Source organism: Pedobacter sp. AC464 (assembly GCF_979253075.1).
Genome location: NZ_CEEDBV010000001.1, coordinates 57,672 through 519,044 on the forward strand (window position 1 = coordinate 57,672; position 461,373 = coordinate 519,044).

The 461,373-nt window shown below is 39.7% G+C and carries 388 protein-coding genes, 4 tRNA genes, 1 other RNA gene and 1 pseudogene (2 of these 394 running past the window's edge); 222 read left to right on the top strand and 172 right to left on the bottom strand.

Translation table 11 applies throughout. The features are described 5' to 3' along the window. Window positions 1-14 carry the 5' end (the start) of a hypothetical protein gene (locus AC0IWT_RS00240; protein ID WP_056870301.1) on the bottom strand. The gene continues 193 nt to the left of window position 1, outside the view, so 14 of the gene's 207 nt are visible here — the first part of the coding sequence; the start codon lies at window positions 12-14; its stop codon lies off the left edge, out of view. 125 nt (window positions 15-139) lie between these two features. Beyond that, complete coding sequence (locus tag AC0IWT_RS00245; protein WP_471795476.1) at window positions 140-1,384, bottom strand: exo-beta-N-acetylmuramidase NamZ family protein; 1,245 nt, start codon at window positions 1,382-1,384, stop codon at window positions 140-142. Between the two features lie 160 nt (window positions 1,385-1,544). Between AC0IWT_RS00245 and AC0IWT_RS00250 the strand changes: the two genes are divergently transcribed. Continuing rightward, window positions 1,545-2,765 (top strand): ABC transporter permease, encoded by a 1,221-nt coding sequence (locus AC0IWT_RS00250; protein WP_471795477.1) that lies wholly within the window; start codon window positions 1,545-1,547, stop codon window positions 2,763-2,765. Window positions 2,766-2,767: 2 nt separating this feature from the next. Here AC0IWT_RS00250 and AC0IWT_RS00255 read toward each other — a convergent pair whose 3' ends face one another. Genes AC0IWT_RS00255 through AC0IWT_RS00265 form a run of 3 tightly spaced genes read right to left on the bottom strand, consistent with a single transcriptional unit; the run spans window position 2,768 to window position 4,454 of the window. Further along, window positions 2,768-3,172, bottom strand: a complete 405-nt coding sequence (locus AC0IWT_RS00255) for a hypothetical protein (RefSeq protein WP_056870298.1) — start codon at window positions 3,170-3,172, stop codon at window positions 2,768-2,770. Further along, window positions 3,172-3,603, bottom strand: a complete 432-nt coding sequence (locus AC0IWT_RS00260; protein WP_471795478.1) for a hypothetical protein — start codon at window positions 3,601-3,603, stop codon at window positions 3,172-3,174. Before AC0IWT_RS00260 ends, AC0IWT_RS00255 begins: the two co-directional genes overlap by 1 nt. A 47-nt stretch (window positions 3,604-3,650) precedes the next feature. Then, entirely contained in the window at window positions 3,651-4,454 is an 804-nt protein-coding gene (locus AC0IWT_RS00265) for a tRNA pseudouridine synthase A (RefSeq protein WP_056870296.1), read from the bottom strand. 73 nt (window positions 4,455-4,527) lie between these two features. Here AC0IWT_RS00265 and AC0IWT_RS00270 point away from each other — a divergent pair, with 73 nt between their 5' ends. Next, the gene (locus AC0IWT_RS00270) at window positions 4,528-4,911 is read left to right on the top strand and encodes a YchJ family protein (protein WP_471795479.1); all 384 of its coding nucleotides are present in this window, start codon (window positions 4,528-4,530) and stop codon (window positions 4,909-4,911) included. A gap of 96 nt (window positions 4,912-5,007) precedes the next feature. Here the strand turns inward: AC0IWT_RS00270 and AC0IWT_RS00275 are convergent, their stop codons facing one another. From AC0IWT_RS00275 to mnmC2, 7 genes are all read right to left on the bottom strand, one after another. Further along, window positions 5,008-5,436: a hypothetical protein gene (locus AC0IWT_RS00275; protein ID WP_471797215.1), complete on the bottom strand. Its 429-nt coding sequence runs from the start codon at window positions 5,434-5,436 to the stop codon at window positions 5,008-5,010. Then, the gene (gene mazG / locus AC0IWT_RS00280; protein WP_471795480.1) at window positions 5,417-6,223 is read right to left on the bottom strand and encodes a nucleoside triphosphate pyrophosphohydrolase; all 807 of its coding nucleotides are present in this window, start codon (window positions 6,221-6,223) and stop codon (window positions 5,417-5,419) included. Before mazG ends, AC0IWT_RS00275 begins: the two co-directional genes overlap by 20 nt. Before the next feature lie 10 nt (window positions 6,224-6,233). Next, entirely contained in the window at window positions 6,234-6,683 is a 450-nt protein-coding gene (locus AC0IWT_RS00285) for a DoxX family protein (protein ID WP_471795481.1), read from the bottom strand. A gap of 191 nt (window positions 6,684-6,874) precedes the next feature. After that, window positions 6,875-7,171 (bottom strand): hypothetical protein, encoded by a 297-nt coding sequence (locus tag AC0IWT_RS00290; RefSeq protein ID WP_082491430.1) that lies wholly within the window; start codon window positions 7,169-7,171, stop codon window positions 6,875-6,877. 2 nt (window positions 7,172-7,173) lie between these two features. Then, window positions 7,174-8,283 carry an AI-2E family transporter gene (locus AC0IWT_RS00295; RefSeq protein ID WP_056870290.1) on the bottom strand — a complete coding sequence of 370 codons (1,110 nt, stop codon included), beginning with the start codon at window positions 8,281-8,283 and terminating at the stop codon, window positions 7,174-7,176. An 81-nt stretch (window positions 8,284-8,364) separates the two neighbouring features. Beyond that, the gene (locus AC0IWT_RS00300) at window positions 8,365-9,312 is read right to left on the bottom strand and encodes an aldo/keto reductase (protein ID WP_471795482.1); all 948 of its coding nucleotides are present in this window, start codon (window positions 9,310-9,312) and stop codon (window positions 8,365-8,367) included. A gap of 168 nt (window positions 9,313-9,480) precedes the next feature. Then, entirely contained in the window at window positions 9,481-10,146 is a 666-nt protein-coding gene (mnmC2, locus tag AC0IWT_RS00305; RefSeq protein ID WP_471795483.1) for a tRNA (5-methylaminomethyl-2-thiouridine)(34)-methyltransferase MnmC2, read from the bottom strand. Between the two features lie 137 nt (window positions 10,147-10,283). Between mnmC2 and AC0IWT_RS00310 the strand changes: the two genes are divergently transcribed. Continuing rightward, complete coding sequence (locus tag AC0IWT_RS00310; RefSeq protein ID WP_471795484.1) at window positions 10,284-10,622, top strand: MmcQ/YjbR family DNA-binding protein; 339 nt, start codon at window positions 10,284-10,286, stop codon at window positions 10,620-10,622. Window positions 10,623-10,637: 15 nt separating this feature from the next. Here AC0IWT_RS00310 and AC0IWT_RS00315 read toward each other — a convergent pair whose 3' ends face one another. The 3 genes from AC0IWT_RS00315 to AC0IWT_RS00325 form a co-directional block, all read right to left on the bottom strand. Beyond that, a complete protein-coding gene (locus AC0IWT_RS00315; RefSeq protein WP_200940328.1) occupies window positions 10,638-11,414 on the bottom strand; it encodes a DUF2625 family protein in 777 nt (258 codons plus the stop codon). 282 nt (window positions 11,415-11,696) lie between these two features. Continuing rightward, window positions 11,697-13,733, bottom strand: a complete 2,037-nt coding sequence (locus tag AC0IWT_RS00320; RefSeq protein ID WP_471795485.1) for a M13 family metallopeptidase — start codon at window positions 13,731-13,733, stop codon at window positions 11,697-11,699. A gap of 231 nt (window positions 13,734-13,964) precedes the next feature. After that, window positions 13,965-14,258, bottom strand: a complete 294-nt coding sequence (locus AC0IWT_RS00325; RefSeq protein WP_471795486.1) for a hypothetical protein — start codon at window positions 14,256-14,258, stop codon at window positions 13,965-13,967. 90 nt (window positions 14,259-14,348) lie between these two features. Between AC0IWT_RS00325 and AC0IWT_RS00330 the strand changes: the two genes are divergently transcribed. From AC0IWT_RS00330 to AC0IWT_RS00355, 6 genes are all read left to right on the top strand, one after another. After that, window positions 14,349-16,328, top strand: coding sequence for a heavy metal translocating P-type ATPase (locus tag AC0IWT_RS00330; protein ID WP_471795487.1), 1,980 nt, complete (start codon window positions 14,349-14,351; stop codon window positions 16,326-16,328). A 233-nt stretch (window positions 16,329-16,561) separates the two neighbouring features. After that, window positions 16,562-19,252, top strand: a complete 2,691-nt coding sequence (locus AC0IWT_RS00335; RefSeq protein ID WP_471795488.1) for a valine--tRNA ligase — start codon at window positions 16,562-16,564, stop codon at window positions 19,250-19,252. Between the two features lie 259 nt (window positions 19,253-19,511). Then, window positions 19,512-20,375 carry a sugar phosphate isomerase/epimerase family protein gene (locus tag AC0IWT_RS00340; protein ID WP_471795489.1) on the top strand — a complete coding sequence of 288 codons (864 nt, stop codon included), beginning with the start codon at window positions 19,512-19,514 and terminating at the stop codon, window positions 20,373-20,375. A 30-nt stretch (window positions 20,376-20,405) separates the two neighbouring features. Beyond that, window positions 20,406-21,761: a Gfo/Idh/MocA family protein gene (locus tag AC0IWT_RS00345; protein ID WP_056870282.1), complete on the top strand. Its 1,356-nt coding sequence runs from the start codon at window positions 20,406-20,408 to the stop codon at window positions 21,759-21,761. A 46-nt stretch (window positions 21,762-21,807) separates the two neighbouring features. Next, entirely contained in the window at window positions 21,808-23,172 is a 1,365-nt protein-coding gene (locus tag AC0IWT_RS00350) for a 3-keto-disaccharide hydrolase (RefSeq protein WP_471795490.1), read from the top strand. Beyond that, window positions 23,173-24,372, top strand: a complete 1,200-nt coding sequence (locus tag AC0IWT_RS00355; RefSeq protein ID WP_471795491.1) for a Gfo/Idh/MocA family protein — start codon at window positions 23,173-23,175, stop codon at window positions 24,370-24,372. It begins immediately after the preceding gene. A 28-nt stretch (window positions 24,373-24,400) separates the two neighbouring features. On the opposite strand, the gene AC0IWT_RS00360 is transcribed toward AC0IWT_RS00355, so the two are convergent. Then, window positions 24,401-24,859, bottom strand: coding sequence for a type I restriction enzyme HsdR N-terminal domain-containing protein (locus AC0IWT_RS00360; protein ID WP_471795492.1), 459 nt, complete (start codon window positions 24,857-24,859; stop codon window positions 24,401-24,403). 140 nt (window positions 24,860-24,999) lie between these two features. Here AC0IWT_RS00360 and holA point away from each other — a divergent pair, with 140 nt between their 5' ends. The 3 genes from holA (at window position 25,000) to AC0IWT_RS00375 (ending at window position 29,213) form a co-directional block, all read left to right on the top strand. Then, complete coding sequence (holA, locus tag AC0IWT_RS00365) at window positions 25,000-26,022, top strand: DNA polymerase III subunit delta (protein WP_471795493.1); 1,023 nt, start codon at window positions 25,000-25,002, stop codon at window positions 26,020-26,022. Between the two features lie 138 nt (window positions 26,023-26,160). Continuing rightward, window positions 26,161-26,520 carry a VOC family protein gene (locus AC0IWT_RS00370; protein WP_471795494.1) on the top strand — a complete coding sequence of 120 codons (360 nt, stop codon included), beginning with the start codon at window positions 26,161-26,163 and terminating at the stop codon, window positions 26,518-26,520. A 116-nt stretch (window positions 26,521-26,636) separates the two neighbouring features. Next, window positions 26,637-29,213, top strand: a complete 2,577-nt coding sequence (locus AC0IWT_RS00375) for a zinc-dependent metalloprotease (protein ID WP_471795495.1) — start codon at window positions 26,637-26,639, stop codon at window positions 29,211-29,213. 64 nt (window positions 29,214-29,277) lie between these two features. On the opposite strand, the gene AC0IWT_RS00380 is transcribed toward AC0IWT_RS00375, so the two are convergent. Continuing rightward, window positions 29,278-29,652, bottom strand: a complete 375-nt coding sequence (locus AC0IWT_RS00380; protein WP_471795496.1) for a hypothetical protein — start codon at window positions 29,650-29,652, stop codon at window positions 29,278-29,280. 162 nt (window positions 29,653-29,814) lie between these two features. Between AC0IWT_RS00380 and AC0IWT_RS00385 the strand changes: the two genes are divergently transcribed. Beyond that, complete coding sequence (locus AC0IWT_RS00385; RefSeq protein ID WP_056870502.1) at window positions 29,815-30,219, top strand: EVE domain-containing protein; 405 nt, start codon at window positions 29,815-29,817, stop codon at window positions 30,217-30,219. On the opposite strand, the gene AC0IWT_RS00390 is transcribed toward AC0IWT_RS00385, so the two are convergent. Then, the gene (locus AC0IWT_RS00390) at window positions 30,220-31,407 is read right to left on the bottom strand and encodes a cation:proton antiporter domain-containing protein (RefSeq protein WP_471795497.1); all 1,188 of its coding nucleotides are present in this window, start codon (window positions 31,405-31,407) and stop codon (window positions 30,220-30,222) included. It lies immediately after the preceding gene. Between the two features lie 69 nt (window positions 31,408-31,476). Continuing rightward, window positions 31,477-31,998 (bottom strand): acyl-CoA thioesterase, encoded by a 522-nt coding sequence (locus tag AC0IWT_RS00395; RefSeq protein ID WP_056870501.1) that lies wholly within the window; start codon window positions 31,996-31,998, stop codon window positions 31,477-31,479. 211 nt (window positions 31,999-32,209) lie between these two features. On the opposite strand from AC0IWT_RS00395, the gene AC0IWT_RS00400 reads away from it, so the two are divergent. Continuing rightward, complete coding sequence (locus AC0IWT_RS00400) at window positions 32,210-33,700, top strand: alpha-amylase (RefSeq protein ID WP_471795498.1); 1,491 nt, start codon at window positions 32,210-32,212, stop codon at window positions 33,698-33,700. Here the strand turns inward: AC0IWT_RS00400 and AC0IWT_RS00405 are convergent, their stop codons facing one another. Further along, window positions 33,701-34,975, bottom strand: a complete 1,275-nt coding sequence (locus AC0IWT_RS00405) for a type IX secretion system plug protein (protein ID WP_471795499.1) — start codon at window positions 34,973-34,975, stop codon at window positions 33,701-33,703. A gap of 255 nt (window positions 34,976-35,230) precedes the next feature. Beyond that, on the bottom strand, window positions 35,231-37,138 hold the full coding sequence (locus AC0IWT_RS00410) for an ABC-F family ATP-binding cassette domain-containing protein (RefSeq protein ID WP_471795500.1): 1,908 nt from the start codon (window positions 37,136-37,138) through the stop codon (window positions 35,231-35,233). Between the two features lie 328 nt (window positions 37,139-37,466). Here AC0IWT_RS00410 and nudK point away from each other — a divergent pair, with 328 nt between their 5' ends. The 4 genes from nudK (at window position 37,467) to AC0IWT_RS00430 (ending at window position 40,519) form a co-directional block, all read left to right on the top strand. Further along, window positions 37,467-38,051, top strand: coding sequence for a GDP-mannose pyrophosphatase NudK (nudK, locus tag AC0IWT_RS00415; RefSeq protein WP_471795501.1), 585 nt, complete (start codon window positions 37,467-37,469; stop codon window positions 38,049-38,051). Between the two features lie 209 nt (window positions 38,052-38,260). Then, window positions 38,261-38,671 carry an Rrf2 family transcriptional regulator gene (locus tag AC0IWT_RS00420; protein ID WP_056870496.1) on the top strand — a complete coding sequence of 137 codons (411 nt, stop codon included), beginning with the start codon at window positions 38,261-38,263 and terminating at the stop codon, window positions 38,669-38,671. A 68-nt stretch (window positions 38,672-38,739) separates the two neighbouring features. Continuing rightward, a complete protein-coding gene (locus AC0IWT_RS00425) occupies window positions 38,740-39,390 on the top strand; it encodes an NAD(P)-dependent oxidoreductase (protein WP_471795502.1) in 651 nt (216 codons plus the stop codon). 97 nt (window positions 39,391-39,487) lie between these two features. Next, entirely contained in the window at window positions 39,488-40,519 is a 1,032-nt protein-coding gene (locus AC0IWT_RS00430) for a quinone-dependent dihydroorotate dehydrogenase (protein WP_471795503.1), read from the top strand. A gap of 83 nt (window positions 40,520-40,602) precedes the next feature. Here the strand turns inward: AC0IWT_RS00430 and AC0IWT_RS00435 are convergent, their stop codons facing one another. From AC0IWT_RS00435 to AC0IWT_RS00455, 5 genes are all read right to left on the bottom strand, one after another. Continuing rightward, a complete protein-coding gene (locus tag AC0IWT_RS00435) occupies window positions 40,603-41,049 on the bottom strand; it encodes a VOC family protein (protein WP_471795504.1) in 447 nt (148 codons plus the stop codon). Between the two features lie 127 nt (window positions 41,050-41,176). Then, on the bottom strand, window positions 41,177-41,842 hold the full coding sequence (locus AC0IWT_RS00440; RefSeq protein WP_471795505.1) for a DNA alkylation repair protein: 666 nt from the start codon (window positions 41,840-41,842) through the stop codon (window positions 41,177-41,179). A 111-nt stretch (window positions 41,843-41,953) separates the two neighbouring features. After that, complete coding sequence (locus AC0IWT_RS00445; RefSeq protein WP_056870951.1) at window positions 41,954-42,124, bottom strand: hypothetical protein; 171 nt, start codon at window positions 42,122-42,124, stop codon at window positions 41,954-41,956. Window positions 42,125-42,158: 34 nt separating this feature from the next. Next, window positions 42,159-42,232: transfer RNA gene (locus tag AC0IWT_RS00450), tRNA-Cys, on the bottom strand. A 69-nt stretch (window positions 42,233-42,301) separates the two neighbouring features. Next, a complete protein-coding gene (locus AC0IWT_RS00455; RefSeq protein WP_056870950.1) occupies window positions 42,302-43,048 on the bottom strand; it encodes a TrmH family RNA methyltransferase in 747 nt (248 codons plus the stop codon). Between AC0IWT_RS00455 and tamL the strand changes: the two genes are divergently transcribed. After that, window positions 43,039-45,441 carry a translocation and assembly module lipoprotein TamL gene (tamL, locus tag AC0IWT_RS00460; RefSeq protein WP_471795506.1) on the top strand — a complete coding sequence of 801 codons (2,403 nt, stop codon included), beginning with the start codon at window positions 43,039-43,041 and terminating at the stop codon, window positions 45,439-45,441. The two genes, AC0IWT_RS00455 and tamL, sit on opposite strands and share 10 nt — an antisense overlap. Before the next feature lie 62 nt (window positions 45,442-45,503). Here tamL and AC0IWT_RS00465 read toward each other — a convergent pair whose 3' ends face one another. From AC0IWT_RS00465 to AC0IWT_RS00480, 4 genes are read right to left on the bottom strand one after another with little or no spacing between them, the layout of a single operon-like run. Continuing rightward, window positions 45,504-46,034 (bottom strand): hypothetical protein, encoded by a 531-nt coding sequence (locus AC0IWT_RS00465; protein WP_471795507.1) that lies wholly within the window; start codon window positions 46,032-46,034, stop codon window positions 45,504-45,506. Continuing rightward, the gene (locus AC0IWT_RS00470; protein WP_471795508.1) at window positions 46,031-48,322 is read right to left on the bottom strand and encodes a patatin-like phospholipase family protein; all 2,292 of its coding nucleotides are present in this window, start codon (window positions 48,320-48,322) and stop codon (window positions 46,031-46,033) included. Before AC0IWT_RS00470 ends, AC0IWT_RS00465 begins: the two co-directional genes overlap by 4 nt. Before the next feature lie 56 nt (window positions 48,323-48,378). Continuing rightward, a complete protein-coding gene (locus AC0IWT_RS00475; protein ID WP_471795509.1) occupies window positions 48,379-48,852 on the bottom strand; it encodes a TspO/MBR family protein in 474 nt (157 codons plus the stop codon). A 39-nt stretch (window positions 48,853-48,891) separates the two neighbouring features. After that, the gene (locus AC0IWT_RS00480; protein WP_471795510.1) at window positions 48,892-50,238 is read right to left on the bottom strand and encodes a M20/M25/M40 family metallo-hydrolase; all 1,347 of its coding nucleotides are present in this window, start codon (window positions 50,236-50,238) and stop codon (window positions 48,892-48,894) included. Window positions 50,239-50,569: 331 nt separating this feature from the next. Between AC0IWT_RS00480 and AC0IWT_RS00485 the strand changes: the two genes are divergently transcribed. Both AC0IWT_RS00485 and AC0IWT_RS00490 read left to right on the top strand, forming a co-directional pair. After that, window positions 50,570-51,031 (top strand): hypothetical protein, encoded by a 462-nt coding sequence (locus tag AC0IWT_RS00485; RefSeq protein ID WP_056870944.1) that lies wholly within the window; start codon window positions 50,570-50,572, stop codon window positions 51,029-51,031. Between the two features lie 64 nt (window positions 51,032-51,095). After that, on the top strand, window positions 51,096-51,542 hold the full coding sequence (locus AC0IWT_RS00490) for a hypothetical protein (protein ID WP_157274894.1): 447 nt from the start codon (window positions 51,096-51,098) through the stop codon (window positions 51,540-51,542). An 11-nt stretch (window positions 51,543-51,553) separates the two neighbouring features. On the opposite strand, the gene AC0IWT_RS00495 is transcribed toward AC0IWT_RS00490, so the two are convergent. Beyond that, window positions 51,554-52,525 carry a glycoside hydrolase family 43 protein gene (locus AC0IWT_RS00495; protein ID WP_471795511.1) on the bottom strand — a complete coding sequence of 324 codons (972 nt, stop codon included), beginning with the start codon at window positions 52,523-52,525 and terminating at the stop codon, window positions 51,554-51,556. A 17-nt stretch (window positions 52,526-52,542) separates the two neighbouring features. Beyond that, entirely contained in the window at window positions 52,543-54,471 is a 1,929-nt protein-coding gene (locus AC0IWT_RS00500) for a glycoside hydrolase family 97 protein (RefSeq protein WP_471795512.1), read from the bottom strand. 294 nt (window positions 54,472-54,765) lie between these two features. Here AC0IWT_RS00500 and AC0IWT_RS00505 point away from each other — a divergent pair, with 294 nt between their 5' ends. Then, window positions 54,766-57,501 carry a DUF5695 domain-containing protein gene (locus AC0IWT_RS00505; protein ID WP_471795513.1) on the top strand — a complete coding sequence of 912 codons (2,736 nt, stop codon included), beginning with the start codon at window positions 54,766-54,768 and terminating at the stop codon, window positions 57,499-57,501. A gap of 78 nt (window positions 57,502-57,579) precedes the next feature. On the opposite strand, the gene AC0IWT_RS00510 is transcribed toward AC0IWT_RS00505, so the two are convergent. Further along, window positions 57,580-59,946 (bottom strand): beta-L-arabinofuranosidase domain-containing protein, encoded by a 2,367-nt coding sequence (locus AC0IWT_RS00510; protein WP_471795514.1) that lies wholly within the window; start codon window positions 59,944-59,946, stop codon window positions 57,580-57,582. 242 nt (window positions 59,947-60,188) lie between these two features. Here AC0IWT_RS00510 and AC0IWT_RS00515 point away from each other — a divergent pair, with 242 nt between their 5' ends. The 20 genes from AC0IWT_RS00515 (at window position 60,189) to rhaM (ending at window position 93,276) form a co-directional block, all read left to right on the top strand. Further along, on the top strand, window positions 60,189-61,586 hold the full coding sequence (locus tag AC0IWT_RS00515) for an aminopeptidase P family protein (protein WP_471795515.1): 1,398 nt from the start codon (window positions 60,189-60,191) through the stop codon (window positions 61,584-61,586). A gap of 10 nt (window positions 61,587-61,596) precedes the next feature. Further along, on the top strand, window positions 61,597-63,261 hold the full coding sequence (locus AC0IWT_RS00520) for a M1 family metallopeptidase (protein WP_471795516.1): 1,665 nt from the start codon (window positions 61,597-61,599) through the stop codon (window positions 63,259-63,261). A gap of 170 nt (window positions 63,262-63,431) precedes the next feature. Next, complete coding sequence (locus tag AC0IWT_RS00525; RefSeq protein ID WP_471795517.1) at window positions 63,432-64,349, top strand: dihydrodipicolinate synthase family protein; 918 nt, start codon at window positions 63,432-63,434, stop codon at window positions 64,347-64,349. 12 nt (window positions 64,350-64,361) lie between these two features. Then, on the top strand, window positions 64,362-65,948 hold the full coding sequence (locus AC0IWT_RS00530; RefSeq protein ID WP_471795518.1) for an aldehyde dehydrogenase (NADP(+)): 1,587 nt from the start codon (window positions 64,362-64,364) through the stop codon (window positions 65,946-65,948). Further along, window positions 65,941-66,942: a 4-hydroxyproline epimerase gene (locus tag AC0IWT_RS00535; RefSeq protein WP_056870933.1), complete on the top strand. Its 1,002-nt coding sequence runs from the start codon at window positions 65,941-65,943 to the stop codon at window positions 66,940-66,942. The genes AC0IWT_RS00530 and AC0IWT_RS00535 overlap by 8 nt, the downstream gene beginning before the upstream one ends. 49 nt (window positions 66,943-66,991) lie before the next feature. After that, window positions 66,992-68,230, top strand: coding sequence for an NAD(P)/FAD-dependent oxidoreductase (locus tag AC0IWT_RS00540; RefSeq protein ID WP_471795519.1), 1,239 nt, complete (start codon window positions 66,992-66,994; stop codon window positions 68,228-68,230). Between the two features lie 169 nt (window positions 68,231-68,399). After that, on the top strand, window positions 68,400-69,302 hold the full coding sequence (locus AC0IWT_RS00545; RefSeq protein WP_056870931.1) for an AraC family transcriptional regulator: 903 nt from the start codon (window positions 68,400-68,402) through the stop codon (window positions 69,300-69,302). Window positions 69,303-69,408: 106 nt separating this feature from the next. Continuing rightward, window positions 69,409-73,458, top strand: coding sequence for a hybrid sensor histidine kinase/response regulator transcription factor (locus tag AC0IWT_RS00550; RefSeq protein ID WP_471795520.1), 4,050 nt, complete (start codon window positions 69,409-69,411; stop codon window positions 73,456-73,458). 152 nt (window positions 73,459-73,610) lie between these two features. Next, window positions 73,611-75,956: a beta-L-arabinofuranosidase domain-containing protein gene (locus tag AC0IWT_RS00555; protein WP_471795521.1), complete on the top strand. Its 2,346-nt coding sequence runs from the start codon at window positions 73,611-73,613 to the stop codon at window positions 75,954-75,956. 144 nt (window positions 75,957-76,100) lie between these two features. Beyond that, window positions 76,101-77,441 (top strand): BNR repeat-containing protein, encoded by a 1,341-nt coding sequence (locus AC0IWT_RS00560; RefSeq protein WP_471795522.1) that lies wholly within the window; start codon window positions 76,101-76,103, stop codon window positions 77,439-77,441. A 1-nt stretch (window position 77,442) separates the two neighbouring features. Further along, a complete protein-coding gene (locus AC0IWT_RS00565; RefSeq protein WP_471795523.1) occupies window positions 77,443-79,617 on the top strand; it encodes a glycoside hydrolase family 43 protein in 2,175 nt (724 codons plus the stop codon). Beyond that, entirely contained in the window at window positions 79,617-80,741 is a 1,125-nt protein-coding gene (locus AC0IWT_RS00570; protein WP_471795524.1) for a glycoside hydrolase family 88/105 protein, read from the top strand. The genes AC0IWT_RS00565 and AC0IWT_RS00570 overlap by 1 nt, the downstream gene beginning before the upstream one ends. A gap of 15 nt (window positions 80,742-80,756) precedes the next feature. Continuing rightward, on the top strand, window positions 80,757-82,007 hold the full coding sequence (locus AC0IWT_RS00575) for a DUF2264 domain-containing protein (RefSeq protein WP_471795525.1): 1,251 nt from the start codon (window positions 80,757-80,759) through the stop codon (window positions 82,005-82,007). Between the two features lie 343 nt (window positions 82,008-82,350). Then, a complete protein-coding gene (locus AC0IWT_RS00580) occupies window positions 82,351-85,344 on the top strand; it encodes a SusC/RagA family TonB-linked outer membrane protein (RefSeq protein WP_471795526.1) in 2,994 nt (997 codons plus the stop codon). 12 nt (window positions 85,345-85,356) lie between these two features. Beyond that, the gene (locus AC0IWT_RS00585; protein WP_056870925.1) at window positions 85,357-86,982 is read left to right on the top strand and encodes a RagB/SusD family nutrient uptake outer membrane protein; all 1,626 of its coding nucleotides are present in this window, start codon (window positions 85,357-85,359) and stop codon (window positions 86,980-86,982) included. A gap of 103 nt (window positions 86,983-87,085) precedes the next feature. Next, window positions 87,086-88,201: a glycoside hydrolase family 43 protein gene (locus AC0IWT_RS00590; protein ID WP_471795527.1), complete on the top strand. Its 1,116-nt coding sequence runs from the start codon at window positions 87,086-87,088 to the stop codon at window positions 88,199-88,201. Window positions 88,202-88,311: 110 nt separating this feature from the next. Next, window positions 88,312-90,138, top strand: coding sequence for a glycoside hydrolase family 35 protein (locus AC0IWT_RS00595; RefSeq protein WP_471795528.1), 1,827 nt, complete (start codon window positions 88,312-88,314; stop codon window positions 90,136-90,138). An 11-nt stretch (window positions 90,139-90,149) separates the two neighbouring features. After that, entirely contained in the window at window positions 90,150-90,983 is an 834-nt protein-coding gene (locus tag AC0IWT_RS00600; protein WP_471795529.1) for a glycoside hydrolase family 16 protein, read from the top strand. 1 nt (window position 90,984) lies between these two features. After that, window positions 90,985-92,934 (top strand): alpha-L-arabinofuranosidase C-terminal domain-containing protein, encoded by a 1,950-nt coding sequence (locus AC0IWT_RS00605; protein WP_471795530.1) that lies wholly within the window; start codon window positions 90,985-90,987, stop codon window positions 92,932-92,934. A 27-nt stretch (window positions 92,935-92,961) separates the two neighbouring features. After that, complete coding sequence (gene rhaM, locus AC0IWT_RS00610) at window positions 92,962-93,276, top strand: L-rhamnose mutarotase (RefSeq protein ID WP_471795531.1); 315 nt, start codon at window positions 92,962-92,964, stop codon at window positions 93,274-93,276. Between the two features lie 58 nt (window positions 93,277-93,334). Here rhaM and treY read toward each other — a convergent pair whose 3' ends face one another. Then, on the bottom strand, window positions 93,335-97,387 hold the full coding sequence (gene treY, locus AC0IWT_RS00615; RefSeq protein WP_471795532.1) for a malto-oligosyltrehalose synthase: 4,053 nt from the start codon (window positions 97,385-97,387) through the stop codon (window positions 93,335-93,337). Next, window positions 97,388-99,238 carry a malto-oligosyltrehalose trehalohydrolase gene (gene treZ / locus AC0IWT_RS00620; protein WP_471795533.1) on the bottom strand — a complete coding sequence of 617 codons (1,851 nt, stop codon included), beginning with the start codon at window positions 99,236-99,238 and terminating at the stop codon, window positions 97,388-97,390. It abuts the gene before it with no gap. A gap of 200 nt (window positions 99,239-99,438) precedes the next feature. Here treZ and AC0IWT_RS00625 point away from each other — a divergent pair. The 3 genes from AC0IWT_RS00625 to AC0IWT_RS00635 all read left to right on the top strand — a co-directional run bounded on the left by AC0IWT_RS00625 (window position 99,439) and on the right by AC0IWT_RS00635 (window position 101,822). Next, window positions 99,439-99,510, top strand: a tRNA-Arg gene (locus tag AC0IWT_RS00625). A gap of 312 nt (window positions 99,511-99,822) precedes the next feature. Continuing rightward, on the top strand, window positions 99,823-101,199 hold the full coding sequence (gene mgtE / locus AC0IWT_RS00630; protein ID WP_471795534.1) for a magnesium transporter: 1,377 nt from the start codon (window positions 99,823-99,825) through the stop codon (window positions 101,197-101,199). 11 nt (window positions 101,200-101,210) lie between these two features. Next, window positions 101,211-101,822 (top strand): HAD hydrolase-like protein, encoded by a 612-nt coding sequence (locus AC0IWT_RS00635; protein WP_471795535.1) that lies wholly within the window; start codon window positions 101,211-101,213, stop codon window positions 101,820-101,822. Window positions 101,823-101,918: 96 nt separating this feature from the next. On the opposite strand, the gene ychF is transcribed toward AC0IWT_RS00635, so the two are convergent. Continuing rightward, window positions 101,919-103,019: a redox-regulated ATPase YchF gene (gene ychF / locus AC0IWT_RS00640; RefSeq protein WP_471795536.1), complete on the bottom strand. Its 1,101-nt coding sequence runs from the start codon at window positions 103,017-103,019 to the stop codon at window positions 101,919-101,921. 224 nt (window positions 103,020-103,243) lie between these two features. On the opposite strand from ychF, the gene AC0IWT_RS00645 reads away from it, so the two are divergent. Further along, window positions 103,244-103,702, top strand: coding sequence for a DUF5362 family protein (locus tag AC0IWT_RS00645; protein ID WP_056870916.1), 459 nt, complete (start codon window positions 103,244-103,246; stop codon window positions 103,700-103,702). Here AC0IWT_RS00645 and AC0IWT_RS00650 read toward each other — a convergent pair whose 3' ends face one another. The 3 genes from AC0IWT_RS00650 to AC0IWT_RS00660 all read right to left on the bottom strand — a co-directional run bounded on the left by AC0IWT_RS00650 (window position 103,703) and on the right by AC0IWT_RS00660 (window position 106,877). Beyond that, window positions 103,703-104,617 carry a serine hydrolase gene (locus AC0IWT_RS00650; protein WP_471795537.1) on the bottom strand — a complete coding sequence of 305 codons (915 nt, stop codon included), beginning with the start codon at window positions 104,615-104,617 and terminating at the stop codon, window positions 103,703-103,705. A gap of 68 nt (window positions 104,618-104,685) precedes the next feature. Beyond that, on the bottom strand, window positions 104,686-105,009 hold the full coding sequence (locus tag AC0IWT_RS00655; protein ID WP_056870983.1) for a DUF3276 family protein: 324 nt from the start codon (window positions 105,007-105,009) through the stop codon (window positions 104,686-104,688). 77 nt (window positions 105,010-105,086) lie between these two features. Then, a complete protein-coding gene (locus AC0IWT_RS00660; RefSeq protein WP_471795538.1) occupies window positions 105,087-106,877 on the bottom strand; it encodes an ABC transporter ATP-binding protein in 1,791 nt (596 codons plus the stop codon). Window positions 106,878-106,985: 108 nt separating this feature from the next. Between AC0IWT_RS00660 and AC0IWT_RS00665 the strand changes: the two genes are divergently transcribed. The 8 genes from AC0IWT_RS00665 to AC0IWT_RS00700 all read left to right on the top strand — a co-directional run bounded on the left by AC0IWT_RS00665 (window position 106,986) and on the right by AC0IWT_RS00700 (window position 112,799). Continuing rightward, window positions 106,986-108,074 (top strand): Glu/Leu/Phe/Val family dehydrogenase, encoded by a 1,089-nt coding sequence (locus tag AC0IWT_RS00665; protein WP_471795539.1) that lies wholly within the window; start codon window positions 106,986-106,988, stop codon window positions 108,072-108,074. Between the two features lie 44 nt (window positions 108,075-108,118). Then, the gene (nusB, locus tag AC0IWT_RS00670; protein ID WP_056870913.1) at window positions 108,119-109,069 is read left to right on the top strand and encodes a transcription antitermination factor NusB; all 951 of its coding nucleotides are present in this window, start codon (window positions 108,119-108,121) and stop codon (window positions 109,067-109,069) included. Window position 109,070: 1 nt separating this feature from the next. Then, on the top strand, window positions 109,071-109,517 hold the full coding sequence (locus AC0IWT_RS00675; protein WP_056870912.1) for a DUF1573 domain-containing protein: 447 nt from the start codon (window positions 109,071-109,073) through the stop codon (window positions 109,515-109,517). A gap of 58 nt (window positions 109,518-109,575) precedes the next feature. After that, the gene (gene yajC / locus AC0IWT_RS00680; protein ID WP_056090684.1) at window positions 109,576-109,893 is read left to right on the top strand and encodes a preprotein translocase subunit YajC; all 318 of its coding nucleotides are present in this window, start codon (window positions 109,576-109,578) and stop codon (window positions 109,891-109,893) included. Window positions 109,894-109,985: 92 nt separating this feature from the next. Next, entirely contained in the window at window positions 109,986-110,933 is a 948-nt protein-coding gene (locus tag AC0IWT_RS00685) for a CdaR family protein (RefSeq protein WP_471795540.1), read from the top strand. After that, window positions 110,933-111,535 carry a dephospho-CoA kinase gene (gene coaE / locus AC0IWT_RS00690; RefSeq protein WP_471795541.1) on the top strand — a complete coding sequence of 201 codons (603 nt, stop codon included), beginning with the start codon at window positions 110,933-110,935 and terminating at the stop codon, window positions 111,533-111,535. Before AC0IWT_RS00685 ends, coaE begins: the two co-directional genes overlap by 1 nt. Window positions 111,536-111,622: 87 nt before the next feature. Beyond that, window positions 111,623-112,570, top strand: a complete 948-nt coding sequence (locus tag AC0IWT_RS00695) for an exonuclease (protein ID WP_471795542.1) — start codon at window positions 111,623-111,625, stop codon at window positions 112,568-112,570. 85 nt (window positions 112,571-112,655) lie between these two features. Then, entirely contained in the window at window positions 112,656-112,799 is a 144-nt protein-coding gene (locus AC0IWT_RS00700) for a DUF5522 domain-containing protein (RefSeq protein WP_162238727.1), read from the top strand. A 76-nt stretch (window positions 112,800-112,875) separates the two neighbouring features. Here AC0IWT_RS00700 and AC0IWT_RS00705 read toward each other — a convergent pair whose 3' ends face one another. From AC0IWT_RS00705 to AC0IWT_RS00715, 3 genes are read right to left on the bottom strand one after another with little or no spacing between them, the layout of a single operon-like run. Beyond that, window positions 112,876-113,598 carry a ZIP family metal transporter gene (locus tag AC0IWT_RS00705; protein ID WP_056870908.1) on the bottom strand — a complete coding sequence of 241 codons (723 nt, stop codon included), beginning with the start codon at window positions 113,596-113,598 and terminating at the stop codon, window positions 112,876-112,878. After that, window positions 113,598-114,161, bottom strand: a complete 564-nt coding sequence (locus AC0IWT_RS00710) for a phosphatase PAP2 family protein (RefSeq protein WP_056870907.1) — start codon at window positions 114,159-114,161, stop codon at window positions 113,598-113,600. Before AC0IWT_RS00710 ends, AC0IWT_RS00705 begins: the two co-directional genes overlap by 1 nt. Then, window positions 114,158-114,889, bottom strand: coding sequence for a class I SAM-dependent methyltransferase (locus AC0IWT_RS00715; protein ID WP_471795543.1), 732 nt, complete (start codon window positions 114,887-114,889; stop codon window positions 114,158-114,160). The genes AC0IWT_RS00710 and AC0IWT_RS00715 overlap by 4 nt, the downstream gene beginning before the upstream one ends. 607 nt (window positions 114,890-115,496) lie before the next feature. Between AC0IWT_RS00715 and glmM the strand changes: the two genes are divergently transcribed. The 7 genes from glmM to AC0IWT_RS00750 all read left to right on the top strand — a co-directional run bounded on the left by glmM (window position 115,497) and on the right by AC0IWT_RS00750 (window position 122,887). Further along, a complete protein-coding gene (gene glmM, locus AC0IWT_RS00720) occupies window positions 115,497-116,885 on the top strand; it encodes a phosphoglucosamine mutase (RefSeq protein ID WP_471795544.1) in 1,389 nt (462 codons plus the stop codon). 3 nt (window positions 116,886-116,888) lie between these two features. Then, a complete protein-coding gene (locus AC0IWT_RS00725; RefSeq protein ID WP_471795545.1) occupies window positions 116,889-118,037 on the top strand; it encodes a cysteine desulfurase family protein in 1,149 nt (382 codons plus the stop codon). A gap of 735 nt (window positions 118,038-118,772) precedes the next feature. Beyond that, a complete protein-coding gene (locus tag AC0IWT_RS00730; protein ID WP_471795546.1) occupies window positions 118,773-118,973 on the top strand; it encodes a hypothetical protein in 201 nt (66 codons plus the stop codon). 134 nt (window positions 118,974-119,107) lie between these two features. Next, the gene (locus AC0IWT_RS00735) at window positions 119,108-119,311 is read left to right on the top strand and encodes a hypothetical protein (RefSeq protein WP_471795547.1); all 204 of its coding nucleotides are present in this window, start codon (window positions 119,108-119,110) and stop codon (window positions 119,309-119,311) included. Window positions 119,312-119,386: 75 nt separating this feature from the next. Next, window positions 119,387-120,286 (top strand): MBL fold metallo-hydrolase, encoded by a 900-nt coding sequence (locus AC0IWT_RS00740; RefSeq protein ID WP_471795548.1) that lies wholly within the window; start codon window positions 119,387-119,389, stop codon window positions 120,284-120,286. Window positions 120,287-120,457: 171 nt separating this feature from the next. Beyond that, window positions 120,458-121,783: a cytochrome ubiquinol oxidase subunit I gene (locus AC0IWT_RS00745; RefSeq protein WP_471795549.1), complete on the top strand. Its 1,326-nt coding sequence runs from the start codon at window positions 120,458-120,460 to the stop codon at window positions 121,781-121,783. 99 nt (window positions 121,784-121,882) lie between these two features. Next, complete coding sequence (locus tag AC0IWT_RS00750; RefSeq protein WP_471795550.1) at window positions 121,883-122,887, top strand: cytochrome d ubiquinol oxidase subunit II; 1,005 nt, start codon at window positions 121,883-121,885, stop codon at window positions 122,885-122,887. Between the two features lie 315 nt (window positions 122,888-123,202). Here the strand turns inward: AC0IWT_RS00750 and AC0IWT_RS00755 are convergent, their stop codons facing one another. After that, on the bottom strand, window positions 123,203-124,750 hold the full coding sequence (locus tag AC0IWT_RS00755; RefSeq protein WP_471795551.1) for a M20/M25/M40 family metallo-hydrolase: 1,548 nt from the start codon (window positions 124,748-124,750) through the stop codon (window positions 123,203-123,205). Window positions 124,751-125,219: 469 nt separating this feature from the next. Next, complete coding sequence (gene accD / locus AC0IWT_RS00760; protein ID WP_056870982.1) at window positions 125,220-126,065, bottom strand: acetyl-CoA carboxylase, carboxyltransferase subunit beta; 846 nt, start codon at window positions 126,063-126,065, stop codon at window positions 125,220-125,222. Window positions 126,066-126,377: 312 nt separating this feature from the next. Here accD and fbaA point away from each other — a divergent pair, with 312 nt between their 5' ends. The 3 genes from fbaA to AC0IWT_RS00775 all read left to right on the top strand — a co-directional run bounded on the left by fbaA (window position 126,378) and on the right by AC0IWT_RS00775 (window position 128,493). Beyond that, a complete protein-coding gene (gene fbaA, locus AC0IWT_RS00765) occupies window positions 126,378-127,457 on the top strand; it encodes a class II fructose-bisphosphate aldolase (protein WP_471795552.1) in 1,080 nt (359 codons plus the stop codon). 131 nt (window positions 127,458-127,588) lie between these two features. Continuing rightward, window positions 127,589-128,074 (top strand): low affinity iron permease family protein, encoded by a 486-nt coding sequence (locus AC0IWT_RS00770; RefSeq protein WP_056870895.1) that lies wholly within the window; start codon window positions 127,589-127,591, stop codon window positions 128,072-128,074. Next, window positions 128,071-128,493, top strand: a complete 423-nt coding sequence (locus AC0IWT_RS00775; protein ID WP_056870894.1) for a GNAT family N-acetyltransferase — start codon at window positions 128,071-128,073, stop codon at window positions 128,491-128,493. Before AC0IWT_RS00770 ends, AC0IWT_RS00775 begins: the two co-directional genes overlap by 4 nt. A 251-nt stretch (window positions 128,494-128,744) precedes the next feature. Here the strand turns inward: AC0IWT_RS00775 and AC0IWT_RS00780 are convergent, their stop codons facing one another. The 7 genes from AC0IWT_RS00780 to AC0IWT_RS00810 form a co-directional block, all read right to left on the bottom strand. Next, window positions 128,745-129,605 carry a hydroxymethylglutaryl-CoA lyase gene (locus AC0IWT_RS00780; protein ID WP_471795553.1) on the bottom strand — a complete coding sequence of 287 codons (861 nt, stop codon included), beginning with the start codon at window positions 129,603-129,605 and terminating at the stop codon, window positions 128,745-128,747. 145 nt (window positions 129,606-129,750) lie between these two features. Beyond that, a complete protein-coding gene (locus tag AC0IWT_RS00785; protein WP_471795554.1) occupies window positions 129,751-131,076 on the bottom strand; it encodes an NAD(P)/FAD-dependent oxidoreductase in 1,326 nt (441 codons plus the stop codon). Between the two features lie 389 nt (window positions 131,077-131,465). Then, on the bottom strand, window positions 131,466-134,459 hold the full coding sequence (secDF, locus tag AC0IWT_RS00790; RefSeq protein ID WP_471795555.1) for a protein translocase subunit SecDF: 2,994 nt from the start codon (window positions 134,457-134,459) through the stop codon (window positions 131,466-131,468). Window positions 134,460-134,914: 455 nt separating this feature from the next. Beyond that, complete coding sequence (locus AC0IWT_RS00795) at window positions 134,915-135,403, bottom strand: dihydrofolate reductase (RefSeq protein WP_471795556.1); 489 nt, start codon at window positions 135,401-135,403, stop codon at window positions 134,915-134,917. A gap of 85 nt (window positions 135,404-135,488) precedes the next feature. After that, window positions 135,489-135,692 carry a type II toxin-antitoxin system RelE/ParE family toxin gene (locus tag AC0IWT_RS00800; protein ID WP_471795557.1) on the bottom strand — a complete coding sequence of 68 codons (204 nt, stop codon included), beginning with the start codon at window positions 135,690-135,692 and terminating at the stop codon, window positions 135,489-135,491. Window positions 135,693-135,695: 3 nt separating this feature from the next. Beyond that, window positions 135,696-135,899, bottom strand: coding sequence for a hypothetical protein (locus tag AC0IWT_RS00805; RefSeq protein WP_471795558.1), 204 nt, complete (start codon window positions 135,897-135,899; stop codon window positions 135,696-135,698). 83 nt (window positions 135,900-135,982) lie between these two features. Continuing rightward, on the bottom strand, window positions 135,983-136,777 hold the full coding sequence (locus AC0IWT_RS00810) for a thymidylate synthase (RefSeq protein WP_056870887.1): 795 nt from the start codon (window positions 136,775-136,777) through the stop codon (window positions 135,983-135,985). A 200-nt stretch (window positions 136,778-136,977) separates the two neighbouring features. Here AC0IWT_RS00810 and ispE point away from each other — a divergent pair, with 200 nt between their 5' ends. The 6 genes from ispE (at window position 136,978) to AC0IWT_RS00840 (ending at window position 141,593) form a co-directional block, all read left to right on the top strand. Then, complete coding sequence (gene ispE, locus AC0IWT_RS00815; RefSeq protein ID WP_471795559.1) at window positions 136,978-137,781, top strand: 4-(cytidine 5'-diphospho)-2-C-methyl-D-erythritol kinase; 804 nt, start codon at window positions 136,978-136,980, stop codon at window positions 137,779-137,781. Window positions 137,782-137,862: 81 nt separating this feature from the next. After that, window positions 137,863-138,285, top strand: coding sequence for an OsmC family protein (locus AC0IWT_RS00820; RefSeq protein ID WP_471795560.1), 423 nt, complete (start codon window positions 137,863-137,865; stop codon window positions 138,283-138,285). A gap of 80 nt (window positions 138,286-138,365) precedes the next feature. Beyond that, window positions 138,366-139,532: a trans-sulfuration enzyme family protein gene (locus tag AC0IWT_RS00825; RefSeq protein ID WP_056870884.1), complete on the top strand. Its 1,167-nt coding sequence runs from the start codon at window positions 138,366-138,368 to the stop codon at window positions 139,530-139,532. A gap of 69 nt (window positions 139,533-139,601) precedes the next feature. Continuing rightward, window positions 139,602-140,360: a hypothetical protein gene (locus tag AC0IWT_RS00830; RefSeq protein ID WP_471795561.1), complete on the top strand. Its 759-nt coding sequence runs from the start codon at window positions 139,602-139,604 to the stop codon at window positions 140,358-140,360. A 133-nt stretch (window positions 140,361-140,493) separates the two neighbouring features. Beyond that, the gene (locus AC0IWT_RS00835; RefSeq protein ID WP_056870881.1) at window positions 140,494-141,213 is read left to right on the top strand and encodes a pirin family protein; all 720 of its coding nucleotides are present in this window, start codon (window positions 140,494-140,496) and stop codon (window positions 141,211-141,213) included. Between the two features lie 83 nt (window positions 141,214-141,296). After that, window positions 141,297-141,593: a response regulator gene (locus tag AC0IWT_RS00840; protein WP_471795562.1), complete on the top strand. Its 297-nt coding sequence runs from the start codon at window positions 141,297-141,299 to the stop codon at window positions 141,591-141,593. Between the two features lie 292 nt (window positions 141,594-141,885). On the opposite strand, the gene AC0IWT_RS00845 is transcribed toward AC0IWT_RS00840, so the two are convergent. The 5 genes from AC0IWT_RS00845 to tgt form a co-directional block, all read right to left on the bottom strand. Continuing rightward, a complete protein-coding gene (locus AC0IWT_RS00845) occupies window positions 141,886-142,164 on the bottom strand; it encodes a LapA family protein (RefSeq protein WP_471795563.1) in 279 nt (92 codons plus the stop codon). 3 nt (window positions 142,165-142,167) lie between these two features. After that, complete coding sequence (locus AC0IWT_RS00850; RefSeq protein ID WP_471795564.1) at window positions 142,168-144,927, bottom strand: TolB family protein; 2,760 nt, start codon at window positions 144,925-144,927, stop codon at window positions 142,168-142,170. Window positions 144,928-146,149: 1,222 nt separating this feature from the next. Next, window positions 146,150-147,028 (bottom strand): DMT family transporter, encoded by an 879-nt coding sequence (locus AC0IWT_RS00855; RefSeq protein WP_056870877.1) that lies wholly within the window; start codon window positions 147,026-147,028, stop codon window positions 146,150-146,152. Window positions 147,029-147,030: 2 nt separating this feature from the next. After that, complete coding sequence (locus AC0IWT_RS00860) at window positions 147,031-148,134, bottom strand: LptF/LptG family permease (RefSeq protein ID WP_082491498.1); 1,104 nt, start codon at window positions 148,132-148,134, stop codon at window positions 147,031-147,033. A gap of 1 nt (window position 148,135) precedes the next feature. Further along, window positions 148,136-149,266 carry a tRNA guanosine(34) transglycosylase Tgt gene (gene tgt, locus AC0IWT_RS00865; protein ID WP_471795565.1) on the bottom strand — a complete coding sequence of 377 codons (1,131 nt, stop codon included), beginning with the start codon at window positions 149,264-149,266 and terminating at the stop codon, window positions 148,136-148,138. 185 nt (window positions 149,267-149,451) lie between these two features. Between tgt and AC0IWT_RS00870 the strand changes: the two genes are divergently transcribed. Together AC0IWT_RS00870 and rsmG are read left to right on the top strand one after the other, a co-directional pair. Next, complete coding sequence (locus AC0IWT_RS00870) at window positions 149,452-150,528, top strand: glycosyltransferase (protein WP_471795566.1); 1,077 nt, start codon at window positions 149,452-149,454, stop codon at window positions 150,526-150,528. A gap of 17 nt (window positions 150,529-150,545) precedes the next feature. Next, the gene (rsmG, locus tag AC0IWT_RS00875; protein WP_471795567.1) at window positions 150,546-151,181 is read left to right on the top strand and encodes a 16S rRNA (guanine(527)-N(7))-methyltransferase RsmG; all 636 of its coding nucleotides are present in this window, start codon (window positions 150,546-150,548) and stop codon (window positions 151,179-151,181) included. Here the strand turns inward: rsmG and AC0IWT_RS00880 are convergent, their stop codons facing one another. From AC0IWT_RS00880 to AC0IWT_RS00905, 6 genes are all read right to left on the bottom strand, one after another. Further along, window positions 151,182-152,585 carry a M56 family metallopeptidase gene (locus tag AC0IWT_RS00880; RefSeq protein ID WP_471795568.1) on the bottom strand — a complete coding sequence of 468 codons (1,404 nt, stop codon included), beginning with the start codon at window positions 152,583-152,585 and terminating at the stop codon, window positions 151,182-151,184. Window positions 152,586-152,839: 254 nt separating this feature from the next. Next, the gene (locus AC0IWT_RS00885; RefSeq protein WP_471795569.1) at window positions 152,840-154,375 is read right to left on the bottom strand and encodes a M56 family metallopeptidase; all 1,536 of its coding nucleotides are present in this window, start codon (window positions 154,373-154,375) and stop codon (window positions 152,840-152,842) included. After that, complete coding sequence (locus AC0IWT_RS00890; protein WP_056870871.1) at window positions 154,375-154,746, bottom strand: BlaI/MecI/CopY family transcriptional regulator; 372 nt, start codon at window positions 154,744-154,746, stop codon at window positions 154,375-154,377. The genes AC0IWT_RS00885 and AC0IWT_RS00890 overlap by 1 nt, the downstream gene beginning before the upstream one ends. Window positions 154,747-154,939: 193 nt before the next feature. Next, window positions 154,940-155,914 carry a M28 family peptidase gene (locus tag AC0IWT_RS00895; RefSeq protein WP_471795570.1) on the bottom strand — a complete coding sequence of 325 codons (975 nt, stop codon included), beginning with the start codon at window positions 155,912-155,914 and terminating at the stop codon, window positions 154,940-154,942. A gap of 279 nt (window positions 155,915-156,193) precedes the next feature. Beyond that, window positions 156,194-159,733: a chromosome segregation protein SMC gene (gene smc / locus AC0IWT_RS00900; protein WP_471795571.1), complete on the bottom strand. Its 3,540-nt coding sequence runs from the start codon at window positions 159,731-159,733 to the stop codon at window positions 156,194-156,196. A gap of 843 nt (window positions 159,734-160,576) precedes the next feature. Continuing rightward, window positions 160,577-162,874: an ATP-dependent helicase gene (locus AC0IWT_RS00905; protein WP_056870979.1), complete on the bottom strand. Its 2,298-nt coding sequence runs from the start codon at window positions 162,872-162,874 to the stop codon at window positions 160,577-160,579. Window positions 162,875-163,283: 409 nt separating this feature from the next. Here AC0IWT_RS00905 and AC0IWT_RS00910 point away from each other — a divergent pair, with 409 nt between their 5' ends. After that, window positions 163,284-163,607, top strand: a complete 324-nt coding sequence (locus AC0IWT_RS00910) for a DUF493 family protein (protein WP_471795572.1) — start codon at window positions 163,284-163,286, stop codon at window positions 163,605-163,607. Window positions 163,608-163,666: 59 nt separating this feature from the next. On the opposite strand, the gene AC0IWT_RS00915 is transcribed toward AC0IWT_RS00910, so the two are convergent. Continuing rightward, on the bottom strand, window positions 163,667-164,638 hold the full coding sequence (locus AC0IWT_RS00915; protein WP_471795573.1) for a GDSL-type esterase/lipase family protein: 972 nt from the start codon (window positions 164,636-164,638) through the stop codon (window positions 163,667-163,669). Between the two features lie 257 nt (window positions 164,639-164,895). On the opposite strand from AC0IWT_RS00915, the gene AC0IWT_RS00920 reads away from it, so the two are divergent. Continuing rightward, window positions 164,896-166,266 (top strand): dipeptidase, encoded by a 1,371-nt coding sequence (locus AC0IWT_RS00920; protein WP_471795574.1) that lies wholly within the window; start codon window positions 164,896-164,898, stop codon window positions 166,264-166,266. A 325-nt stretch (window positions 166,267-166,591) separates the two neighbouring features. Further along, window positions 166,592-167,572 (top strand): glycoside hydrolase family 43 protein, encoded by a 981-nt coding sequence (locus tag AC0IWT_RS00925; protein WP_471795575.1) that lies wholly within the window; start codon window positions 166,592-166,594, stop codon window positions 167,570-167,572. A gap of 35 nt (window positions 167,573-167,607) precedes the next feature. Here the strand turns inward: AC0IWT_RS00925 and AC0IWT_RS00930 are convergent, their stop codons facing one another. Then, entirely contained in the window at window positions 167,608-168,834 is a 1,227-nt protein-coding gene (locus AC0IWT_RS00930; protein WP_471795576.1) for an MFS transporter, read from the bottom strand. Window positions 168,835-168,963: 129 nt separating this feature from the next. On the opposite strand from AC0IWT_RS00930, the gene AC0IWT_RS00935 reads away from it, so the two are divergent. Then, window positions 168,964-169,815, top strand: a complete 852-nt coding sequence (locus AC0IWT_RS00935; protein ID WP_471795577.1) for a glycoside hydrolase family 25 protein — start codon at window positions 168,964-168,966, stop codon at window positions 169,813-169,815. Window positions 169,816-170,064: 249 nt separating this feature from the next. On the opposite strand, the gene AC0IWT_RS00940 is transcribed toward AC0IWT_RS00935, so the two are convergent. Next, window positions 170,065-171,162, bottom strand: a complete 1,098-nt coding sequence (locus AC0IWT_RS00940) for a mandelate racemase/muconate lactonizing enzyme family protein (RefSeq protein ID WP_471795578.1) — start codon at window positions 171,160-171,162, stop codon at window positions 170,065-170,067. Window positions 171,163-171,267: 105 nt separating this feature from the next. Here AC0IWT_RS00940 and AC0IWT_RS00945 point away from each other — a divergent pair, with 105 nt between their 5' ends. After that, entirely contained in the window at window positions 171,268-173,289 is a 2,022-nt protein-coding gene (locus tag AC0IWT_RS00945) for a thioredoxin domain-containing protein (protein WP_471795579.1), read from the top strand. Between the two features lie 10 nt (window positions 173,290-173,299). Beyond that, window positions 173,300-173,806, top strand: a complete 507-nt coding sequence (locus AC0IWT_RS00950; protein ID WP_056870861.1) for an FKBP-type peptidyl-prolyl cis-trans isomerase — start codon at window positions 173,300-173,302, stop codon at window positions 173,804-173,806. A gap of 162 nt (window positions 173,807-173,968) precedes the next feature. Here AC0IWT_RS00950 and AC0IWT_RS00955 read toward each other — a convergent pair whose 3' ends face one another. The 6 genes from AC0IWT_RS00955 to AC0IWT_RS00980 all read right to left on the bottom strand — a co-directional run bounded on the left by AC0IWT_RS00955 (window position 173,969) and on the right by AC0IWT_RS00980 (window position 179,572). Continuing rightward, entirely contained in the window at window positions 173,969-175,282 is a 1,314-nt protein-coding gene (locus tag AC0IWT_RS00955) for a hypothetical protein (RefSeq protein ID WP_471795580.1), read from the bottom strand. Further along, complete coding sequence (locus AC0IWT_RS00960) at window positions 175,275-175,859, bottom strand: RNA polymerase sigma factor (protein WP_082491496.1); 585 nt, start codon at window positions 175,857-175,859, stop codon at window positions 175,275-175,277. The genes AC0IWT_RS00955 and AC0IWT_RS00960 overlap by 8 nt, the downstream gene beginning before the upstream one ends. Window positions 175,860-175,961: 102 nt before the next feature. Beyond that, window positions 175,962-176,666 (bottom strand): DUF4397 domain-containing protein, encoded by a 705-nt coding sequence (locus AC0IWT_RS00965; protein WP_471795581.1) that lies wholly within the window; start codon window positions 176,664-176,666, stop codon window positions 175,962-175,964. Window positions 176,667-176,774: 108 nt separating this feature from the next. Next, entirely contained in the window at window positions 176,775-177,428 is a 654-nt protein-coding gene (locus tag AC0IWT_RS00970) for a hypothetical protein (RefSeq protein ID WP_471795582.1), read from the bottom strand. 81 nt (window positions 177,429-177,509) lie between these two features. Continuing rightward, window positions 177,510-179,132 carry an ABC-F family ATP-binding cassette domain-containing protein gene (locus AC0IWT_RS00975; RefSeq protein WP_471795583.1) on the bottom strand — a complete coding sequence of 541 codons (1,623 nt, stop codon included), beginning with the start codon at window positions 179,130-179,132 and terminating at the stop codon, window positions 177,510-177,512. A 296-nt stretch (window positions 179,133-179,428) separates the two neighbouring features. After that, the gene (locus AC0IWT_RS00980) at window positions 179,429-179,572 is read right to left on the bottom strand and encodes a hypothetical protein (protein ID WP_157274890.1); all 144 of its coding nucleotides are present in this window, start codon (window positions 179,570-179,572) and stop codon (window positions 179,429-179,431) included. A 121-nt stretch (window positions 179,573-179,693) separates the two neighbouring features. Between AC0IWT_RS00980 and AC0IWT_RS00985 the strand changes: the two genes are divergently transcribed. Together AC0IWT_RS00985 and AC0IWT_RS00990 are read left to right on the top strand one after the other, a co-directional pair. Continuing rightward, the gene (locus tag AC0IWT_RS00985; RefSeq protein ID WP_471795584.1) at window positions 179,694-180,266 is read left to right on the top strand and encodes a nitroreductase family protein; all 573 of its coding nucleotides are present in this window, start codon (window positions 179,694-179,696) and stop codon (window positions 180,264-180,266) included. A gap of 104 nt (window positions 180,267-180,370) precedes the next feature. Then, window positions 180,371-180,823, top strand: coding sequence for a 3-oxoacyl-ACP synthase (locus AC0IWT_RS00990; RefSeq protein ID WP_471795585.1), 453 nt, complete (start codon window positions 180,371-180,373; stop codon window positions 180,821-180,823). Window positions 180,824-180,842: 19 nt separating this feature from the next. Here AC0IWT_RS00990 and AC0IWT_RS00995 read toward each other — a convergent pair whose 3' ends face one another. The 4 genes from AC0IWT_RS00995 to AC0IWT_RS01010 all read right to left on the bottom strand — a co-directional run bounded on the left by AC0IWT_RS00995 (window position 180,843) and on the right by AC0IWT_RS01010 (window position 185,250). Further along, entirely contained in the window at window positions 180,843-182,012 is a 1,170-nt protein-coding gene (locus AC0IWT_RS00995) for a DUF3298 and DUF4163 domain-containing protein (protein ID WP_471795586.1), read from the bottom strand. Between the two features lie 35 nt (window positions 182,013-182,047). Beyond that, a complete protein-coding gene (locus tag AC0IWT_RS01000) occupies window positions 182,048-182,935 on the bottom strand; it encodes a polysaccharide deacetylase family protein (RefSeq protein ID WP_471795587.1) in 888 nt (295 codons plus the stop codon). Window positions 182,936-182,947: 12 nt separating this feature from the next. Continuing rightward, window positions 182,948-184,309, bottom strand: coding sequence for a M1 family aminopeptidase (locus AC0IWT_RS01005; RefSeq protein ID WP_471795588.1), 1,362 nt, complete (start codon window positions 184,307-184,309; stop codon window positions 182,948-182,950). A 62-nt stretch (window positions 184,310-184,371) separates the two neighbouring features. Beyond that, window positions 184,372-185,250 (bottom strand): polysaccharide deacetylase family protein, encoded by an 879-nt coding sequence (locus tag AC0IWT_RS01010; protein ID WP_471795589.1) that lies wholly within the window; start codon window positions 185,248-185,250, stop codon window positions 184,372-184,374. A 176-nt stretch (window positions 185,251-185,426) separates the two neighbouring features. Here AC0IWT_RS01010 and AC0IWT_RS01015 point away from each other — a divergent pair, with 176 nt between their 5' ends. Beyond that, entirely contained in the window at window positions 185,427-187,934 is a 2,508-nt protein-coding gene (locus AC0IWT_RS01015) for a S9 family peptidase (RefSeq protein WP_471795590.1), read from the top strand. A 245-nt stretch (window positions 187,935-188,179) separates the two neighbouring features. Next, window positions 188,180-189,832, top strand: coding sequence for a M28 family metallopeptidase (locus AC0IWT_RS01020; protein ID WP_471795591.1), 1,653 nt, complete (start codon window positions 188,180-188,182; stop codon window positions 189,830-189,832). Window positions 189,833-190,039: 207 nt separating this feature from the next. On the opposite strand, the gene AC0IWT_RS01025 is transcribed toward AC0IWT_RS01020, so the two are convergent. Both AC0IWT_RS01025 and AC0IWT_RS01030 read right to left on the bottom strand, forming a co-directional pair. Then, window positions 190,040-190,642 (bottom strand): outer membrane beta-barrel protein, encoded by a 603-nt coding sequence (locus AC0IWT_RS01025; RefSeq protein ID WP_471795592.1) that lies wholly within the window; start codon window positions 190,640-190,642, stop codon window positions 190,040-190,042. A gap of 372 nt (window positions 190,643-191,014) precedes the next feature. Next, window positions 191,015-191,569, bottom strand: coding sequence for an NADPH-dependent FMN reductase (locus AC0IWT_RS01030; protein WP_471795593.1), 555 nt, complete (start codon window positions 191,567-191,569; stop codon window positions 191,015-191,017). A gap of 59 nt (window positions 191,570-191,628) precedes the next feature. On the opposite strand from AC0IWT_RS01030, the gene AC0IWT_RS01035 reads away from it, so the two are divergent. Next, a complete protein-coding gene (locus tag AC0IWT_RS01035; protein ID WP_471795594.1) occupies window positions 191,629-191,868 on the top strand; it encodes a hypothetical protein in 240 nt (79 codons plus the stop codon). Window positions 191,869-191,951: 83 nt separating this feature from the next. Here the strand turns inward: AC0IWT_RS01035 and clpB are convergent, their stop codons facing one another. From clpB to pyrE, 3 genes are all read right to left on the bottom strand, one after another. Beyond that, entirely contained in the window at window positions 191,952-194,549 is a 2,598-nt protein-coding gene (gene clpB / locus AC0IWT_RS01040) for an ATP-dependent chaperone ClpB (RefSeq protein ID WP_471795595.1), read from the bottom strand. Between the two features lie 320 nt (window positions 194,550-194,869). After that, window positions 194,870-195,268 carry an SRPBCC family protein gene (locus AC0IWT_RS01045; RefSeq protein ID WP_056870844.1) on the bottom strand — a complete coding sequence of 133 codons (399 nt, stop codon included), beginning with the start codon at window positions 195,266-195,268 and terminating at the stop codon, window positions 194,870-194,872. 34 nt (window positions 195,269-195,302) lie between these two features. Beyond that, window positions 195,303-195,962 (bottom strand): orotate phosphoribosyltransferase, encoded by a 660-nt coding sequence (pyrE, locus tag AC0IWT_RS01050; RefSeq protein ID WP_471795596.1) that lies wholly within the window; start codon window positions 195,960-195,962, stop codon window positions 195,303-195,305. On the opposite strand from pyrE, the gene AC0IWT_RS01055 reads away from it, so the two are divergent. Continuing rightward, the gene (locus AC0IWT_RS01055) at window positions 195,961-196,572 is read left to right on the top strand and encodes an NUDIX hydrolase (protein ID WP_471795597.1); all 612 of its coding nucleotides are present in this window, start codon (window positions 195,961-195,963) and stop codon (window positions 196,570-196,572) included. The genes pyrE and AC0IWT_RS01055 overlap by 2 nt on opposite strands. Window positions 196,573-196,702: 130 nt before the next feature. Here the strand turns inward: AC0IWT_RS01055 and AC0IWT_RS01060 are convergent, their stop codons facing one another. From AC0IWT_RS01060 to AC0IWT_RS01080, 5 genes are all read right to left on the bottom strand, one after another. After that, a complete protein-coding gene (locus tag AC0IWT_RS01060; protein ID WP_471795598.1) occupies window positions 196,703-197,311 on the bottom strand; it encodes a hypothetical protein in 609 nt (202 codons plus the stop codon). After that, the gene (locus AC0IWT_RS01065; RefSeq protein ID WP_471795599.1) at window positions 197,301-197,804 is read right to left on the bottom strand and encodes an RNA polymerase sigma factor; all 504 of its coding nucleotides are present in this window, start codon (window positions 197,802-197,804) and stop codon (window positions 197,301-197,303) included. The genes AC0IWT_RS01060 and AC0IWT_RS01065 overlap by 11 nt, the downstream gene beginning before the upstream one ends. A gap of 155 nt (window positions 197,805-197,959) precedes the next feature. Beyond that, window positions 197,960-198,421 carry a pantetheine-phosphate adenylyltransferase gene (gene coaD, locus AC0IWT_RS01070; RefSeq protein WP_056870839.1) on the bottom strand — a complete coding sequence of 154 codons (462 nt, stop codon included), beginning with the start codon at window positions 198,419-198,421 and terminating at the stop codon, window positions 197,960-197,962. A 251-nt stretch (window positions 198,422-198,672) separates the two neighbouring features. After that, window positions 198,673-199,209 carry a 16S rRNA (guanine(966)-N(2))-methyltransferase RsmD gene (gene rsmD, locus AC0IWT_RS01075; protein ID WP_471795600.1) on the bottom strand — a complete coding sequence of 179 codons (537 nt, stop codon included), beginning with the start codon at window positions 199,207-199,209 and terminating at the stop codon, window positions 198,673-198,675. After that, window positions 199,200-200,006, bottom strand: a complete 807-nt coding sequence (locus tag AC0IWT_RS01080; protein ID WP_471795601.1) for a DUF3822 family protein — start codon at window positions 200,004-200,006, stop codon at window positions 199,200-199,202. Before AC0IWT_RS01080 ends, rsmD begins: the two co-directional genes overlap by 10 nt. 461 nt (window positions 200,007-200,467) lie before the next feature. Between AC0IWT_RS01080 and AC0IWT_RS01085 the strand changes: the two genes are divergently transcribed. From AC0IWT_RS01085 to AC0IWT_RS01095, 3 genes are all read left to right on the top strand, one after another. Beyond that, window positions 200,468-201,607, top strand: coding sequence for a putative sensor domain DACNV-containing protein (locus AC0IWT_RS01085; RefSeq protein ID WP_471795602.1), 1,140 nt, complete (start codon window positions 200,468-200,470; stop codon window positions 201,605-201,607). A gap of 312 nt (window positions 201,608-201,919) precedes the next feature. Further along, window positions 201,920-203,353, top strand: coding sequence for an ATP-dependent DNA helicase (locus AC0IWT_RS01090; RefSeq protein ID WP_471795603.1), 1,434 nt, complete (start codon window positions 201,920-201,922; stop codon window positions 203,351-203,353). 239 nt (window positions 203,354-203,592) lie between these two features. Next, the gene (locus tag AC0IWT_RS01095; protein WP_471795604.1) at window positions 203,593-204,258 is read left to right on the top strand and encodes an MCP four helix bundle domain-containing protein; all 666 of its coding nucleotides are present in this window, start codon (window positions 203,593-203,595) and stop codon (window positions 204,256-204,258) included. Window positions 204,259-204,337: 79 nt separating this feature from the next. On the opposite strand, the gene AC0IWT_RS01100 is transcribed toward AC0IWT_RS01095, so the two are convergent. Beyond that, complete coding sequence (locus AC0IWT_RS01100; RefSeq protein WP_056870833.1) at window positions 204,338-205,183, bottom strand: CvfB family protein; 846 nt, start codon at window positions 205,181-205,183, stop codon at window positions 204,338-204,340. Between the two features lie 293 nt (window positions 205,184-205,476). On the opposite strand from AC0IWT_RS01100, the gene AC0IWT_RS01105 reads away from it, so the two are divergent. The 3 genes from AC0IWT_RS01105 to AC0IWT_RS01115 all read left to right on the top strand — a co-directional run bounded on the left by AC0IWT_RS01105 (window position 205,477) and on the right by AC0IWT_RS01115 (window position 210,001). Then, window positions 205,477-207,213: an ABC transporter ATP-binding protein gene (locus AC0IWT_RS01105; protein ID WP_471795605.1), complete on the top strand. Its 1,737-nt coding sequence runs from the start codon at window positions 205,477-205,479 to the stop codon at window positions 207,211-207,213. Then, entirely contained in the window at window positions 207,197-208,957 is a 1,761-nt protein-coding gene (locus AC0IWT_RS01110; RefSeq protein WP_471795606.1) for an ABC transporter ATP-binding protein, read from the top strand. Before AC0IWT_RS01105 ends, AC0IWT_RS01110 begins: the two co-directional genes overlap by 17 nt. A 162-nt stretch (window positions 208,958-209,119) precedes the next feature. Beyond that, window positions 209,120-210,001 carry an SMP-30/gluconolactonase/LRE family protein gene (locus AC0IWT_RS01115; RefSeq protein WP_471795607.1) on the top strand — a complete coding sequence of 294 codons (882 nt, stop codon included), beginning with the start codon at window positions 209,120-209,122 and terminating at the stop codon, window positions 209,999-210,001. A 70-nt stretch (window positions 210,002-210,071) separates the two neighbouring features. On the opposite strand, the gene AC0IWT_RS01120 is transcribed toward AC0IWT_RS01115, so the two are convergent. The 8 genes from AC0IWT_RS01120 to AC0IWT_RS01155 all read right to left on the bottom strand — a co-directional run bounded on the left by AC0IWT_RS01120 (window position 210,072) and on the right by AC0IWT_RS01155 (window position 221,966). Continuing rightward, window positions 210,072-211,712, bottom strand: a complete 1,641-nt coding sequence (locus tag AC0IWT_RS01120) for a TldD/PmbA family protein (protein WP_471795608.1) — start codon at window positions 211,710-211,712, stop codon at window positions 210,072-210,074. A 60-nt stretch (window positions 211,713-211,772) separates the two neighbouring features. Next, window positions 211,773-213,089 (bottom strand): TldD/PmbA family protein, encoded by a 1,317-nt coding sequence (locus AC0IWT_RS01125; protein WP_471795609.1) that lies wholly within the window; start codon window positions 213,087-213,089, stop codon window positions 211,773-211,775. 2 nt (window positions 213,090-213,091) lie between these two features. After that, window positions 213,092-214,726: a TldD/PmbA family protein gene (locus tag AC0IWT_RS01130; RefSeq protein WP_471795610.1), complete on the bottom strand. Its 1,635-nt coding sequence runs from the start codon at window positions 214,724-214,726 to the stop codon at window positions 213,092-213,094. 87 nt (window positions 214,727-214,813) lie between these two features. Further along, entirely contained in the window at window positions 214,814-216,601 is a 1,788-nt protein-coding gene (locus AC0IWT_RS01135; protein ID WP_471795611.1) for a hypothetical protein, read from the bottom strand. Window positions 216,602-216,603: 2 nt separating this feature from the next. After that, window positions 216,604-218,727, bottom strand: a complete 2,124-nt coding sequence (locus AC0IWT_RS01140; RefSeq protein ID WP_471795612.1) for a hypothetical protein — start codon at window positions 218,725-218,727, stop codon at window positions 216,604-216,606. After that, complete coding sequence (locus AC0IWT_RS01145; protein ID WP_471795613.1) at window positions 218,714-220,078, bottom strand: BatA domain-containing protein; 1,365 nt, start codon at window positions 220,076-220,078, stop codon at window positions 218,714-218,716. The genes AC0IWT_RS01140 and AC0IWT_RS01145 overlap by 14 nt, the downstream gene beginning before the upstream one ends. A gap of 2 nt (window positions 220,079-220,080) precedes the next feature. After that, window positions 220,081-220,968, bottom strand: coding sequence for a DUF58 domain-containing protein (locus tag AC0IWT_RS01150; RefSeq protein WP_471795614.1), 888 nt, complete (start codon window positions 220,966-220,968; stop codon window positions 220,081-220,083). Then, window positions 220,968-221,966, bottom strand: a complete 999-nt coding sequence (locus AC0IWT_RS01155; protein WP_471795615.1) for an AAA family ATPase — start codon at window positions 221,964-221,966, stop codon at window positions 220,968-220,970. The genes AC0IWT_RS01150 and AC0IWT_RS01155 overlap by 1 nt, the downstream gene beginning before the upstream one ends. 151 nt (window positions 221,967-222,117) lie before the next feature. Between AC0IWT_RS01155 and AC0IWT_RS01160 the strand changes: the two genes are divergently transcribed. From AC0IWT_RS01160 to ssrA, 3 genes are all read left to right on the top strand, one after another. Beyond that, window positions 222,118-222,747, top strand: a complete 630-nt coding sequence (locus AC0IWT_RS01160; RefSeq protein ID WP_471795616.1) for a DUF4159 domain-containing protein — start codon at window positions 222,118-222,120, stop codon at window positions 222,745-222,747. A gap of 21 nt (window positions 222,748-222,768) precedes the next feature. Next, complete coding sequence (locus AC0IWT_RS01165) at window positions 222,769-223,542, top strand: NIPSNAP family protein (protein WP_235528553.1); 774 nt, start codon at window positions 222,769-222,771, stop codon at window positions 223,540-223,542. 85 nt (window positions 223,543-223,627) lie between these two features. Continuing rightward, window positions 223,628-223,994, top strand: a transfer-messenger RNA (tmRNA) gene (ssrA, locus tag AC0IWT_RS01170). 304 nt (window positions 223,995-224,298) lie between these two features. Here the strand turns inward: ssrA and AC0IWT_RS01175 are convergent. Continuing rightward, a complete protein-coding gene (locus AC0IWT_RS01175) occupies window positions 224,299-225,030 on the bottom strand; it encodes a M17 family peptidase N-terminal domain-containing protein (RefSeq protein ID WP_471795617.1) in 732 nt (243 codons plus the stop codon). A 27-nt stretch (window positions 225,031-225,057) separates the two neighbouring features. After that, complete coding sequence (locus AC0IWT_RS01180) at window positions 225,058-225,402, bottom strand: cupin domain-containing protein (protein WP_471795618.1); 345 nt, start codon at window positions 225,400-225,402, stop codon at window positions 225,058-225,060. Window positions 225,403-225,871: 469 nt separating this feature from the next. Here AC0IWT_RS01180 and AC0IWT_RS01185 point away from each other — a divergent pair, with 469 nt between their 5' ends. Further along, on the top strand, window positions 225,872-226,207 hold the full coding sequence (locus AC0IWT_RS01185; RefSeq protein ID WP_471795619.1) for a DUF1493 family protein: 336 nt from the start codon (window positions 225,872-225,874) through the stop codon (window positions 226,205-226,207). A 309-nt stretch (window positions 226,208-226,516) separates the two neighbouring features. On the opposite strand, the gene AC0IWT_RS01190 is transcribed toward AC0IWT_RS01185, so the two are convergent. Both AC0IWT_RS01190 and AC0IWT_RS01195 read right to left on the bottom strand, forming a co-directional pair. Further along, on the bottom strand, window positions 226,517-227,116 hold the full coding sequence (locus AC0IWT_RS01190) for a hypothetical protein (protein ID WP_471795620.1): 600 nt from the start codon (window positions 227,114-227,116) through the stop codon (window positions 226,517-226,519). Window positions 227,117-227,873: 757 nt separating this feature from the next. Beyond that, window positions 227,874-228,245, bottom strand: coding sequence for a hypothetical protein (locus tag AC0IWT_RS01195; protein ID WP_056870816.1), 372 nt, complete (start codon window positions 228,243-228,245; stop codon window positions 227,874-227,876). Between the two features lie 313 nt (window positions 228,246-228,558). On the opposite strand from AC0IWT_RS01195, the gene AC0IWT_RS01200 reads away from it, so the two are divergent. The 12 genes from AC0IWT_RS01200 (at window position 228,559) to AC0IWT_RS01255 (ending at window position 248,710) form a co-directional block, all read left to right on the top strand. Beyond that, entirely contained in the window at window positions 228,559-228,804 is a 246-nt protein-coding gene (locus AC0IWT_RS01200; protein WP_056870815.1) for a hypothetical protein, read from the top strand. Between the two features lie 584 nt (window positions 228,805-229,388). Next, window positions 229,389-230,216, top strand: a complete 828-nt coding sequence (locus AC0IWT_RS01205) for a transporter (RefSeq protein ID WP_471795621.1) — start codon at window positions 229,389-229,391, stop codon at window positions 230,214-230,216. A gap of 339 nt (window positions 230,217-230,555) precedes the next feature. Further along, window positions 230,556-232,982, top strand: coding sequence for a DUF4982 domain-containing protein (locus AC0IWT_RS01210; RefSeq protein ID WP_471795622.1), 2,427 nt, complete (start codon window positions 230,556-230,558; stop codon window positions 232,980-232,982). A gap of 487 nt (window positions 232,983-233,469) precedes the next feature. Then, window positions 233,470-236,778: a SusC/RagA family TonB-linked outer membrane protein gene (locus AC0IWT_RS01215; protein ID WP_471795623.1), complete on the top strand. Its 3,309-nt coding sequence runs from the start codon at window positions 233,470-233,472 to the stop codon at window positions 236,776-236,778. A gap of 21 nt (window positions 236,779-236,799) precedes the next feature. Further along, the gene (locus AC0IWT_RS01220) at window positions 236,800-238,575 is read left to right on the top strand and encodes a RagB/SusD family nutrient uptake outer membrane protein (RefSeq protein ID WP_471795624.1); all 1,776 of its coding nucleotides are present in this window, start codon (window positions 236,800-236,802) and stop codon (window positions 238,573-238,575) included. Between the two features lie 214 nt (window positions 238,576-238,789). Continuing rightward, a complete protein-coding gene (locus AC0IWT_RS01225) occupies window positions 238,790-239,167 on the top strand; it encodes a hypothetical protein (RefSeq protein WP_471795625.1) in 378 nt (125 codons plus the stop codon). A gap of 158 nt (window positions 239,168-239,325) precedes the next feature. Continuing rightward, window positions 239,326-239,577, top strand: coding sequence for a hypothetical protein (locus AC0IWT_RS01230; protein WP_056870808.1), 252 nt, complete (start codon window positions 239,326-239,328; stop codon window positions 239,575-239,577). Between the two features lie 135 nt (window positions 239,578-239,712). Further along, entirely contained in the window at window positions 239,713-239,940 is a 228-nt protein-coding gene (locus AC0IWT_RS01235; RefSeq protein ID WP_471795626.1) for a hypothetical protein, read from the top strand. Window positions 239,941-240,282: 342 nt separating this feature from the next. After that, entirely contained in the window at window positions 240,283-242,148 is a 1,866-nt protein-coding gene (locus tag AC0IWT_RS01240; RefSeq protein WP_471795627.1) for a 7TM diverse intracellular signaling domain-containing protein, read from the top strand. A 265-nt stretch (window positions 242,149-242,413) separates the two neighbouring features. Then, the gene (locus AC0IWT_RS01245) at window positions 242,414-245,500 is read left to right on the top strand and encodes a SusC/RagA family TonB-linked outer membrane protein (protein WP_471795628.1); all 3,087 of its coding nucleotides are present in this window, start codon (window positions 242,414-242,416) and stop codon (window positions 245,498-245,500) included. Between the two features lie 12 nt (window positions 245,501-245,512). Next, a complete protein-coding gene (locus tag AC0IWT_RS01250) occupies window positions 245,513-247,387 on the top strand; it encodes a RagB/SusD family nutrient uptake outer membrane protein (RefSeq protein ID WP_471795629.1) in 1,875 nt (624 codons plus the stop codon). 147 nt (window positions 247,388-247,534) lie between these two features. Then, window positions 247,535-248,710, top strand: coding sequence for a chondroitinase-B domain-containing protein (locus AC0IWT_RS01255; RefSeq protein WP_471795630.1), 1,176 nt, complete (start codon window positions 247,535-247,537; stop codon window positions 248,708-248,710). Window positions 248,711-248,754: 44 nt separating this feature from the next. Here AC0IWT_RS01255 and AC0IWT_RS01260 read toward each other — a convergent pair whose 3' ends face one another. Then, a complete protein-coding gene (locus AC0IWT_RS01260) occupies window positions 248,755-248,955 on the bottom strand; it encodes a hypothetical protein (protein WP_471795631.1) in 201 nt (66 codons plus the stop codon). Between the two features lie 568 nt (window positions 248,956-249,523). Here AC0IWT_RS01260 and AC0IWT_RS01265 point away from each other — a divergent pair. Genes AC0IWT_RS01265 through AC0IWT_RS01275 form a run of 3 tightly spaced genes read left to right on the top strand, consistent with a single transcriptional unit; the run spans window position 249,524 to window position 252,474 of the window. After that, window positions 249,524-250,279 (top strand): SDR family oxidoreductase, encoded by a 756-nt coding sequence (locus AC0IWT_RS01265; RefSeq protein WP_471795632.1) that lies wholly within the window; start codon window positions 249,524-249,526, stop codon window positions 250,277-250,279. Window positions 250,280-250,294: 15 nt separating this feature from the next. Beyond that, the gene (locus AC0IWT_RS01270; RefSeq protein ID WP_471795633.1) at window positions 250,295-251,386 is read left to right on the top strand and encodes a lactonase family protein; all 1,092 of its coding nucleotides are present in this window, start codon (window positions 250,295-250,297) and stop codon (window positions 251,384-251,386) included. Window positions 251,387-251,409: 23 nt separating this feature from the next. After that, the gene (locus tag AC0IWT_RS01275) at window positions 251,410-252,474 is read left to right on the top strand and encodes a zinc-dependent alcohol dehydrogenase (RefSeq protein WP_471795634.1); all 1,065 of its coding nucleotides are present in this window, start codon (window positions 251,410-251,412) and stop codon (window positions 252,472-252,474) included. A gap of 78 nt (window positions 252,475-252,552) precedes the next feature. Here the strand turns inward: AC0IWT_RS01275 and AC0IWT_RS01280 are convergent, their stop codons facing one another. From AC0IWT_RS01280 to AC0IWT_RS01305, 6 genes are all read right to left on the bottom strand, one after another. Beyond that, window positions 252,553-254,733: a hypothetical protein gene (locus AC0IWT_RS01280; protein WP_471795635.1), complete on the bottom strand. Its 2,181-nt coding sequence runs from the start codon at window positions 254,731-254,733 to the stop codon at window positions 252,553-252,555. Between the two features lie 187 nt (window positions 254,734-254,920). Beyond that, on the bottom strand, window positions 254,921-255,298 hold the full coding sequence (locus AC0IWT_RS01285; protein ID WP_471795636.1) for an SPW repeat domain-containing protein: 378 nt from the start codon (window positions 255,296-255,298) through the stop codon (window positions 254,921-254,923). Between the two features lie 78 nt (window positions 255,299-255,376). Then, window positions 255,377-255,580 carry a hypothetical protein gene (locus tag AC0IWT_RS01290; protein ID WP_471795637.1) on the bottom strand — a complete coding sequence of 68 codons (204 nt, stop codon included), beginning with the start codon at window positions 255,578-255,580 and terminating at the stop codon, window positions 255,377-255,379. A gap of 140 nt (window positions 255,581-255,720) precedes the next feature. Beyond that, entirely contained in the window at window positions 255,721-256,851 is a 1,131-nt protein-coding gene (locus AC0IWT_RS01295; protein ID WP_471795638.1) for a Gfo/Idh/MocA family protein, read from the bottom strand. Between the two features lie 157 nt (window positions 256,852-257,008). Beyond that, on the bottom strand, window positions 257,009-257,800 hold the full coding sequence (locus AC0IWT_RS01300) for a molybdopterin-dependent oxidoreductase (protein WP_471795639.1): 792 nt from the start codon (window positions 257,798-257,800) through the stop codon (window positions 257,009-257,011). After that, entirely contained in the window at window positions 257,784-258,485 is a 702-nt protein-coding gene (locus tag AC0IWT_RS01305) for a cytochrome b/b6 domain-containing protein (protein ID WP_471795640.1), read from the bottom strand. The genes AC0IWT_RS01300 and AC0IWT_RS01305 overlap by 17 nt, the downstream gene beginning before the upstream one ends. Before the next feature lie 210 nt (window positions 258,486-258,695). On the opposite strand from AC0IWT_RS01305, the gene AC0IWT_RS01310 reads away from it, so the two are divergent. The 4 genes from AC0IWT_RS01310 to AC0IWT_RS01325 are packed head-to-tail and all read left to right on the top strand — an operon-like array spanning window position 258,696 to window position 260,497. Further along, window positions 258,696-259,289 carry a sigma-70 family RNA polymerase sigma factor gene (locus AC0IWT_RS01310; protein WP_471795641.1) on the top strand — a complete coding sequence of 198 codons (594 nt, stop codon included), beginning with the start codon at window positions 258,696-258,698 and terminating at the stop codon, window positions 259,287-259,289. Continuing rightward, the gene (locus tag AC0IWT_RS01315; protein ID WP_471795642.1) at window positions 259,265-259,558 is read left to right on the top strand and encodes a hypothetical protein; all 294 of its coding nucleotides are present in this window, start codon (window positions 259,265-259,267) and stop codon (window positions 259,556-259,558) included. Before AC0IWT_RS01310 ends, AC0IWT_RS01315 begins: the two co-directional genes overlap by 25 nt. A 58-nt stretch (window positions 259,559-259,616) precedes the next feature. Then, window positions 259,617-259,865: a hypothetical protein gene (locus tag AC0IWT_RS01320; RefSeq protein WP_471795643.1), complete on the top strand. Its 249-nt coding sequence runs from the start codon at window positions 259,617-259,619 to the stop codon at window positions 259,863-259,865. A gap of 50 nt (window positions 259,866-259,915) precedes the next feature. Beyond that, complete coding sequence (locus tag AC0IWT_RS01325) at window positions 259,916-260,497, top strand: peroxiredoxin-like family protein (protein ID WP_471795644.1); 582 nt, start codon at window positions 259,916-259,918, stop codon at window positions 260,495-260,497. Between the two features lie 34 nt (window positions 260,498-260,531). On the opposite strand, the gene moaCB is transcribed toward AC0IWT_RS01325, so the two are convergent. The 8 genes from moaCB to AC0IWT_RS01365 are packed head-to-tail and all read right to left on the bottom strand — an operon-like array spanning window position 260,532 to window position 267,080. Then, window positions 260,532-261,440 carry a bifunctional molybdenum cofactor biosynthesis protein MoaC/MoaB gene (gene moaCB, locus AC0IWT_RS01330; protein ID WP_471795645.1) on the bottom strand — a complete coding sequence of 303 codons (909 nt, stop codon included), beginning with the start codon at window positions 261,438-261,440 and terminating at the stop codon, window positions 260,532-260,534. A 1-nt stretch (window position 261,441) separates the two neighbouring features. Continuing rightward, entirely contained in the window at window positions 261,442-261,885 is a 444-nt protein-coding gene (locus AC0IWT_RS01335; protein ID WP_471795646.1) for a molybdenum cofactor biosynthesis protein MoaE, read from the bottom strand. Between the two features lies 1 nt (window position 261,886). Next, the gene (locus tag AC0IWT_RS01340) at window positions 261,887-262,984 is read right to left on the bottom strand and encodes a ThiF family adenylyltransferase (RefSeq protein ID WP_471795647.1); all 1,098 of its coding nucleotides are present in this window, start codon (window positions 262,982-262,984) and stop codon (window positions 261,887-261,889) included. Between the two features lies 1 nt (window position 262,985). Continuing rightward, complete coding sequence (locus AC0IWT_RS01345; protein WP_471795648.1) at window positions 262,986-263,219, bottom strand: MoaD/ThiS family protein; 234 nt, start codon at window positions 263,217-263,219, stop codon at window positions 262,986-262,988. Window positions 263,220-263,230: 11 nt separating this feature from the next. Further along, window positions 263,231-264,403, bottom strand: a complete 1,173-nt coding sequence (locus AC0IWT_RS01350; protein ID WP_471795649.1) for a molybdopterin molybdotransferase MoeA — start codon at window positions 264,401-264,403, stop codon at window positions 263,231-263,233. Then, window positions 264,404-265,384 (bottom strand): GTP 3',8-cyclase MoaA, encoded by a 981-nt coding sequence (moaA, locus tag AC0IWT_RS01355; RefSeq protein WP_471795650.1) that lies wholly within the window; start codon window positions 265,382-265,384, stop codon window positions 264,404-264,406. Next, window positions 265,381-265,971 carry a nucleotidyltransferase family protein gene (locus AC0IWT_RS01360; protein WP_471795651.1) on the bottom strand — a complete coding sequence of 197 codons (591 nt, stop codon included), beginning with the start codon at window positions 265,969-265,971 and terminating at the stop codon, window positions 265,381-265,383. The genes moaA and AC0IWT_RS01360 overlap by 4 nt, the downstream gene beginning before the upstream one ends. After that, window positions 265,971-267,080 (bottom strand): XdhC family protein, encoded by a 1,110-nt coding sequence (locus AC0IWT_RS01365; protein WP_471795652.1) that lies wholly within the window; start codon window positions 267,078-267,080, stop codon window positions 265,971-265,973. The genes AC0IWT_RS01360 and AC0IWT_RS01365 overlap by 1 nt, the downstream gene beginning before the upstream one ends. A gap of 271 nt (window positions 267,081-267,351) precedes the next feature. On the opposite strand from AC0IWT_RS01365, the gene AC0IWT_RS01370 reads away from it, so the two are divergent. The 5 genes from AC0IWT_RS01370 (at window position 267,352) to AC0IWT_RS01390 (ending at window position 271,729) form a co-directional block, all read left to right on the top strand. Next, on the top strand, window positions 267,352-267,852 hold the full coding sequence (locus AC0IWT_RS01370) for a molybdopterin-binding protein (protein ID WP_471795653.1): 501 nt from the start codon (window positions 267,352-267,354) through the stop codon (window positions 267,850-267,852). A 22-nt stretch (window positions 267,853-267,874) separates the two neighbouring features. Continuing rightward, complete coding sequence (gene modA, locus AC0IWT_RS01375) at window positions 267,875-268,645, top strand: molybdate ABC transporter substrate-binding protein (RefSeq protein WP_471795654.1); 771 nt, start codon at window positions 267,875-267,877, stop codon at window positions 268,643-268,645. A 19-nt stretch (window positions 268,646-268,664) separates the two neighbouring features. Next, window positions 268,665-269,330 (top strand): molybdate ABC transporter permease subunit, encoded by a 666-nt coding sequence (gene modB, locus AC0IWT_RS01380; RefSeq protein WP_471795655.1) that lies wholly within the window; start codon window positions 268,665-268,667, stop codon window positions 269,328-269,330. Continuing rightward, on the top strand, window positions 269,327-269,950 hold the full coding sequence (locus AC0IWT_RS01385) for an ATP-binding cassette domain-containing protein (RefSeq protein WP_471795656.1): 624 nt from the start codon (window positions 269,327-269,329) through the stop codon (window positions 269,948-269,950). Before modB ends, AC0IWT_RS01385 begins: the two co-directional genes overlap by 4 nt. Window positions 269,951-270,094: 144 nt before the next feature. After that, window positions 270,095-271,729, top strand: coding sequence for an ABC-F family ATP-binding cassette domain-containing protein (locus AC0IWT_RS01390; protein ID WP_471795657.1), 1,635 nt, complete (start codon window positions 270,095-270,097; stop codon window positions 271,727-271,729). A 110-nt stretch (window positions 271,730-271,839) separates the two neighbouring features. Here the strand turns inward: AC0IWT_RS01390 and AC0IWT_RS01395 are convergent, their stop codons facing one another. The 17 genes from AC0IWT_RS01395 to AC0IWT_RS01475 all read right to left on the bottom strand — a co-directional run bounded on the left by AC0IWT_RS01395 (window position 271,840) and on the right by AC0IWT_RS01475 (window position 286,992). Then, the gene (locus AC0IWT_RS01395; RefSeq protein WP_471795658.1) at window positions 271,840-272,583 is read right to left on the bottom strand and encodes a DUF72 domain-containing protein; all 744 of its coding nucleotides are present in this window, start codon (window positions 272,581-272,583) and stop codon (window positions 271,840-271,842) included. Between the two features lie 22 nt (window positions 272,584-272,605). Further along, window positions 272,606-273,049 (bottom strand): LytR/AlgR family response regulator transcription factor, encoded by a 444-nt coding sequence (locus AC0IWT_RS01400; RefSeq protein WP_471795659.1) that lies wholly within the window; start codon window positions 273,047-273,049, stop codon window positions 272,606-272,608. Beyond that, window positions 273,036-273,506 (bottom strand): SRPBCC family protein, encoded by a 471-nt coding sequence (locus AC0IWT_RS01405; protein ID WP_471795660.1) that lies wholly within the window; start codon window positions 273,504-273,506, stop codon window positions 273,036-273,038. Before AC0IWT_RS01405 ends, AC0IWT_RS01400 begins: the two co-directional genes overlap by 14 nt. A gap of 165 nt (window positions 273,507-273,671) precedes the next feature. Next, entirely contained in the window at window positions 273,672-273,944 is a 273-nt protein-coding gene (locus AC0IWT_RS01410) for a hypothetical protein (RefSeq protein WP_471795661.1), read from the bottom strand. A 103-nt stretch (window positions 273,945-274,047) separates the two neighbouring features. After that, entirely contained in the window at window positions 274,048-274,563 is a 516-nt protein-coding gene (locus AC0IWT_RS01415; RefSeq protein ID WP_471795662.1) for a sigma-70 family RNA polymerase sigma factor, read from the bottom strand. Between the two features lie 241 nt (window positions 274,564-274,804). Then, window positions 274,805-275,455 (bottom strand): response regulator, encoded by a 651-nt coding sequence (locus tag AC0IWT_RS01420; RefSeq protein ID WP_471795663.1) that lies wholly within the window; start codon window positions 275,453-275,455, stop codon window positions 274,805-274,807. A 10-nt stretch (window positions 275,456-275,465) separates the two neighbouring features. Beyond that, the gene (locus AC0IWT_RS01425; RefSeq protein WP_471795664.1) at window positions 275,466-276,470 is read right to left on the bottom strand and encodes a chemotaxis protein CheB; all 1,005 of its coding nucleotides are present in this window, start codon (window positions 276,468-276,470) and stop codon (window positions 275,466-275,468) included. Between the two features lie 4 nt (window positions 276,471-276,474). Further along, window positions 276,475-278,070, bottom strand: coding sequence for a PAS domain-containing sensor histidine kinase (locus tag AC0IWT_RS01430; protein ID WP_471795665.1), 1,596 nt, complete (start codon window positions 278,068-278,070; stop codon window positions 276,475-276,477). Then, entirely contained in the window at window positions 278,067-281,000 is a 2,934-nt protein-coding gene (locus AC0IWT_RS01435) for a CheR family methyltransferase (protein ID WP_471795666.1), read from the bottom strand. The genes AC0IWT_RS01430 and AC0IWT_RS01435 overlap by 4 nt, the downstream gene beginning before the upstream one ends. A gap of 87 nt (window positions 281,001-281,087) precedes the next feature. Then, window positions 281,088-282,158: a sensor histidine kinase gene (locus tag AC0IWT_RS01440; RefSeq protein ID WP_471795667.1), complete on the bottom strand. Its 1,071-nt coding sequence runs from the start codon at window positions 282,156-282,158 to the stop codon at window positions 281,088-281,090. Between the two features lie 111 nt (window positions 282,159-282,269). Next, window positions 282,270-282,767, bottom strand: coding sequence for a hypothetical protein (locus AC0IWT_RS01445; RefSeq protein WP_471795668.1), 498 nt, complete (start codon window positions 282,765-282,767; stop codon window positions 282,270-282,272). A 60-nt stretch (window positions 282,768-282,827) separates the two neighbouring features. Then, window positions 282,828-283,025 carry a hypothetical protein gene (locus AC0IWT_RS01450; RefSeq protein ID WP_471795669.1) on the bottom strand — a complete coding sequence of 66 codons (198 nt, stop codon included), beginning with the start codon at window positions 283,023-283,025 and terminating at the stop codon, window positions 282,828-282,830. A 28-nt stretch (window positions 283,026-283,053) separates the two neighbouring features. Further along, a complete protein-coding gene (locus AC0IWT_RS01455) occupies window positions 283,054-283,413 on the bottom strand; it encodes a response regulator (RefSeq protein WP_471795670.1) in 360 nt (119 codons plus the stop codon). Window positions 283,414-283,624: 211 nt separating this feature from the next. Beyond that, entirely contained in the window at window positions 283,625-285,190 is a 1,566-nt protein-coding gene (locus tag AC0IWT_RS01460; protein ID WP_471795671.1) for an FAD-dependent oxidoreductase, read from the bottom strand. 39 nt (window positions 285,191-285,229) lie between these two features. After that, entirely contained in the window at window positions 285,230-285,730 is a 501-nt protein-coding gene (locus AC0IWT_RS01465) for an ankyrin repeat domain-containing protein (protein ID WP_471795672.1), read from the bottom strand. Between the two features lie 102 nt (window positions 285,731-285,832). After that, window positions 285,833-286,507: a DUF6766 family protein gene (locus AC0IWT_RS01470; protein WP_471795673.1), complete on the bottom strand. Its 675-nt coding sequence runs from the start codon at window positions 286,505-286,507 to the stop codon at window positions 285,833-285,835. 2 nt (window positions 286,508-286,509) lie between these two features. Then, complete coding sequence (locus AC0IWT_RS01475; protein WP_471795674.1) at window positions 286,510-286,992, bottom strand: CinA family protein; 483 nt, start codon at window positions 286,990-286,992, stop codon at window positions 286,510-286,512. A 281-nt stretch (window positions 286,993-287,273) separates the two neighbouring features. On the opposite strand from AC0IWT_RS01475, the gene AC0IWT_RS01480 reads away from it, so the two are divergent. Both AC0IWT_RS01480 and AC0IWT_RS01485 read left to right on the top strand, forming a co-directional pair. Beyond that, complete coding sequence (locus AC0IWT_RS01480; RefSeq protein ID WP_471795675.1) at window positions 287,274-287,825, top strand: YciE/YciF ferroxidase family protein; 552 nt, start codon at window positions 287,274-287,276, stop codon at window positions 287,823-287,825. A gap of 13 nt (window positions 287,826-287,838) precedes the next feature. Further along, on the top strand, window positions 287,839-290,031 hold the full coding sequence (locus tag AC0IWT_RS01485; protein WP_471795676.1) for a catalase: 2,193 nt from the start codon (window positions 287,839-287,841) through the stop codon (window positions 290,029-290,031). 66 nt (window positions 290,032-290,097) lie between these two features. Here AC0IWT_RS01485 and map read toward each other — a convergent pair whose 3' ends face one another. Both map and AC0IWT_RS01495 read right to left on the bottom strand, forming a co-directional pair. Beyond that, complete coding sequence (map, locus tag AC0IWT_RS01490) at window positions 290,098-290,895, bottom strand: type I methionyl aminopeptidase (protein WP_471795677.1); 798 nt, start codon at window positions 290,893-290,895, stop codon at window positions 290,098-290,100. A gap of 75 nt (window positions 290,896-290,970) precedes the next feature. Next, a complete protein-coding gene (locus AC0IWT_RS01495) occupies window positions 290,971-292,836 on the bottom strand; it encodes a TonB-dependent receptor plug domain-containing protein (RefSeq protein WP_471795678.1) in 1,866 nt (621 codons plus the stop codon). A gap of 41 nt (window positions 292,837-292,877) precedes the next feature. Here AC0IWT_RS01495 and AC0IWT_RS01500 point away from each other — a divergent pair, with 41 nt between their 5' ends. From AC0IWT_RS01500 to AC0IWT_RS01510, 3 genes are all read left to right on the top strand, one after another. Continuing rightward, the gene (locus tag AC0IWT_RS01500) at window positions 292,878-294,377 is read left to right on the top strand and encodes an aminotransferase-like domain-containing protein (protein WP_471795679.1); all 1,500 of its coding nucleotides are present in this window, start codon (window positions 292,878-292,880) and stop codon (window positions 294,375-294,377) included. 128 nt (window positions 294,378-294,505) lie between these two features. Continuing rightward, window positions 294,506-295,549, top strand: a complete 1,044-nt coding sequence (locus AC0IWT_RS01505; RefSeq protein ID WP_471795680.1) for an NAD(P)-dependent alcohol dehydrogenase — start codon at window positions 294,506-294,508, stop codon at window positions 295,547-295,549. 123 nt (window positions 295,550-295,672) lie between these two features. After that, on the top strand, window positions 295,673-296,725 hold the full coding sequence (locus AC0IWT_RS01510) for a glycoside hydrolase family 2 TIM barrel-domain containing protein (protein ID WP_471795681.1): 1,053 nt from the start codon (window positions 295,673-295,675) through the stop codon (window positions 296,723-296,725). Between the two features lie 42 nt (window positions 296,726-296,767). On the opposite strand, the gene AC0IWT_RS01515 is transcribed toward AC0IWT_RS01510, so the two are convergent. The 4 genes from AC0IWT_RS01515 to AC0IWT_RS01530 all read right to left on the bottom strand — a co-directional run bounded on the left by AC0IWT_RS01515 (window position 296,768) and on the right by AC0IWT_RS01530 (window position 299,633). Beyond that, window positions 296,768-297,088 (bottom strand): DUF4287 domain-containing protein, encoded by a 321-nt coding sequence (locus tag AC0IWT_RS01515; protein WP_471795682.1) that lies wholly within the window; start codon window positions 297,086-297,088, stop codon window positions 296,768-296,770. A gap of 57 nt (window positions 297,089-297,145) precedes the next feature. Further along, complete coding sequence (locus tag AC0IWT_RS01520) at window positions 297,146-297,865, bottom strand: 3-keto-disaccharide hydrolase (RefSeq protein WP_471795683.1); 720 nt, start codon at window positions 297,863-297,865, stop codon at window positions 297,146-297,148. A gap of 160 nt (window positions 297,866-298,025) precedes the next feature. Beyond that, on the bottom strand, window positions 298,026-299,225 hold the full coding sequence (locus AC0IWT_RS01525) for a sugar transferase (protein ID WP_471795684.1): 1,200 nt from the start codon (window positions 299,223-299,225) through the stop codon (window positions 298,026-298,028). 3 nt (window positions 299,226-299,228) lie between these two features. After that, entirely contained in the window at window positions 299,229-299,633 is a 405-nt protein-coding gene (locus tag AC0IWT_RS01530; protein ID WP_471795685.1) for a response regulator, read from the bottom strand. A gap of 709 nt (window positions 299,634-300,342) precedes the next feature. Here AC0IWT_RS01530 and AC0IWT_RS01535 point away from each other — a divergent pair. Continuing rightward, window positions 300,343-303,792, top strand: a complete 3,450-nt coding sequence (locus AC0IWT_RS01535; RefSeq protein WP_471795686.1) for a PAS domain S-box protein — start codon at window positions 300,343-300,345, stop codon at window positions 303,790-303,792. 56 nt (window positions 303,793-303,848) lie between these two features. Here AC0IWT_RS01535 and AC0IWT_RS01540 read toward each other — a convergent pair whose 3' ends face one another. Next, the gene (locus AC0IWT_RS01540; RefSeq protein ID WP_082491488.1) at window positions 303,849-304,049 is read right to left on the bottom strand and encodes a DUF3606 domain-containing protein; all 201 of its coding nucleotides are present in this window, start codon (window positions 304,047-304,049) and stop codon (window positions 303,849-303,851) included. 145 nt (window positions 304,050-304,194) lie between these two features. Here AC0IWT_RS01540 and AC0IWT_RS01545 point away from each other — a divergent pair, with 145 nt between their 5' ends. Next, window positions 304,195-305,364 (top strand): aldose epimerase family protein, encoded by a 1,170-nt coding sequence (locus tag AC0IWT_RS01545; protein ID WP_471795687.1) that lies wholly within the window; start codon window positions 304,195-304,197, stop codon window positions 305,362-305,364. Window positions 305,365-305,414: 50 nt separating this feature from the next. Here the strand turns inward: AC0IWT_RS01545 and AC0IWT_RS01550 are convergent, their stop codons facing one another. The 4 genes from AC0IWT_RS01550 to AC0IWT_RS01565 all read right to left on the bottom strand — a co-directional run bounded on the left by AC0IWT_RS01550 (window position 305,415) and on the right by AC0IWT_RS01565 (window position 309,448). Beyond that, a complete protein-coding gene (locus tag AC0IWT_RS01550; RefSeq protein WP_471797198.1) occupies window positions 305,415-306,266 on the bottom strand; it encodes an aldo/keto reductase in 852 nt (283 codons plus the stop codon). Further along, window positions 306,263-306,409, bottom strand: coding sequence for a hypothetical protein (locus AC0IWT_RS01555; protein WP_471795688.1), 147 nt, complete (start codon window positions 306,407-306,409; stop codon window positions 306,263-306,265). Before AC0IWT_RS01555 ends, AC0IWT_RS01550 begins: the two co-directional genes overlap by 4 nt. A 120-nt stretch (window positions 306,410-306,529) precedes the next feature. Further along, window positions 306,530-307,771 (bottom strand): metallophosphoesterase, encoded by a 1,242-nt coding sequence (locus AC0IWT_RS01560; RefSeq protein WP_471795689.1) that lies wholly within the window; start codon window positions 307,769-307,771, stop codon window positions 306,530-306,532. Between the two features lie 87 nt (window positions 307,772-307,858). Next, window positions 307,859-309,448, bottom strand: a complete 1,590-nt coding sequence (locus AC0IWT_RS01565) for an ATP-binding protein (protein WP_471795690.1) — start codon at window positions 309,446-309,448, stop codon at window positions 307,859-307,861. A gap of 316 nt (window positions 309,449-309,764) precedes the next feature. On the opposite strand from AC0IWT_RS01565, the gene AC0IWT_RS01570 reads away from it, so the two are divergent. The 12 genes from AC0IWT_RS01570 (at window position 309,765) to AC0IWT_RS01625 (ending at window position 325,031) form a co-directional block, all read left to right on the top strand. Then, a complete protein-coding gene (locus AC0IWT_RS01570) occupies window positions 309,765-310,211 on the top strand; it encodes an RrF2 family transcriptional regulator (RefSeq protein WP_056870758.1) in 447 nt (148 codons plus the stop codon). Between the two features lie 373 nt (window positions 310,212-310,584). Then, window positions 310,585-312,669 carry a HEPN domain-containing protein gene (locus tag AC0IWT_RS01575; protein ID WP_471795691.1) on the top strand — a complete coding sequence of 695 codons (2,085 nt, stop codon included), beginning with the start codon at window positions 310,585-310,587 and terminating at the stop codon, window positions 312,667-312,669. 107 nt (window positions 312,670-312,776) lie between these two features. Beyond that, complete coding sequence (gene cobA, locus AC0IWT_RS01580; protein WP_471795692.1) at window positions 312,777-313,547, top strand: uroporphyrinogen-III C-methyltransferase; 771 nt, start codon at window positions 312,777-312,779, stop codon at window positions 313,545-313,547. After that, on the top strand, window positions 313,531-315,039 hold the full coding sequence (locus AC0IWT_RS01585; RefSeq protein ID WP_471795693.1) for a TSUP family transporter: 1,509 nt from the start codon (window positions 313,531-313,533) through the stop codon (window positions 315,037-315,039). Before cobA (AC0IWT_RS01580) ends, AC0IWT_RS01585 begins: the two co-directional genes overlap by 17 nt. Before the next feature lie 2 nt (window positions 315,040-315,041). Then, window positions 315,042-315,764 carry a phosphoadenylyl-sulfate reductase gene (locus AC0IWT_RS01590; protein ID WP_471795694.1) on the top strand — a complete coding sequence of 241 codons (723 nt, stop codon included), beginning with the start codon at window positions 315,042-315,044 and terminating at the stop codon, window positions 315,762-315,764. 80 nt (window positions 315,765-315,844) lie between these two features. Beyond that, window positions 315,845-316,750, top strand: a complete 906-nt coding sequence (cysD, locus tag AC0IWT_RS01595; RefSeq protein ID WP_471795695.1) for a sulfate adenylyltransferase subunit CysD — start codon at window positions 315,845-315,847, stop codon at window positions 316,748-316,750. 71 nt (window positions 316,751-316,821) lie between these two features. Beyond that, window positions 316,822-318,072 carry a sulfate adenylyltransferase subunit 1 gene (locus AC0IWT_RS01600; RefSeq protein ID WP_471795696.1) on the top strand — a complete coding sequence of 417 codons (1,251 nt, stop codon included), beginning with the start codon at window positions 316,822-316,824 and terminating at the stop codon, window positions 318,070-318,072. A 173-nt stretch (window positions 318,073-318,245) separates the two neighbouring features. Then, window positions 318,246-318,713 (top strand): hypothetical protein, encoded by a 468-nt coding sequence (locus AC0IWT_RS01605; protein ID WP_471795697.1) that lies wholly within the window; start codon window positions 318,246-318,248, stop codon window positions 318,711-318,713. 245 nt (window positions 318,714-318,958) lie between these two features. After that, window positions 318,959-319,753 (top strand): uroporphyrinogen-III C-methyltransferase, encoded by a 795-nt coding sequence (gene cobA, locus AC0IWT_RS01610; RefSeq protein ID WP_471795698.1) that lies wholly within the window; start codon window positions 318,959-318,961, stop codon window positions 319,751-319,753. Between the two features lie 399 nt (window positions 319,754-320,152). Further along, entirely contained in the window at window positions 320,153-321,565 is a 1,413-nt protein-coding gene (locus AC0IWT_RS01615) for a glycogen synthase (RefSeq protein ID WP_471795699.1), read from the top strand. An 8-nt stretch (window positions 321,566-321,573) separates the two neighbouring features. Further along, window positions 321,574-322,842 (top strand): glucose-1-phosphate adenylyltransferase, encoded by a 1,269-nt coding sequence (locus AC0IWT_RS01620; protein WP_471795700.1) that lies wholly within the window; start codon window positions 321,574-321,576, stop codon window positions 322,840-322,842. Window positions 322,843-323,246: 404 nt separating this feature from the next. After that, complete coding sequence (locus tag AC0IWT_RS01625) at window positions 323,247-325,031, top strand: glycoside hydrolase family 15 protein (RefSeq protein WP_471795701.1); 1,785 nt, start codon at window positions 323,247-323,249, stop codon at window positions 325,029-325,031. A 196-nt stretch (window positions 325,032-325,227) separates the two neighbouring features. On the opposite strand, the gene AC0IWT_RS01630 is transcribed toward AC0IWT_RS01625, so the two are convergent. The 5 genes from AC0IWT_RS01630 to AC0IWT_RS01650 all read right to left on the bottom strand — a co-directional run bounded on the left by AC0IWT_RS01630 (window position 325,228) and on the right by AC0IWT_RS01650 (window position 330,933). Further along, window positions 325,228-327,417: a bifunctional alpha,alpha-trehalose-phosphate synthase (UDP-forming)/trehalose-phosphatase gene (locus tag AC0IWT_RS01630; RefSeq protein ID WP_471795702.1), complete on the bottom strand. Its 2,190-nt coding sequence runs from the start codon at window positions 327,415-327,417 to the stop codon at window positions 325,228-325,230. Between the two features lie 169 nt (window positions 327,418-327,586). Then, window positions 327,587-328,945 (bottom strand): sensor histidine kinase, encoded by a 1,359-nt coding sequence (locus AC0IWT_RS01635; RefSeq protein WP_471795703.1) that lies wholly within the window; start codon window positions 328,943-328,945, stop codon window positions 327,587-327,589. Between the two features lie 66 nt (window positions 328,946-329,011). Beyond that, window positions 329,012-330,379, bottom strand: coding sequence for a sigma-54-dependent transcriptional regulator (locus AC0IWT_RS01640; protein WP_471795704.1), 1,368 nt, complete (start codon window positions 330,377-330,379; stop codon window positions 329,012-329,014). Between the two features lie 177 nt (window positions 330,380-330,556). After that, entirely contained in the window at window positions 330,557-330,634 is a 78-nt protein-coding gene (locus AC0IWT_RS01645; protein ID WP_471797199.1) for a hypothetical protein, read from the bottom strand. A gap of 20 nt (window positions 330,635-330,654) precedes the next feature. Next, window positions 330,655-330,933 carry an endonuclease domain-containing protein gene (locus AC0IWT_RS01650; RefSeq protein ID WP_471795705.1) on the bottom strand — a complete coding sequence of 93 codons (279 nt, stop codon included), beginning with the start codon at window positions 330,931-330,933 and terminating at the stop codon, window positions 330,655-330,657. A gap of 317 nt (window positions 330,934-331,250) precedes the next feature. Between AC0IWT_RS01650 and AC0IWT_RS01655 the strand changes: the two genes are divergently transcribed. The 15 genes from AC0IWT_RS01655 to AC0IWT_RS01725 all read left to right on the top strand — a co-directional run bounded on the left by AC0IWT_RS01655 (window position 331,251) and on the right by AC0IWT_RS01725 (window position 350,701). Continuing rightward, entirely contained in the window at window positions 331,251-332,522 is a 1,272-nt protein-coding gene (locus tag AC0IWT_RS01655; protein ID WP_471795706.1) for an efflux RND transporter periplasmic adaptor subunit, read from the top strand. 10 nt (window positions 332,523-332,532) lie between these two features. Continuing rightward, window positions 332,533-332,925 carry a hypothetical protein gene (locus AC0IWT_RS01660; protein ID WP_471795707.1) on the top strand — a complete coding sequence of 131 codons (393 nt, stop codon included), beginning with the start codon at window positions 332,533-332,535 and terminating at the stop codon, window positions 332,923-332,925. A gap of 8 nt (window positions 332,926-332,933) precedes the next feature. Further along, a complete protein-coding gene (locus tag AC0IWT_RS01665) occupies window positions 332,934-333,632 on the top strand; it encodes an ABC transporter ATP-binding protein (protein ID WP_471795708.1) in 699 nt (232 codons plus the stop codon). Between the two features lie 230 nt (window positions 333,633-333,862). Continuing rightward, window positions 333,863-336,232 carry an ABC transporter permease gene (locus AC0IWT_RS01670; protein ID WP_471795709.1) on the top strand — a complete coding sequence of 790 codons (2,370 nt, stop codon included), beginning with the start codon at window positions 333,863-333,865 and terminating at the stop codon, window positions 336,230-336,232. Window positions 336,233-336,371: 139 nt separating this feature from the next. Continuing rightward, a complete protein-coding gene (locus tag AC0IWT_RS01675; RefSeq protein ID WP_471795710.1) occupies window positions 336,372-338,747 on the top strand; it encodes an ABC transporter permease in 2,376 nt (791 codons plus the stop codon). A 78-nt stretch (window positions 338,748-338,825) separates the two neighbouring features. After that, window positions 338,826-341,204 carry an ABC transporter permease gene (locus AC0IWT_RS01680; protein WP_471795711.1) on the top strand — a complete coding sequence of 793 codons (2,379 nt, stop codon included), beginning with the start codon at window positions 338,826-338,828 and terminating at the stop codon, window positions 341,202-341,204. A gap of 135 nt (window positions 341,205-341,339) precedes the next feature. Further along, window positions 341,340-343,730, top strand: coding sequence for an ABC transporter permease (locus tag AC0IWT_RS01685; RefSeq protein WP_471795712.1), 2,391 nt, complete (start codon window positions 341,340-341,342; stop codon window positions 343,728-343,730). Between the two features lie 98 nt (window positions 343,731-343,828). Continuing rightward, window positions 343,829-344,506 carry an ABC transporter ATP-binding protein gene (locus AC0IWT_RS01690; protein ID WP_471795713.1) on the top strand — a complete coding sequence of 226 codons (678 nt, stop codon included), beginning with the start codon at window positions 343,829-343,831 and terminating at the stop codon, window positions 344,504-344,506. A 102-nt stretch (window positions 344,507-344,608) separates the two neighbouring features. Next, window positions 344,609-345,406 carry a helical backbone metal receptor gene (locus tag AC0IWT_RS01695; RefSeq protein WP_471795714.1) on the top strand — a complete coding sequence of 266 codons (798 nt, stop codon included), beginning with the start codon at window positions 344,609-344,611 and terminating at the stop codon, window positions 345,404-345,406. Window positions 345,407-345,466: 60 nt separating this feature from the next. Beyond that, window positions 345,467-345,769, top strand: coding sequence for a hypothetical protein (locus AC0IWT_RS01700; RefSeq protein WP_471795715.1), 303 nt, complete (start codon window positions 345,467-345,469; stop codon window positions 345,767-345,769). A 126-nt stretch (window positions 345,770-345,895) separates the two neighbouring features. Continuing rightward, a tRNA-Leu gene (locus AC0IWT_RS01705) sits at window positions 345,896-345,977 on the top strand. A 71-nt stretch (window positions 345,978-346,048) separates the two neighbouring features. Beyond that, entirely contained in the window at window positions 346,049-347,398 is a 1,350-nt protein-coding gene (gene tig / locus AC0IWT_RS01710; protein ID WP_471795716.1) for a trigger factor, read from the top strand. Between the two features lie 345 nt (window positions 347,399-347,743). Further along, window positions 347,744-348,451 (top strand): ATP-dependent Clp endopeptidase proteolytic subunit ClpP, encoded by a 708-nt coding sequence (clpP, locus tag AC0IWT_RS01715; protein ID WP_056870732.1) that lies wholly within the window; start codon window positions 347,744-347,746, stop codon window positions 348,449-348,451. Next, window positions 348,435-349,673, top strand: coding sequence for an ATP-dependent Clp protease ATP-binding subunit ClpX (gene clpX / locus AC0IWT_RS01720; protein WP_056870731.1), 1,239 nt, complete (start codon window positions 348,435-348,437; stop codon window positions 349,671-349,673). Before clpP ends, clpX begins: the two co-directional genes overlap by 17 nt. Before the next feature lie 164 nt (window positions 349,674-349,837). Further along, window positions 349,838-350,701, top strand: coding sequence for an AMP nucleosidase (locus tag AC0IWT_RS01725; protein WP_056870730.1), 864 nt, complete (start codon window positions 349,838-349,840; stop codon window positions 350,699-350,701). 97 nt (window positions 350,702-350,798) lie between these two features. Here the strand turns inward: AC0IWT_RS01725 and AC0IWT_RS01730 are convergent, their stop codons facing one another. Together AC0IWT_RS01730 and AC0IWT_RS01735 are read right to left on the bottom strand one after the other, a co-directional pair. Next, window positions 350,799-351,458 carry an ATP-binding cassette domain-containing protein gene (locus AC0IWT_RS01730; RefSeq protein ID WP_471795717.1) on the bottom strand — a complete coding sequence of 220 codons (660 nt, stop codon included), beginning with the start codon at window positions 351,456-351,458 and terminating at the stop codon, window positions 350,799-350,801. A gap of 398 nt (window positions 351,459-351,856) precedes the next feature. After that, on the bottom strand, window positions 351,857-352,717 hold the full coding sequence (locus AC0IWT_RS01735; RefSeq protein WP_010601359.1) for a sigma-70 family RNA polymerase sigma factor: 861 nt from the start codon (window positions 352,715-352,717) through the stop codon (window positions 351,857-351,859). Between the two features lie 371 nt (window positions 352,718-353,088). Between AC0IWT_RS01735 and AC0IWT_RS01740 the strand changes: the two genes are divergently transcribed. Further along, entirely contained in the window at window positions 353,089-353,496 is a 408-nt protein-coding gene (locus AC0IWT_RS01740) for a hypothetical protein (RefSeq protein WP_471795718.1), read from the top strand. Between the two features lie 20 nt (window positions 353,497-353,516). Continuing rightward, window positions 353,517-353,723, top strand: coding sequence for a helix-turn-helix domain-containing protein (locus AC0IWT_RS01745; protein ID WP_056870727.1), 207 nt, complete (start codon window positions 353,517-353,519; stop codon window positions 353,721-353,723). Between the two features lie 387 nt (window positions 353,724-354,110). Here AC0IWT_RS01745 and sucC read toward each other — a convergent pair whose 3' ends face one another. The 5 genes from sucC to AC0IWT_RS01770 form a co-directional block, all read right to left on the bottom strand. Next, window positions 354,111-355,310, bottom strand: coding sequence for an ADP-forming succinate--CoA ligase subunit beta (sucC, locus tag AC0IWT_RS01750; RefSeq protein ID WP_056870726.1), 1,200 nt, complete (start codon window positions 355,308-355,310; stop codon window positions 354,111-354,113). Window positions 355,311-355,519: 209 nt separating this feature from the next. Further along, window positions 355,520-355,828, bottom strand: coding sequence for a hypothetical protein (locus AC0IWT_RS01755; protein ID WP_471795719.1), 309 nt, complete (start codon window positions 355,826-355,828; stop codon window positions 355,520-355,522). Between the two features lie 43 nt (window positions 355,829-355,871). Then, window positions 355,872-357,437, bottom strand: a complete 1,566-nt coding sequence (locus AC0IWT_RS01760) for a DUF4153 domain-containing protein (RefSeq protein WP_471795720.1) — start codon at window positions 357,435-357,437, stop codon at window positions 355,872-355,874. 53 nt (window positions 357,438-357,490) lie between these two features. Next, entirely contained in the window at window positions 357,491-357,787 is a 297-nt protein-coding gene (locus AC0IWT_RS01765; protein ID WP_056091885.1) for a winged helix-turn-helix domain-containing protein, read from the bottom strand. Continuing rightward, a complete protein-coding gene (locus tag AC0IWT_RS01770; RefSeq protein ID WP_471795721.1) occupies window positions 357,788-358,423 on the bottom strand; it encodes a hypothetical protein in 636 nt (211 codons plus the stop codon). A 169-nt stretch (window positions 358,424-358,592) separates the two neighbouring features. Here AC0IWT_RS01770 and AC0IWT_RS01775 point away from each other — a divergent pair, with 169 nt between their 5' ends. From AC0IWT_RS01775 to AC0IWT_RS01805, 7 genes are all read left to right on the top strand, one after another. After that, a complete protein-coding gene (locus tag AC0IWT_RS01775; protein ID WP_056870722.1) occupies window positions 358,593-359,243 on the top strand; it encodes an ABC transporter ATP-binding protein in 651 nt (216 codons plus the stop codon). A gap of 73 nt (window positions 359,244-359,316) precedes the next feature. Continuing rightward, entirely contained in the window at window positions 359,317-359,793 is a 477-nt protein-coding gene (locus AC0IWT_RS01780) for a hypothetical protein (RefSeq protein ID WP_471795722.1), read from the top strand. Window positions 359,794-359,795: 2 nt separating this feature from the next. Beyond that, window positions 359,796-360,404, top strand: a complete 609-nt coding sequence (locus AC0IWT_RS01785; RefSeq protein WP_471795723.1) for an HAD hydrolase-like protein — start codon at window positions 359,796-359,798, stop codon at window positions 360,402-360,404. Between the two features lie 2 nt (window positions 360,405-360,406). Beyond that, window positions 360,407-361,900, top strand: a complete 1,494-nt coding sequence (locus tag AC0IWT_RS01790; RefSeq protein WP_471795724.1) for a S41 family peptidase — start codon at window positions 360,407-360,409, stop codon at window positions 361,898-361,900. A gap of 138 nt (window positions 361,901-362,038) precedes the next feature. Beyond that, window positions 362,039-362,305 (top strand): hypothetical protein, encoded by a 267-nt coding sequence (locus AC0IWT_RS01795; protein WP_056870718.1) that lies wholly within the window; start codon window positions 362,039-362,041, stop codon window positions 362,303-362,305. Between the two features lie 57 nt (window positions 362,306-362,362). Further along, on the top strand, window positions 362,363-363,457 hold the full coding sequence (gene dprA, locus AC0IWT_RS01800; RefSeq protein WP_471795725.1) for a DNA-processing protein DprA: 1,095 nt from the start codon (window positions 362,363-362,365) through the stop codon (window positions 363,455-363,457). Window positions 363,458-363,729: 272 nt separating this feature from the next. Further along, window positions 363,730-365,091 (top strand): pyridoxal-phosphate dependent enzyme, encoded by a 1,362-nt coding sequence (locus AC0IWT_RS01805; RefSeq protein WP_471795726.1) that lies wholly within the window; start codon window positions 363,730-363,732, stop codon window positions 365,089-365,091. 188 nt (window positions 365,092-365,279) lie between these two features. Here the strand turns inward: AC0IWT_RS01805 and murA are convergent, their stop codons facing one another. The 6 genes from murA to AC0IWT_RS01835 form a co-directional block, all read right to left on the bottom strand. Continuing rightward, window positions 365,280-366,605, bottom strand: a complete 1,326-nt coding sequence (gene murA, locus AC0IWT_RS01810) for a UDP-N-acetylglucosamine 1-carboxyvinyltransferase (protein ID WP_056870715.1) — start codon at window positions 366,603-366,605, stop codon at window positions 365,280-365,282. Window positions 366,606-366,786: 181 nt separating this feature from the next. Then, the gene (locus AC0IWT_RS01815; protein ID WP_056870714.1) at window positions 366,787-367,479 is read right to left on the bottom strand and encodes a DUF4290 domain-containing protein; all 693 of its coding nucleotides are present in this window, start codon (window positions 367,477-367,479) and stop codon (window positions 366,787-366,789) included. A gap of 381 nt (window positions 367,480-367,860) precedes the next feature. After that, window positions 367,861-368,358: a SixA phosphatase family protein gene (locus AC0IWT_RS01820; protein WP_471795727.1), complete on the bottom strand. Its 498-nt coding sequence runs from the start codon at window positions 368,356-368,358 to the stop codon at window positions 367,861-367,863. Further along, entirely contained in the window at window positions 368,351-369,382 is a 1,032-nt protein-coding gene (locus tag AC0IWT_RS01825; RefSeq protein ID WP_471795728.1) for a glycosyltransferase family 9 protein, read from the bottom strand. The genes AC0IWT_RS01820 and AC0IWT_RS01825 overlap by 8 nt, the downstream gene beginning before the upstream one ends. Window positions 369,383-369,457: 75 nt before the next feature. Then, entirely contained in the window at window positions 369,458-370,060 is a 603-nt protein-coding gene (locus AC0IWT_RS01830; RefSeq protein ID WP_471795729.1) for a DUF4254 domain-containing protein, read from the bottom strand. Window positions 370,061-370,200: 140 nt separating this feature from the next. Continuing rightward, a complete protein-coding gene (locus AC0IWT_RS01835; protein WP_471797200.1) occupies window positions 370,201-371,886 on the bottom strand; it encodes a helix-hairpin-helix domain-containing protein in 1,686 nt (561 codons plus the stop codon). 94 nt (window positions 371,887-371,980) lie between these two features. Between AC0IWT_RS01835 and AC0IWT_RS01840 the strand changes: the two genes are divergently transcribed. Further along, window positions 371,981-372,604 (top strand): hypothetical protein, encoded by a 624-nt coding sequence (locus tag AC0IWT_RS01840; RefSeq protein WP_471795730.1) that lies wholly within the window; start codon window positions 371,981-371,983, stop codon window positions 372,602-372,604. A 45-nt stretch (window positions 372,605-372,649) separates the two neighbouring features. Here the strand turns inward: AC0IWT_RS01840 and sppA are convergent, their stop codons facing one another. Beyond that, a complete protein-coding gene (gene sppA, locus AC0IWT_RS01845) occupies window positions 372,650-374,416 on the bottom strand; it encodes a signal peptide peptidase SppA (RefSeq protein WP_471795731.1) in 1,767 nt (588 codons plus the stop codon). Window positions 374,417-374,466: 50 nt separating this feature from the next. Between sppA and folK the strand changes: the two genes are divergently transcribed. Further along, a complete protein-coding gene (folK, locus tag AC0IWT_RS01850) occupies window positions 374,467-374,961 on the top strand; it encodes a 2-amino-4-hydroxy-6-hydroxymethyldihydropteridine diphosphokinase (RefSeq protein ID WP_471795732.1) in 495 nt (164 codons plus the stop codon). A gap of 16 nt (window positions 374,962-374,977) precedes the next feature. Continuing rightward, on the top strand, window positions 374,978-375,358 hold the full coding sequence (locus tag AC0IWT_RS01855) for an Hpt domain-containing protein (RefSeq protein WP_471795733.1): 381 nt from the start codon (window positions 374,978-374,980) through the stop codon (window positions 375,356-375,358). Window position 375,359: 1 nt separating this feature from the next. Here AC0IWT_RS01855 and pssA read toward each other — a convergent pair whose 3' ends face one another. Both pssA and rho read right to left on the bottom strand, forming a co-directional pair. After that, on the bottom strand, window positions 375,360-376,052 hold the full coding sequence (gene pssA / locus AC0IWT_RS01860; protein ID WP_471795734.1) for a CDP-diacylglycerol--serine O-phosphatidyltransferase: 693 nt from the start codon (window positions 376,050-376,052) through the stop codon (window positions 375,360-375,362). A gap of 117 nt (window positions 376,053-376,169) precedes the next feature. Further along, window positions 376,170-377,894: a transcription termination factor Rho gene (rho, locus tag AC0IWT_RS01865; RefSeq protein ID WP_056870705.1), complete on the bottom strand. Its 1,725-nt coding sequence runs from the start codon at window positions 377,892-377,894 to the stop codon at window positions 376,170-376,172. Between the two features lie 420 nt (window positions 377,895-378,314). On the opposite strand from rho, the gene pyrF reads away from it, so the two are divergent. The 5 genes from pyrF (at window position 378,315) to AC0IWT_RS01890 (ending at window position 382,122) form a co-directional block, all read left to right on the top strand. After that, on the top strand, window positions 378,315-379,145 hold the full coding sequence (gene pyrF / locus AC0IWT_RS01870) for an orotidine-5'-phosphate decarboxylase (protein WP_471795735.1): 831 nt from the start codon (window positions 378,315-378,317) through the stop codon (window positions 379,143-379,145). 114 nt (window positions 379,146-379,259) lie between these two features. Then, on the top strand, window positions 379,260-380,162 hold the full coding sequence (locus tag AC0IWT_RS01875; RefSeq protein ID WP_471795736.1) for a DMT family transporter: 903 nt from the start codon (window positions 379,260-379,262) through the stop codon (window positions 380,160-380,162). Window positions 380,163-380,243: 81 nt separating this feature from the next. Then, entirely contained in the window at window positions 380,244-381,527 is a 1,284-nt protein-coding gene (locus AC0IWT_RS01880; protein ID WP_471795737.1) for a DUF2851 family protein, read from the top strand. 45 nt (window positions 381,528-381,572) lie between these two features. Beyond that, window positions 381,573-381,788: a hypothetical protein gene (locus tag AC0IWT_RS01885; RefSeq protein ID WP_471795738.1), complete on the top strand. Its 216-nt coding sequence runs from the start codon at window positions 381,573-381,575 to the stop codon at window positions 381,786-381,788. A 115-nt stretch (window positions 381,789-381,903) separates the two neighbouring features. Then, window positions 381,904-382,122: a PspC family transcriptional regulator gene (locus tag AC0IWT_RS01890; RefSeq protein ID WP_056870701.1), complete on the top strand. Its 219-nt coding sequence runs from the start codon at window positions 381,904-381,906 to the stop codon at window positions 382,120-382,122. A gap of 50 nt (window positions 382,123-382,172) precedes the next feature. Here the strand turns inward: AC0IWT_RS01890 and AC0IWT_RS01895 are convergent, their stop codons facing one another. Further along, window positions 382,173-382,826 carry an ankyrin repeat domain-containing protein gene (locus tag AC0IWT_RS01895; protein WP_471795739.1) on the bottom strand — a complete coding sequence of 218 codons (654 nt, stop codon included), beginning with the start codon at window positions 382,824-382,826 and terminating at the stop codon, window positions 382,173-382,175. A gap of 438 nt (window positions 382,827-383,264) precedes the next feature. On the opposite strand from AC0IWT_RS01895, the gene AC0IWT_RS01900 reads away from it, so the two are divergent. From AC0IWT_RS01900 to AC0IWT_RS01920, 5 genes are all read left to right on the top strand, one after another. Continuing rightward, entirely contained in the window at window positions 383,265-385,868 is a 2,604-nt protein-coding gene (locus tag AC0IWT_RS01900; protein WP_471795740.1) for an FtsK/SpoIIIE family DNA translocase, read from the top strand. A gap of 60 nt (window positions 385,869-385,928) precedes the next feature. Continuing rightward, window positions 385,929-386,579, top strand: a complete 651-nt coding sequence (lolA1, locus tag AC0IWT_RS01905; protein WP_471795741.1) for an outer membrane lipoprotein periplasmic chaperone LolA1 — start codon at window positions 385,929-385,931, stop codon at window positions 386,577-386,579. A gap of 270 nt (window positions 386,580-386,849) precedes the next feature. Further along, window positions 386,850-387,122, top strand: coding sequence for a hypothetical protein (locus AC0IWT_RS01910; RefSeq protein ID WP_056870697.1), 273 nt, complete (start codon window positions 386,850-386,852; stop codon window positions 387,120-387,122). A 48-nt stretch (window positions 387,123-387,170) separates the two neighbouring features. Next, the gene (locus AC0IWT_RS01915) at window positions 387,171-387,935 is read left to right on the top strand and encodes an MBL fold metallo-hydrolase (protein WP_471795742.1); all 765 of its coding nucleotides are present in this window, start codon (window positions 387,171-387,173) and stop codon (window positions 387,933-387,935) included. Between the two features lie 46 nt (window positions 387,936-387,981). Then, a tRNA-Leu gene (locus AC0IWT_RS01920) sits at window positions 387,982-388,065 on the top strand. Between the two features lie 722 nt (window positions 388,066-388,787). Here the strand turns inward: AC0IWT_RS01920 and AC0IWT_RS01925 are convergent. Next, a pseudogene (locus AC0IWT_RS01925) lies at window positions 388,788-389,351 on the bottom strand (recombinase family protein); the annotation flags it as partial. Between AC0IWT_RS01925 and traJ the strand changes: the two are divergent. The 7 genes from traJ (at window position 389,333) to AC0IWT_RS01960 (ending at window position 394,153) form a co-directional block, all read left to right on the top strand. Next, the gene (gene traJ / locus AC0IWT_RS01930) at window positions 389,333-390,331 is read left to right on the top strand and encodes a conjugative transposon protein TraJ (RefSeq protein WP_471795743.1); all 999 of its coding nucleotides are present in this window, start codon (window positions 389,333-389,335) and stop codon (window positions 390,329-390,331) included. The pseudogene AC0IWT_RS01925 and the gene traJ sit on opposite strands and share 19 nt — an antisense overlap. Window positions 390,332-390,346: 15 nt before the next feature. Continuing rightward, window positions 390,347-390,961 (top strand): conjugative transposon protein TraK, encoded by a 615-nt coding sequence (traK, locus tag AC0IWT_RS01935; protein ID WP_471795744.1) that lies wholly within the window; start codon window positions 390,347-390,349, stop codon window positions 390,959-390,961. A 1-nt stretch (window position 390,962) separates the two neighbouring features. Then, window positions 390,963-391,172 carry a hypothetical protein gene (locus tag AC0IWT_RS01940; protein ID WP_471795745.1) on the top strand — a complete coding sequence of 70 codons (210 nt, stop codon included), beginning with the start codon at window positions 390,963-390,965 and terminating at the stop codon, window positions 391,170-391,172. 12 nt (window positions 391,173-391,184) lie between these two features. Next, window positions 391,185-391,790 (top strand): hypothetical protein, encoded by a 606-nt coding sequence (locus AC0IWT_RS01945; protein WP_471795746.1) that lies wholly within the window; start codon window positions 391,185-391,187, stop codon window positions 391,788-391,790. A 29-nt stretch (window positions 391,791-391,819) separates the two neighbouring features. Next, on the top strand, window positions 391,820-392,242 hold the full coding sequence (gene traM / locus AC0IWT_RS01950) for a conjugative transposon protein TraM (RefSeq protein ID WP_471795747.1): 423 nt from the start codon (window positions 391,820-391,822) through the stop codon (window positions 392,240-392,242). Then, on the top strand, window positions 392,235-393,896 hold the full coding sequence (locus AC0IWT_RS01955) for a hypothetical protein (RefSeq protein ID WP_471795748.1): 1,662 nt from the start codon (window positions 392,235-392,237) through the stop codon (window positions 393,894-393,896). The genes traM and AC0IWT_RS01955 overlap by 8 nt, the downstream gene beginning before the upstream one ends. Window positions 393,897-393,973: 77 nt before the next feature. Next, on the top strand, window positions 393,974-394,153 hold the full coding sequence (locus AC0IWT_RS01960) for a histone H1 (protein WP_471795749.1): 180 nt from the start codon (window positions 393,974-393,976) through the stop codon (window positions 394,151-394,153). A gap of 146 nt (window positions 394,154-394,299) precedes the next feature. Here AC0IWT_RS01960 and AC0IWT_RS01965 read toward each other — a convergent pair whose 3' ends face one another. After that, a complete protein-coding gene (locus AC0IWT_RS01965) occupies window positions 394,300-394,431 on the bottom strand; it encodes a hypothetical protein (protein ID WP_255352785.1) in 132 nt (43 codons plus the stop codon). A gap of 1,354 nt (window positions 394,432-395,785) precedes the next feature. Here AC0IWT_RS01965 and AC0IWT_RS01970 point away from each other — a divergent pair. The 9 genes from AC0IWT_RS01970 to AC0IWT_RS02010 all read left to right on the top strand — a co-directional run bounded on the left by AC0IWT_RS01970 (window position 395,786) and on the right by AC0IWT_RS02010 (window position 410,851). Beyond that, window positions 395,786-396,811 carry a GntR family transcriptional regulator gene (locus tag AC0IWT_RS01970; protein WP_471795750.1) on the top strand — a complete coding sequence of 342 codons (1,026 nt, stop codon included), beginning with the start codon at window positions 395,786-395,788 and terminating at the stop codon, window positions 396,809-396,811. Window positions 396,812-397,355: 544 nt separating this feature from the next. Continuing rightward, window positions 397,356-397,928, top strand: a complete 573-nt coding sequence (locus AC0IWT_RS01975) for an RNA polymerase sigma factor (RefSeq protein WP_471795751.1) — start codon at window positions 397,356-397,358, stop codon at window positions 397,926-397,928. Window positions 397,929-397,997: 69 nt separating this feature from the next. Then, complete coding sequence (locus AC0IWT_RS01980; protein WP_471795752.1) at window positions 397,998-399,122, top strand: FecR family protein; 1,125 nt, start codon at window positions 397,998-398,000, stop codon at window positions 399,120-399,122. 224 nt (window positions 399,123-399,346) lie between these two features. Beyond that, window positions 399,347-402,733 carry a SusC/RagA family TonB-linked outer membrane protein gene (locus AC0IWT_RS01985; RefSeq protein WP_471795753.1) on the top strand — a complete coding sequence of 1,129 codons (3,387 nt, stop codon included), beginning with the start codon at window positions 399,347-399,349 and terminating at the stop codon, window positions 402,731-402,733. Window positions 402,734-402,743: 10 nt separating this feature from the next. Beyond that, entirely contained in the window at window positions 402,744-404,480 is a 1,737-nt protein-coding gene (locus tag AC0IWT_RS01990; protein WP_471795754.1) for a RagB/SusD family nutrient uptake outer membrane protein, read from the top strand. Between the two features lie 63 nt (window positions 404,481-404,543). Continuing rightward, window positions 404,544-405,929, top strand: coding sequence for a DUF3863 domain-containing protein (locus AC0IWT_RS01995; RefSeq protein ID WP_471795755.1), 1,386 nt, complete (start codon window positions 404,544-404,546; stop codon window positions 405,927-405,929). A 67-nt stretch (window positions 405,930-405,996) separates the two neighbouring features. Then, complete coding sequence (locus AC0IWT_RS02000) at window positions 405,997-407,703, top strand: hypothetical protein (protein ID WP_471795756.1); 1,707 nt, start codon at window positions 405,997-405,999, stop codon at window positions 407,701-407,703. A gap of 190 nt (window positions 407,704-407,893) precedes the next feature. After that, complete coding sequence (locus tag AC0IWT_RS02005; RefSeq protein ID WP_471795757.1) at window positions 407,894-408,100, top strand: hypothetical protein; 207 nt, start codon at window positions 407,894-407,896, stop codon at window positions 408,098-408,100. Window positions 408,101-408,175: 75 nt separating this feature from the next. Further along, the gene (locus AC0IWT_RS02010) at window positions 408,176-410,851 is read left to right on the top strand and encodes an alpha-L-rhamnosidase (protein WP_471795758.1); all 2,676 of its coding nucleotides are present in this window, start codon (window positions 408,176-408,178) and stop codon (window positions 410,849-410,851) included. 15 nt (window positions 410,852-410,866) lie between these two features. Here the strand turns inward: AC0IWT_RS02010 and AC0IWT_RS02015 are convergent, their stop codons facing one another. Then, a complete protein-coding gene (locus tag AC0IWT_RS02015) occupies window positions 410,867-411,271 on the bottom strand; it encodes a hypothetical protein (protein WP_471795759.1) in 405 nt (134 codons plus the stop codon). 256 nt (window positions 411,272-411,527) lie between these two features. Here AC0IWT_RS02015 and AC0IWT_RS02020 point away from each other — a divergent pair, with 256 nt between their 5' ends. Then, window positions 411,528-411,983 carry a JAB domain-containing protein gene (locus AC0IWT_RS02020; protein WP_471795760.1) on the top strand — a complete coding sequence of 152 codons (456 nt, stop codon included), beginning with the start codon at window positions 411,528-411,530 and terminating at the stop codon, window positions 411,981-411,983. 174 nt (window positions 411,984-412,157) lie between these two features. Here AC0IWT_RS02020 and AC0IWT_RS02025 read toward each other — a convergent pair whose 3' ends face one another. Continuing rightward, window positions 412,158-412,631, bottom strand: coding sequence for a hypothetical protein (locus tag AC0IWT_RS02025; protein WP_471795761.1), 474 nt, complete (start codon window positions 412,629-412,631; stop codon window positions 412,158-412,160). Between the two features lie 467 nt (window positions 412,632-413,098). Between AC0IWT_RS02025 and AC0IWT_RS02030 the strand changes: the two genes are divergently transcribed. After that, a complete protein-coding gene (locus tag AC0IWT_RS02030; protein WP_471795762.1) occupies window positions 413,099-413,983 on the top strand; it encodes a polysaccharide lyase in 885 nt (294 codons plus the stop codon). A gap of 427 nt (window positions 413,984-414,410) precedes the next feature. Here AC0IWT_RS02030 and AC0IWT_RS02035 read toward each other — a convergent pair whose 3' ends face one another. After that, the gene (locus AC0IWT_RS02035; protein ID WP_471795763.1) at window positions 414,411-414,686 is read right to left on the bottom strand and encodes a hypothetical protein; all 276 of its coding nucleotides are present in this window, start codon (window positions 414,684-414,686) and stop codon (window positions 414,411-414,413) included. A gap of 343 nt (window positions 414,687-415,029) precedes the next feature. On the opposite strand from AC0IWT_RS02035, the gene AC0IWT_RS02040 reads away from it, so the two are divergent. Together AC0IWT_RS02040 and AC0IWT_RS02045 are read left to right on the top strand one after the other, a co-directional pair. After that, window positions 415,030-415,185 carry a hypothetical protein gene (locus AC0IWT_RS02040; protein WP_471795764.1) on the top strand — a complete coding sequence of 52 codons (156 nt, stop codon included), beginning with the start codon at window positions 415,030-415,032 and terminating at the stop codon, window positions 415,183-415,185. Window positions 415,186-415,458: 273 nt separating this feature from the next. Then, window positions 415,459-415,683, top strand: coding sequence for a hypothetical protein (locus AC0IWT_RS02045; protein WP_471795765.1), 225 nt, complete (start codon window positions 415,459-415,461; stop codon window positions 415,681-415,683). A gap of 218 nt (window positions 415,684-415,901) precedes the next feature. On the opposite strand, the gene AC0IWT_RS02050 is transcribed toward AC0IWT_RS02045, so the two are convergent. Then, window positions 415,902-416,102, bottom strand: a complete 201-nt coding sequence (locus AC0IWT_RS02050; protein WP_471795766.1) for a hypothetical protein — start codon at window positions 416,100-416,102, stop codon at window positions 415,902-415,904. Between the two features lie 452 nt (window positions 416,103-416,554). Between AC0IWT_RS02050 and AC0IWT_RS02055 the strand changes: the two genes are divergently transcribed. From AC0IWT_RS02055 to AC0IWT_RS02065, 3 genes are all read left to right on the top strand, one after another. Beyond that, entirely contained in the window at window positions 416,555-416,719 is a 165-nt protein-coding gene (locus tag AC0IWT_RS02055) for a hypothetical protein (RefSeq protein ID WP_471795767.1), read from the top strand. A gap of 463 nt (window positions 416,720-417,182) precedes the next feature. Then, window positions 417,183-417,761 carry a TetR/AcrR family transcriptional regulator gene (locus tag AC0IWT_RS02060; RefSeq protein WP_471795768.1) on the top strand — a complete coding sequence of 193 codons (579 nt, stop codon included), beginning with the start codon at window positions 417,183-417,185 and terminating at the stop codon, window positions 417,759-417,761. A 52-nt stretch (window positions 417,762-417,813) separates the two neighbouring features. Beyond that, window positions 417,814-418,590, top strand: coding sequence for an SDR family oxidoreductase (locus AC0IWT_RS02065; protein ID WP_471795769.1), 777 nt, complete (start codon window positions 417,814-417,816; stop codon window positions 418,588-418,590). 605 nt (window positions 418,591-419,195) lie between these two features. Here the strand turns inward: AC0IWT_RS02065 and AC0IWT_RS02070 are convergent. Continuing rightward, entirely contained in the window at window positions 419,196-420,071 is an 876-nt protein-coding gene (locus AC0IWT_RS02070; protein WP_471795770.1) for an alpha/beta hydrolase family protein, read from the bottom strand. Window positions 420,072-420,884: 813 nt separating this feature from the next. Between AC0IWT_RS02070 and AC0IWT_RS02075 the strand changes: the two genes are divergently transcribed. From AC0IWT_RS02075 to AC0IWT_RS02110, 8 genes are all read left to right on the top strand, one after another. Then, entirely contained in the window at window positions 420,885-421,433 is a 549-nt protein-coding gene (locus AC0IWT_RS02075) for an RNA polymerase sigma factor (protein ID WP_471795771.1), read from the top strand. A gap of 70 nt (window positions 421,434-421,503) precedes the next feature. Beyond that, window positions 421,504-422,517 (top strand): FecR family protein, encoded by a 1,014-nt coding sequence (locus AC0IWT_RS02080; RefSeq protein WP_471795772.1) that lies wholly within the window; start codon window positions 421,504-421,506, stop codon window positions 422,515-422,517. Window positions 422,518-422,698: 181 nt separating this feature from the next. Further along, a complete protein-coding gene (locus tag AC0IWT_RS02085; protein ID WP_471795773.1) occupies window positions 422,699-425,929 on the top strand; it encodes a SusC/RagA family TonB-linked outer membrane protein in 3,231 nt (1,076 codons plus the stop codon). 42 nt (window positions 425,930-425,971) lie between these two features. After that, a complete protein-coding gene (locus tag AC0IWT_RS02090; protein ID WP_471795774.1) occupies window positions 425,972-427,762 on the top strand; it encodes a RagB/SusD family nutrient uptake outer membrane protein in 1,791 nt (596 codons plus the stop codon). Next, window positions 427,753-429,333 carry an arylsulfatase gene (locus tag AC0IWT_RS02095; protein WP_471795775.1) on the top strand — a complete coding sequence of 527 codons (1,581 nt, stop codon included), beginning with the start codon at window positions 427,753-427,755 and terminating at the stop codon, window positions 429,331-429,333. The genes AC0IWT_RS02090 and AC0IWT_RS02095 overlap by 10 nt, the downstream gene beginning before the upstream one ends. A gap of 58 nt (window positions 429,334-429,391) precedes the next feature. Continuing rightward, window positions 429,392-430,939, top strand: a complete 1,548-nt coding sequence (locus tag AC0IWT_RS02100) for a sulfatase family protein (RefSeq protein WP_471795776.1) — start codon at window positions 429,392-429,394, stop codon at window positions 430,937-430,939. A gap of 16 nt (window positions 430,940-430,955) precedes the next feature. Further along, on the top strand, window positions 430,956-432,458 hold the full coding sequence (locus AC0IWT_RS02105) for an alpha-L-fucosidase (protein ID WP_471795777.1): 1,503 nt from the start codon (window positions 430,956-430,958) through the stop codon (window positions 432,456-432,458). A 38-nt stretch (window positions 432,459-432,496) separates the two neighbouring features. Next, window positions 432,497-433,630 (top strand): formylglycine-generating enzyme family protein, encoded by a 1,134-nt coding sequence (locus tag AC0IWT_RS02110; protein ID WP_471795778.1) that lies wholly within the window; start codon window positions 432,497-432,499, stop codon window positions 433,628-433,630. 45 nt (window positions 433,631-433,675) lie between these two features. On the opposite strand, the gene AC0IWT_RS02115 is transcribed toward AC0IWT_RS02110, so the two are convergent. Next, window positions 433,676-434,530: an N-acetylglucosamine kinase gene (locus AC0IWT_RS02115; protein WP_471795779.1), complete on the bottom strand. Its 855-nt coding sequence runs from the start codon at window positions 434,528-434,530 to the stop codon at window positions 433,676-433,678. 221 nt (window positions 434,531-434,751) lie between these two features. Here AC0IWT_RS02115 and AC0IWT_RS02120 point away from each other — a divergent pair, with 221 nt between their 5' ends. The 8 genes from AC0IWT_RS02120 to AC0IWT_RS02155 all read left to right on the top strand — a co-directional run bounded on the left by AC0IWT_RS02120 (window position 434,752) and on the right by AC0IWT_RS02155 (window position 447,064). After that, on the top strand, window positions 434,752-435,333 hold the full coding sequence (locus AC0IWT_RS02120) for an RNA polymerase sigma-70 factor (protein ID WP_471795780.1): 582 nt from the start codon (window positions 434,752-434,754) through the stop codon (window positions 435,331-435,333). Window positions 435,334-435,380: 47 nt separating this feature from the next. Next, entirely contained in the window at window positions 435,381-436,532 is a 1,152-nt protein-coding gene (locus AC0IWT_RS02125; protein WP_471795781.1) for a FecR family protein, read from the top strand. A 91-nt stretch (window positions 436,533-436,623) separates the two neighbouring features. Continuing rightward, entirely contained in the window at window positions 436,624-440,127 is a 3,504-nt protein-coding gene (locus AC0IWT_RS02130) for a SusC/RagA family TonB-linked outer membrane protein (protein ID WP_471795782.1), read from the top strand. Between the two features lie 10 nt (window positions 440,128-440,137). Beyond that, window positions 440,138-441,967 (top strand): RagB/SusD family nutrient uptake outer membrane protein, encoded by a 1,830-nt coding sequence (locus tag AC0IWT_RS02135; RefSeq protein WP_471795783.1) that lies wholly within the window; start codon window positions 440,138-440,140, stop codon window positions 441,965-441,967. 25 nt (window positions 441,968-441,992) lie between these two features. Further along, window positions 441,993-442,370, top strand: a complete 378-nt coding sequence (locus AC0IWT_RS02140) for a BACON domain-containing protein (RefSeq protein WP_471795784.1) — start codon at window positions 441,993-441,995, stop codon at window positions 442,368-442,370. Window positions 442,371-442,615: 245 nt separating this feature from the next. Then, window positions 442,616-443,896, top strand: a complete 1,281-nt coding sequence (locus tag AC0IWT_RS02145) for a family 16 glycosylhydrolase (RefSeq protein WP_471795785.1) — start codon at window positions 442,616-442,618, stop codon at window positions 443,894-443,896. 169 nt (window positions 443,897-444,065) lie between these two features. Further along, on the top strand, window positions 444,066-446,174 hold the full coding sequence (locus tag AC0IWT_RS02150) for a family 20 glycosylhydrolase (RefSeq protein ID WP_471795786.1): 2,109 nt from the start codon (window positions 444,066-444,068) through the stop codon (window positions 446,172-446,174). Between the two features lie 47 nt (window positions 446,175-446,221). Next, window positions 446,222-447,064, top strand: coding sequence for a glycoside hydrolase family 16 protein (locus AC0IWT_RS02155; RefSeq protein WP_471795787.1), 843 nt, complete (start codon window positions 446,222-446,224; stop codon window positions 447,062-447,064). Window positions 447,065-447,150: 86 nt separating this feature from the next. Here AC0IWT_RS02155 and AC0IWT_RS02160 read toward each other — a convergent pair whose 3' ends face one another. Next, the gene (locus tag AC0IWT_RS02160) at window positions 447,151-447,846 is read right to left on the bottom strand and encodes a FadR/GntR family transcriptional regulator (RefSeq protein ID WP_471795788.1); all 696 of its coding nucleotides are present in this window, start codon (window positions 447,844-447,846) and stop codon (window positions 447,151-447,153) included. Between the two features lie 171 nt (window positions 447,847-448,017). Here AC0IWT_RS02160 and AC0IWT_RS02165 point away from each other — a divergent pair, with 171 nt between their 5' ends. From AC0IWT_RS02165 to AC0IWT_RS02205, 9 genes are all read left to right on the top strand, one after another. Then, a complete protein-coding gene (locus AC0IWT_RS02165; protein ID WP_471795789.1) occupies window positions 448,018-451,296 on the top strand; it encodes a SusC/RagA family TonB-linked outer membrane protein in 3,279 nt (1,092 codons plus the stop codon). Between the two features lie 84 nt (window positions 451,297-451,380). Further along, window positions 451,381-452,925 carry a SusD family outer membrane lipoprotein NanU gene (nanU, locus tag AC0IWT_RS02170; RefSeq protein WP_471795790.1) on the top strand — a complete coding sequence of 515 codons (1,545 nt, stop codon included), beginning with the start codon at window positions 451,381-451,383 and terminating at the stop codon, window positions 452,923-452,925. A 64-nt stretch (window positions 452,926-452,989) separates the two neighbouring features. Beyond that, complete coding sequence (locus AC0IWT_RS02175) at window positions 452,990-453,910, top strand: dihydrodipicolinate synthase family protein (RefSeq protein ID WP_471795791.1); 921 nt, start codon at window positions 452,990-452,992, stop codon at window positions 453,908-453,910. A gap of 47 nt (window positions 453,911-453,957) precedes the next feature. Continuing rightward, complete coding sequence (locus AC0IWT_RS02180) at window positions 453,958-455,115, top strand: hypothetical protein (RefSeq protein ID WP_471795792.1); 1,158 nt, start codon at window positions 453,958-453,960, stop codon at window positions 455,113-455,115. Next, window positions 455,112-456,353 (top strand): MFS transporter, encoded by a 1,242-nt coding sequence (locus AC0IWT_RS02185; RefSeq protein ID WP_471795793.1) that lies wholly within the window; start codon window positions 455,112-455,114, stop codon window positions 456,351-456,353. The genes AC0IWT_RS02180 and AC0IWT_RS02185 overlap by 4 nt, the downstream gene beginning before the upstream one ends. A gap of 16 nt (window positions 456,354-456,369) precedes the next feature. Continuing rightward, the gene (locus AC0IWT_RS02190; RefSeq protein WP_471795794.1) at window positions 456,370-457,917 is read left to right on the top strand and encodes an exo-alpha-sialidase; all 1,548 of its coding nucleotides are present in this window, start codon (window positions 456,370-456,372) and stop codon (window positions 457,915-457,917) included. Between the two features lie 5 nt (window positions 457,918-457,922). Beyond that, the gene (locus AC0IWT_RS02195; RefSeq protein WP_471795795.1) at window positions 457,923-459,995 is read left to right on the top strand and encodes a GDSL-type esterase/lipase family protein; all 2,073 of its coding nucleotides are present in this window, start codon (window positions 457,923-457,925) and stop codon (window positions 459,993-459,995) included. Window positions 459,996-460,001: 6 nt separating this feature from the next. Next, window positions 460,002-461,183 carry an AGE family epimerase/isomerase gene (locus tag AC0IWT_RS02200; protein ID WP_471795796.1) on the top strand — a complete coding sequence of 394 codons (1,182 nt, stop codon included), beginning with the start codon at window positions 460,002-460,004 and terminating at the stop codon, window positions 461,181-461,183. Window positions 461,184-461,198: 15 nt separating this feature from the next. Beyond that, on the top strand, window positions 461,199-461,373 hold the start of the coding sequence (locus tag AC0IWT_RS02205) for a family 20 glycosylhydrolase (protein ID WP_471795797.1). Its footprint extends 2,390 nt past the window's final position; the window shows 175 of its 2,565 coding nt (coding positions 1-175); its start codon is at window positions 461,199-461,201; the stop codon falls past the right edge of the window.

Below are 461,373 nucleotides of genomic sequence, written 5' to 3' on the forward strand. Positions count from 1 at the left end.
TTTGGTCCGCTCATAATATTGATGATTGAATTTAAACTAACAACTGCTTTAAAACTTACTTATTGCGAGTTATTCAGTTGTTCAACATTAGAACAACTTCCTGTTAAACATTGTTTGAATTCTGTCAGCGGTAAATCTTTTAGTTGTAAAGCAAATATTTTTTGCGCATGGTTTTATAGGCCGAAAGTCCCGGTTCCCAGCTTGCCCTGATTTCCTGCTCACTTTTGCCGGCAATTACCTGCTTTCTAAAATCTGCCACGCCAACCAGGCGCTCAATTGGCATGGTTTGGTTACTTAATGTCGAATTAAAGAAATCTTCTTTTTTCGGCGATGCCTTGTACAGGTCGATTAACCATGTGATGTTGATTTTCTTTTCTTTCCTTAAAATGTTTGTGTCATAGTTTCTCAAATCAATTCCATAACAAACCTGATCCTTAAAAATTGGTGTTTCTGCCATCCCTTTTATCCCGGTAGGTGTATATGAAAAGTTATAAATTCCTTTTAAATAAGGCGCACCAATTACGGTAAACGGAAACTGTGTACCACGACCATGATTCAGGTAAATTCCTTCAAACAGGCAGGTGCTTGGGTATAATAAAATGGATTGTTGTGTGTTTAAGTTTGGAGATGGTTTCACAGGAAGCGTGTATTCCATATCGTGATTGTAGTTGGCGTTTTTTATAATCGTAATCTTACATTTCACCTTGTCTTTTAGCCAGCCCTCGCCATTTAGCATTTGTGCATACTCCGCAATTGTTAGGCCATGCGCCATAGGAATAGGTTGGATGCCTATCCCTGATTTGAACTGAGGATCTAAAATCGGTCCATCAATCAAATACCCGTTTGGATTTGGCCGGTCTAAAATTAAAAGTTCTTTATTATTTGCTGCGCAAGCCTCCATAACATGTTGCAGGGTGTTTATGTATGTGTAAAAACGAACGCCCACATCTTGAATGTCAAATATCATGATGTCGATATCAGCCAAATCCTCTTTTGTCGGCGTACTGTGTTTTCCATACAGAGAAACAGCTTTTATTCCGGTTTTTGCATCTACAGCATCGTTAACAACAACGCCTGCACTTGCATCGCCCCGGAAACCATGCTCAGGACCAAATATTTTTTGAATTTTTACGCCGCGTTTTAATAAACTATCAACCGAAGTAGCGGCTCCAATTATTGAAGTTGGGTTTACCACCATCCCAACACGTTTTCCTTTTAATAAAGGCAAATACTTTTCCGTTTGTTCTGCGCCGGTTTTGATGGTTTGATTAGCCTTTATTGGATGCAAATTTACATGGTCGCCTTTAGTTGTAGCATGCGGGTTTTGCCCACAAGCAGAAAGCGCAATTAAACTGGCAAGCGCAAAGCTGATACTGGTTTTCATATTCGATAGGTTTAGTCATTTTTAATCAACAATAAAACAATTTAGCACTTTTTTGATTATTGTTGTAAGCGTATTGAATTTTTTACCAACGCTTATTTATTTTCAAAAGTGCCATTTTTAAAAAGGATTTGAGCATTTTTGCCACAACAAATTTATCACCTTGAATTTCGAATATTTTATAGCCGGGCGAATCGCCATAAAATCAGAACGAACCTTTTCAAAGCTCATCGTTCGTATCGCAATTGCAGGCGTTATGCTGAGTTTGGCGGTAATGATCCTCTCGATAGCGATAATTAAAGGGTTTAAAACTGAAATTCAGGATAAAGTTCGCGGGTTTTTGGGTGATATTCAAATTACACGATACGACTTAAACAGTTCCTTTGAAAATTCACCTTTCGTTTTGGATAAGAAAACCCGCAAGCAACTGGAAAGCAATCCAAATACACAATATTTCTATCCTTATGCTACAAAACCTGCAATTATTTCTGCTAATGATGAGATAGAAGGAATAAACTTTAAAGGTGTTGATAGCACTTACAATTGGGAATATATCAAGCAACATATCATCAGCGGAACGATAATAGATTTTTCTGATAGCACCGCTGCAATGCAGGAGTTACTGGTTTCTAATTACACCGCAAACCGGCTGAAACTTAAAACAGGCGATGATTTTATCATGTATTTCGTTCAGAATCAACTTCGTCCACGCAAATTTAAAATCGTAGGGATTTATGATATTGGCGTTGAAGACATTGATAAAGGCTTTGTTTTGGGAAATCTGAACATCGTAAAGCGCTTAAACAACTGGAAACCTGAAGAAATTGGCGGCATAGAAATCCGAATTAAAGACTTTAATAAACTTAAATCGGTTGCTGATCATGTTTTTGAAGAGTTGCCGCAAAGTTTACGTTCTTATTCCATCAAAGAAAACTTTCCAAACATTTTTACCTGGCTGGGTTTGCTCGATGTAAATACAAATGTGTTGCTGATTTTGATGCTTATCGTTGGAGTTATTAATATGATTACGGCTTTGCTGATAATGATTTTGGAGCGAACAAATATGATAGGAATGTTGAAATCTTTTGGCGCCAGCAACTGGAGCATTATGAAAATCTTTCTTTACAACGCGGCTTACTTAATTGGAATCGGATTATTGCTTGGAAATATTTTAGGCGTTGGTTTAGGCCTGATTCAGCAGTCTACCCATATTTTTAAATTAGATCAATCTTCATATTTTCTTGCCTACGCCCCAATAGAGCTTCATTTTATTGACGTACTGGGCTTAAACGTTATAACGGTTGTTGTTTGCCTTACGGTGCTAATTATTCCGTCTTTGCTAATAAGTAAGGTTTCTCCATTAAAAGCAATTCGATTTAAATAGGCTTAACCTTTAGTAATTTCCAACGTAACAACCTTCGGGAGATCTGGTTTGGCTTCGTCGGTTTGCGATACTTGTTTTAGTTTTACCCAATATTTAGCGTTACCGGTAGTAAAGGTAATGTTATCAGTTGATCCGATTTCGGTACAATTGCCAATACAAAGGCTAAAATTTTGTATGTTAAAATCAGTTTGAACCTTAAGCGAAACCACTGCATTGCCTTCACGCACACAAATTGCCTCTTTAGGGCAGCGACTATCGACTATGTTTGTAATTGTAAAGGTAGAGGAGCCAATTTGCTTTTTGCTTTCGCCAATAAACGCGACAGTCTGATTGAGCGATTCGCCCTTTTTCTTACACCCGGAGCTGAGTATAAGCAGCGTGATGAAGCAAAAGTAAAAAACTTTCATTAATTATTTTTCTTGATAAGATTGTATTGATAAATTGTGGTGAGGCAGTTCTGAGCAGGGTCTTTGCAAAGTGAAATGGTTTTTTTCAATATCAAACTATCTCCTTTTATTTGATAGCTGTAGTTTCCGTTTAAAATCCTGTTCCAGTCGAAATCTGCGGTGTAAATATTTGCATCAGAGAAAACCAGCAAATTGTTTTCCAATTTAAAATTTCCTGAACCGCTGGTTGGCTTATCACCTGCCTTTACAATAAAATTGCCGCTGTTGAAACTAATCTCGGTAGGGCTGTTGGGTATCAATTGATAGGTTGAGGGCCTTACAATGAGTTCGCCGGTGTAAGTTCCCTGAAGGGGTAAATTTTTATCAGCAGACTTTTTACAACCAAAAAATAGTACGGTTAAAATGGCTAAAGCCGCCAGATGTTTCTTCATTCTCTAAAATTTACACTAAAACGTTCAGCGAGGTGAAAACGCTACAATTAAAGCAAAATCCAATCGTTATTCCCCTGAACGGCATCAATAATTTCGGTTCTGGGCTCAAGGTTTAAGTATGGATAGCTCACTTTTGATAGGTATAAGCCTGTCGGGTGCGCAGGCAAAGATAGCTTTGATGCTTTTAGATTTATGAGCTCACTTTCAAATTCATCCACGCTCAATTCGCCTTTGCCTACCATCAAAATTTTCCCCATTGTAATGCGAATCATTTTACCCAGAAACCGGTTGCTCGCAATATGGAACCGAAACCTGTCGCCCTTTGGGTTTACAAATAATTTTGCCTCCATTACATTGCAAATGGTGTGTTCATACTTATCCGGATGGGTGCAAAAGGCTCTGTAATCTTTATATTTTGGCAGAAGCGCTACCACAGCTTTCATTTTTTCAAAGTCGAGGTTTTTCAATTGATAAAAAGAGCTCTGGTTACTCAAAAACGGGTCTTTATAGGTGTGAATAAAGTAATCATATTTCCGTTGAACGGCATCAAAACGGGCATGGGGTTTTCCCTCCATTTTAGTAATATTAAAAACCGCAATGTTATATGGGAGTGCCTTATTTAATATGTAAAGAAGGTCAAACTCAAACGCCTGTTCTATATCTGCGTGAAAGAAAAACTGACTGGCATGTACGTGTGCATCGGTTCGGCCGCAACCAATAATCGGGATTGGCGTTTTCAAAATCTTGAAAAGTGTTTGTTCTATAACCTCCTGAACGCTTTTAACGCCTGGCTGTTTTTGCCAGCCACTAAAATGTTGCCCCTGATACGCAATGTGAAAGAAATACCTCATTTTTCGAGTGCAATTTTACACAAATTTTAGCTGAGGAAATATTAAATCCTAATTTTGCTTAATAAATCATAAAATGAATCCTAAAAACTGTCCTTGCGGTACCGGGTTGCTCTATAAAGATTGTTGCGAGCCTTATCATTTAAGAGTGAAAACCGCAGCAACAGCTGAAGCTTTAATGCGTTCGAGATATTCGGCATTTGTTGTAGCAGACGGAGATTATTTATTTGAAACCACACATTTAAGCAAGCGAAAACGAAACTCAAAGGTCGACTACCAGAAGAGCGCAAAAGGTATAAAGTGGCTTAAACTGGAAATTGCTTCTGCAGAGTTTGACAAAGTAGAATTTAAAGCATTTTACTTAAACAACAAATTCGGAACAGAGGTATTGCACGAAAAATCAAATTTTAAACTCGAAAACAACAAATGGTATTATGTTGATGGCCAGTTTTACCCTTGAAAATAACTATTTCGAAAACTCAGATTAACGTAACTGAGCGGGCTTTAAAAGTCTTAAAGTCGAGGTTTACCCGCTGATTTACTAAAAAAAATTCAGTTAATTATCTATTTCCAGGGTGAGTTCAATTTTGCCTAAATTGGTTTTGTATACATCTAAAGACACCAGGTCTAGCCCATAAATGTCGAACTGATTTTGTTCTGAAGCAGAGAATGATAAAAATCTTTCCCTGATTTCAATTAAAAGCAATTTTCGTGAAAAACCAATCGAGGAGAATAAATGAAATGATGTCGGCTCTGCCAGAGGATAGTCTACAGCAACTGTAATCTCGTGTTCCGGAATCACAATTTCATCGGCATCAATCAAATTTAATATTTCCTCATTAGCCCTTCCAATGTTCACCCATGGAATAACGCCACCATCAACGGTTTGGGTTGCGATAACATTAAAGGTAACAATACTTATCAGGTTTTTTGGGCCTGCATTATCATTTGTTGCTGCATTCATATCAGAGTTTCTTTGCCTCATTCCAGTAAATATCCATTTCCGCAAGGGTCATGTCTGCCAGGGCTTTACCACTTTCTTTGGCTTTATTTTCGAGATATTGAAAACGTTTGATGAACTTTTTATTCGTTTTCTCCAGTGCATTTTCCGGATTTATGTTGATGAACCTGGCGTAATTAATTAAGGAAAAAAGAACATCGCCAAATTCAGATTCCGCTTTTTCTACATCAATTGCGGTATTGTCTGTAACGTTAAATTCTGCTTTAAACTCTTGCAGTTCTTCTTCAACTTTCTCCCAAACCTGATTTTTATCTTCCCAGTCAAAACCAACTCCTCGGGCCTTTTCCTGTATTCGGGATGCTTTTACCAAGGCTGGTAGCGAACCAGGAACGCCTGCAAGCACCGATTTATTCCCTTCTTTAAGTTTAATTTGCTCCCAGTTTCTCTTTACGTCTTCTTCGTTTTGTACCTCAACATCACCGTAAATATGTGGATGACGGCTTACCAGCTTATCGCAAACGCCATTTAATACATCAACAATATCGAAATGGTTAGTTTCTGAGGCGATTTTGGAGTAGAAAACCAAATGCATCATTACATCGCCTAATTCCTTTTTTATCTCATTCAAATCGCCTTCCAAAATTGCATCGCTGAGTTCGTAAGTTTCCTCAATGGTAAGGTGACGCAATGTTTCCATGGTCTGCTTTTTATCCCAAGGGCACTGCGTACGCAGGGTATTCAAAACGGTAAGCAAACGGGTAAAAGCATCGGCAGGATTGTGCGCAACGGCAGGAATCGGATTATTCGGCATGTTGTAAAATTTATCGAACGCTAAAATACCAAACCCAGGCGATTAAGAAAAATTGAAATGGTATTCTGAACCACAAATATTTTATTCCAGGACCAGGTTTATATAAATCTTCGTAATTAATCTGATGTTTCGCAGCATAAATATTTGCTGGCAGAATTGCTAAAAAGAACAAAATTAACGCAATGCCGGCATAAAACCTGGTTTCTTCTACACATAAGCAAATGCCTAGAAGTATTTCGAGAACACCTGTGAGCACGACGATTTCTACTTTTTTTGGTATGAAAAGCGGAATCATAGCAGCCATTGATGTTTTAAACTTGAAATGGCCAATTGCAGTAAATAATAACATTACAGCCATGGCAATATTTCCTGCGAAGATATTGCCTTTATCAAATGCGGTATGATTACCAAAGCCGAGCAGGGCAACGTAAACTAGAAGTAAAACAAAAAGGGGTTTCATCTACCGAATCTACAAATGATTTTCTGAATTTGTTTTATGCATTCGAATCTGCCCGTCGAATTTGCGACAAGTCTTTTGCCTGCCTTCTGTGTTTTAGCGATTCGCATCGAGTCACTAATTTTTAAGCAATTCAGATTAATTGCCATTTTATTTTGAGAGGCTCCCTGCAGTTGGGTTTTCTGGCGGAGAGGCTACTTTATCAAATTAAATGCAATTAAGATAGTGGCTACAAAAAGAACCACCAAACCTGATAGAAATACGAAGTCGGCAACTTGTTCGAGCTTTTTACTTTCCTGGCGTTCTCTGCGCATGGAGATAAAAGATAGGATGCAACTCGTCATAAAAAACATCACTGCCGCTACAGCAAATTCATCAATTAAAGAACCATCAGTTAGGTTTAGTTTTCTCAGCGAGGTTAGTACGATAAAACAAATCCCTAATAAATTGGCTGATGTGCTTAGAATATGTGGCGATCTGTTCTCGGGCATCGTTAATCTTTTTCCTCTAATTTAATCTTTTTTGTAATGCGGTAAACACGTTTCTTTTTATCGGGCTTATGCTCTTCACCCATCAAAATTCCCCATGGTTTAAGCGTGTCTACCCGGTCGAAAATAATTTTTAACATAGCCAGATAAGGTATGCATAGGAACATGCCCGAAATACCCCAAATCATTTCGCCCACCACTATTCCTATAAAAGCAAACAAAGCGTTGATCTTAACTTTTGAACCCACAACTAAAGGCATGAGCACATTACCATCAATGGCGTGTACACCAACAAACGCTACTAAAACCAATAAAACTTTACCCGCTCCGGCTGTTGCAAAGGTAATTAGACAGCTAACCAGCAACGCGAAAAATATGCCCAGATAAGGAACGACATTGAAAATTCCTGCCACTAAACCTAACAAAACCGCATATTTAACACCTAACAAACTTAAAATCGCTATCATTAAAACGGTAACGATTAGCATTTGCAAAAATAAGCCGATAATGTATTTTTTAATGATGTATTGAATCTGACTGACAATTTCAGTTACTTTCTCTTTATGTTCCGCTGCAAAAACAGATGTTAAAAAGGTGAATAAAATTCTCCGGTAGTTTAAGATGAAGAAAGTAAATAATAGCGTGAAACCAAGGAAAAGCAGGGTAGAGGATAGCGTTGCTAACGTAGTAGCCACAATTGCGGCGCTTGTAGCCAGGGCTTTTTCAGTGCTGTCGTTTAAATAGGCCAGTTGTTTCTGCGAATCTACATGGAAGGTTTTAGATATCCAGTTTTGCAATTCATGGTAAGAAACATTTGCTTTTTCTTTTAAAAGCGGCCAATCTTTCCACAAATCACTGAGTTGATTTCCAAAGAAATATATAATTCCACCAATTACGGCAATCATCAAGATAACGGAAACTATGGTTGATAAGCTGCGTTTGAATTTAAAGCGTTGTTCTAAAAAGTTTCCAACGGGAAGCAGCAAAATCGCCATCAAGAACGAAAAAAGCAGCGGTGCCAGCAACGAATGGCCGAGAATGGCGATGTATGTTAAACTAATTAAACAGAAAAGAACGAGGGCGAGTTTTGGTAGAAAAGATAGTTTTTCTTTCATAATGTTTTAAAATCCTGTTTAATACAAAATGCCCGACTAATTGTTTCATTACTCGGGCATTTAAATATAGCAGAATATTTGCTAATCGCTACTCGCTTTATCTAATAGTGAAATATCTTCAGCCGATAAACTTAAATTTGCGGCTTGGGTAAATGATTTCAATTGACTTAAATCGGTTACACTTGCAATTGGCGCAGTAATAGATGGATGTTGAATAAGCCAGCCGAGCGCAACCGCGGCTGGTTCGACGCTATGTTTATCAGCAACTTTATCTAAGGCATCTAAAATTCTGAACCCTCTTTCATTCAGGAATTTTGTAATGCCGCCACCTCTTTTACTTTTGTCTAAGTCGTTTTTGCTGCGGTATTTTCCTGTTAAGAAACCACTCGCAAGCGAATAATAGGTAACCACGCCTAGTCCGTGCTCCACACAGATTTTTTCGTGTTCCTGTTCAAACTCCTGTCTGTCGTACAAATTATAACCTGGTTGATAAACTTCGTATCGGGGCAGATTGTTGTTGGCAGAAAATGCCAGTGATTCTTTCAGCCGCCCGGCAGAAAAGTTCGATGCGCCAATCCAACGTACTTTACCCGCTTTAATTAAGCTTTCGTATGCGGTTAACGTTTCCTCAACAGGAGTTGTTTCATCATCGAAATGTGAAAAATAAAGATCGATGTAATCCGTTTGCAATCGGGAGAGTGAATGCTCAACTTGGTTTATGATGTAATCTTTCCTGAGCGATTTTCCACTGCCCATATCCGAACCAACTTTTGTTGCAATAATAACCTCTTGCCGCTTGTTGTTCTTTTTCAGCCAGTTACCGATTATGGTTTCCGATTCGCCGCCATTATTTCCTGGTACCCAACGGGAGTACACATCAGCAGTATCTATAAAATTGAAACCGCTGTCTATAAACTGGTCTAAAATTTCACATGATTTGTTTTCATCGATGGTCCAACCGAAAACGTTTCCTCCGAATACAATGGGCGCTATATTTAAATCTGTTTTTCCTAACGTTCTTTTTTCCATAACATAAAGTTTGATTTTAAATTAACACATGAAGCAAGTTGTGGTTTGAACCGGAGGTCGGAATTGTGTCAGAATTGGTAAGCAGGCCGTGTTAAAAATTCCTCTTTTGGCTTGTGACAGGTTTAGTATTTTGCTTAAGCAAGGCAACTAATCAGCAACTTTAATAATTCAAATTCCTTTTAAAGCCCGCAACATTTCCCGTTTGCCAGGTGCGCCGGGCAGTTTCTGTATCGTAAAGCCACATGCTCTTACCGCTCGTTTTAGCTTCCCTGTTATTGCATAGGTTACAAATGTTCCGCCGGGTTTTAAGAAACTGCATGCTTTGGCAATGATTTCATCGCTCCACATCTCGGGTTGGTGCTGCACTGAAAACGCATCGTAATAAATTACATCGAACCGTTTTTCGGTGTTGAATTGTGCCAGTGTAGTGTGCGCAATTTCAAGTGTGCAAAGCGAAGTTAGTGATTGTTTAGACTTCAAACTCTCCTCATAATTTGACAGAAAATTTGTCCATATTTCTGCCGGAACGTATGCGGAATAGCCCGTTTCGTTAAGCACTTCAGTTGTTAAGGGAAAAGCTTCAATACTGGTATAATTTAGTTTAATGTTATTCTCTGTGCAATACTCAAAACTCAAAATGAAGTTTAACCCCGTTCCGAAACCCACTTCTAAGATCGATATCTCCGACTTTCCTTCAGCCGTAAACTCTAGCCCGGCTTCGATAAAAACATGCTTACTTTCTTGCAGTGCACCGTGCTTGCTATGATAATGTTCGCCGATCGTTTCATTGTAGAGCGTATTCGAACCGTCTGCGGTTTGGGTTATAATATTCATAGTCAGTTTGTTGGAGTTATGATGTCTTTAAGGTGAAATTGCAAATATAGCATCAAGCTTAGTTTGTGTGGTGTTAAAACACGGAATTTATAAACTCTTTTCGATTTAAGCTTTTATCTTTGGAGTTTCACCTTAATATGGATATCGAATCTTTCAGAGAATATTGCTTAAGTCTGCCGGGTACAACCGAAGGAATGAAGTGGGAACATCTTTGTTTCATGATTGAAGAGAAAATCTTCGTTATTATTGCAATTGATGAAGGCAATAGTTTTTCAATTAAATGTAATCCTGACGACTTTGACAGCCTTACCGCAAGACCAGGCATTGCTCAGGCTTTTCATATGGCAAAACGCCAATGGATTCAAATTGCAAACCTAGATGTTTTAAACGACAACGAACTAAAAAGCCGCGTCGCCGATTCGAGAGCAATGGTTTTGGCTAAGCTACCTAAGAAAACACAAGTCAGGTACCTTTAAAATTTGCGCCAAACCTTACTGTTTGCTATTGTCTTTTTTGATGCCTTTATCTGCATTTATTTCTTTCGATTTCATAATGTTGAAACGGTACATCTCTTCAATGCCAACAAGCTTTCGGCTGCATTTATCTATATCGGTTCCTTCTTCCCATAAATAAGGGCGAAAGCTGTATGTTTTTGTGCCATCTAAATTTCCGATAAATTGGTCCCAGCTGTTCCAGCGCAAGCCTTTGTAAAATTTAGATAAGTCGCTATCGAAACAAAAGACAAGAAATTCGCCATAGCCGGCGCCTAGTGGTTGCCAGGTTAAACTGTTGGGCTCCAGATAGTAAACGTTTTTAATGTCTTTTCCTAAACCGCCATAATTAATTGCAAAAAAACCACCAACGGCATCATCAGCAATCAACAGGTACGGTATTTTGTCGCCATACTCTTTTATCGTTTTACCTTTATTCCACTCTGCGATGTTTCTATTTAAGCGTTCACTTCCTGAACCTAAAATCCTGATCCAGCCATTGTCTACCATGATTCCTCCGGTATTAAAAATAACCGAGCCCAAAGTGGCATAAGTAGAAACCTGTGCGTTGTGTAGTGTTTCCCTGGCTTTGGCCGAATCAACAGGCAAAACTTCAACTTTATTTTTTGCAGAATCAATCCACTTTTTAACAAGTGGCCAGGCCGGGTCCGTTTTGTTAATTAATGCATCCAAACTAATCAGGTTATCTTGTGCTAAAACAATTCCTGAATTCAGCATTAAAGCAACAACAAATACAATTTTAGATAAGACTTTCATTTTTATGCTTAAGTTTTTTCAAAGATATGATGATAATCAGGATTTTCTGAACGAACTCCGTTTTAAATTAGCTGCGCAAGTTTATGGGAAACTTGTTTTATCCAATGCGCCCTTTTAATGTACATTATCCAAACTAACTAAATACCACAAAATAAAACGTCCCGAATAAATCGGGACGTTCGCATTATAGGTTTGATATTCCTCTCCGGGATGAAAATCTTGATGGAGTTGCTAAGCGTCTATCCGATGAGCATAAGCTTGGAAATATTCGCTAGCGTGAAATTACCACATTCTAATTCTATCTTCTGGTTTTTTGTAGAGTTTATCTCCAGGTTTAACATCGAAAGCGCTATACCATGCGTCCATATTAACAGGCGCACCAATTGTACGGTACGGACCTGGAGAATGTGGATCGGTTTTAATTAGCTGCGCAGCACTTTCAGGTAAAATGTTGCCTCTCCAAACTTGTGCCCAGGCCAAAAAGAAACGCTGATCTGGTGTAAAACCGTCAATTTTCTCTGTACTCTTTCCTTGCTTGGTCATTTTGAAAGCAGTATAAGCTGCGTTTAAACCACCCAAATCGCCAATGTTTTCGCCCATTGTTAGTTTACCAATTACATGTACGGTATCCAAAACCGTATAAGCATCGAATTGCTCGCCTAAAGCTTTGGTTTTTGCATCGAACTTTGCTTTATCTTCTGCAGTCCACCAGTTTTTTAGGTTTCCTTCTGCATCATACTGGCTACCACTATCATCAAATCCGTGGCTCATTTCGTGGCCAATAACTGCACCGATACCGCCATAGTTAACTGCATCGTCAGCATTCGGGTCGAAGAAAGGGAACTGTAAAATCCCGGCAGGGAAAACAATTTCGTTTAAAGTTGGTGAGTAATAAGCGTTAACAGTTGGTGGCGTCATGCCGAAACGAGTACGATCTACAGGCTTACCCAATTGGCCAACTGATTCATTATAGCCCCAAATGCTTGCATTACGCAGGTTTTGGAAGTATGTATCTTTATTTATCGCCAAACCATCGTAATTTTTCCATTTGTCAGGATAACCAACTTTGGGCGTAAAGGCATTTAGTTTTGCCAAAGCTTTTTGTTTGGTTTCAGCACTCATCCATTCCAAACCATTAATTCTGATTTCGAAAGCTTTACGTAAATTCACAATCATCTGGTTCATGCGGGCTTTAGCTTCTGGCTTAAAATATTTTGCCACATAAAGCTGGCCCAATAATTCGCCAATAGTGCCATCAGTTAACGATGACATACGTTGCCAGCGTGGTGTTTGAACTTTTTGACCTGTTTGTGCCTGCGTGAAAGCAAAACTCGCTTTAACGAATGGAGAACTCAAGCTTGACGCAGAACTTTTGATTAAGTTCCACTCTAAATAAGTTTTCCAGTCCGCTACCGGAACCGATTTTAGCATCCCATCTAAGCTAGCCATGAATTTTGGCGATGATACCAGAACAGTATCCTGACCTTTAATTTTAAATTTAGGCAAATAGGTTGCCCAATTAATATCCGGCGTTTTTTTATTTAATTCGGCCACCGTAAGCTTATTGTAAGTAGCATAAGGGTCACGCATCTCTAAACGGCTCATTTGTGCCTCAGCGAATTGCTTTTCAATTTTAAAAACCGTTTCTGCTTTTTGCTTTGCTGCTTCGGGCGTACTTCCAGTTAATGTAAAAAGCGTGGTCATGTACGTATTGTAAGCCTCGCGGATTTTCACACTACGGGTATCGTCTTTCAGGTAATAGTCGCGATCTGGCAAAGTTGTGCCGCCCTGACTAATATTTACCATGTATTTGTTCACGTTTTTACGATCCTGGCCAACGCCGATTCCAAACATACCGCCGCCTAAACCATTGGTACGCATGTAAGCAACCTGGTCTAAAACGCCCTGAACATCTTTTATTTGCTGAATTTTTGCCAAATCGGCTTTGATAGGCGTGTAACCTAGCTTTTCGATGGTTGCGCTATCCATTGCTGCAGTGTAAAAATCGCCAACGCGACGTTTTATAGAACCTGAGGGAGCAGATTTATCAGCAGCAGCCTCTTCAACCAAAGATTTTACAGCGTTGATATTAAAATCGCGAAGCTCGTTAAATGAGCCCCAACGCGATTCTTTAGCAGGAACAGGATTGTTTTTTACCCATGCACCACTCGCATAGGTATAGAAATCATCGCCAGGCTTAACGGATAAATCCATGTTTGCAGGGTCGATAAATCTTTTAGTGGTTTGTGCATTAGCAGAAAAGCCAGCAGCGACTATACCGAGTGCTGCAAAATATCTTTTCAAATTTTGGTATTTCATTCGCTTATTAAGTTAGTTTAACAGCGAAATTTATAAAATACTAAGCAATATTGAAACAATATACCAAGAATATTACTTGTTAAACCAGTAGTAAATTTTTGTCAAGCCAAACCTTCTCAGGAATTCGGCAGGCGAAAAGTGGAATTTAAGGGATTTCATGACTTTAATTCTTTTATACACTATTAACATTTTTTAACATAATTTATTGTGCGCTTATAAAAATTTTCGCTATTAAGAATGAATCAGAATAAACTTATAAATTTGAGTTATTGCATGCGTAGCGTTACAGGATTTGCCGAAAGCAGTTAAATTTAAATTGGATATCGCCCTGCCATCATTTAGGTCATTTTTCGAAAACCGTGTTGCAGGCGGTAGAAATAGTTCGGGCGTAAAATATTTCGTATCTAAACCGAACACATCAGCCTCGATTGCCAAACAAATTTTTTTGCCCCGTGATGGTTTAATGTTGATAATGCTACAGGCCGGGCCACTTAAACCCGACAAAGCGAAAAACCCGGAGGCCATTTTTCTTTGGCCGAGGATTTGCAGCGATGGCGGGAACAAAGCGTCCGAAACGAACTGGTGTTGCTTTTCAGAAAAGAAAACAGTAAATAAATGAGTCAATCCAACCACAAAGACGATAGCTGTTGCGCTACCAAAGCCAGCCAACATAGCCACGACCATAACCATAACCATGAAGGAGGCGAAGAACATGACCACGACCATGGTGGAGACCCTTCTGCTTTTAAGACCTATTTGCCCGCAATTGTAACCTTGGCAATGTTGCTTATCGGCATCGCTTTCGATAATATTTTCAAGCTAGAGGCTTTTCAAGTCATTCGGCCTTATTGGTACATCGTTGCCTATTTGCCTGTTGGTGTTCCGGTTTTAAAAGAAGTTTGGGAAACCTTTAAAGCCAAAGATTTTTTCACGGAGTTTTCGCTAATGTCTATCGCTACTATTGGTGCATTCGCAATTGGCGAATATCCGGAAGGGGTAACTGTAATGCTCTTTTACACCATTGGAGAACTTTTTCAAATGGCTGCGGTTAACCGGGCGAAGCGAAATATTTCTGCTTTATTAGATGTTCGTGCAGATGTTGCCAGCGTATTGCGCAACGGAAGATATGAAACCATGAAACCTGAAGGCGTTGAGATTGGGGAAACCATACAGATTAAAGCGGGTGAAAAAATTCCGCTCGATGGCGAGATGCTTTCGGATGGAAGTAGTTTTAATACCGCGGCGCTTACTGGAGAAAGCAAACCGAAAACCATTGCTAAAGGCGGTAGTGTTTTAGCAGGGATGCTTAATCTCGATAAGGTTATCGAAATAAAAGTAACAAAGCTTTTTGCCGATAGCGCCTTATCCCGTATTTTGGAAATGGTTCAGAATGCCACCACACGCAAAGCGAAAACTGAACTATTTATCAGGAAGTTTGCCAAGGTCTATACCCCAATTGTCTTTTTTTTAGCATTGGCTTTGGTTGCGATACCGTTTTTAGTTTTAGGTAAGGATTATCATTTTCAAACCTGGCTATATCGTTCTCTGGTGTTTTTGGTTATTTCCTGCCCCTGTGCACTGGTTATTTCTATTCCGCTCGGCTATTTTGGTGGCATTGGTGCCGCCTCGGCGCATGGCATTTTATTTAAAGGCTCTAACTTTTTAGATTTAATTACCAGGCTAAATACCGTTATTATGGACAAAACCGGAACACTTACGAAAGGTGTTTTTCGGGTTCAAAAAGTGGAAAGTGTTATTGATAAGGAGGAATTTTTAAGTTTGCTTACCGCGTTAGAGGCAAAATCTACGCATCCAATTGCGAAGGCCATTGTTGAGTATGCTGGCGAAAAGGAAATTTACCCGGCAGAAAACATTAAGGAAATTAGCGGAATGGGCCTTAAGGGAAGCGTAAACGGTAAGCAAGTGCTAGCCGGAAATCCTAAGCTTTTAAGTAAGTTTAATATCAGTTTCGATTCAAAAATTGCAGATATTGAGGAAAGCATTGTTGTTGTAGCGGTAAATGGTGCCTACGCCGGCTACGTTTTAGTTGCTGATGAAATTAAAGAAGACGCTGCTGAGGCGATTAAACAATTGCAATTAAATGGCGTACAAGATGTGGTGATGTTAAGCGGCGACAAAACATCAATTGTTAAAAAAGTTGCAGGTAGGCTGGGCATAAATTCCTTTTTCGGCGATTTGTTGCCAGAGGATAAGGTGGCCAAACTCGAAGAGATTAAAAAGGACAAAACCAGGGTGGTCGCTTTTGTTGGCGATGGTATAAATGACACACCGGTTTTAGCAATTAGTGATATTGGCATAGCGATGGGCGCTATGGGAAGCGATGCTGCTATTGAGACGGCCGATGTGGTTATTCAAACGGATCAACCTTCGAAAATTGCGACCGCGATAAAAATTGGCAAAGCCACCAAAAACGTGGTCGTACAAAATATTGTATTGGCTTTTGCTGTTAAAGCATTGGTTCTAATTTTGGGTGCAGGTGGTTTGGCAACCATGTGGGAGGCCGTTTTTGCCGATGTTGGCGTTGCGTTACTCGCAATTCTTAATGCAGTCAGAATTCAAAAAATGAAGTTTTGACCATCGGAAAATTAGTTAAACGATTCGTTATGAATTAGCAGGGGTTTTAAAAGGAATTAGCGGAAACGGCTAACTTTGCAATGAAATATTGTTTTTGCTTTTTCAAACCAAAAGAAACAGCTCACATTTCTGACGCCTTGAGTAAAGCAACATACTGAAATGAGCCAAACTTTTGGCTTTATGCTTTAGTCTTTCAGCTTAATTAGCTATTTTTGGGGCTTTTACTATAATTCATGAGCATTTCCACGCATTACAATCCTGCAGAAACAGAAGATAAATGGTATAGCTATTGGCTATCGAAAAAGTTTTTCCATTCCGAACCCGATGAACGTGAGCCTTACACAATCGTAATTCCGCCGCCGAATGTTACCGGAGTGCTGCACATGGGGCATATGTTAAATAATACGATTCAGGATGTATTGATTCGTAAGGCCCGCATGCAAGGCAAAAATGCTTGCTGGGTTCCTGGAACCGACCACGCATCTATCGCTACCGAAGCAAAGGTTGTTGCCATGTTAAAGGAGCAGGGCATCAATAAAAAAGACCTTTCACGCGAAGAATTTTTAAAGTATGCCTGGGAATGGAAGGAAAAATACGGGGGTATTATTTTAGAACAGTTGAAGAAACTTGGTGCAAGTTGCGACTGGGACCGCACCCGTTTTACGATGGAGGAAGATCTATCTGCTGCGGTAATCGATTCGTTTATTCACTTGTATAAAAAAGGTTGGATTTACCGCGGAATCCGCATGGTAAACTGGGATCCGGCTGGCAAAACAGCAGTTTCTGATGAAGAAGTAATCCGTAAGGAAGTAAACCAGAAACTGTACTACATTCGTTATAATATCGTTAGCGGCGATAATGCGAACTCTGGAAACCAGTCTGCGGATTATCTGGTTGTTGCAACAACACGGCCGGAAACGATTATGGCAGATGCCGCAATTTGTATAAACCCGAACGATGAGCGCTTTACGCACTTAAAAGGTAAAAAAGTTTTCGTGCCTTTGGTTAACCACGAAATACCGGTAATTGAAGATGAATATGTTGATATTGAATTTGGTACAGGTTGTTTAAAAGTTACGCCTGCACACGATTTAAACGATTATGAGCTTGGCGTTAAACACAATTTGCCGGTTACCGATATTTTAAATGACGACGGCACATTGAATGAACTGGCGGTTATTTTAGTTGGCGAAGACAGGTTTGTAGCCCGAAAAAAAATCGCCAAAATGTTGGAAGAAGCCGGTCACCTGGATAAGGTTGAAGATTATAAATCGCAGGTGGGTTTTTCTGAGCGAACCGATGCAGCCATTGAGCCAAAACTCTCTATGCAATGGTTTGTGAAAATGAAAGAAATGGCGCAGCCTGCTTTGGAAGATGTTTTAAATGGTGAAGTAAACCTGATTCCGAATAAATTTGAGAATACTTACCGCTACTGGATGGAAAACGTTCGCGACTGGAATATTTCCCGCCAGCTCTGGTGGGGACAGCGCATTCCGGCTTGGTATGATGATAAAGGGAATTGGGTAGTTGCTAAGACTAAAGATGAGGCTTTAGAGGAATTCTGGAAGAAAAAACATTTGGATGAAAGCTATTCGGAAACCGAAAAAGCTGGATTTAAGCATCAATTGGAGCCTTTTCTAAAACAAGATGAGGATGTGATGGATACCTGGTTTTCTTCATGGCTTTGGCCGATTTCTGTTTTCGACGGTTTTAAAGATCCAGGTAATAAAGACATTAACTACTATTACCCAACAAATGATCTGGTTACAGCACCCGAGATTTTGTTTTTCTGGGTGGCCCGTATGATTATGGCTGGACATGAGTTTATGGGCAAAAAGCCATTTACCAATGTTTATTTAACAGGAATTGTCCGCGATAAATTGGGGCGTAAAATGTCTAAATCTTTAGGTAATTCGCCCGATCCTATCGGCTTAATTGAAAAATATGGTGCTGATGCGGTTCGCGTAGGGATGTTGATGTCGTCTCCGGCAGGAAACGATTTAATGTTTGACGAAAGCTACTGCGAACAAGGCCGTAATTTTGCCTCAAAAATATGGAATGCATTTCGCCTGGTTAAGGGATGGAAAGTAGACGAAAACCTGGAAAATCCGAATACACAAGCGATAAACTGGTTTGAAAACCGTTTTAATGAGGCCTTAGTTGAGATTGAGGCTAACTTTAAACAATATCGCCTGTCGGAAGCGTTGATGATAACCTATAAACTGGTGTGGGATGATTTCTGCGCATGGTATTTGGAAATGGTTAAGCCGGCTTACCAACAGCCAATTGATGCAGAAAGTTACAAAATAACAATCGCCTTTTTTGAGAACATCATAAAGTTACTGCATCCAAATATGCCATTTTTAACAGAAGAATTATGGCATGATGATTTGTTTGCGGCACGTGACGAAATGGATTGCTGCATTGTAGCCGAATTTCCGAAAGGAGGCTCAATAGACGATAAATTATTGAAGGATGCTGAGGTGATCAAAACCGTGGTTGCAGAAATTAGAAATGTTCGTAACCAAAAGCAGATTTCGCCAAAAGAAGCTCTGCCACTGAGTTTGAAAGTAAATTCTGATATCGATTACGAAAAATGGTTAAACATCGTTTTCAAGCTGGCTAACGTTTCTGAAGCTGAAATTGTAAATGATAAGATCGCAGGTGCTACCGCTTTTATGGCTGGTAAAGACGAATTTTTTATTTCCTTAACGGAAAACATTGATGTTGATGCAGAACGCATTCGCTTAAACGCAGATTTAGTTTATTTAAAAGGTTTCTTAAAATCTGTGGAGGCAAAACTCAGCAATGAGCGTTTCGTTCAAAATGCAAAGCCAGAAATTATTGCCAACGAACGCAATAAAAAGGCCGATGCCGAAGCTAAAATCAACATAATTGAAGAAAGCCTCGCAATGTTAGGATAATTTTTTTGCTAAACCGTAAAATTTAGAAAAGCCCTTTAGAACAATATTCTGTAGGGCTTTTCTGTTATACATTCTGTTTCTTTGGATTGTTTTGCCCTCCTTGCGTTTTGCAACATTAAAGAATTTTGGCAAAACGGCCGCCTTTCCAAGCGTTTCTAAATTGTTACCAAACTCATTCTGTTCTGTTGAGTTAAACTCTTATTTTGGCATTGTATAAGGCTTACGGGTTTTCTAACCATCATTTCTATAAAAAAACATAATGAAACTACAGATTTCTATTGTTGCAATTTTACTTTCATTATTCTTATCTGGGTTTCAAAGAGAACCAAAACATTTCATTGCTCTGGGGATTGTGGCTCCGATAGAAAAAGATAGTTTAGTAAGCGCCTCAGGATTCGGTTTGATCGGAGAATCGGTTGGGAGAATGATAGCTCCATCGTTATCGGAAGAAAAGTTTAAACTAAACCTTAAAGCCATATCAAAACTCAAAACGAAACTCTACATGTGTAACGTCATGTTTCCTGGGCAGATGAAAATAGCTGGCCCGAATGTTAAGGAAAATGTGGTTTTGGACTATGTTGATAGTTTATTTCAACGTGCGCAGCAGGCAAAAATTACGCTTATTGTACTTGGCAGTGGCACAGCAAGGCGTTTGCCAGAAGATTACGATGTTAAAAAAGCAACGCTGGAATTTGCTTCGCTCTGTAGGAAAATTGCAGGCGTTGCTGCAAAATATAAAGTGAAAATTGCTTTGGAGAACCTTCAAAGTAAAGAAACCAATTTTCTTAATACTGTGAAAGCTGCAGCAGAAGTGGTAAGACTGGTTGACCATCCTAACTTTAAGCTGAATGCAGACATTTTTCATATGCGCCGAGAGCATGAATCTCCGGAAAGCATTGTCAATGCCAAAGATTTGCTTATTCACTGCGAAATTGCGGAAGATGAGGAACGGACATTGCCTGGCATTAAAGGTGATGACTTTACAGATTACTTCAAAGCGTTGAAAACGGCAAATTATCGCGGGCCGGTTTTTGTTGAAGCAGGAAGCAGTTATTCGGATGCGCAGCTAAAATACTGCGCTCAGTTTTTAAACCAACAGATTGATAAAGTCTACAAAAATTAATAACATTAGTCAATTGCTATTATCCACATTATGGAAAACTCCAGGAGAACATTTATTAAGCAGTCTGCAATTTTTGCAGCGGCCACGTACGCGGGTACGATGGGTATGAGTGCAAAAAGTTACGGCCGGATAATTGGCGCCAACGATAGGGTTCGGGTTGGCGTGGTTGGCTTTTCCGACCGCTTTAAAGATACCTTGCTGCCATGCTTTTTAAACCATAACAAAGAACTTAACTTCGATATCGTCGGACTTTCAGATTTGTGGAATTACCGCAGAGATTTGGGTATTACGCATTTGAAGCAAAAATTTGGACACGATATTAAGGCTTGCAGAAATAATGAAGAGCTTTACGCTACCAAAGATTTAGACGCGGTAATCATCAGTACGGCCGATTTTCAACATGCATTGCATACCATTGAGGCCGTAAAAGCCAATTGCGATGCCTATGTAGAAAAGCCTTTTGCCGAAACAATGGATGATGCAAAGGCAGCGCTAAAAGCCGTGAAAGCTACGGATAGAATTGTTCAGATCGGTTCGCAAAGAAGGAGTGGCGAGAACTATGCTAATGCTGCCAAATATATTCAGGATGGAAAATTCGGACCGATTACAGCAGTGGATTTGGTTTGGAATGTAAATCAACCTGGCCGCTGGCGCAGGCCGGATTTGGTTGCCAGGCTTAAAGAGGAAGATATCGATTGGAAGAGATTTCTTTTAAATCGTCCAAATGAAGCCTTTGATCCAAGAAAGTATTTAGAATATCGTTTGTTCTGGCCATATTCTTCAGGGATGCCGGGCCAATGGATGTCGCACCAGATTGATACCGTTCACTGGTTTACCGGTTTAAAACATCCAAGAAGCGTTGTTGCAAACGGCGGAATTTACACCTGGAAAGATGGTCGCAGAAACTGGGATTCGATGGTGGCTGTTTTCGATTATGGTATGCCTGAGGCTGAAGATGGTTTTCAGGTAACTTTTACTTCCCGCATGCAAAATAGCGTTGGCGACGTGGGTGAAGTATATTATTCAAATGGCGGCGAACTAAACCTGATTACCAATAAAGTTTCACCAAAAGGTGGATTGAGGCAGCAGGAAGCCGCTGCGATGGGCATGAAAGCCAATTTGTTGCCCGAATTTGATTTAAGTAAAACAGAAATTAAAGCGGCAACCGGTGCTAATATGGGCGGCGACATGCTTACTTCCGGGCACATGAGAAACTGGATGGAATGTGTTCGTAGTCGGAAAACGCCGAATGCACCTGTAGAAGCCGGCTATTCACATTCAATTGCTAACATCATGACAAATGCTGCCGTTCGTACCGGCGCTAAATCCGTTTTCGATGAGAAGCGCCAGGAAGTAATAGCAAATGGAAAAGTTTTTAAATATTGATACTCAAAGCCTCGCAAACACGATAAAAAGATAGAACCCGATCATCATGATAAAAATCAAAAAATATAGTATCCTAGCCCTTTCCTTAATCAGCTTATCGGCTGCTGCGCAAAAAGTAAAGCCACTTTTTGATGGTAAGACATTAACCGGCTGGAAAGCCGTAGCCGGTGCTGCCCCTTACAAAGTTGAAGATGGCGCAATTGTAGGCACCATGACCAAAGGAACGCCAAATTCATTCTTGATTACCGAAAAGGAATACGGTGATTTTATTCTTGAACTGGATGTAAAGCTCGAGGGGGAAACCACGAATTCTGGTGTTCAAACCCGCAGTCACCTTAAGCCGGAGGGAAACAATGGCAAAGGATTGGTTTTCGGCAGGCAGGTAGAAATAGACCCGACACCAAGAGCGTGGACGGGCGGCGTTTATGATGAAGCAAGAAGATTATGGTTGTATCCGCTCGAGCTAAATCCATCAGCAAAACCCTTGTATAAGAAAAATGAATTTAATCATTACCGGATTGAAAACATTGGCAATGAGCTGAGAACCTGGGTAAATGGAACACCCGTTGCCTACGTGATTGACACGCTCGACAAAGCTGGATTTATTGGCTTACAGGTGCATGGAATTGGCAATGAATTAGGCAATGATGGTAAGAAGGTTTACTTTAAAAACATCAATATTCAAACAGAAGGTTTAAAATTTAAATCTTTCCCGAAGGGGATTTATGCGGTGAATTTAACGCCAAATAACTTATCAGCATACGAAAAATCGGAAGGTTACAAGCTTCTGTTCGATGGTAAAAGCAATGCCGGTTGGGTTGGCGCTTATAAAACTGCTTTTCCGGCAAAGGGTTGGAAAATCGAAAACGGCGTAATCAGCGTAGAGCCATCAGGCGGAGCAGAATCTACGAACGGTGGCGATATTGTTACCAGGGAGGAGTTTGCAGCTTTTGATATGTCGTTCGAATTTAAACTGACACCCGGCGCAAACAGCGGTGTAAAATATTTTGTTACCCTGAGCGAAAAAAATACCGGTTCTGCAATTGGTTTGGAATACCAGGTTTTGGACGATGTGCTGCATCCTGATGCAAAACTAGGTAGGGATGGGAACCGCACTTTGGCATCGTTATACGATTTAATTACGGCAAAAAAGGAACCTCGTTACCTAAGGCCGATTGGCAGCTGGAATAATGCCCGATTGATCGTTTATCCAGATAACAAAGTTGAACACTACCTTAACGGCGTGAAAGTTTTAGAATATGTTCGTGGCTCCGAAGCCTTTAAGCAACTCGTAGCCATTAGCAAATACAAAGACTGGAAAAATTTCGGTGAGGCGCCAAAAGGACATATTTTACTTCAGGATCATGGTAATAAAGTAGATTTCAGAACCATTAAAATTAAGCCATTGTAAATGCATCGTCGTTCCTTCATAAAAAAGTCGGCATTGTTTGGTACCAGTATTTTAGCAACTGAAACTGTATTAGCAAACCTGAATTTAAACCGTGAAAAAATCATCAATATTGCAATGATTGGTTGCGGAGATAGGGGTAAAGGTGTGCTTTCTGTTATCGCATCAATGCCTGCAAAATTTAACATTGTAGCCTATTGCGACGTTTTGGATTTTCGCCTGGAAGAAACAAAAAAGTATGTTCCGGCGGCTGCGAGGCGGGTTAATGATTATCATAACGTTTTGGATGATAAATCAATCGATGCAGTTTTTATTGCGACGCCTTTGAGCGAACACTTTAAAATTGCAAAAGATGCTGTGCTGGCGGGTAAGCATGTGTACGTAGAAAAAACCATGACTTATAACATTGCCGAGGCTTTAGAACTGAGGAGTTTGGTTTTGAAATTTCCAAAACAGGTTTACCAGGTTGGTTATCAATATCGGTATTCGCCTTTGTATTTTCGCGTTAAGGATATGATTAAAACTGGCTATCTGGGTAAAGTTTCGCAGGTAGATTGCCGCTGGGACCGGAATGGGAATTGGAGGCGAAAAGTTGCCGACCCAAAATTAGAGCGACAAATAAACTGGCGCATGTATAAACAATATTCCGGCGGTTTAGCTGCAGAGCTCCTCTCGCATCAAATAGATTTTATTAACTGGGCGTTTGAAACGCAGCCAGATGAAATTACAGGCACCGGAGGAATAGATGTTTTTAAGGATGGACGCGAAACTTATGATAACATTCAATCTGTGCTTCGGTATAACAAAGACGGGATGATTGGTAATTTCGGCGCCACTTGCGGGAATGCTCATGACGGTTATCTTTTTAAGATAAAAGGGACTAAAGGCTCCGTTTCTCTGCTTACAAATACAGGGGTTTTTTATCCGGAGCAGGAAACAAAAAAAGAATTGGGCATTGTAGATGGCGTAACCGGCGCCAGTAAAATTGTTGTAAACCAGGATGGTGGCATCCCGATTCTCGATAAACCAACATTGGATGGCACAAACTATGCACTCGAGGAATTTTATGAATCGATTATTTCCGGAAAAGTTCCTGCATCAAATGTAAAAACGGGTACGCAAGCGGCCATTTGTGTAGCCATGTGCAATGAGGCAATTTATTCTGGCAACAAACAGCTTTGGAAAGCCGGGTACAGCATCTAAATTAGGAGGTGATTATTAAGGGGTAAAGTTACAAATCTGCGTATTCCGGCATTTCTGGCGTAAAAGCAAAGCTCCCTTTGGCTAAATCCATTTTGGCATACACGTGTTGAAGTCCGTTCGTAAGTACAATCCATTTAGCCTGGTGGATGGAATTATACCGCGAAGCTTGCTCAAAAACAGCCTGTGTAATTTTAACTTTTGGCGCTTTGCACTCTATCAGCATCAGCTTTTCTCCTGCGCTGTTATAAACCAAAATATCACTCCGTTTTTGAAGTTGATTTAACATTAATCCACCCTCAATTTGAATAAGCGTTTTTGGAAACTTTTTGCCTGCAATTAAATTTTGGATAAAATGCTGCCGGACCCATTCTTCCGGCGTTAGCACCAAATGCTTCTTCCTTAATTCATCAAAAATAAAAACAACATCATCTTTCCGGGTTATTTTAAATGGATATGGCGGAAGATTTAGTGGAGTCGGGGTAAACATTTTTCAGTTGGCGGTTCTCAGCAGAAAGAATCTCGTTAACAGTTTAGCAATAAACTAATTCAAACAAATTAAGGAAACAAAGTTAATATTGTTTGCAAACATTTAATAAATCCTAAAAGCTAAATTGTAATTTTACGGCAATGACTGCTGCCGAAATTATTAAAGACCTCAAAAGCCGGAAATTTAAACCGGTGTATTTACTGCATGGCGAAGAATCGTATTACATAGATCAGGTAACTGATTATATTGAAGATAAGTTGCTTAGCGACGCTGAAAAGGGTTTTAATCAAACTGTTTTGTATGGCAAAGATACCGACATGGCAACTGTTTTAGGTGCCGCAAAGCGATATCCTATGATGTCTGATTATCAGGTTGTTATCCTGAAAGAAGCCCAGGACTTGAAATGGGGAAAAGAAGATGCCAGCAGCAAGGAGGCAGAATTTGTATTAAACTATTTTGAGAAACCTTTGCCAAGCACAATTCTGGTTTTGGCGTTCAAATACGCAAATTTTGATAAGCGTAAAAAGATTTACAAAGCAATTGCTAAAAGCGGATTAATTTTCCAGTCAGACCCGGTTAGGGATTATAAACTGGTGCCCTGGATTGAAGAATTTGTTAAAGATAAGGGTTATAAAATCGACCAACAGGCATCTGCACTGATGGCTGAATATTTAGGAACGGATCTTTCTAAAATTGCGAATGAGATAGAAAAACTGATGCTCAATGTTGCTAAAGACGTTACAATCAATAGCGATTTGGTTCAGAAAAATATTGGCATCAGCAAAGAATACAATGTGTTCGAACTCCAAAAGGCCCTGGCCATTCGCGATGTTTTAAAATGCAATAAAATCATTAACTATTTTGCAAGCAACCCGAAAGCAAATCCAACGGTTATGGTAATGGCTAATCTGGGCGGCTATTTTACCAAGCTGTTAAAATATCATTACATTCCAAACAAAGCTGATGCCGCATCTGCACTTGGTGTGCCTCCGTTTTTTGTGAAGGATTACGAATCGGCAGCCAGAAACTACAATACAGGCAAAGTTTTTCAGGTGATTAGTCTGCTTAGGGAATACGATTTAAAAAGTAAAGGCTTAGACAGTTCGGGAAATGTGAATGATGGCGAACTTTTAAAGGAACTCGTTTTTAAAATTATACATTGATGTTAGCTTAGTTGTTAAGGGGGTGAATTTATTAACCGTAAAGCTGATTTAGCAGCCATGAAAAGCCCCGATTTAAGAGTTTAAGGATTAACATTGCTAACCGACGAAGTAAATAACCCATTAAAATAAATAACCGATATGCTACAGGGATTAAGAACAATAGTTTATTACGTTGGCGATTTAGAGGCTGCAAAAGAATGGTATAAAAAAGTATTTGAAATTGAACCGTATTTTGATGAATCTTTTTATGTAGGTTATCACATTGGTGGTTTCGAATTGGGATTAAATCCTGATGATACGGGTTACAGTAACGGCAACCATTCCATTACCTATTGGGGTGTTGCAGATATTAAGCAAACATTTACCCGCTTTAAAGAACTGGAAGTAGAAATACATGAGCAACCAAATAATGTTGGCGGCACGGTTTGGGTTGGAAGCATTTTCGACCCCTTTGGAAACGTTATCGGACTTATAGAAAATCCGGAATTCTCCCATTAGATTTCTTTTTGAGGCGAAATTCTTAAAATAAAGCCTTTGTAACTTAAAAGTTATTTCAAATACCGTATCAAAACCTGTCGGCAGACTATATTTACGGTTAAATCAACTAATTTGTTATGAAGAAAAATTTACTCAGCATTTTATTTGCTGTTTCTGCCATTGCTTGCGTTCAGGCGCAGGTGAGACAAGGCGGAGGTGCTGCAACAACCGACTCCACGCGGAGAGCGCCGGGCGCAGCCCTGGGTTCGGGTGTTAGAGCGCAGCCTAAACCTTACGATCAGGTTATTACAAGCAAAACATCAACCAGAAGGGGAATGATAACAACGCATAAACTGGAAGATAAATTCTTCTTTGAAATTGCCGATACCACTTTGGGAAGAGATATTTTGGTTGTTAGCCGTATTTCAAAGTCTGGCGCCGAAGTTAGAGCGGCTCAGGGTTATGCCGGCGACCAAATCGGAAGCTCGGTTATCCGTTTCGAGAAAGGACCGAACAATCGCATTTTCATGCGGAAAATAAGTTACAGAACTTACGGTCCTGATAGCACCACTTCAATGTATCAATCATTGAAAAATTCAAACATTCAAGCCATTGCGGCTTCGTTTAACATTGCCGCATATACTCCTGATAAAAAAGGAAGCGTAATTGATGTTACCGAATATCTTAACAGTGATAACGATATTTTTTATTTCAGTTCTCCGGCTGCAAAAACCCGTTTCAGGTTAGGTGCGCAACTTGCTGATAGAAGTTATGTTGTTGCTTTGAGAAGTTTCCCGATGAATGTGGAAATTAATACAGTAAAAACTTACAGCTTAACGGCAGCCCCAAACCCATTTGGTGGTGCTGCTCCGGCTGGGATGGGCGGTGGTGCCTCTGCAGGTTCATCAACTATCGAACTAAATACGTCACTGGTTATTCTGCCTAAAGTACCAATGAAAGCCCGCTACTTCGATCCTCGTGTAGGTTATTTTGCTGTTGGTTATACCGACTTCGACTTAAATCCACAGGGTGTTAAAGAAATCGAGTTAATTAAAAGATGGAGACTGGAGCCGAAACCACAGGATTTAGCCAAGTATAAACGTGGCGAACTGGTAGAGCCGGTTAAACCAATTATTTTTTACATCGACCCGGCAACTCCGAAAAAGTGGGTTCCATACTTAAAAGCAGGAGTTGATGATTGGGCAAAGGCTTTCGAAAAAGCAGGTTTCAAGAATGCAATTATGGCCAAAGAAGCGCCAACTGCAAAGCAGGATTCTACCTGGAGTATTGATGATGCTAGCCATTCGGCAATCGTTTACAAACCGTCTGAAATTGCAAATGCAAGCGGTCCAAGTATTTCAGATCCACGAAGTGGTGAGATTATGGAAAGTCATATAAACTGGTTCCATAATGTACAAAAACTGGTTCACGACTGGTACATGATTCAAACTGCAGCCGTAGACCCAAGGGCTCGCAAAATGACTTTCAGCGACGAATTGATGGGCGATTTAATTCGTTTTGTATCATCTCACGAGGTTGGTCACACTTTGGGCTTACGCCACAACTATGGCTCAAGCTCTACTGTTCCTACAGAAATGTTGAGAGACAAAAAATGGGTTGAAGCAAACGGCCACACACCATCTATTATGGATTATGCCCGTTTTAATTATGTGGCGCAGCCTGAAGATAACATCTCATCAAAGGGCTTGTATCCACGTATTGGTGATTACGACAAATGGGCGATTGAGTGGGGCTACAAATATTTCCCTGAAACCAAAAATGCACAGCAAGAAGTTCCGATTTTGAACAAGATGACAATCGAATCTGCTAAAAACCGCAGGTTATGGTTTGGTACTGAAACCAATCCTGATGATCCACATTCGCAGAACGAAGATTTATCAGATAATGCAATGAAAGCAAGTACTTATGGCATAAAAAACCTAAAAGTAATCTTAAGTAATTTACCTGTGTGGACTAAAGAACCTGCTGACGGATACGACAATTTAGCAAACATGTACGGTCAGTTGACTACCCAATTCGGTCGTTATATGGGCCATGTGGCCAAAAATATCGGCGGTGTTTACGAAAATCCAAAAACAGTTGAGCAGGTTGGAGCAGTTTACGAACGTACGCCGGCCGCAACACAAAAAGAGGCGATGAACTTCTTAGATGTGCAGTTGTTTAAAACACCAATGTGGATGATTGATAAACCGATTTTAGATAACATTGATCAAGACGGTTTAGAGGTTGTTGGTAGATTGCAAAACACAACAATTAACAGGTTGTTGGGTACAAATACGTTAACAAAGTTGATTTCTGCAGAAGCTGCGGATGGCGCAAGTGCCTACAAAATTACCGATTTGTTTGGTGATTTAAACGCTTCGATTTTTACCGAATTGAAAACTAGTCAGCCTATAGACGTGTATAGAAGAAATCTTCAAAAAATGTATGTTGATAAATTGATTTCAATCGTTAAACCTGGACCAGCGCCTACCGCTATTAACGCGATATTAGCTGGTGGGGGTAGAGGTGGAGCTGCTCAGGGTGGTATCACAGCTTCGCAAAGCGATGTGCTTTCTGTTGTAAAAGGCGAATTGAAATCCTTAGACGCTACGATTAAAACTGCTGCAAACTCTGCAACTGGTTTAAGCAAATATCATTTAGAAGATTTAGCGGGCAGAATTGACGATGCGCTTGATGCTAAAAGCAAATAACAAATAATTCGACTATTTAAAAAGGCTTCCTGAATTTCAGGAAGCCTTTTTTGTGTGACAAAAATTATATCTGATTTAAACCCAGAAAAATCAGGCCTACAAAAACTATCGCTGCTGCATAACCTAATATGGCAATTCGCTTATGCTCACCTTTTGCATTAAGTTTTTTGGTTTGCTTGTAAGCTGCCTCCCGGAAGGATTTTACATAAATCGAATCGTTTAACAAGGAAATGGAACTGGCAACCGATGGCGTTGGCTTAAATAGATCCGACGATGCATTACCGCGGTATTCTTTAAATTTTCGCAGGTTTTCTTCGCTTAATCTGAAGTTCTTCGAATCGTTTAGGGCAGCGTTTCTCAACGAATCTGTACTTTGACAGAATGCTTGATTGAACAGCAATAGAACTATTATTGTGGTAGATAGCTTTGTCTTTGACATGCTTAAAAATACAAACTTCTGAATATTAAATCCAATAATATATCTTAATTTAATTACAAATCTTTACGGTTATTTTTTACAAGATATGTCTTTTTAGGAGGACGATTAATTTCTTCCTTCTCCGTTTGATTTATCGTAAATTCGAAGCTTAAAACATTATAAATGAAACATTGGCTAGTAAAATCAGAACCTTTTAAATACAGTTGGGAAAAATTTAATGAAGATGGAAGAACCTTTTGGGATGGCGTTCGTAATTACCAGGCCAGAAATAACCTTAAAGAAATGAAAGCGGGCGATTTGGTTCTTTTTTATCATAGTAACGAAGGCAAAAATGTTGTTGGCGTAGCCAAGGTTGTAAAGGAATTTTATCAAGACCCGACAACTGATGATACAAACTGGGTTGTGGTAGATTTAGCGCCGGTGGAGGCGTTGAATAAACCGGTTTCTTTGGAGCAGATTAAAGCTGAAGAAAGTTTGAAAGATATATCGCTCATTCGCCAGGGAAGGCTATCTGTCATGCCCCTGAAAGCCGAGGAGTTTGATAAGATTTTAGAAATGGGCAGCTAGCTAAGCAAGCTGCTCATCCAGTTTTCTTTTGCTTAGCGTTAAGCCCAGTGTCATGATAATGCTGGTCCCTAAAACAACTAAAAATAGAAATGAAGTTCCAACTTCAGGCATTTTTAACGATGCAGGGAGGTTAAAATAAAGTAGAACACTTATCAGCCCGCGTGGCGCAAGGTATAAAATCGGCGCAGCGTTGCCTGATTTGAAAACTTTTAAAACCGCTAACCGAATTGAAAATATTGCAAGGAGAATAAATACGCCGTTGGCTAAAACCGGCAAATTATTCAACTCATAAATATCCATGGTAAAACCAAATATTACAAAAAAGAAAGTCCTTAAAATGAAGGCACTTTCTGCAGAAAGCTGGTAAAGTTGCGCTAAATCAGCGGTTAAGTTTTTGTATAAAAATGTAGTTCTAAACCAGGCATTTTTTATTGTATCCGCATTATTTAGAAAAAGCCCGGTACTCAAAATTAATACCAGGGAAGAAAGGTGGTACGATTGGCCAACGGCGTAAACTAATATTAAAATCGAGATTATTAAAAAGAATTTGATGTGGTGAATTAGCCTACCCATAATATACAGCAATACGATACAGGCAACAGCCGATAGCAGAATAATCAAAAAGGTGCTTAAGCCTAGTCCGATAAATGCCGAAGTAGTGATTGAATGATTTGCAATAGCAAAGTTGAAAATAATGATGCTGAGTATGTCTGAAAACGAAGATTCGTAAATTACAAATTCTCTGTCTTGCTTGCCCAACGCAGCCGCAGATGGTATTGCTATTGCCGAACTGATAACACTGAAAGGAATAGCATTAGCGATGCAGGAGTGCAAATCGCGATGCGAAATCTGGTAAATGATTAAGGTTATGATGGTAACCGTACCTAACAGTATGGTTAATGCAGACAAAAAGGCGCTCCTGATTACTTTGTTTTTTGCAGCGTCGTACTTTAATTCTAATGAACCCTCAAAAACAATGAGAATTAAACCAACGGTGCCTAACGTTGGCAAAATAGATAAAAAATTGAAAGTTTGTATTTTAAGGTAACCGACAAGAAAACGCAGGCCGATTCCAAGTAGCAATAGTAATAAAACCGATGGTATTTTGGTTTTGCTCGCCACTAAATCGAACAGATAGGAAAATATTACTAATCCGCTTAAAATAATAAGAATGGTATAGGTTGTCATTTTCTTAGCGTTTGGTAAATCGCTAAAATAAAACAATCATGTTAACCGGAAAGAAATCTTGTGTAAAAGTTACGGTTTAAAAAACAAAGCTTTAAGCTCGCTGGCATCTTCAGGATTCATTTTTCCTCCTAACACCAACCGTAATTGCCTCCGTCTCAAAGCCCCGTCAAACAGCGCAATTTCTTCTGCAGTTTCCGGGATTGCCTCTGGAACGGGAATGGTACGTGCACTCTGATCTACAGCAACAAAAGTATAGTAAGCTTCATTACTTTTCTGACGGGCACCACTTGGAATGTTTTCGGCCCAAACATCCAGTCTCACTTCTACAGACGTATTAAAGGCACGCGTAACCTTTGCCTCAATAGTAATAACGTCTCCAAGTTTTATCGGATGTTTAAAAGAAACGTTATCTACAGAAGCCGTTACAACAATTCGATTACAGTGTTTTTGAGCAGAAATCGCAGCCGCAATGTCCATCCAATGCAATAAACGGCCACCCATAAGGTTATTTAATGTATTGGTATCATTAGGTAAAACCAACTCATTCATTATCGTAAAACTTTCTCTGGCAAATTTCTTTTTCAAACTCATAATCGAGCGCAAAAGTAATTAAAAGCACCATTAAAACAGTATGTTTTTTGTTTTAACCCTTTGTTCCAATAAAGTTTTCAATTCAGTAGCTATCAGGAATTCATCCGTTTTGAAGCCTATTTTCCAGTTGCATCTACCAATTTACCTTTGGCCTACACGCCACAAAAACAATTAACGAACTATCATGTTATCTTTGCTTAAAATCGAATTAATGCAAAACCAAACAATCATCCAATTCTTTCATTGGTATTATAACGAAGCGCAAAACCTGTGGACCAAAGTAGTTTACGAGGCGAATCATTTAAAAGAAATTGGTGTTACTGCGGTGTGGTTGCCGCCGGCATACAAATCTAATAACGCTGCTTACGATGTTGGCTATGCCGTTTATGACTTGTTTGATTTAGGTGAATTTGACCAAAAAGGCGCTGTTAATACTAAATACGGCACAAAAGACCAATACCTGAAGGCTATAGATGCTTTACATGAAAATGGTATCGCGGCGATTGCCGATATCGTTTTTAACCATAAAGCCGGTGGCGATGAGTTAGAAAAAGTAAAAGTAAGGACTGTAAATCCTGATAACCGAACCGAATTTACAAGCGATGTTTTCGAGATTGAAGCCTGGACGAAATTTACCTTTCCGGGCAGGCAAGGTAAATATTCGGAGTTTATCTGGGATCATATGTGCTTTAGTGGGGTTGATTGGGCCGAAGATTTAAAGGAAACAGCTATCTATTCTATACAAAATTATCTTGGAGAGGGGTTTGAGCAGGTGCCGTCTACAGAGCTTGGGAATTATGATTACTTGATGTTTAATGACATTGATTATCGTAACCAGGCTGTTATTGAAGAATTGAAATATTGGGGAACGTGGCTGGTTGAAACCACAAAAATTGATGGTTTCAGACTCGATGCCGTTAAACACATTAACCCTGAGTTTATAATCGGATGGCTCGATCATCTTGATGAGAAATTTAACCGCAAGTTTTTCGTCGTTGCAGAGGATTGGAACGTGGTTGATATTGAAGGACAATTGGAGTACATAGACATTACTGCCGGAAGAACGCAAATCTTTGATTCATTACTTCATCATAACTTTTACCTGGCCAGCCATGAAGAAAACCAGTTCGATATGCGAACGATTTTTGATAAAACCCTGGTTCAGGTTAAGCCGGAACTTGCGGTGACTTTTGTGGATAATCATGACTCGCAACCGCTGCAAGCGCTAGAGTCTTACGTAGACTTTTGGTTCAGGCCATTAGCTTACGCGATAATATTGTTGCGGGAACAAGGCATCCCATGTTTGTTTTTCCCCGATTTATATGGTGGCATTTACGATGATAAAGACAAGGAAGGTAATGATGTACATATCGAATTGGCCGCCTTGCCTGAAGTTGAAACGATGTGTAAAATAAGAAGCGCTTTAGCTTACGGTTTGCAGAGAGAGCATTTTGATCATGGCAACTGTGTTGGGTGGACCAGGGAAGGTGATGATGAGCATGAAAACAGTGGCCTGGCTGTTTTAATGAGTACAGGTGAAGCGGGGTTCAAATCAATGGAAATGGGCAAAAAGTTTGAGGGTAAAACCTTTATTGATGCGCTCGGCCATTGCAGTCAGGAAGTTATAGTCGATGAAAATGGTTGGGCAGAGTTTCACTGCAACGCAGGCAGTGTATCGGTTTGGGTTTTAAAAACGCAGTAATTATCGGTCGTTTACTCTATTACTTAAGTTGTTATAACCAACCAGCGTGTCCCACCGGGCACCAGGCCTTCTGTAATAAACAAAAATTTGATAGCTGTTTTCTGTCTGGAAAAAAGAACCCTCGAAGGGTTGCGTTTCTATGGTTTTCGTTTCTTTATTAACCCACGCGTATTCATAATCATAGAGGCCTTGTTTTAGCAAAATATTGGCGTAAAATTGCTTTCTGCCGGCATCATAAATAAGCTTGTTTTCTTTAGTGAGCGTATAATTGTTAAACCGCCCAACCACGTAAGCATCGCCATTTAAGGTTGGCGCAGCAGCATTCAGCGTGAAAAGTACACTCATATATTCCGCCTCCGTTCTGTCGTTGCGGCCATCAGAATTGCGGATAAAAAAATTTCCGTTTTCATCAAACTGGGTGCCAAATGCGCCCTTGTCCCGCGGCGCATCTTGAAAAAGCATCAAGCTAACAGATTCTTTATCGCGGTAAATATCCTTTACATTTTCTCCTTTAAAACGCAAACTTCTGGTGTCGAACTTTCTAAACTCGTTGTTGCCCCAAAAGTCATTGGTCGTTAAATCGTTATATACAAGTTGATTTGGCCTTACAAAAGCTGGCCGTGTGTTGAGTTGTGCAGTATTTTGATTGAAATTTTGCATCACAACAGCTTTAATGTCCTGGTAAGGATTTGGAATATTTATCGAGTGATTTATGGTAAAATTGATTTTTTGTTTGCTGTTTCTGTCTGCTACCTGCAAAGAATTGGTAATTTCTGCGGCTACGGCAACCTGGCTATCCAAAATATAAAAGCGTTGCGAAATAACAGGCTTATTTTTATCGCCATCTAAATAAACCTTTAAAATATAGTTGCCACCAATTTTTGGCCTAACCTGCGTATTCGGTAAGCTTATTTCATAATGTGTATATTTTCTGGTCGTATTTGATGAGTAGCGGTAATCGGTTATTCTATCATCGCTAAAGCCATCCAAATAATCCGTTGTCGCAATTCTCGATGTTTGCCAGTCTGAGGTGCAATGTTCAACCGTATACCAGTAGTTTTGAGTTCCGGCCAATAAATCATCAAAGGAAAATATAATTTTTTCTGCCGAGGTGATGGCAATTAGCGGTATGCTTTGTTCTTTTGAGCTGTTGTAACAAAGAACAGTTTTGATGTTTGGGAGGTATGTTTTGTTTTCGTTGGTGAAATTTTTATCGTTTTGCGCAAAGCTTAGTATTGGGATGAAAAATAAAAGTATTCCGATTAGTTTTTGCATGGTTAAAAGTAAAGAGTATTAACCAGACATTAAAAACTAAACACAGATATTTTTAAGTTGCTTCGAAACACCGATGCCTAACACAACACCTCTATCATTAATTATGCTTATTGGAAATCAGCGCAAGCAAACCTGTTTATTTTGCCTGATTAGGGTAAAAAATTAAAGACGCAGTATTTTAATAGCACTTTATGAATCATGTAAGAAGTAAACCGTCGCAGCCGGAGAAAAACCGGCTGCGCAAACAACTTATGTTTAACCTTCCAGTTCCATAATCTCAGCAGCTAGGGTTTCCCACTTTGTTTGCTGCGTATCTAAATCCTGTTTTGCTGTAAGATAGCGTTTATTGGCTTCGGCAAGCTTATCAGCTTTGCTATAAACATTTTCATCAGCCAGTTCCGATTCTATACTTTTAACAGAAGCTTCCAGTTCAGAAATTTGATTTTCTATTTTCTTCAGCTCATCATTAAGTTTTTTTAATTGATTGGCTGTGTTTTGTGTAACAGGCTTTGGCTCTTCTTTCTTCTTCTCAGGCATTTTAACCGGAATAGGTTTAGAAGCCGGAATTACACGTTTGCTGTTCCATTCTTCGTATTCCGCGTAAGTGCCCGGGTATTGTTTTATTTTTTCGTTTTCGATAAACCAGATCTTGTTCGCTACATTATCCAGGAAATACCTATCGTGAGAAACCGCTATAAACGTTCCTTCAAACTGTTGCAAAGCCTGTATTAAAATATTAACAGATTGTATATCAAGGTGATTCGTTGGCTCATCGAGAATTAGAAAGTTCGAATCTGTTGTTAGTGATTTTGCCAAAGCAACACGCGATTTTTCACCGCCTGATAACACTTTAATTTTTTTGAAAACATCATCACCGGTAAACAGGAAACAGCCTAAAATACTCCTTAATTCGGTGTCTGTGTGTCTAGGGGCAAAGGCTTGCAACTCTTCTAAAATTGCATTATCCAGGTGTAAAGATTCCAACTGGTGCTGGGCAAAAAACGTTGTTGTAACGTTATGGCCGGTTTCGCAAAGGCCCTCAAATTTTTCGGTTCCGGCAATCATTCTAAGCAAGGTAGATTTACCTTTACCATTTGCGCCAATTAATGCAATTTTATCGCCCTTTTCTATTACGGCCTCGGCATCTTCCAAAATATGCACGTTTGGATAATGTTTAGTCGCATGTTCAATACGCACCACATGGCGGCCCGATGGTTTTGTAAATTTAAAGCTAAAATTTACCGTCGGGTTATCATCATCAACATCATCAATCCGCTCCATTTTATCCAGCGCCTTCATCCTCGATTGCGCCATTTTTGCTTTCGATGCTTTAGCCTTAAAACGCTCAATCAGCCGCTCTTCCTGCTTAATTTTTGCCTGCTGATTTTTAAATTCGCCTTTTTGTATTTCGCCACGCAAAGCTTTTTCTTCTACGTAAAAACTATAATTACCGGCATAAACGGTTAATTTTCCCTTGCGGGATTCAACAGTGCGGTTTACAATTTTATCCAGAAAATACCTATCGTGAGAAACGATTACAATAGCCCCTTCAAAGCCTGCTAGATAGTTCTCCAGCCACTTAATAGAAGGTAAATCCATGTGGTTGGTTGGCTCATCGAGTAACAAAATATCGGGGTTTTGTAATAAGATTTTAGCCAACATTACCCGCATACGCCAACCCCCGGAAAATGTATTTAACGGACGTAGTTGATCTGCAGTGCTGAAACCTAATCCGGCTAAAATCTCGTTTGCCCTATATTCGATATTATAGCCATCCAAAGCCTCAAATTCTTGCTGCTTATCGCTTAATTTGTACAAAACTTCTTCACTGTAATCCGTCTCAATTTTTTTAAGCAATTCCTCAATTTCATCATGCAACTGATTTTGGCGCTCAAAGGCCTCCATGGCCACATGTAAAATGGTATGGTGCGATTCGTAAGAAAGTAAATCCTGGTTTAAGTAACCGATTTTTAAGTCTTTAGACATAGAAACCGTTCCCGAGCTTGGCGCATACTCGCCCACGATAATCTTTAAAAGTGTAGATTTTCCTGTACCGTTAGCACCGATTAAACCAGCTCTGTCGCCCGGTTTAATGTGCCAGTTTGCATCTTCGTATAAGGCCCGCGAGCCAATTAAGAAAGTTAAATTATTTATTGAAATCATTTCGGCTGCAAAAGTACGAATTTTAAAGGCTTCTTTTGCCTGAAACTTAAATAGAAAAATCTGTCCCGCAAGTCATCGCTTTCGGCTAACGACTGCTTTTAGAAGTTAAAAATAATCTGTAAAGCAGAAACAACATTTCATATCAATGTTTGTTCCTGCTGTCCGTTGCAACAAAAGCAGAAAAAGCTTTTGGTTTCCACTGCAATCAGGTTTATAAAGAAAATTCGTGGCTTTGAAAAAATTGTTTCTTTCTGGCTCAAACAGCTCAACATTACCCATGCATCAAATGAAAATTAATGATACATTTGATTACCAAGTCACCCGAAAAATGAAAAACGACAACATTAAAATTATTAATACTGAGGTGCTTTCAGATAATTGGTATACGCTAAAAAAAATCACTTTTGAATACACCAGAAAAGATGGCACAACAGAAATCCAAAACCGAGAAGCCTATGATCGGGGTAATGGTGCCACCATTTTACTTTATAACCGGGCGAATCAAACGGTAATTTTAACCCGACAATTTCGGTTGCCAACGTATATTAACGGCAACGAAAGCGGCATGTTGATTGAAACCTGTGCAGGATTGTTGGATAAAGATAATCCGGAAACGGCAATTAAACGCGAAACCGAAGAAGAAACCGGCTATAAAATTAAAGACGTTAAAAAGGTTTTCGAGGCATATATGTCGCCGGGCTCGGTTACTGAAATCCTTTATTTCTTCGTGGCAGAATATTCAAAAGATATGAAGGTTAACGAAGGTGGCGGCCATCACGACGAGCAGGAAAACATTGAGGTTCTGGAACTTTCTTTTTCTGATGCATTGAACAAATTAGAAACCGGTGAGATTAAAGATGGCAAAACCATTATGCTGTTACAGTATGCGCAGGTTAACAACCTAATGCGTTAATCTATAGGTTTTTTCGGTAGGATTTCAAAAATATTATGGCTTAAACAATGTATTAACGTTTTTCCGCTGCGGTTTAAAATTAGGTCTAATATTATAGACAATCCGTTTCACATCCCTAAACTTAGTGAACGTTTTTAAAATAATTAGCCATAAATTTTGTTTCTAAAGAAATCTGTTTACATTTGTACTGTAATAAAAATAATTACAGAATGAACAATAGTCGATTTCCAGTCTCATTACACATTTTAACCCTGCTTCATGATGCGCAAGGTAGCTTAGTGAGCTCGGATTATTTGGCGGGTAGCATCAACATTAACCCGGTTTTGGTGCGTAAAGAAATCATTAACTTACGCAAACACGGGTTTGTAGATAGCAAAGAAGGGAAGGGTGGCGGTTCATTTCTTGCCAAAAATGCGGTTGACATAAACCTAGGAGACGTTTACAAAGCCGTAAAGAGCAGCAATATTTTAGGTCAGAACAAAAACGAGCCGAACCCGAATTGCCCGATTGGCAGACAAATTAACGAACACCTTAATACGCTTTACAGCGAAGCTGAAAATGCTTTGATTGAAAACTTGTCAACACAAACCTTGGCCGATTTCACCTCGAAGTTTAAATAAATTTTTTTAACCAAAACTGTAACAAAATATATTACAATTAATAAATTTTATAATTAAAATACAATAACATGAAAGTAGCATTAATAGGCGCCTCAGGATTTGTAGGTAAAGCCGTTTTAAACGAGTTAATTAGTCGTGGCAATGAAGTAATTGCAATTGCCCGCAATACCGACAAAATTGAAAGCACAAATGAAAAAGTAACCAATGTAGCAGTTGACGTTTTGGATACTGAAAAATTAACCGAAGCAATAAATGGCGCAGATGCGGTGATTAGTGCATTTAATGCCGGGTGGACTAACCCAAACCTTTATGATGACACGATAAAAGGCGCAGAAGCAATCCAAAAAGCCGTTAAAGCATCTGATGTAAAGCGGTATATTTTTATCGGTGGAGCCGGCACTTTGCAAATTGATGGTAGCCAGTTGGTTGATGGTCCGGAATTTCCGAAGGAGATTTATCCTGGCGCTTCTGCAGTGAGAGATTATTTCAACATTTTGAAACAAGAAAAAGAACTAGACTGGCTATTTTTCAGTCCTGCTATTGAGATGCACCCGGGGATTAACATCGGTCGCACCGGGAAATACCGTTTAGGTAAAACTTCTCCTGTTTTTAACGAAGATGGTCGTTCTGTTTTATCAGTTGAAGATTTGGCGATTGTGCTGGCCGATGAGCTTGAAAACAATGCTCATCACCAGGAACAATTTACAGCGGCTTACTAGTTCGGATAAAATGTAGTGATGTAAGGTGGAAAATGCGATAACTACCCTTATATATTTTCCATCTTTACATTTTCCATATTTTATTTATCTTCGTTGCATGTATCGCCTAATTAAACCAATATTCTTCAAATTTGACCCAGAAAACGTACATTATTTCGTTGTGAAGCGGTTGAAGTGGTTTAATGACAAGTTTCCGCTCGGAAAAACCATCATAAGAAGTAGTTTCGATGTTCACATCCGGGGATTAGAAAAAGAGGTTTTCGGCATCAAATTCCGTAATCCCGTAGGTTTGGCTGCCGGTTTCGATAAAAACGGCGAATATGTTGAGGCATTGAGTAATCTTGGCTTTGGGTTTATCGAGGTAGGCACAGTAACGCCAATGCCACAACCTGGAAACGATAAGCCACGAATGTTTCGTTTGCCAAATGATGAAGCTTTAATTAACAGGATGGGTTTCAACAACAAGGGGGTTGATGTTATGGCCGAACGTTTGCGTTTGCTAAAAGATAAACATCCAGATATTGTTGTTGGAGGAAATATCGGCAAAAATAAAGCAACCCCGAATGAAGATGCCGTTAGCGATTATATAAAATGTTTCGATAGGTTGTTTGATGTGGTTGATTACTTTGTGGTAAACGTGAGTTCTCCTAATACCCCTGGTTTACGAGCCTTGCAGGAGAAAGAACCGTTAAAAAAAATACTGAATACGCTACAACAGCGTAACCAAAAGCACGGCATTTCGAGACCTATTTTATTAAAAATAGCGCCAGATCTAACTAATGAACAATTGGATGATATTGTAGAAATCGTAGCTGAAACTCAAATTGCAGGGATAATTGCAACAAATACTACGGTAAGCCGCGAAAACTTAGCTACCGAAAAAGCAATTGCAGAAGAAATGGGTGGTTTAAGCGGTAAGCCGGTTAAAGATCGTTCAACAGAGGTTATAAAATACCTTTCCCGAAAATCTAACAAAGCTTTTCCAATTATTGGTGTTGGTGGAATTCATTCTGCGCAAGACGCCCAGGATAAATTGGATGCGGGAGCAAGTTTGGTTCAATTGTATACCGGTTTTATTTATGAAGGTCCGGGTTTAATTAAATCAATTTGTAAAGCTTTGGTAAGTTAATATTTGCAAGCGCTAAAAATTTAAAAGGCAACCCACTACGGGTTGCCTTTTAAATTATAAATTACTTTTACGATCAATTTTATTTATGACGTGGCGGGTTGCTCATCGAAATTAACCATCCAGGCAATGCCAAACTTATCTAAAAACATACCAAAGTAAGCACCCCAGAAAGTTTTATTCAAAGCCATGGTTACCTGTCCGCCTGCTGAAAGGGAATTAAAAAGGTTATCTGCTTCAACCTTACTTTCAGCGTTTATTGAAATCGAAAAGTTATTTCCCTTTTGAAACTGAGAAGCCCATTCGCCGCCTGTATCGCTACCCATTAAGCAGGTTTCCTTGCTAATTGGCAGGGTTACATGCATAATTTTATTGCCATCTGCCGCATTCATTGGTTCGCAATTCGGATCCTCCTGTGGCATATCTTTAAACCTGCCGATATAAGGGAATTCACCGCCGAAAACCGATTGATAAAATTTGAAGGCTTCTTCACAATTGCCATCAAATGTTAAGTAAACATTTACTGTTGCCATATTTATTTATTTAGTTTAGCTATTTAAAAGCAGTTGTAAACATCTGGGATGGCTATAGGAGAATGATTTGTTCTAAAGGTATAAAAATTTATTTTATTCTATTTAGTTGTAGTCCGTTGGTGAAGATTTATTTATTTCTGGCCGCAATGGCGTTAATCCATATGGGTGCGAAAGGTGATGTACAGCCTTTTGAAACGGGATAGTCGCGGTAAATTCCGAGTTTTTCGCCAATTGCCAAAGCCTGCTCACGGTAATGCGGATGATTAATTCCAATTTGAGCCAGGGTGGTGTTCATGGTCCACTGAACCTCAGGCGCTGCATCTGCCATGTCTAACTCTATCCGTTTTAAAGTTTTGTCGATATCAATACCTTGTGGCGCTCTAACGATTCTGCCACTCATCAGGCTCCAGCCCGCACGGGCAAGCATTGTATCGGCTGAGTTCATCCATTTTTCCCTAAATTGTTCTTTGTGGGGTAAGTCTTTAATTACGTAATTGTAGAACCAATCTGCCGCCCAGGCGAAGTTTTCTGAGGAAACCATTTGCTCAATCTCCTGCGTTGATAATTTTTTTGGTTCGAGGATGAGAATCGCAAGCATTCTGGCATCTATGTTTCCAGTTTCCCAAAGCTGAATTGCTAAAGCATGGTTTACTTTTATTTTCTTCGCCAGGTTTCTGATGTCGCCCATTTTAACGCCATAAAGATTTTCCCTGGCCCCATTCTTTAAGTGTTGCTTACGAACTTTTTCGTCGGCGAGTGATTGTAATTCTGCAAGAGTTTCGTGAAGATTCATATTCGCTCAAAATTTCTGTTTCCAAATTTATTTATTTCTCAGCATTTTGAACACAAAAAAAGCATCCTTTGATCAGAAGGATGCTTAAATTTTTTAGAAGAAAATCTAAAACTATTTTGCCAAAGCAGCTAAAACAGCGTTGTTTTTAGCTAATTGATCGTTTTTAGGTTGTGCAGAGCGACTTCCTAACTCAACGTTAGTTGCTCTTTTTAAAAAATCTACCTCTTGGTGAGCTGTATTTTTATTTCTTCTGTCTTTTCTTTTTAATCTGGTAACTGCCATGGTAATAACCTTTTAATTATTTTATTTGTACAAATGGAGGTCGAGAGCGGATTCGAACCGCTGTAGAAGGTTTTGCAGACCTCTGCCTAGCCACTCGGCCACTCGACCCTTAAATTCAAGGCTGCAAAAATAGCAATTATTAGTTAGCCCGCAAATATAAATGAATTTTAATGCGATTTAATTTTGCGTCCTGGCGATTTCCGAGCAAAAAATAGCAGCACTAACGGCAACATTTAGCGATTCTGCCTCGCCAAACCGCGGTATGGTAACAGGTTTAGTAATCTTGTTCATCACATCAGCCGAAATTCCTTTCCCTTCGTTACCTAAAATAATTAAACCCTCCTTTTTCCAATCGGTATGATAAATAGACTCGCCCTCAAGCAAGGCACCAAACACCGGAATCTGATTGTTTTCTAAAAGTGCGTTTAAATCATTGTAATGAACGTTTACGCGGGCGAGTGAACCCATGGTTGCCTGAACTGTTTTTGGGTTGAAAACTTCTACGCAATCTTCCGAGCAAATAATGTTTTTAAAACCAAACCAATCAGCAGTTCTAATAATTGTACCCATATTACCCGGGTCTTGCACGCCATCCAACACAATTGTAAACTGATTCCTCAGGTTTTGCAAATCAGCCGGCTTACTTTCCGGTAAATGAACTACGGCTAAAAATCCTTGCGGGGTTTGTAAAGTACTAATCTTACCCAATTCAACGTTGTTTACCTCAAATAAGTTTATATTTGCTGGTAATTTGGGTAACAAACCGGAGTGTTCGCTAAGGTAAAAAATAGTGTGTATGCGGTAAGGAGATTGTATAAATTCTTTAATTGATTTTATACCTTCAACCAGAAATAATCCATTTTCTTTACGGTATTTTTTTTGATGTAACGACTTAATAAAACTAATCTGAGATTTTGAAAGCATACAAATCCTTTAAATGTTCTAAACTGAAAAGCCCTGCAATATTACTATTTATTATTGTTTTAATGCAGGCCTGTTCATCAACTAAATACATTCCTGATTACCAATCGATAGTTAAAAAGGTTACCATCGATAGCATTGATGCTAAGTTTGAAGAGCAGGCTTATAACTATGTTCAGAAAGATATTCGCCCATCATCACCTTTTAGTATTAATGTTCCGCTGTATAATCTGTTTAACACCAAAGATGGCCGCTATAAAACTACAGATATTAAGCCTTTTGGTACGCCCCCTTCAATTCTGGATAGTACGCTCGTGGAAATATCCAGAACACAGATAGAAAAGTTTTTAAAAGGGAAGGGGTACTTTCAGGCGAAGGTTACATCTGATATAAAAGTAAAAGATAAAAAGGCAGAGGTTAAGTTTAAGGCAGATCCTGGTCCTACATCTTTTATCGGTAAACTTTCCGACTCGATTTACACACCAAATATCAAAGGCATTTATCATGCTGAAAAGTCGAAATTTACACACCTGCGCCCGGGCATGCAATATGACTCTGATTCATTATCGTATGAGAGAGAGCAGATTTACCGGGTAATGAAAGAGAATGGATATTTTTACTTTCTCCGACCTTACATAAATTTTGATGTTATTGAAACTACTGATGTGAAAAAGGTTGATTTAAGGCTGAACGTAACTAATCCACCATCCGGAAACCATAAGCAATATAATATTGGCACCACTTACATGATTATTGCTCCAAGTCCTGACGGTTTTCCAGATTCACTTCGAAACTATGTAAACAGAGATACCACCCGTGGCGTTTCTTTTACCGATTTATCTAAACGTTACCGTAGAAACCCGATACTGAGGTATGATTTTTTGAAAAGGGGCGAAATGTATGATATAAGGAATGAAAATCTTACCTACGACAGGCTCTATGAATTAAACATCTTTAAAAATGTTAAAATAGATTATTACAATCAGGACAGTACATCAAACAAAATAAATCCGATAATTTTGTTAACACCGCAGAAGGTAATGAGCAATCGTGTAGAAGGCGAGGTGCCGTTTAACGGAGGTACAGTGGGCTTTACCCTCAGCAATACTTATACAAATAATAACTTTTTCAGGGGCGCAGAGCGATTCGAATTGCAGGTTAAAGGCGGTTTGCAATCCAGAATTGGAAATGGCGCTTCTCCTTTCAGCGATATTTATCAGCGAGATTTTTCGATAAGTTCAAGCATCAGCGTTCCACGATTGATGATCCCTTTTTATAACCCTGTTTTGGGTGCGAACGGAATGCCACATACCACGTTTTCGACCAGTTATATTTATGCCTTACAAAAGGATGTTTCGGTACGAAGGATTTTCATCAACTCAATTACTTACGATTGGGTTGAAACCAAGTCGAAACTGCACTCATTTACACCTCTAAATTTTGAGTATCGGTTTGGAAACCTTGAACGCGATAAAATTAGCGACAGTGCATTTGTAAGCAATGTTTATTATGCAACATTGTTAGACAGGAAAGATTTTACGCTCGGCATGAAATACAACTATACCTTAAATGGCGACAAGCTAAATCAGCTTAGATCCTTCATTTACTTTAGAGGTGCTATGGACATGGCTGGGAACATGTTGCAACTGGTTTCTAATCTTTCGGGCAAAAAAGTTGATATAGACAAAGGTGAGCAAGCTAAATTTTTAGGCTTGCCATTTACTCAATACATAAGGCCGGAGGCTGATGTCAGGTATTACAAGCATTTGGGCGGCGACAGGCAGTTTGTTGCCCGTTTAAACGTCGGCGTTGGTTATGCATACGGTAATTCCCGTTTGGTTGGAATGCCTTTCGAAAAGAAATTTTTTGCAGGTGGTTCAAGCGGCATCAGAGCCTGGCAGGCCAGAACAATTGGCCCGGGTAATTACAATAGAGAAACGCTGGGAACCGATTCTGTTGGAAATGCACTCAGAAAAGCACTTTTTGGTTTAGATCAACTCGGCGAGATGCGAATTGAAGGTAACCTGGAATACAGATACATGCTGCTCAAGAAATTTTTTGGTGCCTCGCTTAAAGGCGCTGCTTTTGTAGATTATGGCAACGTTTGGAATTTAAATGCCAGCGATGGAGAAGAAAAGATGTTTAAATTAAGCAGGCTTGTGCAACAGCTTGCAATTGGAACCGGAATTGGTTTACGCTACGATGTACAATACTTTGTTTTCAGATTCGACATTGGCCTAAAGCTTAAAGATCCACAATTCTCGGGTTCCGACCAATGGGTAATTGGCAAATTTCTATCTGGCGGCAGGGATTTCAAAAACACTTATAACGCAACACATGGCCCAGATACCTACCGTTTTCTCCAATACAATTTTGGCATAGGTATGCCTTTTTAGTCAGCAAAAGCTTAATATTCGGTTAGAACTGCAGAGCGTTTAAAATCTTGCCGTTTATTTAGCTAAAACAGGTTTTTCAGGCCATCAAAAATACTTTCGAAGAAAGTGGCAATATTTAACCCACTACTGTGATTAAAATATACAAAAGCCAGAAAAATAATTACTGCAAATATGATGAGCTTGCGAAATGCGAAGGCCAAAATAACCAGTACAATTGGGATGATGAATAACCAAAGGCTGTTGATTGGATATGGTGTTAAATCTGCATCTTTTTTGTAAACATAAACCAGTTTACTGTGTGTGCCAGAATCGTTCTGATGTTTTAAGTAGATGAAGGTAGAACGTTCTATTGGTAGCGGCAGCACAGCAATCCCATCATTAAATTTTAAGCTTTGGGTAAAACCACTAACGCTGAAAGTGTAAATTCCGTTTATATTTTCATTCGGTACATCAAGCGAATCTGCAGCAATAATTGCAAGCTTATTATTTTTGAGCAGGTTCTCTTTAACGATAAAGTTATTAATGGCCGCCGTTTGAGCAAAGCCGAAATAGCCTGTTAGGCAAATAAAAATTAAGATAAATCCTCGTTTCATTCTATAGAACGTTTGTTGTAAATTAAATAGCCAATATGCAATAATACACCATTTCTTTTAATCGCATCGTTATATAAGTTATAACTTAAGCTTACAGGGCCAACCGGCGTGTGGTAAACTAAGCCTGCGGTGCCTGCGTACCTAATCTTCGTTATCGCTTTCGCGTAAACAACATCTTGCAGGTTATCAAGCTCGTATTCCTTATGTGGGAGGAAAAGATAACCTTCCAGCCTGATGTCGAGGTTTTTTCTAAAACTGAATACGTTTTTCAACCCTCCGGCGGCGTATGTAGAAGCCCTGAATTTATCCAGAAACAATGACCGGCTATCCTGCAAAGGGTAAAATGCAGGCGAAGCAAGCAATGTTGAATAATAGTTATTGAACAAAGGTTGATTTGAAATTACGCCTTCGACCAGATAACCCAGTGTGTATTTTTTTAGGTGAAGAAAATAGTTTTCCTGAGTAAGTTTTACACCAACCCATTGCCTCAAATGATTTGAAGGCTTAATTGTATTCGCCGGAACAGTGTTTCTGAAAATGTTGCCCGGGTTGTAGTTTTCCCTTCCAGTTGTGAAATTGAAGCTGAGTAAAAAGCGCTGCCCACGACTGGCATATTGTTTCCGGTTTAATGAGTTTTTCTCTAAATTCAGAGCACCTTTAAAACCATTAAAAATCGTTTGGTCAAGGAAATCGCCCACCGCAAAAGTATTGTTAGGACTGTAACGATCGTTGTTGTTGATAAACGATGAATGTAGCATAACCTTGGTATTGTAATTTAGCGGAACGCCCATCATCAAGTCTATCTTTCTATCTGCCTGTTCAATATAAATAGGGCGTGGGTTTTCGATAAAAATCTGGCTGGTGTTATAAAAATTCCAGTGGTTGTAAGTCAGCTCTGCACCCACAAACAATGGCAGTTTTGTTGGGTAATCGATTCGGCCGCTTACCTGAACAGATTCGTAAAAACGACCCGAATAAAAACTCGTTCCAAAGGTATACGATTTACGGTTTAAGTAATTGTATTGCACCCCCAAAAAGACATTACTTATTGGCCTGGTTGATATGTTGCCACCCAAATCCAGCTTAAAGCTTTTTTTCGGCTGGGCCACAACTTCAAAAGTATAGCTATCTGTTGTTGGTTGATAAACAATTTTCGGGTAAATGGTTTCGAAAGTCTGGTCGGCAACAAGCTTGTAATAACCTCGTTTAATATCCTGTAAGTTGAACGTTTTTTTATCACTTTTAAAAAGCCGTTCTACATAACGTTTTTGCTGCTCATTTACGCCGCTTACCGTTATATTGCTGAACACTAAATCTGGTTTTTTGCTGTTAAATTTTGCCCTTCTTTTTTCCAGCTCTTCGTCTGTAACCCGGTTGCTTATCAAAGCCTTAATGCGGTCCATATCGGCCATTGTTGCATCGTAACCTTTTTTTATTAAATCTTCTACCGGCGTAAAATTAGTAACGCTGTAGCCCGTCAAATCTGGCTGGATATAGACGCCGTTTTTCCCAACCATTGTAGAGTCTGATTTGGACAGGAACATAAATACCAAAAAACGATTCATCAAACGATCATCATTGTTTTTAGGATACTCATTGTAGGTTTTCGAAGAAACATTGGCGCCGATAATGTAATCAGGTTTGAAATCCCTTTCCATAATATCTACCGGGAAATTATTGTATAGGCCACCATCAAAAACATATTTTCCGTCGAGCTTTATCGGCCGGTAAATAATGGGAACAGTCATAGTTGCCCGCACTGCTTCTGCCAAACTGCCCTTACTAACGGTTATGCTTTTTTGCGAAAGTACATCGGCTACCATGCATCGGTAAGGAATAAAAAGATTATCGAAGTTATCTTTCGATGCGGCCGATGCCTGCGAGAAAAGTTCTAAGAATGCAAAATTTAGTGGTATATCATTTATTAGATTGGAGCGGAAACTGAAATGGAAACCAGTATCGATAGCAACTTTTGCTGCCAGCATAGAGGCATTGGGTGCATTTTTTTCGAAAAAATAAGTATAATCGCTGGTGTATCTTCCATTTACCCAATTCTGAAAGTCATCGCTTGTGGCGATTTTTTCTATCTGAGCTGGCGAATACCCGGCGGCATACATTGCACCTACAATACCACCCATCGAAGTACCGGTAATATAATCAATCGGTATGTGATTTTCTTCCAGGGCTTTTAGTGTGCCAATATGTGCTAAACCTTTCGCGCCGCCGCCACTGAATACAAGGCCAACCTTTTGCGCATGCAATTGGACACAGCAAAAAATCAAAAGCATCAGCAAGAATCTTTTAAAAGCTACCACATTCTAAAAATAAGGTTTTCTTTTAAAATTTAGTTCAGTAAGAAAATGTTATATGTTAAAAATGATGCAAAACTTACCCAAAGGATGTAGGGAATGAATATTAGGCCCGCCCATTTATTAATTTTATAGAACATTAAGGCATTTACAATAATAACAACCAATAAAATTAGTATTTCGAATGAGGCGAAACCAATTTCGTGCAGATAAAAAAATATAAATGACCACGCCAGATTGAGGATTAACTGAATAAGGTAAATGGCCACAGTGCGTGGGAAATGTGTAATTGTATCCCTTTTTATCCAAACCAGGTATGCAGATATGCCCATTAAAAGGTAGAGTGATGTCCATACCGGGGCAAATAACCAGTTTGGCGGATTAAAAGAAGGCTTGTTAAGTGTTGGGTACCAGGTTTGAACCGACTTTGCAGTCGCCCAACCGCCTAATGCGCCGATACTCAAAGTTAGGGCAATATTTAGGATAAAAGCTAAGGGTTTGAATTTCATAATTTGAAGTGAAACGACGGTAAAATGCAAATGTTCCAGCTATCGGCCCACGGTAGGCACCACAGGTAAACTCTCACTATCATCAATACCTACACTTTGCACCGCAAATAAATAATTGTCTTTGCTATAAGGCAAACGCAACTCTTTAGCGGTAGTAAAGAATTTCTTTTCCCAAACAGGACTACTTGTTTCACGCATTAAGACGAAAAAGCCTTTAACGCCAGCCGCCGGCGATTTCCAATACAAAAATGTGGAGTTGCTTAGGTTTTTTACGTCAACTTTTACCTCTGCCGGAACCATTGGTGCTTTTGCAAGATTGGCAAGTACGGCGATATTTACTGCAGTATTTTTTCTTAAATATTCAAAGTCCATAAATTCGATTAAGTCGCCATATTTTACACCTTTTTCGGTTCTTAAATCCTGATGCTGGTGATCGAAATTTTCGTTCATTTCGGTTAATCTAACGGCAGCAAATCCGTTTTCAACAAATGGTGTATGGTCGCCGCCGCGAAGAAACCTGTCGTTACGGTAAATTAACTTAACTTCTAACTGGTCTACATATCGCTCGCCGATTTCTTTTACATAGCGTGCCAGCTGCCGGCTTTTGCCGTCGTTTTCCAGGCCCAGCTGGCGAATGTTTTTCGCATTCCTGTCCAACTCGAAGCTTGGTAAGCCTTCACTAAAAACCCTGAGCTTGGTATTGTCTATAATTTGAGTTTCGCTTGCGTTGTTGCTTCCAATCATGTCGTTGTTTAACATGGCTTCTATATTCCAACCTTCTTTTTTCGCTTTGGCAGCCATAAAACCCGAGCCAAGTAGCGATTGTTCCTCACCACTTACTGCAACAAAAATAATGGTTGCGCCAAATTTGAACCTGCTCATAATGCGGGCGGCCTCGATAACGCCAGCCACACCACTTCCATCATCATTTGCACCCGGTGCATCACTAACGCTGTTCATCACGTCGGTAACGCGACTGTCTAAATGCCCGCTTACTACGAAAATTCTTTTATCTTCCGGATTTGTTCCTTTTAAGATGGCTACTGCATTTCCCAGAACGATTTGCTGGTCAACACGTTTTCCGTCAGGCTTAATGGTAACCGTATCTAAAAAAGCGGTTAATCTTCCATCGCCTTGCTTAGCAAACTGACTAAACTTACTAACTACCCAGTTTCTCGCGGCACCAATTCCTTTGCTTTTACTTTTTGTGTCGCTTATCGTACTTCTCGTTCCAAACGACACCATTTTGGTGATGTATGATTTCAGCGAGTCTGCGTTTACCGTTTTAACCATGGTTTCAATATCAGCATTGCGGTTAACGGTTGTTTGTGCTGTTAATGAAAGTGTTAATGCACTAAAAAAGAAGAGTAAAAATAATTTTTTCATGCCAGAATAATTTGGAAGGCTAATGTATCGAATTAACCGAATTTTTTCGCACTACGGGCATTAAGTCCTGTAACAATTTAAACATAAATTCGGCGTGTTAATGGTTTTGGATTGATGACTTGGTTCATTGATATCTATTTTCTATTATTTGTTTAAAACAAATATCAAAATAAGGGATTTTTATTCTGGTGAGAGGCATGGAAAGAAGGCGTAATTGCCTGATTTCCTTAACGCCTAAAAAATTCATCCTGTAATAAATAATTTATATATTTATTTCCTGTAAAGTTAGCTTTAACTTACTAAATTATCGTCCCCAAAAATTAACCTTTAAATGGATAAGTTTCCCGTAAATCTGACGGCAGCGAAATGCGAACTTTTGGATAGAATACTTCAGGAATTTAAGTACGAAGAGTATATCAAAACAGATCGCGTTCTGCATATTTTCAGAGGGAATGCCATTTTAGCATCCGAATATCTTCATTTACTTAATCAATTAAACCTGATTATGCTTATTGGTGAAGTTCACGGCCACCCTTTGCCGGCATTGATAGGTAAGCAATCCGGACTGGAAATTTTCCTCAGTGAAGGTGGTTTTATGAAACGCCTTGAGTTGCGAAAAATGCAGGAAGAAACGGGTAAAAGCATGCTCGAACTGCAAAGGGAAATACTTGAGTTGAGAAACCAGCTTGCGGCCTGCCGGGAGCTTATTGCCAAACAAGAGATGGCCATGCTCGATATGGATGCCGAGTTACGAAGACTCGAAGCTGGGATGGAAAACGAAGATATTTCCTGATAAATACTCGCTTCTGTAGCGTTTTAACTTGTACAACCGTTATATCAAAAATTAACAAAGTAAAATGATGAAAAGATATTTAACTACATTGATGCTGTTGCTCTCCCTCTCTGTAACAATGATTTCGTGCAAGAAAAATGGCATTGAAAACTTATCAAAAGACGCTTTAACAGGCACCTGGCAAGAAGTATCGACAGGCTACAACCGCGTATTGATTTTTGAGCCCGGTAATAAAATTACGATTTTGATTAAAATGAGCCAGTTTGCAGACTGGAGTTTAAAATTAACCGGTAAATATGTCGCTGATGGTGACAACCTCACCGCAAAGCTTACGGAACAGACAGAAAAGCAGGCTTCGGGTTCTGTTACAACTCCCGTTAATTACACCTGGTTCGATAAAGGCAAATTCAACATAAAAAACTTTGTACTTACCGTAAATTATAAAACTTATCCGGCGGATGCGCCTGTAGATACGGAAACGAAGTTCAATAAAATAGTTGCTATCGACTAGTATAACCCGTTTCAGCGCACCTTACGTACCCCTTCGGTTGTCATGATAATTCTTTTTATGGTGCCATCGTTATTGTAGTGTAAATCGTCTATACATACTGATCTCCGGTAGCTGCCACCATCATTGTTAATCGCTCCGTTGTGGTAAATAAAATACGATTTTCCTTTGAAATCGATAATGGATTGATGGTTGGTATTTGAGTTACCGGCAATTTCGTTTAATATCCCTTTGTAATCCCATGGGCCATTAATGCTCTTGCTCATCGCGTAAACTATTTTTTCGGGGAAGCCCGATGCATACGATAAATAATACCAGTTTTTATGCTTGTGTACCCAGGGTGCTTCTGTAAACTCCGGAACGGATATGGTTTTAATTTCTCCATCCAGTTCAATCATATTAGCTTTTAATTTAGCGTAGTAGCAGCGTTGATTTCCCCAAAATAAATATGCCTGCCCGTCGTCATCAATAATTACTGTTGGGTCAATATCATCCCAGGTAATGTCTACGGCGGTGGTCATGTTATTTGTAATCAAAGCTTTTCCCAAAGCATCTTTAAAAGGCCCGCGTGGGTTATCGGCAACAGCAACGCCTATCGATTTTCCCTTTATGCTTCCATGTTCTGTCGCCACATACCAGTAAAATTTCCCGTTTCTTTCAATTACCTGCGAAGCCCAGGCATCATCTTTTGCCCAGGCAAAATCTTTTACATTGAGGGGTGATTTGTGTTCTTTCCAGTTAACCATATCTGCAGACGAGTAACAAAGCCATTCGTGCATTTCGTAATCATTTTTCGATTTTGGAGCAACATCATGCCCGGTATACAAATACACAGAATCGCCATATACAAACGCAGCCGGATCTGCAGTATACTTATCTGTAATGATTGGATTGCCCTTCGAAACGGCCAGTTTTTCTTGCGAAAAGCCTTGAAATGAAAGGTAAACAAGTGAAGCCGTTAAAAAATGTCGTTTACAGTATGCCATAATTAAGATTTTTCGATTTATTCAACAACAATTACAAAACCACCGTAAGCTTTCATTTCAACAGGGGTTTTGTCCAGCTGAAGTTCTTTTGTTTCAAATGATGTTAGCGCTGAGTCGTCAGCAAATATTGTTGCTTTTTTAGCGCCAAAGTCTTTTAAATTTAGTTGAATAGTTTTAGCATTAGCTTCGCCATTTAATCCAGCGATGTACCACTTTGAGTTTGCTTTTCTCGCCATTACCACGAACTTTCCGGGGTAACCGTCCAGCAATCTGGTATCTGTCCACGAGGAAGGTAGCCCTTGTAAATAGGCTTTTACATAATCCGGAACCTGGGCCATACCCTCCGGAGATTCGGCAAAATGTTGTATGCCGGATTGAAATACAACCGACAAAGCCAACTCAAATGCAGCTGTTGTTTTCCGTTTTATATTGGGGATTTTAGTCAGGTTCATTGGGGTAAAATCCATCGGGTCGAACACGTTTCGCGTAAAAGGTATTGTGGTTGCATGCATGGGTTCTTCGTCAGCATTTTTTTGCTCAAAAGTTACTGCCTCCATACCCTTGATAGATTCCATGGTAACTAAATTAGGGTAAGTACGCTGCCAGCCACGCGGTAATGTTGCGCCGTGGCAATTTACATTGAGACCAAATTTTGCAGCATCTTCTAAAATTTCAAAATAGTATTTAATCATCGGTTGGCCATCGCCTCCAAAAAAGTCTACCTTTATCCCTTTAATGCCCATTTTTTCCAAAATCGCAAATTCCTTCAAGCGATTTTCATGCGTTAAAAGTTTATTTCTTGGTGTATATTTTACGGTGTTCCAATCGCCTGAAGAGTTGTACCACAAAATCAGGCCTACGTCTTTCTGTTTCGCATAAGCCGCAAGTTCGCCCATTTTCTCATAACCAATTTTCGTATCCCAGTCTACGTCGATAAGGCAATATTCCCATTTCATATCAGCGGCAAAATCTATGTATCGCTTTTGCACATCATACACGATAGAATTATCTTTAAGCATAATCCAACTCCAGGTAGCCTTGCCTGTATTGAATAGATTGGGGTTTATATTCTTTTTTGCCGGGTAAGCTAAATCTGTGCCCAAGGTAGATTCGGTTACGGTTTTTAAACTTCCAATTGCTATAATTCTCCAGGGTGTAAACCAAGGCAACTTCGATTCGGGGTTTACATTTTGCCCGGCAAAGGTTTCTTTTTCATCAGGAAAGCCAATTTGATAATTGCCATCTTCTGCATTTTGCTTGAGCCTGGCGGCACAATAGTGCTTATCAAGGCCGGTTTCTGAAACCACTACCCAGTTTTCTTTGTATTTAAAAAGTGCGGGGAAAACCCAGCCTGCAGGAGATGGGGAAGGTGTCCCAACTGAGATTTCTTTTTCGTAAAATTCTTCGTAAGATGGATTGGTATGCTCCCAACCAGATTTCGCTACAGACATGGGTTGCATCCAGGCTTTTGTTTCAGTGGAGAAATGGAACGATGTTTTTTCCTCAATTATGTTTTTAACGCCCGCATCACCATCCGGAAAATAGTAACGGAAAGCAACACCATCATTTGAAACCTGAAAAATTACATCCATTTTTTTGCCAGGTTTGTTTGCCAAATGGAACACAACTTTATTGGCTGCATAATTATTGAGCAGTCGTTTGCCATTGTTTAAGGTATAACTATCTTTAACCAACTCGCTCTTCGAAACTGAAATAAGCTTTAAGCCTAAAGAAAAATCGCCATCAGCTCTAACCAAACCAAGAGCGGAGTTTTGTAAAACCAATTCGGATTTTCTGCTCACATTATAAAGAAGTACGTTGTTTTTAACTGAAACCTTTACACTAAGTTCCTGATTTGGGCTTTTTACTGAATATTCAGTTTGAGCACTTACAAACTTAAAGGTTGAAATAAGTAATGCTGAAAGGCAAATAAATTTTTTTATCATGAATATTTTTGGTTAGAGGAGTTTCTTTTGTTCCATTCGTTCTGGCGTTCGACCGAAACAGGTAGGTTGCGAAGAATCTATATGTAAATGTAAAAATTAAAATAATAAATGTTAATTAAACGTTTATTATTTTCTGCTATTTTAAAATGCTGCAAATTGTGGGCGAAGGAGGCTAGCCCAGCATTACAATTTTGCAGTAAATCAAATATTGGCAGATTTTGCCCTGTTTTTGCCAATCGCGTTCGCTTTACCTTTTTAAGTTTATTTTTGATTACCACAAACCTTTCGAGCAAAATGACTAAAAAACTTGTACTAAAAGCGGGCTTCGGTTTGCTGCTTATCATGATGAGCAGCGGCAAAATATTTGCCCAGTCTCCCTGGGTCGCCCTCGGTAAAAAACCATCAACCTTAGGGCTTGAGCAAGGTTTCTCTACTTTCGATGCCGGCGATTTTAATCTTAAGCTGGTCAAATCTTCGCAAACAGTTGCTGGCTTGGCGCCAAAAACCGTTAAAGATTTTGATTTTGTACCCAGCGATAGCCTGAAGGTTAGAAGTTCTGACGGGCTCTATCATTTAGGCGATATCAACCTGAGGTTAAGAACCAGCGATGATACAGCCTGGAAAAGTTACAGTACCGCGGGAAAACGTGTTGCGGTAAAAAATATAGCAATACCTAAAACGCTGGCGGCAGCCGATTTAGCCCCAACAATGCCTGCCGATATGCCATTATCTATAAAAAGGATTTGGGAAATGGTAGGCGGAAAACTGGTGTTGCGTTTTGAAATCTCTAATAAAACCCGGCGTAATGTGGAAATAGGTGCACTCGGCATCCCTATGATATTCGATAATATTCTGGAAGGACGGACGCTTGAGCAAACGCATGCAAAAAATGTATTTTACGACCCTTATATTGGTAAAGATGCAGGCTACCTGCAGGTAACCAGGCTAAGCGGACACGCCCCATCATTAATTGTAGCGCCATATGGAAGAACACCTTTTGAGGCTTACAATCCATTAAACGATGATAAAACACCTCGCGGAATTGCATTTGAAGGGTTTTACGAATGGATGGTTTACAGTAAAGCTTACGCCGAAACGGAATGGAAAGGTGTGGATGAATGGAACAGCCCAACTTCAATAGTTTTAAAACCTGGCGAAACGAAAAGTTATGGACTTCAGTTTATTTTATCAGGAACGGCAAAAGACATTGAAAGTAAGCTTATTGAAAATAAGAAGCTTGTAGCAATGTCGGTTCCCGGTTATGTAATTGCCAAAGATGTAGATGCCAGATTATTCATCAACTACGGCAAAAAAATAAGCGCTATAAACGTGTACCCTTTAAACTCACTCACCTTAAAATCCGCCGGCACAACTAAAAACGGCTGGAAAAGTTACGCGGTAAAAGGAAACGATGCCGGGAGGGCACGCCTAAGTATTACCTATGCCGACGGGGTGGAGCAGACCATAAATTACAAAATTATCGAACCTGAAAGTGACGTGATAGCGAGCTACGGCAACTTTCTCACAACGAAACAATGGTTTGATAAAACTGATAAAATTTTCAAACGCAGTCCGTCTGTAATTACTTACGATTACGAAAAACAACAGCAGGTTATTCAGGATAGCAGAGCATGGATTTCGGGTTTGAGTGATGAAGGTGGGGCAGGCTCCTGGCTGGGCGCCATGATGAAACAACTTGTTCATCCAGAAAAGACTGAGATTGACAAGCTGAAACAGTTTGTTGATACGGTAATGTTTGGCCATATTCAACTTAAAGACGGGCCTAAAAAGTATGGTGTAAGGAAAAGTTTATTTTATTATGCACCAGATTCATTGCCAAAAGACACCTATTCAAAAGAAATTAATTTCAAAACCTGGTCTGCATGGCCAAGAAAGGAAGCTGATGATTTGGGGCGTTCTTATAACTATCCTCACGTTGCCGCCGCACATTGGGTTATGTACCGCCTTGCCCGAAATCATCAGGGGTTGGTTGATGAAAGCACCTGGAAACAACACCTTATTGATGCCGCGGAAACCGGTTTGGCGATGGTAAATATTGCGCCTTATTACGCTCAGTTTGGCCAAATGGAGGGAACAGTTTTCTACCTTATTTTAACCGATCTTAAAAACGAAGGTTTAAGGGCTGAAGCCGACAAACTTGAAAATGAGATGAAAAAGCGTGCGAACCATTGGCGGGCGCTCGATTATCCTTTTGGAAGTGAAATGCCATGGGATTCAACCGGGCAGGAAGAAGTATATGTGTGGTCTGATTATTTTGGCTATCAGGATAAGGCAAAAGTTACACTCGACGCGATTCTTGCCTACATGCCCGTAGTGCCGCATTGGGCATACAATGGCAATGCCCGCAGGTATTGGGATTTTTTATATGGTGGTAAATTAATGCGGATTGAGCGCATGATTCACCACTATGGTTCGGCTTTGAACGCAATTCCCGTTCTAATGGATTATCGCAAAAATCCAGAAGATTTTTATCTTTTGAGAACTGGCTATGGTGGCTTAATGGGCTCAATTTCTAACATCACTAAAGATGGTTTTGCCCCTGCTGCATTTCACGCTTATCCTTCAACGCTAAAAAACGATGGCATTACAGGCGATTACGGTTCAGGCTTTTTCGGTTATGCCATAAACACATCAACTTATCTTTTAAAACATAAGGAGTTTGGCTGGCTTGCCTTCGGCGGAAACCTGATTGAGCATGGTAAAACAATTGATTTAAAACTTACTACTGCGGCAAAATCAGCAGTTTATATAGCGCCCGCTGGGCTTTGGATAACTTTAGATGCAGGCACAATTGATGCTTTATCGTATAACGCTACAAACGGAGAGATTCAGGTAACCCTGAGCAAAGCTGATGAACATACAAACCGGGCGGTTATACGAATAAGCCAGCCGGCAAAAATCGATGGCGTGGGTAAATACTCGTTAAAGGATGGTGGGATTGGCGCAAGAGGCGCTTATGAAGTAAAATTATCAACACAAAATACAACTCAGGTAACACTCGTTAAGTAATCAATTCTTTCTGTTTAAAATAGATTTACGAAGTTAACGGCTGAATGCGTAAAACTTCGTAAATCTACGATCAGGAAGTTAAAGGTTTTCCTTAACAACTCTTAACCCGTAAATAGGACCTGCATTGTTTTTAGCCTTAGGAAACAGTTTTACAGTCACCTTATTTTTTCCTTTGGTAATCTCTGTTGGAATTTTATAGGAAACATCGTAGAAACGACTTTCTTTATATTTATTCAAATTTTCAGTAGCGATGTTTACGCCATCAACCAAAACATCGAAAATTCTGCCTCTGTTATCCATCCCCCAATAAGAAGCGATAATGGTGTTTTGAGTATTTGGATCTACCTTAACATCAAATTGAAGAAATCCTTCCTCACCGGCCAGCCGCCATTTTTTACCATGTTCTTCGCCCATACTTTCTTTTGCGGCAGTAAAGTTATGGTCCCGTTCAGGTTGCATTTCTCCGAACCGAAAAATATCAGTTGTTTTATCCTCAAGTTCTTTTTGTTTACGTTTTTGTTCGTCGTAAACCTTCTGTTGCACCACCCATTTTTCTGGCGTAAAAACATCCCAGTAAACGCTGTAATATTGATTTTTGGTCTGGTAAAAGGGAATCATGGTAACCTCCTGAGGTTGGGCAGTTTTAACCGTTTGAAATTTTAGTTCTTGCTGGTTAACCACGCTTAGCCAATCTTTCGGGTCGTTGTTAGCGCTTACAAATACCGGAACGCCTTTAATCGGATCGGGCTCGGTTGTTCCTAAAACCCCTGCCAATAAAACCGGACCATAAAAAACAGCACGCCGGTCGGCGTTATCGGGCATTGCTTCTGTATGCAGCTGCTCTGGCGTAGTGTAGGTTATCTTGTCATTATTTTTCCAGCTGCGGTTGATAACAAAATAGCCGGTATTATCGGCTGTTAACTGTTGCAACTCGCCATTTATGGCAATGGTAGCGCCTTCAGACCATTTTGGTTTCCTTATTTTTATCGCAAACGTCGCCGCTTTTGCCGTATTAATCGTCAGCACTGTTTTATCGCCCTGCGGGATAAATGTTTGCTGTGTAATTTTTATGCCCTTTGCTTTCCAGTTAAGTGTTGATGGGATAAATAAATTCACATACAGACTACCATCGCTACCTCCAAAGTAAATGCTTTCATTATACTTAACGTGGTTTTCCATGCCTGTGCCCACACAGCACGTAAAGGTGTTAAACTTATCGCTATACTCTTTTTTGCCACCCATACGTAGCGGTACGAAATAACACATCATGCCATCATCATGGTTTTGAGAAGCTAAAATGTGGTTGTAAAGTGCTTTTTCGTAAAAATCGAAAAGCTCTGCTGATGGATTTTCTGCAAATAAATGCCCGGTTAATTTAAGCATATTGTAGGTATTGCAGGTTTCTGTAGTGTTTTCCGTTAGTTTATCATTCAGCTTATTTGGCTCACTTAAATATTCGTAATTACTATTGCCGCCGGTTGCGTAAGAATGGTTGTAAACCACCGTTTTCCAAAAGAAATCTGCAATGGCTTTATCATTTTTATCGCCGGTAATTTCATGCCTGCGGGCGCTTGCAATTATTTTCGGAATTTGCGTATTCGAATGCTTTCCAGGTAGAATGTCTTGCTGGTTTGCAAGCGGGTCGAGAATTCGTTTATCATAAAACTTGTAAGATAAATCAAGGTATTTCTTATTTGCAGTAATCGAATATAAGTTCACCAAGGCGTCGGCCATGCCGCCATATTCGCAAAAAAGCATCTTCTGTAACAATTCATCGTTTAAACCCCCAATTGTTTTCTGTGTCCAGTCTGCCATGCCAATGCACTCGTTCAGCGCTTTTTTGTTGCCTGTATAAAGGTAAACATCAAGCAAGCCTGCCATTATTTTGTGTACGGTATACCATGGCGACCAGCCTCCATTTAAGTCAAACCCACCAGATTTTATGTTTCCTTTTGCAACTGCTGCCCAAATCGCATCTTCTTTTGGAATTGCCCCGATATAACCGGTTTTTCTTGCTTGCTGACATTCTTCAAGCTGGTCGACTATATAGTTAGCTTTTTGCAGAAATACAGGGTCTTTCGATGATGCGTATTGCATGGAGATTGCCGATAAATAGTGCCCCAGGGTGTGGCCGGCCAAACCATCACTTTCCCATCCTCCATACGGTTCCGCTTTTGGCGCCAGTCCGGCATTTTTTCTAAAGCCTGATAATAGCCTGTCTGGCTCAATTATTTTTAGGTAAGCTTCGTCTGCTTTCATTGCCGTTTTAAATGTGCTTTCCAACAAACTTACTTCCGATAAATCGAAGGCAAAGGCTTTAATCGGCGTTACATTTTTAACTTTTATCCTGTTATCGGCAAACTGGGGCAGATAATTTTGCGCTTTTATATCAGAAGAATACAAAATGGATAACAATAACAGTGCGTTTACAAAAACTTTATTCATAGTTGAGTTTGTCTTGAGTATCTTGAAAAATAAAATTATTCAAATACGCAGGTAAAAGTTTCCCTTTAATTCGCAGTTACTATGCAGATTTTACCTTTAATTTCTTCAAAAATTAGATTATTTGCGATTTTTATACCATAATCTAGCTTATAATTTGCAAATACAAGCCATATTTTAGCCATTCATTTTCAAACTCACAGGAAGAAGAATGCTTTTGGGATATTTGTTTAACACGAAAAAACATGTTTGATAAAGAAATTTATATCGAAAGACGAAGAACATTAAAATCCACAGTGAAGTCGGGCATAATCCTCTTTTTAGGCAACGAGGAAAGCCCGATGAATTACGCTGACAATACCTATCATTTCAGGCAAGACAGCACATTTTTATATTACTTTGGAATCAGTGAGCCAGCATTAGCCGCAATAATTGATATTGATGCCGATGAAACAATCCTTTTTGGAAACGAGATGAGTATTGATGATATCGTTTGGATGGGCAGGCAAAAAACCTTGAAAGAAAAATCTGAGGATTCCGGTCTTAAGAATGTTCAGCCATCCGCTCATCTTCAAAGCCATTTAAATCAATACAGTAAAACAGGCAGAAAGATTCACTATCTGCCACCATATCGGCCAGAAAATAAAATGAAGCTGGCAAATTGGTTCGGCATTGCCTTCAGCGAACTTGAAAAGACTGCATCGCTTGAACTGATTAAGGCCGTTGTGGCTCAGCGTTCCTCGAAATCAGCCCAGGAGGTTTTTGAACTTGATAAAGCTGCATCCATATCTGCCGATATCCATTTAATGATTATGGAGCAGGCAAAACCCGGAATGTACGAGCGTGAACTGGCGGCTAAAATCCAGGAAGCCGCTTTAGCTTCAGGAGGGAACCTTTCTTACCCGGCGATTTTAACGGTTCGCGGTGAGATTTTGCACAATCATTTTCATGGCAATATTCTAGAGGAAGGGCAAATGGTGCTTAACGATTCAGGCGTTGAAACTGCTATGGGTTACGCCGGCGACCTTACGCGTACGTTTCCTGTAAGTAAAAAATTTAGCGGTGAACAAAAAGATATTTACAACATTGTGCTGGCTGCATACACAAATGCAAAGAATATGCTTGCGCCAGGCGTTAGGTATCTTGATGTACATTTAAAAGCCTGCACAACCCTGGTTGACGGCTTAAAAGGCATTGGTTTAATGCGTGGTGATGTAAACGATGCTGTAGAAGCTGGCGCCCATGCCATGTTTTTTCAATGTGGCACCGGCCACATGATGGGCCTGGATGTGCATGATATGGAAGATTTGGGTGAGCAATACGTTGGCTACACGGATGAACTTAAAAAGAATACTACGCAGTTTGGATTAAAGTCGCTGCGATTAGGCAAAGCCCTTGAAAAGGGTTACGTTTTAACGGTTGAACCGGGCGTTTATATTATTCCGGAACTTATAGACCGTTGGAAGGCTGAACAGAAATTTTCCGAATTCATCAATTATGATAAACTGGAACAATTTAGAAATTTTACAGGGATCAGAATAGAAGATGATTTTCTCATCACCGAAGGTGGAAGCCGGATGCTAGGTAAACATCTGGCTCAAACCGTAGAAGAAATAGAGGCCATTAGAGGCCGGGCTTACTAATAACAAGAACATGAAAACTTTAATCGCAGCATTTACACTTTTACTTTTCTGCAGCACTGTTTCTGCGCAAAAAACAAAGGTTTACACTTTGGCCGACACCCTGAGAGGAACATTAACGCCCGAGCGAACCTGGTGGGATGTACAACGTTACGAACTTGCCATTAAGCCAGATTATAATGATAAAAGCATTACTGGTTCTAATCAAATTGTTTACAAGGTTGTTGGCGCAAACAATGGCAAAACCCGCATGCAGATAGATTTACAGGAGCCTTTAATTATTGATAGCATACTTTACAACAATAAATCAAAGTTAAAATTTGAACACGCTGGAAGTGTTTGGTACGCCCATGTGCCTGCACAAAAGTTAACTGCCACCAACAACGTAACCATTTTTTACCAAGGAAAGGTACACCAGGCGAAGCGTGCGCCCTGGGATGGTGGCTTTATTTTCACTGCCGATTCGCTTGGCAGGCCGTGGATGACGGTTGCCTGCCAGGGTTTAGGTGCTTCAATCTGGTATCCAAACAAAGACCACCAGAGCGATGAGCCAAATCTTGGAGCTTCATTAACGATAACGGTTCCAGATACATTGGTTGCTGTTGGTAATGGCCGGCTGGTTTTTAAAAAAAACAATAAAGATAGAACGACAACCTATAAGTACAATGTGGTAAACCCGATCAGCAATTACTGCATCATTCCATACATTGGTAAATACGTAAACTTTAAAGAGAAATATGCCGGCGAGAAGGGCCCGCTCGATTTAAATTACTGGGTTCTGGATTATAATTTGCCAAAGGCGAAAACCTACATGCCCGACCAGGTACATAAAATGATGAAAAGTTTTGAGTATTGGTTTGGTCCTTATCCGTTTTATGAGGATGGCTACCAACTTATCGATGCGTCTCATACAGGAATGGAACACCAATCGGCAGTTTCTTATGGCAACTGGTATAAATTTGGTTATCGGGGAAGAGATATGTCTGGCGATGGATGGGGCCTGAAATGGGACTTCATCATCATCCACGAAAGTGGGCATGAATGGTTTGGAAACAACATAACCAGTAACGATTTAGCCGATATGTGGGTACACGAAGGTTTTACAAATTATAGCGAAACATTGTTTGTAGACTATATTTTTGGTAACAAAGCGGGAAACGAGTACAACTTTGGAATTAGAAAAGGCATCAAAAATGATGTCCCAATTATTCCGGTTTATGGGGTAAATGCTCAGGGTAGCGGAGATATGTATCCAAAAGCAGGAAATATGTTGCACGCAATCAGACACGGACTAAATAATGATCCGCTTTTCAGATCGATTTTGCGTGGGCTTAACAAAACTTTTTACCATCAAACCGTAGCCACACAGCAAATTGAAAATTACGTTTCCAAACAAGCAGGCTTTAATTACAGGAAAGTTTTCGATCAATATTTACGCACTGTTCAAATACCATCTTTAGAATACTATGTTAAAAATGGCAAAGCTTTCTATCGCTATGTTGACTGCGTTAAGGGCTTTAATTTGCCGCTGTTTTTGAAAAATGGCAATGGGAAGTCACTAAAAATCGTTCCTACAGAGGCTTGGCAGGAAGTTAAACTGGCTGCTGGCCAGGAAGATCTGTTCACAGAAAAAGCCATTGAATTTATGTATTACATTCGGGTAAAGAACAAGAGCTAACGCTTATTTTTAACCGTAAACAGGTGTATTTTTTGCTTATATCGGTTAAAATCTAATAATACTCGGAGCTGTTGATGGGTTAACTTTGAAATAACAAAAACCAGCCTGGCCATCATAGAAGGCTAAGCTACCCAAATTGATATTTAAAGCAATAAAACAAAAACACAACGATGAGTATAAAATGGACCGGGGTTTTTCCTGCTGTTACTACGAAATTTACAGCGAATGATGAATTAGATTTTGAGACTTTCGACCTTAACATTGAGGCTCAACTCGAAGCAGGTGCTGAAGGAATTATTTTGGGTGGCTCGCTTGGAGAAGCCAGTGTATTGACAGACGACGAGAAGTTTGGCTTGCTTACGCATACTTTAGCTTTAGTAAACGGCCGCGTGCCTGTTTTACTCAATATTGCCGAATCAACAACCAAAAAAGCTATTGAAGTGGCTAAAAAGGCCGCTTTGTTAGGTGCTAACGGATTAATGCTGTTGCCACCGATGCGTTACAACGCTGCCGCTGATGAAACCTTAGCTTTTTTTGCCGCTATCGCGGAAAGTACAGAACTACCGATAATGATTTACAACAACCCGGTTGATTACAAAATTGAGGTTACCCTGGATATGTTTGAGGTGTTGAGTAAGTACAGCAATATTCAGGCGATAAAAGAATCAACCAGAGATGTATCGAATGTTACCCGGTTAATTAATCGTTTCGGAGACAGGTTTAAGATTTTTACAGGTGTTGACCCGTTAGCGATGGAGAGTATTGTGATGGGTGCCGATGGATGGGTTGCCGGATTGGTTGACGCTTTTCCGAGAGAAACAGTTGCAATTTTTAGATTGATTAAACAAAACAGGATTGCCGAGGCATTAAAAATTTACCGTTGGTTTTTACCTGTTCTGGAATTAGATATCCATGCTAAGCTGGTGCAGTATATTAAACTTGCCGAAGTAGCTACAGGCCTTGGTACTGAAGCTGTACGTGCACCAAGATTGCCGATTCAGGGTGCTGAGCGTGAAAGAGTTTTAAAAATTATTAACGATGCTTTGGCTGTTCGACCGGAATTACCCGAAGGCAGTTGGGGAAAATAGTTCAACAAAAATATGAACGGGAAAAATATAATCGCTTCAGAATATGTAGATGCGAATGAGAAAAGCCTCCATGCAATTAACCCTGCAACAGGCGTAGCGATAGATGGAGATTTTTTCAAAGCAAATGAAAAGCTTGTAAATGATGCACTAACATCGGCTACAGAAGCTTTTCAGCTTTACAGAAGTGTAAATAAAGATTTAAAGGCGGCTTTTTTAAATACAATTGCAGATGAGATTGCAGCCATAACGGATGAACTGGTAAAACGGGCATCAGCAGAAAGTGGATTACCCATGGCCCGTTTGCAGGGAGAGGTAGGTAGAACTACCGGGCAGCTTCGCCTTTTTGCCAACTTAATTGCAGAAGGCTCCTGGGTTGATGCAACAATTGAAACGGCACAGCCTGAGCGGCAACCTTTGCCAAAGCCTGATATCCGGCGGATGATGATCCCGATTGGACCTGTTGTTGTTTTCGGAGCAAGTAATTTTCCGCTTGCATTTTCAGTAGCCGGTGGCGATACCGCTTCGGCACTTGCTTCGGGTTGCCCGGTCGTTGTCAAAGCGCATCCGGCACACTATGGAACGAGTGCGTTGGTTGCTGCGGCAATTCTGAACGCTGTAGAAAAAACAAAAATGCCCAAAGGCGTATTCTCTATGCTTTATGATGATGGCTATGAAATCGGCGCTGCGCTGGTAAAACACCCTCAAACAAAGGCAGTAACTTTTACCGGCTCTTTTAAAGGGGGCATGGCTCTGGTAAAACTGGCCGATGAACGTGAACAGCCTATTCCTGTTTTTGCGGAAATGGGCAGCATCAACCCAATTGTTTTTTTACCGCAGGCGCTGCAGCATCAGGCCGCCGAGCTGGCGAAAAAATATGCTGCCTCGATAACTTTGGGCGCTGGGCAATTTTGCACAAACCCCGGTTTAATGTTGGCAATTGAATCGGCCGAGCTTACAACATTCAAAAAGACACTGTCAGAAGCGATAGCTGCAATTCCATCTGCAACTATGCTTACTGGTGGCATTGCCCATAATTACAACAAACTTGCGGCAGAGGTTATAAATGATGATAAGGCAACAATCCTGGGCATTTCAACCCTAAAAGATCAAGATTTGCAAAATCAATCTCAGGCTTTGGTTGCAGAAATCAGTGCTGCCGATTTTATTGCGCATCCAAAATTCAGGGAAGAAATTTTCGGTCCTTACTCACTTTTGGTAGTTGCCAAAACTTTAACAGAACTGGAAGCGGTGATTTCAAGTCTGGATGGTCAGTTAACGGCTACGTTAATGGCAGGTGCAGATGAGCTGAAAGATTATAAATCTTTAGTAAACAAATTAACCGATAAAACAGGTCGACTTATTTTAAATGGCGTACCAACAGGCGTTGAGGTTTGTGCTGCAATGCAACATGGAGGGCCTTTTCCCGCAACAAATGATAGTCGTTTCACTTCGGTAGGTTCTGCGGCCATATATCGTTTTGTTCGTCCTTTGGCATATCAGGATTGGCAACAGGAATTGTTACCGGATGAGTTAAAGGACGGAAATCCTTTAAATATTTATAGAACCGTTAATCAGAAACTAACGAAAGTAGATGAGTAAAACTTTTTTCTGTGTGGATGCACATACTTGCGGAAATCCGGTACGATTGGTTGCAGGCGGCGGGCCTGAATTAACAGGCTCGAATATGAGCGAAAAGCGTCAGCACTTTTTAAGGGAATTCGATTGGATTAGAACCGGCTTAATGTTCGAACCTCGTGGTCACGATATGATGTCAGGAAGCATCCTTTATCCACCTCACAACCCCGAAAATGATGTTGCTGTTTTGTTTATCGAAACCAGTGGATGCCTTCCAATGTGCGGCCATGGCACCATAGGAACCATTACCATCGCTATAGAAGAAGGACTTATCAAGCCAAAAATTCCAGGAATTATCCGTATGGAAGCGCCCGCAGGCCTTGTTTTAATAGAGTATAAGCAGGAAGGGAATAAAGTTAAATCTGTAAAGTTAAAAAATGTTCCATCGTACCTCGCCGCCGAAAACCTGGAAATAGATTGCCCGGATTTAGGTCTGCTAACTTTCGATGTGGCTTATGGAGGCAACTTTTACGCAATAGTCGATCCTCAGCCAAATTTTGCCGGCCTGGAGAATTTTACAGCCTCACAGCTGATTACCTGGAGCCAAATCATTAGAAAGCGCATCAACGAGAAATATACTTTTGTTCATCCACTTGATGAAACGATAAACGGCTGTAGCCATGTGCTTTGGACAGGCAAAACACTAGATCCAACTTCGACCGCCCGCAATGCTGTATTTTATGGCGATAAAGCGATAGACAGGTCGCCGTGTGGAACCGGAACATCAGCCCGAATGGCGCAATGGTACGCCAAAGGCAAGCTAAAAAAAGGCGAGGATTTTATCCATGAGAGTTTTATCGGGAGCAAATTTACAGGTCGGGTAGAGGAAGAAGTTGATTTAAATGGTTTTAAAGCAATTATTCCGAGTGTGGAAGGTTGGGCGAAAGTTTTCGGTTATAATACGATTAAAATTGATGCAGAGGATGACCCATACGCTTACGGCTTTCAGGTTATCTAGCATAAATAAAAGAAATGATTGGTAAGTCAATCTCAAAGCATAAAAAAGAATGTCGAAAGTTTTAATTATTGGTGGTGGGATTGTTGGTTTAAGTTCCGCTTATTACCTGCACAAACGAGGTTTTCAGGTTACTATTTTGGATAAAGGCGACATTGTCGACAACTGTTCTTTTGGCAATGCGGGGATGATTGTGCCGAGTCATTTTGTGCCGCTGGCTGCCCCAGGTATGATTAGCCAGGGCATTAGGTGGATGTTTGATAGTAAGAGCCCGTTTTATGTGCGCCCGGGTTTAAATTTGAATCTTGTTAGCTGGGGATTGAAATTTATGAAGCACGCAACCGCCAGGCACGTAGCGCAAGCGGCCGAGCCCTTACGCGACTTATCCTTGCTGAGTAAAAAACTATACGAGGATTTATCCAAAGAGCCTGGCTTTAACTTCGAACTTACAAACAAAGGCATTCTGGCTTTCTACAAAACCGAAAAGGCGGGCGAAGAAGAAGCACATTTGGCCGAAAAGGCTAATGAATTAGGCTTGGATATGGCTGTATTAGACCTAGCCGCCTGTAAAGCGCTGCAGCCAGATTTAGAATTAGATGTTTTAGGTGCTGTTCATTACCGTTGTGATGCACACCTTTATCCGGGTAAACTCATGTGCGACCTGATTTATTATCTTGAAAAGAATGACGTAAAGATTGTAAGAAATAAAGAGGTTGATAAAATTGAATCGGAAGGTAATTCCATTACTAAAGTTTTTACGGGTAAGGAAGTTTGGGAAGCAGACGAATATGTTCTGGCTACAGGCTCATGGTCTCCAGCAATAGCGAAAATGATGAATTTAAAAATTTCGTTGATGCCCGGTAAAGGCTATTCTTTTGTGGAACCCGAGCCCAAGAATCGGATTTCAATACCGGCTCTGCTGTGCGAGGCAAGAGTGGCCATCACACCGATGAATGGCAACATCAGGTACGGTGGTACAATGGAACTCGATAAAATAAATACCAGGATAAATATGCAACGTGTTAAAGGAATTGTTGAATCTGTTCCGAAATATTTTCCTGATTTAAAGCCCGAAATTCCAACCGAAGATAAGATATGGTATGGTTTCCGACCGTCTTCTCCTGATGGATTACCGTACATCGGGCGGAGTACGCAAAAGCAAAATCTGATTGTAGCAACAGGTCATGGTATGATGGGTTTAAGTTTAGGTCCGGCGACCGGCCTGCTGGTAAGTCAGATCATTTCCGGACAAACAACGGAGATTGAAACCAACGCTTTCGCTGTTAGATAACTATAAATAACCGTTTAACAATGAGTTATCGCCAAATTAGAGCCAATCATCTCGTCAAATATTATCAGGTATTGACCGTATTTTAACCCTATCTAGGTTTTATTGTTCTTTATGGGTTAATATACTTACATTGTTTTTGCAAATCAAACAACTCTAAACAAAGCAAACAATGAAGGTACTACCATTTACGATGCTTGTTCCTGATGACAAAAGTGTAATATCAGAGCATATTGAACTTCCGTTCTTCTATCAGTATCTTCACAGGCATGATGAGTGGCAGATTACCTTCATCGAAAAAGGAGAAGGAACCCTAATTGCCGGTAATGACATGCATCCTTTTCGTTCAGGCGATGTTTTTTTAATAGGGGCTAAACTTCCACATCTGTTTAAAAGCAACCCAGAATATTTTTCCAACGATGAAGAAAAGACCGTGAGGGCTTGCTCGGTTTACTTCAACTCTGCTGGAATTTTAAATGCCTTGTTCGGCTTACCCGAAATGAAACTGGCCAGCGCTTATCTTCAGAAGAATAAACATGGTTTTAAAATACCTGACGCCTTCACAAAAGAAATTATCAGGCGTATGTTTGATGTTCACAAAGCATCGGGTTCTGATGTGCTTTTCAACTTTCTTAAACTCATCAATAGCCTGCAGGCTTTAAATGAAAATATTTTGCCACTTTGTTCCGATATGTACTCATCAAACGTAAGTGAAAACGAAGGTATGCGCCTCAGCAAAATCATCAATTTTATTACCGAAAATTATAACAGTCAAATATCTTTGGAAGACGTTGCAAACGCCGCTTTTATGACGCCGCAAGCATTTTGCAGGTATTTTAAAAAGCACACAGGACATACTTTTGTTTCGTTTTTAAACGAAGTTCGCATCAACGATGCCTGTAAAAGCCTGATATCGGGGGCCAAAGCCGATTGTATTTCCGGCGTGGCTTACAAAGCGGGGTTCAACAGCATAACTAACTTCAACCGGGTTTTCAAAAGCATCATAGGGCAATCGCCACGGGCGTACATTGATACCTATAACAATGTGAGCAAAGTGAGCTACAGCGGTGCATAATCACGGCAACGGTAGGCTCATATCGTTAGAAGACCACGCCTGTTATAACTCAATGCACGAAAAATTGTATCTTCGTTCATACCAAATATAGTCCGCCTTAAACCTTATGCACCCTAAAATAAAGGCTTCTCTTTGCTTTGTGGCCGGTTTGCTCTTCAGCGTCTTTAGCTGTTTTTCGCAAATAGCTTCATCATCCCTGAAATATCTTGGTGTAGAAAACGGGCTGTCAAATAACATTGTCAATTCCCTTTATCTCGATCGTTTTGGCTTTATGTGGGCCGGTACCTACGATGGTTTAAACCGATATGATGGCTACAATTTCAAAGTTTTCAGGAACAATTGGGGCAAAAGTAACACGCTGATAAATAACCACATTTTAGTTTTAAATGGCGATAACCTCGATAGAATCTGGGTTGGTACGCAAAAAGGTGCGTCGTTTTACAGCTATGCTGATTCAAAATTTCATCAGTTTTACTATGAAGAAAGCACAAAAAAATTTTTATTAACGGCTTCAGTTACATCAATAGCAGCAAACGCTGCATCAACTGTATTTGTTGCTACCGATGAAAATGGACTTTTTGAGCTTAAAAAAAGTGCTGCTATCGCGAAAAGGATTACCTTCAAAAAAAGGAAAAATTATACCGTTAAAGCCTTGTGTGTTGATGATAACCAGGTTTTATGGTTGTTTATAAAAGACTTTGGACTGTGCAGATATGATGCTGCTGCTTCAGAAATAATTTTTGTAAAAGGCGGATTAGAAAACGTTACAAGCATTATAAACGGCTCCAGGGATTTTCTTTGGATTGGAACCGAGCAGGGGTTGTATCAGTTTGATAAAACAAGTGATATCCTGAAAAGGCCTGCGAAATATGTCGAAAGGGATAACATCATGCATCTGATGTTAGATAAAAAGGAAAAACTTTGGATATCAACCGATGGCAATGGCGTGGTAACCTTCGATACTAAAAACAATACTGTAAGCCGTTTGGCTGCCGCAAAAGAAAAGGGTTTGCTCAGCAGCAATTCCGTTGCACAGGTGTTCGAAGATAGGGAAGCCAGGAAGTGGATTGCGACCTTACGTGGCGGAATTAACATCATCGACCCGCAGAGTACGCAATTTCAAAGCATTAAACGAGATCCACTTAACCGAAATTCGCTGGTAAATAATTTTGTACTCTCCTTTAGCGAAGATGAGCAGCACAACATTTGGATTGGCACCGATGGCGGCGGTTTAAGCTTATGGAACAGAAAAAAGAATACGTTTACAAACTACGTTAAAACCGAAAGTCCGAATTCCATTACAAGTAATTTTATTACCAGTATTTTAAACGATTCTGGTAACAGGGTTTGGATTTCGAGCTTTAGCGGTGGGATAGACCGGTTCGATAAAAACAGTCAACAGTTTATTCATTACCGGTGTTATAACAGCGTTAAAGGTGTTGATGATGTAAATATCTGGAAACTCTATCAAGACCGTAGCGGCAATATATGGGCCGGAACAACCCGGGGCGGGGCACTGTACCGATATAACAAAAGCGCCGATAAATTTGAACTTTTCGATAATGGTTTGAAGGATATTCATGCTATTTTTCAGGATGCCGAGGGAAACTTATGGGCCGGAAATTACACACAACTCATTAAAATTGACCCGATAAACAGGAGGCATCGCTTTGTCAAAATCAACCAGGCAATAAGAACAATCAACGAGGATTCTAAACATCAGCTTTGGATTGGCACGGAGGGTGGCGGTTTAATTGAGTTTAATAAAACTTCGCAAAAGATAAAGCGATACATTCAAAGCGATGGTTTGCCCAACAGCTCAATTCTGAATATCCTGGTCGACGATAATGATAACTTATGGTGCAGCACTTACAACGGTTTATCTAAATTCGATTTAAAGTCAAAGAAATTTAAAAATTATTATACTTCTGACGGCCTTCAAAGCAATCAGTTTAACTACAATGCGGCTTTAAAGTTAAAAGACGGCGCTTTTTTATTTGGTGGTATCAATGGGTTTAACTTATTTTATCCTGGTAGTATTAAAGAAAACAGGCGCATTCCGAAAATCGTAATTACCGATTTTAGAATAAATAATGTACCACTTGATGAGGATTCCAGCTACAAAAATACTTCGATTGTTAACCTTAAGAAAATAGAAATTCCCTACAATTCGGCAGTAATTTCTGTCAATTATGCAGCCGTTGAATTTTCTTTTCAAGAACAGATTTCTTATGCCTATTTTCTTGAGGGCTGGGATAGAAACTGGAACTATGTAAATAAGTTAAATACAGCCTACTACTCACGTTTAAATGAAGGCGAATACAAATTACACATAAAAAGTACCGATACGGAAGGTGCCTGGAGTAATAATGAAAGGATAATTTCAATCACAATTTTACCGCCCTGGTATAGAAGCTGGTGGGCTTACGTACTGTATTTATTGCTGTTTTCGGGTGCCTATTACCTCGTTCAAACTTATCGGAACAGACAGCGAAATCTAAAACACGAAGTAGAGATTACTAATTTAAAAATGGAGCGTGAGAAAGATTTGAACGAGAAAAAACTCAATTTCTTTACAAATATATCGCACGAGTTGAGAACGCCTTTAACATTAATTGTAAACCCAATTAAGGATATTTTAAACAGCAAGGAGTCGGGGCAGGAAAAGAAAGATTTAAACGTTGTTTACCGGAATTCGCGGCGATTGCTAAGTTTGGTCGACCAGTTACTATTGTTTAGGAAAACTGAAAGTGAGAACGATACGCTCAATATTGTTCAGATCAATCTGTTTAAGTTTGCTCAGGAAATTTTTCTCTGCTTCAGCTATCTTGCCAAAAATAACAACATTAATTACACTTTTGAATGCGATAGCGAGGAGATTAACATTTATGGCGATAGGGATAAACTCGAAATCGTTTTCTTTAACCTGCTTTCGAACGCGTTAAAGTTTACGCCAAAAGGCGGTTTTGTGAATTTCAAAATAATGAGCAGCTTTGATGAGGTTACTATTGAAGTTAGCGACAACGGTCCGGGGATTCCGGAAGGTATAGGCGAAAAGCTATTCGACAAATTTTATAAGGTAATGAGCAAAGAATCTCTTAAAATGGGCTTCGGCATTGGATTGTATCTTGTAAAAAGCTTCGTAGAACTGCACAAGGGAAAAATTTCATTTCAATCCGAAAATGGTAAGGGTACCAGTTTCATCATAAAGATGCCTGTTGGCGAAAGAACCGAGTACATCGAAGATCGGGGGATTGAAAACGAACTTACTTATGTTAACGAATTAATTGCCCAGGAAGAACAGGAAGATGAACTATTTAACAAGAATGGTATTGGTAACCTCGAACTTCTAATTTCTGATTTGAATTCCATTCTCGTAGTAGACGACAACACGGAAATTATCGACTACATAAAACAGATTTTCCAGGATAATTTTAAAATTTATAAGGCAACCAATGGCATCGAGGGCTTAAACAGTTGCAGGGAATTTTTGCCTGATGTTGTGATTTCTGATGTAAATATGGACGGGATGAATGGCATAGAACTCTGCAAGGCCATTAAAGATGACAGCGCTTTGAGCCATATCCCTGTGATACTTCTAACCGCCGACCCAAATGCTGAAATCCGCCTGAAAGGAATTGAAGTCGGCGCTTATGATTTTATCAGTAAACCTTTTGATAAGGAGCTATTTACAGCAAAGATTAACGGTATAATAAAAAACCGTACTAATTTGCAATCCTACTTCTACAATGAAATTACGCTAAAATCCGACACGCACAAGGTATCGCAGGAGGACAAAGGATTTCTATTGAAATGCATTACCATAATTGAAAATAACCTGAGCGAAGATAATTTTAGCGTTAAAGCGCTGGCTGCAGAGTTGGGCATGAGTCATTCAAATTTATATAAAAAAATTAAGGCTACTTCTGGCCAGTCTGTAAATGGTTTTGTTCGCTTTATAAGGTTAAGAAAAGCGGCTGAACTATTGATAAATACCAATTTGAACATCAATGAAGCGGCTTTTAGAGTCGGAATAAATGACATTAAATATTTTCGTGAACAATTTCAGAAGCTCTTTAAACTTACGCCGTCAGAGTTTGTAAAAAAGCACAGAAAAACTTTTCACAAATACTATAACATAAGCGCAATGGTTTAACAGCATACAATCGATACAATTTACCCGAATGCCCCCCGCAAATTGTTTATTAACACCTTTTATTAAACAGACAATTTATGGTTATTCGCGAATGAAAAACACAAAGTGTAGCAAATGGGAAATTATCACATCATCCCGATACTGAAATAATTATGAGGCCGATTTTAACCATTTTCTTATTTTTAAGTCTTACGATTAGCGCCTTTGCGCAACAAAAGTTACAGGCCTTCAGCTTAACTGAGGTTAGCCTTGGTCCGGGGCTTTTCAAAAATGCCCAGCAAACCGACTTAAAATACATACTGGAACTTAATCCAGACAGGCTATTGGCGCCATATTTACGCGAAGCCGGTTTAAAGGCCAAGGCAGAATCATACGGTAACTGGGAAAATACCGGACTGGATGGGCATATGGCCGGCCATTACCTCTCGGCGCTGTCATTTATGTACGCTGCAACAAAAAATGCGGAAATTAAGGGCAGGCTTGATTACATGATTTCGGAATTAAAACGGTGTCAGACGGCAAATGGTGATGGATATGTATCTGGCATTCCCGGCGGCAAAAAGATGTGGACTGAAATCAAAGCTGGCAATATCAGGGCTTCCTCATTTTCTTTGAATGATAAATGGGTGCCGCTCTACAACATCCATAAAATTTTTTCGGGCCTGTACGATGCTTATGCTGTTGCAGGCAATATGCAGGCAAAAGCGATTTTAATTGGCTTAACGGATTGGTGTTTAAATCTGGTTTCAACATTATCGGACGAGCAAATACAGCAAATGCTTAAAAGTGAACACGGTGGCTTAAACGAGGTTTTTGCAAATGTTTATTCCATAACCGGTAACAAGAAGTACCTTGTACTGGCTCGGCAATTTTCGGATAAAACCCTTTTAAAGCCATTGTTGAACAAAACAGACGCTTTAAATGGTCTGCATGCTAATACTCAAATTCCGAAAGTTATCGGTTACGAACAAATAGGAATTGCAGGGAAGGATAAAACCATGCAAGACGCCGCCGACTTTTTTTGGAATACCGTGGTTAATAATAGAACTGTCTTCATTGGCGGCAATAGCGTTCGCGAACATTTCAATCCTTCTGATGATTTTTCATCGATGATAGAATCAAGGGAAGGGCCGGAAACCTGCAACTCTTATAATATGTTGAAGCTGACAAAGCAGCTTTTTCTTTCACAGCCCTCATCAAAATATATCGATTATTATGAGCAAACTCTGTATAATCATATTTTAAGCTCCCAAAATCCCGAAGGCGGATTTGTATATTTTACACCGATTAGGCCTGGGCATTATAGAACTTATTCGCGTGCACAGGAGAGCTTTTGGTGTTGTGTAGGCTCAGGTATTGAAAACCATGGCAAATATGGCGAGTTAATTTACAGTCATAATGCAAACGATATTTTTGTGAACTTATTCGTACCGTCTGTTTTGAACTGGAAACAAAAGGGCGTTTCAATCATTCAGGAAACAAATTTCCCAACTCAGGAAACCACAAGCTTAACACTAAAGCTCAAAAAAAATAGCCGTTTCAATATTCATTTCCGCAAACCTGCGTGGGTAGTTAACAATGAAATGAAGATTTATGTAAATCGTAAACTTCAACTTGCTGCCAATGATGACTCGGGATATATAAAACTAAATAGATTGTGGAAAACCGGAGATGTTATCAAGCTTGAATTACCTATGCAAACAAAAGCCAATTTCCTGCCTGATGGCTCTGATTGGGTCGCTTTTACCCGCGGGCCTATTGTTTTGGCGGCAGAACTTGATACGTTAAGCGAACCGAATTTATTTGCAGACGGTAGCAGAATGGGGCATATTGCCAGTGGTGCACTACTGCCTTTAAATGAAGCGCCACTCCTTGTTGGCAATAAGACTAAGCTGGCTCAAAATTTACACCCCGAACAGTCAAAAAATATTAATTTCAGTGCTTCAACGCTAATCTATCAACCAAAATATAAAAACCTAAAACTGGTTCCGTTTTATACGCTTAATGAAAAACGATACGTAATTTATTGGCCTTACACGGACTTTGCGCATTTACCGGAGCGGATAGCAAGCATGAATTTGTATGAAAAGGAGAAAATCAAACTGGAGCTTGCAACGGTCGATTTGATTAACACTGGCGAGCAGCAACCGGAAACAGACCATGGCTTTAAAGGTGAGCAAACCGATAACGGCACGTTCCACGAGCGCCACTTTAGGAATGGTAAAAGCTGGTTTAGTTATCGCCTTAAAGATAAAGATTTAGTAGCCACAAAACTATCATTAACACTTCATGGCAATGAACGGAATAAAACATTTTCAATCTTTATTAATGATAAACTTTTGCAAAAAGTTAACATTGATGGAACCAGTGGAAACGATTTTTATGTTTCGGAAATTAATATCCCGAAAACATTATTAGCTGTTGAAATGGAACTGAAGTTTGTAGCGGCGTCAAATTCTACAATTCCAAACATCTATGAGATAAGGTTGCTAAAGTAGCCATAACGTTTTAATACAATAATTATCGGCCCGCAAGACTTAAACCTCGTTCTAGATTTATTAAATCGCCCCCCTTTTAATATGAGTTTCCCCCCTAAACAAATAGTGAGATTTTCGGTACTTCGACTAACCAAATATATCAACTTGATAACCGAAAATTATAAGTGCCACTTCGCCCTGGGTTTTTTGCTATGTCTTTCATTATTTAATGTTTGTTCGCTTAGTGCACAAACGCCAAGTACCAGCACCATTTCGACAAATGGTTGGTCTAAGAATTCAGTAAATGCCGTTATTTTTCGTAAAAACTCGCTGGTTACTTTCGAAAATTTTCAATACGCCGCGTATTATGATGCCGGGCAGTTTGTTGTTTTAGCGAAGCGAAAAACCGGTTCTAACATTTGGCAAGTAAAACAAACACAATACAAAGGCGATGCAACCGATGCGCATAAATCGATCAGTATAATTGTTGACGGCGCTGGCTTTGTGCATGTGGCCTGGGGGCAGCATAACAACAATTTAAACTATGCAAAGGGACTTGCGCCGGCATCGTTACAGCTTGGAGAAAAGTCGGAAATGGTTTCAAGCAAGGAAAACAAGGTTAGCTACCCCGAATTTTATAAGCTTCCGGATGGAGATTTGCTTTTCTTTTACCGCGACGGCGGCTCTGGTAATGGTAATTTGATGATCAATCGTTACAGTACAAAAAGCAAAACCTGGAAACGCATTCAGGATGGCATGATTGATGGCGAGGGCAAACGAAATGCCTATTGGCAGGTCGCTATTGACAAGGCTGGTGCAATTCATTTGTCGTGGGTTTGGCGGGAAAGCCCTGATGTAGCCAGCAACCACGACCTTTGCTATGCGAAATCTTTAGACGGTGGCCTTACCTGGCAAAAATCTACAGGAGAAAAGTATCGTCTTCCAATTGTTGAAGCCAATGCCGAATACGCCTTAAAAATTCCGCAGAAAAGTGAGTTGATAAACCAGACTTCGATGTACGCCGATGCCGAGGGTAAAGTTTTTATTGCCGGTTATTGGCGAGACTTGCCGAGCGAAATTCCCCAATATCATATCGTTTTTAACAACGGAAATGGCTGGAAGGTGAATGCGTTGACTTTCAGAAAAACTGCATTTAGCTTAAGCGGTGGTGGCACGAAGAAAATTCCGATTTCCAGGCCGCAGATTATCGTTTGGCCCAATGGTAAGCAATATGCTGCCGGAATTATATTCAGAGATGAGGAACGTGGCAGCAAAGCTTCAATCGCGATAAATAAAAATATTGCAGGAAATAATTGGGAGATAGAAGATTTAACCCATAAAAGCGTAGGCGATTGGGAACCAAGCTACGATACAGCGCTTTGGAAAGATAAAAAAATACTAAACCTTTATTTGCAAAATGTAATACAGGTAGATGGCGAGGGAAAAGCCGAATCAAAACCGACAGCAGTTAAGGTTTTGCAATGGGTACCAAAATTTAAAAAGTAGCATGAAAAACTTCAAGATAAAAACGCAGCTTATAATCATAGCTTGTTTGTGCATTTGCATGGGCTTGTTTTCAACAAAACTTATTGCGCAAACAATTAAATCGGCTACACAAAAAAATGCAGGTTATTTGTTTGTGTATTTTACCGGTAACGATAAAAAAGAGGAAGCGATTCATTATGCGTTAAGTAGAAACGGATACAGTTTTAATGCACTAAACAATGATGAACCAATAATTTCCTCGCAAAAAATAAGCTCAACAGGAGGTGTTCGCGATCCGCACATTTTGCGTGGCGCTGATGGAAAAACTTTTTATATGGTCGTTACCGATATGGTTTCGGCGAAAGGCTGGGATTCTAACCGGGCTATGGTTTTGTTAAAGTCGAAAGATTTAATAAACTGGTCTTCATCCGTTGTCAATATTCAAAATCGGTTTCCGGGTAATGAAACGCTGCTACGTGTTTGGGCTCCACAAACTATTTACGATAATGAAAAAAAGAAGTATATGGTTTACTGGTCTATGAAACATGGCACGGCGCCTGATAAAATATATTACGCCTACGCCAATGCCGATTTTACAGATTTGGAAACTGAACCCAAACAGTTGTTTTTTAGTCCTACAAACGGCTCTTGCATCGATGGAGATATCATATACCATAACGGAAAATACAATTTGTTTTTTAAAACCGAAGGCAATGGAAACGGTATAAAAAAGGCGGTATCTAATAAGTTAACGGAGGGCTATAAACTGGAAGATAAATACCTGCAGCAAACCACAGAAGCTGTAGAAGGGGCAGGAGTATTTAAGTTAAATAACAGTGATGACTATATCCTGATGTACGATGTTTACATGAAAGGGAAATATCAGTTTACGCGAAGCAAGGACTTGGAAAACTTTAAAGTAGTAGACCAGGACGTTTCAATGGACTTTCATCCAAGGCATGGAACGGTTTTACCTATAACACAAGCTGAAATGGAACGATTGGTAGCGAAGTGGTACAGTGCAGAATCTGTTTTGAAATCTGCCAAGTCTAAATTCATCAAACAGCATAATATTGTTTTAGAAAGCAACACCAAAACACTTTTCCTTCCGGTTGAATATGGTACAAACTTGAAAGCCTTCGACCCGGAATTTGCGGATTATCCTGGTGTGATGATTGCGCCAAAAGGTAAGCTGGATTTTTCTGGAGGACCTAAAAAAATAACCGTTACGGTTGCTGGCAAACAGCCGGTTGCCTACAATGTAGATGTAAAAGTAAATAACAATCCTGTTTTGAAAGGTTACTACGCCGACCCGGAAATATTATTCTCCAACAAAACCAAAAAATACTATCTGTACCCAACAAGCGATGGCTTTACGGGCTGGAGCGGTAATTATTTCAAAAGTTTTTCGTCAACTGATTTAGTAAACTGGAAGGATGAAGGGATAATACTCGATTTGCCAAAAGATGTAAGCTGGGCTAAGAGAAATGCATGGGCGCCAACTATTGCAGAGAAGAGGTTAAGCGGAGAATATAAATATTTCTATTATTTCACAGCGGCGCAGAAGGTTGGTGTTGCTGTCGCAGATAATCCACAAGGGCCATTTAAAGATAGCGGGAAGGCGCTAATCGCTACAAAACCTTTAGGCGTTAAAGGCGGACAAGAGATAGATCCGGATGTTTTTACTGATCCGAAAACAGGTAAAAGTTATTTGTATTGGGGAAATGGCTACATGGCGGTTGCACCGTTGAATCCGGATATGATTTCAATTGATACAAATTTGATAAAAGTGATTACACCCGGTAAAGATTTTAGAGAAGGTACCGAGGTGTTCTATCGAAACGGTAAATATTATTTTTTGTGGTCTGAAGATGATACACGAAGCGAAAACTATCGGGTAAAGTATGGCACATCAGATTCGCCTACAGGAAAAATAGCTGTTTCCGAAAATAATTTGATTCTGGCAAAAGATGCGCAACATGGTATTTACGGAACGGGACACAACAGCGTAATCCAAATTCCCGGAAAGGATGAATGGTATATTGTTTACCATCGCTTTACACGGCCAAAAGGCATAACCATGGGCGATGCTGCTGGCTACAACCGTGAAGTTTGCATCGATAAGCTGGAATTTGACGCCGATGGAAACATCAAAAAAGTGACACCAACCTTAAAGGGAATAAAACCTGTTAAATAATGAGAAAGCAAATCTATTTTAGTTTCCTGATGGTATTTTTTATAACAGGAACGGTGAATGCACAAAAATTGCCCTTAAAAAAAGACGTTCTGGGCATCATCAACAAAGCGAATACATATTGGCAAACAAACAATAAGCCGCAGGTTCGGTCTTTTTGGGACAATGCTGCATACCATACCGGAAATATGGAGGTTGTCGCCCTCACGAAGAACGAAAGCTATCTCAAATATTCAGAAGATTGGGCAAGTCATAATCAGTGGATGGGTGCAAAATCTACGAATAAAAGTGAGTGGAAATACAAGTATGGAGAAACTGACGACCACGTTTTGTTCGGCGATTGGCAGATATGTTTTCAAACTTATATCGATTTGTACCATTTAAAACCTGAAGCCTATAAAATTGCCCGGGCTAAAGAGGTTATGGAGTTTGAAATGAGTACCAGCCAAAACGATTATTGGTGGTGGGCAGATGGTTTGTATATGGTGATGCCTGTTATGACAAAACTTTATAAAACAACCGGCAATCAAAAATATCTCGATAAGCTTTATGATTATTTTAGCTATGCCAATAGCATTATGTACGATAGCGAAGCAAAACTGTATTATCGCGACGCAAAATATGTGTATCCGCAACACAAGAGTGTAAATGGCAAAAAGGATTTTTGGGCCAGGGGCGATGGTTGGGTTTTCGCCGGCTTGGCGAAAGTGCTTAAAGACCTCCCAAAAAGTGATAAACACAGAAACGAATACATTGCGAAATTTAAAGGTATGGCAGAGGCCATACACAAAAGCCAGCAACCAGAAGGCTACTGGACCCGAAGTATGCTTGATGCGGACCATGCACCCGGACCCGAAACCAGCGGAACAGCATTTTTTACTTATGGTATACTCTGGGGAATTAATAACGGATATTTAAGTAAGAAAACCTATTTCCCGGCTGCGCTAAAAGGCTGGGTTTATTTAACAAAAACAGCCTTGCAGGAAACTGGTAAAGTGGGTTATGTGCAGCCGATTGGAGAAAAAGCAATTCCGGGGCAGATTGTAGATGCAAACTCAACCGCAAATTTTGGCGTGGGTGCTTTTCTTTTGGCCAACTGCGAAATGTACAGATACTTAAAAAAGTAAAGAAAGATTATCGATATGAAAATTATAATTAAAAAGCTTTTATTATGCCTTGTTACCATTGCTGTCGCTTCATCAGCTTTCGGGCAGAAGAAGAAAACAAATAAACAGCCCGCTGCAGTAAGCGACAGGCAGTTTTGGCTTCAGCAAATGGACAAAATGGTAAAGCCTGTTTTGTATAATCTGGCAAAAGATAGCTTGAGAATAAATATGCCTCAGGTTACTTCTATCCATATAGATAATAAAGAACACCGCATTAAAGTACAATATGTTGAGGTTTTAGGCAGGGTTTTAAGTGGAATTGCGCCATGGTTACAACTTGAAGGTGGCGATGCTGCTGAAGTGGCTTTAAGAAAGCAATACCGAGCATGGGTTATTCAGGGATTGAAAAACTCATTGGATTCAAATGCCAAAGATTTCATGAATTACGATATTGGGGGACAACAGCTCGTTGATGCATCATATGTAGCGCTGGCATTTATTCGTGCGCCTTGGCTTTGGGAAAATCTCGATAAGAAAAATCAGGAATTGATGATGAAATCTATTGTGACTACCCGGAGATTTAAGCCCGTTTTTTCTAACTGGTTGCTATTTTCTGCAATGAATGAAGCTTTCCTTGCCAAGTTTGGCTACGCCTGGGATCCGATGCGTGTTGATTACGCTTTGCAGCAAATGGAGCAATGGTATGTGGGCGATGGTATGTACAAAGATGGCAGCACTTACGCATTCGACTATTACAACAGCTATGTAATTCATCCTTATCTGGCCACCATTTCGAGCATCATCGGCAGCAAGGTTAGAGATTACAACAGCATGTTCGAAAAGGTGAAGAAAAGGAATGAGCGCTATGCCATTATTCAGGAACGTTTAATAAATACAGATGGAACTTACCCGGCCACAGGGCGCTCAATTGTTTATCGTGGCGGCGCTTTTCATCATTTGGCAGATATGGCTTTTAGAAAGGCTTTGCCAAAACAATTAAGTCCGGAGCAGGTGCGCTGCGCTCTAACCGCAGTGATTAGAAAAACGTTAGAAAGCCCGACAACTTACAAAAATGGCTGGCTAACCATCGGCTTATATGGTTCGCAACCCGATTTAGGAGATTTTTATAACAATCAGGGTAGCCCATACATTTGCACCAATATTTTCCTGCCTTTGGGCTTACCCTCAACTGATGCATTTTGGGCTAATCCGGCAGCTAAGTGGAGTTCGCAAAGAATATGGGCAGGAGAAGATTTCCCTAACGACCATAGTGCAGATTTGAGGTAAGTGTTTGGTTTTTTTTAGCCAACCAACCGCGACATTTTTTGCTTTAAAAAAATAAACGTACATTTTACGTTTAATTGGATTGAGGATTTATTGAATTCGCCTGAAATAAGGTTTTTTGAGCAATTTGTAAGAATTTAACCCCTATTAATTACCGTATTACCCCTCACGCCGAAGGCTGATTTTGTAGTTAATTTGTTTAAACCAAATATATATAGATGAAAACTACAAGAAGCTTTGAGCAAACAGCTCGTTTAAGCCATGATGTTTTTGAAAAATAGACTTTCAAAAACTTTTTTTACAAGCCAAATTAATTACTCAATAACTAACTAACCAAATCATCATTATGCAAAAAAATTTACTTTCACCACTTAGGTGTGTGCTTGCCTTACTGGTCATATTTCTGCTGGCAGAAATAACGCCAATGAGTGCTTTTGCTCAAACAGGAACTACAGAAGTTTCCGGCACCGTACTCGATGCGAAGGGCCTTCCAATTCCCGGTGCAACAATTAAGAATCAAACTACTGCCAAAGTTGCTGTTTCTGATGGCAACGGCCGTTACAAAATTGCCGCCGTTAAAGGCGAAACCCTTGTTTACACGTTTATTGGCTATACCGGTAAATCAGTTTTAGTTGGTAATGAGATGCAGGTTAATGTAAACCTTATCGAAGCGCCGGATAAAACACTTAACGATGTTGTTGTTATCGGTTACGGTACACAAAAACGTTCGGATGTTACGGGTTCTGTAGTTTCAGTACCAAAGGCAAGGTTGTCGCAACTACCGGTTACCAACGTTTTGCAATCTATTGAGGGTGCAGTGGCAGGGGTAAATGTTACAACAACTTCTTCAGTTCCGGGCAGCCAGCCCAGTGCGTTAATTAGAGGGCAAAATTCAATTACCGCAGGTAGCGGCCCATACGTTGTTGTAGATGGTGTGCCACTGAGTAAAACAGGTGGTTCGTTAAATGACATTAATCCGAATGATATTGCATCTGTTGAAGTGTTAAAAGACGCAAGTGCAACCGCAATTTATGGTACAAACGGTTCAAACGGTGTTATTTTAATTACAACAAAACGAGGTACGGCGGGTAAGCCAGTGATTCGCTATAGCGGTTATGCCGGTATAGATAACCTTGCGCATATTCTGGAGCCAAGAAGCGGCGCCGAATACGTACAGAAATACGCAGATTTTCTTAAGCAAACCGGGCAGGTGCAACAAAGACCTGTACCAAACATTGGTGAGCTACCAGCTTACAATGCCGGCACAACAACCGATTGGGTTAAAGAAGCAACACAACAGGGTGTAATTCAGGATCATAACGTTGGTATTTCAGGTGGTTCTCAAGATGTTAAATATTTTATCTCTGGCGATTACCTAAACCAAAAGGGCGTAATTAAAGGCTATAATTTTAAACGTATTGGTTTACGTTCTAACCTTGATGTTAACGTAACAAGTTTCTTAACCGTTGGTACTTCGTTATTTTTAACCAGCAACAATTATGATGGTGGCCGGGCAAACTTATTGTTCGCAACAGCGATGAGTCCTTACGGTCAGGAGTATAATGCAAACGGAACGTATGCAATTTACCCGATGAACCCGGAGCAGTTATACACCAACCCATTACTTGGGTTAACAACTACGCAGATTAGCAGAACCACAAATATCAATGGAAACGGCTATGCGGAAGTTAAGTTTCCTGGCGCTTTAACCGGCTTAAAATTCAGGTTAAATGCAGGCTATACTTACTTCCCCGAGAGAAGAGGAAGTTATATCGGGCGTTTGGCTAACGATTTAAATGGTACAGCAAGTAGTTTCAACGCATCTACAAACAGCTACACCATCGAAAACATCTTAACATATTCTAAAGACATTAAAAAACACCATTTCGATTTTACGGCTTTGTACAGTGCGCAGGAACGTAAATACAATTCTACCACAGCTGGTGCAGTTGGTTTTGTAAATGATGAATTGGGACTTGATAATATTGGTGCCGGTGCAACCCAAACAAGTGGTTCTTACCGCGACAGATATGGCTTGAATTCGCAAATGGGCCGTTTATTCTATTCATACGACAGTAAATATCTCCTTACTTTAACCGCACGTAGAGATGGTTCATCTGTTTTTGGGGCAAATACAACCAAATACGGTGTGTTCCCTTCCGCGGCAGTTGGCTGGAATATCATCAACGAAGATTTTATGAAAAACTCTAAAGTTTTCAGCAATCTGAAACTGAGGTTATCTTACGGTAAAACTGGTAACGAGGCAGTTGGCGTTTATAATACCATTACTACAGATGGTTCTGTACGCTATCCTTTTAACGGGATAAGTACAATTGGTGTTGTTCCAAACAACCTGGGCAATATTTCCTTACAATGGGAAACCACCAAAACGGCCAATATTGGGTTAGACTTTGGTATTCTTAATAACAGAATTACTGGCTCTATTGAAGCTTATCAGAATAAAACCAGCGGTTTGCTTTTAAACAGAAGTTTACCAATTATTACAGGATACTCAAGGGTATTAGAAAATATCGGTAAAACAACTAACAAAGGTTTAGAAGTTAGCATCAACACGCAAAACTTTACCGGCAAGGATTTCCGTTGGGAAACGGCCATCGTTTTTGCAACCAATAAAAATAAAATCACCGATTTATATGGTGACGGGAAAGATGATTTAGGAAACAGATGGTTTCTGGGAAAACCGATTCGTGTAATCTATGATTATCAAATGACTGGTGTTTGGCAAACCGGGGAAGATGTTTCCAAGCAAGACCCAACAGCGAGACCAGGTAGCTTAAAATTTGCGGATTTAAATGGCGACGGTAGAATTACAGCAGATGACAGGACCATTTTAGGCCAGATAGATCCAAAATGGACGGGTGGTTTAACCAATACGTTCCATTACAAAAATGTTAACCTGAGTGTTTTTATACAAACGGCCCAGGGCATGACGAAAAACAACCAGGATTTAACCTATGGTGATGAAACAGGCAGAAGGAATACACCAGCCGAAATAGGGTATTGGACTGCAGAAAACATGAGCCAGACAAGGCCTGCATTATCATACAACAATACACTTGGCTACGGCTACGCATCTGATGCCAGTTACACGAGAATTAAAGACGTTACTTTAAGCTACGTATTCAGTCAGAGCCTATTGGATAAACTTCACCTTGGCGGCGTAACGGTTTATGCCAGTGGCCGTAATTTGTACACTTTTACCAACTGGATAGGTTGGGATCCTGAAAATAATTATTCTTCAAGAGGTTCAGGCGATTGGACAAACAATTATCCTTTAACCAGAACTTTCGTATTGGGTTTAAATGTTTCATTACGTTAATTTACAATCATCATGAAAAAATATATAACCATAATTGCATCATTATCAGTGCTGTTTGTTGCATTTTCATCCTGCAAAAAAGCATTTTTAGATGAGAAGCCTTTTTCATCATATACGCCACTTACGCTAACAGATTCACTTGGATTTGAAGCATCATTAATTGGCTTGTACAACCACACGAGTACTCTATTTACCTGGTCTGATCAGCAAGGCTGGCCAAGCGTTTGGCAGGTTGGTACTGATGTTGCAAATGCAACGAATAACCAGCAAGGTGTCGAAATTCCATATTACAACTATGCAACGCTAACACCAACAGATAATGGCGCTGCACGTACCTGGAATAGAAATTACATCATGATTAATTTAACCAACATAATTGTAGATGGAATTGAGAACCCAAGCGTTACCACAATAAGCACAAAGGGTAAAAGCCTTGTAAATGCCGAAGCAAAATTTTTCAGAGCATACGCATACAACAATCTGGCAACTTTATTTGGTGGCGTACCTTTAATCACCCGTGCATTAACCGGTCCGAAAACGGATTTTGTTCGTGCTCCAATAGCCGATGTAAATAATTTTATCGTTGCCGACTTACAATATGCAGTAGCAAATTTGCCTGATATCGAAGCCGTTAAAACAAATTCGAAAGGTAAAATGTATGCCAGGGCAAATAAATTTATGGCGATGCAACTGTTAGCTGAAGTTTATCTGAGAATTGGCAAACCTGATTTAGCAGAACAACAGGCGCAGGCTATCATTAGCAGCGGAAAATTTAGTTTAATCAAAAACCGTTACGGCGTAAAAACAAGTCAGGCAGGCGATTATTATTCTGATATGTTCCAGTATGGCAATCAAAGAAGAGCGCAGGGCAATACCGAAGCCATTTGGGTATTAGAACAGGAAAACCCAGCAAGTGTTGTTGGTGGAATCAGCGATAGTCCTCAACAGAGAAGGGTATTCGGCGCTGCTTATTATAACATTGCCGGTATGGCTTTAGCCGATTCGTTGGGCGGTCGCTCAATTGGCAGATTGCGTTTAAGTAATTGGGTTCTGTACGGTTTGTACAAAGGAAATGACATTCGTAATTCGCAATACAACATCCGCAGAAGGTATTATTATAACGATCCAAATCCTACTTACGCAGCAAGATTCGGTAAGCAGGTTCCTTTTACTGGTCCTGATACCTTAATTAACATTTGCCCGAGTACAACAAAATGGGGCGCTTTTGATCCAAACGATACCTTTGGTTATGCAATGATAAAGGATTTCATCCTGATGCGTTTAGGAGAAACTTATCTATTACTTGCAGAAGCACAGGTTGCGCAGGGTAAAACGAGCGATGCAGCCACAACCATTAACGTGTTAAGAACCAGAGCGAACGCTGCACAGGTTACTGCCGCCGAAATGACGAAAGACTTTATTTTAGATGAGAGAGCCAGGGAATTAATTGGCGAAGAAAACAGGAGAATGACCTTGATGCGAACCGGAACCCTTGTAGAACGTGCACTTCGTTTAAACTCGAATGATGCCTCGAAACCGATTACCGGCTTAACATCAAAGGCTTTATTGTTGCCAATTCCATTAAGCGAAATACAGTTGAATAAAGATGCTGTATTAACTCAAAACCCTGGTTATTAGTAAATATTTTGGTTAGTTTTTCGGGTCGTCTTCGGATGGCCCGATTATTTTATTTCCACCTTTGTGACTTGTCGTTTATTTATTACCCTATATTAAGGCTTATATGTTCCATCGTTTTTCCTTTGTCATCAGTTTCGTGTTTTTCACGTTAATAGCAAAAAACCAGGTTTTTTCTCAGGAAACTTATCAGGATTTCAATCCCGGCAAAATCTGGAAAGATAACAACGGTGTTCATATTAACGCACATGGCGGCGGTATTGTGTACAGCAAAGGTTTATACTATTGGTTCGGCGAGCATAAAATCGAAGGTGAGAAAGGAAACACCGCACAAGTCGGTGTTCATTGCTATTCATCGAAAGATTTATACAACTGGAAAGATGAAGGTATTGCGCTTAAAGTCTCCGATGATTTAAAAAGTGACATTGCGAAGGGTTGTATTTTGGAACGGCCTAAAGTTGTATACAACAAAAAAACAAAGAAGTTTGTAATGTGGTTTCATTTGGAGCTTTTAGGCAAAGGTTACGAAGCTGCCCGAGCAGGTGTAGCTACCGCCGATAATGCCACAGGACCTTATACTTTTGTAAAAAGCTATCGCCCAAATGCAGACAAGCTTCCGTTTTACACAGCACAAACACCAGAAAGCGAAAAAGTGAATTGCGCCAAGCCAGCTAACAAAAGTGATGGCTTTTTCTGCCGCGATTTACCGGGCGGGCAAATGGCCAGAGACATGACTGTTTTTGTTGATGACGATGGTAAAGCCTACCATATTTTTTCATCAGAAGAAAATTTTACCCTGCATTTGGCAGAGATGACGCCAGATTATTTAGGCCACACCGGAAAATTTATCAGAATCTACGTAGGCCAGCAAACGGAGGCACCGGCGATGTTTAAAAAGGAGGGGATTTATTATATGGTTGGCTCTGGTTGTACCGGATGGGCGCCAAATCCGGCGAGGTGGTTTAAAGCGAATTCTATTTTTGGCCCTTGGACATATATGGGCAACCCTTGCGTAGGCCCTGGCGCTGATAAAACTTTTGGCGGCCAGAGTACTTACATCCTTCCCGCTCCGGGCAAAAAAGATGCCTTCATCTTCATGGCCGATAAATGGGAGCCTAAAAACGCAATTGATGGCCGCTATTTATGGCTGCTGATACAATTTGATGATAATAAAATAAAAATTGAATGGTCAGACAAATGGAACCTTGGCGTCTTCAAATAGAATTTAAAGAAAAGAATAACTGAGAATACAGCTGCAATTGCGGAAGTATTTGTTAGTAGAGGTTTGCTCGCCCTAGTGTCAGCCTTTCATAAGTTCCAAACCTATTAAAAATGAGAAAGATACTTTTGTTTATACTGTGCTTTTATTGCTCGGTAAATGGTTTTAGTCAGCAAGTAAAGCAAAGCTTTGAACTTGGTCAAAACGAGTTTTTGCTTGATGGTAAGCCATTTCAAATCATTTCCGGAGAAATTCACTATCCGAGAGTGCCAAAAGAAGCATGGCGAGAAAGGATGAAAATGGCCAGGGCAATGGGCTTAAATACAATTGGCACATATGTTTTCTGGAATTTGCACGAACCTCAAAAAGGAAAATTCGATTTTTCGGGCAATAACGACATTGCTGAGTTTGTAAAAATTGCGAAAGAGGAAGGTTTGTGGGTAATTTTAAGGCCGAGCCCTTATGTTTGCGCTGAATGGGAATTTGGCGGGTACCCATACTGGTTGCAAACGGAAAAAGGTTTGGTTGTTCGCAGCAAAGAGTCGCAATACTTAAATGAATACAAAAAATACATAAACGAGGTTGGCAAGCAGCTTGCTCCGTTGCAGGTTAACCATGGCGGCAATGTACTTATGGTTCAGGTTGAGAACGAATATGGCTCTTACGCGGCCGATAAGGACTATTTAGACATTAACAGAAAAATGTTTGTTGAGGCAGGTTTTGATGGGCTTTTATATACCTGCGACCCTGAACCAGATATTAAAAACGGTTATTTGCCAGGCTTGCTTCCGGCTATTAATGGTCAGGATGATCCGGAACGTGTAAAAGCAATGATCAATAAACATCACGAAGGAAAAGGGCCTTACTTTATCGCTGAGTGGTATCCCGCATGGTTCGATTGGTGGGGAGCACCGCACCATACCGTCACTGCAGAACAATACACTGGCAAATTAGACGCTGTTTTGGCCGCTGGTATATCCATAAATATGTACATGTTTCATGGCGGTACAACAAGGGGTTTCATGAACGGCGCAAATTATAAAGATGTTTCCCCATACGAACCCCAAATCAGCAGTTATGACTACGATGCACCACTTGATGAAGCTGGGAATGCCACCGGGAAGTTCAGACAATTCCGGGCAGTGATTGAGAAACATCTACCAAAAGGAGAAATTTTACCTTCAATACCAGCTCCAAAGCCTACAATTTCAATCAAGCCTTTTAAGCTGATAAGCAAGTTAAATCTGTTTAATGTGCTTCCTGCTGCGGTAAATAATGAGAAGCCTTTAACTTTTGAAGACCTAAAACAAGATTATGGTTACGTGCTTTACAGAACGAAAATATCTGGCGGCAGAAAGGGTTTACTGCAGGTAAAACAATTACGCGACTTTGCTTTGGTTTTCATCAATCAAAAACGTGTTGGCGTTTTGGATAGAAGAGTACTTTTGGATAGCCTGACATTGGATTTGCCGAAAGGGGAGGTTACGCTCGACATCTTTGTAGAAAATATGGGGAGAATCAACTATGGAAAATACCTGCTCGAAAACAAGAAAGGTATAACCGAAAAAGTAATCTTCGCGGGGAAAGAAATCAAGAACTGGCAAATGTTCGGTTTTCCCTTCAACAACATTTCAGCAATTGCTTCGAAAAAAGCACTTGTAAACGCTCCTGAAGCACCATCTATCAGTAAAGGCATATTTAATCTGCAAAAAGTTGGCGATACCTATTTAGACATGACGGAGTGGGGCAAAGGTATTGTGTGGGTGAATGGCCATAACCTTGGTAAATATTGGGCCATCGGGCCGCAACAAACACTTTATGTGCCTAAAGAATGGTTAAACGTTGGCAAAAATGAAATAGCTGTTTTTGAACTGTTAAAGCCCGGGCAGGAAATCATCACAGCAATCGATAAACCTATCCTTAATAAATTGTCGAAATAAACGGTTTGGTAATGAAGTTGAAAATGCTTTTTCTGATTTCTTTGTGCTTAACGCTCAATACATTTTTGGTTTCAGCTCAAAAATATCAAAAGGAGGGTTTCAAATTGGTTTGGGCCGATGAATTTGAACAAGACGGCGTACCAGACGCTAAAAACTGGACCCATGAACTAGGTTTTGTGCGAAATGAAGAATTGCAATGGTATCAACCTGAAAATGCTTTTTGCAAAAACGGATTCCTCATTATCGAGGCCCGTAAAAAACAAAAGCTTAATCCTTTATACGAGGAGGGAAGTGGCAACTGGCGAAAGAAAAATAAGTTTATTGAATATACCTCAGCATGCTTAATTACTAAGGGCTTACAGCATTTCCAATATGGGCGCTTCGAAATGAGGGGAAGAATAGATATTTCGGATGGTTTATGGCCGGCTTTCTGGACTTTAGGCGAAGGTGGCGCCTGGCCTGCCAATGGCGAAATAGATATTATGGAATATTATCGCGGCAAAATATTAGCGAATGTTGCCTCGCTCGGCGCCGGCAAAAAACCCAAATGGTTTAGCAAAACTAAATCAACTGATGAACTTGGCGGAAAGCATTGGGCATCGAAATTTCACATCTGGCGAATGGATTGGGATAATCAAGCCATTAGTTTGTACGTAGACGATATTCTTTTGAATAAAATCGCTTTGAATGAACTGAAAAATGAGGATGGCACCAATCCCTTTATGCAAAAGCACTATTTACTGCTCGATTTAGCTTTGGGAGGCTTAAATGGTGGGAGTTTAAATGATACAAAATTTCCAAATCAATTTGAAATAGATTATGTTAGGGTATATCAAAAAAAATAAAATGTGCACAAGGCTAACCATAATACTTTTACTTTTCACAATTTGCTCGTTTGCGCAAAAAAGAGAAGAACTTGTTGTTTCTGCAGATAAAAGCATCGCCGAAATTTCACCTTCAATGTGGGGGATTTTTTTTGAAGATATTAATTTCGCTGCAGATGGAGGCCTTTACGCAGAGTTAATTAAGAACCGTTCCTTCGAATTTGCGAATCCTTTAATGGGCTGGAATACAGAAGGCAAAGGCAAACTGCTCGTTATAAATGATGGATTACGCAATCCAAAAAATGCCCGTTATATCTCTATCGAGCCAGATGATGCAACCTTTTCTTTAACAAATGAAGGTTTTAGAGGAATTGGCCTGCACGAGAACGGCACTTACAAGTTATCGCTCCGCGGAAAGCTTGTTTCTGATAAACAACCTAAAATTGTGGTTCAACTTTTAGATACAACCAATAAAATTATCTCCGAAAGAGAATTAACTGGGTTAAAGCCAGAATGGGATACTTATTCGATAGTTTTGAAATCTTCTAAAACGATTCAAAAAGCTAAGTTCCGCCTGGTGTTTAGTGGTACTGGCCTGGTAAATTTAGACATGATTTCTCTTTTCCCAACAGATACCTGGAAAGGAAGGCCAAATGGCTTGAGGAAAGATTTGGTTCAAAAGCTTGCCGATTTAAAGCCAGGTTTTGTACGTTTTCCCGGTGGCTGTATTGTTGAAGGCCGGGACCTTGCTAACCGTTACCAGTGGAAAGAAACGGTCGGCAATCCTTTCGATAGAAAAGTAATGATTAACAGGTGGAATACGGAGTTTGATTACCGCCCGGCACCAGATTATTTTCAAACTTTTGGGCTTGGCTTCTACGAATACTTTCAACTTGCCGAAGATATAGGTGCGAAAGCATTGCCCATTTTAAATTGCGGAATGGCCTGTCAGTTTAATACTGCAGAGCTTGTTGCCAACACAGAACTCGACCCTTACATTCAGGATGCAGTTGATTTAATAGAGTTTGCCAATGGAGACACGACCACAAAATGGGGTAATCTCCGTGCTAAAATGGGTCACCCTAAACCTTTCAATTTGGATAGACTTGGGGTTGGGAATGAGCAATGGGGTCCACAATATATCGAAAAGTATAAGCTGTTCGAAGCCGTTTTGAAGGCCAAATACCCAAATGTAAAACTAATTGGAGCGGCCGGCCCTTACGCGGGTGGCGAGCTTTTTAATTTTGCCTGGGATAAGTTTAAGCTTACAAACGTCGATTTTATCGATGAACATTACTATATGGCGCCAGACTGGTTTTTGAAAAATGCTGGACGATATGATAACTACGACAGGAAAGGACCAAGAATTTTCGCCGGCGAATTTGCCGCCCATGATAAAGAAGGTAAGGCGCCTGAATCCAGAAATACTTGGTTTAGTGCATTAACGGAAGCTGCTTTTATGACCGGCTTGGAACGAAATGCAGACCTTGTTCAAATGTCGTCTTATGCGCCCTTACTTGCACACGTAGAAGCCTGGCAGTGGCGCCCTGATTTAATTTGGTTTGATAACTTAAACTCCGTTGCAACGCCTAACTACTGGGTGCAAAAAATGTATTCGAACTTCAAAGGCACGAATGTAGTAAGCATTTTAAAGGCCGGCAAAACCATTATCGGAAAGGATAGCCTCTATGCAAATGCAGTTGAAGATAAGGTGAAAAAGCAGTTGATTGTTAAGCTGGTTAACACATCCGCAGTTTCAAAAGAGTACGACTTGGTAATTAGTGGGGCAAAGGGAATGTCGAAAAAAGCAATTACATACACGCTTCAGAGTGATGTACTTTCGACGATGAACAGTCTGCAAAACCCGGATAATGTTATTCCAAAAACGTCGTCAATTGATGTGAAAAATGGCAAGGCGAATGTTAAAATGCCCAAGTTCAGCTTCATTGTGATTGTTGTTTCTAAAAAATAAATTGCTTAATATTTAAAGAATGACGTTATGGTAAGGATTGGGTTCAAAATGAAGTTGTTTGCTGGCTGTGAAGCTGAATATAAAAAACGCCATGACGAAATATGGCCGGAACTGGCATCACTTTTAACCGACACAGGGATTGCAGAATACTCAATTTTCCACGACAAATCTACAAACGACCTGTTCGCAGTTTTGAAGATTGCGGATCCAACGTTGTTGGCAAAATTGCCGGCGCAGCCTATAATGCAGAAATGGTGGACGTATATGGGCGATATTATGGAAAGCAATGCAGACAATTCGCCCATTTCCACACCGCTGGATGAACTATTCTACCTGCCATAGAGCGCTCGCTTTGTTTTTAAACCCTCAATTGCTAAGCTGCAGTTGTTTGGATTAATCGTTATCGCCCAAACATTGCAACGTTAAGACTTAAGCGTTCGCTTATATTTTCGTTGAGATGACTTTCAGCTATTTTCCAGTTCCAGTTCCCTTCATTGGTGCCGGGCGTATTCATGCGGGCCCGCTCATCCAATCCCAGAATATCTTGCAATGGTAATACGGCCAGCCAGGCAATTGATGAATAACACAAGCGGATTACTACCTCATTTATATTTTCTTTAGTAACACTTAAACCCACATATTTTGATAATCGATTGTGCAGGGCTGCGTCCGTCTCGTTTTTAAACCAGCCCTTTAAAGTATTGTTATCATGCGTGCCCGAATAAACAATGCAATTTGTCGACGTAAAGTTATGTGTTGCATGGCTCGATTCTGGCAAATGTTCATCAAAGGCAAATTGAAGCACTTTCATTCCCGGCAAGCTAAATTTTCGGATTAAATCTTCAACTTCTTCAGATATTTCGCCTAAATCTTCGGCAATAAAAGGCAAACTGCCCAGTTCGTCTTTCGCAATCTGTAGAAAATTAACGCCCGGGCCTTTAATCCACTGTCCATTTATCGCATCTTCGCTACCTGCCGGAACCTGCCAGTAAGATTCAAACGCTCTGAAATGGTCTAAACGCAGCAAATCATATAGTTCCATATTTTTCTTTAAGCGATTCATCCACCAGCTGAAATTGTCTTTTTTCATCAATTCCCAATTAAAGATTGGCATGCCCCACAGTTGCCCTTTGGCATTGAAATAATCTGGCGGTACACCTGCAACTTGTTCTTTATTCAATTGCTCATCTAAAAGAAAGTTTTCGGGAGATGACCAAACTTCAACAGAGTCATAATCCAGGTAGAAGGGCAAATCGCCAATAATTTGAATATTTTTTTCATTGGCATACGCCTTAATTTTGTTCCATTGTCTGAAAAAAATAAACTGCTGCCACTTAATTTCTTCAATCTCAAGTCCAAACTGCTCTTCAAATGATGACAACATTTTCGTTTCCCTGCGTTTAAACTGTTCAGGCCATTTGTACCATTCAGCTCCATTATGATGTTTTTTCAAGGCCGTATAGATTGCGAAATTATCGAGCCAACCCATCTCAGTTATACAAAACGATTTAAATTCCCTGTCAAGAACATCATTTTTTATGTTTTTGAAATTTGAGAAAGCTTTTTTCAACAACCTGTCTTTTAAAGCTTCTGCAATTGTAAAGTCGACGGAATCTGTAGCCTCCACGTGCTCTGCGTCGCAATCGCTTTCTGTTAAAAGTCCGTCATTAATTAATGCCTGCGGACTAATCATCAAAAAGTTACCAGCAAATGCAGAGTTACTGGAATATGGCGAATGTCCATTTTCTTTTTTGGTAGGGTTTAATGGTAATATCTGCCAATACCGCTGATTAGAATTATAAAGAAAGTCAACAAATTTCTTCGCACCGGGCCCGAGGTCGCCAATACCAAAAGCAGATGGCAACGATGTTATGTGCATTAAAACTCCAGCAGATCGCGAATGTTTCTTTGGCATCAACTTTATAACCGCAACGGGTAAGTCGGCAAATAATTCGCTTACCAACAGCCCACCTTGATTGATATCCCTGAAACCTTGCTCGCCGGTAATTAAATTTTCCCAGCCTTGAGGCGCAATATTAGGCAAAACGATTCTGGTGTCGTACCATTCAACTTTTTCTGCAGCAACATTTTGCTCATCAGCTAATTTTGCGATGCCTAGAGGCGCAGCTACTATTACCCAATTATCTTTTAGCTGCTTCGCGAATGCGAAAATGTTGCCCGCATACTTTCCCTTCGTAGCCAGGGGGATGTAAGTCCCGGTTTCAAATAGTGCTTTTTCAGCAGCTCTAATCCGCAATAATTTGCTGGTTAAAAACAATTTAATCTTTCCCGAAAATCTTTCGTTCCAACTGGTCTCCAGATTTTTTTCTGTTTTAATCGATTGAAGTTGTCCAACACGCAGGTTATAATCTACCGGTCGCCTGTTGTCTGGATCTACTAAGCTAAGATCCCAAAGTTCAGTACCCTGATAAACATCGGGTATGCCGGGGCAGGTAAATTTCAGCAGCGTTTGAGCCAGGCTATTAATTATGGCGAAGTCGGCGATATCGGCAACGAAGCGCTCTATAATGTTCTGGCCGTTTTTATTTTCATTTAAAAGTTTTAAGACAAAATCTTTCATGTCACCCTCATAGGCTTCATCTGGCTCGGCCCAATCCGATCTTTTTTTAGCTTCTCTCAAAGCCTTTTCAATAAAGGCCTGAAGCCTGCTTTCAATATCATCATCGCCGGTTCCGGGAAATGGGAGCGCTCCAACAAGATTTTGGAGAATAAAATAAACGTCGTTTTTATGTAACCACTTAAAAGAGGGGTGGTTAACTTGTAGTCTTTCTACCGATTCCTGAACTGTTTTTACGAAATTTATCCATCGGTCAGGAATATCAGTCAAAACGTTTAACCTGGCTCTTACGTCTTCGCCCTTTTTTGTATCATGCGTTGAACTGGCATTCATACTTAAGTGCCATTTGTCTTGCCGCTCTACCATCTCAGCATGGAATTCAGCAACCGAGAGGCCAAAAGCGTCGGGAGCATCGCCAACCTCTGCATGCCCAACAAAGCGATTGTAAGTAAACATTAAGGTATCCTCTACGCCTTTCGCCATAAGCGGGCCGGTAAATTGCATACATCGTTTATAAAAAAGCCCCAGCCTTTCATTATAACTTTTATCTGCCAGCGGCGGATTTTTTATAAATACTTCATACAAGATGTCGCCTATTGCTTTAGTCTTCTCATTTTCAATTACCGGAATAATCAGGGCTTCCACTTTACTTAATTCGGTTCCTTTTAAAGGGAAAATGTAGTCATAATAGCGGTAAACAGGCATTTCGATTAAAAATTCCGCTAGCCCGAGTTTTAATTCTTCAGCAGTAAACCGCTCAGCCTCAATTAATTTAGATGATGTAAAGAGTTCACATAAATTATTCAGTTCGCCAAGCATGTGCTTCCATAAAATGGCAGTTTTTTTCTCACGGGTCAGCGTTTCGGCGTCAAGTTTTTTGCCAATAACATCGTTGTACAGGTTATTAAATTCCTGCTCCGATTTCTTGTTGGTAAATAGGTTATTAACCATCGAGAGAAAATCATAGCCGGTTGTTCCCTGTATCTTCCAGTCTGTTGGCAGGCTTTCTCCTGCTTCGAGGATTTTCTCTATTACAATATAAACGTCATCTCCAACCGCCTCTCTTAGTCTACCCAGGTATTCTTTTGGGTCGTAAAGGCCGTCGATATGGTCTATTCTAAGTCCCTGGAAAACTCCTTTATCAACCAGTTCGAAGATGTATTTATGGTAGGTTGCAAATACTTCAGGATTTTGAATATTCAAACAAATTAAGCTGTTTACCGTAAAAAACCTTCGGTAATTTATCCTCGAATTTGTTTCCTGCCAATTGCAAAGCCGGTAATGCTGGGCATCGGCAATTTCTTTTATAAACCCAGGCTGGTTATTTTTTTCGGCCAGGTTTTCGTTTGATAATTTTATTGCTGTGTCGCGATTGACAGGCCAATTAGAATCAGCAGTAGAGAGAAAGAATTTTCCTTCAATTTCTTTCAGTTGAATCGATTTATTATTAATCGCATCCTCGAAATCTTCGCCTAAAAAGGGCACCATCACGCGGGCGTCTGCCTGCCGGAAATCAATGTCGAAGAAAGCAGCATAATCAGATTGCTCACCTTTTTCCAAAACATCCATAAGCCATTTGTTAGCATCATGGAAAGCCATATGGTTTGGAACAATGTCCTGGAGCCACTTTATTCCAGCTTGTTTAAGCCTTTCCGAAATGGCCAAAAGCTGGGTTTCGGTGCCAATTTCCGGATTTATCCGTAATGGGTTCACTACATCATAGCCGTGTGTGCTTCCGGGCATTGCTTCAAAAATAGGAGAAGCATAAACCGTATCAACGCCCAAATCTATTAAATAGGGAATGATTTTTTCGAAGTCATCGAAGTTAAAATCTTTGTGAAACTGTATGCGGTAGGTTGAAACTGGATTATTCATTTAGTTGGAAAAAATTAAAATAGATTCAGGAGCGATGCTGATTTCGCCGTTGTGTTGAACAGCATTTGCTGTAGGCTGCGGTCCACCAAACTCTGTAGTGGCAGAATTTAGCAAAATCGACGTATTGCCTGGCAAGTTTACCTGTAGATTTTGCTGATTTTTTGAAAAATTTAAAAGGCAAATAATAGTTTGGTCCTCGCTCGAGCGTGTAAGAAACAGGGTGTTTTTATCGGTAATTGCTCTGGCCTGCGTGTTTTTCCGATTCAAATCATTAAACGCTGCGTTTTCTTTTCTTAATCGAATAAGGGTTTTGTAAAAGGCGAGCATTGTTTTATGCATGCCAGCAACTGTTTTATTCCAATCCAGCTTCGAACGGTTAAAGGTAGCCTCATCTTGTGGGTCAGGCGCTTCACCTTCAATATGGAAAGCCGAAAACTCAGCTTTACGTCCCTTTCTTACTGCTTCAACGAGTTCGTTATCGCTGTGGCTGATAAAAAACTGGAAGGGATTAGTTTCCGCCCATTCTTCGCCCATAAAAATTAAAGGTAAATAGGGTGCACAAAGCACTGCACCGGCCATAACTTTCAACATCTCAAAACTTACGAGTGTCGATGTTCTTTCGCCAAGCATCCTGTTGCCAACATGGTCATGGTTTTGTGAAAACACGATAAACTGTTCGCCGGGGTTTTCAGTTTCCACCCCAAACTTTTTTTTACGATGTTCCGAATACTGGCCGTTGTACACATAGGCATCATTGTAGGCTTTTGCTAAATCTTCAATACCATTAAAATCAGCGTAGTAACCTGTTTTCTCTTGTCCGGCGGCCACCCGCAGGGTATGGTGAAACTCATCTATCCATTGGGCGTCCATGCCATAGCCGCCCTGTTGCTGCGAGTTGATGTAGCGGTTATCATTTAAATCGAGCTCGATCATTAAGTGGTAAGGCCGGTTGTTTTCTGTAGCAAGTTTATCAACGTGTTGCTTTATCTCTGCCAGGATATGTTTCGGACTGAAGTCTTTTATCGCATGAACGGCATCGAGTCTGAGTGCATCGATATGAAAATCACGAAACCACATCAGCGCATTCTCAATAAAAAATGTTCTTACGCCATCGCAATAGGCATCATCAAAGTTTATTGCATTGCCCCAGGGTGTATTGTACTTATCGGTGAAATAGGCTCCAAAATCATTAAAGTAATTTCCTTCGGGGCCAACATGGTTGTAAACAACATCCAAAATAACAGCAAGGCCTTTGTTGTGGCAAGCGTTTACCAGTTTCTGTAACTGTTCCGGGCCGCCATATGTATTTTGTACAGCGAAAGGAAAAACCCCATCGTAACCCCAGTTTCTGTTGCCTGAAAACTGGCTTACAGGCATGATTTCAATGGCAGTTATTCCTAATTCTACAAGGTAATCAAGTTTGTTAATAACCGCTTCAAAATCACCCTCCGGCGTAAAAGTGCCGGTGTGAATCTCATAAATTATATAGTCTTTTACCTCTATTGGCTTCCAATTCTGGTCTGTCCATTCAAAACGGCCCAAATCGAAGGCTGTTGAGTCTCCGAAAACGCCATCATGTTGATATATCGAGGCGGGGTCAGCACGCTTTAGTTTAGCATTATCCGCATCAGTGTTGGTCTCAAGTTCAAAACTGTACGCATCGAAAGGCTGGATTTGCTCTGTCTTTAAATACCAATAACCATATTCTTTCGCTAGCATATTCAGGTGATGTTCGGTTTTTTGAATGCAAATATTAACCTTATTCGCATTAGGGGCCCAAAGCCAAACTTCAGCGAAGCCATCATCATTAAAGTTTAAACCAATTTTCCTTCTAAGTAAATCTATCTGCATTGATATTTCAGGTTTTAAAAAGACAACAAAATTAAATGGTCAAAGTTCGACAGTAGAAAGACATTTTTTTGTGAGGCTTTGCCTTCAGAATACTTAACAAGCTGGATAAAAGAGTAATAAAGCGGCGCTTTAATTTTCTTTACATATTAACACGCTAAATTGAATTTTCTTGTTGTAAAGTTCTATATTTGCCGCTGATTGTTCCCATAGTTCAATGGATAGAATTGTGGTTTCCGGTACCACCGATGGGGGTTCGAATCCCTCTGGGAACACTTTTTTAAATGCCCGGAATAGACTTGAACCGGTTTTTTCATAAACCAGCTAAGACAGTCGTAGAAATTCTTCTAATTTTTCGTACTTACACAAACGGCACTACCGCAGGCAAGGCTTTGTAGCCTGCCTAACCGTTTAAAATTTACGCTCAATCAAAATAAAAAAATTAATTAATTGAAACTAAAGCAACCTGTTATTTGCTTCATTAAAAACAGTTTCAAAAGTTGGGAAAATTGGCTTTTTAAAAAATAAAAACGCACCTTTGCGAACCGTTTACAGAGGTTTAGGCATGTAATAAAAATTGGTTGTTTATGGAAGAATTGGTTGTAGAAGAGATTCAGGAACTACTTGATAAAGAAGATGATAAGGCGTTAAAGCGTTATCTGGACGAACTGAATATCTCGGATGTAGAGCAACTAATAGACGAACTTCCGCAATGTGCCGCTAAATTCATAGAAACAATCTCCTTAAACCGGGCGGTTAATGTATTCAGGATTCTGGATTTTCCTACGCAGGAACGTATCATAAAAAAACTTTCGGGTAATAAGCTGAATCAAATTATAAAAGATTTGCCACCTGATGACCGTACAGCACTTTTTAGTGAATTGAAGGGTGATGTAGTGAAGAAAATGATTACGCTTCTTCCTCCTGAAGAACGCAAAGAATCTTTGGCACTTTTAGGTTATAAAGAAGACAGTATTGGGCGATTAATGACGCCAGATTACATCGCTGTAAAGCCTGAATGGACCATTTCTCGTGTGCTGTCGCATATAAGGCGGTATGGAAAAAACTCTGAAACGATTGATGTTGTTTACGTAATTGATAAAGATGGCACCCTGCTGGATGACATCAGGATTAGAGAGGTTTTGCTGGCAGACCCCGATGCAATTATTGGCGAGTTAACCGATAAACGTTTTATTGCGTTAAAAGCCAACGACCCGCAGGAAGATGCCATCAATATCTTTAGAATGAATAATCGGGTGGCTTTACCAGTGGTTGATGAAAACAACATTCTATTAGGTATCGTAACCGTTGATGATATTTTGTGGATTGCAAATGAGGAGTATACCGAGGATATGCATAAAATTGGTGGTACGGAAGCGCTCGATGAGCCTTACCTGGATACAACCATCTTTAATCTGGTAAAAAAACGCGTGGGTTGGCTTGCAATTTTAATGATTGGAGAAATGCTTACTGCCACGGCAATGGGGTTTTTCGAAGGTCAAATACACAAGGCAACCGTGTTGGCGCTTTTTATTCCGCTCATAATTTCTTGCGGAGGTAATAGCGGCTCGCAGGCTTCTACCTTAATAATCCAGGCGATGGCTTTAGGAGAAGTTACGATTAAAGATTGGTGGCTTGTTATGCGTAGAGAAATAATATCCGGCTTTTTACTGGGGGTGTGTCTGGGTTTAATCGGTTTCTTGCGCATTCTGGTGTGGCATGTTGCCGCCCCAAACGTTTACGGCGAACATTGGATTTTGATAGCCGCTACAATAAGCGTATCGTTGGTTTTTGTCGTATTATGGGGCTCTTTAAGTGGTTCAATGCTGCCTGTTTTGCTTAAAAAACTTGGTGCCGACCCTGCAACTTCTTCTGCTCCGTTTGTTGCAACCCTGGTTGATGTTACCGGATTGATTATTTACTTCAGTTTTGCTGTATTGTTTTTAAAAGGCGTTTTACTTTAAGGTTTTATTTTATGCAAAAGATTACCACATTATTTACCGATATCGGCGGTGTTTTACTTACTAATGGTTGGGACAGAAAGGCGAGGGGCGAGGCAGCGGTTTTATTTAACCTCGATTCTGTAGATTTAGAAGAACGCCATCACCTTACGTTTGATACTTATGAAGTTGGAAAATTAACACTCGATGAATATCTTGAAAGAATTGTTTTTTTCGAGGAACGTTCGTTCTCTTACGATGATTTTAAAGAATTTATGTTTAAAAAATCATTGCCTTACAACGATATGATTGCACTAATTTGCGATCTTAAGCAGAAGTATCACCTGAAAGTTGCAGTAATTAGTAACGAAGGGCGGGAGCTAAATCAATACAGGATTAACACTTTTAAGCTTAACGAGTTTGTCGATTTCTTCGTTTCATCAAGTTTTGTTCATTTTCGGAAACCGGATGCTGACATTTTCAAAGTAGCAATTGATATTTCGCAAAGCGATGTAGCTACAAGTTTATATATTGATGACAGGATGCTGTTTGTACAGGTTGCAGAAGGTTTGGGTTTAAAAGGTATTCATCATAGCACTTACGAAGATACCAAAGCTCAATTGGCGGCCTACGGTCTCGAAGTTTAATGTTTTAAAATCTGTTGGGCTAAAAGCCTCAAAAAATTTACACATAAAAAAAGCCACTTCATTCGAGTGGCTTTTCTTTTTCGATTGCTTTACAGGTTATACATTAAACCTAAAGTGCATAATATCTCCGTCTTCCACAACGTAAGTTTTTCCTTCGACACCAAGTTTCCCAGCATCTTTACATGCGTTTTCCGAACCAAGCGTTACAAAGTCATTGTATTTAATAACTTCCGCACGGATAAATCCTTTTTCAAAATCTGTGTGAATTACGCCAGCCGCTTGTGGAGCGGTAAAACCTTTGGTAATTGTCCAAGCCCTAACTTCTTGTACCCCGGCAGTAAAGTATGTGTACAGGTTTAACAATTTGTACGCAGCACGAATCAATTTATTTACGCCAGATTCTGTCAGTCCTAAATCAGCCAAAAATTCCTGACGTTCTTCATAACTTTCCAATTCCGCAATTTCTGATTCGATTTTTGCAGATATTACCAGCACTTCCGCATTCTCGTCTGCAACGTTAGCTTTAACTAAATCAACGTATTTATTTCCTGTTATAACAGAGGCTTCATCAACGTTACAAACATACATTACCGGCTTTTGAGTAAGCAAGCCTAAATCTTCAATAAAATCGAAATCATCCTGACTTAAAGCGGCAGTACGTATAGATTTGCCACTTTCTAAATGCGATTTCACAAGTGTTAAAATTTCATAGGTACGCTTTGCATCTTTATCGCCACCTGTTTTGGCCATTTTTTCAACCTTTTGAATCCGCTTATCTACCGTATCCAAGTCTTTTAGTTGCAGCTCAGTATCAATAATTTCCCTGTCCCGAATCGGGTCAACAGAACCGTCTACATGGATTACATTTCCATCATCAAAGCACCGTAAAACATGAATAATGGCATTGGTAGCCCGGATATTTCCTAAAAACTGGTTACCTAAACCTTCACCTTTTGAGGCGCCTTTTACCAGACCTGCAATATCAACAATTTCGATAGTATTCGGCTGAACTTTATTTGGCTTAACCAATTCGGCAAGTTTAGTTAACCTATCATCAGGTACCGTAATTACGCCAACGTTAGGCTCAATAGTACAGAAAGGAAAATTCGCCGCCTGCGCCTTTGCATTTGATAAACAGTTAAAAAGTGTCGATTTGCCAACATTTGGTAAGCCGACAATACCACATTGTAATGCCATTTAAATTATTTGATTTTACGATTTACGATTTTAGATTTACGATTTACGATTTCACCTTTCACCTTTCACCTTTCACCTTTCACCTTTCACCTTTCACCTTTCACCTTTCACCTTTCACCTTTTTCAGGCGGCAAAGATAAGCTTTTAATATGTTTATTTAAAGGTTGGAATTTGTTGCGGATGTATATTTTATCTAAGTTTAGCCAAAATTACGGATTACAGACATGGAAGATTTTGAACAAACGCCTCAGGAGGTTAAATTGATAGTTACCGAAGAGATGAGAAGTTACCTCTACGAGATAGCCAAATGGGCGAGATTTTTGTCGATAGTTGGGTTTATTTTATCTGCTTTTTTAATAATTGGTTCCTTTGGAATAGGTGCTGCCTTAACAGCTAACCCAGCAATGGTTGCGCAATTGGGTCCATTGGCTGGCGCCGGTGCATTCGGGGTTACCATTGTTTACCTCATCCTGGCATTGATGTACTTTTACCCTAGTTTATTGCTCTTTAGATTTTCAAATAAGGGTAAACAAGGCGTTTTATATGGCGACCAGGAAAGCTTGAACGACGCGATGATGAACATGAAATCCCTGTTTAAATTCTGGGGGATATTTACAATTGTTATCATGATCTGTTACTTTCTTTTCATTCTTCTTTTCGCTGCAAGTATGGCCAGGGGTTAACTATTTATAGTATCTCTGAATCCCTTCTGGTTGTTTCCAGCCAAAGTTCGGCTCATAGTGGTTCCATAAAAGGTTGCTTAGTTTTCGAATCATTGTCCACCCTTCGTTGCTATAATTCCATGAAATATCTTGCTGATTTTTTGTGGTAATACAGAAAACGTAATCGCCGTGAGGGGCATTAACTAAACAAACTTCAGAGCGTGCAGCATCTACGGCTCCGGATTTTGAGGCAACCTGAACGGTTGGCGGAATCTGCGATAGCGCCTCACTGTCCCAGTAAATTCTAATCAGATTTCTGTAAATCCGTTCTGACGCGGCAGGGTTTATCATTTTTCCATCTCTGATTAATGCTAGAAGTGTAGCCATTTCTTTCGGTGTTGTTTGGCCCCAGCCATATTTCTTCTGGTTATCTTTTCGCCCAGGGGTGCGCGAATTAACCCGGGTATCTTTTAAACCGTTGTTTGCCATTACTTCGTTTATTGCCGTACCCGTTCCTGCAAGCAGCTGCGCCCATAAGCTCGCAGTATTGTCACTGGTAGTAATCATAAGCATCAACACCTTACTCAACGAAATTTTTTCGCTATCCTTAAAAGAGCCCAGAATATCTTCTCCCGCATAGAGAAGGCTGTCACAATACATCAATTGTGCATGATAATCCAATTCGCCTTTTTCAATTTTGTTAAAAACACCGCAGGTTATTGGTACTTTAATCATGCTAGCCGTAGGGAAAATTGTATCGGCATTTATTGATGCTGTTTTACCGGTTTTTAAATTTTTAACATAAATGCCAACATCCCCTTTAAAACCTTTAACCAACTCATTTAGCTTTAACTGAAGCTTTTGATCTGATTTTTCCTGTGCATAGGATGCAATGCAATTTGATATTATAAGAAAGAAAAGAGTCAACTTTTTCATTTTGGGGAATTTAGGCATAAAAAAAAGTCCCGATGGGAATCGGGACTCATTATTGAAATTATATTTACTTAAAAAGAAAAATCATCGCTTGCTTTGGTACTGTGTTCGCCGTTTTCAGAGTATTCGTAGCGTTTTTCAACAACATCCTGATGAGTTTTAATGTATTCAACGGTTTCTGTTAAGCCTTCCGCAAATTTTTCGAAATCCTCTTTGTATAAAAAGATTTTGTGTTTTACAAATACGCCGTCTTCTAATCTTTTCTTGCTCTCGGTAACTGTTAAGTAATAATCACCCGAACGAGTAGCCTTCACATCGAAAAAATAAGTTCTCTTACCTGCTCTTACTTTCTTTGAAAAAACTTCTTCTCTCTCTTTATTGTCGAATTCTCCCATGGTTGGTATTGATGTTGGTTTTTGGTTTCGGTAAATATAAAGCAAATATTTAAAGTTCAAAATAGAATTAACACAATTTAAATACTTCTGCTTTCTTCCTCCAAAAGCTGGTTATTATAAAGCTCTGTATATGCGCCATTCAAAGTAAGTAATTCATTATGTGTACCTTGTTCTATTATTTCACCTACATCAAGTACCAGAATTTTATCAGCATTTTTAATTGTCGAAATGCGGTGTGCAATAAGAATACTGGTTTTTCCCCTCATAATCTTTCCCAGGTTTTGTAGAATTTCTTCTTCTGTTTTGGTATCCACGGCCGACAGACAATCGTCAAAAATTAGAATTCTGGGCGATTTAATTAGTGCTCTGGCAATAGATACACGCTGTTTTTGTCCGCCTGAGAGGGTAATTCCCCGCTCGCCAAGCATGGTTTGAAACTTTTCATCAAAATCGATAATGTTGTTATAAACAGATGCATTTTTTGCAGCATCGTAAACCTCTTCATCGGTAACGGTGTCCAATCCAAAAGCGATGTTATTCTTAATGGTATCAGAAAAAAGAAAAACTTCCTGAGGTACAAAACCAATCTGATTTCGATAATTTTTAAGGTTTAGCGATTTAATATTTTCGCCGTCGACATTAATTGAGCCATTTTCAACGTCATACATCCGCATAATTAAGTTGGCCAAAGTTGATTTACCCGAACCGGTTTTGCCAATAACCGCTACAAATTCGCCACTATTGATTTCGAAATTAACATTTTTGAGTGCCTGTATACCTGTATCAGGATAAGTAAAGCTAACATTGTTAAAACGAATGTTTCCATTCAAAGATTTCTCAACCGAACTGGTTGATTCGATATCTGAAGGAATATCCAGAAATTCGTTAATTCTTTTTTGCGATGCAGCGGCACGCTGAATTAACGAGGTAACCCATCCGAGCATCGTAACCGGAAAAGTTAACTGATTGATGTAAATAATGAATTCAGCGATGTTTCCGGCTGTGATGCTTCCGTTCATAACCTGTACACCACCTATATATATGGTAAGAATTGTACTTAAGCCAATTAAAAGAAGCATTGTTGGGTAGAAAAGTGCGGATACCTTAACCAGGCTCATCGAGTCTTTTTTGTATTCGTTGCTCTGAATTTCAAACATGTTCCGGGTATAATCCTCACGAACGTAAGATTTTATAATTCTGATGCCTGAAAACCGTTCCTGAACAAAGCTTGACAAATCTGATAACCGTTCCTGGATTTTCCCGCTTTTTTTAAAAATCAGCGTGTTGACGTAATAAATGATAATAACCAGAAAAGGAAGTGGTAACAGGCAATAAATGGCGAGCTTCGAGTTCACATCAAACATCGACCAGATAATCAGCACCGATAAAACAAATGTGTTTATGGTATACATTATTGCCGGTCCAACATACATTCTCACCCGGTTTACATCCTCGGTAGCCCGGTTCATCAAATCGCCGGTATTATTCCTTCTGTAAAAACCCAAACTTAACCTTTGATAATGCTGGTAAATATCATTTTTCATATCGAATTCTATGTGCCTCGACATGAGAATAATTGTTTGGCGCATGAAAAACAAAAACAAACCCCGCAAAATATATAATGCCACTACTAAAAAGCCAAAATAAAGCAGGCTGTTACTGAAGATATCATAGATAACCTGCTGGCGATTAAAGCCCTCAAACAGGGCATAAATCTGTATGTTTTCGGTTATCAAATCGAAGGCATAACCAATAACCTGGGCCGGTACAACACCAAAAATATTCGAGATAACAACGAAAATGCTTCCCGGTATAATCCACCATTTATATTTCAGGAAGTATTTATTTAAGCGACGCAGGTGTTTCATACTCCACAAACTTAGCCAATGAGAAACAAATTTTGTTATAGTTTAGTTAAAATCATGTAATAATGGTTTTTTATTTTAATTTTGCAGCAGGTTAGCCGAACGTTCATTATGCCAGCAAATTCTTCGTCAGATTCATCCATTTTAGAGCAATTAAGTGCTTACGGGCATAAAAAATTGGTTTTCTGTAATGATGCCGATTCAGGTTTAAAGGCGATAATTGCAATCCACGATACCACTTTAGGGCCTGCTTTAGGCGGAACCCGCATGTGGAGTTATTCAACAGAAGCTGAAGCGCTCCAAGATGCCTTGCGCTTATCAAGAGGCATGACTTATAAATCTGCAATTACAGGTTTAAACCTCGGCGGGGGTAAAGGTGTTATCATCGGCGATTCGAGAAAAGACAAAACAGAAAGCTTAATGCGTAGCTATGGCAGGTTTATAAAAAACCTGAACGGCGAATTTATAACTGCTGAGGAGATGGGTACGAATACCCGCGATATGGAATACATCCGCATGGAAACCAATCATGTAACGGGCGTTCCAGAATCACTCGGAGGCGCCGGCAATCCGGCCCCTTTTACAGCTCAAGGCGTTTATTTAGGTATTAAAGCTAGTGTTAAAGAGGTTTTTGGAACGGATATGCTTGCCGGTAGAACTATTGTTGTACAAGGAATTGGCAACGTTGGTGAGCATTTGGTTGCCTTACTAAGAAAAGAAAATGCCGAAGTTTTAATAAGCGATATTAACCAGGAGCAATTAACTTATGTTGCACGCAAGTATAAGGCAAAACCAATCGACGCCGACAAAATTTTTGGTTTGGATGCCGATGTTTATGCGCCATGCGCCATGGGGGCAACAGTAAACAACAAAACTATTGAGCGCATGAAGTTTGCAATTATTGCCGGCTCCGCAAACAATCAGTTAAAAGATGAAGTTTTAGATAGTGAGTTATTGATGAAAAAAGGAATTCTTTTTGCGCCTGATTATCTTATAAATGCTGGTGGATTAATTTCATGCTATTCTGAACTTACCGGCTTTGGAAAAAAACGCACTGTGCAACTTACCGAACACATTTACGATGCTACAAGAAACGTTATCAAGCTGAGTAAAGCTGAAAACATAGCCACAAACATTGCCGCAAATCGGATTGCAGAAAAACGAATTGCAGATATAAAAAAAATAAATTCGACATATTAAATATTTATTAACCGGTTCTAGAAACCACACTCGTTCTTACATTCATGTTAAACAGAAGGCACTTAAGAATTAAAGCTTTGCAGAATATTTTTGCATGGCACATGGCAGACAAAAAAGACATTAAAGGAGACCTTAAAACTTTAATGCAAAGTATTGATAGCGTGTACGAAATGTACATTTGGATGCTTTCGTTAATGGTAGAAGTTACCGAATTTACTGCTAACGACGCAGCGGAACGTGCAAACAAGCACATAAAAACCGCAGAAGACATGAACCCGAACATGAAATTGTTGCACAATAAGTTTAGTGTGTTGATGCAGCAAAACCCAGAATATGTATCGTCGGTTAAAAAGTATAAGGTAGATTGGGGTTTCGATCCTGAAATTCGCAAAACAGTTTACAATTCGTTAAAAGCATCAAAAGAATATGCTGATTATCTTGCAGATCCGAACGAAAGTTTGGAATCATCGAAAGATATCATCAAATATATCTTCAGAAAAATTATCCTGAAAAATCAAGGTATTATTCAGGTTTTTGAAGAGAAATTTATCAACTGGCAGGTTGATCATGAAGTGATGAAAGGCATGGTTGCAAAAACCCTGAAAAATTTTACGCATGATGATCCTTTCAAAAATAAGCTTACAGAAATTAGCGCTGATTGGATTGAAGATAGCAAATTCGTTCAGGATTTATTTGTTTATACCCTCCAAAATGATGCGAAATATCAGGAGATGATTGCCGAAAGAACAAAGAACTGGGAATCTGAACGTATTGCATTGATGGATACAATTTTAATGAAAATGGCCATTTGTGAACTTCTGAATTTCCCATCTATTCCGGTAAAAGTAACCATTAATGAGTACCTGGAGCTTTCAAAAGATTACAGTACACCGAAAAGTAATTCGTTTATAAACGGTATTTTAGACAAAATTTTAGGCGACCTGAAAAAGACAAATACAATTAAAAAAATTGGTCGCGGATTAATTGAAGAATAAAATGAAAAAATTGTTCATACTCGCATTAGCTGCATTATCTTTTACAGCTTGCCGAAATGCAAATAATGGTTCTACAGAAGGGTCGAATGTTTCAGTTGGTAATACTGCTTCAAAAGTAGCACCTGCAGATGCTGCGGTTTTAACCTTTGAACGTGAAATCTACGATTTCGAAAAAATAAAGCAAGGTGAAAAAGTTCAGCACGAGTTTAAATTCAAAAATACGGGTAAAAGTCCGCTAATTATATCAAATGCAACAGCAACTTGTGGCTGCACCATTCCTGAAACACCTAAAGAACCAATTTTACCAGGAAAAGAAGGTGTTATCAAAGTTGTTTTTAATAGCGAAGGCAAAATGGGCATGCAAGATAAGGTTGTTACGGTAACTTCTAACGCCAATCCGAATGTAAGCACGGTACATCTTGTTGGCGAAGTTTTAGAGACAAAATAATTGATTAACAAAAATAATCATTCACTAAAAGTTAATTAAATCAAAACAAATAAATAAAATGATATCAACAGTAATTTTACAGGCAGCAGGTGGTGGTATGTTGGGTACAATTGTGCCGATGGTACTTATCATGGTAGTTTTCTACTTTTTCATGATTCGCCCGCAAGTTAAAAAAGCAAAAGACCATAAAAAGTTAGTTGCCGAACTCGGCATTGGCGATAAAATTGTAACTACAGCAGGAATTCACGGAAAAATTGTTGGCGCTAATGACACAACTTTTCTTATCGAAACCGAGGGTGGTGGTAAAATCAGATTCGATAAATCTGCGATTTCGTTAGATGCTACCAAGGCATCGACAACGCCGCCAAAAGCTTAAAAGAAATTTTAATTCAATCAACAGGCAGTCTCGAAGTTTTCGAGACTGTTTTTGTTTTACTACATTTGATTAAATGACATTTCAAATTGTTTATGCCCTTCATCAGACTAACTAAAATAGAGAGAAGACGCGTTTTAAGCTTGTTAGCTTGCTTATTCCTTGCTATAGCTGCGTGGTTTTTTATGGCCTTAAACAATAAGTATGTTTACACAGCGAAAACTGTTTTGATATACAAAAACTTCCCTCAAAACCGTGCTTTTCATCCATTACAACCCGATACAGTTGATTTACAAGTTGAAGGAACAGGCTGGCAGCTACTTTTTGCCAGACTCAGAATTAACCCGCAATCCATTGCGGTAAATCTGAGTCAGTTAAGTACAAAAGATTTTGTGGTTTTTTCTGATCAGCTTTATAACATTAATAAACAGCTGGAAAGCTCGCAGAAAGTTATTTCGGTTAAACCCGACACGCTTTACTTCGATTTTACCAAAAGAACAGTTAAAAGGGTGGATATAAAACTGATTCAAAAAATCGATTTCGCAAATCAATATGGCATAGCAAGCGCAATTAAGCTCAGTCCGAGTTACGTTACAGTAACCGGCCCAATTGATGAGCTAAAGAAAATAAATGAATGGTCTACCGATACGTTGAAGTTGACAAATGTTCAAAGCAGTACTACTGTTCGCGTTAACATGCAGCATAGCTTACACAAAAATGTGAACATCTTCCCGCCATCGGTAGAGGTTAAACTGCCAGTGGATGAATTTACTGAAAAGACGCTCGAAATTCCTTTAAAAATTATAAATAACAGGAATTACAACAGCATCAAACTTTATCCAAGAAAGGTAAAGGTTACGTTTTTGGTTGCCTTAAGTTATTTTGCGCAGGTTGATGAAAGTTTTGTTACGGCCACTGTAGACGCAGATGAATGGTCTGATTTACACCACAGCAAGCTAACGGTTAGGTTAACCGAGTTCCCTGATTATTGCAAGCTTGTAAAAATAAGTCCGTCAAAGGTAGATTTCGTAGTAGAAAAATAATGTATAAAGTAGGAATAACTGGAGGAATTGGAAGCGGCAAAACAACGGTTTGCCAGGTGTTTGAAGTGTTGGGCATACCCGTTTTTTATGCAGACACGGAAGCAAAAAACATTATGATTACAGATGCTTTGCTTATCGAAGGCGTTAAATCGACTTTTGGCAAGGAAAGCTATTTAGAAGTCGGAAAGCTAAATAATAAGCACATTGCGGGCATTGTTTTTAATAGCGATGCAGAACTGGCAAAGCTAAATGCCTTAGTTCATCCTGCAGTTTTCAGGGCTTTCGATACGTGGGCAGCGAACATTAATCCAAAAGTTCCTTATACCTTGAAAGAAGCTGCTTTACTTTTTGAAAGTGGTTCTTACAAAATGTGCGATACCAGTATATTAGTTTCGGCACCAATGGATGTTAAAATAAGCCGGGTAATGCGACGCGATAATGTAACTGCGGAACAGGTTAAAGCAAGAATGGACAAACAAATGAGCGATGAAGAAAAATCTGCAATGGCCAATCATTTTTTAATAAATGATGAAATGCACTCCATTATAGCACAGGTTTTAAAACTGCACGAACACTTTTTAAAAGTTGCAGCAGGTGTTTAGCTTATATTCGAAAAATTTAATCTCCAATCCAGATGGCTGGCCCAAAACAATCCCTGTGTTTTTCTTAAATATTACAAATCCTGATAAATGATTTTAGACGATTTCATTACCATTACACCAACAGGATTATATTGCATTTACGGCGATTTTTACCTCGACCCGCAACAGCCGGTAAAGGAGGCCGTAGTTTCTCATGCGCACGGCGACCATGCCATCGGGGGGAGCCAGAATGTTTACTGTACAGCGGCAACTGAACGATTTATGAAACATCGTTACCGTAAGTTTGCCGCAGTCGATTTCCATATTAAAAAATACCATGATACTTTTAAGATAAAAGATGTAACAATTAGTTTTTACGCCGCCGGCCATATTTTAGGCTCGGCACAAGTTTTAATGGAGTATCAGGGTGTAAAATATTTGTATACTGGGGATTATAAAATTGAACCAGATGCCACCTGCGAAGCTTTCGAATTTGTTGAGGCCGATGTTTTGATTACGGAAAGCACTTTTGCAAATCCTGAAACCAGGCATCCGTTGCCGGTTGATGAAATAAAAAAACTGAACGAAACCAATGCAAATATTATGCTGGGTGCTTATGCATTGGGTAAAAGCCAGCGAATAATTCAATTGTTAAATGAACATTGTCCGACAAAAAATGTGATGGTTCACCACAGCATTATGCCTTTTGTAAAAATCTATGAGGATTTTGGAATTGAACTTGGTAATTACAAAATGTACGATAGAAAGGTGATGAAGCAGAATCATGAACATCAGGTTTACATCGTTCCGCCGATGGTTTTCCATAGCTACCACAAGGCGATAAATGTTGTTCGGGCTTTCGCATCAGGCTGGAAAAATCTCCAGCAGCAAAATGGCATCTCGCTCTATATTTCTGACCACGCAGATTGGGATGCGATTTTAGTAACGATAGAGCAAGTAAAGCCAAAGCAGGTTTGGACCCTGCATGGTGATGGAAAACAGTTAAAAGCACATTTTGCCGGTAGGCTTGAAATTAAAATATTGAATGAATCATAAAATCGTTTAATTGAAGATTGTAACTTAAAATAATTGACTGGTTCAAAAATGGGTTGTTAAATTCAATCATTCAATAATTAAAAATATGAAAGAGGGCGAGGATTTTTACTTCAACGAAGATGGATTCATGGTTTTTACAGAAGCCTATCACCTAAAGCGTGGTTACTGCTGTAAAAATAAGTGTAAGCATTGCCCCTGGGGATACGGTAAAACCAAACAGAAAAAATAACAGCTGATTGCGGGCAACAGCTTGAGCTTTTAGCCACTGAACGGGTTAATCGAAATTCATTAACAACGGATAAATATTAATGAGCATGGCCGGCAAAAAAGCCAATAAGCGCAACACCGATTCCCAGCAAAACAGCAATCATTTTACGGGTATTAATTTTGTGGTCAGCGCTTGATTCGAATAAAATTGTGGTGGAAATATGTAAGAATATACCGATAACAATGCCCATTATTTTGTTAAAGTAAGCATCAATACCCCCAATAGTTCCGTTGCTTAATCCAACACTTACATAAAAACCAAGTGGTGCCATTACCGCAAAAATTAACAGGTATAAAATGATGCTTCCCTTTTTGAAGTGGTTTTGCATTAAAATACTGGCAAGGGCAAAAGCTGCCGGAATGTGGTGTAGGGAAATCCCGAAAATAAGCTCATTATGCTGATCTTTTGCGAGCGGCATGCCTTCTAAGAAAGCATGTAGGCATAAACTTATCATTATCCCGAATGGGAAAACATGTCCATCGTGATGTTTATGGATATGCCCATGTTCAACGCCTTCCGAAAACTGTTCAAGGAATATTTGAAGCAAGAAGCCAATTAGAATAAATATACCAATTTGCCCTTTATCCGGACCGCTGTAGGCATCGGGAATTAGGTGTAAAACCGTAATTGCAAAAAGGTAAGCGCCACTAAACGATAAGATTAGTTTCAGCAATTTAGACTTATCACTCTTAACCAAAAAAATGGCTGAGCCGCCTAAAAAAGCGCAGAAAAAAAGTACAGCAAATTTCCAAGCTTCCATTAAAATTCGGGTTGTAGTTTCTTAAATATTCTCGAACATATAAAACCAATTATCGTTCCGAGTAATGCACCTGCAGTAACATCAACAGGATAATGTACACCAACATACACTTGGGCAAAGCTTATTATTGCTGCCCAGAATAGTCCAAGAGGTAAAATTGGTTTCCAACGGTTATAAAAAATGCAGATTAAAAGCACAGCTAATGCAAAATGATTTGTGGCATGTGCTGATGGAAAGCTTAAGCCGCTACCGCATGGAACACGATGGATAATATCATTTGCCAAACTAAAATCGTTGCATGGTCTAACACGTTCTACAAAGGGCTTAATCAAACGCGATGCAACTGAATCGCTCAGGGCAAATGTAAAAACCAGCATCCCAATAATGTAAAAGCCCCGTTTTTTATATTGTTTAAGGCAGAAAACTATGATAAAAATATACAATGGCGACCAAAAGAAACGGTTGCGCATTAAAGGCATCAGCCAATCGAAAAAGCCGTTTGAAAGCCCGCGATGGATTTTCAAAAAAAGCTCGATATCAAATTGCTGAATGCTTTCTATCATGCTTTTTTGCAAACTAAAATTAAACGGTCAGCGTTTTCTTTGTCAAAATCATCGAGAGCATAGCTCCCGAACGATTTCTGAATAACCATCCCTGCTTTTGACAGCATTCTTTGAAAATCGTCCAAAGTAAAAGCCTGTACACGTTCTTCAAAATTGTAAATCTTGCCTTTATCATCAAACGTTATTTTTTTGATGATTTTTCCATCAACAATATTTTTAGTAATGTTAAAGGTAATGCCATCAAGAGATTTTGCCTCGCAATGATTTAAATTTCTTATAATTTTTTCGGTATTGAAATAATCTATTACCAAAGTACCATTAGCCTTTAAGCATTTTCTAAAGGTCTTTAGGGCATTTACGTGGTCCTTTTCGGTGTCAAAATAGCCAAAACTGGTAAACAAATTCAGGGCAACATCAAAATAGTTGATGTAAAACAGCCTGCGCATATCGTGTACAAGAAAATGCAACTTGTCGTTTTCAAATTGCTTGGCAAATTTTATGCTCTGTTCCGATAAATCGATTCCGGTTACATCAAACCCTTTCTTGTTTAAATAAATGGAATGCCTGCCTTTGCCACAAGCAATGTCGAGCATTTTGGAGCCGACTTCAGGATTAAGGTATTCTGTTAACTTATCAATGAAAAACTCGGCTTCGGCATCGTTTCTTTGTTGGTAAAGAATATGATAATATGGCGAATTAAACCAATATTGAAACCACTTACGTTGCATATAAAAAAGCCTTTTGTTTTGGAATTTGCAAACTTAGATAAAATTGATTTAAACCATGTACTTTAATTTCACCGCTAAGCAATTTTATAATTATCAGTTCAAAAATTGTCGTTCTCAAGTTAACTGATAATCTATTATCTGGCTGCAACACAATTGGGTGCAATTTTTTTTTGTAAATCAGCGTTCAGTTTTTCATTGCGATTACAGCCCTGTCATTCACTGTAGCCCTCACCCAAAAACTCGGGGCTGCCGCTGCTGCAGGGTTTAATAACAATGGCTTGCATTAGGGCAGTGATAATAAGAGTTATGGTGTTGCTTGCAGGCCTAATTTCTCTAAACCCGAGTTAGTGGAAAACCCGCAAGGCGAGGAACGAGACGAGGATTTGAAACGAGGGCGGGGCTGCTTTAGCCGAAGTATTGCTGCAATTGCTTTCCAAGTAAATAAAAATTCAGTCACACGTTTGAGTAAACACAGCAACTGAATTTCTATTAAATACATCGTATAAATGGATATAAAAGCAATGTAATTTAACTTGTAAAACCCATTCCCGATACCCGCTGTCTTGTTTTTTTTGTTATTTTTGTACCTCAAATTAAAATACGAAGAGTGACTCTAATAAAATCGATTTCAGGAATACGTGGAACAATTGGTGGACAGGCAGGAAACGGCTTAACACCGATAGATGTAGTAAAATTTACAGCCGCTTTTGGTAGCTGGGTAGTGCAAAAAACAGGGAACAAGAGAATCGTTTTAGGTCGCGATGCACGTATTTCCGGTGAAATGGTTAACAATCTGGTTATCGGAACCCTGCAAGGTTTAGGTATTGAGGTGATTAATTTAGGGCTTTCAACTACCCCAACTGTAGAAGTTGCGGTGCCCGACGAACAAGCCGGTGGCGGAATAATTTTGACAGCGAGCCATAATCCAAAACAATGGAATGCCTTAAAGTTGTTAAATGCAAACGGAGAGTTTATTAGCGATTTGGATGGAAAGGAAGTTTTGGATTTAGCCGAAGCAGCTGCTTTTGAATTTGCCGAGGTTGATAAATTAGGAAAAGTAATCAAAAACGATACTTACCTGCAGAAACATATTGATAAAGTTTTGGCTTTGCCCTTAGTAGATGTAGAGGCCATTAGAAAGGCAGATTTTAAGGTTGTTATCGATTGTGTAAACTCAACTGGGGGCATTTTTATACCTGCATTGTTAAAAGCCCTTGGTGTAAGTCGCGTTACCGAATTGTACTGCGAGCCAAATGGTCATTTTCCACATAATCCGGAACCACTTCCGGAAAATTTAACCGAAATTTCAAAAGAGGTTCAAAAACAAAATGCTGATTTGGGCATCGTTGTAGACCCGGATGTTGACCGTTTGTGCTTCGTAAATGAAGATGGCAGCATGTTTGGGGAGGAATACACGCTTGTTGCTGTTGCAGACTACGTATTGAAAAATACACCTGGAAATACGGTTTCTAACCTTTCATCTACCCGTGCTTTGCGTGATGTAACTGAAAAGGCTGGTTCGGATTATAATGCATCGGCCGTGGGAGAGGTGAACGTGGTCAATAAAATGAAAGAAACGAACGCAATCATCGGTGGTGAGGGTAACGGCGGTATTATTTATCCTGAATCTCATTACGGTAGAGATGCTTTGGTTGGCATTGCATTATTTTTAACACACCTGGCTAAATTCGGCAAATCAATTTCGGTTTTAAGAAGCAGCTATCCTCAATACCACATTTCTAAAAATAAAATTACGCTAACACCAGAAATGGATATCGATAATTTATTAAAGCAGGTTGAGGAAAAATATAAAAACCAGCCATATAGTACAATTGATGGATTAAAAATTGAGTTCGATAAAACGTGGGTACATTTACGCCGCTCAAACACTGAGCCTATTATTCGCATTTACAGTGAAGCCGAAAACGAAACCATCGCGGAAAACTTAGCTAATAAAATCATTTCCGATATCAAGGAAATACTTAAACTGAACTAGCACATGAAAAGAGTTTATTTGGATAATGCCGCTACAACACCTCTTGATAAGGATGTAATTGCTGAAATGACCAATGTGATGGAAAACTATTTTGGCAATCCCTCGGCTATTCATGCACTTGGCAGAGAAGTTAGAACCCTGGTCGAAAAGGCACGAAAAACCGTGGCAGGGTTGCTTGGTGCGTCGCCATCCGAGATTTTTTTTACTTCGGGGGGCACCGAAGCCGATAATACGGCAATTCGTTGTGGCATTTCTGCCTATGGTATTAAACACGCAATTACCTCCAAAATCGAGCATCATGCCGTTGAGCATACCTTAAATATGATGCTCAAAAATGGTGAAATTGATAAGCTTAGCTTTGTTAATATTGATGAAAAAGGTAACGTAGATTACGCTCACCTCGAAGAACTGCTCCAAAATAATGAGCGTACGTTTGTATCATTAATGCATGCCAATAACGAATTGGGTACTTTAACCGATATGGTAAAAGTTGGTGATATCTGCGAAAAATATAACGCAATTTATCATGCAGATACGGTACAAACCATGGGCCATTACGTGCATAACGTGCGTGATTTGAAAGCTCATTTTATTGTTTGTGCAGCGCATAAGCTTCATGGCCCAAAAGGTGTTGGCTTTTTGTATGTAAATAGCAATATTAAAATTCCGCCGATGATTTATGGTGGCGCTCAGGAGCGTAACATGCGTGGCGGAACGGAGAATGTTTACGGGATTGTTGGTCTGGCGAAAGCCCTGGAAATTGCTTACGCAGAGATGGAGCAACATCAAAATTACATTCAAGACTTAAAAAATTATTTAAAGGAAGCTTTAATTGCCGAAATTTCAGGTATCGCTTTTAATGGTGAAACTGATGCGGATAAAAGCCTTTACACGGTTCTGAACGTGTCCTTTCCCGAAATGGATATGGCAGATATGTTGCTTTTTAATCTGGATATAAACGGCATTTGTGCGTCAGGTGGCAGCGCCTGTTCGTCTGGCTCCAATATTGGCTCGCATGTGTTAAATGGCATAAAGGCCGACCCAAATCGTCCTTCTGTTCGTTTTTCTTTTAGCAAGTATACCACAAAAGAAGAGCTCGATTACGTTATTGAAAAAGTTAAAATGGTGGTTAAACAGAATGCCTTAGCTTAAAAATATCATTAACCAAATAGGAACAGTCCCGGAGCAATTCGGGACTTTTTTTATGATGTAAATTTTAATTGTTTCATTTAGGTTATCTAAATATTGTTGCAGATTTTTTAGCTTTTGAAATGCAATTGCAGTTCAATTATTTAAGTCAGTCCTGCTTTTTGTTCCAACAAAAGCAGAAAAAGCTTTTGGTTTCCACGTCAATCAGGTTTAGGAAACAAAGGTTTTAGGTGCTAATGAAGGCATTAAATTTCAATTCCGTCTGCTGAAGCAGGACCCCAATGAATTCAACTGCGGTGGTTTTAGGATGTTCATTTCGGCTTAAAAAACCTTCTTAGCTCACATGCATTCATTACAATTGACTTTAGTCAACGGAAGCCTAGTAAGTATGGCAATAAATTCAATTCCGCAATTGTCGAATGTTAAAATTAGTTTGAAAAGCTTTGCTAGCGCATATGCGTTTCACCGCTGTAAACTCCATTGCCGTTGACTTTACTCAACGGCGTTTATAAACCCTTGCATTTTTCAAAACAAAAAGCTATATTTAGGTAAGATAAAGGCCATCCGAAGGCCAATAGACAACTGTTCCGCAACGAAACCTTATCAAAATCCACTTGGTATAAGGTAAAGAAAATTTTTCTGATAACTTTTTAAGTCCCGCCGGAGGGATAAAGTTTCTATTCGAAAAAAAATTTTAATCCTACAAAAGCAAAAAATGCTTTGATAAAACTAACTGTTATGGAAAATCAGGGAACAACCCCGCAAGCAGCAAATCTCGAAGAAGAGAGAGCACTAAATGGCAGAAAACACATCTACAAATTCATTCTGCTGCCTTTTTCTTTTGAATCCTCTCATCATTTCAACAAAATTCATAAGCGAAAATTTAATTCGTTCGGCTGTATACACGAATTTCGAAAACTGTCTGGCTCCATGTTGTAAAGCGAATTGTGGTTGCCTTTTAACTCTTTTCAAAAAAGGGTAAAGAATTACTATGCAAAAAATCATTCCGGGAAGTGCTAATAAAAACAATATTATTTTTCGTGTGTTGCTATAATACATCAAAATGAATTACCATGGAAAATAATAAGGAAAAAGCAAAAGTTATTCAGAATGACTTACTAAATAACGAAGTGGAAGATGTAAGAGAACATGATTCTCTTGATAACAATAAATCTTCAAAACAAGGTACTAACCTATTTGATAAGGACAAAAATCGAAAAAACAACGCTTTTGGTCCGGGCCACGAACCAGGAACGATACCAGGTTCGGGTATATAATTACGTGTTTTTTTGATTAAAAATTATTAGATTTAAGCCACAGCACTAGTTGTGGCTTTTTAAGTTAACCGAAAAATGGAAAGACGACATTTTATTAAGAATTCTGCACTGGCCATGGCCTTATTATCAATTTATAAAACAGATGTTTTTGCTCAGCAGGAAATGATGCGGGAATACAATTTTAAACCGTTGCGAAACAATGTTGGTGTCTTCACTGAGCAGGGTGGTACAATTGGCTGGCTAAATTCTTCAAATGGCTTTGTTGTAGTTGATGCGCAATTTCCAACTTCGGCACCACACGTTATTGATGAATTGAAAAAGCTTGGTGAAAAACCCTTTAAATATTTAATTAATACACACCATCATGGCGACCACACCGCTGGTAACATTGCTTTTAAGGGAATTGCAGAGAAAGTTGTGGCCCACCAAAATTCCTTGGCCAATCAAAAACGGGGTGCAGAAAAAGCGAATAATCTAGATAAACAACTGTTACCCGACACCACTTTTGGGACAGGTTGGAAAGCGCAGGTTGGCGACGAGAAAATCAGCGCATATTACTATGGTTCGGGCCACACCAATGGCGATGCCGTTTACCACTTCGAAAATGCAAATATTGTTCACGTTGGCGATTTAGTTTTTAACCGTAGGTTCCCGTACATTGATAGAGAGAACGGGGCGCATATTGGAAACTGGATTACTGCGCTGGATAAAATTCAAAATCAGTTTGATAAGGATACCATGTTTATCTGGGGCCATAGCTTAGATCCAGAAAAAGTAACCGGAACAAAAGCTGATATTAAAGCATATCAGGAATACCTAAAAAACTTAATGACATATGTTGGTAGCGAAATTAAATCCGGAAAATCCAAAGAGGATATCTTAAAAGCGACAACGATTCCAAACGCTCCGGAATGGCAGGGAGATGGTATTCAGAGAAGTTTGACTGCTGCCTACGATGAACTTAAAGGTGCTTAACATTTGCCGCAGATTTTTAAATTAATTCAAAATCTGCGGCAACATCTTTCCAAATATATCTTCAATTTATAAACGTTCTATATTTAAAATAAATCTTAGTAGCTGGCTCAAATCCGCTACATCTCTGCCCTTATCTGTTATATTTGTGTTACACAAAATCCAATATCAGATATGGATGATTTTTTAGCCGCCCGCTCTCAAATGGCCTTATCGCTAGGCTTCCACATTGTATTTTCTTGCATTGGTATGGTAATGCCTTTTTTTATGGCAGTTTCGCATTACAAATGGCTCAAAACAAATGATGAGGTTTACCGGAATTTAACCAAGGCCTGGAGCAAAGGTGTAGCAATTTTCTTCGCAACAGGCGCAGTTTCCGGCACCATGCTTTCTTTTGAGCTCGGTCTGTTATGGCCAAAATTTATGGAACACGCCGGACCAATTTTCGGTATGCCATTCTCACTGGAAGGAACTGCCTTTTTTATCGAGGCGATTGCATTAGGATTTTTCTTATACGGCTGGGATAAGCTAAACAAATGGTTTCGCTGGTTTACGGGGATGGTAGTTGGCGTAAGTGGACTCGCATCGGGGATTCTGGTTGTTGCGGCAAACGCCTGGATGAACAGCCCTGCTGGTTTCGATTATGTAAATGGAGCCTACTTTAATGTCGACCCGATACAGGCCATGTTTAATAAAGCCTGGTTTTCGCAAGCCTTGCATATGTGTTTGGCCGCCTTTACCGCAACGGGCTTTGCGGTAGCCGGCGTTCATGCGTTAATGATTTTACGGAATCAAAATAAGCTATTTCACCTAAAAGCTTTTAAAATTGCCGCAGTTTTTGCCTGCGTCGGTGCGATATTGCAACCCCTAAGTGGCGATATTTCGGCTAAAGATGTAGCCAAAAGACAGCCTGCCAAGCTTGCCGCAATGGAGGCATTATACAAAACTGAAAAACCTGCGCCGCTTTTAATAGGCGGAATTGTTAATGAAAAAGAGCAAACGGTAAAAGGCGCAATAAAAATTCCTGGCGCATTAAGTTTTCTTGCTCACGGAGATTTTAAAGCGGAAGTAAAAGGTTTGGATAAAATTCCGGAGAAGGACCGGCCGCCTGTAGCCATAACACATTATGCCTTTCAGATAATGGTTGGAATAGGGACATTTTTAGCGCTGATTTCACTTATATATTTCATTAACCTGCTCAAAAAGAAATCACTTTTAGATAAGCCTTGGTTGCTGAAACTCTTCGTTTTAGCTATCCCGCTTGGTTATATTGCGCTGGAAGCAGGCTGGGTGGTTACGGAGGTTGGGCGCCAGCCTTGGATTATTTACGGCGTAATGCGCACTAAAGACGCCATAACACCAATGCCCGGAATAGCTTATTCATTCTATATTTTCACCGCAATTTATTTGTCGCTGAGCTGTATTGTAACTTTTTTACTTTATCGCCAAATTAAAATGGTGCCGGTGCTTTATAGCAAAACTGAATCAAATAATCATTAACGAAAGAGGAGATGAGAGATGCAGATAGCCTTTTAACTTCAAAAAAATTAGGTGGTTTTTACGTTTCTCTACTAAAAAATCTCTGTAATTATTTTCTATATGGAATACGTGGTAATCGCTTTTTTATGTTTGGGCATTCTGCTTTACTTTTTACTGGGTGGTGCGGATTTTGGCGCAGGAATCATCGAACTTTTTACCTCAACAAAAAACAGAAGCAGAACGCGGAAAACAATGTACCAAGCAATCGGACCTGTATGGGAGGCGAACCATATGTGGCTCATCATTGCCATTGTAATTCTTTTTGTTGGCTTCCCGCACATTTACACTACGATGTCCGTTTATCTTCATATTCCGCTGCTCATTATGCTTATTGGCATTATCGCTCGCGGTACGGCCTTTGTTTTTCGCCATTATGATGCAATTAAAGATGATATGCAATGGCTTTATAATCGTATTTTCAGGTATTCCAGCTTCGTTACGCCACTTTTCTTAGGCATTATTGCAGGGAGTGTAATTTCTGGCCATATCGATACAAAAGCTACAGACTTTGCGTCTGCATATATTTTTAGCTGGTTAAATTGGTTTTCAATTGCCGTGGGACTGTTTACCGTTGCGCTTTGCGGCTTCCTCGCGGCTGTTTACCTAATTGGAGAAACCGACGATGAACACGATAAACGCAGGTTCATCAAAAAAGCAGAATACATGAATATCGCTGCAGTTATTTTTGGTGCGATGGTTTTCATTGCTGCACAACTTGATAATATTCCGCTAATGGATTGGCTTTTTCGAAACACCGTTGGCTTAACCGCTATCATATTGGCAAGTCTCTCACTAGTTTTACTCTGGTATTTGCTTTTGAAAGGTAAAACAAAAGTGTTAAGAATATTGGCCGGCTTCCAGGTAACCATGATTTTGTTAGCCATTAGCTATGCACACTTTCCAAATTTCATCAGGTTAAAAAATGGTAGTGCAATTTCCCTATTCGAAACTATTGGGCCAGAGAAAACAATTTACAGCTTAGGTTTAGCGCTGTTATTGGGCAGTATCTTAATTTTGCCTTTTCTGGGTTATTTGTTTTACAAATTCCAGAAAAAAGAGGAGTAGAATTTCCTTCCCGTCGTTGCAGACACTAATTTTTTCCTAGGGTGCAGACATGTATTTAGTTAATTATTTGGAAAGCAATTGCAGTAATTCTTCGGCCTCGAAAGTCCCGCTATCGTTGCAATTTTTTTTAACTTCTGTCGGCTTACAAAAATTCGCTACTACGATGGGATCAACTGAGTGTTCTTTTGCGTTAGAGCGACAAAAAAATATTTACACTTTATCGGGTTTATTCTTCAAGGACAATAGAAAAAACCCAAGCACCATTTCATAAAAAAGAGCATCCATTTCTGAATGCTCTTCTCATCTATAATTTGGTTATAAGCCGCCTTTTCGTGTCGCTTTTTTAGCTTCTGGCCAGGCAACCTGCTTTCCTGTGCGCTCGTTTACCGGCAAATCTGTTGCTTTTTCAGTCGAAGTTTTTTCAGCGTCTTCGCAAGCCATATAAACCATAATCGCAGTTAGAATCACGTTGCTCCGAATTTCGTCGAAAACTAATTTATCGTAACTGTCGCGATTGGTGTGCCAGGTATATGTTCCGTAGTCCCAGCTGGTTGCACCTAATGAGTAACCGAGCGCTCCGGCAGCCACAAAAGATGCAAAGTCAGAACCGCCTGCACCTGGCATTCCAGGGAAACTTGTTTTAATCTGGTTTTTAATTGTATCCGGCACCGCCGATAACCAACGGGTTATGTAGTCCTTTGATTTTGCAAAACCTTGTCCGCCGATGTTAACCACTCTACCCGTACCATTATCCTGGTTAAACAGCGCTTGCAGGTTGCTAACAATTTCAGGATGATCTTCTACAAAAGCTCTTGAACCATTTAGTCCTTGTTCTTCACTTCCCCAGTGCCCAACTAAAATTGTACGTTTAGGGTTAGGATAAAATTTCTTCAAAATGCGCATCGCTTCCATCATTAGGATTGTGCCCGAACCATTATCCGTTGCCCCGCTTGCTGCATCCCACGAATCAAAATGGGCTGAAAGCATTACGTATTCTTTTGGCTTTTGCTTGCCTTTAATTTCAGCAATGGTATTAAAAGTTGGTACTACGCCAAGTTCTTTAGATTCTGACTCGATTTTTAACATGGGTTTATTTCCATTCGTTGCCAGGCGGTAAACTAAACCGTAATCCTCAACAGACAGATCCACGGTTGGAATTTTTGTAGTATTTGCCCCGAAAACTTTATCAACACCAAAGCCTTGCGACCAGTTGTTAATTATAATTCCGGCTGCGCCAGCATTCTCAATGGCCAACGCTAAATTTTTTGCGTTTAAGCCAGTTTTAGCCATACCGGCTGCCCAGGCCCTTGCTGCATCTGCCTTTTCTTTTTTGAATTTTTCAAATAAATCTTTAGTTGCAAATTCCTCCCAGTTTTTTTCTGGCCTGCCAGAAATTTGGTTCATGGAAATGAGTACCAATTTGCCTTTTACAGTTGGCAGCCATTTTTGGAAAGCAACAGAATCGGTAATCGCTGGTAAAACTATTGCCTCGGCATTAATGGCTTTACCATTGGTAGAAGGGCTCCAGGCCAGCTGTGTGCCCTCCAAAGTTCTTAACCTTGGACTAATCAAATCGATGTGAGTTACGCCACGTTCCCAGCCACGCCATTCGCCCCATTTCTCATTTTTTGCAGATATGCCCCAATCAGCATATTTTTTCACTGCCCAATCATTTGCCTGTTTCATTTGTGGCGAACCCACCAAACGCGGTCCGACAACATCCAAAAGTTCATGAGCAAGTTTTTCAAGTTGCGAATTTTCATTCACTTCTTTAACAATGTTGTCTATCACTTTTTTGTCTTGAGCGAAAACAAAAGAGGATGTAAATAGAAGTAAAGTTGGAAATAGTAGTTTTTTATTCATTTCAGTTTGCTTATTTGATAGGCTAATTTAAGCAATAACGGGGTGGGAGTGGCGATGTTAATGGAAATGTTGCAGATTCGCGGTATTCAACACCTGTGGAAACGCTATTAATCGTTCTTATATGGAAAATAACAAGGAATTTATTTTGCCACGTTAGCGGCGGGCGGCAATTGGGTTAGGCTGCCACAACCACGAATTGCTGAACCGCGTAATCTAAACCTGATTGCCGCGGGTAGCTACCGATTTTTTCTAATCGGTACTACAAGCAAAAAGCAGGACTGAAATAACCCAAGTTATTCAAGCCCTGCTTTTCATATTATTTTTAAATTGATTAGCCAATTTGCTCAATAAACGAGTGACTAATAACTTATTGACCAATTAATCAGGCAATTGTACTAATGAACTAATGACTATTGAACCAATAAACCAATGACTATTGAACTATTGAACCAATGACAAATAAACCAAGTTAGTTATTCATCATTTTTAAAAAGGCACCCAATTTTGCTTTCATTGCTCTTCTATCTACAATGAAATCAAGAAAGCCGTGTTCTAAAACAAACTCTGAAGTTTGGAAGCCTTTAGGTAAATCTTTTTTTATGGTTTCTTTGATTACTCTCGGGCCTGCAAAGCCGATCAAAGCGCCTGGTTCGGCAATGTTTATATCGCCTAACATCGCGTAAGATGCGGTAACTCCGCCTGTTGTAGGGTCGGTAAGCAAAGAGATATAAGGTATTTTTGCCTGGCTTAATAAAGCAAGCTTTGCCGATGTTTTAGCCATTTGCATTAGTGAAAATGCAGCCTCCATCATCCGTGCACCGCCACTTTTAGAAATCATTAAAAACGGAATTTTGTGTTTAATGCTGTAATCGATTGAGCGGGCAATTTTCTCCCCAACAACCGAGCCCATGGAGCCACCGATAAAGGCAAAATCCATACAGGCAATTACCAACTCCTGGCCTTCCATTTTACCCACACCGGCACGAATGGCATCTTTTAAGCCGGTTTTAGCCTGGCTTTCAATAATTCTTTCGGTGTAGGGTTTGTTATCGTTAAAATTTAAAGGGTCGCCTGATGTTAGGTTGGCGAACAGCTCTTTAAATTCATTGTTGTCAAATAAAACTTCGAAATATTCTTTAGAACCAACCCTCAAATGGTAATCGCAGTAGTGGCAAACGTATTTGTTTTCCTGTAATTCTGTTTGATGTAGTGGTTTTTTACAGTTAGGACATTTATTCCACACGCCATCCGGTGCCTCTTTCTTCTCTTCTGTTGTGGTAATGATACCTTTATTTTCTCTCTTAAACCAAGCCATATAATTTTTTAAAGAATTGGATTGCAAAGAAACGAAAAATATAATCAACTTCATCAATTACAAAGGCTCAAATTACCAAGAATAATCAAACCTCAGGTTTCAATTGCCTAAGTGGCTTTATTGGTCTGCAGCGTTCGAAAAGTGATAATGCAAATTCCGATTTTTTGATAATGTGTCTTTCTTACACTAAGCATAATGTCTTTTTTACACTAAACAGGCCTTATTTGGTTGTTAGGCAAATAATTCTGTTGTTACAAAAGCTTAAAATGTTATTTTTTTTTATAACTTCGGACTTAATAAAATTAACAAGAGATGAGTTTAAAAGGCTACAAAGGCGTAATTTACGGAGATGCCGTTCAAGAATTGTTTGAGCAGGCTAAAAAACATCAGTTTGCATTACCAGCTGTGAACGTAACCGGTACAAATACGGTTAATGCGGTATTGGAAACTGCCAAGGCAGTGAATTCGCCAGTTATGATTCAGTTATCTAATGGAGGTGCGCAATTTTATGCGGGTAAATCTTTAGATAATGAGAAATTACAGGCGTGCATTTTAGGTGCTGTATCGGCGGCTAGACATGTGCATTTATTGGCAGAACATTATGGTGTTGCCGTGGTTTTACATACCGACCACGCCGCTAAAAAATTGTTGCCTTGGATTGATGGCCTTTTAGACCACGGTGAAAAATTCTTCGCTGAAACCGGAAAACCGTTGTTTTCATCACACATGCTCGACCTTTCGGAAGAGCCTATTGAGGAAAACATGGAAATTTCTGCTAAATATTTTGCCCGCATGGCAAAAATGAACATGACTATTGAAATTGAGCTTGGTGTTACAGGTGGTGAGGAAGATGGCGTGGATAACAGCGATGTGGATAGCTCTAAATTATATACCCAGCCAAGTGAAGTTGCTTATGCTTATGAAGAACTGAGTAAAGTTTCTCCACGTTTTACGGTTGCGGCTGCATTTGGTAATGTACATGGTGTATACAAGCCAGGTAATGTGAAATTGCAACCGGTAATTTTGAAAAATTCTCAGGATTTTGTTAAAGAGAAATTCAATTTAACTGCCGAGAAACCAATCAATTTCGTTTTTCACGGTGGCTCAGGTTCATCTCAGGAGGAAATAAGAGAAGCAATTTCTTACGGTGCTATTAAGATGAATATCGATACCGACATGCAATGGGCATTTTGGGAAGGTATTTTGGAATATTACAAAAAGAATGAAGCTTTCCTTCAGGGCCAGATTGGTAACCCGGATGGCGAAGATAAACCTAATAAGAAATATTACGACCCACGTGTTTGGTTACGTAAAGGCGAGGAGACTTTCGTTAAGCGCTTAACAACAGCTTTCGAAGATTTAAATTGCATTAACGCTAACGAAAAGCTTTAAAAACAATCCGTTTTCGGTTGCGATTAGGCATCAGAAAACGCTTATTTTAAGAATAAATTTAAAGCGCTATAGGTTGTAAAACTTATAGCGCTTTCGTTTGTTTAATGCTATATTTAAGCAAACGAAATGTGATGACAAAATCGAGTACTGATTCCAAAAAAAACAATTTTTTTGAGAAGTTTGCCAATGCTGCAACAAAGTTTACAGGCAGTTCTGTTGCTTTTATTTCTGCCACAGCAATTGTAATTATCTGGGCCGTTACAGGGCCTGTTTTCCACTATTCTGAAACCTGGCAGTTGGTCATTAATACTGGAACAACAATTATCACCTTTTTAATGGTTTTCCTGATTCAGAAAGCACAAAATAAAGATGGGAAGGCGATACAATTGAAACTGAACGAATTAATTGCGGCGCAACAGGGCGCAAGCAACCGTATGGTTGATATAGAAGATTTAAGTGAAAGAGAGTTAGATCAGTTGCATAAATTTTACGTTACAATTGCTACTCTTGCAAAAAAAGAGGCCGATATTCATTGTTCGCATTCAATAGATGTTGCGAAAGAACTGAATGAGATAAAGTTGAAAAATAATAAACATTTTAAAAGCCATAAACAATGAGTTTGCTAGTTCAAAAAGTTAACCATCCTGAAGATTTAGATAAGGTATTTGCTATACGTAAAATTGTATTTGTTGATGAACAAAATTGTCCACCGGAATTGGAGTGGGAACATGAAGATGAATCGGTGCATTTTTTGGCTAAGCAAAACGGACAACCATGTGGTGCGTGCAGGTGGCGTAAAACGGATTTAGGCTACAAGCTTGAACGATTTGCCGTGCTTAAAGAGTTTAGAGGCCAGGGTGTTGGCCGTGCTTTAATTGCAGAAGCACTTTCCGATTTACCTGAAGATGCACATTATATCTATTTGAATTCTCAGCTCGATGCCATGAGTTTATACGCCAAATTTGGTTTCGTAGCCGAAGGTGAGCAATTTGAAGAAGCAGGAATTCAGCATTTTAAAATGGTTAAAAAGGTTTAATCTGATTTTAAAGTCATTGCCAGGCACGAAGCAATATTCATGCAGTCTATGTTTACCTCAAGTTTACACATGTAAATTTGAGCGTTAAAATTCTGCCGCAAGAAATTAAGTCTCCTCGTCATTGGCGAGGAGTGCATCAATAAAAAGCACTATACAATCGCAGGCAGGCAGGAAGTCAGTGATGGCTGTTAAAAAATATCCTAAAACCTGCAAATCAATTCGTACCCCAATTTAAAAGTTCGATAATTTATTTATCCGAATATCTTACCCGATAAATGCATCGCTTCATCCCACTTCTCCATATTAAGATTAAGTACGGCGCCTTTGGAGTTTAGATAGCTAATAACGTCTTCGGTAGCAATATTTCCTGTTAAATCATCTGCAGCCATCGGGCATCCGCCAAAGCCTTTCAATGCAGAGTCTATCCGCGTAACCCCGGCAAGATATAACGCTTCGATTTTCTCCGAGCGCTGGTCAGGGGTGGAGTGCAAATGAACACCGATTTCGGTTTCGCTGAATTTTGTAATCAGCTTTGGCAAGATGTTGGCGATTGTCTCGGGTGTCGAAACGCCTATTGTATCAGCAAGAGAAAGTATACTAACACCTTTTTGTACCAGGATATCGGCCCATTGCTCTACAATTTCATAATTCCATTCATCGCCATATGGGTTTCCAAAGCCCATGGAAAGGTACACAACAGCAGTTTTATTATTTTTGGCACAATGTGATAACATGTCTTCAACCGTGTTTAAAGATTGTGCTATGCTCGAATTGGTGTTGCGCTGCTGAAAGGTTTCTGATATGGAAAAAGGGAAACCCAAATAACTGATTTTGTCGTGCTTAACCGCCTCTTCCACACCCCGCAAATTTGCCACGATTGCGAGGAGTTTGGTAGACGTATTGCTTAAATCTAATTTGTTTAATACTTCCACTGTATCTGCCATCTGCGGAATCGCTTTCGGTGAAACAAAACTTCCAAAATCAAGTGTGTCAAAACCAACTTGCAGTAATAAATTCAAGTATTCCGCTTTCAATTCAGTTGGAATGAAATCATGTAAACCTTGCATGGCATCACGCGGACATTCTACTAATTTAAATTTTTTTAGGCTCATGCTTTCTGGTTAGTTAGCCGAAATTGCGTAAAGTTTTTCGCAAAAGAAAGAGCCGTGCCCAAAACATTTGTATAAGCTTGAACTTTACCTTAACGAACAACGAACAACGAACAACGAACAACGAACAACGAACAACGAACAACGACTAATGAACTTCCTTCACGCTTGGCACTTCTGCACGGTAATCAACGCTTCGGTCTTTTGCAAATGTTCTTATGATTAAACGCGTTCCTCTGTCGTAGCTAAAATAGCTCCAAAGCCAGTTAATGAACACGATTATCTTATTACGGAAACCAACCAAGGTCATTAGGTGTACAAACATCCAGGTAAACCAGGCAAAAATTCCCTGAAAATGGATTTTGCCGATATCTACAACTGCTTTGTTTCTGCCAACGGTCGCCATAGAACCCTTGTCGAAATACTTAAATTTTTCTAATGGTTTATTGTTTACAAGATTGATTAGGTTTTTGGCTAAATGATGTCCTTGCTGAATAGCCGCAGGAGCCACTCCGGGATGTCCGTTTGGCGTTTCTTCATTAATTATTGCCGCAACATCGCCAATTGCATATATGTTTTGGTAACCAGCCACTAAATTCTGCGTGTCGGTTTTTAACCTTCCACCACGCACAACCTCCGCTTTATCTAAGCCCGCTAACACTTCTCCTTTTACACCGGCACTCCAAATCACGGTCGAGCTCAAAATTGGCGCCTTATCTTGCAGTGATAGGGTAAGGCCGTCATAACCGAGAACTCTTGTTTCATTCATGACCTGAACACCCATCTTAAGTAAAAACTCTTTAGATTTTTGCTGTGCCTGAGGCGACATCGGGCCTAAAAGTTCCGGAGAATTTTCGATTAGATAGATGTTTACCTTGCTTAAATCCATTTCAGGATAATCGTTCGGTATAACGTGTTTCTTAAGCTCAGAAATCGCTCCGGCAGTTTCTACCCCGGTTGGGCCACCACCAACTACTACAAAGTTTAACAGGGCATTTTTTTTATCGAGGTCCTTTTCGATAAGTGATTTTTCAAAATTCTGCAGAATTAGACTTCTCAAATCCAAAGCTTCGGGAATTGATTTCATTGGCATGGAATTCGCCTCAATCTCCTTATTCCCAAAAAAGTTACTGGTTGAACCGGTCGCTATTACCAAGTAATCGTAACTCACCTTGCCAATATCAGTAATCAGACAATTTTCTGCAGCATTTACTTCAGTGACTTTGGTAACCCTGAAAACTAAATTATCCTGTCCTTTAAAAATTTTGCGCAGCGGGAAAGCAATTGAATCGGCTTCTAAACCGCCAGTGGCTACCTGGTAAAGTAATGGCTGAAAGGTATGGTAGTTATGTTTATCTAACATTACCACCTGAAAAGGCTTGTTTTTCAATCGTTTAGCTAACTCAATCCCGCCAAATCCGCCGCCAACTATAACTACTCTTGGGTATTCGCTTTTAGGAAGTTGTAAATCCATTTTTTATTGGTTTATCTGATATTAATCTAACAAAAAGATAGCCAAAAGGTTTAAAAACGAGCGTTAAAACCTTAGTAGGTCTGCATGTACGTTATTATAACTTTTACATGACCAAAGGATTTTTTCAAGCTTTCAGGTTTTCGGATTGGCTGCCCATATTCGAGTCTTAGTGACATTTTTCGATGGATAATTGATGGCAGTAACTTTCACATTTGCCCGCTGGGTAAAGAATCGGAAAGTGATTAAAAAATATGGGTAAAGTATTGCCCATATCTTTAGCCAAACAACGCCCCTCAAAAACCATCCGCTTTTTAGCTCATATCACGAGCAAAAAAAACGCCTTCCCGTAAAATCGGGAAGGCGTTTAAAATATTTAAAGAACTTAAATTTTACTTTTTCTTCTCTGCAGAGCTACCCAAATCTATTACGATAGGCGTAGAGATACACAACGATGAATACGTACCAATGATACGACCAATAAGCAATGCAAAGATAAATCCGCGGATGCTATCGCCACCAAAGATGAAGATTACCAATAACACGAAAAACACTGTTAATGACGTTAGAATGGTACGACTTAAGGTACTGTTCAATGCGAAGTTAATTAAGTTGTTACGCTCTTCGCCATGTAAATCATCTTTACCGGCTTCTTTCAGTTTCTCACGTATACGGTCGAACACAACAACTGTTTCTGTCATGGTATAACCCATTACAGTTAAAATCGCTGCAATAAAATCCTGACCAATTTCCAATGAGAATGGCATTACACCATCTAAAATTGTATAGAAAGAAAGTACCATTAAAACATCATGGAATAATGCGATAACCGCACCCAAACCGTATTGCCATTTCTTGAAACGGATAACGATATAAATGAACATGAACAAACACGAAATCAATACCGCGTAGAATGCGCCGTTCACGATATCACTTGCAATGATAGGCGTTACTTTTTGCGAGCTTACGATTTCGTATTTCGAGCCTGATAAACCTTTAGTTAATGCGTCTTCTACAACTTTATCCGTTTTAGGGTCTTGGTCTTCAATGTGGAAGGTAGTGGTAATTTTAACCTGGCTATCTTCACCAGCAGTTTTAACTTCAGGGGTTTCGTTTCCGAAAACAGGGTTTAACTTTGTTTTTAAATCTTCGGTATTTACCGCTTTATCGAAGTGTACAAGGTAAGTTCTACCTCCTTTAAAATCTACACCTAAATTTAAACCACCATTTTTAAAGTACATACCAATACCTGCAACAATAATAACTGTTGAGATTACATAGTAAATTTTACGGCGGCCAACAAAATTAAAAGCTAGATTCTTGAATGCGTTACGGGTAAAGTTATTGTCGAAACTTACCTCAACTTTACGGTTTAGCAATGAATCGAATACAACTCTTGAAATTGCAACAGCAGCAAACAATGACGAAAGGATACCAATACATAATGTGGTTGCGAAACCCTGAACCGGGCCACTGCCAAACACATAAAGAATAGCACCTAAAATAAATAGAGTAACGTTCGAGTCAATGATTGAAGGCATTGCATGTTTGAAACCTTCTTTAATTGCAGCAGCAGTATTTTTGCCATGCGCAAGTTCCTCACGCACACGTTCGAAAATTAAGATGTTTGCATCAACCGATAAACCAATGGTTAAAACAATCCCGGCAATACCAGGTAATGTTAAAACTGCACCAAGTGATACCAAGATACCAATGATGAAGAATAAGTTTAATAATAAAGCGAAGTTTGCAACCCAACCGGCACGGTGGTAATACAACGCCATGAAGATTAAAATTACGATAAAGGCAATTACGAAAGAGATTAAACCATCGTGAATAGCCTGTGCGCCTAAGGTTGGACCAACAACGAAGCTACCCGCAATACGAGCAGGTGCAGGTAATTTACCAGCCTTTAAAATGTTCGATAAATCTTTGGTATCTTCTTGTGTAAAGTTACCTGATATAGAAGAAACACCATTTGGAATTTCGTTTTGAACAGTAGGAGCGGAGTAAACCTGGTTATCTAATACAATCGCAATAGATTTATTGTCGTTTTGGTCATTTGGATTTCCAGAAGCTTCAGCAGTAATTTTTTTCCATTTCGCAGCGCCTTCGCTGGTCATGTACATGGTTACTTCTGGCTTACCTTTTTGGTCAAAGTCGTTACGTGAATCACTTACAGCATCGCCACCTAAGTCTGGTTTGCCATCAGCGCTTACCACTTTAATTGCATAAAGTTCGAACACTTTTGAACCTTCCATCGGTTTAACACTCCACATAAACTTCATTGTAGAAGGAATGGCAGCCGCAACCTCAGGCATTTTGAAATATGAATTAACTTTTGCAGTATCTTTTTGTGCAACCCAACCAACAATTGGTCCCGGGCGCAACGCAGGCTGTCCGTTTTCTGCCTGATAAGTAGGAATACTTAAAATAGAGAATAAAGGATTTGATTTTGCAATCTCAGCTTTAGCTGCAGTAGAATCTTTTTTACCTAAGCCAGCAAGTTTTCCACCTTTAGTGGTATCAGTAGCAGACTTTTCTAAACCTGCCAGTTTTCCACCTGCAGCAGGCGCAGCAGTTGTATCTTTAGCAGCAGCAACCGGGGCGGCATCTTTTAAGGTAGAAGCTAAAGTTTTATTAATATTTTCAAGCAATGAAACAACTTCCTGAACCTGATAAACCTGCCAGAACTGCAATTCAGCAGAACCTTGCAATAATTTATAAACACGTTCTTTATCCTGAATACCCGGCATCTCAATTAAAATGCGGTTACTTCCAGGTTGTTTCTGCATGTTCGGACTTACAACGCCAAAACCATCAATACGCGAACGTAAGATTGTAAATGAACGGTCGATAGCGCTTTCAGCTTCTTTTGATAAAAAGCTTTGAACCTCGCTATTTGAAGCGTTTGGTTTTAACTGCGATGCATTATCCTGATTTGAGAAATAATCTGCAAGTTTTACACCCGGACTTAATTTTTCAAATTCATCAACAAATAATTTGATGTAATCTTTACCACCGGCGTTTAACTGAGCTTGTGCATTTTGCAATGCTTTGTTGAAATTAGCATCATTTGTGTTGTCTGCTAATGATTTTACCAGTTCCGATAACGATATTTCCATCGTTACGTTTATACCACCTTTTAAATCGAGGCCTAAATTGATCTCTTTCGATTTAACAGACTGATAAGTGAAACCCAGAACAGGGTATACTTTCTCAGTGCTCATCGAATCTAAATAAGCCTTTTCTTTGGCTAAATCACCTTTCGCATAGTTTTTTGCGTCTTTCTCTACCTTGGATGCTACCAAAGTGAAAGAAAGTGCATACGCACAAACGATAGCCAATACTATCGCTATAAACTTAATAAAACCTTTTCCTTGCATTGTTTGTTTAAAATAATTTGTCTTTCGCTGTTTTTTAACAAGTCGGCAAATCTAATTAAATTTTTAAATTATAGAACCCCTTAATTGATAATTTATTAAGATTAATTTTTACCGGGCAACAAAGTAACTTTTGTTTAGCAGAACCCGCGTCAGCATTTAGTTTTGAAGGTAAATTTATTTGGAAAGCAATTGCAGTAGCGCTTAGCTTTGGTTCGGTCCCGCTAATGTTCCAAGCACCGACGAAAAATCGGTGGCTTTCCACGAATATCGGGTTTAGGTGGCAACTACAGAATATCAATTCCGCTCTAATATCCAGTTCTAATTTTTGGCTGTAGTCCTTTCGAGACACGAAGCAATCTTGATAGTGCGGTTCGTGGTCTTTAACGATTCTTAAAATAAATCTCAATAGCGAGCGCATTAAGATTGCTTCGTGCCTCGCAATAAAGAATTCCTAATTATTTTCTTTTAAGCACCTCAAAAGTATAATCATACTTGTTTTTTTCATCAGCTTTGTGAGTTTCCGAACTTATGGTATCCCATTCGCTTCTATCAATTTCAGGAAAGAAAGTGTCAGCATCGAAAGTGTGGTGGATTGTAGTTAAATATAAGGTATCGGTTTTCGGTAAAGCCTGACGATAAATCTCGGCACCGCCAACTATAAAAACAGGCTTCTCTTCGTTTTTGGTTATTTCTATAGCCTCTTCCAAACTGGTTACAACTTCAACGCCATCAATTTTTAAGTTGCCGTCCCTTGTAATCACAATGTTCCGGCGGTTCGGTAGGGGCTTGCCAACAGAGTCGAACGTCTTGCGGCCCATTACCACGGTGTGACCAGAAGTGGTTTGTTTAAAAAACTTTAAATCAGCTGGCATATGCCACAAAAGCTGATTATTTTTTCCGATAGCGAAGTTCTCGCCCACGGCAACTGCGATAGCAATGGTCATTATGTACTTTAAAATTAAAATAAATCTGAATGCGTTCCAAGTCTGTCAAGATAGATTTCTTTTGTATTCTCACTTTGGAACCAAATTAACAGCCAATCATTTTTTTGATATGACATTCCCAAAACCCAGAATCGTTACCTATTAAAAGATGAGGTTTGTATTTCGAAGGCAATGCGCCAGTTTCTCTTAATGTTTGCAAAACAATCTCGAGTGCAGCAATATCATAGTTGCGTTTTACACAGCGTTTATAATCCCTTTTAAATTGATTGGAAAAAGAAACGCTGTACATTCACTATGAGTTTAATTTCTTCATTAAATCTGAATGACTTGTTGTTTTAGTCAAATCCTCGCCTTTGCTGGTCTTTTTCATCGAACTTAAAGTCTTCTTATTAGGAACTTTGGCATTTTCCATGTTGATAACTACACCCAATTCTTTAAGTAATTGTTTAACCAAACTGCTTTTTTGTTCTGGTACGCTTATCACGAATGTTTCCATATACAAATATACCTTTTTCGATTTTAACTAAGTATGCTTATTTTTCCAATCTCCATATAATCACCTTAGCAGATTATTATTATTTAAACCGCAACTATTCCTTTAATATGTGGATGTGCCTCGTAGTTCTCCAACGTAAAGTCTTCAAATTTGAAATCGAAAATGCTTTTTACATCAGGATTGATCTTCATGGTTGGAAGTGGTTTCGGATCTCTGCTTAACTGCAAATTAGCCTGTTCTATGTGGTTGTTATACAAATGTGCATCTCCGAGAGTATGTACAAAATCGCCCGCTTCTAAACCACAAACCTGTGCAACCATCATCGTTAATAATGCATAAGATGCTATATTAAATGGCACGCCTAAAAAAATGTCAGCACTGCGTTGATATAGCTGACAACTTAATTTTCCATCGGCAACATAGAATTGAAAAAACGCATGGCAAGGTGGCAACGCCATGTTTTCAATCTCTGCAACGTTCCATGCCGAAACAATAATTCTACGCGAATCTGGATTATTTTTTATGGTATTGATGATATTTGTAATCTGATCGATGTGCTGCCCGTCTGGTGTTGGCCAGCTCCTCCACTGCGAACCGTAAACCGGCCCTAAATTTCCATCTACATCTGCCCACTCATCCCAAATTCTTACACCATTATCTTTAAGGTACTTGATGTTTGTATCGCCGGTTAAAAACCAGATTAATTCATGAATTATAGATTTCAAGTGCAGCTTCTTGGTGGTTACCATCGGGAAGCCCTCCTGCAGGTTAAATCGCATTTGATAGCCAAAAACGCTAATCGTTCCTGTTCCTGTACGGTCGTGCTTTTGTGCGCCATTATCCAGCACATGCTGCATTAAATCTAAATATTGTTTCATATATTCCTTAATCCCGAACCCATCGGAACTTTCAAATTAAAAAATTAATTAACTACAAATATGTGAAAAATCTCCATCACGGAATCTTTTAGTTTTATACATTAACTGATTTTTAAACAAGCCTGACTTTTGTATGTTTGCGCAGTGATGTCTCGATTGCAAAAAAGTCCTGATAGTCGCTCCTAATTAATACTAAAGAGATGTTATCCTTTCCAAACGCAAAAATTAATCTTGGCTTAAACATTACAGAAAAACGCGAAGATGGTTACCACAACCTGGAAACTATCTTTTATCCGGTTAATATTAAAGATTCGGTCGAAATTACCGACGCGGCTTTTACTTCATGCAAAATCCACGGTATCGCTGTTCCCGGAAATCCAGACGACAACTTGTGTTTAAAAGCATATAACTTAATTAAAAAAGATTTTGATATTCCTGCGCAGCAGATAGATTTACTGAAAAATATCCCTGTAGGAGCGGGCCTGGGCGGAGGTTCTGCCGATTGTGCTTTCTTAATTAAGTTGTTAAACAGCAAATTCAACCTCGGCTTATCTGTAGAAACAATGCAAAACTATGCCCGGCAGCTGGGTGCGGATTGTGCTTTCTTTATTGAGAATAAGCCCGTTTATGCATTTAATAAAGGAGATGAGTTCGAAAAGAATGATATCGACCTGTCATCCTGGTTTAAAGTTTTAGTTAAACCACCTGTGCACGTAAGCACTGCTGATGCATACGCACTTGTAAAACCTCAAAAGCCTTTGCAATCGATAAAAGAAATCATACATTTGTCGCCAACAACATGGAAAAATAAGGTTATTAACGATTTCGAGCCATCGGTTTTCGCAAAGTATCCCCAAATTCATCAAATAAAAACCAGTTTATACGATGCAGGCGCAACATTCGCTTTAATGAGTGGTAGCGGCTCGTCGGTTTTTGCAATTTTTAGCAAACCTGTTAATCTGCCGGAACTGGAAAAAGACAATTTAGTTTTTTACAACATTTAAACTGGGCTGAAAGTAAAAGCTGACCGGCGAAAGCAATTTCTCTGGCAACTTACACTGCCGCCCGTACTGACTATAAACAAAATGAATATAAATCTCATCCGCAAAAGCGGGAAATTTAATTTCGAAGCTGAAAACGAGAGCGGCTTTACCGTAGAACTAGATGCTAAAGCTGCAATAGGTGGCGATGGTAAAGGTTTTAGGCCTATGGAAATGCTTTTAATTGGCCTTGGCGGTTGCAGCGGCATAGACATGGTAAATGTTCTAACTAAGCAAAAAGAACCACTCGCTGATATTAAAATTGCGATTAATGCCAGTCGTAAAGATGAAGAAATGCCGCCGATTTTCGACGTTATCGATATTCACTTTAATTTATTTGGCGATTTAAACGCATCCAAAGTAGAAAGGGCTTTGGAAATGACTTTTAACAAATATTGCTCTGTGTCGAATATTTTAGGGCGCTCCGCAAAAATTAATTTTACATACGAAATAAACAACAGCATTTAGCAGGTATCGAACAGCAAGACGCATTCTCAATATTCGATGCGCAAAAACTGCTGCTGATATTAAAATCTTGAAATTTAACAATGAAATCCAACAACTTTGAAACCATAGCCATACGCACGCAAACGGAACGCAGCCTGCACAAGGAGCATTCAGCGCCAATTTACCTAACATCAAGTTACAAATTTGATGATGCTGAAGAAATGCGTGCTTTATTTGCAAACGAGAAAGAGGGCAACGTTTACAGCCGTTACTCAAATCCAAATACCTCAGAATTTATAGAGAAAATGTGCCTGCTTGAAGGCGCCGAAGATGGTTTTGCCACTGCAACTGGTATGGCCGCCATCTTTACAACCTTTGGCGCTTTCTTAAAGGCTGGCGACCATATTGTCTCTAGCCGATCCGTTTTCGGTTCTACGCATCAACTTTTAACCAATGTTTTCTCTAAATGGGGCGTAACTTTCGATTACGCAGATTTAGATAAGCCTGAAGATTGGGAGGCTCTGATTAAGCCAAATACCAAAATGATTTTTGTAGAAACGCCATCAAATCCTGGAATCGACATTATCGACTTGGCTTTTCTTGGCGAGTTGGCGAAAAAGCATAATCAACTTTTAGTCGTTGATAACTGTTTTGCAACCCCATACCTGCAACAGCCGATTAAATTAGGTGCACATCTGTCTATCCATTCGGCTACTAAATACATCGACGGACAAGGTAGAGTGTTGGGCGGAATTGTTTTAGGAACAAAAGCATTAATCGCAGAAGTTATTGGCTTTGCCCGGCACAGCGGACCGGCATTATCGCCTTTTAACGCCTGGATTTTATCAAAAAGCTTAGAAACTTTGGCTGTACGTATGGATCGCCATTGCGAAAGCGCTTTAAAGGTGGCCGCCTACCTGGAGAAACATCCAAAAATTAAGCTGGTAAAATACCCGTTTTTGCCGTCGCACCCACAGTATGAAATTGCAAAAAAGCAAATGAAGCAAGGTGGTGGCATTGTAACTATCGTTGTTGAGGGTGGTGTAGAAGGCGCCCGAAAGTTTATGGATGGCCTGCAAATGTTCTCCATCTCCGCAAACCTTGCCGATACACGCTCAATTGCAACGCATCCTGCTACCAGTACGCACAGTAAGTTAACAGAAGAAGAACGTAATATTGTCGGTATCGAGCAAGGTTCTATTCGTTTATCAATTGGTTTAGAGCATATTAATGATATTTTAGCCGACATTGAACAAGCCTTAAGCTAAACTTTTTTATTAAGTTGCTGATATATTTGAGGAACACCATTTTATTTCAGGTTTAATTAAGCTTAATTTATGCGAAACTTTTTATTGTTGCTGGTGAGTTTCTTTTTATTTTCCTGTAACCAGAGTGGCAAAGATTTATCAACTCTACCGAAAAAAGGATTAAACATGGAGAAGATTGATTTCAGAGAAAGGCCACTGGAAATTTTGAAATCAAAAATAGATTCGACCGTAAACTACGATGCAGATTTTATAAAAAAAGGATACTCAGAACCCTTCGATTACCCTGTAGGTTACAAGTTGGATTCCTGGAACGGAAAGGATTCGTTTTACGGAAAGGCATATTACAGCAAAGTAGAAGATAGCATTGCCTACTACCAAAATATATACTTTAATAGAATTGCTTTTTTATCACATGACAATAAAACGGTAGCAATTTTAGCTGATGCAGAACTTAAATCTGACACGGTTTATAACGATTTAGTTAAACAACTGACAAAGCAATTTGGAGCGCCGACTTTCAGGCCGCAGACCACGATGGATGTCTTTTATGAGTGGTCTACTCCTGACAGGCGCATCCAGATAGACTACTCGAAAGGTGGGTCAATGACTGCTGTTTCGGGTAAAGCCGTCGAATATTTAGAAACGTTTAACTTGCAAATGCTTATTTTTAACAAGGCTGAAGCGAAGCGTATCGATGAAATTCAGCAACGGAATTATGCGAAAACAAAAAACTATAAAATACTGGAAGGCGATTTTAAATTGTATAAAAATGACCCTCAAAAAAATATAGTTTTAATGGATAGCATTCTGAACGAAAAATTTAAATAACGACCGTTAGCCCAACGGGGTTTTCCGTGTCGATTTTCGATTTAAATCACTAACCTCAAGCTTTCTTAACCTACATCAATGCACAGGTTTAAAACCTGCAGTAAATTTGTATCATAAACAAGAAAGGAAATTTATGTCACAATTTATTTTGCACAAAGAAAACACCAGAGGCCATGCAAATCATGGTTGGTTAAACGCTCACCACTCATTCAGCTTTGCAAATTATTACAATCCTGAAAGAATGCATTTTGGAGTTTTGCGGGTTTTAAATGATGACTTGATTGATGGTGGAATGGGTTTTGGAACACATCCACATGATAATATGGAAATCATTACGATTCCATTAGCTGGAGCCATAGCACATAAAGACAGCATGGGCAACTCGGCCGTAATTAAAAGTGGAGAAATTCAGGTAATGAGCGCCGGTACTGGTGTTAGCCATAGCGAATTCAATGCTTTGCCAGATCAACAATTGAATTTGTTGCAAATTTGGCTATTCCCTAACAAGAAAAATGTTACGCCGCGTTACGACCAGCAGAATTTAGATGTTGAGGCCATGCACAACAACTTCCAACAAATTTTATCGCCAAATCAGGATGATGCCGGCGTTTGGATTCACCAGGACGCATGGTTTTCATTAGGCAAATTTGATAACGGCTTTGAAACTGAATACAAAATTAAAAAAGCAGGAAACGGTGTTTACGCCTTCGTAATTAGTGGCGAAGTTACAATCGATGGACAAACATTAAGCAAAAGAGATGGTTTAGGTATCTGGGATGCCGAAAGCATCAGCTTTAAAGCAAATACTGCAGACGCTGAAGTTTTGTTAATGGATGTTCCAATGGAATTTTAAATTAAGCTATTGTAGATGGTTGCAGGTTAAAAGCTTAAAAGCTTAGCCTGCAACTTTTTATTTAAGCTTTTAATTCAAAAAATATGCAAACTAAAATTCTTTATATTGGCAGGGATACGGAAATTACAATCGTTATGAACCGCTTGCTCAATGCAAGACCAGAATGGAAAGGTATTTGCGTTTGTTCTGACGATGAGGCCATATCAATTTTGAAAACGCAGAATATAGATTTGGTGCTTTTGGGTAATGGAATAACGCCAGAGTGTGAAAAGGTGCTAAGAGCGCATATAACAGGGCTCAACGCTGATACAAAAGTTATTCAACATTACGGCGGAGGAAGCGGGCTACTTTACGGGGAAATAATGGGCGCTTTGAATTGAGCTTTCCCATGCTTACCGCCTTTAAAATTCTCTATAATCTTCAAGCCCAAGCTTCCAATAGTTTATTTAGCAGATTTTAACTCAATAGCATTAAAGTGCGACATTGATATCTGCGAAAATTTTAGTCCGTAAAACTTTAGCCTCAACTAATTTTTAAATACAAAAAAATTAGAAACACTGCTATAGCAATGTTTCCAATGATCATAAAATTTATTGTGGTATCCGAAGATTCAATCTAACGGCAATTCAAATTTCGAAATCCTTTAAGAATCGACGGTAAGTTCCTTCGCTCTTAACTGATGTAATCCCTGTCCTCGTCGCTCAATTCCTTTTTACCCGAAATAGGTTGATGCTTCTCAATTTCTGCATCATAACTGCTGAGCGTTTTTCTTGGTCGCCCGGCAACAAAACCGATGATAAAACCAATAACAATGCAAACACCGATAACCAGGAGTTTAGAAACGGCAACTGTTGTTACCAGGAAGTTGAAATCGACAGCCTCTGTATTCACCATCAAAAATATGGTTAATAATGCCGTTAAAATGATAATGAAGATGGTTTTTCCGCTCATGGGTTAAAAGCTATAATTAAATGAAAATTCTAATATCGGATTTTGATTGTAAATTTTGTTAACGAAAACCAATCTCGCCCCGACATCAACAACAGGTTGATACCGTAAAATGTTTAAGCTACTGTTCAATTCTATACCATAAGTTTTTGGCTCAGTCAGTTTGGTCTCTAATCCAATATTTTCGTAGTGGCAAAATAAACCCGCCCTGAGGTTCCGCACATAAGCAAGCGAGCCAAGCTCCCAATCGGGAAAAGCAAAGGGAAAACGATAGTTGAAAAGCATACTGTTTTCTAGCTTGCTCCTGGCGAGGATATTATTATAGCCGTATACCGTAGCTATTTCTGTGGCATACTGGTTAACTCCGTTTGCGCTCTGGTAATTGAAACTAGCCAGAAACGAGTGATTTTTTGCAAAACCAGGCAAGTAAAAAAAGCTTTCTAAAGCCATAATTTCCCCTCCAAGGTTTTTATCAAAAGGCTGGTGGTTGTAAGTAAACCTGAAAACCTGTGCCCATTTAGGCGCAATATCGCGTTCGCTTGTTCTTACGCTGTGGTTAAACGTTACATTATATTCCATCGGAAACTTCAGTTTTTGAACAAAATTATTTGGCATACTTTCAGCCATGTAGCGTTGGGTAAAACTGGTGGCTGCGTTTAACGTTACAGCATAGCTCTGATTACGGGCGTTGAATGATAACGGCACCGCTGCATTAAGTTTAACATAGTTCTCCCGCCAATCGCCCTGCTGCGTGGCATTTTTAGCTCGATAGAACGTTCTTTTTGGTCTATTGCGGTACGCAACACTCAAAACCGGGTAAAGGGCTTTATAGCTAATATCTGCGGTGTATTCAAAACGGCTTAAATCGCGGTGGTATTTTGTGCCGGCATAAAAATCCATTGTATTTAACAAATTATTTGATTGCAGTTCGAGCCCAAAAACATATTCGTTATCAATAACCGGAACAATGCTATGAACATTGATTAAGTTTAAACCCTGGCGAAAGCGTTTTGAATGGAAGTTGCTATCTGGAATGTTTTCGAAAACGTTGCCAGTATGTTCTTGCTTTTCTGCCGCCGTAGAAAAATCAATAAACGTATTTTTACCAACAGCATTTTCTGATATTGGTTGCTCCGAAATCTCATAGCCATTTAATTTGTAATCATTAAAAATAATTTTGCCGCTTTCAGTTTGTGACGCGTTGAAGGCGCCGTATTTTGAATTGCTGAGTGCGCTGATTTTCTTCGACTTTAAATCCACACTGTACACATTATCGATACCGTTAAAATGCGCATTGAATACAATTTTGTCATTGATAAAAACGGGCCGGCTCAGTTGCTGTCTGCTGTTTGCAATCAGTCGTGTTTTTTTGCCGCCCGTTAACAGCCACAAACTTTTTCCTTTCTCGCTAACGCTGATGTAAGCAATTCGATTCCCTGTATTATCAAACCCCGGCGTTTGCAAAATTTCGTTTTCCGGGTTTGCGTAGGTTTTTAAAATTTTACCGGAAACGGCATCAATTTCCACAATGTTAAAGTGATTGCCAAGGTCGACTGTTGCGGCAACTATTTTTGTGCCATCTGCTGACAGGCTCGGCGAGAACAGGCGACTTTTACTTGTTAGCTTTTTAGTTTTTTTTGTCTCGAAATTATAGGAACAAATTACACTAAAGCTCCGCTGCTTGTACCGTGGGTCATAACGAATTTCATCCCAAACCAAAACGTTATTTTTGTAGCTAAACCAAGGCTGTTCCTGGTATCCAATTCCGAATAACTTTTCTTCTGATTTATCTTGCCTGATGATGACAAAATGAGGCGCTTCCTGTTTGCTTTCTTTGAGGGCTAAAATTGCATTGTTCTTTATGCGAACTGGTAAATAATAGTTTGTAGCCAGCTCCGTCTTTTTGTTTAAAGTTTCATAGTTTTCTGTGCTGAGATTCTGCCGCTGAACAGCCCAATCTTTCTTTAATTTTTCTTGTGTGGTGCGGAAATATTCTTTGGTGTTTTTGCCGGTAAATTTTTTTAAACTTTGAGCAAATGGGTATAACCGGAAAGGCCTCTTTCTGATGTCACCCAATAAGCTGTCTGAAATGAACCGTCCATATTTTTCTTTCATGTCGGCAACCATTAAATACCCGGTTTGGTAATAACCTGGAGTTACATCTTTGTTCGAACCAAAATACGCTTTACTGTACGAAAATTTTTTTCCTTCTAAAAGTGAAGTCCGGAAAGGCATAATCCATCTTGGTTGTCTGCCGCGGCCAGAAGCTGTCAGAGCTGTTTCATTTACTACTGCATCTCCCTCAAAATACCAGGTTGGTATCGCAGCACCAAAGTAGGCGAAGTAAAATAGTTCCGGAAATGGGTGCGCCTGCGTACCTGTCAATTTGTCAAATTGAGCAACATGTCTGAGTTCATGAACAGCGAGGTTGTTGAGCCAATCCTGACTGTCGAAGTTTTGTGGCGGGGTTGCGTAAAATTCAGATTTCTTAGGGGCGAGCTGAACAAAACCATTTGCGACCGTTCCGCGGTTCTGAAGCAGGAGTGGGATGGAGGTATTTTGTTGTCGCAAACCCAAGCCAATTTTAGGGTAGATTAATGGTAAAGTGTTAGCCATTCTTTGCGCTTCTTTTTCTAACTCCCGGGGATAAATGATTTTGAACCCGCCTGATTGAATATAGTTCCATCTTACACTAAGTGGGTTCTGTGCAGTGCTGAATATTTGGCCAAAAACTGTTACCGAAACAAAACTTGATGTCAATATCATTAAGTATCTGATATACAATGTTATATTTATATTAAAGGGATTCATTAAATGTTATTGCTAAATTCTTTAGTTTTATTTTGATTTTATCACAAATTTCATATAAGGTTATAATTCACTATGTAATTATTAAGCGATTGATTATTAAATATATATTAAATTTAATTTATTTATGTATTCAGCTAATTTTCGAACTTTAAGTGCCCTTTATTTATACTGTCGACATTAAATTTTTGGCTTTCTAAGTACGATAACCTAAGGTTGTTAAATTACACTATTTAATCGAAATTTATGACTTAAATTTTTATCAAAAATGATTTTTGTGTACGGATTTCTTAGATTGTTGCCGTGAGTAATTCCTCACTTTGCTTTGCCTTTCTTGGCTCTAATATCCCTTTGTTCGATGAAATTTGACTCAGCAATTTCGAATATTGCGATGGAAGATCTGCTTGACTTTGCTGGGCTTTAGAAAGTGGGTTAGCGCTGTAAAGTCTGGCTACAATTTGAACCATCTATTATTGCCGAAGCAGATATTACAGAACTTAGCTCAGAGGGAGCATTTAAAGTTATGACAAAATGGCGTTGTGTTAGCCATTTTTATTTCTTCCGATTCGATGCTGAAAGTCAACCCGGAAAGATTCTTGTGTTGTCAAAATGAAAAGTGCATGATTTTAAACATTTAAAAAAATCAAAAACTAGGTGAAATTTTCTCTCTTAAACTTAGAAATGAAGTCGGGATTTTGCTTTACGAATAGGATTTTGCCCTGCAGATTTCTTTGAATTTTGCTCTGAAATATCAATTTCTCTGTACTAAATCTCTAAGCTAATAGGTTTAGAATCGCATAAATGACTTCGAAAGTAAAAAATTTTTAAATTCCACATGTTTCTCGTTTGGATACAAAAATGCCCTTTCAGGCTATTCAAACAAGCTTTTCACAAACATTGGCTCACTAATGTTATAGATAACCAATTGTATCGAAATTTCGGTTTGGAAGGTTCTAATTGCCTAAATCGTGTTGTGTTCAGGTAATTTTAGAACCGATTTGCGCTTCTTTTCGGGTCTTATTTTCGGTTCTGATGATCCGCATTGGCACTAGATTTAGTTGACTTCAAACTGAGATTTATTACTCTAATCGGCCAAGCATTTTCACGCAAAAAGTCATCAATTATTTGCTAAATATCGCTATATGTACACCACCAAAAAAGGTCTGAATTGTTTCGACTTTTAAAGATGATTTTTGCGGTTTTTATAGATTGGATAGAGAAAAACTGATGCTAAAATTATGACTGCTCCAAGATAAAATCCACCGGTCATTTGTTCTTTATCCTTGAAGAAAATGAAGGCTAGAAAGATGCCATAAACAGGCTCGAGATTGGTTACCAAAGCGGTTCTAAAAGCAGATAAAGTTCGCATAACAGACACGCCAGCAACGTAGGCAACAGACGTGCAGAGCGTCCCTAAAATTGCAATGTAAAACCAATCATTGGTACTTAGATTAAATGGCATATTTAGCAACGAACCATCATATAAACGGTAAAGCGTGATCCAGAAAAAACCGCCTACCAGTTCGTAGAATCCGATTATGGATGGTTCACTTTTTTGAACAAAAGTTGAGTTAATTGTTGAGAAAAGACTTGATGCAACTGCGGCAGATAAGCCAAAAATAATGCCTAAAGTGTACTGACTTTCAAACTTAAATATCATGTAAATTCCAGCAATAATAAGTAAGCCCACCAAAATATCACCCAAAAAAATTGGCTGCTTTTTTATGAGCGGTTCCAGTATTGCGGTAAATAATGTGAAGGAGGAAAGGCAAACAAGCGTAACAGAAACGGTTGAAACTTTGATGGCGTAGAAGAAAAATATCCAGTGAATGGCCACGATTCCGCCTGTTAAAAAGAACTGGATAAATTGCTTTTTTGTTATCTTGATGTTCTTCCCGGTTAAAAGAAACCAGGCAAATAATGTTACGCTGGCAATCAAAACCCGGTACCAAACCATTGGCACAGCATCAATCGATATTACCTTTCCGAGCACTCCTGTAAAGCCCCATACAAAAACGGTAAGATGCAGAATTAAAAGGTTTTTTTTATTAGCGTCCATTACTATTTTGGGGCACGTTTAAGCAGGTAAAAGCCCAATAAGCCGAACACAATTGTTGGCGATAAAACGGCGATAAAAGGTGGCAAACCACCCTTTGTAGAAAACATTTGTGTAAATTGATTAAATACAATATATGCAAAGCTGATAAAGATGCCGATACCTAAAGAAACGCCGACACCGCCACGAACTTTTCTCGAAGAGAGTGCAACGCCTATCAGGGTTAAAACGAACGCTGATAAGGGGTGAAGATAACGCTTATAACGTTCAAACTGAAGGTCGTTCATGATGCCGGTTCCCCGAATTTTTTCTTTTCTGATTTTCTCAGCCAATTCAGTAGTCGAAAGGTTTTGTACTACATTATCATAAGCCGAAAAATCGTCTGGGCGCATGTCCAGAATGGTATCCTTTAACTTTCCGCTACCATAAATCATGGTTTCTTTTAAACCATTAATTTTCCTTATTGAGTAATTGCTCAGTTGCCATTTCCGCTTTGTTGAATCCCACTTAATGTTATCTGCAATAATCTTTTTCGTTAAAACATCGCCATTAAAATTATCCAGCGAAAACCTGTAGCCATAATTCGTTTTATTGTCGAAACTTTGAATATATATGTAAGTTTTGTCATCGAGTTTCATGTGGATGTTTGCCTTCGTAGAAGGATCATTCCTTTTTACATAGGTATTTTCGAAGCTGTTTTTTAATGTATTTGTATAAGGCAGTATATATAAATTGGATACTAAATTGGCCGAAAAAATAATGCTTGCTGAGATAAAGTAAGGCCATAAAAAACGGTTAAAACTAACGCCTCCGCTTAAAATAGGGACAATTTCTGTCTGGTCGGCCATTTTAGCCGTAAAAAAGATTACCGCAATAAAATTTATTAAAGGCGACAACATATTGATGTAAAAGGGAATAGAACCTGCATAATACTTGGTGATTACGCCCCATAGGCTCAAGCCGCTTTTCAAGAAATCATCGAGCTTTTCCGATAAATCGAACACGATTATAATGATAACAAAGATAGCCAGGGTATACACAAAGGTTCCCAGGTATTTGCCAATTATATAGCGGTCAATAATTTTTATGTTGCCCTTAATTAAATTCATTTTATAGCTTATTGCCCAAAACTTTTACCATTTGGTTTTTCCAGTCGTAGAATTCGCCGCTAATAATTTTTGCTCTAGCTTCCTGCACCAGCCAAAGATAAAAGTGTAAGTTATGCAAGGTAGCAATTTGTGCGCCAAGCATCTCTTTGCTATGAACGAGATGTCGCAAATATGCCTTACTGGTTACTAAATCTACGTGTAACTCGCTGTCTGCTTCAATTGGAGAAAAATCGTTTTCCCACTTTTTGTTTCGGATGTTTATAATGCCATTCTTGGTAAACAGCATGCCGTTTCGGGCATTTCTTGTTGGCATTACACAATCGAACATATCAACACCAAGCGCAATATTCTCCAGAATATTAATCGGCGTGCCTACGCCCATTAAATAACGTGGTTTTTCGTAGGGCAAAATGTCGCAAACAATTTCAGTCATTGCATACATCTCTTCTGCCGGTTCTCCAACAGATAAACCGCCAATTGCATTACCATCTCTGCCCATGCTGGCAATAAATTCTGCAGATTTTATCCTCAAATCCTTATATACGGAGCCCTGGACTATTGGAAATAAGGTTTGCTCAAAACCATACTTCGGTTCGGTGCTGTCGAAGTGTGTGCAACACCGCTTTAACCAACGGTGAGTCATCTTTATTGATTCGGCAGCATAGGTGTAATCGCATGGATATGGTGTGCATTCATCAAATGCCATTATAATATCAGCGCCAATGGTACGCTGAATATCCATAGCGTATTCTGGCGTAAACAAGTGCTTAGAACCGTCTATATGAGAGTTAAAGGTAACACCTTCTTCTTTAATTTTGCGAACTTTACTTAGTGAGTATACCTGATAACCGCCACTATCAGTTAAAATTGGCCTGTCCCATCCGATAAATTTATGTAAGCCGCCAGCTTGTTCCAAAGTTTCGAGTCCGGGCCTTAAATAAAGGTGATAAGTGTTGCCAAGTATAATCTGCGCATCTATATCTTGCACAAGCTCCCGCTGGTGAACCGCTTTTACTGTTCCTGCTGTTCCAACAGGCATAAAAATAGGCGTTTGTATATCTCCATGGGCAGTGGTAACTGTTCCGGCCCTGGCTTTAGAAAGCGGATCGTTCGCCTGTAAAGTAAATTTCATATGGTGTGTGTCTCGTCACAAAAATCAGCCAAAAGTAAGAAAATATGAGGGTTTATTTTTGTTTAATTTTTTATCAACATAAAACTGTATTACAGATTAAAAATGAGAAATTTGCGCCTGTTTATTTTAACGTTGTGATATTGAACCTGGTCGAAATCTGTCTGATTTCTTTTTTAACTTTTTGTTTGCTCGTACAGCTTTATTATGTGCTGTTTGTGCACTTAAAGCTTGCTAATACCAAAATAGAAAGCGTGCCCGAGCTTGCAAAATCTCCGCTTAGTGTTATCATTTGTGCGAGAAATGAGATTACAAATCTCGAACAATTTTTGCCCGCAATCCTGGTGCAAAACTATCCTGAATTTGAGGTAGTTGTTGTGAACGACAGGTCTTGGGATGGTACGGAAGCTTTCCTAGAAAAACTTGAAAAAGAACACAGTAACCTCAAAATAGTAAAAATTTTAGACAACGATAAGTTTATTGCTGGTAAGAAATTCGCTGTTACAATGGGTATTAAGGCTGCAAAACATGATTGGCTTGTTTTTACAGATGCAGATTGCAGACCTGAAAGCTCGAACTGGCTGATGTGCATGCAGCAGCCAGATAATGAAAATGCTGAAATCGTGCTAGGGTACTCACCGTATTTTAAGAAGAAAAGCTTATTAAATGCACTAATCCGGTTCGAAACTTTTTTTACGGCTGTTAACTACCTCGCTTTCGCCCTGAAAGGTATGCCGTATATGGGTGTAGGCCGAAATATGGCTTATAAAAAATCTTTGTTCTTTGCGAACAAGGGCTTTGCCGCACACATGCATATACCATCAGGTGATGACGATTTATTTGTGAATGCCCACGCAAATGCTGAAAATACCGAAATTAGAATTAACAAAAATAGCCATGTTTGGAGCGAACCCAATAGAAGCTGGGCTGGGTATCTACGCCAGAAAAAACGTCATTTTGGCGCCGGAAAATTCTATAAATCCAAACACAAGTTTATTTTGAGTGTTCAAATCATATTTCAATTCCTTTTCTATGTTAGTTTAGCGGCTTGTCTGTTTGTCAGTTTAGAAACGAGGTATATCGCTGCAGGAATCTTTGTTTTGAGCGTCATCATCAAATGTCTGGTTTATCCCAAATTGCTTAGCCGGTTAAATTATAGCGATTTACGTTGGTGGTTCCCATTTTTAGATATACTTTTGTTCTTCTTTTTGATGTTGAATGGCTTTTTATCCATGTTTGGGAATAACAAAGTTAGCTGGAAGTAAATACAATTGTAATAACCATGTCTGAAGTAAAACCTGATATCCTGTTAAAATATTTTCCTAATTTATCAGAAAAGCAAATTTCCCAGTTCGCTCAATTATTTGATTTATATAGTTTCTGGAATTCACAAATCAATGTAATATCCAGAAAAGATATCGAAGAACTCTATGAACGTCACGTTTTGCACTCTTTGGGCATTGCCAAAGTTTGTTCGTTTAAAGCAGGAGAAACTGTTCTGGACGTGGGTACCGGTGGCGGATTCCCAGGTATTCCACTAGCCATTTTATTTCCTGAAACGGATTTTTACCTTGTAGATTCGATTGGGAAGAAAATCAAAGTTGTAAAAGAGGTTGCATCGGCACTTGGACTCGAGAATTTGAAAGCCGACCATCTGAGGGCTGAGCAAATAAAAGAGAAGTTTAATTTCATAATTTCGCGAGCAGTTACGCGTTTGGGCGAGTTTTACCCGTGGATTCAAGGAAAGTTCAAAAAGGAATCTCTAAATGCAATTCCAAATGGAATTCTTTATTTAAAGGGAGGCGACCTGGCAGAAGAGATTAAAGAATCAAAACTGAAAGCAGAACTCTATCCGCTTTCAGCCCACTTTGAAGAAGCCTTTTTTGAAACTAAGTATGTGGTTTACGTTCCTCAATAACTAGATGATGGTTAGATACCCCTTTTTTGCATCATTTGGTTGCTTATCTTTTTTAGTAATCAGCACAACATAAACATATTTTCCGGCCGGTATCGTTCTGTTTTTTAACATTTGAATGTTGGATAGTTTACCATCCCAGTCATTCACATAATTAAAGGTTGCGTATATTCTCTTGCCAGATAAACTCAATATCTGAACAGACTTTCGTCCGGAACTCATTTCCGGAAGGATAAACTTATCATTTTTGCGCCTATCTAAAACGACATTTTTTGTTGCTGTTGGATTTGGATATTTTTCAGTTTTAACCTTGGGTTCACCAGGCGGCGGGGGCGGTAAGAGGCTTAAATTTGGCCTATCGGGTCTTCCTGGTGGCGGTGGCGAAGGGATATCTAGAATTTTGATGTTTTTTCCAACAGCTTCGATTACACCAAACTCAGCCTTTTTACCGTATTTTTTCATTCCATTATCTGAATTTAATTCGATAAAATAATCTGCATTTTCGATACCACCAAAGCTTCCGGGTTCAATCAATTTGCCATTTACGACAAAGAGTTTTTTCGATACTGGCATTCCCTTTTTCAGTAAGTCATTATATCTAAAATACAAATTAATTTTAGTACCCTCTTCCCGAATCATCAATCCTTCAATTATGCTATTGCTTTTTATCGTGTCTTGTTTTATTATTGCGTTTGAATATAAATCCAGTACACCATAAGTTTTATTAAAAGCCATAGTTGATAGCCCTAACATGCCACAGATTATAGGCAGTACGAATAACATTTTGAGTTTAACCCATCCTGCTGTTTTATTTTGATTTAACATGAATATTCTTTTCTTTAAGAGTGATGAATTAAATATTTGGTTTGTAAGCGTTAAGTTGTGAAGATTAATTGATCGTTTAATGAGAAACATGGCATAGTCGTATTTTTTCATCTCTGAATCGGTTACCTCCAGGTCGGCCAAATATTCATGAATAAGCTTTATATCCTTTTTCAATAGATAAACGACTGGATTAAACCAGTTTATTGCGCCGATAAGCTCGTAAAATAGAATGTCGAAGCTATGGCCTTGTTTAATATGTGCCATCTCATGTTTTCTTATAGTGCTTTGGTTTTCTAATTCGGGATCGATAAATAGCAGGTTGAAAAAGGAAAATGAAGCATTTGATTTTTCAAGATGTATGATTCTGATGCCGTTTTTAATTCCGTATTCATTCAAGCCTTTAATTTTCATTATAGAAATGAACCCTTTTGTTAGCCTGAATATGAATAATAAGGTAACAACCAAATAAGCCGTAAAAATGAAAGAATTTAAAGTAAAAGCAGATTCGACGATTTGCGGATGTTGAATCATTGTGACATTTGTAGTAATCTCCTGCTGGGTATAAGCAGTGTTCTCAACCACATTTATTACTTCTTTGCTCCAAATTCCCACTTTAAAAAATGGTATTAAAAAGGAAATAAGTGTCGAAAAAATCAAATAGTATCTATTTAGACTGTAGAATGTGTCCTTATTCAGGAAAATTTTGAAGAAGCAATAAAATATAATTAAATATAAGTTTGCTTCGAGTAGATAAAATAACCAGCTCATAAGTTTTGATTGAGATACTATGCCAATTGATTTATTTGCTAAACTCTACTATCTAGTGTTACGATTTGTTAATTAGCCATTGCAACCTTTGTACGGGCATCTCTAATTTCTTTCGTAATTGCATCTTTAACCTGCAGCGAAATTTTTGCCGATGCCGATTTTGCGTCAGAGGACTTTGTAGCTTTATCACCATGCTTATCGGTTGGCTCAGGCGCTACCTTCGTCTTTTCAGTTATCTTGTATCCCTTGACGATAACTGGAGTGAGTTCAGCGTTAGATTTTAAAGGTTGCGCCTTTAATTGCCCGCTTTTACCGGGGTGTCCATTTACAACATGTTCTGTTAAATCGGTATTTTTGGCATCGCCTGGTTCTGCCGGTGGCGGTGGCGGCGGCAAATTAGCACCTTTTGTTTTCTTGCTTACCGGAGGTGCAACGGGCGGCGGTGGCGGCGGAGCCAATTTCACGCCCTTAACTTTTTTACTTAGTGGAGGCGCAACAGGCGGCGGTGGCGGCGGAGCCAATTTCACGCCCTTAACTTTTCTACTTACCGGCGGTGCAACAGGCGGCGGTGGAGGTGGGGGTAATTTGGTGCCTTTTGCTTTATTAGCCGGTTGTATCGGTTCCGAAATCACAATTTCTTTTACAGCTGACTTTTTAGCCTTTTGAACGGGTTCGGCAATTCGAATTTCTTTTGCTTTAACCCTTTTCGTAGTATCCTGCAGAAAACTCGACACGTTGCCTTTTGGATATAAATCTACTACTCCATAATCTTTTGTAAAAGCCATTGTTGAGGCGCAAAGCATGCCACTCACAACAGGCAGTATTAGTAGCACCCTGAGCCTGGCCCATTTTGCTGATTTCTTTTGATTTAGCATGGTTATTCTTCGTTTTAAAATGGATGAATTAAATATTTGGTTAGTAAGCTGCAAAGTTTGTTCGCCATAGGAGTTTTGAATTAGAAATAGCGCATAATCATACTTCTGTATGCCTTCCTTAGTTGCATCTTCATCGGCGAGATATTCGTGGATAAGCTTTATATCCTTGCGTAGCAAATGAACAATCGGGTTAAACCAGTTGAAACTCCTTACCAGCTCGAAAAATATAATATCAAAACTGTGTTTCTGCCGGATATGAGCCATTTCGTGGGTTAAAATTGTATTTTTATTAGGCAATGCCGGGTCGATAAACAGCATATTAAAAAAAGAGAAGGCCGTTTTGGTGTTTGCCAATTCAACTATTGTGACACCGTTTTCAACAACCTTATTTGGTTTTTTTAGTAGTTTAAAAATGTGCCTGAACCCCCAAACTATTCTTGAAATAAATATTAAAGCGATGGAAGCATAGATAAACAGCAATATGTTTTCAGTACTGAGCAGGGGTTTCTCTACTACAATTTGCTGGTAAACCGGTTCTTCTATTATCACCATCTCTTTTATCAAAAAACCCAATTGAAAAAACGGAATTACGAAAGCTAAAAACGTACTCAACAAGAGGTAATATCTGTTGAGCGAGTAGAATGTTTCATTGTGCAACAGTATCCTGTAAAACCCGTAAAAAATAGTCAGGTATACGTTTGCTTCGAGTAGGTAGTATAGCAGGTTCATCACTTATCTTTTTTAAGTTTTTCGGCAAGTTGAATAAGTTCATTTAATTCTTCGGCGCTCATACTTTTTTCGTTTACCAGAAAGGAAACTAAGCTTTCATACGAATTCTCGAAATAGTTGGTCATTACTTTGTTCAACGCAAAACGTTTATAATCGGCCTCGTTTATTATTGGGAAGTATATATATGTGTTTCCTACTGCCTTGTGATCTACAAAGCCTTTACTTTCCAGCACCCTGATTACCGTTGAAACGGTATTATAGGCGGGTTTTGGTTCGGCCATTTTCTCAATAACATCTTTCACCAGGGCTTCTTTCATTTCCCAAAGGATAAGCATGACTTGTTCTTCCGCTTTTGTGAGCTCTTTTATCATAGTAACTATTTTTATAGTTCGGTTATATGAAGTTACTACTATATTTATAGTTTACAAACTATTTTCATAGTTTATTTGATAACTAATTGATTAACAGTTAAATAATCTTATTTCTGACAATGTGAACGCATAAAAAAAACCTGCCCGGAGGGGGCAGGTTTGATTGTTGAGGTATTTTATCTAGTATTGAGGGCTAAAATTTCTGAGATTTTCCCGGGCTATCAATCATTATCATTTTATCTTTCAATGATTGCTGTATACCACTTTGCTTATCAATGCTTTTAACAACCTCCAGTACTGCATTGGCTGCGTTGCTGAAGAATTGTTTAGTAATGGTAGAATATTCATCTGTAGCCTTATGATAGTCTTTATGATCTTCTACGCCAAAATATAAAAACGGGATGTTTTTTGCATTGAAAGCGCCCTGGTCACTTTGGTTTGTCCAGTCATCATGACCAAGTTTGGGGTCGTCATGGCCTAAAATAACTTTTATATCCTTTCTTGTGGTATCAACATATTTCTTAAGGTTAGGATACTTGAACGTTCCTGCCACATAAAGTTCGCCCTTATCGCTGTGGCTTATCATATCCATATTTAAATCAACTGCAATGGTATTAATATTAACCGGTGGATTTGCCACGAACGCTTTTGCACCTTGTAAGCCCATTTCTTCAGCATCAAAGGCAGCAAAAATAATAGTATTGTTAGGCTTGTTTTTAGCGAAGTACTCCGCGATTTTTAATAACCCGGCCGTACCCGAAGCGTTATCATCGGCGCCGTTAAAAACCTGGTCTTTCACAACACCTAAGTGGTCGTAATGCGCTGAAACCACAACAACATTTGCGCTTTTGCCTGGTATGTAGCCAATTATATTTGTACCGTTTACTTTTGCACCACCCCGGGCGTTAAAGTTAAATTCCTGGGCATAATTTACATTTTGCGGATAAGATTTTAAGCCTAATTTCTGAAAGCGAACAACGATGTAAGCTCTAGCCATTTCAGCACCCTTAGTGCCGGTTTTTCGGCCCTGATAGGCATCGGAAGATAATATTTCGACATCTTTTAATAGCTGGTTGTCCAACTTATTTGAACTATCAGCGTGCTGGTTTTTAACTGTTGAACAGCCACCTAGCATTATGGCTAAGGAAACGATATATAAGATTTTCATATTTTTTATTTTCGCCACAATGTATTTTAAACAAATGATTACTTGTTATTTGCCTCTAAAATCGCCATGGCGTGATTTTAAATTATGCTTAAAGATATTAATTCTTGGGATATTGAAAGGAAAACGTTGTTTCATTTGCTGTATTGCGTACATAAACCTGATGGCAATGGTTCCGGTTTTTCATCGGAAATAATGGACAGCAGGACTGAAAACCTCCAAAAGCTGTTCCTTTCATTTTCGAAAAAGAAAGATGCGATTATGCTTCCTTTTTAGACGAAACTACGCCGCAACCTCTCTTAAATCTACTGCAACAACTCTAGAAACTCCTTGTTCTACCATGGTAACGCCATAAATTATGTCGGTACTGGCAATAGTTCTTTTATTATGAGACACGATAATAAATTGCGACTGGTCTGAAAACTTTCTTATGATGTTATTGAATTTGTCGATATTGGTATCATCAAGGGGCGCATCAACCTCATCAAAAATACAAAACGGAGCCGGTTTTAGTAGATAAAGCGAGAAAAGCAGGGCGGTTGCGGTGAGCGTTTTTTCGCCTCCGGATAACTGGTTGATGGAAAGTGGTCTTTTTCCTTTAGGCCGTGCAACGATGTCAATATCCGCCTCCAAAGGATTGTTTACATCGGATAAAATTAAATCGCAGCTATCTTCTTCGTTAAAGAGCGACCTAAAAACAACGATGAAATGTGCTCGGGCCTGCGTAAAGGCCTTCATGAACTTGTCTTTTGCAGTGTTATCAATCTCTTTGATGGTTTGTAACAAGTCGGTTTTTGCAGCGGTAAGATCTTTTTTCTGGTCTTGGATAAAGGTATAACGCTCTTCCATTTCTTTAAAAGCTTCCATTGCCATAGAATTTATTGCTCCGAACTCCTCGAGCTGGCGCTTCATTTTTTCTACTTTTTGGCGTATTTCGAACTCTGTTTCCGAAGTCTCTGACGCTACTTCGGTTTCTAAAAGGTCATTGATATCGATATTAAATTCTACAGCCAACCGCTCTTTTAGCGAGTTCAAATCAATTTTTAGCGCATTCTTTTTGTCTTTAAGTTCGGTTAAAAAGAAGTCAGTTTCTTCCCGTCTTTTTCGCATCGCACTCAACATATTCTCCGCCTCATTGATGTCGCCTTTACGCTGAAAATACTCTTTTTCTACCTCAGCGAGGCCTTTTTCTAAGTCTTCCCGTTGTTGGTACATCTCTAAAAGTGTATCATCACTTAGATCGGTATGTTGTAGCGTTTCGGTAATTTGGGTAAGCGTTAGCTGCAGTTCTTTTTCATTTTCGGTAACGCGTTTATTAAGTGCCTCTTCCTGTACAAAACGGTAATCTAAATCTTTTTCTAAACCCGACAATTTGTTCTGCTGTTGGTGGAAACGAATGTTATCCTGGTTATATTTTCCGGCTGATTCATTTACCTGCTCTGCCAATTCCTGATAATTTAGTTGCTGTTCTTGCAGGTTTACATGTTCTTGCTGTTGTTTTTTCTGCAATTCGATCAGTGCAGGCAGCTTTTCGCTGAGTGATTTTTCAATTGAAACAATCTTTTGCGCAATGTCAGTTTTTCGGTTTTCGCTGGTCGTAATAAATTCCTGGTATTGGTCGCGGCGTGTTTGAACGGAAATATGTTCGTTTACAAGACGGTTTAATTCTTGTTGGAGCGTATTAATCTGGTTAATTTGTGAAGCTTCTTTTAACTTAAAAATATTATCTGTTTCTGCAGAAATGGCTGTATTGTATTGATTAATAAGCGATTCTGACGTTTTAATCTCTTTCGCTAAGTTTTCTAAATTCTTTGCCCGGCCTATTCTTTTTCCCTCAAACAACCCAACTGAACCTCCAGCTAATGTAAATCTGGTTTGTGCATACTTTCCGTTTTTCGCCAGGATGGTTATGCCTTCTGTTGGTGTAGTTTTGAAAAGGTGTTCTTGCTCAGTAATGGCGATATACACGTTTTGCAAAAGTAGGCTGCAAAGACTTTGGTATTTTTTATCAACCTCGGTAACCGATAGTGCAGGAATTAAGCCATCGTACTGGCCGGCCGTAGCATTTTTATCAGGAATGTTTTCCAAAACAAAAAAGTTTGCCCTGCCACGACTAGCATCTGTCAGCAAATTAATCGCCTGTACAGCATCTGCATATTTATCAACAACATAGTGATTCATAACAGGTTCCAGATAATTTTCAATGGCAATCCGATAATCCTCATCACAAAAGAGAATATCAGATAGGAGCAAAGCGTTTTTTGAAAAGGCACTATTCTTTTTCAGGAAACGAATAGACTCTGGAAAACCTTCCAAACTATCTACAAGCGACTTTGTAAGGTTGTATTCGTTTTGTTTAGCATCTTTTTTTCTGTTCTCTGCAGTGAGTCGCTCTTTGTTTGCATTTAAATTAATTTCCGATGCCGTCAACTTTTCTTTCAACAACTCTTCGGCTTCCTTGAGTTGTTTAATTTTATGCTGTCTTTCTGCAACCTGAATGTCTAACTCGGCCAAAGCGTGGTCGAAAGCTTTTAATTCAGAGGTCTTTGTTTCGGCATCGTCAATATTTCTATTGCTTTCCTGTAGCAAAGCGTCCTTTTGGATGTTTAAAATGTCGATTTCCTTTTGCGACTGGTAAACCTGACTTTGAATTTCGTTTACCGATTTGGAAAGATTATCGATACGGTTTTTCTCAATTTGTTGTTGTTCGCGAAGCGAATCAAGTGAAGACTTAAGCAATTTCAAATCAGACTCAATTTTATTGAAGACGTCTGTTTCGGTTAAAATTTCTTCGTTTAAGCGCTTTATGTTGTATTTTATGTGGTTTAGCTGATTTCTATCCTTCTCAAGTTCGCCAGATAAACGTGTTTCTTTCTCCTGCAGAAAGCGCATTTGCTCATTTTTAACTTTCTTTTCGCTTTCATAGGTTCGAATCTTCGAAACCAGTTCGTTAGTCGCTTTTTGTTGTATCGAAAGATTCTTTTCGTGGTTAATGCTTTCGAATTTTAATTTTTGTATCTGTGCTTCCTGCGTATCGATATTTGCACTTAACTCGGTTCTTAAAACCTGCTGACTTTGTTCCTGGCTTTCCAGGGCGTTCAAATCGGTTCTAAAAAACGCAATGCGATGGGTTGCCAGTTGAACGCTCAATGCTCTATATTGCTCTTTCAGCTTATAATAGCGCTCGGCTTTCCGGGCTTGATTTTCGAGTGTTTTCAGATTCTTTTCGATTTCAAAAAGCAAGTCTTCCACACGTTCCAAGTCGGTTTCTGTATCTTTTAACTTGTTAAATGTCTGTTTCTTACGTAATTTATACTTCGAAATGCCCGAGGCTTCTTCAAACAAAGAGCGCCGGCTATGTTCTTTATTCGTGATAATCTCGTCAACCATTTTAAGTTCGATAATAGAGTAACTATCCGAGCCAATTCCGGTATCGAGAAATAAATCTGTAATGTCTTTTAATCTGCATTGCACATCGTTTAAGCGATATTCGCTATCGCCGTTCCGGTACAATTTCCTGGTAACGGTAACTTGTGAATAGGCCGTTGGAAGGATGTTTTTTGTGTTGTCGAAACTTAAGGAAACCTCTGCTAACTGCGCTTGCTTGCGGTTTTTGGTGCCGTTAAATATGATGTTTTCCATCTTTTCGGAACGTAAGGCTTTTGTGCTTTGCTCCCCTAAAACCCAACGCATGGCATCGATTACATTGGATTTGCCGCAACCATTCGGTCCAACAATAGCGGTAACTCCCTCATTAAAATTGATGGTGACTTTGTCGCCAAAGCTCTTAAATCCTTTAATTTCTAACCGGGTAAGTTGCATGGTTTTTTAACACGGGAACCGAACTCAATATTAAGGATAATTTTGGGGTTTTTCAAACGCAAGTTCTACGTTTAATCGTAAAGGAATGAAAGCTTTTCGCGAAGAAATTGACGTGTTTTGCCACAGAGGAGTGGAGTTTTTGCGGAGGATAGCTAACAAAGAGCCTCACCCTGTGAAAGTTTGCGGTTTGGCAAATTTTGTAGCTGCCCTCTCCTGAAAGAGAGGGTTTTGCGGGGGTTGCTTCGAACCTAATGGTTTAGAGCCTCACCCTATGAAAGTTTGTGGTTAGGCAAATTTCGTAGCTGCCCTCTCCTGAAAGAGAGGGTTTTGCAGATATTGCTTCGAACCTAATTGTTTAGGACCCTCACCCTATGAAAGTAAGTGGTTAGGCAAATTTGTAAGCTGCCCTCTCCTGAAAGAGAGGGTTTAATTGGTAGTGCTTCGAACCTAATGGTTTAGAGCCTCACCCTATGAAAGTTTGTGGTTAGGCAAATTTGTAAGCTGCCCTCTCCTGAAAGAGAGGGTTTTGCAGATATTGCTTCGAACCTAATTGTTTAGGGCCCTCATGCTATGAAAGTTTGTGATTTGGCAAATTTGGAGGCTGCCCTCTCCTGAAAGAGAGGGTTTTGCGGGGACTGCGTCGAACCAAATGGTTTAGAGCCTCACCCTATGAAAGTTTGTGGTTTGGCAAATTTGGTAGCTGCCCTCTCCTGAAAGAGAGGGTTTTGCAGATATTGCTTTGAACTTAACGGTTAAACCCCCGCGTGTTGTTTCCATCTCCTCTGGAGAGGGAGTGCAGAGGAACATGATATATTTCTACCGTCAATAGGGTGAGGCCCCCTCTTACCTAACAATCATCAACTTAGCAAACTTCAGCAGCAACTGCTTATTGCCTAAACCTTGAAAAAATACAGTCGCTTTAACGTCCGGTAAATTACCTTCAAGACTAATAATTTTGCCGAAGCCGAATTTTTCATGTTCTACTTCCATACCGCCTTGAAATTCGTGTGGCTGCGAAGGTGCAAAACCAGGTGTTGGAACGTGGGCTTTGGCCAAAAGCGAGGTCGTTTTCGGACGGGGCGGTGGGGCAGAGGCAGTACCTGCAGGTTTCGGCTTACTAAAGAAATCACGTGGTTGTGAAGTCCAGGTTTTGCGTTCGTCATCAAAGTTGCCTTCAAACACATTGCTCTTGGCAGGTTTAACATCTAACTCTAAAAATTTAGGGTTAATTTCATTAATAAAACGACTCGGTTCGCAATTCGTCAGCGTCCCCCAACGATAGCGTGAGGTCGCGTAAGTTATCGTCAATTTTACTTCTGCCCGAGTAATAGCAACATAAAATAACCGGCGTTCCTCTTCCAAATCAGCACGCGAATTAACCGACATCTGAGATGGGAAAAGATTTTCCTCTAAACCTACAATAAACACATTTTTAAACTCTAAACCTTTAGCAGAGTGGATGGTCATCAAAGAAACTGTGTCTTTATTTTTATCGCCATCCTTGTCATCATTGGTTAAAAGCGCAACATCCTGCATAAAAATGTCGAGGCCTTTTTCTTCTATATCTTCACGCTCCGCGAACTCTTTTATACCGTTTAACAACTCCTGAATGTTTTCATATCTTGCCCGGCCCTCCACACTATCGTCAGTATATAGTTCCTTCAAAATACCCGCATGTTGGGCAATAAACAGCGCAGAATCGTATGCATCAAGCTTTTTAGCTTCTGCCTGAAAGCTTTGAACCATCATCGAGAAATCATTTAGCTGGTTAGCTAAACGTCCGTCAACATATTGATGAGCATTGGAAATTACATCCCACATGGTAATGTTGTTCTGGTCGGCAGCAACAATTATTTTATCTATTGATGTATCTCCAATTCCCCGCTTCGGATAGTTAATTACCCTTTTTATTGCCTCCTCATCTTTTGGATTAAATGTTAGGCGGAAATACGCAATCAAATCTTTTATCTCTTTGCGCTGGTAAAAAGACGTGCCGCCATAAATTCTGTAAGGAACATTAAGTTTGCGCAAACCTTCCTCCATCGCCCTGCTTTGCGCATTTGTGCGGTACAAAATTGCAAAATCATGGTATTGGTAACCCTTTAAACTGCGCTCCTGAATAATCGATTCTGCAACTAACTTACCTTCTTCGTTATCAGTAAAGGCCCGCGACACTTTAATTCTATCACCCTCAACATTTTCAGAAAATACATTTTTTTCCAGCTGATTTTTGTTGTTGGCAATGATGCTGCTTGCGGCATCAACAATATTTTGGGTAGAACGGTAATTCTGCTCTAATTTATAAACTTTCAGGTCGGGATAATCGCGTTCAAAATTTAAAATGTTTTGAATATTAGCCCCACGAAAAGCATAAATACTTTGTGCATCGTCGCCCACCACACAAATGTTTTGGTAAGCAGCAGCCAGTTTTTTTACAATCGTATATTGCGAAAAGTTAGTATCCTGATACTCATCAACCATTAAATACCTAAATTTTTGCTGGTATTTATTTAAAACATCAGGGTGTTCTTTAAGTAAAATATTCGTTTTGAACAGTAAATCATCAAAATCCATCGCACCTGCCCTAAAACAGCGCTTGGCATATTGTTCGTAAATCTGCCCCAGCAACGGGCGTTTATTCTGAATATCTTCTGCCTGAATCTGGTCGTTTGCCTGATATTCGCCCCAGGAAATCAGGTTGTTTTTAGCAGATGAAATTCGGCCATACACAAAATTAGCCGCATATAATTTATCATCCAATTGCATTTCTTTCAAAATGGCACGGATAACGCTCTTGCTATCGTCGGTATCGTAAATGGTAAAGTTGTTTGGATAACCAATTTTTTCAGCCTCAACACGTAAAATTTTTGCAAAAACAGAGTGAAATGTGCCCATCCAGATATTCTTGGCCTCGGCGCCAACAACTTTAGAAATACGCTCACGCATATCCTTACTCGCCTTGTTGGTAAAGGTTAAAACCAAAATGTTAAACGGATCCGTACCGGTTTGAATCAGGTGTGCAACACGGTATGTAATTACGCGTGTTTTACCCGAACCAGCACCCGCAACAATCATTACCGGTCCTTTTGTATTCTCTACTGCTGCTCTTTGTTGTGGGTTTAATCCTTCTAAATAGTCCAAATCGGCTCCTGTTTTTTTGAGGCTCAAAAATAACAATTCAAAAGTTTTTTATTGAATTTGTGGAGAAATAGAACGCTGTTTTTTTTGAAAAGCGAAACCTTTGTATCAGTACATAGCCAGTCCTTTACTTCGCTTATACGGCTGCAGGCCTTAGGCTCAAGGCCGGTATCCGCTGCGCCAAGGTTTAAAGAAATTAGTTTCCTGCTACTTACAACGGTCGGTTTCAGCGCCTCTACAATTCATTGCTGTGCCGTACCGAAAAATCGAAGTACAAAAGGTAAAGGTTTTTAAAGGACATATTCCATGTGGTTACTTTAGCGGTTGCCACCGCTGGGCAGTGACTAATCATTTCTCTGCCAAAATTTCACTTTATCTGTTTAGGAATAGAAATTGATATATAGTTATCATCATGGAAGAGAAAAAAATTAACAAAGAAATCGAATTTACAGATATTCCGGAAGGAACAAGCACCGATATTTATGCAAATCTAAAAGAGAAGTTAGAAAGCGTAGAAAAGTTTCCTGGCGTTTATAACTTCAAATTTATAATTACCGGCGGCCGCGAAAAGATAGACGAATTACGCACCATTTTACCTGATGACGAATTTATCGAACAGCCCTCAAAAACCGGCAAATATGTTTCGATAACCGTAAAAAAACAAATGCAAAATGCAGATGAAGTGATTGCTATTTACAAATCGGCTGGAAACATTTCGGGCATAATGACACTTTAATTTTAAGTTTCTAAGTGGCGAAACAGGAGATTCAAAGCAACTAGAAGTCTGGGTGTTTCTTATTTCGCCACAATGAACTTTTTTACGGCATTAAACCGTCCGGAATCGGAAGATATTTTGAAGAAGTAAATTCCAGGCACAAATGCTGTGGTATTGATTTCCAAAGTATGTTTCCCGGTATTAAAATATTCGTTTACAACCGTTTTAGCTAAACGTCCCATTAAATCGTAAATCTGCACATTAATTTTATCTGCCTCAGGCAAAACAATATCAATAGATGTTTGGGTAGATGCCGGGTTCGGGTAATTTTGCGAAACAACAAACAATAAGAATTTATCAAAAATTGCCTTGTTAATTGCATCAAAAATCACGTAACTTATTAATCTATAGCCTCTCGCATTTGGATGGTAAGGATCCTGATATAGCGAAAAGTCTCGTCTCATTGCTGCGTTAACATCCGCAAGGTATAATTTGTATTCTGTTACCAATCGTCTGTAAACGGCATTAATCTGACGGATAGTAGTATTAACAGCCACCAGGCTTGTATTCGTTCTATCATCTACATTTTGTAGTGTACAGATTATTGGAACCAAATTTTGCTTTAAACTTGTGGTAATCAGCAAGCGCATATTCGATTCAGTTTCTGCCACGCTGCCTCTCCCGGCGGCAATTGAGAGCGCATCGTTTATGCCCATATCTATCACGATGAAACCGGTTCGATCCTTAATCGCTTTGTCAATCCGCAGTAACCCCTGAAGCGTTGTTTGTCCGCCGATACCTTGATTGGTAATATTAATAACTTTGCCAGTATAACAGTTTGTAAAATTGCTTTCAAGCATTGTTTGGAAACCAAGCCCTTTAACGCCTTCAACAGTACTGGCTCCAAAAGTTACAATGTTAATGCTGTCTTTAGCATAATATTGCGCAGCCTCCGGACAACTAACTTTTACGTTAGTTTGAGAAAAAACCAAAACTGGTGTTAAAAATGAAAACAGCAGCAGAATATGCGATACAATTGCGCTTAATTTCATTGATAACTTTCTTACTTTGAGGTTTCTATGTTGTGTTTAAAGGGCGCAATTTAATAAAAAATCGAAACAAAACTTCCCGGGGAAATATTTATTTTGAATATTCAACAGTTAAATTACATAAACCAAAATTATAAAACCTGTAGCTTTACTAATACAGTTACATAATCCGTATTTATGCCATCTGATTTTGTTCATTTACACGCGAATATGTAAAGGCTTTTCTTGTAAAACCCTATATTTGCCCAAATTCATTTGTTATGCAAGAGATTAAAAATTATGTAGAAACACATAAGCAACGTTTTTTAGACGAGTTGTTCGAATTACTGCGTTTCCCATCGGTAAGTGCCGACCCAAAGTATAAAGCCGATGTATTAAAAACAGCAGATTTTGTGGCGCAAAAGCTTAAAGATGCGGGCGCTGAGAATGTGGAGATTTGTACAACTGCAGGTTATCCTATTGTTTACGGTGAAAAAATTATAGACAATTCTTTACCAACCGTTTTAATATATGGTCATTACGATGTTCAACCTGCCGACCCGTTAGAGCTGTGGCATACACCACCCTTTGAACCAACCGTTCGCGACGGAAAGATTTACGCTCGTGGCGCCTGCGATGACAAAGGACAGTTTTACATGCACGTAAAAGCATTTGAGCTGATGATGCAAACAAATACTTTGGCCTGTAACGTTAAGTTTATGATTGAAGGCGAGGAGGAAGTTGGATCTGCAAACCTGGGTATTTTCGTAAAAGATAATGCAGAGCGTTTGAAAGCTGATGTTGTTTTGATTTCTGATACTTCAATGATTAGCATGGACAATCCATCGATTGAAACTGGTTTACGTGGGCTGGCATACATGGAAGTAGAAGTTGTTGGTCCGAACCGCGATTTACATTCTGGAGTGTATGGAGGGGCAGTAGCAAATCCGGCAACCATTTTGTGTAAAATGATAGCATCGTTACACGATGAAAATAATCACATTACCATTCCGGCTTTTTACGATAAAGTTATCGAACTGACAGATGAAGAGAAGAAAGCATTAAATTCTGCGCCTTATAATGAAGACGAATATAAAAAGGATTTAAACATTGAAGAAGTTTGGGGTGAAAAAGGTTACTCAACATTGGAGCGGACTGGTACTCGCCCAACTTTAGAGGTGAACGGAATATGGAGCGGTTACATTGGCGAAGGTGCAAAAACCGTATTGCCTAGTAAAGCGAATGCAAAAATTTCAATGCGTTTGGTGCCAAATCAAAGCTCAGAAGAAATTGCTGAAATCTTTACAAAACATTTTGAAAGTATAGCGCCTAAAAATGTAAAAGTGAAAGTTACGCCACATCATGGTGGCGAGCCTGTTGTAACGCCAACGGATAGTGTTGCGTACCGTGCTGCGGAAAAGGCGATTGAGGATAGCTTCGGCAAAAAAGCGATCCCAACTCGCGGCGGTGGCAGCATTCCTATCGTAGCCTTGTTTGAAGATGTGTTAGGGATTAAATCGGTTCTTTTCGGTTTTGGTTTAGATAGTGATGCGTTGCACTCTCCAAACGAAAAATACGACATCTATAATTACTATAAAGGGATAGAAACCTTGCCACTCTTCCATAAATATTTTGCGGCTTTGAGTAAGTAATTTCTGGATGATTCTTATAAGATCTGCAAGTGGGATGAACCGCTTGCAGATTTTTTTTTGAAGATGCTTCTTTGGGTTGAAGTTTTGTTTTTTAATTCAAAATATTGCTATTAAGCAAGCTAATCAACTCTGGAGAGATTGAAAAAGTCAAATCAATCCGCGAAAATCAATTAAATCTGCAGGCTCCTTTTTGAATTCTCCCCAGATTACGCTAATTACGCAGATTAATATTTTGTTACTATAATTCGAAATCAATTTGCTGAGATCAATTTGATCCTCCGTAGACCTCTTTGAATTATCCCGCTAATTTTCTTAAATTGTCGACATGAAATACATATGCTCATATCTTTTACTTTTTGTAGCGGCTACTTCCTTTGCTCAAAGTACTAAAACGATTAATCAGTCTGGAAACCCTATTTTTAAGGGGTGGTACGCCGACCCCGAGGCGGCAATTTTCAATAATCAATACTGGGTTTACCCAACATATTCTGCCAGATACCGCGAGCAGGTTTTCTTGGATGCTTTTTCATCTAAGGATTTGGTGGAATGGAAAAAACACCCTCATGTATTAGATACCGCGGCAATAAAATGGGCAAATAAAGCAATGTGGGCGCCCGCAATTGTAGAAAAAGACAAAAAATACTATTTGTTTTTCGGCGCCAATGATATTCAAAGCGACCAGGAAGTTGGCGGAATTGGCGTGGCGGTTGCAGACAAGCCCGAAGGCCCGTTTAAAGATCACCTGGGAAAACCACTGGTGGATAAGTTTCATAATGGTGCGCAACCGATCGATCAGTTCGTTTTTAAAGATAAAGATGGGCAGTATTATCTAATTTATGGAGGATGGCGCCATTGTAATATAGCAAAACTGAATAATGATTTTACGGGTTTCCTACCATTTGACGATGGTACGATTTTTAAAGAGATAACCCCGGATAAGTATGTTGAAGGCCCTTACATGTTTATCAGAAATGGTAAATATTACTTTATGTGGAGCGAGGGCGGCTGGACTGGCCCCGACTACTCTGTAGCCTATGCAGTTGGCGATTCTCCATTTGGACCATTTAAAAGGGTAGATAAAATTTTGAAGCAGGATGCAACAATCGCAACGGGTGCAGGCCATCATTCCATTATAATCAATAAGAAAAAAGATAAATATTATATTGTTTATCACCGCCGGCCCTTAGGTGATAAAGATGGTAACCATCGCGAAACCTGCATTGATGAGCTCAATTTCGATAAAAATGGAAACATACTTCCTGTAAAAATTACGACAGAAGGTGTAAAAGCTCAGAAAGTAAAATAACTAATACTCAGCCGGATTTTAATTTCCGGCTGATTCTAATTCGCTTCGATTATTGGCTCCGCTTTTTTCGCATTCAACAAGCTGAAAGTGTATGCACATAACAATAACATGCATGCCAGACCGAGCCAAAGCCAGTTATAACCAAAGTGCCTTGCAATGAAAAATCCGGCCAGCGGTCCTATAACTTGCGCAAATGACCAACTTAAGGTATACCCGGCAGCATACAGGCCGCGGTTATGTTCGTTGCTTCTGCTAATTACAATCGTGTTTATGAAGGGCAAGGCAAACATTTCACCACCGGTAAAAATTACAATGGTAAGTACTGCTGCGGCAAGGTGATAACTAACCGGCGCACTTAAAATTAAATAAGATGCGGCAAATAATATCGAGCCGATAACGATAAAGTACATTGGCGAGCGTTTCTTCTCAATCTGGTTAATCATTATCATTTCAAAAAGTGCAATTATAGCTCCGTTTAATCCGATAATTATTCCAATTTCAAACTCATCTATGTGCCACTGTTCCTTGAAAAATACTGGAACTACTCTAAACATCAGGAATGCACAGGTGATGAAAACTGTTGTGAGCAGAATGAATTTCACATAGAAAATATCCTGCCATGGTTTTTTAATCACCATGCTGTTTGCCCTGGCTTTGGCCTGTTTAATGAAATCTTTAACTTTTGGTAAAAACGAGAGGATTAGTACGCCAACAATTATACTTACTCCCCCTTCAACAATAAATAACAACTTATAATTTATTGATGCAATAATCCCGGCCAGGCTAATCCCTACAGACCAGCCTATATTTACTGCGAGCCGGTTTAGCGAATAGGAGCGGGTTATGGTATCTGGCCCGGCATAATGCGCAACTGCTGTAAAGTTAGCCGGTCGAAATGCTTCGGAAAAGAAGCTGATTACAACGGCTAAAATACATAAGGTAGAAAAGTGGGTTATCGTCGAAAATAGAATGAATAGCAAGCCACCGATAATAGAAGATAAGATTTGAACAGGTCTGAAGCCGATAATATCAGTAAGTTTACCGCCTATTGCCGAGCCAAGAATTGAGCCTACACCAAACAGCGTAATAATTAGCCCGGCGTCCATTTCCGACCGATGCAGACTTTGCGTCACATACAAACCCATAAACGGAACGGCCATGCTACCGCAACGATTAAACATCATAACAATACTTAAAAGCCAGGTTTCCCGACTTAATCCACTAAAAGATGTTCTATAAGTATTAAAAATGAGTTTAAGCATGCCAGCGTCTTGATTTGCGAAATTACCAAAAACAAAAAGACTTTACTCCACGGCAGTCGATAAAAAACTAATTGGTCGGAAACTCAAACATTCATTTTTTTTATCAAATTTGTGCCTGAAATCAATTTAATGCCGCCAGTAAAAAAGAAACCAACTGTGAGAAAAAGCCCGGTGCGAAAGAAAAAGTCAAAAGCTTTTTCGACGCAATGGAAGGTGGCGATTGCCGGGTTAATCTTGATTTTATGCTCTCCGTTTTATTACGGCTACGTTGTAAAAGGATTTGTTGCAAGCTGGCGTTGGGTTAAAGATTGGGGGCAAGATCCTAATTACCGAACTTACGAAAGCTTCAATATCAAAATCCCAAAAAAATACTCAATTCATGGTATTGATGTCTCCTATTATCAGGGTAAAATAAACTGGCAGAAAGTTAAATCGATGAAAGATGATGATGTGAGCATTCGTTTTGCGTTTATCAAGGCCACTGAAGGGCTCTTACTTGTTGATCCATATTTTCAGCGAAACTGGCGGGAGGCACCTAAGGCCGGAATAATTTGTGGGGCTTATCACTTTTTCAGACCTAAACGCGATGGAAAAAGCCAGGCGAAGTTTTTTCTTCAGGTTGTAAATGTCGAGAAAGGAGATTTGCCACCTGTTGTCGACATTGAAACGCTTGATGGTGTTTCACCCTTGAAAATGAGGGCCGAGCTTGCCGATTTTCTAAATTATGTAGAACTTAAAACTAAAGTCCGCCCAATAATTTATACTGGTTTAAAATTTTACGAAGATTATCTTCAGGATAATTTTGATGAGTATCCACTTTGGATTGCGCATTATTATCAGCCTAAACTTAGGTTAGATCGTAGCCGATGGAAGTTTTGGCAACATTCTGACAAGGCCAAAATCAATGGAATAGGCCATGTTGTAGATTTTAATGCATTTAACGGAGATAGCACTGCACTAGCTGAAATGCTCGTACGCTAAGTTGAATTTTTTAAATTGTAATAATTCACGAGTCAAAGCATTCAACACTTAATGACACCGGCACTAACATAAGTTTTTCTGGCGCAGCAATCAATAATCAATTTCCAATAAACTAAAGATCGCTAAGCAAATAAACAAATGAACTAATTCCTAATGAACTAATGCCCAATGAACTAATGAACCAATGCCCAATGAACTATTGGCCAATGAACTAATGAACCAATGCCCAATGAACAAAATAAACCAACACTAAACTACCCAGCTTTCGCATTTTTCCAGAAAGAATTCGTCTGCTTCTGCGCCGATTCCTGGTGTGTCAGGTACATCAAGAAAATAGCCGTTATAAGTTAACCCATCTGCAACGGGATCTACTAAATGGCCAAGTAGGGCGGTGTCTAAATCAAAAAATACAATGTTAGGGCTCGCAAGAGCGAAATGGAGGTTAGCACTCAAGGCGATGCGGCTCTCAAGCATACTTCCAATCATACACTTTACGCCGGTCTGCAAGGCCTCCTCATGAATTTTTTGCGCTTCTAAAATTCCGCCCGATTTTGAAAATTTAATATTTAAATAAGAAGTAGATTGACTGTTAATTAATTTTCTGGCATCGTGATGGTTGTAACAGCTCTCATCAGCCATCAGTTTAATGGGAGAATTCACGTTCAGTTCGGGTAGCTTGTCATCGTACCATGTTCTCATGGGCTGTTCACAAAATTCGATATTATATTGCTCCAGCTGTCCTAAAGCAAATAATGCATCGTCAAAATTCCATCCCTGGTTGGCATCCAGCCTCAAAATTGTATCTGCACCAACAGCCTCACGAATACATTTAACTCGTTCGATGTCTTCATGAACTTGCTTACCAAGCTTTATTTTTAAAATTCTACAGCCTTTGTCTTTGTAAGTCATTGCGGTTTTAGCCATACCCTCAGGTGTGTCTATCCCAATGGTCATATCAGTTTCTATTGTGCGCTTGTTTCCACCTAAAAACTTATATAGTGGCAAACCAGCATCTTTAGCGGCAATATCGAACAAAGCCATATCAAAAGCACTTTTAATCGTGTTATTATGGTCGGCATATCCGAGGAGGTCATTCATCCTTTCCGGAATTTCCAAAGGATTTTTACCCTTCAAAATCGCTGCAAAATCCTTAGCCATGGCAATGCAGGTTTCCTGCGTTTCTCCAACAATCATCGGGAAGGCTGAGCATTCACCAATACCGTGAATGCCGCTATCAGTATGAATTCTAATCAGCACATTTTGCGCAAAATGCATCGTCCCTGTAGCAATAACAAAGGGTTCCATCGGGATACTAAAGCGAAAAATTTCGGTATGTGTAATTTTCATTTTGCGATTTAAATTTTAGAACTAAAGTATAAAAACAAAACTAAAACAGATTAGCATTGTAGATATTTTATAGCTTTATTGTTTCATTATTCATATCATATTTACATGTCAAACGTACATTCAGAAACGAACAGTTTAATAAATGCTTCGTCGCCATATTTACTGCAACATGCCTACAACCCGGTACATTGGCACGAGTGGGGGCAGCAGGCTCTAGAAAAAGCAAAGGCAGAAAATAAATTAATTTTGGTAAGTATAGGTTACTCGGCTTGCCATTGGTGTCATGTTATGGAACGTGAATGTTTCGAAAATCATGAGGTTGCCGAAGTTATGAACAGACATTTTATTTGCGTTAAAGTGGATAGGGAAGAGCGCCCGGATATTGACCAGATTTACATGTATGCCATACAGTTAATGACTGGAAGTGGTGGCTGGCCGCTTAATTGCATTTGCCTTCCAGACCAACGACCAATCTATGGCGGCACTTATTTCCGTAAAAATGATTGGATAAATATTCTTGAAAACGTAGCCGACCTTTGGGCGAATGAACCGGAAAAGGCAATTGAATATGCTGAACGCCTGACATCAGGCATCCGCGACAGCGAAAAAATATTAGCTGTAGATGTAAAGGAGGTTTACACACAGGAGCACTTAACGGAGATAGTGGAGCCCTGGAAGCGGCATTTCGACATTAGTTTTGGCGGCTACAACCGTGCACCTAAATTTCCCTTGCCAAATAACTGGCTTTTTTTACTGCGCTATGGTTTCCTTAAAGATGACGAATCTGTTTTTACTGCCGTCTGCCAGACGCTTGAAGAAATGAGTCGCGGAGGAATTTACGACCAGATAGGAGGTGGTTTTGCCCGCTACTCCGTTGATGACAAATGGCACGTGCCGCATTTCGAAAAAATGCTTTACGACAATGCGCAGCTGATAAGCTTGTATGCTGAAGCTTATCAATGTACCAAGTTTGATTCCTTTAAACAAACACTAGTGGAAACCATCGACTGGGTTTTCAATGAAATGACTTCAGCTGAAGGGTTGTTTTATTCGGCACTTGATGCGGATAGTGAAGGGGTTGAAGGTAAATTTTATGTGTGGAACAAGGCCGAATTTGATGATGTTTTAGGTGATGATGCCTCATTAATTGGCGAATATTATAATGTTACCGAAGATGGCAACTGGGAAGAGGAGCAGACAAATATCCTCAGGAAAACCATCCTCGATGATGATTTAATTGCAAAGTATGGCATCGATGCTGAGGCACTTTACGATAAGGTAAAATCAGCAACGGCAAAACTACTTGAGAAAAGAACTAAAAGAATTAGGCCCGGCCTTGATGATAAGTGCTTAACTGCCTGGAATGCAATGATGATAAAAGGCTTGGCGGATGCTGCCACGGTACTAAATCATGATCTGTATCATCGGGGTGCAGCAAAAGCAGCAGATTTTTTACTCAATAATTTAAAAGCACCCAATGGTGGGTTGTATCGAAACTATAAAAATGGAAAGGCTTCTATTACAGGATTTTTGGATGATTATGCCTTTCTAATTGACGCGTTAATTGCGCTGTACGAATATGATTTTGATGAAAGATGGTTGGAGGAAGCGAAAAACTTTGCAGATTATGTGCTGGCTAATTTCTCGGATGAAGATTCGCCTATGTTTTTTTACACCTCCGCAGAGAGTGAAAGTTTAATAGCCCGCAAGCACGAAATAATGGATAATGTAATTCCGGCGGCAAATTCTGTAATGGCTCAAAACCTAAAAAAATTGGGTTTGCTTTTCGATTTGGAAAATTACCATGAAAAAGCGTCAGAAATGCTTGCCGTTGTACATCCGAAGATAAAAACCTATGGCTCTGCTTATTCCAATTGGGCGGTTCAGCTGCTTAATGAGGTTTATGGATTGAATGAAATTGCCTTAACAGGTTTAGAAACCGACCTGGTTAAGCTGGAACTGAGCAATTATTATATTCCAAATAAAATTACATTAGGCGGAACAAAAAGTAACTTACCCTTGTTAAAAGGTAAGCAAAGCGATGAAACAAAAGTTTATATTTGCCGAAATAAAGTATGCCAGTTGCCGGTTAAAACTGTTGAGGAAGCATTAGAGTATTTACAATAAAAAAATCTGAATGAATATTTCACCAAACTCAGTAGTTGCATTAACTTATGAACTGCACACTACTAACGAAGAAGGACAACAAGTTTTTGTTGAAAAAGCTGATGAGCAAAATCCTTTAGTATTTTTATATGGCGTTGGCATGATGTTGCCTAAATTCGAAGAACATTTAACTGGTTTAAAAACCGGCGATGAGTATGGTTTCGAATTATCTGCTGCTGATGGTTATGGAGAATTAGATCCTGGTGCTTTCGCCGACTTACCAAAATCGATGTTTACCGAAGCTGGTGGCGAAGTTCCAAACGTTGGAGACGTTATTCCTTTGCAAGATAACCAGGGAAACCAGTTTAGAGCAGGTGTGACTGCCGTTCACGATGAAACTGTAGCTGTTGATTTAAACCACCCAATGGCTGGTAAAAACTTAATGTTTGCCGGAACTATTCTTAACGTTCGCGAGGCAACACAAGATGAGTTGGCACATGGTCATGCACATGGTGCTGATGGTCATTCAGGTCATTAGTAGCATTTGCAACAAAATATAATGAGCCTCAGATTAGTTTCTGAGGCTTTTTTATTTACAGTACTTTATTGCTTTCCTTTACGATGGTTTGCGTTTTCTTAATGTCCACTTTCTTCAACCAAGAAATAAAAATCCATTAATACATCCAAACTGGTATCACCTTTAAAAATCGAACTTCAATTTAATACCACCATTGGTGAGATTAAGTTTATCGGTAGAAAACGTTTTCATCGGTAGCCGCAAAAACGGCTCGACCGCAAAGTTATTCTTCTTTGAAATTTTTTGCTTGTAACCTAAAGAGAAGTTGTAAAAGCCAATCAATTTGTCGGTAGCGTTCGTTTCTGTTGGTGCTTCAGAAACTCTTTCTGTAACGATAAGCATTTTTTGTTCTGTAACCCCAAAAGTATTTGCCACTGCTGTATTCCGGGCACTGCTAACCACGTAATTATTGTTTTGTTTATTGTTGGTAATGGCAAGTGCAGATACCCCGATGCCAGTATAGAGTTTACTGCTTATGTTATATTTCAATTCTAAAGGAATATTAATCCCCCGCACATTTGCATTAATAGATTCCAAACTTTTGGATGCGCTAACATATGCAACCGCCTTCGCAGCCGACGGAGCATTTGCAGCGCCATCATTCAGGCTTTCGCTACTGGCCGAAGGATTTGTTGTCGTGCTTAACGCTCCGTAGGCAATTCCAGAACTTATCGATAATTTGTCGGCAAGATTGTAAGATAACGAAAACCCATAATTCATATTTACTTTATTATCGTTCCCAATTGATGGCGCAACAAAAAGGCCAGGCTCCCACTTTGTTATGGCTTTATTTTTCGAGGTCTTGGCAATATTGTCGCGATGGCTGTCTTGTTCTAAAAGTTGTTCGAAAGTCAGTTTAGACTGCGGCATTTTTTTCTTCTCCACATTGATTAGAACTAGTTTGATCTTAGAATTGGATGCAATTTTTTCTGAGTAAATAATACCGGACAACTTTGACTGACTTGCTACCTCATTTCCGGTAAAGTTATTATCGGATATTTTACTTTGGTATGCCTCGAGCGCATGACCTGTTTTTCTTACAGCAAGCAGTTTCTCGTCATCTGAATTATTGTTTTCAATAACGTCCGGTTTCCGCGACCTAGTTAAATTGTTTTTTTCCACCTGAACCGAAGCCTTAGTTAAATCGCCAGTGGCAACCTTTTCTAACGATTTGTCTACTTGGGGATTCCCTTGTTGGTTAGGGAAGGATTTAGAATTTTTTACGATTTGATTCGTGTGATTGGAATTTTGCTTACGCAGGACAAAGAAAGCCGTAACAACCAAAATTATTGCAGCCGCAGACCATAGAGGCCAGTAAATGATACCTCTTTTCTTTTTTTCTTCGGGCACATTAAAACGCTCCCAAGCACCAGGGGTGTAGGTTTCTTCATGCGCCTGAAGGTTATGTTTTATATGGTCAATTAATTCTTTATCCATTTTTCTCATACGAATTAACCAGTGTTTTCAAATACAAGGTTCGCAGCTTATTTTTTGCCCGGGTCAAATACACTCTACTCGAACTTTCGGGTATATTCATCATTTTCGAAATCTCATCATGGGCAAATCCTTCAATTTCATAAAGGTTAAAAACCAGCCTCTGCGTATCTGGCAGGTTATTTAACAACTTTAAAATATCCTGAACATCTAAATCAGACGTTACCGAAACCGTGCTAACCGGATGTTCACTTTCTGATAAATCATCAACATATGATTGATTTTTTAGCGTACGGAGTTTATCAATTGCCGTTCTTGAAGCAATTTTGGCAATCCAACCCTTAAAGGTTTTATGTAAATCTGCAGGATTATTTGGCGGTTGAAAGCCTTCAATATTTTTAAAAATTTTTATGAAACAATCATTAACAAGCTCTTCGCCATCATAACTATTGTTAACATATCGCAAAACAATACCCATCAGGTAGCCGTAAAATGATTTGTACATCATTTCTTTACAGCTGTTATCGTTCTTCTGGCAGCCTTTTATAATTTCCTCAATGCTGAGTATTTTTTTTATCAACCTTTGCGAACTTAATAGAGATTAGCTTATTGCGATTCAAATTTAATGAAAATGACACCATCTGATTTAAAGATGGTGCCAAATTCGTTTCATATGTAGGTGTTATTTGTTCGTAAGTATCGATAGTCCGAATTTTGTGCTATCTGTTTTGCTCTTCAGGCCCTTTGCCCATAAGGTGTAAATTTTTCCAGCCTCAATTTTGGTTGCAGGCAAAGTAGCCGTTACATTGTTGCTTTCTTTAATTTGGAAAGTATAGGCAGCTGCAGGATCGATTGAAATGAAAGGAGAAGTTTCTTTATAAGCTTTTCCGGTTACTAAAGCAGTAGCATTTCCTTCTACTGCTAAATCCAATGCTGGTGCATCAGGACTTAAATTGATGAACCTAATCTTTGCTTTTCCTGTTGCAGGCGCAGTTAAATCATCCTGAATTACCAGAATTTTTGGCGATGGCAACACATCGATAACAAATGCAGAGTAGAAAAAACCCGATTGTAAATTTACGTTAGTGGTTGAAAGGTATTTTACCGAATCTTTTTTCGCAATGCCGAATAAGCGTGTACCTGGGTAAGCGCCAAAGTAACCTAAATCATTTGTGTACTTAAATTCTCTATTGTTGGCCCGTTGATTATCTACAATAAAATCTAAAGCACCTGTTCCAGGCGATGCATGAACAAAACCAATTCCGGCAACCGTTATAGAATTCGAATCGCCCCAATCTTTTTTGCAGGCAGAAAGAAATAAGGTAACAGCAAGGAGCGCAAATATACTTTTAGCAGTTGTTTTAAAGTTTTTCAAAGCAGTTTTCATTTTAATGTTTTAAATCAATTTTCGAATAAAACTGGTAAATGGCCATTAACAATTTTTGGATAAAACGGGCATGGCTTTAGAAACGCTACATTAAAATTCAAAATTTATCTATTCTACAATAATTTTACTTTCGTAAACGATTGTGCTTGCCACTTTTTTGCCGTTTAGTACTGCAGGGGCAAATTCTAGATCTTCCGCTCTAAGCTTAGCAAGATCTACTATGTCGATTTTATTGTAATTGAGGGATGCAATTTTTGTTTCAAACTTGATGAGCTTACCAGTTTCATCCAAACTGAAAATGTAAAACAAATCATAATTGCCTAACGACCTTCTCAGCTCGTACGGAACTTTAAATACGTTAAGTAAGTAGTACATGGCATAATTTACGCCACCTATTTTTATGGGGTAAATTACTTTGTCTCCAGTTTTTAATGAATCAATATAATAAGATAAATGTTTATCCCTCAAATTGAATTCAACCTTTTTAGTTGTATAATTATAAACTTGCTCCAAGCTGTCTTTAGCATTGAAAAAGCTCCATCGTCCGTAGCGTAAGTCGTCTTTGTATAAACCAGAGGCAATAATTTTTCGCCCCGAGCTTATTTCAGCGGCGCCATTTCTAACGTATCTTTTAGATTTTAATTCAGTAGCATGTTCAATGGTTCCTCTAATTATTTTGTAATAAGTTCTGGTAGAATCGCTTTTTTGTGCGTTTGCAGAAAAGCATATTAATAACAAGAAGAGTAAGTGGAGCGTTTTCAAGGGATTGAGATTAGTTATATAAAGAAAAAGCGTTTTGATGTAATATCAAAACGCTTTTCAAAATATATTTCGCCAAATGTTTTAAGCGTACATTTCCTCGCGGAGTTTTGCAACATCAGCATTGTTAATGTATTCATCATATGTCATTAGTTTATCTATTGTACCTTTTGGGGTAATCTCGATAATTCTATTTGCAACAGTTTCTGTTAACTGGTGATCTCGTGAAGTGAATAAGATTGCACCTTTAAAATCTTTCATACCGTTATTTAACGCTTCAATAGATTCCAAATCAAGGTGATTCGTTGGTTCATCAAACATCAACAAATTTGCCTGCTGCAACATCATTCTAGAGAACATACAACGCATTTTTTCGCCCCCCGAGAGTACTTTTACATTCTTCAGTACTTCCTCGCCAGAAAATAACATCCGGCCTAAAAAGCTCCGTACAAATTGCTCATCGGCATCTGTACCTGAATATTCCCTCAACCAATCAACCAAATTTTCGTCCTTGCCGGCAAAATATTCTGAGTTATCATTCGGAATATCCGCCGTACTAATGGTAACGCCCCATTTAAATTCGCCTTTATCTGCAGGCGTTCTACCAGTTAAAACATCGTAAAATGCTGCCGTTGCTAAACTATTTTGAGACAAAACTGCAATTTTATCGCCCTTGTTTACCATAAAAGTAACCTTGTCGAACAAAATTCCATCATTGCCAGATTTGCCCAGGTTTTCTACCTGTAAAATCTGGTCGCCCGCCTCACGGCCGGTATTGTTAAAAATAATTGCCGGGTATTTACGGCTCGAGGCCTTAATTTCAGTAATGTCGATTTTATCAAGGGCTTTTTTACGTGAAGTTGCCTGCTTGGATTTCGATGCATTCGCACTAAATCTGCGTATAAATTCCTGTAGCTCCTTCACTTTATCCTCCATCTTTTTATTCTGGTCGCTACGTTGTTTCAACGCTAACTGACTAGATTCGTACCAGAATGTGTAGTTACCCGTGTAAATACTCATTTTCGCGAAGTCGATATCCACAATATGCGTACACACTGCATCTAAAAAGTGCCTGTCGTGACTAACAACCAATACAATATTCTGGTAATCGGCCAAAAAGTTTTCCAGCCATGCAATCGTTTCAATGTCCAAATCGTTGGTTGGCTCATCCAGTAACAAAATATCCGGATTACCAAACAAAGCCTGGGCCAATAACACCCTTACTTTTTGCGTATTATCAAGCTCTTTTAACAGTTTGTAATGATTATCTTCTGTAATACCCAGGTTGCTAAGCATGGTAGCAGCATTACTTTCCATGTTCCAGCCGTCCATTTCAGCGAAAAGATTTTCAAGTTCTCCGGCACGTTCACCATCTTTCTCGGTAAAATCTTCTTTCATGTAAATGGCGTCTTTTTCTTTCATAATCGCGTAAAGCTCCTTATGGCCAATCATCACCGTTTCTAATACCGAAAACTCATCAAATTCGTAATGGTTTTGCTTTAAAACAGCCATCCTTTCACCAGGCGTAAAAGCCACACTGCCAGAAGTTTGATTCACCTCGCCCGATAAGATTTTTAGGAATGTAGACTTACCTGCGCCATTAGCTCCAATTACGCCATAGCAATTGCCTTGCGTAAATTTAAGGTTAACATCTTCAAATAAAGTGCGTTTGCCGTATCGTAATGATAAATTAGAAACTGAAATCATATTAAATAGAAATAAGCCGCAAAGATAGGCAAAAAGGTTGAGGGTAGAAAGATAGAAGCTAAAACCTGTACCATTAAGAATTTGAAAATGAGCGTTTCTGTTTCATTGTTTCTGTAGTCCCGCTTTCAATTCAATCTTTTTAGTGAAAATAGGCGGAAGCACGTAAGTAACTGCTTCAAAAAGTATTTCATTTCAATCGGGTTTATTTAACAAAGTATCCTCAAGGCACGCAGAGCTTAAAAACCCAGGCGCATTGTTGGCAAAAACCACTTTGGATTTTTCATTAGCGCCGTTGATTAAAACCAAGGCAATGAACTGGCTATTTGCTTATCCAACTTCCTATTCATTGCGTCTGCTTCAGCAGACGAATAATGTTCATTTAAAAAATTAGCAATTAGCCTGTTCATCGACGCCTGCATCATCACAATGAAAATGTTCATTTCAACACCAAGAAATTTAAGCACAAAATATCTAGACATAAAAAAGTCAAAAGCCTGATGTTTTAGCAATTTTGATTTGGGCATTTAGCTTTATCTTTCACCTTTTCGCTATTTTTACACCATGAGCAATTATGAAATCTTATCACAAGTTATAAAAGAACGCCGCAGTATTTTTCCGGCCAGTTATATAAAGAAAGAAATCCCGGTTGAGGTAATAAAACAGATTCTGGAAACTGCAAACTATGCCCCGACGCATAAACTAACACAACCCTGGCGTTTTACGGTTATAAGAAAAGGTGGCTTGGCCAGGCTCGGCGAAGCGCTAGGTAACTTGTACAAACAGCATGTGTCTCCGCAACAGTTTCTGCAAAAAAAGTTCGATAGCTTTGGCGAAAAAACAAGTCAGGCAGATTGTATAATTGCCATCAATATGCAGTTGAGCGGCAAAATACCAGAGTGGGAAGAATTGGCCGCTGTATCGTGTGCCGTTCAAAATATGGCTTTAACCGCAGAAAGTTTAAAGGTCGGTGCTTATTGGAGCTCACCTCCTCTAATCGATAATTTAGGTGGGTTTTTAAATTTAGGTGAAAGCGAAAAATGTATTGGGCTTTTTTACATGGGCTATCACAACGAAAAACCCTGGCAGCCAAATCGCACGCCAATAGAAGAAAAAGTAAAGTGGATTGAAGAGTAGTCTCATAATAGCTCATATTTGCTTCTGCAAGAATTAAAGGCTCGTGCGCTTAGTAATACAATTCAAAATCCATTCATCATTATTTCAGGTATTTGCCATAACATATGTCTAACTTAAAATCTCAACTTTTCCAGCTTTGCGCAACTTTCATTCAGAATAGGATAGAGAACATTGAATATGCCCTTCTACAAGCCCGGCAGGCATCAAACGATGATACAAAAAGCAGTGCTGGCGATAAGTATGAAACTACCCGCGAAATGATGCAGCAGGAAATGGATAGAAATAGTAAGCTACTATATGAAGCCGGACAACAAAAAATTGCGTTGCAACAGCTGGAAAATGTCGAGGCTGCTGGAGAGGTTAAAAACGGTAGTTTGGTTTTAACACCAAGCGGAAATTTTTACATTAGCATTAGCGCAGGCGAATTAAAGCTAGATAATCAGATTTATTTCGCAGTATCACAGGCGTCGCCAATTGGCAAGGCTTTTATTGGCAAGCACGTAGGCGAACAATTCAGCTTTAACGGGAAAGTTTATCTATTGAAAGAAATTTTATAGCTGTTATAAACTTTCTTATTTACTTAAGGCCAATTCTAGATGCGAAAGCGGGCACCACATATGGCTTAAGTTCAGTAAAAGGGATAAATATTACAATCTGGCCCTGGGCATAACTTGCAATTTCGTAAGGGTTGTACATGAATGCAAGTCCGTTATTGTTGAAATAGAAGTTGTTATTTGGCTTTAAAAAATCATCAAACAGCACCGTGCTTATCTTTTCTCCCGGCTTAATATTATACTGCTTGCGAAGATTTTTTTCTAATATAGATTGAAGCGTATTAGAATCTATTTTTACTACATCGCTTAACACCATCTGTTTTTTATTTTCCACATCCAGACAATACATTGTGCTGCTGTAATTTCCATGAGCGCCACCCGTATAAGCATCTGCAAGAAAATCGATAACCACAAAGCCACGATCATTGTAAACAATAGTTTGCTGGCTGTCGTCCGTGTAGTTCATCCACCCCAGAAAACCACGGTCAGAATTATTTTTTTCTTCTTCAATAACCTCATTTTTGTAATCATCGAAATAGGCATCCGCAATTTCCCTGAAAGCAATCTCTCTCGTTACATTTCCTTTTTTAATTCCCGAAATTCGTTTAAGCTGATTGTCCAGCCAGCTGACTTGTTCGGTGTTGGCCTTTGCTTTTAAGTATTCAAATCCTATTTCTGCAACCGGTGATTTTGCCTTATCAGCAAATGCCTTTACCGAGTCCTTGAAAATACCCGTCGTAAATTCATAACTCCCTTCGGGGTATTTTTCTTCCAATAAAACAGGATAGGTTTTGGCCTTGTCACCACTCACCCAATTCCCTTTAAAGCCATTTCCCGTCCATTTAAGCGATAACTTAGCCTGGTTTCCATTCTCATTAAAATAGTAATCGTTAAAACTATGCTCTGAGAAAACAAGACTGTCCTTTCCAATCAGGGTGTCAACCATTAGGTTTAACCATGAGCCATTGTAGTAGTAATTACCATCTACTTCGCCGTTAAGCTTTTGCAAATGCATGACAACGGTTTTGCCCGCAATTGTACCTTCCAAGCGCTTATAAAAGTTTTCGGTTAAAGCAGCATTTGGCTTTTTCGTATTAACTGATTTTTCAGTTTTGGTGCTCTTGCCGTCGCGATTATTGCAGGCGGCAAAAAACAGAAGCAAGAAAAGTGAGGCCAGGATCGGGTTTTTCATAAAATTGGGAGTTCGCTTAGTATCTTACACTTAAACTATGATTTTGTTTTATTAAAGCTCTTATTAATGCTGTAATAGAGGTTTTTTGCTGTATACCTTCCCGGATCAATAATTCTCCTAACAGTAAATAAAGGGAAATTTTCGTCTCTTGCTGTCGATAAAATAAAGGCGGCTTTAAAGCCGTGTTCTTTCAGCTTATGCAATGCTGAAGATTTAAAAACACCATAAGGAAAAGCAAAGTATTCAACCTTCTTACCAGTTATTTCTTCAAGTTTTTTAGTGGGTTCGTCTATCTGTTTTGTCCAGTCATCATCATTAAACTGAGCGAAATTTTTATGGTCGTAAGTGTGACTTGCAATCGTATTTCCTTCGTCAGATAGTTGCTTAATCTGTGCTTTAGTCATGTAGTTAATTCTGCCTTTTCTACCGATTGAGACCGTCATGATAAAATAAACACCTTTGAAGCCGTATTTTTTTAATGTCGTGGCGCCAGTAGTAAATTGATCCTCATCCGTATCATCAAACGTGATCATTATGGGTTTTTGAGGCAATTTAGCGCCATAAACCAAATAGTCGAAGAGTTGAGCAGGTAAGATGCTGTGGTAGCCGCTATCTGCCAGCATTTTAATGTGGTCTTTAAATTTATTCGGACTAATAATATCATCGTGCGCTCTTTTGCTGTCGCTGGCAATGTTGTTTCTAATTTGATGGTAGCACAAAACCGGGACTTCGCGTCGGGCCAATATCGTTTTATTGTCTGCCGGTTTAGCACGGACCTGGGTCGAATCCGCAATGTTGACTTTCGCTACGGCATTATCTGAGCCATTGCTTTTCGCAGCCCTGCCAGAACACGCCGTTAAAAAAATTCCAAAAAGTGCAATTGAGAGTAGGGTATGAGGTTTTGATTTTAGATCTAGGTTCAAATTTTTGAGTATTTATTTAATTAAAGATACTGCGTTTTCAACTAAAATATAGTCTTTCTCATAAGTATCCCATTCGGCTTTACTGATGCCGGATTTTAGTGCATTGCGCTTGAAAAAATCATAATCTGTTAACTCGTTTTTAGTTGTTAAGCAGGTATTTAAGAACTTAAACATTCGTTTCTCGCCAATCATCTGTTCCAAACCTCTCAATAAAAATGGCCCATAAGTATACCTGTAGGTTCCTGAAATGCTGTTCATATCCTTAATCTGATTCAATGGAATTGCTTTAAAATCTTTAAGTTGTTTAGCCCTGCTCTGAAAATATTTAGCGGCAAAGGGTTTACCGAATTTTTCTTCGGCGGCCTTAACCGAAAGGTACTCGGCGGTTGATTCCAGAAAGAACCAGAATAAAGTAGCGTTTGGCTGTAACACGTTGCCGAAATAATAATGCCCGATTTCATGGGCAATGAAAGGATAATTAGTAGAATCTTTCAGTTTTGAATGTTCCTCATCAACCATATCGCCGAGCTTTAGGCCAGCAAATGCAATTACAGGAAAGGAAACAAAGCCCCAGCTGCGACCCTTGTTAAATTTTTCTACAGGCGAATGTTCTATAAATACATTTTTTGTATCGTAAGGGATTTTTAGAGCTTTAGAATAGTACGCCTTAATCTCTGCAATATTTTCCTCAAATACAGCGAGTTGCTTATCACTCATTGCTGTATTTAAAAACAGCGCATTGTTCGTTTTTTGTATGCCATAATCGCCTGCAAAAAGCAGTGGCGCAACGGCGATTGCAGATTTAAACCTGGCAACTGGCCCAGTTTTTGGCAAATCGCCATTTACGAAAATGGTTTTCGAATCTTTGCTCGTTACTTCAATATCAAAAGTCATTTGCTCAATTTGCCTGTCATTTTTAATATCGTAAATGATTGGATACCATTTGGATTGGTCAGTAGCTCGAAGGGTTTTTCCATTGAAAGCAATTAGCCCTTTAAAATCAACAAAGTTTAATGTATCGGTATAAATTGGAAACGCTCCTGTATAACTTATATGCAGCTTTTTCGGGTTTTGCAATACATCATTTCCGTTTTGCGGAATGTATGTTAACCCTTCGCCACGCATTTTGCCATTATAAAAGCCGTCGTAACTGATAGTGTTGTTAAGTGAATCTTTAATTGCTTTTACATTGAAACCCTTGTTTAATAGGATTTGATAGTCTTTTCCCATATCGGGAATGTTGCTCAAAACAAAATCGCAGGTAATCTGCCCTGTTGCCATTACAACCTCAACTTTTCCACTTAAATGTGGCCCTTGTGCTTTAAGCAAAAAGGAAGCGGAAACTAAAATTAAAAACGTTAAAATTTTTTTCATGAAGTTTATTCTGGAAAGTTAAAAAAACAAAACCCCGATAAATATCGAGGTTTTGCGGTGTTTTAAAAACTATTTTTTATGCTGTTGCTTAACGTTTTAGGGCTCCAGTAACCGCTTGCAATAATTCTGCGAATTGTGAAGAGCGGATCCTTTTCATCGCGTTTAGTCGATAATTGGTATGCCATTCTAAAACCACGTTTCTTTAGTTCTGGTATTCCTTCTGCATTCCATAAACCGAATGGATAAGCAAATTCGGTCATCTTTTTGCCTGTCATTTCTTCCAGTTTTTTAGTGGGCTTATCTAACTGTTCTTCCCAATCTTTTCCAGCGTATTTTTTGAAGTTTTTGTGGTCATAAGTATGCGAACCAATCACATTTCCTTCATCAGAAAGTTGCTTAATTTGCTCCTTATTCATATAGTTAACGAACTTTCCTTTTCTGCCGATAGAAACAGTCATGATAAAATAAACTGCTTTATAACCGAGTTTACTTAGTGTTGGGCGAACAATTGTAAACTGATCTTCATCAGTATCATCAAAAGTTAGCATAATTGGCTTACTTGGTAACGCGGCACCGGTATTTAAGTATGCATAAAGCTGGTCTGGCAAAATGGTATGGTAACCGCTATCAGCAAGCATCTTCATCTGATCTTTAAAATTCTGAATTTCGACGATATAATCTTTACCTACTTTGCCATCTGTAGGTTTCCAGTTTCTTACTTGATGATAACATAAAATCGGAACCTGCTTTCTTGCTAAAATTGTTTTCGCATCTGCCACTTTAATTTTAGACACATCTATTTTGCTAACCGCTGTTTGTCCGTTTTGGGCAGTTTGCGCTGTAGAATCTGTGGTATTTTCGCCATTGGGCTGCGATTTAGATTGGCAGCCTGCAAATAAAATTAAACAAGCCGAAAAAATCGTTAAAAAATTGAATTTCATAAATAAGTATTTCGTACAAAACTAAAAATTCTATCAAAAATTAATAGCTAAATATATTCTTGTTGATAACTATTTCAGGCGACGGTTTTTTTGATAAACTATCGCATTTATTACATGTTTAATGCACCCCATTGCAGTTAATTGAATAATTTAGTCAGCTCAAAAACCAGGCATTAATGAATAAATTTTACAAACTCGTTTTATGTGCACAACTTTTATCGTTTGCAGTTGCCGCACAAACCAAAACCTTTACAATAACTGAAAACGTAGCAGCACAACCGAAAGCAAATTACCAGCTCGCATCGAGGTTTTCGCCGAATAAATTAAAGAAAATGGTTTACTCAACTTCGGTAGATCCCCACTGGCTGAAACTTAGTAACAGGTTTTGGTATACGTTCGAAAGTCCGAAAGGCAAATTCTGGTATTTAGTAGATCCGGCAGTGAAATCAAAAAAGCTGATGTTTGATAACGCTCAGCTTGCCGCTGAGATTACGCTGATTGTTCGCGATCCTTTTGATGCGGAACATTTGCCACTCGAGAATTTGAAATTTGCCGCTGATGAAAAAAGCATCACCTTTGAAGTAAAGAGCACCATTGAAGAGCTTAAAAAGGATAGAAAGGATAAAAAAGCTGCAGATTCGATGCAGAAGAAAATCTATTCGTTTAAATATGATTTAGCAACCGCCAAAGTCAGCGAGATTCCAAATTTTAGCAAGCCAAAACCAAAGCCAATGTGGGGCTCAGTTGCTCCAGATTCTTCGGCAATTGTCTTTTCACGCAATTACAATTTGTATTGGATGGATAAGGAAAATTATAAAAAGGCTGTTAAAAATGAAGATGACAGTACCATTGTAGAGCATCAGCTAACGAAAGATGGCGTTAAGTTTTATTCTTACGGAAGCGATGGTGATGGCGAAAATAATGTTGAAAACGAGAAAAATAATAAAAAACGTAGAGGTGCTTATGTTTTATGGTCGCCAAATTCAAAATATTTTGTTTTAGACAGAACCGATTCCCGTAAGGTAAAAGATTTATGGGTTATAAATAGTGTAACGCCAGGCCGCCCCACTTTAGAAACTTACAAATACCAAATGCCAGGAGAAGCGGAAGCACCTCAGGATGAAGTTTTGCTTTTTGATTTTGCAGCTAAATCTTACAAAAAATTAAATGTTTCGGCTTTTAAAGACCAAAGTATTTCTGTCTGGAGCAAACCATCCCTGGCTAAAGATAGAGATAATGAGTTTCGTCCATCGGTTTGGCTGGGAAATGACAGCAAATTTTATTTTTCACGCACCAGCCGTGATTTAAAACGAATTGACATTGGTACCGTCGAAATTGCTACGGGCAAAGTTACGCCTTTAATTGATGAACGCTTTAATACCTACGTTGAAGTAAACAGGCCGGGTCTGGTTAATGATGGTAAAGAATTAATTCACTGGAGCGAACGCGATGGATGGGCGCATTTTTACTTGTTTGATGGTGATGGTAAACTTAAAAATCAGATAACCAAAGGTTCATTCCATTGCGAAAGCATTGTAAATATCGACGAGAAAAATCGAGTATTGTATTTCACCGCCAACGGTCGGGAAGGGAAGGAAGACCCGTATTACCTGCACTTGTACAGCATCAATTTTGATGGTTCGAACATGAAATTGCTTAACGCCGGCGATTTCGACCATGCATCGAGCCTGAACGACAATAATACTTTTTTTGTTGATAATTATTCGAGGGTTAACACAGCGCCAAAATCAACCGTGTACGATAGAAACGGCAAGAAAGTAATGGACCTTGAAACAACCGATTTGTCTTTATTGATGGCATCGGGCTATAAATTTCCTGAACCTTTTAAAGTGAAAGCAGATGATGGCGTAACCGATTTATATGGTGTAATGTATAAGCCATTTGATTTCGACCCGACTAAAAAGTACCCAATTATTGAGTATGTTTATCCTGGCCCACAAACAGAAGCTGTAAATAAAGCTTTTAGCAAAAGCATGGATCGTACGGAGCGTTTGGCTCAGTTTGGCTACATTGTAATCACTGTCGGTAACCGGGGGGGCAATCCATCCCGCTCTAAATGGTACCATACCTATGGCTACGGAAACCTTCGCGATTATGGATTGGCAGATAAGAAAACCGCTGTTGAACAACTTGCGGCAAAGTATCCGTTTATTGATGATAATAAAGTCGGCATTACCGGCCATTCTGGTGGTGGTTTTATGTCTACAGCAGCCATGTTAGTTTATCCGGATTTCTTTAAAGCTGCGGTTAGTAATTCGGGAAACCATGATAACAGTATTTACAATCGCTGGTGGAGCGAAAAACATCATGGCGTTAAAGAGATTATTAGTCCGAAAGGGGATACCACCTTTAAATATAATATTGAAAAGAACCCGGATTTAGCTAAAAACTTAAAAGGGCATTTGCTTTTGATGACCGGCGATGTGGATAATAACGTTCACCCGGCAAACACGATACGTGTGGCAAATGCTTTAATTAAAGCAGGAAAACGTTTTGATATGCTTATCGTGCCAGGGCAGCGCCATGCTTATGGCGATTTAACTGAATATGCTTTCTGGAAACTTGCCGACCATTTTAATAAATACCTAATCGGTGATTTCTCTGACCCAAGCGATGTGGATTTAGTCGAAATGGATAGAGATATCGAGCAGAATGGAAAGTAACTAAAGGTTTTGATGCCTATTTTAAAGGCAATTGTTTACAATGGCTTGCATTTATGCGGGCCATTGTCGTTTTACATAGCTACAGCGAAATCTTAATTTCCGGTAAGCGGAGAACTGAACATTCCTTATCGGTGGATAATAGCTTATAAGGATAAATATGATCACATCGGAAATAGACAAATCGAATTGGTGATGTAAATCCAAATTCTTAAAAAATTCATAAATTACAAGTCAAATCAAATTTTATGAAGAAAAGCATATTTTACCTATCTGCGCTCGCTGTTTGTTTTTCTGCGTGCAAACAATCTGCAGAAACTACGGCTAATGGTCCTGATTCCTCCGCCATTAAGGCTATAAACGACTCAAGCATCACAAAATATCTATCGGTTATTGCCGCTGATAGTTTGACAGGCAGAAAGCCATTTACGGCTGGCGAAACGAAAACAATAAATTATTTAAAATCAGAATTTGAGAAATTGGGCTTAAACCCAGGCAATGGCGATAGCTTTTTCCAGGAAGTGCCAATGGTAGAGATTAAGTCTACCCCTGATGACAGGATGATTGTAAAGGCGGGTTCGAAAGAACACTTTTTAAACTACCTTACCGAATTTGTAGCCGGTTCACGTCGCGTGCAGGATGAAGTGAGCATTAAAAATTCGCCTTTGGTTTTTGCGGGCTACGGAATTGTTGCACCAGAATACGGTTGGAACGATTACAAAAATCTGAATGTGAAAGGTAAAACAGTTGTGGTTTTGATAAATGACCCCGGTTTTGCCGACTCGACTTTGTTTAAGGGTAAGAATATGACTTACTACGGTCGCTGGACTTACAAATTTGAAGAAGCATCAAGACAGGGCGCCGCGGGCGTTCTAATTATCCACGATACAGAGCCTGCAGCTTACCCGTGGACGGTGGTGCGCAGCGGCTGGTCTAAATCAAAACTTCAGTTACAATCGGAAGATAATGGCATGAACAGAACCGTTGTGGAAGGTTGGATCGGCTTGGATGTGGCGAAAAAACTATTCGCATTGGGCGGACAATCTTTCGACGCCCTGGTTACAAAGGCCCGTAGAAAAGATTTTAAGGCAGTAGATTTGAAATTGACAACCTCATTAACAGTGAAAAACAAAATTAAAAAATCAATTACCTACAATGTGCTGGCTTCCATTCCAGGAAATAAGCTTAAAGATGAAGCGATTATTTATTCTGCGCACTGGGACCATTTAGGCGTTGGCGAAAAAGTTCAGGGCGATTCAATTTACAACGGAGCGGTTGACAATGCGACGGGTGTAGCTTCCTTATTTGAGATTGCTTCGGCTTTTAAAAAATTGCCGAAGAACCCAGCCAGAACAATCCTGTTTATTTCCTACACAGCAGAGGAGCAAGGTTTGCTTGGTTCTGAATATTACGCCAAACATCCCGCTTTTCCATTGGCGAAAACTGTTGCCAATATTAATATGGACATGATGGGGCTTGCCGGAAAAACAAAAGATATTGTCGTTTATGGCTACGGACAATCAGAGTTGGAAGATTATGCCGCAGTTTCTGCCAGGAAACAGAATCGGGTATTGGTTCCAGATCCAGTTCCATCGTCAGGTTTATATTATCGCTCCGACCATTTTAATCTGGCAAAGGTTGGCGTTCCGTCATTATTTACCGGTTCCGGAGTGGATAACATCGTTAATGGAAGGGCTTGGGGACTAAAGCAGGTAGCCGATTTTACTAAAAACCGTTACCACTCGCCGCAAGATAATTTTGATGCAAAAACATGGGATTTATCTGGCATAGTTGAAGATGTTCGCCTGCTTTTTGATATGGGTTATCGGTTAAGCAATGAAAGCACATACCCGAAATGGAAAGATGGCTCGGAGTTCAAAAAGATAAGAGAAAAGGAATAATTTCGATTTGCTAAAAGGGTTTCGCAAAGACAGGCCATCATTTTGGCCGAGGTGCAGAACCCGCGAACCCAAAGTTTGTGTGCGCTTAAAAAGTTTCGTCTGGTAAACCCTAAGTACTGCTCAAATGCTTTTAAATGATAAAGCCACAGATTTGCAGATTGATTAAGCAACTGCAAATCTGTGGCTTGTAACCAGAATTTCTAATGCTTAGAAGTGGAACATCACTCCTAATTTTGGCGCAAAAGTATCAGCCTCTAAACCGAAAGAGTTTGTAGTAACTTTATTTCCGGTTGCTTCATTTTTAATCTGGAAGTTTTGGTAACCTAAACCATTAACGGAAACTTCGATGCCGATTCTTTTAGTAGGAAAGAAAGCAAAACCTGGTGCTACATTAACACCGATAGACGTAGTAGATCCAACTTTAGCACCTGTATCACCATTTGGGGCAACTACTTTGTTAGAACCGAAAGCCATAGGAACCGATAACTGGCCGAAAAACTTGAATTGATCTGATAAACCAACATAATAACGACCGAAAGGCGCAACTACGAAAGCTTCATTCTGATTTAAACCACTTACTTGTTTGTCGTATCTATAGCCAACGCCTGTACCAATAGCAAAATTATCAGCTACAAAAAAACCAGCACTTGGAATAATATTGAAGCTAACATCTGATTTCGCAGCACCTTCAACTTTTGAAGAGCTGAAGCCAACACTACCACCTAAAATCACTTTTCCTTTTTCTGTTTGTGCATTTGCACCATAAACTAAACCTGCAACGGCTACTAACGATAATAATAGTTTTTTCATTTTTTTTAATATTTATTTGTTTAAAAATTAGTCAGATTTTACTTTTTTAATTTCTGACTATATTCGCCTAAAAGTCAACACTTGTGCCAAAAAACTTTATTTAAGTCATTAAAAAATCAGTTTAAGGTTAAGTTCCTTATTAGTAAACAGATAAAAATTTGGTGTTAAATCAATATTATTTTATGGTGACTAAAAATTAATCGAGCGATTAACTTTATCGGTATGCCAGATTGGCAATTGCAGTTTTCGGGCATTGTTGTCAGTCGTTTTTCCTGAAAAACTGACGCACTTTAGGAGTAGGTGGGAAGTAGAGATGGAACATTTAAGACCATCTCTACTTTTAAATTCGGGCATGTATCGAGGTTAATTAAATTATACTTTGCAGGCCGACAGCAAGTTTTCGAGTTTCTTTTTTATAATTCCAACTGCGGCTTCATCAGTCAGGTTGCCTTTTTCATCGAATTTATTTTGTGCCTGGGCAACTAGAACTTCAGGTTGTAAAACCGGATTCATGTTCAAGAAAGTAAATACCGGCAGAAATGCGGCTTGCATTCTTACTGTTCCCCACATACCCTGTGTAGCGCCCATTACGGCCACCGGCTTGTGCATTAGCGGAGAATCTTTACCACGGCTGGCCCAATCTATCGCGTTTTTTAATCCGCCGGGGATAGAATAGTTGTATTCTGGAGAAACTATTATGAACGCACTGGCTTTTGCAAGCTCATTTCGAAATCTGACAACGCTTTCCGGGCGTTCTGGTACCTCAGGAATGTCTATATCTGCATTGTAAACCGGAATGTCATCGAATGAAATAATTTCGAAATCAACATCTTGTGGGAGCAAAGTGCCAGCTAACTTTAATAGCATTGCATTATATGATCCTTTTCTCAGGCTACCACATAGACCAACAATTTTTTTATTTTCCATTTAGAATAAACCAGCACATGGTGAAAATGTTTGGACTGGTAAGGCTTGTGACTTAGCAAATGGGGTTTTTTAAGATTCGGGATTCATTTTATTTCAATCTTCATGGTTTTGTAACCGAGATTACCTGCCATGTCTGGACCCTCAATCCAGACGGTGTAACTTCTTTCTTATCTGCAGAAAAGGAAACAAAGCTGGCAAGTCCGGCTTCATTCGTCAACGCGTTAGGGTTCCAATATATAGTTGACCGAAAATCGGGTTTTGCACTATACCTGGTTACAGCAGTATATTTTGGGCTATAGAAAGTTTTGTTATCGCCATATTTTAAGTTAAAAAAAAAAGAGGCCGTTTGTCAACAGCCTCTTTACAAATCATTTATTTGAACTTATGCGTTTTGATTAAGGAAAACGAAGTTGTGATCAAACATATCCAGTTTAATCTTACTATCCTTATCAACTTTTCCGGCAAGTATTTCTTTAGATAACTCGTTTAAAATACGTTTTTGAATCACCCTTTTCAAAGGCCTTGCACCAAATTGAGGGTCGTAACCCAATTGTGCCAGCCAATCTAAGGCTTCATCACTGGCATCCATTTCAATACCCATTTCCGCAAGTGTTTGCTGTACCTGTTTAAATTGCAAAGCAACAATATCTCTAATTTCGTTGCGGTTTAGCGGTGTAAACATTATCAGTTCATCAATTCGATTTAAAAACTCGGGCCGAATTGTTTGCTTCAATACCTCAAACAGTTCGTTTTTGGTTTTCGCGATTACTTCGTCTCTGTTTTCATCACGCAAATCTTTAAAGTTATCCTGAATTAAGTGTGCACCAATGTTCGAGGTCATGATGATGATCGTATTTTTGAAATTCACCGTTCTACCTTTGTTGTCAGTTAAGCGGCTATCGTCTAAAACCTGCAATAAAATATTAAAAACATCCGGATGCGCTTTTTCAATCTCATCAAGCAGAACAACAGAATATGGTTTACGCCTAACGGCTTCTGTCAATTGTCCGCCTTCATCGTAGCCCACGTATCCTGGAGGCGCACCAATCAGGCGTGAAACTGCATGGCGTTCCTGGTATTCACTCATGTCGATTCTGGTTAGCGCATTTTCATCGTTAAATAAAAACTCAGCCAGTGCTTTTGCCAGCTCGGTTTTACCCACGCCGGTTGTACCTAAAAAGATGAAGGAACCGATTGGTTTCCGCTTATCCTGCAAGCCTGCACGAGAGCGACGGATGGCATCTGAAATGGCCTCTATAGCTTCATCCTGACCAGCAACCCGCTGATGCAATTCTGCCTCCAGGTTGAGCAGTTTTTCTCTTTCACTGGCGATCAGTTTTGTAACAGGAATGCCAGTCCAGCGGCCCACTACGCCTGCAATATCATCGGCAGTTACTTCCTCTTTCAGCATTCTGCTATCGCTCTGCTGATTTTCCAAATCTACTTTGAGCTTTTCAAAAGTGTCTTGAGCCTCTTTAATTTTTCCGTACCTGATTTCGGCAACCTTGCCATAATCTCCGGCTCGTTCAGCCTGTTCAGCTTCAAGTTTATACTGCTCAATGAGCTCCATTTGCCTGTTCAGGTTATCAACCAAACTCTTTTCGCTTTGCCATTTTGCTTTCAACTCATCGCGTTCTGCTGAAAGGTTTGCAATATCCTCTGAAAGTTCTTTTACTTTTTTATCGTCCTTTTCCCGTTTTATCGCTTCACGTTCAATTTCAAGCCGCATAATCTCACGGTCAAGAGCGTCAACATTTTCTGGCACGCTGTCCATTTCCATGCGCAGTTTTGAAGCAGCTTCATCCATCAAATCGATAGCCTTATCCGGCAAAAAGCGGTCAGAAATGTACCGCTGACTCATCTCAACTGCAGCGATTATAGCCTCGTCTTTAATCCTAACTTTGTGGTGGGTTTCATAGCGTTCTTTTAGCCCACGAAGAATAGAAATTGCATCCTGAGTATCAGGCTCTTCAACCATTACCTTTTGGAAACGGCGTTCGAGCGCTTTGTCCTTCTCTAAATATTTTTGGTACTCATCTAGCGTAGTTGCGCCTATAGCACGTAATTCGCCACGGGCTAAGGCAGGCTTTAAAATATTCGCGGCGTCCATGGCACCTTCTCCACCGCCAGCGCCAACTAAAGTGTGTATTTCATCGATAAACAGCACAATATCGCCATCACTTTGCGTAACCTCTTTTACTACAGCTTTTAGACGCTCTTCAAATTCACCTTTATATTTCGCACCGGCAATTAAAGCGCCCATATCCAATGAATAAACAGTTTTGCTCTTCAAATTTTCAGGTACATCACCTTTAATAATTCTAAAGGCAATTCCCTCTGCAATCGCGGTTTTACCAACGCCAGGTTCGCCAATTAGTATCGGATTGTTCTTAGTTCTGCGAGATAAAATCTGAATAACACGTCGGATTTCCTCATCACGTCCGATTACCGGATCTAACTTACCACTCTCGGCATACTCATTTAAATTACGTGCATATTTTCCTAAAGCCTGATACGTTGCCTCCGCATTTTGGTCGGTTACGCGATTATCGCCGCGTAGCTCGGTAATGGCTTTTTTAAGGTCTTTTTCGTTAACGCCCTGTTCTTTCAGTAATTTTGATGTACTATCATTAACGGCTAAAATACCTAACAGCAAATGTTCCACGGATACAAACTCATCTTTAAATTCTTTTAAAAATGACTGTGCCTTTTGAAGTACATTATTTGTGTTTGATGACAAATAGACATTACTTCCGCTTACTTTCGGGAACCTCGAAATTTCTGTATCTAGATTTTGATTTAATAAGTTAAGGTTAACATTCAGTTTCTTTAACACATAAGAAACCACGTTTTCATCAACAGTAAGCAAACCTTTAAGCAGGTGTGCCGTTTCAATAGCCTGTTGCTGGTTGCCTTGGGCTATCTCAGAAGCCTGTTGAATTGCTTCCTGGGCTTTTATTGTATAATTGTTGAAGTTCATATAACCGTTTTAATCAAAACAGATGCCATAGCAGTTTTACTTTTACGATCGGAAATTTTGTCTGCCCAAAACATTACAGACTGACTAAAATACTGATAGCTAGTAGTTTGTGCTGAAAATTTGGCGTATTTTTTGGATGCGGATATTCGAAATGAAAAATCGTTTATTGAAGGTAGCAAAAATCAATTCCACTGTATAAACTCCTGCATCTTGTAACGCAAAAAAGATAATGCACAAAAAAAAGCATCTGCCAGAAGGCAAATGCTTTTTTTTATAATCGATTGGGAACAGTTTAATGGTCTTCAACACTAACCGTATATCTATCCCAATATCTCTTTTAATTTTTCTGTTTGGTGGTCAGCAAGTTTTTGCAGCGGACCGGAGGCTAGCATTTTCATCATCATATTTAAGTCTGCAGAGATGATGTGTTTCGCAGTAGTAGTTCCGTTTCCATTGTCTTCAACTGTCCATTTCAATTCTACTTCAAAGGGTGCTTTTTCTGTAGGAATGGCGGTTAACTCCTGGTTTTCTACGCGATTGGAAATTTTAATAGCCAGTTTAGCCATGTTTTGGATGGTAAAACGGGCTTCATCTTCAGTAGATTCCCAATTGTAAATATTTTCCGGCATCAGTTGCTGATGGTTGTTCATGTTTGAGAGAAAAGTATAAACCTCCGAAACAGGTTTATTTACTTCTACAGCGCTTTCGATAATCGTCATTATGTATTTTATTAGAGTTATTCTAAATTCAAATCTAAGATTCGGGACTTGCTACTTGTCCCCATTCTGATGGATTTAATCGCCACTTGCTCAACAATTCCATATCGCTTTTGGCAATAATGCTGTGCTCGGCAGCGTAATCAATCAGCGCCCGGTAATTTGATAAGGTTAGGTAACGGCATTTTGCTGCGGTAAAGTTTTCATCTGCCTTTTCAAAGCCGTAAGTAAAAATTGCGGCTAAACCGGCAACCGATAAACCGGCCGCTCTCAGCGCTTCAACTGCTTGTAAGCTACTTTTTCCGGTAGAAATCAAATCTTCGATAACCACCACACGCTGTCCTTCTACAACTTCGCCTTCAATAAGGCTCCCGGTGCCGTGTTCTTTGGCTTTAGCCCTTACATAGATAAAAGGTAAACCCAATTCCTGGGCTACCAAAACGCCTTGAGGAATTCCGGCAGTTGCCACACCAGCAATAACATCAACCGAACCAAATTCTTCCTGGATGGCTTGTGCTAATTTCTGACGAATGTAAGTTCTAACCTGTGGGTGAGAAAGTGTAATCCGGTTATCGCAATAAATTGGCGACTTCCAACCAGATGCCCATGTAAAAGGATTATTAGGTTGTAATTTAATTGCCTTTATTTGTAATAAAAATTCCGCTACCTTTAATTCAATATCACTTTTATTATACATGGCCCAAAAATACAGAATTTATATCAACGATAACACCCTCTTTATATCAGATGTTTTGCCAGAACAAAAGGAAAAAATTCAACAGCTTGAATTTCAGGATTTTGATTTGCAGACATTTTACAAAAAATTAAAAAATGGGTCGAAGAAGAGCTACATTTTTTTAACTAAAAACCCGAAGGAAACCTTTAAAAAGCTAAAAAAGAATTGTGAAATTATTAAGGCTGCGGGTGGCTTAGTGGAAAGTATTAATGGTAACTATCTTTTTATTTTCAGAAACAAGAAATGGGATTTGCCAAAAGGAAAGCTTGAAGATGGTGAGAATATGAAAGAAACCGCCGTTAGAGAAGTAGAAGAGGAATGTGGAATTAAGGTTGCGAAGCGAGAGGAAAAGCTTTGTAAAACCTATCACGTTTACCCGATGGGTTCGAAAATGGTAATCAAAAAAACCAACTGGTACAAAATGAAAGTAAAGGGCGAACCTAAGTTGATTCCTCAAAAAGAAGAAGGAATTGATGAGGCCGTTTGGTTGGATAAAAATCACATCGGACCCATTGTAAAAAACACCTTTCCATCAATTATGGATGTGTTAAGAGCCGGAGGAATTTTGTAATCAGCCTGAAAGTTTCTAATTATTTAGCCAGTAGTTTAAAACACCTGGGTATGTTATAACCTGGTGGCTTCAATTTTCTTTCGCAGCTGTTGCAATTGTGGCAAAAAAATAGTGATTCTTAATACGACCGCTAATTTTCGTAGTCAAGTTCATCAACAATTTTCTTCACCCTGTTCAGGTATCTTCCATAGTAAAACCATGCCCACATTTCAGTAATTGCCCCGATAACCAAAATCGAGATGAAACAGTTTAAAATTAGGTAAACAGGTGAAAGTTTAGTCAGGATTCTTGCAAAAACAGCCGATCGCTCAATGAAAAGATAAACAGCAATAAAGGCTAGCCCTATAAAAGCGATAATATAAGTAAGTGCTTTATAGAGTTCTATGTTTAATTTCATTTCGTAGAAAAACCAAAGTATACTCTTTCGACTATCCGTCGTCAAATCATAAGAGTTTTTATAAAACCGATAAAATTTGAAAAAGTAATAGGCTGTAAAACCGCAAATAACCGCGTAAAAAGTTAGGTACACGGTCGTCATGGTTGCGGCAAAGCCGAAAAGATAGGGGATAGCGGCCATCAAAACCAGTGCAATTATCTGGTAATTAAACTCGTGTTTCATTTTTCTTCTGATAATGTCGACAGGCGTTCTGGCTTGCTTTATTTTAAGCATATCTGCAGAAATAGCACTGTCTTCGATGCCATCAGCACCCCAATCATTTTTTATATCGTCAAAATTCATAACCGTTTTTCTTAATAATGAGTTGTAATTTTTCTTTCGTTCTATTGAGTTTAACCCTTGCATTTACCTCGCTAATCCCGAGGTTTTCAGCGATTTCTCTGTGTGATAAATTTTCGAGAAAGAGAAATATCAAAGCTTTTTCTACTGCGTTCAATTCATGAACGGCTTTGTATAAATAAGCAAGTTTCTCTTCCTTGTGCTCGCCCTCATTAGTGTCGATAACGTCGATATCATCATCTAAGGGCGTTTTATCTACCTTCCGGTTTTCTTTTTTAAAATAAACTAAAGCCGTATTTAGTGCTACGCGATACATCCAGGTAGAAAATTTGCTGTTGCCTTTAAAGGTTGGGTAAGCTTTCCAAAGCTGCATCACGATTTCCTGAAATAAGTCTCGTTGTTGCTCAGCATCATCCATATACATTTTCGCAACTTTATGTACAATTGCTTTATGCTGATTAATCAAGGCGAGAAATTTCGTTTCAATCCCTTTCATTTAGAACTGGTTGGGCTAAATGAAAGAATTTTCTGAACAAACCGGCAAGTCTTCATATCGAGAAAGATGCTTCATAAATAATCGTTTACATTATAGGTATTCGATTTTTGAAAACGTTACAGGCTTTTGAAAAGAAAAAGGGAATTTTAGATTTATTACAGAAAACGAAGTGCTTCTTTGGGTACAAAGGGACTAACATCACCATGGTTTCTTAAAATATCTCTTACAATAGTAGAGCTGATTGCTGAGTATTCAGGCTTGCTCAAAAGTAAAATCGTTTCTACTTCAGGCATCATGGTTTGGTTAATTTGTGCGATGGCTCTTTCGTATTCAAAATCAGAAGCCGAACGAATGCCACGAACCATGTAGGTTGCGCTTATTTTTCTGCAAAAATCAACTGTTAGGCCTTCATAGGTTCTAATTTCGATATTTTTATAACCTTCGAAAACTGTTTCTAAAATTTGAAGTCGCTGTTCGGCAGTAAGAAAATTTTGCTTGGAACTGTTTAGTCCGATGCCGATAACAATCTTGTCGAAAAGTGGAGTAGCACGTTGTAAAATGTTTACATGGGCTATTGTGATTGGGTCAAATGAACCTGGAAACAGTGCTATTTTCATAACTCAAATATAAATTTTTAAGCTGAAAGGAGAAAGTTTAAAGTATAGAGCTTCACACCCGTCATTGCAGCAAACGACCAATCTTTAATGCTCGCTCGGAAAAATATAGCGGAGTGAACTTATCAATATGTGGTTTTTATCAATCGCTTTTGCAGAAAAATGCGAAAAAAAGATTGCAATATTTAGCGCTCAAAAACCATTTTGTTGGGTTTGTCTCGGCCTTTATAACCTAAAATCTATGCGGTTTTCGGTTAACTAAATTCGAAAAAGCTAAACGATGAATTGCCATACTTTCTGGTTTCGGTAAATCCAGGCTGGCTGTTAAGTTTCATGTTACTTTGATGTTCAACAACTAATAATCCGTTGGGTTTTAATAGCGCTTGTGTAGCAACCATTACAGGTATTTGCGGGATGTTAGGCATGTTGTAAGGTGGGTCGGCGAAGATCAAATCGTAAGACCCTGTCATTTGTGTTAAGAGCTTAAAAACATCACCTTTACGAACTTCTACCTGATCAAACTCAAGCTTTTTTGCGGTAGTTTTAACCCAGTTTACACATCCGTAATCCATATCAATCGCCAGGATTTTTTCAGCGTGTCTGGAGGCAAATTCAAAGGTTAAATTGCCTGTTCCACAGAATAAATCCAGAACTGAGCAATTTTCGAAATCGAATTTGTTATTTAAAATATTAAAAAGCGCCTCTTTTGCCATATCGGTAGTCGGGCGGACAGGCAGATTTGCGGGTGGCTGCAAACGAATCCCTTTTAGTTTTCCTCCAATTATTCGCATAAATCTAAAGCAAGTAAGCCGCTGAAATAGTGTTTAGGCATGTCGGCCAGTAAGTCACTGCTCTGTTTTCCAGCCGGAAGAAAGAAATAAAGGTTATTGAAGTATTTCAAAAGGGTGTTGTAATAATCATCATCCTCATTAATTATGCCTTGCAGATAAACAGAAACTGATTCATTTAAACCCAGTTGTTCGATAATCAGCAATAAAAAATAGTTGAATTCTTCTGCTGTTTCTGCGCTGTAATGATTTTGAAAAATGACCTTTTTGTCCTTAACAAATAATACATTAAACGTCGAAGCCGTGAAATCAATCAATAATGCATCTCCAGACAAATTTCCAAATAAAGCAAACAAGGGAGATGATTGCGGGTAAAACTGCGTCTCTTTCGGGAGTTTATCTTCTACTTTTTCACTTATTGAGAACAGGGTGTTGAAGCCTAGTTCAGAATGATGTTGAGTGTATAACTTACCTTCCGAACCCAGAAACTTGGAATAAACTGATTGATTGTCGGCATCGAACCATTCGTGGGGAACGAAAATAAAATTTGAAGTGTACACTGCCGCCTTGATTGCACCATATTTTTGAGTTAGATGGGCATCTGTTTCAAAGGCTAGTTTCAAATCCTGTTCTATATCTCCAGAATGCTGTTTGTCGAAAATCACATTCACTTGCCCACGCTCTTTGTTTACAACTGCATACGAAAAGCTATCGTTCGTTATTTTCAGTAGCAAGTGGCAATTAATTGATTCAGCAATTTTAAAATTCGGGTCGATTAGTAAAAGGCTGTTATTACTCATTGAAACAAAAATAGAGTTTTTTAGAGATTAACCACAACTGAAATGACACAAAACAAAAAAAACGGATGAAACGGGTTTTACACAAAGGTTTAAACTGTGTTCTGCGGATGGTCGGGCAATTTTTCGATTTTTATTTACAGATGCAAATGTTTTGCCACACAAACACGGAATTTAGTTGAAACTGATATTATTGTTTGTTTTATTACGCTCAAAACACGGTCTGTTTATAATTGTCGTCCAGTATTTTTGACACAGAAACACAAAATTTACAGAATCTGATATGTTTTGTTTCTTGATGTAGGCATGCTTTCTTGGTGGATGTTAGATAGTATTCTGCCATACAATGCGGACTCTGTTAATTTTCTTATCGTAATTTCTGTGGGTGATGTGGTAAAATCTTTTTACCAAAATCAAACCTTTGCATTATCTGAAATTCGAAATATTCAGCTTAAATTCGGAACATGAGTTATAAGTCTACTTATAAAGCTGCAAACACAGTTGCGGCTAAAATAGAGCAACATTTTATTAAGCTGCATGCTAATGCGGCTGCCCAGGGTGAGGTTGATTTGGCAACGCAGCCAGATAGAAAGACCATCGAGGCTTTGATAGATGTTGCTTTCTGGAGTAGTTTACGCAAAGAGGAGGGACATTCGCCCCGTATTTCGGTTGCTTTTTTGCCACCCTCGCAAACCTCTAAACCACTAAAATTTGCCAAACCACTGCCCCTTAACGCCAACACACTTACTAAAATTGCACCAGGCGTAGAACGCTCGGGAATTCACCTGGGCGTTTGGGAAGAAGATGGAGAGCTTTACATTTGGGGCACAACTTTAAATATTCCGAACTTTTGCTTTGTAGTTGATGTTTCTGAACCCGGCCTCATCGTAATTAAGCACCGCAGAATCTATGGGATTGGTAAATACACAAATGTTGCTGTTTTAAAAGGTGAGCAGATAAGAATCGTTGATGATACATCTTGTACAAATCGAGATTGTCCGCCGATTTTGAAGGCCTTATTAGATTTAACCGTTTTGGCAAGCTGGAACGACCCGATAAATATTTTGATTCAGTTTTCAGTTTCTATGCGTAGCCATGGCCGGGGCGGGGCGTTGCTAATTGTACCCAAGGGCGATGAAAAATGGGAAGATTCTATCATCCATCCTATACAGTATTTGGTTGAACCTCCATTTTGCGGGCTATCAAATCTGGCAAAGCAGAGCGGCAACCAAAGCGAAATTTTCTCTCAGGGTGCTTTACGTCGAGAGGTAGAACATTTAGCAGGATTAACTGCTGTTGATGGCGCTACAATTATTAATGAACAGTTCGATTTAATCGCTTTTGGAGCCAAAATTGGTCGGGCGAAAGGCAAACCAACTGTAGAACAAATTGCGTTTTCCGAACCAATTGTTGGTGGAGAAGATAAGATTTTGTATCCTGGTCAGCTGGGTGGAACAAGGCATTTTTCTGTTGCCCAATTCGTTAATGACCAACCTCAGGCAATTGGTTTAGTAGCCTCGCAGGATGGCCATTTCACAATTTTTAGCTGGAGTAAGCAACAAAATATGGTGATGGCGCACAGAATCGAAACTTTACTATTGTAAGCTGTGATCCGTAAGTTGTAGAGCAGATTTAGACGGAAGGTAGATAATCTGCTTCAAACATATTGTATTCGAAGCCAGGATGTTTGCATTTTTGCGGGTAAGACTTTAAAAATAGCTTATATCTTTGCCATCTAAACCGTATTGTAGCGTTATACTTTTTTGTAAGCAAGCCGATAACCTTCGTGTTCCGTTCGCAAAAAAGATTTAGCGAAAAGACGGGCTGCCGAAACCTATTTGTAACGTAGTTGGTTTTCCAAATCTTAAGGCAAATACTTTTTAAAATTATTTTTCAATAAAACGATTCAACAATTCATGTATATCGACAAAAGTGAACTTATTGCCCAGGCTTACGCACACACGCCGACCAAAGAGCAATTGCTTTTTTGCGAACGGATGTCGAGGTTTTTGCAGGAAAGTGATGAGTACCGCTGTTTTGTGCTGAAGGGCTATGCCGGAACCGGTAAAACAACATCGGTGGCGGCATTGGTGAAGGTGTTAAATAAGTTCAATTTACGGAGCGAATTGTTGGCCCCAACAGGCCGGGCGGCAAAGGTAATGAGTCAGTATTCTTACCGCAAGGCATTAACCATACATAAAAGAATTTATAGGAAACGCTCAGCGGCATCGCCGGAAATGCAATTTCAGATAGCGCCAAATCTGGCTGAGCATACGCTTTTTATAATTGATGAAGCCTCGATGATTGCTGATGAATTTAATGAAACGGGTTCGTCTATATTGCGGGATTTGCTTGAATTTGTGTACAATACCAAGAATTGTTTTTTGCTTTTTGTGGGCGACACGGCGCAGTTACCGCCGGTTGGAAGTTTAGAGAGTCCGGCTTTGAACGAAAAATATTTGCAGGATAAATTTGCTTTAACCGTGAGCTCTGTAGAGTTGAAAGAAGTGGTTCGACAAGAGAAAAAATCGGGTATTTTGGCAAATGCAACGATGTTAAGAATGCAGATTTCTAAAAATCCTGAAAATCCTTTACCCAGGTTTTTGACTAAAAATTATAAAGACATTTACAATATGGCGGGCGCAAGGTTGGTTGAAGGCCTTGAATATGCTTACCGAAAATTTGGTATAGAAAATACGCTGGTGGTATGCCGTTCCAATAAATCGGCAAACGTTTACAACCAGCAAATCCGGGCAAGGCTGCTTTATCGGGAAGAAGAACTTACGGGCGGCGACCAGATTATGGTGGTTCGAAATAACTATTTTTGGCTACCCGAAAATGAAGAGACTGCCTTTATTGCGAATGGCGACATGGCCAAAGTGATTCGGGTTCGCGGCGAAGAAGAACGCTATGGTTTCCGCTTTGCGGATGCCACATTGGAGTTTTTGGATTTCCCGGCGGCCGGCCAAATTAGTTGCAAAGTGATGCTTGATACCCTAAATCTCGAATCGGCAAACCTACCGTACGAACAAAATAAGAAGCTTTTTGATGGTTTAAACGAAGATTACGAACACATTGCCAACAAACGCGAACGCATGCTGGCCATAAAAGCCGACCCTTTTTACAATGCACTGCAAATTAAATTTGCATATGCAGTTACTTGCCATAAAGCGCAGGGCGGGCAGTGGGATGCTGTTTTTGCCGACCAAGGTTACCTAACCGAAGAGATGATCGATTTGGATTTTCTACGTTGGTTGTACACCGCCGTAACCCGGGCAAAAAAGGAACTTTACCTGGTAAATTTTGCTCCGCAATTGTTCGCAAAAACTGCGCAGGAAGATTATTTTTAGAAGCTTGCGGCGAAGTTGAAGTTTGGATTGATGCAGATTTGAAAATACAACACAAATAAAAGAAAATTCTGGTTTAAAGCCGAGTTCAACTTGCTAATAGCTTAATGATGCGTTTATAAAAGCAGCAAGTTTTAGTTTGAAACGCCTTACTGCGCATCAGCATTTATTTAACGAAGTAAACAAAATTACAAGCTGTAAATGAGCTTTAATTCTTACATTGATTTTTTAACTAATTTGATATGAAATTTGCATTTAGCCTAAAAAACAAGTTGAAAGTAGCTTTCTTACTTTTTTGTATTATGTGTTGCACTCTACTAATCCGTTTTCTGGAGGATAAAAGTGTAAGCAAAATAAACGAATCTTTCATCTCCATGTACAATGACAGGCTGGTGCCCGCCACCGACTTGTACTTTATTGCCGAAAACCTCTACCACAAAAATGACATCATTCAAAATGCATTGGCTGATGATGAACAGTTATTAAAAAGCGTTTCGCGAATTGATAAACACAATCGAAAAATTGATTCGGTTGTTAATAAATTTGAGCTGACTTTGCTGGTAAAACAGGAAAAAACATTTTTGGAAGATTTAAAACAGGCGTTAAAAATGCAGCGGGAAATAGAACGTAAAATTCTTGGCTTATCGGTTGAGAACGCAAAAGAAACCTACAAAGTAATTGGAAGGAGCACTTCTGCGCAAACTTTGAATAAACTTTCCGCACTAATTAAAATTCAATCAAAGGTGGGTGATGAGTTGATTAAAGATTCAAAAATCTTCGTTTCGGGCACTAAAATTTACTCTACTTTTCAAGGAATTTTGGCTGTAATTATAGGCATCATGATTGTATCCATCATTTCGGCCTCAAATATTGTTAAAATCCAAAATGATAAATTCAACCTAAATTAAAAGATATGGATTTGAATACAGGCTTTGAAAAGGAATGTAAGCTTAACTGTACTTACATTCCCGATACTTTAAACAACAATTATTCTGCGTCGTTGTCGGTTAATAGCCGGATGGAATCATCAGAAAGAACGATTAAACGCTCTTTGTAAAGCGAGCCAATTGTTTTTTTAAACGCACTTTTGCTAATTTGGAAACGATGATAGATTTCTTCCGGAGAACTTTTGTCGCCAAGCTCAATTACTCCACCTTCCTTTTTCAAAGCAGCTAAAATAGTCTCTTTCGAATCTAAAATATGACCGTAACCGCTCGGTTGCAAGGTTAAATCAATCTTACCTTCTAAACGGATTTTCTTAATCCAGCCCCTGCGTTGTTCCCCAATCTGAATGTTGTCAAAAACTTCATTGTGATACAACAAACCGATGTAGGCATTATTTATTATTGCATTAAATCCTAAATCGGTTTCTTCGGTAATCAACAGGCTTACCTCATCTCCTTCTTCAAAATCAAAGTTTTCCTCTTCAACAAAATCATACAATTTTGACGATGCCAGGAGTCTGTCGTTATTTTCATCCAGATACAAATACACCACATATTTGTAGCCTTTTTGCATCGGTCTTTTTTGTTCTTTCGTAGGCACATAAACATCCTTATCGATGCCTAAATCCATGAAAACGCCCTCGTCGCCATCAGAAACAACTTTTAGGAACGCAAAATCGCCTACTTCGGCGTATGCTTTCTGGGTTGTTCCGGTTAGGCGGCCATCTTTTTGAATGTAAACGAAAACGCTCACATTGTCGCCAATTTCTAAACCTTTTGGTACGTATTGGTAGGGCAAAATAACCAACTTATCGCCATCAGTTAAATTCAAACCGGCCTCAGTTTTACTTAAAACCCTTAATTCGTTATACTTTCCTATTTCAATCATAATGTGGGCACCATTTTCTTCAATGGTTGTGCTGCAAAGGTAGCAATGTTTGTGTGGAATACGTTTTTAAATCTTCCGAAAATGTTCAGGCCATCAATCGGCAATAGCTGCTCAAGTTATTATCATCAACATATATAAAAGTAAAAACCGATAATTGATTTAAAATTACCATGTCCCTTTTGGCTACACATCTGCACGTAAATCACAAAATAACGTTCCGCAAAATTTAAATAAACAGTAAACTATTCAAATAAATGGGTTAAATTTGAGTTTTACAAAGTTCAGCGCAAAACATGGCAAAACCCAAAGAAGCTAAAAAACCGAGTGTTTTTAGCTTGCTTGCATCATACAAAGGCTTAATTTTCCTGTTGGTTTTTTTTGCATTATTAAGCAATGGAATTAATTTATTGCTACCCAAAATTATCGCTCACGGAATTGATTCATACACCAACAAAACGTTTAATTTAAATTCGATATTGGTTGAGTTTTCCTTGGCTATTGTGTTGGTTTTTATCTTCACATATCTGCAAAGCATTGTGCAAACCTACGCATCAGAACGTGTGGCAAAAGACTTGCGTAGAAAGCTTTCCGACCAGATTTCGCGACAGAGCCATGCTTATGTTATTCAGGCAAATCCATCTAAATTACTCACAAACCTTACTTCTGATGCTGATTCTATTAAGTTGTTTGTTTCGCAGGCAATCGTTTCCTTAGCTTCATCCTTATTTTTAATTGTCGGCGCCAGCATTTTGTTGCTTATGATAAACTGGAAACTTGCGCTTTGTGTTATTGCCATAGTACCAATTATTGGTGGCGCTTTTTTCTTTGTATTGAAAAAAGTAAGGGTGCTTTTTATCAAAAGTCGTGAAGTTATCGATTGGTTAAACAAAGTAATAAGCGAAAGCATTTTAGGCGCTGCATTAATCAGGGTAATCAATTCGCAACAGCTCGAGTACAATAAATTCCTCGATGCAAATGCAAAGGCCCGCGATTTGGGTTTATCAATTCTACGGTTATTTGCCGGGTTAATTCCAATCATTGTTTTCGTAGCCAACTTATCAGGATTAACAATTTTGGTGCTTGGTGGTCATTTTGTTATTAACGGTACAATGACGTTGGGTGAGTTTGCTGCCTTTAACAGCTATCTCGCTTTAATTATTTTTCCGATTTTGGTCATCGGTTTTATGAGCAATGTAATTGCACAGGCCACCGCATCTTACCAAAGAATAGAAGCGGTTTTAAATGCCCCGGAAATTAAACATCCCGGAACGTTGGATGATGAACTTATTGGAGATGTTGAAGCTAAAAACATATCGCTGTCGATCGGGCAGAAGCCAATTTTAAAAGACATTTCCTTTTCGGCAAAAGCCGGTTCAAAAACGGCAATAATCGGTCCGACAGCAGCTGGGAAAACCCAATTGCTTTACATTTTAACCGGCTTGATTAAGCCTACCAGTGGCGAAACGACATTCGACGGGAAGGAGCTTAATCAATACAACCAGGAAAATTTTCACAAACAGGTTGGTTTTGTTTTTCAGGATAGTATTATGTTTAACATGAGCATTCGGGAAAATATTGCCTTCAGCGATGCTGTTACGGATGAATCTTTAGCGAAAGCCATTCAAACTGCTGAGCTTAAAGATTTCGTAGATAACCTGCCGGATAAATTAAACACCATTGTATCCGAGCGTGGAAATAGCCTTTCGGGCGGGCAAAAGCAACGTATTATGTTGGCAAGGGCATTGGCCGTAAATCCAAAAATTTTATTACTCGATGACTTTACCGCACGTGTGGATACCAACACGGAGAAGAGAATTCTGGAAAACATACAACAAAATTATCCGGGTTTAACATTGTTATCAGTAACCCAAAAAATAGCATCTGTTGAAAATTACGATAAAGTTATTTTGTTGATGCAAGGCGAAATCGTTGCCGGGGGAACACATCAGGAATTGCTGAAAAGCAGTCCTGAATACGTTCAAATTTACAATTCACAACAGAGCACCAGCAATTATGAACTACAATCTTAACCAGCTACAATCAAAGCAGGAAAAGCAATCTACTTACCAGGCGCTTAAAAGATTGCTTAAATTCATTTCTGGCGAGCACAAAAACCTTTGGCTGGCTTTAGTAGCTATTTTAGTTAATTCGGGGCTGCTTTTACTGGGGCCGCTGCTGGTTGGCCACACCATCGATGCCTATATTCGCACCGGGCAGTTTCATGGCGTTTTAGTTTTCGGCGGAATACTTTTGGTAATGTATATGATTGCAATGATTACCGGCTATACGCAAACAAAATTAATGGGCGGAATTGGTCAGCGAATGTTGTTTACCCTGCGGAATGCGATTTTTAACAAACTGCAGGAATTGCCGGTTTCCTTTTTTAACGAGAACAAGGCCGGCGATTTAATATCTAGAGTAAATAACGATACTGACAAGCTTAACCAGTTTTTTTCGCAATCATTAATGCAGTTTGTGAGCAGTATTATAACCATGATAGGTGCTGGAATTTTCTTACTATCCATTAATTTTGAACTCGGCGCTGCGGCGCTTTCACCTGCGGCCGTTATCGTGATTTTTACCATGGCCTTGTCTCCGTGGGTTAAGCGTAAAAATGCCAAGAACTTAAAAAGCGTTGGCGGAATGAGTGCAGAGATTCAGGAAAGCCTGAACAATTTTAAGGTCATCATCGCTTTTAATCGCCGCGATTATTTTAGAAAGCGATTCGATGAAGCAAATCAGGAGAATTACAAAACAGCTATTGGTGCCGGATTGGCGAACAATATTTTTGTTCCGGTTTACGGTTTGCTTTCAAGCGCAGCGCAATTAATTGTATTACTTTTTGGTATCTATTTAATTTCTATTGGAAGTTTCTCTCTTGGCCTGTTGGTAAGTTACATTTCCTATTGTACTAATTTTTATAACCCTTTGAGGCAGTTGGCTGCCTTATGGACTAGTTTTCAGGTAGCGATGGCGAGTTGGGACCGGATTTCTCAAATTTTAAACCTCGAAACAAATCTTAGTCTGACAGAAAACGATAACGCCCTGGGCTCAGATGCATTGCTTGAGTTTAAAAATGTTCACTTCTCTTATGATGATTCAAAGGAAATCCTTCACAACGTTAATCTGAGATTTGAAAAAGGTAAAACATATGCTTTAATTGGTCCTACTGGGGGCGGGAAAACTACCACAGCCTCTTTAATCTCGCGATTGTACGACGCGACGAAAGGAACTGTTTTGCTGAACGGGAAGGATATCCGTTCCTTTACGGCTACGGAGCGCACGCAAAAGATTGGCTTCATTTTGCAGGAACCATTTTTATTTACCGGCACGGTTAAAGAAAATATTCTTTATGGAAACAGCCAATACAAAGATGTAACTGATAACGAATTGAGAAAAATTATACAGGATGCGAACCTCGAGGCACTACTGGCAATTTTTGATGAAGGATTAGATACTCCGATTACTTCAGGATCTGACAGCATTAGTTTGGGGCAGAAGCAATTAATTGCTTTTATGAGGGCGGTTTTGCGTAATCCGGAATTGTTGATTTTAGATGAGGCCACAGCAAATATCGACACCATTACCGAGCAACTTTTAGGGAGCATTTTAAATAAATTATCAAAAGACACGACTTTGGTAATTATTGCCCATCGCTTAAATACCATCGAAAATGCTGATGAAATTTATTTTGTAAACGAAGGCGAAGTACAAAAAGCAGGAACGCTTAATGATGCACTGGATATGTTATTAAAGGGCAAAAGGGTGAGTTAAAATATCATCTTTATTTCTAAGGGTTGTTTCTACACTGGAGCAGAAGCGAAATTATTTTGATACCGCGATGGCGTTAAGGCCGGCGGCACAAAAACAACTACACAAAATTTTTACTTGCAATCCAGAGGATTAATCGCCACTTTGTAAACGAAATATCAGCCCATGAAAAAATTATTCTTCCTTTCGATGTTCTGCATCACGTGCCTTTTCAGTTTAGCGCAGACGCCAATCTTTGTACAGGATAGTTTGAAACTTATCTCTTCGCAATTTAAATTTACTGAAGGTGCTTCTGTTGATAAAGAAGGCAATGTTTTTTTTACCGACCAGCCCAACGATAAAATCTGGAAATATGGTACGGATGGAAAACTAAGTTTATATATGGAAAAATCGGGGAGGGCGAACGGAACTTATTTTGACAAGAAAGGAAATCTGATTGTTTGCGCCGATGAAAATAACCAAATCTGGTCTATCGATAAAAACAAAAAAATATCCGTTCTATTCACTGATATTGATGGAAAGAAAGTTAATGGTCCGAATGATATTTGGATAGATAAAAAGGGCGGCATTTACTTCACCGACCCATACTATCAACGAGATTACTGGAGCAGAACGGCTCCTGAAATTGTTGGCGAAAAAGTTTACTATCTTCCGAAAGGAAAGAAAAGTCCGCTTGCCGTTGCAGATGGTTTTAAGCGGCCGAATGGAATTGTAGGTACGCCAGATGGCAAATATCTTTATGTTGCAGATCGGGTTGCTGATGTAACTTACCGCTACAAAATTAATGAAGATGCTTCACTTAATGAGCGGGAACTTTTGCTGAAACAAGGTTCGGATGGGATGACGCTCGATAGCGAGGGAAATATCTACATTACCGGAAAAGGTGTCGACATTTACAGCAAAAGCGGAGCACATATTGGTCACATCGATGTGCCTGAAAATTGGTGTGGAAACATTTGTTTTGGTGGGAAAAACAAGAATATCCTCTTCATAACAGCTTCAAAATCGCTTTACTCGATAAAAACGACGGCAAAAGGAGTAGAGTAGATAGACAGGCTTTGGCGAAATGCCCTCAAAGCGTTGCACACTTAATGAGGACATTCCTTTGCTGCCTTTTTTAGCCAAGTTTTCTGCCAGTATTAATCACATTTACGCCATTAAAGCGAGTTGTTGCACTACCGTGAGATACGGCACTTGCCTGTCCGGGCTGGCCTTTACCATCCGAAAACGTGCCCCCCAAACGATAATCATTTTTGTCGCAACGCTGAACGCATGAATTCCAGAATTCCTGAGTATTTGCCTGATAAGCTGCATCTTTAAACATGCCTACAATTTTTCCTTCTTTAATTTCGTAGGCGAGTTGCGCACTAAACTGGAAATTATAGCGCTGCTGATCAATCGAGTAAGAGTTCCTTCCGAACATATAAATGCCTTTTTCTACATTTTTTACCATTTCAGCTGCGCTTAAAGCAGCGTTACCTGGCGCCAGCGAAACGTTTGGCATCCGCTGAAACTGAATGCTATCCCAGCTATCTGCATAGCAACAACCTTGCGAGGCCTTCAAGCCCAAAATATGCGCCTGATCGCGAATCGTTTGGTAGTTAACCAGAATTCCATCCTTAATGATATCCCAATTGCCACACTTCACGCCTTCATCATCGTATCCGACAGCACCGAGAGAGCCTTGTTCCGTTTTATCGGCAAGAATATTAACTTCTTTACTCCCGAAATTAAATTTCTTCGACTCCCATTTATCAAGCGTTAAAAAACTTGTTCCTGCATAGTTTGCCTCATAACCTAAAACCCGGTCTAATTCCGTAGGGTGGCCAACAGATTCGTGTATGGTCAGGAATAGGTGCGAAGGGTCTAACACCAGGTCATATTTTCCTGGCGCTATAGGTTTGGCCTTCAGTTTTTCATCAACATGCACAGCGGCTTCCCGCACGTCTTCCAAAATGTCGTAACGCTTTTTGTACATCGTAACCGGGCCACCTTTAATTTTTTCTGAATCTTTAGGTGTCAAGTATTCGAAACCCATGCCCATTGGAGCACTTAAAGCATTTCGTGTTTCAAACTTGCCACTTGCAGCATCGGTTTTAGTTAAAGTAAAGGTTGGCCAAATCCGATGAATGTCCTGGTCGATGTAAGAACCATCGGTGGATGCGAAATACTTTTGCTCGTTAATCATGAAAAGATTTGAGTTAATGAATTTTGCGCCACCTTTCATTGCCTCACTGTTTACTTTCAGCAGCAAATCTACTTTATCCTTAATCGGCACTTCAAAAGCGTTAACTTCTAAAGGTGTTTTCCAGCTAACCTCTCCAAATCCCTTTTGCGGAGCCAATTGAACTGGTTCTTCCATAAGCTTCGAATTGCCTTTTGCAATTGCAACGGCTGCTTCCGCGGCTTTGGCAATGCTCGCATTGTCCAGGTTGTTTGTTGCGGCGAAACCCCAGCTTCCATTGGCAATAACGCGAACGCCCAAGCCGTATGATTCTGAATTGGAAATGTTCTCGACCCTGGTTTCTCTTGTGGCAACAACCTGATTTAAATACCTTCCAATGCGTACATCAGCATAGGTTGCGCCTTTGCTTTTTGCGGCATTAAGGGCAACATCGGCCATCTTTTTCTTAAAAGCTACATCAACAGGTGTTAAAGATTCTTCAACAGAAATAATTTTGCCGAATGCCGGCATATTGGGTATCATGGTGGCGCCAAGGCCAACACCTGTCATGTATAAAAAATCTCTTCTTCTCAATTTTTGAAAATTTTGGAGTTAAAAAAACAGCGGTGATGTAATCGCCGCTGTTTAAATTAGTTAAATAGCATCTGATAAAGATGTGAAAGTAAAATCGCGGATTTTCATCGGCGGGATTAAACCGCTTGCAGTTCTTACAGGTTTACCCATTGCTTCAACATTGTTAAGCATTATTACAGGACTTTCGTTAAACCTGAAGTTTTTGATCGGGAATTTTATTTCACCATTCTCAATATAAAAAGTACCATCACGGGTTAGGCCGGTAAGTAACAATGTTTGTGGGTCAACCGAACGTATGTACCAAAAACGGGTTACCAGAATTCCTTTTTCTGTACTCTTGATAAGTTCGGCCAGCGATTGATTGCCGCCTTCAATGATTACACCACGGCTAAACGGAAGCGGCTCAACATTTTTTTGTGCGGCCCAATATCTCGAATAGGCGAGGTTTTTAACCACACCTTTTTCAACCCATTGTGTTCTTTTTACAGGTAAACCATCTCCAGACCAAGTCGAGGATGGAATTTCTGGATTTAACGGGTCTGAGTAAATATTTACGTTATCAGAAAATAGTTGTTCGCCTAAACGCGTACCACCACCTTTCTTACTCATAAAACTTCTGCCTTCATCAGCACTACGGGCATCAAAACCTCTAAACATGTTACCCAAAATATCACTTGCAGCAAGCGGCTCTAAAATAACCGTATATTTTCCGGGCTCAATAGCTTTTGCTCCTGCCGAACCATTGGCTTTGCTTGCCGCAATTTTACTGAGTGCAAGAGTATCCATCTTCGAAAGATCGTTGAAATCCTGCTCCACATAGCCCGAACCCGTTCCCTGCTTGTTCCTTACCGTTACAGAAAAAGAAACATTTGTGCCTTTGTTGTAAGCGAATAAACCTTTTGAGTTCATCACGGCGTTGAAACTTGTAGAATTTTCTAAAAATCCTGCAGCATCTAAGCCAGCTGCCTTTGATACGCTTAAACTTTTGCCTACCATTTCTGCCCGTGTATCTGGGGTCATCGCAGCGGTATTCTCATTGAATGTTTTCGATTCGGCAAAAGTTTGCGGCCCTAAAAGCGGCATAAATTCCGGATTTTCCGGTGCAAGCATTGCCAGTTCTTCTGCTCTTCGTACAACTTTTTCGAGCGATGCATCATCAAATTCGTTAATTGTTGCAGAGCCAGTTTTTTTACCATAGGTTGAGCTAACACCCAAACTCATGGTGCTAATTTGGCCAGCTGTGGAAACGGCGTTACGAGCATAACGAATGTTTCCACCATCAGAACCTCTTAAACTTACCTCACAAAACTCGGCCTTTGAAAAGCCAACTACCTTTTTTAATATCGCCTGGGCTTCTTCTTTACTTAATATAGCCATAATTATATTTTTCTTGCTGTATTGATAACATTAACACCATTAAACCTCGCAGTAGAACTACCGTGAGAAACTGCACTACTTTGCGACGGCTGACCTTTTCCATCGTTAAATGAGCCGCCTAAACGGTAGTCACCATCGTCGCAAACGGCATTGCACGAATTCCAGAACTCCTGTGTATTGGCCTGATAGGCCACATCGTTCAGCATGCCCACAATCTTTCCATTTTTAATTTCATAGAAAATTTGTCCGCCGAACTGGAAATTATAACGTTGCTGATCGATTGAAAAACTGCCGTCACCAATAATGTATACGCCCTTTTCAACATTTTTAATCATATCGTCAACACTCAGTTTCTCTTTGCCTGGCTGTAACGATACGTTTGCCATGCGTTGAAACTGAACATCATCCCAACCTTGGGAATAACAGCAGCCTTGAGATTCATTTAAACCGATGATGTGCGCCTGATCCCGGATGGCCTGATAATTAACCAAAACACCATCTTTAATTAAATCCCATTTTTTGCATTTTACGCCTTCATCATCATAACCAACAGCACCTAGTGAGCCAACCTGCGTTTTATCGGCCACAATGTTAACTTTATCACTGCCGAATTTGAATTTTTTTGATTCCCATTTATCTAAGGTTAAAAAACTCGTGCCTGCGTAGTTTGCTTCGTAACCCAAAACACGATCCAGCTCAGTAGGGTGACCAACAGATTCGTGAATTGTTAACCAGAGGTGAGACGGATCCAGAACCAAATCATATTTCCCCGGCTCAACGGATTTCGCTTTTATCTTTTCTGAAGCTACGCGGGCCGCTTCCTTAACATCTTCAAGCATATCGTAGCGACCTTTATAACGGGTAACGATGCCAGAAACTTTATCTTCCGGGCGGGCATGCATATACTCGTAACCCTTTCCCATTGGAGAACTAAGCGAATTACGGGTTTTGAATTGTCCGGAAGCCCTGTCTATCCTCGTAACATTAAAATTGGGATAGATACGATGCACATCCTGATCGATATATGAACCATCTGTCGATGCGAAATACTTTTGTTCATTTACTGCAAATATTACCGAATTGACAAAGTTGGCGCCGTTTTGCATGGCTATATCATTCACGTTCAACAGCAAATCTACCTTCTCTTTAACAGGAACTTCAAAGGCATTAATCTCGATAGGTGTTTTCCAGCTTACTTCGCCGTAACCTTTTTGAGGTGCCAGTTGAACCGGCTCGCCCTGAATTTTCGAATTGGCTTTTGCAACGGCAACCGCCTGTTCTGCAGCTTTGGCAACAGCATCTTTGGTTACATTATTTGTTGCAGCGAAACCCCAGCATCCATTGGCCAAAACGCGTATGCCTACGCCATACGATTCAGTATTTGCTACGCCCTGTACCCGCTTTTCGCGGGTTGCAACGAACTGATTAAGGTAGCGGCCGATACGAATATCCGCATAAGTTGCTCCCTTAGATTTTGCGGCGTTCAGGGCAACATCAGCAAGTTCTTTTTTAATTTTTACATCAACTCCATCCAGCGCCTGCAGAGGGTCTATCGGAGTTCCGAATGCGGAAAGGTTGGGTAGCATCAAAGCAGACATACCCATTCCGGATAAATAGAGGAAATCTTTTCTTTTCAATTGGTTCAGTTTAGGGGTTTACGTTTCCAAGATAGCCATTTATGAGTTAATTTGGCACGCTGGTTTATAACATTTTAGTTTCAAACACTATTTAGCGTCGAGAATTCTTGCTTCAAACCATAAAAAAGCGGAGGCGAGTAAAAATCCTCCAAAAAACCACCAGATTGATACTTCTTCCTCGACATTAACAGCTGATTGTTTGATTTTTGATTCCTTATCTTTCGCTTTATCTACAAACTGGCGGGTTACCAATATTTTTTGCTGAATTTTTAATGCCTGCCAATCTGTTTTATGGTATACGAAAAACGGTTCTGCAGACTGATTTACCACTAAATTATGCCATCCATTTCGTGTTGGATAAAAAACCGCCTCCCATTCGAAAGGGAGTTCGATGTTTTGCAAGGGAGCCAAGCGGATACTATCAATTTTTAATGCAGGAATTTTTCCTGACGTCGGGATGTCGACAACTAATCTGGCTTTTTCATTTACAACAGGAAACTGTGGTAGAATTTCCAGAGATTGATTTTCATTTCTCTTTTTTACAGCGGCAGATAATATTGTAGACCAATATGTGGTATAGTCGTTTTTTTTGCCCGTTAGCAGCCAGTTAAAGGTAGATGGTAGTGAAGACACTAACACTTTCCCGGCGCCTTTAATTGTACTGTTCACCAAAACTTTGCCACCGCCATCGCTAAGCAAGGGCAGATCATTCTGGGTACTCCTTAAAAATAATTTTTGTTCTGATGGTAAGCTGCTAAATTTGTGTTTTTCGTCTTTTAGCACCACTTTAAGCTGCTTTTCTTTCGTGTTCGGCACTTCAAATCTGCCAAATTTACTACTTGCCGGTGTTAATGCTTTTAAGCTTGAAACCCTAATGAATAATCCCATCCCACCAGTTACAGCCGCATCAATAGCACTTCTTTCGCGTGCATTCATGGCTGCAAGTTCCTCTTCATCAATGATTAAAATATCAAATTTTCTAAGGGAGTTTGTACTGATCTTGTTCAGGTTGATGCTATCCATAGCCAGAAAATCTGAACTGTATTTATTTTTACTTATCTGGCTTCTAAAAGTTAACGGATAACGATTATCGTAAAGCCATTTTTTTAAAAACTTATACTCAAAGTCGGGAAAGGATGCAAGTATCAATACCTTAAAAGGCAATTGCTCATCAACTAAAAAAGGAACGGGTTCTTTGGCAAGCGTATCTTTTCCGTCGAAAGAAATAAGGTTATAAACTGCTTTTCCGATTTGTTTTGGTTGGGTAGAAAATGAAAAGCTTTTACTGGATTTACCTTCAACAGAGATGGAATCAATTGAACTTCCCATTCCTTTAAACAAAAGTTTTACTTTTTCTTCGCTCTTGTTTTGATAAATTCCCTGAACCAATAATTGTTGCGTTGATTTTATTTGAGCCGGCCAGCTGGCAGAAATTATTCCAGTTATCCCTTCTGAAGGATGGAAGTTTAATTCGTACTCATGTAAGTTGCGCAATTCATCTTTTGATAATCCCTCGCCGTAGATGTTAAGTTTCCTAACATCTTTATGGTTTGCGAGGAAATAGGAGAGGTCGGGAATCGGCACTGCATTGTTAACTTTTGCATTTGATGCCCCCAGCACATATTTTGCTCCCCGAATTTTTGCCAGTTCATCTAAATCGGGGCCATTGGTAAGCAAAATAATTTCGTTCGCATTGTTTTTAAAACCCGACTTATACTTAACCGGAATGATCAGCAAAGCAAAACAACTTACAGCAATTATACTGGCAAAAATCCTCCACCACAGCCTGGCCTTGCTTGCTCTTTTGATTTCTTTGTAGAGGAGGAAAATCAATAACAGCAACGATAATATGAGAACGGCATATTTAAATTCCATAACTATCGCCCTGTTTTAGTTAGGTTATTAAAATAATTTTGGTACAGTGTTGCTGCGGGCAGCGAAGTTTGTATTTGCGGTTTAGGCGAATCGCCTTTAATCATTTTTTGAATGGCCTGCTGAACAACATCGATGTCTTTTTGATGCAAAATCTTCTTAAGTGATAGTCGCCTTAAACTTGTTAACGCATTAAGGTATGTTGCAGGATTATCAGCCGCGGCGCCAATCATATATTTTTCCGTCTCGCTTAACAAATATCTGTCACCTTCGGAAAACTTTTTGCCGGCTTTTCGACTTTCAAGTAAAGCTAAAGTAGTTTTCAAATTGGTTGTTCGTTGGTCTTTTTGCGCTGCAGACATCTTTTGAACGGGTTGCGTGATTTTATCAAGTTCGCCACTTAATCGTTTTTCAGGTTTTAATGAAGCCGTTTTGACCGTAGTTTTAGCCACATAAGCCCTCGATTTTTGTTGCAAATCTTTCAGCAATCGCAACGCTTTATATTCGTATGGCAATGCTTCCTGTGGTTTATAGGTTCTCAGGCGCAACTCAGAATTCCACATTTCTGTTAAAACAGCCTTTAACTGGGCTTTCATTTCCGGCTCGAAAAAGGTTGCATCCTCCGCAATATCATGTTTGTGGGCATATTTATCCATTATTGCGGTCACATCGCCGAATTTTTCCTCCTCGCCACTGTGTTCTGCATGGTCATCATGGTCACCTCCAATTTCTGTTTCATTTTCTTCCCCTAAAAACTGGCCGTAGCGCAACCTCAAAAGTTTTTGATCGACTCCCAGTTCATTGCTTCGGTTTTTAAATTCGTCAGCAGCGAGCGAAGATTGCGCTTTTAATAGCTTTTCAGTATCAATAATGATTTGCCGCTGACTCCTGAAATATTCAGGAACCAGATTAACGCCATTTGTCATTCCGGCCATGCTCATCAATTCAGTTGTATCAACTATGGAAACGAAATAAACATCAGAACGGCTCGATTGACCATGATTATCCATCGCTTTAACGAAAAAGTAGAGCTCATCACCGGGTTTCATTCCCAGGCTTTTCAAATCGATTTCCCTGTTTAATACCTTGTTTTTCTCGTTGTTAAAACGCGTATTGAAGCTCAATTTTTTTTCGGTGAAACTTACACCTTCACCTTTTCCACTAGCCATCGTAGCAGAAATAAAGGCGTCGTTGACGCCATAGTCATCCGTCAAAACGGTATTTAGATTAAATTTTTGAGGTTGCCCAACATCTATTGTTGTGTGTTGTTTTGGCCGTGTTATTTTAATAATTACCGGCAAATCGGCAACTGCTTCGAGCTGGTACAAATCTGACTTTTTACCATCAATTTCCAACTGGTAAAAACCCGTTTTATCGAGGGTTTTAGAAAAAAGCCAGGTTGTTCGTTCTTTATTACTGGCCTTGAGGGAAACTGATTCTTTATCGTTAAACGTGATTTTTAGGCGCTCGACTGCAATGTTTGTTTCAATTTGCCAGTTTATTTTTGCACCGGTTTCTGCCTTTATCGAAAAGTGCTTTTGTTTACGTTCGGGTTTGCCTGTGTAAGCCGGAGGAATTATGGTTGCGCTGAAATCTGAAATTTCCGGAAGGATATTTTCCTTTATTGCAGGCAATGGGCGCAGAGCTTGCGACCCGGATTTATCTTTTTCTCTAGTTTTGGGGATTTTTGCAATTGCGAAGCTTATTATTAATGCTGTCGCCAGAAATGCTAAACCAGCGTACAGCTTTTTAACAGGCTCTTGTGGCGAGCTAATTTCCGTAATTCTTTTTTCAATTTTTGAGCGTTGAAGTTGCTCAAGCAATGATAAGCTGTCTGGGTTTTGGATTAACAAGTCGGCGCTTTCTTCCAGTTCAGGGTATTTATTGTTAGCATAACGGCAAAACTCTTGCTGGCTGGTTTTCCATATTGGCTTGCGAAGCAAAGCAATAATTAACGATAAAGGTAAAATGATGCAACAAACCAGCGGAGGCACGTGTAAAACGTAAATCAAAACCGCCGACAAGAGGAGGGCGACGGACAAACTAATCACAAAAAGCCTAATTAAGTGTAACCAAATCCACTTCATTCTTAGGTCGTAAATCCATTTTTGTCCTTCAGTTTTTAACATAAACATTTGCTTTTTTTCTGAATGATAAAATGCGTTCGGCGAGCAAAATAAGAAATGCTGCGAGCCAAAATATGTGCGAAATTGATTCGTCCTGGTTTGCTTTTAAAGCAATTGCGCTTTCATTAGTTTGAGTGAATTTTCTTTGCTTTGGAGCAATTTGGCGCTGATCTGCCGCGTTTTCTTCGAAGCCAAACTCCCCGGCGCTTTTATCTACAATAACCATTGGCATTAATGCTTTAACAAAGACCTCGTTCCAAACCAATTGATTCCATTGTGGGTTAAAGCGGGTGTACAGGTGAAAAACTTTTAGTTTATCCGTCTCTTGTAGCGACAAAATTGAATTGCCAAAACCATCAGTCCATTTTTTATCAAATGTTGTCGTCGCCTCAACTCGTTTATACAATGCAACCTTAATCCCATTTATATTTATGAAAGAACGCTCGGCAATTACTTTGCCTTTTGCGTATTCAAATAAAGTTCCGTTGGTATCAATTTCTGATTTAAAATTTGCTGAAACCGGTTCTTCAGAAAGCCAAAAGCCAATATCTGCTTTCCCCGCCGGGTTAAATATGATTTTTCTTCCGGAAAAGCCTGCAATTGCGTTCAACGCTGCGAGTAAATATTGTTTGTCTGCATGGCCGGGAGTTTCATACACAGCTACCCTAACCGGCGATGGAACATCATTAACTGCTGTATAAATGGTGCTCGATGGAGTTGATACGGCCTGAAACTTTTTACCTGCATAATCGGTAATCCAGTTACTTGTTGTATCCACACGATTGAGCGTTTTTAAAACCAGTTTATAGGAAACCGCTGGCAACTCATTTCCAAAATTTTTCAAACGGTTGTCGGTAAAAAGATAAACTGAACTTTGAGCTGGGACCAGAGCATTTAACTGATTTAACAGCGAGTTATGATTTAGTAGATTCCCGGTCGGTGTGTAGGTTTTCGAAGTGTCTTTTAGATCGATCAGATTAAATCCTAAATTAAAATCATGAATCTGATATCCACGCTTCGTTAAAGAATCAATCGTTTTGCGATTGGTTTTAAATACTTTTGAAAAGTTCGACCGTTCTACCAATATCCAGCCTGAATTTTTCTTTGATAAATTGCTTTTTTTAAAAGGCTGTGCAATGATAATCGCTACGAGCACTAACAGTAAACAGCGTAGTATAAATAGCAGCCAATCGTTTATTTTATAACTTTTCGAACTTGCACGAGCACTTTCTCCCAGTAAGGCAATACTGCCAATTTTCAGCGTTTTGCCTTGCTTAACATTCCACAAATGAATAATTATGGGAATTATTACACTTGCAAGTGCCAGTAAACCTATGGGATATAAAAACTGCACAATTAAATTCTAAGTTTACTTCGTTGTTTTAAAAAATCCCTTAAAGCCAGGTCTAAAGGTTCGTCTGTACAAATGGTTCTATACGCAATTCTTCTGTCCAACATTTTTATCCGCGTTTCTTCAAGGTGGTTTGCAAGCTTGGTTTTATAAGCCAATCTTGCTTTTGTCTGGTCAATTTGAATAGTTTCGCCCGTCTCCAAATCTTCGAAAGTGCTGAAGCCTTTAAAGTCTAAATCGAGTTCGTTTCTTGCCACCACGTGGAACACAACAATTTCATGCCTGAGTGTATTCAGGGTATCCAGCAGGTGTAATATTTCCTCATTTTGCTGATAAAAATCTGTAACAAAAACCAGTAATTCCCTTTTCTGACTTCCTGTAAAAAGTGCTTTATAAAATATGGGCTTGGTAAAGGCACCGTCTGGCGATATTGTTTCCAGTTGATAAAACAATCTTGCCAGATGTTGAAAATCCTGCTTCGGCGTCATCGAGAAAATTCCAGCATGCTGAAAAACATATAGCCCGATAGCATCGCCTTGTAAATTTGCCAGATACGCAAGTGATGCGGCAAGGTATTTTGCGTAATCAATTTTGGTAAAATCTCCGTCACTGTGGTTCATTGATGCACTGGCATCAATTAAAATGCGAATCGAAATATTTGTTTCAACTTCCGATTCACGGATGTAATACCGGTCAGAACGGGCGAACATTTTCCAGTCCAGCGAGCGCAAATCGTCGCCGGGCTGGTAACTTCTGTATTGGCTAAACTCCAATCCGGCACCTTTAATTGTGCTTTTATTGATGCCGCTCATAAACCCGTCTATCGTCATTTTTGCCGATAAACTCAGTTCCTTAATTGCCATCAATACCTTCGGATCGAGTAGTTTACTCATTAAATATTGGCTTTTGGTTTTGAAATCGCTCTAATCAACTCGTCGGTAACCCTATCTGCTGATACATTTTCAGCCTCAGCCTTAAAATTCATTAGCACCCTGTGGCGTAGCACCGGATAAGCCATTGTCTGTAAATCTTCTAACACAACGGCATATCTTCCCTTAAACAAAGCCCGTGCCTTTGCGGTTAAAATTAGCGCCTGTCCGGCCCGCGGGCCAGCGCCCCATCTTACCCATTCTTTTACAAAAGCAACCGGCGTCGTGTCTGGCCTGGTTGCTCTGATTAAATCACTAACATAGGTTACTAAATCATTACTGATGCTTATTTCTCTTGTAATTGCCTGCAGTTCTTTTATTTCTTCGGCACTAATTACCGGGTTTACCACTGCTTTGCCAGCGCCGGTTGTGCTGCTTAAAATCTTCGCCTCCTCTTGCGCTGTTGGGTAGCCAATTTTTATGTAAAGCAAAAAGCGGTCTAACTGAGCTTCAGGTAGGGGATATGTTCCAGCCTGTTCGATTGGATTTTGTGTTGCGAGAATAAAAAATGGACGGTCGAGCGGGTAAGTTTGTCCGCCGTATGTAACTTCAAACTCCTGCATGGCCTCTAAAAGTGCAGATTGCGTTTTAGGTGGCGTTCGGTTAACTTCATCTGCCAGAACAATGTTTGCGAACAATGGTCCTTTATTAAATTTAAAAAAGCGTTTACCTGTAACGTGGTCTTCTTCTAAAATTTCCGTCCCGACAATATCTGTAGGCATTAAATCAGGCGTAAACTGAATTCTGCGGAAGGATAAATCCAAAGCCTGCGACATGGTTTTTACCATCAGCGTTTTAGCCAGACCTGGTACACCTTCCAAAAGGCAATGTCCGCCCGCCATCAATGCAATCAACATTTCTTCAATAATTACATCCTGGCCAACGATAACTTTTTGTATTTCGCTTTTTAATGAGGAAATCTTCTCGATCAATATTTTTAAGCTGCTTTCTGAACGTTCCAAAACGACTGATTTTTTAAGTTAGTGAGATATTGTGCCTCAATATAGGCTTAAAGGCAGATATTTTTTAACCGACGCTGAAGAATATCAAAAACTTTACATGATAATCGTGATAAAAAATCGAAATCATAAAAATTGACACTAATTTAGTGCTGTGCAAAGATCTAAATTCACATTTGCGAGATTAAAATATAATTCCGGAGACTGGGAAACCGATCAACGCATGCCTTCAAATATTTTAAATTCACTTTTGGAATACACAACTATTCCGCTGGATGAAGAAGAAAAAGTTATCGAGCTTGGTAGCCAGGAGCTTTTTAAATATCCATTCTGCTATTTAAGCGGACATAAATTGGTACAATTTACCCAACAGGAAGCCGTTAATTTTAAAACTTACGTTTATAATGGTGGTTTTGTATTTGTCGACGATTGTAACCATGATATTGATGGTTTGTTTGCCCGGTCTTTCGAAACACAGATGAGCAATTTATTTGGGGCAACCGCACTTAAAAAAATCCCGAACAATCATGGCATTTACAATTCATTCTTTAAATTTGAGAAAGGTCCGCCGACAACATCATTTGAATTAAATGGATGGGGAGACGATTTGGTACATGATTACCTGAAGGCGATAACGGTAAATAACAGAATCGGGGTTTTATACAGCAACAAAGATTACGGTTGCGAATGGGACTATGATTTTAGAAATAAACGCTTTCTAGCCGAAGATAATACCAAATTCGGCGTCAATATTATTTTATATGCCATGGGTGTAAACAGTTAACACAATTAAAAATTAAATATTTTGAAATCTATCCTTACTAAAATCTTTTTTGCAACAGTAATTTTTACGATGCTGCATAGCAGTTTGTTCGCCGCTAAAAATCAGTATTATTATCAACTTAAAGTTTACCATTTAAAAACTGCCGCTCAGGAAGCAATGGTCGACACTTACTTGAAAGACGCTTTTTTACCGGCCGTTCACCGGGCAGGAATTAATAGCGTTGGTGTTTTTAAACCCATTGCGAAAGATACCCTAGAACAGCTCGTATATGTTTTCATCCCTTTTAAAAAGATGGATGATTTCCTTAAACTCAATGAAACATTAACAAAAGATAAACAATACCTGGAAGCGGGTTCTGCATTTTTGAGTGCCGCATATAATACGCCACCTTACAACAGATTAGAATCCATTATTTTAAAAGCCTTTTCGGCAATGCCTGAGTTTGCAATACCAAAGTTAACCACGCCAAAAAGCGAGAGGGTTTATGAATTGAGGAGTTATGAATCTGCCACAGAAAGCCTTGCATCGAATAAAATAGATATGTTTAACGACCACGAGGTGGCCATTTTTACCAAATTAAATTTTAATGCGGTTTTTTACGGCCAGGTAATTTCTGGAAGCAAAATGCCAAATCTAATGTATTTAACTACATTTAATAATAAGGCTGACCGAGATAAACATTGGACGGCTTTTGGAGAAGACTATAAAAAGATTAGTGGCTTGCCACAATATCAACACAACGTTTCAAAAAATGTGACACTTTTTATTTATCCGACAGACTATTCCGATTTGTAATTGATTTTTTTCAAAAATCTAAGCCATTTTTTGTATATTTGTAGCCTGTTTACGCCGCTTTTGAAGGTTGGCAAACAAAATGACTGGGGCCGTTCTTGGATTTGACAGGGTGGCGAAGGTTATGTTAGCATGCAGTGCGTTGTACGGAGAGCACTTAAAGTGAACGTTCAAATTTTAGTTGGCGAAAATACTTACGCCTTAGCTGCCTAGTTTAGAACTAGCATAGCTTTTGTCCCTCTAACTGCTGCATTGTTGGGTTAGAATCCGGGGCATCGAAACAACAAAGCTGGCCTTAAGGAGATACGACTTAAGGTGAGATAAAGTATCTAAGGATTTAAATAAGGTCGGTTTTCAGCCCGTTTATTTCCCGAAAATCAATTGAAAAATAAGCATGTAGAAGGTATAATTTATCTCACAACTGGACAAGGGTTCGACTCCCTTCGGCTCCACTGGAAACAGTAACAAAAAACATCAAAAAACAAAAAACCTGCAAATCAACGACTTGCAGGTTTTTTTTGTTTTAGGGATTTAGTGGCTTTTAGACCAAAATATCGTATATGCGAGGTGTGTAAAGAGGTGCGTCAGCCTCTAATACCCCGGTAATCGCGGTGCAATGTTGTGCATCGTGGGGAGAAAAAGAAACCCTTATGCTTATGTATTTCACAGTTAATTAAGAAGTATTGATCCTGATTGGCATTAACTGAAGAAATTATTGGCTGTTGCATTTTACAATTTAACTGTAGAACGGATTATCAATTATTTTAGAGCAGTAATTGCCTGCGTAATACCTTCTCCGGCAGTTGTAAAATAAGCTGGGCCAGCTAGCAACGTTATTTTTTGAATTGGTTTGAAGTTTGCCATCTTCTTCGCTTTTAAAAACACCTGCGTTCTGTAGGCATTGACAGCGCCAGTTACCCCATAGCCCGCAACTTCTGCAGTAGGAGAATCAATTCCCGCATCTTTAAGGTCAGTTGCGAATGCATATTTAGTAACTCCTAATCGCAATGCTTCCTCCATACCCACGCTAGCCACTTGCTTCATTAACTCGGGTGTAAATTTATTTCGATCGCCTAGGCCGATTAGCAATAGTTTTTTTGCTCCGATAGTTCCGGCTGGTGGCGTAATTAATAAGGTTTCCAAAGAATGGCCTGCAAATTTGCCTGATTTACGGATTTCAGTGATCAGCCCGTTCAGGCTTTTATCAAGATGAACCATTCCATTTACCGCTTCCGGCAGTGCTGGTGGAGAGTTGAAAATATCGCCTTCGGTATATTCAAAAACGCAGGCAATTTGTAGTGCCGTAATCTCGGTAGAAGGACCTTGAACCATCCCTTCAATGGAAATTCCATCTACAGCACCCCAAATTTTTGAGGTATTGGCCTTTGTAGTCGGTACGGAAGTTTGAGCCAGAGAAAATTGTACCATGCCCAATATCAGAAATAATAACAAGCTGATGCGGGCTGTAATGCTAATTTTTGTCGTTTTCATAATCAATAGTTTAAATGGGGTTTGAAATTATATTTTAGTTTGAATAAAGATTTTTTTAGTTGGAAATTTTTCAATTTCCCCGTCTTTTAATCCGAAGTTAGTCACCACTACATCTTTGGGATTTCCAGCTAGCCATTTACTTAAATCAATAGAATGATAGGTTCCGCTGTTAAAGTCAATTGGATGCCAATGCATTTCTCTTAGCGCACCAGGTTGCAATTCGATAATCGAACCCGAAATGGTACTGCTAATTGGGATGCCAATAGATGCTGGAAAATCAGTAACAGATGCACCTCTCGTATTTCCTACATCATTCTTGCGTGGTTCTTTTTTTTCCAGTTCATATCTAAAACTTAGTGGCGTTGTTTTCATAGTCGTAATTTTTTACTGGTCCCTGTTTTTTCTACTGTAAATCTAACTTGAAAACCTATTATTTTCATTTGCAGTTCGGTGAATGGGCGAAAGTAATCGTTGACATGAGCTGAAATAGATTTGAGAACTTGTTAAGGTTATTTAATGATTGGGTTTGTCAACTTAGGTCATGGTCGGTTTACAAAGGATTTCTTAGTAGAAAAATCAATACAGCGGAATCTATGATTGAAGAATTGTTCAGCGCTAAAAGATTTTTAGTTCTCAACAAACTACACCTTAGATGCAAACACTCGTGGACTCATGGAATACATAATCAATCCGAAAAATGTAAAGTAAAAAACTTGTTCTATCTTTAATCCGTTTAAAAAACATATATGAGCATCACCCACATTCACGAATGATTTAAACAATAGATTAAACGAATACCTGAAACAGGAAGGATGTATGAAAAATAACTTCTAGAACGATTATGAACGAAAATATTTTCGAAAGAATAAAAACTTTTATTTTGAAAGAATCTGCTGTTGATATGGATATAACCAGAGATACAAAAATAGAAGATGATCTTGGTATTTATGGGGATGATGCGGATGATTTCATCATTGCATTTGGTAGAGAATTTGACGTTGATATCAAGCACTTTCCCCTAGGAAATTATTTCAGCGGTGAGGGAGATGTTATCCTTCCGTCAATCATCAGGTTTTTTACTAATGGAAAGAAAAGAGAGAGGAAAAATTTTACAGTCGGTCATCTAGAAAAAGCATTAATCTTGGGTAAATTAGATGAGCATGTTATTAATATGTGATGCTTATATAATAAACTAGATAAAGTTCTAATATTCGATGCTTGTCTAGCTTCTATTCGAATGATAAGTATATCATTTCAGTTACCTTTTATGTGGTTCTCATCTATGATAGGAATTTATTCAAAATTCTACTCGTATCTTTTTCTAGTTAAGGCGGACTTAATTTTTCCATACTATACTTTTAGGTTATAAGATTAGCTATTTATGATTGATGTTGAGAATTTAAGTGCACACACGACACGCGTGTGCCAGGGAGGGGGTTCATTGCGCTCGAATATATATGTCTGAGACAATATCCTGTTTAACCATCTAATTAACTACTGGACTAAAAACAATATCAAACGTAAATAAATAATCCAATTGCTTCCCGTCATTTTGAATTGGGAGCAGCAATTTCACTCTCTTGCCGACCAATGTCTTTGCGCCATTAGGATTCGAATATGGAAGCAGGTGCTTAGTTCTCCACCCGCCATAGTACCCTAGACTGTAAAAAACGTTATCAGTTGGGGTAGCAAAATCTGAAATTTTAGAACCACCTGCTATTGATGTCGGAGGGTAGTCCCCACTTCTAATGATATACTCCACCCCAACGTGCATTATTTTTCCTTTAGTGTTCGAGAAATCAATATAACAAGCCTCGTTCCAGTTAACTTTTATATTTTTCTCCGCCTTGTTAGTCAATTCAAAGGGTATCGATTGACCATTGTCAGTAAAAACAATATCGATCAAGCTATCCGTATAATTGCTTTTATAGAACACAATCTTTGATGGCTTAAAACTGTCGATTTTTATAGTTCCTTTGCTTTCACCCTCAATGTCGACAGAGGATAGCTTAAGTACGTAACTACCTCTCTGCGCCAAAGCAAATAGTGGCAGAACTGACAGTAAGGTCAAAATATATGTTTTCATCGTTTCTTGTTTATTTTTGTACTATACTAAAATCTCTTCATTTTCCTGAAGCTTCAAATCGTTATCCTCGTATCCTGGATTGAGTGAATGGTAATTATTCCGGCCTTCAAATTAATTAGTTATGTTACTTACAACATCTCTGCTTAAATCTTTTGATTTAAAATATTGATAACAACTAACTCGTCTTTTCCGAAGTATTTCTACCGCCTTATCTGCTCTTACATCTCTCTTTTAGAGACAATCTCTTAAACTTTCTCCCTAATGTTCAGTCATTTATTGTTAATTGTAATTATAAGCAAATAATAATCTGCATCAGTAAGAATTATACTAATATGTATATCACACAAAAACAACCAAGGTAAATGTAGAACAACTAATTTAAATTTTGCCGATACTAGTGATGACCTTCCATGTGATACGATTGAAATGATGATATGTCCGGGTACCAATAAGGCCGGAAGAAAGCAAGGGTTCGATAGGTATTTTCCATCAGCGTGACCTTAATTTTCTAAAATCTGAAATAGCTACGATCAATGTTCTGTTAAGCCATTGATTAGCCTAGTTGTGAAAAATAAATTCTATAATTGAATTGCCTCGGAATTTGACTGAGGAATACAATAGGGAGGTCTCGTTAGTAGGGATGGGCTTAATGTTTGTTCGCACCGATGTAATGACACTGGGCTTTGTCTAATATGTACAAGCGGAAATGAAACTAATCGAAGAAAAGGTGGCTAAACGGCTGCACTAGCATCACCCACTACTCGACAATAATTTCTTTCTCCTCAGACTTACAATCCTCAACGATGATGCTACCTTCAGAACAATAGACCAATACTTCGCAGTTGTCGTCTTTGTCGATTAGCTTAACTTTAGTGTTTACCCGGCAAAGCTTATCTGAAAGTATATCCGCTACCTCTATAACTTGCTGCTTTAGCTTTTCAAGTTCATTTTGTCTTAATTCAAAGGCGGCTGCATCTTGCAGATATTGTTCGGCCTGGTCAGCGGTGATGAACTCTTTGGTAGAATGATCATCAAATTCTATTTCCGATATTTCTTTTTCTATTACATCAACTTCTTTGTTTAGCCTTTCGAAGTTATCAAACAGTTCTTGTATGGTCAGGTTTTGCATTGCAGTAAAACCCGTGGAAAGGAATAAAGTTTGGTTAGGAGGCGGGTTAGCAGCAATCTAAGTAAATTGAAATTAAATAATGCCCATTAGCTCTTTCGGTAATGCAACAAAAATATTAATCTCAACACTCTAGAGACCGAACAGTCATTAAACTTTTAAGCATCGAAGTTGCAATGGGTGGGACCAAGTATCCCTAATGATATTTTGATTTAACAATCTGGTTACATTGAATTTTTTTATCTGATTTTTGAGGATTGTAAAAGATTTTAAAGTACCTTTGGTGTATAGGTAAACACAATAAAATAAGCGAGTTATGCATGTTTTTACAGGTACAGATACACGAATAATTGACATGGACGGTACAATCATTATCGTTCAGGGCGTAAAGTCGAAACCGGATGTTTACAGAGTCATGATTGATGGCATATTCTGCGGGTTTCTTGAAAGTGTACACGACGTGCTCATTCCCACGCCGGGCAGTAAAATCAAAAGTATTTACATCGATAGAATTTCCCGGTTGAAAAATACAGGTTCTAAAAATGTGCAAGCCAGCGCATAGCTGTCTATAGTTCAACACAACACTCCATCTCCATTTCTCCAGATAAGCTGATCCCCTATTTTTTATAACACGGTTCATCAATTTGTCGATTTCAATTGCAATCGAAAACGCCTATCCAAACGGGAAATTTCCATTACTTTTATTGCAGTGAATGCCCATCCAGGCCAACAAATAATGGCTACTATATATTTTTAGCAGTTGAATTTGCGTGTGCTCAAACTAAATCCGGTTATACTGGTTATGTATATGTTCAATAAGGTGTTATGAAGAATCCATTTATCAAGTCGACAAGTTTGAACCCGCAAGAGGTATTAGCAGATAAGTTAAAGCGCTATCAGCGGGATAAATCTAAGCCGGGACTATCAAAAAAATCGTTCAAAGATTTGATGAATACCTTCATTGACGGTTATAAGTCAATTCGAAAATCTAAAAATACCGATAGTCAATAATTAGTCGCTTTTATCTTCATAATCTGAAAATAGTTATTTTAAAATGAACGTTGCCTAGGCATAATTCAGAAAAAATTGAGGCAGTTAGCAGAACGACAGTGCTGACGCTCAAAGTGTTTACAACTTACCTCATCAATGAAAAAATTTCTTTTAATACTTACATTCTTCGGCCTTTGTAGTGCTGGTGTATTTGCTCAAAAAAAACCAGTCTATTCGTTATTTAAGGCTGTTCCGAAAGATAGTCTGAGGGAAATGGAAACAGACCGCCCCGATGTAACCGAAACGCCGCAAACTGTTGATGCGGGTCATTTTCAAGTAGAAACCGACCTCTTTCGATTTCAAAGGCAAGGTAAAGAAACCGGTAAAACAGATGAGTATTTTTTTAATCAGGCAAATTTGAAACTTGGGCTTACAGGTTCTACAGCGATTCAGGTAACGCTAGAGAGTTACGTTTTACAAAAGGAGTTTGATGGGGCCGGCAACATGGAGCAGCAACACGGTTTTGGCGATATAACCTTGAGGATAAAGCAAAATCTGATTCTCAATAACGACGGGAAATTTGCTATTGCTTTGCTTCCTTATCTGAAATTCCCGACATCCAGGGCTGATGACGAGAGCCAATATGAAGGTGGAATAATTATTCCTATGCGGGTTAAGTTTAACAAACAGTGGACATTAGGCTTTCAGGTAGAAGCCGACCGGCTTCAGGATGAGGAAGGCATGGGCCACCACAATGAAATTTTACAAACCGTTGCATTGTCCAATCACTTAAGTAAAAAACTGGAAGCCATTGTAGAAACTTATTATACTTATGAGTTTAAAGAAAAGCACATGAAAAACTTTTTGAACGCAGCGCTCCAATATGAAATTGCCAAGGATATGCTTTTAGATGGAGGTGTGAATTATGGCCTTCAGCACGAAGCAAAAAAGAGCTATTTCGTCGGCTTATCCTTCAGGCTTTAATTGATTTCGAGTTGAACGGTATCTAAATATTACACTAGTTATTCAAGGCAATTTCAGTCAGGCGAATTCTATGGCGACTATTTCCTGCTTCACGCATAATCCCTCAACGTCCAATTCACGGCGCTGAATTAAACCATGAAAAAGCCTCACTCATCTTCACATTTAATTTAAAAGGGTGCGGGGTTTTTAACATCGCCTGCTTAAACGTACCTTTACCCCGTCGGTTTTCAGTTTAAGAAATGTTGCAGTTGATAGGATTGCGTTATCCGGTTTTCTGCACCTAATGTTGAACCTTGAAAGCAAAACCGGCTCATTCATCCACTCAAAAATTTACTTTATATGGCTTGGTTAAAAAGCTTTTTCATCTTTGTTATCGTCTGTAGCTGTTATTTAAATGCTGTTGCACAAAGGCAGGAAATTTTACTGGATCAGGACTGGAAGTTTGCCAAAGGAAGTTTTGTTGATGCATTTACCACTAAATTCAATGATGCTTCATGGGAAACGGTCAGTGTTCCGCACGATTGGGCCATAAGCGGCCCTTTCGATAAAGAAATTGATAAACAGGTTATTGCAATAACTCAAAACGGAGAAAGCAAGCCAACTGAAAAAACAGGCAGAACGGGTGCATTGCCATACATTGGAGAAGGTTGGTACCGCAAAAAGCTCAATCTACCTACCATCAATGCTAACCAAAAAGTGCTTTTGCAGATTGATGGAGCGATGAGCGAACCAAAGGTTTATTTAAATGGTAAGCTTGTTGGCCAATGGAATTACGGTTATAATTATTTCTGCATCGACATAACGGATCACCTGAATAAGACTGGCAATCAACTGGCTATTCACCTTCAGAACAAGCCACAATCATCTCGGTGGTATCCCGGGGCTGGTTTATACCGGAACATTCACGTAATCATCAAAGATAAGAAAAGTGTTGACCAATGGGGGATTACGGTAACCACGCCAGTTGTTAACACGGCATTTGCAAAGGTAAATGTTAAAACGAAATTAACCGGCTCGAACTTGCGTTTAGTTACGCAGATTATGGATGCTGCGGGTAAAGTGGTCGCCTTGGATACAGCGAAAACAATTTTCGGAAATGAAGCGGATCAAAATATACAATTGTCAAATCCAAAGCTTTGGAGCCCGGAAAGCCCATACCTCTACACGTCAGTTTCGAAGGTTTATGAGGGCAACGTACTGAAAGATGTAGTGAAAACAAGGTTTGGCGTCAGGTCAATCAGTTATGATGCAGGTCGCGGTTTTAGTCTTAATGGCAAAGTTAGAAAATTCAAGGGCGTTTGTTTGCACCATGATCTTGGTCCGCTCGGCACAGCCATAAATGTTGCTGCATTAAGAAGACAGTTAACTATTTTAAAAGATATGGGTTGCGATGCCATCCGCAGTTCCCATAATATGCCGTCGCCAGAACAGCTGGAATTGTGTGATGAAATGGGCTTTATGTTCCTTGCGGAAAGTTTCGACGAGTGGGCTAAAGCAAAAGTAGAAAATGGTTATCATTTATACTTTGATACCGACGCTGAAAAAGATATCGTAAACCTGGTTAGCGCAACTAAAAACCATCCATGTATTGTTATGTGGAGTGCCGGAAACGAGGTTCCAGATCAGTTTGGTGCGGAAGGGGTCAAGAGAGCGAAATGGTTGCAGGAAATTTTCCATCGTGAAGACCCTACACGTCCTGTAACAGTGGGTATGGATCAGGTTAAGGCAACCATGCAATCTGGTTTTGGCGCTTTGCTGGATATACCCGGACTAAATTACAGGGTTCATCTTTACGAAGAAGCGAATCAGGCCTTTCCGCAGGGATTTATTTTGGGCTCAGAAACAGCATCAACAGTTAGCTCAAGGGGTATTTACAAGTTTCCAGTAGTTAAAGGCTTCGATAAACAATATGCTGATTTCCAATCTTCTTCTTACGATATGGAATATTGTAGCTGGTCTAACCTGCCCGATGATGATTTTGTGATGCAGGATGACAAGTCCTGGGTAATCGGAGAATTTGTTTGGACAGGCTTCGACTATTTGGGGGAACCCACGCCATATGACAGCAGCTGGCCAGCAAGGAGCTCTTACTTTGGGATTTCCGATTTAGCCGGATTACCAAAAGATCGATATTATCTGTATAGAAGCAGATGGAATAAAGCCTCGCCCACATTGCATATTCTTCCACATTGGAACTGGGAAGGACGGGAAGGGCAGACCACACCGGTTTTTGTTTACACAAGTTATGAAAGTGCCGAACTTTTTTTGAACGGTAAAAGCCTCGGTGTAAGAAGGAAAGATAAAACATCGCCACAAAACCGCTATCGTTTAATGTGGATGGATGTTAAGTACGAACCCGGAACGCTGAAAGTTGTGGCCTTAGATAGCAATGGAAAGGCAGCGCAGGAAGCACAGGTTTTCACAGCTGGAAAACCATATCAAATCGTTTTGCAGGCAGACCGAAAGGAGCTTACAGCAGATGGAAAAGACTTATCATTTGTAACGGTTTCGGTGCTTGACAAGGCTGGAAACCTTTGCCCTACAGCAACTGATGACTTGCAATTTGAAGTTAAAGGTGCAGGCAGGTTTAAAGCAGTTTGTAATGGTGATGCCACCTCACTCGAATCATTCGTAAAACCAAAAATGAAATTGTTTAGTGGTAAGCTTGTGGTAATTGTTCAGTCGGATGGAAAAGCCGGTGAAATCATTCTAAACGTTACCGGCAAAAACTTAAAATCTGGGAAAATCAACATTGTTTCTCGTTAAGCCGCAGGCGCAGGTTTGCTACAGTAAAAACGATATCGTTTTACAGTAAATTTTGTAATGTTAATTTTTACGCATCCTGAATAACAATTGCCGCTTTTTCAAATCCATGGCACAACGGCTTTTTTTGCTTACCTGAAGTTTTTATTCGCTATCGGCGGAGCAAAGTCCTGTTAAGGTATACACGTCAAGTCGAAACTTCAGAATTTGCACGGTCTAATGTGGCAATGATAGCCATTTGATCCCTCTTTTCCCGAACTAAAAAATTCTCGTTCAGGTTTAATATCACTCTTGCAACTGTGAAGGTTAGCGACGATGAATTTGTTGGAAAGGTTTGCGATGCAGCCATGAAATCATCACGCTCAATTTACTTAAGAGGTTAAAGTAAGTTAATATTATGTTCATATAAGGGCGATATGTTTGCACCATTCTAAGGGACCCAGGAATATAACTAATACGGTTTACCACCGATAACTAATTATTTTAACTAATGAAAAAACCTCTACTGCTAACGCGGAAGTTTGCGCTATGTGCTTTAATAGCCACAGTTTTTACCGCCGGGCTTGCAATACCGTCTACCTCCTGGGCAAATTCTAAAGATGGATCGTCGCCAATCAATAATCAGCAATCGGGCACAATCAGCGGAAAAGTTGTTGATGAAAAAAATGAGCCTTTACCTGGTGCAAGCATTGTTATCAGGGAATTAAATAAGATTGTTCAGAGCAATCCGGATGGCACGTTTAAGATTGATGTTCCGGTGGGTACATACAATGTTCAGGTCAGTTTTATATCCTATACAACAGTGATTTTAAGTAAAATCGTTGTAAAAAACGCAGAGGTTACGCCATTGAACGTTACCTTAAAGGGAGAAACCGGCAGTCTTAACGAAGTGCTCGTTGTAGGCTTCGGTACGCAAAAGCGTGAAAACGCGACAGGAGCCGTAGACCAGATTACGTCGAAAAGGCTAGAAAACAGACCAATAACAAACCTTACGCAAGGACTTCAGGGTTTGCTGCCCAACCTGAATTTGAAAATGCTTGATGGTAAGCCTACACAATCGCCAAGCTACAACATTCGTGGTACAACTTCAATTGGCCAGGGTGGAAATGCGCTCGTTTTGATAGATGGTTTTGAGGGCGATCCATCGCTTTTAAACCCTAACGACGTTGAAAGCGTTACAATTCTGAAAGATGCTGCATCTGCCGCAATTTATGGCGCAAGAGGCGTGTTCGGGGTGGTTTTAATCACCACCAAAAAGGCAGAAAAAGGCCGCACTAACATAACTTATTCATCGAACTATGCAATAAAGAGTCCGTTACAAGTGCCCGACTTCGTAACAGATGGTTACACCTGGGCAAAAATGTTTGCAGAAGCTTTTGTAAACGGTGACGGTGCTTTTCCGCAAAACGCCAATAAAACCCAGAAGTTTTCGCAAGCTTATCTTGATGAATTTAAGAAAAGGGCAGAATCCGGCCAGCAGTATAACCAGATAGAGGTAAACCCAACTACCGGCGAGTATACCTATTACGGCAGCACAGATTATTATTCAGAGTTGTATAAGAAAAATACTGCAGCCACCGAAAACAACCTCTCTGTTAGTGGAGGAAGCGATAAAGTTTCCTTCCTGGTCTCGGGCAGATACCTTAATCAGGATGGGTTGTTTAAATACAACAGCGATGATTACGATATGAAAAATATTCGTGCACGTGGTTCTGTGCAAGTATTTCCATGGTTAAGTATAGAAAACAATGCAGATTATTCTGTTATGAATTACCACAATCCAATCAATGTGGGAGAGGGTGGTGGCATCTGGCGAAACATTGCTGACGAAGGAAAACCAACCATGCCGATTTTTAACCCTGATGGGTCTTTAACATTCGCTGCGGCTTACACGGTTGGCGATTTTATCTACGGCAAAAACGGTATAGATACGCGTCGCCAGGTGTTTAGAAACATCACCGGCCTGCGAACTAATTTTTTCAACAATAAATTTAGGGTAAATGCCGATTTTACGTTTAGGAACACCAATAACAATATCGAGCAAAAACGTGTGCAGGTTCCCTACAGTAACACCCGTGGCGTTACCGCTTATGTAGGTACTACAACAAATGACTTGCTTTTTGATAATCGTGAAACCCAATATTTGGCAACGAACATCTACGCTGAGTACGAAAACCGTTTCGGAAACGACCATTACCTGAAAGCGATGGCGGGTTACAACTACGAACAATCTACCTACAACCGAATTGCGGTGCAACGCAACGGAATCATTTTTGAAGATGCTAAAGATTTAAACCTGGCACTCGGACAGTCTATTAGTACCGGCGGTGGCTATGAGCAATGGGCAATTTTGGGCGGCTTTTCCAGATTAAATTACTCTTACAAAGATAGATACCTTTTAGAAGTTAATGCCAGATATGACGGATCTTCCAAATTTCCATCAAATCAACGTTATGGCTTCTTCCCCTCTGTTTCAGCAGGCTGGAGAATTAACAAGGAGTCTTTTTGGAACGTATCTGATAAATTGATTTCTGACTTTAAATTAAGAGGCTCTTACGGTTCTCTTGGAAATGGAAACATTGCTTCTTACGCCTTTCAGGAAATTTTTAACATTAACCAATCAGGTGTTATTTTGAACGGCGTAAGGCCTCAAACCACACGAATTCCGGCTGTGCTACCCGATGGCTTAACCTGGGAAACCTCTACAACCACCAATTTTGGCTTGGATTTAACCATGCTTTCCGGTCGGTTAAGCTTTACCGGCGATGCTTACGTTCGTAAAACAACGGATATGTTTACCTTCGGATTGACACCGCCCGCGGTATTCGGCGCCGATGTGCCTAAAGGAAACTATGCAGATTTAACTACACGTGGCTGGGAAGTTTCCGTAAGCTGGAACGACAAAATCGGCCAGTCTGAAAAACCTTTCAGGTATAATGTGAGGCTAACTTTATCTGATAATAAAACCAAAATCGACAAATATAATAACCCCGATAAGTTATTAAGCGATTATTATGAAGGCCAAACCCTTGGCGAAATTTGGGGCTACGAAACTGAGGGATTTTTTATAGATGATGCCGATATTGCCTCGCATGCAAAGCAGGATCCTCAAATGAGGGCATCACCGACAGGAAAATGGTTTCCGGGTGATATCAAATTGAAAGATCTGAATGGTGATGGTTTTATTAACGTTGGTGAAAACAAAGTTGGCAAATCAGGCGATAGAAGAATTATTGGAAACTCGGCTCCAAGGTATTTGTATGGAGTAAATCTCGGTGCAGATTGGCATAACTTCTCTTTTTCAGTGTTCTTTCAAGGCGTTGGGAAACAGCAATGGTACCCGAGTACAGAAACCGAAATGTTTTGGGGCCAGTACAACAGGCCATACAACAACATCCCAACCTTCCATTTGGGCAACATGTGGACGCCTCAAAATACCGATGCTTATTTCCCGAGAACCATGTCAAGGGCAGCTTCCAGCAATACCAACAGAACCCTCGGCGTTGCACAAACCCGTTATCTGCAAAATGTTGCTTATGTAAGGATGAAAAACTTCCAGGTTGGCTACAATCTGCCTTCAAAATGGATAAACCGAATCGGGATGAGAAGCGCAAAGGTGTTTTTTTCGGGCGAGAATTTATTCACTTACTCGCCAATGTACAAAATTGTTAAGAATACAATCGATGTGGAAAATGCCGTGCCTTCCGATCAGGATTTAAACTCGGGCAGTACTAATGGCGACGGATACAATTATCCGCTGATGAAAAGCTACTCTTTCGGTGTAAACGTTGGATTTTAAAATATTGACAAAAGAATCAAAATGAAAAAATTATATATATGGCTTGGCATGGCTTGCGTAGGTTTCGCCGCCTGTAAAAAACTCGATCAAAAACCGGAATCGACAGCCACAAAAGAAGCAGTTTTTGGAACCGAGAACGGATTAAAACTCTACACTAATTCGTTTTATAACATGGATTTCCTGCCGAAGAATTCGACAAGTCAGGATGCCATGTCTGATTACCTTGCTGTTAAAGCGGTACCCGATTTTGTTCGTGATGGTGGCTTTGCCGCCAACAACAGCTCTGGCTGGACATGGAGAGATTTGAGAAACATCAATTACTTCATTCAAAATTGCAACGAAACTGCGGTTCCGGTTGCAGTGCGCAACAATTATCTTGGCATTGCAAGGTATTTCCGGGCTTATTTTTATATGGAGAAGGTAAAGCGGTTTGGAGATGTGCCATGGATTGGCAAACCCCTGGATATTGATGATCCTGCTTTAAACGCTGGTCGAGATACGCGATCGCTTGTGATGGATTCTGTACTCGCAGACATAAACTTTGCCTGTGCAAACATCAGCAGCACCAACGATGCCAGCCGCACAACGGTTACCAAATGGGTTGCATATGCTTATAAATCAAGATTATGCCTTTTTGAAGGAACCTTTAGAAAATACCATACCGATTTGAACCTTAGCGCTACTGCAAATAAATGGCTTGATGATGCAGCTACAGCAGCAGATGAAATCATTAAAAAAGGTGGTTACTCGCTAAATACTGCCGGTGGCGCAGGTGTATCTTATCGCCAGGTTTTTACCAGCAACACGCCGGTGGCAAACGAAGTACTGCAATCAGCCGTAGCCGATTTAAATTTAGGCGTGCTTAACGAAGCCAACTGGTGGTGGACGAGTGGAACTTATGGCGCAAAGGCCAGCTTTACCCGCACATTTATCAACACTTATCTTAAACTTGATGGCACTCCCTTTACAAATGACCCTGCCTATAAAACAATGTTGTTCAAAGATGAAGTGAAAAACCGTGATTTACGCCTTAAACAAACTATTCGCTTAGGCGATTACAAACGTATAACGAGCGGCCAACAGGTTTCTGCACCCCCGGTTTTTTCTTACACTTTTACGGGTTATCAACCTATTAAGTGGGCCCTGGATGATACCTATTACGACGCCGGCGCTTTAAACACGAATGCGGTTTCATTATTTCGCTATGCAGAAGTGCTGTTAAACTATGCTGAAGCTAAAGCAGAATTGGGTACATTAACAGATGCCGATTGGGTACTTACCATTGGGGCACTGCGCTCGAGGGCAGGTATTACAGGTGGTTTAACCGCTAAGCCTACAACGCTTGATCCATACCTGGTAGCTAACTACTTTCCAGAGATTTCTGATGCCTCACTGCTCGAAATCAGACGGGAAAGAGGTATAGAATTGAGTTTGGAAGGCTTACGTTTCTCTGATTTATTGAGGTGGAAACGTGGCCCGCTTATGGAGCAGGAATGGAATGGCTTTTATGTTCCGGCACTTGTTACCCCCTTGGATTTGAACGAAGATGGCATTTTAGATGTCGCCTTTTATCAGGGCACGCGGCCAAGCCCTGTAGTTGCAGGTGTAACGTACGTAGATGTTTCAGCGAATAGTGGAACGGCAGTAAATTCGCAATTGCTAAAAAACGGCACTTCTGGCGAACTTACATGGATGAAAGAAATTCCAAGAAAATGGAACGACCGAAACTACTACTATCCAATTCCGCTTGCTGATTTACAACGAAACCCGAACCTGAAGCAAAACAAAGGCTGGTAGAAAGTAAACCCAATTATTGAAATGAACAAAAACAATTAATGAAAGCCTCGTTCCGATAATTTGCGCTACCAAGCCTGCATTAAAATAATACCATCTATGAAAAACAACAAATGAGCCTCCACCTTTCGGAGGCTCATTTTTCTTTGTTCATCAAATTTTTTAAAATTGTGTCGCGTTTCGCTAATTCACAGCGTTCAACTAAATAAAAAACATCATGAAAAGAGCGCTTTTGATTTTATTAACGATTTCAACGATTATTTACGCTTCCTGCAAAAAAACCATTGATGGACGAGGTGAGATATATGGTAAATGGAGGCTAACGGAAACCTTAAACGACCCAGGTGATGGAAGCGGGCGGTACGAAAAAGTGAAAGGACCTGCTAAATATTTAACACTTGATAAAGCCGGAAGGTTTGAAGGCGATGCAGTGCCCGAGTTGCAGACTTTTAAAGTTTTGGATTCTATTCGTTTAGAGGTTACATTAACAACGCTTTCCAAGCCCATTACTTATTATTACAAAGTCACTGCTTCTACGCTTGTCTTAAATCCGCCATGTTTTGAAGGCTGCGGTTTGAAATTTGTAAGGCAGTAATCTTTTTTTTGATGGAATAAGAGGTGTTTCAAGTTAATAATCACTAAGGAGACAGTAAAAAACACAACACATCCAAAGTTAAACAGAGGTTAAGTTAATGGTTAATATTAACCTATTGATAATTTAATCTTATATTGATGTTGAGTTAACTTCGTCCCATGAAATTCCCGCTTTATCTCTATTATGAAATCCTTATCCGCCTTGAAGAATTTGTTCCCAACATTGGAGATTACATGTCTGCAACAGAAAAAGAAAATGATTGCCTGATAAAAACAACTACAGGACAATTGCTCGTTCCGAAGGCTATACTGATGAAGCAGTTCGACGACCCAAATTTTATCTCCAAATCGGAGATGGTGCAGTTAGGCCAAAACTTTCAGTTGGGTGGGCGGTTATACAACAAGCTTTAAATGTAAATAACTTGCAGCTCAATCATTAGCGTATCAAAAAACTGATTTTACATTTTCCACAATTCTTGAAAACTTAACCTCCAGGTTGTTTTAAGTTAAGATGCCTTTGCCAGTTTTGCAGCATAAAACCACCATATGCAAAACACAACAAATATTACTTCAGATTTGCAACAGTTTATCCTAAAGTTTGAACCGAGTAAATTCAAACTCATGTCTTACGGAATCGAAATACGTGGGCTTTATGATTTGCATGGCAGCATGTTACGGGCAAGGGATATTATCGAAAACCTCGGACTAAACCTAAAAGTAAATCATAATGCGGAAATGCTTAGCTATCGCGGGTTCGAGGTAAATATCGTTTAGCGGAAAAGCTTAACATGCATTGAACTATGTTTAACCTTAAATTTACAACAGCTATTTAACTTTGTTTTGGCCTTTGCTCGTTAGGCCCTTATTTGGTTATTAACGGATTGGTACAATTGTATCAGTCCGTTTTTTTTTGATTTGAAAGCTGTAAAAATGTTCAAATGTTCAGCGAGTTTAGGTTCAAAATTTAAAAGCCTAGTAAGCATATTAAAATCGAACAGATAATTTCAATCGATTGAAATTGACTTTTAAGTTAGTTGTGGCTTTGCCAGCATTTTGAGGTTCATTTTGCCGAATATTTTTGCTATAATGACTCAAACAAACCAAATATTCCGTGATATGAGTTTTCGATACGCATGGTGTTTGAGCCCCAACAAGCTTTTATTCCTCATTTTTACAGTGCTTTCTTTTTTCTACGCTCAAGCCGGTGCGCAGATTCCGGTTAAGATAGACGATAGCACTCCACATCAGCTATTTTCCTTTAACGAAATCGACATGCTCGAAGATGTTTCCGGAAAATTGACTTTTGGCGAAATTCTCACAAGTCAGGTACAAGGTAAATTTAAGCCCAACACCAACCGGATTCCGAAAAATGAACATCCGGGTTCAGCGTACTGGTACAAGTTTAGGATAGGACACAATGCTGCTTCGTCAAATAAATGGATGCTTGAATTTTTCGATCAGTCGATAACAAACCTGCAACTCTACATTCCCGATGGTTTCAACAGCTACCAGGTAAAACATTTTGGTACCGATTATAATTTTTCGGAACGGGTTTACGCCCATAAAAACTTCACCTACGATTTGGAAAACAAATCAAACGATTTGTTAACCTATTACATTCGCGTTAAATCGCCCAACCCAGTGAGCGCAATTATTGTGCTTCGGGAGTTAAAATGGTTTGTTGGTTACGCGGTTAGCGAATATTTTATTTTTGGCCTTTTCTACGGCATGATTATCGTTTTTTGCCTCTACAACTTATTAATGTTTTTTGCTGTAAAGCGCAGGCAATATCTTTTCTATGTTTTGTATAACCTGGGTATTGGCCTCTACGAAATGTGTAACGATGGAATTGCCTTTCAATACCTTTGGCCAAACCATCCTTCGGCAAACATTTACGGTTTTGGCGTTGCCCTTTTTATAAGTAGCATTTTTGGAATGCTGTTTACGGTAAATTTTTTATATCTAAAATCCAAAGCACCGGGTTTTTACAGGGCGGTTCTTGTATTTATTGGTCTTCGTACCCTTTTCTTTCTGGCCTGTATTTACGATACCAGACTTTTCAATTTAAAGGTTATTGAGCTTTTGCCACTGATGTTGGTGTTTTCCGCTGGCGTTTATGTTTACCGTAAGGGTTTTAAACCAGCGCTCTTTATAGTTATTGGCTATGGCTTTCTCCTTTCGGGATTTATAGTAAAAATATTGCTTCTGTTAAAGTGGATACCTTATGGAACGCTTGTTTATTATAGTTTAAGCATCTGTTTTGTAATTGAAATGGTGCTTGTATCCTTCGCCATCGGGAGCAGCATCCGCAGCCTGCGTAAAAAGAAAACCACGGCACAAAAACGTATCATCGAACAATTGCGTATTAATGAGAAACTCACGCAAACATTAAATCATGAGTTAACGGCCATGGTAGAAGAGCGCACAGCGGAAATTAAACAGAAAGCCGAAATCATCGAAAGGCAAAATATAGACATCTCATTGATGAACTCTCTGCTTAAGAAAGACAATCTTGAACTTAACCTGAATATTGAAAAGGCAACCAGGGCCAGGCTGACGGCGAAGGTGCCAGATTTTGAGGAATTCAGCCGCATTTATCCCGATAAGGAAAGCTGCTTCAAATTTATTGCAGATCTAAAATGGCAGAAAGGCTTTAGCTGTAAAAAGTGTAATAACGAGAGTTTCCTTGCAGGGCAAACTTTATTTAGCAGAAGGTGTACGCGTTGTGGTTATGACGAATCAGTTATTACAGGAACGGTATTTCAAAATGGACGAATCCCAATTACGAAAGCGTTATATATGCTGTTTTTAGTGTACAGTTCAAAGGGAACGATTTCATCTTACAAGCTTGCTCAAATTTTGGATATACGGCAAAGCACCTGCTGGACTTATAACTCCAGGATGCAGAGGTTGTTTCATGAGCGTAAGGAAGAGCTTAAAAAAGCAGGTGAAGCAGGGTGGAGCCGCTTGGTTCTCGATTAGGCTTTGTGGTGGGTATGCTTACGCAAGCTGAATCAAAAACTCTTTTTTTAAATTTTTCTCTTGTTTATAAAGCGTATTAGCTGTAAAAACTGAAAGCGTCTGCAGCGGATGCTGATGCATTTTTATCATAAAGCGCTTGTTTACGAAACGTATTAATAATTATCATAACTACTTATATATTAGATATTTACGTCATCTTTTATTTGGTATTTGAAAAGAAATGAAATAGGTTTGTATCCACTAATCAAATTTAACCAAGCAAAATATGAGAAAAAGACTTACGTTTCTTATCACATTGGTTTGCTTTACATTTTCACTCTGTTTTTCTCAGGAGATGAACGTAAGGGGAACCGTTAAAGACAAATCCGGAATCGGAATTCCGGGCATATCTGTTAAAGTGAAAGATACCCGAACAGCGGTATCTACGGGTGGCGACGGAAGTTTTTCCATAGCTGTTCCGCAAAATGCAACACTGGTTTTTTCGGCTGTAGGTTATGCAAGTCAGGAAATTCCGGTTGGCTCTAAAACAACGCTTTCTGTTACGCTGCAGGAAGAATCTAAAAACCTTACTGACGTAGTTGTAATCGGCTACGGCACAACAACCAAAAGAGATGCAACAGGAGCCATTTCTAGTGTAAAAGCTACGCAGCTGGAAAATGAGAATCCTCAAAGTATTGCCGATGTTTTAAAGGGAAATATTCCCGGTTTATCAGTAGGCTTAAGCTCAAGCGCCAAAGGCGGCGGCGACTTACTGGTGCGTGGAAAATCTACATTAAGCGCCGGAACATCACCCTTAATTGTGCTCGATGGCGTGATTTATAATGGTCAGCTTGCGGATATTAATCCGAATGATATCGAAGCCATTGATGTGCTCAAGGATGCAAGTTCGCTTGCAGTTTATGGTGCAAAAGCAGCAACCGGCGTTATTGCCATAACCACCAAAAAGGGGCGTGGTGAATCGCCTACGATAACCTTCAATACTAATGTGGGGCTTGCACAGCTTGCTAAAAATATGCGCCCTTACGATGGTGAAGGCTTTTTGGCATGGCGGGGTGATGTGTTGAGAAGTGGTGCAACAACACCCGAATATTTGTACAACGACCCTAGAAATTTACCGTCAGGCGTAACTTTAACGCAGTGGCTAAACGGCCAAACGGGTGATCCTGTTGATTTGTGGTTAAACAGACTTGGGCTTGTGGCCAATGAAAAAGCGAATTACCTGGCCGGCAAAACGACAAACTGGTATGATGATATTTTTAGAATTGGTTTCCGTCAGGACCACACCTTATCGCTAAGTGGTAAGAAACAGGAAATCACCTATTATATGTCGCTCAATTATCAAAAAAACCAAAATGTTATTCAGGGTGGAGATTATACAGCCATCCGCGGCCGGATTAACCTGGAAGGAGAGGCTGCGAAGTGGTTAACATTGGGGATGAACGTACAATTTGCCGATAGAGATGAAGCCAGAACCGGCGACGGATCAACCGAAGCTGACTGGACTCAGATTCTTAACTTATCGCCTTACGGTGATAAATATCTGCCAAACGGCGAACTAAGACGTATTCCGACAGATGATAGCGGATTGAATGCGAGAAACCCGTTTTTGAGCATGACCTACAACGAAAGGATGAATAAGCAAAACACGATTTTTGCAAGTCTTTACGGCAGGGTGAAATTGCCATTGGGTATCACTTATCAGTTAAATTTCAGTCCGGGACTCGATTTTTACCGCACTTTTGATTACCGTTCGTCGAGAAATCCTGATGTTGTTACCCCTGGTGGTTCAGCCACACGTGCAAATGAAACACGATACAACTGGCAAATAGATAATCTTGTTAAATGGAATAAAACTTTCGCCAACATTCATAATGTTGATGTAACGCTACTTGCCAACGCCGAGAAATACCAAACCTGGTGGACTCAGGCTTCAAACGAAGGCTTCGTACCAAATGATGTGCTTAGCTATCACAACCTTTCCAGCGGTATAAAACCAGTTACAAATAGTGAAGATAAGGTTTACACTGGCGATGCTTTAATGGCCAGGTTAAATTACAGCTTATTGAGCAGGTATATTTTAACGCTTTCTGTACGTAGAGATGGTTATTCCGTTTTTGGTGTGAACTTTAAGCGTGCAACATTTCCGGCGGCAGCCTTTGCCTGGGTGTTTACTGATGAAAGCTTCATGAAAAACCAAAAATGGTTAGGTTATGGCAAGCTTCGCCTGTCATATGGCATAAACGGTAACCGCGATTTGCGTAATCCGGATAACGGCACGGTAGATCCTTATGCAGCACTTGCTCAGCTGGCAAGTGGAAAATACCAAACCGTAAACGGCAGTGGCGCTGCTTCTGATGTGAATACTGTTCAAATTGGCGCTAAACTTGCAAACTCTAATTTGAAATGGGAAGAAACTACTGCACTTAATGTTGGTTTGGATTTCTCTATCCTAAACGATAGAATTAGCGGATCTATTGATGCTTACAACAAAAAAACGAGCGATTTGCTTGTAAGACAAACATTGCCGAATGTAAGCGGATATTCTTCAGTTTACTCGAACCTTGCCCGGATTAATAATCGTGGTGGGGAGCTTAACCTGAATACCAAAAATCTCGTTGATGGAAACATCCGCTGGAACACGAATTTTAACTTCTCTTTTAACAGGAACAAGATTGTTGCACTGGCTTTACCAACAGATGACCCCGGAAACGGCTGGTTTATTGGAAAAGATATCGACGTAATCTGGGATTATAACATTCAAGGCGTATGGCAACAAAATGAAATGGCTGAGGCCGCCAAATTTACTAAAGCGGCCATTAAACCAGGTGATTTTAAACTTGAAGATGTTGATGGCGATTATGCTTACTCGGATGCGGACAAGAAATTTTTAGGTTACCGTACGCCACGTTACTTTTTCGCCATGCGAAACGAGTTTAACATTTTCAAAAACTTCGATTTTTCATTTCAGTTACTTGCAAACTGGGGGCAGCTAAAGCAATATAATTCGGCTAAAAACCAACCGGGTAGTGTCGGCTTTGCACGTTCAACTTCCTATGTGCTTCCTTACTGGTCGCCAGCTAACCCAATTAATGATTATGCAAGGTTAAATTCCGGTTCGAGCGGAACAAGCTACAATGTTTACTGGGATAATTCATTCATCAGGCTTAATACGGTGGCGGTATCCTATTCTGTTCCTTCCAACTTGCTTACCAAACTTCGTGTTAAGAGTGCGAAAATATATGCAAACGTAAATAATGCAGGCTACTACGCACCTAAATGGACTTTCTGGGACCCACAAAATAATGGCCCAACGCCACGCTACTACACATTAGGCCTTAACGTTACGCTTTAATTTTTTAGCATCATGAAAAGAAAAAATCAAAATATAATTGTTTTATCAGCCTTTGCTTTAATGCTAGGCTGCGCAGGCTGCAAAAAAGCCTACCTCGATTCGGATCAGCTGTCTGCATATTCTCCGGAAAATCTAAATAGCGTAACCGCAATGAAAGCGGCGCTTAACGGGCTCGGACTGGCAACCAGGAGGGAGTTCTTTGGCGACTCTGCGCCGTTGTTAACCGAATCAATTTTTTCGGACGTAGCAGTTGATGGTACGACCGATAAAAATACGCCTGCACAGGATCTTATTTCACGTATTACCTCGGATGCCAACCTGAATAGTGATGACTTTACCAAAATTGGCTGGTATTGGGACAACGAATTTATTGCTGTGAGGCAAGCAAATACAATTATTTCGAATATCGATAAACCAAGCTATGCCTCTGACGCAGAGAAAAATGCAATTTTAGGCGCAGCTTATTTTTACCGGGCATTTTATTATTACAGGTTAGTACACCAGTTCGGCGATGTGCCTTTGCTTTTGAAAGATGTCGATGGTCCGAAAGCAGACTTCTACTCCACAAAAAGAGAAGTGATTCTTGCCAAAATGAAGACTGATTTGGAATTTGCTCAAACCTGGGTTCTGGATGGCGGCAATAAAGGAGATGTAACTAAAGGTGCAGTAAGTCACCTGTTAACCAAGGTTAACCTTGCGCTGGGTAAGTTCGACGATGCGATAACATCTGCAAGCAATGTAATTAATGGCGGAAAGTATGGAATGATGACAGCACGTTTTGGAAGCACAGCATCAGATTTAACCAAAAACGTTGTCTGGGATTTACACCGGATGGATAATAAAGCGATTGCTGCGAACCGTGAAGCTTTGTTCCTGGTTATAGACAGGGAAGCCTTCGCCGGTTTTACGGCGCTGGGTTCTCAGCTGATGCGAAATACTGTTCCGGCCTGGCATTTTGCCAACGTAAAAACGCCATCCGGCGCAACGGCAATAGTTGATGCGGTTACTGCAGAAATTCCTTTAACCAGAATGTACGGCCGCGGAATCGGAAGGTATCGCGGAACGCCTTATAGTACAAAATACATCTGGACAGATAACACCGATTACCGCCATGCAAAAGGCATGTGGATGGATATGACTGATCTGGTTTACAACAACCCTGCGTTAAAAACATCAACCAATGCCGCCGACCGTGCTTTATATGGCCAGCCTTTGCAAATGTATTCTGATGCAAACATTAAGCAACGTTTTACAAATGGCGCATTAGACACCATTCGTCACTGGTTCGGATGGCCACATTACAAAGTATTCATCAATTCTACTAATGCCCTGGCAAACGACCCATACTGGACTCCGCCTCGCGGAACAAATACGGACTGGTATGTTTTCCGCCTGGCCGAAACCTATTTGCTACGTGCAGAAGCTTATTATTGGAAAGGCGATTTAGGACTGGCAATGGCTGATTTAAACGTAGTACGGGCAAGGGCCAATGCAACTTTGTTAACCAATGCTTCGCAGATAACCATCGGGACAATTCTTGATGAGCGTGCCCGCGAATTGTACTGGGAAGAGCCACGCAAAACTGAACTTACACGAATTGCCTATATTTTTGCCCAAACAGGAAAGCCAGCCTACAATGGTAAAAGCTATAGTCTGGCAACTTTTTCTGATAACAATTTCATGTATGACCGCATTATGGAAAAAAACGATTTCTATAAAAATCAGGTGCCAACATTACAGGGCGTAAATTATAGAATAGCGCCATATCACGTATTATGGCCGGTACCTGCAAGTGCACAGCGCTTCAATACAGAAGGTCGGATAAATCAAAACAAAGGTTATGCAGGCTACGACCAAAATGTACCTGCACTCGATAAATTACCGTAACTGGTAGAAAGCGCTTACCATGTTTGTTAAATACATGGTTTGGTTTAGTTGTTAGTGAGCAGCCCTTTAAATAGGGCTGCTTCCTTTAAGTTTACTTCGCTTTTTAATTAGAATGATAACTTTACCAGTCGTTAAAAACATTTCTCTATGAAGATATTAACTGCAGTTTTTTTGCTTCTAGTGATGCATTCCGTAGCAACCTTTGGAACTACATACAAGGTGAAATCGGTTACTGAGTTTGAGCAGGTGTCAAAAAAACTTCAGCCGGGTGATGAAATTATCATCCTGAAAGGCACCTACGAAAACTGGGCGGTAAACATTGATGCTAAAGGCACCGCATCGAAACCAATTGTAATTACAGGCGAGGCTGAACAAGCTACCATCTTTTCTGGTATTCAAGATCAATGCATTTTCAAAATAACGGGTGCATATATCATTCTTAAAAATCTCCGGTTTGATAAAAATAAAGTCGTTCGCGAAAATGGAAATTCCGGAACGCTTATAGAACTTAGCGAAAGCAATCATTGTTCGGTTGAGCGCTGTTCTTTCATCGATAACGAATCCAAGGTTCAGTTTTTACCACTTGTAATTATTTCGGGTAATGGTGCCTATAACGGGGTTGAAGCTTGCGAGTTTCGCTCAAACATTAACAGCATCGATTTACAGGTTAAAATAACCGAAAAGTCAGTTCCGCAGAACACGGTGATTAAAAATAACGTTTTCAGGAATAAGGCAAAAGTGAGCTGGCCGAATGGGAATGGTGGAGAATGTGTCCAGATTGGTCAGGACCCCATTTTGCTTGGCAACCAGGAAGCCTTTAGCCTCGTTTCAAAAAACAAATTTATTAACTGTAATGCCGAAAACGAGGTAATTAGTAATAAAAGCAGTAAGAACATTTATTTAAAAAATTACTTTCAAAATAATGACGGCGAATTGGTTATGAGAGGCGGGCATGACTGCTTAATTACTGGCAATGTTTTCAGGGGTGGAACGGGTGGCATTCGCGTGAATGGCACCGGGCATAAAATTACAAATAACGATATCCGAGGTATTAAGACGGCCATTCGCCTAATGTATGGCATGTCTGCAGGGAAAAATGAAACGGGTTTTTATGTGGCCGCAAGCGGATGTTCGATAACAAATAACAAAATTACCAACGCCCAAACGGGAATTCTTGAGGGCGATGGCAAGAACATAGACTGGACCGGGAAGTTCGATGTTAAAAGATATCCGTCGCGGGTGATTCAGGATGTTGCTCCGTTTGATAATACGCTTTCAAACAATAAGTTTTCCGGAGTAACTGTTCCAGTCTCTAAACAATAGCATTTTACAGATGCTAATTAACTTCAGAACTTCAATCCGAAGAACTAAGGCCAGGATACAGACCATTTATCAAAGCCACCAGATTTTTTATCTTCATCAGCTTCGCCTTTATCAGTGGGCGTATTACCGCTTTTGATATCTTCATTTTTCTGTGCTAAAGCTTCTATTAGCTCTTGTTCTAATGAGCTGTTTTCCTTTTTCGTATCCTTGTCTTTATCAAATGAATCGTTTTCAGTATTGTTCATATTAGTTTCTATTTAGTTTACGTTCACAACAAATCAACCCCGACAACAACTTTCACATACCTTCATTGAGATCTTTTCGGAAGCATTTTGTGCTCTTTCGTGACGACTACATTTGAAACCAATCTCTGGGCAGGTTGGTTTAGCCGTTATATACGTGAAATGAAGGTGTTAAAGTCCTGTCTTGATTGCGTAATAATCTTCCTGGAGCATTTATACGCATAATACCAAAGTAGCTTAAGTGTAAAGCCTGAAAAAACTGCCCGGTAATCGATTTATACTTGAAATTTCCTTAAACAGTGAACATTGAACTGTGCATGAGTCGATTTCTACGCTAGGTAATTTCGGTATTTAGCCCTGCCAAATGGGTATTTTTCAAGTCAACAAAGTCGATTCTAGACTGGTTGTTTAAAGGAATGGCATTTGGCCAGATTCATTTTCGCATGGCTGGTAAGTTGTATAAAGGGGTTTTGCAACAAGCGGCAGCCTTTTAAAAACTTGTGGCCGGTAAAGAGAAAGTGATTTATAGTTTATTCAATTTAATGAGAAGATTTAGCTAATGACAGAACCTATGGAAGATTTCAATTCGTATTTCAGCAGTGCTTTTTTAGGCAAAAAAATATTAATTACCGGCGGTAGTACCGGCATTGGAGGGGCTACGGCGATACTACTCGGCTCTTTAGGTGCCCAATGTATGATTTGTGGCCGCCACCGGGAGCAGGTAGATGAAACCCTGGCGGCAATCGAAGCGAAAAACCGATCCAATAGCATGGGGGTAGTTGTCGATTTATCCGCCAAGGAGGGTATCACCACATTATTTGCCGCGGCAGACGAACAACTTGGGGGGCTCGATATTTTAATAAATAATGCTGCCCTGGGTTATGGAAGCATACTTGAAGGAGGGTATGAAGACTGGCAGTACATTTTGCACACCAATCTCTTAGCTTACATGGCATGCTGTCGTGAATCTATTGCACGTTTTGAGCAAAAGCGAGCCGGACACATTATCAATGTAGGTTCGATGAGTGCTGATGTTAGAGAAGAAAACAGTTCTGTCTATGTAGCCACAAAATCTGCAATTCAAGGCTTTTCTGAATCGCTTAGAAAGGAAATAAACCCGCTGGGAATAAAACTTTCGCTCATTGAGCCTGGAGCTGTTGATACGGATATGCAAGAAGCCAGTGTCGATGAAAAGCGTGAACAAATAAAAAATCATGAAATGTTGCGGGCAGAAGATATCGCCTGGGCAATTGCTTTTTGTATTGCCCAACCTCCAGCCTGCGATGTGGTAGACTTAAAAATACGCCCACGCTTACAAATCATCTAAATTTTACAGACGTTTATGAGCGGCGAGGCAAATACAGCGTTGTTTATCGGCAGTTATGCCATGGCAGAGCAAGATTCAATATTTCAGTATAATTTTAATAAGCAGAATGGTACGATTAAGTTTTTAGCCTCAGTTGGTGGCATCGAAAATCCATCATATATTGCCTTGAGTCCGTCTTCACAATTGTTGTTTGCGGTTAGCGAGCGTAAAGAAGGGAATCATTCGCAGGTGGCAAGTTTCAACATCAGCCATCCAAATAAACCGGAATTGCTAAGTCAGGTAAGCTTTGAAGGTGCTGGTGCATGCCATATTTCTATCCAAGATTACGGAAATTTTGCCATCACCGCCAATTACGGTGGCACTTTGGCGGTGTTGCCGTTTGATACAAACGGAAAGTTGAGGCAGGCCATACAATTGTTCAAATATGGAGGATCTGGTGCTAACCAGGAACGGCAGGAGCAACCGCATATTCACAGTTCGATCTTCACTCCCGACCAAAAAACCCTTTTCGTTGCCGACCTAGGCACCGACAGGATTTACACGTATCATTATGAGAACGCTGATCTTCAGCCTTTTCAACCTACAGCAAACGCCTACGTTAGTCTGCCGGCTGGCGTTGGACCGAGGCAAATGGCTTTCCATCCTGGCGGAAGTTGGTTTTACGTTCTTTGCGAGCTCACCGGCGACCTTTTTGTTTTTCAGGAAAAAAACCTGGATAAGTGGCTATACCGGTATAACATAGGTATTAGCGAAATAAAAAATGGTGCAGAGGCTGGCGACATAAAAATTGACCAGGCTGGCAAATATCTCTACGCAAGCAACCGCGGCGATGTAAACGAAATTGTGATATTTTCAATTGATCAGAAAAGCGGTGCGCTCCAGGAGACACAAAGAATCCCTTCTGGTGGTAAAAGTCCGCGTTGTCTGGCATTAGACCCTTCGGGAAGATACCTGCTCTCCGCAAACGAGCAAGGCAATTCGGTCACCTCGTTTCAAATTATACCCGAAAATGGCAAATTGACTTATTTGGGCGTGGTAGCTGAAATCAGTTCGCCAACATGCCTGCAGTTTCTGGAAGAAAGTATTCGTAGTAGCCCTAATGATTAAATATTAACGTTAAAATTAATAGCATGAGCAAAAAGATGAAAGCAGCACTGAAAAAGCCGGATGGAACTTTCGATGTGCAGGAAGTAGATAGAGTGGAAATACCAGCGCAAGACTGGGTGCTGGCAAAAATTAAAGTCTCTGGAATTTGTGGAACCGACCTTAGGCATTGGAAGAAACATGAACCTGAACTGGAATGTAAGATTATGGGCCATGAGCTCGCCGCAGAAGTAGTGGAAGTTGGTAGTGCTGTAAAAAATGTTAAACCAGGCGATAGGGTAGTTGTAGAAACGCTATTGGGCGATGGTGATTGCGATTGGTGCCGTGTGCAACAATATAACCTTTGCCCGAATCTGTATAAAGTTAGAATGGAAACAATATCAAGGTCTTTTGCAGAATACCTGATTGGCCCGGCTACAAAGTTTCACATCCTTCCAGATAACGTGAGTGATGAGGAAGCAACGCTTCTCGACACTTTTGCAGTAAGTTTGCATGCGCAGCAGTTAAGCGGACTAAGCCTAAACAATAAAGTGGCCGTTATTGGCGGTGGTCCGATTGGTTTGGCTCAATTACAGCTTGCAAAAGCATCAGGTGCAGATGTAATTTTGTTCGATGTTGTGCCAAGTGCACTAGAAATGGCTACAGCGCTTGGGGCAGATGAAGTCGTAAATATCGAGCAGGAAGATGCACTTTCACGTTTAAAAACATTTACGCTGGGAAGAGGTGCCGACATTACATTTGAGTGTGCAGGTGGGCCCTCTATGCCAATAACATTACCACAGGCGCTATCTTTCACTAGGATTGGTGGCAAAGTGGTCATCGTTGGTGGTTTCGAAAACGGCGACGTTTCCATTTCGATGGATTGGCAGCAAGTACAGAAATCAGGCATCACCATAATTCCAAGCGCCAGTTACGGGTTCTGGGGAATTTATCCGGAAATGACCATTTGCCTGGACCTTTTGGCGAAAGGCAAAATCAAGGCGAAGAACATGATTACCCATACATTCTCTTTAGATGAAATTAACAAAGCATTTGAAACCGCACAAAACAAGAAGGAAACCGGAGCCGTGTTTGTTGCCTTAACCATGTAAATGAGAAAGTAATGTAAAGCTTGATAAAATTTTCAAACACACTGATCATGCGCTGATCAGTGTGTTACCCTTTACTGACTACCAGCTTATTTTAACCTTTTCATTTCCGGAGATGTTGTATTCGAGCATGTCTGAATTGCTCTTTACCGGCGAAACTTTTTCTTTTTTCACCAAAACTTCGAACCGGCTCTGCGCTGTTTCTTCAGTTTCCTGGAACAGGATGATTACTCTGCAGCTCAATCGGTTATCACCACCTGTGTTGAAGGAGATAGATTTTTGACGATTTTGAAATTTCTGAATTGGATAGTCGCAAAAAAGAATGAATGATTCATTTTTAATCCTGAAATATTGGTTAGGAATTACGCCAAATGCAATGCCCGCTCCGTAAACTTCCTGTCCAACTTCCCCCGATTCTTCCCAGCCATCATGTAGATCTTCAAGCGCAATCCAAAGCTTTGGATCAATTTCTCCCGTTTTAATTTCCTTTGCCAGCATATCTGGCTTTAACATCGGTGGATAATAGTATGCCACACGGCCAACCATGTGCCTGATGAACTCTGCGATAAGCAACCTTATGGATGGGAGAATTTCTAAACCTTCCACTTCATATATGTAATCGTGCAATGCGGAATAGACCTCCTGCTCTTCATAGGCGGCGGTGTAAGGGGCATCCTTAAGTGGAAAAACCCCGAAAAACGTAGGGAAGTTTTTTGCGTTGCCATAGTCACATTCCCAAAGCTGAACGTTATCAAAAAGGGCGGCTAAACACACGTAGCTTAATTCGAGAAAGGTTTTATCCTGAGTTTCTTTATATAACCTAATCATGGCGCCAGCCGAAAATGCGGTGTTATTTGCCTGGTAAAATAGCTCGAAACCCTTGCCCTGCAATTTGGCTGCGGCTTTCCTGGCCTCATCAAAAAACCTTTTCTCACCCGTGATTTTCCACATCCTTAACATCAAATCAGCATACGTGCCAGGCACATCTTTTTCGCCACCCTCGCCATCAGCGGTTTCTGCCTTAATTATATCCAAAGTATCCATCTGGTAAAATACCGGCCATTCATAATTAAACTTTTTCGCCACCTTCATAGCGTATTCAACCGACTTGAATAAGATATCCTTTACATTTTTATCACCCCGCTCGCTAAGTCGGGCCAAATTCATCAAGGGATGATGGAGGTACCAGGCGTCCATCACCCTTGGTTTTTTTTGTTCCTCTGAGTGATCCAAATTCTTCTCTGCCGCTGGCAACCACCTTACAATGGTGCCCATATCTTCCTGGTAAAAATCCTCCAGGCCGGCTCGCAGCTCATCCACCAGCACGTGGCTTTTTTCTCCCTTCCAATCGAGGTATTCGAGCATTGGCATTAGTACAGCAAGCTGAACCATCACCTCTGGTGGAGTTTTATAATCTGCCACATAAGCGCTTAAATAACTGTGGCCGCCCGCGAAAGTCCAGCAACCTTTATGGTAAGTGAGGTCTTTAAGCCCATTTTCTACCGTATCAAGCCAGTTGTGGTAAAAGCGCTCAGGACGGGGAAGTTTAATGTAAATTTCTGCAAGCCGGTTTAAGTATTCGGTTGCAATGTTTACAGGGTTATCTGGTTGCTGATCTGACAGGCTTACGAAAGCATCACTGAAAGTATACGTTTTGCCCTTCTCTAAAGGTTGAGTTGTTGCAGGTAACGAAAAACCGATTTCCGGCCATGTGCCTCCAACCGTCGCGCCTGCGCTACATTTTGCCGTTTCACAATATGGATTTAATGCGGTAAGATTTTGAAAATAGAACACAGAGCCCGAATCGGAATCGTTAAAAAATAATATACCCGAACGCGTACCTCGTTGCTGTGTATGGATTATGCAATCCTGATTAATGTTACCCTTTTCGTCGAAACTAAGGATATCTTTCGGCCAGTAGGGAATGAACAGTGGAATTTTTGGAGTTGCGCAAACCGTATATCTAAAATACGGTGCATCATCCTCATAGTGTACAGTTACTTCATGGATAATGGTAGAACAGGCTAACATGATCCTGACCTCATTTTCCTTGTGATCAATTTTTTTAATGCTGATTTTGCCTGAGGGTGAAAAAGCTGTACGGAAACCGATGCGTTTTCTATTAGGCCATTCTTTTACCAGCCAAAGTGTATCACTTGTTAAATACACAGATAAGGCGAGTGCCTTAGAAATCTCTGCTGCTGGTTCGAGTTGTTTTAGTTCTGACTGGGCATTTGCCGCCCAAATTGAAATTGGTTTCATCACGGATGTAAATATGATTAACAAAATGCCGGTAACCAGCCGAAGGCTTTTAACCGACAAACCTTATCAAGGTGTCACCAGAAATAATTGAGAACATTCTAGCCTTTTTATAGGCTATGAAAATAACATTATGGTTGGCAATAAAGTTTTGTGTTGACTCCAGACCCTAGTCAATCGGTAAAGATGACTATCCATTAAAATCTTCATTAATGTTGGTAATTAGTGAGTTACTTTCACTTACAAAGCCTGCTACGATGGCAAATACGCCCATTAAAACGTGTGGCCAAAACACCTGCTGGTAAAAATCAAAAAGCCAGGGCGAAATTGCGAGTGTGAGGCCGAGCGCCATATCCATATCGAGATGGAAAGCCATTGGGAGCCTTTTCCAAACGCCGACTTCATAATTTGTGAAAAGAGAAATGATTAAAGTACTCAAAGCTGCGATGAAAAAACATGCGGCTGCTGGCGTTACGCTTGCAAATCCCAACAAAAAAGGCATCGCAAACATCACAGCTGTCCACACGTAATCGATTATTCCATGTAATTTTCTAGGTATGATATTCATAGTAAAGGTTGAAGTTTTTAAGATTTTTTAATTTCGCATTTGATAAGAAATGCATTCAACATCAGCTTTTGGCTAAAATCATTTCTTGTTTAATTGTTGCGTTTTAGCGGTCTCAACCGGATTCTGATCGTTGGGCACAACATTGTCACCATCTTCTTTTAGTCCGCCAAGTTGTCCACCGCTTACGTCCTCCTCTTCCTCACTAAGGGCTTGTAAGCCAATATTTGCGTTCTTAACTTCTTCGTGGTCGTCTGCACTTTGGCGATCCTTTTTCATATTCATGGCATCTTAATTTACTAATTAGAAAAACCTGATAAATGGCGTCATGTTTTAGCAGTTAGAACATCAGGTATTTATGCTGTGTTGTCGCGTATTTTAGTCGCTGCTTGCATGCGCTAAATTCTGGTTTGATTAAACCCAGGTTATTTCGAAGCAAGAAGTGCAATCTTCAGGCTTTCGAAAGCGTCTTCTACCGTTATTTTTAGTTTGTGATCCTGATTTTCGATTTTTTTTGTTATGTCTAGAATAATTGACTGAACACACTTTCCGTAAACTTCCCCTTTGGTTTGATTAATTTCAAAAGTGCCTGAAACCATCTCGTCTACATCATAGGTTATTCCGCCACAATTAACCGAATTGTGTTCTTCAGGAACATCGGTATCACCCCAACCTTCTGGTCTCGAAACATCTCTTAACGAACTCAACGGAGTTTCAACTGTGGCTTTCCAGCCTGGAATAGCACTCAATTTATTTTTAGTTTCATCATTAACTAAAGCTTTTAAAGTTCCTTTCATCGGCATCCAGCCTTCAATTTCTATCCTTGCAAGGTCAAAGGCCAGCTGTATCGTTGTTTGTTCAAATAAACCCGGACCAGAAAAGGCATGGTAATAGCTCGCCATCAAGCCCTCATCATATAAAACTAAAGCAGCTACGCGGTCGGTTTGCTGTTCATTCCGAGAACTTGAGGAACCATAAACTTCCTTATATTGCTGGTTTCCAATTGCATTAACGATGTCAAAGAAATGCACCCCGTGCTCTACCAGTATGCCGCCCGACAGCGCTTTGTTCCAAAACCAGTGGCCTGCCGGTAGGGCTTCATCTTGGGCATAATTATTTACAACGACTTGTCTGAGCTTGCCAAATGCATTATTCCGGCTTAATTCCATGAAAAACTGGATAATAGGATTGTAACGGATCATGTGGTCAACCGTTATTACCTTGCCGGTTTCTTTTTGAGTTTCTATAATTTGGTTGCCACCCTCTTCGGTAATTGCAACAGGTTTTTCGAGCAGCACATGTTTGCCCGCTTTCATTGCCTCGCAGGCCATTTCAGCGTGCAGCCCCGGTGGCGTAACAATGCTTACAATATCAATTTCAGGATCGTTTATTAATTCTCTCCAATTCGAATAAATTCTGCAGCTGTTAGCACTTTCGAAACCTTTTCCAGATTCGGCAATTGCGATAACTTCTACTTCATCAAGCTTTGACCACCAATAATGTAAAAACCTGCCGAAGCCGCCATATCCAATAATTCCAATCTTGTATTTTCTCATCTTGTATTATTTTGGTAAACACCGATTTTATGCGTTACTTAAATAACATTGTCTGGAAAACCAAGGTTTAAAAAAGATTTAGATTGTTAATTTTAGGCCGTGTTTGCTTAGAACATCCAATGGATATTTTTTGAGGAAATTAAGCAAATGCAATTTTTTATAAGCCCGAATAGTAATCGTAGCCCTGCTCTGCCCAATAATCATGTGGGCGACTGTTGCTGAATGACATTGACCCGATTCTTTTCAAATTCTTGATGCCATACTTAACTGGAATGATTAATCTTAACGGTGCTCCGTGTGCGGTGGTTATTGGTTGTCCGTTCATTTCGTAAGCCAAAATGGTTTGCGGATGCAACACGCTGTCACGCTCCAAACCAACATAATAGGCGCCATTGGGCGTTTCAAGGCCCATATAATTTTTTTCTGCAAGACCATCAAGCTTAAAATGCGTTAAAAAATCGCTAAGTCGAACGCCTCCCCAATGTTGTATCTGATCCCAGCCTTCAACACATTTAAAATCAAAAATGAGCTCGGTTTTAGGCAAAGCTTTTATTTCTTCAATGCCTATTTTAATTGATTGCAATGGCGAGATTTTTACTTCGAGTTTCCAGTTTTTTTCGTCAAAACTTTCGTCGTCTTCTATGCCGATAAGGCTATTTATACGAACTTTTTTTGCTGCCCTTTCTTTTGGATAAGTTTTTGCCAGGTGGCCATTGCTAAAAAAGTTGCGAAAGAAAAGTTCGGTTTTATTTAAAGCCCTTCTCAATGGTGCTTTTGCGCCTCCGGTAACGCCAGGTATTTCTTCGGGCGAGTGCAGCAGCCACTTCCAGCCTGCGAATGCACCACCGCCCAAGGCAAGAAATGTTGTAAAGGAAATAAAATTCCGGCGCTTTATTTTCTGCTCAACAGTAAGCGGCATCTTTACCTTTTCTTTAATGGGTTTTTCCATTTTCAGTATTATTTTCTTCTGTAATTTTTGAACCATGATCCACAACTTCAAAGCCCGAAATAACCGAGCGGAAATTGTTCCATCCTGCAAGGGCAACCTGAACAATATGTATTAAAAAGAACAATACATATCCAATAGTGAGCGTAAAATGAATTATTCTTGCGAAGTGGTAGCCCCCGCAAAGCCAGCAAAGCCAATAAAATTGCACTGGTTTGTAAATGGCGAGTCCGGTTATAACAGAACCAAAACCCATAACTATAATTGCGCTGTATGCAATTCTTTGTGCTGCATTGTATTTATTTTGCGGCGGTACGGTTTTTCTAATGTGCAAATCATGGAGCAAAACCAGCCATGCTTCTTTAAATGATTTTTTCTGCGGAATAAGTTCTCGCCACGCACCAGAAAAAATGGTGTAAATGATGTAAAGCAAGCCATTGATGAAAAAGAACCACATAAACAGGAAGTGATAAGCCATGCCTTCTGCCAAACGCTGTGGTACGTGAAAATAGTTGTAAAACCATTCCGGAAAAAACTTAATAAAGGTAACGCCGAATATCGAAATTCCATAGGCATCGTTCGCCCAGTAGATAAAAATCCCACTCCAAATCATAACAGAAAGCACCGGGAAATTTACCCAATGAGTCCATCGCATTAAAAAAGCATGTTTTTCCTTGATTTCTTTCATTGGTTTTTATTAGATGTACGGAATGTTATCACTGGATTGCCACCCCAGACAGTTCAGGAAGTTAATTGTTTTATTAAACATCAGCGCCATTTTAAGCCTTAGTCGCAGCCTTGACAAACTCCTTACAAAAAATAAAATATATTGTAAGGTATTTAAGTTTGGTGCGACTAAAAGGGTTAAGCATTATATTTATACAATGTAATCAAAAAAATGGCTCAAGAAAAACAAGACTTCATTGCGGGCGATAAACATATTAGCGATCCTATAAATTGGGTTGACACCTATGCTGATTACCTTTATCGTTTCGCGGTTTCAAAACTGAGGGACGAGGAAATTGCCAGAGATATAGTGCAGGATACTTTTTTAGCTGCATTGCAGCAACTAAAGGTTTTTAGGGGAGAAAGTAGCGAGAAAACATGGCTAACGGCGATATTGAGGAATAAGATTGCAGATTTTTACCGGAAACAGGCTTCGAAAGGCTTGCGTGAAATAGCGCATTCTGAAAGAGAACAACAGGATTTCTTCGATAATGAAAACGGGCATTGGAATGCTTTACATGCGCCGAAAGCTTTCGGTGTTGAAACAGACAACCCTTTGATGATGAAGGAACTCGGCGCCATATTAGATGGCTGCCTTAAAAAATTGCCTCCATTATGGTTCTCGGTTTTTTCCATGAAACATATGGATGATTCAGCATCGGAAAAAATTTGCCTTGAATTAAAAATTACAGATGCCAATTTTTGGGTAATTATGCATCGCACAAAACTAAACCTGAGGGCATGCCTTCAAAAATATTGGAACTGATGATGACCGGAACACTTAAAAAAATAATGTACAATTGCCGGCAGGCAACTTTTTTAATAGAGAAAAAAATGTTTGGGAAAATTTCTGCCGCAGAAAATCTACAGTTGCAGATACACCTTGCCGGATGTTCTGTTTGCAAAACGTACCAACACCAAAGTATATTGATTAATCGCTTGATTGCTGGTTTTGATGCTAAAAATGTAAAACTTGATGAGCAGTTTAAAATAAGTCTGAAGGAGCGAATTGAAAGCGAAATGAATAAAAATTAGAGGATTTGTAAGGAGTTTTGATGTACGGCGACTAAGCTGGAAACAAAAACTCAATAACATGAAAAATCAATTCCTAAAAGCTACCGTGAAGCTTTTCTTATCAGCTCTGGTTGTTTTATCCGTTTCTTTACCAAGTTTTGCTTATCGCCCACAGCAAGAAAAAATGTCGAAAATGAGTACAGAAAAAGTGGAGAAAAAGAAAATGGAGAAAGGCAAAATGTCGAAAATGAAAGCAGATTCGGGCAAAAAAACAAATGCAGGGAAACCTGCAATGTCGAAAGATAAAATGTCGAAAAGTAAAATGTAAAACAGGCGGGGGATGGAAAAATAATGCTCCGCTAATTTTTAAAATCTATTATGAAAAGAATTGTACTAATTATTACGCTTTTTGCCGCAACGGTATTAAATGCAAATGCTCAAAAGGGATTATCGGCCGGAATGAATGCCCCGGCTTTTAGTGGTGTAGATCAAAATGGTAAAAAGATTACGCTAAAATCCTTGCTAAAGGAGCATAAATCTGTCGTGGTGTTTTTTTACCGTGGTCAGTGGTGTCCATATTGCAACAAACACATTAAGGAGTTACAGGATTCGTTGCAAATGCTTACCGCTAAAAATGCTTATGTTATTGGTGTTACGCCAGAAACGAGTGAAAATATTGCGAAAACAATAAAGAAAACCAGTGCAGGCTTTTCCATTATTCAAGATAAAAACGATGAGATTATGAAAGCCTACGGCGTAAATTTTACGATGGACGATGCAACATTTTCAAAGTACAAAGGCTACGGTATCGATTTAGAAGCGAACAATGGCAACACGAGGCACACGCTTCCTGTCCCTGCAACCTACATCATTAATCGTTCTGGCAAGATAAAATTTGTGCATTTTGACCCTAATTATCAGAAGAGAGCATCTATACAATCTTTATTAAAAGAGCTTTAACAGTTAAACCTTGAAAAGTGACGGTTACGAATGATTAATGTTTTTGGCCTTTATTAATTTTGAAGAGATGTAATATTTGCGGAAAAAGGGCGTCGATTGTTTCTTCGACGCCGTTTTTTGAGCCTGGCAGCGTTAAAATAAGTGTTCCGCCAATAAAACCTGCAACGCCTCTTGATAACATGGCAAATGGCATACGTTCCTGGCCATAACGCCTCGCGGTTTCCATAATTCCATCAATTTTTTTGTCGAGAAGTGGTAGGATGGCTTCGGGCGTAACATCGCGTGGCGATAAACCTGTTCCGCCGGTAAAAATTAAAAGTTGATGTTCAGCGCCAGCCAGCGCATTTGCCTGCTTTCGAATTTTTTCAACTTCATCAGCAACAATTACATACTTAAGGGTATCAATCCCGAACTGCTCCAGTCGTGCAATTACGGCTTTGCCCGAATGGTCTTCGCTTCGTTTTTCAAAAACAGAATCAGAGCAAACTACAACGGCAGCTTTAAGTTCTGGAAACTTTTTATGCTTCAAATCAGACTTTCCTCCAGACTTTTCCAGCAGTTTTACATTTCTTATTTCGATGCCTTTGTCAATCGGCTTTAGCATATCGTACATCGTTAATGCAGTAACCGAAGCGCCATGCATCGCCTCAACCTCAACTCCGGTTTTATAAATGGTATGCACTTCAACGAAAATTTGTATCTCCAAATCGCTGATTTCGAATGTAATGCCGGTGTATTCTATAGGAAGGGGATGGCAATCTGGAATAACATCACTTGTTTTTTTTACCGCAAACAAGCCGGCCGCCCGGGCAAATTCGAACACATCGCCCTTAGGCACGGTTCTGTTAACAACCGCATCAATTGTTTCCTGTTTAGAAACGGATAAAGTTGCACTTGCAATTGCTTTACGTAAGGTATTCGATTTTTTAGTGATGTTTACCATATTAACTATTTTCTTTCCATTGATGCGATGAATCCGCAAAGATCTCTTTTCCCCAAATCGGCAGTTCGCCCTTAATTCTTTCTACAAGCTCGTTACAGGCATCAATTGCAGGTTTTCTGTGTTTTGATGAGGTGAATACAAAAAGGCAAATTTCGCCGGCCTTAATTTCGCCCAAACTGTGGTGTATGTGCATGCAACTCAGCGAATATTTACTAAAAATTTCCTCCCTGATTTCGTGCATCTTATTTAAGGCCAGTGCTTCGTACGCGGTATAATCTATTGCAGAAACCAGCTTTCCGTCTATTTCATCCATCCGCACCTGGCCCATAAAAATGCTGTGACCACCAATACCTGTTTTAGAGCCGTGATTGGCGATACTCTTCGCAATGAAATCGGGCGTTATTGGCCCGGCTACAAATATGTTTTTAATTTTCTTTTCGCTCATCTTACTGGTTTAAAAAATAATTCCGCCATTTGGCAATGCCGCCTTTTAGGCTGAATATGTTTTTTGTTCCTTTATATTTTTGATGCAGAATTTCTGCAGCGCCTATACTGCGTACACCATGTTGGCAAATTAAAACGATGTTTTCTTCGTTGATAACGGATGTTGCAAAGCTTTCGAACTCTGACATCGGTATTTGCCTGTACACACTAGTATTTAACCGCGGAAATTCGTGTCGCTCGCGAACATCGATTATCAATGTAGACGGTCGGGTACGTAACGCATTCATCTCATCCACATCGATCTCAATATAATTTTCGGTTAACTTAGGTTTGTGCACTTCGATAAAATCGGCTTCGCAGTTCATCTTTTTATATTCATCGGAGGGTGAAATCGTAATTTCATATTGTTGTTGAGTGAGCATGTTGTAATGAACCAGTCGGTTCGCCAGAGGTTTCCCAATTCCGGTAATTATTTTGATGATTTCGCCGGCAGCCATGGTGCCGATAACACCAGGAACTACGCCCAGAACCCCGTTTTCTGCACAATTCGGAATTTCTCCTGCCTTTGGCGGTACTGGGAATAAATCGCGGTAATTGGTATTAATTCCACGTTCATCATTTAAGTTGAAAACAGCTAACTGCCCTTCAAAGCCCGAAACAGCTGCAAACACCAAAGGCTTTTTTAATACTGTGCAGGCATCGTTTATGATATATCTGGATTCGAAATTATCCGTTCCATCAAATACTAAATCATATTTACTGATAATTTCCAATGCATTTAATTTGTCGATGGAAATGGGGTAGGCATCAACTTTTAAATCGGGGTTCAGTTGCTTAATCCGGTTGGCTGCTACGTCAACCTTCAATAATCCGACATCCGCCAGGCAAAACAATACCTGCCGGTGAAGGTTGGAAATTTCGACAACATCATGGTCTGCAGTGCCAATACAACCCACGCCGGCCGCGGCCAGATACTGCAGGGCAGGACAACCCAAACCACCTGCACCAACGACCAGTATTTTTGCTTTGCTAAGCTTTTCCTGTGCCTCGCTGCCGAAACCCCTCAAAATAATTTGCCTTTGATATCTGTCTGTATTCATTTTAACCTCCCGAAAATGGTGGCATTATCGCAATGCAGTCGTTGTTTTTAAGTTGAGCATTTTGCTGGACAATATTTTTATTTAAAGCCAGTTTGTATTTCATTTCTGCCAGGGCTGGATATTTTTTCTCCAGATATTGTTGCAGTTCATCAGTATTGCCAACGCCTTCAATTTCGATGGTTTGATTATCCATCAATTCCGAAATTTTTCCAAAGCTGATTATTTCTATATGCATTTTTTCGATTTTCAAATCAAGATTACGTTTACAACATCGCCGGCATTAAAACTTTCTTGTGCTTCGCGAAGCTCAATTAAACAATTCGCTATGGCAAACGAACTTAAACGATAGGATTCTTGTGCAGCCAGGGGCGTTGCTTTACCATCGCGATAATTTCCTTTTAAGAAATGAGTTAGGCCACTGGGTTTTTTGTAATCATGAGTTAACACTGCTTTAATTTCCTTCAAATGAACTGCCTTACCCGAAAGCTTTTTTATCGCCGGTACCACATAGTTATAATAGCAATTTAGCACCGAAGACGGATTTCCGGGTAAACCAAAAACAATTTTCTGCGCTTGCCTGCCGAAAAATAAAGGTTTGCCCGGCTTTTGTTTCACTTTATGAAATAGTTGTTCTACTCCACAAGCTACCGAAGCCTGGAGAACAAAATCATAATCGCCCACGCTTACACCGCCGGTCAGCAATACAACATCACTAGCTTGTAAAGCTTTTTCAAACACATCAGTAAGTTTTTCTAAAGAATCTTCGGCATTTAAAATTTCGATATCCGTAATGCCTTCGTTCTTCAACGCAGCCGAAAGCGAGTAAGAGTTCGATTCGTAAACCTGACCGAATTTTAGTGGTCGTCCGGGTTTTTGCAACTCATTACCTGTTAGAATTATGGAAATTTTCGGCATTGGGAAAACCGTTACCTCATAAATTCCGATACCTGCTAAAAATGCCAATGCTGCTGGGCTGAGCACATTGCCTTTTTCAATGGCGAGTTCACCTGCTTTAATTTCTGCACCAACCGGCCGAACATTGGCGCCTGATGTAAGTTTTTCATCATTTATCTGAATTTTATTTCCAGTTTTGATAACTTTCTCCTGCATGATAACCGTATCTGCGCCCTCAGGGAGTGGAGCTCCGGTAAAAATCCGGATGGCTTCGCCACGTTTTAAAGACAGCATTTGTTCCGTCCCAGCGGCCATTTCTCCAACCAAATCGAGTTCAATTTTTGTACTTTCAAAGCTAATTGCGTAGCCATCCATAGACGATTGCCTGAAAGCCGGAATGTCATAAACCCCGTGCACATCTTCTGCAAGAACATGATTTGAAGCCTGACTGATGGCTTTCTCAATCGGTTTTAAATGCGGCGTATGCTCATTAATAAGCTTTTTTGCTTCTTCAACACTTATCATTTATCCTCCGATTGTGATCATGCTACGGTTTTTTATGGCGTCTGTATCAAGGTTTTCAAAATTCGCAACTAATTGTCCGCCGAGTTCTTTTTTCTTGCTCCATATTGAAGACATGATTAATGGAAGCACATCTTCTTTGTTTCTCAATGCGTGGAGCAAATCGGTTTCCCCATCGGAGAAAAGGCAGTTTTTTAACTTTCCATCGGCAGTTAAACGCATGCGGTTGCAAGTGCTGCAGAATGGGGCAGTCATGGTGCTTATTATTGCGAAAGAACCCTCGTGACCAGGAATCATAAAATGTTTCGCGGTATCGTTAGGGGAAGATTCTACAGGTAAAATCACAAAACTTTTTTCTACAACGTCTAAAATTTCCTGCAGTGAAAACATCTTGTTGCTTGTCCACTTATTTCCTGTAAAAGGCATAAATTCTATAAACCTAATCTGAATTGGATTATGTTTAGTCCAATTGATAAAGTCTTTAATTTCACCATCATTGAGGCCTTTCATCACCACCATGTTTATTTTTACGGCTATTTTGTGCTGTAATAATAATTCTATATTGCTTCTTACCTGATGGAAAACATCGCGTCTGGTAATCATAAAGAATTTTTCAGGCTGGAGGGTATCCAGGCTGATATTTACCGTTTTAATGCCTGCTTCAATTAGCACTGGCAACATTTCTGCAATGCGGGTTCCGTTAGTGGTGATTACAAGCTCAACAGGAAGTTTTCCGAGTGCCGAGATTATTTCCGCGGCATCTTTTCGCACAAGTGGTTCTCCACCGGTTAAACGAATTTTTTTTACGCCTTGTTCTACAAAAATCTTCGCAAGTGCAAGTACTTCAGCAGGCTGCATTAGTCTTGAGGCAGGCGTAAAATCATATTCTTCTTCCGGCATGCAATAAAAACAGCGGAAATTGCAATTATCAGTTAATGATATCCGCAAATAATCATGCACTCTTCCAAATGAATCTGCTATCATTTATTGTTGATTAAATTGTTATAATCTGTTTCTGTATCAATATCAACCGCCCCTAAATCAAAAGGAATTGTAACAATATCATTCAGATTACGTTTTATTATACTTTTTGCACCATCCGAACCTTTTAAGTTGAGCAGTTCTTCGAAGTGTGTTCTATCAAATAAAGTAGGCGTTCCCTTTGTCTGCAAATAGGCAGAAGCAATAATGCTACTATCCGTTTGCTGCTTTGTACTAACTAACTGCTCAAATATTGCTGCGTTCAGGTAAACCTGGTCGGCAACGGCCAAAATTACACTTTCGAGTTCAGCATTAGCCTTCAACGCCTCCTGTAAGCCAATTGAAATACTGGAAGACATTCCGTTTTCCCAATTTTCATTCAATACAAATATAACGTCAGTTTTTATGGTCGCCGCCTTAATTTCGTTTTCGTAAGCACCAAGTACAACAATTATTGGCCTGAATTGTGTTTTAAGTGCTTCAGAAATGACATTATTCAGCAAGGTACTTCCGCCAAAAGTAAGCAGTTGTTTTGGTTTACCGAGCCGGGCAGAATTACCTGCCGCCAATATAATGATTGCTACAGCCATTAATGCTGTTTCAAATCATAGATATGAATCGGACTTTTCTTCTCTTTGAGCATTCCTGCCGAAGCGCCTATAAGCACTGCCTTAATTTCAGCAATAATGGAAATCGCGATTTCTTCGGCAGTTTCTGCGCCAATGTCTAATCCAATTGGTCCATGTACCCTAAATTCTTCTTCAGCTTTATTAAGTTCCTCAAGCATTCTGATTAGCTTCTTTTTTGGGCCGAGCGTGCCAATGTAAGGTGCATTAGTTTCCAGAAGTAACTTTAAAAGCGCTAAATCATAATTATAATTGTGCGTCATAAGTACGAAAGCGGTTTGTCCGTCGATTTCTATTTGCGGTAAAAGTTGCTCTGGTTTGGCCACGAAAACTTGTTTTGCTTTAGGGAATCTTTGTGTTGAGCAGTGTGTCTGTCGTCCGTCGGCTACAATCACTTCCCATCCTAATATATTCCCCATTTCGGCTAATGGTTGTGCATCGTTTCCTGCACCTGCAATAATAAGCTGAACAGGAGGAGGGACAAATTCAAGAAAGGCATCAAACTCATTTCCAGCGATTGAATAATTTTCGAACCGTGATATCTGTAGTTTCAAGACATCAAATGAATCATTTTTTACGGCTCCCGAAATTTCGGCAGGCAGTTTTTCCAGGCACCCATTTTCTCTAAATAATAGTGCAGTTCCCGGCTGCTCTTTTTGTTCAATGGAAAATAATGTCGCTACTACACAATTTTCCCTTCTACCGTTTGCGGCTTTCAAAACTTCGATGGGATTTATAGCCTCTTCGTTAAAAATTGGTTCGAAAAGAATGTGTACAATGCCATTGCAGCCCAGTTGAACACCAAATTTCGCATCGTCTTCATCCGTCGTGTCGTATGTAACGAGTTTATTTTTTCCCTGATGGATTGCAGACAATGCTTTTCGAAGTGCGTCGCCTTCCAAACAGCCACCGCTTATCGCACCGGTTAAATTGCCATCGTCGGTGATAAGCATTCGTGCTCCCGGACGCCTGTAAGATGAACCTTCTACCTTTACAACGGTAGCCAGGGCCGCTTTTCGGTTTTCTGTAATGGCGTTTTTATTGGCGAGAATGATGTCTGCAATTTCTTTCATAGGGTAGTGTAAAAGGGAGCAATAAGTGCTCCGGTTAAAATTAACGTAAATAGTGCCGAAATCAAAGGTTGTTGTCTAATTTGTATCGATATAACAGGTGCTTTATTGTAGTGTTTTAAAATTCAATGCACTCCCGAATATAACACAACTAAAGCTGGAATAGCCGCCCAAAGTTAAAGCAAGAAAAAAAAGATTGTACCGCATGCTTTATTTTCCTTACAGATTTTACCTTTGCAAGGAACCATAGCTCAAATCTCCTCAATAACTCAACATGAAAAACCATTTCTCCTCTGCGATTATTACGCTATTCCTTATTTTGGGCACGGTTTCTATTGCCGTTGCACAAGAAAAAGGCAAAGTAAAAATTAGTGGGGCGCTTTCAAAACCGCTTTCTTTAGATCAGGCCGATTTAAAAAAAATGCCAAGAATAACGGTTATCAGGAAGGATAAAAATAACAAAGAACACCAATATTCAGGAGTCTTGCTCTCTGCGTTACTATCTACAGCCGGGGCAAGCACAGGAAAGGAACTTCATGGGGAAAACCTGAAAAAATATGTTATCGCAACGGCCAGTGATGGATATAAGGTTGTTTTTGCGCTTGCTGAGTTAGATTCTGACTTCACCGATAATAAAATTATACTTGCTGATACGATTGATAATGTGCCCCTCGAAACTTCTGAAGGACCCTTTAAAATTGTAGTTCAAAATGATAAAAGGGCGGCCAGGTGCATGAGGCAGGTTGTTAGCATTAAAATAGCCATCGCGAAATAACATAACCACAAATTTTATTGCCATGATAAAATTAAAATATCTTTGTTTCAGTATTTTTACGCTGGCTTTAATTACTGCAAGTTTTGATTCAGCTGCTCAAAAACTGCGTATCGCGGTAGCTGCTAATGCGCAGGGCGTAATTAAAAAATTGCAAGCCGATTTTAGAAAAAGAACCGGCATAGAAACTGAAGCAATTACTGGCGCATCGGGAAAATTAACGGCCCAAATTATGAATGGAGCACCTTACGAGGTCTTTTTATCAGCTGATAATGAATTTCCGCAGAAACTGTACAGTGAGGGATTGGGCGTTGCGAAGCCTAAAGTTTATGCGTTAGGTAGTTTAATAGTTTGTGGTTTTGCCGGCGGCGATTTTAAAAAATGGCAAATAATGTTGGCAACTGAAGGGGTGAAAACAATTGCCATAGCAAACCCAAAAACTGCACCATATGGCAAGGCTGCAGCAGAAGCTTTAAAATATTACGGTTTGGACAACAAGGTTAATAAAAAGCTCGTATTCGGCGAAAGTATTGCTCAGGTAAATAACTACCTTCAAACTAAGGTTGCCGATGTCGCTTTTACAACCGAATCGTTTCTATACGAAAAAACTGGTAAGCCCGGGTTTCAATGGGCGAGGGTTGAGGCCAAAAGTTACAATGTAATTGAGCAGGGAGTTATCTTACTAAAATCAAGCGAAAAATCGGGCAATAGTCATGCAAAGAAATTTTACGATTATCTATCCTCAGCATCCGCACGAAAAATCATTTCGAATAATGGTTATCATCTTCCAAAATAATAACAGTTAACAGATGGAAATGGAGCCGATTTGGCTGAGCATTAAGCTTGCCACGATAACAACAATTTTTTTACTTTTTATCGGGATACCAGTTGCTTACTGGCTGTCGCGTAAACAAAATATTTTTAAGCTGATTATCGATGCATTTATAACCATGCCGCTGGTTTTGCCACCGTCAGTACTTGGTTTTTATCTGCTAATCGCGTTTAGTCCGAACAATGCATTCGGCATCTGGTTGCATCAGCATTTTAACCTGCAGCTCGTTTTCTCTTTTAAAGGCCTTATACTGGCATCGATTATTTATAGCCTTCCATTTATGGTTAGTCCGCTAAAGGCAGCCTTTTCTCACCTGCCAAAATCAATGTCAGAAGCGTCTTATGTTATGGGCAAATCCAAAATGAAAACCTTTTTTTACGTGCTTTTGCCAAACATTAAACCCGCTGTATTTACTGCCGCGGTACTTACTTTTGCGCATACGCTGGGAGAATTTGGCGTTGTTTTAATGATAGGGGGAAACATTCCGGGAGAAACAAAAGTAGCTTCTATAGCAATTTATGATGCCGTTGAAACGATGGATTACAGCGCAGCCAACGCTTATGCGCTTATTCTTTTTGCAATAACTTTTATCATTGTAATTGGTGTTTTTGTGCTCAACAGAAATGCTGTTAAAAGTCCCTTCGAATGATAAATATTAATATCGAAAAACAGATCGGCGGTAAGTATGGTGGTTTCAGGCTTGAGGTAAATACGGCTTTCCGGCTAAATACCATTACACAAATCTCTGGTCCTTCAGGGATAGGCAAAACCACCTTATTAAAAATTATTGCCGGTTTAACCACCCCGGATAACGGAACGCTTTCAGTTGATGAAGAAGTTTGGTTTGATAAAGAAAAACAATTCTCGAAAAGAGTTCAGGAACGTGAGGTTGGTTTTGTATTTCAGGATTATGCGCTTTTCCCGAATATGACGGTTGAGCAGCACCTTAAATTTGGTACGGATGATGCCTCATACATTAGTAGTTTACTTGAACTTGGTGAAATGAACCAGTTCAGAAAGCGGTATCCAAAACAACTTTCTGGCGGGCAACAACAACGTTTGGCCATACTCAGGGCCTTATCTACAAAACCCCGTTTTTTATTGTTGGATGAACCTTTTACAGCGCTTGATTCTGAATTGAAATTACGGATTACAACGCGGTTGAAAACCCTGTTTGAGTCGCAAAAAACAACGGTCATTTTCGTAAGTCATTTGCCCAATGAGTTCGGTGAGGACGACTGCCATGTGTTTGCACTCGTCGGAAGCTGAAGTGATTTAAGTTATGCTCCGCAAAAAACAACTGTAGAAAAAAGCGCTGAAATTTGAGCGTTTGCAAGCAGAATAGCTTTCCTTTCAATCGGTATTTTATGCAAATTCTGCTATCTTTGCGACTCAATTAAATATGCTCATTTAGTGGTTAATGTAAATAATATTTCAGTTTCGTTTGGCGGAACTACGCTCTTCAGCGACGTAACTTTTTCTATAAACGAAAATGATAAAATTGCCCTGATGGGTAAAAACGGGGCGGGTAAATCAACCATGCTAAAAATTATTGCCGGTGCTACCAAACCAACTTCCGGCAATGTTACCGGCCCGAAAGAAGCTGTAATTGCCTATCTTCCTCAGCATTTGCTTACTCAAGATAATGTTACCGTTTTTGAGGAAACAATGAAGGCATTTGAAGAGGTAAACCTGATGCAGAAAGCATTAGACGAACTGAATGAACAGCTTACCATCCGTACCGATTATGAAACGGACGACTACATGAAGCTTATTGAACGGGTATCGGAACTGAGTGAAAAATTTTACTCGATTGAGGAAATAAATTATGATGCAGAGGTAGAAAAAGTACTAAAAGGCCTAGGTTTCGAACGAAAAGATTTTACCAGGCAAACTTCCGAGTTTTCTGGAGGTTGGCGGATGCGGATTGAACTCGCAAAAATTCTGCTAAAAAAGCCCGATTTGATTTTACTTGATGAGCCAACCAACCATATGGATATCGAAAGTATACAATGGCTGGAAGATTTTCTCGTTAATTCGGCAAAAGCGGTTATGGTTATCTCACACGACCGTGCTTTTGTAGATAACATTACTAACCGCACCATAGAAGTTACTATGGGCAGAATTTATGACTATAAAGCTAAATACAGCCATTATCTCCAGTTGCGTGCAGATCGCAGATTACACCAGTTAAAGGCCTATGAAGAGCAGCAACGTTTTATTGCAGATAATCAGGAATTTATAGACAGATTCAGAGGTACTTACTCCAAAACTTTGCAAGTACAATCGCGGGTAAAGATGCTGGAAAAACTTGAGGTAATCGAAATTGATGAAGTGGATACATCGGCATTGCGTTTAAAATTTCCACCATCTCCACGCTCTGGTCAATATCCGGTAATGGTAGAAGAACTTACAAAATCGTATGGCAACCATACGGTTTTTGAGAAAGCATCGATGGTAATTGAGAGAGGGGAAAAAGTAGCTTTTGTGGGTAAGAACGGCGAAGGAAAATCGACAATGATAAAAGCCATAATGGGCGAAATTGACTTTGAAGGAGGATTGAAAGTTGGTCACAATGCTAAAATCGGCTATTTCGCTCAAAATCAAGCTGCTTTGCTCGATGAAAGTTTGACGGTTTTCGAAACCATAGACCAAATTCCACTAAGCGATGGCACAATTAAAATTAAGGATTTGTTAGGTGCTTTTATGTTTAGCGGCGATGATACGACCAAGAAAGTAAAGGTGTTATCTGGTGGCGAAAAAACACGTTTGGCAATGATAAAGTTGCTGTTAGAACCGGTTAATGTGTTAATTCTGGATGAGCCGACGAACCATTTAGACATGAAAACTAAAGATATTATTAAGGATGCATTGAAAGATTTCGATGGTACGCTGATTCTCGTTTCACACGACAGGGATTTCCTTGATGGCCTGGCTCAAAAAGTATTTGAATTTGGAAATAAACGCGTTCGCGAACATTTCGAAGACATTAAAGGTTTTCTCGCTTATAAAAAGATGAATAGCCTTAAAGAAATTGAGCAAGGTTAGGTGTAAAGGCGGAAATTAATTTCACAACAATAACAATCGTTTATGGTAATTCGACTATTGTGGTTTCGCTATGCCGAGGAAAAAAATTCCAGAATAATGGGACTGTTAAATTAAATTTTAATTTTTTCCCGGAATAATCCTTCTAACTGCATGGCGTTGAAAGCGGCATAGGCTTTCTCATCGTTATCAAAATACAGGTACACATCTTTGTTTTCTTTCAGCTGCTTACTGGCAAAATCCAGCCAGGTGTAGAGGCTTTGCAAATCGTAGCTTCCCTGGTACTTTTGGCCACTGCCATGCAATCTTATGTAAGTGAAATCAGCGGTGACGGCAAGTGGCGATTGATGTCCGGCCAAATGATAAATACAAAATGCACAATTATAAGCCTTGAGTGTATCATATACCTGATTGTTGTACCACGAAGTATCGCGAAATTCAAATGCATACCGATAACCTGCTGGCAACAAATTCAGAAATCTTTCTAAGCGTTCGATATTCAACTTCCATTTTGGTGGTAGCTGGAAAAGGATTGGGCCTAATTTTTCTCCAAGTACAGCGCATGATGCCACGAACCTTTCCAGGTCTACACGGTTTACATTCAGCTTTTTCATGTGCGTGAAAAACCGATTTGCCTTAACTGAGAAAATGAAATTTTTTGGAACAATTTCCCGCCATTTAATAAAATTTTCTAAGGTTGGCTGGCGATAGAATGAATTGTTTAATTCTACCGATGTAAAGTTTTGGGTATAGAAAGCAAGTTGCCCATCTTTGGTAACTTCCGGTGGATAAAATGTTTCCTGCCAGTGTGGGTAATTCCATCCAGAAGTGCCAACAAAATTCTTCCCTCTTTTCATTTTTGTTAAGCGGCAAAATAAATCAGTTGCGTTGTAGTTTAGGAACCGAAAGAATATGTTGTGGTGAAAACCTTGGAAGATTGTTTTTATATTCCTTTCTTATAATGTTGTTAATGGTATCAAGAAATTTCGAGAAAAACACCGGTTTAACCAGGTACTGGTCGCCTCCCGCCTGGAAGGCATCCAATGCGAATTGATTGCAACCTGTAATAAAAACAATGTATTTCACTTTTGGTCTGAGGCTTACCGCAACATCCAGCCCTGAACTATTGCCCATTCTTATATCTAAAAACAAGAAATCTATATCTTCAAAACTATCAAAATCATCTATTGCCCTAACTGGGTTGAGGTAAAATTTTATTAATGCCAGTTTCGGTACTTCTTTTAGGTAGTTAGACAACAAAAATATAAAATTAGGGTCGTCATCAACGATTATACACCTGTAGTTTTTTCTACTTTGTTTCATAGCTAAGGTTCTGTGTATGTAGCAATTGGTTTATGTTATCTTGCAAACTGCCCGTCTGTTGCACACTTGAAGCGAGCTCGCTGATGATAGCAAGGTGTTTCTCGATCTGTCGTCTGAAAATTCTTTCTTTAATGCCCGAAATCGGATACATTAAGTCTTCGCTATACTTTAAAATTGTTTTATCACCCAGTTGCGATGTTTGATAACTTACCAACGAAAAGACTTTGTTGCCCTGATTTACATCAAATTTGATGTAGGTGAACAATTCCATAGGCTTTATACGAAGAATTTTCCCGAAGAAATTTCCTCTTCCATCAATTCCATGCCACTCTATTAAACTGTTTGCCTGCCAGTTCGATGAGAAATATCCACCCTTTTGGCTATAGTGCTGGCGGGATATTAAAACACTCCAAACTACATGTGCCGGAGCGTTAATTTCAATGATTTTAGTTTCCATTTTGTTAATCAAAAACCAAATTTAAACCAATGAAACTTAAAATAAACGCCTTTAAAACCGAAAGGGTAGTTATCCTGATGAAACGGGTATTAAGTGTTAAAAGCTAATTTTAAAGTACATTTACGCTTTTTAAACCCAATTTAACCTTTGATAAAAAACAGAGTTTCAAGTGCTCTTCGAAGCAGATCTAACGCGTTTTTCCTGCCGGAGATGCTCATCAATGTAACTGCCAATCTTTACAACTTCTGCGGGTAAAAGCATGGAGTTTGGCGATGATATCCACCTCATATTCTGCTTGGTAATTGTGCCAATATTCTGCCCTTGCTTGAGTAAAAAGAACACGTTGTCATCGAATTGATCTTGTTCGCAAACTATACGTTCTGTTTTACCCCAGTTTAAAAAACGATAGTCAATGCGTAATTTGTTTTGCGGTTTCATCCTATATCTTGTTACTTATCCTTAATATAGGAACAAAATTTTATTTAAAAAGTTCGCAATTCTGTTTTCATACCTTTTAATCGACCCTGTTTTTTGTACTATTTTAAGAATTTTGCTTTAAATAGGGTTTTAAATGTTTTTTTAATATCTGTCTCGCGATATGTATCCTTGTTTTTACAGTTCCTAAAGGAATATCCAGGTCGTCAGCGATTTCGTTGTAGCTATAGCCCTCAAAATACCTGATGAATGGGTAACGGTAAACTTCCGGAAGGGCATTAATTGTTTTTTGGATATCTCCGACTATAAACTTACCCGTACAGACATTTTCTACGCCACTTAGGCAGCTCTCTTTTTGAGTAAGGTCTTCTTCAAAAGAGATGTGCTTTCTCGATTTAATGAGTTTCCGGTAGGAGTTAATGAAAGTATTGCGCATAATAAAAAAGAGCCACCCTTTAAAATTCGTTCCGGGTTGAAACTTGTCACGAAATCTGAAAGCCTTTATTAAGGTTTCCTGTACAAGGTCATCAGCATCGTTTTCATTGCTGGCAAACTTTAAAGCATTTATTCGCAATACCGACATGTTGTCGTTTAGTATACATTGAAATTCCGTATCGTTCATCGTCTTATGGTTTAATAAGCGACAACAAACTGTATTCCACACAAATTGCGATTTTGATAGCGTAGAAATACCCATTTCACACCACTTACGGCTCTGATAGCCGCGTTACCGAGAAGATAAGGCGGTTGGGCATTTTAGGTGTATTTCCAATTGGGGTATATATCATAGCAGGTTGGGTAGATATACCGAAACCTAAGTAATTATTCGGCGCAGCCTTTACAAAAAAATAGACAGTTGTGTACTAATGTAAATAGCCGTTAGACACCGCAAAGCGGATAAGCGCTGCGGTGTTTTTAGATGACGTTTTATCTATCAGCGCTTGACGATGGCCTTCTACAGTTCGCTTGCTCAAAAATAATTTATCAGCCATTTCCTGGTTCGTAAATCCTTCAGCAATTAAATGTAAAACTTCAATTTCCCGCATCGAGAGTTCGATGTGCTGGCTAAGCTGCTCAGATTGAATTACCAGGTTGTGTATAAGGCGGTCAATATGCTTTTCTGATAACTCGGCACAAAGATATTTCGTTCCAGAATGAACTGTTTTCAAGGCAAAAGCCATTTCATCTTCGTTAACATTTTTCATAAGATAGCCATAGCTACCTTCCAAAAATGCCTGCGAAACATATTTTTCATTATCGAGCATCGATAACACAATCGTTTTGATGTTAGGCCAGTTTTCTTTTATTTCCTTGATCAGACTTATGCCATCCATCTCAGGCATGTTGATGTCTGTTAAAATGATATCGGGTAATAAGCCCGATTTTAGCAGTGAAATTACTTCCTCGCCATTTGCAGCTTCCCCAACAACCTGTATTCCAGATTGCGCTTCTAATAAAAGTTTTATGCCGTTTCGCACAATTATGTGGTCTTCAGCCAGGATGATTTTTATCATTTGACGTGGTTTAAGTGCCCAGCGGCGATGAATTTAAGTTCTTTAGCATCTCTTTTAAGCGTTCGACATGTGTTTTAAGTTCTTCAGCCTTTTTCTTACGCTCAATATCGATAAAAGAGTTTGTGTTGAATGATTTCTCCATGCCAGAAATAAAATTCCGGCGTTCTTCCATCATTCTGATTGCTACCCAAATCGTTTCTTCTATCTTTTCTTTCATAAGCTCATCAAGTAGCCGTTGAGAAAATGTATGACCCGTAAAACAGCGGTACCTTTTTGTTCCTTCTTCTTCAATTTTTGTTAATATACCGCCACAGCTAGGGCAGGTTATTGCGACGGGCTTGCCGAGTTTTTCCGTTTCTTCGAATTGGCTGGCCATCCGCTTAGTTATGTCGGCTTCGAGCTTAACCTCTGCAGGTATTTCTTTCGGTATGCAGTTTCCGCGGCTAAAAATGTCCGAAAGGATGTAGCCAATATCTGCAATAGAAACGCGGTAATCTACATCGAGGTTATTGATAACATTCTGCGGCATTTCGGAAAATTCGGCCTCATCCGGCTCCTGGACAATACACGTCCCGCCAGCTTTTTTAATGGCAATCATTCCTGACGTGCCATCATCCAGCAGTCCGCTTAAAATTATACCGGTAACGCAAGAATCATATGCTGCAGCAGCAGTACGAAACAAGACATCGATTGATGGGCGCCAATGGTTTTCAGTTGGCCCTCTAAAAATTGAAATTTGGCCGGCTTCAATAACCATGTGCTCATCTACGGGCGCCAGGTAAACGTTACCGCTTTCAATTGGGGTTCCGTTCTTAGGAATCTGAACTTTTAAACCAGCGTTTTTATTAAGGAGACTTAGTACAGTTTCGATAATTGCGCTTTTGCCGAGGTGTATAACAATAAAAATTGCCGCATCGATATCCTTCGGAATTGTAGACAGCAGTGTTGCTACAGCAGAAAGTCCGCCGGCTGATGCACCGATAGTAATGATGTTTTTAACGTTTTTGTTTTCCATTTTATTAATCGCTTTGTTGGAAACGAATGGTGAACTTGGCACCTTCTTGATTTGATATGTCTAAGGTTCCGTTTAAAAGTGAAACCCTGTTTTTTATTCCTCTAATGCCAGAACCGCTTTTCAACGCCTGGTCCGTGTCTTCGGGTAGTCCCTTACCCTCATCACTTACAATAATGGTAATTTCTTTTTGGGCTATGCTAACCGTAAGGGTTGCTGCCTGCGCACCAGAGTGTTTTATGCTATTGTTTAAAAGCTCCTGAATAATTCTAAATACATAGAGCTGAGTTTCTTCTGGTAAAAGATCGGCCCCAGAATCTACCGTTGCAGACACTTTGAAGCCAGAATTGCCCAATCTGGCAACCATATCATTTATACCTGAAACAAAACCGAAATCTTTCAGAATGGAAGGGCTAAGTTCAACAGAAATCGTTCTTAACTCTTTAATCGCCAAATCCAAAAGTTCGTTTATGCTGCTTAAAATTGTTCCCGGAAATTCTTTTTTCTGGAAATGATTGATGTTAAACCGAATGCCATAAAGTATCTGGCAAACACTGTTGTGTAACGAAGCACTTATTTTATCTCTTTCTTTCTCCTGGGCCTCAATTGCGGTCCTACGGATTAACCGTTGGTTTGCCTGTTTAAGCTCTTCCTCAATATTAAATATTTTTTTCCGGGCAGATACATCTACAATTATCCCCGAAAAGTGATTATATGTACTGGTGCCTGAGCTGGCATTCCCTTTTAACAAAATCGTTTTTGCTTCACCTAAACGAGTTTCTATTCTAAGTTCAACATCAACTTCTTTAGTTCCACTCTCAAATGCAGTTGTCAGCTTTTGTTTGTCATCGTCAATAATAATCGTTAACAACTTATCGACCGTCATTTTTTCCAGGTCATCTCCAACATCAAAAATCCTCCTGCTTAATAAGTCTAAATGGAAAGTATTCGTGTATGGCTTGTAACGCCAAGTTCCGGTTAACGAAGCCTGTAATGTTTCGTTTAAGCGATCTGTTGTTTCCTTAATTTGCTCCTGTACTTTTTTTGAATCCGTGATGTCGTGCATGGTGATGTAAAACACCTTTTCATCCGAAATTGAATTTACGACGAGTGAGGCATCCAGACGGACATACCTGATTTCCTCGTTAACTGAAAATATCCTTACTTCGCATTGAGCCCTGTTTGGGTGAGCATTTAATCTGTTTATAAAACCGTAGTAATCATAGCGATCATCGGGATAAATAAAACCAGCGAGCGTGCGGTTAGCTACAGACTTTGATTTAAAATCCAATAAAACTTCCCCGGCATCATTAATTTCGGCAATAACTCCGTTTTGATTTAAAATTAGATAACCGATAGGAGCAGCATTAAACAATTCAGCAAATTTTTGGCGCTCAAGTTCTAGCTCGTAATAAGAGGCTTTGATCTCATCATTTTGCATTTCAAGCTCAAGTTCATAAATCTCCAATTCATTCAAGAGAATAGCAAGTTCATCTTTCCCATCATTCTCAGTTTGCTGCCCTGATTTATTTAACAGGGCTTCGGCTCTATTTCTCAGTGTGCTTAAAACTGCTTTTCTCGCTATTTCGGCTTGTTTCTTCAATTTTCTTCTATAAATTTTAAAATCAAGATGTAAGTTTCGCCAGGTGGCGTGTCAATGCGCTCCATAGATACCCTAAGTTTCAGCAACCCAATGCCATTAAAGTGGTGCTGGATGTATAGTGCTGATGCTGTGAGCGACTCGTCTAAAAGTTTTTCTGATAATTCCTTTAGCTGCCACATATTATTAACAATTTCCAGAAAGGAAAGTTCACTAATTTCTGTGCTCGTAAAATGGAACAGCTTTATAAATGGGTTGTTGTAAACCAATATTTTTTTATCTGCATCTAAAATAACAGTAGGCTCTGCTATTTTATTTATAACAGATTGCGTGTACTTTAGCAGTCCCTTTATCTGCGCATTCATGGATTTTATTGGCGTAATTTTGGTGAAGGTTAAAACGGCGCCATTTATAAAATTATCCATCGTACGGTAAGGCATTATCCGTAAGTTATACCACTCGTTTCTTTTCGTTTTTACTTCAAGCTCTTTACCAACAAGTGTTTCTATCACTTCATTTATTGCGTCTTCTATCGATGGATACTCGAAATTCGAAACAATGTGGGTTATCGAGCGGCCAACATCAGTAGAAATTACATTAAAGAGTTTTGTAACCTGTGGCGTAAACCGCAGAATATTAAGCTGATTATCTAAGAATATGGTGCCAATCTCAATATTGTCGAGCAAATTCTTCATATCATTATTTAGCTGAATCAACTCTTCTGCCTTTGTTTGGTATTGCAGGTTTATCGTCATCAACTCCTCATTCAACGATTGCATTTCCTCCTTGGTTGTAAGTGCTTCTTCGTTTGTACTTTGCAACTCTTCGTTAGTGCTTTGCAGCTCCTCGTTGGTAGATTTTAGTTCTTCGAGCGAGGTTTCCATTTGCTCAATAGTGGTATGAAGTTGCTGTTTTGTGTATGTTAACTCTTTCTCCAGTTCTTCTACCGCACCCTCGCTTATGGAATTGCTGTGCAGTTTTTTAGGCAATTTTCTGGCTGCTGGCTTTTCATTAAAGGTTACCAGAAGCAAGGCCTGCAATTCGGGGTCACTTAAATACTCTACCGTAAACCCTATCAGGTATTGTTTCCCTTGCTCTTTGATTTTTAAATCATGGATTTCAACTTTGCTTTTGTTTGTGTGTGCCTGGTGCAGGGCATTCCCCATTACGTACTTAAGCTCCTCTCTAATCATCCTGTTAATATTCATCACCGCTTCGCCAGGATGAAGCTGTATAAACTTTCCGGTATTTCCGTTTATGTACAATATTTCACCTTTATCGTTCAGCAACAAAGATGGAGGCGTGTAACTGGTTAAAAGTACTTTATTAAATTGCTCTGCAATTGGGTTTTTCTGACTGCTTTTCAGTGCAACTTCTGTTTTGGCAAGTTTATCCTGATTCGCAATATGGAATGGAAAATCCAGCAACTTTCCTAATGAGGAAACGCCTTCTTTACGTTCATAAATTTTCCACTTAGAATCTACATTCGAGAAAATATCATGAAAACTGCTTACAGATTCGGCAGGTCCTAAAAACAGCAAACCATTCACATTCAATGAGTAATGGAAAATTGGTATGATTTTTTTCTGCAGTTCCGTTGTAAGGTATATCATTACATTTCTGCAGCAAAGTAAATCCAATCTTGTAAAAGGGGCATCCTTAATCAGGTTGTGTTGTGCAAACACAATCATTTCCCTGATTTCCTTTTTTACGATAAAGCCATTGTTCTTTTTAACAAAAAAACGCTCTAGCTGCTGCGGGTTTAATTCTGAAACTATGTTTGAGAAGTAAAATCCTGTTCTCGCCAGTTCTATCGCGTTGGCATCAAGGTCTGTGGCGAAAATTTGTGCTTTTGGCTTTCTTTTGAGCGGTAGCGTATCCAGGTATTCGGTTAGTAAAATCGCAATAGAATATGCCTCTTCGCCAGTAGAGCAGCCAGCTATCCAAACGCGTATGGGTTCTAATGGGTCTTTATGTTGTAGCAGCGCATGGAGCTTATCTCGCAAAACGTCAAATGCCTGGCGATCTCTAAAAAACTTCGTTACGCCGATTAAAAGTTCATTAAACAATATATCAATTTCCGACGGATTCTCGCGAAGGTAGTTTACATAGCTACCATAATCAGGTAATTGATGGAAAGCAATACGCCTTTCGATGCGCCGCGAGATGGTATTTTTTTTGTAAAGTGTAAAGTCATGCGCTGTATGCGAACGCAGCAACATCAATATTTTTTGGATATGTACCTTATTCGATCTGTTGGTGCTGGTTTCATCCTCTAAAGGTTGTATCAGCGCCGGATGATTCAGATATTGAATAATTTTGGATGGCATTTCCTCTGGTAGCAACATGTAATCTACCAACTGCGTTTTCATTGCAGCTTTTGGCATACTCGGAAATTCGGCATGCTCCGGATCCTGAACCATCGTCATCCCCAGCTTTTCTTTAATCATCCTGATTCCGGTTTCTCCATCGGCACCGAGACCTGAAAAAATGATTGCCACGGCCAGATTCCACTGGTCTTCGGCCAGGCTTTGAAAAAAATGATCGATGCACATGTGCGCACCTTTGTCCCTTGACGGTTTAAAAAGCAATAAATGCCCTTGATGAATACCGATATCTACATTTTTTGGTGCAAGATATACATGGTTTGGAAACACTTCAATTCCATCTTCGGCTGTTGTAACAGGCATCGATGTATATGAGGTGATTAGGTTTAGGTAATCTTTTTCTTCGTTTAAATCCTGATGGATGACGATAACGAAAGCCATTCCCGATTGGTTGGGCATGTGTTTGAAAAAACTCTCGAAAGCGGTTAGAGAGCCATTTGCTCCGCCTATTCCAACTATTGGAAATGCGTTTTGGTCTGCTGTAGCGCTTTGTTCTTCGCTACGAATCTGAAACCTGCCCGGTGTTATCTGTTGTTGTTTTTTCATTCTGAGACGGTCAAATTACCTTGATGCTGCTAATTTAACCAATATTGCCGATCTCTGGTTACTCGGCACGTTTTTTAGTAAATATACTTAACATTCAGTTAGCTCAATAAAAAATGTAGTGCCTTGCTTTTCTTCCGATTCGAGCCAGATACTGCCTTTATGCCATTCTATAATGGTTTTGATGATAGACATACCGAGGCCTACGGAATGTTCGCCCCGCAGGCCAACCCGGCCCGCTAGGTTAAATTTATCGAAAAGCTTTTCATGAAACTTTTTTGGAATGCCGATGCCGGTATCAGCGATGGCTAACAATACCTTGCCTTCATTTTTGGTCAGTTTTAACGTAACCGTACCATTATCCGGGGTAAATTTAATCGCATTCGAAAGTAAATTATTTACGGCCTGCATAAACTTTACTTCATCAATCATTACATAAATTTCGGTATAGCCACAATCAAACGCGAAATTGATATTTAGATGTAGTTCTGAAGATTTGTATTCACTGAAAATCTGTTCAATTCTTTCTACGAGATTGACCCTTTTCTTTTGAAGTTCTACACCGGCAGATTCTAAAAATTCTTTTTTTATAAATTCCTGAATCATTTTAATTCCTCGTTTGCTGTTTGCCTCAATCATCGAAATAATTTTTGTAACCTGCTCATTTTTAGCTTCTTTTAAATGATGGGCAAGTAGGGTAGAGAGCATTTGTATTGAGCCAAGCGGACCTGCAAGGTCGTGGCTGATGATGTTTAGTACCGCATTTTTTTTATTCATAAACTCCAGCAGTTTGTACTCGTACAGCTTCTGTTCTGTAACATCTGCAAGTCGGCCGCAAACAACATTTGGCTCTTCCTTTTCAACAAAAATAGTGAGTTTGTGATGGTAAACTTTTTGTTCTAAAACAATTCGAAATTCGATGTCGTTCTTAAAACTGCCCGGAGCGATTTCTTTGTAGCGGTTATTTAAGTAATCAAAATCATCAGGATGAATTAAGTGGAGCAGCTGGTTGATGTTGTCGCTGTTGCCAACGGTTTCAAAAAAATCGAGAAAAGCCTGGTTTCGATAAATAAACTGCGAGGTACTAACATCTAATATAAAGTACAATTGAGCATCATGCTCAGCCATACAATGAAGGGAAAGCGCACTATTTTTAATCATTTTTTTTAATAGGAAAGTTCGCAAGGTAGCAAATTACCTTAGTGGCTATATACCCGAAATTCAAAGCGAAATGCCTATGAATAACCCGTGTTAATACTTTTTTGTATTTAATTACGGTGTTTTTAGTAACGCTAATTCAGCTATACCAGCCTGAATAAAGGGCACTTTTTCATTAGCCCAGTTTCTTAAGGTTTGGTCTTTCAAACCCAGATAGCCCGTAGCTTTAATATGCAGGGCTAAAATTTCCTCATCTATAGAAAGTAACAAACGATAAATTTCAGTTTTTTGCGCTTCGGGCGATAAGTTTTGGATAACATTAAACGCCTGTGCTTGTTCTTCGCTAATTTGCACGGAACCGGTATCAGCCATTTTGTTTACCTCCGCAAGGTATTTGTTTATATTGTGAACGCGGTTTTTTGCGATATCTGTCGCCTTTGCAGATTGAAAGACAGTAGACATAAGCCCGGTTAATTGCCGACTAAAAAGCTGCTTCTGTACCACACTATCCGCAAATGTGTTACTTTCCATTTTGTAAGCAACATCAGCTTTATGGCAGCCGAGAAAAAACAATGTTATTGCGGTAAGTAATACCACGTTAAATGCTTTCATAATTTGTTATTTAAACTGGAGCTTTAACGAGCGCTGGCCTTAACCAGAAGTTCGATCATTTCAAGAGGTTGTTAGCAGCTTGAGTTTTTTAGCTATTAAGGCACCGCCACGAAAGCCAATTTCAAAGGAGATGTTATCGCCCCGAACCGGATGCAGTTTAGAGTCTTCAATATAAAATTTTATGTGTTCATCGTTGGTATCCCGAATCAAGCCGATACCTGCTTTTTTATTGAACGAAAGAATTTGTCCGGTTCTCATATTCTTAAATAATTGGAGTGCTTAATTGTCAGTTTATCAAGCTGGCAACCTTGGTGTAAAGTTTATTATAACTGAAAGGTTTGTAAATGATATCATCGGCCAGGTTAAAAATCCTTTTTGCCTGGGTTTCTAACATTGCAGTAATAAGCAGCACGGGAATATGACAGGTACGCTGGTTTGTTTTCAAAGCGTTACAAAGTTCACGTCCGTCACCTTTGTCCAGCAGAATATCCATCACAATTAAATCGGGTTCAAATTCTTGTACAGCGCTGCTTAGTTCTTCGGCCAAAGAAATGCTGCGAACATTGAAGGAACAATCCTCGAGTACTAACCTAATCGCATCCGCATTGCTCAGGTCATCATCAAGTACCAGAATTTTTGAATTCATTTCGATTAAATTAGTAATAGGGATTAGCAGATTTTGGCTTGCTTAATTTTAAATCCAAATTACCACTTTGAAACATACCAAAAGTATCATCCAGGCAGAAAACGTAGTTCTAAGGCATATTTTACGTACTTCACCACAACTATTTGCTCTAAATACCTGCTAACCGTTGCGCAGTTTTTTACTCCTTTCTTTACTAAAATGAGCACCTTAATTATTCTCCAGATTGGGAATTTTTAGTAATGTTAACTTTTTTCAGAGCGGCTCTTGGTGGCCCGGTAAGCACTGCTCCGTCTACTGAAAATCGGCCGCCGTGGCAAGGGCAATCCCATGATTTTTCGGTTGTGTTCCAACTTACGATACAACCAGCATGCGTACAAACCGGGCTTAATGCACTGATTTTTCCATCTCCATCTTTATAAATCGCCAGTTGTTCACCATCAAATTTGGCAATTTGGCCTTCATTTTTCGGGAGTTTATCCAAAGTTTCCAAGGCTTCGTTATTAAACCTGTCTGCAACGAAGTGGTAGGCAACATCTGCATTTTCTTTAACAAACTCAGTAAAACCGGCAACTGGTTTTAACCTCGATGGACTCAGCAGTTCAGACAATTCGTTCTGCCTGTTTAAGATGAGATCGGTTAGGATTTCGGCTGATAGCGTACCGAAAATCATTCCGTTTCCGTTGAAACCTGTGGCAACATAAATGTTTTCTTCAGCGCCGGGGAGTTTACCAATGTATGGAAGCCCATCTACTGGCACGTAATATTGCGAAGACCATTTATAACCGATGGAATCGACGGCGAAATTTTGCCTCACATAAGTTTCCAATGCGGCAAATGCCTGTTCCGGGTCATCGTGTCCGGTTTTATGGTCTTCACCTCCAACCAAAAGATATTTTTGGTCTCCAATTTCATGCGTCCGGAAATAATGGTAAGGTTCCTTCATATCGTATGAAAGACAAGCCGGATAATTTCCATCCGATAGCTGCACAGCGAGTACATAACTTCGGTAAGGTGCGTTCCGGAGCGATAAAATATTTATGCCCGGCGGAATGTGAGTTGCCCAAACGATATTCCTGCCGCTAAATGATTTATCTGCAGCTTTTACCTGGTGAATACCATCCAAAAATTTGGTATCAGAAACAAAGGTGTTTTCTAAAATTTGCCCGCCCAGGGCCTCAAAAGCTCTGGCAAGGCTATTGATGTATTTTAGCGGATGAAATTGCGCCTGATTACTAAATTTTACCGAATAGTCAAATGCTATCCCAACTCCATTGGTATCGGCTTCTTGAACTTCAGTACCTGCTTCTACCGAGGATTCAAGTATTTTTTTGAGTTGTTTAGTCTCTTTTTCATCCTGCGAAAATAAATAGCCATCATGAAAACTAAAGTCAGCATCAATTCCCAAACTATCAATATTGCCTTTAATTGCCAAAATCATACGTTTTCCGGCAGCTGCAATTAGTTTCGAGGCGTCTTTGCCAAAGTCGCTATCTATTTCTGGGTAGGTAGCATCAAAAAAGGTATTTAAGTGTGCGCTAGTGCCTCCGGTAGTTCCAAAACCAAGATTTTTAGCTTCGATGAGCAGACATTTTTTACCTTCACGCTGTAGGTTGAGTGCTGTGGCAATCCCAGTTATTCCGCCCCCAATAATAATAACATCAAAAATATCCTTTCCTGTAAGGCTGGAATTAGTAGTAATGCTTTGTTTTTCGGCTGTTTGCCAAATACTTTCTTTCGTGCCATCACGGCGAATGGATTGTAGATGCGTAGCTTCCATAATTATTTACTCAATGTTTAAGTGAAGGGGCTTTGGGGTTTATGGTATTTCGTTGCAGCGAACGGAGTGTTCTTCCAGCAGGGTTAACCCTTCAGAATTTCCCTGCATAGCTGCCAAATCGTAAGCGGTCTGGCCGCGGTTGTCTGCAATTGTTGTGTCGGCTCCGGCGGTCAGCAAAAAGCTTAACACGTCATTTCGGCCAAACATACTGGCAAACATCAATGCGGTGCCACCATTTCCGTGTTGTAGATTAAGGTCGGCTTTGTTGGCAACCAAAAGCTTTGCAATTGGGAGGTAACCCTTAAAACTAGCGCCCATTAAAGCGGTATTGCCACCAAGGTCGGCTGCATTTATATCTGCACCGGCTGATAACAAAAGTTCAGCAGCTTTAAGCTGGTTATTGTAGCATGCAATAATTAGTGGCGTGTATCCTTTCTCATCACGAAAATTGATATCGACACCCCGTTCTATCAGTTCTTGAATAACTTCTATTTCGCCGAGCCTTGAAGCAGGGATTATCAGTTGATTGATGTTTTCCATAGTTAAGATAATGTTTTTGTTAAACCCGACTTTAAGTCCTTTAGTTTTATCAATTTTTTATTCGGCGCAATGGCGAAGCGTGGTGGTTATTTGTTGTTTAATTTACTTGCCGGTTTCTAGGTTTGGTGCATCAACCGGTTTTGATTCTGGCGAACCTTTCTGCCTTAAAAATATCGTAAGGATAACAATTGAAGCAACAGACAGAAACTCGCTTTGCCAGTTTTGAAAGGTTTCAAACCAAAAGTTTGCCTGGCCTAGGTAAGTCGACATATTTATAGAGGGCTTATGTTTAAGCATCAGTTCTACATTGTTGTCTTGCCAGCTTCCATAAAAATGAAGCACCCAGCTGGTAATGAAAAGCAAAGCGAACACTATTGAAAGGGAATTTGAATACAGTTTAAGTACCCAGCCGCCTTTTCTTACAGGCCACGGTGCCGCCGAATGAGCTTTCGGTTCGCGGTCTACGTCTTCAGCCTCATCAATTTTTTTAGATTCTGCAGAGCCAATTTGCCTGAGGGAAATAGTAAGCATTACATAGAGCGCCATTTGAAGAAATTCACTTTCAAAATTTTCGAATGTTGCCGAAATAAAATGACCGCTCGACAGGTATTTCGGTAAAGAAATCGCTTTTGCGCCAAGTTCTTCAAGCTCATTATTATGTTCGTTCCAACCTGTTAAAGCCTGGGCGGCGAGTGTGAGCAGAAATATCCCGATAAAGAATACCGAAAGACTATTGCGGTAGAGCCAGGTTTTACCTGTTCGTTTTAGTGCGCCCATCGTTAAGTTCTTAGGTTATCGTAAAGCAGTTCTGCACAGCGTTCAACACTTGCCTTTACAATATCTTCCTGGTCGCCGTTAAAATTCATTCGCTCAGAAAAAATGTGCTCCAGGTGTTTGCAGGCATAAATGAACATGGTGCCGACTGGTTTTTGTTCGGTTTCGCTACCTCCGGGACAAGTAAGTCCGGTGATGCCAACATAGATATCTGCTGGGATACGTTTATCGAGACCATAAGCTATGGCTTTGGTAACTTCCATTGATTCGGGGGTAAACCTTTCGATGAGTTCGTGAGGAACATCTAAAAGACTTTCCTTAATTGCCGCGTCGTAGCAAGCAATTCCGCCTTTTAGAAATTTTCCGGCATCATCTATCAGCGAAAATTCTGATGTTATCCGGCCGGCGGTAGCACTTTCGGCGAAGGCTACGGTTAGTTTGTTTTCTATGAGTAGCCTGCCCACCAAATGTAGTTTTTCCTTATTCATAATGGATGGGGTTTTTTGTTAAATGATAGTTCAACATAAACATTTTGTACAAAGGGATGTTTGTAGCCACTGCTAAAACCTTTAGTTGTAAATGGATTTTAAGTATTTACACGGCGGGGTAGGTATAAGTACCGTATTAATTCCCGTAGAAAAGTAAAACCATTAATGAAAAAAGGAGTTTTTTTATAAACGATTAACAAAGAAAAGCACAGGCTTGGGCGGAATCATGATTGAGATGATGCCGGAGCCGTTCTGAAATAATCTTCCTAACAAAATATACCATGAAAAAACAAGAGACAGGTGCACCGAAGCTAAGCACCAAAACTAATGAAGCGACAATATCACCGTTAAAAGAACTTTTTATAGATGGTATCCGCGATTTATTCTGGGCGGAGAATCACCTTGTAAAAGCACTTCCAAAAATGATTTCTGCTACCACTTCACCAGAGCTGGCTGCCGCACTCGAAGCTCATTTAACAGAAACTAAAGGGCATGTTACCAGGCTTGAAGAAATTTTTACATTGCTTAACGAGCCAGCAATCGCTAAAAAATGCGATGCAATGGAAGGCTTAACCAAAGAAGGTGAAGGTATTATAGAAGAAACCGAGGCAGGAACAGCCACGAGAGACGTTGGAATTATTTTAGCTTGCCAAAAAGTAGAGCATTATGAAATTGCATCCTATAACGGACTTTTTCAGCTCGCCGGCACCTTAGCCTTAACTGAAGTGGCAGATATTTTAGAGCAAACCCTTGCTGAAGAAAAAACTGCTGATAGCAAGCTTTCTGACATTGCAGGAAATGAAATTAATTACAAGGCGAGCGAAGAAGTATAAGAAAAAAAACACTATGGCAAAAAAGAAAATAACCAACAACGGCGATGCTGTGCAGTTGGAGAATGAAAAAACCAGAAAATTAGAAGCCTTTGTAGCTGATGGTCCGGGCGAAAAACTGACGACTAATCATGGCGTAAAAATAAATGATGATCAAAATTCGCTGAAAGCTGGCGACCGGGGTGCGAGTTTGCTTGAAGATTTCATCCTTAGAGAAAAAATTACCCATTTCGACCATGAACGTATTCCGGAGCGTGTTGTACATGCAAGGGGTTCTGGCGCACACGGCGTTTTTAAAGTGTATGAGGATTTGTCTGACTTAACCCGGGCAGCCTTTCTTTGTGATCCCGGGATAGAAACGCCTGTTTTTGTGCGTTTCTCTACAGTTGCAGGTTCCAGAGGTTCAACAGATTTGGCCAGGGATGTGCGGGGTTTTGCAGTTAAGTTTTATACGCAGGAAGGGAATTTTGATTTAGTAGGTAACAATATGCCTGTTTTCTTTATTCAGGATGCCATAAAATTCCCCGATCTTGTGCATGCCGTTAAGCCTGAACCTGATAATGAAATTCCGCAGGCAGCTTCTGCTCACGATACCTTCTGGGATTTTATTTCACAATTACCTGAGTCTTCACACATGATTATGTGGTTGATGAGCGATAGAGCTTTACCGAGGAGTTACCGCATGATGGAAGGTTTTGGCGTTCATACTTTCCGTTTAATTAACGCCAAAGGAGAGTCAAATTTTGTTAAGTTTCATTGGAAACCATTACTAGGTGTACACTCCGTAGCCTGGGATGAAGCACAAAATATTTCGGGTAAAGATCCTGATTTTCATAGGAGAGACTTATGGGATGCTATTGAGGCTGGTGCTTTTCCGGAATGGGAACTCGGTGTACAAATTGTGCCCGAAGAAGATGAGTTTAAATTCGATTTTGATTTGCTCGACCCGACGAAAATTATCCCTGAAGAGTTGGTGCCTGTGCAACGCATTGGTAAAATGACACTCAACAGAAACCCCGATAACTTTTTTGCCGAAACCGAGCAGGTTGCTTTCCACATTGGTCATGTTGTGCCGGGCATCGATTTTACAAACGATCCGCTATTGCAGGGCCGTTTGTTTTCATATACGGATACCCAACTTATTCGTCTTGGTGGACCAAACTTCCATGAAATTCCGATTAACCGCCCTGTTGTGCCGGTAAACAACAACCAGCGGGATGGCTATATGCGCCAAACCATTAACCGGGGAAAAACCAGTTATGGCCCTAATGGTATTGCATCGAATATGCCCCAGCAAACTACTGCGGCTGATGGCGGTTTTGTTAGTTATAATGAACGGATAGATGCCAGGAAAGTTCGGGCACGCAGCCGGAGCTTTTTCGACCATTTTTCACAGGCACGCCTGTTTTTAAACAGCCAGTCTGAAGCTGAAAAAAACCATTTAATCGATGCATTTAGTTTTGAACTCGGAAAAGTAAAGATGATTCCCATCAGGCAACGGATGCTGGGCTTACTTGCCAAGGTAGATAAGGCGCTGGCTGCGGCTGTAGCCTACGCACTTGGGTTGCACGTTCAGGATATCCCGATGGAAGAATTAAACAACAGTGTGCCTGCTGATGCTAACGTTGAGGATTATACCCCGATACAAAAGGAGGGAAGTATAGCGATATCGGCGCCATTAAGTATGGCAAATACAGTAAAAGATACCATATCTACCCGAAAAATAGCCATTTTAGCTGCCGATGGTGTGAGTGGAAAAGCTTTGAGCAATGTTAAGGATGCATTAGTAGCAAAAGGTGCAATTGTGCACATTATTGCTCCGAAGCTTGGTGAAATAATATCGGAAGAAGATCAAAAAATACAGGTAGATGAGAGCTTCTTAACGGCGGCTTCAGTACTTTATGATGCGGTTTATTTACCTGGCGGAACAAATAGCTCGGCTACTTTAGAAGCAGATGCGAATGCGGTACATTTTTTAAACGAAGCATTTAAACACTGTAAAGCCATTGCCGCCGATGAATCTGCGATGCAGGTTTTGGAGGCAACCTATTTCTATAAAAAACTTCCTGCCGATTATACGGAGGAAACGGTTTTGAAGGAGGGCATACTGGTAACTGATACCGTGTCGAAAATTATGACGTTGTTTGAGCGCATGATAGCTGCACACCGGTTTTGGGATCGCGAAGTCCCAAGAAAAATTCCTGCTTAATCTATAAAATAAAACCCGGGTTGATGCCCGGGTTTTATCTTTTAATATATTCAGCTGTTAATAGAGTTAACCTATATATTTCAGGTTCTCGTTGTTTTTTTCTGCTGCTTCGATGGGTGTATAATCCGATAAGATTAGTGCTTTACCTTTTTTTACGCAAACATCATGTTCAAAATGAACAGAGGCTTTGCCATCGACAGTTCTTACCGTCCAGCCATCTTTTTCTATAAACACATCTTTTTTACCCAGATTTATCATGGGTTCGATTGCTAACACCAGATTTTCTTTCAACAATAATCCCGAACCTCGCTTGCCGTAATTAGGCACCTGAGGATCTTCATGCATGCTTTTTCCTAGTCCGTGGCCAACAAAATCCCGCACAACGCTAAACCCTTGTTTCTCATTGTGGTTTTGTATCGCAAAGCCAATATCGCCTAAGCGCTTACCTACAACAGCTTCGTTAATACCAACAAATAATGATTCTTTGGTTGTCTTTACGAGATTCAGAACCTCATCGCTCGCATCGCCAATTACAAAAGTATAAGCATGATCGCCATGGTACTCGTTTTTTATCACACCAACATCAACCGTAAGAATATCGCCGTCTTTTAATTCTTCTTTACCAGGAAAACCGTGTACAACAACATCATTTAAAGAGGTAATAATGTGGTGAGGAAAACCTTGATAGTTATAGAATGATGGCACAGCGCCATTGTCCAAAATGAACTCATTAGCCAATTTATCAATTGCTATGGTTGTTAATCCTGGGCGTAAAATTTTTGCGATCTCCGAAAGTGTTTCGCTTACCAAAAGTGCACTGATTCGCATCAGCTCTACTTGTTCGTCAGTTTTATAAAAAATCATTGGCGCAAAATTACAAATAAGTTTTTCATTCTGAGAAATGAAGAAGCCAATAGCCTTACAAAACAGAGATTTGTATTAGAAAGTAACGAATTTTACGCCTAAACTTAACCAACGAGATGGCAGCGGGATGGTCCCAATCTCAACATAACTGGCGTCGAAAATATTCTGAGCGTCCAGGTAAATGGTAAAATGTTTAATGCCCTGACTAATCCTCGCGTCGCTTACCCAATAAGAAGGGCCCGTAATTCGCTGATTAAAACGTGTGGCCAGCAAAATAGAAAAACCCCGACAGCTGAAATCTACAGTGTTTGTAACCTGGTGCTTTAATGACGACAACTGATACTTATAGGCTTTTCCGACCTCCATATCCTTAAACTTCGAATCGAGGTAAGCATAAGCTACACTAAAATTTATTCTTGAATTTTCTGAAACGCTTAGGTTGTAATTGCCCCTTAAATTTAAACCATTTGTGGCCATTTTGCCAACATTGTTTGCCTCGAATGGATCGGTGGTAGCAACCCTGGTGTAGTCAATAAATCTATCTATGTTTCTGTAAAAAAGGCTAGATGTAAAATTGAAATTACCCTTAAAGTACTTAAACCCAATTTCACTTTGAAATGCTTTTTCCGGCTCAACGTTTGCATTTCCTATATTTCCCGGCCGTTGGTTTAAATAAAGGTCTGTAAAAGAAGGAATGCGCTGACTTGTACCTATGTTTCCAACAATTTTAAATGCCTCGCTAAGAGTATAACTAGCATCTAAACCAGGGTAAAGCTGCCATTTATAAGCAGAGTTGTAATTCAGGTAGGTGCCTGCATTTACATTTAAGTTGCTTAATAAATCCATCCGGTATTGTGCAAATATTCCAACATTTTCACGTTCGTGTTTCCCAATATTCGATGAGTTTATTTCCTCACTTCTCACTTCGACACCAAGCGCCAGTTCGCCATTATCACTTTTATATGTACTGGTAATTTCTGCCGCGATGGTATTTGTGCTGTGTTTGCTCACGCCGGCATTCGGGTTTACGTTGCCAAAATAACGGTAATCATCAAAATTATATCTATAGCTTAATCGTGGCATCAAAGTCCATTTTGGCGATAATCTGTGTACCGATTGTAATGCAGCAAGAGTAGTTTGTACTTTTTCCACTGAATTTTTATCGCCAGGAGCAGCATAGAAGCCATTTGCGCCAAATTCGTTTTGGGTATAGCCAAGCGAGGCATTTAACTCATTTGAACCATCAAACTGAAAACCGCCCTGATATAATATTTTGGCGTTTTCGAATTGTGTATTAAAGCGGTAACCATTGCTTTTATCGTATGAACTGAAAATTGAATGCTGATTATTCTTTTTCGCCAAAACTGCGCCGATTTGAATGCCGGCGTTATAAAATGTCTTCCCCGAACCTTCGTTGTCTTTTTCGAAATTTGAGCCGGCATGGGTATCCAAAAACAATCCCGATTTTACAGGCTTTTTCGTGATAATATTTATGGCACCTGTTAAACTATTAATACCATAAATTCTTGCAGCAGGTCCGCGGATGATTTCAATTCTTTCGATGGCCTCAATCGGGATTGGCAGGTTTAACGTATTGTGAGCGGTTTGCGAATCGATTATTTTCGTTCCGTTTAGCAGCACAACGGTTTGCTCAAAACTGCCACCGTCTATGCTAACATCGGCCTGGCCACCAAAAGGCCCCCGCTGTCTTAAATCTACTCCGTTTGCATACTGTAAAACTTCCTGAATGCTCCGGGCAGGAAGTTTCGCTATAGTTGCTTTATCAATCGTATAAACGTTTCGGTTTTGCTTCGATATTGGCGTACTGAAACCGTTTTCATTTATCACAACTTCTTTCATGGTGATGACGGTATCTTGCTTTTGTTGTGCCGCCAGGCTCGTACTCATCAATACCATTAGTGCGAGGTAGATTTTTCTCATGCTAAAATTTTTCTCAAAAGTAGTATATTGCCGTACTACTAATGTATACCAGTTCTGATAAAATGGATAGTCCGGTTCAAATTCCTTTTAATAGTTTCGTAACCATTGATAAAGATGATGCCAACCCGGTTTATTTGCAGATTACTTTTAGTTTTATTAAGGCAATACAGTTAGGTTTATTGCCAGAGGGCACCAAATTACCCGGAACCAGAATTCTTTGTAAGCTAATAAAGATTAACCGCAATACGCTCATCAAAGCGTTTCATGAACTGGAAGCGCAGGGATTTATCGAGATTTTTCCGAGCAGGGGCGTGTTCGTTTTGTCTAGCCAAAAACACGACAAAAACGCTGGTGTGCTAAATTCCCCAAGGAAGATTGTTTCCTCACAAGCGAATGAATTGAGTTTCGTACGCTCAGCTTTGCTGGAAAACCCGACCGAAATCAGTGATTTGCCTTTGCAATTTAATGATGGTATGCCCGACCAAAGTTTGATGCTTTACGATACACTCGCCCGCTTGTATGTTTCGAAACTAAAACATCACAATCCGAAAAATAATAATTCCCAGCTGATACATGTTAATTTCAAAAAACAGCTATCAAATTTTTTGAACCTTTCCCGCAACCTGCGGATTTCTGCAGAGAACTTGTTCAGCACGAACAGCCATGAAATCTGCCTGTATTTAATTTTCAAAATACTAATTTCGCCGGGAGATAAGGTTGTAGTTGCTGCGCCAAGCTATTATTTATCGAACATGACTATATCAGATAGTGGCGCAGAAATTATTTCTGTACCTGTTGATGAAGACGGAATAAAAATTGAATCGTTAAGACAAATTTGTGCCGGTCAGCAAATCAAAATACTTTATCTTACCTCGGTTTATCACTACCCAACAACTGTTTCCTTAAGTGCTAAAAGGCGTATTCAGCTATTGGAACTGGCTGAAGAATTTGGCCTAATCATCGTGGAGGATGATTACGAATTCGACTTTCATTTTGATAACAATCCCGTCTTGCCGTTAGCAGCTTTAAATACAAACAGCAATGTCATTTATGTAGGCTCCCTGGCACGTTCCCTGCCGGCAGGCTTCGGTTACGGCTTTGTTTCCGCACCCGAATCTTTTATTATCGAGTTAGAAAAGCATCACAAAATTTTATCGGCTGGTGTGGATAACATAAAGGAGCAAGTGCTTACAAGCTGGATAGAAAATGGTGAGATTCACCGCGTTCTAAAGAAGAGTAAGAAAATTTACAGGCAAAGGAGGGATTGGTTTGCAGGTTTACTCACCGAGCAGTTAGGAGCACACATTATGTTTATCACGCCATCCCGTGGATTGGCTTTTTGGATAGAGTGGGCAGACCACCCCAATTTGGCTAAGCTGAAAAAAAAATGCGCAGAAAATGGCCTTTTCCTCCCGAAAATAAGTTTGTACCAGAATAGAAATTTAACGGCTACAAGATTGGGTTTCGGTAACTTCGATTATGCCGAGATGAAAGCAGCAATAAACATACTGGCAAATTCAGTTGACAGTTTGGATAACTAGCGGGAATTAGTTTTGGCTTGCCAAATTAAGGCCGAATGTTTGAAAATCGTAATCATTTCTTGAAATGTGTAATACTTGCTTAACAAATGGCGATTATATTTGTTGAGGTATAGTAATAATTAAAAGATATGATAGCAGCAAAAGGATATGCAGCACAAAGTGCTGAAACGGATTTAGCCCCCTGGAATTTTGAACGCCGAGAGGTTGGGCCGCATGATGTACAATTCGAGATACTTTTTTGTGGCGTTTGCCATTCGGATTTGCATCAGATTAAAAATGACTGGTTCCCGGGCATTTTTCCGATGGTTCCAGGCCATGAGATCGTTGGTCGCGTGGTAAAAGTGGGCGACCACGTTAAAAATTTTAAAGTTGGCGATTTAGCTGGAACCGGTTGTATGGTAGATTCTTGCCAGGTTTGCGAAAATTGCAAGCAGGATTTGGAGCAATATTGCCTGGAAGGAAATACACAGACATACAACGGTTTGGAAAGAGATGGTAAAACCCCAACTTATGGTGGCTATTCTGATAGCATTGTTGTTAGAGAAGAATTCGTTCTCAAAATCGCTGATAATTTAAATTTAGCAGCAGTTGCGCCATTATTGTGTGCGGGCATTACAACTTATTCGCCGTTACGCCATTGGAAAGTTGGTAAAGGACACAAGTTGGCCGTGTTAGGCTTAGGCGGCTTAGGACACATGGCGGTTAAATTCGGTGTTGCTTTTGGCGCTGATGTTACTGTTTTAAGCACTTCGCCGAATAAAGAGGAAGATGCTAAAAAATTAGGCGCACACCATTTTGTGGTAACTACTGACCCTGCTCAAATAAAAGAAGCTAAAGGCACTTTCGACTTTATTTTGGATACCGTTTCTGCAGAACACGATTTCAATATGTATTTGTCGTTGTTAAGAACCAACGGAACGCATATATGCGTGGGTGTACCACCAAAACCGGCAGAGATTGCTGCGTTTAGCTTATTAGGTGGCAGAAAAAGCCTCGCAGGTTCTGGCATTGGCGGCATTAAAGAAACCCAGGAAATGCTGGATTTCTGTGCGGAGAACGATATCGTGTCTGATATCGAAATGATTGATATGAAAGACATCCATACGGCCTATGAAAGAATGCAAAAAGGTGATGTTCGCTACCGTTTTGTTATAGACATGGCAACTTTATAACTCGTTTTACAGTTATTCTTAAGTTTTTTACCGAAACCCTCGAAACATAGTTTTCGAGGGTTTTATTATTTAAAATTTTGTAATTAAAACGTTTTAGTTAAATTAGTTTACTAAAATTTAATTATGAGATATCTTTTTACTTTTCTTGCGGCTTTGCTTTTTAGCGCAACCTTTGCGCAAAGCAGATGGACAACCGAGCAGGCAAATGCCTGGTATAAAAAACAGCCCTGGATGACGGGTTGCAATTATCAGCCCGCTACAGCAATTAATCAACTCGAAATGTTTCAGGCTGCAACTTTCGACCCGGCTACAATTGATAAAGAATTGGGTTGGGCCCAGGAATTAGGATTTAATACCATGCGTGTATTTTTGCATCACATCGCCTGGACCTCTGACAAAGAAGGATTTAAGAAAAGGCTGAACCAATATCTCGATATTTCATCAAAACATAAAATTAAAACGATACTTGTGTTTTTTGATGATTGCTGGAACGATAAATATGCCGCCGGAAAACAACCCGAACCAAAAGCCGGTGTGCACAATAGTGGCTGGGTTAGAGACCCTGGCACTGATATTAGAAATAACCCCGACAGTTTGAAAATGTTGGAAGCCTATGTAAAAGACATTTTAAATGCTCATAAAACCGATGATAGAATTGTGATGTGGGATTTGTACAATGAGCCCGGGAACAGTAATTACGTGGATAAAAGCTTAAACCTTTTACAAGTAACCTTTGATTGGGCAAAGGCTGTTAATCCCGCTCAGCCACTTACGGCCGGCATCTGGAGTTTCGGTTCAAATTTCGACAAGCTAAACAAATTTCAACTCGAAAATTCTGACATCATAACGTACCACCATTACGGGTATATAGACACCCATCAGAAAAAAATCCAGGAGCTGAGAAGCTACAACAAACCGCTCGTTTGTACAGAATACATGGCTCGTAAAAATGGAAGCCTTTTTCAAACCATTTTGCCCATGTTGAAAACTGAAAAAGTTGGTGCCATCAACTGGGGTTTTGTATCGGGCAAAACCAATACAATTTTTGCCTGGGATACACCAATTCCAGGTGGAAAAGAGCCCGAACTATGGTTCCATGACATATATCGAAAAGAAAAAACCCCCTTCAGCGAAAATGAAGTTAAAACCATCAGGTTATTAAATCAAAGAGAGTAACAAACTTTAAAAAATTGCCTCATGATAATCTTGAGGCAATTTTTATTTACTGTTCTCATCTTTTATACCTTTCAACAGTGCGTAAACTGCCATCGAATGGCCATGGCCGAGATTGTATTCTTCCTTAAGCCAATTTACAATTTCGCCGGCCTTAACTGTTGCTTTAAGTTTTCCGGCTTCGGTAAAACCCTTCTCATCTGCTTTAGTTTTTAACTGCTCAGGGCCTAGTCCTGTTTTTTCTTTAATGGTTTTTAAATACCCCTGGAATGACATCTTCTTAATTAAGTTATAGATTAGCAGGCTTAAAAATAAGGAGAAGTTACCGTTACGGGTGATGCTAAACAAGTCAAAAAGCGGTTGCATTTAGGACAAAAAAACCCGTTACAATTTTGCAACGGGTTCTTTATTCACTTAAAAGATTTATAAGGCTTTAATTTTAATATTTCTCCACTGACTAGAACCCGGGTGCTCTTGCAAAGCAATTTTTCCTTTGGCTACTTTCGCAAAGTTTGAAAATGCTTTGTCTTTAAACTTGCTGTTTTCAACAAGTTTATTCCATTCTTCGCTTCCAATTTGCCCGTCGAAAGTTTTAACACCGTTTAAATAGAAAGTTAAATGGCCTTTGTTTTGAATTAATCTTACTTTATTCCATTCGCCTACTGGCTTCGGTTTTGATACTGTTGCATCGCCAGACATGTCGTAAAGGCAACCTGCCAGGTGATTTTGTTTTTTGTTATCGTCAGCATCAATATTATCCAAAACCTGCATTTCTGGTCCTGTTAAATAAGTAGCCCTAAATTTTGGGTCTTCCTGTATATCGAAAATAATTCCGCTGTTACCACCTTTTGATATCTTCCATTCCAGGTTAAGTTCGTAATTTTCATAAGCTTCGTTTGTTACAATGTCGCCTCCACCATTTCTCGGTTTGCTAGGGTCGAAAACGATAGCTCCATTCTGAACCGTCCATTTCGAGCCTACGGTATCACGAAGGTAGGTATGCCAACCTTTGGTGGTGCTGCCGTCAAACAGTAATTTCCAACCTTGTCTCACTTCTTTTTTTGTTAAAGTGTTAGGCGTTTGGGCCATACCTGCAGTACAAAAGATTGTAAACAGCGAGAAAATTATTAATGCTCTTTTCATTTGATTTCGATTTTTATTTCGAAAGTAACAAATAGTTTTTGAATTTATTTATTTCTAATAAATTGCGTTTAAACTGTTACAAATAGTTTTAGTAATCTATAAATCTGAACTTGAAGGCCGGAGATTTGGTCTTCCTGAAAAGGGTAGTAGCTGATGAAAATTAAACGTTTTCTTTTTGCAATAAAGCGGGAATGGTTTTCAGAATCAATTTAATGTCGTTAACGAAGCTTTGGTTTTTCGCGTAAGTATTATCGAGCATTAGGCGTTCTTCTTCACTCATATCGCCTTTACCACGCTTTTCAACCTGCCATAATCCGGTTATGCCTGCGGGAGCTGCAAACCTGAGCACATATTTATCAGTTGTTAATTTTTCGGCTTCGTATAGCGGAAGCGGGCGGTTACCCACAATACTCATATCGCCGATAATTACATTCCAGAGTTGAGGAAGTTCGTCGATACTGGTATTCCGTATAAAATTGCCCACTTTGGTAATTCTCGGGTCGTTTTTTATTTTGAAAAATGCAGATCCTGAACTTGCCATTTTAGCGTATTTGAAGTCTTTCTCGCACCACTGTATATTATCTGCGTAAAGCGGATACTGGCATTTCCCCTCTGCTGCACACTGGCTGCATAAACTTTCTTTAACAACGTTGTCACTTTCTTTTTTGCCCGAATCGATGTCATATTGATTTAAATGCATCAAATCTTTTATGCGCTGGTCTGCATTAACAAACATCGACCTGAATTTATAAAATTTAAAGACCTTAAATCCGGTTCCGGCACGTAAAGAATAGTAAAATACTGGTCCTTTAGATTCAAATTTTATCAGGATATAAATAATCAGAAAGAGTGGGGAGAGCAAAAATAATGCGAGGCCGGCAAAAAACACATCAAAGGCCCGTTTCGCAAAGCCTATGTTTTTTATTGGCGGTACATCAGGTTTAATATTGCCCTTTAATTGTGCCCAGCTATCAATTAAAAAAGTAACCCGCTTCTGAATTTTCGATGCCTTTAGTGGAAGTCTGAACACATCAGAAACACCGGCGGAAAGTGCCAGGGTGCGCAAATTCGGGTTAAAGTAATTTACCACTAAAAAAAACGGCACTAAAGGAAGTTGTTTCTTTTTGAGCGTTTCTACCAGCGCAAGTCCGGCAGGCGCCATAATTTCGCTGTAAGAAATAATCGCAACGATGTTAAGATTTTCTTCGAGCCAGGTTGAAGCCATCTTCATTCCATTCTCGAAATGTACAAGTTCACTTTTTCCAAAATCGCATTGCGCAAAAATTTCTGCAAATGCGTTTTCAAAACCTACAAGGGCAATAATTGGTTGTCCTGGGGAAGCATTAAGTTCTTCACTCATATATTAAGCGCTCAGTTTGCCCATTCTCCTTAAAACAACTCTAATTCTGGCTTCTAACTCGGCAGGGTTAAACGGTTTTACGATAAAATCGTCTGCCCCTGAATCTAAACATTTAATCCGTTTGTCCGAACTTTCTTCACCCGAAAGGATTACAATTGGCACGGAGTTGAAGAAATCGCTCACTTTAACTTGCTCAATTAGTTGGAGGCCATTAAGTTTTGGCGTGTTTAAGTCTGCAATAATCAAATCAGGAATATTCCCGTTTTGCAAAAAAGACAAGGCGTCCATTCCGTTCGATCGCATTTCGATGTCGTATGTTGAACTCAAAATCTCCTCGAGGATGGCTTGCATAAAAACGTCATCTTCAACAATTAAAATCTTGATTTTTCGTGTGCCTGACAAATTCATTTTTTGGAACGTTGTTTAAACAATAGCTATTATAACGTAAAAAGCGCCTGTTAAGTTTTTTAATAACGGATTATGTTTATTTTTTTGTGACCTAAAATGTCCGCGATAGCTGTTCATTATCGGAAAATGATGCAACCGTATAGCAAAAGTTTTGAAGCAGAAAGTTATGTTGAAAAGGCCCAATGCCTGGCAAGCCTAACTTTCGGAGTATTGTTTTCAGAATAGGGACAAAAATAGGGTTCATTTACTGTTTGGGATTTAACAAAAACCAAGTTCCATCTCTAAAATTACAAATGTATTTCTACGCTTGTAATGCTGCCAGTTAGGGCAAAAAATTTAGAAAGCAAAAACAGGTGATGATATTTGTGCAATGATATAAAAAAGCTTGCTAAATACAAATCTATTTTCCTTAATAATAAGTATAAAATTTTTTTTTTTGACGAAATGCCTATTCATAATCCTTGATGCAACACTAACCAACCTTTATTTACGTTTTTTTAGACGAAATAGCCAAAAAACTTATTTAATATCGATTAGATGGGCCGAAAGTTATTCTCAGTTTATAAATTTAGATATTAAACACATATCTTTAAATTTCTTTTAACGCATTTGGATATTTGACTTGTGTTATTTGAAAGCATAACGATCATCACTAAATGTAAACTCTCTTCGAGGCCGGTCCTCGAACTATTAAATTATCATTGAAAATATGAGTGTGTCCCTGTTGCCAATTAACCAAGATCAATTAAACCGTCTTTTTCCTTATCACCTGATTATCAGTCAAGACCTGGTTGTAGAATCTTATGGAATTGGCCTGGAATCTTTCATTTTACAAAACATAAACCAACCGCTTTTCGAGCTGTTTTCGATAAATAATATCCATAGCACTCAAAACGAGGCCGAAGTTTTCAGATCATTTGTTGGCCGGCAGATAGAATTAATTTCAAAAGGAGATTCTACCTTATTGCTTTCGGGTTTTTTAGAGTATTTTGACAACGAAAAAACCTTTTTATTTGCAGGTAATAGTTGTAAAGATCTGGAACTTATCAACAGGCAAAAGCAAGCCTCGAAAGACCAAAAAGAGCAGCTCTTAATTTTATCTCAGATTGCTGAGGTAAATACAAATACCGTTATTATAACCGATAACAACGATGTAATTACCTGGGTGAATCAAAGTTTCACCAATATGACGGGCTACACTTTTGACGAGGCCGTTGGTAAAAAAGCGGAGCATTTGCTGCATGGGCCCTTAACCAGTCAGGATACTTTAAATTATTTAAACGCCTGCGTTACCCGTGGTGAGGCCTTTAATGCCGACATTTACAATTACTCAAAATCCGGAATGCCGTACTGGGCAAGAATTAAAGGCCAGCCAATCCACAACCACAACCAGGAACTTACCGGCTTTTTTGCACTGATAGAAGACATAACAAACGAGAAAGAAGCTCAGGAACGACTCAAGGACTCTGAGAACCGGTTTAGGATAGCTTTAGAGAAAATAGGAAATGTTTGGGAACATGATTTTGTTACCGGAAAAACCTTTTTTTCAAAAACAAATAATGATTTCTGGGGATATACAGGCAATGAATTTGAGCAGGGCGACTCTAACTGGTGGGACAGGGTGCATAAAGATGATTTCCACCTGTTACTTTCGAATTTTAAACAATACAGACGCGGACAAATAGATTCGCACAATGAAGAATATCGTATTCTACATAAAAACGGCGACATAAAATGGGTGTTAGATCGTGGCGTCGTTATCGAGAAGGATGAGCAAGGCAGGCCGTTGCGTGTTGTGGGCACACACACAGACATAACGCCTATAAAGCAAACCGAGCAGGAACTGGAACAACGCGTTAAACAATTTAAATCGCTATCCGAAAATATTCCGGGTGTTATTTACGAATACGAATACCGGGCAGACGGGTCAGATGGTTTGCGTTATATAAGTCCGGCAATTAAACGGGTTTTTGGTATAACTCCGGATGAATTCTGGAATCAGAAATACATTGCGCCTTTGGATCAGGAGCGCATTAATATCAAGCAACAGCACAGTAGAAATACGCTTGAACCCTTTTATGATGAATCAGAAATCACCATTCCAGGTTTAAGCACCCGCTGGTATGCAGTACATTCTTCATATTCGTATACCGACCAAAATGATGCGAAAATTTTTACCGGCTTCATGGCTGATATAACAGAGCGGAAAAGTATTGAGGAATCTTTAAGAATCAACGAAGAAAAATATAGAAGCATATTAGCAAATATGAAGCTGGGCTTGCTCGAGGTTGATAACGACGGCAAAATTACTTACGCAAACAATAGTTTTTGCTACATGAGCGGTTATTCGATGCCAGAATTAATTGGCAAAAAATCTGCCGAGTTGTTTTTATTCGGCGATAATGCGAATTTGGAGCGGGACAAGCAAAAGATACGGGAAAAAGGCCTTGCAGATGCTTATGAGGTAGAAACAAGGGACAAAAATGGCCATACAAAATGGTGGCTCATAAGTGGCGCACCGCGTTATAACGATAAAGCAGAACTTGTAGGCTCGATAGGCATACATCTCGATATTACTGACCAAAAGACGCAGGAAACCGACCTGGTAGAAGCGAGGATAGAAGCAGAACAATCGGCACATTCAAAAGAGATATTTCTGGCAAATATGAGCCATGAGATTAGAACCCCGATGAATGCGATTATGAGTATGGCTAACCAGCTTGCAAAAACCAATCTCGAGCCACAACAGGAGTTTTACCTGGAAACCATACATACAGCTTCAAAAAGTTTACTGGTCATCATTAATGATGTGCTCGACCTTTCAAAAATCGATGCAGGAAAACTGAGTTTAGAAAATATCGGCTTTAATTTTATCGATGTACTGCAAAATGCGATGCAGGTAATAACGCATAAAGGCGAAGAAAAAGGGCTGGACTTAAATAACTTTCATTTCGACGGAAACATTGCACCTGTTTTAATTGGCGACCCTTACCGCCTCAATCAGGTGTTACTGAATTTAATGACAAACGCAGTAAAATTTACAGAAAAGGGTTCGGTAGATTTGATTTGTAGGGTTATTGCCGATAAACCAGGGTCTCAGGTTATACATGTATCGGTAGTTGATACGGGGATTGGTATGGACGCCGCTTTTGTGGAGCATCTTTTCGATAAATTTAGTCAGGAAAATGAATCTGTTAGCCGCAAGTATGGCGGCACAGGCTTGGGCATGAGCATTTGCAGAGAGCTTATTGAGCAAATGGGCGGAGAAATATTTGTAGAGAGCACGAAAGGAGTTGGCTCCACCATTTCTTTTGTTTTGGAAATGAAGAAAGGTGAGTCGGATGACATGCCGGAGAAAGCGGAGACCACGTTTAGCGAAGAGTTTTTGGTTGGTAAGAAAATTTTGGTTACTGATGATAACGACCTGAACCGCCTTGTTGCCTCTATTCTTTTGCTCGATTATGGTGCAACAGTTATGGTGGCAGAAAACGGAGAAATTGCTCTGGACATGGTTTCGCGGGAAAACTTCGATGTAATACTTATGGACATTCAAATGCCGGTGATGAATGGCTACGAAACCACAAAAAAACTGCGACAATCGGGTAATAATATTCCAATTATTGCATTAACGGCTTCTGCAATTAAAGGCGAGCGTGAAAAATGCATTGCTGCGGGCATGAACGATTACATTACGAAGCCGATTAACGAAGAACAGTTTCTAAAAACCATCGACAAATGGATTTTACCCGGCGGTGAAGAGCAACCTAACAAAGTAGAAATGGAACAGGCACCAACACAACAGAATGAGACCCTCTACGATTTAGCAGGTTTAAGAACCATTAGTAAGGGTAGGGAACCATTTGTAAGAAAGATGGTAGATATGTTTTGCGAGCAAACACCTTTAACGGTGAAGGAAATGATTGATGCTTACCACGCAAACGATTTGGAGCAAATGGGTGCAATCGCACACAAACTGAAATCAAATATCGATAACCTGAACATTAGCCCGTTACAAAAGGTTATTCGTGATATAGAGCATGTGGGAAGAGAAAAGATTGATGATATTTCATTGCCTGCATCATTAAAACAAACAGATTTAGTTATACAGCAGGTTATCGCAAAACTAAGGGAAGAATTTCCTGATGAAGATGAAAACTAAAGAAAATGCTAAATGGGGAATTGATATTTTCATTTAGCATTTTAGCAATGTTGATATTACTCTGAATAAATTACTTTTCCTTTTTCTGAAAGATAATTTTTTACGCTTTCAAGGGCAGTGCTTCTACTTGCCCTAATTGCAGATTTTAAAGTTTCAATGCTTACCCCAAGTCTTGCGGCCCAATAGTTTCTATCCTGTTCTTCTGCTACGTAAATAAATTCATCATCGTGGTTTAGCGTGATTTTCTGGCTCATCATAATAAATTGGTTAATCTATTCTAGCTAACATCGTGAAATCTCGTTTAGTTTCGAGCTTTCAGAAAAAAATTAAAAATATTTTCTTTAGTTGCCTTGTTATACTAAAACGATTTAATAGCTTTATTGTAAATCAAATATCCGTGTTATGAATATCAAATTTCCTTTTCTCAAAATTCTTGCCTTAGCTATCTTACTGTCCTCATGCAATTCAGAAAGCAAAAAAACAGGATCAGATAGTGTTTCACATGATGCAAAAAAAATTGTTACGCTTGCCGCTGATTCATTTAATAGTGAAATTGATGGCGTAAAAGTTGGTTTATACACGCTGGAAAATGCCAACCATGCGAAAGCTGTTTTTACGAATTATGGAGGCCGTTTAATTAGTTTGCTTGTTCCTGACAAAAATGGGAATCTGACTGATGTTGTTGTTGGCTTTGGAAGCCTCAGCGGTTACGAAAAATCGACAGAGCCCTATTTTGGAGCGACTATTGGAAGATATGGTAACCGTATTGCAAAGGGTAAATTTACGCTTGATGGCAAGGAATATAAGTTATTTACAAATAATGGCGCAAATACATTACATGGTGGCAAGAAGGGTTACCAGTATGTTGCTTGGGATGCTAAACAACTAAATGATCATGCAGTAGAATTTCATTACTACTCTAAAGACATGGAAGAAGGTTTTCCTGGGAATTTGGATGTAAAGGTGACCTACAGTTTAACAGATGATAACGAATTGAAAATTGATTATCTGGCAACAACAGATAAAAACACAGTGGTGAATTTAACAAACCACGCATTCTTTAATTTAAATGGAGAAGGCAGTGGAGACATTCTGAACCATAAGGTAAAAATTTATGCCGACGGCTACACACCGGTGGATTCTTCGTTGATTCCGACCGGAAAAATTGAAAAAGTTGCAGGAACGCCTTTCGATTTCACTAAAGAAAAAGCAATTGGTTTAGCTATAAACGAACAAAACGACCAGTTGAAAAATGGTAAAGGGTACGATCATAATTTCGTTTTAAATAAAACAGCTGCAGCAGGGATGTTTCACGCAGCCACGGCAACAGGCGATAAGTCGGGCATTGTTATGGACGTGTATACACAAGAACCAGGCTTGCAGTTTTACAGTGGTAACTTCATGCAAGCTAAAAACACTTTTAAAACTGGTGCTAAAGATGATTTCAGAACCGCTTTTTGTATGGAAACACAACACTTTCCAGATTCGCCAAACCAGCCGCAGTTTCCAACAACCACATTAAAGCCAAAGCAGGTTTATAAAACAAGTTCAATTTACAAGTTTTCGAAATAGGAGCTCAATGGAACATTAAAGGCTATCAAAACTTTTGATAGCCTTTTTTATTATTTGCCTGATAAAATTGTATCAATTTTTGCAAGCTCCGCATCGCTGAATACGATGTTATCCAGCGCTTTGATAGAATCCGTGATTTGTTCAGGTTTACTGGCGCCAATTAATACCGATGTTACCCGTTCATCTTTAAGCAGCCAAGCGATTGCCATGTGTGCAAGCTTTTGATTTCTTGTAGCCGCAACTTCATTAAGCCTGGCAATTATTGCCAGCTTTTCGCTTGTTAAATTGCTTTCGTTTAAAAAAACACCGCTCGTAGCCACGCGAGAATCAGCCGGTATGCCGTGAAGATATTTATCGGTAAGCAAGCCTTGAGCTAAAGGCGAGAAGGGGATGCAGCCAACACCATTTTCTGCCAACACATCCATTAATCCATCTTCAACCCAGCGTTCGAACATTGAATATTTTGGCTGATGAATTAAACAGGGTGTTCCCATCTCTTTAAGCATTTTAAATGCTTTTTGTGCATCGCTTGCCTCATAATTTGAAATACCAACGTACAATGCCTTTCCCTGCTGCACCATCAAACTCAGCGCAGCCATTGTTTCTTCTAACGGGGTATCCGGGTCGGGGCGATGGTGGTAAAAAATGTCGACATAGTCGATTTTCATTCTTTTCAGACTCTGATCGAGACTCGAAACCAGGTATTTTTTTGAACCCCATTCGCCATAAGGACCATCCCACATTTTGTAGCCTGCTTTTGAGGAAATAATCATCTCATCACGATAGCTTTTAAAATTCTCGTGTAAAATTTTTCCAAAAGTTTCTTCTGCAGAGCCCGGAGGCGGCCCATAGTTATTCGCTAAATCGAAATGTGTTATGCCTCTGCTAAAAGCAGTTTCTATAAGTTTTTGCTGTTCTCAAATACATTTACATGCCCGAAATTGTGCCACAAACCAAGTGATAAGGCAGGCAATTTTAGTCCGCTTTTTCCGCACCTGCGATAAGTCATTGATTCGTAGCGTCCCGATAAATCTGTAGTGCTCATTTACTCTCTGTTTTTTAATTACTTATTCCTTTTTCAAATTAAAGAAAATTTGAACGATAAATTTAATAAGTCGCTACTTACAATACTAAAATTTGAGGATTCGATGTTAATTCGTTGAGTTTAGCGTGAAGGTGAAGCTTGCTTACATTTCAATTCGATAACCGTAATTTCTGGCCAGATACCCACCCGCCCTGAAAAACCGAGAAAACCAAATCCACGATTAATGTTCAAATACCTTTCGTTTTCAATCTTTAAGCCAGCCCAGTGCTTGTAGCGATATTTTACCGGGCTCCATTTTATGCCGAAAGCTTCGATTCCAAACTGCATGCCATGTGTGTGTCCGGCTAGTGTTAATTGTATTTTCGATGGAAATTCTTTCACCTGCGCATCCCAATGCGATGGATCATGAGAGAGTAGAATTTTGAAGTCGTTTGGTTCGGTATTGGAAAGTGCTTTCTTTAAATCTCCCCGTTCACCAAAACCGATGCCCCAGTTCTCTACACCTGCGAGGATAATCTTCTGACCGTTTTTAGTAAGTTCTACATGCTCATCAAGTAAGAGTTTAAATCCTAAATCGGCATGGTAAGCCTTTAGATGCTGAAGATTTTTCACCTTATCTGCTTCTGTGGGCCATTTAATATAGTCGCCATAATCGTGATTGCCTAAAACTGAGTACTGCCCAAACGGCGCTTTAATTTGTGAAAAGTGCCCAATGTAAGGCACAATTTCTGATGAGGCGTTGTTCACTAAATCGCCCGTAAAAACGAATAAATCACTTTTTTGTGCATTAATTAAATCAATGCCTTTTTGTACCGCTTTTGGGTTGGTAAAACTTCCTGCATGCACATCCGATATCTGCGTAAGGGTAAAACCATCGAAGCTTTTTGGTAAATCATCAAAGTATAGCGTGTGTTTTATCACCCTGTAAGCATATTTACCACGCGTGATACCGTATATAAAGAGTAGAACTGTGAAACTAAACATCACCAAAGAAAAGTCTACCCAGGCGATACTTCTGGCCAGCCAATTAAAACCGGCCGGTTGGAAATTTGAGGTAATCGCTAGAACCGTTCGGTAAATGTCGCCGATAAAGAGAAATATGGCAAAAATTAATTCGGCAACAAATACAACGAGGAACAAGTGGATAATAATTTGGAAGTATTTATCCATTCCACCGCTTCCACGCACCCTTCTAATTGTTATCGCTAATGCCGCCACCAGTAGAGCGATAAAAATCCAGAACACAGGTGTGAGAAGTTTGGAGTGGATTATGGTTTCAAGACCTGATAAAATGTAGGCGTTTATGAGTACAAAAAATGCGACAAATACTAGTATTGGCAGGATATTAAATCTCCGTTTCATCAAAAATTATTTTTGGTAAAAGTAAATTTAAAAGACAGGATAATTGGGCAGATGGTTTTGTAACCGATTTTTTTTACTGTTGCTTGATTATTTCAGGCTTTTCTTTTCCGCCTTGGTCCATTTTATCATCAGGGTACGGAGTTCATCCAGAGTAAAAGGCTTCGCTAAAAAATCTTTCATTCCTGCATTTAAACAGGTGTTTTTATCACTTTCCATGGCATTGGCTGTGCACCCGATTATAATTGGAGCCGGTAGGTTTTTAATTTCATAATGTTTCAGAATCTCAAGCGTTGCCGTTATGCCGTCCATTTCGGGCATTTGCATGTCCATCAAAACGATATTAAAATGCGATTCCTGAGCCTCTTTCACCGCTTCTATGCCGTTGCTCACGACCGCGAAATTATATCCGGATTTTTGCAGCATCTTTGATGTTATAACCTGGTTGAAGATATTATCTTCAGCAATTAAAATTTTTATTCCCGCATCCGGTATGATCTTTTTGTTTCTTATTGAATTACTTTTAACCGCCTCGTTCTCATTATAACTTTCAACCGGAATACGCAAGGTAAATTTAGAGCCTTTATCAATTTCGCTCGAGGCAGAAATATTGCCACCCATCATTTCGGCCAGTTTCCTGCAGATTACGAGTCCTAAGCCGGCACCACCAAATTTGCGGGTCAGCGATGGGTTTATTTGTGAGAACGGTAGAAAAAGCTTTTGCATATCGTCTTTATTAATGCCAATGCCCGTGTCTGTTACCGTTGATGTTAGCATTGCTTTTGCGTTAATGCTTTCGTACTTAACTTCTAAATTGATTTGACCACGTTCCGTAAATTTTATAGCGTTGCTTAAGAGGTTGATGAGTATCTGCTTGTATTTAATTTCATCGGTTATAATGGTTGAAGGCAAATCGTTATCAATCATAATTGAACAATGCAAACCCTTATTTTTTACCAACGGTTTAGTAATATTTTCAACGTCGGTTAATGATTTTCTTAAGTTAAACGGATGCCTGTGAATCTCCATTTTATTCGCCTCAATTCTGGAAATATCTAGCAAATCGTTTACAATGTCTACCATTATACTATTGCTGGCCTGTAGCGTATTTAGCAATTGCGTTTGTTCATCATCAAGGGTGGTCATTTTTAAAAGTTCCGAAGCGCCGATTATGCCGTTAAGGGGCGTTCTAATCTCGTGACTCATATTCGCAAGGAAAATTGATTTCGCTGCGGTAGCTTCCTCTGCTGTATCTTTGGCAACAATCAGTTCCTGTTGCGAGGTTTCCAATCTTTGCTGAATTTTTAGAAGCAGGAGACGTTCATAGTCGAGCACATTCCTGTATGCTAAAAGCATGAAAATCATCATAAAAGAGATGTTCAGAAAAGCAAAAATCAGATCCAGGTTTCTTGCCGAATCGCTGGGATAGGGCGTAATCAAAGTCGGAAAAAGACTTTCTAGCAATATGCAGGAGCCAGCCGTAGTTATAAACAGCACAATAAACCAGGTTCTGAATTTATTACTCAGTGACAATACCGCAACGCTTAAGTAGAAAATCAGGAAAATCGGTGTAGAACCAACCGACCCTCCATTTAAAAACCAGGCGGGAAGCATGGTAACGCAATTAAAAATGAAGTAGAAAAAGCGCCCGCCCTCCGAAACTTTTATCCTGCAGGGCATAATAATAAAATGTAGCGTGTACCAGGATGAAGAAAAAGATTGATAAATCGTTTAATAAAGTCAGGCCAATTATCAGGTTAAAAATTATGCTCGAAATAGATACGATAATTATGCAGAGGCACAACAAAGCAAATAACTTCGATTCAATGCTAATTTTACGGTTTCGAATATTAAACAAGTTAACACGCTGGAACATCAGGACTTTTTTCCTTAACTATAGGTATTTATAGCAAAATTATTTATTGGTAATGGACGGGCTTTGGCAAAAAGCAGGCTGTTTTAATTATTACATTCTTTTATTAGCTTTGTAGGATATATGCTATCAAAAAAGACTAAATATGCCATTAAAGCACTAGTTGCACTTGGCAAAAACGTAGAGAAACCACCTATGCAAATCTCAAAGATTGCCGAGGAGGAGCATATTCCTAAAAAATTCCTCGAGCAAATTCTCCTTGATTTACGCAATGCAGGTTTCCTTTACAGTAAAAAAGGAGCGGGTGGTGGCTATAGCTTAAATAAAAAGCCAGAAGAAATTCTATTGGTACAGGTAATGCGGGTAACCGATGGGCCAATTGCGATGGTTCCCTGCGCCAGCTTAAACTTTTACCACAAATGTGATGAATGTGTTGACGAGAAAACATGTGGCATTAGGAGTGCATTTATCGATGTTAGAGATGCAACCCTTAAAGTTTTAAGCGAAACCAGCATTGCTGATGTTATTGGTAGGGAAGACAGCCTCAAGCTAACAATCGATACCCTTTAACAAATTCAAAAGTTTTACTATTTTAGAGCTAAATGCAACGCAAGCCTGGCTGGATCATGCCTTGCCAGCTCAACTTGCTCTGCACTAGTAAAATGCCAGCCGTTCATTCCCTGCGCAGTAATTCCCAGCGCCTGTAGGTCTACATCTTAGCATTAGATCTATCTTTTTTAAGAAAAATTACTACTATTCCTATATACTTTATATATTTGGCAGATGAATAACAATTTTATTGCTGTTAAAACCGACGCCCGGATGATGTACTCTTGTTCCAAAACAAAGTAGAAAAGCGGTATTCGAATAGTTTATAGGTATAAAATTGGATGCTTCTCATTTAAAAAGAGAAGCATTTTTTGAATAAAAGCTAACAACATATATGCAGAGTTTCAGAACAGAACTCGAAAATCCAATTGTCGAGCAGGACATTATAGATTTAGAGAATAAAATTAAAGCTTTTCGCGATGGAACCATTCACGACGAGAAATTCAGAAGTTTACGCCTGGCTCGTGGTGTTTATGGACAAAGACAACCCGGGGTGCAAATGATTCGCATTAAACTGCCTTTCGGAAAGCTAACTTTTAAACAGTTGTTGCGCATTGCAGACATTGCCGACGAATACGGTAGTGGTAATTTGCACCTAACAACCCGTCAGGATATTCAGTTGCATTATGTGAGTTTAGACAGAACGCCCGAACTGTGGGCTAAACTGGAACAGGATGACATTACCCTTCGGGAGGCATGCGGAAACACCGTAAGAAATGTAACCGCCTCGCCAAATGCCGGAATTGATATAGATGAACCCTTTGATGTTTCGCCTTATGCGCAGGCAGTATTCAAATACTTTTTACGGAATCCAATTTGCCAGGAGATGGGAAGGAAAATTAAAATTTCTTTCTCTTCCAGCGATAAGGATACCGCTTTTAGTTACATTCATGACTTGGGTTTTATTCCGAAAATTAATGAGCAGGGCGAAAGAGGCTTTAAAGTGTTGTTTGCAGGCGGTTTAGGTGCTCAGCCATTTTTAGCGAGCCCTATTCACGAATTCTTACAGGAAGCTCAGTTAATTCCCTTTACAGAATCCGTTCTTCGTGTTTTCGACCGTTACGGCGAACGAACCAACAGAAATAAAGCCCGCTTAAAGTATTTGGTTCAGAAATTAGGTTTAGAAGAAGTGTTGCGGTTGATTGCCGAAGAGCGTACCGCAAATAAGGTAAAAAGCTTTGTTATTGATCGAAACACGGTTTCCCAACCGGAATTGCCAACAAACCATACCTATTCACCGGTGGAAATCCTGAATGAGGCGCACTATAAACATTGGTCGGCTACTAACGTTGTGCCGCAAAAACAGGAAGGGTTCTATTCCGTATATGTGAAAATCCAGGTTGGAGATATAAAAACAGATAAGGCCCGTGCATTTGTTGATGCGATTAAGCCTTACGTTGCAGACGAAATAAGAATTACTCAAAACCAAGGGTTGTTGCTAAAGTTCGTTCGAAAAGAAGCTTTGCCATCTCTGTATGTGGCTTTAAATAAAATAGGTTTTACAACCGCTGGTTTCGATAGTTTAGCTGATATTACTACATGTCCGGGAACGGATACTTGTAACCTGGGAATCTCTAACTCAATGACATTAGCGGAAGTGTTGGAAGAGGTAATTTATAACGATTTCCCTGAGTTTATTTATGAGAAGAATATCAAAATAAAAATAAGTGGTTGTATGAATTCCTGCGGCCAGCATGGTTTAGCAGAAATTGGTTTTCATGGAAGTTCAGTAAAAGCAGACGGAAAAGTTGTGCCTGCAGTGCAGGTAATGCTTGGCGGTGGTACTGTTGGAAATGGCGTAGGCCGCGTGGCGGAACGCGTTATTAAAGTGCCATCGAAAAGGGCCACCAGTGTTTTGCACTATATTTTGAACGACTTCAAAGCGAATAATGTAGGCAACGAGAATTTTCACCAATATTATGATAAAAAAGGGAAGGATCATTTTTATCAACTTTTAAAACCATTGGCCGATTTAACCAATCTTCAGGAAGAAGAATTTGTTGATTGGGGCCATGTAGAGCAATTTGCAACGGCAATTGGTGTTGGTGAATGTGCCGGTGTTGTAATCGATTTGGTGGCAACTTTACTTTTAGAAGCCGAAGAGAAATTTGGTTGGGCCGAACAAAATTTAGAAAAAGGCGCTTACGCCGATGCAATTTACCATACCTACAGCACCTTTGTTAGCGCTGCAAAATCGCTGCTCTTAGATAAAGGCGTAAACAGCAGCACGCAGGTTGGCGTAATAAGGGAATTTGATATTCACTATGTGGAAACGGGAGCGTTTAATCTGCCAACAAATTTTTCAGACTTAGTTTTACAGATTAACAAAAATGAGCCAACAGCAGATTTTGCCAACCAATACGTTAATCAGGCTGCGGAATTTCTGAAGCAAATTAAGGAAACAAGGGCAGTAAAGTAAGAAATGAAAGAATTAGTAAAGGATATGTCGAGCGATTGTGCGGGTAGCAAAATCGCTGGTAAAAACAATCCCTAATTTGAAATTCATTCATTCAAAAAATTAAAGTTATGATTAATCAAGATAAAGAGTCGAAAATAACGCTTTTAGGTGCTGGTCCTGGCGACCCGGATTTATTAACTTTAAAAGGTGTTAAAGCCTTGCGGACTGCAGATGTGGTATTGTATGATGCGTTAACAAATGAGGCATTGCTGGAACACGCACCTGCAAATGCCATAAAAGTTTACGTTGGTAAACGTTCGGGTGAACATTCCTATCCGCAGGAAACAATCAATAAACTGATGATTGATTATGCTTTAAACTATGGTCACGTTGTGCGCTTAAAAGGGGGAGACCCATTCGTTTTCGGTCGCGGCTATGAGGAATTGGATTATGCTGCATCTTATAGTATACCTGTTGATGTTATTCCCGGAATTTCAAGTTCAATCGGCGTTCCGGCCTTGCAGCAAATTCCGGTAACACACCGTGGCTTAAGCGAAAGTTTTTGGGTAATTACCGGAACAACCACGTCTGGCGAAGTTTCTAACGACATTTATCAGGCAGCGCAATCAAACGCTACGGTTTTAATTTTAATGGGACTAAAAAAGCTTTCCAAAATTGTCGAAATTTTTAAAGCCGCTGGCAAACATACTTTGCCGGCAGCCGTGGTACAAAACGGGTCATCTTCAGAAGAAAAACTAATTGTTGGCGTAGTAGAGTCTATTGAGAAATTGGTGGAAAATGAAAATGTTAAACCACCTGCGCTCTTAATTTTTGGCGAAGTCGTTTCTCTTCACCCATCATTTAAAAGCTTAGCCAAACACTATGCAAGTATCGCCTAAACAACCCGATAGTGATATACCTTACGTTGAAGAGCAGGGGAACCAGCTTTTTCCGGTTTTTATTAAGCTGAATAAGCTCCGTACATTATTAATCGGCGCAGGCAATATTGGTCTCGAAAAATTGACTGCGATTGTAAATAACAGTAACCATGCGAAAATTACTATTGTTGCAGAAGCAGTTTCAGCTGAAGTTCATGCGCTTGTTTCGGCTAATCCGCAGATAAAAGTGAAGCAAAAAAGTTTTGATGTTTTTGATTTGGAGGAGATTGACATCGTTTTTGCCGCAACGAACAACAATATTTTAAATGAAGAAATTAGAAAAGTCACGCATGAAAGAGGTTTGCTGATTAACGTGGCCGATAAGCCTGATTTGTGCGATTTTTATCTAGGCTCAATCGTTCAAAAGGGCGATTTAAAAATTGCCATTTCTACAAATGGTAAATCGCCAACGATAGCAAAGCAATTAAAACGGATTTTGAACGAAGGGATTCCGGCAGAATTGGATGAAACGTTGCAAAACATGAGTGCGCTTCGGCAAACACTAAATGGCGACTTCTCTGCAAAAGTAAAAAAGCTAAATAAAGTTACCCAAAGCCTTATAAATCCGCAGAAAAGCTTTGCAGAGCGTAACATCAAATGGTTAATCTGGCTGGCTGCGGTCTTGTTAATTGGCGCAATCGGCTTCTCGCTGTGGAATACAGAACCCGAGTTTCAGACTTTTTTAATCAATATCGACCCATTATTTTACTGGTTTTTGGGTGCAGGTTTTGTATTTGCATTGATAGATGGCGCAATCGGGATGTCGTATGGCGTAACAACCGCGTCATTTTCACTCGCAATGGGTTTGCCGCCCGCTTCTGCAAGCATGGCCATTCACATATCAGAAGTTATGAGTAATGGAATTGCTGGCTGGATGCATTACAGAATGGGCAATGTAAACTGGAAATTATTTAAAATTCTGATTCTGCCGGCCATTTTAGGAGCGGTTTTAGGTGCCTATATTTTATCATCTCTTGAGCAATACAGCGCCTATGTAAAACCTGTAGTGGCTGTTTACACGCTATTTTTAGGAGGTGTAATTTTAATGAAAGCTTTCAACATCAAAAGAAAAAAAGCAGAACAAAAAATAAAGAAAATCGGATTGCTGGGATTTGTTGGCGGTTTTATCGATGCTGCATTTGGTGGGGGCTGGGGTTCAATTGTACTTTCCAGCCTAATTGCCGGAGGGCGGCACCCGCTCTTTTCTTTGGGGACAGTTAAAATAAGCAGATTTTTTATTGCCACCTTAAGTTCGCTAACATTTTTTACGATGCTTGGAGGCAAACACTGGGAGGCCGTACTAGGTTTGATAATTGGCAGCGCTATCGCATCGCCAATTGCGGCAAGGGTTTCAAATAAAATATCAGCAAAAACCATTATGGTTGCGGTTGGCATCATCGTTATGCTAGTAAGTTTGAGAAGTGTTGTACTATTTATTTTAAAATTGATTTAGTGATGATTTTAGCAGAACTGAACGCACAACTGGAAGGCTTAAGTGTTGTGGATAAGCTCAAATATCTTGCAGATAAATTTGCAGATAGTGTGATATTTTCAACCAGTTTTGGTTGGGAAGACCAGGCTATTACACATTTAATTTTTTCCAATAACATTCCGATTAAGGTGTTTACGCTCGAAACGGGTCGCCTTTTTCCAGAAACTTATTATGTTTGGAACAGAACGCTGGAAATATACAACAAGCCGATCCATGCTTATTATCCGAAAAATGAATTATTAGAGGATTTGGTTAACACTAAAGGTCCGAATAGCTTCTACGAATCGGTTGAAAACAGAAAGGAATGTTGTTATATCCGCAAAATTGAACCATTAAAAAGAGCATTGCAGGGCAATGAGATTTGGGTAACCGGAATTAGAGCTGAGCAAAGCCAAAACCGCGAAGATATGCACGATTTGGAGTGGGATGAGGGTAACCGGCTAGTAAAGTTTCATCCGATCTTCGAATGGACTTTACAAGATGTTAAGGCTTACATCAAGGAAAATAACATCGTTTATAATAGTTTACACGATAAAGGGTTTCCAAGTATTGGTTGTGCACCTTGCACCAGAGCGGTACAACCAGGTGAAGATTTTAGAGCCGGGAGATGGTGGTGGGAAGACCAAAGTAAAAAAGAATGTGGCTTACATAACACAGCAGAAAAAGCTGTAGCAAATAAAGGATAAAATAAAAATTCCGTTTGCCGCAATTTTAGAATAATTTCTTAAAAAAACAGCGGATATCGACTAATGAATAACGACAAAAAATGAGTACATATAATTTTGATTACCTGGACGAACTGGAAGCCGAAGCAATTCATATTTTACGTGAAGTTGCCGGCCAATTTGAGAAACCTGCCCTGTTATTTTCAGGCGGGAAAGATTCCATTACGCTGGTTCGTTTGGCAGAAAAAGCATTTCGGCCGGGAAAGTTTCCATTTCCGTTAGTGCACATCGATACTGGCCATAACTTTCAGGAAACCATCGAATACCGGGATAAAATGATTGAACGAATTGGCGAAAGATTAATTGTCGGTTCTGTTCAGGATTCTATCGACCAAGGTAAAGTGGTAGAACAAAAAGGTAAAAATGCGAGTAGAAATGCCCTTCAAACGGTAACACTGCTGGATACAATTGCCAAATACGAGTTTGATGCCTGTATTGGAGGCGCACGCAGGGATGAGGAAAAGGCAAGAGCAAAAGAGCGCATTTTTTCCGTTCGTGATGAATTTGGCCAGTGGGATCCAAAACGCCAGCGCCCTGAGCTTTGGAATATTTACAACGGCAAGATTCATAAGGGAGAAAATGTTCGTGTATTCCCAATCAGCAACTGGACTGAACTTGATGTCTGGAATTACATCCGCAGAGAAAATATAGAGTTGCCCAGCATTTATTTTTCGCATGAACGCGATGTAATTTTAAGAAACGGACAATTGATGGCTGCATCACCATTTTTAAATATGGATGATGAAGATTTGGTTTTTCAAAAACAAGTGCGTTTTCGTACCGTTGGCGACATGTCTTGCACAGCGGCTGTAGAATCTGAGGCAATTTTGATTGATGATATTATTTCAGAGATCAGTGCTTCGAAAATTTCTGAACGCGGCGCCAGGATGGATGATAAGGTTTCGGAGGCTGCAATGGAAGACAGGAAAAAAGGCGGATATTTTTAACAAACGATTTTCGCTTTTAAGCAACAAACGGATAACGGAGAACGAAAAACGACAAAGAACAACGAGAAGAAATGAACATATTAAAATTTTTCACGGCAGGTAGTGTAGATGATGGTAAAAGTACCTTAATTGGCCGCTTGCTATATGATACAGATTCCATTTTAGCTGATCAGTTAGAAGCCTTGCAAAGCTCTAACCGAAAGAATGATGACGGAACAATAGATTTGGCCATTTTAACAGATGGGTTACGAGCAGAACGTGAACAGGGAATTACCATTGATGTAGCCTACAAATATTTTCAAACCGATAAGCGAAAATTTATCATTGCAGACACTCCGGGTCACATTCAGTATACCAGAAATATGGTTACCGGGGCGTCGACAGCAAATCTTGCCATCATTCTAATTGATGCCAGGAATGGTGTTGTAGAGCAAACTATTAGGCACTCATATCTGGTTTCTCTCTTAGGAATTAAACATATCGTGGTTTGCATAAACAAAATGGATATGGTTGATTATAGCGAGAATGTTTACCAGGCAATTATTGATAAGTACAAAATTTTAGCAAAGCAGCTACAACTTAACGATGTAAATTACATTCCCGTTAGTGCATTAAAGGGCGATAATATTGCTCAAAACTCTGAGCGTTTGAATTGGTATGAAGGTGAAAGTTTATTGCACTTTTTGGAGCAGGTAGATACAGATAATCTGGACAAATCTCAGCTTGCCCGTATGCCTGTGCAGTGGGTTATTCGTCCTCAAACGGCAGAACTACACGATTACCGTGGTTATGCCGGCCGCGTTTTAAGCGGAACCTTTAAGCTTAATGATAAAGTAACCGTTCTGCCATCAGGTGCGAGTTCGATAATCGAAAAAATCGAGTTTTTTGACCAAACTCCGGAGGCGGCGCATGCCGGACAATCAGTTACGCTTCATTTAAAAGATGATGTAGATATTAGCCGCGGGGATACGATTGTAAATGCTACGGCTTTACCGCAACAATCTAAACTGATTGAAGCCGATTTATGCTGGATGGACGGGCGGGCTTTGGATACATCGATTACCTATCTAATTCAGCACAATAGCAAAGTAACCAAATGTAAAATCAGCGAAATTTTGCACAAGGTAGACATCAATACTTTAGAAAAACACCCTGCAGATGAATTTAAGTTAAATGACATTGGGCGTGTAATTGTTAAAACGGCTGACGCTTTAGCTTTCGATTTGTATGACGATAACCGGGCAAATGGCTCGGCAATTTTAGTTGATAGCAGAACGAATTTAACGGTCGGTGCTTTGATGTTTAGAGCAGCGGTAGAATAAAAGATAAATATAACCAAATATTATAGTGAAAGCTCTAAAAAGGAGCGAAAGCAATTAGCGGGGCATCGGTAACGATAGTCCCGTTTTTTCTTTTAACAAAATTTTATTTATGGAATTGATGGATAATTTTCATCGTATTTTTATATTTAGATAACGTAAATTTTAAAAATTAAATGATGAAGAAGAAATTCGCCTACCTTTTTTTTGCCATTGTTCCATTCGTTTACGCATGCAGTGCTTCAGATAAAAAGGCAGAAACCACAATAGCAGATTCAGTTATAAACCAAACCTGTTATGCATCTGCTTTTGAAAAAGATAGTGCAGCAATGATTGTAAAAACAATGGCTTCCGGGAAAGTTACCGGTTCACTGCTAATAAAATATGGAGATAAACCTCAGAATAATGGCAAGTTGGATGGCAAGTTTCATGGCGATACATTACTTGTTGATTACCGTTTTAATACAGGTGGCGATACCACCAAGGCTTTTACAAATCCGTTGGCTTTTTTGAAAAAAGACGGCAAATTGATAATGGGCGTAGCGCAGATTGAAACTACATTAGGTCGTTCATATTTTGTAAAAGGCAAGCCAATTAACTACGAGGCAGGGAAGTTTACCTTCGTGGAAGTACCTTGTAAATAACCTTAAAATCAGCTTATCTGCATTGATGTCTTAGCTTTCCGCTGAGACATTTTTGTTTGCGCATTATTACAGGAAGTGTAACTTCTTGCAGCTATTGGGCAGGTATTTTAACTTGTTTGAGTCAGCCAAAAGCTACTTCTACTTCCTGGCAACAAAAATATTTTAAAATAAATTACTACAATTTCTATAGACTTTATATATTTGTGTAATTAACAAGTGTAATAAACGAGCTAATATTTTCTCTCATGATTTTAAGTAAAGTAGAAAAAGCGAACATTGAACCAAAAATTACGTTGATAGGTGCTGGTCCTGGCGACCCGGATTTATTCAGCTTAAAAGGTGTTAAAGCATTAAAAACAGCAGATGTTGTTTTGTATGATGCAAATGTGAACGAAGCTTTACTGTGTTATGCGCCAGAAGATATTCCAAAAGTTTATGTTGGTAAACGCACAGACGATGAAGATTTTTCGCAGGACGCGGTTAACAAACTCATTATTGACTACGCTTTAAACTATGGTCATGTGGTGCGTTTAAAAAGTGGTGACCCGTTTTTCTTTGCCAAAGGTTATGAAGAAATTGATGCCGCAGAATCTTATAGTATTCCTACAGAGATTATCCCGGGCATTTCGAGTGCAACCGGTGCGCCAAGTTTGCAGAAAATCCCAATGATTTATAAAGACTTGAGCGAGAGCTTTTGGGCAGTGACCGGGACAAACTCAAAGGGAGAAATTTCTGAAGATTTATACATTGCTGCCAAAACAAAGGCTACAATTGTAGTTTTGAACGGCATTGAAAAAGTTAAAGAAATAGCCGCAATTTTTCAGAATGAAAATAAAGGTTTATTGCCCGTTGCAGTGATTCAGAATGGTTCCGCACCTGATGAAAAAATTGCTGTTGGTATTGTTGATACCATTGCGGAGCTTGTTGAAGACAAAAAAATACAGGCACCCGCTTTATTGGTATTCGGAGATGTGGTTTCATTACATCCGAAGTTCCAACCCATCAGGGATTTTTACGAAATTATTGCTGAAGAGTTCTAAAGTAATCATTATAAATTTGTTTTGTTGTTTGAACCGCTGGCGAAAGCCCAGCGGTTTTTTCGTTTCAATAATCCACAGAGTTCACACCTATTTTAGCAGAAATAAAATCACTTAGGTTATGCAATATGCTGCAAACAGGCGTTTGTTAAATAAGCCTGATTGAAGTGGAAATATCCCGATTTTCTTCCGGAATTGCAACGAAAAGCAGGGCTGCAATCGGCCAAAAACTATAAACTCTCACTTCCAAAAAATCACCAGTTAATCAGGAAATGAACAGATATCAGGCTGCGATAATCTTCTAAACCTGCGGAGAAATCTATCTACAAAAATAAATTTCCCATTATTTCCAAATCAGAAAACAATTACTAACTTAACAGAGTTATCTACACCAAATATTTGATGGAAATTATACATATAAGCGCCGAGTGTTACCCTGTTGCGAAAGTTGGCGGTTTAGCTGACGTGGTAGGGGCCTTACCAAAATACCAGAATAAAATCGGCCATATTGCCAAAGTGGTTGTTCCTGCCTATGATACTAAATTTGTGCGGGAAAGTGAATTTGAAGTGGCTTATGATGCCTGGTCTAATTACGGTAACCATCATTTTTCTTACCGCGTATTGCGGGAGAAAACCAATAAACTTGGTTTCGATTTATATATTGTTCATATTCAGGGATTAACAGACAGACCAAATGTTTACGGTTATGATGATGACACCGAGCGTTTTGTTGCTTTCCAAATTGCCACTTTAGATTGGATTGCACAATGGGAACATCGTCCGGATGTAATCCACTGCCACGACCACCATACTGGATTAATCCCATTTATGGTTTCGAACTGTTTGAAGTACAATAGTTTGATTAAAGTACCTACCATTTTAACGATTCATAACGCACAATATCAAGGCCAGTTTGGCTGGGAAAAATTGTATTATTTGCCGGCTTTCGATTTATGGAAGGGTGGTTTGCTGGGTTGGGAAGATGCAATAAATCCACTCGCCTCGGCCATTAAATGTGCCTGGAAAGTAACCACTGTATCGCCAAGCTATTTAGAGGAAATGATGAACAATGCCCGCGGCCTTGAAAGTTTGCTTAGGCAGGAGCGATGGAAATGTGTGGGCATATTAAATGGAATAGACAGCGAAGTTTGGAACCCTGCGACAGACCCTATGCTCGGAAAAAGTTACAATTTAAAAACAGTAGAAGCCGGAAAAACCGCAAACAAAAAGGCTTTGTGCGATGTTTTTCAATTAGACGCATCCAAACCACTGTTCACTTTTATTGGAAGATTGGTTGATGAGAAGGGTGCCGATTTGTTGCCTGACATATTTTACACTGCGCTTCAACAACATGGCGACAACATAAATGTGTTGGTTCTAGGTTCTGGAGAGAATTGGGTTGAGGGGCGATTAAATCAATTGAAAGACATTTTTGGAGGGCGGTATAATGCGTACATTGGCTACAACGAACAGGTTTCGCACGAAATTTATGCAGGCGCCGATTTTCTACTTATGCCATCGAGGGTGGAGCCTTGTGGCCTGAACCAGCTTTATGCATTGCGATATGGCACCGTACCGATTGTGCGGCGTGTTGGTGGGTTAAAAGACACAGTAATTGACATTGGGGATGGCGGCTTCGGTTTGTGCCACGACCAAACCAGCATTTGGGATGTTACACATGCCATTAACCGTGCTGTTGATTTATATAATGATAAAAAAGCTTTTAAAGCAGTACGTAAAACCATGATGAAGATTGACCATTCGTGGGATAGGGCAGCAACGAATTACATAGAATTATACCAAATATTAAAATAAGCTTAAACATGACTGACAAAGTTTTAGGCGTTATCCTTGGCGGTGGCCAGGGCTCTAGATTATCGCCATTAACACAAACACGTTCTAAACCGGCAGTTCCGATTGCTGGTAAATATCGGTTGGTAGACATTCCAATTTCAAATTGCCTGAATTCTGGCATCCACCGTATGTTTGTGTTAACACAGTTTAATTCAGCATCCCTAAATAAACACATTAAAAACACTTATCACTTTAGCCACTTTAGTACGGCTTTTGTTGATATTCTTGCGGCCGAGCAAACGGTGCAAAACGCAGGCTGGTTCCAGGGAACTGCCGATGCAGTGCGCCAATGTATGCACCACATTGTTTCTCACGAGTTTGATTACATCCTGATTTTATCTGGTGACCAGTTGTATCAGATGGATTTTCAGGAAATGATCCAAAAACACATTGATGCAAATGCAGAAATTACCATTGCAACAATTCCGGTTACGGCAAAAGATGCGACCGACTTCGGTATCCTAAAAGCCGATGAAGAAAACATGATTACTTCTTTTATCGAAAAGCCGAAAACTGGGTTAGAGGATTGGGTGTCTGACACGGGAGCGGAAATGCAGAGCGAAGGCCGGAATTTCCTTGCATCTATGGGTATTTATGTTTTCAATAGGGAGTATTTAATCAATATTCTGAATGAAAACGAAGACGAAAAGGATTTCGGTAAAGAAATTTTGCCAAGGGCGATTACTGAGAGTCGTGTTTTAAGTTATCAATATGAAGGATATTGGACTGATATTGGTAACATTTCGTCTTTCTTCGAAGCCAATTTAGGCTTAACGGATGAAATTCCGAAATTCAATATGTTTGATAGCAACCACACAATTTTTACCCGTGCAAGGATGTTGCCGCCGTCGAAAATTTCGGGTACAACGCTAGAGAAGGCAATTATTGCCGAGGGTTGTATTGTACAGGCAAGTAGAATTGAACATGCCGTACTAGGCATCAGAGCCCGCATTGGCAAACATACCGTGGTAACCAATACTTATGTAATGGGTAGCGATCGTTACCAAACTTTGGAAGAAATTCAGACGGAAACAACCAAAGGCAATTCACTTATTGGCATCGGCGACCGCTGTTACATTAACAACGCGATTATTGATAAAAACTGTCGCATTGGAAATGATGTGAAAATTAATGGTGGCCCGCATTTGGAAGATGGCGATTTTGAACTTTATGCTGTTAAAGACGGAATCGTTGTAGTTAAAAAGGGTGCGGTTTTACCAAGTGGAACTGTAATTTAGAATAACGACTTAGTATTCAATCTGTTGAGCCAGTTTAAATTCGTTTAAACTGGCTTTTTTTTTGCCCAGGTTAAGCGAGGCGTAGTCTGATTACACCTAGAGAAACCGTTTCCGTAGAATTTTTGTTTAGCACCATTGTTCAGCTAGATTAGATGGTAAAATCGTTGCTAACTCGAGATTTTGGCATTGACCTTTAGGGTTAAGCTGACATGATTTCTCGAACGTTTAGGTCATACAATTTCATTTCCGTAACCAAATTAATCCCGCTCTATCCATTAAATTTTATCCAATATGGCTTAGCAGCCGTTTGTGTTTGCGAAGTACTTGTTTAAATCGTTAAAAATCCCCTTTTTCGCCAACATTTTTCGCATAAGCTTGTTAGTAGATAAACATTAAATGAGCTTATGGCCGAACAACACCTTTATCAAACAGGAATAATAGGAAACTGTGCTTTTCTGGCACATGTAAATAAAAATACAGATATCTCGTGGCTTTGCTGGCCACGTTTTGATAGTCCTTTCGTTTTCGGGAGCTTGCTTGACAAACAAAAAGGCGGTGAATTTTCAATTTTACCTCAGGGAGAATTCTCATCGACTCAATATTATATTGAAAATACCAATGTTTTAAGAACCGAAATTACCGCGGAAGACGGCAAATATCGCATTACTGATTTTGCTCCAAGGTTCCATCTATACGAGCGGTATTTTAAGCCATTGATGTTTATCAGAAAGATTGAACCCCTGCAAGGCAACCCACGAATCACCATAAAATGTGAGCCCGTTTGCGATTACGGGAAAGGTAAAATGCGTTCGAGCAGGGGCAGCAACCACATTGATTATATCGGTTGCGACGAAAATATAAGGTTAAGTACCAATGTATCTACTACTTACATCTTAGATGAAAAAGCATTTGTATTAAACGAGGCAAAATACCTCATTATGACTTACGGACAGAACCTGGAGGCGCCCGTGGTGAGTACCGCAGAAACCTTTCTTCGGGAAACAGTGGCATACTGGAGGTTGTGGATTAAGCATTCATCTATAGCAGGTTTCTATCAACCTTTTGTGATTCGTTCTGCTCTGGTTTTGAAAATTCACCAGTATGAGGATACCGGGGCAATTATTGCCGCAAGTACAACCAGTTTGCCAGAATCGCCGGGCAGTACCCGAAACTGGGATTACCGCTATTGCTGGCTGCGTGATTCTCACTATGTGCTTACCTCTTTAAACCATATTGGGCACTTTGAAGAGATGGAGAAGTATTTTAATTACTTGTCTGATATTTCCCATGCTGAAGACACCAGATACCAACCGTTGTATGGCATAGCCGGCGAACGTGAAATCACCGAACGCACCTTGGATCATTTGGAAGGTTACAAAGGTGAGCAACCTATCAGAGTCGGAAATCAAGCCTACGAACATATACAAAACGATATTTACGGACAGGTTTTAATTTCAATGTTGCCGCTATATACCGACCATCGTTTCGTTTTTTCGGAGCGCAGCGATTCTGTGAAATGGATTGAAAGTGTATTATCTAAAATAGAGCGTACAATTGATGAAAAAGATGCTGGTATCTGGGAATTCCGGAATATTGCGAATGTACATTGCTACAGCAATCTTTTTCAGTGGGCTGGCGCACAGGCGGCTTTAAAAATGGCAAAAACTATCGGTAATCAGGATTTTGAGGATAGAGCTCAGGTTCTAATTGACAAGGCTGCCGCCCATATCGAAGCTTGTTACGACCCGGAACGTAAGGTTTATACCAATGCCGTTGGTAGTCCGCATTTAGATGCGAGCACTTTGCAGTTGATTATGATGAACTACCTGGACCCTGCATCAGACCGTGCTAAAGACCATTTAGCTGCCTTGGAGCGTGAATTAAAAACTGAAGACGGGTTATTTTACAGGTACCTGCATGCTGATGATTTTGGAAAGCCAAAAACCACGTTCTTAATTTGTGCTTTCTGGTATGTAGAGGCTTTGGCTTGCGTTGGCAGAACTGACGAGGCAATTAAGGAGTTTGAAAATATTATCAAATATTGTAACCACTTGCTACTTTTCAGCGAAGATGTTGACGCCAAAACCGGAAGTCAGTGGGGGAATTTCCCGCAGGCTTATAGTCATGTTGGTTTGATGAATGCTGCATATCGCATCGCCATCAAGTTAGACAGGCCAATATTTTTGTAGAATATCTCCCGCGGATTACGTGAAGTTTCGTCGATTTACTTCTGCGTTGATTACCGAAATCCGCGGGAAATTTACCGAGCGTTTTAAATTGGTTAAACCGGAATAGTTTTATCATGTTTAATGATTTCCGGCAAATTAATTGATTTCCGCTAGAGTAATTCCTAATTCATTACATTAAACACTCATTGTATTTAAATCACCCTCGTTCTACAAATTCTTCTTTAACTAGGCTCCAAAGTAATTTTCTAACTTCTTTAAAATCATTAAGATAATATTTAGCTTCTGATAAATTATTACCTACTTTCACCGTTACTGCATCTTCCGGTAAAGCCCTAAAAATATCTTCGTCAGTGTGGTCATCGCCAAGCGCCATTATAAAATCAGGATTTTTATCATACAACCAGTTTAAAGCCGCTTTTCCTTTATTCACCTCAATGTTTTTGAATTCTATCACCTTATTTCCGGGCATGAGCTGTAAACCCTTATCTGCGGCCAAAATTTTCATATGGCTTACGATTTCGCTGGCTCTCAATTCGCCCAAACCTTCTTCTGCCTTACGGTAATGCCAAACAAGTGAATAACTCTTTTCTTCTATGAACGAACCTGGGGTTCTATCGGTATAAGTTTCGAGTAGGGAGCGGATTTCACCCTTCCACTGGTCTGTTAACAGTGGTAAACAGTTCCACTTTTCGCCTTGTGCTTTTTGCCATGCGCCATGTTCGGCAATCATATCCACTTTTAAATGGCCAAACCATTTTTCGAGGGTTTCATTCCTTCTCCCACTAATTATAACTACCGTATTTGCATTGTCAAGGGTCAGATTTTCAATCAAATCATATAATTCATCATCAGGTGATGCATCGTCTATGTTGCCGGTAAAATCTACCAACGTTCCATCATAATCAAGAAACAATACCCTGTTTTTGGATTCAGAATATTTTGCGGCGATAATTTCGTTTACGGCATTTACTGCATGTTTGGTTTGTAATGATTTTTGAGAATCTTTCACTTCGTTTAGTCTTAAAATAAAATTATTTACCCAATGCTTTACATTGAATTTTTCTACAATTGCCCGCATGGCTTTCATACGGGTTTGTTGTTCTTCGAGAGGCATTTTTAAGGCGGTAACTATTGCTTCCATAATATCGCCCAGGTTATTCGGGTTCACCAGCAAAGCGTCGGTAAGTTCTTTCGATGCACCTGCCATTTCACTTAAAATCAGGACCCCATCTTCATTGTTTCTGCTCGCTATATATTCTTTACTCACCAGATTCATTCCATCACGCATGGGGGTAACCAGGCAGATGTCTGCCGAGGCATAGAGTGCAGATAAAAATTCTATCGGAAAAGAGCGGTAAAAATAGTTAACGGGAATCCAGTCCATAGAGCGGTACCGTGCATTCAGATTCCCAACAAACTGGTCAATATGCTCTCTAAGCTCGTTGTATTGTGGTACGGTATCTCTCGAAGGTACCACTATCATGAACATTTCGATTTTACCGATAAATTCCGGATGCATCTGCAGGAGCAATTCAAGCGCTTTTAATCTTTCGAGAATTCCTTTACTGTAATCCAGCCTATCAATGGAAAGAATAATTTTTGTTTCTTCTTTTCCCTGCCGGAAATTTGCGATTTCCCTTTGTACTTCATCTGTTGCCGTTAATGAAGAAAACTTATCAAAGTCGATACCCATTGGAAAAGCCTCGATTACAATCTGCCTTTCATTGCTGTTCAACACATTTGATGAGGAGTTAACCGGTAAAAGCCGTGTTGCTGTACTGATAAAATGGCGAACATCATCGTAGGTATGTAAACCGATTAAATCAGCACCGATCAGTCCATTCAGCAGTTCTTCACGCCAGGGGATTAGCCTAAAAATTTCATAAGAGGGGAACGGAATATGCTGGAAAAAGCCGATGGTTGAGTTGGGTAACTTTTCTCGTAAAATACCCGGAAGCAGCAGTAACTGGTAATCCTGTATCCAGATTTTATCCCTTCTGTTGAGCACCTGCATAGCGCTCCTGGCAAATTTTTCGTTAACAGATTTATAGCTATCCCAATAGCTTTGCTCGTAGTGTGCGTAGGTAACGAGGTAATGAAAAACCGGCCACAACACCTCATTGGAGAAGCCTTCGTAGTAAAGATTAATTTCTTCTTGAGTTAGAAAAACGGGATATAGATTAAGTTCTCCTAGTTTTTCGATTACCTCTTCTTGTCTATCCAGAGGAACCTCTATTCCTGGCCAACCCACCCAAATTGAATTGCCATTTTTATACACGTCTCCCAGTCCGGTTGCAAGGCCGCCCTCACTCGGAATGAACGTATATTCGTTGTTTTCTTCGATGATTTTAACGGGAAGTCTGTTCGATATTATAACTGTCTTCATGCTCATATTTGATGTATCCACATAAATAAAAGCCATTTAAACATAATTTGTTTGGATTTTGTTTCAAATCAAACATTGAGATGATTTTCATGTAAACTATAAGCAGAGCATAATTTACGTACAGGCAGGGTTAAAAATTGCTGAAGATAGCTGCTTGTTTAACATCGCTTCAGACGTAATTAAACAATAGGGAAAATGTGGTTTGCTCATCAGGAGTCGAAATCACTTCGATACTTCCGCGGTGCATTTTCATAATATTACGACTGATGGTTAAGCCAATACCCGAACCATTTTTACGAGTGGTGTAGAAGGGAACAAAAATCTTTTCCAAATCTTCTGTTTCAATACCCTTCCCATTGTCTGTAACATCAATATAAAGTTTTGTGTTTTCCAGGCGATGGCTTACCGTGATATGTGGGTTTTTTTGCTCTTCTACAGAATAAATGCTGTTTGTAATCAAATTAATCAACACCTGTTCTATTAATTTTAAATCGAGTTGAACGGTGATTTTCGACGAAGTTTGCTCCACATCCAATACGACATTTTTAACTTTGGCAAAGGGTTGCATCAAAACTTTAATGTGTTTCAAAATCTCGCCAATGGTATGCGCTTCGAGGCTCGGCGTTGGCAGCTCCGCAATTAAACGGTAATCTTTTACAAAATCCAATAAACCTGTAGAACGCCGTTTGATGGTTTGGAGGGCAGTTTTCAAATCTTCCATCTCATCCAAATCCAGGTTTTCTTTATTGGTTACCATACTGTTTATCGTATCAGACAAAGAACTAATTGGTGTTATTGAATTTAGAATTTCGTGTGAAATAACTCCGATTAATCTATTCCAGGCTTCGGTTTCCTTTTGCTCTATTTCGTCTTTGATATTTTGAAAGCTAACAATGGTGTAGTTCTTTCCATATAGATTCAAAGGAATCACTTCTGTTGATAACTGAATCAGCTTTTCCTGGATTTTTAATTCCAAAAACCGCTTCCCACCTGATGAGATTTGTTCTACTTCATAAGCGAAGTTTGGTAAATGCTGCTTAAGACGATGCCAATACTTATAGGCAGGAACGCTCAGCAAATTCGACGCAGCTTGGTTGAAAAAGGCAATTTCTTCATTATCCTGAGCCGTTTTGGTATTGTTAATCACAATTACACCTACAGGAACTTGCTCCAAAATGGTTTTAATAAGCTGAAACATTGCCTCTTGTTCCATTCTTATCTGTTTATGTACCTGCAAAACCTCACCGAAAGATTCATATAATTCAGGAAAACTTCCTTTTGTTGTTTTATTTTTAAAATTTAGGGTGTGGTCTCTTGTTTTAACCGCCAAAATAAAGCGCTTTATGTCTGACCGAATTTCATTTATGTAGTAGTAAAGCGAGATTATTGCTCCAAGCAGAATTAAACTTATACCGATAATCGTAAACCACAATTGTGTGTGCTTAACAAGGTAAAACAGCAGGTAACCAAGTAAGTTTATAATGACCAGCCGGGTTATTAAACGAAAAGTAAAGCGTTCGTAGAACATATTTTTAAAGCTAAAAGCCAAAAGCGTAAAAATTAAAGTTTTCGGCTATATTCTTTCAATTTAGGCTCAAATTCCAAATTTCTCAATTCTTCTGTACAGGGCTGCCCTTGTTAAACCGAGCTCAGCGGCTGCTTTTGAAATGTTGCCTTTGTGTTTATCGATGGCTTTTTGAACCATCATTTTTTCCATTTCGCCAAGTGCCATTTCATCCGGCATTGCGTTTTGGGCAAATCGCTGCGGACTAAGTTGCAAATCCTCTTCAGAAATTTCCTTTCCGTCGCTCATAATCACCGCACGTTCCAGCACATGCTGCAATTCCCGAACGTTGCCAGGCCATTTATAGTTTAATAAAACTTCTTCAGCTTTGTGGTTTAAACTTCGGATTTCTTTATGATATTTAGCGCTAAAAACCTGCATAAAATGATTTGCCAAAAGCAATATGTCTGTTCCTCTTTGCCGTAAGGGTGGCAGTACAAGTTCTACGGTGTTAATGCGGAATAATAAATCCTGGCGGAAAGTATTTTTAGCCACCATCTCATTCAACGGCATATTTGTAGCCGTAATCAATCTTACATTTACCTTGCGTTCTTTGCTTTCGCCGAGGCGGATAACCGTTCGGTTTTGCAAAACACTTAGCAATTTTGCCTGGAGGGGCAGGGTTAAATTCCCAATCTCATCTAAAAATATTGTTCCGCAGTCAGCCAGTTCAAAACGTCCGGGTTTGTCTTCTTTAGCGTCTGTAAAAGCACCTTTAGCATAGCCAAACAATTCACTTTCGAAAAGATTTTCATTTAATGAACCCAAATCTACATGCATAAACACTTGATTTTTGCGCTGGGAATTACCATGGATTTCATAGGCGAAAACCTGCTTTCCAGTTCCATTTTCCCCTAAAATTAAAACGTTTGCATCTGTTGGAGCCACTTTCAACAAAGTGTTTTGTAATTGTTTTATACCATCGGCCTCGCCAACAATATGTTCAAAGCCGCGGGTCATGTCTTTATGCAAGGAGGTATGGATTTTCTCTAGTTTCTTAACCTTTTTGGTCGATTCGCGAAGCTTTGAAGCCGCGGAAATCGTTGCAAAAAGCTTTTCATTTTCCCACGGTTTTAATATAAAATCAGTAGCGCCTTTTTTTATCGCTTTTACTGCAAGCTCAACATTCCCGAAGGCCGTCATCAAAATAACAACATAATCCTTGTCGATTGATAAGATATGTTCGAGCCAATATAATCCTTCCCGTCCATCACTTGCACCTTTCTGGTAATTCATATCCAACAGGATAATATCTACCTCGTTCTTGCTCAATAAGATGTTAATCTCCTTGGGCGATTTGCAGGTGATAACCTGTTTTACCTGTTGTTTTAAAAACAAGCGTGCACTTAAAAGGATGTCGTCGTCATCGTCGATGATTAATACTGTAGCGTTTAACATGATTTTAAATTTTAAAAAACCTCACCCTATTAAAGGAAGAAGGATTTGTTCTTTTGTGCTGTCCCTAATTGAAGAGAGAGAAACAAAGGTAAAGTTGAACCTTTTATTACATGTCCATTTCGTTTCTATGCGCTTCGCCCCCTCTGTTCGAGGCGAGGGGATAAAGGGGTGAGGCTCTTACTTTTTTAAATAATCCCTAATCGTGTTCAAAATGATTTCCAGACTTCCATTCACTTCTTCATTTGTAAATCTCAAAACGTGAATTCCAAGTTCGGCTAATTCGTATGTTCTATTTTGTCGTGTTCTAAAACATCTACTTGATTGTGAATTCCTCCATCAATTTCAATAATCAGTTTAGCCTCATGGCAATAGGAATCTGCTATATACTTATTCAAAGGGTGTTGTCTTCGAAATTTGAATCCTAAAATATTTCTATTCCTTAAGTTTTGCCAAATTGTACCTTCCGCATCTGTTTGAGCTTTCCTCAATACCTTCGAAAACTCAAATAGTTTATGACTGGCACCTTTGAAAAGATCATCTCCATAGTTTTCCATTTTATTTTTTTTTACCTCACCCTACTAAAGGAAGAAGTTTTTGTTCTTTTATGCAGTCCCTCTCCTTGAAGAGAGGGAAACAAAGGTAAAAGGTTGAACATTTTATTTTATATCCATTTCGTTTCTCAGCGCTTCGCCCCCTCTATTAGAGGAGAGGGGATAAAGGGGTGAGGTTCCACAAACCAAATTTAAGAAAACTGTCCGCTCCCGCACATAAACTGTCCGATAATGAACATCTCAAAAATAAAAAATCAAATAACACCCTGTTTATCAGATACTTAAGTGTTGTAATTTGTTTTGGCACAAGCTTGGTTAATATGCAAACCGAACAGTACAACCGAACAATGGACAAGAAAATTGAGAAGAAAAGATTTAGCAAAAAAGCGATGATAATAATCGGTGGAGCAATTGCTTTTATAGCGGTTGTAATCTATGGCTACACCTTATCACTAAAAAAAAGCTATAGTGCAGATGCCGACAAGCTTACCATAAGTAAAGTGAATTATGGCGATTTTGAAGATGTCGTTTTGCTGAATGCGAGTGTTGTTCCGCTCACATCGGTAATTGTAAGTTCTTCGGAAGGCGGAACGGTTGCCGAAATTTTTACTGAAAATGGTGCTTCTGTTATAAAAGGTACACCTTTACTACGAATCTCTAATTCAAATGCTATGTTGAGTTACACTTCGAGCCAGACGGCAGCCACCGAGCAGATTAACCAATTGCGTAAATCACGGTTGGACCTCGAACAAAATCAAAGAGTTCTAAATCAGGATGTTTTGGATGTAGAAAATAGTCTCCGGACTGCTGCCCGTCAGTATCGGTTAGATAGCGCTCTTTTCGCAAAAAAGGTAATTACACTGCAGGAGTTTAACAAGTCGAGCCAGGATTATGAATATTACCAGGGAAAAATTAAAATTGTTCGCCAGGCAGTAAAGCAAGAAAACCAAAGTAGAAAAATGCAGCTTTCACAAATCGACCAATCTATGGGGCAAATGAACGAGAGTTTGGAAATGATTCATAAAAATATCGAGAATATGACCATCAAAGCACCTGTTTCTGGTAAGCTTTCATCGTATGATCCGGTTATTGGAAAATCTTACAACTCAAATGAAATGATTGGGAAAATCGATGTTTTGCAGGGCTATAAATTGCAGGCGGGTGTAGACGAATATTACATTAACAGGGTTAAAGAAGGACAAACATCAACGTGTGAATTCAATGGTAAAACCTATAATCTGATGGTGAGCAAAGTTATTCCAGAGGTTACTGCTGGGCAATTTCAGGTGGAAATGGTTTTTAAAGGCTCGGCGCCTGATGGTTTACGCCGTGGATTGTCGCTTCAAACTAAACTAACTTTATCTGATAACAGCAAATCATTATTGCTAGCACAAGGCCAGTTTTTCCAAAGTACCGGTGGTTCGTGGGTATTTGTGGTAAACAATGGCAAAGCAGTTAAGAAAAATATCAAAATCGGAAGAAAAAATTACTTGTATTATGAAATATTGGATGGTTTGCAGAAGGGTGATGAAGTTATTACCTCATCTTATGACCAGTTTAATCAATATGATCAGGTAGAAATCAGTAAATAGCTTAAATAATATGAGTCGAATTTTAATAACATGCCTTTTAGTTTGCTTTGCATTCTTAGCTTATTCGCAAGGCATTTTTAAAAAAGAAGCCAATTGGATGGATACAAAAGATGGCATTACATATGAAATGAATATTTACAGTAAACCGGTTAAAAGTAACAGTTCAAACTTGGCCAAGGTAAAATTTACTATTGTTGGGGACGTTTCCCTGCTGGAGAAAATCGAGTTGCTTCAGGAAAATAAATTGAAGTTTAACATGGAGCTAAAAGCAGAAAACACAGACATCCAATTACAACCCGGCGTTTATAAATTTAAAATTTACCACAAAAAACTTGGAGAGAAGGATTTCGAAGTAGAATTAAAAAATGCGCAAATCAATAACATCAAACTTACCATCAAATAAATTACTTCATGATTAATATAGAAAACTTAGAAAAGGTTTACAAAACTGAAGAAGTAGAAACCACGGCATTAAACGGAATAAACCTTCATGTTAAACAAGGTGAATTTGTTTCCATTATGGGGCCATCTGGCTGCGGAAAATCGACCTTGTTAAACGTAATGGGTTTATTAGATAAGCCTGAAAGTGGCAGCTACAAGTTCATCGATACCGAGCTCTTAACCTTAAACGACAGAGAACGTTCCAATTTTCGAAAAAGAAACATGGGATTCGTTTTTCAAAATTTCAACCTAGTTGATGAGCTCACCGTTTTTGAAAACATCGAATTGCCACTCATATACAATAAAATAGCTGCCGGTGAGCGTAAGAAGCTGGTTAACGAGATTATTGAGAGGATGAATATTGTAAACCGTAGCGGGCATTTCCCCCAACAGCTTTCTGGCGGGCAGCAACAGCGTGTTGCCGTCGCAAGGGCCTTGGTTACCAAACCAAAATTAGTTTTGGCCGATGAGCCAACCGGTAACCTGGATAGCTCGCACGGTAATGAAGTAATGGAGTTGCTTTGCGAGCTAAACGAAACCGGCACCACCATCGTAATGGTTACGCACTCCAGTCACGATGCGAGTTTCTCGAATAGAATCATTAACCTGAAGGACGGGCATGTAATTTCTGAGAAGATAAATAAAAGCAGAAACGAGGAATTAATTTAACAACATAAACTCTATCCAACACATAATCCCTGTTTCGTAAGTGTTCAACCTTAAAAAATTAGTTTTAGTTTAATGATAGCCAGACCGAATCTTTCTGGATTGAAAGATTCGGGTAAGGCGCCTTAAAAAGCTGAAAACTAAGGCAAGAAGGGGAAATCAACAACAATGGAACTGGAAGCTAGAGGCGATGGCATGTTTTTAATACCTGAAAATAAATAACCGATACTACAATGTTCAAAATAAACTTAAAAATTGCGTTGCGAAATCTTTGGAAAAACAAAGGGTTTGCGTTAATTAATGTAGGTGGATTGGCAATTGGCTTAGCCAGCTGTATGCTGCTGCTTTTGTACGTTGCCTATGAATGGAGCTATGATAAGCAATTTAAAGACAACGATAAAACATATGTAGTTTATCAAAGTGTTGTTGCAAATGGAAAGACTTTTAGCTGGAGCTGGACACCAAACGTTATGGCTGAAGATTTGCAGCAAAACTTTCCTGGCGTTAAATATGCTTCGCACTCAACCTATCCGCGGCAGAATTTGGTTACCGTTGGAGACAACAAAATAAAAAGTAAAGTCGTATTTGCTGATCAGAATTTTCTTAAAATACTGGATTACAAATTTATTAAAGGCAATCCTAAAAAAGCCTTAACGGATGTAAATACCATCATTCTTACAAAATCTTTTGCACAAAAATTATTTGGAAATGAAGACCCGATTAATAAAACCGTTAAGCTCGAAAACCAGGATGTTTTGAAAGTCGAAGCGGTGATAGAAGATGCGCCGGCAAACAGCAGTATAATTTTTGAGTGCATTATGCCTTGGGATTTATTTTTGAAAAGGGAAACCTGGGCGAAACAGAATAACTGGGGTAATAATATGTGCCTTACCCTTGTGCAGTTGAAAGATAATGCTGCCTTTGCTAAAGCCAATGCCGATATAAAAGATATTTACAAAAACCACGACAAGGAAATTAGCGCCAAGGCCTTGCTTCATCCACTAACGAAATGGCACCTGTATGGCGATTTCGAGAATGGCAGATCTGTAGGTGGTAAGATAGACCAGCTAAAAATATTTTTGCTGTTAGCCTTTTGCATACTCCTCATTGCCTGTGTAAATTTTATGAATCTATCCACAGCACGTTCAGAACGCAGAGCAAAGGAGGTTGGAGTCCGCAAAGCAATTGGTTCAACAAGGCAATCGCTCATCAGTCAGTTCTTTTTGGAATCTCTTCTTATAACATTTATTTCCACCGTTTTTGCTTTTATCCTGGTAGAAGTTAGTTTGCCATACTTTAATGGTTTGCTTGATATTAAATTAACCATTGACTACCAGAATAGTCTGTTTTGGGTTGTATTATTTGCTTTGATGGTTTTTACAGGCTTCGTGGCGGGGAGCTATCCCGCATTATATTTGTCGTCTTTCGAACCTATAAAAGTGTTAAAAGGTTTCAGCACAAAAACCGATTCATCGGTTTCGGTGAGAAAGGTACTGGTTGTGTTCCAATTTGTTTTCGCTGCCTGCTTAATTGTTTCCACGGTTGTTATTTACCAGCAACTTAATTACATCAAAAATAAGCCTATCGGTTACAACCAATCAAACCTGGTTCAAATTGAAGTGCAGGGCAAAATGCGTGATAAAGGTAAAATTGAATTACTTAAAACACAGTTGATAAAATCTGGCGCTGCGGTAAACGCAACAACCTTTAGTTCGGAGTTTACGGAGGGTGGCAACAACACTACGGGCATATCCTGGGCTGGGAAAAACCCTAACGAACTGGTCTCATTTAACCACAGAGGAATAGGTTATGATTTTACCGAAACAGTTGGAACAAAGATAATTAGCGGTAGGGAATTCTCGTCGAAATTTTTGAACGACAGCAGTAGTGTAATGCTCAATGAGGCAGCCGTTAAGATGATGGGCTTAAAAAATCCATTGGGCGCCGTTATTACATTCTGGGGCAATAAGTTTACAAACGTAGGTGTAGTAGAAGATTTTGTGGTAGAAAGTGCCTATCAAAAAGTAGCGCCAATGATTTTCTATTTAAATAACCAGGATAATACCAATGTAATCATTGCAAGGTTGAATCCTGATAAAAACATAAGTTCTTCTTTAGAAAAAATGGACGAACTGGTGAGCCAGATTGAACCAAATTATCCTGTAAACCGTAAATTTTTAAATGAATCTTTTGAACTAAAATTTCAAAACGAAAAACTTTTAGGTACGCTTTCAAACTGGTTTGGTGGCTTCGCAATTTTTATTTCATGTTTGGGCTTGTTAGGACTTGCTTTATTTATGGCAGAACAACGTAAAAAGGAAATCAGTATTCGTAAAGTTCTCGGTGCCAGCACAGGCAACATTCTCACCCTGCTGAATAAAGATTTTATAAAACTGGTCGCCATTGCAAATGTGATTGCTTTCCCGGTTTCCTATATTATCATCAACAAATGGCTTTCTGGATATGAATACCGCGTTTCAATTTCTGCAATGCCTTTTATAATAGCCATTGGATTGTCTGTTTTGATAGCCATATTAACCGTAAGTATTCAATCGGTTAAAGTAGCAAAGGCAAACCCGGTAGACGCACTTAAATATGAATGATTAGCCCCACCCAACCTCCCCGGAGGGGAGGAGTTGCAAAGTTTTACACCTTTAAGCGAAGAAATAATGTTAGTAAAAATAAATTTTTTAACCATAAACAAAAAGTCTTCCCTTCCCGGGAGGATTTAGGGGGCGCTTTATGTTCAAATTAAATCTAAAAATCGCTTTGCGCAATCTATGGAGAAACATAGGTGTTACCACAATTAATGTTGGTGGCTTAGCTATTGCTTTGGCCGCGTTTATTCTGGTGGCAATGTATTTTACTTATGAAACCAGTTTTGATAAATCGAACCCGCATTACAAAGACATTTATCTTGTAGGGCGCATTTATCCCGATTTCAAAACCAACTACACTTCGCCGCCATTGGCAAAGGCCATTAAACAAAATTTTCCTGAGGTGGAAAATGCGGGCATTACAAAAAGAGGTTTTTTCGAGTTCACGATGAAAAACGGTAAGAATACGCTGTTTGCCAAAAATTTTATGCAGATGGATTACAATGCCGCTAAAATTCTCGATTTAAAACCTAACGCGGGTCTTGAAAAACCTGACGGAAATGGCGACAGACTTTCCTATCTAAGTGAAGAGAATATGAAAGTTCTCTTTCCTGATAAAAAAGACAACAAGCCGGAAATGGTAGGAGTGGGTTCGAGCAGCCTTGGCATCACCAGCAAAATAAACGGAACAATTGTTAACAACCTGCATTCAAATACTACTTTTGATGGCGTTTCAATCGGTAATGAAATTGGCAGTGGCGAGAATTATGGTTATAATAATTACACAACTTATATACAGGTAAAACCCGGTACCGATGTTGCAAACCTTGAACAGAAAATTACCGGATTATATAGAAAAGAGCTACTGAAAGGTGAAACAGACAAAAAGACAATTGAAGAAATTAAAGGTGTTTCTACTTTTTTAGACCCATTAGCAAATCTACATTTGAGGCCGAAAGCCGGAAACGATTCGCCTTATAAAATTTTGATGGCACTTTCTATACTCGGAATTCTCATTCTCGTTATTGCCTGCATCAATTTTACAAATTTAAGCATAGCCCAGGCAGCAAAAAGAGCAAAAGAGGTTGGTGTAAAAAAAGTGATGGGTGCTTACCGTTTGCAGCTGACCACACAGTTTCTAACAGAAATATTTATTCAGTGCTTCGTGGCTACGGCCTTTGGGTTAATAATTGCAGAACTTGCACTACCTTATTTCAATAACCTATTTCAAATTAATTTAGCCATCTGGAATGTCGAAAATAATTTGTTTTGGCAATTACCCCTCGTTCTCGCATCGATAACACTTATCGCCGGAACTTATCCTGCCCTTGTTTTATCGGGTTTTAAACCTGCTCTGGTACTAAAAGGGAACTTTTCAACCAGTAAACAAAGTTCATGGCTGCGTAATGGTTTGTTGGTTTTTCAGTTTAGCATTGCTGTAATTTTTATCATCAGTTTGCTGTTTATCAATTCGCAATTAAAGTACATGCGAACCCAGGATGTAGGTTTTACAGCGAATCAGGTGGTTTACATCAAAAATATTTCCTATTTCAATAAACCGGAGAAGTTTGCGCCTGTTCGGGATAAAATTTTAAAAATTGACGGAATAAAGTCGGCTACTGTGGCAACCGATATTCCGGATGGGGCAGAAAATGGTACAAATGGTTACACATTTGAAGGAATCCAATCTAATCTTGATTTTGTAGATGTGGATTTTGATTACTTCGAAACACTTGGCATCAGGTTGAAAGCAGGTCGGTTCTTCTCACCGTCTTTTAGCACCGATACCATAAATTCTGCAGTGATTAACGAAAGTGCCGTTGCAAAATATAATATGCAAAACCCTGTTGGCAAAACAATTAAAGGATGCAATACCAACTACAAAATTGTTGGCGTAATCAAAGATTTTAAAGCGCAGGGTTTCGAAAGCGCTGTTCAGCCCACCATTTATACCATTAAAAACCCATGTGGAAATTCGAAAACTCAAATCATGCTTAAAATTGAGGAAGGTAAAATGGGCGACGCATTGGCGGCATTAAAAACGCAGTGGTCACAAATCAATCCAAAGGATGGAGAAGACTTTAGGTACGAGTTTTTGGATGAGCTCTATGGTAAACTCTTTAAAAAGCAGGAACAGTTGCAGTCGGTGTTTTTTGCCGCGGCGTTGCTAACCATTTTTATTGCTGTTCTGGGCTTGTTTGCCTTTGCAAAGTACATCACAAATGGAAGGATTAAGGAAATTGCGGTGCGCAAAATATTGGGTGCCAGTGATGTTCAAATCTTTAAACTGATTAACAGTTCGTTTTTCGTCATGGTACTCCTCGCCAACATAATTTCCTGGCCGGTAGCTTATATACTTATTAAAAAATGGCTGGAAACCTTTGCCTACCGAATAGATTTATCGGTATTGCCATTTCTGGTCAGTGCGTTGTTCACAATTTTGTTAACCGTAGTTACCGTGAGCATTCAGGCTAAAAAAGCGGTTAAAGCTAACCCTGTAGATGCACTTAAATATGAATAAAGGGCTGATGTTTATGCAAGAAGGCGTAAGCTTTAAACGCCATAGCCCTGAAATGTACGCCCCCAAATCTTATACCTTATGTTTAAATTAAACTTAAAAATCGCTTTGCGAAACCTTTGGAAGAATAAAACCTCGTCTTTCATCAATGTAATCGGTTTGGCTATCGGCCTTGCGGCCTGTTTAATGTTGCTGTTATATGTTTCTTACGAATGGAATTTTGATAAGCAAGCGAAAAACTGGCGAAATGTTTATGTAGCCATGACGAACGTTCCTGGTGAGCACAATAAAATCACCGCTACCTTTAATGGTACAACAACGGCTTTGGGTCCGCTTTTAAAAGAAAAACTCCCCGAAGTGAAATATGTTGCCCGCATGGATTACGGCAAAAAAAGCCTTATAGCGAATGGGCAAAACAGTTATAAAAAAGATTCGAAGTTTGCAGAAGCCGATATTCTTCACATGTACGATTATCAGTTCATTTCCGGAGACCCAAAAACGGCTCTGCAAAACCCGCTCTCTGTAATTTTAACCGAGAGCACAGCAAAAACCCTGTTTGGAACCATCGATGTGTTGAATAAGTCCGTTCGTTATCAGGATAAAAATGATTTGACAATAACCGGGGTGGTTAAAGATTTGCCTGAAAACAGTTCTAATAGGTTTGATTTCTTAATGCCCTGGTCTTTCTACGAAATTTTAGATGATAACGCAAAAAGCCTAAACTGGAATAATTACAGTTTCGTAACTATGGTTACCCTTAATGCTGATGCCGACATTGACCTGGTGAATCGTAAAGTGGAGGCTTTGGTAAAAGCGAATACACCGCAAAATCCTCAATCGCAGCCGCATTTTTTGTATCAGGCAAGCAAATTACATTTGTTCGGCAAATTTGAAAATGGTAAGCCTGCCGGAGGAGATATCGAACAAATATGGCTTTTTATGGGCCTCGCTTTCGGCATATTGTTAATTGCCTGCATCAACTTTATGAATATGGCTACTGCAAAATCAGAAAAGCGAGCAAAAGAGGTGGGCATTAAAAAAACAATTGGCGCCAATCGTACCTCTTTAATTCTTCAATTTTTAACCGAATCGATGGTGTTAACTTTTATAGCGGTAATACTGGCCATCGCGTTGCTGGAACTGTGTTTACCAACTTTTAATCAGCTTTTAAACATTAATTTAGGCATTTCTTATTTTAATTCTGCCAGCTGGGCAGGTATTTTAGGGATTGTAATCGCAACCGGTTTAATTGCCGGTAGTTATCCTGCTTTCTATTTGTCTTCTTTTAACCCAATTCAAACATTAAAAAGGAAAATAAAATCAAAAGGTTTTTTAACAGTCAGTTTAAGGCAGATTTTGGTTATTGGCCAGTTTTGTTTCGCGATAATCCTCATCGTTTCAACGCTGGTTATTTATCGGCAAATTCAATACATTAAAAATAAGCCTGTGGGTTTTGATGTAAATGCTCTGGTTGAGATTCCGCAAGAGGGTGAGTTAAAAACGAAGTTCGATTTATTCAAAACAGAAATGCTAAAATCCGGAGCCGTTACGTCCATGTATCAATCGTCGGTTAGTCTTTCTCACCGGGGCCGTAATTTCATGGATATAAAGTGGGAAGGAATGACGAGGCCAGAAAATACAGTGATGTTTAACCAGGTGGCTACCACTTACGATTTTATTAAAACTAATGGAATTAAATTGTTGCAGGGCAGGGATTTCTCGAAAAACTTTGCTTCTGATACCAGTGGGCTGATGGTGAGTGCATCTGCAGTAAAAGTATTCGGCTACAAGAACCCGATCGGTAAAAAGGTTTCGTTATTCGGTTCCAACGCATACATAATCGGTGTTTTTGATGATTACGTTTGGGATTCACCCTACAAATCGAACAATCCACAAGTAGTGTTCCTGAATCCTAAGCAAACGGGCACAATAACCATGCGTTTAAACAATAAGAACAGTTTACGGAACAATATCGAAACCATCAACAGGATAACAAAAGCCTTCAATCCGGCTTATCCAACGGAGGTTTCTTTTATCAGTTCGCTGTATCTGGATAAATATAAATCAGAGAAAAACCTCGGCATCCTGTCTAACCTTTTCGGCGGATTAGCGATTTTTGTATCTTGTTTGGGACTATTCGGCTTGGTAGCCTATAGCGCCGAACAGCGCACTAAAGAATTTGGCGTTCGTAAGGTACTTGGTGCTTCAGTAAGTAATTTGATGCAGTTGCTTTCAGTTTCATTCATCAAAATGATTCTTGCGGCAATTATTGTCGCCGTTCCAATTAGCTATTTTGCGATGAAAAAGTGGCTCAGTAATTTCGAGTTCCATACCGAGATAAGTTGGTGGATAATTCCTGCAGCAGCACTGGGAACGTTGTTAATGGCCATAATTACTGTGAGTTTTCAGGCTTATAAAACAGCAAAAGCTAATCCTGTTGATGCCTTGAAATATGAATAAAATAGCCCCACGCAGCCTTTCCAGAGGCGAGGAGTTGGCGCAGGCTTATCATTATAACATCACACTACGACTACTGAAATAAATTTTTAACCACAAACGAAATCCGCCCATCAGTGGAGGATTTAGGAGGACCTTATGTTTAAACTTAACTTAAAAATCGCCTGGCGCAACCTTTGGAAAAACAGGGGTTATACGTTCATCAATGTTCTCGGCTTATCAATCGGGATGGCTAGTTGTATTCTCATTTTTATTTTTATCCGTTATCAAATGAGTTTTGATGAAGGCTTTAAAGATGAAGACAGGATTTATCGCGTAGTTTCTACATTCGATTATGCTGATGGAAATCAATTTTACACTCAGGGCGTTCCGTTGCCACTAACGCCGGCAATGAGAAACGATTTTTCGCCGTACATAGATAAAATTTCGGCAATTGAGCAAAGCGCCGGACTGATAAAAATTGCGGATGAGACAGGGAAAGAAAAGCTTAAAGTAATAGAAAGTGTGTTTTATGTTGAACCCGATTTCTTCGAAGTTTTTAGTTACAAATGGCTGGCTGGCAACTACAATTCACTTGCCGATCCAAATAATGCCATACTTTCTAAAGAAATGGCCACTAAGTTCTTCGGCGATTGGAAGTTAGCCACAGGAAAAAGCCTTAGTTTCGATGGTAAAACAAGCTATACTGTTAGTGGCGTAATTGATGATGTTGCCGAGAATAACTCGGTGCCTCTCAAGGTTATGCTTTCATACAAATCCTTCAAAAGTAGAAACCTAAGCAGATGGGGTTCGGTGGGCTCAAACTCCGAAAGTTATTTCAAACTTAAACCACAGGTAAAAATCGAAACGCTGGAAGGTCCGCTAAAATCGTTTCTTAAAAAATATTATGTAGAAGCAGCTCCAGGTAAGGAGGGGCATTTTTTTCAAGCTTTAAGTGATATTCACTACAATGAAAAGTTCGGCAGTTTTTCTGGCAAAATTATGCCCAAAAAGCAACTTTGGGGTTTGGCCGTTATCGGTTTCTTCCTGATGATTACCGCATCAATAAATTTTATAAATCTCGCTACTGCACAGGCGGTAAGTCGTTCAAAAGAAGTTGGTGTACGCAAAGTTATGGGCAGCCAGAGAGGCCAGTTAGTAGTGCAATTTTTAACTGAAACCTTAACAATTGTGCTTATTTCACTATTAATTGGAAGCGTATTAACAGAAATTGCTTTGCCGGGGATGCAGCGTTTATTCGATTCGAAAATTTCGTTCAGTATTTTTCAACACCCGATTATTTTGGTTTTCATGCTAATGCTGGTGGTTTTCGTGAGTTTACTTGCAGGTTTTTATCCCGCGGTTGTAATGTCAGGGTTTAATCCTGCGCTGGCCATAAAAAACAAAGTTTCGGCTAATACTGGCGGTTTAGGTTTACGAAAAGTGCTTGTAGTTGTTCAGTTCGCCATCACTGTTACGCTAATTATTGGCACGCTGATTATTCTTCAGCAAATGAAATACATCCGCGAGCAACCTCTTGGCTTTAATCCGACAGCAGTTGCGATGGTCGACCTACCGAATGATAGCTTGACGACGCAACGCTTCGCTACTTTTAAAACGCAGTTAAAGCAAATTCCGGGTGTTGAAGGAGTTAGTTTGTGCAGAACAGCACCATCTTCGCAAAATAATAACGGTAATACTTTTTCTTACAATGGTGGGAGAGATGCTGATTTCCAGGTGAATACAAAAAACGCTGATGAGGATTATTTAAAAACGTTTGATCTGAAACTCGTCGCAGGTAGAAACCTGGTAAAATCCGACACAACGAACGAATATTTGGTAAATGAAACTTTGCTTAAAAAACTTAATGTGCGCAACCCTAACGATGCGATTGGAAAAATGATTTCTTTGGGTGGCATGAAGGCGCCGATTGTTGGCGTTATCAAAGATTTTAAAAACAAGAGCTTACACGAAAATATCGACCCGATTTTAATAGGTTCTTTAAAACCAAGATTTTTTTATGCCGCCGTTAAATTAAATGCTAAACAGATGTTGGCAACAATGAAAAACGTTGAACAGATTTGGAAGAATACTTTTCCTGAATCTGTTTACAACGAATCTTTTCTAAATGAAGAAATCAACAACTATTACCAGGGCGAAAAAATCATGGGAACGCTTTTTAAAGTTTTTGCAGGCGTAATCATTTTCATATCTTTTATTGGCTTATTCGGGTTGATTTCGTTCGTGGCAACACAAAGAACAAAAGAAGTTGCCATCAGGAAAGTGCTTGGTGCCTCAACCATCGAACTGGTAAAAATGCTCAACGGTTCATTTCTGGTAATGGTTTTCATCGCCAATTTAGTTGCCTGGCCATTGGCCTATCTTTTCGTTTCCAAATGGCTTTCCGGTTTTGCTTATCGAATCGATATCAGCATCTGGCCGTTTGCTCTGGCGATGGTCATTTCTATGGCAATCACGTTAGTAACTGTTTCCATCCGCTCTTATAAAGCTGCAGTTGCAAATACAATTGACGCACTTAAATATGAGTAAAGCGGAAAAGATAAAGCTGAGCGCTTAAAGCTGAAAGAGTGAACCTTAAAGTGATATTCGATACTAGAACTCGCTACCAAATACCTGATATTAATAAAATGATAGAACTTAAAAACATAGAAAAATACTACTCGAGCAAAGGCGTTAAGCACTATGTGCTGCGCCATGTAACCACAACCGTGAAACAAGGTGAATTTGTTTCCATCATGGGACCATCTGGGGCGGGAAAATCTACTTTACTCAACATTTTGGGCATGCTCGAAGAACCCACATACGGCGCTTATGAATTTATGGGCGAAGATGTAACAAGCTTAAACGAGCGAAAACGAATCGAACTCTACCGAAATCATATTGGCTTCGTGTTTCAGGCTTATCATTTAATTGATGAAATGACAGTTTACGAAAACATCGAGGCACCGTTACTTTACAAGAAAGTTGCCGGTTCTGAACGGAAAAGCCGCATTGCCGACTTGCTGGACAGGTTTAACATGGTTGCTAAAAAGGATTTATTTCCAAATCAGCTTTCTGGGGGCCAACAACAGCTCGTTGGTATCGCAAGAGCCCTGGCAGCGCAGCCTTCAATTATTTTGGCTGATGAGCCAACAGGTAATTTACAATCGGCACAGGCTGAGGAGATTATGCAGCTTTTTCAAAAATTAAATAAGGAGGAAGGCATTACAATTATTCAGGTGACTCATTCAGAAAAATGTGCGCAATATGGAAATCGTATTTTACATATTGCAGATGGTGTGGTTAAAGATGATGTGCAAATTTGAGTTGTAAGCGATGTGCTTCGAGGAATACATTTCAACTGAGCAAATTTTTATTTTACGCTTTTGTACAACTTTCTGCGCACAAATAAATCTTAACTTTGCTGCATGCAGAAATCTTTTTTAGATGGAATGGGTAGGGAAGTGATAGTAGATTTTCCGCCAAAGCGGATAATATCTTTAGTACCATCGCAAACAGAGTTATTATTTGATTTGGGTATGGACAAGGAAATTATCGGTCTTACGAAATTTTGCATCCATCCGATTGAGAAATTTGCGGAGCGCACAAAAGTTGGCGGAACAAAAAAGCTTAATATCGATTTAATAAAGGATTTAAAGCCAGATTTAATTATTGGCAACAAAGAAGAAAACACGCAAAGCGATATTGAAGAACTGGCAACACTTTTTCCGGTCTGGATGAGCGATATTTTCACGCTTGATGATGCAATGAAAACCATAACGGAAATTGGCAGCCTTGTAGATCGCGCACCAGAAGCCGCATATCTTAATCATTTAATTGCTGCCGGCTTTAACGATCTTAAAACACTCGCCCTTCAAAACGGAATTAATAAAAAAGTAGCATACCTCATCTGGCGCAAACCTTTTATGACCGCTGGTAAAAATACTTTCATTGATGATGTGTTGCTAACCAATGGGTTGAATAATGTAATACGTCAGCAACGCTATCCAGAGGTGGATTTGGGTCAACTTAAGGTGCTTAACTGCGATCTTATTTTGCTCTCGTCAGAACCTTATCCTTTTAAAGAAAAACACATCGAGGAAATACAAGATGCAATTCCGACTGCAAAAGTTATTCTTGTTGATGGTGAGATGTTTAGCTGGTATGGTAGTCGCCTGGTGAAGGCTGTTCAATACTTTTTCGAGTTTCAAAAGCAACTTTACTAGCCGATACCTCTTAATTTATTTTAGATTTGTATCATCAGCTAAAAATGTTTAAATCTCCTTATGAAAAAACTCATCATTTTATCGCTTTTTGTTGCCAGGATGTCTGGCTGTACATCATTCAAAGATTCGAATAGAGCAAAGCATGTTACCGCAACCGGTAAAATCCAAAAAATCGGAATGACAACTTATCAGTACGGAACACACTTGTTAAAAGGTGATCAGAAAACTTATGCGCTAAAATCTGGCTCAATAAATCTTGATTTACACCTCGACCGCACAGTTACCATTAAAGGTACAAAGGTTAAAGGATATCCATTAGCCGGTGGACCAGAATTTGTTGAGGTAACATTAATAAAATACTAAAAAATTAATTTCGCTTAGCCTTAGTTACTTAGCGTTTTATTTCAAAAATATTTTACAAAATTTGGTAATTCCTTTTTGAAGTTTCATTCTAATTTCTATCTTTGCAGTCCTTAATACATCCTAACTGCGGAAGTGGCGTAATTGGTAGCCGCACCAGACTTAGGATCTGGCGCTTCACGGCGTGGGGGTTCGAGTCCCTTCTTCCGCACAATAAGATAAAGGCCGTTTCGATTTAAACATCGGAACGGTTTTGTTTTTTAAAACGTTGATTCAAAAGAAATGAATATTACACAGGAAAAAACCGGCAACTTAAATGCTGTTGTAAAAATCAAAATTGCACCTGCAGATTATACCGGCAAAGTAGATAAAGCAATAAAAGATCAAGCTAAAAAAGCACAATTACCTGGTTTTCGTAAAGGAATGGTGCCGGCGTCTCACATCAAAAGGATGTATGGTAAGAGTATTTTGGTAGAGGAAGTGAATAACTTGTTGAATGATACGCTATCTAATTACATTGCAGAGCAAAAACTGGAAATTTTGGGTCAGCCACTACCTAAAATAGACGACCAAAAGGAATTTAAATGGGATAATACCGATGATTTTGAATTTGACTATGAATTAGGTCTGGCTCCGGCTTTTGACGTTAACATCTCATCGAAAGATAAATTTACCCAATACGTTATCAAAGCTGATAACGAAACCTTAGAAGAGCGTATAAAAAATATCCGTCGTAGCTATGGCAAAATGTCCAACCCAGAGGTGTCAGCTGAAGGTGATGTGCTCTATGCAGATTTAGTTCAGCTGGGTAATGACGGTTCAATTTTCGAAGGAGGCATTAGCAATTCAGCAACACTTCGTTTAGACCAGGTTAACGATAAAAAAATTCTTAAAACTTTAGTAGGTTTAAAAAAGGATGATGTTGTAACTATAGATATTCAGAAAGCTTTCGGCGATGCAGCAGTTATTGCAAAGGCTTTAAATATTTCTGAAGAAGATGCAGCAGAATTGAAGTCGAATTTCCAGTTAACAGTTAAAAATGTAAACCGTTTAGAGGAATCAGACCTAAACCAGGAGTTTTTTGATAAACTTTTTGGTGAAGGTACCGTTACCGACGAAGCTGGTTTTAGAGCAAAAATTACAGAAGAGGTTGAAAGCATGTTTAAACAAGATGCTGAACGTAAGCTATCAAACGATATTTATGAGCAACTTTTAGAAAAACATAACTTTGAATTACCTGATGAATTTTTACGCCGCTGGTTAAAAGCCACCAATGAAAAATTAACAGATGAGGAATTGGCAGAAGGTTATGATGATTTCGCTAAAAACTTAAAGTGGACGCTAATCGAGAACAAAATCATTAAAGATAACAGCATCGAAATTAAATATGAAGATGTTGTTGCGGCTGCAAAGGCAAAACTAGATGCTCAGTTTAGAATGTACAGCCCAAGTCCGCTTCCTGAAGATCAACTTGCGCAATATGCAGTTCAGTTCTTGCAGGAAAAGGAAAATGCAAACCGTACTTTCGAAGAGGTAAAAGCCCTTAAAACTTTCGAACAAATTAAATCAATTGTAACTTTGGAAGACCAAACTATTGATTACGATAAGTTTATCGCTTTAGACAAAAAATAACAATTTGGCTGACCAATTGTCAGTCTCTTTAATACTTTTAAAATGTGGAGCAACTCAATGAGTTGCTCTTATTTTATCCAAACTTTTTCTGAAATTTTTAGTTATTTATATTCTTAAAATGCTGGTTGATATAGAATTACAAATTTTTTAGCGTTAGCTTTCTCAATTTGTTTTATCTTTAAAAAGCAAGATTTTCATTTCTGGTTGTGATTTGCCCTACATAATCAGATATTTAAATAAATTGGCATGGAAATTAACCAGCTATAGAAAATAATAGTTAAAATTACAGTCGATTGGTTTTAGAACACTAGGTTTTAAAGCCAAACGCTTAACCCTAATCAAAATATGAACATAGATTCACAAGAATTCAGAAAATTTGCCGTTAAACATCAGGGTATTGGCGGTTTGCATGTAGATAAATTTATTGCTCAGGCTAACATGAACCCACAGAACATGACGCCATATATTATTGAAGAACGCCAGCTAAATGTTGCACAAATGGATGTTTTTTCGAGATTAATGATGGATCGTATCATCTTTTTAGGTGATGCTATTTATGATCAGAATGCAAATATCATTCAGGCTCAGTTGTTGTTTTTGCAATCAACAGATGCAGATAGAGACATTCAGATTTACATTAACTCGCCAGGCGGTTCTGTATATGCAGGCTTAGGCATTTACGACACGATGCAATACATTCAGCCAGATGTTGCAACAATCTGTACCGGTATGGCAGCATCAATGGGAGCGGTGTTATTAGTTGCGGGCGCAAAAGGCAAACGTGCAGCGTTACCACACTCAAGAGTAATGATTCACCAACCATCAGGAGGCGCACAAGGCGTTGCATCTGATATGGAGATTAACTTGAGAGAGATGTTAAAATTAAAAAAAGAACTATACGATATCATTTCTGAGCATTCAGGACAAGATTACGACTGGGTTGAAAAAGCTTCAGACCGTGATTACTGGATGACTGCCAATGAAGCAAAAGGATTTGGTATGGTAGACGAAGTATTATCGAGAAACTCGAAAAAAGATGGCGAAACAAAATAAAGAATCCCGTTGCTCATTTTGCCATTCTGGCAAGCATGAAACTTTGATGTTAATTGAGGGCATGGATGCGTTTATCTGCGATAAATGTGTTACCCAGGCCAATCAATTGCTTGCTCAGGAGTTAGGTACGAAGAACAGCAAAGGCATTCAATCAACTTTAACCTTACTAAAACCGCTTGAAATTAAGCAACATTTAGATCAATATGTAATTGGTCAGGATGATGCTAAAAAGGTGTTGTCGGTTGCGGTTTACAATCACTACAAACGTTTAAATCAAAAAATTGATAAAGACGAGATAGAGATTGAAAAATCGAATATCATGTTGGTTGGCGAAACAGGAACAGGGAAAACGCTTTTGGCTAAAACCATCGCGAAGATTTTGCACGTTCCTTTTTGCATCTGCGATGCTACCGTTTTAACTGAAGCAGGTTATGTTGGTGAAGATGTTGAAAGTATCCTAACCCGTTTATTGCAGGCGGCAGATTATGACGTAGCCTCAGCCGAACGTGGTATTGTTTACATTGATGAGGTTGATAAGGTTGCCCGTAAAAGTGATAACCCATCAATCACCCGCGACGTATCTGGCGAAGGTGTGCAGCAGGCTTTACTAAAGATTTTGGAAGGTACGATAGTTAATGTTCCACCTCAGGGCGGGCGTAAACATCCGGATCAGAAAATGATTCCGGTTAATACCAACAACATTTTGTTCATCTGCGGTGGTGCTTTTGATGGCATCGAGCGTAAAATTGCAAACCGACTGCGTACTCAGGCTGTTGGTTACAAGGTGAAAAAAGATGATACAGTGTTAGATCTTAAAAACCTGTACAAGTACATCACCCCACAGGATTTGAAATCTTTTGGTTTAATTCCGGAGTTAATTGGTCGTATTCCGGTGCTTTCGCATTTAAATCCGTTGGATAAAGAAACGCTTAGAAATATTTTAACCGCACCAAAAAACGCCTTAACAAAACAATATGAAAAGTTGTTTGATTATGAGGATGTAAAACTGGTTTTCGATGAGGATGTTTTAGATTTCATCGTTGATAAAGCAATGGAGTATAAGCTTGGGGCTCGTGGTTTGCGGTCAATTTGCGAGGCGATAATGCTCGATGCGATGTTTGATACGCCGACACAAAAAGATGTAAAGGAGTTACACATCAATCTCGATTATGCAATTGAGAAGTTTGAAAAGGCCGACTTTAAAAAGTTACAAGCCGCATAAAAAAAGAATCAAAATCCTCCCGAAAAAACCGGGGGGATTTTTTTTAACCATAATGTTTAGTTTTCTTGAGCGTCCTTTTTGTTAGGATGGCCTTAACAATTTGCTTAAATGGAATTTGTTAATTTGAAAATAAAGCTTTATATTATTAACAGGAATAAAAATATATGAACGAAGAAAAAGACGTAAAAAAAGACGAGGCCATTGTAGAGAATTCAAAAAAAGTGAAAGAGGTTGAAAGCCCGGTTAAAGCCGGACTAAAATCGAAAGAAGAAATTGTTAAAAACTGGCTGCCCAGATATACCGGCAGGCCATTGGATCAGTTTGGAGATTATATTCTGTTAACCAATTTCAGTAAATATGTAAGCATGTTTTCTGAATGGAATGACAATGCGCCGATTATGGGTTTAGACAAACCTATGCAAAGTGTTACAGCAAATGGCATAACCATTATAAACTTCGGTATGGGAAGCCCGCTGGCGGCAACAATGATGGATTTGCTTACAGCCATTAAACCGAAAGCAGTTTTGTTTTTGGGAAAATGTGGGGGCCTAAAAAAGAAAAATCAACTGGGCGATTTAATTCTTCCAATCGCCGCGATAAGGGGAGAAGGAACATCAAATGATTACCTTCCTGCTGAAGTACCGGCCTTGCCTGCCTTCGCGTTGCAGAAAGCAATTTCAACAACAATTCGCGACCATGGACGTGATTACTGGACAGGAACTTGTTATACCACAAACAGAAGAGTTTGGGAACACGATAAGGAATTTAAAAGGTATTTGAAAACATTAAGAGCAATGGCTGTTGATATGGAAACTGCTACTGTGTTCACCACTGCATTTGCCAACAAGATTCCTGCTGGCGCTTTGTTGCTCGTTTCCGATCAACCAATGATTCCGGAAGGTGTAAAAACAGCAGAAAGCGATAGTTCGGTGACTGAAAAGTATGTTGAAACTCATTTAAGAATTGGAATTGATTCTTTAAAGCAATTGATTAACAACGGTTTAACGGTTAAACACTTGTTGTTTTAGTACTAGTTGGGGCTTGGCTTTAGTTGAAGCAGCAAGCCGCTAACTGAATAGAGCGAGTAGAGGTCAGCAAGTGCTGATCTTTTTTTTTGGTTTAAATTTAGTTTCCAGGAGTTGGTAGGTAGCCGTGAAGTATTAAATCTTCAGTACCTTCGATTCGGTAGTTGCAGCCATTATGAAGCAATACAACCCTGTCAGCAACGGCTAATATAGATTTATAATAGTGGTCGGTTATTAGAAAACCTTTAACCAGTTTTAACTTATTGATATGACACTTTAATTCATCAATTAACATCGGCGCTAATTGTGAAAATGGCTCATCTAAAAGGATAAAATCTGCATCGCTGTAAATAATTATCAATGCCTCCAGCAAACGGCTTTCACCACCAGAAAAATCTCGAAATTTCGTCCGTAAATTTCCAGCCACGAAATTAACTTTAAGTAGCTCACCTTTACGTTCTTTGCAGAATATTTCAATAGCTGCAGCAACTGTAAGTTTACTAGGAATAAAATTGTGTTGTGGCAAATAAGCTATCTTTCCTGATAAATAGCCTTTAGAAATTTGTTCATCATTAAGTTTTAAGTATTTAAAATCAGCTTTGGTAGTGCCAAAAATGATTTCAAGAAGTGTAGATTTTCCGCTGCCATTTCTGCCAAGTAAGCCAACAACTTCGCCAACCTTGCAATTGATGAACACACCGTTTAAGATTGCCCGTGTATCAAATTGCTTGGTAACACTGTCAATAAAAAGTTCCTGCATAGTAAAGAGAAGGCTATAATTAAGATTAGAATGATGATATCATAAAGCATCAAGCTGCTTAGGATTGTTCGAAAACCAAATCGCATATTTCGATAAAAATACCTATGTTTCTTTAGGAAGAACCGTTCGATAACTATCGAAAATGTCCATCCTACAGGTTTCATAAAAATGGTCATTACGAAGCCGCCCGGTTTCTTGTAACCATCGATGACAAAGAACAAGCCTGCCAATAAACTTATCAGAATATTCCACAACAGTATTGGTTTGTAGATTATCATTAAGTTTTTGAAATTACTTGCGGGCATTTCTAAATATATAGAAAAATATCAAATGGCATTTAACAAAAAAAGTCAACCCATGGGTTAACTTTTATATGTTTTGAATATTTGAGGAATAATTTACCCTAAATAAGATTTTAAAATTTTGCTTCTCGATGTATGACGCAGGCGTTGAAGCGCTTTATCTTTAATCTGTCTAACACGTTCGCGTGTTAAGTTAAATTTCTCACCAATTTCTTCTAATGAAAGCGGATGATTTGAACCTAAACCAAAGAACAAAACGATAATTTCCCTTTCCCGCTCGGTTAGCGTAGATAAAGAACGTTTAATTTCTTCTGATAAGGATTCGTTGATTAATGAACTATCAGTGTTTGGTTCATGATTTTCCAATACATCCAACAGCGTATTTTCTTCACCTTGAACAAATGGCGCATCCATTGATACGTGGCGACCTGAATTGCTTAACGTGTCAGAAATTTTATCAACTGTTGTTTCTAATATATCTGCCAGTTCTTCCGGAGAAGGCTCGCGTTCGTATTCTTGCTCTAATTTAGAGAAGGCTTTACTGATTTTACTTAATGAACCAACCTGGTTTAAAGGCAAACGTACGATACGGCTTTGCTCAGCAATTGCCTGCAAAATCGACTGACGAATCCACCAAACAGCGTAAGAAATGAATTTGAAACCTTTGGTTTCATCAAAACGTTTTGCCGCTTTAATTAAACCCAGGTTACCTTCGTTAATTAAATCTCCTAAAGTTAAGCCCTGATTTTGATATTGCTTTGCAACAGATACTACGAAACGTAAGTTGGTTTTAGTTAATCGCTCTAATGCAGCTTGATCGCCTTCACGAATCTTTCTTGCTAAAATTACCTCTTCCTCTGCTGTTATTAAATCTACTTTACCAATTTCGTGTAGGTACTTATCTAACGACTGACTTTCACGGTTGGTAATGGATTGCGTTATCTTGAGTTGTCTCATTTATACGTTTTGTGTGCTCTTAAATTATTGAAGTGTGCAAAGTTACGAAATTGTATAGCAATCCGAAAGGATAAAATACTGAAAATGTTGCTGTTTGCACACGTTTTTTATAGTTTTACTTACAACAAAAATCATTCCAATAATGTTTTTGGCAGTTCTCATACCCATTGAAGACTTATGATTGATAAGTAATAAAAATTTATTGAATTACAATAAATTATACTTGCAAATCAGTAATTAAATTTTTATGTTTGCTTGTTCAATATTATAAAATTATGACTTTTATAAAATTTCTTATTTGTAAGATCAAAAACACGAGCTCGAATTATTGGATGGTGTTATTATTGAAAATTTTTATCCGAATATTTGGCATGTTAACCTTTCTCAGTCTGCTAACTGGCATCAGTTTTTTTGATTTAACTAATCGATATAATTCAATTGGCTCGATATTCTACGTAATGTTTTTTGTGTTTCTCGATAGCATTATCAAGGTATCGCCTCAGTTTTCTCTTTCAGAGAAGCTTGTTAAACCCCTTAACGCTCTAAAATGGCTTCCCTTGCTTACAGTTATCTACCTGATATATCTGAAAATCGCAATTAATAAAGCTGCACTTTATTCTGTTGATTTTAGCAGTCCTGCTTTTCTTTTCAAAGAAATTTGGCCCCGTGTTATAATCCCGAATCTTGGTTTTATTATCATAACTTTAGTTATTTTTTATACCTCAGGAACGTTAAACAGGAATAAAAAGCTGAAAGAGGAAAACGATTTAACGATTTAACTTTACCTTCAAACCTGCTCATGCCAATTATAATAAATTTAGATGTAATGCTTGCCCGTCGCAAAATGTCGCTTACTCAATTAAGTGAACAGGTTGGCATCACAATGTCTAACTTATCTATATTAAAAACAGGTAAAGCAAAAGCCATTCGGTTAGAAACGCTGGAAGCCATCTGCAAGGTTCTGGATTGCCAGCCCGGCGATATTCTGGAGTTTCGCTCGCTTTAACTTACTAGGTTTAGAGAGGGCAGGAGTGTGAGGGGAGGAACTTCGTAAGTTTTGTCCTACTACCCATCCAACTTGCCAGGAAATTTTTTGCCACATAAACACAGCAAACAGAGAAAAATTAATGGGTTTTAAAAATTGTGTGCTTTAAACAGGATTGTGTTAAATAAACCCGATAGAAATGAAAAGCCCCAATTTTTCATTGGGCTTGTAATGGAAAGCGGGACTATCGAAACCGAAGTACACAGGAGCCTGCTTTTCAGATAATAGAAATTGGGGCTAATATTCCACAGCATAATAAAACCTGCGGTGCACTAACTAAACAAAAAAAACCTTCCAGTTCGCACTGAAAGGTTTTTATATTTTATGATTTTTGCTTTAAGCTTAAAACTATGCTTGTCCGGCCAATACTTTAGTTACTAAATCGGCTGCCTCTTTTAATGCAATTGCCGAATAAACTTTAAGTCCTGATTCGTCAATTAATTTCTTAGCCTCTTCTGCGTTTGTGCCTTGTAAACGACAGATAATTGGCACAGGGATATTTCCGATTTCATTGTAAGCATCGATAACACCTTGGGCAACACGGTCGCAACGAACAATACCGCCAAAAATATTTATTAAGATGGCTTTAACGTTGGGGTCTTTTAAAATGATGTTGAAAGCCGCTTTAACGGTTTGCGCATTTGCAGTTCCACCAACGTCTAAGAAGTTAGCAGGCTCACCACCAGCTAATTTAATAATATCCATTGTGGCCATTGCTAAACCAGCGCCATTAACCATACAACCAACGTTTCCATCAAGGTTAACGAAGTTTAAATTACTTGCGCTTGCTTCAACTTCCATTGGGTCTTCTTCCGTAACATCACGCATTGCAGCGTAATCAGCGTGACGGAATAAGGCGTTTTCATCTAAATTAACTTTCGCATCAACAGCGATAACTTTATCATCAGATGTTTTTAAAACGGGATTAATTTCGAACATTGAAGAATCAGTTGCTTCGTACGCTTTGTACAAGGCAGTTACAAACTTCACCATTTCTTTGTGCGCAGCACCACTAACACCTAAATTGAAAGCAATTTTACGGGCCTGGAAACCTTGTAAACCAACTTTAGGATCTATTTCTTCTTTGAAAATTAAGTGCGGCGTATGCTCAGCAACTTCTTCAATATCCATACCACCTTCGGTACTGTACATGATGATGTTACGGCCGGCAGCACGATCCAACAAAACAGAAATGTAAAATTCCTTAGTTTCAGATGCTCCCGGATAATACACATCCTGGGCAACCAAAACTTTACTCACTAATTTACCTTCAGGTCCGGTTTGAGGTGTAACCAGTTGCATACCAATAATATCGGTAGCACGTTGCTTAACTTCATCAAGGTTTTTGGCTAATTTAACACCACCGCCTTTACCGCGGCCACCAGCGTGGATTTGAGCCTTAATTACAACCCAATCAGAGTTGTAATCAGTTTTTAATTGCTTTGCAGCCTCTACAGCCTGCTCTGGAGTATCGGCAACAATTCCTTCTTGAACGTTAACACCGAAACTTTTTAATATTTGTTTACCCTGGTATTCGTGAATATTCATTTGCTACAAAATTTGCCCAAAGCTACAATTTCAAAGCCTTTAAACAAATAGAAATCACCGATTTTTTCTAGAAAATGAACGTTTTGTGTTTATCGGTAAAAGCAGTCCCGCTATCCTTCCTGCCGATAGAAAAAATCGGCATCCATACTATCGGGTTTATTTCGAAGTTTGTCCGCCCTGGCAAACCAATTTCCCTCATTTAGCTAATATTAGCTTCCTGCAATTGGCGAACCGAAAATACCTACAGCCATTTCTGCCCATATTAAAAACAACGCCAGTAGAATCACTAAAAATGAAACCGTTCTCAATGTGCCTGTATGTACCTTGCGAATTACAAATTCTATTGCGAAACCCGCACTTAACAATAGGATTCCGGCTGCAATAAAATCTTTAAAATCCCAGTTTACTTCGTTGGTAAATTGCATTGCGATTAACGGAATGCTTAAAATTAATGCAGTAACGACAAAAATGATGGTTACTCTCAGCTTTGATGAATTGATTTCTAATTGATTTTTCATGATGTTAAAAGTTAATATTTGTTTTTATGATTATGTTGTTTCCTTATTTTTTAATGTTAAAATACTGGGCTGTATTCCAATCCTGTAGATTCCATGATACCCAGGTTACTTGTTGGTAACGCTCTTTAAAAAAGCCAATCCGTTGGTTCAGTTTACTCTGATTTGCCAAAAGTGTTGCTGGTTTGGCAATTTCCATCCCATAATCGCTTTTCGATTCTGTATGCTGCAGTTTCATTCTGTTTTTATCTAGAACCGGCAATGTTTTGTCTGATAATGAGAGCAAATAATCTGCATCAACTGAGATGGATTCGGCATGTGAAAGGTTATATTTTACAATAAAGATATCCCAGTTGATTACACTAAAAGCAAGCAGCAACACAAACCATATTGTACCATTAACCTTAACCAAATAAAAGAACGTTTTTTGTTTAGCAACCTTAATGTAAACACTAGCTAAACCAATAATGCAGAGTAATGAAAATATGCAAACCCCAATTCGTTTGTAGGTTAGCCCGTAAAATTCGATGTAATAGCCAGCTCTAATTAAAACAGAGATAACCAAAATAGCATTTTGTATCATCCAGGCGAAGGCGAGGAGTTCCAATGTTTTGTTTTTGCTGTAAAAGTTTAGGTTTCCCCTAAAAAAGTAAATGATAATGGCCATGGCCAAAGCAATACTGAAAATTAACGAATTAGTGCCATCATGCAAATCTGCTGAGAAATTGCCTACAGGTTTATAACCGAACCAAAGGGTTGTAATATCAATTAAATTTAAAAAGAGCAATAGTAAATTTAGAGCGGCGAATGAGATTAGCCCAATAATAAATTCAGTTTTTAACGCCAGCTTTTTAGTTAACAAGCTGCCACTAAAAACCTTTGCGGCTTCAAACCAAAGGTTTTTTTGGTTTGCACGGTTTCTAATTCGTACCAGTTGCTCTTTGCATTTAATTTCAATTTCTTGCAGGCTTTTATCAAAAAACGCGATTAGTAGGCCGGCTGTTACCGCCAAGCCAAAGCAGAAGTGCATAAACCGCCCCAAGCTTAAATTTCTAAACAGAAAGCCGAATGCACCATCAAAAAAGCGACCGAGATTTGTTAAAAGCGCTTCCGTGTAATGGGCAAATACACTGCTTGCAGCCGAATATAAGCAAGCAAATACCACCACAATAACGGCAGGAATAAAAACATACTTAATAATTTTGAAAGCTGGTTTTAAGTTGAAATTCCCGACTCTTATTGCGCTTAAATTCCTTAAAACGTTAAAAGGTGCGGTAAACATTTGTAGGATAGCCGTCATAATGGCCATAAAAACAGTCCTTAATTTTTGGTGATGGCTAAAACCTACAAAAACCAGCAGACTTATATAGTACGAAAGCAGTGTTAATGCTGAATTGTTTACCACAACCAAAACCGCAGAAAAAAGATGTGCGAAAGCAAAAATGTAAAGCTTTTTACCATTAACAACATCTGGATTAAGATATGTTACTCCGATTAAGTAAAGGCTGTAAATAAGCAAGTTAAGGGCCAATCTTTCCTGCCAAAATAATAAGCTAAAGAGCAGACCTCCGATTATTGCGGAAAGGATGAGGAAATTAGATTTATTTTTCATTTTTATTAGTTTAAAAGTGCTTTGTATTTCAAAGTATATTATCAAAAAAAAATTTATAGTTTTTTAATCATTTTTTCAAGTGCATCCAGGTGCGCTTTAAAAGCCTGTTTTCCTAAATCGGTAATGGAGTAGGTTGTACTGGTTTTTCGTCCGATAAAGCCTTTGTGTACTTTGATAAATTCGGCCTGCTCGAGTGTATTTAGGTGCGATGCCAGGTTACCATCAGTTAGCTCAAGCATTTGCTTTAAATCGTTAAAGGCAATCTCATTATTTACCACAAGTACAGACATTACACCCAGCCGAATCCGGCTGTCGAATATTTTATTTAAATCTGCTATCGGGTTTTTCATCTATTTGGCTCTTTCGTATTTAAAATACATTAAAAGACCATAAACAACGTGTAAAGCGCCAAAACCAATCGCCCAGAAAATTAGTCCGTAGCCTACATTAAACATGCAGATTAAGCCTAATAAAACTTCCAGGTAGCCCAGGTACCGAATATCGCTGTAGGTATATTTACTCGCATTGATAAGTCCCAATCCGTAAAATATTAAACAGGTTGGTGCAATTATGCTGTAAGTATTTGGGTGGTTAAACAACAATGCGAAGATAAACAAACCGCCCGTTACAACAGGGAAGAAAAGATTTACAATCAGAGATTTTGAAGTTTTATCCCAAATGGGTAAATTATTTCGCTGGCTCTGCCTGTAGGTAAATAGAATTCCGCCTGCCAACGCTACAAACAGGATAATGAGCGCAAGCTTTATCAGGTTATATTCTAAATCAATTTCGCCCTGAACGCCCATACTGTAACCACGTCCGGTTAAAAACTTTTCTAACTCCTCATTGGCAAAATAAGCACCTATTAATGCAATTACACCTGCAAATACACCAGATAAGCCACTTAACGAAATAAATCGGGAAGACCTATCCATCATTTGTCTGATATCTTTCAATGCATCTAATTGTTCTTCTTGAGTGCTCATTTTAAAAGTGCTTTGTTTTTCAAAGTTAGATAAGAAAATGATATTTACAAATTTTATTTTACTTTTCTATCTGGAGATGGTATTTCAGTATTTCTTTTTAAAGATGCGGTTTTTTACGGGAAACAATTTCCCTTGTGTATTGGTTAAGCTTTTTTATTAAATTTGAACCATGCTAAAAGCTACTGGACTAAGAAAATCGTATGGAAATTTACAAATATTAAAGGGTGTAAATTTCGAGGTGCAAAAAGGAGAAATTGTTAGTATTATTGGTCCTTCTGGTGCAGGGAAGAGTACGTTGCTGCATATTTTAGGTACGCTTGATAAACCCGATGACGGAACTGTGGAACTTAAGGGAACGGTGATAAACAAGTTAAACGGTGAAATGTTGAGCGCTTTCCGCAACCAAAATATAGGTTTCGTTTTTCAGTTTCATCATTTGCTACCCGAGTTTAGCGCAATTGAAAATATTTGTATTCCAGCATTTATTGCGAAAACGAACAAAAAGCAGGCAGAAGCCAGGGCGCTTGAGTTGCTTGATTTGTTTGGTTTAAAAGACCGGGCAAACCACAAACCCAATCAACTATCGGGCGGCGAACAACAGCGTGTTGCCATTGCCAGAGCTTTAATCAATAATCCTTCAATAATTCTTGCCGATGAACCTTCTGGAAATTTAGATTCGGAAAACGCGGCGGCATTGCATCAGCTTTTTGTTAACCTGCGTGATAACTTCCAACAAACTTTTGTAATTGTGACGCACAATGAGCACCTGGCGAAAACCAGCGATAGAATTGTGACTATGAAAGATGGGTTAATCGTTTAAATCAAGGATTGATAAAATAGCTGGCAGAACATTTTTTAAAATCCTTTCCTGATAATCTATTAAAAAAAATTTTTTGAAAATACTCATCACAGGCGGAAACAACGCTAAAGCGTTAAAGCTATTAAAAGCTTTCCCCAGCCACTTTATATTATTTGCAGATTATGGCGATGTGCCGGGAATGCTGACAGAAAATTATGCGTTTTCTAGTTTAGGCGTACTTAATACAGACAGCATAGCCCACATTTTGTTAAATTTTTGCATTACCGAATCCATAGACAGCATTATTCCTTTACATCATTTTGAAATAGAACCGATAGCCAAATCGGCGGTTCTTTTTGGTGAATACGGAATCGAAGTGCTTTTACCACCATTTGAAGACTTGAACAGGTTTCTGGACTCAGGAAATGAATCTACCAACGATTTTAGCGTTTTCGTAAAAGGCGATTGTATTTTTTCATCAGCGGAGCGGCCTGATTTCAACAATTCGGATACGCTGAACGGTGTTTTTAAGATGGATAGTATTAAAGAACCCAAACTTTTTATCATTTAATAATGGATTCATATCAGTTTGCTAAAGATAAACAAATCGTATTTTTTGAGCTTGATGACGTTTTGTTTCCATCAAAAGATTATCTGTTGCAGGTATATTACTTGTTTGCTCAATTTATGGAGTACAGCGAACAAAAAAACGCACAATCAATTTTAGATTTTATGCGGCTCGAGTATGAAAACGCGGGCGCAAACAACCTTTTTGAAAAGACTGCCCAACAATTCGAGCTTTCCAATACTTACAAACATAACTTCGACCTGCTGCACAAAAATGCCCGCCTGCCGTTGAAGTTATTACTGTATAAAAATATGCTCTTGTTTCTGCAGGAACTTGTGGTTAACAGAAAACAAATTGCCATAGTAACAGCGGGCGATTCGGAACAACAATTGAATAAAATTAAGCAAACAGAGTGGAATGGCTTGGAAAAATACCTTACCGTTTACTTTGCAGATGAACTCAATCAAACGAAAGCAGAAATTTTTCAGAACATCCTAAACAACAACAATTTATTGGTAAATGACGCGTTAGTTGTTGGTGCAAATAAATTTGATGAGCAACAATCTAAATTAATTAATTTGCCGTATATTGTGTCACTAGAAATTTACAAATAAATATGATTAAAAAGTTTAGAGCGCAAAAGTTATTATTGTGCACTTTGATTGCTTTGCTTGGGTTTGCAACGGCATGTAAAAAATCTTCAGTTAATCCAGATGGTGCAAGCACTAGTCCTGCAAGTCCGGGCACCAGAGACGAATTAACCAAAGATTCAATTTATTTATATGCCCAGCAAACCTACTTCTGGAATACGGGCATGCCGAGTTATGCATCTTTTAACCCGCGACAGTATAATTCTAACGACGCTATTTTAGCTGCTATAAAGGCATTGCCATCTACAGGTGGAAAAGACAAATACTCTTTTATTGATAATGGAACCGTTGCTACTCAATTAGGCGGGGTAAGCGGCGATTTTGGATTTTCGATTTTCTTTAACTCAGCTAACGATTTAAGGATTAAATATGTTTATGCAACTTCACCAGCTGCTACACAGGGTTTAAAGAGGGGTTATCAGATTACAAAGATTAATGGTAGCACCAACATTAACACTTCCGATGCGGCAATTAATTCAATAGTTGATGCGATTTTCGGCAGTGCAGCTACAGTCTCTTTAACCGTAGTAAAACCTGATGGAACATCACAGGATGTTGTTGTTACACGTGCCTCCTACAACATCAATCCGATTCTGTTCACAAATACTTACACAGTAGGCGCTAAAAAGGTTGGTTATATTGTATTTAATAGCTTTACAACAAATTCTACATCATTGCTAGATGCCGCTTTTACAAAGTTCGCTGCAGATGGGGTAACGGAATTAGTAGTTGATTTGCGATATAACGGTGGCGGTTCTGTTGGTACATCAGAAGCTTTTACAAATTTAGTTGCACCGGTTAATCAGAATGGAAAGGTAATGTATACCACGTATTGGACTCAATCCATGCAGGATGGAAATGCGACAATTCTTCAAAACCAGAAATTTTATGCTAAAGGTAATGATGGTGTAACAAGGCTGTATTCATATTTCGATTATTCATATAAACCAACTGCTGCTGCCGGCAACCAGGAAGTTTTCGCAAAGCGTGGAACACTTAACAACTTATCAAGAGTGTATTTTATCGTAACCGCTTCTACAGCTTCGGCGAGTGAATTACTGATTAATAACCTAAAACCGGTAATGGATGTTAAATTAATAGGTAAGAAGACTTATGGCAAACCGGTAGGTTTCTTCTCCATTCATATCGACAAAAGCGATTTATACATTCCACAGTTTCAAACCAAAAATCAGTTGAATCAAGGCGACTATTTCGATGGCATGACCGTTGATAAAGATATTGCTGATGACGTTACGAAAGACTTCGGCGACCCATCTGAAAGACTTTTGGCCCAGGCCTTGAATTATGCTGCAAATGGTGTTTTTACGTCTTACTTAAAAGATAATACACTGAGTAGCACAACCGGTTTGTCAAGAACCCAGGTTGATGATTTAACAGGGAAAATGGATCATGAATTTAAAGGAATGGTTGAAACCAGAAAATTGAAATTAAATAAGTAAACCAAATAATTAGTTTAGGCCGGTAGCTAACTACTACCGGCTTTTTTTATGTCAGTATTTTACAAAATCTGTTCTGTGAGTTGTTTTTTTTCTAAAATTTCGATAAGCTTGTTTAACATTAATCGTTAAAGAGATATCATGCCAATAGAAATTGTCGAAAAGGAACATATAAGCTACTTAAATATTATCAACGCAAAGGAAGACCATAGTTTAGAACTCAGAACAAAACTTGATGAAGCCCAACGACTTGGAAACGAATTTAAGGCTAAAGCAGTTATCACTTTTAACACTACAATTGGCCCAAAACGTGTTGACACGACTGTATGGGCGGTTACAGAAAAGTATATTCAACTCAAAAATAATATCCATATTCCAATTACAAGTTTAATAGATATCGATTTTTAGGTTGCGTTTTTAAGGAAATAAATCATCCCGAATTTATTAACCTTAGCCTAAAATTTGATGAGTACGCTCCATAAAATTGCCTTAACTTTCATAAAATCTGTTGGTCCGGTAAGTGCCAAAAACCTGCTGGCTTATTGCGGCAGTGCAGAAGCCATTTTTTCTGCCACCAGAAAGCAGTTACTACAAATCCCTGGCATTGGGGAAAAAACTGTTGAGGCCATTTTAAAAACCGATGCCTTAAAAAGGGCCGGGGAGGAACTTTTATTTGTCGAAAAACATGGAATAGACGTCCTTTTCTTTTCTGATGAGCAATATCCAAAGCGCCTGAAGAATTGTTTCGATTCGCCAATACTTCTTTATTTCAAAGGAGAAGCAGATTTGAACTGCCAGCGCATTATTAGTATCGTCGGAACCAGGAATGCGACGGAATATGGGCGGAATCTTTGTAAACAACTTTGCCAGGTTTTAGCACCATATAACGTTTTAATTGTTAGTGGTTTAGCTTACGGTATTGATGTTGCTACGCATAAAGAATGTATCGCGAATGATATTACCACGGTTGGTGTTTTGGGTCACGGCCTGGATAGATTGTATCCTCAGGTTCACAAACCGGTTTCCCAAAAAATGGTTTTAAATGGAGGGCTCCTTTCAGAATTTCCAACACTAACCAACCCCGACAGGCAAAACTTCCCCCAACGAAACCGCATTATTGCTGGCATTGCTGATGCCACAATTGTTGTTGAAGCATCTATTAAGGGTGGCGCCCTGATTACTGCAGAGATTGCAAATTCTTACAACAAAGATGTTTACGCTTTTCCTGGCCGAACAAATGATGTATTTTCTGAAGGCTGCAATTTCTTAATTAAGACTAACCGTGCGGGACTTATCAATAATGCTAACGACTTAATTTATTATTTGGGGTGGGATGATGAGGTGAAAGAAAAAAAGAAGCATAGTCAAACTACATTACAAATAAATTTAACAACTAATGAACAGAAAGTGGTTGAGGCACTACAGAAAGGACAGCTTGCGATTGATGAGCTTGCAGTTGAGATAAATGTTCAGCAAAGTAAACTTGCAATCGCTATTTTAACTTTAGAAATGCAGGGCATCATCGTTTCGCTGCCCGGCAAGGTTTATAAGCTTGCGTAGCATTTTTTCCAACTTTGGCAGCCCACAACTCATCTTGCCAATACTTGAATTTTTCATCTATGGTGGTTTTTATATAGCTAGCTAAACTCAGCTAAAAGCGCTGTGATTATCAGAACTTAAAAAAGATCGCGGCACACCCAATTATCAATCTATAAGCCCTATCATTTTGATAGATTAAGGAATATAATTCTAAATATCGTTAATATATAAAATTTTGTTTCGAATAAAATATTGATTATAAAATAGTTAATGCCTTTGCGTAATTTTGCATCATGTGGTACAATAATATTTTAGAAACCATTGGTAATACACCATTGGTAAAATTAAATACAATTACGAAAGGCGTTCCGGGCACAATCCTGGCAAAGATAGAAACAACTAATCCCGGCAATTCAATTAAAGACCGTATGGCGGTTAAAATGATTGAAGATGCCGAGCTTAGCGGTAAGTTAAAACCGGGCGGAACCATTATCGAAGGCACATCTGGCAATACCGGCATGGGCTTAGCGATGGCTGCAATTATTAAAGGCTACAAATGTATTTTCACTACAACCGATAAGCAATCGAAGGAGAAAGTTGATGCGTTACGTGCTTTTGGCGCTGAGGTTATTGTTTGCCCAACAAATGTTGAGCCTGAAGACCCAAGGTCGTATTATTCTGTATCTTCACGTTTAGAACGTGAAGTTCCGAACTCCTGGAAACCAAATCAATATGATAATTTAGCCAACACTGCCGCACATTATGAGCAAACCGGACCTGAAATTTGGGAACAAACTGAAGGGAAAATTACACACCTGGTTGTTGGCGTTGGTACCGGCGGCACAATTTCCGGAACAGGAAAATACCTAAAAGAGAAAAATCCAAACATACAGGTTTGGGGTATTGACACTTATGGTTCAGTGTTTAAAAAGTACAAAGAAACAGGTATTTTTGATAAAGATGAGATTTATCCGTACATCACCGAAGGTATTGGCGAAGATTTTTTGCCAGCCAATGTGAATTTTGATGTAATTGATTTGTTTGAAAAAGTGACTGATAAAGATGCCGCTTTAATGACCCGGGATATCGCCCGTAAGGAAGGCATTTTCGTTGGTAACTCTGCCGGAGCAGCAATTGGTGGCCTTATACAGTTGAAAGACAAATTAAAACCTGATGATGTTGTTGTGGTTATTTTTCACGACCATGGTAGCCGTTATATGGGCAAAATGTACAATGAAGATTGGTTACGCGAACGTGGTTTTTTACAGGATGAAAAGCTTACTGCAAAATCAATTTTAGCTAAAAAAGAAAGCACCGAAATTGTAACCCTTGATAATACCAAAACTGTTCTAGAGGCGATAAATACAATTAAGTCGATGAACATTTCGCAAATTCCGGTAACCCAACAAGGCATGATTGTGGGTAAAATTGCCGAAAGCGATATTCTCTCTGCCTTACTGGAAAACCCGGGATTAAAATCGGCGCCAATTTTAGAAATTATGACCGCTACTTTTCCTTTCGTTGATTTGAATACATCGATTGATAAAATTTCATCACTAATCAATAAAGAAAACTCAGCAGTTTTGGTTGAAGATGAAACAGGAAAAATTGAGATTATTACTCAGTACGATATTATAAATGCAATATCGGGTTAGAGATTTCAATACATTCGACACTGCGAGGTACTAAGCGTGCGCTGACCTTGCCGAATAGCGAATGTTTCAAGATTCTTTCTTGCCTCGCAATAATGAGGATTTAAACTAAAAACGCCCGAGAATTACCCGGGCGTTTTTTGCATTATACTTGTTTGCTTTGAGCTTTAGCTTTCAGCCTTTTACCATTCCTAATGGCTAGGCGCATCTGCATTTACACGCTTAATTTGCGCTCCTAATGCACGTAAACGCGTATCGATATCTTGATAGCCACGCTCAATTTGCTCAATGTTATAAATTGTAGATTTACCTTCGGCAGAAAGTGCTGCAATGAGCAACGAAACGCCGGCCCTAATGTCGGGTGAGGTCATGCTGATACCGCGAAGCTTATATTTTTTATCAATTCCGTTAACGGTGGCGCGGTGTGGATCGCAAAGAATAATTTGTGCGCCCATATCAATCAATTTATCAACGAAGAATAACCGGCTTTCGAACATTTTCTGATGAATTAAAACGTTTCCTTTTGCTTGAGTAGCCACAACCAAAACAATGCTCAATAAATCAGGTGTAAAGCCCGGCCAAGGCGAATCAGCAATTGTTAAAATCGAACCATCAATAAAAGTATCAATTTCATAATGCTTTTGCGAAGGAACATAAATATCATCTCCTCTGCGTTCGAGCTTAATGCCTAACTTTTTAAAAACTTCAGGAATTACCCCAAGTTCATCGTAGCAAACATTTTTAATTGTAATTTCAGATTCTGTCATCGCTGCCATACCAATGAACGAGCCAATCTCAATCATATCAGGCAACATGCGGTGTTCGGTTCCACCCAAAACTGTAACGCCCTCTATAGTGAGCAAATTAGATCCGATTCCGGAGATTTTTGCACCCATGCGGTTAAGCATTTTGCAAAGTTGCTGCAGGTACGGCTCGCATGCGGCGTTGTAAATAGTTGTGGTTCCTTTAGCCAAAACAGCAGCCATTACAATATTTGCTGTTCCGGTTACCGATGCCTCGTCTAGAAGGATATAAGCACCCTGAAGGTTCGTTGCATCCACGTTAAAAAAGGCTTTTTTGCTATCATAAACAAATTTGGCACCGAGTTTTTCAAAACCAATAAAGTGCGTATCCAATCTTCTGCGGCCAATTTTATCACCTCCGGGTTTAGGAATTGCCGCTTTTCCGAAGCGGGCAAGGAGTGGACCAACAATCATAATCGAGCCTCTTAAACCACCACCTTTGGCTTTGAAAGTATCAGATTCGAAGAAGTTTAAATCAATATTTTTTGCTTCGAAAGTATAGGTGTCTTTGTTAATACGTTCAACTGTAACGCCCAAATCGCCAAGCAATTCAATCAGTTTATTAACATCTTTAATGTCAGGTATGTTGCTGATTGTTATTTTTTCTTCAGTAAGCAAAACTGCCGAAAGAATCTGTAAAGCTTCGTTCTTGGCGCCTTGAGGAGTAATTTCGCCCTTTAATTTAATTCCGCCTGTTATTTCAAATGCGTTCATATATTTTTTTGTATTGGTGGATAGGATCAAGTTATAATATCAAATATTAAGTATCAAAAAAAGAGAATCAAGTATCAAATACTGGTAATTAGTGTAAGCGAAGGTGTTCAAGATTAGGTTTTAAACCAACTTTTATCAACTTAGTTCTACAACCTTTCAGCCTTATCCGATGATTTTCAATTTAATATTTTGGTTTATTATTGTTATTTCGTCCGCGGTTATTGTTGTTATTATTGTTTTGACGGTTTTTGCCTCCGTTACTGTTATTGTTGTTATTGCGGCCCCGGCTATTGTTATTACTGCTCTGACGAGGATTTTGGGCTCTAAATTCAACTTTAGCCAAATTTACACCTTCATCAAGTGATAGCAAACCACCAGAAAGATATTTCAAGTCTTTAATAATCGTATCATCACTCACATTGTCCTTATTCCAGGTTACGTAGGCCATTTTCATGAAGTTTGCAATACCCTGAACCATCGATTTCTTATGCTCTGGATTTTCCTCCCGCATCGCCTTTTCAATTAAATTTTCAACCGTTTTACCATAATGTTTATAGGTAATTCGTTGTTGAGGATAGGGAAGTGGCTCTGGTTTTTTAAAGGCGTTTTCGGGCAAAGGCTTCGGGTAAGGGCTTTCAACATCAATCTGATATCCAGAAATAATGTGTAAATGATCCCAAAGTTTATGCTTAAAATCTGCAACATCACGTAAATGTGGCTGCAAAAATCCCATCAGGTCAATAACCGCCTGGGCATATTTATTACGTTCTTCAATGGTTGGCAATTCGCAAATATACTTCACCATGTTTTGAACGTTGCGGCCATATTCAGACAAAATCAAATGGCTACGCGTAGTATTATAATCAAAATTCATGTACAGATAATTTAATGGAAAATCTTCCGGCGATACGAATTATGAAATAACCAGAGGAGATTAGGTTATGAATTCACCGAAATGTCTATTGCCGGACTTTCGTTATGTAAAGTTCAAATATAGTTAAAATTACGATTTTAGGGTTACGATTTTAGATTTTATTTGGAAATGAAGGGTTGGTGGTTCTTTTGGTTTTTCAGCCCTGCTTTACATTACAAGCCCAATGAAAAATTGGGGCTTTTCATTGCAATCAGGTTTATCTAAGAAAGGGATGTACATTTTTGGAATCTAAGCACAGAGAAAAACCTTTAAAAACTGAAAAGGATTTCTCCACTTCGGTCGAAATGACGATTTATCCTTCTGTGTTTCCGTGCCATAACCTTAAATTTCATCGCTATTTTTTGGATAATCGAAAAAAACCATTTCGCCGGTTCCCCTGCTCACCATCTTCCACGAATCAAAAGGGAAAGACATCAGCACCATTCCTGCTGTAGGGATATTGTAAAGTTCCGCGTCGCTTAATTCGTTGGCCAAATCAGTAAAACCCGGGTTATGTCCAAACATGATTACGGTTTCGGCATCGTCATCTAAATCGTTTACAACTTTCAAAAGCGCAGTAGTATTTGCCTCGTAAATTAATTCCTCATATCGAATGTTATCAAAATGATAAGCCTCAGCAAAGAATTTTGCGGTAGATTTTGCTCGTTTTGCAGGGCTACTCACCATCAAATCGAATTTGAATCCCTTATTGATCAAACGTTCTGCCATTTCTGGTGCATTCTCTTTACCACGTTTGTTCAACGGACGATCAAAATCTTTTAAATCCAAATTTGCCCAATCCGATTTTCCGTGACGAACCAATAATAACTGCTTAGCCATTTAGTTTCTCTTTAATTTTATTTACAATCGTTTCCGGATTAATCAAATCCATACAGGCTTCAACACCACACATACATGGTTTGTTTCCATAAATAGAATTTGGCCTGTTTGGATGGTCAATTTGTAGACAATCGCTTTCGAGCTGTCCGTAGCCCAAAAAACCAGCATAAGGATGAGTTGGCCCCCAAACAGAAATGACAGGAACACCAACCAACGAAGCCATGTGCATACCTGAAGAGTCCATGCTTAACATTAAATCCAGGTTAGAAATGATTGCCAACTCTTCGGTTAAGTTATAATTTCCTATTAAATTGTGGGTGTTCGGATAAGATCTTTTCCACTCTTCGGCAATGGCCATTTCTGTTTTTCCACCTCCAAAAATTAGCAGCTCATATCCTAAAGCAGCTAACATGGATATCACTTTCTCCATTTTTTCTAAAGGATATACTTTAAAAATGTGCTGTGCGAAAGGAGAGATGCCGACTCTTTTTTTTGCATGTCGTTCAAACAGATATTTAGCGGTTTGGGAAATTTCGCGGGGCGCTTTTTTTAGCACGTGGTTAAGCTCAACATCGAAACCTAACTTTCGAAAAACATCGGCATAACGTTCTACAGTTTTACGTAAAGGTTTAAAAACTTTATTTTTTGATCGAGTCAGGGCTTTCTTTTCTGCTCTGCCTTTATCAATTCGCCTAATTTTGATTCCTGCTATGCGAAAGAAGGTAGAAATTATCCGGCTCCGCAAATTATCATGTAAATCAGCAATTGCAGTTGGTTTAAACTCTTGAAGTTCCTGGTAAATTTTGTACAGGCCGGCAATTCCTTTGTGCATGGCATTTGGGTAAATGGCATGGAAGGTTAGGTTTTCAATGCCCTCGAAAAATGGTTTGAAGGCATCTCGACTAACCATAACAAGTTCTACAGATGAGTTTTGTGCAGAAAATTCCTTTAAAACAGTCGCCACCATTGCCACATCGCCCATAGCCGAAAAACGTAAAACGATAATTTTTTCTGTTGATGACATGTTTTATTTATGCTTACTTGCGTAGCAAATTGTTTTATGAGGAATTGCCCTTTCGCCGCAATAATAACGCTGTAACTAAGCTTTGTTATACAAAACCGGATTTAAGCTCGGGTCGTTATACATTTTCATTTGCTTATACACTTTCATGTATTTTTTGCCGTCCTCAATATCAGCCAGCAATTCATTTATACTGGTGGATAAGTCATCGCGTTGCGATAATAAAATATCGAGTTTGGTTTGGCATTGCTGGCGGTGTTCGGGCGATGCGCTTTCCCGCTCAGCCTCTTCATGCATGTGGTAAATTTTCAAAGCCAAAATAGATAGCCTGTCTATTGCCCATGCCGGACTTTCCGTATTTATTTTCGCATCAGGTAAAGGCACAATTTCTTGGTAAAGATTAAGGAAATAGCCGTCGATGAATTCTACCATATCCGTACGAACCTGGTTCTGAGCATCTATACGTCTCTTCCAGCTCAGTCCTTCAATCGGGTCTATTTGTGGATTGCGAACTACATCTTCCATGTGCCATTGAGCGGTATCAATCCAGTTTTTAAGGTAAAAAAGATGCTCTAAACTTTCGGCATCGTAGGGGTTTTCTACGGGATGGTCGATTTCATCAAACTGATGATAATCTGCAATTACTTGATTAAATATGCGGTTGGCAATTTCACTTATCATAGGGCAAAGTTAGTTTTTTACTACAGATTTTCGCAGAGCGATGCAGAATTCGCCAGAACACATTCTTTGATGGCCCATGTCTTCGTTTATCATCTTGAAAAGCTGTTATCTTTAAAAAAAGTATTGTCGTCTTAAGATTGTTAACTCAAAGCGATACTCTTTTTTTCAAAATGTTCGGTTATTTCTGCTAGAGAGCATGCGTTTAAACATTTGGTAGCGCTTAACCCTCCTTTTCGGGCAACTAATATTCCATAACGCATGTCATGAAAACCGTCTGTCCGGTGCGCATCAGGATTTACGGAAAGCAAAACGCCTTTTTCCAATGCATAGCGATGCCAGCGCCAATCTAAATCCAAACGAAGTGGGTTTGCATTAATTTCTATAACCACATTATTTGCAGCGCAGGCATCTATTACCTTTCTATAGTCGATGGGGTAGCCTGCACGACTCAACAATAAGCGGCCGGTTGGGTGACCTAAAATCGTGGTGTAAGGATTTTCTATTGCTTTTATTAACCGCGTTGTTGCTTTCAATTCATCCATTCGTAAATTACTGTGAACGGATGCAACCACAAAGTCAAAAGTTTCAAGCACGTCAGCCGAATAGTCTAGAGAACCATCACTTAAAATATCGCTTTCAATTCCTTTAAATATTTTGAAGGGCGCTAGTTTCTTATTTAGCTCGTCAATTTCCTGATGTTGCCCAAAAACCCTTTGTTCGTTTAACCCTTTTGCATAAACCGCAGTTTTTGAATGGTCGCAGATGCCAAAATATTCCAGGTTCAGAACGTCTTTACAATAAACAGCCATTTGTTCGAGGGTATGAACACCATCGCTCCAGGTAGAATGGTTATGTAAACTGCCTTTCAAATCTTCGTAGGTGATTAATGTTGGCAGTTTATTCATTTTCGCCAGCTCAATTTCGTCGAGGCCCTCTCTTAACTCGGGCTCAATGAACGCTAAGCCAGCTGCGCTGTAAATAGCCTTTTCGCTTGCAAAACTACCCTGGCCGACCAATTTTAGCACTTCCTCTACATGTTCATTATTGCCTGTTTGTTTAAACCATTCCAAATAGAAAGCGGCTTTATCCACCACGAAAATCTTGATTCTTAAGCCTGTATTGGTTGTCGTAATCAACGCATCTTCGCCAACGATTAATGAAAGCGGCTCAAAAGAAGTTAGTTTGTTTTTAACGTCCGATGCATTTTCAGCCCCTATCACAAACTCCAGTTCATCGATAATCTCACAGGCACGCCTGTACTGTCCTGCGAAAGCTAAAAGCGGTTGTTGTTCAGTTTTGTTTAACCATTCAGAAATTTGAGCATATAACATATCTGCAAAAGCCTCAACCTGTGCATAAAGAAACCTTCCGTTTGCTGCCAGTTTAAACTCAATCGCATTTTTAATTTCTTCCTGGGTTTTTAAGCCAAAACCTTTAGCTTCGATGAGTCGGTTTTCATTACAGGCATAATAGAGTTCTCCAATGCTTTCAATGCCAAGTGTTCGCCAAATAATAAATATCTTTTTCGGGCCAATTCCTTTAATGCCAAGCATTTCTACCACACCATCCGGTGTTTTATTTATAATATCATTTAGTTCCGTAAGCTCACCGGTTTCCAGTAACTCAACAATTTTGGCTGCTAAACTTTTACCAATTCCATCAATCTTATCAATTTCATCACTCGGTTTGTCTTTTAATGCAAAAGGTAATTTATCAATTTTGAAATATGCGTTTGCTATCGATTTGATTTTGAAAGGATTTTCTTCATGCAATTCCATTAACTGCGATAAGAGGCGTAAAGTACGGGCGATGGTTTTATTCTCCATAAGCTGTAAAATTATAAAATAAAGCGCTAAAACTTTGAGGAACATTATTTTTTAAACAGAATTTATCAAAGCTTGTTGAGTAGGTATGAATTCTATGAAAATCGCCATCCTGCTTTTAAGCACCAGTTTCGTTGCTTGCCAGTCGTCTCAAAATTCTCAACACAAAAGTGATTCCGTAGCGAGCATTGAATCTGGCCCAGGTAAAATCGTTGATTCCCGTTTTCTCATCGTTCCCGGGCGTTCGGTGGGCGACATTTCATTGGGCGAAGATGTGGAAATAGTGGGTAAAATGCTCGGAAAGCCGGATGTTAGCGATGCGGCAATGGGAAAGGCCTGGGGAATTTGGTATCGTACTGATTCTTCAAGTAAACAAAAAGAAGAAATAGCAATTTATTCGGCTTACCGCGATACAAGCATGCGTGTCAAATCTGTTAAACAAATCAGAATTACATCTGCTGAATATAAAACCCAGGATGGTTATCGGATTGGAATGGCAGAATCGGAAACAAAACAAAAGTTCCCAGGGATGGAGAAGGTATCCGCTTATTTAAACGAACAAAAAGACACAGTAACGGTTTTTGATTCTAAACAGGAGGGAGTTGGCATCGAGTTTCTGAGCGGCAAGAGTGTTGCCCTCACTGTTCATCCAGCAAACCAACCGATTAACGCTACGTATTTAACTTTGCACCCGAAGTGGAAGGCATTAAAGCAAAAGTAAAATAGATGATGATATTGCTTTCATCATCTGCTTTACATTCAATCGCTATTTTATAACAGCCTCAAAAGGCATTCTGGCCTGGATGCCCGAACTTGCAATAACTTTTTTCATCTGTTGGTATAGCATAAAATTATCGCCAAGCTCTTGTTTGGTATAGTAAGTTTTAATTCTGTCTGTGCTTTCTTCCAGCAATGATTTCAGTGGGTCGATAACGTCTGGGTATTCCACCACTTTATAGTCTCTAAGCTTCGCTTTTTTGGCTGCAGATTTAATGGCATCATTAAAACTTCCGATTCTATCGGCCAAACCGATTTGAACTGCGTCGGTGCCAATCCAAACGTGGCCACCGCCGATACTGTCGATGTAACTCTTGCTTTTCTTTCTTCCATCCGCAACACGGCTAACAAAACCACTGTAGATTCTATTTAATTCGTTTTGAATAATAAACCTTTCACCCTCCGTCATTGGGCGGTTAGTTGCCATAATATCTGCATACTTACCGGTTTTCACACCATCGAAAGTAATTCCTAACTTGTTGGTCATAAGATTCTGGAAGTTTGGAATGATGCCAAACACACCGATTGAACCAGTTATTGTATTTGGCTGAACAAAAATACTATCAGCAGCACAGCCGATATAGTAACCGCCAGACGCAGCAACATCCCCGAAAGACGCAATTACCGGCTTTTCTTTTTTGGTTAAAACGATCTCTCTCCAAATCACGTCTGATGCCAGGGCGCTGCCGCCCGGCGAGTTTACGCGTAAAACGATCGCCTTGATGTCATCATCCAAACGGGCTTTGCGAATGGCTCTCGAGATTCGTTCTGAGCCAATTTGATTATCAGAACCTTCGCCGCCGGTAATTTCGCCATTAGCGTAAATCACTGCAACTTTATCTTTGCCAGAACCAGTGGCACTGTTATTTTTCGCATAATCGTTAACAGACACAGAACTTATGTTTTGCTTCTTGGTTTTACCGGATATCGCCTTCAGCTCCTCAAGAATTTCATCCTTATATTTAAGTCCATCAATCATCTTAAAATTTACAGCATCTTTTGGTTCCCTGATTTTGTAATTATCAGCAATGCTGTACAAACTATCTTTCTGAATGTCGCGGGTTTGGCCGATATCTGTTAAAAAAGTGTTGTACAAACCACCAACATAAGCTGTAACCTGTTTACGGTTATAGTCGCTCATTTTATCCAAAATGTAAGGTTCTACGGCACTTTTATAATTGCCAACGCGAATTACCTGCATCGCTACGCCAACTTTTTCCAGCGTTCCTTTAAAGAATGTAAGTTCAGAGCTAAATCCTTTAAACTCCAGCGCACCTTCAGGATTTAAATAAACTCTATCTGCAGCCGAAGCCAGATAATAAGCTCCCTGAGTATAAACTTCGCTGTAAGCCAATATTTTTTTATGAGATTTTTTAAAGTCGATTAATGCATTCCGAACTTCCCTCATGGTAGCAAAGCCTGCATTGGGGCTGCTAACACTTAAGTAAATGCACTTGATATTGTCGTCGGTTTTTGCACGTTGTATCGATTTTAAAAGGTCGTTTAATCCAATACCATCTTTTTCTTCGCCACCAACTATGGGTAAATTTCCGAAGGGATTTTTAGGTGTGCGCTCGGTTATTGGCTGATCCAGATTTAAAAACAGCACTGAATTTGCGCCAACGGTAACCGTTTTGTCGTCATCAATGGAAGAGATAGCTGCAGCAATGATTACAAAGCAGATGAAAAATACCACAATTATGGATAGGAAAAATCCTAACATTGAAGCAAATAAATACTTAAAAAATTCTCTCATTTAAATGTTTTAATTTTGTGCCGTAAAGATATAAAAATACGAGGCTTAATATGGCATTAGAGTACACAATTGCATATTTGTTACTAGGCGGAAATTTGGGCAACCGACAGGAAAATCTGGCCCTTGCCTTAAGGTTGTTAAATAGCGAGGCGGGCGAACTGACTGCGGTATCATCCATTTATGAAACAGCAGCCTGGGGCAAGGAAGACCAGCCTGATTTTTTAAATCAGGCGGTTGCCTTAAAAACAAATTTAAGTGCCTTGATGCTTTTGAATGTGGCATTAGAAATTGAGGAAAAACTTGGTAGAATCAGAAAAGAGAAGTGGGGCGAACGGTTAATAGATATCGACTTAGTCTTGTTTGGAGATGAAATTATTAATATTGAAGGAAAACTTCAGGTGCCTCATCCAGAGATGCAAAACCGTAAATTCGTTATGAAACCACTTGCTGAAATTGCGCCTGAGGTAATGCATCCTGTTTTAAAGCAAACGATTTTACAAATTGCCGAAAATATTTCTGATACTTTGGAGGTAAACAAGTTGTAAATACCTAAGTTTGGGTATGCAAGATAACAGAGATAATCATCCCTTAGATTTATCCTATCTTACAGAAATGGTAGGTCATGATCCTGAATTTATGATCGAAGTTTTTGAAACCTTCACAGAACAGACGCCATTTTACATGGCAGAACTTGAAGATGCCTTAGCTAAAAAAGACTGGAAAAGGGTAGCGGAGTGCGCCCACAAAATAAAGCCCACATTTACTTACGTTGGTCGTGGAGATGTGAAAGATTTTGTTCAGTTGATAGAAAATGGAGCTCGGAAACAAGAAAATCTACCGCATGTAGCTGAACAAATTGCGAGTTTGAACTCATTGATAGACAAGATCTATCAGCAGATTGAAATGACTATTTTAGAGGTGAAACTGAAGTACAAGTTGTGACTTAATTTGCTACTTCTTTGTTTTCGCCCCGGAAGTGAAGGATTGACAAACCGATATAGAGTACCAATATTAATGGGATTGCAGCAAACTTCAACACGCCGATTAAAACTGCCGACAGTAGCAGGAATAAGAACCTAATTTTGTTTTTACGCCAGCTAAAATTGCTAAACTTTAAGGAAAATATTTTTATTTCGCTGATTAGCAGGAAACTGGTAAGTGCCACAATCGCGATAAGTAAAATCGTTGAGCCGATAATGTGTGGATAATCGACTGCAATAAAAGGCAATGAGCAGATAAAAAGTGTGTTCATTGGCGTGTTTAAGCCAATAAAATCTTCAGTTTGCCGAACATCATTGTTAAATTTTGCTAAGCGTAAGGCAGAAAATACGGTGACTATGAATCCTAAATAAGGTAGGTATTCAGAAGAATAATCGCTTGTTTTAAGCAGCTGAAACATAACCACGCCTGGTAAAAAACCAAAACTTACCATGTCGGCCAGAGAGTCTAAATCTTTGCCGATTGCTGATTTTACATTTAAAAGCCGGGCAACCATTCCATCAAAAAAATCAAAAATGCCTGAGATAACAACGAAATATGCTGCAATCTGTAAATCACCCTTAAATGCAAAAACGATTCCGATGCAGCCAGAAAAAAGGTTTGCACAGGTAATCGAATTAGGGATATGCCTTTTCATAAAATTTATGGTGTGTGGTTAAGGTAAAGTTCTGCAAAATTAAACCGTAAGTGTGTAAAGCTGAAGTTGTCCGATACAGAAACCTTCAGCCTTACATCTTTTACCTTTAGCCTTATTCTAGCTATTCATCGAAATTAAAAATTCTTCGTTGCTCTTAGTGCCTTTTATTTGTGCCTGTACAAATTCCATGGCTTCCTGGCTGTTCATGTCGGCCAAATGGTTACGTAAAATCCAAACCCGCTGTAAAATATCTCTGTCCAGTAACAAATCATCGCGGCGTGTGCTCGATGCTGTAATATCGATTGCAGGGAAAATACGTTTGTTCGATAATTTACGGTCTAACTGTAACTCCATGTTACCGGTACCTTTAAATTCTTCGAAGATAACTTCATCCATTTTAGAACCGGTATCGGTTAAAGCGGTTGCTAAAATGGTTAAAGATCCACCATTTTCAATGTTACGGGCTGCACCGAAGAAACGCTTTGGTTTGTGTAATGCGTTGGCATCAACACCACCCGATAGAATTTTACCAGATGCCGGCGCAGTTGTATTGTAAGCACGGGCCAAACGGGTAATAGAATCCAGGAGAATTACCACATCATGTCCGCTTTCTACCAAGCGCTTGGATTTTTCCAGAACAATATTGGCTATTTTTACGTGGCGCTCGGCCGGCTCATCAAATGTAGATGCGATAACTTCTGCTCTTACACTGCGGGCCATATCGGTAACCTCTTCAGGGCGTTCATCAATTAATAGAATAATTAAGTAAACTTCCGGATGGTTTTTAGCGATTGCATTGGCAACTTCCTTCAAGAGGTTGGTTTTACCCGTTTTAGGTTGTGCAACAATTAATCCACGCTGACCTTTACCAATCGGCGTAAATAAATCCATTATACGGGTAGAATAATTACTGTTATCCGTAAATAAATTTAATTTTTCGGTTGGGAAAAGTGGTGTTAAGTAATCGAAAGGAACCCTGTCGCGAACTTCAGCAGGAATACGGCCATTAATGGTTTCTACACGAACTAAAGGAAAGTATTTTTCGCCTTCTTTTGGCGGGCGAATGCTTCCCTTTACAGTGTCGCCGGTTTTTAAACCGAAAAGTTTTATCTGCGACTGAGATACATAAATATCGTCGGGAGAGGTTAAATAATTGTAATCTGCAGAGCGGAGAAAACCATAACCATCAGGCATAATTTCTAAAACGCCTTCGTTGGTAATTACATTATCGAAATCCAGATTCGAGTAGCTGTTTTCATTTTTATGATGGTTGCCACCTCCAGGTTGTTTCTGCTGGCGATTATCATCGCGTTGTCCCTTTTCCTGTTTTTCTCTTTGTTCTTGTTTTTGTTTCGGAGCAGCTGGAATTACTTCTGCTGATTCTTCTATCAATGCGGAAATTGGCTTACTGCCGCCATCTTCCGATTCAATAATTCTGTCTGGCTGCCTTTCTGGTTGTTGCTGATGTTGCGGCTCATCAAATAAAGTGACCGATTCTCTTTTTCTTTCAATCGGAGCGGAGGCTTCATCTTTACTTAGCCTAACTCTTTTTTTAGCCGGTTTTTCCGATGTGGCGGCAGCAGGAGCAGCTGACGCAGCAACTTTTGGTGTTTTTTCGGCCTTTGCCGTTTTGGTTTTTGCAACAGGTGCAACTGCAACTGGCTCAGGTTCGCTATAAGGGTCGGCACCCGACTTAGCTGCGTTTATTATTTCTTGTTGGTGTAACAGTACTTCAACAAGGTCTATTTTTCTAAGGGATTCGGCACCTTCAATGCCATAAGATTTTGCAAGTTCACGTAATTCTGGTGTGAGCTTATCATTTAATTCTGTTTTGCTAAACATTCTAAATATATATGTTTCAAGAAATTTTTCATTTGTTTATAACAGACGTTTTCTGCTATAAATCTGCACAGGCCTAAATTTGTGTTTGCGTTGGCCCGGCGGTTTTATTCGTGTATAAATTCTTAAGGCTATAAAACAAATGAGTTATTCTTAGATGCACTCAAAATGGTTTCATAATTGTTTACGAGCTGAATAAAAACGATAAATCGCTTTCAAAAAATGGTAACAAAAAACAAGTCTTGATAAATTTTTTCTGGGATATTCAGATAAACGGTTGAGAAATTATGTTGCAATTGTATGTATTTGAAACGTAATCCGCAAGAAAAAGTTTAAATTGTTTATAAAAAAGATAAATGTGAAGATATTTTTGTTGGTCAAAAGCACTTAAAAACCTCATATTTGCAGCAAATAAGGCCTTATATGACTAAGCAACAACTTTTTGAGCAGATACAAAAAAAACGTTCATTTTTATGTGTCGGACTTGATTCTTCGCTGGATAAAATTCCTCAGCACCTGCTCAAATACGAAAATCCAATTCTCGAATTTAATAAACAAATTATTGATGCTACGAAAGATTTATGTGTTGCTTACAAACCAAACACTGCTTTTTACGAGTGTTATGGCAAAAAAGGCTGGGAAACTTTAATTGAAACCTGGAAGTATATTCCAGAGAACATTTTTTCCATCGCAGATGCTAAGCGGGGCGATATTGGCAATACGTCGGCGATGTATGCCGAAACGTTTTTTAATGAAACGTCGTCAGAAATGAGTTTCGACTCGGTTACGGTTGCGCCTTACATGGGCAGCGATTCGGTTACACCATTCTTAAATTTTAGCAATAAATGGGTAATTCTGCTCGCTTTAACCTCAAATCCGGGTCATGCTGATTTCCAGATGCAAGAAATAGGTGGCGAGAAACTTTTTGAGCAAGTACTTAAAACATCGCAACAATGGGCTACAGATGAGCAAATGATGTATGTTGTGGGCGCAACGCGTGGCTCTGCCTTTGCCGATGTGCGTAAATTTGCTCCAAACCATTTTCTGTTGGTTCCGGGTGTTGGTGCCCAGGGGGGCGATTTGCGGGAAGTTTGCAAATTTGGCCTGAATTCGCAATGTGGATTGCTTGTAAATTCATCTCGAGGAATTATTTATGCAAGCAAGGGAGAGGATTTTGCAGAGCGGGCCAGGGAAGAGGCTTTGACGTTGCAACAAGAAATGGCGCAAATATTAGTTCAAGCAAGCTTAGTTTAGTCGCAGATTTCGAATTTACCAGGTCAAAATTAGCGACAATATTTCTCAAAGCCAACCTGACAAAAAATGCTGCTCTGTTAATCTGTATTTTCCGGATAAAACTTCCAACCAACCATGAATGCTAAAATAGACTTAAAACTTATATTTGCTTTAACCGGTGTTGCTTTAATTTGGGGTACAACCTATTTGGGCATTCGTGTTGCCGTAGAAAGTATTCCGGCCTGGTATGTAACCGCTATCCGTCAAACCGTTGCGTCTATAATTATTCTTGTTATTTTGATAAAACAAAAAGAGCTAAAGTGGATTGGCTGGAGTAGTTTTAAAAGACAAATTTTACTTTCAATTTTGATGGTTGTTATTGCCAACGGAATGACGACCGTTGCAGAAAAAACAATCCCAAGTGGGCTAACATCCCTGATAAATGCAACTTCGCCGCTACTCGTTTTTCTCGGTTGTGTTTTTCTTGGCATCCAAAAGCCAACACTGAAAGGTTTTATTGGGGTATTTATCGGTTTTCTAGGTATTGTATTCATTTTTCGAGATGGAATTAGCGATTTACTTGAGCCGGGCTACCGAAACGGAATTTTATCACTAGTAATTGCAGTTTCGGGGTGGACAATCGGAACAATTTATTCTAAAAAACATAGCGGAAAGCCTCAGTACATATTTCTAAATCTATTCTATCAATTCGTTTTCTCAGCGATAGTTCAGTTTGGATTGGCGCTTGTTTTTTCTGGCGAAGCCGATACAAGCAAATGGAAGCCAGAAAGCATATTTGCTGCGGTTTACCTCGCGATATTTGGTTCGGTTTTGGGCTATTTCTGTTACCATTATGCATTAAAAAAAGTTTCGGCTTCAGAGGTTTCTATCCTTACTTATTTTAATACAATTATTGCAATATTTCTGGGTTGGTTAATTTTGAATGAACACGTTGGTATCGATTTAATTGTGGCTACAGTTTTAATTATCGCCGGCGTATTCATCACCAATTATAAAAAGAAAGCAGAAGTGGTATAATTCTATCGGTTGATTCAGTCAAGATTTCACATACTGGAAGCATCTTCATAAAACTTTTAGGAATATTTTCTATATTCAGGAATGTATATTTCTGAAGATTTTCTTCATTACGTGTGGCAGTTCAGGTCGTTCGATAACAACAGCTTAAAAACTGTTGAGGGCGAAAACCTGACAATCATTCAGCAAGGTTTTCTGAATAAAAATGCGGGTCCGGATTTTTGCAATGGTAAAATTCTACTTGAAACCACAATTTGGGCGGGTAACATAGAAATTCACATCAAATCATCAGATTGGTTAAAGCATAATCACCAAGCCGACGCCAGCTATGAAAATGTAATTCTGCATGTAGTTTATGATAACGATGTTGAGATTAAAAGAAGAGATGGCTCTGTTTTAACAGTACTCGAATTAAAAAACCGTATCGCGGAAACGTTGATTCAGAAATATGAGAAGCTGTTCATCAACCTGAATGATTTTCCTTGTATTGCGCAAATCCAACACGTCGATAAAATAATTATCGATGCTTGGTTATCCCGAACACTAATTGAAAGATTTGAACAAAAAAGCTATGCCGTAATCGAAACATTAAATGAATTAAATGGAAACTGGGATGAAACTTTATATCGTTTTCTGGCCCGTAACTTTGGTTTCAAGGTAAACGCACTACCTTTCGAACTCCTTGCAAAAGCCGTTCCGCAACAAATTTACGGAAAGCATAAAGATAATGTATTACAGATTGAAGCCCTTGTTTTTGGTTCGGCCGGTTTTTTAAAAGATGAGTTAAAGGATGAATATCCAGCGAAATTAAAAAAGGAGTTTCAGTTTTTACAACAGAAATATAACATACAAGCAATAGATGTTTCGCTGTGGAAATTTTTGCGAATGCGGCCACAAAATTTTCCAACGATGCGTTTAGCGCAATTTGCGGCATTAATTGTAAAGGCAAATCATTTGTTTTCAAAAGTGATGGAAATCAGTAACATATCAGAGCTCAGAGCCTCATTTGAAAATTTACCGGTTAACGATTATTGGAAAAAGCATTACCATTTTAGAAAAGACGCAGTGGTTGTCAGCAATCAGCCTGGTAAACCATCGGTAGATAATATTTTGTTAAACACGGTTGCGCTCTTCTTATTTGCTTACGGCAAGCATACCGGAACGCAATTTTACGTTAGCAGGGCGATAAAATTGTTGGAAAGCTCACCGCCAGAGGAAAATGCGATTGCCGATAAGTTTACTTCAGCAGGTGTAAAAATTGATAATGCTTTTGCATCTCAGGGAATTTTACAGTTAAAAAAACAGTACTGCGATGCGAAAAAATGTTTATCTTGTGGTATTGGCATCAAAATTTTGAGGCAAACCTAATTGCTAATTTGTCAAACTTTCTACCTTTTATTCGGTTTTGTCAATATGGAATTTCCACACGAACTTAGAGAACTTTACCCCGATAAAATTATCGAAGTAAGAGGCAATGCAGATGCGCTTACCGTGATATTAAACAATAACGTAGATATTGAAAAGTTTAAGGATGAGCTTAAGAAAAAGTTTACGGGCTTAGCAGACCAGCAGATTCTTTTCATCAAACATGAAGACAGACAAGATTTTGAAAAGTTGGTGCTTGAATAACGAAATGCTATTCATTTGAACATTAACCAAAAAATATTGTTAAATTAGTATTGGTAAATTAAACGGTTTAAATCCTTCAATTTATCATTAAAGATAAAAACCTAAAAAGATAACGATGTTCCAACGAATAATAACCTATTTTGAGCAGCAGAGTTTCGGTGTATCTACTTACCTGGCGAGCAAGCTTAACATGAGCACCGCCAAGGTTCGTTTGTTTTTTATCTATTCTTCATTTCTCGCAGTAGGTTTCCCGATACTGTTTTATTTTCTCGCCGCCGTTGTTCTGGACATCAGAACATATATGAAAAAAATCAGGCTAAGAATTTGGGAATAATTCTAATTGTAAAGTATTAATCTTCTCATTAAATTTTCCTGAATCCAACCCTAATCTACGCTCAAAATTTCTGCAATTTCCAGAATACCTTTTTCTTCAGCTAAATCTGCAGGTAATTTTCCGCCCTCCATACGTAAGCTTACCTCTGCGCCATGTTCTAAAAGCAAAATTATTAGTTCGATGTTACCAAGTTGTGCTGCGGTATGCAATGGTGCCAAACCCGCTTTCTGGCAAACATTTGGATAGGCGCCGCTATCTAAGAGCATTTTGGTAATGTTTATATTATTTGCAGCAACAGCCGAATGTATCGGAAAAACATTGAATCCGTTTCTTGAGGCTAAATTTACATCTGCACCTTTAAGCACTAAAAATCTGGCCAGCTCTTCATGTCCGAAATAACAGGCCAGTCCTAATGGTGTAAAGCCATCATCAGAAAATTTATTAATGTCGTCTGGGTTTTGAAAAATAAGTAATGTAGCGGTGTCGAACTTTCCAACGGCACAAGCTTCAAACAAAGTTATACTGTCGCAGAACTCAGCTATTAGATTGGCAATATCCGGTCTTTTATAGTAGCAAGCCAATAATAAAGGTGAAACATTATGTGACGTCTCAGTACCTGCCAAAGCAGGGCTGCTTATCAAAATTGTCTTAACTGCCTCTAAATTCCCAGCCTCAATCTGTTCTTCGAGTTGTGCTATACTCATAGTATTGATTTGTTTTCAAATATTCGTTTTAAATTAACAAAAAATATATGGAGTGTGAAACTTCAGGCCTAAATATATCTTTCCAAGCTATATTATTGCTTTAGGTCTTGCCGTTATAGTGCTACGATTTAAAAAAAAATCCCGTTTCACCTTCCAGGTAAAACGGGATAAACCTAAAACAAAATCCGTTTCATTTGACAAAACGTAGCAACTTGTGCATTGTTAAATTATAGACGATTTTTTCTTGCCAAGGTTTAATTTGTGCATAATATTTTAAGTAATTTAAGGCGAATTACATCACGTGATTGATTTCACCAATGTAATGCAATCTTCCAACCATTATTTGGTTTATAGAAGACAAGGGGGGGAGAAAGATAAAATTGTTCGCAATGGCAACAATTTTATCTAAGTTTGTTGTTTAATATCATAGAATAGAAAATGGCGGTAAGGGGAAACCAGTTTAAAACCAATACATTTAGAGATAAAGGCGCTGAAAATGCACCTGGCAGAGCGTCGTCGGGTCGTCAGGCCAAAGAGAAAAGAGAATATTTGCCAAGTTTCGACTTGCAGGATGGCCGTGCAATAAAGATTGTAGGTTTGTTTTTTGTTGTCCTTTCTCTATATTTTTTAATTGCCTTCACATCTTATTTATTCACCTGGCAAGATGATCAGAGTTACGTAATTGATGCAAATGGAGGTTGGAGTAATCTATTTAAAACCGCCGAAGAACTAAAAGATGCTGGCGTTATTATTCCGGTTGTACAGAACTGGTTGGGCAAATTTGGTGCATTATTATCGCACCAGTTTATTTACGAATGGTTTGGTATTGCCTCATTTCTATTTGTACTCGCTTTTTTTATTATAGGTTACCGGTTATTGTTTAAGGTAAAAATTCTTTCCATTTCCAAAACGCTGGGATACAGCTTTTTTTTCCTGCTTTTTATCTCGTTAACTTTAGGTTTCGCACACAGTTTCTGGTCAGATTCGCCACATTATGTTGAAGGTGAATTTGGTTACTGGAGCAATAAACTATTAGCGGCGCAGATTGGCGCTGCGGGTGTTGCCGGCTTAATTGCCTTTGCGGGCTTAACCATCCTTATCATCGCCTATAACATCGATTTCAAGCTACCGCAACGTAAGGAAAAAGAAGTTTACCTCGATAACGAAACGCCCGATTTTGTGAATGAAGTGCGTGAAAGATTCGCTCAAAACAGGGAAGTTGAAGAAGTTAATGAGCCAATAGAATTTCCGGTACGGGAGAAGCCACCTTTAAATAATGACCGTGGTAAGCAAAATGTGGTAATACAGCCAAGTCGTTACGAAGGGAAAGAAGATGATAATGAAATAATTGCGCCTGTAACCTTGTCGCCCATGGCTACAAATTTACCGCTGGCTACATCGGCGGCTGCGGCGGCTACAATGCCCTTAACCGTAGAGCCAACGATTGAAGAGGAAAAGGAACCTTCCTTTATCATTGAAAAAACCGAAGAAGAAAAAAAATCTGATGATTTGGTGGAGCAGTTTGGCAATTATGATGAAAAGCTGGACTTATCCGGCTATAAGTATCCTACAGTCGATTTGCTGGAAAACTATGGCACCAATAAAATTTCGGTAAATGCGGAGGAACTGGAAGCAAATAAAAATAAAATTGTAGAAACGCTTAATCACTACAATATCGAGATAGATAAGATTAAGGCTACCATTGGTCCAACGGTTACGCTTTATGAAATCATCCCGGCTCCCGGGGTTCGAATTTCAAAAATTAAAAATCTGGAGGATGACATCGCTCTCTCGCTCGCAGCATTAGGTATTCGTATTATAGCGCCAATGCCAGGCAAGGGAACAATTGGTATCGAAGTGCCTAATCAGCACCCTGAAATGGTGCCCATGCGCAGCATTTTAAATACCGAAAAGTGGACTTCAAATACCATGGACTTGCCAATTGCGCTAGGGAAAACCATCAGTAACGAAGTTTTTATTGCCGATTTGGCCAAAATGCCTCACTTACTGGTTGCGGGTGCAACGGGGCAGGGTAAATCGGTTGGTATCAATGCTATTCTGGTATCTCTACTGTTTAAAAAACATCCGGCGCAATTAAAATTTGTGCTTGTCGACCCTAAAAAGGTTGAACTTACCTTATTTAACAGAATTGAACGCCATTTTCTTGCTAAACTTCCGGGAGAAGCAGATGCCATAATTACCGATACTAAGAAGGTGGTTAATACCCTGAATTCGCTTTGTATCGAGATGGATCAGCGATACGATTTGTTGAAGGATGCACAGGTTAGAAACCTCAAAGAATATAATGATAAGTTTATCAAGCGTAAGCTTAATCCAAACAATGGGCATAGGTTTTTACCTTTCATTGTTCTCGTAGTAGATGAGTTTGCCGACTTGATGATGACTGCCGGCAAAGAGGTTGAAGCACCGATAGCACGTTTGGCACAACTGGCACGGGCCATTGGAATTCACCTGGTTCTAGCTACACAGAGGCCATCGGTTAACATTATTACAGGTACAATTAAAGCCAATTTCCCAGCGAGGTTAGCATTCAGGGTTTTATCGAAGATTGATTCGCGTACTATTCTGGATAGTGGTGGTGCAGACCAGTTAATTGGTCGCGGAGATATGCTTTTATCCACAGGTAGCGACTTAATCAGGCTACAGTGTGCTTTCGTTGATACACCAGAGGTGGATAGAATTTCTGAATTTATCGGTAATCAGCGTGGTTATGCTGATGCCTATCAACTGCCAGAATACATTGATGAGGCAGGAGAAGGAAGTAAGGCAGATTTTGACCCGAATGAACGTGATAAATTCTTTGAAGATGCTGCAAGGCTGATTGTGATGCATCAGCAAGGCTCTACTTCGCTCATCCAGCGTAAACTTAAGCTAGGTTACAACCGTGCGGGTAGAATTATCGACCAACTGGAAGCTGCAGGTATAGTTGGCCCGTTTGAAGGGAGTAAGGCCCGGGAGGTTTTATACCCTGATGAATATTCTTTGGAACAGTTCTTGAATAGTATGAACAGCAAAGATTAGATTAAACCTATGCAAGGAAATCTAATCTAAAGTTTCAAAAGAAAATTTAAAAAACACGAGATGAAGAAATTAATTTCAGCATTAATGGTTGTAGTTGCTTTTACAACATCAACTTATGCTCAAACTGATGCGAAAGCGAAAGCTATCCTGGCTGATGTAAGTAAAAAATACAAGTCGTATAATATCGTTAAAACCGATTTCACATTTACGCTGGATAATCCAAAAGCTAAAGTGAAAGAAACACAACAAGGTACTTTGTACGTTAAGGCGAACTCAAATAAATATAAAGTTGCCATGACGAATCAGGAGTTGTTTAGTGATGGCAAAAGCCAGTGGACCTATTTAAAAAAGGATAAAGAGGTTCAGGTTAGTAACGTGGATAATAGTGGCGATGCCATTAATCCGGCTAAGATTTTTACTGTTTACGAAAAAGGCTTTAAGTACATTTACACCGGCGAGACAAAGGTTGGTGCAAAAACTTATCAAATGATTGATTTGACACCGGTTGATGCTAAAAAATCGATTTTCAAAGTTCGTTTGAGCATTGATAAAGCGGCTAAGCAGATTGCAAATGTGGTTTTATTTGATAAAAACGGAAATAAGTATACTTACAATGTGAAAACTTTTTCGCCCAATGTAAACGTACCAGAAACAACATTTGCCTTCGACGCAAAAAAATATCCTGGCGTTGAGGTTGTAGATTTGAGGTAATTTTTCCGCCTTGCGGAATAGTAACAAAAGGTTCAGTTGGAAACAGCTGAACCTTTTTTATTAGCAACACGGTTGATGTGTATCATGTTACCAGCGTTGATGCAATATTCAATTAGGCCTGACAACATTGTTAGCAGCAATTCTTCTAAAAATTGAAGGTAGATGAACGGTTGAAAGTTCAATGTGTATGGTAAAGGCGGGCTACACCATCGGCCTAAAAAAACAACTTTGTAGTTATGAATGCTGCATATTTTCTCTAAGTTTGTTTTAATGTCGTTGCCAATAACAAACCATACTTTAGAAAAATTAGAGCAATTGCTTTTTGCTATGGGCTTCAAGGTTCGTTATGAAAAAGGAAACTTTAAAACAGGCTCTTGCCTGATTGAGCATAATAAGGTTATTGTGGTAAATAAATTTTCAAATCTGGAGGGAAAAATTGCAGCCTTAGTTGTGTTGGTTAAGCAAACCAATCCTGATACAAATCTGTTAGATGAAAAACAACGTCAGTTTTATCATTCATTAAAACAAACAGCGCTATTTTAACCCAGCTACAAAACCACATTACATGTACAGAAAGGAAAATTTTTTATAATGAAAGTTACGTTTTTAGGCACGGGTACGTCGCAGGGTGTTCCGGTAATTGCATGTAATTGTGAAGTGTGCACATCGGGCGATAAAAAAAATAACAGGTTAAGGACTTCAATTTTAATTGAAACTGACGATAAGAACATTGTGATAGATAGCGGGCCGGATTTTCGCTACCAGCTACTGCGGGAGAGGGTGAAAGATTTGGATGCTGTTTTATTTACGCACGAGCATAAAGATCATATAGCGGGTTTAGACGATATTCGTCCGTTTAACTACCTTTTACATAAGGTTATTGATGTTTACGCCACAGAACGTGTGCAGACGGCTTTGAAACGCGAGTTTTATTACATCTTTGCTGATACCAAATACCATGGTTTACCGCAGATTAAGCTTCATACGATTTACAATGGTGATGCGTTTACAATAGGAGAGAACACAATTCTCCCGTTCGAAGTTATGCATCATTTACTGCCCATTACCGGCTATAGAATTGGCGATTTCACTTACATTACAGATGCCAAGACCATCTCCGACGCAAGTTTTAATGTGATAAAGGGTTCCAGGGTATTGGTAATTAATGCATTACAGAATGAACCGCACATTTCTCACTTCACGTTAAATGAGGCGAAAGCTTTTGCAGAAAAGGTTGGTGCAGAAACCACTTATCTAACACACATAAGTCACAATTTAGGCTTGCATAATGAAGTAGAAAATAATTTGCCATCGAATATACGGCTGGCTTACGATGGTTTGAAAATTGAATTATAAATCCTGTTTCGAAAATCCAAAATTAAATTATATTTGCACTCCACTTACTCGGGTGGCGAAATTGGTAGACGCACCAGCTTGAGGGGCTGGCGCCCGTACGGGTGTGGGAGTTCGAATCTCCTCTCGAGTACTTAACGAAGATTTCGTTAATTTTTTAGAGGTCTGCTCGTAAATGAGCAGACCTTTTTCGTTGATCTTCAGTAAGTTATGTTCAAATGTTGGATTGATGTAAGGTGTTCTAAATACCCCATTACTGTAGGCCAACGAATCTTTGAACACCGCTCTGACAATTGAATGCTTCTGAAAAATATTTCCTTTCTCATATATCCCCAATAGGTTTCTTAAATTCGGTAAGACCTTTTGGATAATTTCCTGAGTTGACAGGTTAGATGAAGGTTTGGGCTTAAGTGAATTTTCTAAAGCGGCTTTTTCCTCATTTAACTTTTTGAACCAACTTTTGTAGGTAGAACTTTCGATTTCATTATTCATAAATTTTTTCTCCAGCCCGCTGATTTTCGTATTTACATTTTTTAATTCGGCGATCATGTTTTGAAGTAATTCACGTTTTTCCTTAATTGGGTTCTTTAGCATTGCTTCTGCACCGAGATTTAAAATTTTAATTTGCACCTCATCAAAACTTAGCTCTCTCAATAGTGTGTCAAATTGTTCGTGAAGAACCTGGCCAGGAATATTGATGTTCGTGTGCTCAAGACATCTGTAATACAAGTAATATTGTTTTTTGCCTTTTGACCATCCAGCAGTCATGCTTTTTCCACACCAGCATTTTAATACCCCTCTTAATGGAAATTCCTCATCTGTTCTCACTTTCATAGGTCGTTTGTTACTTAATAATTTTTGCACAAGCCAATACTCAGCTTCGGTTATAATTGGCTCATGATTACCCTTGATAAATTTCTCAGGTAAGTCCTTATATGCAGGAACTTTTACTAAACCTGCGTATAAACAATTATGAAGGATATCGTAAACAGCATTATGATTGGTATATCGAAATCCCATATCCCTTATGCTTTTTAAGATGATATAAGGAGCAACGCCTAACAAATAATCGCGAAATACTTTTTCAATTATTGGAGATTTCACGTAGTCAATTCCAATTTTGTTTCTTTTTGTCCCATCCAGAATATTTTTGTATCCGATCGGAGCCCTACCTAAATATCGTCCGTTTTCTCTGGCATTTCGCATACCTTGCCGAGTTCTGTTGCGGATGGTAAATAGTTCTTTGTTAGCAATCATGTAATCGAATGCGCGTTTCATAAAGACGCCAGGATCGGAAGTGTCCAGATCAATCCTTTCATTAGTCGAAACAACCTTGACTCCAAAGTTTTTTTCAAGCTCCGCTATCTTCAATAGCCGCCCTTTGGTACATCTCCTCGCGGGTGTGGAGGCAGCTTGCATCAGCAGAATCCGTCGATGTATACCCACTACTGCGCCCGTTTGCCATAGGAATGTGCATTGTTATGTTTCCATCGGTAATTTCCATAATCAATGGCGTGCTCCAGCCGACCGTTTCCGCAACCAGTGCCATGGTCTCGGATTCTAATAGAGCAATAGAGGCCCTACTAAAAGCTAAAGAAACTGCGATAAAAGAAAGTAAATACTGGCAAATGTATATAGGTGACACCGGACAAGGGGACAGGGAAAAATGGTACAAATATTCCCACCCAAAAGATCCGGACGGAAGTGGTGAAACTTTTCTGGACGGCATAGGAAATGACCTTCAGTTTTATATGGAAAAACAAAGTTACAATTTCCGGAACTCCATTAAAGGTTGGCTGAAAGAAGTGCTCGAAGTGTTGTATGCCGCCTCAGCACTCTGCATTAATACGCTCCGTACTTTCTTTCTAATTGTCCTGGCCATTCTTGGGCCTTTGGTCCTTGGCTTTAGTGTATTTGACGGATTTCAGCAGACCCTAACGGTCTGGCTTGCCAGGTATGTGAATATTTTTCTTTGGTTGCCTATCGCCAACATCTTCGGCAGCATTCTGGGCAAGATTCAGGAAAATATGATAAAACTTGATATTTCTCAGATTGAAGCCGCAGGCGATACTTTTTTTTCCTCAACTGATACCGCCTACTTGATCTTCCTCATTATTGGTATCGTGGGCTATTTTTCAGTGCCGAACGTAGCAAACTATGTCGTTCACGCAGGTGGCGGGAATGCCATTCTTTCCAGAATGAATGCATTAGTGATCTCAACTTCATCGGCCGGTATGAATTCTATCTCTGCGGGAGGCGGAATGGCAGTTGATGCATTTGGAGATGCAGCAAGAAAACAGTCCCAGGGTTATGCGGCTGGAGCGCAGGGAGATTATTTCAAGGATGGTGGACCATCGGCAAGCTACCAGAAAGAGCGCCTGTCGGGTAAATCTCAATAACATAAAATCACTACCATGTTCAATAAACTTAAAAACATCGATTCTGCGTTTCGCCACATTAAAACTTTCTCTTTATTGATGGTTGTGGCCTGTATACTGATAAGTATCGGCGCGGTTTGGCAGGCATTCAAAATGGTAAGCCAGGTACAGGGCCGTATTTACATACTGGCAGGCGGGAAAGCCCTGGAAGCGATCTCGGCAGAAAGAAAAGACAATGTAGCAGTAGAACTAAAAGACCATATCAAAATGTTCCATTACTATTTTTTCTCACTCGATCCGGATGAAAAAGTAATTGCCACCAACATCGCTGCCGCACTCAACCTCGCTGATGAAAGTGCAAAGAAAGCTTACGATAACCTTAAAGAGCAGGGCTATTACAAGGGATTGATTTCAGCTAATGTTTCGCAGGTGATCACCGTGGATAGCATAACTGTGGATCTGAACACAACTCCGTACCTGTTTCGTGCCTACGCGACGCAGACACTTATCCGCTCATCTTCACGGCTTAGCCGAAGACTGATAACCCGCGGTTCTGTTCGTAATGTTTCCCGATCGGATAACAACCCGCACGGTTTTCTAATACAGAACTGGGAGACGCTAGAAAACAATGATTTACCATTAAAACCTTAACATGAAAACTGAAGGACGATCACCTCATCAGTCAGAAAATTTTACTGGCAAGGCACTTAAGGCCACCCTCATCCACACATGGCGAAAAACGGCGGATGCCATCAATGCAAACCTAACAAGGCTTCCCATGATTTGGCTTAAGATTTTGCTGCTGGTGATATCAGCAGTTTTTGGTCTCTACTGCATTAGTTTGCTCACAGGTTTTTTATAAAAAATAGTACTTATGGAAAGAAAATTAAAAGACAAAAGGATAGTGCTTCTGGCGCTTCCATTAATTATCCTGCCTTTTTTGGCCCTGGGATTTTTTGCCCTGGACGGCGGCAAAGCAAAAGATTCAAATCCGGTATCATCAGGTATAAATCCCTCATTACCCTCGGCAAAGTTCAGAAACGATGACCCCGTCGATAAAATGGGATTTTATGAATCCAGCAGTAAGGATTCGTTAAGGAAATTGGGCGAGCGGGGGCTTGCCGAAAATATTGGAAACCTTCAACCTGTCAGGGACGTAGAACTCAAAAGCCGGGATATCGATGACCGGTTAAGAAGGATTACCGCGGAGCTTGAAAGTACCGGGGCGGATCCAAATCTTTCAAAGCAGGCGAGTCAGAATAGAGAAGGCGGCGGGGTCAAAAGCGATGTCGATCGGCTTGAGTTATTGATGAAAACGATGCAGGCACCCAAAGGTGAAGATGAAGAATTAAAGCAGCTCACGACCTTAATGGAAAAAATTGCCGAGGTTCAAAATCCGCAAGCTGTAAAGCTTTCACACAAAATGGTGAAGCCACAACTCCTGGGACTTTATTCTCTGCTATCCGCGGGCTGGTTTTAGATAAGCAGGTCTTACAACAGGGTTCTTCCATGCAGGTAAAACTTTTGGACAGTGCTTTGCTTAACGGAGTCATGATCCCTTCCGGGACAATGTTATTTGGACTTTGCCAGCTGACCAATCAGCGTCTCCTGTTGGATATTAGGACGATAAGAATAGAAAACCGGATTATCCCGGTAGATTTAACCCTCTACGGTCTTGATGGCATAAAGGGAATTTTTGCCCCCGATGCTGTCCTAGCCGGCGCGGTAAATAACGGTACAGACAACGCTGTGCGTGGCATGAATGTCATCACCATGGATGGCTCAATGGCCGAACAAGTCGCGGGCGCAGGCATAGACGCAGCAAAAAGCCTCTTTTCGAAAAAACTTAAACGCGTAAAAATTAAAATCAAAACCGGGCTCGAGGTACTCATCCGAAATAATGCCGATAAGCGGAAGGCGGATAATGATTAGCCATCACAAAGCGCAGCAAATCGCAGAAGTATCCGAGCAAATTCAACAACTCGGTCTCTTTGATGAATCGCTGGTCCCTTTTGTCTCAAAATTTTACGATGCCCCATGGGAAGAGCCGACCCTATTTCTGGATAAGCAGCTCGCTGGTAAACCGGTTAAAATAGAACTGATCCTGTCCAGCAATCCAGAAATGAAAATCAGTTTGGCCTCCTACGCCCTTGTGATTGAGCAGCCGGTCATCAATCATGGGGCCATGGAAAATAATGGCGTGCATTCTGCGGTGCTAGAGGGGCGCATGAAAGTATTGGACTGGAAGAATTATGGGCGGGCGGAGGTTGAAGACTATCGCCTGTTCGCATCACAGCAACAAGCAATGGATCGGGTGCTTAGCGAACTAGCTAAGTTTCGCGGAAGAGGCGATGATATTGGGCGATCTGAGGATTCAGGGGTAGAAGGAATTGCTATGAAGCTTGAAAAATCCTACTTAACAGGTACTCCACTCGACCATCTAGTCCAAGCGCACGCAACAAAACCTCAGGGATATGACAGCAAAATCTTTTTTCCACCATGGGTAGACTTCCGGGATGTGGAAAAGCACGCACAAAGTTTAACAACACTTGAACAGTTTAGCTGGCAATGTTATTTACAACAATTTAATAATCCAAATATCATGAACCAAAAAAATCTAGAATCATTGAAAACCGAACTCTCTTCACTTGGGTTCCCCGAGCATTTGCATGAAAAGATGGAAATGCAAATGAAAAATAATGTACCCGAGTTTGAGCTTAATGACCGAATGACGGGAACAAAAGGACAGGTTGACTTCCAACTTTTTTTCAGGCAGTCTTCTCAGTCAGACTTTTATTACCTTAATAAATTTGAAGTAATGCTTACCGAAGGTAAGGGGCTTGAAAAAGACCAGTCATATCTCATTATTGCTCCATCCATCGATGGGGGAAAGAACACAGTAATAAAATATGATAATGCTGCGCAGGCGATTGATGTTTTTAAAAAGCAGACCGGCAAGGCGGAACTGGCAATCGGTACCTCCGAGCAGAACAGCAATAGGATGGCTGCAATGGACGAGGGCAAAATTTCTTTTGTCGAGAAAGATTTTTCACGGATACTCAGAAACCCACCCGTAGGGCAGACGTTCTGGTTAGACAGGGGTAAGGGATTTTCTGCCTCACAAGCACTTAACCTGATAGAAGGTAGGGCTGTGTATCGCGATGATATGTTGTCGAAGGAGGGTGCGGCCTATAAAGCATGGATGAAGCTTGACCTGGATGGTCCAAGGGATAAGTATATGAATTTTAATGTCAACCAATATCACGACCCTTCCTATGGCTTTGATCTTAAAGAGGTATTGGACAGGTTTCCGTTTAAAGAGTTAGCGAACGAAAAGCTGAGAGAGAAGCTGGAGTCAAGTCTCAAAAACGGTGACCGTGCAGCGGTTTCTATCGAAAAAGACGGTAACATTTTAACGCTTAAAATCGAAGCAGTTCCACGTTATAGCCAATTGAATGTTTTTAATCTTGAGGGTAAAAGCGAAAAGCGTGAACAATTCTTGAAAGAACAGATAAATGAGAAAGTCTTGGATAAGTCCAACACAAAAGCGAAGGTCGCCGGCAAGGAGCAAAGTGTCGGACTTTAAAATCTTTTCTTACTTTAGACATAAAAAAATCTATTAATAAACTTATTGGCGAAAGCCTGATAACAAAAACAAGAAAAATGGACAAATTTTCAAAATTAAAAGAACTGGTTTCAGCTGTGGAGAATGATGTAACCAAGTTTCATGATGCCAATAATGGTGCTGCTGGTACCAGAGTTCGCAAGGCAATGCAGGAACTTAAGGTTCTTGCGCAGGAAATACGCGCTGAAGTAACAGAAAAGAAAAATTCTGCAAAGTAAAAAAAACGGATTAAGCTTGCAAGCCGTGCTCACTTCGATCACGGCTTTTTTAGTTAGCAGGTTTTTAAAAAAAAATTACCGCTTTCCTAGTACACAGACTAAAAATTTCCTTGAGCGGTTCATAAATTATCATCGAGGGACTAACCTCATTTTCCTTTTGTATGCTTATGAGGCTTCAGTGATGGCGTGTTGCCTGGTGTTTCCTTGTTGTCATGCTGACGTTTATCCGGTTTTCCGGTAGATACAGCGGTTCTTTTCGGACCTGGTTTGATTCCCATAACGTTCTGTTTTTAAGTGAATTAATCGCTGAATATAACCAATATTTCAGAAGCGAGAACCATCAAGTTTTGAACATTCGTACTTTCTTTACTTTTAAAATCCTCCTCGTATATCGCTTTTGTTTAGAAATTGTTTTTCCTACACGATTCAAAGGCAATGAATTAAAGATATTGTGTGACTTTGAGTTATGAGTGAAGTTGTTGCGGATCTCAAAACTTGTGCATTCATCATTTGTACCCTGATATTGATATGAAATCAACATGGTCAGTCGAAGAATAGATCATATTGATTAAGCAGAGCATGTTATTTTCCAGGTATGATATTTATTTGACCTACTCTAAATAGCCCGTCACCTGCGTTCACTTCGCCGAAATCAAATAAGAGGGTGTTTGTGAAATTTAGTATTAAAGCTATCTTGATATTAATAATATTAAGTCGGAGAGTTCATTTAATCCGGTACAAATTTAGGTTCAACAACCGGCATGCAGAAGAAATTCCGGCATAAACCCGCCTGTGGCCATTCCCGCATTTCCATTTATTCCGTTGCTTCTTCGTGCTTTGGCGGTCGTAAAACCTGTGGCGGCACCATAATTAAATTAAAGTATTATGGAAAATGCATTGTATCAGCTAGCCGAAATCGAAATCAGCTACAAACCAAAGTTTATTTATTAAAAAGTACCTCGGGCTCGAGGATCGTTACCTAGAGCAGCATAGGCTATGAGGCAGACCTGGATTTTGATAATCTGAGATCTGAAAAAAGTTATGATGCTTTGCGTGAATACCTCCAGAGCAAACTTGCCAACCTCCTTTTCTCACTAGAGCTGCAGCGTAGAATTACCTCAAAATCAGACCCTGCGCTATCTATTGCGGCGCAGCCGGGAGGCAATAACACGGATTTGTTGAGGTATTCGAAAGCTGCAGAGATCGCATTCGGGAAACGGCAAATCGGAGATTTTTGGAACCCGATCAGGGGTCCCTGTCATCTCTCTATGCAGCTATATCAGACGATGCAGAGGGTGCGAACCTATACCAGCCCGATCAGGGATTCGGGGGATACCCTTCTTTGTGGACTGAATAACAATAGGCATCAGCCAGTAACCATTTGTATATAAAAATCTTAAACTAAGGCCTCATCGGTCTGGCCGCTAATGAAAGCAAATATTTATTACTTTCAAACCTCTGCGAGCATAAAGATATTTCAAGTGATGATGCCGAAAAAATCGGTTTAACCAATTTTCTCCGCAAAATAAATCATTTTTTTACCCCCCTAATGGGTAGGACAATTGTCTTTACCTGAGAGATCCAAGGGTGGACTCGCAAATCAGTAAAAACCAAAACCTCCTCGTCCAATTTATGAAAAACCATTTGAAATTTATAAAGCTAAAGGAGGAATCAGTCACGCCAAAATACCTACAGATATTTAATTCGTTTTTAGCGGGAATTGAAAGTAAGCAGCTTGAAATAGATGAAGTATTGCCCTCGATAAATGACTTAAGCCTAGCATTGGAAGTTGCCCGCAATACAGTTGAACGCGCATATGGACAGCTCAAGAAATTTGGCGTCGTCGACTCTATCCCTGGAAAAGGTTATTTTATCTCCAATGTTGACTTCGCGCAACCAAAAAAAGTATTGCTGCTTTTCAATAAACTTAGCAACCATAAAAAAATTATTTATGATGCGCTGGTCAGCAAACTGGGAAACAGCGGTGCGATAGATTTTTACATATACAACAATGACATTAAAACATTTAAAAAGATAATTGAGGATAAAGTCAAGCTCTATAACAAAGTGGTCATCATTCCCCATTTCTACGATGAAGATGAAAATACTTATAAAATAATTGATGGAATACCAAAGGATAAGCTTGTACTCGTCGATAAGATGATCAAGGAAATTGCCGGCGACTTCTCTGCGGTATACGAAGATTTTGAAAAAGACATCTATCATGCGCTAAAGGAACTCATCGAACACCTTAGTGCCTATCAAATCCTAAAAATTATTTTTCCAGCGAACAGTTACTACTCGAAGAGCATTTTGACGGGATTTATAAATTTCTGTGTACACCATGCTTTTGACTATGAGATTCTATCAAATTTGAAAAATGAAACCTTATCTCCCGGATCGGTCTATATCAACTTAATGGAAGACGACTTGGTAGAGCTAATAGATAAACTTATGCTTGCTAAGCTCATTTTGGGGAAAGATATTGGTGTGATTTCATATAATGAGACTCCACTCAAAAAAATAATATTAAATGGAATAACCACCATTTCAACCGATTTTGTAATGATGGGCGAAACAGCTGCGGAAATGATTATGGATGCTAAAAGATCCCATATAGTGACGCCCTTTAGAGTAACCCTTAGAAAATCCCTTTAAACAGATCGATAGGATTGTCGTGATTAAATTAGTACTTGAATATGTTAAAAATCATCCACGAGAATGGCCGAATCTCAAAAAGCATGAATATCCTCTCATCAAAAGTTGCGAAATACGCAATAGCGTTTTCACATTTGGATAAGCTCAGCAACCCAGCGTTTTCAGACAGGTCACCTGTCATCGGAGAGTGGGTAACAGTTTAACAATTTAAAAAATATACCTTTAAAAATAAGAGCAGGTCGAATTCGTATTTGGTCTTTAAAAAAGGAAGATGGCGCCGGCATTTTGGTGGAAAGCGGTTTTGGCTGAAAAGAACGGGCCACTCCTTTTGTCTCAAAGATAATGAAACTTTTTAAAGCTAAAACGTAGTTTGCAGTTGAGCCGATCTAATAATATGGTATAACTGTGGATTTGTTTTGGCGACAAGAAACTGAGGTGAAGAAATGATCAGACAGATTAGGTTGCGATTTGTTCCGGGTATAACTACATTTGGTAACGTTGAAAGCAGTTATAAGTTTGCGATTGCACAAAACCCTTTTAACAGATGACCAAATATAATTCACTTACTGAGGAGCATCTTTGGGATTTATTACAGTCCGGGGATCGCTGCGCTTATGCTGAAATCTACCAACGTTACTTTGGTGTGCTATATGCCCACGCCCTTAATCGGCTCAAAAATACTCAGGAAGCAGAAGATGTAATCCAAGAAATATTTTTGGACATTTGGATCAATAGTTCTAGAATTTCAATTAGGAGCAGTCTGCTGAATTATCTTATTACTTGTACTCGAAACCGAATACTAAACCTGATTTCAAGAAATAACTTCCAGGAAAAATACAAGATATCACTGGCCGTTGAGACGAACTTTGAAGCCGAGACCGATCATCTTGTCCGGGAACGATTACTGGACCAGCTTATTCAAAGAGAAATCGAAGCATTGCCACCAAAGATGAGACGGGTATTTCTGATGAGTAGGGGAGACCACCTTACACATCGGGAGATTGCAACAAGACTTGACATAACGGAACAATCCGTGAGAAGCCATGTAAAGAATGCCCTGAAGGTGCTCAAAGTTAAGCTGGGCGTATTGTTTCTGATAGTCATTCTTTTTGTGTAAATAATTTCACTTTTTTTACCCCCCTGACACACCACTTAATTGTCTATAAAATATAAGCCCAGAATATTTATGCCCAACTATAACATTGATGATTTATTGACTAAATACAGGGAGGGTACAATCACGCAAGAGGAGAAAGAGTTTTTAGAAACTTGGTATGCTAACTGGGTGCCTCAGCCGCAGGAAATTTCGGAAGGCGAGGTGGAAAGGGCAAAACAAAGGGTATGGGCTACTTTAGGACCAAAAACCCGACTGTTCGAACCATGGCATTGGTTTTCTGCTGCTGCCGCTATTTTTCTCGTTGTCGCAATAGTCTGGACATTTTATAATCAATCCGGGACAGACAAGAAGCAGTTGATTTCTCAACAGACGCCGGTGGACTTTACACCCGGTGGAAATAAAGCAGTGCTTACTTTGGCGGGCGGGGAGCAGGTAATCCTTTCTGAAAATCGCTCCGGAAACATCGCCAGGCAAGGTGGCGCCCCAATCAGTCAGGCCACAGCAGGAGAGTTGGTTTACGGAAAATCATTAAATGCGAAAACCGCTGGACTTATGACAAATAGCATCACCACTCCCCGGGGCGGTGAATACCAGCTGGTACTTTCTGACGGCACTAAGGTTTGGCTCAATGCAGCCTCTTCAATAAGCTTTCCGGTTGCTTTTACAGCTGGTGAACGGAAGGTTTCGTTAAGGGGCGAAGCATACTTTGAAGTTGCTCATGACAAAAGCAAGCCTTTTATTGTCTCAACTGCCGGTCAGCAAGTCGCGGTGCTTGGAACACACTTCAATATTAGCGCCTATACAGATGACGATTTTATAAGCACTTCACTTATAAGTGGACTAGTAAAGATTAAAAATCTAAAATCAGGAAATGTTCAGGTGATACGTCCAGGACAGGGAGCAACGACGACCGCCCAGGATGGTGGCATTGATGTGAAACCTATCGACATCGATGAAGTCATGTCATGGAAGAACGGCTATTTTCAATTTGATAACCAGGACATATACACTATTATGAAAATCATGGGACGTTGGTATAACGTTGATGTGGAATATTCAAATGTCCGGAACAACGAGAGATTCGGAGGTACTTTTTCTAGAGGTAAAAATCTATCCGAATCATTGGCCAACCTTGAAAAATTAGGAAAAGTACACTTTAAAATAACCTCGAAAAAGATAATAGTGACTAATTAAGCAAAAATTAAGAAAAGAAAGGAGATAATTTATAAAGATAACCTGAACTAAAAATTAAAATAACCAGGAACGTTGCAACCGCCCCTGGTTAACGGACTATAAAATCCTACACAGGTAAAATAAACCAACACAGTTTAACTAAACCCATTAACCAAATGTATAAAAAATTTACTGAATTACTTTTCAGCAGGAACTCCTATGTATATTCCAATTCTTTCTTAAAAATGAAACTAACCGTTGTTTTGATAATTGTTACGTTTCTGCAGGTAAGGGCTGAAATCTTTGCCCAAAAAATTACTTTAAACGCAAAGGCTGCTAAGCTCAAAGAGGTAATTACCCAAATTCGCAAACAGACCGATTATGACTTTCTCTACAATAATGCCGATGTGAAGAACGCCAAGCCTATTTCCATTAGCGCAAAAGATATGGATTTGATGGCTGTTTTGGAGCTTTGCTTCAAAGATCAGCCTGTCGAGTTCACCGTAAAAAACAAAACTATCCTTATTACCAGCAAACCGATTACTTTAAATTCAAGCCCATTAGCGCAGAAGAAGGCTCGCGTTACAGGTACTGTGACAGATGCGGTTGATGGTTTAGCCGTTATTGGCGCCAGCGTATTGATTGAGGGTACCAAAATCGGTGCAACGACCGATGTTTCTGGAAATTTTTCACTTGATGTGCCCGGCTCAACGGCAGTGCTTGTGATTTCCTTTATTGGTTATGAAACACAAAAGGTTACATATAGTGGCCAAGCGAACTTAACTGTCAGGCTTACAAAAGCAGATACGAAATTACAGGATGTTGTTGTAGTGGGATACGGAACCAGGGCTAAAGGCGCAGTAACTGGTGCAATTTCTACGGTTAAATCTGATGTTTTTGAAAACAGGCCGCTAAATAATAGTTTAGACGCGTTGCAAGGGACTGTTCCAGGCTTCACGATTACCAAAGGTTCTGGTCAGCCTGGTGCTTCAGAATACGGCTTTAACATCCGTGGATCTTCGTCGATTAATGGGAATTCTCCATTAGTACTCGTTGACGGTGTGCCGACAAGTTTTACAATCTTTAATACGATTAATCCTGCTGATATCGCTGAATTATCCGTACTTAAAGACGCTGCTGCTGCAATATATGGTGCACGTGCCGGAGATGGGGTAGTGATTGTGACAACAAAAAAAGGGAAAAATGGTCCTCCGGAAGTAAGCTATAGTGCAACTTTCGGACTCAAAGAACCGACTTACCTGCGCAAGATGCAAAATACCCTTGAATTCGCAGAATTTATGGATGAAGGGTTACGTAACGTTGGAATCGCAGGGTTCCCACAATCGGTTTTTGACAAGATTCGCGCCAATGCGCCATTCGAAGCGATAGGCTGGAACTATAACATAACAAATTATCCTGGCTTCTTCGGCTACACCGACTGGAACAAGGAAATTTATAAGAATGCCATTCAGCAACTCCATAACATCTCAATTTCAGGCGGGGGAGAAAATAATAACTATCTGTTCTCTGCGGGATATAATAAAGATGAAGGTATTGTTAGGTATGGTATAAATAATTCCCAGCGTTACAATCTTCGTTTGAATTACGATTTTCGCTTGACACCAAAGTTCACTTTGGAAACCCGTACAAGCTACACGAACATCGGCAATACCAACCCGACAGATTTAGGAAATGCTTTAACCAACGTCACCAGACAATTCCCTTATCAGCCGGTATTCAATCCGGCGGGTCAATTTTACGGATATCAGGGCTACGAGAATCCAGCGCAGAGTTTGACCGAGGCGGGAATTTCAAGAGATAATTCTTCAAACTTCGCCACAAATTTCAAAGCAGATTACACCGTTATCCCTGGTTTGAAACTAACTGCTCAGGCCGCTCTTAGACTAAATTATAACAATAACAATTACACGAGGCCAACTTTTACCAGGTATAATTACGCAGGCGGTGTTCAGGACATTCGCCAGGCACCCAACTCTGCTCAATACAGCAATAACAGGAACATAAATGAGTTGTATCAGGTTTACGCAGATTACAACAAGCAGTTAAGCCAAAGCCATCGGATAAACATTACTGCAGGAGCATCTATCGAGAAGACCAAAAGTGATGGACAGAATACCTGGGGATATAATTTTGTGAGTAATGATATTTTTACTTTAAACCTGGCCGACCGTACTAACGTTGCTTATGCAAATTTCGGCGGTTTTTTAAACAGACAATCTTTAGGGTCATATTTTGGTAGATTAAGTTATTCATTCAAAGAAAAGCTCATAATCGATGTAACAGCCCGTGCGGACGGAAGTTCAAAATTCGCCGAAGACAAACGTTGGAGCGCCGTGTTCCCGTCTGCTTCACTGGCTTACAACCTTTCTGAAGAAAATTTTATAAAAGCAATTCCTGTTATTAATCAATTGAAGCTACGCGCTTCTTGGGGTAAAATGGGTAATCAGGAAATTGGAGCACTTGGTTTGTATGATTATATTCCATTGATTAATGTGACTGGGACATATCCCTTAGGGTCGCCAAATGCGGGACTGCAAGGGGCAAGATCAAACCCTGCCTCATCAGACAGAACATGGGAAACCATTGAGAACCGTAATATCGGTGTTGATGTTTCCTTGCTTAAATCCAGACTAAGCTTCTCTTTCGATTATTTTAACAAAATTAATGATGATATGCTTGTGGCGATTGCTGTGCCCGCGACTTTTGGCGGTTCAGCTCCTTCTTCAAACCAGGGTAGATTAAAGACAAAAGGGTTTGAAGCTATTGCGACCTGGAAAGACAATGTTGGTGCATTCAGATATAGTGTTTCTGTGCAGTTGAGCGACGCGCAGAATAAGCTTATGGAACTGAAAAATACTGACAATCCTCAGGTAGGCTTGAATCAGTTTAGACAAGGCTATGCTATAAACTCTTACTTCGGTTATGTGTTCGACGATATCATCCAGAACCAGGCGCAACTAGATTCTTATAAAAAGCTTCAGGGTATTCCTGCCAGAATCGGTATTGGAGACGCGATGTTTAAGGACCTTGACGGCGACGGCGTTTTAACGCCTTTCGGTGACAAGACCAAAGGGCTTGCCGGAGACATGCAATATCTTGGTGATTTGACTCCGAGATATACTTTTTCTTCAAATATCAATGTAGGCTGGAAGAAGTTTGATTTGTCAGTATTTTTACAAGGCGTTGGTAAGCGTGATGTCCAGTATGGCGGTAATATTGCAACACCTAACACATTCTTCTGGCCTTCCCTTGCTTATTTCAATGGTAAAACCTGGAGCCCTTCAAGAACTGATGCCGAATATCCGAGGTTCATTCCCGGCAACGTTGGCTTTGATGACCTACGTTCCAACAACTACCGCTCATCGACACTTGTGATGCGCAACGTATCCTACCTGCGGTTTAAAGTGATAACCTTGGGCTATAATCTGCCTGACAATATTGCAAAGGCAGTTAAATTGAAGTCCGCAAGAATTTTCCTTAGTGGACAGGATCTTTTCACCATTTCCAAAGGCACATTAGGAGGCAATTTCGATCCTGAAGATGCATTCAGAAATGAAGGAACCTATCCTTTTAGCAAAATTTATTCACTTGGTTTGAATGTTAAATTTTAAAACAACTTTTATGAAAATTCAAAATATCAATCAATATAGCAATCTTAACAGGTTACGCGCCTGGCCCGTGGGATGGTCGTTGGCACATAAGATGAAGTCCGGTTTTTGCCTTTTGCTTTTATTAGCTGCGCTTTCGGGCTGCAAGAAAGATCTTAATTTGGTTCCTGAGGACAATATCTCGGATGCAACTTTCTATAAAACTGCCGCAGACTTTAAATTAGCCGCAAATGTGCTTTATCAAGGACTTGATCAGTGGGGAACTGAAGATACTCAATCCGACATTGCCTTCAACAATCCGAATCCGGTGAGTAATGGACAGTTGTTGCCCTCCGAAACCACATCATGGTCTGGATTATACACCAATATCCGCTATGCGAATAATATTATCGACAAGGGTACTGGAAGTTCGGATGCCGGCATTAAGCAATACGTGGCAGAAGCCAAGTTTTTTAGGGCATATTATTATTACAAGCTTTTCAGGCTTTATGGTGGCGTTCCGCTAATCTCAAAGGTACTTCAATCGGGAGACGAGGGCTTATTTGCACCACGCTCAACCCGAGGTCAGACTGCAGACTTCATTCTTGCTGACTTGAGTGCTGCAAAAACGGATCTACCCTTGCAAACCTCCGGCGGCGACGTCGGCCGTATAACAAAAGGCATAGCACTGGGCCTTGCTTCCAGAGTTGCCCTTTTTGAAGGGACATGGCAGAAATCCCGCGGAGATGCATCTGCAAACACCTATCTGGACGCTGCCATAGCTGCTTCACAGGAAGTTATCAGTGGTGGAGTTTATACCTTATATACTGGTAATGGAACTCAGAGCTACCGTTATCTGTTTTTGGAGGCGGGCGATGACTCCAAAGAAACCATGCTTGACAGACGTTATGCAAGGAATATCTTCGGACATGACGTTCCTTATGCCTATGATCAGGATGGATACAATCCGACCAGAAAAATGGCAGACCTTTACCTTGATAAGAACGGACTTCCGATTACAGCACCTGGAACTGTGTTTCAGGGATATCAGACCTTTGTCTCTGAGTTTCAGGACAGGGATCCGAGAATGACAATGACCATGATTATACCGGGTACACTTACTAACCGCGTATTTAATCCTGTTACAAAAATTGCCAACTGGCCAGATAACCCACAGCGAAACTTCAACACCGGTTATATTCTTTATAAGTATATGTCTGAAGACGCCGCTGCAAATAATTCTGGTCGCCTTGGTACTTCGAGTCTTTTCGACTTTGACAAGCATATCATGCGTTATGCGGAGGTATTGTTAAACTATGCAGAAGCTGTATATGAAAGAAACGGTTCCATTACCGATATCGATTTGGATTTGACAATAAACAAAATAAGATCACGTTCGGGCATGCCAAGGTTGACAAATGCATTTGTGAGCTCCAACGGTTTGAACATGCGTACCGAAATCAGAAGGGAAAGAACAGTCGAGTTAGCGCTAGAAGGGTTTCGTTACGATGATTTAAGAAGATGGAAAACTGCAGAGACAGAATTGCCACAGGATATTAAAGGCATCAAAATTACTGGAACCCAATGGGCGACACGCGCACCATATAGCAATGCAACTTACCTTACACGGGTAGATGCGAATGGATTTTTGATAGCCGAAACCGGAAGAAAATTTAACCCTGCCAGGGATTATCTTCAGCCGCTTCCGCTGAGAGAGATTTCTTTTTATGCCAATAGCGGGAAAAAATTGGATCAAAATCCAGGATGGTAGAAGTTGGTTAGTATGAATCGGTCGGCTTTTGCCGGCCGGTTTTTTTTGTTAATAACCGCCTTTATGGCACATTCACACAATGCAAAGAATTTTGATATGATTAGAAAAAAATACGCAATACTCCTTTTTTGGGTTTTGTTTTCCAATTTGGGCTTTGCTCAGCAGGAAAAAGTAAAAGAGTCTGAGCAGGGGCTTATGGGCTCAAGGTTCCTCACCTTCAATACGGTAATCCGTGTAAATCAAATAGAGGTATCCCGTGACAAAAATGTCGGAGAGGATGAGCGGTCTCTTCACACGCCAGAAAGGGTGAAAGCCTTTCGCAACGCGCTCGAAGAAGGCTTTCCGGGCGCAAAGATGACATGGGCGCTCAGTTGGCTTGCCCTGAACGATAAGACCTCAAATTACCAGCAGATCAGAAAACTTATCACTGAATATCATTATAAGTATGGAGACGAAGTTACCTTTATTCCCGGCGCTTATTTCGCTAATGCTTACAACGATACCGAGCAGGTCAATAGGGATCTTCATGACGGCTTGGCGCTGGTGGGAAAAATGGTTGGAAAAAATTACAGACCGCTCAGCGTGGTTGCGGGCTTTCTATCCTCGGAAAACCAGCAGTATCTAGCAGAAAAAGAAAATATTCATGTCTGCCAGGGAAATATTTGGAGCCAGTTCGCCATAGACAACCAGGATGGGGACGGATCTGTGAGTTATCCGTTTTACCCTTCCAAAGAGCATTTTTGTAAGCCCGCCCAGGGCGAAAAAGATTTCATAGACTGCGTAAACCTGGACGGCTGGACAGTTGACTTTCTTGCGGGAAGACGGCAGGGAAGGGCAGGCGGTTTCAACAGCCGGCTAGGCGTGGGGCCAATAGAGACCCTAGGCCGCCACGGAAACGAGATTGGTCTCCAGGAAATGATGCACACCACTGCAATCCACTTTGACAAAGGCTTTGACCTCAACGGCTTTGCATGGGTGACAAACTGCTGGGAATTAAGCCTGATATATGATCCCGCCAGGTTAACGGACTGGGTACGCGGCGTAAAAAAGCGCTGGCCTGATACCAGATTAATTACGCAGGGAGAATTTGGAGAACTATGGAGAAAACATTATAAAGCCAATGATTTCAATTACAGGTTTGTCGAAAGAGGCTCAGGTATCGGCGGTTCAGATGCCAATATGGAGATCAGCTGGTTTATGAACCGGGACTTCAGGCTCGCACTCCTGCGGGATTGGAAAGTTAACGGACCTGAGATGGCTATCGATTTCACCAGGTATGACCTCACGGCTAAACAGCCGCAGGGCATGACCCGACAGTGGAGCCTGCTAGGCGACATCAATCAGAAACAGACACGCCCGCAGGATAAGCCCGTTGCGTTGACTGCCATGCCCGTTCCTTCCATGATGATCATCAAAAAAAGATATCCCGAAATCATACCGGTGCGATAGCACAGAACCTTGACTTAATGCTATCCAATCAATGTTTATCAACGAATACAATTACTTGCAAAGAAGAATGAAAAAGAGACCACAACAGAACATGCTAAAAAGCTATCAATTTTCTACAGCCGTTATTTTTGCCCTGTTGCTGTTATTGGGCTCTTCGTTTAGCGGGAGATGCCTAGTGAAGGTCATTCCACCTAAGGATGGGCCAAAGATCGTAAATATCGTGAATTTTATCCGCCTGCTGGAACCACGGGATGCAAAGATCACGCAAAATGTACTCTACCAAACCGTCGTTAAACAGGTCGAGATTATGAAAAAATATAATCTTCCGGGTACTTTCCTGTTACAGTATGATGCACTCATGGATTCCAGATACCAGAAGCTCCTTTCCTCCCTTCCCAAGGATTCCTTCGAAATTGGGGCATGGTGGGAACTTCCTCAGCCGCTAATAGAAAAAGCCGGGCTGAAGTGGCGTGGTCGTTATCCGTGGGACTGGCATGCCGATGTGGGCTTTGCTACGGGTTATACTCCGCAAGAACGCGAAAAAATCATAGACGTCTATATGGCCGATTTCAAAAAGGTTTTCGGCTATTTTCCAAAATCCGTGGCGTCCTGGTTTATCGATGCCCATAGCCTTAATTATATGTATGAAAAATACGGTATCGTAGCTTCTGCAAACTGCAAGGATCAGTATGGAACGGACGGTTATACCCTCTGGGGAGGCTATTGGAACCAAGCCTACTACCCAAGCAAGATTAACTCTTATATGCCCGCACAGAATGCCGAAAAGCAGATTCCTGTACCAGTATTCAGAATGCTCGGCAGCGATCCTGTTCGCCAGTACGATACCGGACTTGGGACCAGAAGACAGGGCGTGATTACGCTCGAGCCAGTCTATCGTTTCGGGGGCGGAAGCAAAGAATGGGTAGATTGGTTTTTTCAAGCCTTTACCCAGGAACGCTCGCTCGGTTTCAATTATACTCAGGCTGGTCAGGAGAATTCATTTACCTGGAATGCCATGTCAAAGGGGCTTGAGATCCAAATGCCCTTGATCGCAAAACTGCGCGATGAGGGAAAACTCAAGGTCGAAACGATGGAAGCATCAGGAATCTGGTTTAAGAAAAACTATAAGGTTACCCCGGCAACTTCGTTCGGTGTGACGAAGGACATCGAGGGCAGCGGACTAAAAACCCTGTGGTATAACAGCCGTTTTTATCGAATCAACCTGTTATGGGAGAATAATGGACTGAGAATCCGGGACATTCACATGTTCAATGAAAACTTTCCCGACAAATACACGACAGAAATTGCAACTTCCAACGAATGCTCCTTTTTTACCCTTCCAATTGTCGACGGTTACATCTGGAGCAAAAGAGACCTGCTTGCAGGGCTTCGCTTCAAGGCAAAAATAGGTGGAAAGGAAATCCTGCTAAAGGGGGGAGATCCGGTATTTACAGAAAAGGGGAAAAGTGCTGTACACATATCTTGGCCCCTAACATCCGTCCAGGGCAGCCTGGAGATGGACCTGAACGAAAAGACCTTCGCCATCCGCTTCGCCGGGAAGGAGAAGCTGGACTGGTTCATGGATCTTGAAACGGCTGCAACGGCAAAGTTGCCCTTTGCGAAGGTAAGTCCATCCAAACTCGAATGCAGGTTTGGGGGAATGGATTATGCTGCGACGATACAAGGAGGCACCTTTTCCAAGCCTGAAAGTAATGCTATATTTCGTGTCCGGCCGTCGGCATCTAGGATGCGGCTTTATCTTTCCGCATTTTAGCGATGTTGCGCTCCCCATTGGTCATACTTACTTGAACGGTCCGGTTTATATAGCCAAGTTCGCGGTTTATTTGTCATCGGCATGCTTAGACATGCCGATCAAATTTCATTCCTAAGTATACGCATACTTGTAAAGTCGGCGCGAGCGCGGAATAAGCCTGAAAAATTTGAACAACATTAATTTTCAAAAAATGGACAAAATTCAGAAATTGCTCCTATTGACCCAGGAGGCAAAAATGCATTACGTTAAGTTTGCCGCCCACGAAAATATAGCCGCCGCTATCCGTTGCCGGAAAATGCTAAGCGAAATCAAACGCACGGCACAGGAAACTAGAACAGAAATCCTCGCCAGGCAAAAGGAAATCGACTTGAAACGATATCGAAAGTCGGATAGATGAACTGATCTTCATCCCGTTTAACCAATCTAACAACTTTCGTTTACCAACGTTTAAATCTAAGACTACAAACAAATAATGAAACTGACCCGTATCCCCCATACCCCGCTCTATATTTTTTTTCAACTCTTTCTGATTGTCTATAGCACCTTTCTTTTTAGCGCTGTACCCTCAGGGCTTAAATGCGAATACCTGACAAACCCTATAGGTATAGATAATGGCCATCCAAGACTTACCTGGCTTATGATTGACGCAAGACGGGGCGCGAAGCAGCTGGCCTACCGGGTGTGCCTGGGTACGGATTCCGAACAAACAGCAAAAGGAGAAGGTTTGCTATGGGATTCCGGAAAAGTAATGTCAGCAAACAACCTCGTTCCTTACAGCGGCTCCCCGCTGCAGCCATTCACGAAATATTACTGGAGACTAGAAATTTGGGATATGAACGGTGCTAAACTGAAAGCCGAAATTTCCGATTTTGAAACAGGCATGATGGGCATGGAAAATTGGAAAGGCACCTGGATTAGTGATCGAAACGACATCAATACCTTAGCTGCTCCATATTTCAGGAAAAAATTTTCCACAGGAAAAAAAATCAAGTATGCCAGGGCATACATCGTCGCTGCAGGTCTTTACGAATTTTATATTAACGGTAAAAAGGTTGGTGATCATCGCCTTGATCCAATGTATACCAGATTTGACAGACGGAACCTTTATGTAAGCTATGATGTTACCTCATATTTGTCACCGGGAAACAATGCCATGGGTGTACTGCTCGGCAACGGGTGGTACAATCATCAGTCGCTGGCTGTCTGGAACTTTGACCGTGCGCCTTGGCGTGCAAGACCAGCATTCTGTCTGGATCTCAGAATAACATACACGGACGGGACTATAGAGACCATTAAATCCGGTCCGGAATGGAAAACCAGCCATGGGCCGCTCATTTCAAACAGCATATATACCGGCGAACATTACGATGCACGTCTTGAGCAAAAAGGCTGGAATGCAGTGGGTTTTGATGATTCCAGATGGCGCGGCGTAGCACTTCGTGCTGCACCTTCGCGTAATATAGTTTCTCAAATGATGCACCCGATAAGAAACGTCGAAGAGGTTGCGCCCAAGACAGTGAGAAAATTTGACGACAGTACCTATGTATTTGATCTGGGTAGAAATATTGCTGGAGTGAGCAGGCTCAGGGTTACCGGTGAACACGGTACAGTCATCAGGCTAAGGCATGCGGAAAGGCTTTACGCCAACGGGCATACAGATCTATCCAATATCGATGTTTACCACAGGCCTAAGGATAAATCGGATCCCTTTCAGACCGATATTTTTATTCTAAAGGGTGGTGGCGAAGAAGAATTTGTGCCCCTTTTTAATTACAAGGGATTTCAGTACGTAGAAGTCCTCGCATCAAAACCCATTTCGCTAGAAAGTAAAAGCCTGATGGCATATTTCATGCACAGCGATGTTCCTCCTGTGGGCAGGATTTCCTCCTCTAATGGATTGTTAGACAAACTGTGGTGGGCAACAAACAATTCCTACCTTTCGAATCTTTTCGGCTTGCCAACAGACTGTCCCCAGCGTGAAAAAAACGGATGGACGGGAGACGGTCACTTTGCAGTGGAAACTGGACTTTATAATTTTGACGCTATTACTGTATACGAGAAATGGATGGGCGATCACAGGGACGAGCAGCAGCCAAATGGAGTGCTGCCGGATATCATACCGACCAGTGGATGGGGCTATGGGACCGCCAACGGAACTGACTGGACTAGTACCATAGCAATTATCCCTTGGAATATTTACATGTTTTATGGGGATAGCAAACTGCTAAGGGATAATTATCAAAGCATTAAAAATTATGTAGGCTACGTTGAAAATACGTCTAAGGGCTATCTGACCACATTCGGCAGGGGCGACTGGGTTCCGGTTAAATCCGAGTCGGATTTGGAATACACCTCATCCGTCTATTTTTATGTTGATGCCGATATTCTGGCCAAAGCGGCCAGACTTTTTGGGAACAGCAACGATTATAGTCGATACAGCAGCCTCGCACGAAATATAAAAAAAGCCATCAACGATAAGTTTTTCAATTCCTCAATGGGCATTTACGGTAAGGGCGTTCAAACTGAGCTCGCGATGGCCCTTCAATGGAATATTGTTCCCGATGCCTTCAGGCAAAGGGTCGCCGACAATCTCGCTGCAAGGGTCAAAGCCGACGGAATGCAGATTGATGTTGGGGTGCTCGGTGCAAAGGCTGTTCTGAACGCGCTGAGTGACAACGGCTATAGTGATATTGCCTACGAGTTGGCGACACGGGAAAGCTACCCCGGATGGGGTTGGTGGATTGTAAACGGGGCGACCACACTTCACGAAAACTGGAACATGCAGGCGACCAGGGACATCTCTGACAACCACATGATGTTCGGCGAGATCGGCGCATGGTTTTTCAAGGGTGTTGGTGGAATCAAGATCGATGAAGGAAAACCCGGGTTCGCCAATGTAAATTTAAGACCGCATTTCATTGCATCCCTTCAGCACTTTGAGTCTACCCACAGCGGTCGGTATGGAACCATTAAGTCCTCCTGGAAGCGCAATGCTCAGAGCATTGAATATACTGCTGTCATCCCACCAAATTCGTCAGCTTCACTTAAACTGCCGAAAAACACAGGCAAGGCCGTCTATCTGGATGGCAAATTATCGAAGGCCTCTATTACCCTCGCTGCCGGTACCTACCATTTTCAGATTAGGTAGCCGCCGGATAAATATTTAAGGTCTAAACTGGGTGGGGCTTTTAAGCCCCACTCCGATGATGACTTTACCCTTTGCTTTTACACTGACGTTATTGCTCAGTGCTGAAATATGAAACTCCGTTTGAAAGGTGATCACTTTCATATGAACAGGTTGCAGATAAATGTAGACTTGATAGCGAAATAACCCTGCGCCCGAAAGCAAGGGCGAGGTACTTTCTACCGAGAATTCCCAGAGTGGATTCTGAGCGGATGCCGACCTTTGTCCGGAACTTAGTGACTTTTCTTGACAGGGAACTCTCCTTATAAAACGCGATGAAACAAATGGCTTTTGCAACATCTTTGGAACCCCTTGCAATGCATTCAATTTGGTTGTGTGTCCCTTTGCCACCCACAGCTCAGCAATGCCCTCGCGGTTAGGCACGTTTCGCTGACCTTGACCTTTGAGTTACTGAGACAAAATACAACTGCTTTCAACGAAAAGCTTTCTTGATATCAATAATATTATGTCGGAGACTTCAATTAATCCGGTACAAATTTAGGTTCGACAACCGGCACGCAGAAGAAATTCCGGCATAAACCCGCCTGTGGCCATCCCCGCATTCCCATTTATTCCGTTGCTTCTTCGTGCTTTGGCGGTCGTAAAACCTGTGGCGGCACCATAATTAAATTAAAATATTATGGAAAATGCATTGTATCAGCTAGCCGAAATCGAAATCAGCTACAAACCAAAGTTTAAAGCTTCTCTAAGACCGGAAATTGACTGTTCGCTTAAAGCTTACCATGTTCTGCTCGATAACTGGAACCTGGACAGACTTGAACTTTTAGAAGAATTCAAAATATTATTGCTTAACCGAAGGAATAAGGTGCTCGGCATGGTGAATATCTCTCAAGGGGGAATATCAGGGACAGTTGCAGATGCAAAGATTATCTTTGCGATTACGCTCAAAGCTTGTGCAAGTGGCATCATTCTTTCCCATAACCATCCCTCAGGAGAATCGGATGCCAGTGAGGCCGATATTGCCCTTACCCGACGACTCGTTGAGGTGGGCAAGCTGCTAGACATCAAGGTGCTTGATCATATTATCGTTTGCCCTGATACCTACCTAAGCTTTAAAGATGAAGGGATAATGTAGTTTTTAGCTTCTGTGACCTATTCACAGAAGCTAATTTTCCATTCTAATTAATCTGTCGAGCCCCGCTCCCGAGCTTAAGAAATGCACAAAGTCCGTCTGGCAAACGCCTGACTTCAGTTAGTGCTTTAAAGCCTATCAATCCGGGAACGACGCTATTAGGATATCTAGCACGGATTAAGGCAAACAAGTTTCAGTTTTTGTAAAGGTTATACCGTTATCATAAGATATCGCATTAGGGTTTGAGAACACGGCCTTATTACCTGCCTCTTTTATTTCTCCGCCTCCCTCTATTAAACCCGTCGGCGTTTTCTTAAATATAACCTCCCTGACAGATGTTTGGCCTTCAGCCTCAAAGGCATAATCGCCTTTTAGGATATTGCCGTCAAAAGTTCCCTTGAAAGTTCCCTTGGAATCATCTTTCTCAAAAAAATTATAAATTAACGAACCTTCAACATCATTTTTTGCAACACTGGTAATCGCCAGTTGGAAGGTATCCCTATTCGCCACGAACAGGTAGCAGCCTTTTATGGAGGATTCTGTGCTGTCTGCGAGCGTTTTGCCCGCTGATGTTTCTTTTTTGGATTGCTTACAGCTATAAAATCCACTTAGCAATATGATGAATGCTAAAAAACTTTGTTTAGTGCTCATGATCATTTTTGCTGGGAACATACAAATATGATTCCAATATCGAAGGATTTTTGATATAGTTGTCAAACGAGCCCGATCACGCCCGTCATATTAATAACAGTCGTCTCTATCGCCTGGGTGTCGATTTTGTGGCGCTAGGTGCTTATTGCTATTAAGGGTATTTAGCTGGCCTCTATCCATTTAAGGTATCTATTATGGATTTTCCTAAAACTAAAATCAATCAAGATGCTTAGGATAAGCAAAAGTGGTAAGCTTTAATAATCTTGTAAAGTATGATATTATTTCAATCGTTTGAAACTTAATTAGACGTTGTTTTCTTCGTTTCCTGAATTTTGTTGGACTGCTCTGAGACCTGACTGTGCTATATTTAGTTAAGAAAGGATTAATCAAAACTAATTAACAGCTAGCGATGCTCACAAAAAGTAGCGTTTAGCATTCTAACTAAATTTTTATCTAACCAAATTGCGATGAGTCAAAAAATTAATTTTCCCAAATTAACGGGAACGGCTATGCTTTTATTTTCAGCTTGCCTGGGTGCCTGTGATAAAGATTACACACAGCCCGAAGAAATCAATGAGTCCGCTGGTAAGCTTTCTATTCAAAAAACAATGGCTACAACAGCCGCACAGGCTTACCCCAGTAACATTAATACCCAATTTGATCGTCCGGACGGAGCATACAGCTATTCCGCTGCAAGCAGTGATTTTGCCATGGCAAGCTTGACCGGCTGGAATGAAAGCCGGGCGTACATTTCAGGCGGCTGGGCGAGGGCCACCCTGGCGCCAAACTCGGTATCAAACGGTCTGATAGCAGGGGCTGACATCTCCGACGGATCTGCCTATGAAGCTACCTTTAAGGTTCGTTTTCACAGTCAGTTTGATTGGAGCAGAGGCGGCAAAGTAGGCTTTGGCTTCTTGATTGGCGAAGGCAATACGGGCTGCGACATAGCGACCGACGGAAATGGGGGGAGCCTGAGGCTTATGTGGTACAACAGTGGAAGCCGGGTGTACTTTCAGCCTTATGTTTATCATAGGGATATGGCGGGACCCTGCGGCGATACTTTCGGTAAATCTTACCCTTCAAGTGGCAGCTTACAAAAGGGTTCAACCTATACCGTTCACCTATATGTGAAAAGTAATACCGGTTCCAGTAAAAACGGATGGGTTCAGGTGCTTATTAATGGAACGACCGTACTTGATCAATCTATCCGCTGGACGACCAATGATGCTCAGCGGTTGATTAACCGTCTATCTTTTCATAATTTTAGAGGCGGAAAAGATGTTGCCGTCTGGGGCTCTAGCCAAACCAGCTATATTTATTTTGATGACCTGGTGGTCAAAAAAGTTCAATAGATTCTTCAATAATCCTTTCCTGTTTTTTTCATTAAATATTTCCATTTAATTCCTCGAGCGCAACCAGGTCCAACGGGCCTGGTTGTTCGATTATTCATCAACTGCAGAATGTCTGTTGTTAAACCAAACGCGCGGTGATTTAGCTTTCACAGAAACTCAGCGTGGTGTTCTTAGTCAGCATATTCTAAAATTACTCACAGCGCTTACTATTCAAGAGTCTCCAGAACGTGAAAGGTCATTGCTGAGTTAACTTTGATTGAAGTTTTTTTTCATTCCGACAAGTCAGCATTTCCGAAATCAAGTCCTAAAGGATGCTGTGCCTCAATCTGGTCAGCCAGTAGGTTGAGTACTTCTTCTTGACTACAAGAAGGTGCCGTTTCGATATCAGTAAATTTTCCTGAAGGATAAAAATTGAAATATCCGCCGTTTACAACTCCTTGTGAAACGTCTCATTAACGTATTCATCAAGTACTGATATTCTGAATCTCCATTCACCGCCTATTTTTGAGCAACCTACTTTATGTATATTGGCATCAACCCAGGTAGAGCTTTTTCTTAAATAATCTTGGAGTTCAATCGATGTATACAGTTTATCCGGGGTTTCCAGCTTGTCAAGAATTTTAATAATTAACTGCTCAATATTGCTTATTGGTTGCTCATGCCTTTCCAGGCGAGCACTGTCCATCATCGTGACTGGCTTCATAAAATTTTATTTTAAAACGCAAAAACAATGGCATTAGGTATCTTCTATAAACTATCGAAATTATTTGTCATCGTGGCGGCAATCCTCAAACCGGCTCTATTGGAGTTAGACCCGCTGCGCGAATAGACTTGACCGGTTTAGCATTCAAGGTAATTATACCTATTATCCGGAACCTTCCAGGTGGCGACAGTCAATTAATGCTAATGATTTAATTAGGTTTTAATGCGCCTCCCGGTTGTATTAAATAACCAGGCACCCGAAGAGGTAGAGGAGTTTTTAAACAGATATAGAAACGAGCGCGGAGAAGACGATTCTCAATATAATCCAAATAGAAATTTTTAAAATGCCACGCAGGAAACGACATGAAATACCCCTTGAAGGAATTGCGGGTAAACTCGGAGCGGAAGTGTATAATGAATCGCCTGGGTTTATCTGCATTTTACCAGGTGATATTAATGAAAGTGTGGTAGGCCGCGGCGCATCTGTCGCAGAGCGTTAGACAATTGGGATATAAAATTACAAGCACATCTTAGAAATGCTGAGCAATATGATCCGGTTATATTGCTAGTAAAAACTCAACTGGCCAAAGAAAGTTTCGTTACGCCTCTCCGGGCCGCAGTGCGTTCAACCTGGACGGAAGAAAACAAACCTCAGCATGTCATTGATTTTGAAAATCAGTTTTATTCAGCCAAATCACTCATGAAGTAAATAGCCTCTTCGTAAACTATTGAATATCAGCGATTATTACTAGATTTACTAAAAATAATTCGCTATGGTTCGGACGGGGATAATTCGCTCATACAACAAAGTTGCAAAAGTCGGTATTATCGAAGATGGCAACAACCAAAGAATTAAATTTCATGCTAAACTAAATGGTTTAATCTTTCAAACTGGTGATATTGTTCATTTCGAGATTTACCTTTCTACAAATGGCCTGAATGCTATCAACGTGTTAAACATAATAGAAAGAAACGGCGAAAAGGTCCATTTGAGTTAAACCAGTTTCATCCCTGTAGGTTCACCAATAACAGTGAAATCCTCAATGAGTTCGATTTCTTGTTTTGCCTTTCGCCCTGCTCAAGCAGTTTGAAAACCTTTTCTTGGCCAAACAAGAAGAACGCGGTTTGAAGGTTTTGAGCATACTCGTCACGGTCGCTTCCGCTGTAGTCACGAAACGATAAATTATATTCAAATAGCTGTTCTCCGGTCAACAAATTATTGTGGTTGCGTGTGAGCAGATTTCCTGGCTGTAGAATCGTGTCTAGCTAACGAATCTCTTGATAACGTGTCGTGGTGTACGGTATCTTTACCCATAGGGTCGGATTCTGATTCAGTATGTTTTTCCGGATCGTTAACACAACTGGCAGCGAACATGAATAGACCTGCTGCAATCATTAGTATGTTTCTAGCTTTCATGCATAGTAAACCGAATCCACAATATTAGGTTTTAAATAAGCGTAGAATAACTTTGATTGGGTATAAATACCATGAATCATTTTTGGATAACCTATAAATGGGCACAGGCTTTATACTCAAGGATCGTTAATAGATAAGTCATTTAGCAAGCTTTTCACGAATTCACAGCAGCTCGCGTTGTATATGATGCCATCTCATTTCAGACAACAACCCTTAGCTATGAATGCCAAGGGTAGTTAGTTAAATAGTTAGGATTAGTTTAACATGCCGCTATAAGTGAAGTAGGTAGTCGGAAAATCGTAAATGACAAGGTTACTAAAAGTGGTACTCATACTTGAGTTAAATTTTGAACAATACACATAGGATCAATGAATTCAATAGTTGTATAAGCCATATTCTATCTTAAACCCATCAAAAAATACATCGATATTTATTGTCCCAATTTTCAACCTATGAAACGTTTTTTATTATCAGTTGGCTTAATCTTCACAACGGCAGCAACATTCGCTCAGACAGCACTCAAAATGGACCTAAAACCCAATGGCTTTGTAAATGCTGCGGGCTCAACAAAATCGTTTTTGCAATCTCAAGAATCATACATCGAAACAAGCTTTTAGGAATCCTATATTTAGTTGGTTTGCCATTGCTTGCAGTTTCATTTAGAATGTAAGGCTCGGTTGGCAAGCTTCCATTTCAATGCTATGCAGGTTATTGTTTATTTGGTCTGTTTTCGTCCTTTTACTACACAGCTGGCCCGAGCCTTTTGGTACGGCGGCTTACGTCGTGATTTTACCTTCCATTCCTTTCAACAGCTATTACCTTAATGGCGTGGCATTGTTGAAAACAGTTCAAACGTAACTTTTAACAGTTGGAGACCTAGATGTAGGGAATAGACGTCCGGTTGCAAAAAATGCTTGGGTAGGAACGAATATCGAATAGGTTACTAAATGGTTTTTTTAATAAAAAATACATTGATAGTTAGTTATATGGATTAATGCTACCGTTTAGCTCCTGACCAACCTCTAAATTATGACTCAAATCTGAAACACTTGTTTCAGATTTGAGTACCTTTGTAAGGTCATGGCCAGGAATGTAGAATTTAATGAAGCAGCAGCGATTCAGAAAGCAATGGAAGTATTCTGGAAGAAAGGCTATAATGCAACATCGCTGCGGGATCTTACCGATGCCATGCAGATTAATAGCAGCAGCTTGTATAACACGATCGGAGACAAACAGCAACTATTTCTGCGTTGTGTTCAGCATTATACTGAAATCAGAAAACAGGATTGGGAGAGGCGCTTAACAAGTAAAAGGTCGGCATTGTCCGTGTTAGTCGATTACATACACGAGGCAGTTAATATCATTGTTAACGGTGAAGACAGCTGCATGGCGGTGAAAAGTGCGTTTGAGGTCGCCACCAATGACGAACGCGTAAAGCAAATATTGGTAGCTGATGACCAACGTTCCTACCAGTTTTTACATGACCTCATCAAAAAAGCAATGGATAAAGGCGAGATTTGCAATGATGAAGATCCGGCTCTGCTTGCAGATTATTTCAACAGCACCTGGACAGGCTGGTATGAATCTTACATCCTGCACAAGGACCCGGTTAAGATCAAACGCATGGCTGAATACTTTATTAAACAATTAACTAAATAAATTTTTTTAACAATTCTGAAACATTTGTTTCAGAATGTCAGGGAACACAAACATGGAATTTAAAAATCTTAATGGAAAAAGAGCACTGGTTACCGGTGGTACAAAAGGTATTGGTAAAGCGATTGCCAACGAATTAGCACAAGCTGGTGCAACTGTGATCGTGAGTGCCAGGACGAAGCCGGAGGCTACACCTCATCATTTTATTGCCGCAGACCTGACCGATGCCGATCAGGTAGCAGGGCTCGCTCAGGAAATAGCAGGTACTTTTGGCGGCATCGATATCTTAATCAATAACGTAGGCGGGCTTACCACACCGGGTGGTGGTCATAGCGTACTAACCGATGAACACTGGCAACAGGAGTTAAATTTGAACTTGATCTCTGCAATGCGGCTTGACAGAATACTACTGCCACAAATGATCGCACAAAAAAGCGGTGTGATCATTCATATTTCCTCAGTTGCGGGCAAACAGGCATTATGGAATTTGAACATGGCTTATGCAGTGTCTAAGGCAGCGCTGAATAGCTATAGTAAAGCCCTGGCCACCGAACTGGCTGACAAAGGGGTCCGTGTAATTACCGTAGCTCCAGGTGCCACAAAAACGGAACCGATGATTAAGTTTTTGAATGATTACGCAACTTCAGCTGGTATTACGCCCGAAGAAGGAATGAAACAACTGATGGCACAGACCGGCGGTATTCCGATGGGTCGGATGGCCGAACCTGAAGAGGTGGCTCAGCTTGTGCACTTTTTGGTGTCACCATCCGCTGCTTATCTCACCGGTACTATATATGCTATTGATGGCGGTTCTTTACCCGTGGTCGCTTAACATCCCATGTGCCTCATTTTTGTGGCATCTGCAAAATAATAATCGGTTACATAGGAAGGTTCAATCTACATTAGATTGGACCTTTCTGTTATACCTGCTGGTTGGTCTATGCGCAAGAGGGTACCGATATATCCGCCACAATTGAGGTAACACGCGACAATTAAATTTCCAACTGACGCGACCTGTTATAAAAGTCTAAATCATCTTAAGCGATGCTTGGTGAAGGGTTACATATCCATCGCTGAAAGAATGATTTTCAAGGTTGAAAAAGCTCAGCGTGCAGCTTAGGATTTAATCAAATATTGTGTCATCTATAGGCTTTAGACAAAAGTGACGATAAGCCTCGGAAGTAGGCTAGCCATTTCGGGCCAAAACTGGTTAATGATTGAATTCAAGAAAGCCATTATCCATTTCCCTCTAAACAAAGATAAGGGCGGTTTCACCCATTTTTTCATCATGAAAGCCTACTATTGCTTCAAATTCTTTTAAATCTGTTCTATCAATGCACTAATCTGTGAACATCTAACCGCTCCTGAATTCACCATAATTAAAGCCTTCAAGTCATCTAAAAGTTACTAGATTATCCTAAATAGAGCTAATTGCCCTTACATACTGCTAGCGATGTACTTAATCCATTGAATAGCAAAGTTAAATGCGTCCTTTGATTTGGCAGTATTATGTCCCAATTCAGGGAATAGTTTATATGTATATTGCTTGCCTGTTGCTTTAAGATCACTAATGCGTTCTATGGATAAACCTACTGGTGCTTGTATATCCTTCCCACCATAGAGCCAAAGCCCAGGGATAGAGAGCAGGGAAAGCGCATCACGCGGGTCAGTAGGCGCAAATTGATACTTGTCAGGGTCATTACTGATATGTTTACGTGCGTCCACTTCACTATGCGTTTCCCAGAAGTCCGAATTGCCGTTCGTATAAAACTGAAACCGCAGTTGTTCGAGGGTTGTAACGACTGGTCCACTAAATAAAGTAATAAATTTTACCTTTCGATTCTTCTTTGCTGCCAGAGGGATAATCCATGCAGCCTGACTGAAGCCCATTAAACCCAGCGGAAGACGTTTAGTAGTCAGATGGCCTAAGAAGGCATCAATAGCAGCGCTTGCGTCTAAAGCTAATATGTCTAAATTTGAGGCATCAATGTTATTGGTGCCAACTTCCGGCCCGGCATATGTTCCGCCAGATTTCCCCACCCCACGTTTATCATAGGTCAATACAGCAATGCCGTTTTCGGCTAGAAGTGAAGCTATAGCACTCATTCTGGTTTCCTGACCAGATCCATGGACTAGAACCAGCGCGGCAACCGCATGTTTAGGTATAAAAATAGACTCTTCCAAAATCACACCGGCACTATTGAATTTAATATTCTCAGTCTTGAAATTTTCTTTATGAATAGAATCAGGAGTATTTTGTCCCAGTGATCTCAGCGTGAGAAAGCAAAGCAGAAAAAGTAGATATGGTTTCATTGGTGGTGTTTAAATTGGTTATTAGTCTCCGGTGATAATTTGGCAGGTTCTCGTTGTTTGTTCTGATACACTGGAAATGGTAAGAGTGGTTATAAAGTAATGTTTATATGCTGATCTCCTAGCTAGGACAACATCCCAACTGATAAGGTTACACCCCATCTTATTGAAAGACTATCTATTTCAGGGACAGTGGAACATAATTATCATTTGGGATCCTTACTGCGAAAGTTTTTTGGTTATTGGCCTTCGAACAAGACCATTAGGCAATTTCTTAATTTGCTCTATTACAGCCAGTTAATAGTTCCTAACAATGGCATGTTTTAAGGCTTTAAGAAAAGTCTGACAGTTTAATTGTATTACACTAAATAGTGGTGATGAAGAAGACTACTTTCCCGTCTAACCGGATTTTTGTTTTATTCCAGGTTAGAAACTGATGGTCAAAAGTCTGACAAAACCTATCAAAAAACCCATAAAAATAGCGAAACCAGAAAAGTAAAGCCGTCTCAATATATCAAAAAGGGGTCTTTAGAGAAATATTAGTCGAATGTTCAATCAATCTGCTCCGCAGAATGAATTCGTTCAAAAAATGGTTAGGCACTTTTCAATACAGCTAATCAGCCCATCAATATAACTAACTCTTCGTTGTATCATCTCACTTCATGGCTACTCGTCGCTCGAAATAATTATTTCTTTAAGTCATTTAAGTAGATAAATCAGCTGGAATCAATAAATTATCAGAGATTTTTGTTATGTCATACAATATTATGTAATAATTTTTGTTATTTTCTTATCTTGGTTGCAAATTTAGCGACATTGAATTTAGTTTTAGCAATCAAAAAAGGGGATGAGTCAGCCTTTGAATCCGCGTATAAGCAGTGGCGGGCTAAGGGCTTTCAATATTTTTTGCGAAAGACTTCCTCTAAAGATGACGCGAAAGATTTGTTGCAAAGCACTTTTTTAAAACTATGGTTATATCGGAATGCTCTTAACGAAAGCTATAGTCTGGATCAGCAATTGTTCTATATTGCGCGTAACGTTTTAATCGATTACGTTCGTAAAGCAAACAAAATAAAGAAAATCACATCAGATTTCACGCTAGCAGCATCTCAAAAGACTTCTGAAAATTGCCAGAATACAGCATTTGATACCAAAGAGCAGATTCAAATCATTCTGAATGGAATGCCAGAATTAAGGAAGCAAGTATTTCATCTGCATAAAATTGAAGGATATAGTTACAAAGAAATTGCTTGTTTATTGGAGATTTCGGAAAAGTCAGTAGATAACCATCTTGCCAAGGCCCTGAAAAGGTTGCGTAGAGATTTTCCTTTATCAGTGATTCTCCTATTACTTTTCCTAAAATAAATCAAAAAAAATATTTGGGGCGGAGGACTTTTTAGTCTTACCACGTATTTGTAAATATTATATCCAGAAAATGAATGTGAATGAGGATCTTATTGAAAACTTCTTTTTAAGAGAATGCACTGCATCGGAGGCTCAGGCAGTAGCCGGCTACTTGAAAGAGCAACCTCAGGTTCTGGACAAATATCTAAACAAAGCCGATTGGGATATCGAGGTTGATGATAACTTAATGCCTTTACAATTTTGGGAAGACATTTGGTTGGAAATCAAGCCCCTCAGGCGCAAAAGCTGGTATAGGCTAGCTCATTTAAAATATGCCGTTGCTGCTTCACTGCTTGGTGCGATTATGTTTTTTCTGTTTAATTATTCCGAAAAATCAATTGTTTCTGTGCAGAAGGGTTTTTCAATTGAGCATCGTTTGATAAAAAATACAGGAAGGGAAAAAATGGATATCCTGCTGCCGGATGGATCTAAAGTCGAATTGAATCCAAATGCTTCAATTGAATACAACGAACCATTTCAAAATAAGAAGCGTGATGTAAGCCTCCAGGGTGAGGCGATCTTCGAGGTAGCTAAAGATAAGCTCAGACCGTTCACCGTTTATAGCAATCAGCTTGCTACCACGGCGCTGGGAACCCGTTTCAGAGTGATTTCAAATTCGTTAAGTGAATTAATCATTATTCATTTATATGAAGGCAAAGTTGTGATAAGACCTTCATCATCCCCGAGAAAACAAATGAACGATAAGTTTTATTTACGCCCTGGCGAAGAGTTAATTTACAATAGGAGGAATGCAAGGACAAAGATAGTTTACAAACGATCTGCTCGAATGCAAAAAGAGAAAAATCTACTTCTTTTCCGCCGAGAACCGCTTGCAAATGTGCTTGATCAACTTGCAAGCAGATATAACGTCCATATTCAATATTCACCGGATGATCTTGGAAATATGTACTATATCGGGAGCGTTGATCAAACCGATTCCGCCGAACGAATTTTTGGAAATATTGCAAAATTGAACGGTTTGAAACTCGTGAAATCAAGTGAAAACGAATACCTGATTCAGAAAGAAAATCCTAAAAGACGTTAGCATCATAGCTTAAAAAAGATCTCAAATTAAAACTGACCATGCAAAAAATTAATCGTTTAAGTATTTCGCCAAGCTGCTCGGATTAAGAGAAAAAAGCCAAACAGCATAAGCCACAATTCGGCAAGTAAAAAACGCCTGTATTGGCAATGGCGCTTCCATGCAAAAAAAACCAAATATAAATATGAAATTAATCTACAAAAAACCAAGACTGTTACGACTGGTCAGCCTTGTTATTGTTCTACAGCTGTTTGCCCTTACGCATGCGTTGGCTCAAAATGGGGCGGCAGTTAAAGGGCTTGTCGCCGAAGAAAATAACCTGCCGATACCAGGGGTGACGGTAACAGCTAAAAATCTTAACGGAAAAAATTCGCAAAACACGCAGACGGACCAGGAAGGTATCTTCCAATTTCAAGCACTGGAGCCCGGGGCTTACACATTTATCATTCGCTATGTTGGCTACCAAACACAGACCCTAAGTGGATATAACCTAAAAGCCGGAGATATGATTTCTTTAAGTGCCAAACTTAAGGAAGAAAGTAATGCACTCAACGATGTGGTTGTAGTTGGCTATGGCACACAGAAAAAGGTTAATCTAACAGGCGCTGTCTCGACAGTAAAAATGGATGAAATTCTGGGCGACCGTCCAGTGACTAGCACTGCACAAATATTGCAAGGAGCGGCACCTGGCCTGCAGGTGACCACAAATAGTGGTCAACCAGGCGCTAAAAGTGGGCTTAACATTCGGGGTTTTACTTCAATAAACGGAGGTGGACCACTCGTGCTCGTCGATAATGTTCCGATGGATATGGATGATGTTAACCCGAAAGATATTTCTACAGTTACGGTTTTGAAAGACGCATCAGCTTCTTCTATTTACGGCGCAAGAGCGGCCTTCGGGGTCATCCTGATAACGACCAAGCAGGGCGGTAGAAACCAGCCTATCAAATTTGAATATTCGGGTAATCTGGCCATTACTGAGCCAAGTAACTTGCCTCAAAAAACCACGGTCAGCGAATTTGTTCAGGCGCTTAATGACTTTGGAACAACATCTTACTGGGCTGGACAAAATATTGCAACCTGGCAGGGCTTACTTCAGCAATATGACCAGAATCCCGGACAATTTCCCTCAAATGGGATCGCTACCGTTGCAGGAATTCAGTATCCACTCGCCCAGACTGATATTTATAAAACTTTCATGCCTGGCGGGTTCGAACAGCTTCATAATCTGTCTTTCAGCGGAGGATCTGAAAAATCAAACTTCAGGGTATCCACCGGTTACACCAATCAGGATGGTATTATGGCTACTAAATCCGATGCTTTTACACGTTATAATTTTAATGCTTACCTAAATACTAACCTCACCTCTAAGCTTACCGCCAGTATCAACGTCTTATATAATAATTCCGTAACAAATACCCCAAGGGATTTCGGACAACTCTTTTACAATGCAATCACTTTCGGACCTTATGCACCCACAGATTCTGGAATTGCCCCTAACGGCTCTGTGTTACCATATTACACACCAAATAATATCCTTGAAAAAGAACCATACCGAATAAGCAAGGATAATAACCTTAGAATTTTTGGAAAATTGCAGTATGACCTTTTCAAAGGATTTAAATTAAATGCGGAATATACCTTTAATCAAATCAATAGCAATCAAACAAATCAGGCTACTGTAAATTCATACATCAACCCTTTGAATTTTACGGTTTCTCCGATTAGCGTAAATTCCAGCTATAACAGATACAACAATAGTTCAAATTATAACGCTGTGAACGTCTATGCGAATTATTCCACAGTGATTAAGGAAAAACATAATATTGATTTAGTCGTCGGTACGAATCAGGAAAAAAGTGTACAGAATGATTTTTCAGTAACCCGGCTCGGTGTAATCAGCCAGAACTCCCCATCAATATCTGGAAGCACGGGAACAATTAATAGCAGTGACAGCTTTTCGTCATTTGCGGTTTCGGGTTATTTTGGGAGAATAAATTACAATTATGATGGGAGGTACTTATTCGAGGCCACTGGGAGGTATGACGGCTCCTCCCGTTTCCCATCAAACGGGCGGTTTGGCTTTTTTCCTTCGTTTTCAGCTGGCTGGAACATTATGGCTGAGCCATTTATGAAGCAAGTAAAATCTGTATTTAATGTGCTAAAGATCAGAGCTTCATATGGTGAGATAGGTAATCAGGTGGTCTTATTCCCTGGGGGCGGCCAAAATTATTATCCGTATATCCCTGCCTCCACGCCTGGAAATTCAAGCTGGATTGATCCCGTAACAGGGGTTTTGAGGGTAACTGTTCCTCCGCCGGCATTGGTAAGTGCCAGTTTTACCTGGGAACGTGTACAGACCTCAAATCTTGGACTTGACCTTGGGTTCTTTGATAACCGTCTGACGGGCTCTGTCGAAGCTTATATTCGGAAAACACTGGGTATGCTTGCCCCAAGTAATGAACTTCCTGCAGTACTTGGAGCTGCTGCCCCGTTGCAAAATGTTGCTGATCTAAAAGTGAAAGGATGGGAAATCAATTTAGGATGGAATGATAAAATAAATGACCTACGATACTCACTAAATTTCAACCTTTCCAATAATCAGGCCTACATAACTAATTATGATAACCCTGGCGGACTACTTAATTTTAATGCGGATGGAACAATTGCCAATTACTATGTCGGACAAAGAATTGGCGATATCTGGGGGTACCAAACTGCTGGTTTTTTTAAAAATAGTGACTTCGTTCCCGGCACGCTTAATCCCGGATTACAAAATGGAACCTTGCTGCCAGGCGTGGCGCCTTTCAGAGGTGTAGCCCAGAATCCTGGCGATATCCGTTTTGTAGATTTAAATGGCGACGGGACGATATTTACAGGTAACAACACGCTTTCAAATCCAGGAGACCGTAACATAATTGGAAACAATAACCGCCAGTTACAATTTGGCTTTAACGGGAATTTAAGTTATAAAAACATTGATTTTTCTTTCTTCCTTAGCGGCGTGGGAAAAAGGGACATCTGGATCAGTAACCAAGTCTATTTTCCTTACCTTGACCAATTTAGCGGAATTTTTACCAATGAGTTAAATTATTGGACACCCAGCAACACCGAGGCGTTTTTCCCAAGGTCATATTCTAATGCATCAGGAAATACCGGTACGAGCAGGCTTGTACAAACACGATATTTATCAAACGGCGCCTACTTAAGGTTGAAAAATATCTCTTTAGGTTACACATTGCCATCAAAGCTTTTCAAAGATAAGATTAAGGCAAGGGTATTCTTATCAGGTGAAAATCTGGTCACCTTAGATCATCTTCCCGAGGGCCTGGATGCCGAATCGCAAAACTTGGGTAGTGGCGGGATTTACCCATTCATCAAAAAATACAGTTTTGGTGCAAATATTAGTTTTTAAAACTTATTGAACTTAAAAAGTCAAGACAAAAACATGAAAATTATGAAACGCAATATTTATCTAATACGTAAAATTCAGCTGCTCGCATCGGCTTTTCTATTGCTTTTGGCAGTGGGTTGCAATAAGCTGGAGCTAAAGCCGGAGGGCCAGCTTACTTTGGAAAATACACTCTCAGATTATAACGGGTTTTTAACCTACTCATGGCAATTTTACAACGCTTTTCCCGGCTATACCAATGAAATGCTGGATAAGGATTTAAACAGCGATATGTTTGCCATAGCAAATCCAAACGGTCAGTCTCAATGGATTTGGCAGCAAATCACGATTCCTTCATCTGCAGGCACCTATTCAGGCCCATATACAAACATCAGAACAATTAACTTAATGCTGGATCAAATTGACGGCTCTTCTCTCAGTGCAACTGACAAAGAACATTGGCGCTGCATAGGCTACTTTTTTAGGGCTTACAACTATTCCAATCTCCTAAATTTGTACGGAGATGTTCCTTACATAGAACATGCACTTAACGATAAATCTGAAGAGCTTACAATGCCCCGAACCGCTCGAGATGTTGTCGCCGCCAACATTTTGAAGGATTTGCAATATGCTGAAGCAAACCTGAAAAACGGTGATGGAGAGAACACTGTAAATGCAAACGTAGTTAGGGCACTAATCTCGCGCTTCGGTTTAAGAGAAGGTACCTGGCGAAAGTATCATAACCTAAATGATGGCGACAAATTTTTAACTGCTAGTGTTGATGCTTCGACCAAGCTGATTGCTGCCTTTCCCAGCCTCAATCCAAACTACGATTTAGACTTCAACAGCGTTTCATTAGCAGGCGTACAGGGGATTTTGCTTTATAAAGCTTATGTCGCCAATCAGATTACCCATGGGCTCTCTACTCAAAACCGAAACTCGTCCGGACGATACGATCTTACCAAGGCAGCTGCCGATATGTTTTTAATGAGCGATGGACAGACGCGTTTTACAAGTCCGCTTTTTCAGGGAGATAAGTCTGCTTTTACAGAGTTTAGGAATAGGGATAAAAGATTGTATTACACTGTACCGCCTCCATACGTCGTTAATACCACGCCTCCGAGTTTAAATTTTACCTATACCACCAGTCCCATTGATACATCCTATTTTGGCATAATGAAATCGATTTCCGATGCAACACATAAAACGCTTCCATCACGTAACTGGAATGGTTTTGTTGTGCGCCAGGAACCACATTACGTTGATTTTCCAAATGGTCAACCGTATAACGTCACCTACACAGGTTATCGCTTTTATAAGTATTACAATCAGCAGGTACAGGATGCTCAAGGCCAGGATATAAGTGACTGTCCATTGTTTAGAATGGGTGAGGTATTGGCGAATCATGCGGAAGCCACCTTCGAACTTGGTGCTTTTAGTCAGGCAACTGCTAACGCCACAATTAATAAACTTCGTGAAAGGGGGGGTGTGGCACCACTGAATTTGGCTGCAGTCGCGCAAGATCCAGGGCGAGATCCCAGCGTCAACAACGTTTTGTGGGAGATTAGAAGAGAGCGGGCCGTGGAGTTAATTGGCGAAGGGTTTCGGTTTGACGACCTGAGACGATGGAAAAAAATGGAATATGCACTTAAGGAAAAGCTAGGAAGATATTTGACAAAAGGAACTGATGTTCCATCAAACAGCATCATTCCTCTACAAAATGGCGCAAGTGCTGGTTATATTTCATATCTTGGAATACCTCCCGGTCTGTTTCCTGACTATTATTATCTTTATCCAATTCCATCAAACCAGATTGTTCTTAACCCAAAAATTGTTCAAAATCCGGGTTGGAAATAGCAGAAAAAAAGGCCTCGTTTGGTCCGTCAGAGCGAGGCTGTTTTTGGCCGCCAGAAATATATAGAAATGTTCAACTCGTTAAAAAAATGCCTCCCAGTAACGCTCAGCTTCACTTCATTAAAATTTTTCTAATCATGAGATCACTAATTGTCTTGCTAATCACTTTAAGAGCTATAAACAGATACTTTTTGTTTACCCTGCTATTTTTATCATGCGGACTTGCCATTGCTCAAAAGCCTAATGTCGTGTTTATTTTAGTTGATGATATGGGGTATGGTGATCTGGGCTGCTACGGACAGAAGTTAATTGAAACTCCAAATATAGATAAGATTGCAGCCGATGGAATGAGGTTCAGCCAGTTCTATGCAGGTACATCAGTTTGTGCTCCGTCTCGAGCGTCTTTGATGACCGGCTTGCACACCGGTCACACTCCGGTACAGGGCAATTATGAAATAAAGCCGGAAGGACAACTTCCACTCCCAGATTCTACTATTACTTTACCGGAACTTTTTAAAAAAGCAGGTTATAAAACCGGTGCGTTTGGTAAATGGGGGTTGGGCTATCCCGGGTCGGAAGGCGACCCTGTCAATCAGGGTATGGATGTCTTTTTTGGTTATAACTGCCAAAGGCAATCGCACAACTATTTTCCAGACCACCTGTGGAGCAACTTCCAAAGGGTGGCACTCAACAATACGATAAGTAAACAAATAGCGTATGCACCAGACCTTATCCAACAGAGGGCTATACAGTTTATAAAGGAAAATAAATCTAAACCGTTTTTTCTTTATCTTGCCTATACGCTTCCACATGCAGCCCTTCAACTACCTGATGGCGATAAAACCTTTGAGTACTACAAGGCAAAATTTAACGAACAGCCTAAAAAAGTTAACCGCGACTGGGATGGAACTGGATATCAACCGCAAGCCTATCCGCATGCTGCATATGCCGCTATGGTAACTAAGGTTGACAATTACGTTGCCGAAGTAATGCGAAACTTGAAAGCTCAAGGCCTTGATAAAAACACTATAATCATTTTTTCAAGTGATAATGGTCCACACGTTGAAGGCGGAAATGATCCTGGCTATTTCAATAGTAGTGGCGGTTTTAAAGGGGTCAAAAGGACACTGAATGAGGGGGGAATCAGGACCCCATTAATTGTAGCCTGGCCGGGAAGAATCAAACCAGGACAAGTTTCGAGTCACATCGGTGCATTTTGGGATTTCTTTCCAACATTTTCTGAATTGATAGGGCAGAAAGTCAAATCCCCTACAGATGGCATTTCCATTCTGCCAGTACTGCTCGGTAAGACAAAAAATACTCAGCACAAATTTCTTTATTGGGAATTTCATGAGGATGGCGGACGACAGGCCGTGAGGTTAGGGAAATGGAAAGCCATTAAAGAAAATGTTATAAATAATCCAAATTCGCCAATAGCACTCTATGATCTGACTGCTGACCCAAAAGAAAGTACAGATCAAGCCTCAGCTTACCCCGGTCTTGTTGAAAAGATTAAAAACATAATGAAAGCCGAGCATACCGAAAATGAAAATTTTCCCTTTACGAAAAGATAATAACAGACAGTCAGAAAGCAGTAGACAGCAGAATTTTAAACAAGTAAATATAAATCACATGCAACCATATAGTTTAAAGTGGTCTATTATTGGACTCCTTTTGTGTTGTTCAATATATGCGAGTGCCCAAGTTAAGGCGAACGCACAAAAAAGACCAAACATCATCATCATAGTATCCGATGATCATGCCTACCAGTCCATCAGCGCTTATGGAAGCAAATTGATGAAAACACCAAATATAGACCGTATCGCCAGTGAGGGCGTAAAATTTAACAAAGCGTATGTTACCAACTCCATTTGTGGACCAAGCCGTGCTGTAATCCTAACAGGAAAGTATAGTCATAAGAATGGATTCAAAGACAATGAGAGTTCTGTATTTAATGGTGACCAGGATAGTTTTATTAAGCAACTGAAAAATAGCGGATATCAGACGGCATGGATTGGAAAATGGCACCTGGAAAGTAAGCCCCAGGGATTTGATTTTTGGCAAATACTTCCAGATCAGGGGCAATATTATAACCCTGATTTTAACACGATGGATGGCTCCAAAAAACGTTTCTCTGGATATGTATCGAATGTTATTGAAGATCAAAGTGAGCAATGGCTTGATGGTAGAGACAAAGAAAAACCGTTTTGTCTGGTTATCGGGCACAAAGCCACGCATCGCGTTTGGCTACCCGATACAGTAGATTTGGGTAGCTTCGACAAGGTGAAATTTCCTTTGCCCGCAAATTTCTACGATGATTATAAAGGTAGAGAAGCCGCTAAAATCCAGGACATGTCCATAGCGAAAACCATGATTATGGGATACGACCTCAAAATGTTTGGCAGTGAAGAAGCCGAGAGTCTTGATGGAAACTTTAAACGAATGGATGCCAGTCAGCGGGCTGCGGTTGACGCTTACTATAAGCCCATTCAAAACGATTTCAATAAGGCAAAGTTAACGGGAAATGCCCTGACAGAGTGGAAGTTCCAGCGGTATTTACGGGACTACCTGAGTACAGCGAAATCTTTGGATCGCAACATCGGGCGAACATTAAATTATTTGGACAAGCATAATCTGAAAGAAAACACCGTGGTGGTTTATCTCTCGGATCAAGGTTTTTATCTTGGCGAACATGGATGGTTCGATAAACGTTGGATTTACGAAGAATCTTTTCGCACACCCATGGTAATGCGTTATCCAGGAGTCATCAAGCCAGGCTCAGTTTCCGAAAACCTCGTCATGAATTTAGACATTGCCCCAACAGTCCTTAATATTGCGAAAATCGATATTCCTAAGGACATGCAGGGCAATTCGATGCTGCCTGCCCTCAAGGATGAAAAGAAAGGCCGCAAAGTTTTATATTATCATTATTACGAAAATGGGGAGCACTCGGTATCGCCGCATTTTGGTATTCGTACCCAAAGATACAAACTTATCCGCTTTTACAAACGGGTAAATGGGTGGGAACTTTATGATTTAAAGAACGATCCCCGTGAAATGCATAATATCTATAATGAAAACGGTTCGGTAAAAATCAAAGCTGATTTGAAGAAAGAGTTGCTTGCCCAAATTGATAAGTTCGACGACCAGGATGCAAAAATTATTTTCAAGAAAAACTAACATTCGAAGACCCATTATGAAACCAATAATTATAATATGTCTGCTAATGTTTGCTGGTGATGTTGCCTTTGGACAGCAGAATTTTACGCTTATTGGTGAAAGCGAACCACTACATTCAATCCTGAAAAAGGCAGCTAAAATTTCTCCATCCACAAAACAACTCAGGTGGCAAAAACTAGAGCTTACTGCGTTTTTTCATTTTGGAATGAACACCTTCACCAATCGGGAATGGGGAACTGGAAAAGAAGATCCCAAGGTATTCAATCCTTCTTCGGTAGACGCGGATCAATGGGTTCGGGTTGCTAAAGAAAATGGATTTAAGCAAGTTATTATCACTGCCAAACACCATGACGGTTTTTGCTTATGGCCTACCAAGACTACGCAACATTCGGTTAAAAGCAGTCCATGGAAAGCGGGTCAGGGGGACGTCGTTGCAGAGGTAGCCAAGGCTTGCAAGAAATATGCGATTGGTTTTGGGATATATTTATCGCCATGGGATATGAACGCAGTTTACTACGGAACAGACGCCTATAATGACTTCTTCTTAACCCAATTAACAGAGCTGCTAACTCAATATGGTAGAGTTGACGAAGTGTGGTTTGATGGTGCCAATGGTGAAGGCCCAAATGGAAAAAAGCAGGAATATGATTTCAATAGGTGGTATGCACAGATCAGGAAACTACAACCACATGCAGTCATCGCAGTTATGGGCCCGGATGTACGCTGGGTTGGAACCGAAACTGGATATGGAAGAGAAACGGAGTGGAGTGTGCTTCCGGCCGATAATCTGAATGAAAATAATATTTCAGCCGATTCTCAAAGAGAAATGAATATTAAACCTTCAGGATTTGTTAAAGGACAAGATATCGGAGGACGGGAAAAACTAAAGCGTGCAAAAGGACTGGTTTGGTACCCATCGGAGGCAGATGTTTCCATCAGACCGGGATGGTTCCACCATCCTGAAGAAAATGATAAGGTTAAATCTCCCGAAAAGTTGAATGATATTTACTTTAGCTCCGTCGGTAGAAACAGCGTATTGCTGCTAAATATACCGCCAAATATCAACGGCGTTTTGTCGAGCGAGGATATAAAAAGTCTGAAAGCTTGGACGGCACTTAGGTCTGAAACCTTTGGAGTTAACCTGGCTAGCGGTGCTAAAGTGATCTCGAAAAAAGGCAAAAACGCTCAGCGAATTTTAGATAACCGGTTTGAAACCAGTTGGACAACAACCAATCAAGATACGACTGCAACGATTATACTCGAACTTAATGGTAGAAAGACTTTTGATGTCTTATCTTTACAAGAGAATATAAGCTTGGGACAACGTGTAGAGGAATTCGTATTAGATTATTGGAATGGAGAGGAGTGGGTAGTGGCAACCCGCGGAACCACAATTGGCTATAAACGTTTGATAAAATTTCCGGTAGTCCGCTCGAATAAAGTTCGTTTAAGAATTAGTAAATCTCGTTTAAACCCAACTATTTCGGAATTGGGGCTTTTTAAAGAAAAAATCAAATGAGTCGAGGAATTGCCTATTCATATATATAACAATACAGCATGAAGTCAATAATATTTATCGTTCTACAAATCATAGCTTTAACCATTGTTGGTTGTAAACAAAGAAAGGCCGCACCAAATCCCATCCCAGCAAGTGAGTATAAATTTACCACAGACGCGGTAACCTGTCATTCATCAATTCCAAAACGGTTCAGTACTGCACCAGAAGTCAAAAATGTACAATCCACAGGAAAAAATTTTTCGAAGGATGGCATGGTTAAAGTCGCCGGGGGAAGTTTTATGATGGGCGGAGATAATAATCAGGCAGATGAAGATGAATTTCCCAAACACAAAGTAACTGTAAACGCATTTTATATCGATGCTTATGAAGTGACTAATGTTCAGTTTAAAAAGTTTGTAGATGCAACCCATTATATAACCGTAGCAGAACGCGTTCCAGACTGGGAGGAGTTGAAAAAGCAATTGCCTCCTGGTACAGAGAAGCCATCACCAGAGACATTTGTTGCAGCAAGTTTAGTATTTACTCCTCCTAAAACGGCTGTTGATTTAAATGATTATACCAGTTGGTGGAGCTGGATACCAGGAGCAGACTGGCGTCATCCATCCGGACCTGGAAGCAATATTAACGGGAAGGATAACTATCCCGTTACGCAGGTTTGCTGGGATGATGCAAAAGCTTATGCTGCCTGGGCGGGAAAGCGGCTTCCTACAGAGGCAGAATGGGAATGGGCAGCCAGAGGCGGTTTATCAAATGCGATCTACCCATGGGGTAACCAGTCCATTAACCAAGGAAAGCCCGGGGCGAATTTTTGGCAAGGACACTTCCCCAACATAAATACAAAAGCAGATGGATTCTATGGAACCTCACCTGTTGGTTCTTATGCACCAAATAACTATGGGATTTATGATATGGCCGGCAATGTTTGGGAATGGTGTGAAGATTGGTACAGAAACGATTATTACAGAGAGATAAAAGATGGTGCTGTCAATCCCAGAGGTCCATCAAAAAGTTTTGACCCAGCTGACCCATATACACCGAAGAAAGTCGCCAGGGGTGGGTCTTTTATGTGTAACGATAGTTACTGCTCGGGCTACCGGGTTGCCCGGAGAATGAAAAGTTCGAAAGATTCCGGAATGAGTAACATGGGATTCCGCTGCGTCGCTTCGGAATAGCAAGTGATTTCCTAGGTGAGCAGGTTTCCAATAGATATGTCTTCTTTAAGATGATGCTTCGATGTCTGGAAAATGATAACGGTGCAAGCCAACCATCGGCGATTTTAAGATTTTGCCAAGTTTTATATCATACAATTCGGCGACTTCTCCTAAGATATCTCTGAATACATAGGCAATTGAACCAATGCAATTCAATTCGTATTGCCTTTGATCGTTATAGTGTGCAATTACATTCTTGAAAAAATCATTAAAACCATCTTTAACGATTCCTTCGATTTGTTTATCGTCGATATTATCATGAAGAAAGGTGGTAAACGATGCAGCATATTTGTTTTGAAGTGGGTGATCGTAGAAAGTTTGAAGAATTTCTGCTGGAAGTAAATCATAAGCCTTTCTAAATTTTTCGGAAATTTCTTTAGACAATTGATTTCTGGCGTATTGCCTTATCAAATTCCTACCCAAATATCCCCCACTTCCCTCATCTCCTAGATAAAAGCCTAGTCCATCAATTTGTTCTGAGATAGTTCCGTTTTTCATAATGCAGGTATTCATTCCTGTACCAAGAATTGAAACAAGGCCAGTTCCGTTTCCGACAAGCGCTTTGCCAGCTCCGATCATATCAGAATGAACTTCGAGTTTCGCATTAGGGAAAATATGTTTTAGAGCGTTTTGCACAATATAGTCTTTACCGCCTTCACAACCCGCTCCGTAAAAAAATACCGCTTCAACTTGTTGGAAATCTAAAACTCGATCTAAACTATTTAGTAAAGTACTAGTGATAAATTCTTCATCTACATAGAAGGGATTAAATCCTACGGTTTCAACTGCGCTATGTAATTTTCCTCCCAAAAAAGCGCTCCAGGAAGTTTTGGTAGAGCCACCATCCGCTATTAATTTCATTGTTTCAACTTAAAGCAACAATAATACTACTATTTTTATGTATTACATAATAAAAATATTATTGATATATTAGAAAATTATTGTCTGTGTTTAACCCGGAGTTAATCTGGAAAGTTCGCTTCCCAAATGAAAAATCAGACTGAAATTTGATTTTGCCTCAAGCTCCTTAACTGCGCTAATTAGTATAGGTGGTTAAAATCAATCGTATAAAAATGCACGAATTGTTTAATCAAAAAAGAAAATATAACGCTTTGACAGACTTGGCCTTACTGCGCTTACTCAGCAATGGGGATGAAACAGCGTTCCGCGAAATTTACAACAGGTACTGGAAAGTTGTTTATATGCGGGCTAGCAAGAAGATAGATAACCATGAGGAAGTCGAGGATTTGGTGAATGAAATTTTTGTTTCGATTTGGAAACGGCGTGAAGCTATGCCTGAAATTGAATCATTGCCCAATTATTTTCATGGCGCTGTCAGAAACCAGGTTTTAAAGATATGGGCCAAAAGGCATCGGGCAGAACACTATATTATAGATAACCTAAACAACCAGCCTAAGGCTGAAGTCAATAATCTTGACACTTTGGAGTATAAGGAGCTAAAACTTCAAATCCAAAAGGCAATCTCAGACTTGCCGGAAAAATGCCGGCATGTGTTTGAACTTAGCCGAGATCAGGGACTCTCACACCAGCAAATCGCACGGCAGCTTAATATATCGTTAAAAACTGTCGAGTCACACATTAACAAGGCGCTTAAAATCCTTAAAGTAAAGCTTGGTAATTATTTTATGATATTTTTTTTCTAGTCCATAGGGGTAAAGCCGGGTTTGCAGTACTATATAGATATAACAACATGAAGCACGAGATACAGCATCAGAAATTTGAGCGCCTGGCCAGTAAATGGCTGGATGGAAAATGTAGCGAAAAAGAGGAGCTTGATTTATTTGAATATTATGAAGGATACGCTGTCGGCAATTTTTCCATGCAAGAAAACTTTGAAGGTGGAGATTTGGGATATCGGGATCTGCTGTTCAAAAAAATCCATAAAACCATTGAAAAGAAATCCTCTTCACTGCGTATTGGATTTTGGGCCAGTGCAGCGGCTATTGTTGTGGTTTTCTTGGGCTTATTATTTAATAATAGCAATTTTCGATCAGAAAAAAACGATGAAGTTGTACAACGCAAAAAGAATTCCAACAAGGAAATACTGCCACAAAATGAGTCTCTTCTTATACAGGCTAATGGCCGAATAATTAGACTCTCAGAAAGTACAAGTTCGGATTTGCCTGGTAGCTTAAGCCTTAAACAAGATTCTAATGGTATGCTTATGTACAAGGTGGATAATCAAGCTGCCGCTGAAAATGGAGATTTAAATGAGATAAGGACTCCGGTGGGAAAAAGAATGGTTATTTATCTGGCAGACGGGACTAAGGTGCGCCTTAACGCAACCTCTAGCTTAAAATTTCCATATAGTTTCCCTGCACTGGAACGAAAGGTGTTCCTTTCCGGCGAGGCATATTTCGAAGTCGCCAAAAATAAAAGCAAGCCGTTTATCGTCTCGACGGATAATCAGGACATAAAAGTTTTGGGAACTCACTTTAATGTTAAGGCTTATGAAAATGAAGCTGATAGCAGGACCACTCTGGTTGAAGGAAGCGTTAAGATTCGAGCAAAAATGCTCGGTAAGTCAGCAGTTCTATCTCCCGGGCAACAGGCTGTAATAGGGTCCGGCAACATTGATGTGAGTAAGGTCGATACTCAAACAGCATTGGCCTGGCTTGATGGATACTTTGTATTTAAGAATGAGGACCTGGAAAGTATAATGCGGCAGCTTCAAAGAACTTATGGAATTGAAGTAGTTTATCAAACTGAGAAGAATCCGGAAATGACTTTCGCCGGGAAAATCTCACAGCAAAAAAGTTTAACAAGTATATTAAAAATAATATCAGAAACGGGCGACGTTCGCTTTAGCGTTTCAGGAAGGAGGATAACCGTCTTGAAATAAGGCTACCCAAGAAAGCGCTGACGCATTTATTTCTATATGCCGAAGCAACCGACCAAACTACAGTACAATAAACTAACCATAAACTATCCAAATGTATAACTTTTATAAAATCATTCCACATGATTACCCCAGTGTGCCAAAACTTTTGCGCATCATTAAACTGGTTACAACGATATTCTTTTTCGGAATCGTGCAAGTTAATGCGACGAGTTTTGCGCAGAAAATAACTCTGAATATCAAAAATGCTTCGTTAGAGAGCGTATTCGAAAATATCCACAAACAAACCGATTATGACTTTTTTTATAATTCTATACTAATCAGAAAGGCCAACCCAATTACATTAGATGTAGTTAATGGCGATCTGTTAACTGTCTTGAATGACTGTTTTCGTAACCAACCATTCACCTTTACCATAGCAGAACGAACAGTAATTGTTAAAGAGCGTGGAAATTCAGCTGTTGAGGAAAAAATTGACCTTACAGGTAAGGTTGTAGACGATACAGGCCAGGGTATTCCCGGCGCATCAATAAAAGTCGCAGGAACCTCTAAAGGAACGATGAGCGACATGGATGGAAATTTCTCCCTTGCAGGCGTGCAAGTGGGTCAGATTTTGATGGTAAGCAGCATTGGGTTCGAGTCAAAAGAAATTAAAATATCGGATTCAAAACAAGTACTTGTAAGACTGCTTTCGGTATCAAGCGCTTTAAATGATGTGGTTGTTGTGGGCTATGGAACCCAAAAGAAAGTTAATCTTACCGGAGCAGTTTCTGTTATAAAAAGCGCAGATCTGGAAAATAGACCCGTTATTAATGCTACACAACGCCTTGCAGGACTCGTTGCAGGTTTAAACGTGAATGCAACAGGAAACGCAAAGCCAGGGCAAAGCTATGGGCTTAATATTAGAGGTGTTGGGAATTTGAGCGGAACAGATAACCCTTTTGTGCTGGTTGACGGCACACCAATGCCATTAGATAGGGTAAATCCTGACGACATTGAATCCATTTCAGTGTTAAAAGATGCTTCTGCATCTGCCATATATGGTGCAAGGGCAGCCTACGGGGTCATTCTGGTAACCACGAAAAAAGGGGTTGAAGGAAAAACTACTGTCACTTATTCTGGTAATGTAGGTTTGACCTCGCCTACTCAACTTCCACAGGTGCTGGATTCATACCGTTTTGCGCAATATTTTAATGCTGCAACATTCAATGCAACAGGAACGAGACAGTATTCGGACGAAAAACTCGCACAACTTCAGCAATATGTTCAGAATCCTGCAGGATTTCCAGTCTTACCAGAGGCAAATGATAACTATTTGAGTAATTGGGAAAACACATCTAACGGAATCGCCAATACCAACTGGATCGACTTCAATTACAAACCTTTTGCGCTCAGACAAACGCACAACCTGAACATTAGCGGCGGTTCAAAGGATATTCAATATTATATTTCCGGCGGCTACAACAACGAAGACGGGTCACTGCGTTATGCAGACATCAATTTTCAACGCTATAATTTTAATACTTCGATTAGTGCGAACATTACCAAGTGGATGAAAGCTTCCGTAAACTCGAAATTTTCTCAGAGTAAATATAAAAGTCCGTTCTCGGGCGTTTTTGAAAATCTGTTTTTTCACAACATGCTTAGAATGCGGCCAAATATTTCGCCGTATGATTTAAGCGGAAATTTTAATGAAATTTCCGGTGTTCCATACCTTCAATCCGGGTCAGAAAACATCAACCGTGAAAATGCAATAAGTATATCTCCAAGTTTAAAGATTACACCACTAAAAAATTGGAACATTAATATTGATTTTAATATTTTAAGGACAAATAATGATGACGCTGCGCTTTTGATTCCAGGTATTGCCTATGGCATTGATGGGACACCCAAATTTGTTAACCGTTCAGAATATGGCATAGTACTTTCAGGTAGTTACTCACGAGGAAATTCTACAAATACTTACGTCTCACCCAATATATACAGTTCTTATGATCTCAAACTTAAAAACGGACATCAGTTTACTTTTCTCGGCGGGTACCAGCAGGAGCTAAACCAATTCGAATCATTGTCATCAGCAGCTCAGGATTTAATCAGTTTTGCTACACCAGGTCTAACGCTCACTACCTCACCGGCAGTATCGGGTGAAGTACGAAATGAATGGGCCACCAAAGGTTTTTTCGGAAGGGTGAATTACAATTATAAAAATAAATATCTATTTGAGGCAAATGCAAGATATGATGCATCTTCGCGATTTGCAGCTTCAAAAAGGTGGGGCTTTTTTCCATCAATGTCTGTCGGTTATAATATCGCAGAAGAAGATTTCATAAAAAATGGGAGTAAGCTGATTAATGTATTAAAAATCAGAGGGTCTTACGGAACATTGGGTAATCAGGCAGGTGCGCCAATATATTCTTATGCCCAGACAATGAGAACTGCGATACCAGGAGCAAGTGGTGCTGGCCCACAATGGTATTTTCAAAATGGACGCGAAGCCAATATTCTAGCACCTGCACCATATAACCCATCTTTAACCTGGGAAAAAGTATTGAGTGGAAATATCGGCTTAGACTTTGAAATCCTGGCGAACAGATTAACGGGTAGCGCAGATGTTTATCAAAGAAATACGCGTAACATGCTCGGGCCATCATTTGATATTGCAGATATGTTTGGTGGTACAGTGCCGTCCAGCAACAACGCCGATTTAAGAACCAGAGGTTGGGAATTAAGCTTAAACTGGCGAGGTACCATTGGCAAAGAAATTAGTTACAGATTAGGAGGAACGCTTTCCGATTATAAGTCAGTTGTTACAAGATATCAAAATCCAACATTTAACAATCCGGCGGGTAGTTTTTATGAAGGAAAAGATATTGGAGAAATTTGGGGTTACAAAAGTGATGGTTTGATACAGAACGCTGCTGAAGCTGCCGAATACAATAAACTAAACAGGAGCTTCTTATCGCCCTTAGACTGGAAGCCTGGCGATGTCAGATACCTTGATCTGAACAGCGATGGCAAGATCAGTAATGGTAGTAACAAACTTGGAGATATGGGCGATCTGACCGTAATTGGAAACACCAATCCACGCTATTCGTATTCAATAAACGGTAGCCTAAGCTGGAAGGGGCTTACCATTTCCGTCCTTTTGCAGGGAATAGGCAAAAAAAATTATGCACCTGGTATTGGTGATGTCTATTTTTGGGGTGCTGGCTCATTAGCTCAGGTCACCTTGTTCGAACAACATCTTAATTACTGGACAGCGGAAACCCCGGGTGCTTATTACCCAAATCCATATGCTTCTCCAGCTGGTTCGCAAAACTCGTTTGCAAATAAAACCCAACAAGTTACAGATAGATACCTTCAAAGCGCATCTTACTTAAGGTTAAAAAATGCAACACTGAACTATTCCTTGCCAAAGGCCTGGGTAAACAAAATACAGCTTAGTAAAGTAAATTTATTTGTGAGCGGAGAAAATTTATTTGTACTCACGAATCTGGCCAAGATGTTCGATCCCGAAGGACTAACCGGCTCAGTCGGTACAGGAAAAGCCTACCCACTAAGTAAAGTTTATGCCTTTGGTCTTAATGTCTCACTATAATAGCAATCAAATGAAAACAAATAATACACTGAAATTTCTTTCCTTAATTTGCATTCTATCGCTGCTGATTTCCTGCAAGAAAGATTTTCTCGACCGAAAGCCTTTGGATGCGTTAAGTACAGCAAATCCTTTAGCTACCCCAAACGAACTTAGATTATACGTTAACCAGTTTTATAGCATATTTCCAGTTCATCCTGTCAATGTTGGCGGAACAGGTATTGCTTTTGATGATGCCGGTTCCGATAACATGATCTTTTCTTCAGTGAATACGCGTTTAGCAGGACAACTCGCTTTGAGTAATGCAGCAAGTTTGGGCGCCTATACGACTATTAGAAGCCTGAACTATTTTTTAATTAATTATAAAAATGCAAAGGGAGACCAAGCCTTGATAAACCAGTATGTTGGAGAGGCCCGTTTTTTTAGGGCTCTCAATTATTTCAATCTTGTCAAAGGCTATGGTGATGTGACCTGGGTAAATCAGGTCTTGCCCGAAGATCCGGAAGTGATGAAGGTTGCCCGCGATCCTAGAACTTTGGTCATTGACTCAGTATTAAAAGATCTCGATGTGGCGATAGCTTTGCTGCCATCAGCCTCAACTAGTGCGGGTATGCGGGTTCATAAAGACGCTGCTTTAGCTTACAAGTCTAGGATAGCACTATACGAAGGCACCTGGCAACGTTATCATCAACAAAAAGCGGATCCGTTTTTCACCGCTGGGGTTACAGAAGATAAAATACGCAGTTATTTAAATCAGGCAAGAGAAGCCGCATTGACGGTGATTAACAGTGGTCGTTGGTCTATTTACAATACGGGCAAGCCGTTCCAGGATTATTCAGATATGTTTATTACCACAGATCTTTCGAACAATAAAGAGGTACTCCTTTGGAGAAAGTATAATACTGGAGATAATATCGGCCATAGTGTTTCAAAATATATTTCGTCAGATGGGGGAGATTTAGGCTTGACCCTCTCATTGGTTGACGATTATCTAACCATTAGTGGCATGCCATTTATAGGCTCGGAACGCGTTAATACGCAACGCAAATATGCCCAGGAGCTATTGCCAACAGTACGTGATCCAAGATTGTCGCAAACGGTTGGGGTTCCTGGCCAACCGATGAAGCCGGTAAATGTTTTGGTTCCAAATTATCCGCCAATAGATCAAACCGGTTTTAATAGAAATACAACTGGTTATCCTTTGCATAAGTTCCTTGAGTACAACACAGCGGCGGCTACAACGGACGATTTTAAAAGTATGGCTCCGGGTATTGCCATTCGATACGCAGAAGTTTTATTAAACTATGCTGAGGCCATGGCAGAACTTGGCAACGATCAATCTCTCATTGCAAGTGCCCTCAAGCCACTGAGAGACCGGGTGGCTATGGTTCCCGTCGATTTCGTCAAAGAGTACAACACGTCTTTTGATTATCCATTCCGGAATTTATCGCCGGTGATTCAGGCGGTAAGAAGAGAACGGCGTATAGAATTGGCATGTGAGGGTTTTAGAACGGATGATATTTTCAGGTGGGCAGCAGCAGATGTTCTCCTTGTGAATAAAAGACAGCTAGGAACACTTTTTACCGGAAGTGATTTAAATGACCAAAATACGCCGTCGGGATTTTACAAGGGTGCGATTTACTATGATACTGCCCCAGCCGGAAAGTCGATCAACTTATATCTCTCCGGAAATCCGGGTGATGCTTTACGGTACATCGATCCGCAAAAAAATGTTCTACCTACAGGGTACCGTTTCAATACTTCAAGAGATTATCTATTGCCACTTCAACAACGAATGTTGCAGTTAACAGGTGGCAAATGGGTTCAGAATCCCGGATGGTAATTAGCTAATCATTAAAATAACTCAAATGAAAATTAAGATAAATTTTACTATAGCGCTGATAATCTTATTAAGCGCCCTTGGCTGCAAAAAACAGGACATCCCCCTGAAGCCTGAACAAAGTACCGTTTTTTCGGCAAAGCTCGAAGATCCCCCAGCTACATTTCCAGCGATTAAAACCACAACCGCCATTAACATCATTGCCGGTACAAACGGTTGGTCACTAACCCAGACTGCTACCAACCCATGGCTGCTAGCTGACAAAAATTTTGGCGCAGGAGATTTCAAACTTCGGATTACCTTAAATGCAAATACAACAGGCGTCTCGCGTTCTACTACGCTTAAACTGGTTTCAACGAACAATGCTTTGTCGCCAGTCTTTATAACCGTTAATCAAGACAAATAACTCTATGCCCAGAAATTAAAGACCGCTCACAATAGCAAGCTGAATGATTGCTTAATTGAAGCTATTGTGGAGGGCAACCTTCACTTTAGCTTCTTGGTCAAAGAATACGGATTTCCTGAGATCGGATGAATTAAACTTTCTTTATCTATTTAAGCTTGATAATGACTAAGCGTGGCTGTATAGCATTTTTGTCGCGATTTTTTGACCGTACTTTAATTAACAACCAAAAATAAATCAAAGCCATTATGAGAAAAAAAATTGAAAAAGCAGCGAACTCGTTCCGTATTGCTGCCATCTGCATCATGTTTGCCGCATGTACGAAAGAAGAATTGAAAATGGATAAGCCAGCAGACAGTAAGCTTGCCGCAAATTTGGCTATGAGCACCGCCTCGGCTGCTAGTTTTGCAGCCTCGCCAAACTATCAATTAATCTGGTCTGATGAATTTAATTCGACTAACCCTTTCGATACTTCCAAATGGACGCATGCGCCCCGCGGAACTGTAGCATGGAATAAATATCTGACGCCATCTTCCAATTACGTATCACAGGATGGAAGTAACTTGGTACTGAGAATGGACAATGCAGCAATTGCGGGCGACGCTGTGCCTTACCATTCAGGAGGAGTGCGCTCAATGGGTAAATTTAGCATCGCCTATGGCAAAATTGAGGTAAGGGCTAAATTTACGCAAGGGCAGGGTTCCTGGCCGGCAATCTGGATGATGCCAGAACCGGCAACAGCGCATTCAGGAGCTTGGCCTGCTTGTGGGGAGATGGATATCATGGAGCATGTCAATAATGAAGCCAATGTGCATCAGACTATCCATAACAGTATAGTCACCAATGCTAATGGTGTGAGTACAGCAACCCATGCTGCTGCTTATAATACGACTGCTTTTAATACTTATAGCATAGAATGGGATCCCTCGGCCGTCAAATTTTATGTAAATGGGACGCTGCAATATACCTACAGCAAAGTCTTATCTGGTGGATGGCAGCAGTATCCTTTTGATGTGCCGTTTTATTTGATTTTAAACCAGGCCGGTGGCGCAGGTTGGCCGGGTGCTATTACCGATACAAACCTTCCCTTTAGCATGCAGGTCGATTATGTCCGGGTATATAAACTTTCTCTATCAGGAAATGGTGGCTTCGAAGATGCCTCTATCACGCCTTGGACCAGTTGGGGAGCTACGGTATCAGTCGTAACTGGCAATGCCAGAACAGGTACAAAGTCCGTTAAAGAAACAGGTTCGGAGAGTTCAGTAGAGCAGCTTGTTACGGGCCTGTCTCCCAACACAACCTACAAGTTTGGCGGCTATGCCAAAGTATCAGCATCAGGAGAAAGCGTTTCAATCGGGGTTAAAAATTATGGCGGCTCAGCACTTGCTGTCCCAGTCACTTCAACGACATATTCATTTGGATCGGTAACGTTTACCACTGGCGCCGGCAATACCAGTGCGACACTATATTTTTACAAACCCTCATCGGGCACGGTATACGGTGATGACTTCTATTTGGAAAAACAATAAACCTGAAGTGGGGCTGTTCAAATCTTTCATGATGTCCGACCGGTAAAATAGTAGATTTTAAAAACTGTTTGCAGAGACACAAAACAAGTTTATACAGCCCCCTTTAAGTGCTTAGCAACCCTTAAATCTTAACACTGAAGCTAATCTGGCTTGGAATAACAAAAAACTAATGAATTTCATAAAAATTGCTACCTTCTTCCTCATCGGGATATCTTATCAAGCGTTTGCACAAAATAGCGAGCCTTTTATAATACCTAAACTTCAAAATTGGTCGGGCAATAGTGGTTATTTTAGCCTTAAGCATACCATAAAGCTGGTAATACCAGAACCGGTTGCAAGCACAGAACTCAATACTTACATTAAGACCTTCGCAAATGATTTGAAAGCGATATACCCCGACAAAAAGGTGCTTATCAAGGTAGGTGTTCCATCAAAAGGCGATATATTTTTTGATTCTGAAAATTCTCAGTCGCCTAACGCTGAAGAAGGTTATTTGCTTCGGATAGCGGATTATGTAACCATCAGCGCCAGAGAACCAATCGGATCTTTTTGGGCCACACGAACAATCCTTCAAATGCTGGAGCAAGCTCCGCTACATGAAAAGATGCCAAAAGGAATTGCCTGCGATATGCCCAAATTTAAGGTTAGGGGTTTTGTAATTGATGTAGCCAGAAAATTCTTTACCATCGATTTTCTTCGCGATTATGTTAAACTCCTGGCTTACTATAAAATGAATGATTTTCAGGTTCATTTGAACGACAATGGTTTTAAGCAGTTTTTTAATGATGACTGGAGTAAAACATATTCAGCATTTAGGTTGCAAAATGACACCTACCCATCACTTACTGCTAAAGATGGAAGCTATAGCAAACAGGAGTTTATTGACCTGCAAAAACTTGGTAAGACTTATGGCGTTAATGTTATCCCAGAAATTGATGCACCGGCACATGCGTTAGCCATAACAAAGGTTTTTCCGGAATTGGCCAGTAAAAAATATGGCGCCGACCATCTGGATATTAGCAATCCAAAAAGCTATCAGGTGATTCATAACATCTTCAAGGAATATCTTGAAGGTAAAAATCCTGTTTTTCTCAATAAAGAAGTTCATATTGGAACGGATGAGTATGCAAAGGAAGAAGCAGAAAACTTCAGGAAATTCACCGACAGTACCATTAGATTTGTCGAAAATTTTGGCAAAAATGTCAGGCTTTGGGGCGCTCTTTCCCATGCAAAGGGCACAACACCGGTTAAATCTGAAAATGTAACCATGAATTTATGGTATAACGGATTTGCAGAACCTGCGGATATGTTTGCATTGGGATACAGCGGAATAAGCACTCCGGATGAATGGCTGTATATCGTTCCTAAGGCTGGCTATTATGCTGACTATTTAGATCTGAATAAGATTTACCAGAAATGGGCTCCAAATATCATCGGGAATAAAACTTTTTCTGAACACACGCCTCAAATTAGGGGTGGCGCTTTTGCCATATGGAACGACCACGTAGGAAATGGAATTTCACAAAATGATGTTACAGACCGTGTTTTCCCCGCCTTGCAGGTCTTAGCCCAAAAAATGTGGGTCGGCAACAAAGCAGACAGCTTAATGGCTTTTAGTAAATTCAAGCTATCCAGTAATAAAATTGGTGAAGGGCCAGGACTAAATCTTCGTGGTAGGTTAGCGTCTAAAAGCAATGTCATCCTACATTATATTCCATCTGGCAAAGCGTTTAGGGATATAAGTAGAAACAAAAGGCAACCAATCGCTTATGTAAATGTCAAATCTGCATCCGGAAAAGGCGTTGTCCAGTTTAATGGCGGAACAAGTTTAGTTCAAACCCCTGTCAATGAAATTGGTTATGGGTACACGGTATGTTTTGAACTAAAACCATCTAAGGGAAATCAGGATAATGTTGTTCTTTTTTCATCTCCAAACGCATCCATAAAGCTCAGGCAATTAAACACTGGTAAGCTGGGCTTTTCAAGAGATGGTTACGATTATAATTTTCGCTATGCTGTGCCGGAGGAAGTGTGGACAAAAATTGCAATCACTGGAGACAATAAGGGCACCGCACTTTACGTAAATGGAATTTTTATTGAACGCCTGGAGGGAGCAATGCAAACGTTTAGCAATACAAAAGATAAAATGGCGAGCGTACAAACCTTATTTTTTCCTTTAAAATATATTGGAGATCCCGTTAATAGTTTTGCCGGCAGTATTGCTTCCCTGGTTGCATATAACCTGGTCTTAACGCCAGAGGAAATCCGGGCGCTCTAAATAGTACTGGACAATTTTTTTTTAGGTTAGGTTTATGCAAAAAAATTATGAAAATAAAATATATAAGTTCCCTGATAATCTCTGCAACAATTTTCGTTACTAGCCCGCATGTAATGGCACAAACTTCCCAAACACAGCGTAGCGACGGGAAGGCAAACTGGAAGCTTGTTTTTTGGGATGACTTCAGCAAATCAGGCAATTTTGACGAAAATAAATGGTCTTTTTCTCCAAGGGGAAACCCTGCTTGGGCAAAGTTTTTAACCCCTTCCGCTGAGTATGTTCATCAAAAAAATGGAAAGATAATCCTAAAAATGGATCGCAAGGTCATTGATGGAGATAAAATTCCTTACCACGCCGGTGGGATACAAACCTCAGAGAAGTTCAACATAACCTATGGAAAGATTGAAGTGAGAGCCAGGTTTAACATAGGAAAGGGCTCCTGGCCCGCAATATGGATGATGCCCGAAAAACCAGTTTATGGAAGTTGGCCGCAAAGCGGCGAAATAGACATTATGGAACATGTCAACCACGAAAAAGTTGTTCATCAAACAATTCATAACGGGTCAGTAACAGATGAGCAGGGTGGAAGTTCCGCGTCCCACGAGGCGCCGTATAAAGTGGGTAAATTCAATGTTTACACAATCATATGGACTTCGAAAAAAGTCGCTTTCTATGTAAATAACGTTCATCAGTACACATATTCCCGCATTGAAAATGGTGGTGCACAACAGTGGCCATTCAACCAGCCGTTTTATTTAATTCTAAATCAATCTGGAGGGGCTGGATGGCCAGGCGCAATGAGTAATGATGAGCTACCTTTTTTTATGTCAGTGGACTGGGTTCGGGCATACAAAGATGTGTCTGACCATTCAATCGGAAGGGAACACTAATCTCGTTGTTTAAAAGAAATCGGGGTAATTGAAAATTCAATTCACCTCGATTTCTTTTGTCTAAAATGGATGTTGTGAAGCATAAACTATTGTGCTGAAAAAAGTCTGGAAAAATGGTTTTCCAGGTGATTTCTCATGGCATTTCGAAAGATCTCCGGCGAACCGTTTTCAAGAATATCAACAAGTCCTTTGTGTGATACAAACTTGTGCAGTTTTGCATTTTTTTTAAGCAGCCCGCTGTTGTTAACGTAATCAAAAATAGGCAGGAGCAGGTTTTGAAATTTTTTCAATGTTGAGTTACCAGTAATTTCATATAGTTTTCCATGAAATGCAATTTCATGGTTAATGTTAAAGAGAAAATCACTGGCACCGACAGGTTCATTTGCTACAATAACCCTCAATTCTTCAATATCTTTATCGCTGATTTTGTGGTATAAGAAATCAGCCATACCAATCTCTAAAACCAACCGTATCTCAAAAATTTCCTTAAGGGTTTCCTGATCTAAAATATGGGGATTCATGCTTTTGCTTAATACGCCAAATATGTCCGGAGAGGTGATAACTGCGCCCTTCTTTTTTTTCGAATCAATTAGGCCCATTAATCGAAGACGAAGAAGCGCCTCCCGAACGACCGTACGACTAACCCCCAAAATGCTACAGAGTTCGAGTTCTGTAGGGATGCTGTCTCCAACCTTAAGCTTTTTTTCTTGCAGTAATTGAACGAGGTTATCTTCAACCCGGTCCACCAAAGAACTGGTGTCCACTTTATTAAAATCAAGCATCGAGTCCATTATTATGTCTTAAAAGTTAATTGCTTCAGCGGTGATCATTGTAAATATAGTTAAATCAATAATCCAGCCTGAAAAATAAATAGTTAATTATTTGCAAATATCTAAAATAATCCCGTATTTCGATATTATTATGTATAACATAATCTAACCTTATAAATAATTATGAAAGAAATTTACTTTAAAGTAACCAGGCAATGTCTAATCGTCTTGCTGCTTATGGCGAGCTTATCATCATTCGCTCAGCAAACGATTTCGGGTATTGTGAGTGATGTATCGGGACAAGGCATTCCCGGTGCGACTATTAAGATTAAGGGCACCAGTAACGGTTTGGTGACTGCGGCAGATGGCAAATTCACCATCAAGGCAGGCAAGGATGCTGTACTTGTGGTCAGTTTTACAGGTTATATCACACAGGAAATTCTTGTTTCTGACAAAACTGTTATCAACATTAAACTACAAGATGATAATAAAACGCTTGATGATGTAATTGTAGTGGGTTATGGTACCCAGAGCAGAAGGAGCGTAACAACGTCCATCGCGAAACTCGATAAAGAAGTTCTGGCCAGTACACCGCGATCAAATGCGGCATCAGCCTTGCAGGGAACAGTTCCAGGTCTGCAGGTGGTTACCGTTTCAGGCCAGCCTGGCTCGACACCTTCTATTTTACTCCGTGGTGGCGCATCTATAAATTCGCCTGGCGCTCCACTTGTTATTGTTGACGGGGTAATAAGACCTTTAAATGATATATCGCCGGAAAATATTGAATCTATCGAAACGTTAAAGGATGCTTCTGCGACCGCAATATATGGAGCCCGTGCAAATAATGGGGTGATATTGGTCACGACTAAAAAAGGAAAATTAGGCACTTCGCAAATCAGCTATAAATTTACTGGAGGCTACAACCAGGAGCGCCAAGGCTATGAGTATATGGGTGCTGGTGATTATATTTATTATACCCGCCTTGGTTACCTAAATTCTGGAAGAACGCTTGCCCAGGCAAATGCATCAAGAGGTTTGGGGCTTTCTACAAATGCAGCAGATTTGGCAAGTTTTGATATCAGAGCTTTTGTTCCCGGAACAACTGTTTTGCCGGCGGGATGGCAGACCTTAACCGATCCATACGGCGGTCAGATTATGTACAAAGATCATGGTGGGGAAATTCACGACCTGGTCTTTCAAAATACGTATACCAAAGAGCATTCAGTAACAGCTAGCGGCGGAAATGAAAAAGGAAAATACTTTGCCTCTTTTGGCGCCTTTAACGAAGACGGCGTAATTGTGGGCTCTAAGTACAAGCGCTACACGGGCGATATTAATGGCTCTTATAAAGTGAAACCTAATGTTGAAGTGTCATCTGGAGTGAGCTTGTCTACCTCATCTCAAATCGGAACAATTGGCGGTGAGGTAAATACACTGTATCGGAGTCTGGCTATCTGGCCAACCTTTAATCCATGGTTGGATGAAGCCAAAACCGCACCAAATCCGGGAAACGGAGCTAGTGATGGAAATCCCTTGTACTGGCTTGGAAGGTATGAACGTTCAAATGAAATAAACCGGATAACTGCAAACGCTGCTGTAAAATGGGATATTCTGCCTGGTCTTTATTTTAGAGGAACAGGAAACGCTTATTTGTATGAACGACTAGACCAGTCGTTCCAAAAAAGCCTGCAGACCTACGCCCAAATCATCACTAACTCAGGCGCAAGCACAACCCGTCCGTCTCAAAATACTTTCTCGAGGGATTTTCAGACCCAGTATAATGGTATACTTAATTACAACAAGACATTAGGAAAACATACTTTTAATGTGCTTGGCGGGGTGGAATATTTCAGTGTCAAGTCTTTTGGTTCGCAGGTTCTTGGTATGAATGCACCGACTGACGATATTCCAACAGCGAATGCATCAACTACTTTTGCAGCCGGTACTAATTTTACAAACAGGTCAGCATATAAAATACTTTCTGCCTTTGGAACACTGGACTATGAGTTTGATCAGAAATATATTTTTAAAGCAACATTTCGTCTCGATGGGGTGTCAAGTCTCGCTAAAAACAATAGGAACGGAATCTTTCCCGGCCTGTCCGCGGGTTGGGCGGTTCATCGTGAGGAGTTTTTTAAAGATTCAAGGATTAGCACCATCATCTCTAGTTTAAAGCCACGGATTAGCTACGGTCAGAACGGTAACATTGCCGGGCTGGGCAGGTATGAAACCCAGGGCGTTTATGGACTACAGGGCAATTATAATGGCAATGCCGGATTCAGTAACACTGGAATTATCAATAGTGATTTACGATGGGAAAAGAGTAAAACAACTGATGTCGGCTTGGATATGGGACTCTTTAAAGACCGGTTAACGATTATTTTTGATTATTATAACCGCAGAACAAGCGACCTTTTAACCAACCTGGATTTGCCTAACTACACAGGTTTTGGGAGCTTTAGAACTAATTTAGGAACTTTCCAAAATAAAGGTTTTGAGATTGGTGCAGATGCAAGGGTGGTTAGTAACGGAAACTGGACATTGAATGTGGGTGCAAATGCCTCTTTCGTGAAAAATAAGATAGTTCAGTTGCCTTTCAATGGCAATGAGAATAATAGACAGGGAGGTCTTCAGGTTTACGACCCGGCAGCAGGGAAAGTGATTTGGGTTGGTGGTCTTCAGGAAGGGCAGCCACTAGGGGCAATTTATGGGTATAAGCAGGTGTCAATTTTCAAAGATGCTGCTGAAGTTGCTGCACTCGCTGGTAACAGAACCGACGCTATCGCAGGGGTAACAGGACCAAACCTTCCGGCCGGAGCGAACGGTCGAATTACTCCTGGTGATGTAAATTGGCTTGACGTAAACGGAGACAATATTATTGATACCAGAGATCAGGTTTATCTTGGCAACATTAACCCAAAATGGACAGGCGGATTTAATTTTAATGCTAGATACAAAGGTTTCGGCCTTTACAACAGATGGGATTTTGCTTTGGGCCACACGATTTATAATGATTTGTTGGCAAGAACACTCGGCAATTACCAGGGAACTTTCAATTATGTAACCCTTCAATCTACCGCATGGTCTCCAACCAATACAAATACCGACATACCAAAGGTATATTATGCCGATCAGGTTGCAGGCTCTAAACAAAATTACACGAGAGCAAATAATGGGAATGTGGTGCTCAATAGTAACAATTCCCGTTTGTATGAAAAAGGAGATTATCTGGCACTCAGAGAAGTAACGCTTTCTTATGATTTACCAAAAGGTTTGATGGAAAAATCCAAGCTGTTAAGCAATGTGCGGGTTTACATCAGTGGTAGCAATTTGTACTATATAACGAAATTTTCTGGCCCTTCTCCAGAACCCCCAACCGTGGACGGAGTGATTAGCGGCATCTATACCGGTACCTATCCAACGCCGAGAACCTATACTATGGGCATTCAGGTAGGATTTTAAAAAGATTATTAATTAGAGCTTCAAGCAAATTTTGTGCATCCAACTACCAATTGAAGGTGACAAAAGTTGATAAAAAACAATAACATGAAAAAGATTTTTAAAACTATACTAGTATTGACCAGCCTGGCTGGTTTAATATTTACCGGTTGCAAGAATGAGTTAGAACTTAGCCCAATCAGTAGCCTCAGCGATGCAAGTTACTGGAAGACTGCAGACCAGTTTGATGCATTTATTTATGGCATTCACTCAAGGTTTAGAGGACATAGCACAAGTTTCTTGTACCTGGGAGAACTTAGATCTGATATTTATGGAACCGATCCGGGTTCAACCTCCAGCTTCACAGGAGAGGCAACACAAGGGCTTGAGCGGATGTGGCTGCAAACCCTCGATGCAGACAATCCGGGTGTTGGTGCATTTGGTGGCTTTTATTCAAATGTAAATCAAATCAATCTTTTTATCCAAAAACTAAATACAACCAATATTTTGTCTGAGGTGAAAAAGAAAAATTATTTAGGCATAGCTTACGGAATGCGGGCGTTTTATTATTTCCAGATGTATAGAAGCTGGGGAAAAGCGATTATCCAGACAGAGCCGACAACAACTGTAGATATTGCCAACCTTGCAAAACCTGCCTCGACAGAAGCAGAAGTGATGTCGCTGATCAAAGCAGATATTGACTTATCAAATGCGAATTTTGGTGGTGATTATTCCTTCAATACACTTAACAAAAAAGGGTTTTGGTCAAAGGCGGCAACGCAGATGCTAAAAGGTGAAGTTTATCTGTGGACCGCCCACCGGGCAGGAGGAACGAGCGATGCGACAATAGCTAAAACTGCCTTTACCGAAATCCAGTCGAATGTATCCCTTTCCCTTCAAGCTGTTTTTTCAAATGTTTTTGCCACAACAAACAAAGACAATAGCGAAATTATTTTCGCCGCCAAAAACAAGCTTGATGAGTCCACTTTAGGCTTCATTTCTAATTTTATCCCGCAACCTGGACTCATTGTGAATTTTTACGATTCACTAGCTAACAGGAAGTTCGACATAAATGTCGATAACTATTCAGGTGGACTTTTGAGGGCACCTACAAAAATTGTGACCTATCGGAAGTTCAGTGATTTGGATTCAAGGAAAAACACAACCATTCAACCCGCGTATTCGAGAAATGCTGCCGGTGTTTATTCGATAGCAGGTGCGTTTTTGAAGAAATATCAGGGTGAGCAAAATGCGGGAAACCGTTCATTCACCAACGATTTTATTATTTACCGTTACGCCGACCTTTTGTTATTACTCGCAGAAGCTAAGGTGATTCTTGGAGAAAATCCAGCAGTTGAAATTAACCTCATCAGAGCAAGGGCATATGGAACTAATTTCAATACTGCCACGCTAGGATATCCCAATCAGGCTATTGATTCAAATCCTAATGAAGCTATCTTAAAGGAGCGATTCTTTGAATTTATAGGTGAGGGCAAACGCTGGTATGATTTAAGGCGAATGGGGGATAGCTATGTCTATGAGTTTACCACACTAACACCGACAACGGCCTACAAGTTGTTGTGGCCAATTGACAGGGGTACCCTTACCAATAATAGATCTCTTTCCCAAAATCCAGGCTATCCAACATTTTAAAACACTTATTGCCTTCTAAGCTTCATTAAAGATTAGAAGGCAAGTACTTACAATTTAATTTTATATGCAACATACCAAACTTGAAGGATTAATCGCCGCTCCCTTTACTCCATTTGATTCTAATGGCAAATTAATGCTGGAATTAATTCCTTCGTATTATCAAATATTGAAGCGCAACAAAGTCTCTGGAGCATTCATTTGTGGCTCTACCGGGGAAGGCGTATCTCTAACTAAGGAAGAAAAAATGCTTGTAGCAGAAGCATGGGCGAATGCAACAGGTCACGATGCTCAATTCAAGGTGATGACTTTACTTGGCGGCACATGCATTGAAGACTCCAAGGCCCTGGCTCGTCACGCGCAGGCAATTGGCTTATATGCAGTATCTTTTACCGCACCATCTTACTTCAAGCCCGCTAATGCACGTGTGCTTGCCGAGATTTGTAGTGAAATTGCAGCTGAAGTGCCTAAGATGCCATTTTATTATTATCATATACCTGTATTAACAGGTGGCAACATAACAATGATAGACCTTCTCGCTGAAGTTAAAGACATAGAGAATTTCGCAGGTGTGAAATACACCCATGAAGACTTTATGGATTTCCTTTCCTGCATGAATTTCGATAATGGTCGTTATGACATGCTTTGGGGAAGGGATGAAAATATGCTGTCTGCCCTGGTTTTGGGTACAAAAGCATCGGTTGGCAGTACTTTTAATTACATTGCACCGCTTTATCACCAGCTGATTGAGGCATTTGAGAAAAACGATTATAAAACTGCGGCAATGTATCAACAGAAGTCCATAGATTTTATTCGTTTGTTAGGAAAGTATGGGGGCATAGCAACAGGAAAAGCTTACATGAAATTAGTCGGTATTGATTGTGGGCACTTTCGCCTTCCGGTGAAAAACATGAGTTCAGAACAGTTTATGCGCTTTTCTGAAGAAGTTGGTGCGCTTGAATTTTCGAAGTATCGTTCAAAACATTAGGCTAAGTGCTGATACAACCCAATAAATGGGCCTATATAAATATTTAAATGAGGAACATATACCTTACGATATTGTTAAATGCATTTTTACAGCCAGTGCTACTGGCTCAGAACCGCTCGGTCGCTGCTATAGATTGGGAGGTGACAGCACTTATCCCACCCGCATCAAATCAGGTTAAATCAATTGGACTGGCAGGTACCATGTCGGGAATTTGTAATGATGCGTTTATTGTGGGAGGAGGGACGAATTTCCCGGATAGAATGCCCTGGCTCGGCGGAGCCAAAAGGTATTATGATGATGTTTTTGTTTACACTAAAATTGAGTCGGAAAAGTCTTTGACCCCGTCTCCGGTTAGCTATAAACTGCCTTTTAATTTGGCCTACGCGGCAACCTGCACCACTAAGGAAGGAATCGTTTTCGCCGGTGGAGAGAACGAACTGGGTTTAAGCAATAAGGTGCTTTTGCTTAAATGGAAAAAACAGGAACAAATCCTAAGCATAGAATATTTGCCAGATCTTCCTTTTGGTGTTACAAATGCGTCGCTGGCTGTGGTTGGAAGTATTGTTTATCTGGGCGGGGGGGAAGTGCCATCAGGCGCCAGAAAAGATTTTCTGTCACTAGACCTAAGGGAAAGTAAAAAAAGCTGGAAGCAGATGGCAGATTTACCTCAGCCAGCCTCTCACGCTGTAATGTTGGGCGGTGAACCTACAGGCCAGATATATTTGATCGGAGGCCGAGCCAAAGCATTTGGAAAGGTCAGTGAAATCTATGATACCTTCTTCTCTTATGACATTAGACAGAGCGAATGGAAAGAAATGCCTCCGCTGCCGTTCAAGTTGTCGGCAGCATCTGGAATAATTCATGGCCTTGACATATTGGTCTTTAGCGGAGATATCGGTGAAACTTTTAATAAAGCAGAAAGGCTCATACTGGAAATTGAAAATGAAGATGATGAGCATAAAAAAGAAATGCTAAACCATAAGAAAATACAGGTTCAGTCTTCACATCCGGGATTTAGCCGCAAAGTCTTAAAATTCGATTTACTTAGCAACTTGTGGTCGATATTAAGCACCGAAATGCCCTACGGTACTGTAACGGTAAATGCAACTTCTTTTAACGATAAAGTTTTCATTCCCGGCGGCGAGATTAAGGCAGGGGTTAGAACGCCAAAAATATTGCAGGGTAAGCTCAAATTCGAAAAATGAAATACTCAGAAAAATATAAGTGGGTTGTTGTAGGGCTGCTTTGGTTTGTTGCCTTGCTTAATTACATGGACCGTCAAATGCTTTCTACGATGAAACCTGCTATGCAGATGGATATTTCTGAGTTGAAATCGGCGACGAATTTCGGCTACTTGATGGCAATCTTTTTGTGGGTTTATGGACTGATGAGTCCGGTTTCTGGAATCATAGCCGATAAACTGAACCGCAAATGGTTAATTGTTGGCAGCCTAATGGTTTGGTCACTGGTCACTTTTTTGATGGGCTACGCAACCACTTTTAATCAGATTTACTGGTTAAGGGCTTCAATGGGTGTTAGCGAAGCTTTGTATATTCCAGCCGGGCTCTCTTTAATAGCCGACTACCATAGCTCCAAAACAAGGTCGCTCGCGATTGGCATTCATATGACCGGGCTCTACATGGGGCAAGCCCTCGGTGGTTTTGGAGCCACAATAGCCTCTAAGTTTTCTTGGCAAAGCACCTTTCATTCCTTTGGCTTCCTCGGCATTGCTTACGCCATTGTTCTGCTGTTCTTTTTAAAAGAAAAAAAAGCGTTTCCAAATGAAGATAAATCGGAAAAAATATTTGTTGCACCAAAAGTTCCGGTTTTAAAGGGGTTAACGCTGTTGTTGAGCAATATTTCTTTTTGGATTATTTTGTTTTATTTCGCGATTCCAAGTCTGCCAGGGTGGGGTGTGAAAAACTGGCTGCCAACTTTATTTGCGCAAAATCTAAATTTGCCTATGGAACAGGCGGGCCCTTTATCGACCATCACCATCGCTTTCTCCTCATTTATCGGGGTCATTTTTGGCGGTATTCTTTCAGACAGGTGGGTGCAAAAAAATTTAAAAGGACGAATTTACACCAGTGCAATTGGCTTAAGTCTGACCATACCATCCCTGCTCTTAATCGGTTTCGGACATTCTCTTTTTCATGTAGTTGGAGCAGCAGTATGCTTTGGTGTAGGCTTCGGTATGTTTGATGCAAACAATATGCCGATCCTTTGTCAATTTATTTCATCGAAATACCGGGCTACAGCTTACGGAATAATGAACATGACCGGCGTTTTTGCCGGAGCATTTATAACTGATTTGCTCGGAAAATCAACTGATTCGGGAAGCCTTGGAAGAGATTTTGCAATGCTTTCAGGCATTGTATTTCTTGCCCTGATAATTCAGCTATATTTCCTGAGGCCTAAATTTAATGACTTTGAAGACGCTTAAATTAACAAAGACAAACATGCAACAGATAAAAAGAAACTTATTCGTGCTCGCTACAATTACACTTTTTGCATTGAAGAGTTTTTCATCAGTGGGGGTAACAATTACCGCATCCTCCTCAGTAATCCCTGTGCTAAAAGGAATGGAAGCAAATGAGTTGCTTTCGTTAAGGATTTATATTCCTGCCGGTGAAAAGTTTATCACTTTTAAAAGTATAACTGCCTTGTTAAATCCGGACGGGTTACGCCAGATTGAAAGGATTGACGTTTTCTCTACTGCTAATGAACCCTTTTTTTCAACAAAAAACAAATTGAGTTCAATCAGTCCAGGCTCTACAAATCTTAATCTGCCAATAAATTTGGTTTTTAGCCCCGGCATAAACTACATATGGTTTAGCGCCAAACTAAAAGAAAATGCAGATATCGATTCCAAAGTCGAGTTTCATATAAAACACCTGGAAGACAGCGCAGCTAAAACATATCAGGTTACTGAAGAGGGTAGCGGCTATTTAAAAAGGATAGGCGTAGCAGTGCTGAGGGGTGGTGATAATGGGGTAAATACATACAGAATACCAGGCATAGTAACGACTGATAGAGGTACACTTATTGCTGTCTATGATGTCCGTTATCAAAGTTCAAAAGATTTACCAGGCAATATTGATGTTGGCTTGAGTAGAAGTACCAATGGAGGAAGAACCTGGGAACCCATGAAAGTCATCATGGATATGGGCGAACCAAATGAAAACAACGGGGTGGGTGACCCAGCCGTACTTTTTGATCCCGTAACCAAAAAAATATGGGTAATTGCTCTTTGGAGCAAGGGGAATCGTTCTATAGCAGGTTCGAAACCAGGCTTGTCAGAAGATATAACCGGGCAATTAGTGTTGGTTAACAGCGATAATGATGGACTTTCCTGGTCTTCACCAAAAAGCATAACCTCTACTACTAAGAACCCGAAATGGAATCTTTTTTTTAATGGTCCAGGTAGTGGTATTGCCATGAGCGATGGCAAGATTGTTTTTGCAGCACAATATTGGGACGAAAACGCCATGCCCCATTCTACACTGGTATATAGTGCTGACCACGGTAATAGCTGGAAAACAGAATATGGTCCCAAAGCAAATACAACAGAAGCCCAGCTCATAGAAACCCAGCCAGGTACGCTCATGTTAAATATGAGGGATAACCGAGGGCGCTTTAGAAGTGTGGCAACCACGACCGACATGGGCAAGACCTGGACTGAACACCACACCTCTTATAAGGAATTGCAAGATCCGGTATGCATGGCGAGTTTCATTAAATCAAAAGTTAGCATCAAAGGCACACAGAAAGATGTTGTATTTTTTGGAAACGATAACACGCAGTCTGATCGATATAATTTAACGATAAAATCAAGCTTAGACTTAGGAGAATCCTGGAAGAAAAGAAATGAACTTTTGATCGATGAGCGCAGGTTTTTTGGTTATTCTTCATTAACGATGGTGGATGATAAAACAGTCGGTTTCTTTTATGAAGGAGCCAAAGATTTATACTTCGTTCGTATTCCGGTAAGCGAGATTGTCAAGTAAACAAAATGAGAAATTTTTTCAAAATAATTGCTTGTCTAATTTTCATAAGCAGCTACAACGCATTTTCACAAAAAATAAAAGTTGCCTGCATTGGAAATTCCGTTACGGCGGGCTATTTGCTGGCTAATCCAAAAAGTGAATCCTATCCGGCCCAATTGCAACAGCTGCTAGGCGATAACTATAAGGTTGGCAATTTTGGACATAGCGGCGCAACGCTTTTAAAGAAAGGCCACAACCCTTACTATAAAAATGAAGAATTTGCCCAGGCAATAAAGTTTCATGCGGATGTTGCCATTATTGCACTCGGGTTAAATGATACCGACCCTAGGAACTGGCCCAACTATAAAGATGACTTTAAAGCTGATTACCAATGGCTCATTGACAGTTTGAAGCGAGGAAATCCTCAGCTTAAAATTTACATTTGCAGGCTCTCGCCTATTTTTAGCGGGCATTCGAGGTTTAAATCAGGCACCCGGGATTGGTACTGGCAGGTTCAGGAAAAAATTTTACAGATTGCAAAAGCAAACCGGTTGGATTGCATAGACCTTCATTCTGCATTGGGCAATCGTCCAGAACTTTTTGCAGATAACCTTCACCCGGATGTTACCGGCGCTGGCATTATTGCAAAAACCGTGTTTGAACATCTCACTGGCAATTTTGGAGGCTTTAGCATTAATAAATTATTTGCCAGTCACATGGTTCTTCAGCGCGGTATGCCAATACCCATTTATGGCACTGGGAATGCAGGCGACCGTATCGAGGTTGAGTTTAATAATACCACTCTGCGTACGACAACAAATTTAAATGGTAAATGGTGCGTTAAGTTTCACTCAATGAATTTTGGCGGACCTTATCAAATTAAGGTTGTTTCTGATCAAAAGACAATACTCTTGCATGACGTGCTAATTGGAGATGTTTGGCTCTGTTCTGGTCAGTCAAATATGGCTTTCCCTCTAAGATCCTCCCTCACTGGTAAAGCGACCCTAAATAGTTTAAATAAAAAACTTCCTATAAGGCTTTTGAAATTCAATCCACTGGTGGAAACCGATAATGTATCCTGGGATAAAACAATATTGGATAGTATAAATGCACTGAAATATTTTTCCGGGACTTGGGCTAGATTGGATCAATCTTCCCTGGCCGATTTTTCTGCCGTCGCTTATTATTTTGGAGAAAAACTAGCTATGGAAGAAAATATTCCCATTGGCTTAATTCAAATGGCTGTCGGTGGGTCTACCCTTGAATCCTGGATAGATAGAAAAACAATAGAACACGATGATTTACTCGTTGATTTATTGGGTAACTGGCGAAAATCGGATTTTATTCAGGAATGGGCCAGGGGCAGGGCAGACGCTAATCTTAAAAATGCGACCAACTCAAAACAAAGGCATCCTTACGAACCTGCTTATAATTTCGAAGCTGGGATTGCAAATTTAACGGATTTCCCCATTAAAGGGGTAATCTGGTATCAGGGTGAGAGCAATGCACATAATGTAGAACTTTTTAATCATGAGTTCCCGATTTTAGTTAAAAGTTGGCGTGAAAAATGGAATGCTGATCTTCCTTTTTATTATGTTCAGCTTTCAGCCATCGATCGGCCCTCTTGGCCTTATTTTAGAGATGCGCAGCGAAAAATGCAGTCCGTCATTCCCAATGCAGCAATGGCGGTGAGTTTTGATTTAGGCGATTCGCTAAATGTTCATCCTATACATAAAAAAGAAGTTGGCGAGCGATTAGCTTTACTGGCCTCTAAAAATACATATCACCATAATATTATAGCCAGTGGCCCGGTGGCGCTAAAGGCCATCAAAAAGGAAAACACCATCATCATCATTTTTAATAATGCTAGAGCATTAAAAGCTAGTGGTGGTTTGGTCTTACGAGGGTTCGAGATTGAGGATGACAAAGGTAATCACCTGAGCGTAAAAGCCAGTATTTTAAAAAATGAGGTTCATTTGGTGGTTCCTGCTGGTCTACAAATAGCGAAGGTTTTATACGCCTGGCAACCATTTACAAGAGCAAATTTAGTGAATGATGCTGGTCTTCCAGCTTCAACATTTTCCATTACTATAAAATAAATTATTATGAGCTACACGAACGGAGAACTGAAGGGGCTCTCTATATTTTATAAAAACCAGCTACTAAATAATACGATACCATTTTGGTTTCCCAGATCGATCGATGAAGAATATGGTGGTTATCTTTTTATGCGAGATCAGGATGGAAGCTTGATTGATGATGACAAAGCAGTTTGGATCCAAGGCCGTGGCGCGTGGATGCTTTCTACACTTTGCAATACCGTTGAGCTCAAACACGAATGGCTAGAGGGAGCGAAATCGGGTATCGATTTTTTAAATAACCATTGTTTTGATACTGATGGACAAATGTTTTTTCACGTGACCCGTAATGGCCAGCCCATACGCAAAAGGCGCTATTATTTTTCAGAAACTTTTGCCGTAATCGCCAACGCGGCCTATGCAAAAGCAAGTGGCGATAAGCTCGCCGCTGAGAAAGCAAGGTTTCTTTTTGGAAAATGTATAGACTATTCGATTACTCCAGGATTGCTTCCTCCAAAGTTTACTAATACGCGACCATCACGGGGAATTGGCGTTCCCATGATTATGATGAATACAGCCCAACAATTACGCGAAACTATTGGAGACCCGAGGTGTGATGAATGGATCGCTATCTGGATTGAAGAAATTAAACGGTACTTTGTCAAGGATGACATACAGTGCGTGATGGAACAAGTAGCTCTCGATGGCTCAATCATTGACCACATTGATGGACGTACCTTGAATCCCGGACATGCAATAGAGGGCGCGTGGTTCATTCTCCATGAGGCAAAATACCGCAACAACGACCCTGAACTAATTCAGCTGGGCTGCAATATGCTTGATTATATGTGGGAAAGAGGCTGGGATGAAGAGTATGGTGGGATTTATTATTTTAGAGATATATATGGTAAGCCCGTGCAAGAATATTGGCAGGATATGAAATTTTGGTGGCCGCACAATGAAACCATTATTGCTACCCTACTGGCTTACACCCTCACTGGCAATGAAAAGTATGCCCGCTGGCATAAGCTTGTTCATGATTATTCTTATGAAAAATTCCATGATAAAAAAAATGGAGAATGGTTCGGATATTTGCACCGCGACGGCTCATTGGCACAAACCGCTAAAGGAAATCTTTTTAAAGGACCGTTTCATCTGCCCCGGCAGGAATGGTACTGTTCGCAATTATTAAAAGGTTTGGGGTATTAAAAACGGTAGAATTAAATGTTAAAGTATATAGTCGTTGTTTTCTTTGTGCTTTTATCGGCCAAAGGATTTACTCAAGTCATTTTGCCATCTTACAATAAGAATGATTTTCCAACTTATTACTGGCAAAAGAGCTCTCAGTTTCAGCTGCTCCCAGTGGTAAAAAACCCGATACTTTTTGTTGGAGACAGCC

Excerpts from the sequence above, each read along its gene's own strand:
- AC0IWT_RS00245 (WP_471795476.1), bottom strand. The coding sequence starts at position 1,384 with ATGAAAACCAGTATCAGCTTTGCGCTTGCCAGTTTAATTGCGCTTTCT.
- AC0IWT_RS00255 (WP_056870298.1), bottom strand. The coding sequence starts at position 3,172 with ATGAAAGTTTTTTACTTTTGCTTCATCACGCTGCTTATACTCAGCTCC.
- AC0IWT_RS00260 (WP_471795478.1), bottom strand. The coding sequence starts at position 3,603 with ATGAAGAAACATCTGGCGGCTTTAGCCATTTTAACCGTACTATTTTTT.
- AC0IWT_RS00265 (WP_056870296.1), bottom strand. The coding sequence starts at position 4,454 with ATGAGGTATTTCTTTCACATTGCGTATCAGGGGCAACATTTTAGTGGC.
- AC0IWT_RS00270 (WP_471795479.1), top strand. The coding sequence starts at position 4,528 with ATGAATCCTAAAAACTGTCCTTGCGGTACCGGGTTGCTCTATAAAGAT.
- AC0IWT_RS00275 (WP_471797215.1), bottom strand. The coding sequence starts at position 5,436 with ATGAGGCAAAGAAACTCTGATATGAATGCAGCAACAAATGATAATGCA.
- mazG (WP_471795480.1), bottom strand. The coding sequence starts at position 6,223 with ATGCCGAATAATCCGATTCCTGCCGTTGCGCACAATCCTGCCGATGCT.
- AC0IWT_RS00285 (WP_471795481.1), bottom strand. The coding sequence starts at position 6,683 with ATGAAACCCCTTTTTGTTTTACTTCTAGTTTACGTTGCCCTGCTCGGC.
- AC0IWT_RS00290 (WP_082491430.1), bottom strand. The coding sequence starts at position 7,171 with ATGCCCGAGAACAGATCGCCACATATTCTAAGCACATCAGCCAATTTA.
- AC0IWT_RS00295 (WP_056870290.1), bottom strand. The coding sequence starts at position 8,283 with ATGAAAGAAAAACTATCTTTTCTACCAAAACTCGCCCTCGTTCTTTTC.
- AC0IWT_RS00300 (WP_471795482.1), bottom strand. The coding sequence starts at position 9,312 with ATGGAAAAAAGAACGTTAGGAAAAACAGATTTAAATATAGCGCCCATT.
- mnmC2 (WP_471795483.1), bottom strand. The coding sequence starts at position 10,146 with ATGAATATTATAACCCAAACCGCAGACGGTTCGAATACGCTCTACAAT.
- AC0IWT_RS00310 (WP_471795484.1), top strand. The coding sequence starts at position 10,284 with ATGGATATCGAATCTTTCAGAGAATATTGCTTAAGTCTGCCGGGTACA.
- AC0IWT_RS00315 (WP_200940328.1), bottom strand. The coding sequence starts at position 11,414 with ATGAAAGTCTTATCTAAAATTGTATTTGTTGTTGCTTTAATGCTGAAT.
- AC0IWT_RS00320 (WP_471795485.1), bottom strand. The coding sequence starts at position 13,733 with ATGAAATACCAAAATTTGAAAAGATATTTTGCAGCACTCGGTATAGTC.
- AC0IWT_RS00325 (WP_471795486.1), bottom strand. The coding sequence starts at position 14,258 with ATGGCCTCCGGGTTTTTCGCTTTGTCGGGTTTAAGTGGCCCGGCCTGT.
- AC0IWT_RS00330 (WP_471795487.1), top strand. The coding sequence starts at position 14,349 with ATGAGTCAATCCAACCACAAAGACGATAGCTGTTGCGCTACCAAAGCC.
- AC0IWT_RS00335 (WP_471795488.1), top strand. The coding sequence starts at position 16,562 with ATGAGCATTTCCACGCATTACAATCCTGCAGAAACAGAAGATAAATGG.
- AC0IWT_RS00340 (WP_471795489.1), top strand. The coding sequence starts at position 19,512 with ATGAAACTACAGATTTCTATTGTTGCAATTTTACTTTCATTATTCTTA.
- AC0IWT_RS00345 (WP_056870282.1), top strand. The coding sequence starts at position 20,406 with ATGGAAAACTCCAGGAGAACATTTATTAAGCAGTCTGCAATTTTTGCA.
- AC0IWT_RS00350 (WP_471795490.1), top strand. The coding sequence starts at position 21,808 with ATGATAAAAATCAAAAAATATAGTATCCTAGCCCTTTCCTTAATCAGC.
- AC0IWT_RS00355 (WP_471795491.1), top strand. The coding sequence starts at position 23,173 with ATGCATCGTCGTTCCTTCATAAAAAAGTCGGCATTGTTTGGTACCAGT.
- AC0IWT_RS00360 (WP_471795492.1), bottom strand. The coding sequence starts at position 24,859 with ATGTTTACCCCGACTCCACTAAATCTTCCGCCATATCCATTTAAAATA.
- holA (WP_471795493.1), top strand. The coding sequence starts at position 25,000 with ATGACTGCTGCCGAAATTATTAAAGACCTCAAAAGCCGGAAATTTAAA.
- AC0IWT_RS00370 (WP_471795494.1), top strand. The coding sequence starts at position 26,161 with ATGCTACAGGGATTAAGAACAATAGTTTATTACGTTGGCGATTTAGAG.
- AC0IWT_RS00375 (WP_471795495.1), top strand. The coding sequence starts at position 26,637 with ATGAAGAAAAATTTACTCAGCATTTTATTTGCTGTTTCTGCCATTGCT.
- AC0IWT_RS00380 (WP_471795496.1), bottom strand. The coding sequence starts at position 29,652 with ATGTCAAAGACAAAGCTATCTACCACAATAATAGTTCTATTGCTGTTC.
- AC0IWT_RS00385 (WP_056870502.1), top strand. The coding sequence starts at position 29,815 with ATGAAACATTGGCTAGTAAAATCAGAACCTTTTAAATACAGTTGGGAA.
- AC0IWT_RS00390 (WP_471795497.1), bottom strand. The coding sequence starts at position 31,407 with ATGACAACCTATACCATTCTTATTATTTTAAGCGGATTAGTAATATTT.
- AC0IWT_RS00395 (WP_056870501.1), bottom strand. The coding sequence starts at position 31,998 with ATGAGTTTGAAAAAGAAATTTGCCAGAGAAAGTTTTACGATAATGAAT.
- AC0IWT_RS00400 (WP_471795498.1), top strand. The coding sequence starts at position 32,210 with ATGCAAAACCAAACAATCATCCAATTCTTTCATTGGTATTATAACGAA.
- AC0IWT_RS00405 (WP_471795499.1), bottom strand. The coding sequence starts at position 34,975 with ATGCAAAAACTAATCGGAATACTTTTATTTTTCATCCCAATACTAAGC.
- AC0IWT_RS00410 (WP_471795500.1), bottom strand. The coding sequence starts at position 37,138 with ATGATTTCAATAAATAATTTAACTTTCTTAATTGGCTCGCGGGCCTTA.
- nudK (WP_471795501.1), top strand. The coding sequence starts at position 37,467 with ATGAAAAACGACAACATTAAAATTATTAATACTGAGGTGCTTTCAGAT.
- AC0IWT_RS00420 (WP_056870496.1), top strand. The coding sequence starts at position 38,261 with ATGAACAATAGTCGATTTCCAGTCTCATTACACATTTTAACCCTGCTT.
- AC0IWT_RS00425 (WP_471795502.1), top strand. The coding sequence starts at position 38,740 with ATGAAAGTAGCATTAATAGGCGCCTCAGGATTTGTAGGTAAAGCCGTT.
- AC0IWT_RS00430 (WP_471795503.1), top strand. The coding sequence starts at position 39,488 with ATGTATCGCCTAATTAAACCAATATTCTTCAAATTTGACCCAGAAAAC.
- AC0IWT_RS00435 (WP_471795504.1), bottom strand. The coding sequence starts at position 41,049 with ATGGCAACAGTAAATGTTTACTTAACATTTGATGGCAATTGTGAAGAA.
- AC0IWT_RS00440 (WP_471795505.1), bottom strand. The coding sequence starts at position 41,842 with ATGAATCTTCACGAAACTCTTGCAGAATTACAATCACTCGCCGACGAA.
- AC0IWT_RS00445 (WP_056870951.1), bottom strand. The coding sequence starts at position 42,124 with ATGGCAGTTACCAGATTAAAAAGAAAAGACAGAAGAAATAAAAATACA.
- AC0IWT_RS00455 (WP_056870950.1), bottom strand. The coding sequence starts at position 43,048 with ATGCTTTCAAAATCTCAGATTAGTTTTATTAAGTCGTTACATCAAAAA.
- AC0IWT_RS00465 (WP_471795507.1), bottom strand. The coding sequence starts at position 46,034 with ATGAAACGAGGATTTATCTTAATTTTTATTTGCCTAACAGGCTATTTC.
- AC0IWT_RS00470 (WP_471795508.1), bottom strand. The coding sequence starts at position 48,322 with ATGCTTTTGATTTTTTGCTGTGTCCAATTGCATGCGCAAAAGGTTGGC.
- AC0IWT_RS00475 (WP_471795509.1), bottom strand. The coding sequence starts at position 48,852 with ATGAAATTCAAACCCTTAGCTTTTATCCTAAATATTGCCCTAACTTTG.
- AC0IWT_RS00480 (WP_471795510.1), bottom strand. The coding sequence starts at position 50,238 with ATGAAAAAATTATTTTTACTCTTCTTTTTTAGTGCATTAACACTTTCA.
- AC0IWT_RS00485 (WP_056870944.1), top strand. The coding sequence starts at position 50,570 with ATGGATAAGTTTCCCGTAAATCTGACGGCAGCGAAATGCGAACTTTTG.
- AC0IWT_RS00490 (WP_157274894.1), top strand. The coding sequence starts at position 51,096 with ATGATGAAAAGATATTTAACTACATTGATGCTGTTGCTCTCCCTCTCT.
- AC0IWT_RS00495 (WP_471795511.1), bottom strand. The coding sequence starts at position 52,525 with ATGGCATACTGTAAACGACATTTTTTAACGGCTTCACTTGTTTACCTT.
- AC0IWT_RS00500 (WP_471795512.1), bottom strand. The coding sequence starts at position 54,471 with ATGATAAAAAAATTTATTTGCCTTTCAGCATTACTTATTTCAACCTTT.
- AC0IWT_RS00505 (WP_471795513.1), top strand. The coding sequence starts at position 54,766 with ATGACTAAAAAACTTGTACTAAAAGCGGGCTTCGGTTTGCTGCTTATC.
- AC0IWT_RS00510 (WP_471795514.1), bottom strand. The coding sequence starts at position 59,946 with ATGAATAAAGTTTTTGTAAACGCACTGTTATTGTTATCCATTTTGTAT.
- AC0IWT_RS00515 (WP_471795515.1), top strand. The coding sequence starts at position 60,189 with ATGTTTGATAAAGAAATTTATATCGAAAGACGAAGAACATTAAAATCC.
- AC0IWT_RS00520 (WP_471795516.1), top strand. The coding sequence starts at position 61,597 with ATGAAAACTTTAATCGCAGCATTTACACTTTTACTTTTCTGCAGCACT.
- AC0IWT_RS00525 (WP_471795517.1), top strand. The coding sequence starts at position 63,432 with ATGAGTATAAAATGGACCGGGGTTTTTCCTGCTGTTACTACGAAATTT.
- AC0IWT_RS00530 (WP_471795518.1), top strand. The coding sequence starts at position 64,362 with ATGAACGGGAAAAATATAATCGCTTCAGAATATGTAGATGCGAATGAG.
- AC0IWT_RS00535 (WP_056870933.1), top strand. The coding sequence starts at position 65,941 with ATGAGTAAAACTTTTTTCTGTGTGGATGCACATACTTGCGGAAATCCG.
- AC0IWT_RS00540 (WP_471795519.1), top strand. The coding sequence starts at position 66,992 with ATGTCGAAAGTTTTAATTATTGGTGGTGGGATTGTTGGTTTAAGTTCC.
- AC0IWT_RS00545 (WP_056870931.1), top strand. The coding sequence starts at position 68,400 with ATGAAGGTACTACCATTTACGATGCTTGTTCCTGATGACAAAAGTGTA.
- AC0IWT_RS00550 (WP_471795520.1), top strand. The coding sequence starts at position 69,409 with ATGCACCCTAAAATAAAGGCTTCTCTTTGCTTTGTGGCCGGTTTGCTC.
- AC0IWT_RS00555 (WP_471795521.1), top strand. The coding sequence starts at position 73,611 with ATGAGGCCGATTTTAACCATTTTCTTATTTTTAAGTCTTACGATTAGC.
- AC0IWT_RS00565 (WP_471795523.1), top strand. The coding sequence starts at position 77,443 with ATGAAAAACTTCAAGATAAAAACGCAGCTTATAATCATAGCTTGTTTG.
- AC0IWT_RS00570 (WP_471795524.1), top strand. The coding sequence starts at position 79,617 with ATGAGAAAGCAAATCTATTTTAGTTTCCTGATGGTATTTTTTATAACA.
- AC0IWT_RS00575 (WP_471795525.1), top strand. The coding sequence starts at position 80,757 with ATGAAAATTATAATTAAAAAGCTTTTATTATGCCTTGTTACCATTGCT.
- AC0IWT_RS00580 (WP_471795526.1), top strand. The coding sequence starts at position 82,351 with ATGCAAAAAAATTTACTTTCACCACTTAGGTGTGTGCTTGCCTTACTG.
- AC0IWT_RS00585 (WP_056870925.1), top strand. The coding sequence starts at position 85,357 with ATGAAAAAATATATAACCATAATTGCATCATTATCAGTGCTGTTTGTT.
- AC0IWT_RS00590 (WP_471795527.1), top strand. The coding sequence starts at position 87,086 with ATGTTCCATCGTTTTTCCTTTGTCATCAGTTTCGTGTTTTTCACGTTA.
- AC0IWT_RS00595 (WP_471795528.1), top strand. The coding sequence starts at position 88,312 with ATGAGAAAGATACTTTTGTTTATACTGTGCTTTTATTGCTCGGTAAAT.
- AC0IWT_RS00600 (WP_471795529.1), top strand. The coding sequence starts at position 90,150 with ATGAAGTTGAAAATGCTTTTTCTGATTTCTTTGTGCTTAACGCTCAAT.
- AC0IWT_RS00605 (WP_471795530.1), top strand. The coding sequence starts at position 90,985 with ATGTGCACAAGGCTAACCATAATACTTTTACTTTTCACAATTTGCTCG.
- rhaM (WP_471795531.1), top strand. The coding sequence starts at position 92,962 with ATGGTAAGGATTGGGTTCAAAATGAAGTTGTTTGCTGGCTGTGAAGCT.
- treY (WP_471795532.1), bottom strand. The coding sequence starts at position 97,387 with ATGAATAATCCAGTTTCAACCTACCGCATACAGTTTCACAAAGATTTT.
- treZ (WP_471795533.1), bottom strand. The coding sequence starts at position 99,238 with ATGCAGATAGATTTACTTAGAAGGAAAATTGGTTTAAACTTTAATGAT.
- mgtE (WP_471795534.1), top strand. The coding sequence starts at position 99,823 with ATGGAAGAATTGGTTGTAGAAGAGATTCAGGAACTACTTGATAAAGAA.
- AC0IWT_RS00635 (WP_471795535.1), top strand. The coding sequence starts at position 101,211 with ATGCAAAAGATTACCACATTATTTACCGATATCGGCGGTGTTTTACTT.
- ychF (WP_471795536.1), bottom strand. The coding sequence starts at position 103,019 with ATGGCATTACAATGTGGTATTGTCGGCTTACCAAATGTTGGCAAATCG.
- AC0IWT_RS00645 (WP_056870916.1), top strand. The coding sequence starts at position 103,244 with ATGGAAGATTTTGAACAAACGCCTCAGGAGGTTAAATTGATAGTTACC.
- AC0IWT_RS00650 (WP_471795537.1), bottom strand. The coding sequence starts at position 104,617 with ATGAAAAAGTTGACTCTTTTCTTTCTTATAATATCAAATTGCATTGCA.
- AC0IWT_RS00655 (WP_056870983.1), bottom strand. The coding sequence starts at position 105,009 with ATGGGAGAATTCGACAATAAAGAGAGAGAAGAAGTTTTTTCAAAGAAA.
- AC0IWT_RS00660 (WP_471795538.1), bottom strand. The coding sequence starts at position 106,877 with ATGAAACACCTGCGTCGCTTAAATAAATACTTCCTGAAATATAAATGG.
- AC0IWT_RS00665 (WP_471795539.1), top strand. The coding sequence starts at position 106,986 with ATGCCAGCAAATTCTTCGTCAGATTCATCCATTTTAGAGCAATTAAGT.
- nusB (WP_056870913.1), top strand. The coding sequence starts at position 108,119 with ATGTTAAACAGAAGGCACTTAAGAATTAAAGCTTTGCAGAATATTTTT.
- AC0IWT_RS00675 (WP_056870912.1), top strand. The coding sequence starts at position 109,071 with ATGAAAAAATTGTTCATACTCGCATTAGCTGCATTATCTTTTACAGCT.
- yajC (WP_056090684.1), top strand. The coding sequence starts at position 109,576 with ATGATATCAACAGTAATTTTACAGGCAGCAGGTGGTGGTATGTTGGGT.
- AC0IWT_RS00685 (WP_471795540.1), top strand. The coding sequence starts at position 109,986 with ATGCCCTTCATCAGACTAACTAAAATAGAGAGAAGACGCGTTTTAAGC.
- coaE (WP_471795541.1), top strand. The coding sequence starts at position 110,933 with ATGTATAAAGTAGGAATAACTGGAGGAATTGGAAGCGGCAAAACAACG.
- AC0IWT_RS00695 (WP_471795542.1), top strand. The coding sequence starts at position 111,623 with ATGATTTTAGACGATTTCATTACCATTACACCAACAGGATTATATTGC.
- AC0IWT_RS00700 (WP_162238727.1), top strand. The coding sequence starts at position 112,656 with ATGAAAGAGGGCGAGGATTTTTACTTCAACGAAGATGGATTCATGGTT.
- AC0IWT_RS00705 (WP_056870908.1), bottom strand. The coding sequence starts at position 113,598 with ATGGAAGCTTGGAAATTTGCTGTACTTTTTTTCTGCGCTTTTTTAGGC.
- AC0IWT_RS00710 (WP_056870907.1), bottom strand. The coding sequence starts at position 114,161 with ATGATAGAAAGCATTCAGCAATTTGATATCGAGCTTTTTTTGAAAATC.
- AC0IWT_RS00715 (WP_471795543.1), bottom strand. The coding sequence starts at position 114,889 with ATGCAACGTAAGTGGTTTCAATATTGGTTTAATTCGCCATATTATCAT.
- AC0IWT_RS00725 (WP_471795545.1), top strand. The coding sequence starts at position 116,889 with ATGAAAAGAGTTTATTTGGATAATGCCGCTACAACACCTCTTGATAAG.
- AC0IWT_RS00730 (WP_471795546.1), top strand. The coding sequence starts at position 118,773 with ATGGAAAATCAGGGAACAACCCCGCAAGCAGCAAATCTCGAAGAAGAG.
- AC0IWT_RS00735 (WP_471795547.1), top strand. The coding sequence starts at position 119,108 with ATGGAAAATAATAAGGAAAAAGCAAAAGTTATTCAGAATGACTTACTA.
- AC0IWT_RS00740 (WP_471795548.1), top strand. The coding sequence starts at position 119,387 with ATGGAAAGACGACATTTTATTAAGAATTCTGCACTGGCCATGGCCTTA.
- AC0IWT_RS00745 (WP_471795549.1), top strand. The coding sequence starts at position 120,458 with ATGGATGATTTTTTAGCCGCCCGCTCTCAAATGGCCTTATCGCTAGGC.
- AC0IWT_RS00750 (WP_471795550.1), top strand. The coding sequence starts at position 121,883 with ATGGAATACGTGGTAATCGCTTTTTTATGTTTGGGCATTCTGCTTTAC.
- AC0IWT_RS00755 (WP_471795551.1), bottom strand. The coding sequence starts at position 124,750 with ATGAATAAAAAACTACTATTTCCAACTTTACTTCTATTTACATCCTCT.
- accD (WP_056870982.1), bottom strand. The coding sequence starts at position 126,065 with ATGGCTTGGTTTAAGAGAGAAAATAAAGGTATCATTACCACAACAGAA.
- fbaA (WP_471795552.1), top strand. The coding sequence starts at position 126,378 with ATGAGTTTAAAAGGCTACAAAGGCGTAATTTACGGAGATGCCGTTCAA.
- AC0IWT_RS00770 (WP_056870895.1), top strand. The coding sequence starts at position 127,589 with ATGACAAAATCGAGTACTGATTCCAAAAAAAACAATTTTTTTGAGAAG.
- AC0IWT_RS00775 (WP_056870894.1), top strand. The coding sequence starts at position 128,071 with ATGAGTTTGCTAGTTCAAAAAGTTAACCATCCTGAAGATTTAGATAAG.
- AC0IWT_RS00780 (WP_471795553.1), bottom strand. The coding sequence starts at position 129,605 with ATGAGCCTAAAAAAATTTAAATTAGTAGAATGTCCGCGTGATGCCATG.
- AC0IWT_RS00785 (WP_471795554.1), bottom strand. The coding sequence starts at position 131,076 with ATGGATTTACAACTTCCTAAAAGCGAATACCCAAGAGTAGTTATAGTT.
- secDF (WP_471795555.1), bottom strand. The coding sequence starts at position 134,459 with ATGCAAGGAAAAGGTTTTATTAAGTTTATAGCGATAGTATTGGCTATC.
- AC0IWT_RS00795 (WP_471795556.1), bottom strand. The coding sequence starts at position 135,403 with ATGACCATTGCTATCGCAGTTGCCGTGGGCGAGAACTTCGCTATCGGA.
- AC0IWT_RS00800 (WP_471795557.1), bottom strand. The coding sequence starts at position 135,692 with ATGTACAGCGTTTCTTTTTCCAATCAATTTAAAAGGGATTATAAACGC.
- AC0IWT_RS00805 (WP_471795558.1), bottom strand. The coding sequence starts at position 135,899 with ATGGAAACATTCGTGATAAGCGTACCAGAACAAAAAAGCAGTTTGGTT.
- AC0IWT_RS00810 (WP_056870887.1), bottom strand. The coding sequence starts at position 136,777 with ATGAAACAATATTTAGATTTAATGCAGCATGTGCTGGATAATGGCGCA.
- ispE (WP_471795559.1), top strand. The coding sequence starts at position 136,978 with ATGTTATCCTTTCCAAACGCAAAAATTAATCTTGGCTTAAACATTACA.
- AC0IWT_RS00820 (WP_471795560.1), top strand. The coding sequence starts at position 137,863 with ATGAATATAAATCTCATCCGCAAAAGCGGGAAATTTAATTTCGAAGCT.
- AC0IWT_RS00825 (WP_056870884.1), top strand. The coding sequence starts at position 138,366 with ATGAAATCCAACAACTTTGAAACCATAGCCATACGCACGCAAACGGAA.
- AC0IWT_RS00830 (WP_471795561.1), top strand. The coding sequence starts at position 139,602 with ATGCGAAACTTTTTATTGTTGCTGGTGAGTTTCTTTTTATTTTCCTGT.
- AC0IWT_RS00835 (WP_056870881.1), top strand. The coding sequence starts at position 140,494 with ATGTCACAATTTATTTTGCACAAAGAAAACACCAGAGGCCATGCAAAT.
- AC0IWT_RS00840 (WP_471795562.1), top strand. The coding sequence starts at position 141,297 with ATGCAAACTAAAATTCTTTATATTGGCAGGGATACGGAAATTACAATC.
- AC0IWT_RS00845 (WP_471795563.1), bottom strand. The coding sequence starts at position 142,164 with ATGAGCGGAAAAACCATCTTCATTATCATTTTAACGGCATTATTAACC.
- AC0IWT_RS00850 (WP_471795564.1), bottom strand. The coding sequence starts at position 144,927 with ATGATATTGACATCAAGTTTTGTTTCGGTAACAGTTTTTGGCCAAATA.
- AC0IWT_RS00855 (WP_056870877.1), bottom strand. The coding sequence starts at position 147,028 with ATGGACGCTAATAAAAAAAACCTTTTAATTCTGCATCTTACCGTTTTT.
- AC0IWT_RS00860 (WP_082491498.1), bottom strand. The coding sequence starts at position 148,134 with ATGAATTTAATTAAGGGCAACATAAAAATTATTGACCGCTATATAATT.
- tgt (WP_471795565.1), bottom strand. The coding sequence starts at position 149,266 with ATGAAATTTACTTTACAGGCGAACGATCCGCTTTCTAAAGCCAGGGCC.
- rsmG (WP_471795567.1), top strand. The coding sequence starts at position 150,546 with ATGTCTGAAGTAAAACCTGATATCCTGTTAAAATATTTTCCTAATTTA.
- AC0IWT_RS00885 (WP_471795569.1), bottom strand. The coding sequence starts at position 154,375 with ATGAACCTGCTATACTACCTACTCGAAGCAAACGTATACCTGACTATT.
- AC0IWT_RS00890 (WP_056870871.1), bottom strand. The coding sequence starts at position 154,746 with ATGATAAAAGAGCTCACAAAAGCGGAAGAACAAGTCATGCTTATCCTT.
- AC0IWT_RS00895 (WP_471795570.1), bottom strand. The coding sequence starts at position 155,914 with ATGAAAATCTTATATATCGTTTCCTTAGCCATAATGCTAGGTGGCTGT.
- smc (WP_471795571.1), bottom strand. The coding sequence starts at position 159,733 with ATGCAACTTACCCGGTTAGAAATTAAAGGATTTAAGAGCTTTGGCGAC.
- AC0IWT_RS00910 (WP_471795572.1), top strand. The coding sequence starts at position 163,284 with ATGGAAGAGAAAAAAATTAACAAAGAAATCGAATTTACAGATATTCCG.
- AC0IWT_RS00915 (WP_471795573.1), bottom strand. The coding sequence starts at position 164,638 with ATGAAATTAAGCGCAATTGTATCGCATATTCTGCTGCTGTTTTCATTT.
- AC0IWT_RS00920 (WP_471795574.1), top strand. The coding sequence starts at position 164,896 with ATGCAAGAGATTAAAAATTATGTAGAAACACATAAGCAACGTTTTTTA.
- AC0IWT_RS00925 (WP_471795575.1), top strand. The coding sequence starts at position 166,592 with ATGAAATACATATGCTCATATCTTTTACTTTTTGTAGCGGCTACTTCC.
- AC0IWT_RS00930 (WP_471795576.1), bottom strand. The coding sequence starts at position 168,834 with ATGCTTAAACTCATTTTTAATACTTATAGAACATCTTTTAGTGGATTA.
- AC0IWT_RS00935 (WP_471795577.1), top strand. The coding sequence starts at position 168,964 with ATGCCGCCAGTAAAAAAGAAACCAACTGTGAGAAAAAGCCCGGTGCGA.
- AC0IWT_RS00940 (WP_471795578.1), bottom strand. The coding sequence starts at position 171,162 with ATGAAAATTACACATACCGAAATTTTTCGCTTTAGTATCCCGATGGAA.
- AC0IWT_RS00945 (WP_471795579.1), top strand. The coding sequence starts at position 171,268 with ATGTCAAACGTACATTCAGAAACGAACAGTTTAATAAATGCTTCGTCG.
- AC0IWT_RS00950 (WP_056870861.1), top strand. The coding sequence starts at position 173,300 with ATGAATATTTCACCAAACTCAGTAGTTGCATTAACTTATGAACTGCAC.
- AC0IWT_RS00955 (WP_471795580.1), bottom strand. The coding sequence starts at position 175,282 with ATGGATAAAGAATTAATTGACCATATAAAACATAACCTTCAGGCGCAT.
- AC0IWT_RS00965 (WP_471795581.1), bottom strand. The coding sequence starts at position 176,666 with ATGAAAACTGCTTTGAAAAACTTTAAAACAACTGCTAAAAGTATATTT.
- AC0IWT_RS00975 (WP_471795583.1), bottom strand. The coding sequence starts at position 179,132 with ATGATTTCAGTTTCTAATTTATCATTACGATACGGCAAACGCACTTTA.
- AC0IWT_RS00980 (WP_157274890.1), bottom strand. The coding sequence starts at position 179,572 with ATGAACATTTTCATTGTGATGATGCAGGCGTCGATGAACAGGCTAATT.
- AC0IWT_RS00985 (WP_471795584.1), top strand. The coding sequence starts at position 179,694 with ATGAGCAATTATGAAATCTTATCACAAGTTATAAAAGAACGCCGCAGT.
- AC0IWT_RS00990 (WP_471795585.1), top strand. The coding sequence starts at position 180,371 with ATGTCTAACTTAAAATCTCAACTTTTCCAGCTTTGCGCAACTTTCATT.
- AC0IWT_RS00995 (WP_471795586.1), bottom strand. The coding sequence starts at position 182,012 with ATGAAAAACCCGATCCTGGCCTCACTTTTCTTGCTTCTGTTTTTTGCC.
- AC0IWT_RS01005 (WP_471795588.1), bottom strand. The coding sequence starts at position 184,309 with ATGAAAAAAATTTTAACGTTTTTAATTTTAGTTTCCGCTTCCTTTTTG.
- AC0IWT_RS01010 (WP_471795589.1), bottom strand. The coding sequence starts at position 185,250 with ATGAAATTCAATTTTTTAACGATTTTTTCGGCTTGTTTAATTTTATTT.
- AC0IWT_RS01015 (WP_471795590.1), top strand. The coding sequence starts at position 185,427 with ATGAATAAATTTTACAAACTCGTTTTATGTGCACAACTTTTATCGTTT.
- AC0IWT_RS01020 (WP_471795591.1), top strand. The coding sequence starts at position 188,180 with ATGAAGAAAAGCATATTTTACCTATCTGCGCTCGCTGTTTGTTTTTCT.
- AC0IWT_RS01025 (WP_471795592.1), bottom strand. The coding sequence starts at position 190,642 with ATGAAAAAACTATTATTATCGTTAGTAGCCGTTGCAGGTTTAGTTTAT.
- AC0IWT_RS01030 (WP_471795593.1), bottom strand. The coding sequence starts at position 191,569 with ATGGAAAATAAAAAAATTGTTGGTCTATGTGGTAGCCTGAGAAAAGGA.
- AC0IWT_RS01035 (WP_471795594.1), top strand. The coding sequence starts at position 191,629 with ATGGGGTTTTTTAAGATTCGGGATTCATTTTATTTCAATCTTCATGGT.
- clpB (WP_471795595.1), bottom strand. The coding sequence starts at position 194,549 with ATGAACTTCAACAATTATACAATAAAAGCCCAGGAAGCAATTCAACAG.
- AC0IWT_RS01045 (WP_056870844.1), bottom strand. The coding sequence starts at position 195,268 with ATGACGATTATCGAAAGCGCTGTAGAAGTAAATAAACCTGTTTCGGAG.
- AC0IWT_RS01055 (WP_471795597.1), top strand. The coding sequence starts at position 195,961 with ATGGCCCAAAAATACAGAATTTATATCAACGATAACACCCTCTTTATA.
- pyrE (WP_471795596.1), bottom strand. The coding sequence starts at position 195,962 with ATGTATAATAAAAGTGATATTGAATTAAAGGTAGCGGAATTTTTATTA.
- AC0IWT_RS01060 (WP_471795598.1), bottom strand. The coding sequence starts at position 197,311 with ATGAATTTTGACGATATAAAAAATGATTGGGGTGCTGATGGCATCGAA.
- AC0IWT_RS01065 (WP_471795599.1), bottom strand. The coding sequence starts at position 197,804 with ATGAAAGGGATTGAAACGAAATTTCTCGCCTTGATTAATCAGCATAAA.
- coaD (WP_056870839.1), bottom strand. The coding sequence starts at position 198,421 with ATGAAAATAGCACTGTTTCCAGGTTCATTTGACCCAATCACAATAGCC.
- rsmD (WP_471795600.1), bottom strand. The coding sequence starts at position 199,209 with ATGCGAATAATTGGAGGAAAACTAAAAGGGATTCGTTTGCAGCCACCC.
- AC0IWT_RS01080 (WP_471795601.1), bottom strand. The coding sequence starts at position 200,006 with ATGAGTAATAACAGCCTTTTACTAATCGACCCGAATTTTAAAATTGCT.
- AC0IWT_RS01085 (WP_471795602.1), top strand. The coding sequence starts at position 200,468 with ATGAGTTATAAGTCTACTTATAAAGCTGCAAACACAGTTGCGGCTAAA.
- AC0IWT_RS01090 (WP_471795603.1), top strand. The coding sequence starts at position 201,920 with ATGTATATCGACAAAAGTGAACTTATTGCCCAGGCTTACGCACACACG.
- AC0IWT_RS01095 (WP_471795604.1), top strand. The coding sequence starts at position 203,593 with ATGAAATTTGCATTTAGCCTAAAAAACAAGTTGAAAGTAGCTTTCTTA.
- AC0IWT_RS01100 (WP_056870833.1), bottom strand. The coding sequence starts at position 205,183 with ATGATTGAAATAGGAAAGTATAACGAATTAAGGGTTTTAAGTAAAACT.
- AC0IWT_RS01105 (WP_471795605.1), top strand. The coding sequence starts at position 205,477 with ATGGCAAAACCCAAAGAAGCTAAAAAACCGAGTGTTTTTAGCTTGCTT.
- AC0IWT_RS01110 (WP_471795606.1), top strand. The coding sequence starts at position 207,197 with ATGAACTACAATCTTAACCAGCTACAATCAAAGCAGGAAAAGCAATCT.
- AC0IWT_RS01115 (WP_471795607.1), top strand. The coding sequence starts at position 209,120 with ATGAAAAAATTATTCTTCCTTTCGATGTTCTGCATCACGTGCCTTTTC.
- AC0IWT_RS01125 (WP_471795609.1), bottom strand. The coding sequence starts at position 213,089 with ATGGCTATATTAAGTAAAGAAGAAGCCCAGGCGATATTAAAAAAGGTA.
- AC0IWT_RS01135 (WP_471795611.1), bottom strand. The coding sequence starts at position 216,601 with ATGGAATTTAAATATGCCGTTCTCATATTATCGTTGCTGTTATTGATT.
- AC0IWT_RS01140 (WP_471795612.1), bottom strand. The coding sequence starts at position 218,727 with ATGTTAAAAACTGAAGGACAAAAATGGATTTACGACCTAAGAATGAAG.
- AC0IWT_RS01150 (WP_471795614.1), bottom strand. The coding sequence starts at position 220,968 with ATGAGTAAACTACTCGATCCGAAGGTATTGATGGCAATTAAGGAACTG.
- AC0IWT_RS01175 (WP_471795617.1), bottom strand. The coding sequence starts at position 225,030 with ATGAAAACGACAAAAATTAGCATTACAGCCCGCATCAGCTTGTTATTA.
- AC0IWT_RS01180 (WP_471795618.1), bottom strand. The coding sequence starts at position 225,402 with ATGAAAACAACGCCACTAAGTTTTAGATATGAACTGGAAAAAAAAGAA.
- AC0IWT_RS01185 (WP_471795619.1), top strand. The coding sequence starts at position 225,872 with ATGAACGAAAATATTTTCGAAAGAATAAAAACTTTTATTTTGAAAGAA.
- AC0IWT_RS01190 (WP_471795620.1), bottom strand. The coding sequence starts at position 227,116 with ATGAAAACATATATTTTGACCTTACTGTCAGTTCTGCCACTATTTGCT.
- AC0IWT_RS01195 (WP_056870816.1), bottom strand. The coding sequence starts at position 228,245 with ATGCAAAACCTGACCATACAAGAACTGTTTGATAACTTCGAAAGGCTA.
- AC0IWT_RS01200 (WP_056870815.1), top strand. The coding sequence starts at position 228,559 with ATGCATGTTTTTACAGGTACAGATACACGAATAATTGACATGGACGGT.
- AC0IWT_RS01205 (WP_471795621.1), top strand. The coding sequence starts at position 229,389 with ATGAAAAAATTTCTTTTAATACTTACATTCTTCGGCCTTTGTAGTGCT.
- AC0IWT_RS01210 (WP_471795622.1), top strand. The coding sequence starts at position 230,556 with ATGGCTTGGTTAAAAAGCTTTTTCATCTTTGTTATCGTCTGTAGCTGT.
- AC0IWT_RS01215 (WP_471795623.1), top strand. The coding sequence starts at position 233,470 with ATGAAAAAACCTCTACTGCTAACGCGGAAGTTTGCGCTATGTGCTTTA.
- AC0IWT_RS01220 (WP_471795624.1), top strand. The coding sequence starts at position 236,800 with ATGAAAAAATTATATATATGGCTTGGCATGGCTTGCGTAGGTTTCGCC.
- AC0IWT_RS01225 (WP_471795625.1), top strand. The coding sequence starts at position 238,790 with ATGAAAAGAGCGCTTTTGATTTTATTAACGATTTCAACGATTATTTAC.
- AC0IWT_RS01230 (WP_056870808.1), top strand. The coding sequence starts at position 239,326 with ATGAAATTCCCGCTTTATCTCTATTATGAAATCCTTATCCGCCTTGAA.
- AC0IWT_RS01235 (WP_471795626.1), top strand. The coding sequence starts at position 239,713 with ATGCAAAACACAACAAATATTACTTCAGATTTGCAACAGTTTATCCTA.
- AC0IWT_RS01240 (WP_471795627.1), top strand. The coding sequence starts at position 240,283 with ATGAGTTTTCGATACGCATGGTGTTTGAGCCCCAACAAGCTTTTATTC.
- AC0IWT_RS01245 (WP_471795628.1), top strand. The coding sequence starts at position 242,414 with ATGAGAAAAAGACTTACGTTTCTTATCACATTGGTTTGCTTTACATTT.
- AC0IWT_RS01250 (WP_471795629.1), top strand. The coding sequence starts at position 245,513 with ATGAAAAGAAAAAATCAAAATATAATTGTTTTATCAGCCTTTGCTTTA.
- AC0IWT_RS01255 (WP_471795630.1), top strand. The coding sequence starts at position 247,535 with ATGAAGATATTAACTGCAGTTTTTTTGCTTCTAGTGATGCATTCCGTA.
- AC0IWT_RS01260 (WP_471795631.1), bottom strand. The coding sequence starts at position 248,955 with ATGAACAATACTGAAAACGATTCATTTGATAAAGACAAGGATACGAAA.
- AC0IWT_RS01265 (WP_471795632.1), top strand. The coding sequence starts at position 249,524 with ATGGAAGATTTCAATTCGTATTTCAGCAGTGCTTTTTTAGGCAAAAAA.
- AC0IWT_RS01270 (WP_471795633.1), top strand. The coding sequence starts at position 250,295 with ATGAGCGGCGAGGCAAATACAGCGTTGTTTATCGGCAGTTATGCCATG.
- AC0IWT_RS01275 (WP_471795634.1), top strand. The coding sequence starts at position 251,410 with ATGAGCAAAAAGATGAAAGCAGCACTGAAAAAGCCGGATGGAACTTTC.
- AC0IWT_RS01280 (WP_471795635.1), bottom strand. The coding sequence starts at position 254,733 with ATGAAACCAATTTCAATTTGGGCGGCAAATGCCCAGTCAGAACTAAAA.
- AC0IWT_RS01285 (WP_471795636.1), bottom strand. The coding sequence starts at position 255,298 with ATGAATATCATACCTAGAAAATTACATGGAATAATCGATTACGTGTGG.
- AC0IWT_RS01290 (WP_471795637.1), bottom strand. The coding sequence starts at position 255,580 with ATGAATATGAAAAAGGATCGCCAAAGTGCAGACGACCACGAAGAAGTT.
- AC0IWT_RS01295 (WP_471795638.1), bottom strand. The coding sequence starts at position 256,851 with ATGAGAAAATACAAGATTGGAATTATTGGATATGGCGGCTTCGGCAGG.
- AC0IWT_RS01300 (WP_471795639.1), bottom strand. The coding sequence starts at position 257,800 with ATGGAAAAACCCATTAAAGAAAAGGTAAAGATGCCGCTTACTGTTGAG.
- AC0IWT_RS01305 (WP_471795640.1), bottom strand. The coding sequence starts at position 258,485 with ATGAAAGAAATCAAGGAAAAACATGCTTTTTTAATGCGATGGACTCAT.
- AC0IWT_RS01310 (WP_471795641.1), top strand. The coding sequence starts at position 258,696 with ATGGCTCAAGAAAAACAAGACTTCATTGCGGGCGATAAACATATTAGC.
- AC0IWT_RS01315 (WP_471795642.1), top strand. The coding sequence starts at position 259,265 with ATGCCTTCAAAAATATTGGAACTGATGATGACCGGAACACTTAAAAAA.
- AC0IWT_RS01320 (WP_471795643.1), top strand. The coding sequence starts at position 259,617 with ATGAAAAATCAATTCCTAAAAGCTACCGTGAAGCTTTTCTTATCAGCT.
- AC0IWT_RS01325 (WP_471795644.1), top strand. The coding sequence starts at position 259,916 with ATGAAAAGAATTGTACTAATTATTACGCTTTTTGCCGCAACGGTATTA.
- moaCB (WP_471795645.1), bottom strand. The coding sequence starts at position 261,440 with ATGGTAAACATCACTAAAAAATCGAATACCTTACGTAAAGCAATTGCA.
- AC0IWT_RS01335 (WP_471795646.1), bottom strand. The coding sequence starts at position 261,885 with ATGAGCGAAAAGAAAATTAAAAACATATTTGTAGCCGGGCCAATAACG.
- AC0IWT_RS01340 (WP_471795647.1), bottom strand. The coding sequence starts at position 262,984 with ATGAATACAGACAGATATCAAAGGCAAATTATTTTGAGGGGTTTCGGC.
- AC0IWT_RS01345 (WP_471795648.1), bottom strand. The coding sequence starts at position 263,219 with ATGCATATAGAAATAATCAGCTTTGGAAAAATTTCGGAATTGATGGAT.
- AC0IWT_RS01350 (WP_471795649.1), bottom strand. The coding sequence starts at position 264,403 with ATGATAAGTGTTGAAGAAGCAAAAAAGCTTATTAATGAGCATACGCCG.
- moaA (WP_471795650.1), bottom strand. The coding sequence starts at position 265,384 with ATGATAGCAGATTCATTTGGAAGAGTGCATGATTATTTGCGGATATCA.
- AC0IWT_RS01360 (WP_471795651.1), bottom strand. The coding sequence starts at position 265,971 with ATGGCTGTAGCAATCATTATATTGGCGGCAGGTAATTCTGCCCGGCTC.
- AC0IWT_RS01365 (WP_471795652.1), bottom strand. The coding sequence starts at position 267,080 with ATGAAAGAAATTGCAGACATCATTCTCGCCAATAAAAACGCCATTACA.
- AC0IWT_RS01370 (WP_471795653.1), top strand. The coding sequence starts at position 267,352 with ATGAAAAACCATTTCTCCTCTGCGATTATTACGCTATTCCTTATTTTG.
- modA (WP_471795654.1), top strand. The coding sequence starts at position 267,875 with ATGATAAAATTAAAATATCTTTGTTTCAGTATTTTTACGCTGGCTTTA.
- modB (WP_471795655.1), top strand. The coding sequence starts at position 268,665 with ATGGAGCCGATTTGGCTGAGCATTAAGCTTGCCACGATAACAACAATT.
- AC0IWT_RS01385 (WP_471795656.1), top strand. The coding sequence starts at position 269,327 with ATGATAAATATTAATATCGAAAAACAGATCGGCGGTAAGTATGGTGGT.
- AC0IWT_RS01395 (WP_471795658.1), bottom strand. The coding sequence starts at position 272,583 with ATGAAAAGAGGGAAGAATTTTGTTGGCACTTCTGGATGGAATTACCCA.
- AC0IWT_RS01400 (WP_471795659.1), bottom strand. The coding sequence starts at position 273,049 with ATGAAACAAAGTAGAAAAAACTACAGGTGTATAATCGTTGATGACGAC.
- AC0IWT_RS01405 (WP_471795660.1), bottom strand. The coding sequence starts at position 273,506 with ATGGAAACTAAAATCATTGAAATTAACGCTCCGGCACATGTAGTTTGG.
- AC0IWT_RS01410 (WP_471795661.1), bottom strand. The coding sequence starts at position 273,944 with ATGAAACCGCAAAACAAATTACGCATTGACTATCGTTTTTTAAACTGG.
- AC0IWT_RS01415 (WP_471795662.1), bottom strand. The coding sequence starts at position 274,563 with ATGAACGATACGGAATTTCAATGTATACTAAACGACAACATGTCGGTA.
- AC0IWT_RS01420 (WP_471795663.1), bottom strand. The coding sequence starts at position 275,455 with ATGATAAAAATCATCCTGGCTGAAGACCACATAATTGTGCGAAACGGC.
- AC0IWT_RS01425 (WP_471795664.1), bottom strand. The coding sequence starts at position 276,470 with ATGGAAAACAAAAACGTTAAAAACATCATTACTATCGGTGCATCAGCC.
- AC0IWT_RS01435 (WP_471795666.1), bottom strand. The coding sequence starts at position 281,000 with ATGAAAAAACAACAACAGATAACACCGGGCAGGTTTCAGATTCGTAGC.
- AC0IWT_RS01440 (WP_471795667.1), bottom strand. The coding sequence starts at position 282,158 with ATGATTAAAAATAGTGCGCTTTCCCTTCATTGTATGGCTGAGCATGAT.
- AC0IWT_RS01445 (WP_471795668.1), bottom strand. The coding sequence starts at position 282,767 with ATGAAAGCATTTAACGTGGTATTACTTACCGCAATAACATTGTTTTTT.
- AC0IWT_RS01450 (WP_471795669.1), bottom strand. The coding sequence starts at position 283,025 with ATGAGAACCGGACAAATTCTTTCGTTCAATAAAAAAGCAGGTATCGGC.
- AC0IWT_RS01455 (WP_471795670.1), bottom strand. The coding sequence starts at position 283,413 with ATGAATTCAAAAATTCTGGTACTTGATGATGACCTGAGCAATGCGGAT.
- AC0IWT_RS01460 (WP_471795671.1), bottom strand. The coding sequence starts at position 285,190 with ATGGAAGCTACGCATCTACAATCCATTCGCCGTGATGGCACGAAAGAA.
- AC0IWT_RS01465 (WP_471795672.1), bottom strand. The coding sequence starts at position 285,730 with ATGGAAAACATCAATCAACTGATAATCCCTGCTTCAAGGCTCGGCGAA.
- AC0IWT_RS01470 (WP_471795673.1), bottom strand. The coding sequence starts at position 286,507 with ATGGGCGCACTAAAACGAACAGGTAAAACCTGGCTCTACCGCAATAGT.
- AC0IWT_RS01475 (WP_471795674.1), bottom strand. The coding sequence starts at position 286,992 with ATGAATAAGGAAAAACTACATTTGGTGGGCAGGCTACTCATAGAAAAC.
- AC0IWT_RS01480 (WP_471795675.1), top strand. The coding sequence starts at position 287,274 with ATGAAAAAACAAGAGACAGGTGCACCGAAGCTAAGCACCAAAACTAAT.
- AC0IWT_RS01485 (WP_471795676.1), top strand. The coding sequence starts at position 287,839 with ATGGCAAAAAAGAAAATAACCAACAACGGCGATGCTGTGCAGTTGGAG.
- map (WP_471795677.1), bottom strand. The coding sequence starts at position 290,895 with ATGATTTTTTATAAAACTGACGAACAAGTAGAGCTGATGCGAATCAGT.
- AC0IWT_RS01495 (WP_471795678.1), bottom strand. The coding sequence starts at position 292,836 with ATGAGAAAAATCTACCTCGCACTAATGGTATTGATGAGTACGAGCCTG.
- AC0IWT_RS01500 (WP_471795679.1), top strand. The coding sequence starts at position 292,878 with ATGTATACCAGTTCTGATAAAATGGATAGTCCGGTTCAAATTCCTTTT.
- AC0IWT_RS01505 (WP_471795680.1), top strand. The coding sequence starts at position 294,506 with ATGATAGCAGCAAAAGGATATGCAGCACAAAGTGCTGAAACGGATTTA.
- AC0IWT_RS01510 (WP_471795681.1), top strand. The coding sequence starts at position 295,673 with ATGAGATATCTTTTTACTTTTCTTGCGGCTTTGCTTTTTAGCGCAACC.
- AC0IWT_RS01515 (WP_471795682.1), bottom strand. The coding sequence starts at position 297,088 with ATGCAACCGCTTTTTGACTTGTTTAGCATCACCCGTAACGGTAACTTC.
- AC0IWT_RS01520 (WP_471795683.1), bottom strand. The coding sequence starts at position 297,865 with ATGAAAAGAGCATTAATAATTTTCTCGCTGTTTACAATCTTTTGTACT.
- AC0IWT_RS01525 (WP_471795684.1), bottom strand. The coding sequence starts at position 299,225 with ATGAGTGAAGAACTTAATGCTTCCCCAGGACAACCAATTATTGCCCTT.
- AC0IWT_RS01530 (WP_471795685.1), bottom strand. The coding sequence starts at position 299,633 with ATGAATTTGTCAGGCACACGAAAAATCAAGATTTTAATTGTTGAAGAT.
- AC0IWT_RS01535 (WP_471795686.1), top strand. The coding sequence starts at position 300,343 with ATGAGTGTGTCCCTGTTGCCAATTAACCAAGATCAATTAAACCGTCTT.
- AC0IWT_RS01540 (WP_082491488.1), bottom strand. The coding sequence starts at position 304,049 with ATGATGAGCCAGAAAATCACGCTAAACCACGATGATGAATTTATTTAC.
- AC0IWT_RS01545 (WP_471795687.1), top strand. The coding sequence starts at position 304,195 with ATGAATATCAAATTTCCTTTTCTCAAAATTCTTGCCTTAGCTATCTTA.
- AC0IWT_RS01555 (WP_471795688.1), bottom strand. The coding sequence starts at position 306,409 with ATGAGCACTACAGATTTATCGGGACGCTACGAATCAATGACTTATCGC.
- AC0IWT_RS01560 (WP_471795689.1), bottom strand. The coding sequence starts at position 307,771 with ATGAAACGGAGATTTAATATCCTGCCAATACTAGTATTTGTCGCATTT.
- AC0IWT_RS01565 (WP_471795690.1), bottom strand. The coding sequence starts at position 309,448 with ATGCCCTGCAGGATAAAAGTTTCGGAGGGCGGGCGCTTTTTCTACTTC.
- AC0IWT_RS01570 (WP_056870758.1), top strand. The coding sequence starts at position 309,765 with ATGCTATCAAAAAAGACTAAATATGCCATTAAAGCACTAGTTGCACTT.
- AC0IWT_RS01575 (WP_471795691.1), top strand. The coding sequence starts at position 310,585 with ATGCAGAGTTTCAGAACAGAACTCGAAAATCCAATTGTCGAGCAGGAC.
- cobA (WP_471795692.1), top strand. The coding sequence starts at position 312,777 with ATGATTAATCAAGATAAAGAGTCGAAAATAACGCTTTTAGGTGCTGGT.
- AC0IWT_RS01585 (WP_471795693.1), top strand. The coding sequence starts at position 313,531 with ATGCAAGTATCGCCTAAACAACCCGATAGTGATATACCTTACGTTGAA.
- AC0IWT_RS01590 (WP_471795694.1), top strand. The coding sequence starts at position 315,042 with ATGATTTTAGCAGAACTGAACGCACAACTGGAAGGCTTAAGTGTTGTG.
- cysD (WP_471795695.1), top strand. The coding sequence starts at position 315,845 with ATGAGTACATATAATTTTGATTACCTGGACGAACTGGAAGCCGAAGCA.
- AC0IWT_RS01600 (WP_471795696.1), top strand. The coding sequence starts at position 316,822 with ATGAACATATTAAAATTTTTCACGGCAGGTAGTGTAGATGATGGTAAA.
- AC0IWT_RS01605 (WP_471795697.1), top strand. The coding sequence starts at position 318,246 with ATGATGAAGAAGAAATTCGCCTACCTTTTTTTTGCCATTGTTCCATTC.
- cobA (WP_471795698.1), top strand. The coding sequence starts at position 318,959 with ATGATTTTAAGTAAAGTAGAAAAAGCGAACATTGAACCAAAAATTACG.
- AC0IWT_RS01615 (WP_471795699.1), top strand. The coding sequence starts at position 320,153 with ATGGAAATTATACATATAAGCGCCGAGTGTTACCCTGTTGCGAAAGTT.
- AC0IWT_RS01620 (WP_471795700.1), top strand. The coding sequence starts at position 321,574 with ATGACTGACAAAGTTTTAGGCGTTATCCTTGGCGGTGGCCAGGGCTCT.
- AC0IWT_RS01625 (WP_471795701.1), top strand. The coding sequence starts at position 323,247 with ATGGCCGAACAACACCTTTATCAAACAGGAATAATAGGAAACTGTGCT.
- AC0IWT_RS01630 (WP_471795702.1), bottom strand. The coding sequence starts at position 327,417 with ATGAAGACAGTTATAATATCGAACAGACTTCCCGTTAAAATCATCGAA.
- AC0IWT_RS01635 (WP_471795703.1), bottom strand. The coding sequence starts at position 328,945 with ATGTTCTACGAACGCTTTACTTTTCGTTTAATAACCCGGCTGGTCATT.
- AC0IWT_RS01640 (WP_471795704.1), bottom strand. The coding sequence starts at position 330,379 with ATGTTAAACGCTACAGTATTAATCATCGACGATGACGACGACATCCTT.
- AC0IWT_RS01650 (WP_471795705.1), bottom strand. The coding sequence starts at position 330,933 with ATGGAAAACTATGGAGATGATCTTTTCAAAGGTGCCAGTCATAAACTA.
- AC0IWT_RS01655 (WP_471795706.1), top strand. The coding sequence starts at position 331,251 with ATGCAAACCGAACAGTACAACCGAACAATGGACAAGAAAATTGAGAAG.
- AC0IWT_RS01660 (WP_471795707.1), top strand. The coding sequence starts at position 332,533 with ATGAGTCGAATTTTAATAACATGCCTTTTAGTTTGCTTTGCATTCTTA.
- AC0IWT_RS01665 (WP_471795708.1), top strand. The coding sequence starts at position 332,934 with ATGATTAATATAGAAAACTTAGAAAAGGTTTACAAAACTGAAGAAGTA.
- AC0IWT_RS01670 (WP_471795709.1), top strand. The coding sequence starts at position 333,863 with ATGTTCAAAATAAACTTAAAAATTGCGTTGCGAAATCTTTGGAAAAAC.
- AC0IWT_RS01675 (WP_471795710.1), top strand. The coding sequence starts at position 336,372 with ATGTTCAAATTAAATCTAAAAATCGCTTTGCGCAATCTATGGAGAAAC.
- AC0IWT_RS01680 (WP_471795711.1), top strand. The coding sequence starts at position 338,826 with ATGTTTAAATTAAACTTAAAAATCGCTTTGCGAAACCTTTGGAAGAAT.
- AC0IWT_RS01685 (WP_471795712.1), top strand. The coding sequence starts at position 341,340 with ATGTTTAAACTTAACTTAAAAATCGCCTGGCGCAACCTTTGGAAAAAC.
- AC0IWT_RS01690 (WP_471795713.1), top strand. The coding sequence starts at position 343,829 with ATGATAGAACTTAAAAACATAGAAAAATACTACTCGAGCAAAGGCGTT.
- AC0IWT_RS01695 (WP_471795714.1), top strand. The coding sequence starts at position 344,609 with ATGCAGAAATCTTTTTTAGATGGAATGGGTAGGGAAGTGATAGTAGAT.
- AC0IWT_RS01700 (WP_471795715.1), top strand. The coding sequence starts at position 345,467 with ATGAAAAAACTCATCATTTTATCGCTTTTTGTTGCCAGGATGTCTGGC.
- tig (WP_471795716.1), top strand. The coding sequence starts at position 346,049 with ATGAATATTACACAGGAAAAAACCGGCAACTTAAATGCTGTTGTAAAA.
- clpP (WP_056870732.1), top strand. The coding sequence starts at position 347,744 with ATGAACATAGATTCACAAGAATTCAGAAAATTTGCCGTTAAACATCAG.
- clpX (WP_056870731.1), top strand. The coding sequence starts at position 348,435 with ATGGCGAAACAAAATAAAGAATCCCGTTGCTCATTTTGCCATTCTGGC.
- AC0IWT_RS01725 (WP_056870730.1), top strand. The coding sequence starts at position 349,838 with ATGAACGAAGAAAAAGACGTAAAAAAAGACGAGGCCATTGTAGAGAAT.
- AC0IWT_RS01730 (WP_471795717.1), bottom strand. The coding sequence starts at position 351,458 with ATGCAGGAACTTTTTATTGACAGTGTTACCAAGCAATTTGATACACGG.
- AC0IWT_RS01735 (WP_010601359.1), bottom strand. The coding sequence starts at position 352,717 with ATGAGACAACTCAAGATAACGCAATCCATTACCAACCGTGAAAGTCAG.
- AC0IWT_RS01740 (WP_471795718.1), top strand. The coding sequence starts at position 353,089 with ATGTTAACCTTTCTCAGTCTGCTAACTGGCATCAGTTTTTTTGATTTA.
- AC0IWT_RS01745 (WP_056870727.1), top strand. The coding sequence starts at position 353,517 with ATGCCAATTATAATAAATTTAGATGTAATGCTTGCCCGTCGCAAAATG.
- sucC (WP_056870726.1), bottom strand. The coding sequence starts at position 355,310 with ATGAATATTCACGAATACCAGGGTAAACAAATATTAAAAAGTTTCGGT.
- AC0IWT_RS01755 (WP_471795719.1), bottom strand. The coding sequence starts at position 355,828 with ATGAAAAATCAATTAGAAATCAATTCATCAAAGCTGAGAGTAACCATC.
- AC0IWT_RS01760 (WP_471795720.1), bottom strand. The coding sequence starts at position 357,437 with ATGAAAAATAAATCTAATTTCCTCATCCTTTCCGCAATAATCGGAGGT.
- AC0IWT_RS01765 (WP_056091885.1), bottom strand. The coding sequence starts at position 357,787 with ATGAAAAACCCGATAGCAGATTTAAATAAAATATTCGACAGCCGGATT.
- AC0IWT_RS01770 (WP_471795721.1), bottom strand. The coding sequence starts at position 358,423 with ATGAGCACTCAAGAAGAACAATTAGATGCATTGAAAGATATCAGACAA.
- AC0IWT_RS01775 (WP_056870722.1), top strand. The coding sequence starts at position 358,593 with ATGCTAAAAGCTACTGGACTAAGAAAATCGTATGGAAATTTACAAATA.
- AC0IWT_RS01785 (WP_471795723.1), top strand. The coding sequence starts at position 359,796 with ATGGATTCATATCAGTTTGCTAAAGATAAACAAATCGTATTTTTTGAG.
- AC0IWT_RS01790 (WP_471795724.1), top strand. The coding sequence starts at position 360,407 with ATGATTAAAAAGTTTAGAGCGCAAAAGTTATTATTGTGCACTTTGATT.
- AC0IWT_RS01795 (WP_056870718.1), top strand. The coding sequence starts at position 362,039 with ATGCCAATAGAAATTGTCGAAAAGGAACATATAAGCTACTTAAATATT.
- dprA (WP_471795725.1), top strand. The coding sequence starts at position 362,363 with ATGAGTACGCTCCATAAAATTGCCTTAACTTTCATAAAATCTGTTGGT.
- AC0IWT_RS01805 (WP_471795726.1), top strand. The coding sequence starts at position 363,730 with ATGTGGTACAATAATATTTTAGAAACCATTGGTAATACACCATTGGTA.
- murA (WP_056870715.1), bottom strand. The coding sequence starts at position 366,605 with ATGAACGCATTTGAAATAACAGGCGGAATTAAATTAAAGGGCGAAATT.
- AC0IWT_RS01815 (WP_056870714.1), bottom strand. The coding sequence starts at position 367,479 with ATGAATTTTGATTATAATACTACGCGTAGCCATTTGATTTTGTCTGAA.
- AC0IWT_RS01820 (WP_471795727.1), bottom strand. The coding sequence starts at position 368,358 with ATGGCTAAGCAGTTATTATTGGTTCGTCACGGAAAATCGGATTGGGCA.
- AC0IWT_RS01825 (WP_471795728.1), bottom strand. The coding sequence starts at position 369,382 with ATGTCATCAACAGAAAAAATTATCGTTTTACGTTTTTCGGCTATGGGC.
- AC0IWT_RS01830 (WP_471795729.1), bottom strand. The coding sequence starts at position 370,060 with ATGATAAGTGAAATTGCCAACCGCATATTTAATCAAGTAATTGCAGAT.
- AC0IWT_RS01835 (WP_471797200.1), bottom strand. The coding sequence starts at position 371,886 with ATGGAGAATAAAACCATCGCCCGTACTTTACGCCTCTTATCGCAGTTA.
- AC0IWT_RS01840 (WP_471795730.1), top strand. The coding sequence starts at position 371,981 with ATGAAAATCGCCATCCTGCTTTTAAGCACCAGTTTCGTTGCTTGCCAG.
- sppA (WP_471795731.1), bottom strand. The coding sequence starts at position 374,416 with ATGAGAGAATTTTTTAAGTATTTATTTGCTTCAATGTTAGGATTTTTC.
- folK (WP_471795732.1), top strand. The coding sequence starts at position 374,467 with ATGGCATTAGAGTACACAATTGCATATTTGTTACTAGGCGGAAATTTG.
- AC0IWT_RS01855 (WP_471795733.1), top strand. The coding sequence starts at position 374,978 with ATGCAAGATAACAGAGATAATCATCCCTTAGATTTATCCTATCTTACA.
- pssA (WP_471795734.1), bottom strand. The coding sequence starts at position 376,052 with ATGAAAAGGCATATCCCTAATTCGATTACCTGTGCAAACCTTTTTTCT.
- rho (WP_056870705.1), bottom strand. The coding sequence starts at position 377,894 with ATGTTTAGCAAAACAGAATTAAATGATAAGCTCACACCAGAATTACGT.
- pyrF (WP_471795735.1), top strand. The coding sequence starts at position 378,315 with ATGACTAAGCAACAACTTTTTGAGCAGATACAAAAAAAACGTTCATTT.
- AC0IWT_RS01875 (WP_471795736.1), top strand. The coding sequence starts at position 379,260 with ATGAATGCTAAAATAGACTTAAAACTTATATTTGCTTTAACCGGTGTT.
- AC0IWT_RS01880 (WP_471795737.1), top strand. The coding sequence starts at position 380,244 with ATGTATATTTCTGAAGATTTTCTTCATTACGTGTGGCAGTTCAGGTCG.
- AC0IWT_RS01885 (WP_471795738.1), top strand. The coding sequence starts at position 381,573 with ATGGAATTTCCACACGAACTTAGAGAACTTTACCCCGATAAAATTATC.
- AC0IWT_RS01890 (WP_056870701.1), top strand. The coding sequence starts at position 381,904 with ATGTTCCAACGAATAATAACCTATTTTGAGCAGCAGAGTTTCGGTGTA.
- AC0IWT_RS01895 (WP_471795739.1), bottom strand. The coding sequence starts at position 382,826 with ATGAGTATAGCACAACTCGAAGAACAGATTGAGGCTGGGAATTTAGAG.
- AC0IWT_RS01900 (WP_471795740.1), top strand. The coding sequence starts at position 383,265 with ATGGCGGTAAGGGGAAACCAGTTTAAAACCAATACATTTAGAGATAAA.
- lolA1 (WP_471795741.1), top strand. The coding sequence starts at position 385,929 with ATGAAGAAATTAATTTCAGCATTAATGGTTGTAGTTGCTTTTACAACA.
- AC0IWT_RS01910 (WP_056870697.1), top strand. The coding sequence starts at position 386,850 with ATGTCGTTGCCAATAACAAACCATACTTTAGAAAAATTAGAGCAATTG.
- AC0IWT_RS01915 (WP_471795742.1), top strand. The coding sequence starts at position 387,171 with ATGAAAGTTACGTTTTTAGGCACGGGTACGTCGCAGGGTGTTCCGGTA.
- traK (WP_471795744.1), top strand. The coding sequence starts at position 390,347 with ATGTTCAATAAACTTAAAAACATCGATTCTGCGTTTCGCCACATTAAA.
- AC0IWT_RS01940 (WP_471795745.1), top strand. The coding sequence starts at position 390,963 with ATGAAAACTGAAGGACGATCACCTCATCAGTCAGAAAATTTTACTGGC.
- AC0IWT_RS01945 (WP_471795746.1), top strand. The coding sequence starts at position 391,185 with ATGGAAAGAAAATTAAAAGACAAAAGGATAGTGCTTCTGGCGCTTCCA.
- traM (WP_471795747.1), top strand. The coding sequence starts at position 391,820 with ATGCAGGTAAAACTTTTGGACAGTGCTTTGCTTAACGGAGTCATGATC.
- AC0IWT_RS01955 (WP_471795748.1), top strand. The coding sequence starts at position 392,235 with ATGATTAGCCATCACAAAGCGCAGCAAATCGCAGAAGTATCCGAGCAA.
- AC0IWT_RS01960 (WP_471795749.1), top strand. The coding sequence starts at position 393,974 with ATGGACAAATTTTCAAAATTAAAAGAACTGGTTTCAGCTGTGGAGAAT.
- AC0IWT_RS01965 (WP_255352785.1), bottom strand. The coding sequence starts at position 394,431 with ATGGGAATCAAACCAGGTCCGAAAAGAACCGCTGTATCTACCGGAAAA.
- AC0IWT_RS01970 (WP_471795750.1), top strand. The coding sequence starts at position 395,786 with ATGAAAAACCATTTGAAATTTATAAAGCTAAAGGAGGAATCAGTCACG.
- AC0IWT_RS01975 (WP_471795751.1), top strand. The coding sequence starts at position 397,356 with ATGACCAAATATAATTCACTTACTGAGGAGCATCTTTGGGATTTATTA.
- AC0IWT_RS01980 (WP_471795752.1), top strand. The coding sequence starts at position 397,998 with ATGCCCAACTATAACATTGATGATTTATTGACTAAATACAGGGAGGGT.
- AC0IWT_RS01985 (WP_471795753.1), top strand. The coding sequence starts at position 399,347 with ATGAAACTAACCGTTGTTTTGATAATTGTTACGTTTCTGCAGGTAAGG.
- AC0IWT_RS01990 (WP_471795754.1), top strand. The coding sequence starts at position 402,744 with ATGAAAATTCAAAATATCAATCAATATAGCAATCTTAACAGGTTACGC.
- AC0IWT_RS01995 (WP_471795755.1), top strand. The coding sequence starts at position 404,544 with ATGGCACATTCACACAATGCAAAGAATTTTGATATGATTAGAAAAAAA.
- AC0IWT_RS02000 (WP_471795756.1), top strand. The coding sequence starts at position 405,997 with ATGAAAAAGAGACCACAACAGAACATGCTAAAAAGCTATCAATTTTCT.
- AC0IWT_RS02005 (WP_471795757.1), top strand. The coding sequence starts at position 407,894 with ATGGACAAAATTCAGAAATTGCTCCTATTGACCCAGGAGGCAAAAATG.
- AC0IWT_RS02010 (WP_471795758.1), top strand. The coding sequence starts at position 408,176 with ATGAAACTGACCCGTATCCCCCATACCCCGCTCTATATTTTTTTTCAA.
- AC0IWT_RS02020 (WP_471795760.1), top strand. The coding sequence starts at position 411,528 with ATGGAAAATGCATTGTATCAGCTAGCCGAAATCGAAATCAGCTACAAA.
- AC0IWT_RS02025 (WP_471795761.1), bottom strand. The coding sequence starts at position 412,631 with ATGAGCACTAAACAAAGTTTTTTAGCATTCATCATATTGCTAAGTGGA.
- AC0IWT_RS02030 (WP_471795762.1), top strand. The coding sequence starts at position 413,099 with ATGAGTCAAAAAATTAATTTTCCCAAATTAACGGGAACGGCTATGCTT.
- AC0IWT_RS02035 (WP_471795763.1), bottom strand. The coding sequence starts at position 414,686 with ATGAAGCCAGTCACGATGATGGACAGTGCTCGCCTGGAAAGGCATGAG.
- AC0IWT_RS02040 (WP_471795764.1), top strand. The coding sequence starts at position 415,030 with ATGCCACGCAGGAAACGACATGAAATACCCCTTGAAGGAATTGCGGGT.
- AC0IWT_RS02045 (WP_471795765.1), top strand. The coding sequence starts at position 415,459 with ATGGTTCGGACGGGGATAATTCGCTCATACAACAAAGTTGCAAAAGTC.
- AC0IWT_RS02050 (WP_471795766.1), bottom strand. The coding sequence starts at position 416,102 with ATGAAAGCTAGAAACATACTAATGATTGCAGCAGGTCTATTCATGTTC.
- AC0IWT_RS02055 (WP_471795767.1), top strand. The coding sequence starts at position 416,555 with ATGAAACGTTTTTTATTATCAGTTGGCTTAATCTTCACAACGGCAGCA.
- AC0IWT_RS02060 (WP_471795768.1), top strand. The coding sequence starts at position 417,183 with ATGGCCAGGAATGTAGAATTTAATGAAGCAGCAGCGATTCAGAAAGCA.
- AC0IWT_RS02065 (WP_471795769.1), top strand. The coding sequence starts at position 417,814 with ATGGAATTTAAAAATCTTAATGGAAAAAGAGCACTGGTTACCGGTGGT.
- AC0IWT_RS02070 (WP_471795770.1), bottom strand. The coding sequence starts at position 420,071 with ATGAAACCATATCTACTTTTTCTGCTTTGCTTTCTCACGCTGAGATCA.
- AC0IWT_RS02080 (WP_471795772.1), top strand. The coding sequence starts at position 421,504 with ATGAATGTGAATGAGGATCTTATTGAAAACTTCTTTTTAAGAGAATGC.
- AC0IWT_RS02085 (WP_471795773.1), top strand. The coding sequence starts at position 422,699 with ATGAAATTAATCTACAAAAAACCAAGACTGTTACGACTGGTCAGCCTT.
- AC0IWT_RS02090 (WP_471795774.1), top strand. The coding sequence starts at position 425,972 with ATGAAACGCAATATTTATCTAATACGTAAAATTCAGCTGCTCGCATCG.
- AC0IWT_RS02100 (WP_471795776.1), top strand. The coding sequence starts at position 429,392 with ATGCAACCATATAGTTTAAAGTGGTCTATTATTGGACTCCTTTTGTGT.
- AC0IWT_RS02105 (WP_471795777.1), top strand. The coding sequence starts at position 430,956 with ATGAAACCAATAATTATAATATGTCTGCTAATGTTTGCTGGTGATGTT.
- AC0IWT_RS02110 (WP_471795778.1), top strand. The coding sequence starts at position 432,497 with ATGAAGTCAATAATATTTATCGTTCTACAAATCATAGCTTTAACCATT.
- AC0IWT_RS02115 (WP_471795779.1), bottom strand. The coding sequence starts at position 434,530 with ATGAAATTAATAGCGGATGGTGGCTCTACCAAAACTTCCTGGAGCGCT.
- AC0IWT_RS02125 (WP_471795781.1), top strand. The coding sequence starts at position 435,381 with ATGAAGCACGAGATACAGCATCAGAAATTTGAGCGCCTGGCCAGTAAA.
- AC0IWT_RS02130 (WP_471795782.1), top strand. The coding sequence starts at position 436,624 with ATGTATAACTTTTATAAAATCATTCCACATGATTACCCCAGTGTGCCA.
- AC0IWT_RS02135 (WP_471795783.1), top strand. The coding sequence starts at position 440,138 with ATGAAAACAAATAATACACTGAAATTTCTTTCCTTAATTTGCATTCTA.
- AC0IWT_RS02140 (WP_471795784.1), top strand. The coding sequence starts at position 441,993 with ATGAAAATTAAGATAAATTTTACTATAGCGCTGATAATCTTATTAAGC.
- AC0IWT_RS02145 (WP_471795785.1), top strand. The coding sequence starts at position 442,616 with ATGAGAAAAAAAATTGAAAAAGCAGCGAACTCGTTCCGTATTGCTGCC.
- AC0IWT_RS02150 (WP_471795786.1), top strand. The coding sequence starts at position 444,066 with ATGAATTTCATAAAAATTGCTACCTTCTTCCTCATCGGGATATCTTAT.
- AC0IWT_RS02155 (WP_471795787.1), top strand. The coding sequence starts at position 446,222 with ATGAAAATAAAATATATAAGTTCCCTGATAATCTCTGCAACAATTTTC.
- AC0IWT_RS02160 (WP_471795788.1), bottom strand. The coding sequence starts at position 447,846 with ATGCTTGATTTTAATAAAGTGGACACCAGTTCTTTGGTGGACCGGGTT.
- AC0IWT_RS02165 (WP_471795789.1), top strand. The coding sequence starts at position 448,018 with ATGAAAGAAATTTACTTTAAAGTAACCAGGCAATGTCTAATCGTCTTG.
- nanU (WP_471795790.1), top strand. The coding sequence starts at position 451,381 with ATGAAAAAGATTTTTAAAACTATACTAGTATTGACCAGCCTGGCTGGT.
- AC0IWT_RS02175 (WP_471795791.1), top strand. The coding sequence starts at position 452,990 with ATGCAACATACCAAACTTGAAGGATTAATCGCCGCTCCCTTTACTCCA.
- AC0IWT_RS02180 (WP_471795792.1), top strand. The coding sequence starts at position 453,958 with ATGAGGAACATATACCTTACGATATTGTTAAATGCATTTTTACAGCCA.
- AC0IWT_RS02185 (WP_471795793.1), top strand. The coding sequence starts at position 455,112 with ATGAAATACTCAGAAAAATATAAGTGGGTTGTTGTAGGGCTGCTTTGG.
- AC0IWT_RS02190 (WP_471795794.1), top strand. The coding sequence starts at position 456,370 with ATGCAACAGATAAAAAGAAACTTATTCGTGCTCGCTACAATTACACTT.
- AC0IWT_RS02195 (WP_471795795.1), top strand. The coding sequence starts at position 457,923 with ATGAGAAATTTTTTCAAAATAATTGCTTGTCTAATTTTCATAAGCAGC.
- AC0IWT_RS02200 (WP_471795796.1), top strand. The coding sequence starts at position 460,002 with ATGAGCTACACGAACGGAGAACTGAAGGGGCTCTCTATATTTTATAAA.